The 461,373-nt window shown below is 71.4% G+C and carries 369 protein-coding genes, 1 tRNA gene, 44 pseudogenes and 2 riboswitches (2 of these 416 only partly in view); of the genes and pseudogenes, 248 read left to right on the forward strand and 166 right to left on the reverse strand.

Annotated elements, in window-relative coordinates:
• From LNW71_RS24045 to LNW71_RS24055, 3 genes are all read left to right on the forward strand, one after another.
• On the forward strand, positions 1-355 hold the end of the coding sequence (locus tag LNW71_RS24045) for an APC family permease (RefSeq protein ID WP_250970128.1). 1,139 nt of this gene lie to the left of the window's left edge; 355 of the gene's 1,494 nt are visible here — the last part of the coding sequence; its start codon lies off the left edge, out of view; it ends in the stop codon at positions 353-355.
• Position 356: 1 nt separating this feature from the next.
• On the forward strand, positions 357-770 hold the full coding sequence (locus LNW71_RS24050; protein ID WP_250970129.1) for a universal stress protein: 414 nt from the start codon (positions 357-359) through the stop codon (positions 768-770).
• A gap of 189 nt (positions 771-959) precedes the next feature.
• Positions 960-1,751, forward strand: a complete 792-nt coding sequence (locus LNW71_RS24055) for a putative protein N(5)-glutamine methyltransferase (protein ID WP_250970130.1) — start codon at positions 960-962, stop codon at positions 1,749-1,751.
• A gap of 15 nt (positions 1,752-1,766) precedes the next feature.
• Here LNW71_RS24055 and LNW71_RS24060 read toward each other — a convergent pair whose 3' ends face one another.
• Positions 1,767-2,282, reverse strand: coding sequence for a pyridoxamine 5'-phosphate oxidase family protein (locus tag LNW71_RS24060; protein WP_250970131.1), 516 nt, complete (start codon positions 2,280-2,282; stop codon positions 1,767-1,769).
• Positions 2,283-2,419: 137 nt separating this feature from the next.
• Between LNW71_RS24060 and LNW71_RS24065 the strand changes: the two genes are divergently transcribed.
• Positions 2,420-5,413: a bifunctional [glutamine synthetase] adenylyltransferase/[glutamine synthetase]-adenylyl-L-tyrosine phosphorylase gene (locus tag LNW71_RS24065; RefSeq protein WP_250970132.1), complete on the forward strand. Its 2,994-nt coding sequence runs from the start codon at positions 2,420-2,422 to the stop codon at positions 5,411-5,413.
• Between the two features lie 109 nt (positions 5,414-5,522).
• On the opposite strand, the gene LNW71_RS24070 is transcribed toward LNW71_RS24065, so the two are convergent.
• Positions 5,523-6,419, reverse strand: coding sequence for a phosphatase PAP2 family protein (locus LNW71_RS24070; RefSeq protein WP_365409346.1), 897 nt, complete (start codon positions 6,417-6,419; stop codon positions 5,523-5,525).
• Positions 6,420-6,554: 135 nt separating this feature from the next.
• Positions 6,555-7,622, reverse strand: a complete 1,068-nt coding sequence (locus LNW71_RS24075) for a LacI family DNA-binding transcriptional regulator (protein WP_250970134.1) — start codon at positions 7,620-7,622, stop codon at positions 6,555-6,557.
• A 369-nt stretch (positions 7,623-7,991) separates the two neighbouring features.
• On the opposite strand from LNW71_RS24075, the gene LNW71_RS24080 reads away from it, so the two are divergent.
• The 9 genes and pseudogenes from LNW71_RS24080 to LNW71_RS24120 all read left to right on the forward strand — a co-directional run bounded on the left by LNW71_RS24080 (position 7,992) and on the right by LNW71_RS24120 (position 24,338).
• Positions 7,992-9,269, forward strand: a complete 1,278-nt coding sequence (locus LNW71_RS24080) for an extracellular solute-binding protein (RefSeq protein WP_250970135.1) — start codon at positions 7,992-7,994, stop codon at positions 9,267-9,269.
• Positions 9,270-9,290: 21 nt separating this feature from the next.
• Entirely contained in the window at positions 9,291-10,310 is a 1,020-nt protein-coding gene (locus tag LNW71_RS24085; RefSeq protein WP_250970136.1) for a carbohydrate ABC transporter permease, read from the forward strand.
• Positions 10,304-11,182 carry a carbohydrate ABC transporter permease gene (locus tag LNW71_RS24090; RefSeq protein WP_250972124.1) on the forward strand — a complete coding sequence of 293 codons (879 nt, stop codon included), beginning with the start codon at positions 10,304-10,306 and terminating at the stop codon, positions 11,180-11,182. The genes LNW71_RS24085 and LNW71_RS24090 overlap by 7 nt, the downstream gene beginning before the upstream one ends.
• A gap of 105 nt (positions 11,183-11,287) precedes the next feature.
• Positions 11,288-12,994, forward strand: coding sequence for a glycoside hydrolase family 13 protein (locus LNW71_RS24095; RefSeq protein WP_250970137.1), 1,707 nt, complete (start codon positions 11,288-11,290; stop codon positions 12,992-12,994).
• Complete coding sequence (locus LNW71_RS24100; RefSeq protein WP_250970138.1) at positions 12,979-14,037, forward strand: LacI family DNA-binding transcriptional regulator; 1,059 nt, start codon at positions 12,979-12,981, stop codon at positions 14,035-14,037. The genes LNW71_RS24095 and LNW71_RS24100 overlap by 16 nt, the downstream gene beginning before the upstream one ends.
• Before the next feature lie 565 nt (positions 14,038-14,602).
• A complete protein-coding gene (locus tag LNW71_RS24105) occupies positions 14,603-16,315 on the forward strand; it encodes a carbohydrate-binding module family 20 domain-containing protein (RefSeq protein ID WP_250970139.1) in 1,713 nt (570 codons plus the stop codon).
• A gap of 81 nt (positions 16,316-16,396) precedes the next feature.
• A pseudogene (gene pulA, locus LNW71_RS24110) lies at positions 16,397-21,720 on the forward strand (pullulanase-type alpha-1,6-glucosidase).
• A 117-nt stretch (positions 21,721-21,837) separates the two neighbouring features.
• Positions 21,838-23,880: a regulator gene (locus LNW71_RS24115; protein ID WP_250970140.1), complete on the forward strand. Its 2,043-nt coding sequence runs from the start codon at positions 21,838-21,840 to the stop codon at positions 23,878-23,880.
• A gap of 107 nt (positions 23,881-23,987) precedes the next feature.
• Positions 23,988-24,338 carry an isomerase gene (locus LNW71_RS24120; protein WP_250970141.1) on the forward strand — a complete coding sequence of 117 codons (351 nt, stop codon included), beginning with the start codon at positions 23,988-23,990 and terminating at the stop codon, positions 24,336-24,338.
• A gap of 15 nt (positions 24,339-24,353) precedes the next feature.
• Here the strand turns inward: LNW71_RS24120 and LNW71_RS24125 are convergent, their stop codons facing one another.
• The 4 genes and pseudogenes from LNW71_RS24125 to LNW71_RS24140 all read right to left on the reverse strand — a co-directional run bounded on the left by LNW71_RS24125 (position 24,354) and on the right by LNW71_RS24140 (position 29,153).
• The gene (locus LNW71_RS24125) at positions 24,354-25,076 is read right to left on the reverse strand and encodes a TetR/AcrR family transcriptional regulator (protein ID WP_250970142.1); all 723 of its coding nucleotides are present in this window, start codon (positions 25,074-25,076) and stop codon (positions 24,354-24,356) included.
• Between the two features lie 60 nt (positions 25,077-25,136).
• Entirely contained in the window at positions 25,137-26,213 is a 1,077-nt protein-coding gene (locus LNW71_RS24130) for a PDR/VanB family oxidoreductase (RefSeq protein WP_250972125.1), read from the reverse strand.
• 8 nt (positions 26,214-26,221) lie between these two features.
• The gene (locus LNW71_RS24135) at positions 26,222-27,127 is read right to left on the reverse strand and encodes a metal-dependent hydrolase (RefSeq protein ID WP_250970143.1); all 906 of its coding nucleotides are present in this window, start codon (positions 27,125-27,127) and stop codon (positions 26,222-26,224) included.
• Between the two features lie 79 nt (positions 27,128-27,206).
• Positions 27,207-29,153, reverse strand: a pseudogene (locus tag LNW71_RS24140) (hypothetical protein).
• A 147-nt stretch (positions 29,154-29,300) separates the two neighbouring features.
• Between LNW71_RS24140 and LNW71_RS24145 the strand changes: the two are divergent.
• A complete protein-coding gene (locus LNW71_RS24145; protein WP_250970144.1) occupies positions 29,301-29,777 on the forward strand; it encodes a hypothetical protein in 477 nt (158 codons plus the stop codon).
• A 40-nt stretch (positions 29,778-29,817) separates the two neighbouring features.
• Here the strand turns inward: LNW71_RS24145 and LNW71_RS24150 are convergent, their stop codons facing one another.
• On the reverse strand, positions 29,818-31,365 hold the full coding sequence (locus LNW71_RS24150) for a DUF1996 domain-containing protein (RefSeq protein WP_250970145.1): 1,548 nt from the start codon (positions 31,363-31,365) through the stop codon (positions 29,818-29,820).
• Between the two features lie 97 nt (positions 31,366-31,462).
• The gene (locus LNW71_RS24155; protein ID WP_250970146.1) at positions 31,463-32,008 is read right to left on the reverse strand and encodes a carboxymuconolactone decarboxylase family protein; all 546 of its coding nucleotides are present in this window, start codon (positions 32,006-32,008) and stop codon (positions 31,463-31,465) included.
• A gap of 69 nt (positions 32,009-32,077) precedes the next feature.
• On the opposite strand from LNW71_RS24155, the gene LNW71_RS24160 reads away from it, so the two are divergent.
• Entirely contained in the window at positions 32,078-32,581 is a 504-nt protein-coding gene (locus LNW71_RS24160; protein WP_250970147.1) for a MarR family transcriptional regulator, read from the forward strand.
• Between the two features lie 311 nt (positions 32,582-32,892).
• Positions 32,893-34,551, forward strand: coding sequence for an alpha-L-fucosidase (locus LNW71_RS24165; RefSeq protein ID WP_250970148.1), 1,659 nt, complete (start codon positions 32,893-32,895; stop codon positions 34,549-34,551).
• Here LNW71_RS24165 and LNW71_RS24170 read toward each other — a convergent pair.
• Positions 34,548-35,195 (reverse strand): response regulator transcription factor, encoded by a 648-nt coding sequence (locus LNW71_RS24170; protein WP_145763137.1) that lies wholly within the window; start codon positions 35,193-35,195, stop codon positions 34,548-34,550. The two genes, LNW71_RS24165 and LNW71_RS24170, sit on opposite strands and share 4 nt — an antisense overlap.
• The gene (locus tag LNW71_RS24175) at positions 35,180-36,448 is read right to left on the reverse strand and encodes a sensor domain-containing protein (RefSeq protein ID WP_250970149.1); all 1,269 of its coding nucleotides are present in this window, start codon (positions 36,446-36,448) and stop codon (positions 35,180-35,182) included. The genes LNW71_RS24170 and LNW71_RS24175 overlap by 16 nt, the downstream gene beginning before the upstream one ends.
• A 237-nt stretch (positions 36,449-36,685) precedes the next feature.
• Between LNW71_RS24175 and LNW71_RS24180 the strand changes: the two genes are divergently transcribed.
• Positions 36,686-38,824, forward strand: a complete 2,139-nt coding sequence (locus tag LNW71_RS24180) for an MMPL family transporter (RefSeq protein ID WP_250970150.1) — start codon at positions 36,686-36,688, stop codon at positions 38,822-38,824.
• Between the two features lie 121 nt (positions 38,825-38,945).
• The gene (locus LNW71_RS24185) at positions 38,946-39,374 is read left to right on the forward strand and encodes a hypothetical protein (protein WP_250970151.1); all 429 of its coding nucleotides are present in this window, start codon (positions 38,946-38,948) and stop codon (positions 39,372-39,374) included.
• A gap of 56 nt (positions 39,375-39,430) precedes the next feature.
• Here LNW71_RS24185 and LNW71_RS24190 read toward each other — a convergent pair whose 3' ends face one another.
• The 5 genes from LNW71_RS24190 to LNW71_RS24210 form a co-directional block, all read right to left on the reverse strand.
• On the reverse strand, positions 39,431-40,048 hold the full coding sequence (locus tag LNW71_RS24190; protein WP_250970152.1) for a winged helix-turn-helix domain-containing protein: 618 nt from the start codon (positions 40,046-40,048) through the stop codon (positions 39,431-39,433).
• 311 nt (positions 40,049-40,359) lie between these two features.
• Positions 40,360-41,271, reverse strand: coding sequence for a hypothetical protein (locus LNW71_RS24195; protein WP_250970153.1), 912 nt, complete (start codon positions 41,269-41,271; stop codon positions 40,360-40,362).
• Between the two features lie 101 nt (positions 41,272-41,372).
• Entirely contained in the window at positions 41,373-42,407 is a 1,035-nt protein-coding gene (glnII, locus tag LNW71_RS24200) for a glutamine synthetase (protein ID WP_250970154.1), read from the reverse strand.
• Positions 42,408-42,542: 135 nt separating this feature from the next.
• A complete protein-coding gene (locus tag LNW71_RS24205) occupies positions 42,543-43,679 on the reverse strand; it encodes a hypothetical protein (RefSeq protein WP_250970155.1) in 1,137 nt (378 codons plus the stop codon).
• The gene (locus LNW71_RS24210; RefSeq protein ID WP_250970156.1) at positions 43,676-45,166 is read right to left on the reverse strand and encodes a hypothetical protein; all 1,491 of its coding nucleotides are present in this window, start codon (positions 45,164-45,166) and stop codon (positions 43,676-43,678) included. The genes LNW71_RS24205 and LNW71_RS24210 overlap by 4 nt, the downstream gene beginning before the upstream one ends.
• Positions 45,167-45,377: 211 nt before the next feature.
• Between LNW71_RS24210 and LNW71_RS24215 the strand changes: the two genes are divergently transcribed.
• Positions 45,378-46,286, forward strand: a complete 909-nt coding sequence (locus LNW71_RS24215; protein WP_250970157.1) for a Gfo/Idh/MocA family oxidoreductase — start codon at positions 45,378-45,380, stop codon at positions 46,284-46,286.
• A 40-nt stretch (positions 46,287-46,326) separates the two neighbouring features.
• Here the strand turns inward: LNW71_RS24215 and LNW71_RS24220 are convergent, their stop codons facing one another.
• Complete coding sequence (locus tag LNW71_RS24220) at positions 46,327-46,686, reverse strand: ArsC/Spx/MgsR family protein (protein ID WP_250970158.1); 360 nt, start codon at positions 46,684-46,686, stop codon at positions 46,327-46,329.
• Between the two features lie 119 nt (positions 46,687-46,805).
• Between LNW71_RS24220 and LNW71_RS24225 the strand changes: the two genes are divergently transcribed.
• The gene (locus LNW71_RS24225; RefSeq protein ID WP_250970159.1) at positions 46,806-47,075 is read left to right on the forward strand and encodes a hypothetical protein; all 270 of its coding nucleotides are present in this window, start codon (positions 46,806-46,808) and stop codon (positions 47,073-47,075) included.
• 56 nt (positions 47,076-47,131) lie between these two features.
• Here the strand turns inward: LNW71_RS24225 and LNW71_RS24230 are convergent, their stop codons facing one another.
• A complete protein-coding gene (locus tag LNW71_RS24230) occupies positions 47,132-47,569 on the reverse strand; it encodes a hypothetical protein (protein ID WP_250970160.1) in 438 nt (145 codons plus the stop codon).
• Positions 47,570-47,704: 135 nt separating this feature from the next.
• Between LNW71_RS24230 and LNW71_RS24235 the strand changes: the two genes are divergently transcribed.
• Positions 47,705-48,190 carry a hypothetical protein gene (locus LNW71_RS24235; RefSeq protein WP_250970161.1) on the forward strand — a complete coding sequence of 162 codons (486 nt, stop codon included), beginning with the start codon at positions 47,705-47,707 and terminating at the stop codon, positions 48,188-48,190.
• A 411-nt stretch (positions 48,191-48,601) separates the two neighbouring features.
• Complete coding sequence (locus LNW71_RS24240) at positions 48,602-49,396, forward strand: SDR family oxidoreductase (RefSeq protein WP_250970162.1); 795 nt, start codon at positions 48,602-48,604, stop codon at positions 49,394-49,396.
• Between the two features lie 69 nt (positions 49,397-49,465).
• Here LNW71_RS24240 and LNW71_RS24245 read toward each other — a convergent pair whose 3' ends face one another.
• Together LNW71_RS24245 and glnA are read right to left on the reverse strand one after the other, a co-directional pair.
• On the reverse strand, positions 49,466-50,362 hold the full coding sequence (locus LNW71_RS24245; RefSeq protein ID WP_250970163.1) for a LysR family transcriptional regulator: 897 nt from the start codon (positions 50,360-50,362) through the stop codon (positions 49,466-49,468).
• A 153-nt stretch (positions 50,363-50,515) separates the two neighbouring features.
• On the reverse strand, positions 50,516-51,925 hold the full coding sequence (gene glnA, locus LNW71_RS24250) for a type I glutamate--ammonia ligase (protein ID WP_250970164.1): 1,410 nt from the start codon (positions 51,923-51,925) through the stop codon (positions 50,516-50,518).
• Between the two features lie 276 nt (positions 51,926-52,201).
• Here glnA and LNW71_RS24255 point away from each other — a divergent pair, with 276 nt between their 5' ends.
• Positions 52,202-52,669, forward strand: coding sequence for an RDD family protein (locus LNW71_RS24255; protein ID WP_250970165.1), 468 nt, complete (start codon positions 52,202-52,204; stop codon positions 52,667-52,669).
• A 116-nt stretch (positions 52,670-52,785) separates the two neighbouring features.
• Here LNW71_RS24255 and LNW71_RS24260 read toward each other — a convergent pair whose 3' ends face one another.
• The 4 genes from LNW71_RS24260 to lipB all read right to left on the reverse strand — a co-directional run bounded on the left by LNW71_RS24260 (position 52,786) and on the right by lipB (position 55,937).
• On the reverse strand, positions 52,786-53,496 hold the full coding sequence (locus LNW71_RS24260) for a DUF4191 domain-containing protein (protein ID WP_250970166.1): 711 nt from the start codon (positions 53,494-53,496) through the stop codon (positions 52,786-52,788).
• Positions 53,497-53,515: 19 nt separating this feature from the next.
• Positions 53,516-53,716: a hypothetical protein gene (locus tag LNW71_RS24265; protein WP_250970167.1), complete on the reverse strand. Its 201-nt coding sequence runs from the start codon at positions 53,714-53,716 to the stop codon at positions 53,516-53,518.
• 310 nt (positions 53,717-54,026) lie between these two features.
• The gene (gene lipA, locus LNW71_RS24270) at positions 54,027-54,992 is read right to left on the reverse strand and encodes a lipoyl synthase (RefSeq protein WP_250970168.1); all 966 of its coding nucleotides are present in this window, start codon (positions 54,990-54,992) and stop codon (positions 54,027-54,029) included.
• Positions 54,993-55,124: 132 nt separating this feature from the next.
• Positions 55,125-55,937, reverse strand: coding sequence for a lipoyl(octanoyl) transferase LipB (lipB, locus tag LNW71_RS24275; protein ID WP_250970169.1), 813 nt, complete (start codon positions 55,935-55,937; stop codon positions 55,125-55,127).
• A gap of 264 nt (positions 55,938-56,201) precedes the next feature.
• Between lipB and LNW71_RS24280 the strand changes: the two genes are divergently transcribed.
• Positions 56,202-57,929 carry a regulator gene (locus tag LNW71_RS24280; protein WP_250970170.1) on the forward strand — a complete coding sequence of 576 codons (1,728 nt, stop codon included), beginning with the start codon at positions 56,202-56,204 and terminating at the stop codon, positions 57,927-57,929.
• Positions 57,930-58,023: 94 nt separating this feature from the next.
• Here LNW71_RS24280 and LNW71_RS24285 read toward each other — a convergent pair.
• Together LNW71_RS24285 and LNW71_RS24290 are read right to left on the reverse strand one after the other, a co-directional pair.
• Positions 58,024-59,384: pseudogene (locus LNW71_RS24285) on the reverse strand (NAD(P)/FAD-dependent oxidoreductase).
• Positions 59,385-59,603: 219 nt separating this feature from the next.
• Positions 59,604-60,503, reverse strand: a complete 900-nt coding sequence (locus tag LNW71_RS24290; RefSeq protein WP_250970171.1) for a TIGR01777 family oxidoreductase — start codon at positions 60,501-60,503, stop codon at positions 59,604-59,606.
• 129 nt (positions 60,504-60,632) lie between these two features.
• On the opposite strand from LNW71_RS24290, the gene LNW71_RS24295 reads away from it, so the two are divergent.
• The gene (locus LNW71_RS24295; RefSeq protein ID WP_250970172.1) at positions 60,633-61,151 is read left to right on the forward strand and encodes a GNAT family N-acetyltransferase; all 519 of its coding nucleotides are present in this window, start codon (positions 60,633-60,635) and stop codon (positions 61,149-61,151) included.
• An 82-nt stretch (positions 61,152-61,233) separates the two neighbouring features.
• Here the strand turns inward: LNW71_RS24295 and LNW71_RS24300 are convergent, their stop codons facing one another.
• From LNW71_RS24300 to LNW71_RS24330, 7 genes and pseudogenes are all read right to left on the reverse strand, one after another.
• On the reverse strand, positions 61,234-61,755 hold the full coding sequence (locus tag LNW71_RS24300) for a DUF4240 domain-containing protein (RefSeq protein ID WP_250970173.1): 522 nt from the start codon (positions 61,753-61,755) through the stop codon (positions 61,234-61,236).
• A 60-nt stretch (positions 61,756-61,815) separates the two neighbouring features.
• Positions 61,816-62,793 (reverse strand): annotated as a pseudogene (locus LNW71_RS24305) (helix-turn-helix transcriptional regulator).
• 195 nt (positions 62,794-62,988) lie between these two features.
• Positions 62,989-65,658, reverse strand: a complete 2,670-nt coding sequence (gene aceE / locus LNW71_RS24310; protein WP_250970174.1) for a pyruvate dehydrogenase (acetyl-transferring), homodimeric type — start codon at positions 65,656-65,658, stop codon at positions 62,989-62,991.
• A 268-nt stretch (positions 65,659-65,926) separates the two neighbouring features.
• Positions 65,927-66,550: a GntR family transcriptional regulator gene (locus tag LNW71_RS24315; RefSeq protein WP_148017657.1), complete on the reverse strand. Its 624-nt coding sequence runs from the start codon at positions 66,548-66,550 to the stop codon at positions 65,927-65,929.
• A gap of 150 nt (positions 66,551-66,700) precedes the next feature.
• Positions 66,701-68,518, reverse strand: a complete 1,818-nt coding sequence (gene sucB / locus LNW71_RS24320) for a 2-oxoglutarate dehydrogenase, E2 component, dihydrolipoamide succinyltransferase (protein WP_250970175.1) — start codon at positions 68,516-68,518, stop codon at positions 66,701-66,703.
• Positions 68,519-68,579: 61 nt separating this feature from the next.
• A complete protein-coding gene (lpdA, locus tag LNW71_RS24325; protein ID WP_250970176.1) occupies positions 68,580-69,968 on the reverse strand; it encodes a dihydrolipoyl dehydrogenase in 1,389 nt (462 codons plus the stop codon).
• Positions 69,969-70,328: 360 nt separating this feature from the next.
• Positions 70,329-71,879 (reverse strand): leucyl aminopeptidase, encoded by a 1,551-nt coding sequence (locus LNW71_RS24330; RefSeq protein ID WP_250970177.1) that lies wholly within the window; start codon positions 71,877-71,879, stop codon positions 70,329-70,331.
• A gap of 247 nt (positions 71,880-72,126) precedes the next feature.
• On the opposite strand from LNW71_RS24330, the gene LNW71_RS24335 reads away from it, so the two are divergent.
• Positions 72,127-72,981, forward strand: coding sequence for an endo alpha-1,4 polygalactosaminidase (locus tag LNW71_RS24335; protein WP_250970178.1), 855 nt, complete (start codon positions 72,127-72,129; stop codon positions 72,979-72,981).
• Positions 72,982-72,991: 10 nt separating this feature from the next.
• On the opposite strand, the gene LNW71_RS24340 is transcribed toward LNW71_RS24335, so the two are convergent.
• Entirely contained in the window at positions 72,992-73,771 is a 780-nt protein-coding gene (locus tag LNW71_RS24340; protein WP_250970179.1) for an adenosylcobinamide-GDP ribazoletransferase, read from the reverse strand.
• Positions 73,772-73,859: 88 nt separating this feature from the next.
• Here LNW71_RS24340 and LNW71_RS24345 point away from each other — a divergent pair, with 88 nt between their 5' ends.
• Positions 73,860-74,627, forward strand: a complete 768-nt coding sequence (locus LNW71_RS24345) for a hypothetical protein (RefSeq protein ID WP_250970180.1) — start codon at positions 73,860-73,862, stop codon at positions 74,625-74,627.
• Here LNW71_RS24345 and LNW71_RS24350 read toward each other — a convergent pair.
• The 5 genes and pseudogenes from LNW71_RS24350 to LNW71_RS24370 form a co-directional block, all read right to left on the reverse strand.
• On the reverse strand, positions 74,564-75,298 hold the full coding sequence (locus tag LNW71_RS24350) for a hypothetical protein (RefSeq protein WP_250970181.1): 735 nt from the start codon (positions 75,296-75,298) through the stop codon (positions 74,564-74,566). The genes LNW71_RS24345 and LNW71_RS24350 overlap by 64 nt on opposite strands.
• Positions 75,295-77,105, reverse strand: a pseudogene (locus tag LNW71_RS24355) (phosphatidylglycerol lysyltransferase domain-containing protein). Before LNW71_RS24355 ends, LNW71_RS24350 begins: the two are co-directional and overlap by 4 nt.
• A gap of 92 nt (positions 77,106-77,197) precedes the next feature.
• Entirely contained in the window at positions 77,198-78,319 is a 1,122-nt protein-coding gene (cobT, locus tag LNW71_RS24360; RefSeq protein ID WP_250970182.1) for a nicotinate-nucleotide--dimethylbenzimidazole phosphoribosyltransferase, read from the reverse strand.
• Positions 78,320-78,500: 181 nt separating this feature from the next.
• Positions 78,501-79,253 carry a class I SAM-dependent methyltransferase gene (locus LNW71_RS24365; RefSeq protein WP_250970183.1) on the reverse strand — a complete coding sequence of 251 codons (753 nt, stop codon included), beginning with the start codon at positions 79,251-79,253 and terminating at the stop codon, positions 78,501-78,503.
• A 41-nt stretch (positions 79,254-79,294) separates the two neighbouring features.
• Complete coding sequence (locus LNW71_RS24370; protein WP_250970184.1) at positions 79,295-80,497, reverse strand: bifunctional adenosylcobinamide kinase/adenosylcobinamide-phosphate guanylyltransferase; 1,203 nt, start codon at positions 80,495-80,497, stop codon at positions 79,295-79,297.
• 125 nt (positions 80,498-80,622) lie between these two features.
• On the opposite strand from LNW71_RS24370, the gene LNW71_RS24375 reads away from it, so the two are divergent.
• Positions 80,623-80,832, forward strand: coding sequence for a hypothetical protein (locus tag LNW71_RS24375; protein ID WP_123471458.1), 210 nt, complete (start codon positions 80,623-80,625; stop codon positions 80,830-80,832).
• Positions 80,833-80,936: 104 nt separating this feature from the next.
• Here the strand turns inward: LNW71_RS24375 and LNW71_RS24380 are convergent, their stop codons facing one another.
• From LNW71_RS24380 to LNW71_RS24390, 3 genes are all read right to left on the reverse strand, one after another.
• The gene (locus tag LNW71_RS24380) at positions 80,937-82,028 is read right to left on the reverse strand and encodes a S1C family serine protease (RefSeq protein ID WP_250970185.1); all 1,092 of its coding nucleotides are present in this window, start codon (positions 82,026-82,028) and stop codon (positions 80,937-80,939) included.
• A gap of 237 nt (positions 82,029-82,265) precedes the next feature.
• On the reverse strand, positions 82,266-83,024 hold the full coding sequence (locus LNW71_RS24385) for a class I SAM-dependent methyltransferase (RefSeq protein ID WP_374119444.1): 759 nt from the start codon (positions 83,022-83,024) through the stop codon (positions 82,266-82,268).
• A gap of 83 nt (positions 83,025-83,107) precedes the next feature.
• Positions 83,108-83,707 (reverse strand): DUF3043 domain-containing protein, encoded by a 600-nt coding sequence (locus tag LNW71_RS24390; protein ID WP_250970186.1) that lies wholly within the window; start codon positions 83,705-83,707, stop codon positions 83,108-83,110.
• A gap of 296 nt (positions 83,708-84,003) precedes the next feature.
• Between LNW71_RS24390 and LNW71_RS24395 the strand changes: the two genes are divergently transcribed.
• The 5 genes from LNW71_RS24395 to LNW71_RS24415 all read left to right on the forward strand — a co-directional run bounded on the left by LNW71_RS24395 (position 84,004) and on the right by LNW71_RS24415 (position 90,511).
• On the forward strand, positions 84,004-84,783 hold the full coding sequence (locus LNW71_RS24395) for a PspA/IM30 family protein (protein ID WP_250970187.1): 780 nt from the start codon (positions 84,004-84,006) through the stop codon (positions 84,781-84,783).
• A 9-nt stretch (positions 84,784-84,792) separates the two neighbouring features.
• Positions 84,793-85,071, forward strand: coding sequence for a hypothetical protein (locus LNW71_RS24400; protein ID WP_250970188.1), 279 nt, complete (start codon positions 84,793-84,795; stop codon positions 85,069-85,071).
• Between the two features lie 165 nt (positions 85,072-85,236).
• On the forward strand, positions 85,237-86,496 hold the full coding sequence (locus LNW71_RS24405; protein WP_250970189.1) for a histidine kinase: 1,260 nt from the start codon (positions 85,237-85,239) through the stop codon (positions 86,494-86,496).
• Positions 86,493-87,188: a response regulator transcription factor gene (locus LNW71_RS24410; RefSeq protein ID WP_250970190.1), complete on the forward strand. Its 696-nt coding sequence runs from the start codon at positions 86,493-86,495 to the stop codon at positions 87,186-87,188. Before LNW71_RS24405 ends, LNW71_RS24410 begins: the two co-directional genes overlap by 4 nt.
• Positions 87,189-87,355: 167 nt before the next feature.
• Positions 87,356-90,511 carry an efflux RND transporter permease subunit gene (locus LNW71_RS24415; protein WP_250970191.1) on the forward strand — a complete coding sequence of 1,052 codons (3,156 nt, stop codon included), beginning with the start codon at positions 87,356-87,358 and terminating at the stop codon, positions 90,509-90,511.
• 117 nt (positions 90,512-90,628) lie between these two features.
• On the opposite strand, the gene nadA is transcribed toward LNW71_RS24415, so the two are convergent.
• Positions 90,629-91,837 (reverse strand): quinolinate synthase NadA, encoded by a 1,209-nt coding sequence (gene nadA / locus LNW71_RS24420; RefSeq protein WP_250970192.1) that lies wholly within the window; start codon positions 91,835-91,837, stop codon positions 90,629-90,631.
• Between the two features lie 222 nt (positions 91,838-92,059).
• Between nadA and LNW71_RS24425 the strand changes: the two genes are divergently transcribed.
• Positions 92,060-92,416: an iron-sulfur cluster assembly accessory protein gene (locus LNW71_RS24425; protein WP_024488899.1), complete on the forward strand. Its 357-nt coding sequence runs from the start codon at positions 92,060-92,062 to the stop codon at positions 92,414-92,416.
• Between the two features lie 92 nt (positions 92,417-92,508).
• Here LNW71_RS24425 and LNW71_RS24430 read toward each other — a convergent pair.
• Positions 92,509-93,971 (reverse strand): annotated as a pseudogene (locus LNW71_RS24430) (hypothetical protein).
• 163 nt (positions 93,972-94,134) lie between these two features.
• Positions 94,135-94,332 carry a hypothetical protein gene (locus LNW71_RS24435; RefSeq protein ID WP_250970193.1) on the reverse strand — a complete coding sequence of 66 codons (198 nt, stop codon included), beginning with the start codon at positions 94,330-94,332 and terminating at the stop codon, positions 94,135-94,137.
• 156 nt (positions 94,333-94,488) lie between these two features.
• Here LNW71_RS24435 and LNW71_RS24440 point away from each other — a divergent pair, with 156 nt between their 5' ends.
• Positions 94,489-95,463, forward strand: coding sequence for a carbohydrate kinase family protein (locus tag LNW71_RS24440; protein ID WP_250970194.1), 975 nt, complete (start codon positions 94,489-94,491; stop codon positions 95,461-95,463).
• 115 nt (positions 95,464-95,578) lie between these two features.
• On the opposite strand, the gene LNW71_RS24445 is transcribed toward LNW71_RS24440, so the two are convergent.
• On the reverse strand, positions 95,579-96,964 hold the full coding sequence (locus LNW71_RS24445) for a cysteine desulfurase/sulfurtransferase TusA family protein (RefSeq protein ID WP_250970195.1): 1,386 nt from the start codon (positions 96,962-96,964) through the stop codon (positions 95,579-95,581).
• A gap of 270 nt (positions 96,965-97,234) precedes the next feature.
• Between LNW71_RS24445 and coxB the strand changes: the two genes are divergently transcribed.
• From coxB to LNW71_RS24465, 4 genes are all read left to right on the forward strand, one after another.
• A complete protein-coding gene (gene coxB, locus LNW71_RS24450; protein ID WP_250970196.1) occupies positions 97,235-98,197 on the forward strand; it encodes a cytochrome c oxidase subunit II in 963 nt (320 codons plus the stop codon).
• Complete coding sequence (ctaD, locus tag LNW71_RS24455; RefSeq protein WP_250970197.1) at positions 98,194-99,930, forward strand: cytochrome c oxidase subunit I; 1,737 nt, start codon at positions 98,194-98,196, stop codon at positions 99,928-99,930. Before coxB ends, ctaD begins: the two co-directional genes overlap by 4 nt.
• Positions 99,927-100,325, forward strand: coding sequence for a cytochrome c oxidase subunit 4 (locus LNW71_RS24460; RefSeq protein ID WP_250970198.1), 399 nt, complete (start codon positions 99,927-99,929; stop codon positions 100,323-100,325). Before ctaD ends, LNW71_RS24460 begins: the two co-directional genes overlap by 4 nt.
• Positions 100,326-100,447: 122 nt before the next feature.
• A complete protein-coding gene (locus LNW71_RS24465; RefSeq protein ID WP_250970199.1) occupies positions 100,448-101,704 on the forward strand; it encodes an Ig-like domain-containing protein in 1,257 nt (418 codons plus the stop codon).
• Positions 101,705-101,770: 66 nt separating this feature from the next.
• Here the strand turns inward: LNW71_RS24465 and LNW71_RS24470 are convergent, their stop codons facing one another.
• Positions 101,771-102,172 (reverse strand): hypothetical protein, encoded by a 402-nt coding sequence (locus tag LNW71_RS24470; protein WP_250970200.1) that lies wholly within the window; start codon positions 102,170-102,172, stop codon positions 101,771-101,773.
• Positions 102,173-102,359: 187 nt separating this feature from the next.
• Between LNW71_RS24470 and LNW71_RS24475 the strand changes: the two genes are divergently transcribed.
• The 6 genes from LNW71_RS24475 (at position 102,360) to LNW71_RS24500 (ending at position 109,457) form a co-directional block, all read left to right on the forward strand.
• Complete coding sequence (locus LNW71_RS24475) at positions 102,360-102,980, forward strand: heme-copper oxidase subunit III (RefSeq protein WP_250970201.1); 621 nt, start codon at positions 102,360-102,362, stop codon at positions 102,978-102,980.
• 61 nt (positions 102,981-103,041) lie between these two features.
• Positions 103,042-103,851 carry a c-type cytochrome gene (locus LNW71_RS24480; RefSeq protein ID WP_250970202.1) on the forward strand — a complete coding sequence of 270 codons (810 nt, stop codon included), beginning with the start codon at positions 103,042-103,044 and terminating at the stop codon, positions 103,849-103,851.
• Positions 103,848-104,900, forward strand: coding sequence for a ubiquinol-cytochrome c reductase iron-sulfur subunit (locus LNW71_RS24485; RefSeq protein WP_250970203.1), 1,053 nt, complete (start codon positions 103,848-103,850; stop codon positions 104,898-104,900). Before LNW71_RS24480 ends, LNW71_RS24485 begins: the two co-directional genes overlap by 4 nt.
• Positions 104,897-106,522 (forward strand): cytochrome bc complex cytochrome b subunit, encoded by a 1,626-nt coding sequence (locus LNW71_RS24490; protein ID WP_250970204.1) that lies wholly within the window; start codon positions 104,897-104,899, stop codon positions 106,520-106,522. Before LNW71_RS24485 ends, LNW71_RS24490 begins: the two co-directional genes overlap by 4 nt.
• Before the next feature lie 122 nt (positions 106,523-106,644).
• Positions 106,645-107,709, forward strand: a complete 1,065-nt coding sequence (trpD, locus tag LNW71_RS24495; RefSeq protein WP_250970205.1) for an anthranilate phosphoribosyltransferase — start codon at positions 106,645-106,647, stop codon at positions 107,707-107,709.
• 82 nt (positions 107,710-107,791) lie between these two features.
• Positions 107,792-107,909: riboswitch (SAM riboswitch) on the forward strand.
• 171 nt (positions 107,910-108,080) lie between these two features.
• Positions 108,081-109,457, forward strand: coding sequence for an aminotransferase class V-fold PLP-dependent enzyme (locus tag LNW71_RS24500; protein ID WP_250970206.1), 1,377 nt, complete (start codon positions 108,081-108,083; stop codon positions 109,455-109,457).
• 85 nt (positions 109,458-109,542) lie between these two features.
• On the opposite strand, the gene LNW71_RS24505 is transcribed toward LNW71_RS24500, so the two are convergent.
• Positions 109,543-109,824, reverse strand: a complete 282-nt coding sequence (locus tag LNW71_RS24505; RefSeq protein ID WP_250970207.1) for an Lrp/AsnC ligand binding domain-containing protein — start codon at positions 109,822-109,824, stop codon at positions 109,543-109,545.
• The gene (locus LNW71_RS24510; RefSeq protein ID WP_250970208.1) at positions 109,821-110,558 is read right to left on the reverse strand and encodes a rhomboid family intramembrane serine protease; all 738 of its coding nucleotides are present in this window, start codon (positions 110,556-110,558) and stop codon (positions 109,821-109,823) included. The genes LNW71_RS24505 and LNW71_RS24510 overlap by 4 nt, the downstream gene beginning before the upstream one ends.
• Positions 110,559-110,718: 160 nt before the next feature.
• Between LNW71_RS24510 and LNW71_RS24515 the strand changes: the two genes are divergently transcribed.
• The 5 genes from LNW71_RS24515 to LNW71_RS24535 all read left to right on the forward strand — a co-directional run bounded on the left by LNW71_RS24515 (position 110,719) and on the right by LNW71_RS24535 (position 116,209).
• Positions 110,719-110,961 carry a hypothetical protein gene (locus tag LNW71_RS24515; RefSeq protein WP_018555472.1) on the forward strand — a complete coding sequence of 81 codons (243 nt, stop codon included), beginning with the start codon at positions 110,719-110,721 and terminating at the stop codon, positions 110,959-110,961.
• Between the two features lie 37 nt (positions 110,962-110,998).
• Positions 110,999-112,360 (forward strand): NYN domain-containing protein, encoded by a 1,362-nt coding sequence (locus tag LNW71_RS24520; protein ID WP_374119536.1) that lies wholly within the window; start codon positions 110,999-111,001, stop codon positions 112,358-112,360.
• A 283-nt stretch (positions 112,361-112,643) separates the two neighbouring features.
• Positions 112,644-113,669: a C40 family peptidase gene (locus tag LNW71_RS24525; RefSeq protein ID WP_250970210.1), complete on the forward strand. Its 1,026-nt coding sequence runs from the start codon at positions 112,644-112,646 to the stop codon at positions 113,667-113,669.
• Positions 113,670-113,907: 238 nt separating this feature from the next.
• Complete coding sequence (locus LNW71_RS24530) at positions 113,908-114,939, forward strand: NlpC/P60 family protein (protein ID WP_250970211.1); 1,032 nt, start codon at positions 113,908-113,910, stop codon at positions 114,937-114,939.
• A gap of 16 nt (positions 114,940-114,955) precedes the next feature.
• A complete protein-coding gene (locus tag LNW71_RS24535; protein ID WP_250970212.1) occupies positions 114,956-116,209 on the forward strand; it encodes a hypothetical protein in 1,254 nt (417 codons plus the stop codon).
• A gap of 19 nt (positions 116,210-116,228) precedes the next feature.
• Here LNW71_RS24535 and LNW71_RS24540 read toward each other — a convergent pair whose 3' ends face one another.
• Positions 116,229-117,473, reverse strand: a complete 1,245-nt coding sequence (locus LNW71_RS24540) for a glycosyltransferase family 87 protein (protein WP_250970213.1) — start codon at positions 117,471-117,473, stop codon at positions 116,229-116,231.
• Positions 117,474-117,574: 101 nt separating this feature from the next.
• Between LNW71_RS24540 and LNW71_RS24545 the strand changes: the two genes are divergently transcribed.
• Entirely contained in the window at positions 117,575-118,717 is a 1,143-nt protein-coding gene (locus tag LNW71_RS24545; RefSeq protein ID WP_250970214.1) for a glycosyltransferase family 4 protein, read from the forward strand.
• A gap of 60 nt (positions 118,718-118,777) precedes the next feature.
• On the opposite strand, the gene LNW71_RS24550 is transcribed toward LNW71_RS24545, so the two are convergent.
• A complete protein-coding gene (locus LNW71_RS24550; protein WP_250970215.1) occupies positions 118,778-120,574 on the reverse strand; it encodes an AMP-dependent synthetase/ligase in 1,797 nt (598 codons plus the stop codon).
• A 278-nt stretch (positions 120,575-120,852) separates the two neighbouring features.
• On the opposite strand from LNW71_RS24550, the gene LNW71_RS24555 reads away from it, so the two are divergent.
• The 6 genes and pseudogenes from LNW71_RS24555 (at position 120,853) to LNW71_RS24580 (ending at position 125,852) form a co-directional block, all read left to right on the forward strand.
• Positions 120,853-121,659 (forward strand): metallophosphoesterase, encoded by an 807-nt coding sequence (locus LNW71_RS24555; RefSeq protein ID WP_250970216.1) that lies wholly within the window; start codon positions 120,853-120,855, stop codon positions 121,657-121,659.
• Positions 121,660-121,794: 135 nt separating this feature from the next.
• Entirely contained in the window at positions 121,795-122,244 is a 450-nt protein-coding gene (locus tag LNW71_RS24560; RefSeq protein ID WP_250970217.1) for an SRPBCC family protein, read from the forward strand.
• Positions 122,245-122,248: 4 nt separating this feature from the next.
• On the forward strand, positions 122,249-123,469 hold the full coding sequence (locus LNW71_RS24565; protein WP_250970218.1) for an ArsA family ATPase: 1,221 nt from the start codon (positions 122,249-122,251) through the stop codon (positions 123,467-123,469).
• 74 nt (positions 123,470-123,543) lie between these two features.
• Positions 123,544-124,001 (forward strand): annotated as a pseudogene (locus LNW71_RS24570) (DUF5304 domain-containing protein).
• A gap of 73 nt (positions 124,002-124,074) precedes the next feature.
• Positions 124,075-125,016 carry an ROK family glucokinase gene (locus tag LNW71_RS24575; protein ID WP_250970219.1) on the forward strand — a complete coding sequence of 314 codons (942 nt, stop codon included), beginning with the start codon at positions 124,075-124,077 and terminating at the stop codon, positions 125,014-125,016.
• An 83-nt stretch (positions 125,017-125,099) separates the two neighbouring features.
• The gene (locus LNW71_RS24580) at positions 125,100-125,852 is read left to right on the forward strand and encodes an endonuclease/exonuclease/phosphatase family protein (protein WP_250970220.1); all 753 of its coding nucleotides are present in this window, start codon (positions 125,100-125,102) and stop codon (positions 125,850-125,852) included.
• Between the two features lie 428 nt (positions 125,853-126,280).
• On the opposite strand, the pseudogene LNW71_RS24585 reads toward LNW71_RS24580, so the two are convergent.
• Positions 126,281-126,957: pseudogene (locus tag LNW71_RS24585) on the reverse strand (hypothetical protein).
• Entirely contained in the window at positions 126,950-127,729 is a 780-nt protein-coding gene (locus LNW71_RS24590; protein ID WP_250970221.1) for a carboxylesterase, read from the reverse strand. Before LNW71_RS24590 ends, LNW71_RS24585 begins: the two are co-directional and overlap by 8 nt.
• 210 nt (positions 127,730-127,939) lie before the next feature.
• On the opposite strand from LNW71_RS24590, the gene LNW71_RS24595 reads away from it, so the two are divergent.
• The 5 genes from LNW71_RS24595 (at position 127,940) to LNW71_RS24615 (ending at position 132,913) form a co-directional block, all read left to right on the forward strand.
• Positions 127,940-128,692 (forward strand): lysophospholipid acyltransferase family protein, encoded by a 753-nt coding sequence (locus LNW71_RS24595; protein WP_250972127.1) that lies wholly within the window; start codon positions 127,940-127,942, stop codon positions 128,690-128,692.
• 36 nt (positions 128,693-128,728) lie between these two features.
• Positions 128,729-129,955 carry a MacS family sensor histidine kinase gene (macS, locus tag LNW71_RS24600; protein WP_250970222.1) on the forward strand — a complete coding sequence of 409 codons (1,227 nt, stop codon included), beginning with the start codon at positions 128,729-128,731 and terminating at the stop codon, positions 129,953-129,955.
• Complete coding sequence (locus tag LNW71_RS24605) at positions 129,952-130,650, forward strand: response regulator transcription factor (protein WP_250970223.1); 699 nt, start codon at positions 129,952-129,954, stop codon at positions 130,648-130,650. The genes macS and LNW71_RS24605 overlap by 4 nt, the downstream gene beginning before the upstream one ends.
• Before the next feature lie 111 nt (positions 130,651-130,761).
• Positions 130,762-131,790 (forward strand): 6-phosphofructokinase, encoded by a 1,029-nt coding sequence (locus tag LNW71_RS24610; RefSeq protein ID WP_250970224.1) that lies wholly within the window; start codon positions 130,762-130,764, stop codon positions 131,788-131,790.
• Positions 131,791-131,908: 118 nt separating this feature from the next.
• Complete coding sequence (locus LNW71_RS24615; RefSeq protein ID WP_250970225.1) at positions 131,909-132,913, forward strand: 2-hydroxyacid dehydrogenase; 1,005 nt, start codon at positions 131,909-131,911, stop codon at positions 132,911-132,913.
• A 25-nt stretch (positions 132,914-132,938) separates the two neighbouring features.
• Here the strand turns inward: LNW71_RS24615 and LNW71_RS24620 are convergent, their stop codons facing one another.
• From LNW71_RS24620 to LNW71_RS24625, 3 genes are all read right to left on the reverse strand, one after another.
• Complete coding sequence (locus LNW71_RS24620; protein WP_250970226.1) at positions 132,939-134,819, reverse strand: anthranilate synthase family protein; 1,881 nt, start codon at positions 134,817-134,819, stop codon at positions 132,939-132,941.
• 99 nt (positions 134,820-134,918) lie between these two features.
• The gene (locus tag LNW71_RS37035; protein WP_073735655.1) at positions 134,919-134,975 is read right to left on the reverse strand and encodes a trp operon leader peptide; all 57 of its coding nucleotides are present in this window, start codon (positions 134,973-134,975) and stop codon (positions 134,919-134,921) included.
• Positions 134,976-135,067: 92 nt separating this feature from the next.
• Entirely contained in the window at positions 135,068-137,854 is a 2,787-nt protein-coding gene (locus LNW71_RS24625; protein WP_250970227.1) for an N-acetylmuramoyl-L-alanine amidase, read from the reverse strand.
• Between the two features lie 156 nt (positions 137,855-138,010).
• On the opposite strand from LNW71_RS24625, the gene LNW71_RS24630 reads away from it, so the two are divergent.
• Positions 138,011-139,357 (forward strand): class II 3-deoxy-7-phosphoheptulonate synthase, encoded by a 1,347-nt coding sequence (locus tag LNW71_RS24630; RefSeq protein ID WP_250972128.1) that lies wholly within the window; start codon positions 138,011-138,013, stop codon positions 139,355-139,357.
• Positions 139,358-139,527: 170 nt separating this feature from the next.
• Positions 139,528-139,836, forward strand: coding sequence for a (2Fe-2S)-binding protein (locus LNW71_RS24635; RefSeq protein ID WP_250970228.1), 309 nt, complete (start codon positions 139,528-139,530; stop codon positions 139,834-139,836).
• A 52-nt stretch (positions 139,837-139,888) separates the two neighbouring features.
• On the opposite strand, the gene bfr is transcribed toward LNW71_RS24635, so the two are convergent.
• On the reverse strand, positions 139,889-140,368 hold the full coding sequence (bfr, locus tag LNW71_RS24640; protein WP_084745461.1) for a bacterioferritin: 480 nt from the start codon (positions 140,366-140,368) through the stop codon (positions 139,889-139,891).
• A 154-nt stretch (positions 140,369-140,522) separates the two neighbouring features.
• Here bfr and LNW71_RS24645 point away from each other — a divergent pair, with 154 nt between their 5' ends.
• On the forward strand, positions 140,523-141,155 hold the full coding sequence (locus LNW71_RS24645) for a sulfite oxidase-like oxidoreductase (RefSeq protein WP_250970229.1): 633 nt from the start codon (positions 140,523-140,525) through the stop codon (positions 141,153-141,155).
• 31 nt (positions 141,156-141,186) lie between these two features.
• Here the strand turns inward: LNW71_RS24645 and LNW71_RS24650 are convergent, their stop codons facing one another.
• The 5 genes from LNW71_RS24650 to thiO all read right to left on the reverse strand — a co-directional run bounded on the left by LNW71_RS24650 (position 141,187) and on the right by thiO (position 146,343).
• The gene (locus tag LNW71_RS24650; RefSeq protein ID WP_250970230.1) at positions 141,187-142,044 is read right to left on the reverse strand and encodes a deoxyribonuclease IV; all 858 of its coding nucleotides are present in this window, start codon (positions 142,042-142,044) and stop codon (positions 141,187-141,189) included.
• Positions 142,045-142,107: 63 nt separating this feature from the next.
• Entirely contained in the window at positions 142,108-144,027 is a 1,920-nt protein-coding gene (pknB, locus tag LNW71_RS24655; protein WP_250970231.1) for a Stk1 family PASTA domain-containing Ser/Thr kinase, read from the reverse strand.
• Between the two features lie 122 nt (positions 144,028-144,149).
• A complete protein-coding gene (locus tag LNW71_RS24660; protein WP_250970232.1) occupies positions 144,150-144,944 on the reverse strand; it encodes a thiazole synthase in 795 nt (264 codons plus the stop codon).
• 2 nt (positions 144,945-144,946) lie between these two features.
• Positions 144,947-145,165, reverse strand: a complete 219-nt coding sequence (gene thiS, locus LNW71_RS24665; RefSeq protein WP_250970233.1) for a sulfur carrier protein ThiS — start codon at positions 145,163-145,165, stop codon at positions 144,947-144,949.
• The gene (gene thiO, locus LNW71_RS24670) at positions 145,162-146,343 is read right to left on the reverse strand and encodes a glycine oxidase ThiO (protein WP_250970234.1); all 1,182 of its coding nucleotides are present in this window, start codon (positions 146,341-146,343) and stop codon (positions 145,162-145,164) included. Before thiO ends, thiS begins: the two co-directional genes overlap by 4 nt.
• Positions 146,341-146,453, reverse strand: a riboswitch (TPP riboswitch). Its footprint overlaps the gene before it by 3 nt.
• 118 nt (positions 146,454-146,571) lie before the next feature.
• Between thiO and LNW71_RS24675 the strand changes: the two genes are divergently transcribed.
• From LNW71_RS24675 to LNW71_RS24695, 5 genes are all read left to right on the forward strand, one after another.
• On the forward strand, positions 146,572-147,828 hold the full coding sequence (locus tag LNW71_RS24675) for an FAD-dependent oxidoreductase (RefSeq protein WP_250970235.1): 1,257 nt from the start codon (positions 146,572-146,574) through the stop codon (positions 147,826-147,828).
• A gap of 76 nt (positions 147,829-147,904) precedes the next feature.
• Positions 147,905-148,270: an Rv2175c family DNA-binding protein gene (locus tag LNW71_RS24680; RefSeq protein ID WP_250970236.1), complete on the forward strand. Its 366-nt coding sequence runs from the start codon at positions 147,905-147,907 to the stop codon at positions 148,268-148,270.
• 96 nt (positions 148,271-148,366) lie between these two features.
• Complete coding sequence (gene thiE / locus LNW71_RS24685) at positions 148,367-149,020, forward strand: thiamine phosphate synthase (RefSeq protein WP_250970237.1); 654 nt, start codon at positions 148,367-148,369, stop codon at positions 149,018-149,020.
• 139 nt (positions 149,021-149,159) lie between these two features.
• A complete protein-coding gene (metF, locus tag LNW71_RS24690; RefSeq protein WP_250970238.1) occupies positions 149,160-150,077 on the forward strand; it encodes a methylenetetrahydrofolate reductase [NAD(P)H] in 918 nt (305 codons plus the stop codon).
• Between the two features lie 50 nt (positions 150,078-150,127).
• Complete coding sequence (locus tag LNW71_RS24695; RefSeq protein WP_250970239.1) at positions 150,128-151,057, forward strand: hypothetical protein; 930 nt, start codon at positions 150,128-150,130, stop codon at positions 151,055-151,057.
• Positions 151,058-151,292: 235 nt separating this feature from the next.
• On the opposite strand, the gene LNW71_RS24700 is transcribed toward LNW71_RS24695, so the two are convergent.
• From LNW71_RS24700 to LNW71_RS24720, 5 genes and pseudogenes are all read right to left on the reverse strand, one after another.
• Positions 151,293-152,810, reverse strand: coding sequence for an NAD(P)/FAD-dependent oxidoreductase (locus tag LNW71_RS24700; RefSeq protein ID WP_250970240.1), 1,518 nt, complete (start codon positions 152,808-152,810; stop codon positions 151,293-151,295).
• A 31-nt stretch (positions 152,811-152,841) separates the two neighbouring features.
• Positions 152,842-153,459, reverse strand: a complete 618-nt coding sequence (locus LNW71_RS24705) for a DUF4126 domain-containing protein (RefSeq protein ID WP_250970241.1) — start codon at positions 153,457-153,459, stop codon at positions 152,842-152,844.
• A gap of 361 nt (positions 153,460-153,820) precedes the next feature.
• Positions 153,821-154,432: a TetR/AcrR family transcriptional regulator gene (locus LNW71_RS24710; RefSeq protein WP_250970242.1), complete on the reverse strand. Its 612-nt coding sequence runs from the start codon at positions 154,430-154,432 to the stop codon at positions 153,821-153,823.
• 29 nt (positions 154,433-154,461) lie between these two features.
• Positions 154,462-156,548, reverse strand: a pseudogene (locus LNW71_RS24715) (YhgE/Pip family protein).
• Positions 156,520-157,314, reverse strand: coding sequence for an ATP-binding cassette domain-containing protein (locus tag LNW71_RS24720; protein WP_250970243.1), 795 nt, complete (start codon positions 157,312-157,314; stop codon positions 156,520-156,522). Before LNW71_RS24720 ends, LNW71_RS24715 begins: the two are co-directional and overlap by 29 nt.
• A 167-nt stretch (positions 157,315-157,481) precedes the next feature.
• On the opposite strand from LNW71_RS24720, the gene LNW71_RS24725 reads away from it, so the two are divergent.
• The 3 genes and pseudogenes from LNW71_RS24725 to LNW71_RS24735 all read left to right on the forward strand — a co-directional run bounded on the left by LNW71_RS24725 (position 157,482) and on the right by LNW71_RS24735 (position 159,561).
• Complete coding sequence (locus LNW71_RS24725; protein WP_250970244.1) at positions 157,482-158,006, forward strand: SAV_6107 family HEPN domain-containing protein; 525 nt, start codon at positions 157,482-157,484, stop codon at positions 158,004-158,006.
• A gap of 103 nt (positions 158,007-158,109) precedes the next feature.
• Positions 158,110-158,868, forward strand: coding sequence for a methyltransferase (locus LNW71_RS24730; RefSeq protein ID WP_250970245.1), 759 nt, complete (start codon positions 158,110-158,112; stop codon positions 158,866-158,868).
• A gap of 295 nt (positions 158,869-159,163) precedes the next feature.
• A pseudogene (locus LNW71_RS24735) lies at positions 159,164-159,561 on the forward strand (DUF3040 domain-containing protein).
• Positions 159,562-159,906: 345 nt separating this feature from the next.
• Here LNW71_RS24735 and LNW71_RS24740 read toward each other — a convergent pair.
• The 4 genes and pseudogenes from LNW71_RS24740 to LNW71_RS24755 form a co-directional block, all read right to left on the reverse strand.
• A pseudogene (locus LNW71_RS24740) lies at positions 159,907-162,317 on the reverse strand (DUF3488 and DUF4129 domain-containing transglutaminase family protein).
• A 9-nt stretch (positions 162,318-162,326) separates the two neighbouring features.
• Positions 162,327-163,712: a DUF58 domain-containing protein gene (locus LNW71_RS24745; protein ID WP_250970246.1), complete on the reverse strand. Its 1,386-nt coding sequence runs from the start codon at positions 163,710-163,712 to the stop codon at positions 162,327-162,329.
• Positions 163,712-164,761 carry a MoxR family ATPase gene (locus LNW71_RS24750; protein ID WP_250970247.1) on the reverse strand — a complete coding sequence of 350 codons (1,050 nt, stop codon included), beginning with the start codon at positions 164,759-164,761 and terminating at the stop codon, positions 163,712-163,714. The genes LNW71_RS24745 and LNW71_RS24750 overlap by 1 nt, the downstream gene beginning before the upstream one ends.
• A gap of 242 nt (positions 164,762-165,003) precedes the next feature.
• Complete coding sequence (locus LNW71_RS24755; protein WP_250970248.1) at positions 165,004-165,567, reverse strand: carbonic anhydrase; 564 nt, start codon at positions 165,565-165,567, stop codon at positions 165,004-165,006.
• A 379-nt stretch (positions 165,568-165,946) separates the two neighbouring features.
• Between LNW71_RS24755 and rsmH the strand changes: the two genes are divergently transcribed.
• The 15 genes from rsmH (at position 165,947) to LNW71_RS24830 (ending at position 183,894) form a co-directional block, all read left to right on the forward strand.
• Positions 165,947-166,912, forward strand: coding sequence for a 16S rRNA (cytosine(1402)-N(4))-methyltransferase RsmH (rsmH, locus tag LNW71_RS24760; protein WP_250970249.1), 966 nt, complete (start codon positions 165,947-165,949; stop codon positions 166,910-166,912).
• A gap of 589 nt (positions 166,913-167,501) precedes the next feature.
• On the forward strand, positions 167,502-169,502 hold the full coding sequence (locus LNW71_RS24765) for a penicillin-binding protein 2 (RefSeq protein WP_250972129.1): 2,001 nt from the start codon (positions 167,502-167,504) through the stop codon (positions 169,500-169,502).
• Positions 169,503-169,519: 17 nt separating this feature from the next.
• Positions 169,520-171,238, forward strand: coding sequence for a UDP-N-acetylmuramoyl-L-alanyl-D-glutamate--2,6-diaminopimelate ligase (locus tag LNW71_RS24770; protein WP_250970250.1), 1,719 nt, complete (start codon positions 169,520-169,522; stop codon positions 171,236-171,238).
• Positions 171,239-171,242: 4 nt separating this feature from the next.
• On the forward strand, positions 171,243-172,649 hold the full coding sequence (gene murF / locus LNW71_RS24775; RefSeq protein WP_250970251.1) for a UDP-N-acetylmuramoyl-tripeptide--D-alanyl-D-alanine ligase: 1,407 nt from the start codon (positions 171,243-171,245) through the stop codon (positions 172,647-172,649).
• Complete coding sequence (mraY, locus tag LNW71_RS24780) at positions 172,646-173,716, forward strand: phospho-N-acetylmuramoyl-pentapeptide-transferase (RefSeq protein ID WP_250970252.1); 1,071 nt, start codon at positions 172,646-172,648, stop codon at positions 173,714-173,716. Before murF ends, mraY begins: the two co-directional genes overlap by 4 nt.
• Complete coding sequence (gene murD, locus LNW71_RS24785) at positions 173,698-175,131, forward strand: UDP-N-acetylmuramoyl-L-alanine--D-glutamate ligase (RefSeq protein ID WP_250970253.1); 1,434 nt, start codon at positions 173,698-173,700, stop codon at positions 175,129-175,131. The genes mraY and murD overlap by 19 nt, the downstream gene beginning before the upstream one ends.
• A gap of 117 nt (positions 175,132-175,248) precedes the next feature.
• Entirely contained in the window at positions 175,249-176,691 is a 1,443-nt protein-coding gene (gene ftsW / locus LNW71_RS24790) for a putative lipid II flippase FtsW (protein ID WP_250970254.1), read from the forward strand.
• Positions 176,692-176,697: 6 nt separating this feature from the next.
• On the forward strand, positions 176,698-177,792 hold the full coding sequence (gene murG / locus LNW71_RS24795) for an undecaprenyldiphospho-muramoylpentapeptide beta-N-acetylglucosaminyltransferase (RefSeq protein WP_250970255.1): 1,095 nt from the start codon (positions 176,698-176,700) through the stop codon (positions 177,790-177,792).
• Positions 177,793-177,842: 50 nt separating this feature from the next.
• Positions 177,843-178,637 carry an FtsQ-type POTRA domain-containing protein gene (locus LNW71_RS24800; RefSeq protein ID WP_250970256.1) on the forward strand — a complete coding sequence of 265 codons (795 nt, stop codon included), beginning with the start codon at positions 177,843-177,845 and terminating at the stop codon, positions 178,635-178,637.
• Positions 178,638-178,913: 276 nt separating this feature from the next.
• Complete coding sequence (ftsZ, locus tag LNW71_RS24805) at positions 178,914-180,128, forward strand: cell division protein FtsZ (RefSeq protein WP_250970257.1); 1,215 nt, start codon at positions 178,914-178,916, stop codon at positions 180,126-180,128.
• Positions 180,125-180,883, forward strand: coding sequence for a peptidoglycan editing factor PgeF (gene pgeF, locus LNW71_RS24810; protein ID WP_374119445.1), 759 nt, complete (start codon positions 180,125-180,127; stop codon positions 180,881-180,883). The genes ftsZ and pgeF overlap by 4 nt, the downstream gene beginning before the upstream one ends.
• 6 nt (positions 180,884-180,889) lie before the next feature.
• Positions 180,890-181,609: a YggS family pyridoxal phosphate-dependent enzyme gene (locus LNW71_RS24815; protein WP_250970259.1), complete on the forward strand. Its 720-nt coding sequence runs from the start codon at positions 180,890-180,892 to the stop codon at positions 181,607-181,609.
• Between the two features lie 125 nt (positions 181,610-181,734).
• Positions 181,735-182,346 carry a cell division protein SepF gene (locus LNW71_RS24820; protein ID WP_250970260.1) on the forward strand — a complete coding sequence of 204 codons (612 nt, stop codon included), beginning with the start codon at positions 181,735-181,737 and terminating at the stop codon, positions 182,344-182,346.
• Positions 182,347-182,417: 71 nt separating this feature from the next.
• The gene (locus LNW71_RS24825; RefSeq protein WP_136328318.1) at positions 182,418-182,702 is read left to right on the forward strand and encodes a YggT family protein; all 285 of its coding nucleotides are present in this window, start codon (positions 182,418-182,420) and stop codon (positions 182,700-182,702) included.
• A 49-nt stretch (positions 182,703-182,751) separates the two neighbouring features.
• Positions 182,752-183,894, forward strand: a complete 1,143-nt coding sequence (locus tag LNW71_RS24830; protein ID WP_250970261.1) for a DivIVA domain-containing protein — start codon at positions 182,752-182,754, stop codon at positions 183,892-183,894.
• 416 nt (positions 183,895-184,310) lie between these two features.
• On the opposite strand, the gene ileS is transcribed toward LNW71_RS24830, so the two are convergent.
• Positions 184,311-187,457, reverse strand: coding sequence for an isoleucine--tRNA ligase (ileS, locus tag LNW71_RS24835; RefSeq protein ID WP_250970262.1), 3,147 nt, complete (start codon positions 187,455-187,457; stop codon positions 184,311-184,313).
• A 570-nt stretch (positions 187,458-188,027) separates the two neighbouring features.
• On the opposite strand from ileS, the gene LNW71_RS24840 reads away from it, so the two are divergent.
• The 5 genes from LNW71_RS24840 (at position 188,028) to LNW71_RS24860 (ending at position 192,898) form a co-directional block, all read left to right on the forward strand.
• On the forward strand, positions 188,028-188,975 hold the full coding sequence (locus LNW71_RS24840; protein ID WP_250970263.1) for a TraR/DksA C4-type zinc finger protein: 948 nt from the start codon (positions 188,028-188,030) through the stop codon (positions 188,973-188,975).
• Positions 188,976-189,032: 57 nt separating this feature from the next.
• Positions 189,033-189,701: a signal peptidase II gene (gene lspA / locus LNW71_RS24845; protein WP_250970264.1), complete on the forward strand. Its 669-nt coding sequence runs from the start codon at positions 189,033-189,035 to the stop codon at positions 189,699-189,701.
• A 23-nt stretch (positions 189,702-189,724) separates the two neighbouring features.
• Positions 189,725-190,666 (forward strand): RluA family pseudouridine synthase, encoded by a 942-nt coding sequence (locus LNW71_RS24850; RefSeq protein WP_250970265.1) that lies wholly within the window; start codon positions 189,725-189,727, stop codon positions 190,664-190,666.
• Positions 190,663-191,145 (forward strand): GNAT family N-acetyltransferase, encoded by a 483-nt coding sequence (locus LNW71_RS24855; RefSeq protein ID WP_250970266.1) that lies wholly within the window; start codon positions 190,663-190,665, stop codon positions 191,143-191,145. Before LNW71_RS24850 ends, LNW71_RS24855 begins: the two co-directional genes overlap by 4 nt.
• Before the next feature lie 166 nt (positions 191,146-191,311).
• Positions 191,312-192,898 (forward strand): Na+/H+ antiporter, encoded by a 1,587-nt coding sequence (locus LNW71_RS24860; protein ID WP_250970267.1) that lies wholly within the window; start codon positions 191,312-191,314, stop codon positions 192,896-192,898.
• Between the two features lie 25 nt (positions 192,899-192,923).
• On the opposite strand, the gene LNW71_RS24865 is transcribed toward LNW71_RS24860, so the two are convergent.
• On the reverse strand, positions 192,924-194,045 hold the full coding sequence (locus LNW71_RS24865; protein WP_250972130.1) for a mechanosensitive ion channel family protein: 1,122 nt from the start codon (positions 194,043-194,045) through the stop codon (positions 192,924-192,926).
• 37 nt (positions 194,046-194,082) lie between these two features.
• Here LNW71_RS24865 and LNW71_RS24870 point away from each other — a divergent pair, with 37 nt between their 5' ends.
• On the forward strand, positions 194,083-194,661 hold the full coding sequence (locus tag LNW71_RS24870; protein ID WP_250972131.1) for a dienelactone hydrolase family protein: 579 nt from the start codon (positions 194,083-194,085) through the stop codon (positions 194,659-194,661).
• Positions 194,662-194,721: 60 nt separating this feature from the next.
• On the opposite strand, the gene LNW71_RS24875 is transcribed toward LNW71_RS24870, so the two are convergent.
• The 4 genes from LNW71_RS24875 to LNW71_RS24890 all read right to left on the reverse strand — a co-directional run bounded on the left by LNW71_RS24875 (position 194,722) and on the right by LNW71_RS24890 (position 198,414).
• Entirely contained in the window at positions 194,722-195,534 is an 813-nt protein-coding gene (locus tag LNW71_RS24875) for a DsbA family protein (RefSeq protein WP_250970268.1), read from the reverse strand.
• A gap of 50 nt (positions 195,535-195,584) precedes the next feature.
• Positions 195,585-196,307, reverse strand: coding sequence for a hypothetical protein (locus tag LNW71_RS24880; protein ID WP_250970269.1), 723 nt, complete (start codon positions 196,305-196,307; stop codon positions 195,585-195,587).
• A gap of 157 nt (positions 196,308-196,464) precedes the next feature.
• Positions 196,465-196,899 (reverse strand): hypothetical protein, encoded by a 435-nt coding sequence (locus LNW71_RS24885; protein WP_250970270.1) that lies wholly within the window; start codon positions 196,897-196,899, stop codon positions 196,465-196,467.
• 186 nt (positions 196,900-197,085) lie between these two features.
• On the reverse strand, positions 197,086-198,414 hold the full coding sequence (locus LNW71_RS24890) for a DUF2252 domain-containing protein (RefSeq protein WP_250970271.1): 1,329 nt from the start codon (positions 198,412-198,414) through the stop codon (positions 197,086-197,088).
• A gap of 202 nt (positions 198,415-198,616) precedes the next feature.
• On the opposite strand from LNW71_RS24890, the gene LNW71_RS24895 reads away from it, so the two are divergent.
• Both LNW71_RS24895 and dnaE read left to right on the forward strand, forming a co-directional pair.
• On the forward strand, positions 198,617-200,089 hold the full coding sequence (locus LNW71_RS24895; protein ID WP_250970272.1) for a recombinase family protein: 1,473 nt from the start codon (positions 198,617-198,619) through the stop codon (positions 200,087-200,089).
• Between the two features lie 81 nt (positions 200,090-200,170).
• Positions 200,171-203,709 (forward strand): annotated as a pseudogene (dnaE, locus tag LNW71_RS24900) (DNA polymerase III subunit alpha).
• 90 nt (positions 203,710-203,799) lie between these two features.
• Here dnaE and LNW71_RS24905 read toward each other — a convergent pair.
• The gene (locus LNW71_RS24905) at positions 203,800-203,979 is read right to left on the reverse strand and encodes a hypothetical protein (RefSeq protein WP_250970273.1); all 180 of its coding nucleotides are present in this window, start codon (positions 203,977-203,979) and stop codon (positions 203,800-203,802) included.
• A 223-nt stretch (positions 203,980-204,202) separates the two neighbouring features.
• Between LNW71_RS24905 and LNW71_RS24910 the strand changes: the two are divergent.
• From LNW71_RS24910 to LNW71_RS24925, 4 genes and pseudogenes are all read left to right on the forward strand, one after another.
• Positions 204,203-205,521, forward strand: a pseudogene (locus LNW71_RS24910) (NYN domain-containing protein).
• 154 nt (positions 205,522-205,675) lie between these two features.
• A complete protein-coding gene (locus LNW71_RS24915) occupies positions 205,676-206,650 on the forward strand; it encodes an ABC transporter ATP-binding protein (protein ID WP_250972132.1) in 975 nt (324 codons plus the stop codon).
• Positions 206,651-206,795: 145 nt separating this feature from the next.
• Positions 206,796-207,605, forward strand: coding sequence for an ABC transporter permease (locus LNW71_RS24920; protein WP_250972133.1), 810 nt, complete (start codon positions 206,796-206,798; stop codon positions 207,603-207,605).
• 34 nt (positions 207,606-207,639) lie between these two features.
• Positions 207,640-208,430 (forward strand): annotated as a pseudogene (locus LNW71_RS24925) (ABC transporter permease).
• A 364-nt stretch (positions 208,431-208,794) separates the two neighbouring features.
• Here the strand turns inward: LNW71_RS24925 and ybaK are convergent.
• The 4 genes from ybaK to LNW71_RS24945 form a co-directional block, all read right to left on the reverse strand.
• A complete protein-coding gene (gene ybaK, locus LNW71_RS24930; RefSeq protein ID WP_250970274.1) occupies positions 208,795-209,298 on the reverse strand; it encodes a Cys-tRNA(Pro) deacylase in 504 nt (167 codons plus the stop codon).
• Positions 209,299-209,320: 22 nt separating this feature from the next.
• Entirely contained in the window at positions 209,321-210,064 is a 744-nt protein-coding gene (locus LNW71_RS24935) for an LON peptidase substrate-binding domain-containing protein (protein ID WP_250970275.1), read from the reverse strand.
• Between the two features lie 5 nt (positions 210,065-210,069).
• On the reverse strand, positions 210,070-211,107 hold the full coding sequence (locus LNW71_RS24940) for a hypothetical protein (protein WP_250970276.1): 1,038 nt from the start codon (positions 211,105-211,107) through the stop codon (positions 210,070-210,072).
• Between the two features lie 245 nt (positions 211,108-211,352).
• Positions 211,353-212,960, reverse strand: a complete 1,608-nt coding sequence (locus tag LNW71_RS24945; protein WP_250970277.1) for an oxidoreductase — start codon at positions 212,958-212,960, stop codon at positions 211,353-211,355.
• Positions 212,961-213,106: 146 nt separating this feature from the next.
• Here LNW71_RS24945 and hisD point away from each other — a divergent pair, with 146 nt between their 5' ends.
• From hisD to LNW71_RS24990, 9 genes are all read left to right on the forward strand, one after another.
• On the forward strand, positions 213,107-214,429 hold the full coding sequence (gene hisD / locus LNW71_RS24950) for a histidinol dehydrogenase (RefSeq protein ID WP_250970278.1): 1,323 nt from the start codon (positions 213,107-213,109) through the stop codon (positions 214,427-214,429).
• Positions 214,426-215,568, forward strand: a complete 1,143-nt coding sequence (locus tag LNW71_RS24955; protein ID WP_250970279.1) for a histidinol-phosphate transaminase — start codon at positions 214,426-214,428, stop codon at positions 215,566-215,568. The genes hisD and LNW71_RS24955 overlap by 4 nt, the downstream gene beginning before the upstream one ends.
• Positions 215,565-216,167, forward strand: a complete 603-nt coding sequence (hisB, locus tag LNW71_RS24960; RefSeq protein ID WP_250970280.1) for an imidazoleglycerol-phosphate dehydratase HisB — start codon at positions 215,565-215,567, stop codon at positions 216,165-216,167. Before LNW71_RS24955 ends, hisB begins: the two co-directional genes overlap by 4 nt.
• Positions 216,164-216,331 (forward strand): hypothetical protein, encoded by a 168-nt coding sequence (locus LNW71_RS24965; RefSeq protein ID WP_168713658.1) that lies wholly within the window; start codon positions 216,164-216,166, stop codon positions 216,329-216,331. Before hisB ends, LNW71_RS24965 begins: the two co-directional genes overlap by 4 nt.
• Positions 216,332-216,339: 8 nt before the next feature.
• Positions 216,340-216,981: an imidazole glycerol phosphate synthase subunit HisH gene (hisH, locus tag LNW71_RS24970; RefSeq protein ID WP_250970281.1), complete on the forward strand. Its 642-nt coding sequence runs from the start codon at positions 216,340-216,342 to the stop codon at positions 216,979-216,981.
• Positions 216,981-217,706 carry a bifunctional 1-(5-phosphoribosyl)-5-((5-phosphoribosylamino)methylideneamino)imidazole-4-carboxamide isomerase/phosphoribosylanthranilate isomerase PriA gene (gene priA / locus LNW71_RS24975; RefSeq protein WP_250970282.1) on the forward strand — a complete coding sequence of 242 codons (726 nt, stop codon included), beginning with the start codon at positions 216,981-216,983 and terminating at the stop codon, positions 217,704-217,706. Before hisH ends, priA begins: the two co-directional genes overlap by 1 nt.
• Positions 217,703-218,101, forward strand: coding sequence for a RidA family protein (locus LNW71_RS24980; RefSeq protein ID WP_250970283.1), 399 nt, complete (start codon positions 217,703-217,705; stop codon positions 218,099-218,101). Before priA ends, LNW71_RS24980 begins: the two co-directional genes overlap by 4 nt.
• Positions 218,098-218,853: an imidazole glycerol phosphate synthase subunit HisF gene (gene hisF, locus LNW71_RS24985; RefSeq protein ID WP_250970284.1), complete on the forward strand. Its 756-nt coding sequence runs from the start codon at positions 218,098-218,100 to the stop codon at positions 218,851-218,853. The genes LNW71_RS24980 and hisF overlap by 4 nt, the downstream gene beginning before the upstream one ends.
• A gap of 189 nt (positions 218,854-219,042) precedes the next feature.
• Positions 219,043-219,972 carry a dienelactone hydrolase family protein gene (locus LNW71_RS24990; RefSeq protein ID WP_250970285.1) on the forward strand — a complete coding sequence of 310 codons (930 nt, stop codon included), beginning with the start codon at positions 219,043-219,045 and terminating at the stop codon, positions 219,970-219,972.
• A gap of 71 nt (positions 219,973-220,043) precedes the next feature.
• Here the strand turns inward: LNW71_RS24990 and LNW71_RS24995 are convergent, their stop codons facing one another.
• On the reverse strand, positions 220,044-220,820 hold the full coding sequence (locus tag LNW71_RS24995) for an alpha/beta fold hydrolase (RefSeq protein ID WP_250970286.1): 777 nt from the start codon (positions 220,818-220,820) through the stop codon (positions 220,044-220,046).
• Positions 220,821-220,982: 162 nt separating this feature from the next.
• Between LNW71_RS24995 and LNW71_RS25000 the strand changes: the two genes are divergently transcribed.
• From LNW71_RS25000 to LNW71_RS25020, 5 genes are all read left to right on the forward strand, one after another.
• Positions 220,983-223,808, forward strand: a complete 2,826-nt coding sequence (locus tag LNW71_RS25000; RefSeq protein ID WP_374119446.1) for an AAA family ATPase — start codon at positions 220,983-220,985, stop codon at positions 223,806-223,808.
• 330 nt (positions 223,809-224,138) lie between these two features.
• Positions 224,139-225,518 carry a helix-turn-helix domain-containing protein gene (locus LNW71_RS25005; RefSeq protein ID WP_250970287.1) on the forward strand — a complete coding sequence of 460 codons (1,380 nt, stop codon included), beginning with the start codon at positions 224,139-224,141 and terminating at the stop codon, positions 225,516-225,518.
• Between the two features lie 238 nt (positions 225,519-225,756).
• Positions 225,757-227,346 (forward strand): cation acetate symporter, encoded by a 1,590-nt coding sequence (locus LNW71_RS25010; protein WP_250970288.1) that lies wholly within the window; start codon positions 225,757-225,759, stop codon positions 227,344-227,346.
• Between the two features lie 39 nt (positions 227,347-227,385).
• On the forward strand, positions 227,386-227,973 hold the full coding sequence (locus tag LNW71_RS25015; RefSeq protein ID WP_250970289.1) for a helix-turn-helix domain-containing protein: 588 nt from the start codon (positions 227,386-227,388) through the stop codon (positions 227,971-227,973).
• Between the two features lie 25 nt (positions 227,974-227,998).
• Positions 227,999-229,258, forward strand: a complete 1,260-nt coding sequence (locus LNW71_RS25020) for an MFS transporter (protein WP_250970290.1) — start codon at positions 227,999-228,001, stop codon at positions 229,256-229,258.
• A gap of 34 nt (positions 229,259-229,292) precedes the next feature.
• Here LNW71_RS25020 and LNW71_RS25025 read toward each other — a convergent pair whose 3' ends face one another.
• Positions 229,293-229,925, reverse strand: a complete 633-nt coding sequence (locus LNW71_RS25025) for a TIGR03085 family metal-binding protein (protein WP_250970291.1) — start codon at positions 229,923-229,925, stop codon at positions 229,293-229,295.
• Positions 229,926-230,009: 84 nt separating this feature from the next.
• Here LNW71_RS25025 and hisI point away from each other — a divergent pair, with 84 nt between their 5' ends.
• The 11 genes from hisI to lgt all read left to right on the forward strand — a co-directional run bounded on the left by hisI (position 230,010) and on the right by lgt (position 239,092).
• Positions 230,010-230,393 carry a phosphoribosyl-AMP cyclohydrolase gene (gene hisI / locus LNW71_RS25030; protein ID WP_250970292.1) on the forward strand — a complete coding sequence of 128 codons (384 nt, stop codon included), beginning with the start codon at positions 230,010-230,012 and terminating at the stop codon, positions 230,391-230,393.
• Positions 230,394-230,404: 11 nt separating this feature from the next.
• Complete coding sequence (locus LNW71_RS25035; RefSeq protein ID WP_250970293.1) at positions 230,405-231,892, forward strand: anthranilate synthase component I; 1,488 nt, start codon at positions 230,405-230,407, stop codon at positions 231,890-231,892.
• A gap of 88 nt (positions 231,893-231,980) precedes the next feature.
• Positions 231,981-232,637 carry a TIGR02234 family membrane protein gene (locus LNW71_RS25040; protein WP_250970294.1) on the forward strand — a complete coding sequence of 219 codons (657 nt, stop codon included), beginning with the start codon at positions 231,981-231,983 and terminating at the stop codon, positions 232,635-232,637.
• A 137-nt stretch (positions 232,638-232,774) separates the two neighbouring features.
• On the forward strand, positions 232,775-233,023 hold the full coding sequence (locus tag LNW71_RS25045) for an HGxxPAAW family protein (protein ID WP_250970295.1): 249 nt from the start codon (positions 232,775-232,777) through the stop codon (positions 233,021-233,023).
• 80 nt (positions 233,024-233,103) lie between these two features.
• Positions 233,104-233,682, forward strand: coding sequence for a DUF2752 domain-containing protein (locus tag LNW71_RS25050; protein WP_250970296.1), 579 nt, complete (start codon positions 233,104-233,106; stop codon positions 233,680-233,682).
• A gap of 127 nt (positions 233,683-233,809) precedes the next feature.
• On the forward strand, positions 233,810-234,619 hold the full coding sequence (gene trpC / locus LNW71_RS25055; RefSeq protein ID WP_250970297.1) for an indole-3-glycerol phosphate synthase TrpC: 810 nt from the start codon (positions 233,810-233,812) through the stop codon (positions 234,617-234,619).
• 47 nt (positions 234,620-234,666) lie between these two features.
• Positions 234,667-234,843 carry a tryptophan biosynthesis modulator TrpM gene (gene trpM / locus LNW71_RS25060; RefSeq protein ID WP_250972135.1) on the forward strand — a complete coding sequence of 59 codons (177 nt, stop codon included), beginning with the start codon at positions 234,667-234,669 and terminating at the stop codon, positions 234,841-234,843.
• A gap of 136 nt (positions 234,844-234,979) precedes the next feature.
• Positions 234,980-236,266, forward strand: coding sequence for a tryptophan synthase subunit beta (gene trpB / locus LNW71_RS25065; RefSeq protein ID WP_250970298.1), 1,287 nt, complete (start codon positions 234,980-234,982; stop codon positions 236,264-236,266).
• Positions 236,263-237,075 (forward strand): tryptophan synthase subunit alpha, encoded by an 813-nt coding sequence (gene trpA / locus LNW71_RS25070; protein WP_250970299.1) that lies wholly within the window; start codon positions 236,263-236,265, stop codon positions 237,073-237,075. Before trpB ends, trpA begins: the two co-directional genes overlap by 4 nt.
• Before the next feature lie 76 nt (positions 237,076-237,151).
• Positions 237,152-237,979, forward strand: coding sequence for a thioredoxin domain-containing protein (locus LNW71_RS25075; RefSeq protein ID WP_250970300.1), 828 nt, complete (start codon positions 237,152-237,154; stop codon positions 237,977-237,979).
• 99 nt (positions 237,980-238,078) lie between these two features.
• Positions 238,079-239,092, forward strand: a complete 1,014-nt coding sequence (lgt, locus tag LNW71_RS25080) for a prolipoprotein diacylglyceryl transferase (protein WP_250970301.1) — start codon at positions 238,079-238,081, stop codon at positions 239,090-239,092.
• Between the two features lie 315 nt (positions 239,093-239,407).
• Here the strand turns inward: lgt and LNW71_RS25085 are convergent, their stop codons facing one another.
• Genes LNW71_RS25085 through LNW71_RS25115 form a run of 7 tightly spaced genes read right to left on the reverse strand, consistent with a single transcriptional unit; the run spans position 239,408 to position 247,497 of the window.
• Positions 239,408-240,229, reverse strand: coding sequence for a CoA ester lyase (locus LNW71_RS25085; RefSeq protein WP_250970302.1), 822 nt, complete (start codon positions 240,227-240,229; stop codon positions 239,408-239,410).
• Entirely contained in the window at positions 240,226-241,425 is a 1,200-nt protein-coding gene (locus tag LNW71_RS25090; RefSeq protein WP_250970303.1) for a CoA transferase, read from the reverse strand. The genes LNW71_RS25085 and LNW71_RS25090 overlap by 4 nt, the downstream gene beginning before the upstream one ends.
• Positions 241,422-242,306 (reverse strand): ribokinase, encoded by an 885-nt coding sequence (rbsK, locus tag LNW71_RS25095; protein WP_250970304.1) that lies wholly within the window; start codon positions 242,304-242,306, stop codon positions 241,422-241,424. The genes LNW71_RS25090 and rbsK overlap by 4 nt, the downstream gene beginning before the upstream one ends.
• The gene (locus LNW71_RS25100) at positions 242,303-243,685 is read right to left on the reverse strand and encodes an ADP-ribosylglycohydrolase family protein (RefSeq protein ID WP_250970305.1); all 1,383 of its coding nucleotides are present in this window, start codon (positions 243,683-243,685) and stop codon (positions 242,303-242,305) included. The genes rbsK and LNW71_RS25100 overlap by 4 nt, the downstream gene beginning before the upstream one ends.
• Positions 243,682-244,884, reverse strand: a complete 1,203-nt coding sequence (locus LNW71_RS25105; RefSeq protein WP_250970306.1) for an ADP-ribosylglycohydrolase family protein — start codon at positions 244,882-244,884, stop codon at positions 243,682-243,684. Before LNW71_RS25105 ends, LNW71_RS25100 begins: the two co-directional genes overlap by 4 nt.
• On the reverse strand, positions 244,811-246,229 hold the full coding sequence (locus LNW71_RS25110) for an ADP-ribosylglycohydrolase family protein (protein WP_250970307.1): 1,419 nt from the start codon (positions 246,227-246,229) through the stop codon (positions 244,811-244,813). Before LNW71_RS25110 ends, LNW71_RS25105 begins: the two co-directional genes overlap by 74 nt.
• Positions 246,226-247,497 carry an ADP-ribosylglycohydrolase family protein gene (locus LNW71_RS25115; protein WP_250972136.1) on the reverse strand — a complete coding sequence of 424 codons (1,272 nt, stop codon included), beginning with the start codon at positions 247,495-247,497 and terminating at the stop codon, positions 246,226-246,228. Before LNW71_RS25115 ends, LNW71_RS25110 begins: the two co-directional genes overlap by 4 nt.
• A 264-nt stretch (positions 247,498-247,761) precedes the next feature.
• Here LNW71_RS25115 and LNW71_RS25120 point away from each other — a divergent pair, with 264 nt between their 5' ends.
• The 3 genes from LNW71_RS25120 to LNW71_RS25130 all read left to right on the forward strand — a co-directional run bounded on the left by LNW71_RS25120 (position 247,762) and on the right by LNW71_RS25130 (position 254,946).
• Positions 247,762-248,496, forward strand: a complete 735-nt coding sequence (locus LNW71_RS25120; protein ID WP_250970308.1) for a VIT1/CCC1 transporter family protein — start codon at positions 247,762-247,764, stop codon at positions 248,494-248,496.
• 437 nt (positions 248,497-248,933) lie between these two features.
• Entirely contained in the window at positions 248,934-253,493 is a 4,560-nt protein-coding gene (gene gltB / locus LNW71_RS25125; RefSeq protein WP_250970309.1) for a glutamate synthase large subunit, read from the forward strand.
• Positions 253,486-254,946, forward strand: a complete 1,461-nt coding sequence (locus tag LNW71_RS25130; protein ID WP_250970310.1) for a glutamate synthase subunit beta — start codon at positions 253,486-253,488, stop codon at positions 254,944-254,946. The genes gltB and LNW71_RS25130 overlap by 8 nt, the downstream gene beginning before the upstream one ends.
• Positions 254,947-255,079: 133 nt before the next feature.
• Here the strand turns inward: LNW71_RS25130 and LNW71_RS25135 are convergent, their stop codons facing one another.
• Positions 255,080-256,003 (reverse strand): rhomboid family intramembrane serine protease, encoded by a 924-nt coding sequence (locus LNW71_RS25135; protein WP_250970311.1) that lies wholly within the window; start codon positions 256,001-256,003, stop codon positions 255,080-255,082.
• Between the two features lie 212 nt (positions 256,004-256,215).
• On the opposite strand from LNW71_RS25135, the gene LNW71_RS25140 reads away from it, so the two are divergent.
• Positions 256,216-256,800, forward strand: coding sequence for a HutD family protein (locus tag LNW71_RS25140; RefSeq protein ID WP_250970312.1), 585 nt, complete (start codon positions 256,216-256,218; stop codon positions 256,798-256,800).
• On the opposite strand, the gene LNW71_RS25145 is transcribed toward LNW71_RS25140, so the two are convergent.
• The gene (locus LNW71_RS25145; protein ID WP_250970313.1) at positions 256,779-257,066 is read right to left on the reverse strand and encodes a hypothetical protein; all 288 of its coding nucleotides are present in this window, start codon (positions 257,064-257,066) and stop codon (positions 256,779-256,781) included. The two genes, LNW71_RS25140 and LNW71_RS25145, sit on opposite strands and share 22 nt — an antisense overlap.
• Before the next feature lie 169 nt (positions 257,067-257,235).
• Here LNW71_RS25145 and LNW71_RS25150 point away from each other — a divergent pair, with 169 nt between their 5' ends.
• The gene (locus LNW71_RS25150) at positions 257,236-257,742 is read left to right on the forward strand and encodes a pyridoxamine 5'-phosphate oxidase family protein (RefSeq protein WP_250970314.1); all 507 of its coding nucleotides are present in this window, start codon (positions 257,236-257,238) and stop codon (positions 257,740-257,742) included.
• Here LNW71_RS25150 and LNW71_RS25155 read toward each other — a convergent pair.
• Both LNW71_RS25155 and LNW71_RS25160 read right to left on the reverse strand, forming a co-directional pair.
• Positions 257,722-258,759 (reverse strand): acyl-CoA dehydrogenase family protein, encoded by a 1,038-nt coding sequence (locus tag LNW71_RS25155; protein WP_250970315.1) that lies wholly within the window; start codon positions 258,757-258,759, stop codon positions 257,722-257,724. The two genes, LNW71_RS25150 and LNW71_RS25155, sit on opposite strands and share 21 nt — an antisense overlap.
• The gene (locus LNW71_RS25160) at positions 258,759-259,904 is read right to left on the reverse strand and encodes an acyl-CoA dehydrogenase family protein (RefSeq protein ID WP_250970316.1); all 1,146 of its coding nucleotides are present in this window, start codon (positions 259,902-259,904) and stop codon (positions 258,759-258,761) included. The genes LNW71_RS25155 and LNW71_RS25160 overlap by 1 nt, the downstream gene beginning before the upstream one ends.
• 148 nt (positions 259,905-260,052) lie before the next feature.
• Between LNW71_RS25160 and LNW71_RS25165 the strand changes: the two genes are divergently transcribed.
• The 5 genes from LNW71_RS25165 to LNW71_RS25185 all read left to right on the forward strand — a co-directional run bounded on the left by LNW71_RS25165 (position 260,053) and on the right by LNW71_RS25185 (position 265,017).
• A complete protein-coding gene (locus LNW71_RS25165) occupies positions 260,053-260,835 on the forward strand; it encodes an SDR family oxidoreductase (protein ID WP_250970317.1) in 783 nt (260 codons plus the stop codon).
• Between the two features lie 30 nt (positions 260,836-260,865).
• Positions 260,866-261,477 carry a TetR/AcrR family transcriptional regulator gene (locus tag LNW71_RS25170; RefSeq protein WP_250970318.1) on the forward strand — a complete coding sequence of 204 codons (612 nt, stop codon included), beginning with the start codon at positions 260,866-260,868 and terminating at the stop codon, positions 261,475-261,477.
• Between the two features lie 21 nt (positions 261,478-261,498).
• Positions 261,499-262,656, forward strand: coding sequence for an acetyl-CoA C-acetyltransferase (locus LNW71_RS25175; RefSeq protein ID WP_250970319.1), 1,158 nt, complete (start codon positions 261,499-261,501; stop codon positions 262,654-262,656).
• A 251-nt stretch (positions 262,657-262,907) separates the two neighbouring features.
• A complete protein-coding gene (locus LNW71_RS25180) occupies positions 262,908-263,111 on the forward strand; it encodes a cold-shock protein (RefSeq protein ID WP_015607926.1) in 204 nt (67 codons plus the stop codon).
• A 244-nt stretch (positions 263,112-263,355) separates the two neighbouring features.
• Complete coding sequence (locus LNW71_RS25185) at positions 263,356-265,017, forward strand: DEAD/DEAH box helicase (protein WP_250970320.1); 1,662 nt, start codon at positions 263,356-263,358, stop codon at positions 265,015-265,017.
• 282 nt (positions 265,018-265,299) lie between these two features.
• Here the strand turns inward: LNW71_RS25185 and LNW71_RS25190 are convergent.
• The 4 genes and pseudogenes from LNW71_RS25190 to LNW71_RS25205 all read right to left on the reverse strand — a co-directional run.
• Positions 265,300-266,343 (reverse strand): annotated as a pseudogene (locus LNW71_RS25190) (NAD(P)H-dependent flavin oxidoreductase); the annotation flags it as partial.
• Positions 266,343-267,089: a CoA-transferase gene (locus tag LNW71_RS25195; protein WP_250970321.1), complete on the reverse strand. Its 747-nt coding sequence runs from the start codon at positions 267,087-267,089 to the stop codon at positions 266,343-266,345. The pseudogene LNW71_RS25190 and the gene LNW71_RS25195, both read right to left, overlap by 1 nt.
• Positions 267,086-267,955, reverse strand: coding sequence for a CoA-transferase (locus tag LNW71_RS25200; RefSeq protein ID WP_250970322.1), 870 nt, complete (start codon positions 267,953-267,955; stop codon positions 267,086-267,088). Before LNW71_RS25200 ends, LNW71_RS25195 begins: the two co-directional genes overlap by 4 nt.
• 1 nt (position 267,956) lies before the next feature.
• Positions 267,957-268,700: an enoyl-CoA hydratase family protein gene (locus LNW71_RS25205; protein WP_250970323.1), complete on the reverse strand. Its 744-nt coding sequence runs from the start codon at positions 268,698-268,700 to the stop codon at positions 267,957-267,959.
• An 86-nt stretch (positions 268,701-268,786) separates the two neighbouring features.
• Between LNW71_RS25205 and LNW71_RS25210 the strand changes: the two are divergent.
• Positions 268,787-269,697: pseudogene (locus LNW71_RS25210) on the forward strand (SDR family oxidoreductase).
• Here LNW71_RS25210 and LNW71_RS25215 read toward each other — a convergent pair.
• The 3 genes from LNW71_RS25215 to LNW71_RS25225 all read right to left on the reverse strand — a co-directional run bounded on the left by LNW71_RS25215 (position 269,682) and on the right by LNW71_RS25225 (position 273,740).
• Positions 269,682-270,881 (reverse strand): ankyrin repeat domain-containing protein, encoded by a 1,200-nt coding sequence (locus LNW71_RS25215; protein WP_250970324.1) that lies wholly within the window; start codon positions 270,879-270,881, stop codon positions 269,682-269,684. The pseudogene LNW71_RS25210 and the gene LNW71_RS25215 overlap by 16 nt on opposite strands.
• A 51-nt stretch (positions 270,882-270,932) precedes the next feature.
• The gene (locus LNW71_RS25220; protein WP_250970325.1) at positions 270,933-271,841 is read right to left on the reverse strand and encodes a hypothetical protein; all 909 of its coding nucleotides are present in this window, start codon (positions 271,839-271,841) and stop codon (positions 270,933-270,935) included.
• A gap of 84 nt (positions 271,842-271,925) precedes the next feature.
• Positions 271,926-273,740, reverse strand: a complete 1,815-nt coding sequence (locus tag LNW71_RS25225) for a glycoside hydrolase family 35 protein (RefSeq protein WP_250970326.1) — start codon at positions 273,738-273,740, stop codon at positions 271,926-271,928.
• 225 nt (positions 273,741-273,965) lie between these two features.
• Between LNW71_RS25225 and LNW71_RS25230 the strand changes: the two genes are divergently transcribed.
• On the forward strand, positions 273,966-274,844 hold the full coding sequence (locus tag LNW71_RS25230; RefSeq protein ID WP_250970327.1) for an AraC family transcriptional regulator: 879 nt from the start codon (positions 273,966-273,968) through the stop codon (positions 274,842-274,844).
• A 25-nt stretch (positions 274,845-274,869) separates the two neighbouring features.
• Positions 274,870-275,201 (forward strand): annotated as a pseudogene (locus LNW71_RS25235) (chorismate mutase).
• Positions 275,202-275,267: 66 nt separating this feature from the next.
• Here the strand turns inward: LNW71_RS25235 and LNW71_RS25240 are convergent.
• Complete coding sequence (locus LNW71_RS25240) at positions 275,268-276,698, reverse strand: MFS transporter (protein WP_250970328.1); 1,431 nt, start codon at positions 276,696-276,698, stop codon at positions 275,268-275,270.
• 322 nt (positions 276,699-277,020) lie between these two features.
• On the opposite strand from LNW71_RS25240, the pseudogene LNW71_RS25245 reads away from it, so the two are divergent.
• The 11 genes and pseudogenes from LNW71_RS25245 (at position 277,021) to LNW71_RS25295 (ending at position 287,736) form a co-directional block, all read left to right on the forward strand.
• Positions 277,021-278,500: pseudogene (locus tag LNW71_RS25245) on the forward strand (aldehyde dehydrogenase).
• Positions 278,501-278,645: 145 nt separating this feature from the next.
• The gene (locus LNW71_RS25250; RefSeq protein WP_250972137.1) at positions 278,646-279,572 is read left to right on the forward strand and encodes a VOC family protein; all 927 of its coding nucleotides are present in this window, start codon (positions 278,646-278,648) and stop codon (positions 279,570-279,572) included.
• Entirely contained in the window at positions 279,569-280,408 is an 840-nt protein-coding gene (locus tag LNW71_RS25255) for an aspartate dehydrogenase domain-containing protein (protein ID WP_250970329.1), read from the forward strand. The genes LNW71_RS25250 and LNW71_RS25255 overlap by 4 nt, the downstream gene beginning before the upstream one ends.
• Before the next feature lie 107 nt (positions 280,409-280,515).
• Complete coding sequence (locus LNW71_RS25260; protein ID WP_250972138.1) at positions 280,516-281,289, forward strand: alpha/beta fold hydrolase; 774 nt, start codon at positions 280,516-280,518, stop codon at positions 281,287-281,289.
• Positions 281,290-281,407: 118 nt separating this feature from the next.
• Complete coding sequence (locus tag LNW71_RS25265) at positions 281,408-281,929, forward strand: cupin domain-containing protein (protein WP_374119447.1); 522 nt, start codon at positions 281,408-281,410, stop codon at positions 281,927-281,929.
• Positions 281,929-282,687, forward strand: coding sequence for an SDR family oxidoreductase (locus LNW71_RS25270; RefSeq protein WP_250970330.1), 759 nt, complete (start codon positions 281,929-281,931; stop codon positions 282,685-282,687). Before LNW71_RS25265 ends, LNW71_RS25270 begins: the two co-directional genes overlap by 1 nt.
• A gap of 258 nt (positions 282,688-282,945) precedes the next feature.
• Positions 282,946-283,731: an SDR family oxidoreductase gene (locus LNW71_RS25275; protein WP_250970331.1), complete on the forward strand. Its 786-nt coding sequence runs from the start codon at positions 282,946-282,948 to the stop codon at positions 283,729-283,731.
• Between the two features lie 44 nt (positions 283,732-283,775).
• Positions 283,776-285,446, forward strand: a complete 1,671-nt coding sequence (locus tag LNW71_RS25280; RefSeq protein WP_250970332.1) for a thiamine pyrophosphate-binding protein — start codon at positions 283,776-283,778, stop codon at positions 285,444-285,446.
• Entirely contained in the window at positions 285,443-286,405 is a 963-nt protein-coding gene (locus LNW71_RS25285) for a PDR/VanB family oxidoreductase (RefSeq protein ID WP_250970333.1), read from the forward strand. Before LNW71_RS25280 ends, LNW71_RS25285 begins: the two co-directional genes overlap by 4 nt.
• A gap of 22 nt (positions 286,406-286,427) precedes the next feature.
• Positions 286,428-286,658, forward strand: coding sequence for a recombinase-like helix-turn-helix domain-containing protein (locus tag LNW71_RS25290; protein ID WP_250970334.1), 231 nt, complete (start codon positions 286,428-286,430; stop codon positions 286,656-286,658).
• Between the two features lie 7 nt (positions 286,659-286,665).
• A complete protein-coding gene (locus LNW71_RS25295) occupies positions 286,666-287,736 on the forward strand; it encodes an aromatic ring-hydroxylating dioxygenase subunit alpha (protein WP_250970335.1) in 1,071 nt (356 codons plus the stop codon).
• Between the two features lie 269 nt (positions 287,737-288,005).
• Here the strand turns inward: LNW71_RS25295 and LNW71_RS25300 are convergent, their stop codons facing one another.
• Positions 288,006-288,563 carry a MarR family transcriptional regulator gene (locus tag LNW71_RS25300; RefSeq protein WP_250970336.1) on the reverse strand — a complete coding sequence of 186 codons (558 nt, stop codon included), beginning with the start codon at positions 288,561-288,563 and terminating at the stop codon, positions 288,006-288,008.
• A 128-nt stretch (positions 288,564-288,691) separates the two neighbouring features.
• Between LNW71_RS25300 and pepN the strand changes: the two genes are divergently transcribed.
• From pepN to LNW71_RS25315, 3 genes and pseudogenes are all read left to right on the forward strand, one after another.
• Complete coding sequence (pepN, locus tag LNW71_RS25305) at positions 288,692-291,199, forward strand: aminopeptidase N (RefSeq protein WP_250970337.1); 2,508 nt, start codon at positions 288,692-288,694, stop codon at positions 291,197-291,199.
• A gap of 250 nt (positions 291,200-291,449) precedes the next feature.
• Positions 291,450-292,853, forward strand: a complete 1,404-nt coding sequence (locus LNW71_RS25310) for an aminotransferase class V-fold PLP-dependent enzyme (RefSeq protein ID WP_250970338.1) — start codon at positions 291,450-291,452, stop codon at positions 292,851-292,853.
• Positions 292,850-293,871 (forward strand): annotated as a pseudogene (locus tag LNW71_RS25315) (lysine N(6)-hydroxylase/L-ornithine N(5)-oxygenase family protein); the annotation flags it as partial. The gene LNW71_RS25310 and the pseudogene LNW71_RS25315, both read left to right, overlap by 4 nt.
• A 547-nt stretch (positions 293,872-294,418) precedes the next feature.
• Here the strand turns inward: LNW71_RS25315 and LNW71_RS25320 are convergent.
• On the reverse strand, positions 294,419-296,230 hold the full coding sequence (locus tag LNW71_RS25320; protein WP_250972140.1) for a bifunctional UDP-sugar hydrolase/5'-nucleotidase: 1,812 nt from the start codon (positions 296,228-296,230) through the stop codon (positions 294,419-294,421).
• A 165-nt stretch (positions 296,231-296,395) separates the two neighbouring features.
• Here LNW71_RS25320 and LNW71_RS25325 point away from each other — a divergent pair.
• Together LNW71_RS25325 and pyk are read left to right on the forward strand one after the other, a co-directional pair.
• Positions 296,396-297,093 (forward strand): annotated as a pseudogene (locus LNW71_RS25325) (SIMPL domain-containing protein).
• A 125-nt stretch (positions 297,094-297,218) separates the two neighbouring features.
• On the forward strand, positions 297,219-298,652 hold the full coding sequence (pyk, locus tag LNW71_RS25330) for a pyruvate kinase (RefSeq protein ID WP_250970339.1): 1,434 nt from the start codon (positions 297,219-297,221) through the stop codon (positions 298,650-298,652).
• A gap of 9 nt (positions 298,653-298,661) precedes the next feature.
• Here the strand turns inward: pyk and LNW71_RS25335 are convergent.
• Together LNW71_RS25335 and LNW71_RS25340 are read right to left on the reverse strand one after the other, a co-directional pair.
• Positions 298,662-299,425, reverse strand: a pseudogene (locus LNW71_RS25335) (transcriptional regulator).
• Positions 299,426-299,534: 109 nt separating this feature from the next.
• Positions 299,535-299,609 (reverse strand) — tRNA-Leu (locus tag LNW71_RS25340).
• A 95-nt stretch (positions 299,610-299,704) separates the two neighbouring features.
• On the opposite strand from LNW71_RS25340, the gene LNW71_RS25345 reads away from it, so the two are divergent.
• Positions 299,705-300,355 carry an ANTAR domain-containing response regulator gene (locus LNW71_RS25345; protein WP_250970340.1) on the forward strand — a complete coding sequence of 217 codons (651 nt, stop codon included), beginning with the start codon at positions 299,705-299,707 and terminating at the stop codon, positions 300,353-300,355.
• A gap of 70 nt (positions 300,356-300,425) precedes the next feature.
• On the opposite strand, the pseudogene LNW71_RS25350 reads toward LNW71_RS25345, so the two are convergent.
• The 7 genes and pseudogenes from LNW71_RS25350 to LNW71_RS25380 form a co-directional block, all read right to left on the reverse strand.
• Positions 300,426-301,141 (reverse strand): annotated as a pseudogene (locus LNW71_RS25350) (ABC transporter ATP-binding protein).
• Positions 301,138-302,034 (reverse strand): ABC transporter ATP-binding protein, encoded by an 897-nt coding sequence (locus LNW71_RS25355; protein WP_250972141.1) that lies wholly within the window; start codon positions 302,032-302,034, stop codon positions 301,138-301,140. Before LNW71_RS25355 ends, LNW71_RS25350 begins: the two are co-directional and overlap by 4 nt.
• 5 nt (positions 302,035-302,039) lie before the next feature.
• A pseudogene (locus LNW71_RS25360) lies at positions 302,040-303,838 on the reverse strand (branched-chain amino acid ABC transporter permease).
• Positions 303,839-303,843: 5 nt separating this feature from the next.
• Entirely contained in the window at positions 303,844-304,773 is a 930-nt protein-coding gene (locus tag LNW71_RS25365; protein ID WP_250970341.1) for a branched-chain amino acid ABC transporter permease, read from the reverse strand.
• Between the two features lie 100 nt (positions 304,774-304,873).
• Positions 304,874-306,085, reverse strand: a complete 1,212-nt coding sequence (locus tag LNW71_RS25370) for a branched-chain amino acid ABC transporter substrate-binding protein (protein ID WP_250972142.1) — start codon at positions 306,083-306,085, stop codon at positions 304,874-304,876.
• Positions 306,086-306,731: 646 nt separating this feature from the next.
• Positions 306,732-307,202, reverse strand: coding sequence for a hotdog fold thioesterase (locus LNW71_RS25375; RefSeq protein ID WP_250970342.1), 471 nt, complete (start codon positions 307,200-307,202; stop codon positions 306,732-306,734).
• A 110-nt stretch (positions 307,203-307,312) separates the two neighbouring features.
• On the reverse strand, positions 307,313-309,586 hold the full coding sequence (locus LNW71_RS25380; RefSeq protein WP_250970343.1) for an FdhF/YdeP family oxidoreductase: 2,274 nt from the start codon (positions 309,584-309,586) through the stop codon (positions 307,313-307,315).
• 146 nt (positions 309,587-309,732) lie between these two features.
• Between LNW71_RS25380 and polA the strand changes: the two genes are divergently transcribed.
• Positions 309,733-312,444: a DNA polymerase I gene (gene polA, locus LNW71_RS25385; protein ID WP_250970344.1), complete on the forward strand. Its 2,712-nt coding sequence runs from the start codon at positions 309,733-309,735 to the stop codon at positions 312,442-312,444.
• A 232-nt stretch (positions 312,445-312,676) separates the two neighbouring features.
• Here the strand turns inward: polA and LNW71_RS25390 are convergent, their stop codons facing one another.
• Entirely contained in the window at positions 312,677-313,546 is an 870-nt protein-coding gene (locus LNW71_RS25390; RefSeq protein WP_250970345.1) for a DUF4184 family protein, read from the reverse strand.
• A 187-nt stretch (positions 313,547-313,733) separates the two neighbouring features.
• Here LNW71_RS25390 and LNW71_RS25395 point away from each other — a divergent pair, with 187 nt between their 5' ends.
• The 3 genes and pseudogenes from LNW71_RS25395 (at position 313,734) to LNW71_RS25405 (ending at position 316,948) form a co-directional block, all read left to right on the forward strand.
• Positions 313,734-315,425: a lytic murein transglycosylase gene (locus LNW71_RS25395; protein WP_250970346.1), complete on the forward strand. Its 1,692-nt coding sequence runs from the start codon at positions 313,734-313,736 to the stop codon at positions 315,423-315,425.
• A gap of 326 nt (positions 315,426-315,751) precedes the next feature.
• A complete protein-coding gene (locus LNW71_RS25400) occupies positions 315,752-315,889 on the forward strand; it encodes an SPW_0924 family protein (RefSeq protein WP_250970347.1) in 138 nt (45 codons plus the stop codon).
• 52 nt (positions 315,890-315,941) lie between these two features.
• Positions 315,942-316,948 (forward strand): annotated as a pseudogene (locus LNW71_RS25405) (DUF3068 domain-containing protein).
• Here LNW71_RS25405 and hrpB read toward each other — a convergent pair.
• Both hrpB and LNW71_RS25415 read right to left on the reverse strand, forming a co-directional pair.
• Complete coding sequence (gene hrpB / locus LNW71_RS25410) at positions 316,935-319,436, reverse strand: ATP-dependent helicase HrpB (RefSeq protein ID WP_250970348.1); 2,502 nt, start codon at positions 319,434-319,436, stop codon at positions 316,935-316,937. The pseudogene LNW71_RS25405 and the gene hrpB sit on opposite strands and share 14 nt — an antisense overlap.
• Positions 319,437-319,496: 60 nt before the next feature.
• Positions 319,497-320,309 carry a class I SAM-dependent methyltransferase gene (locus LNW71_RS25415; RefSeq protein ID WP_250970349.1) on the reverse strand — a complete coding sequence of 271 codons (813 nt, stop codon included), beginning with the start codon at positions 320,307-320,309 and terminating at the stop codon, positions 319,497-319,499.
• A gap of 410 nt (positions 320,310-320,719) precedes the next feature.
• On the opposite strand from LNW71_RS25415, the gene rpsA reads away from it, so the two are divergent.
• The gene (rpsA, locus tag LNW71_RS25420) at positions 320,720-322,237 is read left to right on the forward strand and encodes a 30S ribosomal protein S1 (protein WP_250970350.1); all 1,518 of its coding nucleotides are present in this window, start codon (positions 320,720-320,722) and stop codon (positions 322,235-322,237) included.
• Between the two features lie 176 nt (positions 322,238-322,413).
• Here the strand turns inward: rpsA and LNW71_RS25425 are convergent, their stop codons facing one another.
• Positions 322,414-323,373, reverse strand: coding sequence for a right-handed parallel beta-helix repeat-containing protein (locus LNW71_RS25425; protein ID WP_250970351.1), 960 nt, complete (start codon positions 323,371-323,373; stop codon positions 322,414-322,416).
• Between the two features lie 337 nt (positions 323,374-323,710).
• Here LNW71_RS25425 and LNW71_RS25430 point away from each other — a divergent pair.
• The 4 genes and pseudogenes from LNW71_RS25430 to LNW71_RS25445 all read left to right on the forward strand — a co-directional run bounded on the left by LNW71_RS25430 (position 323,711) and on the right by LNW71_RS25445 (position 327,465).
• Positions 323,711-325,233: pseudogene (locus LNW71_RS25430) on the forward strand (flavin monoamine oxidase family protein).
• Positions 325,234-325,315: 82 nt separating this feature from the next.
• Complete coding sequence (locus LNW71_RS25435) at positions 325,316-326,254, forward strand: PAC2 family protein (protein WP_250970352.1); 939 nt, start codon at positions 325,316-325,318, stop codon at positions 326,252-326,254.
• A 174-nt stretch (positions 326,255-326,428) separates the two neighbouring features.
• Positions 326,429-327,031, forward strand: coding sequence for a dephospho-CoA kinase (gene coaE / locus LNW71_RS25440; RefSeq protein WP_250970353.1), 603 nt, complete (start codon positions 326,429-326,431; stop codon positions 327,029-327,031).
• 65 nt (positions 327,032-327,096) lie between these two features.
• A complete protein-coding gene (locus LNW71_RS25445; RefSeq protein ID WP_123469365.1) occupies positions 327,097-327,465 on the forward strand; it encodes a tetratricopeptide repeat protein in 369 nt (122 codons plus the stop codon).
• An 18-nt stretch (positions 327,466-327,483) separates the two neighbouring features.
• Here the strand turns inward: LNW71_RS25445 and LNW71_RS25450 are convergent, their stop codons facing one another.
• Together LNW71_RS25450 and LNW71_RS25455 are read right to left on the reverse strand one after the other, a co-directional pair.
• Entirely contained in the window at positions 327,484-327,762 is a 279-nt protein-coding gene (locus tag LNW71_RS25450; RefSeq protein ID WP_250970354.1) for a DUF6343 family protein, read from the reverse strand.
• 245 nt (positions 327,763-328,007) lie between these two features.
• Entirely contained in the window at positions 328,008-328,889 is an 882-nt protein-coding gene (locus LNW71_RS25455; protein WP_250970355.1) for a tyrosine-protein phosphatase, read from the reverse strand.
• 8 nt (positions 328,890-328,897) lie between these two features.
• Between LNW71_RS25455 and LNW71_RS25460 the strand changes: the two are divergent.
• The 3 genes and pseudogenes from LNW71_RS25460 to LNW71_RS25470 all read left to right on the forward strand — a co-directional run.
• Positions 328,898-329,476 (forward strand): annotated as a pseudogene (locus LNW71_RS25460) (PucR family transcriptional regulator); the annotation flags it as partial.
• Positions 329,473-330,168 (forward strand): class I SAM-dependent methyltransferase, encoded by a 696-nt coding sequence (locus tag LNW71_RS25465; protein WP_250970356.1) that lies wholly within the window; start codon positions 329,473-329,475, stop codon positions 330,166-330,168. The pseudogene LNW71_RS25460 and the gene LNW71_RS25465, both read left to right, overlap by 4 nt.
• 108 nt (positions 330,169-330,276) lie before the next feature.
• Positions 330,277-330,708 carry a DoxX family protein gene (locus LNW71_RS25470; RefSeq protein ID WP_250970357.1) on the forward strand — a complete coding sequence of 144 codons (432 nt, stop codon included), beginning with the start codon at positions 330,277-330,279 and terminating at the stop codon, positions 330,706-330,708.
• 38 nt (positions 330,709-330,746) lie between these two features.
• Here the strand turns inward: LNW71_RS25470 and LNW71_RS25475 are convergent, their stop codons facing one another.
• The gene (locus LNW71_RS25475; protein ID WP_250970358.1) at positions 330,747-331,094 is read right to left on the reverse strand and encodes a hypothetical protein; all 348 of its coding nucleotides are present in this window, start codon (positions 331,092-331,094) and stop codon (positions 330,747-330,749) included.
• 256 nt (positions 331,095-331,350) lie between these two features.
• On the opposite strand from LNW71_RS25475, the pseudogene LNW71_RS25480 reads away from it, so the two are divergent.
• From LNW71_RS25480 to LNW71_RS25490, 3 genes and pseudogenes are all read left to right on the forward strand, one after another.
• Positions 331,351-332,357 (forward strand): annotated as a pseudogene (locus tag LNW71_RS25480) (slipin family protein).
• A gap of 178 nt (positions 332,358-332,535) precedes the next feature.
• Positions 332,536-335,472, forward strand: a pseudogene (locus LNW71_RS25485) (DEAD/DEAH box helicase).
• Entirely contained in the window at positions 335,444-336,784 is a 1,341-nt protein-coding gene (locus LNW71_RS25490; RefSeq protein WP_374119537.1) for an SWIM zinc finger family protein, read from the forward strand. Before LNW71_RS25485 ends, LNW71_RS25490 begins: the two are co-directional and overlap by 29 nt.
• Before the next feature lie 36 nt (positions 336,785-336,820).
• Here LNW71_RS25490 and LNW71_RS25495 read toward each other — a convergent pair whose 3' ends face one another.
• Both LNW71_RS25495 and LNW71_RS25500 read right to left on the reverse strand, forming a co-directional pair.
• On the reverse strand, positions 336,821-337,129 hold the full coding sequence (locus LNW71_RS25495) for a hypothetical protein (RefSeq protein ID WP_250970359.1): 309 nt from the start codon (positions 337,127-337,129) through the stop codon (positions 336,821-336,823).
• A gap of 259 nt (positions 337,130-337,388) precedes the next feature.
• Positions 337,389-337,899: pseudogene (locus tag LNW71_RS25500) on the reverse strand (DUF3574 domain-containing protein).
• Between the two features lie 379 nt (positions 337,900-338,278).
• Between LNW71_RS25500 and LNW71_RS25505 the strand changes: the two are divergent.
• Complete coding sequence (locus LNW71_RS25505) at positions 338,279-339,229, forward strand: SDR family NAD(P)-dependent oxidoreductase (protein WP_250970360.1); 951 nt, start codon at positions 338,279-338,281, stop codon at positions 339,227-339,229.
• Between the two features lie 48 nt (positions 339,230-339,277).
• Here LNW71_RS25505 and LNW71_RS25510 read toward each other — a convergent pair whose 3' ends face one another.
• Positions 339,278-339,895 carry a C39 family peptidase gene (locus tag LNW71_RS25510; RefSeq protein ID WP_250970361.1) on the reverse strand — a complete coding sequence of 206 codons (618 nt, stop codon included), beginning with the start codon at positions 339,893-339,895 and terminating at the stop codon, positions 339,278-339,280.
• Positions 339,896-339,925: 30 nt separating this feature from the next.
• On the reverse strand, positions 339,926-341,137 hold the full coding sequence (locus LNW71_RS25515; protein ID WP_250970362.1) for a pyridoxal phosphate-dependent aminotransferase: 1,212 nt from the start codon (positions 341,135-341,137) through the stop codon (positions 339,926-339,928).
• A gap of 85 nt (positions 341,138-341,222) precedes the next feature.
• Between LNW71_RS25515 and LNW71_RS25520 the strand changes: the two are divergent.
• Both LNW71_RS25520 and LNW71_RS25525 read left to right on the forward strand, forming a co-directional pair.
• Positions 341,223-341,895 (forward strand): annotated as a pseudogene (locus LNW71_RS25520) (winged helix-turn-helix transcriptional regulator).
• 99 nt (positions 341,896-341,994) lie between these two features.
• Positions 341,995-342,501, forward strand: coding sequence for a cupin domain-containing protein (locus LNW71_RS25525; RefSeq protein ID WP_250970363.1), 507 nt, complete (start codon positions 341,995-341,997; stop codon positions 342,499-342,501).
• Positions 342,502-342,561: 60 nt separating this feature from the next.
• Here the strand turns inward: LNW71_RS25525 and LNW71_RS25530 are convergent, their stop codons facing one another.
• Positions 342,562-342,927: a nuclear transport factor 2 family protein gene (locus LNW71_RS25530; RefSeq protein ID WP_250970364.1), complete on the reverse strand. Its 366-nt coding sequence runs from the start codon at positions 342,925-342,927 to the stop codon at positions 342,562-342,564.
• Positions 342,928-343,033: 106 nt separating this feature from the next.
• On the opposite strand from LNW71_RS25530, the gene LNW71_RS25535 reads away from it, so the two are divergent.
• The 3 genes from LNW71_RS25535 to LNW71_RS25545 are packed head-to-tail and all read left to right on the forward strand — an operon-like array spanning position 343,034 to position 344,838.
• On the forward strand, positions 343,034-343,885 hold the full coding sequence (locus LNW71_RS25535) for a nucleotidyltransferase domain-containing protein (RefSeq protein WP_250970365.1): 852 nt from the start codon (positions 343,034-343,036) through the stop codon (positions 343,883-343,885).
• A gap of 45 nt (positions 343,886-343,930) precedes the next feature.
• A complete protein-coding gene (locus LNW71_RS25540) occupies positions 343,931-344,170 on the forward strand; it encodes a hypothetical protein (RefSeq protein ID WP_250970366.1) in 240 nt (79 codons plus the stop codon).
• Positions 344,171-344,190: 20 nt separating this feature from the next.
• The gene (locus LNW71_RS25545; RefSeq protein ID WP_250970367.1) at positions 344,191-344,838 is read left to right on the forward strand and encodes a uridine kinase; all 648 of its coding nucleotides are present in this window, start codon (positions 344,191-344,193) and stop codon (positions 344,836-344,838) included.
• A gap of 89 nt (positions 344,839-344,927) precedes the next feature.
• Here LNW71_RS25545 and LNW71_RS25550 read toward each other — a convergent pair whose 3' ends face one another.
• The gene (locus LNW71_RS25550) at positions 344,928-345,839 is read right to left on the reverse strand and encodes a sugar kinase (protein ID WP_250970368.1); all 912 of its coding nucleotides are present in this window, start codon (positions 345,837-345,839) and stop codon (positions 344,928-344,930) included.
• Positions 345,836-346,775: pseudogene (locus LNW71_RS25555) on the reverse strand (pseudouridine-5'-phosphate glycosidase). The gene LNW71_RS25550 and the pseudogene LNW71_RS25555 overlap by 4 nt, the downstream one beginning before the upstream one ends.
• Positions 346,776-346,950: 175 nt before the next feature.
• Here LNW71_RS25555 and LNW71_RS25560 point away from each other — a divergent pair.
• Positions 346,951-347,802 carry a class I SAM-dependent methyltransferase gene (locus tag LNW71_RS25560; RefSeq protein WP_250970369.1) on the forward strand — a complete coding sequence of 284 codons (852 nt, stop codon included), beginning with the start codon at positions 346,951-346,953 and terminating at the stop codon, positions 347,800-347,802.
• A complete protein-coding gene (locus LNW71_RS25565; RefSeq protein WP_250970370.1) occupies positions 347,789-348,151 on the forward strand; it encodes a cupin domain-containing protein in 363 nt (120 codons plus the stop codon). Before LNW71_RS25560 ends, LNW71_RS25565 begins: the two co-directional genes overlap by 14 nt.
• A gap of 57 nt (positions 348,152-348,208) precedes the next feature.
• Here the strand turns inward: LNW71_RS25565 and LNW71_RS25570 are convergent, their stop codons facing one another.
• The 3 genes from LNW71_RS25570 to LNW71_RS25580 form a co-directional block, all read right to left on the reverse strand.
• Positions 348,209-349,507 (reverse strand): MFS transporter, encoded by a 1,299-nt coding sequence (locus LNW71_RS25570; RefSeq protein ID WP_250970371.1) that lies wholly within the window; start codon positions 349,505-349,507, stop codon positions 348,209-348,211.
• 84 nt (positions 349,508-349,591) lie between these two features.
• Positions 349,592-350,134: a methylated-DNA--[protein]-cysteine S-methyltransferase gene (locus LNW71_RS25575; RefSeq protein WP_250970372.1), complete on the reverse strand. Its 543-nt coding sequence runs from the start codon at positions 350,132-350,134 to the stop codon at positions 349,592-349,594.
• Between the two features lie 212 nt (positions 350,135-350,346).
• On the reverse strand, positions 350,347-351,333 hold the full coding sequence (locus LNW71_RS25580) for a glycerophosphodiester phosphodiesterase family protein (RefSeq protein ID WP_250970373.1): 987 nt from the start codon (positions 351,331-351,333) through the stop codon (positions 350,347-350,349).
• A 210-nt stretch (positions 351,334-351,543) separates the two neighbouring features.
• Between LNW71_RS25580 and LNW71_RS25585 the strand changes: the two genes are divergently transcribed.
• The 5 genes from LNW71_RS25585 (at position 351,544) to LNW71_RS25605 (ending at position 358,694) form a co-directional block, all read left to right on the forward strand.
• A complete protein-coding gene (locus tag LNW71_RS25585; protein ID WP_250970374.1) occupies positions 351,544-352,419 on the forward strand; it encodes an MHYT domain-containing protein in 876 nt (291 codons plus the stop codon).
• Between the two features lie 62 nt (positions 352,420-352,481).
• Entirely contained in the window at positions 352,482-354,599 is a 2,118-nt protein-coding gene (uvrB, locus tag LNW71_RS25590) for an excinuclease ABC subunit UvrB (protein ID WP_250970375.1), read from the forward strand.
• Positions 354,600-354,729: 130 nt separating this feature from the next.
• The gene (locus tag LNW71_RS25595) at positions 354,730-355,308 is read left to right on the forward strand and encodes a TerD family protein (RefSeq protein WP_136328667.1); all 579 of its coding nucleotides are present in this window, start codon (positions 354,730-354,732) and stop codon (positions 355,306-355,308) included.
• A 172-nt stretch (positions 355,309-355,480) separates the two neighbouring features.
• The gene (locus LNW71_RS25600) at positions 355,481-357,424 is read left to right on the forward strand and encodes a TerD family protein (RefSeq protein WP_250970376.1); all 1,944 of its coding nucleotides are present in this window, start codon (positions 355,481-355,483) and stop codon (positions 357,422-357,424) included.
• A gap of 256 nt (positions 357,425-357,680) precedes the next feature.
• Entirely contained in the window at positions 357,681-358,694 is a 1,014-nt protein-coding gene (locus LNW71_RS25605) for a TerC family protein (protein WP_250970377.1), read from the forward strand.
• 77 nt (positions 358,695-358,771) lie between these two features.
• Here LNW71_RS25605 and LNW71_RS25610 read toward each other — a convergent pair whose 3' ends face one another.
• Together LNW71_RS25610 and LNW71_RS25615 are read right to left on the reverse strand one after the other, a co-directional pair.
• Positions 358,772-359,428: an MBL fold metallo-hydrolase gene (locus tag LNW71_RS25610; RefSeq protein WP_250970378.1), complete on the reverse strand. Its 657-nt coding sequence runs from the start codon at positions 359,426-359,428 to the stop codon at positions 358,772-358,774.
• A gap of 10 nt (positions 359,429-359,438) precedes the next feature.
• Positions 359,439-360,131 carry a maleylpyruvate isomerase family mycothiol-dependent enzyme gene (locus LNW71_RS25615; protein WP_250970379.1) on the reverse strand — a complete coding sequence of 231 codons (693 nt, stop codon included), beginning with the start codon at positions 360,129-360,131 and terminating at the stop codon, positions 359,439-359,441.
• 174 nt (positions 360,132-360,305) lie between these two features.
• Here LNW71_RS25615 and uvrA point away from each other — a divergent pair.
• Positions 360,306-363,364 (forward strand): annotated as a pseudogene (gene uvrA / locus LNW71_RS25620) (excinuclease ABC subunit UvrA).
• Between the two features lie 338 nt (positions 363,365-363,702).
• Positions 363,703-364,131, forward strand: a complete 429-nt coding sequence (locus LNW71_RS25625) for a Rieske (2Fe-2S) protein (protein WP_250970380.1) — start codon at positions 363,703-363,705, stop codon at positions 364,129-364,131.
• A gap of 259 nt (positions 364,132-364,390) precedes the next feature.
• On the opposite strand, the pseudogene LNW71_RS25630 reads toward LNW71_RS25625, so the two are convergent.
• Positions 364,391-365,316 (reverse strand): annotated as a pseudogene (locus LNW71_RS25630) (hypothetical protein).
• Positions 365,317-365,543: 227 nt separating this feature from the next.
• Here LNW71_RS25630 and LNW71_RS25635 point away from each other — a divergent pair.
• The 14 genes and pseudogenes from LNW71_RS25635 (at position 365,544) to LNW71_RS25700 (ending at position 380,456) form a co-directional block, all read left to right on the forward strand.
• Positions 365,544-366,161: a papain-like cysteine protease family protein gene (locus LNW71_RS25635; RefSeq protein WP_250970381.1), complete on the forward strand. Its 618-nt coding sequence runs from the start codon at positions 365,544-365,546 to the stop codon at positions 366,159-366,161.
• Positions 366,162-366,165: 4 nt separating this feature from the next.
• Positions 366,166-367,077, forward strand: a complete 912-nt coding sequence (locus LNW71_RS25640) for a hypothetical protein (RefSeq protein ID WP_250970382.1) — start codon at positions 366,166-366,168, stop codon at positions 367,075-367,077.
• Positions 367,078-367,231: 154 nt separating this feature from the next.
• Positions 367,232-369,432, forward strand: a pseudogene (gene uvrC / locus LNW71_RS25645) (excinuclease ABC subunit UvrC).
• Positions 369,429-370,391, forward strand: coding sequence for an RNase adapter RapZ (rapZ, locus tag LNW71_RS25650; protein ID WP_250970383.1), 963 nt, complete (start codon positions 369,429-369,431; stop codon positions 370,389-370,391). Before uvrC ends, rapZ begins: the two are co-directional and overlap by 4 nt.
• The gene (gene yvcK / locus LNW71_RS25655; protein WP_250970384.1) at positions 370,388-371,422 is read left to right on the forward strand and encodes a uridine diphosphate-N-acetylglucosamine-binding protein YvcK; all 1,035 of its coding nucleotides are present in this window, start codon (positions 370,388-370,390) and stop codon (positions 371,420-371,422) included. The genes rapZ and yvcK overlap by 4 nt, the downstream gene beginning before the upstream one ends.
• Positions 371,413-372,401: pseudogene (gene whiA / locus LNW71_RS25660) on the forward strand (DNA-binding protein WhiA). Before yvcK ends, whiA begins: the two are co-directional and overlap by 10 nt.
• A gap of 259 nt (positions 372,402-372,660) precedes the next feature.
• Entirely contained in the window at positions 372,661-373,668 is a 1,008-nt protein-coding gene (gene gap / locus LNW71_RS25665; RefSeq protein WP_250970385.1) for a type I glyceraldehyde-3-phosphate dehydrogenase, read from the forward strand.
• 109 nt (positions 373,669-373,777) lie between these two features.
• Positions 373,778-374,989, forward strand: a complete 1,212-nt coding sequence (pgk, locus tag LNW71_RS25670) for a phosphoglycerate kinase (protein ID WP_250970386.1) — start codon at positions 373,778-373,780, stop codon at positions 374,987-374,989.
• A gap of 6 nt (positions 374,990-374,995) precedes the next feature.
• Positions 374,996-375,784 (forward strand): triose-phosphate isomerase, encoded by a 789-nt coding sequence (gene tpiA / locus LNW71_RS25675; protein ID WP_250970387.1) that lies wholly within the window; start codon positions 374,996-374,998, stop codon positions 375,782-375,784.
• Positions 375,785-375,897: 113 nt separating this feature from the next.
• The gene (secG, locus tag LNW71_RS25680) at positions 375,898-376,134 is read left to right on the forward strand and encodes a preprotein translocase subunit SecG (protein WP_072483071.1); all 237 of its coding nucleotides are present in this window, start codon (positions 375,898-375,900) and stop codon (positions 376,132-376,134) included.
• A gap of 108 nt (positions 376,135-376,242) precedes the next feature.
• Complete coding sequence (locus LNW71_RS25685) at positions 376,243-376,578, forward strand: RNA polymerase-binding protein RbpA (protein ID WP_308294517.1); 336 nt, start codon at positions 376,243-376,245, stop codon at positions 376,576-376,578.
• 153 nt (positions 376,579-376,731) lie between these two features.
• Entirely contained in the window at positions 376,732-378,384 is a 1,653-nt protein-coding gene (gene pgi, locus LNW71_RS25690) for a glucose-6-phosphate isomerase (protein ID WP_250972145.1), read from the forward strand.
• Positions 378,385-378,388: 4 nt separating this feature from the next.
• Positions 378,389-378,892, forward strand: a complete 504-nt coding sequence (locus LNW71_RS25695; protein ID WP_250970388.1) for a PH domain-containing protein — start codon at positions 378,389-378,391, stop codon at positions 378,890-378,892.
• Positions 378,889-380,456 (forward strand): annotated as a pseudogene (locus tag LNW71_RS25700) (PH domain-containing protein). The gene LNW71_RS25695 and the pseudogene LNW71_RS25700 overlap by 4 nt, the downstream one beginning before the upstream one ends.
• Before the next feature lie 6 nt (positions 380,457-380,462).
• Here the strand turns inward: LNW71_RS25700 and LNW71_RS25705 are convergent.
• From LNW71_RS25705 to tkt, 6 genes are all read right to left on the reverse strand, one after another.
• Positions 380,463-380,819, reverse strand: a complete 357-nt coding sequence (locus LNW71_RS25705; RefSeq protein ID WP_250970389.1) for a VOC family protein — start codon at positions 380,817-380,819, stop codon at positions 380,463-380,465.
• A 79-nt stretch (positions 380,820-380,898) separates the two neighbouring features.
• Positions 380,899-381,684: a 6-phosphogluconolactonase gene (gene pgl, locus LNW71_RS25710; protein ID WP_308294518.1), complete on the reverse strand. Its 786-nt coding sequence runs from the start codon at positions 381,682-381,684 to the stop codon at positions 380,899-380,901.
• Positions 381,681-382,703, reverse strand: coding sequence for a glucose-6-phosphate dehydrogenase assembly protein OpcA (gene opcA / locus LNW71_RS25715; protein WP_250970390.1), 1,023 nt, complete (start codon positions 382,701-382,703; stop codon positions 381,681-381,683). Before opcA ends, pgl begins: the two co-directional genes overlap by 4 nt.
• On the reverse strand, positions 382,700-384,232 hold the full coding sequence (gene zwf, locus LNW71_RS25720; RefSeq protein ID WP_250970391.1) for a glucose-6-phosphate dehydrogenase: 1,533 nt from the start codon (positions 384,230-384,232) through the stop codon (positions 382,700-382,702). Before zwf ends, opcA begins: the two co-directional genes overlap by 4 nt.
• Before the next feature lie 5 nt (positions 384,233-384,237).
• Entirely contained in the window at positions 384,238-385,356 is a 1,119-nt protein-coding gene (tal, locus tag LNW71_RS25725) for a transaldolase (RefSeq protein ID WP_250970392.1), read from the reverse strand.
• Positions 385,357-385,390: 34 nt separating this feature from the next.
• Positions 385,391-387,493 (reverse strand): transketolase, encoded by a 2,103-nt coding sequence (tkt, locus tag LNW71_RS25730; protein ID WP_250970393.1) that lies wholly within the window; start codon positions 387,491-387,493, stop codon positions 385,391-385,393.
• Between the two features lie 435 nt (positions 387,494-387,928).
• Here tkt and LNW71_RS25735 point away from each other — a divergent pair, with 435 nt between their 5' ends.
• The 7 genes and pseudogenes from LNW71_RS25735 to LNW71_RS25765 all read left to right on the forward strand — a co-directional run bounded on the left by LNW71_RS25735 (position 387,929) and on the right by LNW71_RS25765 (position 394,321).
• Complete coding sequence (locus tag LNW71_RS25735) at positions 387,929-388,882, forward strand: heme o synthase (RefSeq protein WP_250970394.1); 954 nt, start codon at positions 387,929-387,931, stop codon at positions 388,880-388,882.
• 97 nt (positions 388,883-388,979) lie between these two features.
• On the forward strand, positions 388,980-389,336 hold the full coding sequence (locus LNW71_RS25740; RefSeq protein ID WP_250970395.1) for a hypothetical protein: 357 nt from the start codon (positions 388,980-388,982) through the stop codon (positions 389,334-389,336).
• A 236-nt stretch (positions 389,337-389,572) separates the two neighbouring features.
• Positions 389,573-390,330 (forward strand): annotated as a pseudogene (locus LNW71_RS25745) (SDR family NAD(P)-dependent oxidoreductase).
• Positions 390,331-390,371: 41 nt separating this feature from the next.
• Entirely contained in the window at positions 390,372-391,115 is a 744-nt protein-coding gene (locus tag LNW71_RS25750) for a FadR/GntR family transcriptional regulator (protein WP_250970396.1), read from the forward strand.
• Positions 391,112-392,257 carry a galactonate dehydratase gene (gene dgoD / locus LNW71_RS25755; RefSeq protein WP_250970397.1) on the forward strand — a complete coding sequence of 382 codons (1,146 nt, stop codon included), beginning with the start codon at positions 391,112-391,114 and terminating at the stop codon, positions 392,255-392,257. The genes LNW71_RS25750 and dgoD overlap by 4 nt, the downstream gene beginning before the upstream one ends.
• Before the next feature lie 302 nt (positions 392,258-392,559).
• The gene (locus tag LNW71_RS25760; RefSeq protein WP_250970398.1) at positions 392,560-393,201 is read left to right on the forward strand and encodes a bifunctional 4-hydroxy-2-oxoglutarate aldolase/2-dehydro-3-deoxy-phosphogluconate aldolase; all 642 of its coding nucleotides are present in this window, start codon (positions 392,560-392,562) and stop codon (positions 393,199-393,201) included.
• A 124-nt stretch (positions 393,202-393,325) separates the two neighbouring features.
• Positions 393,326-394,321: a sugar kinase gene (locus LNW71_RS25765; protein ID WP_308294519.1), complete on the forward strand. Its 996-nt coding sequence runs from the start codon at positions 393,326-393,328 to the stop codon at positions 394,319-394,321.
• A 155-nt stretch (positions 394,322-394,476) separates the two neighbouring features.
• Here LNW71_RS25765 and LNW71_RS25770 read toward each other — a convergent pair whose 3' ends face one another.
• From LNW71_RS25770 to LNW71_RS25780, 3 genes are all read right to left on the reverse strand, one after another.
• Positions 394,477-395,490, reverse strand: a complete 1,014-nt coding sequence (locus LNW71_RS25770; RefSeq protein ID WP_250970399.1) for a COX15/CtaA family protein — start codon at positions 395,488-395,490, stop codon at positions 394,477-394,479.
• Positions 395,491-395,559: 69 nt separating this feature from the next.
• Complete coding sequence (locus LNW71_RS25775) at positions 395,560-396,327, reverse strand: ABC transporter permease (RefSeq protein ID WP_250970400.1); 768 nt, start codon at positions 396,325-396,327, stop codon at positions 395,560-395,562.
• A complete protein-coding gene (locus LNW71_RS25780; RefSeq protein WP_250970401.1) occupies positions 396,324-397,271 on the reverse strand; it encodes an ABC transporter ATP-binding protein in 948 nt (315 codons plus the stop codon). The genes LNW71_RS25775 and LNW71_RS25780 overlap by 4 nt, the downstream gene beginning before the upstream one ends.
• 136 nt (positions 397,272-397,407) lie before the next feature.
• Between LNW71_RS25780 and LNW71_RS25785 the strand changes: the two genes are divergently transcribed.
• The 9 genes and pseudogenes from LNW71_RS25785 (at position 397,408) to LNW71_RS25825 (ending at position 405,511) form a co-directional block, all read left to right on the forward strand.
• Entirely contained in the window at positions 397,408-398,148 is a 741-nt protein-coding gene (locus tag LNW71_RS25785) for a metalloregulator ArsR/SmtB family transcription factor (protein WP_250970402.1), read from the forward strand.
• Positions 398,145-399,566 carry a Fe-S cluster assembly protein SufB gene (gene sufB, locus LNW71_RS25790; protein ID WP_250970403.1) on the forward strand — a complete coding sequence of 474 codons (1,422 nt, stop codon included), beginning with the start codon at positions 398,145-398,147 and terminating at the stop codon, positions 399,564-399,566. The genes LNW71_RS25785 and sufB overlap by 4 nt, the downstream gene beginning before the upstream one ends.
• A gap of 60 nt (positions 399,567-399,626) precedes the next feature.
• Positions 399,627-400,808: a Fe-S cluster assembly protein SufD gene (gene sufD / locus LNW71_RS25795; RefSeq protein ID WP_250970404.1), complete on the forward strand. Its 1,182-nt coding sequence runs from the start codon at positions 399,627-399,629 to the stop codon at positions 400,806-400,808.
• Positions 400,808-401,124, forward strand: a pseudogene (locus LNW71_RS25800) (bifunctional 3-phenylpropionate/cinnamic acid dioxygenase ferredoxin subunit). Before sufD ends, LNW71_RS25800 begins: the two are co-directional and overlap by 1 nt.
• Positions 401,125-401,131: 7 nt before the next feature.
• Positions 401,132-401,896: a Fe-S cluster assembly ATPase SufC gene (gene sufC / locus LNW71_RS25805; RefSeq protein ID WP_250970405.1), complete on the forward strand. Its 765-nt coding sequence runs from the start codon at positions 401,132-401,134 to the stop codon at positions 401,894-401,896.
• A gap of 43 nt (positions 401,897-401,939) precedes the next feature.
• Complete coding sequence (locus tag LNW71_RS25810) at positions 401,940-403,160, forward strand: cysteine desulfurase (RefSeq protein ID WP_250972148.1); 1,221 nt, start codon at positions 401,940-401,942, stop codon at positions 403,158-403,160.
• Between the two features lie 21 nt (positions 403,161-403,181).
• On the forward strand, positions 403,182-403,637 hold the full coding sequence (gene sufU / locus LNW71_RS25815) for a Fe-S cluster assembly sulfur transfer protein SufU (protein ID WP_024492621.1): 456 nt from the start codon (positions 403,182-403,184) through the stop codon (positions 403,635-403,637).
• On the forward strand, positions 403,634-403,972 hold the full coding sequence (locus LNW71_RS25820; protein ID WP_250970406.1) for a metal-sulfur cluster assembly factor: 339 nt from the start codon (positions 403,634-403,636) through the stop codon (positions 403,970-403,972). Before sufU ends, LNW71_RS25820 begins: the two co-directional genes overlap by 4 nt.
• A gap of 144 nt (positions 403,973-404,116) precedes the next feature.
• Entirely contained in the window at positions 404,117-405,511 is a 1,395-nt protein-coding gene (locus LNW71_RS25825; protein WP_374119449.1) for a DUF3616 domain-containing protein, read from the forward strand.
• A gap of 453 nt (positions 405,512-405,964) precedes the next feature.
• Here the strand turns inward: LNW71_RS25825 and LNW71_RS25835 are convergent, their stop codons facing one another.
• The gene (locus tag LNW71_RS25835) at positions 405,965-406,120 is read right to left on the reverse strand and encodes a hypothetical protein (RefSeq protein ID WP_250970408.1); all 156 of its coding nucleotides are present in this window, start codon (positions 406,118-406,120) and stop codon (positions 405,965-405,967) included.
• A complete protein-coding gene (locus LNW71_RS25840; RefSeq protein ID WP_250970409.1) occupies positions 406,117-406,356 on the reverse strand; it encodes a hypothetical protein in 240 nt (79 codons plus the stop codon). The genes LNW71_RS25835 and LNW71_RS25840 overlap by 4 nt, the downstream gene beginning before the upstream one ends.
• Positions 406,357-406,459: 103 nt before the next feature.
• Between LNW71_RS25840 and LNW71_RS25845 the strand changes: the two genes are divergently transcribed.
• The gene (locus LNW71_RS25845) at positions 406,460-407,290 is read left to right on the forward strand and encodes a helix-turn-helix transcriptional regulator (RefSeq protein WP_250970410.1); all 831 of its coding nucleotides are present in this window, start codon (positions 406,460-406,462) and stop codon (positions 407,288-407,290) included.
• Complete coding sequence (locus tag LNW71_RS25850; RefSeq protein WP_250970411.1) at positions 407,287-407,496, forward strand: DUF397 domain-containing protein; 210 nt, start codon at positions 407,287-407,289, stop codon at positions 407,494-407,496. The genes LNW71_RS25845 and LNW71_RS25850 overlap by 4 nt, the downstream gene beginning before the upstream one ends.
• 117 nt (positions 407,497-407,613) lie before the next feature.
• On the opposite strand, the gene LNW71_RS25855 is transcribed toward LNW71_RS25850, so the two are convergent.
• Both LNW71_RS25855 and LNW71_RS25860 read right to left on the reverse strand, forming a co-directional pair.
• Positions 407,614-408,000, reverse strand: a complete 387-nt coding sequence (locus LNW71_RS25855) for a hypothetical protein (RefSeq protein ID WP_250970412.1) — start codon at positions 407,998-408,000, stop codon at positions 407,614-407,616.
• Positions 408,001-408,110: 110 nt separating this feature from the next.
• Positions 408,111-409,130 (reverse strand): hypothetical protein, encoded by a 1,020-nt coding sequence (locus LNW71_RS25860; RefSeq protein WP_285803015.1) that lies wholly within the window; start codon positions 409,128-409,130, stop codon positions 408,111-408,113.
• Positions 409,131-409,341: 211 nt separating this feature from the next.
• On the opposite strand from LNW71_RS25860, the gene LNW71_RS25865 reads away from it, so the two are divergent.
• Both LNW71_RS25865 and LNW71_RS25870 read left to right on the forward strand, forming a co-directional pair.
• A complete protein-coding gene (locus LNW71_RS25865) occupies positions 409,342-409,662 on the forward strand; it encodes a multidrug efflux SMR transporter (protein WP_250970414.1) in 321 nt (106 codons plus the stop codon).
• Positions 409,662-410,198, forward strand: coding sequence for a TetR family transcriptional regulator (locus LNW71_RS25870; protein ID WP_250970415.1), 537 nt, complete (start codon positions 409,662-409,664; stop codon positions 410,196-410,198). The genes LNW71_RS25865 and LNW71_RS25870 overlap by 1 nt, the downstream gene beginning before the upstream one ends.
• On the opposite strand, the gene LNW71_RS25875 is transcribed toward LNW71_RS25870, so the two are convergent.
• Positions 410,188-411,096 carry a winged helix-turn-helix transcriptional regulator gene (locus LNW71_RS25875; RefSeq protein WP_250970416.1) on the reverse strand — a complete coding sequence of 303 codons (909 nt, stop codon included), beginning with the start codon at positions 411,094-411,096 and terminating at the stop codon, positions 410,188-410,190. The genes LNW71_RS25870 and LNW71_RS25875 overlap by 11 nt on opposite strands.
• Before the next feature lie 317 nt (positions 411,097-411,413).
• On the opposite strand from LNW71_RS25875, the gene LNW71_RS25880 reads away from it, so the two are divergent.
• The 4 genes and pseudogenes from LNW71_RS25880 (at position 411,414) to dapD (ending at position 414,007) form a co-directional block, all read left to right on the forward strand.
• Positions 411,414-412,010, forward strand: coding sequence for an RNA polymerase sigma factor (locus LNW71_RS25880; RefSeq protein ID WP_250970417.1), 597 nt, complete (start codon positions 411,414-411,416; stop codon positions 412,008-412,010).
• Positions 411,997-412,170, forward strand: coding sequence for a hypothetical protein (locus LNW71_RS25885; protein ID WP_250970418.1), 174 nt, complete (start codon positions 411,997-411,999; stop codon positions 412,168-412,170). The genes LNW71_RS25880 and LNW71_RS25885 overlap by 14 nt, the downstream gene beginning before the upstream one ends.
• Positions 412,104-412,868, forward strand: a pseudogene (locus tag LNW71_RS25890) (CU044_5270 family protein); the annotation flags it as partial. The gene LNW71_RS25885 and the pseudogene LNW71_RS25890, both read left to right, overlap by 67 nt.
• 149 nt (positions 412,869-413,017) lie before the next feature.
• Entirely contained in the window at positions 413,018-414,007 is a 990-nt protein-coding gene (gene dapD / locus LNW71_RS25895) for a 2,3,4,5-tetrahydropyridine-2,6-dicarboxylate N-succinyltransferase (RefSeq protein WP_250970419.1), read from the forward strand.
• A gap of 78 nt (positions 414,008-414,085) precedes the next feature.
• Here dapD and dapA read toward each other — a convergent pair whose 3' ends face one another.
• Entirely contained in the window at positions 414,086-414,979 is an 894-nt protein-coding gene (gene dapA, locus LNW71_RS25900; RefSeq protein ID WP_250970420.1) for a 4-hydroxy-tetrahydrodipicolinate synthase, read from the reverse strand.
• Between the two features lie 221 nt (positions 414,980-415,200).
• Between dapA and LNW71_RS25905 the strand changes: the two genes are divergently transcribed.
• Positions 415,201-415,782 carry a DUF4232 domain-containing protein gene (locus tag LNW71_RS25905; protein ID WP_250970421.1) on the forward strand — a complete coding sequence of 194 codons (582 nt, stop codon included), beginning with the start codon at positions 415,201-415,203 and terminating at the stop codon, positions 415,780-415,782.
• Positions 415,783-415,800: 18 nt separating this feature from the next.
• Here the strand turns inward: LNW71_RS25905 and LNW71_RS25910 are convergent, their stop codons facing one another.
• Both LNW71_RS25910 and LNW71_RS25915 read right to left on the reverse strand, forming a co-directional pair.
• Positions 415,801-416,241, reverse strand: a complete 441-nt coding sequence (locus tag LNW71_RS25910; RefSeq protein ID WP_250972149.1) for a GNAT family N-acetyltransferase — start codon at positions 416,239-416,241, stop codon at positions 415,801-415,803.
• Between the two features lie 34 nt (positions 416,242-416,275).
• A pseudogene (locus tag LNW71_RS25915) lies at positions 416,276-417,393 on the reverse strand (lipid II:glycine glycyltransferase FemX).
• 148 nt (positions 417,394-417,541) lie between these two features.
• Between LNW71_RS25915 and LNW71_RS25920 the strand changes: the two are divergent.
• The 4 genes from LNW71_RS25920 to LNW71_RS25935 all read left to right on the forward strand — a co-directional run bounded on the left by LNW71_RS25920 (position 417,542) and on the right by LNW71_RS25935 (position 422,239).
• On the forward strand, positions 417,542-418,258 hold the full coding sequence (locus LNW71_RS25920; RefSeq protein ID WP_250970422.1) for an antibiotic biosynthesis monooxygenase: 717 nt from the start codon (positions 417,542-417,544) through the stop codon (positions 418,256-418,258).
• A gap of 175 nt (positions 418,259-418,433) precedes the next feature.
• A complete protein-coding gene (locus tag LNW71_RS25925; RefSeq protein ID WP_250970423.1) occupies positions 418,434-419,921 on the forward strand; it encodes a hypothetical protein in 1,488 nt (495 codons plus the stop codon).
• A gap of 154 nt (positions 419,922-420,075) precedes the next feature.
• Positions 420,076-421,569, forward strand: a complete 1,494-nt coding sequence (locus LNW71_RS25930) for an alkaline phosphatase PhoX (protein WP_250970424.1) — start codon at positions 420,076-420,078, stop codon at positions 421,567-421,569.
• A gap of 439 nt (positions 421,570-422,008) precedes the next feature.
• Positions 422,009-422,239, forward strand: a complete 231-nt coding sequence (locus LNW71_RS25935; RefSeq protein ID WP_037711258.1) for a hypothetical protein — start codon at positions 422,009-422,011, stop codon at positions 422,237-422,239.
• Between the two features lie 209 nt (positions 422,240-422,448).
• Here LNW71_RS25935 and LNW71_RS25940 read toward each other — a convergent pair.
• The 3 genes and pseudogenes from LNW71_RS25940 to LNW71_RS25950 all read right to left on the reverse strand — a co-directional run bounded on the left by LNW71_RS25940 (position 422,449) and on the right by LNW71_RS25950 (position 424,901).
• Positions 422,449-423,649, reverse strand: a pseudogene (locus LNW71_RS25940) (TerD family protein).
• A gap of 138 nt (positions 423,650-423,787) precedes the next feature.
• Positions 423,788-424,006: a hypothetical protein gene (locus LNW71_RS25945; protein WP_250970425.1), complete on the reverse strand. Its 219-nt coding sequence runs from the start codon at positions 424,004-424,006 to the stop codon at positions 423,788-423,790.
• An 85-nt stretch (positions 424,007-424,091) separates the two neighbouring features.
• Positions 424,092-424,901, reverse strand: a complete 810-nt coding sequence (locus LNW71_RS25950) for an NAD(P)-dependent oxidoreductase (RefSeq protein WP_250970426.1) — start codon at positions 424,899-424,901, stop codon at positions 424,092-424,094.
• A 331-nt stretch (positions 424,902-425,232) separates the two neighbouring features.
• Between LNW71_RS25950 and LNW71_RS25955 the strand changes: the two genes are divergently transcribed.
• Entirely contained in the window at positions 425,233-426,195 is a 963-nt protein-coding gene (locus LNW71_RS25955; protein WP_250970427.1) for a 5-dehydro-4-deoxyglucarate dehydratase, read from the forward strand.
• Positions 426,192-427,370, forward strand: coding sequence for a hypothetical protein (locus LNW71_RS25960; RefSeq protein WP_250970428.1), 1,179 nt, complete (start codon positions 426,192-426,194; stop codon positions 427,368-427,370). Before LNW71_RS25955 ends, LNW71_RS25960 begins: the two co-directional genes overlap by 4 nt.
• On the opposite strand, the gene LNW71_RS25965 is transcribed toward LNW71_RS25960, so the two are convergent.
• Positions 427,353-428,594, reverse strand: a complete 1,242-nt coding sequence (locus LNW71_RS25965) for an MFS transporter (RefSeq protein WP_250970429.1) — start codon at positions 428,592-428,594, stop codon at positions 427,353-427,355. The genes LNW71_RS25960 and LNW71_RS25965 overlap by 18 nt on opposite strands.
• 257 nt (positions 428,595-428,851) lie before the next feature.
• Between LNW71_RS25965 and LNW71_RS25970 the strand changes: the two genes are divergently transcribed.
• From LNW71_RS25970 to LNW71_RS26030, 13 genes and pseudogenes are all read left to right on the forward strand, one after another.
• A complete protein-coding gene (locus tag LNW71_RS25970) occupies positions 428,852-429,508 on the forward strand; it encodes a GntR family transcriptional regulator (RefSeq protein ID WP_250970430.1) in 657 nt (218 codons plus the stop codon).
• A 32-nt stretch (positions 429,509-429,540) separates the two neighbouring features.
• Positions 429,541-430,443, forward strand: coding sequence for a dihydrodipicolinate synthase family protein (locus LNW71_RS25975; RefSeq protein WP_250970431.1), 903 nt, complete (start codon positions 429,541-429,543; stop codon positions 430,441-430,443).
• The gene (gene araD / locus LNW71_RS25980; protein ID WP_250970432.1) at positions 430,440-432,176 is read left to right on the forward strand and encodes an L-arabinonate dehydratase; all 1,737 of its coding nucleotides are present in this window, start codon (positions 430,440-430,442) and stop codon (positions 432,174-432,176) included. The genes LNW71_RS25975 and araD overlap by 4 nt, the downstream gene beginning before the upstream one ends.
• A 153-nt stretch (positions 432,177-432,329) precedes the next feature.
• Positions 432,330-433,259 carry a carbohydrate ABC transporter permease gene (locus LNW71_RS25985; protein WP_250970433.1) on the forward strand — a complete coding sequence of 310 codons (930 nt, stop codon included), beginning with the start codon at positions 432,330-432,332 and terminating at the stop codon, positions 433,257-433,259.
• Positions 433,256-434,176, forward strand: coding sequence for a carbohydrate ABC transporter permease (locus tag LNW71_RS25990; RefSeq protein ID WP_374119450.1), 921 nt, complete (start codon positions 433,256-433,258; stop codon positions 434,174-434,176). Before LNW71_RS25985 ends, LNW71_RS25990 begins: the two co-directional genes overlap by 4 nt.
• A 7-nt stretch (positions 434,177-434,183) precedes the next feature.
• Entirely contained in the window at positions 434,184-435,524 is a 1,341-nt protein-coding gene (locus LNW71_RS25995) for a pectate lyase (RefSeq protein WP_250970434.1), read from the forward strand.
• Positions 435,521-436,696 carry a Gfo/Idh/MocA family protein gene (locus LNW71_RS26000; RefSeq protein WP_250970435.1) on the forward strand — a complete coding sequence of 392 codons (1,176 nt, stop codon included), beginning with the start codon at positions 435,521-435,523 and terminating at the stop codon, positions 436,694-436,696. The genes LNW71_RS25995 and LNW71_RS26000 overlap by 4 nt, the downstream gene beginning before the upstream one ends.
• Positions 436,693-437,520 (forward strand): PmoA family protein, encoded by an 828-nt coding sequence (locus LNW71_RS26005; RefSeq protein WP_250970436.1) that lies wholly within the window; start codon positions 436,693-436,695, stop codon positions 437,518-437,520. Before LNW71_RS26000 ends, LNW71_RS26005 begins: the two co-directional genes overlap by 4 nt.
• Complete coding sequence (locus tag LNW71_RS26010) at positions 437,517-439,067, forward strand: glycoside hydrolase 43 family protein (RefSeq protein WP_250970437.1); 1,551 nt, start codon at positions 437,517-437,519, stop codon at positions 439,065-439,067. The genes LNW71_RS26005 and LNW71_RS26010 overlap by 4 nt, the downstream gene beginning before the upstream one ends.
• Before the next feature lie 53 nt (positions 439,068-439,120).
• Positions 439,121-441,123, forward strand: a pseudogene (locus LNW71_RS26015) (pectinesterase family protein).
• A gap of 72 nt (positions 441,124-441,195) precedes the next feature.
• Positions 441,196-442,530, forward strand: a complete 1,335-nt coding sequence (locus tag LNW71_RS26020) for a sugar ABC transporter substrate-binding protein (RefSeq protein ID WP_250970438.1) — start codon at positions 441,196-441,198, stop codon at positions 442,528-442,530.
• A 141-nt stretch (positions 442,531-442,671) separates the two neighbouring features.
• On the forward strand, positions 442,672-443,496 hold the full coding sequence (locus LNW71_RS26025; protein ID WP_250970439.1) for a rhamnogalacturonan acetylesterase: 825 nt from the start codon (positions 442,672-442,674) through the stop codon (positions 443,494-443,496).
• 64 nt (positions 443,497-443,560) lie between these two features.
• Positions 443,561-444,922 carry a pectate lyase gene (locus LNW71_RS26030; protein WP_250970440.1) on the forward strand — a complete coding sequence of 454 codons (1,362 nt, stop codon included), beginning with the start codon at positions 443,561-443,563 and terminating at the stop codon, positions 444,920-444,922.
• 242 nt (positions 444,923-445,164) lie between these two features.
• Here LNW71_RS26030 and LNW71_RS26035 read toward each other — a convergent pair whose 3' ends face one another.
• From LNW71_RS26035 to LNW71_RS26050, 4 genes are all read right to left on the reverse strand, one after another.
• Positions 445,165-446,010, reverse strand: a complete 846-nt coding sequence (locus LNW71_RS26035) for a pectate lyase (RefSeq protein WP_250970441.1) — start codon at positions 446,008-446,010, stop codon at positions 445,165-445,167.
• Positions 446,011-446,129: 119 nt separating this feature from the next.
• Positions 446,130-446,852, reverse strand: coding sequence for a hypothetical protein (locus LNW71_RS26040; RefSeq protein ID WP_250970442.1), 723 nt, complete (start codon positions 446,850-446,852; stop codon positions 446,130-446,132).
• A complete protein-coding gene (locus tag LNW71_RS26045) occupies positions 446,852-447,424 on the reverse strand; it encodes a SigE family RNA polymerase sigma factor (RefSeq protein WP_250970443.1) in 573 nt (190 codons plus the stop codon). The genes LNW71_RS26040 and LNW71_RS26045 overlap by 1 nt, the downstream gene beginning before the upstream one ends.
• 197 nt (positions 447,425-447,621) lie before the next feature.
• Positions 447,622-448,242, reverse strand: coding sequence for a helix-turn-helix transcriptional regulator (locus LNW71_RS26050; RefSeq protein WP_250970444.1), 621 nt, complete (start codon positions 448,240-448,242; stop codon positions 447,622-447,624).
• 429 nt (positions 448,243-448,671) lie between these two features.
• Here LNW71_RS26050 and LNW71_RS26055 point away from each other — a divergent pair.
• Positions 448,672-450,131, forward strand: a pseudogene (locus tag LNW71_RS26055) (NCS2 family permease).
• 148 nt (positions 450,132-450,279) lie between these two features.
• On the opposite strand, the gene LNW71_RS26060 reads toward LNW71_RS26055, so the two are convergent.
• The 6 genes and pseudogenes from LNW71_RS26060 to LNW71_RS26085 all read right to left on the reverse strand — a co-directional run bounded on the left by LNW71_RS26060 (position 450,280) and on the right by LNW71_RS26085 (position 456,097).
• The gene (locus tag LNW71_RS26060; RefSeq protein ID WP_250970445.1) at positions 450,280-451,731 is read right to left on the reverse strand and encodes a penicillin-binding protein 2; all 1,452 of its coding nucleotides are present in this window, start codon (positions 451,729-451,731) and stop codon (positions 450,280-450,282) included.
• Positions 451,732-451,820: 89 nt separating this feature from the next.
• A complete protein-coding gene (locus LNW71_RS26065; protein WP_250970446.1) occupies positions 451,821-452,483 on the reverse strand; it encodes a response regulator transcription factor in 663 nt (220 codons plus the stop codon).
• Positions 452,480-453,739 carry a histidine kinase gene (locus LNW71_RS26070; RefSeq protein WP_250970447.1) on the reverse strand — a complete coding sequence of 420 codons (1,260 nt, stop codon included), beginning with the start codon at positions 453,737-453,739 and terminating at the stop codon, positions 452,480-452,482. The genes LNW71_RS26065 and LNW71_RS26070 overlap by 4 nt, the downstream gene beginning before the upstream one ends.
• A pseudogene (locus LNW71_RS26075) lies at positions 453,736-454,736 on the reverse strand (hypothetical protein). Before LNW71_RS26075 ends, LNW71_RS26070 begins: the two are co-directional and overlap by 4 nt.
• 114 nt (positions 454,737-454,850) lie before the next feature.
• The gene (locus LNW71_RS26080; protein WP_308294520.1) at positions 454,851-455,324 is read right to left on the reverse strand and encodes a GNAT family N-acetyltransferase; all 474 of its coding nucleotides are present in this window, start codon (positions 455,322-455,324) and stop codon (positions 454,851-454,853) included.
• Between the two features lie 2 nt (positions 455,325-455,326).
• Positions 455,327-456,097, reverse strand: a complete 771-nt coding sequence (locus LNW71_RS26085; protein WP_250970448.1) for an IclR family transcriptional regulator — start codon at positions 456,095-456,097, stop codon at positions 455,327-455,329.
• Between the two features lie 156 nt (positions 456,098-456,253).
• Between LNW71_RS26085 and LNW71_RS26090 the strand changes: the two genes are divergently transcribed.
• From LNW71_RS26090 to LNW71_RS26105, 4 genes are all read left to right on the forward strand, one after another.
• Positions 456,254-457,774 (forward strand): aldehyde dehydrogenase (NADP(+)), encoded by a 1,521-nt coding sequence (locus LNW71_RS26090; RefSeq protein WP_308294521.1) that lies wholly within the window; start codon positions 456,254-456,256, stop codon positions 457,772-457,774.
• The gene (locus LNW71_RS26095) at positions 457,771-458,382 is read left to right on the forward strand and encodes a DUF1349 domain-containing protein (protein ID WP_250970449.1); all 612 of its coding nucleotides are present in this window, start codon (positions 457,771-457,773) and stop codon (positions 458,380-458,382) included. The genes LNW71_RS26090 and LNW71_RS26095 overlap by 4 nt, the downstream gene beginning before the upstream one ends.
• A 306-nt stretch (positions 458,383-458,688) precedes the next feature.
• Entirely contained in the window at positions 458,689-459,654 is a 966-nt protein-coding gene (locus LNW71_RS26100; protein ID WP_250970450.1) for a polysaccharide lyase family 1 protein, read from the forward strand.
• 231 nt (positions 459,655-459,885) lie between these two features.
• Complete coding sequence (locus LNW71_RS26105; RefSeq protein ID WP_250970451.1) at positions 459,886-460,515, forward strand: hypothetical protein; 630 nt, start codon at positions 459,886-459,888, stop codon at positions 460,513-460,515.
• A gap of 103 nt (positions 460,516-460,618) precedes the next feature.
• Here the strand turns inward: LNW71_RS26105 and LNW71_RS26110 are convergent, their stop codons facing one another.
• Positions 460,619-461,373, reverse strand: partial view of an MFS transporter gene (locus tag LNW71_RS26110; protein ID WP_250970452.1) — the 3' portion only. 694 nt of this gene lie beyond the right edge of the window; only the last 755 of its 1,449 coding nucleotides appear in the window; the start codon falls outside the window, past its right edge; the stop codon is at positions 460,619-460,621.

The following is a 461,373-nucleotide window of genomic DNA, read 5'->3' on the forward strand; positions in this document are numbered from 1 at the left end:
ACTCTCCCTGCTGATCTCCTTCTACTACGCGCTGACCGGTGTGGCCTGCGCGGTCTACTACCGCCGCCATCTGACCGAGAGCGTAAAGAGCTTCCTCCTCATCGGCCTCGGCCCGCTGATCGGATCGGGTCTGCTGACCTGGCTGCTCGTGCGGTCGGTGATCGACATGTCGGACCCGGCCAACTCCTACAGCGGCACCTCGTGGTTCGGCCTCGGCCCGCCGCTCGTCATCGGCATCTGCATCAGCGCGGCCGGGGTGGTGCTCATGGTGGTGTGGCGGTTCCGCTCGTCCGTCTTCTGGGCCGAGCGCCGCGGTGTGGTCGACCCCGAGCTCGTGCACGGCAAGGAGTCCTGAGATGTCCGTGGTCCTCGGCTACGACGAGTCACCCGGTGCCGCACGCGCCCTGCGCATCGCGATCGAGGTGGCCGCCGCCTACGGCGAGCCGCTGGTCCTGGTCTACGGGGCGGCGCCGCCCGGCCCCACCGGCGAGGAGTACCGCAGCCATTACGAGGCCGTCAGGCAGGCCGGGCGTGCGGGGCTCGAACGGGCCCTCGCGGCGGCCGACGAGGCCGGTGTGCCGGCCAGTGTGGAGGTGATCGACCGGAGCCCGGCACCGGCCCTCGTCGAGGCCGCCGCACGTCACGGGGCCAGGGTCATCGTGGTGGGCAGCTGGGGCGAGAGCCCGATCCGCGGGGCGCTCCTCGGCTCCACCCCGCACAAGCTCCTCCACCTGTCGACCGTGCCGGTGCTCTGCGTACCGACCGAGTAGGGGAGTTCGGCCGGAGGGGCCGGCACCCCGCTGGGGTAGGGTGACGCAGCCCCGCACGGGGACTGGCCGAAGGAGGTGGGACCCATTACCGCTGTATCAGGCTGGGTGCTCACCCCTCATGACCGCGTGGTCGACCGGACGTAACCGACCGCGGAGCACCCTCGGCATTTTTCCGAAAGGCTCCGCTCCATGCCGGTCCCGCTGTCACCGTTCGACCTCTCCACGCTCGTCACCACTCTCCGCACCGCCGGCTGCGTATTCGCCGAGGACGAGGCGGAACTCATCGCATCCACCGCCGCCGACCCGGCCGGGCTCACCGCCATGGTGGAACGCCGCGTCGCGGGCCACCCCCTGGAACACGTACTCGGCTGGGCCCGGTTCAGCGGCCTGCGGATCGCGGTGGACCCCGGGGTCTTCGTACCCCGGCGCCGTACCGAGTTCCTGATCCGGCAGGCCGTGGACCTGGCCCCGAGCCCGGCCGTCGTGGTCGACCTCTGCTGCGGTTCGGGCGCGCTCGGCGCCGCGCTCGCCGCCGCCCTGGACGAGGTCGAACTCCACGCCTCCGACGTCGAACCCGCCGCGGTGCGCTGTGCCAGGCGCAACATCGGCGAGCGGGGACGGGTCTACGAGGGCGATCTCTTCGCCCCGCTGCCCGACTCGCTGCGCGGGCGCGTCGACGTACTGCTCGCCAATGTGCCCTACGTACCGAGCGGGGACGTCCCCCTGCTGCCCGCGGAGGCACGGGTCCACGAACCGCTGGTGGCGCTCGACGGGGGCGGCGACGGCCTCGACGTCATGCGGCGGGTGGCCGCCGATGCGCCGCGGTGGCTGGCGCCGGGCGGCAGCCTGCTGGTCGAGACGAGCGAACGCCAGGCGGCACGTGCCGAGGAGGCCGTGGGCGGCAGCGGGCTGATCCCCCGCGTGGTCTCCTCGGACGAGCTGTACGCCACCGTGGTGATCGGGACCATGCCCGTCCGCTGACGGGGAGCGGGCGGCTCAGGCGAAGCGCCACCGGGTCTGGGTGAACGGGTCGCCCTTGCCGAAGCCGAAGACCGTGCGCGGGGACACGGCGAAGACGTCGGCCCGGTTGTCCAGCGAGCCCAGGAACGCGCCGTCGGCGACGTCGAAGTGCCAGACCGGCCCGTACTTCGTCTCCCACGCCTCCGCCAGCCGGGCCAGCACGTCCTCGTCGCTCACCTGCACCGCCCGGCCCTCCACCACCACGTCGAGCCCCGCCGACCAGGAGTTGGTGCCGGTCGTGAGGACCACCTCGGGGTTGGCCGTCAGATTGCGGGCCTTGCGCTCCTCCGGGCCCGTGGAGAAGTACAGCGCGCCCTGCCACCAGACGCCGATCAGCGGGGTGACGTGCGGGCGGCCGTCGGGGCGGACGGTGCTCAGCCAGTACAGCTCGGCGTCGGACAGCAGCTTCTCCGCGTCGGCCCACGGGCCGGGTTCCGCGCCGGGGCTGCTGTAGCGCGGGTCCAGCTCGGCGGTCGGTTCGTCTGCGGACATGGTCGGGGCCTCCCGGTCGGATCCTGAAAGAAATCCTGCCTCTGAAGTGCAGACCGCGCACGCGCTCCGCATTCATCGGTGCGGGACTAGGCTCATATAACTGGTAGGTGATCGGGCGGCGAGCAGGAGAGCGCGGAATGACGACGTTGCCGGGACGCAGAAGCAGTACGTTCACCCGACTGCTGCGGCACGGTTTCACCGACCCGTCCGCCGCCGAGCGGCTGCTCGAGCTGCCCGACCTGTCGTCCGTGCGCTCCGACCCCGTCCTCTTCGACGCCCTCGGGGCGACCGCCGACCCCGATCTGGCGCTGCGCGGCGTCGTCCGGCTCGTGGAGGCCGAGGAGGCCGACGAGCGGCAGATCCTGCTGGACACACTCATCACGGCCAAGCCGCTGCGGGACCGGCTGCTCGGGGTGCTCGGGGCGTCCGAGGCGCTCGGCGACCACCTGGCCCGCCACCCGCGCGACTGGCAGGCCCTCGTCACGTACGAGGCCACCGATCTGCACCCCGGAGTGGCCGAGTTCGAGCACGAGCTGTCCGGGGCCGACGACCCGGACGCGCTGCGCGTCGCCTACCGCCGGTGCCTGCTGTCGATAGCGGCCAGGGACGTGTGCGGCACGACGGATGTCGCCGAGACCGCCGCCGAGCTGGCCGACCTGGCCACGGCGACGCTGCGGGCCGCACTCGCCATCGCCGGTGCGTCCGCGCCCGCCGACGCCGCGCAGTGCCGGCTCGCGGTCATCGCGATGGGCAAGTGCGGCGGCCACGAACTGAACTACGTCTCCGACGTGGACGTCATCTTCGTGGCGGAACCCGCCGACGGCGCCGAGGAGAGCGCGGCCATCCAGGCCGCCACCCGGCTGGCCGCACACATGATGCGCATCTGCGCCGACACGACCGTCGAGGGCACCATCTGGCCCGTCGACGCCAACCTCCGCCCGGAGGGCCGCAACGGGCCCCTGGTGCGCACCCTGTCCTCGCACCTCGCCTACTACCAGCGCTGGGCCAAGACCTGGGAGTTCCAGGCGCTCCTCAAGGCCAGGCCGGTGGCAGGCGACACCCTGCTGGGCGCCGAGTACGTCGAGGCCGTCTCCCCGCTCGTCTGGCAGGCCGCCGACCGCGACAACTTCGTCCCCGACGTGCAGAAGATGCGCCGACGCGTCATCGACACGATCCCCGCCGACCGGGTCGAGCGTGAGATCAAGCTGGGTCCCGGCGGACTGCGGGACGTCGAGTTCGCCGTGCAGCTGCTCCAGCTGGTGCACGGCCGCAGCGACGCCACCCTGCACAGCGGCTCGACCCTGGACGCCCTGGGGGCGCTCGCCCGGGGCGGCTACGTGGGGCGGGTGGACGCCGCGCAGCTGGACGACGCCTACCGCTTCCTGCGCGCCATGGAGCACCGCATCCAGCTCTACCGGCTGCGCCGCACCCACCTGGTCCCGGAGGCCGAGCCGGACCTGCGGCGGCTCGGCCGCTCCCTCGGCATGCGCACGGACCCCGTCGCCGAGCTCAACCAGGCCTGGAAGCGGCACGCCTCCGTGGTGCGGCGGCTGCACGAGAAGCTGTTCTACCGGCCGCTGCTCGACGCCGTTGCCCAGCTCGCGCCCGGTGAGTCCCGGCTCAGCACCAAGGCCGCCGCGCACCGGCTCGAAGCCCTCGGGTACGAGGATCCGGCGGCCGCGCTCCGGCACCTCGAGGCGCTGTCCTCCGGCGTCTCACGCAAGGCCGCCATCCAGCGCACGCTGCTGCCGGTGCTGCTCGGCTGGTTCGCGGACTCCGCCGACCCGGACGCCGGGCTGCTCGGGTTCCGCAAGGTGTCCGACGCGCTCGGCAAGACCCCGTGGTACCTGCGGCTGCTGCGGGACGAGGGCGCGGCGGCGGAGAACCTGGCGCGGGTCCTGTCGGCCGGCCGGCTCGCCCCCGACCTCCTGCTGCGCGCCCCCGAGGCGGTGTCGATCCTCGGCGACCCGCAGGGGCTGAAGCCGCGCAGCCGGGAACACCTGGAGCAGGAGGTACTGGCCGCGGTGGGGCGGGCCGAGGACGCCGAATCAGCGGTGGCCGTGGTGCGCGGGGTGCGGCGGCGCGAACTGTTCCGGACGACGTCCGCGGACCTCATCGGCTCCTACGGCACGGAGGAGAGCCCCGCCGAGCCGGACCCGGGCGCGCTCGTCGACCGGGTCGGCAGCGCGGTCACCGATCTGAACGCCGTCACCATCGCCGGTGCGCTGCGCGCCGCCGTGCGTTCGGAGTGGGGCGACACCCTTCCCACCCGGTTCGCCGTGATCGGGATGGGCCGCTTCGGCGGGGGCGAGCTCGGTTACGGCTCCGACGCGGACGTCCTGTTCGTCCATGCCCCGCGCGAGGGCGTCGACGAACAGGAGGCGAGCCGGGCCGCGAACCGGGTGGTGTCCGAGATGCGCCGGCTGCTCCAGCTGCCCACCGCGGACCCGCCGCTGCTCATCGACGCCGATCTGCGTCCCGAGGGCAAGAGCGGGCCGCTGGTGCGCACCCTGAAGTCGTACGAGGCGTACTACCGGCGCTGGTCGCTGGTCTGGGAGAGCCAGGCGCTGCTGCGGGCCCAGCCGATGGCGGGCGACGTGGACCTGGGCCGCGACTTCGTCGAGCTGATCGATCCGCTTCGCTACCCGGCGGAGGGGCTGGGGGAGGACGCGGTCCGTGAGATCCGGCGCCTGAAGGCGCGGATGGAGTCCGAGCGGCTGCCGCGCGGGGCCGACTCCACCCTGCACACCAAGCTGGGCCGGGGCGGGCTGAGCGACGTCGAGTGGACGGTCCAGCTGATGCAGATGCAGCACGGCTGGGCGGAGCCGGGGCTGCGGACCACCCGGACCCGTGAGGCGCTGGCCGCGGCCTGCGCGGCCGAGCTGATCTCCTGCGAGGACGCGCAGACGCTGGACGAGGCGTGGGTACTGGCGACGCGGGTCCGCAACGCGGTGATGCTGGTGCGCGGGCGGCCCGGCGACACGTTCCCGTCCGGGCCGCGGGAGCAGACCGCGGTGGGGCGGTATCTGGGCTACGGGCCCGGACACGTCGGGGACATGCTGGACGACTACCGGCGGATCACGCGGCGGGCGCGGGCGGTGGTGGAGGAGCGGTTCTACGGGGCGGTGTGAGGGTGCCCGTGCAGGCGGGGCGGTGTGAGGGCCCCGTGGAGGCGGGCTTTCGGGGCGCTGCCCCGGACCCCGCTCCTCAATCGCCGGAGGGGCTTGCATCGCTCGGCGCTCAGTGGCGGCTTGCCGCCGGCTTGGGGCGGTGGATCGAGAGCGCGGCCAGGCGGGGGGTGCGGGTGGTCTTCGGCGGGATGAGCCTTGGCAGGTGGTGCGGCAGCGCCCCGTACCAGGCGTACGACACCGCGTAACCGAAGGCCAGGCAGGCCATGCCGCCCACCGCGTCCAGCCAGAAGTGGTTCGCCGTCGACACGATCACGAGCAGGGTGACCGTCGGGTAGAGCAGGCCCAGGATGCGGGCCCAGGGCGCCGAGGCCAGGGCGAAGACGGTCAGGCCGCACCACAGCGACCAGCCGATGTGCATCGACGGCATCGCCGCGTACTGGTTCGACATGTTCTTGAAGTTGCCCGACGCCATCGAGCCCCACGTCTGGTGGACCATCACCGTGTCGATGAAGTGGCTGCCGTTCATCAGCCGGGGCGGCGCGAGTGGATACAGGTAGTAGCCGGCCAGCGCGGCCGCCGTCGTCGCGAACAGTGTCAGGCGGGCCGCCGCGTACCGGCCGGGGTGGCGGCGGAACAGCCACACGAGCACACCGATGGTGACGACGAAGTGCAGTGTCGCGTAGTAGTAGTTCATCGACACGATCAGCCATGTCACCGAGTTGACCGCGTGGTTGACCGACTGCTCCACGGCGATGCCCATGAACCGCTCGACCGACCAGAGCCAGTCGGCGTTGGACAGCGCCGCCGCCTTCTGCTCGGGAACGGCGTTGCGCACCAGCGAGTACAGCCAGTAACTGACCCCGATCAGCAGGACTTCGAACCAGATGCGTGGCCTTCGGGGAGACCGCTGCCCGCGCAGTCCCGCCAGGCTGCGTTTGAGTAGTCCGGCGACCCGTTTCGCGGTGCCGTGCTGCTTCGCGTTCGCCTCGGGAGCCGCCTCGTTCACGATGGGTGACGGGGTGGCCTCCGTGCGGCCTTCGTGTGGTCTCACGCTCAATTCACCCATAGGCACAGAGTCTGCCAGATTTACCCCCTTCGCCAGATGATCCTCCGGTCGGGAGCGGGTTGCACGTCCTGCGGGCTACGGGTGCGCGTGGGATCCTTGGACGGGCGAAGCCGCGGAGGCCGCGCCAGGACCGGGTCCCGCGGCTGTCGAACCGCGCACGACCAGCTCGGGCATGAAGACGAACTCGCTGTGCGGGGCGGGTGTGCCGCCGATCTCCTCGAGGAGCGTGCGCACCGCGGCCTGGCCCATCGCCGTGACGGGCTGCCGGATCGTGGTCAGCGGCGGATCGGTGAACGCTATGAGCGGGGAGTCGTCGTAACCGACCACCGACAGGTCGCGCGGCACGTCCCTGGAGAGACGCCGGGCGGCCCTGATCGCACCGAGCGCCATCATGTCGCTCGCGCACACCACCGCCGTGCAGCCCCGCTCCATCAGCGCCGACGCGGCCGCCTGACCGCCCTCCAGCGTGTACAGGGAGTGCTGGATCAGCTCTTCCACCTGGTCCGATGTGAGCTTCAACTGCTCCTGCATCGTGGCGTGGAAGCCCTCGATCTTGCGGAGCACCGGCACGAAGCGCTTCGGCCCGACCGCCAGTCCGATCCGGGTGTGGCCCAGCGACACCAGATGCGTCACCGCCAGCCGCATCGCGGCCCGGTCGTCCGGTGAGATGAACGGCGCCTGCACCTTGGGCGAGAAACCGTTGACCAGTACGAAGGGGACGCCCTGGGCGCGCAGTTGCTCGTAGCGCTGCATGTCGGCCGAGGTGTCGGCGTGCAGCCCGGAGACGAAGATGATGCCCGAGACGCCCCGGTCGACCAGCATCTCCGTGAGCTCGTCCTCGGTGGAACCGCCGGGCGTCTGGGTCGCCAGCACCGGGGTGTAGCCCTGGCGCGTCAGAGCCTGGCCGATGACCTGGGCGAGCGCCGGGAAGATGGGGTTCTCCAGCTCCGGCGTGATCAGGCCGACCAGGCCGGCGCTGCGCCTGCGCAGCCGTACGGGCCGTTCGTAGCCGAGGACGTCGAGCGCGGCAAGGACGGATTCGCGGGTGGCCGCAGCAACACCGGGCTTGCCGTTCAGTACACGGCTGACCGTCGCTTCGCTGACCCCCGCCTGAGTTGCGATATCGGCAAGCCGTGCGGTCATGGGACTGGACTGTACCGGGAGCGGGTCGGATTGCCCACCATGCACAGGAATCGGACGTCGGCGGGCGCGCGGCCGGCCGGCGGGGTGGTCCGGAAGGCTCCGCAGCAACATCTTGCAAACTCTTGCGGGCCCTGTCCGTGGGCTGTAATCAGATCATCGCACTGCGGAATCATGGGCCGTGGCCTGCCACTGCCAGGGTTCGGGGGCTTCCGTCAAGAGGCTTGACGGCAACCGTGAGGACACGTGAATGTAACGATCGCCGGAGCTTGCAGAAATCTTCCGCAAACTCTTTCGGCGTTCTTTCATCCTTGTTACGTTCACGTCGACCCGGCGCCGCGACGGAGCGGTACGGCAGTTGAAGGAGTTCAGATGCGACGTGGCATAACGGCCACCGCCCTGGTCGCGGCCCTGGCGCTCGCGGCGACCGCCTGCGGCAGCGATGACGACAAGTCCGACGGCACCAGCAAGAGCTCGGGCGAGCTCTCGGGCACCGTGACGTGGTGGGACACCTCCACCGCGGGCAGCGAGGACAAGGTCTTCAAGAAGATCGCCGAGGGCTTCGAGAAGGAGCACCCGAAGGTCGACGTCAAGTACGTCAACGTCCCCTTCGGTGACGCGCAGAACAAGTTCAAGAACGCCGCGCAGTCCGGCTCCGGTGCCCCCGACGTGATCCGCTCCGAGGTCGCCTGGACGCCCGAGTTCGCCGACCTCGGCTACCTCGCCCCGCTCGACGGCACGCCCGCCCTGCAGAAGGCGGACGACTTCCTGAAGCAGGCCGCCGCGTCCACCAAGTACAAGGACAAGACGTACGCGGTGCCGCAGGTCATCGACTCGATGGGCATCTTCTACAACAAGAAGATCTTCAAGGAGGCCGGCGTCAAGGTCCCCACGACCATCGCCGAGCTGAAGGCCGTCTCCAAGAAGATCAAGGACAAGACCGGCAAGACCGGCCTCTACCTCCGCGGCGACGACGCTTACTGGTTCCTGTCCTTCCTGTACGGCGAGGGCGGCGACATGGTCGACGCCTCCGACAAGACCGTCACCATCGACAACCCGGCCGGCGTCAAGGCGATGAAGGTCGTCAAGGACCTGGTCGACTCGGGCGCCGCCAAGACCGACGCGACGGACGGCTGGGAGAACATGCAGTCGTCCTTCAAGGACGGCAAGGTCGCGATGATGATCAACGGCCCGTGGGCCGTCGCCGACACCTACGCCGGCAAGGAGTTCAAGGACAAGGCCAACCTGGGCGTCGCCCCGGTCCCGGCCGGCTCCGCCGCGCAGGGCGCCCCGCAGGGCGGCCACAACCTGGCCGTGTACGCCGGTTCCAAGAACCTCGACGCCTCCTACGCCTTCGTCGACTACATGACCTCCGTCAAGACCCAGGCCCAGGTCACCAAGGAGCTCAACCTCCTGCCGACCCGCACCTCGGCCTACGCCGAGGAGAGCGTCGTCGACAACGAGATCGTCGGCTTCTTCAAGCCGGTCGTCGAGAGCGCCGTCGAGCGCCCGTGGATCCCGGAGACCGGCAGCCTCTTCGCGCCGCTCGTCACCGAGTACACCAAGGTCCTCACCGGACAGACCTCCCCGGAGAAGGCCGTCAAGACGACCGGCGACTCCTACCGCAAGCTCCTCAAGGGCTGGAAGTAACCCAGGAAGGCAGGCCGGCTGATGGCTGTCCACACCAGCCAGTCGGTGGCGAAGGCCGCGGGCGACGAGACCGTCGCCCGCGGCCGGAGCCGCGGTACTGGTAACCCACCGCCCCCGAGCAGGCTCCGGCGAGCCCTGTCGACCCACTGGTACGCCTGGACCATGGTCGCCCCGGTCGTCGCCGTGATCGGCGTGATCATCGGGTATCCGCTGGTCCGCGGCATCTACCTGTCGCTGACCGACGCCAACGAGCGCAACGTCGCACGGTCCATCGGTGTCAACCACCTGCCCGCCACGTACAAGTTCGTGGGCCTGGACAACTACACCGAGGCGCTCACGGGCGAGCAGTTCCTCGGCACGCTCGGCTGGACCCTGGTGTGGACGGTCTCCTGTGTGGCCATCACCTTCGCCCTCGGCATGGCGCTCGCCAACATCCTCAACCGCCGGATCGCCGGGCGCTCCGCCTACCGGATGGCGCTCATCCTGCCCTGGGCCATCCCCGGCTTCGTCTCCGTCTTCGCCTGGCGCTTCCTCTACAACGAGGACCGCGGGCTGCTCAACAAGATCCTCTCGGGCTCCGGCTTCGACGGCATCCCGTGGCTGAACGACCCGACCTGGGCGAAGTTCTCCGTCATCGCCGTCAACGTCTGGCTCGGCGTGCCGTTCATGATGGTCGCCCTCCTGGGCGGTCTGCAGTCCATCCCCAGCGAGCACTACGAGGCCGCGGAGATGGACGGCGCCACCGCCTGGCAGCGCTTCCGCCACATCACGCTGCCCGGACTGCGGCCGGTCTCCACGACCGTGATCCTGCTCTCCACCATCTGGACGTTCAACATGTTCCCGGTGATCTACCTGCTGACCCGCGGCGGACCCGGTGAGGCCACCCAGATCCTGGTCACCCAGGCGTACAAGTTCTCCTTCGAGATCAGCCCGCGCGACTTCGCGCAGTCCTCCACCTGGGGCGTGCTGATCCTCGTACTCCTGCTGATCTTCGCCGCCGTGTACCGGCGAGTCCTGCGCACCCAGGGAGACGACTGGTGACCACCATCCCCACGCCCGCGCGGCACTCCGCGTCCAAGGTCCGCCGGCGCGGCGAGCGTTCACCGCTGGCCTCCACCGCACTGCATCTGACGCTCGTCGTCGCGTCGGTGATCGCCGTCTTCCCCGTGCTCTGGGTCCTGCTCACCTCGCTGAAGCCCGCCGCGTTCGCGACCACCACGGACTTCTTCAAAGAGACGACCTTCGAGAACTACACGAACCTGCTCCAGAACACGAAGTTCCTGACCTGGTTCGGCAACTCGGTGCTCGTCGCGGGGTTCACCACGCTCCTCGGCGTCATCGTCTCCGCCTCCACCGGCTACGCCGTCAGCCGCTTCCGCTTCCCCGGCAAGCGCGGACTGATGTGGACACTGCTGGTCACCCAGATGTTCCCGGTCGCCGTCCTCATCGTGCCGATCTACAACATCATGGCGGGCATGGGGCTGCTCAACAGGCCGGCCGGTCTCGTCATCACCTACCTCACCATCTCGGTGCCGTTCTGCGCCTGGATGATGAAGGGCTTCTTCGACACCATTCCGCGCGAGATCGACGAGTCGGGGCAGGTCGACGGGCTCACCCCGTTCGGCACGTTCTGGCGGCTCATCCTGCCGCTGGCCAAGCCCGGTCTCGCCGTCACCGCGTTCTACTCGTTCATCACCGCGTGGGGCGAGGTGGCGTACGCCTCCGCCTTCATGGTCGGCGAGGACAACCTCACGCTCGCGGGCGGCCTGCAGCTGTTCGTCAACCAGTACGGGGCCCAGTGGGGTCCGATGACGGCCGCGTCCGTGCTCATCGCGATACCCGCGGCCCTGGTCTTCCTGTTCGCGCAGAAGCACCTGGTGACCGGCATGTCCGCCGGAGCCGTCAAGGGCTGACGCGGGAGCAGCACGACCGTACGACCCGCACGCACCAGTCACGGTGGCGCCGGCATCCCGACCCGGTCCCGGCGCCACTCCCCACCCAGACACCCCAGGGACGACATGACCCAGCACCTCGCTGCCCCCTCCACCGGCACGTCCGACGACGCCCCGGGCCACCGCACCGGCTGGTGGCAGGACGCGGTGATCTACCAGGTCTATCCGCGCAGCTTCGCCGACGGCAACGGCGACGGCATGGGCGATCTCGCAGGCGTACGCGACAGACTCCCGTACCTCAAGGACCTCGGCGTCGACGCGGTCTGGCTCAGCCCGTTCTACGCCTCGCCGCAGGCCGACGCGGGCTACGACGTCGCCGACTACCGGGCCATCGACCCGATGTTCGGCACCCTGCTGGACGCCGACGCGCTGATCCGCGACGCCCACGATCTGGGTCTGCGGATCATCGTCGACCTGGTGCCCAACCACTCCTCCGACCAGCACGAGTGGTTCAAGCGCGCGCTCGCCGAGGGCCCCGGCTCCGCCCTGCGCGACCGCTACCACTTCCGCCCCGGCAAGGGCGCCGACGGCGAACTCCCGCCCAACGACTGGGAGTCCATCTTCGGCGGACCGGCCTGGACCCGGACCACCGACCCCGACGGCACGCCCGGCGCGTGGTACCTCCACCTCTTCGCGCCCGAGCAGCCCGACTTCAACTGGGAACACCCGGCCGTCGCCGACGAGTTCCGCTCGATCCTGCGCTTCTGGCTCGACATGGGCGCCGACGGCTTCCGGGTCGATGTCGCGCACGGCCTGGTCAAGGCCGAGGGCCTGCCCGACCTGGGCGCGCACGACCAGCTGAAGCTGCTCGGAAACGATGTCATGCCGTTCTTCGACCAGGACGGTGTGCACGAGATCTACCGCAGCTGGCGCACCATCCTCGACGAGTACCCCGACACCATGGGGCCCGAAGGGCCTTCGACGGGCGGGCGCATCGCGGTGGCCGAGGCCTGGACCCCGACCGTCGAGCGCACCGCCAACTACGTGCGCCCCGACGAGATGCACCAGGCCTTCAACTTCCAGTACCTGTCGACCGCCTGGGACGCCGCCGAGCTGCGCACCGTCATCGACACCTCGCTGAACGCGATGCGCCCGGTCGGCGCCCCCACCACGTGGGTGCTCTCCAACCACGACGTCACCCGGCACGCCACCCGGTTCGCCAACCCGCCCGGCCTCGGCACCCAGATCCGTACCGCCGGTGACCGTGAGCTGGGTCTGCGCCGGGCCCGTGCGGCCAGCATGCTGATGCTGGCGCTGCCCGGTTCCGCCTACGTCTACCAGGGCGAGGAGCTCGGCCTGCCCGACGTCACCGACCTGCCCGACGAGGCCCGCCAGGACCCGTCGTTCTTCCGGGCCGAGGGCCAGGACGGCTTCCGCGACGGCTGCCGGGTGCCGATCCCGTGGACCCGCGAGGGCAGTTCGTACGGCTTCGGTGAAGGTGGCAGCTGGCTCCCGCAGCCCGCCGGCTGGGGCGAGCTGAGCATCGAGGCCCAGACCGGCGCGGCCGGCTCCACCCTGGAGCTGTACCGGGCCGCGCTCGCCGCGCGCCGGGCACACCCCGGACTCGGCGCCGGCTCGGCGGTGGAGTGGCTGGACGCCCCGGAGGGGCTGCTGGTCCTCGCCCGTCCCGGCTTCGTCTGCACCGTCAACACGACGGGCGCCCCGGTCCGCATCCCCGCGCCGGGCACCGTCCTGCTGTCCAGCACCCCGGTCGTCACCGACGGCGACGGGGTGGAGCTGCCCGCGGACACCACGGTGTGGTGGACGGTGTGACCGTCCCCGCACCCAGGGCCGGCGGCGCGCTGAGGCTCTCGGACATCGCCGGGCAGGCCTCGGTCAGCGAAGCGACCGTCAGCCGGGTGCTCAACGGCAAGCCGGGCGTCGCGGACCCCACGCGTCAGCGGGTGCTCGCGGCGCTCGACATCCTGGGCTACGAACGCCCGGTACGGCTGCGCCAGCGCAGCGCCGGGCTGATCGGACTGGTGACGCCCGAGCTCACCAACCCGATCTTCCCGGCGTTCGCGCAGTCCGTCGAACAGGTCCTGGCGGGCCATGGCTACACCCCGGTGCTCTGCACCCAGCTGCCCGGCGGCGCCACCGAGGACGAGCTCGTCGAGCAGCTCGTCGAGCGCGGCGTCGGCGGCATCGTCTTCCTCTCCGGGCTGCACGCCGACACCTCGGCCGACCCGGCGCGGTACGCCGCGCTCACCGAGCGCGGGGTGCCGTTCGTGCTGATCAACGGCTACAACGAGCGGATCAGCGCGCCGTTCGTCTCGCCCGACGACACCGCCGCCGTGCGGATGGCCGTGGGGCACCTCGCCGAACTCGGCCACCGCAAGGTCGGGCTGGCGATCGGGCCGCAGCGCTATGTGCCCTCCCGCCGCAAGCGGGACGGCTTCGTGGACGCGGCGGTGTCCCTGCTGGGGCTCGACCGTGCCGAGGCCGAACTCCTGGTGTGCTCCACGCTGTTCAGCGTCGAGGGCGGCCAGGTGGCGGCCGGCGCGCTGCTCGACCAGGGGTGCACGGGGATCGTCTGCGGCAGCGACCTGATGGCGCTGGGTGTGGTGCGTGCCGCCCGGGACCGCGGGCTCGACGTGCCGCGCGAGGTGTCCGTGGTCGGCTTCGACGACTCGCAGCTGATCGCGTTCACCGATCCGCCGCTGACCACGGTGCGTCAGCCCGTCCAGGCGATGGCGGCGGCCGCGGTGGGCGCGCTGCTGGAGGAGATCGGCGGAAGTCCCGTGCAGCGCACGGAGTACGTGTTCCAGCCGGAGCTGGTGGTACGGGGGTCGACCGCGGCACTCCGCAGCGCCTGAGGCGACCGGCGGCGCCGTACGACGAGGTCCTGGGTCCGGAGGGGGGATCCCGGGCCTTGTCGTGCGTCCGGGCACTTCCCGGGGCGGGCCGGGCCGGCGGAGATCCCGGCGTACAGGAGAGGCACCGGGAGTCGGCCCGGACGGGCCGGCGGGGAGTGTGACTCCCGGTACCTCTCTTGTCCGTGACCGGCCCGGCCGGCCGGGCGCGTGGGGCCCGGGGTAACGGGACCCCCGGCCGACCGGACCGGAGTCGGGAGAAACGTAACAGCCCTGCAATGTCTTGCGTAAGACCTTGCAGGCGGGAAAATGCAGTATTTCGCGGATGTGAGCAGGCCATGTCCAAAGGGTTGACCGGAACCTGACGGACTCGTACGGTCTCCCCGCGGCAAGGTTTGCATTCTTGCAGCAAGAACCTTCAGAAGCCTTGAGGGCAGGGCGCGTTGCCGTACGAGGCTGAGAGGCTTTCGGGTCACCCGGATCGGACAGCGGACCACCTCCGCCCGGTCGGGGCCGGCCCGGCAGCCTCCGCACCGTCACCCGCATTTCCCCCACCGCAGGAGGAAAGATGGCACGCAGATTCCTGTCTGCAGCGCTCGCGCTGACAGCAGGCGCCGCCGCCCTCGTGGTCCCCGCCACGAGCGCCCAGGCCGCCGCCCCGGGCACCAAGGACGTCACCGCAGTCCTCTTCGAGTGGAAATTCGACTCCGTGGCCAAGGCGTGCACGGACTCCCTCGGCCCGGCCGGCTACGGCTACGTACAGGTCTCGCCGCCCCAGGAACACATCCAGGGCGGCCAGTGGTGGACCTCGTACCAGCCGGTCAGCTACCGGATCGCCGGACGGCTCGGCGACCGCACCGCCTTCGCCGACATGGTCAACACCTGCCACAGCGCGGGCGTCAAGGTCGTCGCCGACTCCGTCATCAACCACATGTCGGCGGGCTCGGGCACCGGTACCGGCGGCTCCTCGTACACGAAGTACAACTACCCCGGGCTCTACTCCGCGCCCGACATGGACGACTGCACCGCGCAGATCAGCAACTACCAGGACCGGTACAACGTCCAGCACTGCGAACTCGTCGGCCTGGCCGACCTGGACACCGGTGAGGAGTACGTCCGCGGCAAGATCGCCGGATACCTCAACGACCTGCTCTCGCTGGGCGTCGACGGCTTCCGGATCGACGGGGCCAAGCACATACCCGAGGACGATCTCGCCAACATCAAGTCCCGGCTGAGCAACCCCGGCGCCTACTGGAAGCAGGAGGCGATCTACGGAGCCGGTGAGGCCGTCTCGCCCGACGAGTACGCAGGCACCGGCGACGTCCAGGAATTCCGCTACGCCCGCGGCCTCAAGCAGGTCTTCAACAACCAGAACCTCGCCGACCTGAAGAACTTCGGCGAGGGCTGGGGCTTCATGGCGTCCTCGAAGGCCGCGGTCTTCGTCGACAACCACGACACCGAGCGCGGTGGCGACACGCTCAGCTACAAGGACGGCGCCAAGTACACGCTCGCCGGCGTCTTCATGCTGGCCTGGCCCTATGGCTCGCCGGACGTCCACTCCGGCTACGAGTGGTCCGACAAGGACGCCGGTCCGCCGAACGGCGGCACGGTGAACGCCTGCTACAGCGACGGCTGGAAGTGCCAGCACGCCTGGCGCGAGATCGCGTCCATGGTCGGCTTCCGCAACACCGCACGCGGCGAGACCGTCACGAACTGGTGGGACAACGGCGGCGACCAGATCGCCTTCGGCCGCGGCGCCAAGGCGTACGTCGCGATCAACCACGAGAGCTCCTCGCTGACGCGTACGTTCCAGACCTCGCTGCCCGCCGGTGACTACTGCGACATCCAGTCCGGCAACGGCGTCACCGTCAACGGCTCGGGCCAGTTCACCGCCACGCTCGGTGCCGACACCGCCCTCGCCCTCCAGACCGGCGCCCGCACCTGCTCCGGCGGCGGCACCGGGCCGGCCGACCCCGGTACGGGCACCTCCGGCGCCTCCTTCGGCGTCAACGCCACCACCCAGCCCGGCCAGAACATCTACGTCACCGGCAGCCAGTCCGCCCTCGGCAGCTGGAACCCCGCGACCGCGCTGAAGCTTGATCCGGCCGCGTACCCGGTCTGGAAGCTCGACGTGAGCCTGCCCGCCGGTACGTCGTTCGAGTACAAGTACGTCCGCAAGGACGCGAGCGGCAATGTCACCTGGGAGAGCGGTGCCAACCGCACGGCCACGGTGCCGGCCTCGGGCAAGGTCGCGCTGACCGGCGACGTCTGGCGCGGCTGACCTTCTTCCGCCTCATCTGCCGGACGGACCGCACGGGCCCGTCCGGCCCTGCACCCGCACCCCCTTTCGAGGAGAACCCGAGTGATACGTCCGTCCCGCGCGCCCGCGCGAAGAGCGGCGCCCGCCGCCGTCGTCGCGGCCGCCCTGTGCGCGGCCCTCGTGCCCGCGCTGCCCGCCGCCGCGGCCAGGCCGCCCGCCGCGCCGTCGGACGCCGAGCTGGCCGCACAGCCCGCCCGCCACGACCTGACCCGTGAGCAGTTCTACTTCGTCATGCCCGACCGGTTCGCCAACGGCGACACCGGAAACGACCGGGGCGGACTGACCGGCTCCCGGCTGGAGACCGGCTACGACCCCACCGACAAGGGGTTCTACCAGGGCGGCGACCTCAAGGGGCTCACCGGCAGGCTCGACTACATCAAGCAGCTCGGCACCACCGCGATCTGGCTCGCCCCGATCTTCAGGAACCGACCCGTCCAGGGCACCGGCAAGGACGCCTCGGCCGGCTACCACGGCTACTGGATCACCGACTTCACCCAGGTCGACCCGCACTTCGGCACCAACGCCGACCTCTCGAAGCTGATCGACAAGGCCCACGGCAAGGGCATGAAGGTCTTCTTCGACGTCATCACCAACCACACCGCCGACACCGTCGACTACGCCGAGAAGACTTACGGCTACAAGCCCAAGGGCGCCTACCCGTACCTCGACAGTGACGGCCGCCCCTTCGACGACGCCGCCGGCCCGGCCGAGGTGGACGCCGACTCCTTCCCGTACAAGCCGGTCACCACCGGCGGCAAGACGCCGTCCTGGCTCAACGACCCGACGATGTACCACAACCGCGGCGACTCGACCTATGCCGGCGAGTCCACCACGTACGGCGACTTCTCCGGGCTCGACGACCTGTGGACCGAGCGCCCCGAGGTCGTCTCCGGCATGGAGAAGATCTACGAGAAGTGGGTCCGCGACTTCGACATCGACGGCTTCCGGATCGACACCGTCAAACACGTCGACCTGGACTTCTGGACCCAGTGGGCGACCGCGCTCGACACCTACGCGGCCAGGCACGGGCGCGACGACTTCTTCATGTTCGGTGAGGTCTACTCCGCCGACACCGCGATCACCTCGCCCTACGTCACCCAGGGGCGGCTGGACGCGACGCTCGACTTCCCCTTCCAGGAAGCGGCCCGCCAGTACGCCTCGCAGGGCGCCCCGGCCTCGAAGCTCGCCGCCGTCTTCGGCGACGACTACCGGTACACCACCGACAAGGCCAACGCCTACGAGCAGGTGACCTTCCTCGGCAACCACGACATGGGCCGCATCGGCACCTTCCTCAAGCAGGACAACCCGAAGGCCGGTGACGCCGAGCTGGTCAAGCGGGACCGCCTGGCCAACGAGCTGATGTTCCTCAGCCGCGGCAACCCCGTCGTCTACTACGGCGACGAGCAGGGCTTCACCGGTGCGGGCGGCGACAAGGACGCCCGTCAGACGATGTTCGCCTCGAAGACCGCCGACTACCTCGACGACGACGAGCTGGGCACCGACCGCACGCACGCCTCCGACGCGTACGACACCCGGCACCCGGTCTACCGGTCCATCGCGGCCCTCTCCGAGCTGACCAGGAAGAACCCGGCGCTGCGCGACGGCGTCCAGACCGAGCGGTACGCCGAGGGCTCCGTCTACGCCTTCTCCCGTACGGACCCGGCGCACAGCAACGAGTACGTCGTCGCCACCAACAACGGCACCGAGGCGCGGACCGTGCAGCTGCCGACCGAGTCGGCCCGGATGAACTTCCGCACACTGTACGGCGGTTCCGGAGCGCTCCGCAGCGGCGCCGACAAGAGGATCACCGTCACCGTGCCGGCCCTGTCCAGCCTCGTGCTCCGGGCCGAGAAGCCGCTGGGCACCCCGGCGGCCAAGCCCTCGGTCACGCTGAAGGCACCGGCCGCCGGTGCCACCGGCACCGTCGAGCTGACCGCCGGCGTCGACGGCGGCTCCCTCGACCGGGTCGTCTTCGCCGCCCAGCAGGGCAACGGGAGGTGGACCACGCTCGGCACCGCCGACCACGCCCCGTACAAGGTCACCCAGACCATCGGTGACACCGTCGCCGCCGGAACACCGCTGCGCTACAAGGCCGTCGTCGTCGACCGGGCCGGGCGCACCGCGAGCGCACTCGCCTCGTCGACCGCCGGAGCGCCACCCGCCCCGGCGAAGCCCGTCGCCGTCGAACGCGACTACGCCGTCGTCCACTACAAGCGCGCCGACGGCGACTACGACGGATGGCAGGCCAGGTCCGGCGACACCACCGCCGCCTTCACCGGGCGGGACGCCTACGGCGCCTTCGCCTGGACCAAGGTGCCGGAGGGCGCTTCCTCGGTCCCGTACACCGTCGAGAAGTCCGGTACGGCAGACGGACCGGAGCGCACCGTCGACCTCGCGAAGACCGGACAGGTCTGGATCGAGCAGGGCAAGGACGGCCAGGCCGACACCGCCCCCGACGGCGCCTATCCCGCCCAGGACACCACCAAGGCTGTCCTGCACTACTACCGTGCCGACGGCGACTACGACGGCTGGGGCCTGCACACCTGGACCGGCGCCAAGGAACCGACCGACTGGTCCAAGCCGCTCCAGCCGGTGAAGAAGGACGCCTCCGGCGTCACCTTCGAGGTCCCGCTCGCCGACGGGGCCACCTCGCTCAGCTACATCCTGCACCGCGGCGACGAGAAGGACCTGCCCAGCGACCAGTCACTCGACCTCGCCACCTACGGCCACGAGGTGTGGATGCTCGGCGGAACGGCCGGCTATCTGCTCCCGCAGACCGGCGGCGTCCCCGCCCCCGACCTCACCAAGGCCGAGGCGCAGTGGATCGACTCCGACACCGTCGTCTGGAAGGTGAAGGCCACCGAGGCCACCAGTCAGCAGCTCGTCTACGCATCGAGCGGCGGCATCTCCGTCGTCGACGGCGCACTCTCCGACGAGGGCCGGTGGCTGCGGCTCAGCCCGTCCGCGCTGACCGACGCGCAGAAGGCGAAGTACCCGCACCTCAAGGACTACCCGGCGTTCACCGTCGACGCCCGTGACCGGGACCGGGTCCGTGACGCCCTGCGCGGCCAGCTGATCGCCACCCAGCGCGCGGCCAACGGCGCCCTGCTCGCCGCCACCGGCGTACAGAGCGCCGGTGTGCTCGACGACCTCTACGGGACGAAGGCGAGCAGCGCCTCGCTCGGCCCGGTCTTCCGGCACGGCACGCCCACGCTGTCCGTCTGGGCGCCCACCGCCCGTACCGTCTCGCTCGAACTCGACGGCAGGACCGTCCCGATGCGGCGGGACGACCGCACCGGCGTCTGGTCCGTCACCGGGAAGCGGAGCTGGAACGGCAAGCCCTACCGGTACGTGGTGAAGGTCTGGGCGCCCACCGTCCAGAAGCTCGTCACCAACAAGGTCACCGACCCCTACTCCACCGCGCTGACCGCCGACTCGGCCCGGAGCCTCGTGGTCGACCTCGAAGACGGCAGGCTCGCGCCCAAGGGCTGGAGCGGCCTGCGCAAGCCCGCCGCCACGCCGCTGCGCGACGCCCAGATCCAGGAACTCCAGATCCGCGACTTCTCGATCGCGGACCCCACGTCCAAGCACCCCGGCGAGTACCTCGCCTTCACCGACACCCGCTCCGACGGGATGAAGCACCTCAAGGAACTCGCCGACTCCGGCACCAGCTACGTCCACCTGCTGCCCGCCTTCGACATCGGCACCATCCCCGAGAAGAAGAAGGACCAGCAGAAGCCCGCCTGCGACCTGTCCGTCTACGCCCCCGACTCCCAGGAGCAGCAGGCGTGCGTGGCGAAGGCCGCCGCGAAGGACGGCTTCAACTGGGGCTACGACCCGCTGCACTACACCGTCCCGGAAGGCTCCTACGCCTCCGACCCCGACGGTACGAAGCGGACCGTCGAATTCCGGCAGATGGTGCAGGGGCTGAACAACGCCGGCCTGCGGACCGTCATGGACGTCGTCTACAACCACACCGTCGCCTCCGGCCAGGACGACAAGTCGGTGCTCGACCGGATCGTGCCCGGCTACTACCAGCGACTGCTGGAGGACGGCACCGTCGCCACCTCCACCTGCTGCGCCAACACCGCGCCCGAGAACACCATGATGGGCAAGCTCGTCGTCGACTCGATCGTCACCTGGGCCAGGGAGTACAAGGTCGACGGCTTCCGCTTCGACCTGATGGGACACCACCCCAAGGCCAACATCCTGGCCGTCCGCAAGGCGCTGGACGCCCTGACCCCCGCCAAGGACGGCGTCGACGGAAAGAAGATCATCCTGTACGGGGAGGGCTGGAACTTCGGTGAGATCGCCGACGACGCCCGCTTCGTCCAGGCCACCCAGAAGAACATGGCCGGCACCGGCATCGCCACCTTCTCCGACCGGGCCCGCGACGCCGTGCGCGGCGGCAGCCCCTTCGACGAGGACCCCGGTGTGCAGGGCTTCGCCACCGGCCTCTACACCGACCCCAACACCTCCACGGGCAACGGCACGAAGGCCGAACAGAAGGCCCGGCTGCTCCACTACCAGGACCTGATCAAGGTCGGACTCACCGGCAGCCTCGCCGACTACACCTTCACCGACACCACCGGCAACACGGTCAAGGGCTCGGGCGTCGACTACAACGGAGCGCCCGCCGGATACGCCGCGGCCCCCGGCGACGCGCTCGCGTACGCCGACGCCCACGACAACGAGACGCTGTACGACGCGCTCGCCTTCAAGCTGCCGGCGGGCACCTCGGCAGCCGACCGGGCCAGGATGCAGGTCCTGGCCATGGCGACGGCCACCCTCTCGCAGGGCCCCTCGCTCTCCCAGGCCGGCAGCGACCTGCTGCGCTCCAAGTCGCTGGACCGCAACTCCTTCGACAGCGGCGACTGGTTCAACGCCCTGCACTGGGACTGCCACGCAGGCAACGGCTTCGGCCGCGGACTTCCGCCCGCCGCCGACAACCAGGCCAAATGGCCTTACGCCAAGCCGCTGTTGACGAACTCCGCGCTCAGCCCCGGCTGCGCACAGATCAACGGCGCCTCGGCCGCGTACCAGGACCTGCTCACCATCCGCGCCACGGAGAAGGACTTCGGCCTCTCCACCGCCGGACAGGTGCAGTCCGCGCTGTCCTTCCCGCTGTCCGGCAAGGACGAGACACCCGGGGTGATCACCATGCGGCTCGGAAAGCTGGTGGTCGTCCTCAACGCCACCCCGGCGCCACCACCCAGCAGGTCGCCGCGCTCGCGGGCAGCGACTACGCCCTGCACCCCGTCCAGGCGGCGGGAGCGGATCTTACCGTCAAGAAGTCGAATTACGAGAGGAGTTCAGGCAGCTTCACCGTCCCGGGACGTACAGCGGCAGTGTTCTCCCTGCGCTGACCCCGAGGGGACTACCGTGGGGGGAGCCGCCGGGGTGAGAGCCGCAGCACCGGATCCCCGGCGCGCCCCCCACCACCCCACTCGGCCGGGACCGGCCCATCCAGCTGCTCTGCGACGGTGACGACGGTGAGCCACATCCCCGAGGAGACCACGAGCTTTGTCGGACGGAAAGCGGAGCTGATCAGGCTCGAACACGCCCTCGGGGCGGGCCGGCTGACGACGCTCACCGGCCCCGGCGGGGTCGGCAAGACCCGGCTGGCGGTCCGCGCCGCCGGCCGGGCGGCCGCCCGCTACCGCGACGGCGTCTGGTGGGCCGACCTCGCCCCGCTCCATGACGACGGGCTGCTCATCGCCACCGTCTCCGACGCGGTCGGGCTCAGCGACCACACCCTGCGGATGCCCCTCGACGTGCTGTGCGAGTGGCTCGCCGACAAGGAGCTGCTGCTCGTCCTGGACTCCTGCGAGCATCTGCGCCCCGCCTGCGCCCACCTGCTCGGCGAGATCCTCACCACCGCGCCCGGACTCACCGTGCTCGCCACCAGCAGACAGCCCCTCGACATCAAGGGCGAGCAGCTCGTCGAGGTGGAGCCGCTGTCCGTCGACGGCGCCCCCGACGCCCTGACCCTGTTCCGGGAGCGGGCCGCCGCCGCTGCCCCGGACACCGCCCTGGACGAACCGGCCACCGCAGCGGCGGCCGCCGAGATCTGCCACCGCCTCGAAGGCATCCCGCTCGCCATCGAACTCGCGGCGGCGGGCACCGGCCTGCACACCGTCGAGCAGATCGCGCTGCGCATCGGCTCCCGCCTCGACCTGCTCGCCGACCCCTCGATCCGGCCGCTGCGCCACCGCACCCTGCGCACCACCATCGGCTGGAGCCACGAACTGTGCACGCCGCTGGAACGGCTGCTCTGGGCCCGGCTGACCGTGCTGCGCGGCGACTTCGACGAGGCCCTGGCCCGCACGGTCTGCACCGGGGGACCGCTCACCGACGACGGGGTGCGGACGGCCTTGCGCGGGCTGGTTGCCAAGTCGGTCGTCGCCCACGACGGGGTACGCCACCGCATGCTGGACACCATCCGCGAGTACGGCCGGATGTGGCTGGCCGAACTCGGCGAGGAACGCGCCGCCGCCGACCGGCACGCCGCCTGCTTCCTGCAGCTGGCCCGCAGCGCCCACGCCGGCTGGACCGGCGAGGACCAGATCAGCTGGTACCACCGCATCGCCGACTCGCACGCCGACCTGTGCGCTGCCCTCGACCACCTGCTCGCCCACGACACCGCGGCCGCCCAGGAGATGGCCGGCCGGATCGGCTTCTTCTGGTGCTGCTGCGGCCACCTGCCGCAGACCCGCGGGTACGCCCAGCGAGCCCTCGACGCCGGCCCCTCGCGGGGGCCCCACCGCACCCGCGCCCTGTGGGTGCTCGGCATCTGCGTGATGCTCCAGGGCGACTACCGGGCCGCCGAGCGGGTCGGCGAGGAATGCGTGCGGGCGGCGGCCGAAGACGGGACCGACGAAGGCATCCTGGCCGCCGCCTATCTGCGCGGCCTCACCCACCTGATGACCGGCGACCCGGAGTCGGGCCTGCGCGAGGCCGACCGGGTCCTGCGCGGCACCGAGGCGGGCACACCGCTCGAATCGGCCTACCGGCTGCGCTGCCACCTGATCACCGTCTTCGCCCTCACCGGCCTCGGCAGGCTGGCCGAGGCGGCCGAGGCGGCGGTCGTCCTGCGCGCGGCCTGCGAGGCACAGGACGAGTGCTGGACCCGCAGCTACGTCGACTACCAACTGGCCCTGATCGCGCTGCTGCAGGGCCGCGCCGAGGCGGCCGCCGCACACGCCCGGTCGATGCTCACGTGCAAGCACCGGCTGCGCGACAGCTTCGGCATCGCGCTCGGCCTGGACATCCTGGCCGCCGCAGTGGCCGCCCAGGGCGAGGGCGCCCACGCCGCCCGGGTGTACGGCACCGGACAGGTCTACTGGCGGATGGTCGGCCACCCCCAGCGCGGCACCCCGGAACTCGGCCCGGTGCGGGAGGCCTGCGAACAACAGGCCCGGGCGGCCATCGGAGACGCCGCCTACCAGCGGGCGTTCGACCGGGGGCGGGCGGACAGCGCGGAAGCGGGCCTGGCACTCGCCCTCCACGGCGAGCTGCTCACCTAGGGCCCCGCGGCGGACTGCTCACATAGCGGCCCCGGCTTGTGCGCCCTCCCCGGTCGGGGGAAGGGTAGGGGTGAGCACCCCGCCGTCCCGCTGCCCAGGAGCCCGTCATGCCGCAGATCACCGTCGACTACTCCGCCGAACTCGACGACACTTTCGACCGCGCCGGCTTCGCGGGGGCGCTGCACCCGCTGATCGCCGAGACGGTCACCACGAAGATCGCCGCCTGCAAGACCCGATTCCGCCGGGTCGAGGAGACCGTCGTGGCGGACGCGCCGAGCGGCGACGCGATCGTGCACGTCCACATCGCGCTGCTGCCCGGCCGCACCCCGGAGGTCAGGGCGAAGCTCACCGAGTCCGTACTGGAGCTGCTGGCCGGCCACCTCAGGCCGGCCGCCGGGCTGACCCTCCACCTGTCGGCCGAGACGCGCGACCTCGACGCCTCCTACCGCAAGGGCTGAGCCGGCGGCGTCCCGCTACCGCAGCCGCTGCGGGGGCACGGCCGGCACGGCGGGCGCCAGCGAGGAGAGCCGCACCAGCAGATCTCCGAACGGCCCGTCCGCCGGCTCCTGCGCGAGGACCCGCAGCATGATGCCCGCCATCTCCTCGTTGTACGCGGCACTCACGGCGGTCAGCGCCGCGAAGTCGTGCACCAGCTGCATCTCCAGCTCCGCGCGCGGGATGCGCCGCCCGTCCAGCCAGATCAGGGCCGTCGACTCGGCGAGCGACACCCATGACCGTACGACCAACTCCAGCCGGGCCGGGGGCTCCTCGACCCCCAGGTGCGCCAGGATCTGCTCGCAGGCCGCCTGCCGCACCCCGTCGATCATCGCGTTCGCCGTCGACGACCCCACGGCAGGGCCGCCGCGCATCAGCGCGGCGAAACCCGGGCCGTGTTCTTCGACGAAGCCGAAGAACCGCCCCATCACCCGCAACAGCCGAGCACCCAGCGGGCCTTCGTGCGGCTCCAGGAACCGGGTCGCCAGCTCGTCGGCCGCTCGCCGCAGCGCCGCCTCGTACAGGCTCTGCTTGCCCGGGAAGTAGTGGTAGACCAGCGGCCGCGAGATCCCGGCGGCGGCGGCGATCTCGTCGATCGACACCTCGTCCGGGGACCGGTGACTGAACAACTCCAGCGCGACGCCGATCAACTGCTGTCTGCGCTCCTCGACGCCCATCCTGCGCCGCACCCCGGTCGTCATGAGGAACAGGGTACCGACCGGCACAACCGGGGCGCGGCGCGCGGGTCCACTCCGGCCCGCCTACAGATCCAGCACCAGCCGCGCGCCCCGGCACCGTGACACGCACAGCAGCATCGAGTCGTCCCGCTCCGCGTCCGTCAGGAGATCGTCACGGTGGTCCACCTCGCCCTCCAGGACACGCTGTTGGCACGTCCCGCAGAAGCCCTGCTCGCAGGAGTACGAGACGTGCGGCAGTTCCGCGCGCACGGCTGCCAGCGCGGACTGGCCCGCCGCGACCCGGACCGTGCGGCCCGAGCGGCGCAGCTCCACGTCGAAGGCGGCCGAGCCGGCGGCGTCCGTGGCCGCCGCGGAGAAGCGCTCCAGGTGCAGGGTGCAGCCGGGTGGGAGCGCGGCGGCGACCGCCTCCATCAGGGGCTCCGGGCCGCAGCAGTGGACCGCCGTGCCCGCAGCGGCGTCCGCGAGCGCCGCGGCGACATCCGGATGGCCCGACTCGTCCTGCGGCACGACGGTGACCCGGTCGCCGTCCGCGCCCAGCTTCTCGATCTCCTCCAGGAACGGCATCGTCGCCCGGCTGCGGCCGCCGTACAGCAGCCGCCAGTCCGCTCCGGCGGCGGCGAGTGCGCGCAGCATCGGCAGGACCGGCGTGATCCCGATGCCTCCCGCGACGAAGACGTACGCGGGGGCGTCCGCCAGCGGGAAGCGGTTGCGCGGGCCGCGGACCTCGACCTCCGCGCCCTCGTGCAGCACGGCGTGCACCTCCCGGGAGCCGCCCCGGCCGTCCTCGGCAAGCCGGGTCGCCACCGTGTAGGTGTCCGGGTCGGCCGGGTCACCGCACAGCGAGTACTGGCGGACCAGACCGGACGGCAGCACCAGGTCCAGATGCGCGCCGGGCTGCCAGCGCGGCAGGTCCGGGCCCTTCAGACGGAGCAGCACCACACCGTCGGCGGGCGCGGTCCGTTCCGTGATCAGCAGCCGTCGGCCGGTGGTCGAACGACGCTGCGAACGGCCCGATATGGGCTCGTCGAGCGCCGGCAGTGGCCACAGCGGGGACTTCTCGATGCGCCGGCGCATCGCCCGCTTGGCGAACAGCGCGGCACCGGCGACCACCACGACGGTACGGAGCCGGGGGAGGGGCAGGGGCATCGTCAGCCGGCTTCCGTCGTGCGGGCCTCGGCGGCGACCGCGGCGGGTGAGTGGGCGAGGTAGTCGACCGCCTGCGCCGTGCTGCCCTCCTGCGAGGGGTGGTACGCGCGGCTCAGATAGCGCGGGATGGAACGCAGCATCGAGGGGGTGCTGGGCAGCGTCCCGCGCCTGCCGCTGCTGTAGAACTGCCGGAAGGACGCCTTGCCGTCCAGCAGGCTCGGGTCGTTCTCCATGAAGAACCGGGCGCCGCGCTGCCAGAGGAAGGCCAGTGCGGAGAACGCCGTCGCCCAGGTCCGCACCCGCCGCCGGTATCCGCCGTCGACATGCATGAACACGTCGAAGGCGACCGACCGGTGCTCGACCTCCTCCGCGCCGTGCCAGCGCAGCAGATCCAGCATCGTGGGGTCGGCGCCGCGCCGGTCCAGCTCCTCGGCGTTCAGGATCCAGTCGCCGAGGAAGGCGGTGTAGTGCTCGATCGCCGCGATCGTCGCGACCCGCTCCATCAGCCACCACTTGCGTGCCCGGCCCGGCGGCAGCGTCCGGTCGCCGAGCAGCTTCTCGAAGAGCCAGTCGACCTGGGCCGTGTACGGGGTCGGGTCGAGGCCGAGCTCCTTCAGGTGCGGGAGCACGTCGTCATGCGCCTGCGAGTGCATCGCCTCCTGGCCGATGAACCCGATGACGTCCTCGCGCAGCTGCTCGTCATGGATGTACGGGAGCACCTGGCGGTAGACGTGGATGAACCAGCGTTCCCCGGCCGGGAGCAGCAGATGGAGCACGTTGATGGTGTGGGTCGTGAACGGGTCGCCCGGCACCCAGTGCAGGGGCGTCCTGTCCCAGGCGAAGGTGACCCGGCGGGCCTTGAGCGGGATCCGCTCCGACGCGACCGCCGCTGGCTGCGTGTTAGACATGTTGTCAATGTACTGAGGGGTAGGCCCCGGGAACAGGGGCCTGCGAGGAATTCCTGAGCCCGTGCCCACTCGGGCGGGCTCAGCGCAGCGCCCCGACCCGACTGCCGTCCGCCAGCAGCCCGTTCAGCTGCGCCCGGTCGCCCGCTCTGGCCGGCACCGCGAGCAGCCGCCCCGCGCCCGCCCCGTCACCCCGCCCGACGTCGCCAGCGAGGTGAACTGCTCGCTGCCCGCCGCGAGCACGTACCACCGGCCGCCGCGCGACTTCCACAGCACGCCCGCCAGTACCCGTGGGGTGCGTGCCCCGCACGCCGGCGAGTCCTCGGAGCGCGCCGCGACGGCCCCCGGCGGACGGCTCCCGGGCGGCTGCCCGGACAGCGCCTGGAACTGGGCGAGCACCCGGCTGCCGGTGCCCCGCCAGGTGTCCGCCCGGGTGCACAGCCACTGGGCGGAGCCGTTCCCTCCGGCAGCGGCTGCGTCGCGTACACCCAGGAGTTCACCGACCGCACACCGTGCGAACGCACCGCCGTCAGCAGACAGGCGGTCCGCGCCCAGCTCTCGAACTCCGCCCGCCGCGAGACGTCGTGCGGCTTCGCGGGCGGGCCCGAGGTCAGCCGGGCCGGGGCGAGTTCACCGAGGTCCGTCACCAGCCGGACCGCCGTACCGTCGGCCAGCTCCACGGCGTCCCAGGACCGGCAGCCGCCCGCGGTCGCCGGACTGGTCAGCGCGTCGGTCACCCCGTCCGGGGAGCGGTGCAGCGTGCGCGGCGCACGGCCCGGTGCGAGCAGATCCCGTACCGCCACCCCGCGCACCCACGGCGCCGTCAGATAGCGGACCCGGCCGCCCGCACGGTCCACGACCAGGGCGCCCGCCGACGTCGCGTCCGCCCCGTCGACCCGGGCGAAGTCGAGCGCCGCCCCTTCGGACGGATCGGCGTTGCGGGGCTCCGCGTACCGCACGACGCGCAGCCCGTCATGGAACAGCACGACGGCCGAAGCGCCCACCTCGCCCGCGTACAGCAGCTGCGGAGCACCCATCGGCGGCCCCACCGGGGTGCGCGGCGTCGCCGACGTACGCACTCCGCTGCCGGGCCGCGCCCACACCGTCAGCGCGCGGCGCAGCAGCCCGGTGTCCTCGGTACGGTCGCCGCGCGTGGGCCACACGGTGAAGTCGGTGCGCGGCGAGCCCTTCCAGAGCGTGGCCGCCACCACGCGCAACGCCCCCGGATCCAGCGCCTGCTCGGCGGCCGGATTGCGCGCGTACAGCGGCGCCGACAGCGCTCCGTGCCCCAGGCCGTCCCCCGGCAGGCCCAGCATCCCCCCGCTCACCAGCAGCGCGGCCACGGCCGCCAGTGCGGCCCGGCCGTATCTGCGGCGGCGCTCCAGGTCCGGCGGCCGGGCCTGCAGCGAGCAGGGATCGAACTCGGGCGACGCCAGCAGCGCGTACGGCGCCGTGACCCCGTCCGCCTCCGTCAGCGCCGCGTGCGGGTCCGCCACCCCGGCAGCGGCCAGCTCCCGCCGGACCTCCCCGTCCGCCAGCTCCTCCAGGCCGCGCAGTACGAACGCGGCACGCGCCGGACCGCTGACCTCCGACAGCCGCTTCTCCAAACGGAGTTCCCCGGCCCCACCGGAGTGCGGGAGCAGCCGCAGCCCCCAGACCAGCGGAAGGACCGCGGGCAGCTGGGCACGCCGCGGCAGGCAGCCGAGGCGCAGCGGCAGTCCCGCGGCCAGCGCGCCGCGCAGCACCTGGCGGCGTACGTACGCGTATCCGGGATCGGGCGCCGCCGCTCGGCCGGGACGGCGCGGCAACGGGACGAAGCCGCCGTCCCCGAACCGGCCCTGCGCGCTGCCTGCAGCGACCGCTGGGCCAGGGCATGGGCCGCGAGGACGCGGCGGCAGCGGCTCAGCGAGGGCGGCAGGACCAGATAGCCGAGCCGGACCAGTCGCGGGTAGTGCTCGACGAGCGAGGCATCGGCCGGCTCCGCATCGACCGGCGTGGCGGTTGACGGTACCTCTGGCAGTGGGCGCACATTCAGCAGAACGAGCGAATCGTGCGATGGTCACTCCGGCCGGCCGCACCCGGTACCTGCCACGGCCCGGCGCCCTCCCGCCGCGCGGGACTCGGGCCTTCTGCCGTTCCACCGCCGCGACCGGGCGCGAACCGGCACGATGGCCCGATGGTGACGCAGCGCGGGACGCGAAGGATACCGGGTGTGCGGGGGGCGGCCGCCGTCGTGGCCGGGTGCGTGGGGCTGGCCCTGTTCACGGCATGCACGAGCGGCGGCGACGGGAACGCGATCCCGCCGGCCGCCACCGGCACGCTGGAGGAGCTCGCCGAGAAGGCGCACTGCGAGCCGGAGCTCCAGACGGATGCCCAGGAGCTCCGGCAGGCCAACTGCACCACGGACGACGGACGGTACGTACTGGCCACCTTCGCCACCGACCGTGGCCAGCGGGAGTGGATCAACGAGGCCAACGACTACGGCGGCTCGTACCTGGTCGGCCGCAAGTGGGTGGCCGTCTCGGACGCCGCGGTGATCGCGGCACTGCGCGGCCGGCTCGGGGGGACGGTGGAGACCGCCTCGCCGCACCACTCGGGGAGTGGCGGCAGTGGGGGGAGCGGGGCGAAACACTCCGGTCACCGCGGGAGCTGACCGCGCAGGCATGAGGGGACGGTGTGCCGTCGAGGGGCCCTCAGCGGCACTTGCGTCCGTCGTTGATGCAGCTCACCACCTTCCGCATCAGCTTGTCGTCGAAGACGTTGATGAAGTCACCGTGATCGGTGACGGGCTTGTGCAGCTGCTCCGGGAAGGAGTCGACGGCGAATCCGGGCCCCGGAGGCACGTCGTACACGATGCGCTGGAGCAGTTGCGGAATGGCCCTGAACCCGTCCGCGCACCTCCCGTCGTCCTGCGCGAAGGCCACATGGGTGCGGTGGTTGGCGCTGTCGGTGTTCTGCCCGTCCCAGCAGCTCTGGAAGGCGAAGGAGCGGACGACCTGGCTGCCCTCCGGGCAGATCGGGTACTTGTCCTTGAGCTGGCGGTCCTCGAAGCCGGTGCAGCTCCAGGAGGCGTTGGCATTGGCGTCGCCGTTGGTGAGGGCCTTGGCGTCACCGGTGATGATGCGCAGGAAGCGCGGCATGGCCGTGACCTTCCCGGTGGGATTCCCGGCGAACTTCAGCGTGACCTGGGAGGGGGTCTGGATCTCCCCGATGTTCTGGTCCTTGCCGCCGCCGTCGGCGTCCACGTCGTTCTCCGCCGCACCGTTCTGCAGCCGGAGCACGGGCCAGTAGTACGTGGACCGGTCGCCCTGGTTGCGGCAACTGGTGTCACCGGCCGCGAGGTCGTCGTCACCGGCGAAGGCGTCGGTGGCCTGGTTGCCGACGTAGTCGTGCATGTGGTGGGCGCCGTTGCTCACACCGGGCGCGGCGATCACGTTGTCCGGGTTGAACTTCCCGTTCTCGTTCCGTCCGCACTCGGTGGTGAAAGTGCCGCGCGAGGCACGGCGCAGCCGGGCGGGTTTGTCGACGTTCGGCTGGACGGACTGGATGTCGACGAAGTCGGAGTCCTCAGGACCGTTGCCGACCTGCCCCTGCCCGTCCCCTTGTCCGTCGCCTTGTCCGTCTCCGCCGTTGTCTCCCTGGCCGCCGTCACCGTTCTGTCCGGCGTCCTGTCCGGCATCCTGGCCCTGGTCGCCGTTGCCCCCGGAATCACCGGAACCGTCGCCCGGCCCGTCTCCGGGATCGCCGCCGGACCCCTCGTCCGCGTCGTCGTCGGCGCGCATGCTGCACGGGGCCAGGGAGCCGAGGTCGCGTGGACGGTCGGCGCTGCGCCCGATCGCGGTGGCGATGCGGTCGATGCTGGCGGTACGCCGGGCCTTCAACGGGCCCAGCACCGCGTTCTCGGCGAGATCCGGATCCCGGGCCATCGCCTCCCGGCTGTCGGCGAACTTCCGGTAGGCATCGGTGATCTGGGTATCCATGGCGGCCAGTTCGCGGTCGACCTCCGCCCGCGCCGGATCGGGCACCTCGGGGATCTCGTTGACCACTTCGGGGCAGTCGATGGTGGACGCCTGGCGGGCCGGCTGCCAGTTCCGGCCGTGGGACGGGCCGGCAGAGCCCTCGCCCGCAGAGGCGTGGAAGTTGACCGCGGCCAGCCCACCCCCGCCCAGGATCAATGCGGCCGAGGCGATGATCGCCCGGTTGGCCAGGGTCGAGCGTTTCTTGCGCGATGTGCGTCCCATGGAACTCCTCAGGCTTCGCGGGGGAGAAGCGTGACGTTCCATACGGCCCGGGTGCGCGGCGCGTTCAGCGGGCGAGCGAATTTCTCACCGGCAACTTTCACGCGAACTCCTTCAGTTGCGGGTCCAGCGGCGCTCCCGTCATCCGGTTGGCCAGGGTCGACATGGTGTAGGCGCCGATGCCGAGGACCACTTCCAGCGCGTTGCGGGAGGTGTATCCGTGCGCCAGGAACGACCCGAGCGCGGTGTCGTCGACGCCACCGCTCGTCGCGATCACGGCCAGGGTGAACTCCCTTACCGCCTCCAGCCGTTCATCGGGCAGCGGGTCTCCGCTGCGCAGGGCGGCGATGAGTCCGGGCTCGGCGCCGAGGGCGGTGAGCTTCGCGGTGTGCATCGCCACGCAGATGTGGCAGCTGTTGCGGGTGGCCATCGTCATGATCAGGACCTCACGGGAGAGCGGGTCCAGGGTCGTCGACTCGAAGAGCGCGCTCATCCTCAGGAAGCCGTTGAGCAGCTCCGGGGACGCGGCGAGCCGGGCGACGGCGGCGGGCAGGTGGCCCTGCTTCGCAGCCACGGCCGACATGGCGGAGCGGGCCGCGGCGGGGGCGGATTCGAGGGTGTGGTCGGGGAAGGCGGACACGGACATGGGCGGCCTCTCGCGATAAACTCGACAACGTGATTGACGAAAAGGTAAACCAGGTTGTCGAGTTCTGCAATGGCTGAGGGTGAAGAGGGGGTCTCCTCGGGTGCGAGTGCGGGGGCGGGTGCGGGCTTCGAGCTGCCCCTGCTCCTGTTCGCCGGATTCCGTTCGATCATCGACGAGTTGCACCGTGAGCTGGCCGAGCAGGGCCACCCCGAAGTGCGGCCCGCCTACGGCTACGCGCTCCAGGCGGTGGGCCGCGAAGGCGCGACCGCCAGCGAGATCGGCCGACGGCTGGGAGTCTCGAAGCAGGCGGCCGGCAAGACCGTCGACAGGCTCGAAAGCCTCGGTTACGTCGAGCGTGCCGACGATCCGCAGGACGGCCGCCGCAAGCTGGTCCAGCTGGCCCCGCGGGGGATCGACGTGCTGGTGCGGTCCGCCCAGGGCTTCGACCGGCTGCGGGCCGAATGGGTCCGGGTGCTCGGTGCCGAGCGGGTCCGTGCCATGGAGTCCGACCTGCGCACCATGGTCTCCCCGAACGCCTTCAGGCTCGATGTGGCGAGCTGGTTCAACGGCTGACGCGGATCGGCCGTAGGTCGAGGGTCACTGGATGCCGGACTCCGGATGCCGGGCGCCCCGGGCTCTCGCCCGCGGCTCCGGCGTCCGTCCGGTTCGGGTGGTGAGGGTCAGCAGGCGGAGCCGCCCCCTTCAGCCGGTCGGTGCCGCGATCTGAAGCGACGGCTGCCCGGGTCCGTGACGGCTTGGACTTTACGCACGAGAGATAGGACGTATGTGGCGGGAACCCTTCCCGTGGGCCCCGCCGTGCGGCAACATGCACGCGTCGGCACCCAAGAGATCCGACCACTCGTGGTTGGGAATGGGAGGGAACCATGGCACGACGCACCCATGTGCTCAGCGCGCTCGCACTGGCGGCGGCCGCCGCGCTCATCCCCGTACAGGCCACGGCGCAGCAGTCCGCGCGGCCCGCCGCCCCGTGCGGTGCGCCGGTGAGACCCGCTTCGCAGATGACGGTCGAAGCGTGCGACAGCCCCGACCGGATCATCGAGAAGGCGGCGAACATCGTCCCCACCGCCGGCCAACTGGCCTGGCAGCAGCGGGAGGTCACGGCCTTCACGCACTTCGGGATGAACACCTTCACCGGCCGCGAGTGGGGCTCCGGTACGGAGGACGAGAAGCTCTTCGCGCCCAAGAGCATCGACGCCGACCAGTGGATGCGCGCCTACAAGGCCGCGGGCATCAAGCAGGTCATGCTCACCGTCAAGCACCACGACGGCTTCGTCCTCTATCCGAGCCGCTACACCGACCACTCGGTCGCCCTCAGCCCGGGCAGCCCCGATGTCGTCGCGCTCTATGTGAAGGCCGCCCGTAAGGCGGGCCTCAAGGTCGGCCTCTACCTCTCGCCCTCCGACGGCGCGGAACTCCCGCACGCCTGGCACGCCCAGTGGGTCGAGACGATCCGGGCCAAGCAGGCCGAGGGCAAGCCGCTGAGCCTGCCGGAGCGGATGGCCCTGGAGGACGGCGACCGCGCACCCGCCGGCCAGGGCCGGTTCGGCAACGGCAGTGCCGTCACCGAGCGGACCATCCCCACCCTCGTCCCCGGTGACGACCGTGCCGCCCGGGTGAAGAGCGGCAAGCTGCCCACCTTCAAGGTGAAGGCCGACGACTACGACGCGTACTACCTCAACCAGCTCTACGAGATCTTCACCCAGTACGGTCCGGTGGAGGAGCTCTGGCTGGACGGCGCCAACCCGTGGTCCGGCTCCGGGATCACCCAGAAGTACGACGTCAAGCAGTGGTTCGACATGGTCAAGGCGCTCTCGCCGAACACCGTCGTCTTCCAGGGCCCGCAGGGCGTCCGCTGGGTCGGCAACGAGTCCGGCGTCGCCCGGGAGACCGAGTGGAGCGTCACCCCGCACGTCACCGATCCCTGGACGGGGCTCGGCAGCCTCCCCAACGACTCGACCGAACCCGACATCGGCTCCCGGGCCAAGCTCCTCGACCCGGCCATCAGGTACCTGCAGTGGTACCCGGCCGAGGCCGACGTCTCCAACCGCCCCGGCTGGTTCTACCACCCCGACGAAAAGCCCAAGACGGCAGCGCAGTTGATGGACCTGTACGAGAAGAGCGTCGGCCGCAACGCCTCGCTGCTGCTCAACGTCCCGCCCGCGCCGGACGGCAGGATCGCGGACGGGGACGTGACCTCGCTGACCGCCTTCGGCGCCGATCTGCGCCGGACCTACGGCACCGATGTACGCAAGAAGGGGCCGGGCCCGTACACCTTCGACCGGGTCGCCGTCCGTGAGGACATCCGGCACGGACAGCGGGTGGAGAAGTTCGCCGTGGAGGCCCGGATCGGCGGAACGTGGCGGCGGATCGCGGACGGCACCACCATCGGCCACGAGCGCATCCTGCCGCTGCCCGCGGCCGTCACCGCGTCGGACGTCCGGGTCAAGGTGCTGGAGTCCAGGGCGAAGCCGTACCTGGCCGCCACGACGCTGCACCTCACCACCGCACCGGCCAGGCCCTAACCCCGGTCCAGATACGCGAGTACCGCAAGAACGCGGCGGTTGTCGTCGTCGGAGGGCGGCAGGCCGAGCTTTCCGAAGATGTTCGAGGTGTGCTTGGCCACCGCCCGCTCCGTGATCACCATGTGCGAGGCGATCGCCGCGTTCGAACGGCCCTGTGCCATCTGCTCCATGACCTCGCGCTCGCGCGGGGTCAGCCCGCCCATCGGCTTGTCCTGCGAGCGCCGCGACAGCAGCTGCGAGATCACCTGCGGGTCCATCGCGGTGCCGCCCGCGGCGACCCGGCGCACCGCGTCGATGAACTGGTCGGCGTCGAAGACCCGGTCCTTGAGCAGGTAGCCGATGGCGCCGTTGCCGTCCGCCAGCAACTCACGCGCGTACAACTGCTCGACGTGCTGGGACAGTACGAGCACCGGCAGCCCCGGCCTGGCCCGACGTGCGGCCAGTGCGCACTGCAGCCCCTCATCCGTGTGGGACGGCGGAAGCCGGACGTCGACAACGGCGACGTCCGGCTTCAACTCGGCGAGTGCCCTGGTCAGTTCGGGTCCGGTCTCGACGGCGGCCGCGATCTCGAAGTCGTACGCCTCCAGCATGCGGACCAGGCCGTCGCGCAGCAGGAAGAGATCTTCGGCTAGGACAACTCGCAAGGGATCTCCATGGTCACCATGGTGGGACCGCCCGCGGGGCTGCTGACGGCCATGATGCCGTCGAATGTACCGAGCCGGCGTTCGACTCCGCTCAGGCCCGAGCCCGATCCGGCCTGCGCGCCGCCCTTTCCGTTGTCCGTGACGGAGATCCGCAGATGGCCGTCGGCATCGTGCAGGTCCACCCAGATCCGGTCCGCGCCCGAGTGCTTCGCGGCGTTCGTCAGGAGCTCGCTGACCGCGAAGTAGGCGGCCGACTCGACCGGGGCGTCCGCGCGACCGCTCAGCTCCACGTCCACCTCGGTCCGGATCGGCAGCCGCAGGGCCAGCGCCTTGACCGCGTCCCCGAGCCCGCGCTCGGCGAGGACCGGCGGATGAATGCCCCGCACGAGATCGCGCAGCTCCGTCAGCGCCTCCGCCGACGACTGGCGGGCCATCGCCAGGAGCTTCTTCGCCTGCGCCGGGTCCTTCTCGACGAGTGCCTCGATGGTGCCCAGATTCATGCCCATGGCGACCAGCCTGGCCTGCGCCCCGTCGTGCAGGTCCCGCTCGATGCGCCGCAGCTCCGAGGCGGCCGTGTCGACCGCCTCGTGCCGGGTCTCGGTCAGCCGGTCGACGCGCAGGGCCAGTTCCTGCTCATGGGTGGGAGCCAGCACCGAGCGGGCGAGCACGAAGTGGGCGCGCAGCAGCCGTTCGCTCAGCGCCACACCGACCGCGAAGAACCCCACACCGACCGCGGCGGCGGCGAGAGCCGTCGCCTGGCTGTCGACCGGCACGAACGCGTACCAGTACCGGTCGTCCGTGAAGACCCGCCACAGCCCGGCCGCCAGGACGAACCCCTCCACCGGGTAGATCATCAGCGCCGCCGCGAGGATCGCCACCACGTAGCCGGCCGTCATGTCGACCAGGAGCCACCGGATGTCCCGCCAGGTCGCCGGGTCCTTGAGCATCAGCCCGGTCCGCTCCACCTGGCCGACGAACCCGTCGCGCAGATCCTTCGGGAACGGCCGGTACGGCACCGGGATGCGGACGTCGCACCAGGTGGCCGCCAGCAGCCGGCGCTGGTTGGCGTGCTTGCGGACCGCGGTCAGCGTGTACGGGGTGGCGACCAGGCCGATCCCCAGCGGGATGAACGCGATGGCGAGCACCGTCAGCACGAACAGCGTGACCGAGCCCACGATCGAGGCGAACGACAGCACCAGCCCGCGCCCGGCCGCCAGCAGCGCGGCCCTTATCCGTCCGTTCGGCCTGTTCATATCGGTCCCTCTTCCGTTGCCGGGCACTCGTGGCAGCCCCGGTCCGCACACAGTCTGACCTCTCCGGCAGCCGGGGCGGCAGCCGTTCTGCCACCCGGGTGGGGTGTACCCAGCACCACCCCGTGACCTCGCCCTACGTCGCGCCGAGTGGGGGCCTGCGCGGCTGGGGCGGCGGGCTCGCGGTTCCTAGATTCAAGGGTGTCCAGTCCGACGTACGAAACAGGGGGCGAACACGCCATGAGGCCTAATCTCGCGGCACGCATCGGTGTGTGGAGCGCACACCATCGAAAGACGGCCATTCTCGGCTGGCTGCTCTTCGTCGTGCTCGCCGCGGGCATCGGCGGCGCGTCGGGCATGGTCGAGATGTCCGACGCGGAGAACGGTGCGGGCGACTCCGCCCGCGCCGAGCAGATCCTCTCCGACGCCGGCCTCAGCCACCGGGCGGGCGAGCTGGTCATGGTGTCGTCGGCCCGGCCGGACGGCTGGCGGACCGCGGCGCGGGAGCTGACCGCGGCCCTCGGGAAGACCGGCGAGGTGACCGGCCTCGCGGCGCCGGCCGTCTCCAAGGACGGCAAGGACGCGCTGCTCACGTTCGAGATGAAGGGGGACGCGGCCACCGCGTCCGACCGGGTGCAGCCCGTCCTGGACGCCGTGGCCGGGGTCCAGAAGGAACGGACGGACGTCACGGTCCACCAGTTCGGCGACGCCAGCGCCGGGAAGTGGCTGGGCGACCTGCTCAGCGACGACTTCATGAAGGCCGAGTTCACCGCCGTACCCCTGGCGCTGGGCATTCTGCTGGTCGCCTTCGGCGCCGTGGTCGCGGCCCTGCTGCCCGTCGGGCTCGCGCTGACCGCGTGCATGGCCGCCTTCGGTCTGCTGTCGCTCGCCAGCCACCAGCTGCACCTCTTCCAGACCACGTACTCCGTGATGTTCCTGATGGGCTTCGCCGTCGGCGTCGACTACTGCCTCTTCTACCTGCGGCGCGAGCGGGACGAGCGGGCCGCGGGGCGCGATGCCGAGACGGCGCTGCGGATCGCCGCGGCGACCAGCGGCCGGTCCGTGCTCGTGTCCGGGCTGACCGTCATGGTCGCGATGGCCGGCATGTTCCTGTCCGGACTGATGCTGTTCAAGGGCTTCGCCCTCGCCACGATCATCGTGGTCTTCATCGCCATGATGGGATCCGTGACGGTACTGCCCGCGCTGCTGTCCTGGCTGGGCGACCGGATCGACGCCGGACGGGTGCCGCTGCTGAACCGGCGCGGCAAGCGGGGTACGAAGCAGAGCGGCGGGATCGCCGGCAAGCTGCTGCGGCCCGTCCTGTCCAAGCCGAAGTTCTTCGCCGCCGCCTCCGTCGTCGTCCTGCTCGTGCTGGCCGCGCCCGCCCTCGGCATGAAGACCGAAGAGCTCGGCCTGGAGAAGCAGTTCGGCTCCGGCTCCCAGCTGGCGGTCGCCTACCGGCACATCAGCGACACCTTCCCCGGCGGCCCCGCCCCGGCCCAGGTGGTTGTCGAGGCGGACGACATCCAGGCTCCCGGTGTGCGCAAGGCACTCGACGGCTTCGACAGGGTGACCGTCCACCGGGCGCAGAACGTCGCGGAGATCGAGGTCCCGCTGCCCCACGGCGAGAGCGACCTCACCGAGCTGCGCGCGGAACGGCTGCCGGCCGCCTTCGACGGCACGGGCGCCCGTGCCTATGTGACCGGTGAGGTGGCCGGTTCCACGGACTTCAACGACCAGCTGAAGCGCGGCATCGTGCCCGTCTTCCTCTTCATCACCGCCGTGACCTTCCTGCTGATGCTGTTCTGCTTCCGCTCCTACGTCATCGCGGTGACGGCGATCCTGCTCAACCTGCTCTCGGTGGCCGCCGCGTACGGCGTGATGGTCGCCGTGTTCCAGCACGGCTGGGGTGCCTCGCTGATCGGCTCGGAGGGCGTCGGCGCGATCGAGTCCTGGATGCCGCTGTTCGTCCTCGTCGTCCTGTTCGGACTCTCGATGGACTACCACGTCTTCGTCGTCTCCCGGATCCGCGAGGCCCACGGGCGCGGGCTCGGCACCCGGGCCGCGATCGACGAGGGCATCCGGCGCACGGCGGGTGCGGTGACCGGCGCGGCCGTGATCATGGTGGCGGTGTTCTCGGTCTTCGGAACGCTGTCCATGCAGGACATGCAGCAGATGGGCGTCGGCCTGGCCGTCGCGGTGCTGCTGGACGCGACGATCGTACGGATGGTCCTGCTGCCCTCCGTGATGGCGCTGCTGGGTGAGCGGAACTGGCGGACACCGCGCGGACTGTCCAGGCTGCCGAGCCTGGACCACAGCGAGCCGGAGCCGGAGCCCGGCCCCGCAGCGGCCCCGGTGGGCACGGGCCTGCGCGGCTGAGCCCGGACACCTGGAAGGGGGGTTCCGGTTCCGGTGAGTACCGGAACCGGAACCCCCCTTCCGGGTGTCTCAGGGTGCGCCGCCAGGCGCGAAGAACTCGAAGAGGACGAAAGAGGACGGGATGAGACAGGTGCCGACCCGCTGGACCGTACCGCTGCTCACGACCGCGGCCCTGCTTGCTGCGGCCACGGCATGCACGGACCAGCAGAAGACCCCGGCACCTGTACCGTCCTCCGCGGTCATCGGGCACTGGGCCGGTGACTGCGGAGCCACCCTCGACATCATCGACGGCGGCCACTTCGCCTTCGCCGGCTTCCCGTCGGGGGAGGGGGCGCACGACGAGCGGCGTCTCACCGGGAACGGGCGGTGGTACCTCTACCGAGGTGGGAAGGACGCGCTGCCCCCCTCCCTCGACCTGAAGCACGACAAGGTGCTGCTCTCGCTCTTCTACACGCGCTCGTCCGACGGCGCGGTCACCGCGATGCACTTCGACGAGGAAGACCGGACCTGCACCTTCAGACAGCGGAAGCAGGAGGCGCCGGGTCGGTGACGGAAATGGGCCCCGGTTCCGGTACACACCGGAACCGGGGCCCACTTCCGGGTGTCTCAGGGCGCGTACTTGTAGCCGACGCGCCGCACCGTCTGGATCGAACGGCGGTGCTCGGCGCCCAGCTTGCGGCGCAGCCGGGCGATGTGGACGTCGACGGTGCGGCCGTCGCCCACGTGTCCGTAGCCCCAGACCGTGGTCACCAACTGGTCGCGGGTGTGCACCCGGTGGGGGTGCGCCACCAGATGGGCCAGCAGCTCGAACTCCAGGTAGGTGAGGTCGAGGGTGTTCCCGTTCACCGCGGCGGTGCGCTGGACGGAGTCGATGCGCACGGGCCCGGTCCCCGGGTCCTCCAGCGCCTCCGGCACCACGTACTGGGCGGCCCCGGCGACCGCGGCCGAGAGGGCCGGCTGCTGATCGGCGGGGACGAGCACCAGGTAGCCCACCATCGGCGGGCGGCCCGGCAGCGCCGGCACGGTGTGCTGGGGCGCGGGCAGCCAGGTCGCGCCCGGCGTCAGGAACGCGGACACGTCGGCCGGCTGGAAGACCTCGTCCGGCGCGACGGCCCGCAGCCGGTGCCGGTTGGGGGAGGGCGGACGGGAGGAGGTGGCCGCAGCGGCCGCCGTCGGCGCTGCGGTGGCAGCGGCTGCGGCGGAGAGGATACGAGTGTTCGCCATGGGGGTCAGCTCTTTCGCGCGAGGAGTCGTCTGTGGACGGACTTGCTGCGTGCGCGCGGACCGAAGACCGGGGTGAGCGGCTTTAGAGGGCCAGCGCGTTCAACGCGCGGCAACACACCCGGTCGAAGTCGTGATGCTGACGGGAGGGCCAGAAAGGCTCGAGGTCGCTGCGACCTGTCGAGGGGTGCTGGATGCTGGCCATGCCCCCATTGAACCAGAGACGCGACGCCTTGGCAGTCCTCTCTCACCCGTCGATACGGACCCTTTGCGTTACCTTCCTCACCCGGGGCCGCCCCGGGCCGCCCCGGCCCTCAACCGACCAGCCGTTTCCGCCAGTCCAGGTCCGTCAGTTCGATCGCCTGGTCCGGCGAACCGTCCCACTCCACGGTCAGTCCCGCGTCACCCAGCGCCGCCGCGACCTCGCGCCCCACCGCCGCTGTCGTCTCCGCGGACCCGTCGAACCCGCCGTAGTACAGGGACAGGCCGTGTCCCGCCGCCGCGCCCTCGGTGCCCTGCAGGTGGAAGAAGACGAAGCCCCGCGCGTCGTCCCGTCCGTCCCCGTGGATCTCGCTGAGACCGCACGACCGGCAGCAGGCGAAGTGCTCCCGGGCGGTGATGCCCTGCCCGTCCAGCGCGGCGAAGGCCCGCTCCAGCCGGTCCGCGTCGGTCACGTCCGACCACAGCCGCTGCTCCTCGACGCGCTCCAGCCACAGCCGCTCCACCAGCAGGCGCGCCTGCGCCAGGGTCACCGGATGCACGCCGTCCTTCACCAGGTAGTCCTCGGCGGACTCGGCGAGCTCCGACACGCTGCCGTACCCGCCGCGCAGCAACTCCCGCACGCGCTCCTCCAGCTGGGCGCGGATCCCCGCCTCGATCTCCGGGACCGGCTCCGGCTCGGGCAGGCCGGAGTCCTCCCAGACGACTCCCGCGTCCCAGCCGGACTCCTGGCGGGCCCAGCCCGACATCAGCGCGGCTACCCGCTCGGGCGCGTCGACGACGATGCGCACATGGGTGTCGGGGCCGCCGTCGCGGTGCTCCAGCTCGTACGACCCGGCGCCCTCGTGCCACACCTGGATGAAGGAGCCCGGGATGTCCGGTATCCGCTGCACGACCAGGAAGTGGTCGTCGGGCCCACCGATCCGGTGCACCAGAGCGCTCAGCTCCTGGGCCGAAATGCGGGTGTGGGCCTGCTGGTTCTCGGTCGTCACCTTGATTTCGAGCATGGGACCACCCTGGCACAACCCACTGACAACCCCGGGCACGCCTAGGGGGCGCCCACCGGATGACCGGTGGGCGCCCCCTGGTACGGACGGTCGCCGCGGGATCAGACCTGGTCGGCCTTCTCCAGCGCGGTGCAGCAGGTGTCGACGATCAGCCGCGTGACGACGTACGGGTCGACGTTGGCGTTCGGACGGCGGTCCTCGATGTAGCCCTTGCGGTCCTGCCCGACCTGCCACGGGATGCGGACCGAGGCGCCGCGGTCGGAGACGCCGTAGCTGTACTCGTTCCACGGGGCGGTCTCGTGCAGACCGGTCAGCCGCTCGTCGATGCCCGCGCCGTAGTGCTTGACGTGGTCCATCGGCTTCGAGCCCTCGCCCAGCGACTCGCACGCGGTGATGATCGCGTCGTAACCCTCGCGCATCGCCTTGGTGGAGAAGTTGGTGTGCGCGCCCGCGCCGTTCCAGTCGCCCTTGACCGGCTTCGGGTCGAGGGTCGCGGAGACGTTGAAGTCCTCGGCGGTGCGGTACAGCAGCCAGCGGGCGACCCACAGCTGGTCGGAGACCTCCAGCGGGGCCAGCGGGCCCACCTGGAACTCCCACTGGCCGGGCATGACCTCGGCGTTGATGCCGGAGATGCCCAGGCCCGCCTTCAGGCAGTTGTCGAGGTGCTTCTCGACGATGTCGCGGCCGAAGATCTCGTCGGAGCCGACCCCGCAGTAGTAGCCGCCCTGCGCGGCCGGGAAGCCGCCCTCGGGGAAGCCGAGCGGCCGGTGGCCGTCGAAGAAGGTGTACTCCTGCTCGATGCCGAAGATCGGCTCCTGACCCGCGAACTGCTCGGCCAGCGGGCGCAGTCCGGCACGCGTGTTGGACTCGTGCGGGGTCATGTCGATGTGGAAGACCTCGCACAGCACCAGGACGTCGTCACCGCCGCGGATCGGGTCGGGGCAGGTGAAGACCGGCTTCAGCACCCGGTCGGAGGCGTGGCCCTCGGCCTGGTTGGTGCTCGACCCGTCGAAGCCCCAGATGGGCAGCTCCGCCACGTCGGACGAGGGGGTACCGGGCATGATCTTCGTCTTGGAACGGAGCTTGGCGGTCGGCTCGGTGCCGTCGATCCAGATGTACTCAGCCTTGAACGTCACGGAAGCCATCCTTTGGGGGTGCTGCGGTCTATGCAGCGCAGCTTCGCAAGACGCGATTTCCCGTCCGTTGCTCTCGTGTGAACCCCGTGTTACCGAGGTTTCCTGTGGAAGACACGCCGGTCGTGGGGTACTCCCTCAGCCCTTGCCGCGGGCCTTGAGCAGCGACTCGAAGCCGGCTGCCCGGATCCGCCGCACCAGCTCCTCCTCGCTCGTCCCCAGCGCCGCCGCGGCGTGCGGGAGCAGCCAGTCCGCGTCGGCGAGCCGCTGCAGCAGATGACCGCGCCGGATCTGCGCCTCGGACAGCCGGAACGTCTTCAGGTAGGCGACCTGCCCCTTGTGACCGGTGATCGTCTCGCCGATGTGCTGCCCGCCACTGTTGCGCAGGAACGGCGGCAGGAACCGCCAGAGCGTGAACGACCCCATCCGGTACACCCGGTCGAAGCCGTACGAGGAGTCCAGCAGCTCCCGGGCGAAGAGCGTGTCGTGCGCCTCGCTCCACGCCCGCTCCTGCTCCCACGCGGCCGCCCGCAGACCGGCGAGCGTGTCCAGCCGGGGGCCGTCCGCGAGCCGCGCCCCGAAGTCGGCCACCGGCGCGCCGTACATCGCGTACTGGTGGACGAGCTCCCCGTACAGATCCTCGATCAGGGAGGGATGCAGCAGCCGGTAGTCGTCGGGGTGCGGCACCACGAAGGCGGCTGCGAGCGCGTCGGCCGCGTACACCATCACCCCGCACTGGCCGGGATGGATCTCGAACGCCCGCAGCGCGTCGCCGAGCCCGCGCACCGACCACCCCAGGTACGCGTCCTCGGCGCGCGGCGAGAGGCCGTCGCGCAGCGCCTGCCGCGACCACTCCTCCCAGGCGGTCGACGGGCCGCCGAAGTGCAGCGCGAGATAGCCCTCCAGAGCGAGGTGCAGCGGCAGGAAGCGCAGCCGGTCACCGGGCTGCCGCTTGGCCATCCGGTGGTGGCGGTGGCGCGGCAGCCGCATGGTCCTGGGCGGGGTGCTCCCGCCGCCGTGGGCCGCCAGCTGCGTACCGTACGCGGCGGCGCCGGCGCCCTCGCCCGACCAGTCGGCGACGAAGCCGTGCGGGATGTAGGAGGTGTAGTGGCTCCGCGGACCGACCTCCACGACGTCGCTCCCGAAGCCCGTGTACAGCTCCTCGTGCAGCCGGAGCCCCTCGACGGGCTTCTCGCGCACCAGGGGCACCAGCCTGATGCCGCCCCACACCTGCGAGGGGCGGGCGGTGAGGCCGGTCAGCTCCAGTCGGTTCACAGCGGGCCTCCTGCCCGGTCGGCCGTCACGAACCGGGCGACCTGCCGGTCCAGATAGGCGTGCAGTGCGGCGGGGCCGGTGCGCCCCTCCGAGAACTGTGCGATCTCCACCAGCGCCGGCAGGTCCTCCGCGTCCCGGATACCGGCGGTCGGTACGCTCGGCGACAGCCGCCGGACGTCGAAACCGTCCGCGTCGTATACAGGGTTCACATGGACCACAGCAGTGCGCCGGCCGGGATCGAGCCTGGTCCGCCACACCCGCAGCACCTCGCCCGCGAGCCCGCAAGGCGCGTTGTCCCAGCCGTCCGAGACGATGACCAGCCGGTCGGGGCCGTGCTCCAGGGCGTCCAGGACCCGGGTGCCGAGCGGCGTCGGCCCCCAGGGCCTGACGAGCAGCGGATCACCGGTGCCGGTGGTCCACAGCGGGGTGTACGCGCCGGGCGCGGCCAGCGCCTCCAGCAGGAAGTGGCAGGCCAGCGCCACGGCGAGCGGACGGCGCCGCTTCTCGCCCGAACCGGACGAGGAGTAGCTGTCGTCCAGCACCGCCGCGACCCGGCCCCAGCTGCCGGCGTGCGGACCCGCCGCCCGGCGGGCCGCGGTGCGCAGCGCCCGGGTCAGCTCCTCGCGGTGGAGCCTGCGCGGCTGCGCACGGAGCGACAGGACGTACAGGGCGAGCCGGGTCAGCGGCATCACCGTCAGGTCGACCCCCGCGGGCAGCTCCGACGGGGACGCCGCCCCGCGCTGCTCCTGGGTGCGCAGCCGCTCCAGCCGGGTCATCCGGGGCACCATCCGCTCCAGGAACGCCTCGCGCTTCATGCCGTGCCGGGCCGCGAAGCCCTCGGCGACGGTGAAGGGGAGCTCGTCGACGGCGCGCTGCTCGTAGTGGGCGCGGCGCCAGGCGTCGAGCAGCCGGTGCCGGTAGCGGGGCAGCTTCCCCGGCCGGAAGAGGAAGGCGCCCAGCTCGCTGCCGGGCTCCGTCCCGCTGCCCGGCCCCTCGCCGTCGGCAAGCCGCAGGTGCGCGTGCCGGACCGCGTTCTTCAGCCCCGGGCGGTACTTCACCGCGTCGTGGGCCGGGTCCGGCCGGGCGGCCAGCCAGTCGCGCATGATCGCGCGGGTGCGACGGTTGTTGACCCTGGCCGCCCGCAGCCCCCGGAACAGCCGGTAGACCCGCTGCGGCGGCAGCTTCGCCAGCCGCGCGGCGATCAGCCGGCCCTCGGTGCGCTTCTCCTCGTCCGTGGCCTCGGCGGCGTGCTCCAGCAGACCCTGCACGATGCGCACCGCGTTGTGGTCGTTGATGCCGAGAGCGAGCGAGGCGGCGTACACCCGGCGGTAGTTGACCCGTACGTACTCGTGCAGGAAGTCCAGCGAGAGCTGTTGCCGGTACGCCCCCGAGTGGAACTCCCGTTGCCCGGTCGCCGTGACGGCCGCGTTGACGAACAGGAGCACGTCCTCGGCGGCGACAAGATCGGCATGCGTGTCGGTCGTCATGATGCATCCCCCGTGGTGTTCCGCGAGGCGGTACGCACACGCGGAAGCCGGCCGGGGAATGAGGGCGCGAGCAGCGAAATGTTTGCTTTACAGGCAAGTCCCGGAAGTCGCGCCGGAGTCCCGCGGCCGGCCCCGCCAACGTAACCGCCCGGCCGCCCGCCCCGCCACTGGATTCGGCCGCCCGCACCGGCGGACCGGGCACACTTGTCCCATGACGACATCCGTGACCCCCCTGCGTATCGGCCTGGTCGGTACGGGCCCCTGGGCCCGCAACACCCAGGCCCCCGCCCTCGCCGCCCACCCCGGCGCCGTGCTGAGCGGGGTGTGGGGCCGCCGGGCCGAGGCCGCGCAGGAGCTGGCCGCCGCCCATGGCACCACGGCTTACACCGGTGACGCGGGGCTCGACGAGCTGTTCGCCGCGAGCGACGCCGTCGCGTTCGCGCTGCCGCCGGACGTGCAGGCCCCGCTCGCCGCCCGGGCGGCGGCGGCCGGCTGCCATCTCCTCATGGACAAGCCGGTGGCCACGACCGTCGCGGGAGCGCGCGAGGTGGCCGAGGCGGTCGAGCAGGCCCGGGTCGCCTCCCTCGTCTTCTGCACCCTGCGCTTCGCCCCGGAGACCTCCGCCTGGATCGCCGAACAGAACGCGGTGGGCGGCTGGTTCACCGCCCACGCCCACTGGATCGGCGCCCTGTGGGCGCCCGGCGCGACCAGCGAGTACGCCGCGTCGCCCTGGCGCCACGAGAAGGGCGGCCTCTGGGACGTCGGCCCGCACGCGCTGTCGGTGCTCATCCCGGTGCTGGGTGAGGTGACGCAGCTGACCGCGGCCCGCGGCCCCGCCGACGCCCACCACCTCGTCCTCCGTCACGCCTCCGGCGCCTCCAGCACGGTGACGCTGGCACTGGCCGCGCCGGCGGCAGCGGCCGGGGTGGAGATCGAGCTCAGGGGCGAGCACGGCATCGTCGGCCTGCCCCGGTGGGACGGCGCCGTCGCCGCCTTCCGCAGGGCGGTGGACGCGCTGATCGAATCGGTCCGTACGGGGGAGGCGCACCCCTGCGACGTACGGTTCGGCCTGCGGCTGACGGAACTGCTCGCGGAGGCCGAGGCACAGGCCGGGAAGTAGCGGGCGGCCGCCCGGTCTCTCACCCTGAGTACGCCGCGCCTCAGCGCCCCATGGCGTTCCGTACCGCCTCGTCCGTGCGCGCGACCACGGCCGTGCCGTCCTGCGCCGTGATGATCGGCCGCTGGATCAGCTTCGGACGGGCGGCGAGAGCCGTGATCCACCGCTCCCGCGCAGCCGCCTCGCGCGGCCACTCCTTGAGCCCCAGCTCCTTCGCTTCCGCCTCCTGCGTCCGCGTGATGTCCCACGGCTCCAGCCCGAGCCGGTCGAGCACCGCCCGGATCTCGTCCGGGGACGGCACGTCCTCCAGGTAGCGGCGGACGGTGTAGTCGGCGCCCTCCGCGTCGAGCAGCCGCACCGCGCTGCGGCACTTGGAACAAGCGGGGTTGATCCAGATCTCCATGGGTCCAAAGGTACGGGATGGACCCGCGAAAACCCCTCTGGCCAGGGACGATTGTCAGTGCGGGGCAGTAAAATGGAGGTAGTTCGTGAGGGTTCCACCACCGTGCCAGGAGGTTGCCAATGGCCGTTGCCGCAGTCACGACCAAGCCGCTCTACAAGCCCCTGCAGAAGAAGCCGCTCCCCGCCGGCCGTCCCCGTGAGTGGTACGTCACCCACAACCGCCGGCTGAAGGCGATGCGCCTGGCGATCGCCCTGCTCGACACCGGCGTCCACCAGCCGTCGAGCGCCGGGAACGCCCGGATACGTACGACCGCCGAACTCCTCGGCATCCACCCGCCGTCCGACACCACCTGTCGCATGGTCCGCGCGCTCATCCGCTACGGCCGCTGACCGCCGGGCACCGACCGCGCTGCGCCCCCGGGATGTCCCGGGGGCGCAGCCGCGTCTCAGAACCCGCTGCAGGTGGCGGTGGCGAAGGCGCCGGAGGCCCGGTCGGTCCGCCTGGTGCCGTCGTCCACCGTCACCGAGCAGGCGACCTCGCCGCCGGACCTGCCGACGCTGACGACGAACGAACCGCCGTTCATGAACCCCTTGGTCTCCAGCTCCCCGGCCCACGGCAGGGTCCGCAGGGTCAGCCGCCCGGTCGACAGGGCTTCCTCCTGCCAGGTGCTGTAGGTGAGGGTCACGTCCTTGGCGGTGCCGGTGACCTCGTACCTGATCCGCAGGGTCCGTGAGCCCTGCTGGGACACCTCATGGGCCAGCACCGCGGAGACCGCGCCCGCGGCGAGGGCCAGCAGCGCGGCCACCAGCAACAGCACCCACGGCCAGATCCGCCGCGGCCGTCGCGGCGGCGGCGGTTCGTCGTCGGTCGCCTGCTCGCTCATGCCCCTACCCTCGACGGTCCCGCCCCGGTCCGCGACCCCGCCCCCACCACCCCCTCACCCGTCCGGCCCGCACGGCATGCGCCCCCACCCGTCCCCGCCTTGACTTGGGGTGACGGACGAGTGCTGGGAGGCACCATGACGAGGCGAGGCGTACGGGGCGCGGGTGCCGTGCTGGTGGCGATCGTCCTGGCTTCGACGGCAGCGGCGTGCTCGGACGACGGGGACAGCGCCTCCAGCACGGCGTCGCAGGCGGCGTCGGCCGCCTCCTCGTTGGCATCCAAGGGCTCCGACGTGGTCGCCTCGGCGACGGCCGCCGCCCAGGACAAGATGAACAGCTTCAAGGACGGCGTGAACGCGAGCGGCGACGTCAAGGCGGGAGCGCCGGCCACCGACAAGGACGGCCACGTCACCTCGAAGATCACGGTGAAGAACGGTACCGACTCCTCGCAGTCCTACGCCGTGCAGATCAACTACCGCGATCCGAACGGCAATCTGCTCGACACCGTCGTGGTGACCGTCGACGACGTCGCCTCCGGGGCAGCCGAGAACGCCACTGCCCGCAGCAACCGCAAGCTCGACGGAAACGTCGAGACCGAGGTGGGCAAGGCGCTGCGACACTGACGCGACGGGCGTCCACGGACTCCCTGAGAAGAGCGTCCTGCTGAATTCGGCGCGTTATTCATGCCCGGATGAAACTGGCAGCGTGCACGAACTCATGCCCTCCTGAATCGTCAATTCACGTGGCTGTCCGGAGCCGCGCGTGAATTGACCGGGGGTGTGACTCCATGCCCTTGGTCACTCGCCGGATCCGGTGGTGCGGCTGGTACACGTGCCGGAACGCGACCGGTCCCGGGCCCTATAGGACTGGCCTATGGCGTCTGCTGACATTCCGTCTTTGCCTCTCGCTCTTTTGTGAACGTACCGTGAAGCAGCTCGACCAGGTGCTCACCGCGAATTCCTTGAGATCTCGCGCTCCGGGCACGTCGAATTCTTCCGTCGAGCGGCACGTACGCAATCGAGAGGACCGGTGGCATGGCCACGAGCGGACACGGATCAGGATCGGGAACGCGGGATCTCGCGGGAAAGCGGGCCCTGGTCACAGGTGGTTCCCGGGGAATCGGAGCGGCCGTCGTGCGCCAGCTCCTGGACGCGGGCGCCGAAGTGCTCACCACCGCCAGGTCGGCGACGGGCACGGTGCCCGAGGGTGCCGCCTTCGTGGCGGCCGACGTGCGGACACGGGCGGGCGCGGAGGCGCTCGCCACGACCGCGCAGGAACTGCTCGGCGGAGTGGACATCCTGGTCCACAACGCGGGCGGGGCGCGACCTCACGAAGGCGCGTCGGCCATTCCCGACGAGGAGTGGCAGGACGCGCTGGACCTGAACTTCCTCGCGTCGGTGCGGCTGGACGCACTGCTGACGCCGGGGATGCGGGAGCGGGGTTCGGGGGCGATCGTGCACGTCTCATCGGCCGCGGTCCTCACCCCGGTAGGACCGTTCCTGCACTACGTGGCGGCGAAGGCGGCGCTGGAGACCTACAGCCAGGGACTGGCCCTGGAGCTGGCCCCGTCCGGAATCCGGGTCAACACCGTCTCGCCCGGCAGAACGGCCACCCCCGGCGGCGAGGCGACGCGGGAGGAGTGGGCGCAGGTGGCCGCGCGCATGGGCGGGGCACCGGACCGGACGAATGCCGGTGACACCACACCGCTGGGGCGCGACGGCCGGCCCGAGGACATCGCCGACGCGGTGCTGTTCCTGCTGTCCGACCGGGCGAGCTGGCTGACAGCGAGCAACCTCGTCGTGGACGGCGGCGAGTTCCCCCGGGGCTGACGCCGACGCCGGTCCGCAACGCCGGTACCGTCAGCAGGAATTCAGCGGTCCCTGCTTCCTTCCCGGCCGTCAGGGCAGCGGCGAGAGGAAAGCGGCCCCGGACCAGCTCTCCTGGCGCAGGAGTTCGAGCAGGGCCGTCTCCGCCGGACCCGCGCCGGGCCGGAGCACGGCGATGACGGGCTGGGACACGACCGGGGACACCTGGCGGACGAGGTGCTCGTGACCGGGAGGCACCGCGGAGGCCGGGACGAGCGTCACGCCCAGCCCGTCGGCGGCCCAGCGCACGGCCGTCGCCGTCCGGGACACGCGGGCGGCCGTCGCCGGGGCAAGTCCGTTGTCCCGCAGCACGTTCGACAGCACGCCGTCGAGCGCGCTGTCGCGGTCGAACCTCACCCAGGGTTCCCCCTCCAGTTCGCGCAGCGCGACCCGGTCCGCGGCGAGCAGCCGGTGCCCGGTGCCCAGCGCCACGACGAACTCCTCGTCGCCGAGGCGGTGGGCGTCGGAGGGGCTCCGCTCGCACGCCGCCATCAGGGCGAGGTCCAGCACCCCCTGGCGGCACAGCCGCTCCAGCTCGGCGGAGCTCGGCTCCTCGAAGACGCTGACCTCCAGCCGCGGGAAGCGGCGACGCAGCGCGCCCAGCGCACCCGGCAGCTGCCGGGTGCCGAAGCCCATCTGCACCGCGACGACCAGCTCGCCGGCCAGCTCGTCGGCACCGGCCCGCGCGGTCGCCCGCGCCCGCCGCGACGCGCGCACCGCGACCTCCGCCTCCCGCAGGAACGCGCGGCCCACCACGGTGGGCACCAGTCCGGTCGGCGTGCGCGCGAACAACTGCACGCCGAGCTCCCGCTCCAGACCGCGGATCTGCTGGGACACCGAGGGCTGCGCGACGTGCAGCAGCTCCGCCGCAGCCGTCACCGAGCCCTCCGCCGCGATGGCCAGGGCGTACTCGTACTGACGAAGGCTCATCGGCTCCCGTCCCCTCCCTGCGGCGGACCACGGTCCGCCCTCGTCGTCGCTGCAACAACACGGGAGGCGGCGCGTTTACTCCGTCAGGGCCTGGAAACGGCGTCGAGGCCCGCCACCCCGGACACGGGATGACGGGCCTCGACGACTGCGCTTCTAGAGGTCGAAGTACAGCTCGAACTCGTGCGGGTGCGGGCGCAGCTGGATCGGGGCGATCTCGTTCGTGCGCTTGAAGTCGATCCACGTCTCGATCAGGTCCGGCGTGAAGACGCCGCCTGCCAGGAGGTACTCGTGGTCCGCCTCAAGGGCGTCCAGGACGGCCGGGAGGGAGGTCGGGACCTGCTGGACGTTGGCGTGCTCCTCGGGAGCCAGCTCGTAGAGGTCCTTGTCGATCGGCTCCGGCGGCTCGATCTTGTTCTTCACGCCGTCCAGGCCGGCCATCAGGAGGGCGGAGAAGGCGAGGTACGGGTTGGACGACGGGTCCGGCGCGCGGAACTCGACGCGCTTGGCCTTCGGGTTGGAGCCCGTGATCGGGATGCGCATCGCGGCGGAGCGGTTGCGCTGGGAGTAGACCATGTTGACCGGGGCCTCGAAGCCGGGGACCAGGCGGTGGTAGGAGTTCACCGTCGGGTTGGTGAACGCCAGCAGCGACGGGGCGTGCTTCAGGATGCCGCCGATGTAGTAGCGCGCCATGTCCGAGAGGCCCGCGTAGCCCTGCTCGTCGTAGAACAGCGGGTCGCCGCCGGCCCACAGGGACTGGTGGACGTGCATGCCCGAGCCGTTGTCGCCGAAGATCGGCTTCGGCATGAAGGTCGCGGTCTTGCCGTTGCGCCAGGCGACGTTCTTCACGATGTACTTGAAGAGCATCAGGTCGTCGGCCGCGGCGAGCAGCGTGTTGAACTTGTAGTTGATCTCGGCCTGGCCGGCCGTGCCGACCTCGTGGTGCTGGCGCTCGACCTGGAGGCCGTTCTTGTCCAGCTCCAGGGAGATCTCGGCACGCAGGTCGGCGAAGTGGTCCACCGGCGGGGTCGGGAAGTAACCGCCCTTGTAGCGGACCTTGTAGCCGCGGTTGTTGTCCTCCGAACCGGTGTTCCAGGCGCCGGCCTCGGAGTCGATGTGGTAGAAGCTCTCGTTCGCCGACGTCTGGAAGCGGACGTTGTCGAAGACGTAGAACTCCGCCTCGGGACCGAAGTAGGCGGTGTCGGCGAAACCGGTGGAGGCGAGGTACGCCTCGGCCTTCTTGGCCACGTTCCGCGGGTCACGGCTGTACTGCTCGCCGGTGATCGGGTCGTGGATGAAGAAGTTGATGTTGACGGTCTTGTCGCGGCGGAAGGGGTCGACACGGGCGGTCGACAGGTCCGCGCGCAGCGCCATGTCGGACTCGTGGATGGCCTGGAAGCCGCGGATCGACGAGCCGTCGAAGGCGAGCTCCTCGGTCGGGTCGAAGACCGCCGCCGGGATGGTGAAGTGCTGCATCACACCGGGCAGGTCGCAGAACCGGACGTCGATGAACTTGACGTCTTCGTCGGCGATGTACTTCTTCACGTCGTCGGCGTTCTGGAACATCCAACTCCTCCTACTCCCGGCCCGGGAGGGACGGGGTTGTAGCTCGTTGTGCGGCCAGTGCGGTGGCACACGCTGGACCCGACCATAGGCAGACCGGATTTCTCAAGCATGACCCATTTGTTTCGCAGAAGTTAACCGGGGCGGGTGCGGGCGGCACCCCGTGCCCGCGCGGCGGCCGGTTCCGGGCGGGTTCCGGACCGGTTTCCGTGCGGTGTCCCGGGGTGGCGACAGTACCCGCCCGGCGGGGCTCCCAGGCGGGCGCAGTACCGTGGTCGGGTGGACAATAGGCAAGCAATCGGATCGTGGCTCTCCGGGCCGCGTGCGGCAGCCGAGGAGATGGGCGCCGACTTCGGGTACCGGGGCAAGCGGCTCGGCCTTCCCGAGCAGGGGCCCGGGGCCGTGGCGCCGCTCGGCCGCCGCTTCGGTGCGCTCTTCATCGACTGGGCCCTGTGTCTGCTGATCGCATACGGGCTGTTCGCTCGCGGTGACCAGCAGGCGGCCGGCAACTGGGCGCTCGGGATCTTTCTCGTACTGAGCCTGCTCACCGTCGGCACCATCGGCTGCACGCCCGGCAAGCGCATCCTCGGCATCAAGGTCGTCGCCGAGGGCGGCGGGCGGCTGGGGCTCGGGCGGGTGCTGGTGCGCAGCGTGCTGCTGTGCCTGGTGATTCCGGCCCTGGTCTGGGACCGCGACGGCCGGGGCCTGCACGACCGGCTGGCCCGCGCCGTTCAGGTCCGGATCTGAGCGGGTCCGGCCGGCCGGACGGGGTGTCCGGAAGCTGAGACGGAAAACCGACGAAGAGGGCGGGTCACGAACCAGGAGTTCGTGACCCGCCCTCTTCGTACGCCTCGGCTGTGACGTCAGCGCATCTTTCCGCCGCGCGGCATCCGCATGCCCTTCGGCATCGGGCCCTTCGGCAGCGGCATGTTGCTCATCAGGTCGCCCATCGCGCGCAGCCGGTCGTTGGCCGCCGTCACCTGCGGCCCGGTCAGCACCCGCGGCAGCTTCAGCATCTTGGTGCGCACCTTCTTGAGCGGCACCTGGCCCTCGTCGTTGCCGACGATGATGTCGTGGACGGGCACGTCGACCACGATGCGGGCCATCTTCCTCTTCTCGGCCGCGAGCAGGACCTTCACCCGGTTCGGGTTGCCCTCGCCCACCAGCACGATGCCCGCCTTGCCCACGGCACGGTGGACGACGTCCTGGCTGCGGTTCATCGCGACCGCGGGCGTGGTGGACCAGCCGCGTCCCACGCGGTCCAGCACCGCAGCAGCCGCGCCCGGCTGCCCCTCCATCTGCCCGAAGGCCGCACGCTCGGCACGCCGTCCGAAGACGATCGCCATCGCGAGGAGGGCGAGCACGAAGCCCAGGATGCCCACGTAGATCGGGTGGTTGATCAAGAAACCGATCGCGAGGAGGACACCGAAGGTGACGATTCCCACACCCGCGACGACAAGACCGATCTTGGAGTCGGTCCGCCTGGTCATCTTGTAGGTCAGGGCGATCTGCTTGAGCCGCCCCGCGTTCTCGGCGCTGTCCGCGCCTTCAGTGGTGTTTGCCTTCCTCGCCATGCAATGAAGTTTACGTGGCCTAGGAACGGTGGTCGGCCACGGCCTCCAGTACGTACTCGGACTCGACCCGGTCCTGCGCCCTGCGGCGGTCCTCCAGGACGGCCGTCCAGGCGTTGCGGCGGGCGGTGCGCTGGCCACTGCTCAGCAGCAGCGACTCGACGGCGCGGAGGGCGTTGGTGACGGACGGAATGGCGGTGGCGCGTACCGGCACGGCCTGCATCGTGGAAGTCCCCTCGGAACGGATGCGCGGACTGAGCGGTGCTCAGTGGGCGGAGTGTGTTGCGCGGGCTGGATACCTGGACGGCGTCGCCAGTGGCAGGGAGCGCCACTGCGCTGCGTGCGTCCAGCGTCACTGATTGGTGTTACCAGCGCATGACCGGTCGGTCAAACACCAATGAAACCTTGATGTGGGCGCCGCGCACGCCGACGCGGCCCATCCGCGCCTCCGACCTGCGAGGAGCGGACGGGCCGCGTCGATCCAGCCATTACTGCTCAGTAGCTTCTTGTGCCCGGTTTCACACGGGCACGCTTCACGCGGTCGGCGCCGCGGCCTCGGCGCCGCGCCGCTCCATCGCCTGCTGGAACAGCCGGCCCGCACGGTACGAGGAGCGGACCAGCGGTCCGGACATCACACCGGAGTAGCCGATCGCGTCGGCCTCGTCCTTGAGCTCCACGAACTCGTGCGGCTTCACCCAGCGCTCGACGGGGTGGTGGCGCGGGGAGGGCCGCAGGTACTGCGTGATCGTGATGAGCTCGCAACCCGCGTCGTGCAGGTCCCGGAGCGCCTGGCTGACTTCCTCGCGGGTCTCGCCCATGCCGAGGATCAGGTTGGACTTGGTCACCAGACCGGCCTCACGGGCCCGGGTGATGACCTCCAGGGAGCGCTCGTAACGGAAGCCGGGACGGATCCGCTTGAAGATCCGCGGCACCGTCTCCACGTTGTGACCCAGCACCTCGGGGCGCGAGGAGAAGACCTCGGCGAGCTGCTCGGGCTCCGCGTTGAAGTCGGGGATCAGCAGCTCGACCTTGGTGTGGCCGCCCTCCCGCTCCGCCGTCTGCGCGTGGATCTGGCGCACGGTCTCCGCGTACAGCCAGGCACCGCCGTCCTCCAGGTCGTCGCGGGCGACGCCGGTGATGGTGGCGTAGTTCAGGTCCATCGTGACGACCGACTCGCCGACGCGGCGGGGCTCGTCCCGGTCCAGCGCCTGCGGCTTGCCCGTGTCGATCTGGCAGAAGTCACAGCGCCGGGTGCACTGGTCGCCGCCGATGAGGAACGTGGCCTCGCGGTCCTCCCAGCACTCGAAGATGTTGGGGCAGCCCGCCTCCTGGCACACCGTGTGCAGACCCTCGCTCTTCACGAGCTTCTGCAGCTGGTTGTACTCGGGGCCCATCTTCGCCCGGGTTTTGATCCACTCGGGCTTCCGCTCGATGGGGGTCTGGCTGTTCCGGACCTCGAGGCGCAACATCTTGCGCCCGTCGGGTGCGACAGCGGACACTCCGGCACTCCCCTTTGCTTTCACTGCATTGGATTCTTCGGCGAACACCAGGGTACGCCCGTAGTTCAAACGGCTTTACGTCTGGCCAACCTGTGGCCGGCAGGGCCTATTCCCGCAGACGCGATCCGAGCGTCATGCCGTGGCCACGGCATCGGCCGGGCGCTCGATGGTGCGCGGGGCGAGATCGGCGTTCTCCAGGACGTCCCTGAGGTGCTTCTCGACGACCGGGAGCACCTCGGCGATCGTGAGGTCCCGGCCCAGCTCGTACGACAGCGAGGTGACGCCCGCGTCCCGGATGCCGCACGGCACGATCCGGTCGAACGAGGTGTTGTCCGGGTTCACGTTGAGGGCGAAGCCGTGCATGGTGACGCCCTTGGCGACCCGGATGCCGATCGCGGCCAGCTTGCGGTCCTCGCGGCGCTGGCCGGCGTTGGAAGGGGCGTACTCGGGGCCGTTCAGCCGGGGGTCGAACTCCTCGTCCTGCAGTCGCGGGTCGAAGTCGAGGGACAGGCCGCCGACCGCCGGGCGCTGCGCCACCGGGTCGCCGAGCACCCAGACCCCGCTGCGGCCCTCCACCCGGCTGGTCTCCACGCCGAACTCGGCCGCGGTGCGGATCAGGGCGTCCTCCAGGCGGCGCACGTGTGCGACGACGTCCACCGGGCGCGGCAGCTTCTGGATCGGGTAGCCGACCAGCTGACCGGGTCCGTGCCAGGTGATCTTGCCGCCGCGGTCCACGTCGATCACCGGCGTGCCGTCCAGGGGGCGCTCACTGTCGGCGGTGCGCCGGCCAGCCGTGTAGACGGGCGGGTGCTCCAGCAGCAGGCAGGTGTCGGGGACGGTGTCCTCGAACCGCGCCGCGTGCACCTCGCGCTGCTTCTGCCAGGCCTCCTGGTAGTCGACGGCTTCCTCGCCGAATCCCAGACGGACGAACCGAAGCTCAGTCACGGCAGCAGCCTTTCTCCTTGCGGTGCCGGGTCCGGGGGGTGCCCCGGCGCCACGTCACCCTGCATCGAATCGCGCCTCCGGCAACTGTACGACCGGCCTCGGAGCGGTGGCCCGGCAGGTCGTTACCGTCAGCTTCTCCCCAATCCTCACACGATCGGATGAATGTGAAGCGAAGGCGGCCGGGACCGCCCCGCAGGCCGCTAAATTCGCGCCGTTCCATAAGGGCTGCCCGCCCGGCCCCGAAGGCAGGAGACCGTACAGCTGATGTCGGAACGACCTCCGCAGCGCACCCCCAACCGCCGACTCGCCTCGCTCATCACCGAAGCCGGTTTCTCCAACGCCGGCCTCGCCCGCCGGGTGGACCAGCTCGGCCTCGAACACGGCCTCGACCTGCGGTACGACAAGACCTCCGTGACCCGCTGGCTGCGCGGGCAACAGCCGCGGGGGACCACCCCGGCGCTGATCGCGGAGGTCTTCACCCGTCGGCTCGGACGCAGACTCTCGGCTCAGGACCTGGGCCTCGACGCCTGCGCCCCCGTCTACGCCGGCCTGGAGTTCGCCGCCACGCCCGCCGAGGCGGTCGACATCGTCAGCGGGCTGTGGCGGAAGGACTCCGGCAGCCATGCGGAGCTGCGGAAGATCGCCTTCACCCCGGCCGGACTGGTCGTCCCCAGCCGCGACTGGCTGATCGGCCGGGCTGACGAGTGGGTGGGGCGGGCCGGCGAACCCGGAGCGGCCACGGGCGGGCCCGGCGCGAGAGCCGCCGGCGGCGTCCCCGTGGCCGGCGGGACCGCCAGGACGCACGGCACCCAGGCGGTCGGCGGGCCACGGGGCGCGCCCGGTCCCGGCGGGACGTACGGCTCGTCGGCGAGCGGACACAGCGGGGGTGCCGGGCTTGCCGCGCCCGGGTTCGGCGGAGTGCCCGAGCAGGGCGGTGCTCCCGGGCCCGGCGGCCGGCCAGGCGGCACCAGGGGGCCCACGCCGACCCGGCCGGCCGGCTCACCCGCGCCCGGCGGCCTGCCGGGCCCCGTGGCGCTGCAGGGCGCCCCTGGCGTGCCCCGGCAGCGGCACACCGAGCGGGGCTCCGGCCAGAAGGTCGGCAGCGGTGACGTCGCCGCCCTGCGGTCGGTCGCCGAGCTCTTCCGCACCCTGGACCACGCCTACGGCGGCGGCCATGCCAGGCAGGCGCTGGTCAGGTACCTGGAGCACGAGACCGAACCGATGCTGCGCGGCACGTACGGCGAGGCCACCGGACGCCGGCTGTTCGCCGCCGCCGCAGATCTGACCCGCCTCGCGGGCTGGACCTCGTACGACATCGCGGCGCACGGGCTCGCCCAGCGGTACTTCGTCCAGGCGTTGCGCCTCGCCCAGGCCGCGGGGGACCGGGCCTACGGCAGCTACGTCCTGATCACGATGAGCCGGCAGGCGGTCTACCTCGGCCACGGCAGGGAAGCGGTGCAGCTGGCGCGGGTGGCCCAGCAGGGCATCGGCTCGGCGGCGCCGAACGCGGTCCTGGCCCTGCTGCACGCCGTCGAGGCGCGTGGTCACGGGGTACTCGCGGAGGCCAAGGCCTGCACCGCCTCGCTGCTGCGGGCGGAGCGCGCGCTGGAGGCGTCCAGGCCCGGGGACGACGTGCCGCACTGGGCACGCCACTTCGACGAGGCCCAGCTCGCCGACGAGTTCGGGCACTGCCACCGCGACCTGCAGCAGTACCGGACCGCCGCGCAGCACGCGGAGCGCTCGCTCCAGCTGCGGGCCCCCGCGTACGCCCGCAGCCGGCTGTTCTGCCGGGTGGTGCTGGCCTCCGCCCGGCTCGGGCTCGGTGAGCTCGACCAGGCCTGCCGGCTGGGCGCCGAGGCCGCTCAGCAGGCCGCCGAGATGCGATCGGTGCGGGCCACCGAGTACGTGCGGGACTTCGAGCGACGGCTCGAACCGTTCCGGGACGCCGCGCCGGTGCGCGGATATCGCGAGCGGGTTGCTGCACTGGGGTGAGACCGCGCCCACCGGTCGACCCCGTCCGGACGCGGGGGCCCAGGCCCTCCCGCCCGGATCGTGCCGGTCTCCGGCCCGGTCCGGACGGGCGGCCTCAGGCCGCCTCGGGGAGCTCCGAGGCGCTTGGGTATCCGGGGCGTACGCCCAGGTCCGCGAGGATCGCCCCGACGGCGCGACGGGCCGAGGACAGCGCCCCCTGGACCGTGCTCGTGTCGCGGTGGTCGCCGCACACGTACAGCCCTGCGAGCAGCCGGACCGGGCGTTGCGGGTCGTGCGGAGCCGCCATCGCGGGCACCGCCTCCGGGTCGTGGTGGACGGCCAGCAGCTCCCAGTCGTCGGTGGGCGTGCCGTGGAGCGCGGCGAGATGGGCGCGGACCGTGCGGTCCAGCTCGGGTGGCGGGGTGCCCAGCACCGTCGAGCTGATCAGGGTCCGGCCGTGCGGGGCGCGCACCGGGTCCACCTCGCTCATCACCGCGGTGTGCGCGACCGGGCCCGAGCGGTCGGCGTCCAGCAGCAGTGACGTGCCGGCCGACGGGGGAGCGGGGGCGCTGTGATGGAGCACCGTCACCGGGTGGAAGGCCGGTACCCGCAGGCCGGGCAGCAGTTCGGCGGCCGCTCCCGCGCCGGTCGCCAACAGCAGTGAGCGGCAGCCCAGTTCGCCGTGCTCCTTGGTGCGGACCGAGGTGATGTCGGCGGCCGTGACGTGCACACCCGTCCGTACGGTGCCGGGCGGCAGCGCCGCCGCCAGCAGCTCGGGCAGCGTGCCCGAGCCTCCTGAAGGTACGCAGAGCCTGCCGCTCGCATAGCTGCGCAGGGCGAGATCGGCGCACCGGCTGGACGTGGTCAGCTCGGGGTCGCTGAGCAGCGCGGTGAGCAGGGGCGGACGAAGCCGTCGAGCGTGCGGGGGGACAGGCCGCGGCCGGACAGGGCCTCGCGCGCGGTCCGTTCGGGGCGGGCCAGGACCCGGGCCCGGGGGGTGGCGGCGAGGCGGGCCAGTGCGGCGCCGAGCCTGGCCTCGTCGATCGCCCCGCCCATGGCACCGGTGATGGCTCCGCCACGGGCTCCGCCCAGCTGGGCCCGAGGGGCGCTTGCGAGGGCGCGTGCTGCCTTGAACGCGCCCCGCGCATTACGCGCGCCCCGGCCGCTCCCCACCTCCCCGGTCCGGTACCGGCGGCCTTCGCTGTGGACGAGCACGCCGGGCGCGAAGTTCCGCAGGACGAGCCCGTCGAGCCCCGGCGCGGTGTGGAGCTCGGGGTACGAGGTGTTGAGGAGCGGGCCGACCCGGTCGAGCCGGAACCCGTCCACCTCGTCGGTCATCATCCGGCCGCCGACCCGCGGGCCGGCTTCCAGGACGCTGACGCTCACTCCCGCGCTGGTCAGTTGGTGGGCCGCTGACAGACCTGCGATCCCGGCCCCGATGATGACGACGTCCGCGTGGTGTGCCGTGCTGAGCACGTGCCCTCCCCGAGTCGGCGCAATAGGTGGGGGCTCTTGCCCTCAACAGGCCACCGGAATGCGCGAGTTCGCCACGAGGCTAGGAGTGTGGCCGAGTATCGGCGCAGTCGCGCGTACGGGGGCACCGGTGCACGGGGTCGCACGTCCGTCCGAATTAACCGAACGGCGGGGCTCCTGGGGCGGGAGCGGCCCCGGGTCAATGGCTCGGCGCAGGCCGGTTCAGCGCAGTGCCGCGCGGATGGCGGCGTCGATCCCGGGGAAGGCGAACGCGAACCCGGAGTCCAGCAGCTGTGCCGGCAGCACCCGCTGACTGCCCAGCACATCCTCGGCGAACTCCCCCAGGGCGAGCCGCAGCGCCGGTGCGGGCGCGGTGACCAGGGTCGGCCGGCGCAGCACCCGGCCCATCGCCGCCGTCACCTGGCCGTTGGTGACGGGGGCGGGGCCGGTCAGATTCACCGGCCCGGACAGTTCCGGGGTGTCGAGGATGTGTCGCATGGCCGCGATGTGGTCGTGCAGCGCGATGAAGCTCCAGTACTGCCGCCCGCTGCCCATCCGCCCGCCGAGCCCCGCCCGGAAGAGCGGGAAGAGCCGGCCCCAGGCCCCGCCCTCCCGGGCCACGACCAGTCCGGTGCGGGCGTGCACGGTGCGGACCCCGGCCTCCTGCGCCGCGGCCGTGGCCGCTTCCCACTCCACGCAGACCGAGGGCAGGAACCCGTCGCCGGGCGGCGCGCTCTCGTCGACCGCCCGGTCCCCGGTGTCGCCGTAGAAGCCGATCGCGGAGCCGGACAGCAGTACCTTCGGCGGTACGTCGAGCGAGGCGACGGCCTCCGCGATCGCGGCCGTGCCCAGCACCCGGCTGTCCCGGATCTCCCGCTTGTACTCCTCGGTCCAGCGGTGGTCGCCCACCCCGGCCCCGGCGAGGTGGACGACGGCGTCGCAGCCCACCAGCCCGGCCACGTCGACGTATCCGCGCTTCGGGTCCCACTCCACCTCGTCGCCGGACCGGGCCGGGTGCCGGACGAGGCGGACCACCTCGTGTCCGTCGGCCCGCAGCGAGCCCAGCAGGGCCGCTCCGATGAGTCCGGTCGATCCGGTGACGGCGATACGGGAGCGAAGCATGGTGCCCATCCTGCCGCACAGCCGGCCCGGGTGCCCGGACCGGCTCACTCGGGCGGCAGGCGCAGGACGTGGCCGAAGTGCGGTGGGGGCGGCTGTGGGCCGTGGCCGGGGCGTGGCACAGTGGCGCGCATGCCCGCGATATCCATGCCCCCGGTCCGTCCCGCGGGCTTCCCCGACGAGGCCGCTCTCGGCGAACTCGACCGTGCCGGCTGGTCGACCCTGCATGCGGTGCAGCCACGGCCGCTGCCGCCGTACGCGCCGTTCTTCGACGACCGCCATCGGCCGGAGGACTTCCTGGTGGCCGAGGCGCCGGACGCGGCGGGCGCGGTGCGGATCGCCGGATACACCAGGCTGGTGCCGCCGTCGCCATTGGCCTGCAACGCGCACGTCCGGCAGATACAGGGCCTCGCCGTGGCCGACTGGGCGCGCGGCCGCGGACTCGCCAGGGCCCTGCTGAGGGCGGCTTTCGCGGCGGCACGGCAGGACGGCGCGAACCGGATGACCCTGCGGGTGCTCGGGCACAACGCCCCCGCACGGGCCCTGTACGAGTCGGAGGGGTTCGTCGTCGAGGGCGTGCTGCCCGGCGAGTTCTTCCTGAACGGGCGCTATGCCGACGACGTCCTGATGGGCCGCCGGCTCGCCCCCTGACCACCCCTGCATCCGGGCCTGCGCGGCCGGCCAGGACGGCGTCCGGTCGATGACGCCCGCGCCGGCCGGGGTGCGGGTGGCCTCACTCGGCGCCGAACCGCTGCCACAGGGCGGGCAGCCGGGCCGCCAGGGCCGCGTCGTCCTCGAAGCTGAAGGGCGATCCCTCCGGCTCGGCGGGCTGGGGCGGCAACCCGAGATCCGGCGCGACCACCCCGGTGAGCTGCTCGTACGCCTCGTCGGCGGAGTAGCCCAGCTCCTCGGCGTCCCCGTCCAGTTCCTCGTCGAAGTCGTCAAGGAGCTCGGCGAGGCTGTCCGGATCGTGCACGGCGCCCTCGAAGACCTCCCGCCCCTGGCCGATCAGCCAGCAGCGGAAGTAGTCGAAGGCATCGTCGCTCGCCCCGCCGAGGAGAACGGCGGCGGCGCCCCACAGGTCCCAGCTGTACGCACGGTTGTAGCGGGCCTCGAAGTGCCGGGCGAAGTCCAGCACGGAGTCGGGATCGAGCTGCACCAGCCGTTCGACGAGCAGGTCGGCGTGGTCCTCGGGGTCGCCGTCGGCGGCCTCGCGGGTGCTGTCGATGATCTCCCAGAATTCCGTCTCGTCCATCACGGGTCCAGCATCTGCCTTGACGGCAGGCGACGCACGCGGAGACACGGAATTGAAGCCTTAGAGGGGACGCCCGTAGAGCTCGTGCAGACGTTCGGCCGTGGCGGCGAAGCGGGTCCGCAGGGCGGGCGGCTCCAGGACCTCCAACTCCGGCCCCAGGGTGAGCAGCTGGCCGTAGGCGACGTCCAGGGATTCGACCGCCAGGGTGACCGTGACCCATCCGTCGGCCCCGGGCGGGCCGGCCGCGTCCAGGGCGTCCCGGGCGGCGACGCGGTCCACGGTGTGCGGGAGCCGGTGCACCGCCGTGGCGGAGAGCCGCAGTGTGACCTCGGCACGCAGGATCGACCGGGCTAACTGCGCCGCGCGTGCGTCCCAGAAGCCCGGCAGATCGAAGCTCTCGTCCCGCACGAACCGGGTGTCCGACACGCTGACGGCCGTGAACCGGTCGATCCGGTAAACCCGGAAGTCGTCCGCCGCGCGGGCGCAGAGGTACCAGACCCCGGCCTTCAGGACGAGCCCGTACGGTGCCAGCTCCCGCTCCGACTCGGCGTCCTGCCCTGCCCGCCGGTACCTGGCCAGCACCGTCCGGTCGTCCCACACCGCCTCGGCGACGGCGGGCAGCAGTCCGGGGGTGGCCGGCTCCTGGTACCAGCCGGGTGCGTCCAGGTGGAAACGCTGGGAGGCGCTGGCGGAGGCGTCCCGGAGAGAGGGGAGGAGGGCCGCCGACACCTTCAGCCGGGCGGCGGACGCGGCGTCCTCCAGGCCCATCTCGCGCAGGGCGGAGGGCAGACCGGAGAGGAAGAGGGCCTCGGCCTCGTCACGGGCCAGGCCGGTGAGCCGGGTGCGGTACCCGCCGACGAGCCGGTAGCCGCCCGCCCGCCCCGCTCGCGTAGACCGGTACGCCGGCCTCGGAGAGCGCCTGGGCGTCCCGGGTGACGGTCCGCTCCGAGACCTCCAGCTCCTGGGCGAGCTCGGCGGCGGTCATGGTGGGCGGGACTGCAGGAGCAGCACCATTCTGATCAGCCGGGCAGCGCGCATGCGGCCATTGTGGCCGCGGGTGGGGTGCGTGTCCCTCGGGCCCGGGAGCGGTGGCCTCAAACGCTGGCCGGGCTGGGTACGGCCTCAAGCGCCGGCCGGGCTTGAAGGTGGCCTCAAACGCCGGCCGGGCTTGAAAGGTGGCCTCAAGCGCCGGCCGGGCTGGGTTTGGCCGGCGATTGAGGCCGGATGGTGCTGTCAGAGCCCGTAGCGCTCGCGGGCTTCCTTGACCGCCGACGCGGGTACCTCGCCGCGTCGGGCCAGCTGGGCCAGGGCCGCGACCGTGACCGACTGGGCGTCGACGCCGAAGTGGCGGCGGGCCGCCTCGCGGGTGTCCGAGATGCCGAAGCCGTCCGTACCGAGCGAGGACCAGTCCTGCGGCACCCACTGGCTTATCTGGTCCGGCACCGCGCGCATCCAGTCGCTGACCGCGAGGACCGGACCCGGTGCGCCCTCGAGCGCCTGGGTCACGTACGGCACCCGCTGCTCACCGCGCAGCAGCGCCTCGTCGCACTCCAGCGCCTCCCGGCGCAGCTCGCCCCACGAGGTGGCGGACCAGACGTCGGCCGTGACACCCCAGTCCGCGGCCAGCAGTTCCTGGGCCTCCAGGGCCCAGTGGATCGCCGTACCGGACGCCATCAGCTGCAGGCGCGGCGCGTCCGCCTGCGCGGGCGTGCCCTCCTTGAAGCGGTAGAGGCCCTTGAGGATGCCCTCCTCGATGCCCTCCGGCATCGCGGGCTGCGGCTTCGGCTCGTTGTAGACCGTCAGGTAGTAGAAGACGTCCTCGGCGTCGGGGCCGTACATCCGGCGCAGACCGTCCTGGACGATCACCGCGATCTCGTACGCGAACGCCGGGTCGTAGTTGAGCGACGCCGGGTTCGTGGACGCGATCAGGTGCGAGTGGCCGTCCGCGTGCTGGAGGCCCTCGCCCGTCAGGGTCGTACGGCCCGCCGTGGCGCCGATCACGAAGCCGCGGCCCATCTGGTCGCCGAGCTGCCAGAACTGGTCGCCCGTGCGCTGCCAGCCGAACATCGAGTAGAAGATGTAGAACGGGATCATCGGCTCGCCGTGCGTCGCGTACGACGTGGACGCGGCGATGAAGTCGGCCATCGCGCCGGCCTCGGTGATGCCCTCGTTGAGGACCTGACCGTCCTTGGCTTCCTTGTAGTACATCAGCTGGTCGCGGTCGACCGGGTCGTACGTCTGGCCCAGCGGCGAGTAGATGCCGGCCGACGGGAACAGCGCCTCCATACCGAAGGTGCGGGCCTCGTCCGGGACGATCGGGACCCAGCGCTTGCCGGTCTCCTTGTCCCGCATCAGGTCCTTGGCCAGGCGGACGAACGCCATCGTGGTGGCCAGCTCCTGCTTGCCGGAGCCCTTCTTCAGCGCGGCGAACGCGCGCTCCTCGGGCGCGGGCAGCGCGACGGCGTGCACCCGGCGGGCCGGGGCGGGGCCGCCGAGCGCGGCACGGCGCTCCTGGAGGTAGCGGACCTCGGCGGAGTCGGCGCCCGGGTGACCGTAGGGCACCAGGCCCTCGTCCAGTTTCGAGTCCGGGATCGGCAGGTCCAGCAGGTCGCGCATGGCGCGGAACTGCTTGCCGTCCAGCTTCTTCATCTGGTGGTTGGCGTTGCGCGACTCGAAGCCGGCGCCGAGCGTGTAGCCCTTCACCGTCTGCGCGAGGATCACGGTCGGCGCGCCCTTGTGCTCGACCGCCGCCTTGTACGCCGCGTACACCTTGCGGGCCTCGTGGCCACCGCGCGAGGTGTGGAAGCACTCGGCGATCTTCGCGTCGGTGAGCAGCTTCGCCAGCTCGACGAGCGCGGGCTCGGCGCCGAAGAAGTGCTCACGGATGTAGGCGACGTCGCGGGTGGCGTACGTCTGGAACTGCGCGTCCGGGACCTCCCGGAGCCGGCGCACCAGCGCACCCGTGGTGTCGAGCTGGAAGAGCTCGTCCCAGGCGTTGCCCCAGAGCGTCTTGACGACGTTCCAGCCGGCGCCCCGGAACGCGCCCTCGAGCTCCTGGACCACGCGGAAGTTGGCGCGGACCGGACCGTCGAGGCGCTGCAGGTTGCAGTTGATGACGAAGGTCAGGTTGTCGAGCTGCTCACGCGCCGCGAGGGCGAGGGCCGCGGTCGACTCGGGCTCGTCCATCTCGCCGTCGCCCAGGAAGGCCCAGACGTGCGAGTTCGACGTGTCCTTGATGTTGCGGTTGGTCAGGTAACGGTTGAAGCGCGCCTGGTAGACGGCCGAGAGCGGGCCGAGGCCCATCGACACGGTGGGGAACTCCCACAGCCAGGGCAGCCGCCGCGGGTGCGGGTAGGACGGCAGGCCCTCGCCGCCCGCCTCCTGGCGGAAGTTGTCGAGCTGCTGCTCGCTGATCCGGCCGTCCAGGAAGGCGCGGGCGTAGATGCCGGGGGAGGCGTGGCCCTGGATGTACAGCTGGTCGCCGGAGCCGTCCCCCTCCTTGCCGCGGAAGAAGTGGTTGAAGCCGGTCTCGTACAGCCAGGCCGCCGAGGCGAACGTGGCGATGTGGCCGCCGACGCCGAAGCGGGAGCCACGGGTGACCATCGCGGCCGCGTTCCAGCGGTTCCAGGCGGTGATCTTGGATTCCATCTCCAGGTCACCGTCGAAGTCGGGCTCCGCGGCGGTGGGGATGGAGTTGACGTAATCGGTCTCCAGCAGCTTGGGCAGCGCGAGACCGGTGCCCTCGGCGTGCTGGAGCGAGCGGCGCATCAGATACGCGGCGCGGTGCGGGCCTGCGGCCTTGGTGACGGCATCCAGGGAGGCCGCCCATTCGGCGGTCTCCTCGGGGTCGCGGTCCGGGAGCTGGTCGAGCTCGCTCGGAAGCTTTCCAACGGGGTCGGTCATAATCGCCGCCTTCCGGTGAGGAGGGGGGTGGAGAAGTCCCTGACTGGCAGGACAGGGCGATGGGGCCGGTGGGCCCGCGGAGTGAACTGTAAGTCGCCGATCGATGATCGATCAAAGGGTGAAGGGCAAAACTTCTCGATATGAAGAAAAGTGGCATGCGGTGCCGCGAAACGGGGCACGGAGTGACGGGATTAATCAGATAAAAGGGGCGCTCGCCTGCACAGGCGAGCGCCCCTCACGACAGATGCGTACCTGCCCGGTACCGGGGTCAGGCGCGCGGCGCGCAGCCGAGCACATGGGCCTTGACCAGCACACCGATGTCCGGGTCCTTGCGCAGGAACGCCTCGATCAGCGCCTCGTGCTCCTCGGCGTACGACTTCTGCACCGTGCCCAGCCAGCGGATCGAGAGGGCCGTGAACACCTCGATGCCCAGCCCCTCCCAGGTGTGCAGCAGCACGGCGTTGCCCGCCGCCCGGACCATCTCGCGGTGGAAACCGACCGTGTGGCGCACCTGCGCCTCGCCGTCGGCCAGCCGGTCCGCCTCGTACAGCGCCGTCACGTGGGGCGCGAGCAGCGAGCAGTCCTCGCCGAGGCCGGGGGCCGCCAGTTCGGCCGCGATCTGCTCCAGACCGGCCCGGACCGGGTAGCTCTCCTCCAGGTCGGCCGCGGTGAGATTGCGGACCCGTACGCCCTTGTTGGGCGCCGACTCGATCAGCCGGAGCGTCTCCAGCTCCCGCAGTGCCTCGCGCACGGGCGTCTGGCTGACCTCCAGCTCGGTGGCGATGCGGCGCTCCACGATCCGCTCACCCGGCTTCCAGCGCCCGCTGACGATCCCGTCTACGATGTGCTCGCGGATCTGTTCGCGCAGCGAGTGGACGACGGGCGGGGTCATGTGGGGCTCCTTCGGGGCAAACCGGTGCTGCCTGCACCCACCCCCGCTGCCGGGGGCGACCGGTGGTGTCTAGACAATACGGCGGCGCCCCCGTCCAGGGAGTGTTCCGGACGGGGGCGCCGCTGGTGAGGCTGGTTACAACTGTGGTGCTCAGAGGCCGAGCTCGACCTCGAACTCACCGGCCTCCAGGATCGCCTTGACCGCGGTCAGGTAGCGGGCGGCGTCCGCGCCGTCCACCAGACGGTGGTCGTAGGAGAGCGCGAGGTACGTCATGTCACGGACACCGATGACGGTGCCCTCCTCGGTCTCGATGACCGCCGGGCGCTTCACGGTGGCGCCGATGCCCAGGATGGCTGCCTGGTTCGGCGGCACGATGACGGTGTCGAACAGCGCACCGCGCGAGCCGGTGTTGCTGATGGTGAAGGTGGCACCGGACATGTCGTCCGGCGTCAGGCCGCCACTGCGGGCCTTGCCGGCCAGCTCGGCGGTCTTCTTCGAGATGCCGGCGATGTTGAGGTCGCCCGCGCCCTTGATGACCGGGGTCATCAGACCCTTCTCGGCGTCCACGGCGATGCCGATGTTCTCCGAGTCGAAGTACGTGATCGTGCCTTCGTCCTCGTTGATCCGGGCGTTGACGACCGGGTGGGCCTTCAGCGCCTGGGCGGCGGCCTTGACGTAGAACGGCATCGGGGAGAGCTTGACGCCCTCACGGGCCGCGAAGCCGTCCTTCGCCTTGTTGCGCAGCTTCATCAGCTTGGTGACGTCGACCTCGACGACCGAGGTCAGCTGGGCCTGCGAGTGCAGCGCCTTCATCATGTTGTCGCCGATGACCTTGCGCATGCGGGTCATCTTGACCGTCTGACCGCGCAGCGGGGAGGCCTCCAGCTTCGGCGCCTTGGAGGCGGCGGCCGGAGCGGCGGCGGGTGCCGGGGCGGCAGCGGCGGCCTTGGCGGCCTCCGCGGCAGCGGCGACGTCCTGCTTGCGGATGCGGCCACCGACGCCGGTGCCCTTGACCGAGCCCAGGTCGACACCGTTCTCGGCGGCGAGCTTGCGGACCAGCGGCGTGACGTACGCGCCGTCGTCACCGGAGGTCGCGGCCGGGGCGGCCGGAGCCTGAGCCGGAGCCTTGGCCGGAGCGGCAGGAGCCGGAGCCGGAGCGGCGGCAGCGGGCGCCGGAGCGGCCGGTGCGGGCGCCGGAGCGGCGGGGGCGGCCGGAGCCGGCGCGGGTGCGGCCGGTGCGGGCGCCGGGGCGGCGGGAGCAGCCGGAGCCGGGGCCGGAGCGGCCGGGGCAGCGGCGGCCGGAGCCGGGGCAGCGGCAGCCGGAGCGGCGGCCGGGGCGGCACCGGGAGCACCGATGACGGCGAGCTTGGCGCCGACCTCGGCGGTCTCGTCCTCGGCGACGACGATCTCCAGCAGCACACCGGAAACCGGGGCCGGGATCTCGGTGTCGACCTTGTCCGTGGAGACCTCCAGGAGGGGCTCGTCCTCCGTGACCTCCTCGCCGACCTCCTTCAGCCAACGGGTGACGGTGCCCTCGGTGACGCTCTCGCCGAGCGCGGGGAGGGTGACGTCGGTGCCGGAGGCACCACCGGCCGGGGCGGCGGCCGGAGCTTCGGCCGGGGCCTCGGCGGCGGGGGCCGGAGCCTCGGCGGGGGCCTCGGCAGCCGGCGCCGGGGCCGGTGCGGCCTCGGGCTCGGCCGCGGGGGCCTCGGCGGCAGCGGGCGAGCCCGTGCCGTCGTCGATGACGGCCAGCTCGGCGCCGACCTCGACGGTCTCGTCCTCGGCGACCTTGATGGAGGCCAGGATGCCCGCGGCGGGCGCCGGGATCTCGGTGTCGACCTTGTCGGTCGATACCTCGAGCAACGGCTCGTCGGCCTCGACGCGCTCGCCCTCGGCCTTCAGCCAACGGGTGACAGTGCCCTCGGTGACGCTCTCGCCGAGCGCCGGAAGGGTTACGGAAACCGACATGGTTTCAGTTGCTCCTTACGAAAGTGCGGAAGTAGGTCGGTCGTCGTGCCCGTACGACTGATCAGTCGTGGGAGTGCAGAGGCTTGCCGGCCAGGGCCAGGTGCGCCTCGCCCATCGCCTCGTTCTGCGTCGGGTGGGCGTGGATGAGCTGCGCGACCTCGGCCGGCAGCGCCTCCCAGTTGTAGATCAGCTGGGCTTCGCCGACCTGCTCGCCCATACGGTCACCGACCATGTGGACGCCTACCACGGCACCGTCCTTGACCTGGACGAGCTTGATCTCGCCCGCGGTCTTGAGGATCTTGCTCTTGCCGTTGCCCGCGAGGTTGTACTTGAGGGCGACGACCTTGTCCGCGCCGTAGAGCTCCTTGGCCTTGGCCTCGGTGATGCCGACGGATGCGACCTCGGGGTGGCAGTACGTCACCTTCGGGACACCGTCGTAGTCGATCGGAACGGTCTTCATGCCGGCCAGCCGCTCGGCGACCAGGATGCCCTCGGCGAAGCCGACGTGCGCCAGCTGGAGCGTCGGGACCAGGTCGCCCACGGCCGAGACGGTCGGGACGTTCGTCTGCATGTACTCGTCGACGAGGACGTAGCCGCGGTCCATCGCGACACCGGCCTCCTCGTAACCGAGCCCCTGCGAGACGGGGCCGCGGCCGATGGCGACGAGCAGCAGCTCGGCGTCGAAGGTCTTGCCGTCGGCGAGGGTCACGCGGACGCCGTCCTGGGTGTACTCGACACCCTGGAAGAACGTGCCGAGGTTGAACTTGATGCCGCGCTTGCGGAACGCGCGCTCAAGCAGCTTCGAGCTGTTCTCGTCCTCGACCGGGACCAGGTGCTTCAGGCCCTCGACGATGGTGACGTCGGTGCCGAAGGACTTCCACGCCGAGGCGAACTCGACGCCGATGACGCCGCCGCCCAGCACGATCGCGGACTTCGGGACCCGGTCCAGCTTCAGCGCGTGGTCCGAGGAGATGACGCGGTTGCCGTCGATCTCCAGGCCCGGGAGCGACTTCGGCACGGAGCCGGTCGCCAGGAGCACGTGGCGGCCCTGGATGCGCTGGCCGTTCACGTCCACCGAGGTGGGGGAGGAGAGACGTCCCTCACCCTCGATGTAGTGCACCTTGCGGGAGGCGATGAGACCCTGCAGACCCTTGTACAGGCCCGAGATCACGTCGTCCTTGTACTTGTGGACGGCCTCCATGTCGATGCCCTCGAAGGTGGCCTTGACACCGAACTGGTCGGCCTCGCGCGCCTGGTCCGCGATCTCACCGGCGTGCAGCAGGGCCTTCGTGGGGATACAGCCGTTGTGCAGGCAGGTGCCGCCGACCTTGCCCTTCTCGATCAGAGCGACGTCCAGGCCCAGCTGCGCTCCGCGCAGGGCCGCGGCATAACCGCCGCTACCACCGCCGAGGATCACTAGGTCGAAAACGGTGCTGGCGTCGTTCGCCACGTCACGTCCTCCATGCATGTGCGCCGTACGCCGGGCCCCGTCGCTGGGGTGTGACCGCCGGTCGGCTGGTGTTCGGCCGCTTTATGTCTTTCGGCCCTGTGGTGGGGGCCCTGTCCTGCCGAGAACCCATCTTCGCACTTGTTGACGGTGGGCGGGACGCGGGGCCCGGGTCTGGGACGGACGAGCGTCCGTCCCAGGGGGTTACCGCTGCGTAGGGAAGCGCTGATTTCGTCGAGAGCGAAACCTGCGCGGACCCGACCGCGGTGCCGTGGTTGCAACACGGACGGCCCCGGACGTATGCCCGGGGCCGTCCGTCGCTGCGGCCTCAGAGGCTGTCGGGTGAGGTCACCCGGCAGCGTCTCAGCCGAGGTCCCCGGCCGCGGTGCGCTCCGCCAGCTTCACCAGGGTGCGGACCGCGGATCCGGTGCCGCCCTTCGGCGTGTAGCCGTACGGGGCGCCCTCGTGGTAGGCCGGGCCCGCGATGTCCAGGTGCGCCCAGGCGATGCCCTCGCCCACGAACTCCTGCAGGAACAGGCCGGCCACCAGGCCGCCGCCCATCCGCTCGCCCATGTTGGCGATGTCGGCGGTCGGGGAGTCCATGCCCTTGCGCAGGTCGGCCGGGAGCGGCATCGGCCAGGAGGCCTCGCCGACCTCTTCGGCGATCTCGTGGATCGAGGTGCGGAAGGCGTCGTCGTTGGCCATGATGCCGAAGGTGCGGTTGCCCAGGGCGAGCACCATCGCGCCGGTCAGGGTCGCCACGTCGACGATCGCGTCCGGGTTCTCCTCGGAGGCGCGGGTCAGCGCGTCGGCGAGGACGAGCCTGCCCTCGGCGTCCGTGTTGAGGACCTCGACGGTCTTGCCGCTGTACATGTTCAGCACGTCACCGGGGCGGGTGGCGTTGCCCGACGGCATGTTCTCCGCCAGGGCCAGCCAGCCGGTGACGTTGACCTGCAGGCCCAGACGGGCGGCCGCGACGACGGTCGCGAACACGGCGGCGGCGCCGCTCATGTCGCACTTCATCGTCTCGTTGTGGCCGGCCGGCTTCAGCGAGATGCCGCCCGAGTCGTAGGTGATGCCCTTGCCCACAAGGGCCAGGGTCTTCTCCGCCTTCGGGTGGGTGTAGGCGAGCTTCACCAGGCGCGGGCCGTGGGTCGAGCCCTGGCCGACGCCGAGCAGGCCGCCGTAACCGCCCTTGACGAGCGCCTTCTCGTCGAGCACCTGCACCTTGATGCCGTGCTCCTTGCCGGCGGCGGTGGCCACGGCGGCGAAGGACTCGGGGTAGAGGTCGTTCGGCGGGGTGTTGATCAGGTCGCGGGCCCGGTTGATCTCCTCCACGACGGCGACAGCGCGCTCCGCGGCGGCCTTGAACGCCTTGTCGCGGGGCTTGGCGCCCAGCAGGGCGACCTCGGCGAGCGGCTGCTTGGCGCCGGACGCGGCGCCCTTCGGGGCCAGCTTGTTCTCGCCGCGCTGGTAGGCGGTGAAGGCGTACGCGCCGAGCAGCGCGCCCTCCGCGATGGCCTCGGCGTCCTCGACGGAGCCGATCGGCAGCGCGAAGCCGGCCTTCTTCGAGCCGGTGAGCGCGCGGGCGGCCGCGCCCGCGGCCCGGCGCAGCGCCTCGGCGTCGTACGCGTCGTCCTTCTGCGGGACCGGGCCGAGCCCGGCCACGATGACGACCGGGACCTTCAGGCCGTCGGGCGCGGGGAGCTTGGTCAGTTCGCCCTCGGCACCGGAGGCGCCCAGGGTCTCCAGGACGGTGGCGAGTTTTCCGCCGAACGCCTTGTCCACGGCCTCGGTGCCCGGTGCGAGGACCAAGTTCCCAGACTTGGATCCGGTGCCCTTGGCGACACCGACGACGAGTGCGTCGGCGCGCAGCGTCGCCGCACCGGCAGTGCTGAGAGTGAGAGCAGTCACGGTGGTGAAATCTCGCTTCCGTTGAGTTCTGTGTCGGTCGAGGGGTGGGCCGACCGTGCCCGGCGCATCGTAGACGCCGCCGCAATGTGCCGGGAATGAGCCTACGCGCGCCTTTGCTGCCCGATCACGGCGGCGGGCCGTCAGCGCCTCCCGGCAGCCGTACGGTTGTGACCCCGGGTGGATCTTCCCGGGAGAACGGGCCACGGCCGCAACGACGTTGGCGGCCGGGCTGTGAACAGGGGGAACGATGCGCGACCGGGTGGCAGCACGTGGGACCGGACGGCCGTCCGCCTTGCCCGTCACCGTGCTGATCCTGCTGGCCCTGCTGGCCCTGCTGGCCGGATGCGCCCCGGCGCCGGAGGCCGCCCCGTCCGCCGGGCCCGCCGTGCGGCGCTGGCAGCCGGAGCCGGGCACCGACTGGCAGTGGCAGCTCTCCGGCCGGCTGGACGGCTCGGTGGACGCTCCGGTGTACGACATCGACGGCTTCGAGCACGACGCGGCCCAGGTGGCCGGCCTGCACCGCAAGGGGCGCAAGGTCATCTGCTACCTCTCCACCGGCGCCTGGGAGAAGTTCCGCCCCGACGCGGCACGGTTCCCCACCGCGGTCCTCGGCCGGAGCAACGGCTGGGCGGGGGAGCGCTGGCTCGACATCCGGCGCACCGAAGTCCTGGAGCCGTTGATGGAGACCCGGATCGCGATGTGCGCGAAGAAGGGCTTCGACGCGGTGGAGCCCGACAACATGGACGGCTACCGCAACCGGACCGGTTTCCCGCTGACCGCCGCCCACCAGCTGCGCTACAACCGGCTCATCGCCGACGTCGCCCACCGCCACGGGCTCGCCGTCGGCCTCAAGAACGACCTCCCGCAGATCCCGCAGCTGGTGGGGGACTTCGACTTCGCGGTGAACGAACAGTGCGCGCAGTACGAGGAGTGCGAGGACCTCAGCCCGTTCGTGAAGGCGGGCAAGGCCGTGTTCCACGTGGAGTACGAGCTGCCCGTGGCGCGGTTCTGCGCACAGTCCCGGCGGCTGGGGCTCAGCTCGCTGCTCAAGCGGTACGAACTCGGCGTCTGGCGCCGTACGTGTCCGGCGGCCGGGGCCTGACCGGCCGCGTTCAGCCGAGCGCGAGTCCCACCAGGGTCACCGTCGCCGCCGTCTCCGCCAGCGCCCCGAACACGTCGCCGGTGACCCCGCCGAAGCGCCGCACACAGTGGCGCAGCAGCAGCTGGGCCACCGCGAGAGCGGCCAGGGCGGCGAGGCCGTACCGCAGCGCCCCGTACCCGCCGAGCAGCGCCCCCGCGCCCACGCAGGCCGCCACCGTCACGAGCGCGACGGCTGCGGCGGCACCGGCCGGGACCGTCCCCGCCACCGCGGCGCCCAGCCCCTCCGGGCGGGCCGCCGGGACGCCGCTGCGGGAGGCCAGCGTGAGGGCGAGCCGGGCGACGAGCCCGGCCGCGACGGCCGCTGCCGCACCCTGCGCCCAGCTCTGCGCGTACAGCTGCTGGAGGACCGCCACCTGGGCCAGCAGCACGAACAGCAGGGTGATCACACCGAATGGGCCAATGTCCGACTGCTTCATGATCCGCAGCGCGTCGTCGGCCGGCTTCCCGCTGCCGAGGCCGTCGGCGGTGTCCGCCAGACCGTCGAGGTGCAGCCCCCTGGTCAGGGCGGCCGGCAGCGCCGCGGAGACGACCGCGGCGAGCAGCGACCCCGAGCCGAACAGCAGCAACAGGCTGCCGGACACCGCCGCGAGCACCCCCACGACCAGCCCGGCCAGCGGGGCGCAGAGCATCCCGGCCCGGGCCGCCTCGCGGTCCCAGCGGGTGACGCGGACGGGGAGCACGGTGAGGGTGCCGAAGGCGAAACGCATGCCGTGGCTGTTCAGGGAGGTCACGGCGCGCAGGCTAATCGGTGGGCGCGGCCGATAGATTGTCCAAAACCCCGCACATCAGGGCAGAAGCGGTTTATCGGGAGTGGGTGGCATGGGTCACTGGTTCGATCGGAACGTCATCGAGCCGGGGAAGCTGCCCCTGCTCCTGGCCTTGGCGTCCTTCGTGCTGACGTTCGCGATCACCCGGGTCATCACCCGGATGATCCGGGCCGGGAAGGGCCCGTTCGGCAACATCACTCCCGGCGGGGTCCACGTCCACCACGTGGTGCCCGGCGTGGTCCTGAGCGTCGTCGGCGGATTCGGCGCGGTGGCCAGCGGCAAGCACGGCTTCACGGCCGGGGCCTGCGCGGTGGTCTTCGGCATGGGCGCCGGGCTGGTGCTGGACGAGTTCGCCCTGATCCTGCACCTGGACGACGTGTACTGGACCGAACAGGGCCGCCAGAGCGTGGAGGTCGTGGTCCTCACCGCGGCCCTGGTGCTGCTCGTGCTCGGCGGGTTCTCCCCGCTCGGCGTGAACGACCTGAGCGACGACCAGCAGCAGAGCCGGCTCGGCGCCGTCCTCACCGTCGTCGTCAACTTCTGCTTCGTACTGATCGCCCTGTTCAAGGGCAAGGCGCGGATGGCGGTGGTCGGCACCCTGGTCCCGTTCGTCGCCCTGTTCGGCGCGGTCCGGCTGGCCCGGCCGACCTCGGTGTGGGCGAAGCGGTTCTACCGGAACCGGCACCGCGCCCGCTCCCGGTCGGTGCTGCGCGCCTACCACCACGACGTCCGCTGGGCCGGCCCCCGCCGCAGGTTTCAGGACTTGATCGGGGGCGCGCCGGACCGGGTCCCGGCTCCCACGCCCAAGCCCAAGCCCTGACCGCGGCGCAGCCGGCGCCGGTCCCGGTGGGACGAGACCGCGCAGAGCAGGAGGGCCGCCGCGATGGCCGCCAGATGCTCCTTGCCCGCCAGATTGTCCTTGACGGCCACCTCGGCCACCATCGCCACGATCACCAGCGCCCCGGTGAACCAGGCCCGGTGGACATGGCACAGGTAGACCGCCAGGGCGACCACCGCGGCCGAGGGGCCGGTGTCGACGACCTGGGCGTCGGAGGCGGGCAGCCCGAGGAACCCGTCGGGGCCGATCGCGACACCGATCCGCGCGTAGAGCGTCCCGGCCAGCGTCGCGACGTAGGCGATCATCAGCGTCCGCCACCGCCCCAGGCAGATCTCGGCGATCCCGAACACCAGCAGCAGCTGCGCCAGCGCGCCCCACACCGGCAGGTCCAGCGCGGGGACGAACAGCGACAGCGGGGTACGCAGCAGGGCCACCCACAGCGGGTCCTCGGCCCGCACCGAGCCGAGCGTCTGCACCGCCCCGAACCCCCAGGACCGGTTCTGCACCACCTGGAGCAGCGCCGTCAGGAGGACCGCGGCCAGGGTCATCGGGACGGCCCGCAGCCGGTCGGCGGCCAGTGCCGTGCGGACGGCCGTCCACAGCGGACCCCACTCCCGGCGGGCTGCCCGGCCCAGCGCCCGGACCCGTCTCATCCACGGGGCCCGAGGTGCGAGCGGTGCAGCCACTTGGGCAGACCGGGCGCCTCCAGGAATCCTTCGGCGCGCCCCGCGGCGATGCCGATGCGCAGCAGGTCCGAGCTCTTCTCGAAGAGCATGAAGCGCGGTTCCCAGATCGGCCGGTACTTGGCGTTGGCGCGGTAGAGCGATTCGATCTGCCACCAGCGCGAGAAGAAGCTGAGCAGCGACCGCCAGAGCCTGAGCACCGGCCCGGCACCGAGCCGCGACCCCCGTTCGAAGACCGAGCGGAACATCGCGAAGTTCAGCGAGACCTGGGTGACGCCGATCTCCTCGGCCCGTTGCAGGAGTTCGATGACCATGAACTCCATCAGGCCGTTCTCGGCGTCCCGGTCACGCCGCATCAGGTCCAGCGAGAGGCCGTTCGGGCCCCAGGGCACGAAGCTCAGAACGGCACGCAGCTCGCCGGGCCCCCCGTCCTCGCCGGGGCCGTGCCGGCGTCGCGGCATTCGAGCATCACGCACTGCCCGTCGGCCGGGTCGCCGAGCCGCCCCAGCGCCATCGAGAAGCCGCGCTCGGTCTCCCCGTCGCGCCAGTCGTCGGCCCGGCGCACCAGTTCGGCCATCTCGGCCTCGGGGATCTCCACGTGCCGGCGGACCGTCACGTCGTAACCGGCCCGCTTGACCCGGTTGTAGGCCTGGCGGACGGTCCGCATCGCCCGGCCCTCCAGGGTGAACTCGGCGGTCTCCACGATCGCTTCGTCCCCCAGCTCCAGCGCGTCGAGCCCGTGCCGGGCGTAGACGTTGCCGCCCTCCTCGCTCACCCCCATCACCGCCGGCGTCCAGCCGTGCTCGCGGGCCTCGGCCAGCCACGGGCCGATCGCCCCGGGCCAGGCCTCCGGGTCGCCGATCGGGTCACCGGAGGCCAGCGAGACCCCGCCGACCACCCGGTAGGTGACGGCGGCCTTCCCGGTGGGCGACCAGATGACGCTCTTCTCGCGGCGCAGCGCGAAGTAGCCGAGTGAGTCCCGCTCGCCGTGCCTGTCGAGCAGGGCGCGCAGCGCCTCCTCGTCCTGCGGGCTGATCGGGTCGACCGCCCGGCGGGCGCGGAAGGCCGCGTACACGACGGCGATCAGCAGCAGCGTGGAGAGGACGTTGATGGCGACGTTCACCCAGCCCGGCGTGGTGATGCCGGGGAACCGGGAGTCGTTCGCGGCCACCGAGACCAGGCGCAGCGCGCCGTAGCGCCAGCGGTCCAGGAACGTCGAACGGTAGTCGTCGTGCGCGGTGTTGGTGACCGTCACCAGGCCGGCGGCGATCAGCGAGGTGATCAGCAGCCCGGCGACCGCCACCAGCGCGGCCAGCTTGGGGTTGGACCGGTCGCCCTTCGCGTAGAACTCGCGCCGCCCGAGGGCGAGCGCGAGGACGAAGCAGGCGGTCAGGGCCAGCGAGATCCAGTTCTGCGGGTAGCGGCGGACCTCCGGGAAGCCGATCACTGCCGCGAAGAGCAGCAGCGTGAGCCCGCTCAGCACCATGTTGACGATCCACGCGGCCCGCTTGCGCCGCCGCATGGTCACCGCCAGGAAGAGCGCGACCACCCCGGAGGAGAAGCCTGCGGTGAGCAGGTAGGGCGTGAAGTAGTTCTCGGTGTTGTGGCGTCGCAGGTCCTGGCCGAAGGCGACCCAGACGGCGCTCAGGAAATTGACGAACGACACGATGCGCAGGTACCAGATGGCGAAGGCTGCGCCGCGTCGTGACCGGACGGTGCTCTGTGGCTGGACGGCGCCACGCCCGGATTCCGTGCTGGCCAATCGGACCTCTCCCATGAAAAGCGATCATATGGGGCATCGCGCTTCATCAGGGGCTGCTCCGCGGCCGGTTTCCGGCGACCGCGGTCCGATTCGTCAGCCGCTTCCCGTCAGGTTCCGACCGGGTCGCTTTCCGCGGCCCCTTCGTCGTCGGCCTTCTCGTCGTCGAGCCCGTCGTCGGGTTCGCCGGCGGGCTCGGCCCGCTCGGGCAGCTCCGCCGCCAGTGCGGCCGCGGCCTGAACGAACGGAAGTGCGAGCAGCGCCCCGCTGCCTTCCCCGACGATGACGCCGTGGTCCAGCAGCGGGTTGAGTGCCATCCGGTCCAGCGCCTTCGCCTGCGCCGGTTCACCGCTCAGCTGACCCGCCAGCCACCAGTCCGGCGCCCGGAAGGCCGCCCGCTGACCGACCAGCGCACAGGCCGCGGAGACCACCCCGTCCAGAATCACCGGCAGCCGGCGCACCGCGCACTGCAGCAGGAACCCGGTCATCGCCGCCAGGTCCGCACCGCCCACGGTGGCCAGCAGCTCCAACTGGTCGCCCAGGACCGGCCGGGCCCGGCGCAGCGAGTCCCGGACCGCCGCGCACTTGCGCATCCAGGCCAGGTCGTCGATGCCCGCACCGCCGCGCCCGGTGACCACGGAGGCGTCCGTGCCGCACAGGGCCGCGATCAGGGTGGCCGCGGCCGTCGTGCCGCCGACGCTCAGATCGCCGAGCACCACCAGGTCGGTGCCCGAGTCGGCCTCCTCGTCGGCGATCGCCATGCCGAGACGTACCGCCTGCTCGGCCTCCTCGGCCGTCAGCGCGTCCTCGATGTCGATCCGGCCGCTGCCCCGCCGCACCCGGGTCCGCACCACGGACTCCGGCAGCAGTCCGGGGTCGCAGTCCAGACCGGCGTCGACGATCCGCACCGGCACGGAGAACCGGCGGGCCAGCACGGCGAGCGGTGTCGCACCGTCCAGCGTGGCCCGTACCAGCTCGTGGGCGCTGCCGGCCGCACGGCCGGAGACGTCCAGCTCCGCCACCCCGTGGTCACCGGCGAACAGCACCACGCGTGGCTGCCCGATCGGCCTGACCGGGACGGCCTGCTGGGCGGCCGAGAGCCACTCGCCCAGCTCGTCGAGGCGGCCGAGGGCGCCCGGGGGCACGACGAAGCGCTCCCGGCGTTCCTCGGCATCGCGCCGTACACCCCCGTCGGGGCGTTCGATCAGGTCGGAGAAGTCGTCCAGATTCACGGGGATCTGCCTCGCGGGTCGATACGTGGTGTGGGCCCAGGAGCCCGGCGGCGGGCTCACTGCGGAACAGTACCTGTCGGCTTTTGCGCCCCCGGCCGGTGCGCCGCTCAGCCCCTGAACCGCAGTTGGGTCACCGCGGGCGTCAGCGTCCGCACGCCGGGGAGCAGGTTCTGGACGCGGATCAGCTCACCCATCGCACCCCGCCCCGCGGCAGGTGCAGCGCACGCACCTCGGCGACGCCCGGATGCGCGCTGCGCAGCTTGCGCCGCTCGCCCGGGTTCATCGCCCAGCGCATCGGCGGGATCGTCATGTCCCCGACCTTCGAGGTGCCCGCCCTCGTGCCCTTCGCGAGCGGACGGGACATCGAGTCCAGGACGAGCACCGAGCCCGGCAGCCGCTCGGCGCAGGCCGCGATGACCTTCCGCACCTCGGCGGGGCGCAGGTACATCAGCAGCCCCTGCGCCGTGACGACCACACCCCGGCCCGCGGGGTCCTCGATCTCGTCCAGCCAGGTGAGGTCCGTCGCCGATCCGGCCAGCGTCCGCAGCCGGTCCGAGGGCGGCAGGAGCGTCCGGCGCAGCGTGGCCACCTCGGGCAGCTCCACGCTCAGCCAGTTCAGCCGGCCGTTGTCGACCCGCCAGAACCCGGTCTCCAGCCCGTCGCCGAGTGCGACGACGGTGGCCTCCGGGCGGTCGGCGAGGTACGACTGCACGGCCAGGTCGAAGCAGCGCGACCGCAGCCCCTGCGCCTGCGAACTGAACGGGCCGGGCAGTCCGAACCGCTCCTCGAACGGGTAGTCCAGATTCGCCAGCAGTTCGAGCGCCACCGGGTCGTCCAGCACCGGATAGGGCCGGCCGGCCTCGTACGCCCGGTGGTACAACGTCCACAACAGGGTCTCCGGCACCCCGTCCAGCATCGGCCGTACACGCGCCATGTCCGCTCCTCGTCTCCTCGTTTCCGCTCCTCGCCGGCCGCTCAGCCGCGCAGCGTCAGCGCCTGCCCGGCCACCACCAGCAGCACCCGCTCGCACTCGTCGGCGACCGCGGCGTTCAGCCGGCCCAGCTCGTCCCTGAAGCGCCGCCCCGCAGCCGTCGCGGGCACCACACCGGAACCGGTCTCGTTGGTCACCGCGACGACGGTGCGGCGCGTCCCGCGGAAAGCGGCGACGAGTTCACCCGTGCGCTTCCGCAGCTTGCTCTCCCCACCGCCTGCCCACGCTCCGTCGTCCCAGGCGTCCACCCGGTCCATCGCGTCCGTCAGCCAGAGCGACAGGCAGTCGATCAGCAGCGGGGGGCCGTCCGAGGCCAGCAGCTCCACGAGTTCGCAGGTCTCCTCGGTCCGCCAGGCCGCCGGTCTGCGCTCCCGGTGCAGCCCGATCCGGGCCGCCCACTCCGTGTCGCCGTCCCGGCCGCCGCCGGTCGCCACGTACACGACCTCGGGGTACGTCTCCAGCCGCCGCTCGGCCTCGACCGACTTCCCGGACCGCGCGCCGCCGGTGATCAGGGTGCGCCGGGGCACGTCCGGTACGGCGTGGTACCCGCCCACGGCGAGCGTCGTGCCGTCCGGCACGGCCCGCACCCCGGCCGCGGCGAGCCGGCGGTCCAGCTCGGGACCCGGCATGGCGTCATGGTCCAGATGGACGGCGATCACCTCGGTGGCCGGCCCGACGGCCGCGACGGCCCGCAGCCGGGCCACCGCGTCGGGACGTCCCACGACGTCGGCGACCACCATGTCGTAGGGCTCGGCCACCCGGTCGGCGAGACCCGCCGGGGCGGCGCCCGGCGGCAGGTAGAGCAGCCGCTCGCCCTCCGGCGCCGTCACCTCGTACCCCGTGCCCGGCGAGTCCATCGGCACCGCCCGCACCCGGTGGCCGCTGATCAGCGTGAGCACCCGGCCGTCCGGGACCCGGCCCGCCGCAGGCAGGCCGGCGGGCAGTTCGACGGCGGGGCCGTCGTGCGGATGGGTGAGCAGCACCTGGCGTACGCCGGTGAGCGAATGTCCCGCGCGGGCTGCGGCGAACACCGCCCCGGGGGTCAGATCGAGCAGCAGCGCGTCGTCGATCAGCAGGGCGGTCGCGGCCCGGATGTGCACCCCGCGGGCGGTGGCGCAGGCGGCGCAGGGGCAGTCGGGCCGCGGCAGCCCGTCGGGGGCTCCGGTGCCGAGCAGAGTCAGTTCCACGATCCGATCCTCCCGCGTACCCGCACCCGGTGCGCGACGTGGGGGTGCGGGACGTGCGCGGACCCCTCCCGTGCTGGTCCCAAGCACTAGGCTGCTGACGGAGCAAAGTGACTCAGGAGGCGGACATGGCGTGGACGTGGCGGTTCGAGAAGTCCGACGGTACGGAGACGGAGCCGGCCCTGCAGCCGGAGGAATTCACGACGCAGGGTGACGCGGAGTCCTGGATCGGTGAGTACTGGAAGGAACTCCTCGACGGCGGGGCGGCCCAGGTGACGCTCTTCGACGACGCGACGAAGATCTACGGCCCGATGAGCCTCCAGGCCGAGCAGAGCTGACCCACCGGCCGCCGGGCGGACCCCTGAGGGCCCGCCCGGCGACCGCGCGGGACTCCGTACGCGGCGGTGAGCTCTGAGCTCGCGGTTCTGGGCTGTTCGGGCGCTCAGATCTCTCCGAGCGTGACTTCCGCGGTCTTCTTCGCATCGCCGCGCTGATACGTCACGGTGACCTTCTCGCCCGGCTTGTCCGAGGCCAGCGCCTCCGACAGGGACGTGATCGTGGTGACCGGCGTGTCATCGATCTTCGTGATGACGTCGCCGACCCGCAGCCCCGCCTTCTCCGCGGCACCGCCCTTGGGCACGCTGACCAGCGCGACACCGGCGGGCCGGTAGTTGTCGTCGACGACCGTGCGGCCGGTGACGTTCAAGGCGGCCCGGCCCGAGTCCGTGACCTTGCCGCTCTTGATGATCTGGTCGGCGACCGTCTTCACCATCGACGCGGGGATCGCGAATCCGATTCCCGGCGCCGCGCTGTCCCCCATCTGCGGGTCCGAGGCCGCCAGCGTCGGGATGCCGATGACCTCGCTGTCCAGGTTCACCAGCGCGCCGCCGCTGTTGCCCGGGTTGATCGCCGCCGAGGTCTGCACCATGTTCGCGATGGTCGCGCCCGTACCGCCGCCCGCGCTGCTCTCGCTGACGGTCCGGCCGAGCGCCGAGACGATGCCCTGGGTGACGCTGCTGGACAGCCCGAGCGGCGAACCCATCGCCAGGACGATCTGGCCCACCGCGACCTTCTCCGAGTTGCCGAATTTCGCCGGCCTCGTCCCCTCCGGGATGCTGTCGAGCTTGATGACGGCCAGGTCCTGGTCGGGATAGGCGGCGACCAGCGAGGCGCTCAGCACCTTCTCACCGGTCGCGGCGGTGACCTTGAAGGTCTTCTCCTCGCCGACGACGTGGGCGTTGGTGACGATGTGGCCCTTGGTGTCGTAGACGACGCCGGAGCCCAGGCTGTTCGACGCGTCGATCTGCACCACTGACGGAAGCACGTCCTTGATGACGGACTGGTAGTCGTCCTGCAGATCGCCGGTGGTCTTCGAGACCGGGCCCTGCTGGGCCGATCCGGCCTTGGTCGCGTCGGTCTTCGAGGAGTTCGCGTGCGAGTCGGCGCAGCCGCCGGCCAGCGCGATCGCACAGACACCCGCGGTCAGGGGCAGCAGCAGCCGACGCGCACGACGGCGGGGGCTAAAGGAATCCATGTCCGGATTATTACTTTTGGCGCCCGTGGCGGCCCGCTGAGCGCATCCGCCCGAGCACCAGCCCGCCCGGCTCGATCATCCCTGCCCAGCACCTTCGCGGCTGCCCGGCTTCTCGTGCCTGCCGGGCGACACTCTCAAGCCCGCCCGGCGATTGAGGGCAGTCCTCCAGCCCGTCCGGCGCTTCAGGACGAGGCGGCCCGGGGGCATGCGAGCCCGGCCTTGTCCGAGCCGAAGACGCTAGCCCCGCACTCCGCACAGATGCAGCAGCGCGGCCACCCGGCGATACGGATCCGTCCGCCCCGCCCGGTCCTCCGCCACCAGCACCCGCTCCAGCTCCGCCGCGGCCGGCAGCTCCACGTCGTTGCTCACGTTGTCCGTGAAGACCCGCACCCCGTACCAGGCGTGCAGCGGCGCAGCGATCCCGGCGAGCGTCGCGGTCAGGGCGTCGAGCCGGTCCGCGCGTACCGACCGGCCGAGCCGGTTGGTATAGCGCGCCGTGTCGAACGCGGCCAGCGCCGCGTCCCAGTCCCCGGCGGCCCCGGGCCGCATGGCCAGCGCGTCCGCGTTCCTCACGAGCAGCGACAGCAGCCCGCCCGGCGCGAGCATCCGGGCCAGGCCGGCCACCATGGCGTCGGGTTCCTGGACATACATCAGCACGCCGTGGCAGAGCACCACGTCGAAGCTGCCGGGCAGGAAGTGCACACCCGTGTCCTGGCCGTTGCCCTCGATGAACCGGACCCGCTCACGGATTCCGGCGGGCTCACCGCCGAGCGCCTCACGGGCGGTCCGCAGCATCTCGGCGTCGGACTCCAGCCCGGTGACCGTGTGACCGGCCCGGGCGAGCCGCAGAGCCTGAGTGCCCTGGCCCATGCCGACGTCCAGGATCCGCAGTCGCTGCCCCACCGGGAAGCGGCCGGCTATCTGCTCGTCGAGCTGCCTGGCGACCAGTTCCTGGCGAACGGTGTTGCGCAGTCCGCCGAGCCCCTTCAGCCACACCGACGAGGCCCCCGAGAATCCGGTGGCCGCATCACCAGGCGGGCCGGCGGTCGAACCGCCGGCCGAGCCGAAGAGATCCGTACTCAGGGCCGCTCTCCGCGCTTGACCTGCGGCTTCGGCAGCCGCAGCCGTCGCATCTGGAGCGTGCGCATCAGGCCGTAGGCGATCGCACCGCGCTTGGGCGTGTCGGGGAACCGCTCGTTCAGCTGCTTGCGCAGCCGGAACGTGAGCCCGATCGAGTCGACGACGATCAGCACGATGACACCGAGCCAGAGCAGCAGCGAGATGTTCTGGATGCCCTGCACCTGGATCACGCTGAGAACCAGGATGATCACGGCGAGCGGCAGGAAGAACTCGGCGATGCAGAAGCGGGAGTCCACGAAGTCGCGGACGAAGCGTCGCACCGGGCCCTTGTCGCGGGCCGGGAGATAGCGCTCGTCGCCACTGGCGAGCGCCTCACGCTGTTTGGCCATGTCCACGCGGCGCGCTTCGCGCTGGCGCTTCATGGCCTCCTTGCGGTCGGTCGGCGCACCACTGGAGGCACGACGGCGCTGCGACTGGGCATCGCTGCGCTTGGGGGTGGGGCGACCCTTGGGAGACTGCGGGTCGCGGGGCGTCTTGGAGAGGTCCGCCGTCACCTTGCCGGTGGGGGCCTTCTCTTCCTTGGAGCGGCTACGGAACACAAGGCCCAAGGGTACGGGGTAGATCGCGACGACCCCAGGCCGGCCGGGAACGATCCGGCAACGGCCTGCGTCTCCAGCAGGGTGCGAGCGGGACGATACGGGCGTTGCCACCGGTTTCCCTGACCTTCACCTACTCCCTGGGCGGGAGCGGGGAGCGGTGGCAGTCGTCCTTGGGGAGGAGCACATCCTTGCTCGAACAGTGCGGTAATAGAGACAGGGCCCGTACTGTGGGTTCTGTTGGAGTGCTGGAGCCCAGTTAAGTCAGAAGGGGGCGCGCGAGGCCCATGAGCGGTGTCATGAAGCGTATGGGGATGATCTTCCGCGCGAAGGCAAACAAGGCCCTTGACCGGGCCGAGGATCCGCGCGAGACCCTCGATTACTCGTACCAGAAGCAGCTGGAGCTGCTTCAGAAGGTGCGCCGCGGCGTCGCCGATGTGGCGACCTCGCGCAAGCGTCTGGAGCTGCAGCTGAACCAGCTGCAGGGCCAGACCTCCAAGCTGGAGGACCAGGGCCGCAAGGCACTCGCGCTCGGTCGCGAGGACCTGGCCCGCGAGGCGCTGTCGCGCCGCGCCGCCCTCCAGCAGCAGGTGACCGACCTGGAGACGCAGCACACCACGCTGCAGGGTGAGGAGGAGAAACTCACTCTCGCGGCCCAGCGGCTGCAGGCCAAGGTCGACGCCTTCCGTACCAAGAAGGAGACGATCAAGGCCACCTACACAGCGGCTCAGGCGCAGACCCGGATCGGAGAGGCCTTCTCCGGCATCTCCGAGGAGATGGGCGACGTCGGGCTGGCGATCCAGCGGGCCGAGGACAAGACCCAGCAGCTGCAGGCGCGCGCCGGCGCGATCGACGAGCTGCTCGCCTCCGGCGCGCTGGACGACCCGACCGGCACGGCGAAGGACGACCTCACCGCCGAGCTGGACCGGATCTCCGGTGGTACGGATGTGGAGCTGGAGCTGCAGCGCATGAAGGCCGAACTGGCCGGCGGCTCCTCCTCGAAGCAGGCCATCGAGGGCGGCCCGCAGGATGCCACCCAGCAGCAGTCCCAGTCCCCGCACAAGTTCGACAAGAATTAAGGCAGCGTCATGATCGTACGGATCATGGGGGAGGGCCAGGCAGTCCTGGCCGACAGCCATCTCGCCGAGCTCAACCAGCTCGACAACGAACTGCTCGCCGAAATGGAGAGCGGCGACGGCCCCGGCTTCCGCTCGACTCTCCACGCGCTCCTCGCCAGGGTGCGCGAACTCGGCACACCCCTGCCGGACGACTCCCTGGAGCCGTCCGAGCTGATCCTGCCGTCGCCCGACGCGACCCTCGAAGAGGTGCGCGCCATGCTCCGCGACGACGGCCTGATTCCCGGCTGACAACCGGCAGCTCCAGCACCCGCACCCACGGTGCCCCGCGTCCGGTCCGCCGGACGCGGGGCACCGTTGCGTGGGCCTACGGCGCGGTGCTCCGCCCCGCCGGCAAGGGGTCCCTCGCCGTCACCCGTACCGGTTCCCGCGCGACACGCCGTAACGTAGCTTGACGTGACCACCCTCGGAACCGGGGTTCTGCGCGTCCGGCACTGGCTGCGCGACCATCCCCTCGCGCTGGACGGCGCGGTCGCCGTGGCCGTGCTCGTGTCCATGATCATCGGATCGTTCGCCGATCCGAACGCGCACCACGGGCCCACCTTCGGCACCCGCACCCCCGCGGCGAGCAGCCTGGTACTGATGGCTCTGAGCGCCCTCGCGCTGGTCTGGCGCCGCCGCAAGCCGATGGCCGTGCTCGCCGCCACCGGCGGTCTGACGGTCGTCGAGCTGGTCCTGGTGGACCCCCCGGCCCCCGTGGTGATGAGCGCGGTCATCGCGCTGTTCACCGTCGCCGCCCGCACCGACCGGCCGACCACCTGGCGGGTCGGCCTGCTCACGATGGCCGCGCTCACCGCGGCCGCGATGCTCTTCGGATCGGCGCCCTGGTACAGCCAGGAGAATCTCGGCGTCTTCGCCTGGACCGGGATGGCCGGGGCCGCGGGTGACGCGGTCCGCTCCCGGCGGGCGTTCGTCGACGCGATCAGGGAGCGCGCCGAACGCGCCGAGCGGACCCGTGAGGAGGAGGCCCGGCGAAGGGTGGCCGAGGAGCGGCTGCGGATCGCCCGCGATCTGCACGATGTCGTCGCCCACCACATCGCCCTGGTCAACGTGCAGGCCGGGGTCGCGGCCCACGTCATGGACAAGCGCCCCGACCAGGCCAAGGAGGCGCTCGCCCACGTCCGGGAGGCGAGCCGCTCCGCACTCAACGAACTGCGGGCCACCGTCGGACTGCTGCGCCAGTCCGGCGATCCGGAGGCGCCGACGGAACCGGCCCCCGGCCTCGCGGTCCTGGACGCGCTCGTGGAGACGGTCCGCCGGGCCGGGCTGCCCGTCGAAGTGGCCTGCGCGGCCGGCGAGAGCCCGCTGCCCGCAGCCGTGGACCTGGCCGCCTACCGGGTGATCCAGGAGGCGCTGACCAACGTGCGCAAGCACGGGGGACCCGGCGCGAAGGCCGAGGTGAGTGTCGTACGGGTCGGGCCCACGGCCGAGGTCATGGTGCTCGACAACGGCCGCGGGGACCCGGGGGGCGAGGGCGCCGGCGGCGGCCACGGGCTGCTCGGCATGCGCGAACGGGTCACCGCCCTGGGCGGCACCCTGACCGCCGGCCCCCGCTACGGGGGCGGATTCCGCGTCCATGCGATCCTGCCCGTCATGGCCCGTCCGCAGCAGCCGGAGCAGCCGGGCGCGGCGGGCCGGACGGGGGAGAGCGCATGACACCGGCCATCAAGGTCCTGCTCGCCGACGACCAGGCGCTGCTGCGCAGCGCGTTCCGGGTGCTGGTCGACTCGGAGCCCGACATGCAGGTGGTCGGCGAGGCGGCGGACGGCGCGCAGGCGGTGGAGCTGGCCCGCTCGACGCGCGCCGACGTGGTGCTGATGGACATCAGGATGCCCGGCACGGACGGGCTCACCGCGACCCGGATGATCAGCGCCGATCCGGAACTCGCGGACGTGCACGTGGTCATGCTCACCACCTTCGAGGTGGACGAGTACGTGGTGCAGTCGCTGCGGGCCGGCGCCTCGGGCTTCCTCGGCAAGGGCGCGGAACCGGACGAACTCCTCAACGCCATCCGTGTCGCAGCCGGCGGCGAGGCGCTGCTCTCACCGGCCGCGACCAAGGGGCTGATCGCCACGTTTTTGGCGCAGGGCGGGAGTTGGGACGGCGAGGGGCCGGGGGCCGCGGAGTACTCCGAGCGCCTCGCGGCCCTCACCACGCGGGAGCGCGAGGTGCTGGTCCTGGTCGCCGGCGGACTCTCCAACGACGAGATCGCCGAGCGCCTGGTCGTCAGCCCGCTCACCGTCAAGACCCATGTGAACCGGGCGATGGCGAAGCTGGGCGCCCGCGACCGGGCCCAATTGGTGGTAATCGCCTACGAATCGGGCCTTGTCCGCCCCAGGGTGGAGTGAGGGTGCAGCCGCGGCGTACTCCAGCTGCGGTATGCGCGAGATAAGAAAGCGACCTGGGACCGACGCTTTCGGCCCGGCGGGTGGGAGATCGTATAGGGGCCGGGCGGGGTCTGTCCCCGAGTTACCCGCCCGTCTGCCGCGTAAGCCACAGAAGAGAGACCTCACCCATGTCCTGGCTGTCCAGATTCAGCCTCGCGCAAAGGGCCCTGATCGGGCTGATCTCGATCGTCGCGCTCGTCTTCGGAGCGATTGCGATCCCGCAGCTCAAGCAGCAACTGCTGCCCACCATCGAACTCCCGATGGTGTCGGTGCTCGCCCCCTATCAGGGCGCGTCCCCCGATGTGGTCGAGAAGCAGGTCGTCGAACCGCTCGAGAATTCGATCAAGTCCGTCGACGGCGTCACCGGAATCACCTCGACCGCCAGCGAGGGCAACGCCGTCATCATGGCGTCCTTCGACTTCGGCGACGAGGGCACCAAGCAGCTCGTCGCGGACATCCAGCAGGCGGTGAACCGCGCCCGCATCCAGCTGCCCGACGATGTGGACCCGCAGGTCATCGCAGGCTCGACGGACGACATCCCGACCGTCGTCCTCGCCGTCACGTCCGGCAAGGACCAGCAGGCCCTGGCCGACCAGCTGGACCGTACCGTCGTCCCCGCACTGGAGGACATCGACGGCGTCGGCCAGGTGACCGTCGACGGTGTGCAGGACCTCCAGGTCTCCATCACCCCCGACGACAAGAAGCTCGCAGCCGCCGGACTGAACGCGGCCTCGCTCTCCCAGGCGCTCCAGTCGGGCGGCGCGACCGTCCCGGCCGGCTCCTTCTCCGAGGCGGGCAAGAGCCGTACCGTCCAGGTCGGCGGCGCCTTCACCTCGCTGAAGCAGATCGAGGACCTGCGGGTCTCCGGCCAGAACCCGGCGACGGGCAAGACCGGCAAGCCGGTCCGGGTCGGTGACATCGCCACGGTGAAGCAGGAGCCGTCCACCGCGGTCTCCATCACCCGTACGAACGGCCGGCCGAGCCTCGCCGTCGCGGCGACGATGGACAAGGACGGCAGCGCCGTCGCCATCTCGGACGCGGTCAAGGACAAGCTCCCGGACCTGCGCAAGGACCTCGGCACCGACGCACAGCTGACCGTCGTCTCCGACCAGGGACCCGCTGTCTCCAAGGCGATCTCGGGTCTGACCACCGAGGGCGCGCTCGGACTGCTCTTCGCGGTCATCGTGATCCTGCTCTTCCTGGCCTCGCTCCGCTCGACCCTGGTCACCGCGGTCTCCATCCCGCTCTCCGTGGTCCTCGCGCTGATCGTGCTCTGGACCCGGGACCTGTCGCTCAACATGCTCACCCTGGGCGCGCTGACCATCGCGATCGGCCGGGTCGTCGACGACTCGATCGTCGTGCTGGAGAACATCAAGCGCCACCTCAGCTACGGCGAGGAGCGCCAGCCCGCGATCCTTGCCGCGGTGAAGGAAGTGGCCGGCGCGGTCACCTCCTCGACCCTCACCACGGTCGCCGTCTTCCTGCCGATCGGTCTGGTCGGCGGCATGGTCGGCGAGCTCTTCGGTTCGTTCTCGCTGACCGTCACCGCGGCCCTGCTGGCATCCCTGCTGGTCTCGCTGACCGTCGTCCCCGTCCTGTCGTACTGGTTCCTGCGCGCCCCCAAGGGCAGCGCCGAGAACCCGGACGAGGCCCGCCGCAAGGCCGAGGAGAAGGAAGCCCGCAGCCGGCTCCAGCGGCTGTACGTCCCGGTGCTGCGCTTCGCGACCCGGCGCCGCATCACCAGCGTCGTCATCGCCGTCGCGGTGCTCTTCGGCACCTTCGGCATGGTGCCGCTGCTGAAGACCAACTTCTTCGACCAGGGCGAGCAGGAAGTCCTGTCCATCAAGCAGGAACTGACCCCGGGCACCAGCCTGACGGCCGCCGACGAGGCGGCCAAGAAGGTCGAGAAGCTCCTCGCGGGCGACGAGGGCGTCAAGGACTACCAGGTCACCGTCGGCTCGTCCGGCTTCATGGCGGCCTTCGGCGGCGGCACGGGAGCCAACCAGGCCTCCTACCAGGTCACCCTGAAGGACTCGGCCGACTTCGACGCCACCCAGAAGCGCATCGACGAGGCGCTGGGCAAGCTCGACGGCATCGGTGACACCACCATCGCCGCGGGCGACGGCTTCGGCAGCCAGGACCTGAGCGTCGTGGTCAAGTCCGCCGACGCGGACACCCTGAAGAAGGCGTCCGAAGAGGTACGGGCCGAGGTGGCCGAGCTCAAGGACGTCACCGACGTGCAGAGCGACCTGGCACAGAGCATCCCGCGGATCTCGGTCAAGGCCAACGCCAAGGCCGCCGACGCCGGCTTCACCCAGGCCACCCTGGGCGCGGCCGTCGCCGGTGCGGTGCGGGGCACCCCGTCCGGCAAGGCGATCATGGACGACACCGAGCGTGACGTCGTCATCAGGGCCGCCCACCCGGCCACCACGATGGCCGAGCTCAAGAACCTCCCGCTCGGGCGGGTCAAGCTCGGCTCCATCGCCGACGTGAAGCTGGTCCCCGGACCGGTTTCCATGACGAGGATCGACGGCCAGCGCGCCGCGACGATCTCCGCCAAGCCCACCGGTGACAACACCGGCGCGGTCAGCGCCTCGCTGCAGTCCAAGATCGACGCCCTGGACCTCCCGGACGGCGCCACCGCCACCATCGGCGGTGTCTCCCAGGACCAGGACGACGCGTTCATGAAGCTCGGCCTGGCCATGCTGGCGGCCATCGCGATCGTCTTCATGCTGCTGGTCGCGACCTTCCGGTCGCTCATCCAGCCGCTGATCCTGCTGGTCTCCATCCCGTTCGCGGCGACCGGAGCGATCGGTCTGCTCCTCATCACCGGTACCCCGATGGGTGTTCCCGCGATGATCGGCATGCTGATGCTGATCGGCATCGTGGTGACCAACGCGATCGTGCTGATCGACCTGATCAACCAGTACCGCGCCCAGGGCATGGGCGTCGTCGAGGCGGTCGTCGAGGGCGGCCGTCACCGGCTCCGCCCGATCCTGATGACGGCCCTGGCGACGATCTTCGCCCTTCTCCCGATGGCGCTCGGCGTCACCGGTGAGGGCGGCTTCATCTCGCAGCCGCTGGCCGTCGTGGTCATCGGCGGTCTGGTCACCTCGACGCTGCTGACGCTGCTCCTGGTGCCGACGCTGTACTCGATGGTGGAGCTCCGCAAGGAGCGCCGCGCGAAGAAGAAGGCGGCGAAGCGCGCCAAGAAGGCCGGCGTGCCGGTCCCGGCCGAGTCGGAGGAGACCTCCTCCGAGGAACCGGAGCCCGCGAAGGCCTGACCCGTCATACGCAAGGCCCCGGCACCGAGGTTCGGTGCCGGGGCCTTCTGCGTGTCCGTCCTCCAGCCCCTGTGGCGGGGGCGGGGCGGCGTCCCGGGCGGAGCTCCGCCCGAAGCCCTACGGGAGCGCCAGCATCCGCTCCAGCGCCAGCTTGGCGTACTTCTCGGTCTCCGGGTCGACCTCGATCCGGTTCACGAGGTTGCCCTCGGCCAGCGACTCCAGCGTCCACACCAGGTGCGGCAGGTCGATCCGGTTCATCGTCGAGCAGAAGCAGACCGTCTTGTCGAGGAAGACGATCTCCTTGTCCTCCGCGGCGAAACGGTTGGCCAGGCGGCGCACCAGGTTGAGCTCGGTGCCGATCGCCCACTTCGAGCCGGCCGGAGCCGCCTCCAGGGCCTTGATGATGTACTCCGTCGAGCCGACGTAGTCCGCGGCCGCGACGACCTCGTGCTTGCACTCCGGGTGCACGAGGACGTTGACGCCGGGTATGCGCGCCCGTACGTCGTTGACGGACTCCACCGAGAAGCGCCCGTGCACCGAGCAGTGCCCGCGCCACAGGATCATCTTCGCGTTGCGCAGCTCCTCGGCGGTGAGGCCGCCGTTGGGCTTGTGCGGGTTGTAGAGGACGCAGTCCTCCAGGGTCATCCCCATGTCCCGTACGGCCGTGTTGCGGCCCAGGTGCTGGTCGGGGAGGAACAGCACCTTGACTGCCGAGGGCTCCCCCTGATCGAAGGCCCACTCCAGGGCCCGCTTCGCGTTCGACGAGGTGCAGATCGTGCCGCCGTGCCGGCCGGTGAAGGCCTTGATGTCGGCGGAGGAGTTCATGTACGAGACGGGCACGACCTGCTCGGCGACACCGGCCTCGGTCAGCACGTCCCAGCACTCGGCGACCTGCTCGGCGGTGGCCATGTCGGCCATCGAGCAGCCCGCCGCCAGGTCCGGCAGCACGACCTTCTGGTCGTCGGTGGTCAGGATGTCCGCGGACTCGGCCATGAAGTGCACGCCGCAGAAGACGATGTACTCGGCCTCCGGACGCGCCGCGGCGTCCCGCGCCAGCTTGAACGAGTCGCCGGTCACGTCCGCGAACTGGATGACCTCGTCGCGCTGGTAGTGGTGCCCGAGGACGAAGACCTTCTCCCCCAGCTTCGCCTTGGCCGCGCGGGCGCGTTCCACCAGGTCCGGGTCGGACGGGGAGGGCAGGTCGCCGGGGCATTCGACGCCGCGCTCGCTCCTGGGGTCGGCGTCGCGGCCGAGCAGGAGCAGCGCGAGGGGCGACGGCTGTACGTCGAGTTCCTGGACGGGGTGGGCCGTGGTCACGTCACGCACCCTTTCTTCTCTGCGAGGAGCCTTTTCGTCTAATTGACGTTATCTATCATAACCGCTTCACGTCAGTTTGACGATGCCGATAGCGTCAATGTGACGCACCCGCCCGCGCCGCCGGTGTGCGAGCATGAATGGAACAGGCAAGCGCGCGGTCCGGAATGAATCCGCGGTTCCGGCGGTTGCAACGTCGGCAAGCAGACTCCGTACAACCCGGGAGAGAAGCAGATGTCCGTATCGGACGAGACCACCACCGTGAGCGACGGCATCCTCCTGTCCGACGCCGCCGCAGCCAAGGTCAAGGGCCTGCTGGAGCAGGAAGGCCGCGACGACCTGGCGCTGCGCGTCGCCGTCCAGCCCGGCGGCTGCTCGGGCCTGCGCTACCAGCTCTTCTTCGACGAGCGTTCGCTGGACGGCGATGTCGTGAAGGACTTCGGCGGCGTCAAGGTCGTCACCGACCGGATGAGCGCCCCGTACCTGGGCGGCGCCTCCGTCGACTTCGTCGACACCATCGAGAAGCAGGGCTTCACGATCGACAACCCGAACGCGACGGGCTCCTGCGCCTGCGGTGACTCCTTCAGCTAACCCCGAAGGCAGTATGCGAATCGGCGGCGGCCCCGGGATCATTTCCCGGGGCCGCCGCCGATTCGCCATGTGCCCGATCCGCGGGCGTCACGTCACTTCCGCGCCACCGCGTCGCCCGAGGCGGCGTCCACCACCTTCCGGTCGCCCAGCGGCTGGTCCAGGGTGACCGTACGGGTCAGCTCCTTGGCGATCATGATGCAGACCTTCTTCGGATCCGGCTTCGACTCCGTCACGGTCACCCGCACGGTGCTGCCGTCCTCGCTCGCGCTCGCCTTGTAGGTGCTGCACGCGCCGCCCCAGAACGTCACCGACAGGGTCCGTCCGTCGGCGCTGTACGACCGGATCGCGCCGTTCTTGGCCGTGCCGCCCGTGTCCGGGGTCTTCTCCGACGGGGCGTCCTTCGCCAGATACTTCGGGTCGACCGCGACCTGGGCGACGGTGTTGCCCGTCCCGCCCGACGCCGGCCGGACCGTGAAGATCCAGGACGGGACCAGCAGCTGCTTGCCGTCCACGTACCGCGCCGCCAGACCGAAGACCGCCTTGTCGACCGTCACCGTCGTCGGATCCGCCCCGGTCCGCGCGCCGCAGGAGGTCCCGGACGGCTTCGTGCCGTCCTTCAGCGGCGCCGGGGTGGCGCACCCGCCGACGTTCTTCCGGCCGTCCGACGGCTGTGCGGCGTTCAGCTGCCGCAGTGCCTCGGCCGCGCCGATGACGGGATAGTCGTCGCCCTTCTCCAGGCCCTTCAACTGTCCTCCGCCGCCGACCACTTCACCGTCCGGGCCCACCTGGATCCCGGTCGCCCAGCCGTACGTCGGCAGCCCGTCCACCACTGGATCTGCGTTCACCACCCGTGCCGAGCCCATCAGCTGACCGGCGTCGAGGGCGGCGTCGTCCTGGCCGGCCGCCTTCAGCACCGGCACGGCGGCCGCCTTCGCGGCCTTCTCGCTCACCGGCGATCCGCCGGGAGCCACGTGACTGCTCGAACAGGTCGTCCCGCTCTTGCAGTTGTCCGTCCCCCGGAGCCGTGCCGGGAGAAGGTCCAGGTGCCGGGGGCCTGTTTGCCGACCCGCAGCACCGGGCCGGAGCCGTCGCCGTCGGAGCCCACCTTCCAGGACGGGCCCTCGGCCTGCGGGGTGCCCTGCAGTCCGAGCGCCTTCGCCAGCCGGCTCACCTCGGCCGCGGAGACGGTTCCGTGGGTGCGGTGGACCGCGGCCTCGGACGGGCCGTCCGGCAGCGCTCCGGCCGCGCGGTACACGAGCCGGCCGCCGTGCGGATCGGGTTCACCCGGGGCGATGCCCTCGGGTGGCTGCGAGGTGCCGGGAGAGGACGTGGCCGGACCGCCCGTCCGCTCGTCCAGCGAGAGCAGTGGGGGAGTGCGGCCATCGCTGCCCGCCTGGCCCGCGCTGTCCTTGCTGCCGCTACCGTCCGCCGCGGTGGCGGCCCAGTACGCGCCGCCGCCACCGGCCAGCAGTACGGCTGCCGCCACCGAGGCCACGGCGAGCGGCGAACGCCGCCGGGTACCGGTCACGTCGTTGTCGGGTCGCTCGGTGCTCACCGGATCGCTCCTTCGCCTGCATTGCCGTCATATGCCAGGCCCGGCATATCGCCCGCCCCTCGGGAGCGGACACCGATGGGACGGGGCGGAGGAGCGCACGGTTCCCCCGTGTGACGGCAGTTGCGGCCAGGAGCCCGGTCCCGGGCCGGCCGGCAGCGGTGTCTCAGTCGCCGTAATCCGACATCGCGTCGATCAGCCGGGCCGATGCGGGCGGCACTGTCACCCCGTGGATCAGGGACGGCGCCACCGGGGCGGGCGCGATCTTCGTGGGTACCACCCAGTGCGGAGCCATCCGTGCGCAGTCCCCGCGCAGCTCGGCCAGGCTGGTCTCGGACTCGCGAGGGGCGATGTGGTTAGACATATCCGCACCGTAGGCACCGCAGAGCTCAGGAAGAAAGCCCTACTATCGGGTAGTTTTTCCCCTTCGGGTCCCCGCGTGAACCGGTAGCGTGAACTGTCACGCCGCCCCGGGAACGCGGACACCCGTTCCCTCGACCTCCGCAGGAGCAGTCTTCCCGTGCGTATCGCAGTCACCGGCTCCATCGCCACCGACCACCTCATGACCTTCCCCGGCCGATTCGCCGACCAGCTGGTCGCCGATCAGCTGCACACGGTCTCGCTCTCCTTCCTGGTCGACAACCTGGACGTGCGCCGGGGAGGTGTCGCCGCCAACATCTGCTTCGGCATGGGGCTCCTGGGCACCGGCCCGATCCTGGTCGGCGCCGCGGGCTCCGACTTCGACGAGTACCGCGCCTGGCTCGACCGCCACGGCGTGGACACCGGGTCGGTGCGGATCTCCGAGGTCCTGCACACCGCCCGCTTCGTCTGCACGACGGATGCCGACCACAACCAGATCGGCTCCTTCTACACCGGAGCCATGAGCGAGGCCCGGCTGATCGAGCTGAAGGCCGTCGCCGACCGCGTGGGCGGCCTCGACCTGGTCTCCATCGGCGCCGACGACCCGGAGGGAATGCTCCGCCATACGGAGGAGTGCCGCTCCCGCGGGATCCCGTTCGCCGCGGACTTCTCGCAGCAGATCGCGCGGATGGACGGCGACGAGATCCGCATCCTGCTCGACGGCGCCACCTATCTCTTCTCCAACGAGTACGAGAAGGGGCTCATCGAGTCCAAGACCGGCTGGACCGATGAGGAGATCCTGTCCAAGGTCGGCCACCGCGTCACCACCCTCGGCGCACAGGGTGTGCGCATCGAGCGCGCCGGTGAGGAGCCGATCGAGGTCGGCTGCCCGGAGGAGGACGTCAAGGCGGACCCGACCGGCGTCGGCGACGCCTTCCGCGCGGGATTCCTCTCCGGTCTCGCCTGGGGCGTCGGCCTGGAGCGGGCCGCCCAGGTCGGCTGCATGCTCGCCACCCTGGTCATCGAGACGGTCGGCACCCAGGAGTACACCCTGCGCCGCACCGCCTTCATGGACCGCTTCACCAAGGCGTACGGCCACGACGCCGCGGCCGAGGTCCGCACCCACCTCGCCTAGGGCCTTTCGTTCGGATCATGCCGGGCTCGCAGGTCCGGTGCCGCGCCTCCCGAGTCCGGTGAGGCACGGCACCGTACCCACCCTGATCCGGCCTGATCGGGACGGAAGCCCCTGGTCAGGACAGTCGGCGGACCACATAGGCCGAGCCCCGGTCCGCCGGCTCCTCACCCACGTACTCCTGCTCGCGCATCGCACACCAGGCCGGAATGTCCAGCCGGGCGGCCTCGTCGTCGGACAGGACCGTCACCGTCCCGCCCACGGGTACCTCTCCGATCACCTTTGCGAGCTCGATCACCGGGATCGGGCAGCGCCGGCCCAGGGCGTCGACGACCAGGGAGCCCGCAGGGGAGGAAGAGGGTGCGGGGGCGGCGGCGGGCGCGCCCAGCTTCTCCCGTACCCCTGCCACCACCGCGGGGAGCACCTCCAGGAAGCGGTCGACGTCCTCGCCGCTGGTGCCCGACGGGAGGGACACGCGCACGTTGCCCTCCGACAGCACCCCCATCGCCTTGAGCACATGGCTCGGCGTCAGGGTGCTGCTGGTGCAGGACGAACCGGACGATACGGAGAAGCCGGCCCGGTCCAGTTCGTGGAGCAGGGTCTCTCCGTCGACATAGAGACAGGAGAAGGTGACCAGATGCGGCAGCCGCCGCACCGGATCGCCGACCACCTCCACATCGGGCACCAGTACGGGTACCCGGGCCCTGATCCGGTCCACCAGGGCCCGCAGCCGCACCGATTCGGCAGCCGCCTCCGCCCGGACCGCCCGCAGGGATGCCGCCGCCGCCACGATCGCGGGGATGTTCTCGAAGCCGGCGGCGCGCCCCGACTCCCGCTCGTCGGCCGGTCCTTGGGCGGCGAACCGCACACCCTTGCGCACCGCCAGCAGCCCGACCCCGGCCGGACCGCCCCACTTGTGCGCGCTCGCCGCCAGCAGCGACCAGCCGCCCGGCACCGGCCCCTGGCCCAGCGACTGCGCGGCGTCCACCAGCAGCGGCACCCCCGCCGCCCGGCAGAGCTCGGCGACCTCGGCCACCGGCTGCTCCGTGCCGACCTCGTGGTTGGCGGACTGCAGACAGGCCAGCGCGGTGTCCTCGCGCAGCGCCCGGCCGTACGCCTCCGCGCTCACCGCCCCCGATCGGTCCACCGGCACCTCGGTGACCGTCCCGCCGCGGCTCCCGTGGTCGGCCGCGGAATGGAGCACCGACGAGTGTTCGACCGCCGACACCACCAGATGGCCGCCGACACGCCGACGCCCGGCGAGAGCCCCGGAAATTCCGGAGTGAACCGCCCGGGTGCCCGACGAGGTGAAAGTGAGCTCGTCGGGACGGCACCCGACCCCCTCGGCCGCCGCCTCCCGGGCCGCGTCCAGCAGCAGCCGGGCGCGTCGCCCCTCGCGGTAGAGCCTGGCCGGGTCGGCCCAGCCCTCGTCCAGTGCGGCAAGCAGCGCCTGGCGCGCGACGGGGTGGAGGGGGGCTGCGGAAGCGGCGTCGAAGTAGGGCACCCGGCCACGCTAGCCCGGTCCGGACCCCGGCTCGGGACCGGTCGCCCGCCCGGCCAGGAGAGGGGGCGTCAGATGTCGGCCGGAGGCCCGGATTCCACCCCTTCGGGGAGTCGGGCGGCGCGTTGGGCACCCTCCCCGCGCGGCCCCAAATAGCGTCCAGTAGGGTTTGGTCCGCATAAACATCCAAACCCCTGCCCGCGTCAGGGGCGGCGACCGACAAACGAGACGGGCGCGCCGACCGTGCGGGCGAGACTCTCGGGAAGGCGCTACGTGAGTCCCAACGGCTCCGACCGCTCGTCGCGGCGCCCGATGCGGCGGAAGCTGCCGCAGGTGCTGACTGCGGGCCTGATCCTGGCGACCGCAACCGGTTGCACATACAAGGACTTCCCCCGCCTTGGTATGCCTACGCCGGTAACGGAAGAGGCCCCACGGATCCTTTCCCTCTGGCAGGGCTCGTGGGCGGCAGCGCTCGCCACGGGCGTGCTGGTCTGGGGCCTGATCCTGTGGAGCGTCATCTTCCACCGGCGCAGCCGCACCAAGGTGGAGGTTCCTCCGCAGACCCGGTACAACATGCCGATCGAGGCCTTGTACACCGTGGTCCCTCTGATCATCGTCTCGGTGTTGTTCTACTTCACCGCGCGTGACGAATCGAAGATCCTCGAGCTCACCCCGAAGCCTGCCCACACGGTCAACGTGGTCGGCTATCAGTGGAGCTGGGGCTTCAACTACATCGAGAACGTGGACGGCTCGGCCGCCACGGGCAACGAGGTCCCCAAGGAGCTCGACGCCATCCCGGACCGGTTCCGCAAGGACTTCCCCAAGGGTGCGGACGGCGTCTACGACGTCGGTATCCCCGGGGACCAGAACCCGCAGAACGGCCACCCCGGTCCGACACTGTGGCTGGCCAAGGGTGAGAAGGTCCGTTTCATCCTGACTTCGCGAGACGTCATCCACTCGTTCTGGGTGGTGCCGTTCCTCATGAAGCAGGACGTCATTCCGGGCCACACCAACTCGTTCGAGGTGACTCCCAACCAGGAGGGCACCTTCATGGGCAAGTGCGCCGAGCTCTGTGGCGTCGACCACTCCCGGATGCTCTTCAACGTCAAGGTCGTCTCCCCGGAGCGCTATCAGGCGCACCTCAAGGAGCTGGCGAAGAAGGGCCAGACGGGCTACGTGCCGGCCGGCATCGAGCAGACTGACCCGGCCAGGAATGCGGAGACGAACAAACTGTGAGCATCCTCAATGAACCTCAGGGTGCCGCGGCAGCAGACGACTCGTACGAGGACGAGCTGCCGGTCCGGCGCAAGCAGCCGGGAAACGTCGTCATCAAGTGGCTGACCACCACTGACCACAAGACGATCGGCACGATGTACCTGGTCACCTCGTTCGCCTTCTTCTGCATCGGCGGTCTGCTCGCGCTCTTCATGCGCGCCGAGCTCGCCCGTCCGGGTACGCAGATCATGTCGAACGAGCAGTTCAACCAGGCGTTCACGATGCACGGCACGATCATGCTGCTGATGTTCGCGACGCCGCTGTTCGCCGGATTCGCGAACTGGATCATGCCGCTGCAGATCGGCGCGCCCGACGTGGCGTTCCCGCGGCTGAACATGTTCGCGTACTGGCTGTACCTCTTCGGCTCGATCATCGCGGTGGCCGGCTTCCTCACCCCGCAGGGTGCGGCCGACTTCGGCTGGTTCGCCTACTCCCCGCTGTCGGACGCGGTCCGCTCGCCGGGCGTCGGCGCCGACATGTGGATCATGGGTCTGGCCTTCTCCGGCTTCGGCACGATCCTCGGTTCGGTCAACTTCATCACCACGATCATCTGCATGCGCGCACCCGGCATGACGATGTTCCGCATGCCGATCTTCGTCTGGAACGTCCTGCTGACCGGTGTCCTGGTCCTGCTGGCCTTCCCGGTGCTCGCCGCCGCGCTCTTCGCGCTGGAGGCGGACCGTAAATTCGGTGCGCATGTGTTCGACGCGGCCAACGGCGGCGCGTTGCTATGGCAACACCTCTTCTGGTTCTTCGGCCATCCAGAGGTGTACATCATCGCTTTGCCCTTCTTCGGGATCGTCTCCGAAGTGATTCCGGTGTTCAGCCGGAAGCCGATGTTCGGCTACATCGGCCTCATCGGCGCGACGATCGCCATCGCGGGTCTGTCCGTGACCGTGTGGGCGCACCACATGTACGTCACCGGCGGTGTGCTGCTGCCGTTCTTCTCCTTCATGACGTTCCTCATCGCGGTGCCCACCGGGGTGAAGTTCTTCAACTGGATCGGCACGATGTGGAAGGGCTCGTTGTCCTTCGAGACACCGATGCTCTGGGCCGTCGGCTTCCTGATCACCTTCGCCTTCGGTGGTCTGACCGGCGTCATCCTCGCGTCGCCGCCGATGGACTTCCACGTCTCGGACTCGTACTTCGTCGTGGCGCACTTCCACTACGTGGTGTTCGGCACCGTGGTCTTCGCGATGTTCTCCGGATTCCACTTCTGGTGGCCGAAGTTCACCGGCAAGATGCTGGACGAGCGGCTCGGCAAGATCACCTTCTGGACGCTGTTCGTGGGCTTCCACGGCACGTTCCTGGTGCAGCACTGGCTGGGTGCGGAAGGCATGCCGCGTCGTTACGCGGACTACCTCGCCGCGGACGGGTTCACCGCGCTGAACACGATCTCGACGATCTGTTCGTTCCTGCTCGGCCTGTCGATCCTGCCGTTCCTGTACAACGTCTGGAAGACGGCCAAGTACGGGAAGAAGATCGAGGTCGACGACCCGTGGGGCTACGGCCGTTCGCTGGAGTGGGCGACCTCCTGCCCGCCGCCGCGGCACAACTTCCTCACGCTGCCGCGGATCCGTTCCGAATCCCCGGCGTTCGACCTGCACCACCCGGAGATCACGGCGCTCGAGCAGCTGGAGCACCACTCCGAGGACGACAAGGCCCTCGCCGGCGGCAAGGAGTCGGGTAAGTGAAGATCCAGGGCAAGCTCTTCCTCTGGCTGGCGATCTTCATCCTCGCCATGGCCATCACGTACGGCGTGTGGTCCAAGGAGCCGGCCGGCACGACCGCGCTCGTCCTGGCCTTCGGCCTGAGCGTGATGATCGGCTTCTACCTGGCCTTCACGGCCCGGCGGGTCGACGCGCTGGCGCAGGACAACAAGGAAGCCGATGTGGCGGACGAGGCCGGCGAGGTGGGGTTCTTCTCCCCGCACAGCTGGCAGCCGCTCTCACTGGCGGTCGGCGGTGCGCTCGCCTTCATGGGAGTCATCTTCGGCTGGTGGCTGCTCTACTTCTCGGCCCCGGTCATCATGATCGGTCTGTTCGGCTGGGTCTTCGAGTACTACCGCGGTGAGAACCGCACCCAGTGACACCGCTCCACCCGTGACACCGCTCCACCTGACGGGGGGCCCGCACTTCCACGAGAAGTGCGGGCCCCCCGTTTGCAGTCACCCCGCGCGCTGAAACGGATGAATCTTCTTAGCGTGGGTTCATGAACCACACGCCGCGCATCAGTCCCGTAGTGAGCTGCACTCTGCTGGTCGTGACCCTGGTCGCCGGGGTGACCGCCTGTGGGGAGTCCGACAGCCACCCGCTCTCGGCCAAGCCGTACGACGCGGCGGACGAGATCTCCTCCAACGCCTCCGACGGCGGTGAGAAGGTCGATCCGGACAAGCCCCTCGAAGTCAGCGTGGACGGCGACGACGGCCGGATCACCGACGTGACCGCCGTGGACGCCTCAGGACGCCATCTGGCGGGCGAACTCGACGCCGACGGACACCGCTGGCGCTCCACCGCCCCGCTGGCCGCAGGCACCCGGTACAGCGTCCGGGTCAGCATGGAGGACAGTGACGGCGCCCCAGGCGGGCGCACGCTCTCCTTCGAGACCACCGCCGCCAAGAAGTTCCTGAAGGTCGCCTTCGGCCCGCAGGCGGGCACCTACGGTGTCGGACAGCCCGTTACGGCGACACTCAGCGCCCCGGTCACCGACAAGGCGGCCCGCGCCACCGTCGAGCGCGCGCTGAAGGTGCGCTCCACGCCCGCGGTGACCGGCTCCTGGTACTGGGTCGACGACAAGACGCTGCACTACCGCCCGCAGGAGTACTGGCCGGCGAAGGCCACCATCGAGGTGAGCAGCAACCTGGCCGGCATCAAGGTCACCAACGCGCTGTACGGGGCTCCCGCGAAGGCGTTGAAGATCACTACCGGGGACCGTCTCGAGGCCATCACCGACGCCTCGGAACACTCCATGACGGTCAAGCGCAACGGAGAAGTGATCAACACCATTCCGGTGACCACCGGCAAGCCCGGCTTCTCCACGCGCAACGGCGTCAAGGTCGTGCTGGGCAAGGAGTACTACGTACGTATGCGCGGGGAGACCATCGGAATCGCCGAGGGTTCGAGCGACTCGTACGACCTGCCCGTCTACTACGCGACCCGGGTCACCTGGAGCGGCGAGTACGTGCACGCGGCCCCCTGGTCCACCGGATCGCAGGGGAACGCGAACGTCAGCCACGGCTGCACCGGCATGAGCACCAGCGAGGCCGAGTGGTTCTACAACACCGTGCGCGAGGGCGACATCGTCAAGGTCATCGGCAGCGAGGGCGAGACCATGACGCCGTTCGACAACGGCTACGGCGACTGGAACCTGTCCTGGGCCAAGTGGCAGCAGGGCAGCGCACTGCAGAACGACAACACGCCGGAGCGCGTCGACACGGTCCAGGCGGCGCGGCTGCGCCCCCAGGTCTGACCGGCCAGGGGAGTGCGCTGCCCCTCGGAAGGATCAGCGGGAGAAGGAAGACGGGCCGGCGGCCCCTCAGGCCTCCACGGCGAGCCTGCTGCGCAACAGGGCGGCCAGGGCGTCCGCGAACTCGACCGGCTCCACCGGCAGGGTCACCGCGGCGTCCGCGCGGCTCCAGGTCGCCAGCCAGGCGTCCTGCGGGCGCCCGATCAGGAGCAGCACCGGCGGGCAGCGGAAGATCTCGTCCTTGATCTGCCGGCAGACGCCCATGCCGCCCGCAGGGGCCGTCTCGCCGTCCAACACGCAGACGTCGACGCCTCCGTGGTCCAGCGCGTCCAGGACGGCGGGCAGGGTGGCGCACTCCAGGAATTCCACCGGCGGCACGTCCGCCGCAGGCCTGCGCCCAGCTGCCAGCCTCACCTGCTCACGGGTGTGTGCGTTGTCGCTGTAGACCAGGACCGTGGCGGTCGGCTGCATTGTTCCTCCGTGACATCTGTGTCTTCGGGGCTTTCGGGGCATGAACCGATGCGCGGATCGTACTCCGCCCGACAGCCTGTCAGCACCGCCCGGGACAGCGGATCCATGGGCCGTTCGGGCAGGACACACCCCTCTGACACACCGAACGGCACCCCCCGGAGTGAGGGCGGGATAAGCGACCGACATAATGTCGGTCGTGGCGACAGCAACGACAGTAGAAACCGGGCACGCGCACCCGTCGGTCAATCGGCCGAACCTCACCAGCGTCGGAACCATCATCTGGTTGAGTTCCGAGCTGATGTTCTTCGCGGCCCTCTTCGCGATGTACTTCACCCTGCGATCGGTGACCGGACCAGATCACTGGAAGGAAATGGCGTCGGCCCTGAACTTCCCGTTCTCGGCGACGAACACCACGATCCTGGTGCTCTCCTCACTCACCTGCCAGCTCGGCGTCTTCGCCGCGGAGCGTGGCGATGTGAAGAAGCTCCGTACCTGGTTCGTGATCACTTTCGTGATGGGTGCGATCTTCATCGGAGGCCAGGTCTTCGAGTACACCGAGCTGGTGAAGAAGGACGGCCTCTCGCTGTCCTCGGACCCGTACGGCTCGGTGTTCTACCTGACCACCGGCTTCCACGGCATGCATGTGACAGGCGGCCTGATCGCCTTCCTGCTCGTCCTGGGCAGAACGTACGCAGCCAAGAGGTTCACCCATGAGCAGGCGACCGCTGCCATCGTCGTGTCCTATTACTGGCACTTCGTCGATGTCGTGTGGATCGGCCTCTTTGCCACGATCTACATGATCAAGTAGCCGGGCCCGAGCCCGAACCACATCCGCATCGAAGCAGAAGATCCTGACACCGGGGTAATCCGTGAAAAAGCTCTCCGCACGACGACGCCATCCGTTGGCGGCGGTCGTCGTACTACTCCTCGCGCTGGCGGCCACCGGGGGGCTGTACGCCGCGTTTGCGCCCGCGAGTAAGGCGCAGGCCGACGACACCGCCCAGTCCCTCGCCATCGACGAGGGCAAGAAGCTGTTCTCCGTCGGTTGCGCCAGCTGCCACGGAACCGGCGGTAAGGGAACCACAGACGGCCCCTCGCTCGTCGGCGTGGGTTCCGCCGCCGTGGACTTCCAGGTCGGTACGGGCCGTATGCCGGCGCAGCAGCCGGGTGCCCAGGTACCGAAGAAGAAGGTCATCTACAACCAGGCCGAGATCGACCAGCTCGCGGCATACGTCGCGTCGCTCGGCGCCGGCCCGATCGTCCCGACCAAGAGCCAGGTCAGCCCCGATGGTGCTGACGTGGCCAAGGGCGGCGACCTGTTCCGTACCAACTGCGCCCAGTGCCACAACTTCACCGGTGAGGGTGGTGCCCTGACGAAGGGCAAGTTCGCCCCCAGCCTTGAGGATGTGGACCCGAAGCACATGTACGAGGCCATGCAGACCGGCCCGCAGAGCATGCCGTCCTTCCCCGACACGACGATGCCCGAGCAGCAGAAGAAGGACATCATCGCGTACGTCCAGACCGTGAACAGCTCCAAGGCTGAGAGCCCCGGCGGCCTCAAGCTGGGCGGTCTCGGTCCGGTCAGCGAGGGTCTGTTCGGCTGGATCTTCGGACTCGGCGCACTGATCGCAGTTGCCGTCTGGGTCGCGGCCCACACCGCTAAGGCCAAGAAGTCATGAGTAGCCAAGAGATTCCAGAAGAGAACCTGCCTGCAGAGCAGGACCCCGCGCACGGCGCGGTAGAGGGTGCGGGCGATCCGTTCGCCGACCCGGGGCTGCCGGCCCACCAGCCGCGCATCCAGGACATCGACGAACGGGCCGCGGACCGGTCCGAGCGCGCGGTCGCGTTCATGTTCACGCTGTCCATGCTGGCGACGGTCGGCTTCATCGCCTCCTACGTCATCTTCCCGGTCGACAAGATCGTCTACATCTTCCCGTTCGGCAACGTGAGCGCGCTCAACTTCTCCCTGGGGCTGACCCTGGGCGTGGCGCTCTTCGCGATCGGCGCGGGAGCCGTCCACTGGGCGCGCACCCTGATGTCCGACGTGGAGGTCGCCGACGAGCGGCACGCGATCTCGGCCGAGCCCGAGGTCAAGGCGAAGGTTCTCGCCGACTTCGCGGCCGGTGCCCAGGAGTCCGCGTTCGGCCGGCGCAAGCTGATCCGTAACACCATGTTCGGCGCGCTGGCCCTGGTGCCGCTCGCCGGTGTGGTGCTGCTGCGCGACCTCGGTCCGCTGCCGGAGAAGAAGCTCCGCTCGACCATGTGGGCCAAGGGCAAGCAGCTCGTCAACATGAACACCATGGAGCCGCTCCGCCCCGAGGACGTCGTCGTCGGTTCGCTCACCTTCGCCATGCCCGAGGGCCTGGAGGAGGACGCGGAGGACTTCCAGAAGCAGATCGCCAAGGCCGCGCTCATGATCGTCCGCATCGAGCCGGACAACATCAAGGACAAGCGCGAGCGCGAGTGGGCCCACGAGGGCATCGTGGCCTACTCGAAGATCTGCACCCACGTCGGCTGCCCGATCAGCCTGTACGAGCAGCAGACGCACCACGTCCTCTGCCCGTGCCACCAGTCCACCTTCGACCTCTCCGACGGCGCCCGCGTCATCTTCGGTCCGGCCGGTCACGCCCTCCCGCAGCTGCGGATCAGCGTGAACAGCGAGGGCAACCTCGAGGCGCTCGGTGACTTCGAAGAGCCCGTCGGTCCTGCATTCTGGGAGCGCGGATGAGTACTTCGACCGACACGAAGCGCAAGGCGCCCGCCGGTGAGCGGGTGGCCGACTGGGCGGACGGCCGGCTCGGGATCTACTCCCTGGCCAAGTCCAACATGCGCAAGATCTTCCCGGACCACTGGTCCTTCATGCTCGGTGAGATCTGCCTCTACAGCTTCATCATCATCATCCTCACGGGTGTGTATCTGACGCTGTTCTTCCACCCGAGCATGAACGAGGTCGTCTACCACGGCCAGTACGAGCCCATGCAGGGCATCCGGATGTCCGAGGCCTACGCCTCGACGCTGGACATCAGCTTCGACGTCCGCGGTGGCCTGCTGGTCCGGCAGATCCACCACTGGGCCGCGCTGATCTTCCTGGCCGGCATGTTCGTGCACATGATGCGCGTGTTCTTCACGGGTGCGTTCCGCAAGCCCCGTGAGATCAACTGGATGTTCGGCTTCCTGCTGTTCGTCCTCGGCATGTTCACCGGGTTCACCGGTTACTCGCTGCCGGACGACCTGCTGTCGGGCACCGGTGTCCGCTTCATGGAGGGCGCGATCCTGTCCGTGCCGATCGTCGGCACGTACCTGTCGATGTTCCTGTTCGGCGGAGAGTTCCCGGGCGGCGACTTCGTCGCGCGGTTCTACTCGATCCACATCCTGCTGCTGCCGGGCATCATGCTCGGCCTGCTGGTGGCGCACCTCATCCTGGTCTTCTACCACAAGCACACGCAGTTCGCGGGTCCCGGCCGGACCAACAAGAACGTCGTGGGCATGCCCCTGCTGCCGGTGTACATGGCGAAGGCCGGAGGGTTCTTCTTCCTGGTCTTCGGCGTCATCGCCGCCATCGCGGGCATCGCCTCGATCAACCCGATCTGGGCCATCGGCCCGTACCGGCCGGACCAGGTCTCCACCGGCGCCCAGCCCGACTGGTACATGGGCTTCTCCGAAGGCCTGATCCGTGTCATGCCGGGCTGGGAGATCAACCTCTGGGGTCACACGCTCGTCCTGGGCGTGTTCATCCCGCTGGTCATCTTCCCGCTGGTGCTGGTCGCGATCGCCGTCTACCCGTTCATCGAGTCCTGGGTGACCGGCGACAAGCGCGAGCACCACATCCTTGACCGGCCGCGCAACGCACCGACGCGCACGGCCTTCGGTGTCGCCTGGATCACGGAGTACTTCGTGCTCCTGGTCGGTGGCGGGAACGACCTGTGGGCGACCCACTTCCACCTGTCGCTCAACTCCATCACCTGGTTCGTGCGGATCGCGTTCTTCGTCGCACCGGTCCTCGCCTTCATCGCCACCAAGCGGATCTGCCTCGGCCTTCAGCGCCGGGACCGGGAGAAGGTGCTGCACGGGCGCGAGTCCGGGCTCATCAAGCGCCTGCCGCACGGTGAGTTCGTCGAGGTCCACGAGCCGCTGGCACCCGCCCAGCTGCACACGCTCACCGCGCACGAGCAGTACAAGCCGATCGATCTCGGCCCGACGGTCGACGAGAACGGTGTCGAGCGCAAGGTGTCCGCGGTGCAGAAGGTGCGTGCCAAGCTCAGCAAGGGCTACTACGGCGAGAACAACCAGATCGCCAAGCCCTCCGCCGAGGAGTACAAGGAGATCACCAGCGGCCACGGCCACCACTGATCGCCTGAACTGATCGCCACAGCAGGAGCCCCGTCCATCGAATGGACGGGGCTCCTCGCTGTCCCCCGGGGCTCGATAGGGTGGCCACATCCCTTTATCGGCTGTGGACCCAGGAGCGGACCATGAACGTTGTGACCCCGGCAGGCGGCGACAGCGTGGCGGCTCGTTCCTGGCCGGGCGTGCTGACCCCGCTGCTGCGCGGCGAGGACCTCGGCGCCGACGACACCGCGTGGGCGATGGACCGGATCATGAGCGGTGAGGCCACCGACGTGCAGATCGCCGGCTTCGCGGTGGCCCTGCGCGCCAAGGGCGAGACCGTCACGGAGGTCACCGGCCTGGTCCGCGCGATGTACGAGCACGCCACCACCATCCACGTGCCCGGCCGCACGGTCGACATCGTCGGCACCGGCGGCGACATGGCGAAGACGGTCAACATCTCCACCATGTCCGCGATCGTCGTGGCGGGCACCGGAGCCAAGGTCGTCAAGCACGGCAACCGCGCCTCGTCCTCGGCCAGCGGTTCCTCCGACGTGCTGGGCAAGCTCGGCGTCAATCTGGACCTGCCCCCGCAGCGCGTCGTTGAGGTGGCCGAGGAGGCGGGCATCACCTTCTGCTTCGCCGTGAAGTTCCACCCCGCCCTGCGGTACGCCGCGAAGGCGCGGGCGGAGCTCGGTGCCCCGACCACCTTCAACATCCTCGGCCCGCTCACCAACCCGGCCAAGGTGCGCTCCCAGGCGGTCGGGGTGGCCGACCTGCGGATGGCGCCCATCGTCGCGGGCGTCCTCGCCGAGCGGGGCAACTCCGCGCTGGTCTTCCGCGGCGACGACGGTCTGGACGAGCTGACCACCACCGCGACCTCCCGGGTCTGGGTGGCCCGCAACGGCGTCGTGCGCGAGGAGTCCTTCGACCCGCGCGACGTCGGCCTGGAACTGGTGCCGGTGGAGGCGCTGAGCGGCGCCGACGCCTCGTACAACGCGGATGTGGCCCGCCGGCTGCTGGCCGGCGAGCTGGGCCCCGTACGGGATGCCGTGCTGCTCAACACGGCGGCGGCGCTGGTCGCGCTGGACCCGGGGGAGGGCACGCTCACCGAGCAGCTCGCCGCCGGGATCGTGAAGGCCGCCGAGTCGATCGACTCGGGGGCGGCCGGGCGGGCGCTGGAGAGATGGGTCATGGCCAGCAACGCCTGAGGGCACCGAACGCAGGCAGGGCGCAGTCCAGATCTTGGACTGCGCCTTGCGCGTTCCGGCACGTATGGCAAGATGCTGCGCAGGTCATGAGTGACAGCGACTACGGCCCCGGCCCGCTGTCCGGCAACCCTCCGTCCGTGGCGGGGTGCCCCGGGTGAAGACCAGGCCGTAGGCAGCGAGGTCTGCGGCAAGCGCGGACCCCTCGACGTCGTGAGATGTCCACCCGTGGGGTCCTGGTCCTCAGGGAGCCTCTGTGAGCAAGCGAATGCGATAGGGCTTTTCGGCCCTTCTCCGCACACCCTTTTCTTCCTTCCGTGCTGCCGCGTATCCGCAGGCACGCGGAATTCGCCTGCCTGTTACGGGAGTTCGTCATGTCTGTCTTCGCCGCTGCCACCGACCAGTCCATTTGTGCCCCGCTGCCCGTCCTGGGCGAGGATGTGACGGTTCCGCTGGTGACCGGCGGTGAGGTCACGTACGCCGCGCTGGACTACGCGGCCAGCGCCCCCGCCCTGCAGCGGGTGTGGGACGACGTGGCCGCGTACGCCCCGTACTACGGCAGCGTCCACCGCGGAGCCGGTTACCTCTCGCAGCTGTCCACGGACCTCTTCGAGAGCAGCCGCGTCACCGTCGCGGAGTTCCTCGGATGCCGGGCCGACGACCAGGTGATCTTCACCCGCTCGACCACGGACTCGCTCAACCTGCTGGCCGCCGCGCTGCCCGCCGACTGTCAGGTCTTCGTCTTCGAGACCGAGCACCACGCGTCGCTGCTGCCCTGGCGCGACGCCCGGGTGACCTACCTCAACGCCCCGCGCACCCCCGCCCAGGCCGTGGCGACGCTGGAGCGGGCACTCGCCGAGCGGGACCCCTACGGCCCCGCGCTCGTCTGCGTCACCGGCGCCTCCAACGTCACCGGCGAGCTGTGGCCGGTCAAGGAGCTCGCCGCCGCCGCGCACGCCCACGGGGCGCGGATCGTGCTGGACGCCGCGCAGCTGGCCCCGCACCACCCCGTCGACATCGCCGAGCTGGACGTCGACTGGGTCGCCTTCTCCGGACACAAGCTGTACGCGCCGTTCGGCTCGGGCGTCCTCGCGGGCCGCTCCGACTGGCTGCGCGACGCCGAGCCCTACCTGGCCGGCGGCGGAGCCTCCCGCAAGGTCGCCCGGCGCACCGACGGCGGGGTGGACGTCGAGTGGCACACCACCGCCGCCCGCCACGAGGCCGGCTCGCCCAACGTCATCGGCGTCTACTCCATCGCCTCCGCCTGCAAGGCGCTCACCGAGGCGGGGTTCGACAACCTGGTCGCCCGTGAGCAGCAGCTGGTCTCCGAGGTCCGCGCCGGACTCGCCGGGGTGCCCGAGGTCAAGGTGCTCTCGCTGTTCGGCGACGACGCCCCGCGGGTCGGCGTCATCTCCTTCGTGGTGGAGGGCTGGAACAGCTCGCACTTCGCCGCGGCGCTCTCCGCGGAGTACGGCATCGGGGTGCGCGACGGACTGTTCTGCGCCCACCCGCTGGTGCGCACGCTGCTCGGCAGCGACCCGCAGGAGGTCGGCGAGTGCGGCGCGCCGGAGGCCGAGCCGGGCGAGCGCTCCCTGAACGCCATCCGGGTCAGCTTCGGCGCCGGCACTCCGGACGAGCACATCGAGCGCTTCGTGCGGGCCGTGCGGGAACTGGTGAGCGAGGGCGCCCAGTGGAAGTACCGCACCGAGGACGGCCGTTGCGTCCCGGACCGGGGCACCGCCCAGGTCTGAGCAGCCGCAGACACGTCGGCCGGGTACGGACAGCTGTCCGTACCCGGCCGACGTGCGTGCGTGCCACTGATCCAAACGAGAGGCCCTAGCCGTCCAGGCCGATGGCGAAGGCCGCCTCCAGGTCGTGCTGCGAGTACGTACGGAAGGCCACGTGGGTGTCGGTGCCCTGGACGCCGGGGATCTTGCTGATCCGGCCGGGAATGACCTCGGCGAGATCGTCGTGCTTGGCCACCCGGACCATGGCGATAAGGTCGTACGTACCGGTGACCGAGAAGACCTCGCTGACGCTGTCCAGCGACGCGACGGCCTCGGCGATCTCGGGAATCCGGTCCACGCTGGTTTTGATGAGCACGATCGCGGTGATCACGGCTGGCTTTCTCCCTCGGTGGCCGTGGCTGGAGATCTCACTCTAGCGTCACGCCGGAAGCGTCCCCAGGCGTAGAGGAAGCCGACGGCGAAGCCGACCACATGGGCGAGGTAGGCCACGCCGGGGCCGCTGCCCGCGCCCTCGGCGGCCAGCCATTGCAGGACGAACCAGAAGATCAGCACGATCCACGCGGGGAAGCGCAGCGGCAGGAAGAGCAGGAACGGGAACACGCTGGTGACCCGGGCCCTGGGGAAGAGGTAGAGGAAGGCGCCCAGGACCGCGGAGATCGCCCCCGACGCGCCGACGAGCGTCTGGTCGGACGTGGCGTGCGCGGCCGCGTAGGCGAGCAGCGCGAGGTAGCCGCAGCCGAGGTAGAAGAACGCGAATTCGGTGTGGCCCATGCGCTCCTCGGCCATCGCCCCGAACACGTACAGGAACAGCATGTTGCCGAGCAGGTGCAGCCAGCTGCCGTGCACGAAGAGTGCGGTGAGCGGGGTGAGCACGGCATGCGCGGAGCCGTCCCACAGCTCGCTCGGGATCACACCCCAGTGTTCGAAGTACCCGGCCTGAGCGGCGAGCAGGGCGTCCCCGGTGCCGTAGACCGGGTTGAATCCGGAGAGCGGACTGATCACGAAGACCACGGAGCACAGGGCGATGAGGGCGTACGTCACCGGCGGTCCGCCCGAGGTGGCCGCCCGCAGGATTCTGCCGGCCGCAGCCCGCCGATCGATCATGAACAGAGCATGACGCAAGCGGAGGGAACGGGACAGACCGCCTCGCCGTGCCGGTGGGATGCGACGAGGCCGTAGGGTTACGGCAGGACATCCGCAGTTCGACGGCGCACCGCGAGATCCTTATGTGGCAGGACGAGGCTCGAGACAAGAGGACGCAAAGATGACGACGGTTCCCCAGCCGACCGACGCGACCCGCTGGCGCTGCACGCTCTGCGGAAACCTCACGCGTTTCGACGTGACGCGCTCCTCGAAGGTCGTCGAGTACGTCCACCTCGACCTGGCCGGGGAGTCGAGTGTCGAGGAACGCGAGGTGGTCAGTGAGACCATCGAGTCGGTGCGCTGTCGTTGGTGCAACGCGGTGGACCAGATCGAACTAGTCGACAGGCCGGGTGCCGACTCCTGACGGGGCCGTGCGTACATACAGTTTGAGGTGACGGATGGTGGAGCAGCCCGCTGGCGGCGCCGCGTCGGCCGATGCGGCCGACGATGCCGTGGAGGCGCTCGACCGCCCGCTGCCCGAAGGCGTACGGCGCAAGGTCGTCGCGCTGGTCTCGGACGCCTTCGGCGGCCTCACGGTCACCGAACTCCCGGCCCAGCTGCGGCAGTACGCCCGCTTCACGCCGTCCCGGCGCGCCAAGTTCGCGGGGAACGCGATGGCGGCCGCGCTGGAGGGCGACGCGCTGTTCCGCCGGCGCATCGGTGAACGGCTGAAGGAGACCCAGCCGGAGCTGTCCGCCGCCCTGGAGTCCGGTGCGCCGCCCGCTGCCGCCGACCCCGTCGACGTAGCCGCGGCGGCCTACGTGCTGCGCCCGGCCGGCTGGGTGAAGCTCCTCGCCGCCGCGGGTGAGGAGGCCCAGCGCGTCGACGCGGAGCGGGCCGACGAGGAGACCCGGCGCGAGCTGGAGCGGCTGCGCGAGGAGCTCACCGAGGCCCGCGCCCAGACGAAGAGCGAGACCGAACGGCTCCGCGGCGACCTGGACGCGGCCCGCAAGGAGGCCGAGTCGCTGCAGCGCAAACTGCGCAGCGCGGCCAACGAGGTGAAGCGCGGCGAGGCCGCGCTGCGCCGGGGCAGGGCCGAGAGCGATGCCGTACGGGCCGAGGCGGCCGCCCAGGTGTCCGCGGCGGAGAGCGAGACCCGCAGGCTGCGGGCGCGGCTCGGTGAGGCGGAGGCGTCCGTCGAGGCCGGGCGCAGGGCCGCCCGGGAGGGGCGCTCGGTCGAGGACATGCGGCTGCGGCTGCTGCTCGACACGGTGCTCGAAGCGGCCGGCGGGCTGCGGCGCGAACTCGCCCTGCCGCCCTCGTCGATGCGTCCCGCGGACAGCGTGGACGCCGTCGAGCCCGGCCGGATGTCACCCAAGGACATTGCCGCCAGGGCCCTTTCGGAGACCGATCCGGCGCTGCTGGACCAGCTTCTCGCTCTGCCGCAGGCGCATCTGATCGTGGACGGCTACAACGTCACCAAGACCGGCTATCCGCAGATGCCGCTGGAGAAGCAGCGGCTGCGGCTGCTGGGCGGCCTGGCGATGCTCGCCGCCCAGACGGGCGCCGAGATGACCTGCGTCTTCGACGGGGCCGAGCTGGCCGCCCCGGTGCTGCTCGCGCCGCCGCGCGGGGTGCGGGTGCTGTTCAGCAAGGCGGGTGTCACCGCCGATGAGCTCATCCGTCAACTGGCGCGTGCCGAACCGTCCGGACGGCCCGTCGTGGTGGTCTCCACCGACCGCGAGGTGGCCGACGGAGTGGCCAAGGCGGGGGCCAGACCCGTTGCGTCCCTCTTGCTCCTGAAGAGGCTTTCGCGCGTCTAGCGCGCTTTGTGCGGCTTGCCGGATTTTCTGGAACGGACCGTCAAGTTGCCGCTACACGCCGTGTGGTGTGGGTAAAGAAGTACCTGCTGTGACGAGATTTTTGCTGTGAGGATTTGAACTGATCACAGGATGGTCACTACTGTCGGGCCTCGAACCTTCGCACGGTTGATCACCCATCCGGGGTGGCAGCGAAGGAACCGCCGAGTCCGTGAGATGCACGGAGCCGGGGATTCCCGTCCCCCACAGCCCGGTAGGCGGCTCGAGGAAGAAGGAGCTCGCCTTCGTGGCGTCCCACCGTCGTCCCAAGCACCCGAGCCGCACCCGTGTGACCGTGCTCACCGCGACCGCTGCCGCGGCCGTGGCCCTGACCTCCCAGGCCGCTCACGCCGACCCCAAGCCGACCAAGAGCGAGGTCAAGGCGAAGGTCGACAAGCTCTACCACGAGGCGGAAGAGGCCACCGAGCAGTACAGCGGGGCCAAGGAGAAGCAGGAGAAGCTCGAGAAGCAGGTCGACGCGCTGCAGGACAAGGTGGCCCGCGGTCAGCAGGAGCTCAACACGCTCCGCTCCGGCCTCGGTTCGCTCGCCGCGGCGCAGTACCGCTCCGGAGGCATCGACCCCTCCGTGCAGCTCTTCCTCGCCTCGGACCCGGACAGCTTCCTCGACCAGGCCTCGGCCCTGGACCAGTTGACGGCCAAGCAGGCCGAGTCGATGGAGAAGATCCAGGAGAAGCAGCGGTCCCTCGCGCAGGAGCGCAAGGAGGCCCAGGACAAGCTCGCGGACCTTGCGGACGTCCGCAAGACGCTCGGTGAGAAGAAGAAGAAGCAGCAGGGCAAGCTCGCCGAGGCGCGGAAGGTGCTCAACACCCTCACCGCCGCCGAGCAGGAGAAGATGCGCCAGGACGACGTGCGCGCCAGCCGCGCCGCCGGTGACCGGGTCGACCTGGGCAGCGAGGTCCCCGCCTCCGCCCGTGGCGGTGCCGCCCTCCAGGCCGCCTCCACGCAGGTGGGCAAGCCGTACGTCTCCGGCGGTACCGGCCCCAACTCGTTCGACTGCTCGGGCCTGACGCAGTGGGCCTACGCCCAGGCCGGCGTCCAGATCACCCGCACCACGTACACGCAGATCAACCAGGGCACCCCGATCGGCCGCAGCCAGCTGAAGCCGGGCGACCTGGTCTTCTTCAGCAACACCTCGCACGTGGCGCTCTACGCGGGCAACAACACCGTGCTGCACGCCCCGAAGCCGGGTGCCGTGGTCCGCTACGAGTCGATGAACACGGTCGGCGCCTACCAGACCGCCGTGCGCATCTGATCACGCCCGAACGGGCGAATTCCCGCGCCCCGTACTGACTGCCCGCCCCGCCGGAGACCACAGGTCACCGGCGGGGCGCAGCTGTGTTCGCCCTTCCGTCCGTCCGGCGCGCCTTTGTCCGCTGAGTGATCGCGCGACTACTGTCTGCCTGCTGTGCAGCTCCCGGTCGTCGGTCCGCCCGCCCCGGGCGGCAGGGGCTGCGCACGTCTGCGTCCAGCGGAAGGAAGTGCGGCGTCCTGTGGTGTCCCATCGCCGTCCCACACAGCCCGGCGTCAGCCGGAGCGTCCGGGTCACTGTCCTGTCGGCAGCGGCTGCGACCGCCGCCGCGACACTCGGCGCGGCCACCGCGAACGCCGATCCGCAGGACACCCCACAGGCCGCCGGGGCCCGGGTCGACCGCCTCTACACCGAGGCCGAGCACGCCACCGAGCTGTACAACAAGGCCGGTGAGAACGCCGGACGGCTGCGCGGTGAGGTGAGCCGGGCCCAGGACCGGGCAGCCCGGGGCCAGGAGCGCATCAACACGATGCGTACGGCGCTCGGTTCCGCCGCCCGTGCGCAGTACCGGGCCGGCGGCATCGACCCCTCGCTCGCCCTGCTGCTCTCCTCCGACCCGGACAACTACCTGGACCGGGCGGCCACGCTGGGCCGGGTCAACGACAGCCGGGCACTGGCCACGGCCGAACTCCGCAAGGCCCAGCGGGCGCTCGACCAGACCCGGGCGGAGGCCGCCCGCTCGCTCGCCGGCCTGGAGCGCAACCGCGCGGCCGCCGGCCGCCACAAGCGGACCGTCGTGCGCAAGCTCGCCGAGGCCAAGCGGCTGCTGAAGTCGCTGCCGGGCGCCGACCGGGCGGCCTTCGAGCGGTCCTCGCGCACCGGCCGGGACACCGGGACCGGGCCGGTGGACGGGCTGCCGGCCGGCTCGGCACGGGCCGCGGCCGCCGTCATGGCCGTGCGCCAGGCACTGGGTCGCCCGTACGTCTGGGGCGCGAGCGGGCCCTCCGGATTCGACTGTTCCGGGCTGATGCAGTGGGCGTACGCACAGGCGGGGGTCAGCCTGCCCCGCACCTCGCAGGCCCAGCGGTACGCCGGCCGCATGGTGCCGCTCGCACAGGCCCGCCCCGGCGACCTGGTGGCCTACCGCGCGGACGCCGGCCACATCGGGATGTACGTGGGCAACGGCCAGGTGATCCACGCCCCGTATCCGGGCGCCCCGGTCCGCTACGACCCCGTCGGCATGATGCCCGTCTCCTCGGTCACCCGGGTCTGACCGTACCCTCGTTCATGTGGCTGATCAGGGGCGTACCGCGGGACGGGCGCAGGGTGGACGACGGCGTGCGGCGGGTGCCGTGCTCGCCGCCCTGCTGTGCGCGACCGCCTGCACCGCCCCGGCGGATGACGTCCCGGACACCACCGCCCGGGACATCCGCGCCACCCTGGACCGTCGCGCCGCCGCGGTGCTCCACCACGATCCGGACGGCTACCTCGCCGTCGTCGCCCCCGACGCCACCGCCCTGCGGACCGCGCAGCGCAAGGAGCTCGCCCACCTCGCGGACGTACCCGTCGGTTCCTGGACGTACCGGCTGACGAAGGTCACCCCGCGCGGCGCGGACCGGGCCACCGCGGACGTCCGGCTCGGCTACCGGATCAAGGGCTACGACAGTGCGCCGGTCTCCGTGGACCGGGTGCTCGACCTGGAGCGGGACGCGGCGGACGGCCGCTGGTACCTCACCGCCGACCGGGCGGCCGAAGGCGGTGGCCGGCAGCTCTGGCAGCAGGGTGACGTCGAGGTGGTGCGCGGTGCGCACAGCCTGGTGCTGGGCGTCGGACGCCCCCGGGACGAGCTGACCGGGATCGCCGCCACCGCGGACCACGCGGTGCCCGCCGTCTCCGGCGCCTGGCCGGAGCGTTGGGCCGGGCGCGTGGTGGTGCTGGTGCCGGACACGGTGCGGGACATGGCGGACCTGCTCGGCTCGCCCGCCGCGAACTACCGGGGGATAGCGGCCGTCACCACCGGCGAGACCGGCCGCTCGGGCCGGGCGCCCGCCGACCGGGTGATCGTCAACCCGCAGGCCTACGCGCTGCTCGGCACCTTCGGGCAGCGCGTCGTCCTCACCCACGAGACCACCCATGTGGCCACCCGCGCCCGCACCTCCGCCGCCACCCCGACCTGGCTCTCCGAGGGCTTCGCCGACTGGGCGGCCTACCGGGCCGAGCAGCGCACGGCCACCGAGATCGCGCCGGAGCTGACCGACGCCGTCCGGGGCGGCGAGCTGCCCGCCGCGCTGCCCACCGACGCGGATTTCGGCTTCGACGGCGACGCGGACCGGCTGGCGAGGGCCTACGAGGGCGGCTGGCTGGCCTGCGAGCTCATCGCCGAGCACTGGGGCGAGGAGAAGCTGTTCGCCTTCTACCGGGCCGTCGGAGGGCACTCAGGACGGGACGGAGCGGTGGAGCAGGCCCTGCACGAGGTGCTCGGCACGACTCCGCAGGACTTCACGGTGCGCTGGCGGGAGTACCTGGAGGAACGGCTCGGCTGACCGGCAGCCCGGCCACGGTTCAGCCGGCGACCGTCTCCGGCTCGGGTCCCGCCGCCTGCCGGGCGGCTGCGGCCGTGTCCGGGGCCGCCCGCGTCACCGTGTCCCGCCACAGCCGTCCGCCCGCGATCAGCGTCGCGGCGACCAGCAGTCCGTTGCGCAGGAACATCAGGGTCACGCCCGTCGCGTCACTGGTCACCACGTGGATGAACCCGAGCGGGAACTCCAGCTGGGTGACGCCCGTCGCGGCCAGCACCAGGCAGGCCGGCAGCATCATCCGGCTCTCCCGGAAGACCAGGCACACCGCGGCCAGGCCGACCAGCCACAGCATGTACTGGGGGCTGATCACCCGGCTCGTGGTGGTGAACAGCAGCACCGCGGTGAACCCCGCGTCCGCCGGCGTACTCACACCGAACGTGCGCGCCCGCAGCCGCCACACCAGCAGCCAGGCGAACGCGACCAGGCTCAGCCCCAGCGCGAGCGTGCTCACCAGCGGCACGTGCGGGCCCAGGAACTCCAGCGACCCGTAGTGCAGCTCCACCCGGCCCTGCCAGCCGAACTGCCGCGCCACGTGGAAGACCAGCGCACCCAGCGACTCGACCTCGGTGCCCCGGTCGCGCTGGGAGCCGAGGAAGCCCAGCGACCCGGGGGCCGCCAGCGCGCACACCACCAGCAGCCCGGACCCCACCCCGGCCGCGGTCGCCCACGCCAGACGGGTCCGGCGCCCGCGGGCCGTACCCGCGAGCAGCAGCGCGGGCCACACCTTCAGCAGCGCGCCGAACGCCGCCAGCGCCCCCAGCACCCGCGGCTGGCGCACCCCGGCCAGCAGCGCCGCCACCGCGACCGCCGTCACCATCACGTCGTACCGGGCGTACGCGGTCGTGCCGAGCAGCGGCACCCCCGCCACCCACACCCAGGCGCCCGCCCTCCGGCGGGCGCCCGTGCGGCCCGCGTACAGCAGCAGACCCAGCACCAGCGCGTCACAGAGGAACGCCAGGACGAAGAAGGCGGAGGCGTACTCCAGGAAGGGCAGCAGCGCGGGGGAGAGGATCGCGAGCGCCGCGAGGGGCGGGTACTGCCAGGTGACGTCGGAGTGCGGGTAGCTGCCCGAGCCGAGCACGTCGTACCAGCCGTGGTAGATCACCGACACGTCGCTCGTCACGTCCGGGCCGGGCAGGGTGATCACCTTGATGACACAGAGCAGCAGCAGGGCCCTGGTGAGGCCCCATACCGCGAAGGCCGGCTGTGCGCTGCTCGAACCCGTCATGTCCCGCTCTCATCCGTTCCACCGGTGCTACGAAAGGACATGATGCCCGGCCGGTCCGTGCGAGAGCCACGAGGCAGGGCCGCCCGGTACTGTCGGCGGCGATGGACAAGACCTTGATCGTGACCAACGACTTCCCGCCCCGCCCCGGTGGCATCCAGGCGTTCCTGCACAACATGGCGCTCCGGCTGGACCCCGACCGGATCGTCGTCTACGCCTCCACCTGGAAGCGCGGGCCCGAAGGCGCCGCGGCCACCGCCGCCTTCGACGCGGAGCAGCCCTTCACCGTGGTCCGCGACCCCACGACGATGCTGCTGCCGACCCCGCGGGTGACCCGGCGCGCGGTGCAGCTGCTGCGCACGCACGGCTGCTCCTCCGTCTGGTTCGGCGCCGCCGCTCCGCTCGGGCTGATGGCCCCGGCGCTGCGCCGGGCCGGCGCCCGCCGGCTGGTCGCCACCACCCACGGGCACGAGGCCGGCTGGGCCCAGCTGCCCGGCTCCCGGCAGCTGCTTCGCCGGATCGGCGAGGGCACGGACACGCTCACCTACCTCGGCGGGTACACCCGCTCCCGGATCGCCGCCGCGCTCACCCCGGCAGCCGCGGACCGCATGGTCCAGCTGCCGCCCGGCGTGGACGAGAAGACCTTCCACCCCGAGTCCGGCGGCGCCCTGGTCCGGGCCCGGCTCGGGCTCACCGACCGGCCGGTCGTCGTCTGCGTGTCCCGGCTGGTGCCCCGCAAGGGCCAGGACACCCTGATCCTCGCCATGCCCGCGATCCTGGCCGAGGTGCCCGACGCCGTCCTGCTGGTCGTCGGCGGCGGACCGTACGCCGGACAGCTGCGCAAGCTGGCCGCCGAGACCGGTGTGCAGGACTCGGTGCGCTTCACCGGACCGGTGCCCTGGGAGGAACTGCCCGCGCACTACGGGGCCGGTGACGTCTTCGCGATGCCGTGCCGCACCCGGCGCGGCGGCCTCGACGTGGAGGGCCTCGGCATCGTCTACCTGGAGGCGTCCGCGACCGGGCTGCCGGTGGTGGCGGGCGACTCGGGCGGCGCTCCGGACGCCGTGCTCGACGGCGAGACGGGGTGGGTGGTGCGCGGCGGCTCCGCCGAGGAGTCGGCGGAGCGGATCGTCGCGCTGCTCGGCGACCCGGAGCTGCGCCGGCGGATGGGGGAGCGGGGCCGGGCCTGGGTCGAGGAGAAGTGGCGCTGGGACCTGCTGGCGGAGAAGCTCAGGGCGCTGCTCTGAGCCCAGGAACCCGGAAGGGGCCCGCACACCAGGTGTGCGGGCCCCTTCCGGCTGTCCGGATCAGGCGCGGTAGATCGACTCGACCTCGTCCGCGAAGTCCTTCGCCACCACATTCCGCTTCAGCTTCAGCGACGGCGTGATGTGGCCCGCCTCCTCGGTGAACTGGGCGGCCAGGATGCGGAACTTCCGGACCGACTCGGCCTTGGACACCGCGGCGTTGCCGTCGTCGATCGCGCGCTGCACCTCGGCCAGCAGCTCCGCGTCGTCGCGCAGCGACAGGGCCGTCGAGCCGACCGGCTTGCCGTGCTCCTCGGCCCAGTGGCCCAGGAACTCCTCGTCCAGCGTCACCAGCGCGCCCACGAACGGGCGTCCGTCGCCGACCACCATGCACTCCGCCACCAGCGCGTGCCCGCGGATGCGGTCCTCGATGACGGCGGGAGCGACGTTCTTGCCGCCCGCCGTGACGATGATCTCCTTCTTGCGGCCGGTGATCGCGAGGTAGCCGTCCTCGTCGAGGGTGCCGATGTCGCCGGTGTGGAACCAGCCGTCGGCCAGCGCCTCGGCGGTCGCCGTCTCGTTCTTCCAGTAGCCGGAGAACAGGTGCTCGCCGTGCAGCAGCACCTCGCCGTCGTCGGCGATCCGCACGACGGAGCCGGGCAGCGGCTGGCCGACCGTGCCGATCTTCTGGCGGTCCCACGGGTTGAAGGCGGTGGCCGCGCACGTCTCGGTCAGGCCGTAGCCCTCCAGGACGGTGAAGCCGATACCGCGGTAGAAGTGCCCGAGCCGCTCACCGAGCGGCGCGCCGCCGGAGATCGCGTACTCGCCGCGGCCGCCGAGCACGGCCCGCAGCTTGCTGTAGACCAGCCGGTCGAACACCTTGTGCTTGAACTTGAGGCCCACGGACGGCCCCTGCGGGGTGCCCAGCGCGCGGCTGTAGGCGATCGCCGTGTTCGCGGCCTTGTCGAAGATCTTGCCCTTGCCGTCGGCCTGGGCCTTGGCGCGCGCCGAGTTGTAGACCTTCTCGAAGACCCGCGGCACCCCGAGGATCAGGGTCGGCCGGAACGAGGCCAGTTCGTCGGTGAGGTTCTTGATGTCCGGTACGCAGCCGAGCTTGATCGGGGCCATCACCGAGGCGACCTCGACCAGCCGTCCGAAGACGTGCGCGGCGGGCAGGAAGAGCAGGACCGAGCACTCGCCGGTACGGAAGAGGGGCTTGAGCCGCTCCACCACGTTGCCGCACTCCGCGAAGAAGCTGCGGTGCGTCAGCACACAGCCCTTGGGGCGTCCGGTGGTGCCCGAGGTGTAGACGATGGTGGCCGGGTCGTCGGCCTTCGCGCTCACGCTGCGCAGGTCCACGGTCTCCTCGGAGACCGCCGCACCCGATGCGGTGAGCGAGTCGACCGCGCCCTTGTCGATCTGCCAGACGTGGCGCAGCTCCGGCAGTGCGTTGCGTACGGAGGCCACGGCCTCGGCGTGCGCGTCGCTCTCCACCAGGACGGCGACCGCTCCGGAGTCGCCGAGGATCCACTGGACCTGTTCGGCGGAGCTGGTCTCGTACACCGGCACGGTGACCGCGCCGGCGCTCCAGATCGCGAAGTCCAGCTGCACCCACTCGTAGCGGGTGCGGGACATCAGGGCGACCCGGTCGCCGGGCTCGACACCCGCGGCGATCAGTCCCTTGGCGGCGGCTCTGACCTCGGCCAGGAACTGCGTGGCGGTGACGTCCGTCCAGACGCCTGCCACTTTGCGGCTCATCACCGCTACCTCGGGATGCTGAGCGGCATTGCGGCGGATGAGATCCGTCAGGTTGCCGTCCGAGGGGACCTCGTACAGGGCCGGAAGGCTGAACTCGCGCAAGACTGCTGCTCCTCATCGGGCTCCGGTGCCACGGCTCTGTGTGACGCACCGGCTGCGGTCCAAGATGGCGTTGCTCAGTGGGGTGAGCACGACTGGACTGCCCGGACGTTACCCACCGGTACTCGGTTCCGGATAGGGGGTTCCGGCCAGATGTCTTATGCGTCACACATATCGGTGGTCCTTATCCGCACAGTAGTGCACCTCTGTCGGCCGTTGGAAGTAACCGCAGGTCCGGTGGCCTCTACCCAGGTGGACGCCGGAGTTCTAGGGTGATCGTCATGCGAGCCGGACCGAACAGCCGGGGGACCGCCGCCGAGCGGCGCACCCGAATCCACGTGGTCAGTGACGTGCACGGGAACACCGAGGCGCTGGCCCGCGCCGGGGACGGCGCCGACGCCCTCGTCTGTCTCGGTGACCTGGTGCTCTTCCTCGACTACGCCGACCACTCCCGCGGCATCTTCCCGGAGCTCTTCGGGGTGGAGAACGCCGACCGGATCGTCGCCCTGCGCACCGAGCGGCGGTTCGAGGAGGCCCGGGAGCTGGGCCGCGACCTGTGGGCGGGTGTGGACCGCAACGCCGCGATCGTCGCCGCGGTGCGCAAGCAGTACGCCGAGATGTTCGCCGCCCTGCCCACCCCGACGTACGCCACCTACGGCAACGTCGACATCCCCGGCCTGTGGCCCGAGTACGCCGGACCCGGTACCAAGGTCCTGGACGGCGAACGCGTCGAGATCGGCGGCCGCGTCTTCGGTTTCGTCGGCGGCGGGCTGCAGACCCCGATGCGCACCCCGTACGAGATCAGCGACGAGGAGTACGCCGCCAAGATCGAGGCGGTCGGCCCGGTCGACGTCCTCTGCACCCACATCCCGCCCGACGTACCGGAGTTGACGTACGACACCGTGGCGCGCCGCTTCGAGCGCGGCAGCCGGGCCCTGCTCGACGCCATCCGCCGTACCCGCCCCCGCTACTCCGTGTTCGGCCACGTCCACCAGCCCCTGGTCCGCCGGATGCGGATCGGCGTCACCGAGTGCGTGAACGTCGGGCACTTCGCCTCGACCGGCAAGCCCTGGGCGCTGGAGTGGTGACCGGGCCGGGCCGGGCACCGCGGCCGCACCCGGCATCCCGGCAGGCCCTGGGCCGAGGCGCGGCGCACACGCGATAGCCTTCTGGCGGCAGGTCTCTGCCGACCGACCGGTACACCGCACTGGAGGGCCACAGCGATGGCTGAACACACCAGCTCGAGCATCACGATCGAGGCGGCACCGGCCGACGTCATGGGCGTGATCGCCGACTTCGACCGCTATCCGGAATGGACCGGGGAGGTCAAGGAGGCCGAGGTGCTCGGCACCGACGACCGCGGCCGCGCCGACAAGGTGCGCCTCGTGCTGGACGCCGGAGCGATCAAGGACGACCACACCCTGGCGTACACCTGGATCGGCGACTACGAGGTCAGCTGGACCCTGGTCAAGTCCCAGATGCTGCGCGCCATCGACGGCTCCTATGCACTGGCCCCGCTCGGCGACGGCGATCGCACCGAGGTCACCTACCGGCTGACCGTGGACGTCAAGATCCCGATGCTCGGCATGATCAAGCGCAAGGCGGAGAAGGTCATCATCGACCGCGCCCTGGCCGGCCTGAAGAAGCGCGTCGAGTCCGTCCCGAAGGCCTGATCCGGTGCGTACGGTCCTGGTCACCGGGCCCGGCGGCGCCGGCCGTACCACCGTCGCGGCGGCGACCGCACTGGCCGGTTCCCGGCAGGCCGCCCGCACCCTGCTGATCTCGGCGGACGCCGTCCCCGGCTTCCCCTCGGACACCGAACCCGCACAGGTCGCCGATGCCCTGTGGTCCGTGCGGATCGACTCCGGCGCGCACTTCCGCGGCGAACTCCTCGCCCTGCAGGACCAGCTGTCCGGTGTGCTCGGCCTGCTCGGCGGCAACCGGCTGGACGGCGAGGAGCTGACCGAACTCCCCGGCAGCGACCAGCTCGCCCTCCTGCACACCCTGCGCCGCGCCGCACAGGGCGACTGGTCCCGCAACGGCTACGACCTCCTGGTCGTCGACCTGCCACCGCTGCGCGAAGCCCTCGCCGTACTGGCGCTGCCCGAACAGCTGCGCCGCTACCTGCGCCGGCTGCTGCCCCAGGAGCGCCAGGCCGCGCGGGCCCTGCGCCCGATGCTCGCCCAGCTGGCCGGCGTGCCCATGCCCGCACAGTGGCTGTACGAGGCCGCCGCCCGGCGCGACGCCGAACTGGCGGGAGTGCAGGCACTCATCGAGAACCGCGCCACCACGCTCCGGCTCGTCGTCGAACCGGGCCCGGCCGCCGAGGACGCGCTGCGCACCGCCCGGACCGGACTGGCCCTGCACGGGCTGCGCGTCGACGCGGTGGTGGCCAACCGGGTGCTGCCCCGGCACTCGCCCGACCCCTGGTTCGCCGCGCTCGCCGCGCAGCAGGAGAAGTGCCTGGACGGCTGGCGCGAGGAGTGGGCCCCCGAAGCCCCGACGGTGCAAGTGGCGCACCTGGGCCGCGACCCGCAGGGCCCCGACGACCTCATCGGCCTCACCGGCGGGGACGACAGGCCGGCCGCGCCCGTGGCCGGCCCCGACGGCGGACGGGCCGAGGACCCCTGGTGGATCGAGGAGTCCGGCGCGCCGGAGGCCCCGGACGGGGCCGACGGCATACTGATCTGGTGCCTGCGGCTGCCCGGAGCCGTCAAGAAGGACCTCCAGCTGGTCCGCCGCGGCAACGAACTCCTCCTCACCGTCGGTCCCTTCCACCGCATCGTGCCTCTGGAGTCCGCGCTGCGCCGCTGCACCGTCTCCGGAGCGGCGCTCACCGACGGCGTACTGCGTGTCCGGTTCACGCCGGACCCGGCGCTGTGGCCCAGGACGAGCTGAACGGCGTACCACCGTTCGGGTAACGTCGTACGTACGTGTCCCGTATTGCGCCACCCACGTCGCAGGAGTCCGCCATGAGCGAAGCCACCGATCGTCCCGTCGACGACGACGCGTGGGCGCAGGCCTGCGCCGAGGATCTCGCCGCCGAGAAGGCCCGTCGCCGCGCCGAGAACGGCCCGCCGCCCGGCTCCGCCGCCGAGGAGCTGCGCAAGCTGGTGGACGCCGTGGCCGACAAGGTCGCCTCCCTGCAGTCCCCGCTGCTCGGCATGGCGGCCCAGGGCGCCGTGCAGCAGGTCATCCGGCAGGCGAAGTCCGCCGTCGAGCCCGTCATCGAGCGCAATCCGGACGTTTTCGACCACATCGCCGCCGCCGGCAGTGAACTGCTCGCCGCCTACCGCTCCGCCGTCGAGGGGCAGGAACGCCGATGGACCCAGGGTGCGGGGACCCCGCAGGCACCGAAAAGAAGGTGGACGACGCCACCGACCCCCGCGATGAGGGGCCCGGCACCGGCGAACACATCGACCTGGACTGACCGGCACCGACAGGGCGGGGCCCGGCCTCGGGTACGGTTGCCCCAGCGGGGCTCGACCGAAACTGAGGGATTCATGGGACTCACCATCGGCGTCGATATCGGCGGCACGAAGATCGCAGCTGGAGTGGTCGACGAAGAGGGCCACATCCTCTCGACCTTCAAGGTGCCGACCCCGCCGACGGCCGAAGGCATCGTGGACGCGATCGCGGCGGCGGTGTCCGGCGCGAGCGAGGGGCACCCGGTCGAGGCGGTCGGCATCGGCGCGGCCGGATACGTCGACGACAAGCGTGCCACGGTGCTGTTCGCACCGAACATCAACTGGCGGCACGAGCCGCTCAAGGACAAGGTCGAACAGCGCGTCGGCCTCCCCGTGGTCGTCGAGAACGACGCCAACGCGGCGGCCTGGGGCGAATACCGCTTCGGCGCCGGCCAGGGCCACGAGGACGTCATCTGCATCACCCTCGGCACGGGCCTGGGCGGCGGCATCATCATCGGCAACAAGCTGCGCCGTGGACGCTTCGGCGTGGCCGCCGAGTTCGGCCACATCCGGGTCGTCCCGGACGGTCTGCTCTGCGGCTGCGGCAGCCAGGGCTGCTGGGAGCAGTACGCCTCCGGGCGGGCACTCGTCCGGTACGCGAAGCAGCGGGCCAACGCCACCCCCGAGAACGCCACGATCCTGCTGACGCTCGGCGACGGCACGGTCGAGGGCATCGAGGGCAAGCACATCAGTGAGGCGGCCCGGCAGGGCTGCCCGGTGGCCGTCGACTCGTTCCGTGAGCTGGCCCGCTGGGCCGGTGCCGGACTGGCCGACCTCGCCTCCCTCTTCGACCCGTCCGCCTTCATCGTCGGCGGCGGGGTCTCGGACGAGGGCGAGTTGGTCCTCGACCCGATCCGCAAGTCGTTCCGGCGCTGGCTGATCGGCGGCGAGTGGCGCCCGCACGCCCAGGTGCTCGCGGCCCAACTGGGCGGCAAGGCCGGGCTGGTGGGTGCGGCGGACCTGGCCCGCCAGGGCTGATCCACCCAGGCATCGACGGACGTTCCGGACGCCCGCCGCGCCCCTCCCGGGGAGCGGCGGGCGTCCGCCGTATCGTGAACGCCATGGCCATGATGTCGCTGCCCGACTCCCGTACCGAGCAGGACGGCTCGGCCGTCATCAGAGTGCTCAGCTACAACGTCCGGTCGATGCGCGACGACTGCGAGGCACTGGCCCGCGTCATCCGCGCCTGCGCACCCGATCTGGTCCTCGTCCAGGAGGCCCCGCGCTTCTTCCGCTGGCGCAAGCGCGCCGCCCGGCTCGCCGCCGGCACCGGTCTGGTGATTCTCGGCGGCGGCGCCACCGCGGCAGGCCCGCTGCTGCTCTGCTCACTGCGTGCCACGGTGGAACGCACCGAGGACGTCCTGCTGCCGCTCACCCCCGGGCTGCACCGCAGGGGCTTCGCCACCGCGGTGGTCCGGATCGCGGGCACCCGGCTAGGGGTGCTGAGCTGCCACCTGAGCCTCCAGCGCGAAGAACGCCTCGCCCAGGCGGAGCTGCTGCTCGACAAGGTGGACGCGATGGGCGTGGAACACGTCGTCGTGGCCGGTGACCTCAACGACGTACCGAGCGGGCGGGCCTTCCGGCGGCTGGCCGGGCGGCTCCAGGACTGCTGGGCGGTACGTCCCCGGGGCGGGGAGTACACCTTCCCGCCGCACGACCCGCGCAAGCGGCTCGACGCGGTCTTCGCGACCGGCGGGATCGAGGTGCTCGGCTGCGGTGTCCCGTCCGGGCTGCCCGGAGTCACCGAGGCCGATCTGCGGGCCGCCACCGACCACCTGCCGGTGCTGGCCGCGCTGCGGGTGCCGGGCCCCTAGCGGGGTGCGGGTCCCCTGCGGCTCGGGGTTCCGTCCTCAAACGCCGGACGGGCTTGAGATGTGCGGGTCCTCCGCCGGGTGCGGGCGCGCCTGCACACCGGCCCAGCGACTGTTGCAGATGTGAGACGGGCGGGTCCGGGGGCGTGCAGGGGAGTCCCCGCAGGACGACGAACATCGACCCGGGTCCGCTGCGTACCCGCCGAACGTTCGGCGTCTGAGGAGACGCCCCGGAGGGACCCCGGACCCCCACCCACCGGGGATCCGCGCCTCCGCAACACGGAGCACCCGCACCAATCAAGCCCGTCCGGCGTTTGAGGACGGAACCGCTCGCCCCGGACCGGGGCAAGCACACCCGCGGCCACCCCGCAGGGGGCCCCGCGTCCCGGACCGGGGCGAGCACACCCGCGGCCACCCCGCAGGGGACCCGCTCAGACCACCGCGCCGCGGCCGGGGTCGTCGCCGTCCTCGTCGTCGTGCTCCATCCGCGCCACCAGCGTCACGAAACCGCCCAGGAAGCCGCCGACGCAGACCGTCGTCAGCCACCAGGTCATCTCCCACTGCAGCAGCACCGCGAGCAGCAGCAGGACCGGTCCGCCGACCACCGCGAGCCAGGCGAACTTCGCCGTGACGTCGGCCTCCGGCAGCGGCGGCGGCTCCGGCGGCACGAAATGGCCCTCGCCGCTGTCGTCCGCGTCGTCGCTGTCGCCGGCGGCGGGCTCCGCCGGCTCGTAGTCGCGCGGGCCGCCGACGCCCGGGGCGAACACCACCGAGCTGCCGAGCGGCTTCTCCGGCGGCTTCGGCGGCCGCTTGTCGATGCCCTTGTCCGGGTCCAGGGAGGTCAGCGGGCCGTCGTCCGGCAGCGCGAGATCCTCGATGGACCGGAACGGCTTGGCGCCCGGCGGGTCCGGCGGCTCGTCGCCGTACCCCGCGACGATCGCCTGCCAGACGGCGTCCTCGTCGACCGGCCGCTCCCCGTCGCCGGCCGGGCCATCCCCGGGGCATCGGGCGGCGGCGCGCTGCCGTCATCGGGGACCGCCGCCCCCTCGGCCGGGAGCGGTTCGCGCTCCTCCTCGCTGCCCGCGCGATCCGCATCATGCTCAGCCACCGGACGTGCTCCCCTTCTTCCCGACGCTCGGAGCGAGGCGGCCGATGAACGAATAGCTCTCGTCGAAGATCCGCTCCGCATCGTGGTCCAACGTCGCCACGTGGTAGCTCTGTTCCAGCAGGATCTCCTCGACGTCCGTCGACGACACCCGGCTCAGGATCCGGGCCGAGTCGGCGGGCGGCACGACATGGTCCTGCGGGCTGTGCAGCAGCAGGAGCGGCTGGGTCACCTGCGGCAGTTCGGCGTCGACCAGCCGGAAGAACTTCCGTACCGAGTGTGCCGCGTGCAGCGGCACCCGCGTGTAGCCGACCTCTTCGGAGCCCTTCAGCGCGATGTCGCTCACCAGCCCCTTCGTCGTCGGCACCAGATGGCGGGCGACCGGCAGCGCGTGCGCCGCGAGACCGTGCACCTTGTTGGCCGGATTGACGAGCACCAGACCACGGACCGAGTCGCCGTGCTTGGCCGCGAGCCGCAGCGAGAGCGCGCCTCCCATGGAGAGACCGAAGACGAAGACCTGGGAGCACCGTTCGAGCAGCGCCCGCAGCTCCCGGTCCACCTCCGCGTACCAGTCCTGCCAGCCGGTCACCTGCATGTCCTCCCAGCGCGTGCCGTGGCCCGGCAGCAGCGGCAGCGAGACCGTGAGCCCGCGCGCCGCCAGGTACTCGGCCCAGGGGCGCAGCGACTGCGGGGAACCGGTGAATCCGTGACAGAGGAGGACGCCGGCCTCTCCGCCCTCGTGGCGGAACGGCTCGGCTCCAGGAAGGACCGGCACCGGGGTCTCCTGTTCGTGAGGCTCGAAGGGGAGCGAAAGGGGGAGTGCAGAAGGATTACTTCACCGTACGCGACCGGACCGACACCGACCAGGGCCGTCACCGGCACGGGCCGGGGGTGCCCGGCCCGTGCCGGGCGGGAGCGCGGCTGCCGCACGGGTTAAGGTCTGTCGGACTGCACACAGGAGGCACCCGAGTTGATCTACGGCGCTATGAAGTTCTCCATCGGCGGGTCTCTGAAGCTCGCCTTCAGGCCGTGGGTGGAGGGCCTGGAGAACATCCCCGAGCGGGGGCCCGCGATCCTCGCAAGCAACCATCTGTCCTTCTCCGACTCCTTCTTCCTGCCTGCGGTCCTGGACCGCAAGGTCACCTTCATCGCCAAGTCGGAGTACTTCACGGCGCCCGGGGTCAAGGGGAAACTCACCGCCGCGTTCTTCAAGGGCGTCGGCCAGGTCCCGGTCGACCGCTCGGGCGCCCGCGGCGCCGGTGAGGCGGCGATCAAGGCCGGCATCGAGGTGATCGAGAGCGGCGGCCTCTTCGGCATCTACCCGGAGGGCACCCGCTCGCCCGACGGCCGCCTCTACCGCGGCAAGCCCGGCGGGCTCGCCCGGGTGGCGCTCGCGACGGGAGCGCCGGTCATCCCCGTCGCCATGATCGACACGGAGAAGATCCAGCCGCCCGGCCAGGTGATGCCCAAGCTGATGCGCCCGGGGATCAGGATCGGCAAGCCGCTCGACTTCAGCCGCTACCACGGCATGGAGGGCGACCGCTTCATCCTGCGCTCGGTCACCGACGAGGTGATGTACGAGATCATGAAGCTCTCCGGCCAGGAGTACGTCGACATCTACGCGACCGCCGCCAAGCGGCAGCTCGCGGACGAGGCGAAGCACCGGGCGGAGGCCGCCAAGAAGGCCGCGGCTACCGGTGGGCGGGACGAGTCGGACGCGGACAGCGGCGGCGCCTGAGCGCGTCGCGGTCCGCCGGGGGTGGGGGAGAACAAGATGGCCAAGCGCGTGCGGGTCGTGCGGATGTCGGTCGAGCAGCCGCTGTGGCGTGCCCTGACCGCGTACCGGGTCCTGACGATGCTCTACGCGGTCCTGCTCGCCGTCTTCGGACGCGACAAGTACGACCGGCCCTGGGTGGCCGTCGTCTTCCTGACGGTCATGGCCCTCTGGACGCTCGCCACCCTGCCGAAGGTCGCCGGCGCCGTGGCCTGCACCAAGCGCTTCCTCGGCGCCGACCTCACCCTTGCCCTCATCGGCATCCTCCTCACCCCGCTCGCCGACTTCCAGGCCCAGCACGTCGACGGCCCGACCCTGCCGTCGATCTGGACCGCGGGTTCCGTGCTGGCCTTCGCGATCAAGGGCGGCTGGCGCTGGGCCGCCTTCGCGTCCACCTTCGTCGCCGTCGCCAACCTCGTCGAGCGCGCCGAACCCAGCCGCGACACCCTGCACAACGTCCTGCTGGTCTGGGTCGCCTCCATCGCGATCGGCTACGTCGTCGAGGTCGCCCGCGCCAGTGAGCGCACCCTCGCCCGCGCCCTGGAGATCGAGGCCGCCACCCGGGAACGCGAACGGCTGGCCCGCGACATCCACGACAGCGTGCTCCAGGTCCTCGCGATGGTGCAGCGCCGCGGCACGGCGCTCGGCGGGGAGGCCGCCGAGCTGGGGCGGATGGCCGGGGAGCAGGAGGTCGCGCTGCGCACCCTGGTCTCCAGCGGGCTGGTGCCGCCCACCCGGGTCTCCGAGGACGCCGCCGACGGCGCCGTGGTGCGCACCGTCGAGGTGGACGACGACGAGCCCGCCCCGCCCGGCGACACCGATCTGCGCGCACTGCTCGCCCCGCACGCCGGCTCCCGGGTCAGCTTTGCGGAGCCCGGCGCCCCGGTGCTGCTCGCGCCTGCCGCCGCAGGGGAGCTGGCGGCCGCCGTCGGCGCCGCGCTGGACAATGTCCGGGTGCACGCGGGGGAGAATGCCCAAGCCTGGATCCTGGTCGAGGACTGGCCGGACGAGGTGATCGTGACGGTCCGGGACGACGGGCCGGGCATCCCGGAGGGGCGGCTCGCCCAGGCCGAGGGCGAAGGCCGCCTCGGCGTCGCCCTGTCGATCCGCGGCCGGCTCACCGAGCTGGGCGGCACGGCAGAGCTGATCTCCGTGCCCGGCCAGGGCACCGAGGTCGAACTGAAGGTTCCGAAGGTTTCACGGGGGAAAGCGGGGTCAGTGCGATGAGCGCACAGCAGCACCAGCAGGACGACGGGCAGCAGCGGGCCATCAGGGTCATGGTGGTCGACGACCACCCGATGTGGCGCGACGCGGTCGCCCGCGACCTCGCCGAGGCCGGCTTCGACGTGGTCGCGACCGCGGGAGACGGCCCGCAGGCCGTCCGCCGGGCCGGGGCCGTCACCCCCGACGTCCTCGTCCTGGACCTCAACCTGCCCGGGATGCCGGGCGTCCAGGTCTGCAAGGAACTCGTCGGCTCGCACCCCGGACTCCGGGTCCTGGTGCTCTCCGCGAGCGGCGAGCACGCCGATGTGCTGGAGGCCGTCAAGTCCGGCGCCACCGGCTACCTGCTCAAGTCGGCGAGCACCCAGGAGCTTACCGAGGCGGTCCGGTCCACCGCGGTCGGCGACCCCGTCTTCACCCCCGGCCTCGCCGGTCTCGTGCTCGGCGAGTACCGCAGGCTGGCCTCAGAGCCGGCGCCCGTCGCGTCCGACGAGCCGAAGGCCCCGGAGCTCACCGACCGGGAGACCGAGGTGCTGCGGCTGGTCGCCAAGGGACTCTCGTACAAGCAGATCGCCGAACGGCTGGTCATCTCGCACCGCACCGTCCAGAACCACGTCCAGAACACCCTGGGCAAGCTCCAGTTGCACAACCGGGTGGAGCTCGTGCGGTACGCCATCGAGCGCGGTCTCGACGACATCTGAGACCAACCCCCGCACATTGCACGGGAATTGACCGTCCGACCCATCCCGAAGTGACCTGGGTCACCCTTAGCGTGGTGACGAGCGAGCTCACTTCGGCGAAGGGATGCTTCCATGCGGGTCGGAGTACTGACCGGGGGCGGCGACTGCCCCGGGCTCAACGCGGTCATCCGCGCCCTCGTCCGCAAGGGCGTGCAGGAGTACGACTACGACTTCATCGGGTTCCGGGACGGCTGGCGCGGGGCGCTGGAGGGGGTGACGGTCCCGCTCTCCATCCCGGCCGTGCGCGGCATCCTGCCGCGCGGCGGCACCATCCTCGGCTCCTCGCGCACCAACCCGCTCAAGGCCGAGCACGGCGTCCGCCGGATCAGGGACACCCTCGGCAGGCACGAGGTCGACGCACTCGTCACGATCGGTGGCGAGGACACCCTCGGAGTGGCCGCGACCCTGTCGCAGGAGCACGGCATCCCCTGCGTGGGCGTCCCGAAGACCATCGACAACGACCTGTCCGGCACCGACTACACCTTCGGCTTCGACACGGCCGTCAACATCGCGACCGAGGCCATCGACCGGCTGCACACCACGGCCGAGTCCCACATGCGCGTCCTCGTCGTCGAGGTGATGGGCCGCCATGCCGGGTGGATCGCACTCCACTCGGGCCTGGCCGGCGGCGCCAACGTCATCCTCATCCCGGAACAGCGCTTCGACCTCGACCGGGTCTGCGCCTGGGTGACCTCACGGTTCCGGGCGAGCTACGCCCCGATCGTCGTGGTCGCGGAAGGAGCCATGCCCGCGCAGGGCGACATGGTCCTCAAGGACGGGTCGTACGACTCCTTCGGCCATGTCCGGCTCTCCGGCGTCGGCGAATGGCTGGCCAAGGAGATCGAGAGCCGCACCGGCAAGGAGGCCAGGACCACCGTCCTCGGTCATGTCCAGCGCGGCGGCACGCCCAGCGCCTTCGACCGCTGGCTCGCCACCCGGTTCGGGCTGCACGCCATCGACGCCGTGCACGACGGGGACTTCGGGAAGATGGTCGCCCTGCGCGGCACCGACATCGTGCGGGTGCCGATCTCGGAGGCGACCGCCACGCTCAAGACCGTCGACCCGGCGCTCTACGCGGAGGCGGGGGTCTTCTTCGGCTGAGCGGCGTGCCGGGCGGCACGGCCTTATATTCGCGATGACCGGCCCCGCGGGGCCCGCTCCCGCACCCCGGTGCGCGGGCGGGTCCCGCGCCCCGCCCGCATCCGTCACGGGAGACGTCGTGGAAATCCTGGCCTTCGGTGTGCAGTCCGACGAGAAGCCGCTGATCGAGAAGGCCTTCGCGGGGAAGCACGAGGTCCGCTGTCTGGACGTCTTCCTGAACCGCGACACCGCCCCCATCGCGGCCGGCTACGAGATCATCTCCACCAGCGTCAACGCGGACCTGGGCAGCGGCGTCCTGCAGACCCTCGCGGCCGGCGGCACCCAGATGATCGCCCAGCGCTCCACCGGCTTCAACAACATCGACCTGGACGTCGCCGAGCGCCTCGCCCTGCGCGTCGCCCGGGTCTCCTCCTACTCGCCCTACTCGGTCGCCGAATTCGCCTGGACCCTGGCCATGGCGGTGAACCGCCGCGTCATCCGGGCCGCGGGCCGCACCCGCGACTTCGACTTCCGGCTCGACGGGCTCCTCGGCCGCGACATGCACGGCCGCACGGCCGGCGTCCTCGGCACCGGCAAGATCGGCGAGGCCTTCACCCGTATCGCCCATGGCTTCGGCATGAATCTGCTGGGCTGGGACGTCGCCGAGAACCCCGCCTGCGTCGGACTCGGCATGCGCTACGTCGACAAGGAGCAGCTCCTCGCCGAGTCCGACCTGATCAGCCTGCACGTCCCGCTGCTGCCCTCGACCCACCACGTCATCGGTAAGGAGGCCCTGGCCCGCATGAAGCACGACGCGATCCTGATCAACTCCAGCCGGGGCGGACTCATCGACAGCACCGCCCTGGTCGCGGAGTTGCGGGCCGGCCGGTTCCTCGGCGTCGGACTCGACGTGTACGAGGCGGAGGCCGGGCTCTTTTTCCTCGACAAGTCCCTGGAAGGCGTCGACGACGACACCCTGGCCCGGCTCGTCACCTTCCCGAACGTCATCGTCACCTCGCACCAGGCGTACTACACCGAGGACGCGGTGGGCCAGATCATCGACGCCACCGTCCAGAACGTCGACGACTACCTGGCCCGCCGGCACAGCGACAACGTCCTGGTCCCGGCCCCGCCCGGGCCCTGAGACCGGCAGGGCCCGGACGCCCGCCTCAGCCGCGTACCGGCAGCCCCGCCAGCAGCTCGGCCACGATCGCCGCCCCGCGCAGCGTCAGCACCGACTCCGGGTGGAACTGCACCGAGGCGAAGCCGTCCCCGCGAAGCGCGTGCAGCTCCCCGGTCGCCCCGTCCACGCTCGCCTCGATCCCGTGCGCGGCCAGCTCGGTGGCCGCGGCGTCCTCGCAGCGCGCGGTGAAACTGTTGTAGAAGCCGACGATCTCCGGCCGCCCGAACAGCTCGATCCGGGTCTGCGCACCCTGGTACGGCACCGTCTTGCGGACGATCTCCAGACCCAGCTCGGCCGCGATCAGCTCGTGGCCCAGGCACACCCCCAGCAGCCCGTGCCGGTGGTCCCGGACCAGCTCAGCGGTCAGCGCGCGCAGCAGCCGCATCTTCGGATCGGCCGGATCGCCGGGATTCCCGGGCCCGGGGCCCAGCACGACGGGCCCCTCGTGCGCCCTAACGGCCTCGCGCAGCCCCGGCTCGTCGTAGCGGCGCACCGACACCTCGAGACCGCAGGCGCGCAGCAGGTGCCCCAGCATCGCGGTGAAGGTGTCCTCGCCGTCGATCACCAGCGCATGGCCGGACAGCTCGTCGGTGCGCTCCTGCATCCGCAGCCAGAAGGGAGCGAGCCCGCCCCGCCTGGCATCCAGCGCCTCCCGCACCCGCGGGTCGGCGGCCAGCCGCGGCGCCGCGCCCTGGGCACTCGGCCGTCCCGGCAGCACGCCCAGCGCGGTCAGTACGCCGGCCGCCTTCGCGTGGGTCTCGGCGACCTCGCTCTCCGGCACGGAGTGGCGCACCAGCGTCGCCCCGACCGGGACCCGCAACTGCCCCTGCGCCGAGATGTCGGCGGTCCGGATCAGGATCGGTGAATCCAGCGTCTGCGTCCCGTCGGGGCCCTGCCGCAACAGGGCCAGCGCGCCCGCGTAGTAACCGCGGCCGCCCGCCTCGTACCGCTCGATGACCCGGCAGGCGTTCTGCACGGGCGAGCCGGTGACCGTCGCCGCGAACATGGTCTCCTTCAGTACCTCGCGCACATCCAGCGAGGAGCGTCCGCGCAACTCGTACTCCGTGTGTGCGAGATGGGCCATCTCCTTGAGCCGGGGGCCGATCACCACCCCGCCCATGTCGCCGACGGTGCACATCATCTTGAGCTCCTCGTCGACCACCATGGAGAGTTCCTCGGTCTCCTTGCGGTCGCCCAGGAAGGCCAGCAGGCCCTCGGCGCTCGGCCCCTCGGCGGGGTAGCGGTAGGTGCCGCTGATCGGATTCATCACGACCGTCCCTCCGGACATCCGCACATGCACCTCCGGGCTGGCGCCCACGAGCGTCCGGTCCCCGGTGTGGACGACGAAGGTCCAGTACGCACCCCGTTCCCCGGCCAGCAGCCGCCGGAACAGCGCCAGCGCGTCCGCCCGTGCGAACCCGGGGATCTCGCCCCGGAAGGTGCGCCGGATGACGAAGTTCGCGCCCTCGCCGCGGCCGATCTCGTCCTCGATGACCCGCCGGACGGTGCCCGCGTACTCCTCGTCGGCGACGTCGAACGCGCCGTCCCGGACCCGTACCTCATGGGAGGGGAGCAGCTCCAGCGCCTCGTCGAGGCGCAGTTCGTACGTCTCGTCCGCGACCAGCACGGCCAGCGGCGTCCCGTCGTCCCGCACGTCGAAGCCGCGCTCGGCGATCTGCCGGAAGGGCACCAGGGCGAGTGAGGGCCGCTCACCGACCGGGATGCCGGCGAGCCGCTCCACCTCCCGCACCCGGCCGATCAGCACCTCGACGGTGTCGTGGTCGTGGCCTGGCGTGCGCCTGCGCAGCAGGGCGAAGGGCGGGCAGTCGTCGCCGAGGAGTCTCTGGACGATCTTGTGCGGTGACATGTGCGGTGTTCCTTCCGCTGGAATCAGCTGGGAGGAACGGCCCCTGGACACAGAAAAGGCCGCCCCTCGGGCGGCCTCTGCGTCGGTGTGTACGCGCGATCAGTGGGCCGCCGGATGAGCGGTCCACCACCAGTTACGGGTCGAGTGCGCGAACATGCCCCGAACCCTAACCCACGTTCCGGCGTGACGGGGCCCGTCGCACCCGGGTGGGTGCGACGGGCCCCGTCGTGCGAGCTGATCCGCCGGGATCAGATCAGCGAGTTGTAGATCTGCCAGCCGGTGCCGACCTGCGCCTTGGCGGCGAAGGGCTTCGCCGCGTCGCCGGTGCCCCGGTAGAACCAGAGGACGCCGGAGCCGTCCCTGGCCACCAGGTCCCCGATGCCGTCGCGGTTCAGGTCGCTCGGGCCGAGCAGGTCCTTGTAGGCCCCCCAGCCGGAACCGATCTGGGTCCGCTTGGCGTACGGCGCCGTCGCGCTTCCGGTGCCGGTGTAGAGCCACAGCACACCGGACTTGTCCCGGGCCACGAAGTCCGCCTTGCCGTCACCGTTCAGGTCGCCCGTCGCAGCGATGACGTCGTAGATCTGCCAGCCGGTGCCTATCTGGGCCTTGGCCGCGAAGGGCTTCGCCGGGTCGCCCGTCCCCTTGTAGAAATAGATCACGCCGGAGCTGTTGCGGGCGAGCAGGTCCGCCTTGCCGTCCCCGTCGAGGTCGCGCATGCCCCACAGACCGTTGTACTGGGTCCAGCCGCTGCCCACCTTGAGCCGGGCCAGGTAGGGCTTGTCCGGGTTGCCGCTCCCGCGGTAGTACCAGAGCACGCCGTCCTTGTCCCGCGCCACGACATCGCCCGTACCGTCGGCCCGCATGGCGGTCATCGCGGTCAGGGAGTTGTAGATCTGCCAGCCGTAGCCCGCCTTGTAGCGCTTGTAGTACGGGGAGGTCGCGCTGCCGGTGCCCTGGTACTGCCAGACGTCGCCGGCGCTGTCCCGGGCGATGACGTTGTAGCGGTCGGTCCCGGCATCCGGAACCACGCTGCTCGCCTGCTGGACGTCGCTCGCCTTCACCCAGGCGATGCGGTGGTTGTAGCGGATCGGGGTGTAGACATCGTTGCCCACGACCCGGATCTGCGACGAGCCGAAGTAGTCGTCACCCTGGACATCGTTGCCGGCCCTCACATACGCCTGTCCGGCGGGCAGCTTGTACTTCGACAGGTGGTCGGGGTTGTCCGTCGGCGCGGTGGCGCCGGTTCCGGTGTAGGCCGAGGCCTCGGGGAAGGAGCGACCGTAGATCCGGGCCGTGGCTCCGGCCTTGAGCTTCACCACGGCCGGGGCGGGGCCGGCGACGGGCGCGGTGAACTGGCCGCCCGGGTTGGAGAACCACGCCTTCTGCCCGCCGTACCAGATGGCGGTCCAGTCACCCTTGACCTCGGCGACGACGTACTTGCCGCCCGCGACGACCTTGTTGGCCCAGTTGGGGCCATCAGTGGACTTCACGCCCGGAAGGTAGGGGTCGGTGATGGTCGCCGATGTCGTCGAGGGCGAGGTGTACAGGTAGCCGAAGTTCGCCGGCTGCTTGGCGACTGCCTTGCCGTCGTACGTCAGCGGCGGCTGGTTCGCCGTGGTGAACGGGGGTACGACCCGGACCACCTGGCCGGCCTTGACGGGGCCGCCGGCACCGCCGGCCCCGGTCGGGGCGCCCATCAGCGACATGTAGTGGTTCCAGTCCCAGAACGGGCCCGCGTCCCAGTGCATGCCGCCGACATTGCCGTCCAGCGGTCCGGGTACCTCGTCGTGGCCGATGATGTGCTCTCGGTCCAGCGGGATGCCGTACTTGCCCGCCAGGAACTTCACCAGAGCCGCGGAGGACTCGTACTGCGGCTCCGTGTACCACTTACCGGCCTGGATGGCGAAGCCCTCGTGCTCCACACCGATGGAGTGCATGTTCAGCGACCAGTTGCCCGCATGCCACGCCAGATTCTTGTTCTCGACCATCTGGGTGACCAGACCGTCCGAGGCGCGGATCAAGTAGTGCGTGCTCACGCCCTGCGCCGAGTCCTGGAAGGTCTCCAGCGCGCCCTGATAGTCGCCCTCGGTGTCGTGGATGACGATCTGGCGGATGTCGAATCCGCCGGCGGGCCTGCTGGCCAGGCTGTAGTTGCGCGTGCCGTTCTTCGGATCCTCGGCCGGGACGAAGTTGCACTTCAGGCCGGACGGGCACTCCGGTGTGGGGGCCGCCGTCGTGCTCGCGAACGATGCGGCGAGCGGCAGCTTCGACGGCTTGACCGGCTCGACCGAGGGGGCGGCGGGAAGCGTGACCTGCTGACCGTCCGCGGTGAGCTGTCGCTCACCCGTCCTGATCGACTCGAAGACCCGCTCGGCGAAGAGATCGGCACCCTTCTTGTCCGGGGACTGGCTGTACCGGGCCACTGCCGGGTACCACTCGCCCGGGCTGTCCGGCAGAGAGTCGGTCGCCTGCCGCTGGTACTCGGCAAGCAGCGCCGCACCCGCGCGGATGCTCTGCTCCGTGCTGTCCTGGACCGCGTCGGTGCCGGCGTCGATGAGCCCGGCGGCCTTGTCCAGGGTGTGGAGGCGCGGGTCGTCCGTGTCGACGGCCTCCTTCGGCAGGTTGCGCAGCGCCTTGGCGGCATCGAACTTACGCTCGACCTCGGGGCTGTCACTCGCGTTGGAGTGGGCGAGACGCTCCTTGTCGTCCTGCTGGACGACGTCCTGCGGTGTCACCCGGGTCAGCCCCATGACGTTGTACGCGCCGCTGGTGCTCGGCTCGCCGTCGTGGCTCTCCCACAGCGTCTGGCGGTACGAGACCGCCATCAGCACGCTCTGCGGCACGTCGAACTCGCGCGCCGCGTCCTTGAACTGCGCCTGCAGCACGGTGGCCGCGGACGCCGGCTTGCTGTCGGTGGTCGTGGTGTCCTGCGAGGCCATGGCCACGGTGCCGATCGTCGCGGTCGCCACGACGGCCGCCCCCACTCCGTACAGGACGCGTTTCTTCCTGACGTCCCTGCGATGGTTCCGCTTCAAATCCCCACCCCTGTGGTCCACTTGTTCAATTCTGAAAGTCGTGAGGCTAGCAGGCCGCACTGTGTTCCCCGTCACTGGCCACGCCGCGTCGCCGTCTCAGTCACTGAGCAGCAGGTAAAGCAGTCGACACGACCCCGTAATGTGGGAGCCGTGACCGTGAACGCCAATACCTCCGTCGCCGGTGGCAACACCTGGCGAGACCTTCCCGCGGCGCAGCAGCCCGAGTACCCCGACTCCGAGGCGCTGCGCGATGTACTCGCGGACCTCGCGTCGTATCCGCCGCTCGTCTTCGCCGGCGAGTGCGACCAGCTGCGCGCCCGCATGGGAGCCGTCGCCAAGGGCGAGGCGTTCCTGCTTCAGGGCGGCGACTGCGCCGAGGCCTTCGACGCCGTGTCCGCCGAGCACATCCGCGCCAAGCTGAAGACGCTGCTCCAGATGAGCGCTGTCCTCACCTACGCGGCCTCCGTGCCCGTCGTCAAGGTGGGCCGGATCGCCGGCCAGTACTCCAAGCCCCGCTCCAAGTCGACCGAGACCCGCGACGGCGTGACTCTGCCGACCTACCGCGGGGACTCCGTCAACGGCTTCGCCTTCACCGAGGCCGAGCGCGTCCCGGACCCGGACCGGCTGAAGCAGATGTACCACGCATCCGCTTCCACGCTGAACCTGGTCCGCGCCTTCACCACCGGCGGTTACGCCGACCTGCGCCAGGTGCACGCCTGGAACCAGGACTTCGTGAAGTCGTCCCCGTCCGGCCAGCGCTACGAGGCCCTGGCCCGCGAGATCGACAACGCGCTGAACTTCATGAAGGCGTGCGGCACGGACCCGGCCGAGTTCAAGGCCGTCGAGTTCTACGCCTCGCACGAGGGCCTGCTGCTGGACTACGAGTCGGCGCTGACCCGCACCGACTCGCGCACCGGCGAGCTGTACGACACCTCGGGCCACATGGTCTGGATCGGTGAGCGCACCCGCCAGATGGACGGCGCGCACATCGAGTTCGCGTCCAGGATCCGCAACCCCATCGGCATCAAGCTCGGACCGACGACCACCGTCGACGAGGCGCTCGGCTACATCGACCGTCTCGACCCCGAGCGCGAGCCCGGCCGGCTGACCTTCATCGTCCGGATGGGCGCCGACAAGGTCCGCGACCGGCTCCCGGCCCTGGTCGAGAAGGTCACCGCCTCCGGCGCCACCGTCGCCTGGGTGACCGACCCGATGCACGGCAACACCTTCGAGGCCGCGTCCGGCCACAAGACCCGTCGCTTCGACGACGTGCTGGACGAGGTCAAGGGCTTCTTCGAGGTGCACAAGGGCCTCGGCACCCACCCGGGCGGCATCCACGTCGAGCTCACCGGTGACGACGTCACCGAGTGCGTCGGCGGCGGCCACGAGATCTTCGTGGACGATCTGCACCAGCGTTACGAGACGGCCTGCGACCCGCGGCTCAACCGCAGCCAGTCGCTGGACCTCGCGTTCCTGGTCGCCGAGATGTACCGGGATCAGTAGGCATCACCGCTGGTAGCACACGTACGACTGTGGGGCACGGATCGATGTGATCCGTGCCCCACAGGGCGTTCGGGGGCTTTTGGCCGCCTTGAGAGATGGGTAAGGTTAGGTTAGCCTCACCGATTGTCGGGACGGCGCCACGATCTTCATCCTGCCGGGAGGTGAACCGCATGTACGTCTGCTCGTGCTTCGGAATTACGGAGCAGCAGGTCAAGATGCATGCGGAAGCCGGCGCCTGCACACCGCGCCAGATAGCCTCCGCCTCCAAGGCGGGGACCGACTGCGGCGGCTGTGTCCGCACCATCCAGGCGATGCTCGGCCGCGGCGCCTGCCCGCGTCGTGAACTGCTGGAGCAGAAGCAGGTGCCGGGCACCGTGGACGGCCTCATGCCGGCCGGCGCTCCTGCGGGGGAACCGCACCTCGCGCCCGGCGCCGACCCCGCTCTCGCGCGGCCGATCGCCCTCCCCGACGCCGCCTGAGCGAGCCGTCGTCGCCTGAGCGAGCCCGGCCACCGGCACGGGTCCGCGCCGGTCAGCTCTCGGGCTGCTCGATCAGCTGCGCGATGTAGAGCGGCTCGCCGAGCTTCTCGACCAGTTCCAGCTGGGTGTCGAGATAGTCGATGTGGTGTTCCTCGTCGGCCAGGATCGACTCGAAGATGTTCGCGGACGTGATGTCACCCTTGGCGCGCATCAGCTCGATGCCGCGCTTGAGGCGGTCGATCGCCTCCACCTCGACCTGGCGGTCCGCCTGGAACATCTCGGTGACCGTCTGGCCCACGCGTACATGGAAAAGCCGCTGGTAGTTCGGCAGACCATCGAGGAAGAGAATCCGGTCGGTGAGGATCTCGGCGTGCTTCATCTCGTCGAACGACTCGGCGCGCGTGTACTTCGCGAGCTTTGTCCAGCCGAAGTTGTCCTGCATTTTCGCGTGCAGGAAATACTGATTGATGGCAGTCAATTCGGCGGTCAGCTGTTCGTTCAGAAACTCGAGGACCTCGGGGTCGCCCTGCATTGCAGAGGCTCCTTCCAACCGGTGAACTGGGCAAGATGGCCGCATCCTCGCATCGCACCAGGTGGCCGTCCAGTAAGTACATGCTTAGTGGCGGTTGCCCGAAAGGTCTCTGCGCTGGTCATGACCACCCCTGCCTGTCTGTCACCATGGAGTCATGGGTCAGCCGGAAAGCCGGGAACACAGCGCACCAGAGCCGTCCGAGCTTCCGCCGGGACAGCGACTGCAGCGTGGCTGGCCGGTCACCCACTACGGTCCGGTGCCCAAGTTCAAGCCCGACCGCTGGGAGTTCCGCGTCTTCGGGGCCACGGCCGACGGCGAGAAGCACTGCTGGAACCACCAGGACTTCTCGGCGCTGCCGTTCTCCTCGGTCGTCGCCGATCTGCACTGCGTGACCAAATTCAGCATGCTCGGCGCCGAGTGGGGCGGGGTCCTCGTCCGGGACGTCATGGCACTCGCGCCACCCTCACCCCAGGTCACCCATGTGATGGTCTGGGCCGAGTACGGATTCAGCTCGAACCTCAGGCTGGACGACTTCGCCTCGGAGCGGGCGGTTTTCGCCACCCACAAGGGCGGCGAGCTGCTCACCGCCGAGCACGGCTTCCCGCTCCGGCTCGTGGTGCCGCATCTGTACGCCTGGAAGGGCCCCAAGTGGGTCCGGGGCATCGAGTACATGACGGCGGATCGCCGCGGCTTCTGGGAGGAGCGCGGGTACCACAACATCGGCGATCCCTGGAAGGAACAGCGCTACTCCTACCAGGAGGAGCCCGGGGACGGCCCCGAACTCTGACCCGGCCGGCTCCGCGCCGCCGCCGTGCCGGTCAGCTCAGGCCGCGCAGTTCCTTCAGCCGGGCCACGTCCGCCGCGTGGCCCTCCTTGCCGCCCGGTGTCTCGATGACCAGCGGTACGCTCTCGGTGGCCGGGTGGGAGAACAGCTCCCGGAACGGCTCCTCGCCGATGTGGCCCGCGCCGATGTTCTCGTGCCGGTCCTTGTGGGCGCCGGCCACGTCCTTGGAGTCGTTGGCGTGGATCAGTTTCAGCCGGTCCTCACCGACCGTCTCCACCAGCAGGTCGAGCGTCTCCTTCATGCCGCCGGGACCGGCCAGGTCGTGTCCCGCCGCGAATATGTGGCAGGTGTCGAGACAGATGCCGAGCTTCGGGTGGGCGTCCAGCGCCTCGAAGTACGGACCGAAGTCCCAGGTCCGTGAACAGAGCGAGAACCCCTGACCGGCGGTCGACTCCAGCAGCAGGAACGGGTCGTCGTCATGCGTCAGCTCGTCCAGCAGCGGCCGCATATGGGCGCGCACCTGCGCCAGCGCCTCCTCGCGGGGGCGGCCGTTGGTGGCCGAACCGGTGTGCACCACGACCCCCAGGGCACCGATCTCCCGGGCCCGGCGCAGGGAGTGGCGCAGCGATTGCACCGACTTCTCCACGGTCGCCGCGGTGTGCGAGCCGAAGTTGATCAGATACGGGGCGTGTACGTACGCCGGAATGGAGTCGGCGGCGCACTCGGCGCGGAACTGCTCGTCCTGCGCCGGATTCCCGGCCGGGGTCGCCCAGCCGCGCGGATTGGCGACGAAGACCTGCACGGCCTCCGCGCCCATCTCGCGGGCGTAGGGCAGGCCGACCTTGGCGAGGCCGCCCGCCACCGGGATGTGGCCGCCGACAGGGTTGCGCATGGGGTCCAGGGCCTTTCGTTTCGTTCGGATCATGCCGGGCTCGCGTGGTCCGGACGGACGACCTCAGAGTCCCTTGGTCTTGATGGTGATGGTGCTGCCCTCGGGGGCCTGGCCGCCGCCGTCGACGGACTGGCTCTCGATCGTGTCGCTGAACGAGAGGAACGGGCGGTCGACCTTGACCTCGAAGCCCGCCTCCTCCAGCTCGCTGCGGGCGTCGTCGACGTCCTTGCCGGTGACGTCGGGGACGTCGATCAGCTGCGGGCCCTTGGAGACCGTCAGCGTGATGGTGTCGCCCTCGGCGGCCTCGGCGCCCTCCTTCAGCGACTGGCGGGCGACGTTGCCCTCGTCCTCCGGGGAATTGACCCGGCCGGACGCGACGGTGACCTTGAGACCGGCGTCCTCCAGTTCCGAGGTGGCGTCGTCCACCGACTCCCCGGTGACGTCGGGGACATCGACCGGGCTGCCCTTGGACACCACGATCGCGACCGCGGTGTCCGGGTGGCGCTCGGCGCCCGCCTCGGGATCCGTACGCACCACCTCACCGGCGGCGTTGTCCTCGCTGAACTCCCTGGTGATCATGCCGGGCGCCAGGCCCGCCTTCGTCAGCTTCCGTCTGGCCTCCGGGAGCTTGATGCCCTGGACATCGGGCACCTTCACGATCTCGGGCCCGCGCGAGACGACGAGTCCCACCGAGCCGTTGCCCCGGATCCGGGCACCCGACTTCGGGTCGCTGCTGACCACCCTGCCGCGGTCGACGGTGTCGCTGTAGGCCCGCTCGACGCCCTTCAGTTCGAGACCGGCGTCCGAGAGCCGCCCCTTGGCCGCCTTCTCGCTCTGGCCCAGCAGCGAGGGGACCCGGGTGAACTGTCCGGAGTTGATGTACCAGACCCCGCCGCCGACCCCCAGGATCAGCAGCACGGCGACGACGGCGGCGATGATGCCGCGCTGCGGACCGCCGCGGCGCCCTTCGCGCCGGCCCGGAGGCTGTGGCGGCAGCGGCGGGGGCATCTCCAGCCGGCTGGTGTGGTGGGCGGTGCCCTGACCGGGCGGCAGGACCCGCGGGATCACGCTCGTGCGGTCCTCGGCGTCGTCGCGCACCTCGGTGAGGGCCTGCGGCGGTACGGCGTCCAGCTGGGCGTCGGTGAGACCGGAGCGGGCCCGGCGCGACTCGGCCAGCAGCGCCACCGCGTCGAACGGCCGCACCTCGGGGTCACGGGCGGTGGCGCTCGCCACCAGGGCGTCCAGCTCGCCGGCGAGCCCCGGGACGGCGGCCGACGGGGCCGGGACGTCCTCGTTCAGATGCTGGTAGATGACCTGGGCGGCGGAGTCGCCGGTGTGCGGCTTGGTGCCGGTGAGCATCTCGTACAGCACGACACCGCACGCGTACACGTCGGCGCGGGTGTCCGCCGTGCCGTGCTCGATCTGCTCGGGGGCGAGATACGAGACGGTGCCCAGGACGGACCCGGTGGTGTTGGTGACGGCGCCCACGGCCCGCACCAGGCCGAAGTCGGCGACCTTGACCCGCCCGTCGTCGCCTATCAGCACGTTCTCCGGCTTCATGTCCCGGTGCACGAAACCGGCCCGGTGCGCGGCACCGAGCGCGGCGAGCACCGGCTCCAGGATGTCCAGGGCGGCCCGCGGCTGCAGTGCGCCGCGCTCACGCAGCACATCCCGCAGCGTGCAGCCCGCGACGTACTCCATCGCCAGGTAGACGTACTGCGCCTGGGCGCCCTGGTCGAAGACCGCGACCACGTTGGGGTGCGCGAGCCCGGCCACCGACTTGGCCTCACGGATGAAGCGCTCGACGAACGAGGCGTCGGTCGCGAGCGCCGGGTGCATCACCTTGAGGGCGAGCACCCGGTCGAGCCGGGTGTCCATGGCCCGGTAGACCGTGGCCATGCCGCCCACGGCGATGCGGGCATCGACGCGGTAGCGGCCGTCGAGCAGCTGCCCGACGAGAGGGTCCTGGAGGGTCGTATCCACCCTGCGAGTCTACGAGCCGCCACGGACACGACCGACGGGCCGGGGCGATCCCGGAGCCGTACTGCAGCCGAGCCGTGACAGGGACACGCGATCCGGGCCGTCCGGAACTCCGGGGTCCGGACTCAGAAGGCCGGGCGTTCCGGATCCAGCGCCGCACGGCCTGTGACCGGCGACGATGCCTCGGCGAAGTGGCGCCGCGGGATCCGCCCGGCGCGGTACGCCAGCCGTCCGCCCGCCACCCCGTGCCGCATCGCGGCGGCCATCAGCTCGGGTTCCTGCGCCCGGGTCACCGCCGAGGCGAGCATCACAGCCGCGCACCCCAGCTCCATGGCGAGCGCCGCGTCGGACGCCGTCCCGGCGCCCGCGTCCAGGATGACGGGAACCCGCGCCTGCTCGACGATCAGCTGGAAGTTGTGCGGATTGCGGATGCCCAGGCCCGAACCGATGGGGGAGCCGAGCGGCATGATCGCCGCACACCCCGCCTCCTGCAGCCGCCGGGCCAGTACCGGGTCGTCGTTGGTGTACGGCAGGACGGTGAAGCCGTCGTCCACCAGGGTCTCCGCGGCGTCCAGCAGCTCGATCGGGTCGGGCAGCAGGGTGCGCTCGTCCGCCACCACCTCCAGCTTGACCCAGTCGGTACCCAGTGCCTCGCGGGCCAGGCGGGCGGTGAGCACGGCCTCGCCGGCCGTGAAGCAGCCCGCGGTGTTCGGCAGGACCCGGATGGAGAGCCGCTCCAGTACGGAGAGCACGGATCCCTGCACGGTCGGGTCGAGCCGGCGCATCGCGACGGTGGTCAGCTCGGTGCCGGAGGCGACCAGCGAGCGCTCCAGCACATCGAGACTGGGCGCCCCGCCCGTCCCCATGATCAGCCGGGAGCCGAAAACGGTGTCCCCGAGGGTGAAGACGTCGTCGGACATGGTCAGCCTCCCTGGACGGCGGTCAGGACCTCGACCCGGTCGCCGTCGGTGAGTGCGGCGGCGGGCCACTGGCCACGCGGCACGACGGTCTCGTTCAGCGCGGCGGCGACTCCCGAGGGTGCGCCGGTCAGCGTCGCCACGAGGGCGTCCAGGGTGGTGCCCGCGGCGACGGCGACCCGCTCGCCGTTCACGGACACCGAGAGGGAGGTGGGCTGGGTCATGCGGGCTGCTCCTGACGTACGGGGGCGGCGGCGAGTGAGAAACGGCCGGGGGAGAAGGGGCGCGCCACTTCGGGCAGCTCGCCGCCCGCCAGCAGCTGCCCCATGGCATCGCCGGTGACGGGGGTGAGCAGCACCCCGTTGCGGTGGTGTCCGGTGGCGAGGTGGAGGCCCGCCAGCGCGGTGCGGCCGAGCAGCGGGGCGTTGTCGGGGGAGGCGGGGCGCAGACCGGCCCGGGTCTCGGTGAGCGGCAGCTCGGTGATGCCGGGCACCAGTTCGTGGGCGTCGCGCAGCAGCTCGTACACACCGCCCGCCGTGACGGTGGTGTCCCAGCCCATCTCCTCGCTGGTGGCGCCGATGACCAGCTCGCCGTTCTCACGCGGCACGAGGTAGACGTGGCTGCCCCGCACCACGGCCCGCACGGTACGGCTGAGGAAGGGGGCGTACGCGGTCGGGACCGTCAGCCGGAGCACCTGCCCCTTGACCGGGCGGACGGGCGGCAGGACATGGTCCGGCACCCCCGCGAGCCGCCCGCTGAGGCTGCCCGCGGCCAGCACGACCTGATCGGCCGGCAGTTCCGTGCCGTCGGCCAGCACGGCGCCGACGGCCCGCTCGCGCAGCACCGAGAGCCGCTCGGCACGGTGGCGGTGGAAGACGACTCCGGCCCGCTCGCACGCCGTCAGCAGCGCGGCGGCCAGCCGGCGCGGGTCGACCTGGTGGTCCCCGTCCACCCGCAGGCCCCCGCGCACGCCCGGCGCGAGCATCGGCTCCAGACGGCGGCACTCCCGGCCGGTGAGCCACTCCGACTCCAGCCCCGAGCGGCGCTGCAGCTCGTGCAGTTCCCGCAGATGGGCGCGGTCGTCGGAGTCCAGCGCGACGGCCAGGGTGCCGCAGGCGCGGAAGCCGATGTCCTGACCGCTCGCCGCCTCCAGTTCGGCCGCGAACGCCGGGTAGCGCGCGGCGGAGGCGACATTGAGACCCAGGAGCATCTCTTCGCCGTAGTGGAGTTCGGTGACGGCGGCCAGCATGCCGGCTGCGACCTGGGCGGCCCCGCCGCCCGGGTCGGGATCGGCCACCGCCGTGGACAGGCCGCGCTGTGCGGCCCGCCAGGCGGTCACCAGGCCGATGATGCCGCCCCCGATGACGAGGACGTCGGACCCGCTCGTGTGGTGGCTACGCATGGGCGTCCAGCCCCTCCCTTCGCCGGCATGACCCGGATCAGGTTCGTACGGTCGGAGGCCGTCCAGCCTCCCTCTCAGCCCGGTGCGTCCGGGCTCCCGCGAGTGTCTTACGGCTGACACCCTAGACCCCGCCCCCGGGGCGGCGACGTGGTCCCCCGGGAGGGCGGTGGGACGAGCGCGGTGGAGGACTCCTTTCCTGACGGCGCGTCAGGTGCTTAAGGTGGGTGGGTGAGCGAGCAGCAGCGGACACAGCGGCCGGACCGGCAGGCGGAGCGCCGGGTCGTCATCGCCGGGGCGGGCATGGCGGGTGTGCAGACCGCGGTGGCCTTGCGGGAGCAGGGCTTCACCGGCACCGTCACCCTGATCGGCGCCGAACCCCATCAGCCCTACGACCGCCCGCCGCTGTCCAAGGCGGTGCTGCTCGGCAAGGCCGAGGAATCCGCCTTCGACATCGACTTCGAGGGTTTGGACATCGCGCTGCGGCTGGGCTGCGAAGTCACCGGCGTGCGCGCCGGGGCCCATGAACTGGACACCTCCGAAGGCCCCGTTCCCTACGACGTCCTGGTCATCGCCACCGGCGCCGAACCCGTCGTCCTCCCCGGTTCCGAGGGAGTGCCCGGCGTCCACCTGCTGCGCACCCTGGACGACGCGGCGCGGCTGCGGCCCGTCCTGGACGCGGGGCACACCGTCGTGGTCGTCGGCGCGGGCTGGATCGGCGCCGAGTTCGCCACCGCGGCCCGCGCCGCCGGCTGCCGGGTCACCGTCGTCGAAGCCGCCGCCAGGCCCCTCGCGGGCGCGCTGCCCGCCGAGGTCGCGGCCCCGATGGCCGCCTGGTACGCCGAGATCGGCGCCGACCTCCTCACCGGGGCCCGGGTGGCCCGCGTCGAGCCCGGCGCCGTGGTGCTGGCGGACGGCCGCACGCTCCCGGCGGACGCGGTCGTCGTCGGGATCGGCGCCCGGCCCGCCACCCGCTGGCTGGAGGGCTCCGGCGTCGCACTCGGGCCCGACGGATCGGTGACCGCCGACGCCGCGCTGCGCACCTCCCTGCCCGATGTGTACGCCGTCGGCGACTGCGCCTCGTTCCCCTCCGCGCGCTACGGGGCGCGGCTCCTGGTCCACCACTGGGACAACGCGCTGCAGGGGCCGCGGACCGCTGCCGCCCACGTCATCGGCGCGGCCGGCGAGGACGGGCCGGAGCCGCCCGCCTACGATCCCGTGCCCTACTTCTGGTCCGAGCAGTTCGGCCGGTTCGTCCAGTACGCGGGCCATCACGGCGGTGCGGACACCCTGCTGTGGCGCGGCGACCCGGCAGCCGCCGCCTGGTCGGTGTGCTGGCTGCGGGACGGCGTCCTGGTCGCCGTCCTCGCCGTCGGCCGGCCGCGCGACCTGATCCAGGGGCGCAAGCTCATCGAGGCGGGCACGCGGCTCGACCCCGGACGGGCCGGCGACCCGTCCGTACCGCTGAAGTCGGCGGCCCCGCAGTAGGCCCGCGGGCAGCGGCGGGGACCTGAAGGGCTGAGTCCGGGTATCGGCTGTCGGTCCGGGATGGCAGGCTTGTCCTGTGACCGAGATTGACGCAAAGATCGATGCTCTCGTCCCTGCCTGGCTCCACCTTCCTGACATCGCCGAATTGTTCGATGTCCAGGTGACGCGTGTGCGGCAGCTGGTCAAGGAGGGCCAGCTGATTGCCGTACGACGTGGTGAGAACCGGGCCCTCCAGGTGCCTGCTGCCTTCATCGACGGCGACAAGGTGGTCAAGGGCCTTTCGGGGACCCTGACGCTCCTGAGGGACGACGGCTACTCCGACGAGGAGATGCTGGAATGGCTCTTCACTCCCGACCCGAGCCTGCCGGGCACGCCCGCGCAGGCGCTGAGTGAGAATCGTGGCACGGAGGTGAAGCGCCGCGCCCAGGCGCTCGCCGTCTGACCGACAGCCGTACAGGGGATGCGGGCCGCGCAGTGCGGCCCGCATCGCCTCCGCACGACCGACCGACCTTCATCGCTCTCCCGGGGGAACCGCACCATGTCCACGCCTCGCGCGCTGCTGTCCGACGCCCGGCTCTACCTGTGCACGGATGCCCGCAGGCGCCAGGGCGACCTGCCCGAGTTCCTCGACGCCGTCCTCTCCGGCGGCGTGGACATCGTCCAGCTGCGCGACAAGGGGATGGAGGCGGCCGAGGAGCTCGAACACCTCGCGGTGTTCGCCGACGCCTGCAGGCGTCACGGCAAGCTCCTCGCGGTCAACGACCGGGCCGACGTCGCCCACGCCATCGGCTCCGACGTGCTGCACCTGGGCCAGGGGGACCTGCCGGTCCCGGCCGCCCGCGCGATCGTCGGCCAGGACGTGGTCATCGGCCGTTCCACGCACGCCGAGGCCGAGGTCGACGCCGCCGCCGCCGAGCCCGGTGTGGACTACTTCTGCACCGGCCCCTGCTGGCCCACCCCGACCAAGCCGGGCCGGCACGCACCCGGCCTGGACCTCGTCCGCTACACCGCCTCGCTGGCCCCCGCACGTCCGTGGTTCGCCATCGGCGGGATCGACGCCGGCAACCTCGACGAGGTGCTGGACGCCGGCGCGCGCCGGGTCGTCGTCGTACGGGCCGTCACCGAGGCGACGGATCCCGCTGCCGCCGCCGCTGAGCTGGCCAAAAGGGTCCGGGCGCGCGCCGAGGCGTGATCCGGCGGGAGCCGTGCCCGGGCAGTCCGGGCGGCGTGTTTGGGACAAGAGTGTCCGAAGCGTGGACAAGTACCGGTCAATTCGGGCAAATCGCGCCGGTTCGGTTGGGTGGCTGGCGCGCCCTGGTTAACCTGCCGGTATGGCCCTTGGCACATCCTCCACCAGGACAGATCACGCGCGCACCGTGCGTGAGATGCTCGCGACCGGCAAGACCTCGTACTCGTTCGAATTCTGGGCGCCCAAGACCGAGAAGGGCGAGCGCAATCTCTGGAACGCGCTGCGCCGGGTCGAGGCGATGGGGCCCAGCTTCGTCTCGGTGACGTACGGGGCCGGTGGTTCCACCCGGGCCGGAACGGTGAAGGCGACCCAGGACATCGCCGCCGAGTCCACCCTCACCCCGGTGGCGCACCTCACGGCGGTCAACCACTCCATCGCCGAGCTGCGCAACATGGTCGGCCAGTACGCGGACGCCGGGATCAGGAACATCCTCGCCGTGCGCGGAGACCCGCCCGGCGACCCGATGGGCCCGTGGGTCGAGCACCCGCAGGGTGTGCGCTACGCGGCCGACCTGGTCCGGCTGATCAAGGAGGCCGGCGATTTCTGTGTCGGCGTCGCGGCATTCCCGGAGATGCATCCGCGCTCTGCCGACTGGGACACCGACATCCGGCATTTCGTGGACAAGTGCCGTGCCGGTGCCGACTATGCGATCACGCAGATGTTCTTCGACCCCGAGGATTATCTGCGTATGCGTGACCGGGTGGTCGCTGCGGGTTGCGACACCCCGGTCATTCCTGAGGTGATGCCCCTCACCAGCGTCCGCCAATTGGAGCGTTTCGCGCAGCTCAGCAACGCGACCGTGCCCGCATCCCTGAAAGAACGCATCCTCGCCGCCAAGGACGACCCCATCGCTGTACGCTCCATTGGCATCGACTTCGCAACGCAGTTCTGCGCGAAGCTGCTTTCCGAGGGCGTCCCCGGACTGCACTTCATCACGTTGAACAACTCGACCGCGACGCTCGAGATCTACGAAAATCTCGGACTGCATAAGCAGTCGTGACCGGCCGTACCCGCCACGATCCGGGGCGGTGGCCGTAGAAGGGGGCGGGCATGGGCTGGACGGTCCTCTACATCGCGTTCGGCATCGTTGCGCTGTGGCTGCTCGGTGAGGTGCTGCTGCAGTACAAGGCGCGCCTGCGCTGGCGTCTGCTCGCCTTCACCGGGTTCCTCGTGGTGGTCATCGGTGTCCTGATGCCGTCCGTGCCCGTCATCGCCCTCGGCGCGGTCGCCTTCGCGACCGGCCAGACGTACGTCACGCTCTCCTTCCGGCGGGGCTTCTCGACCGGCTGGGCCATAGGGGGCAGCCCCGGCGCGAGCCGTCGCCGCCGCGGGGGTGCCGCCGACCGGGAGCCCCGTCTCCAGGTCTCGGACCTGGAGACGGAGTACGACCGCGGCGCACCCGCGGAACCCCTCTCCGCCCCGGTGAACCCGGCGGCCGCGGTCTACGAGCCGGAGCCGCTGCCGGACGACACCGGGCAGTACGGCATCTACACCGATCCCCTGCCCCAGCAGGAGCAGCACCAGGAGCCCCCGCAGCCCCAGGGCCAGCCGCAGTACGCCGCCTACGACCCGTACACGGACTACTCCGCGTACCCGGCGCAGGGCCAGGACACGTACGGCGGCCAGGACACCTATGCGGGCCAGGACGCCTATGCCGGCGCCGGGCAGTACGACTACGGCACGGACCAGCAGCAGTACGCCGCGTACTCCGACCCGTACATCGGCACCACCACCGGCACCCCGCAGTACGGCACGTACGACAGCTACGGGAACCACGACAGCTACGGCGGCCAGCAGCAGTACGCCGACCCGTACGCCCAGTCCCAGCAGTACGCCCCCGAGACCCCGCCGGGCGGCGTCTGGGTGCCGCAGCAGCGCGAGGGCGAGCACTACCCGCCGATGCCCCCGGAACAGCCCGCCCAGCCGGCCCCGTACCCGAACGGCTACGACACCGGCCACAACGACCAGTACCGCTACTGACCGACCCGAAGCCGGCCGCCAGGGCCGTTCAGGGAAGCCTGCCGGCAGGGCCGATCAAGCCCGTCCGGCCTCCCGAAGCCCTGAAGCCTGCCGGCAGGGCCAACCAATCAAGCCCGTCCGGCGATTGAGGACGAAGCGGCCACCCGGTCGCACCCGGCACCCGCCCGTCCCGGCCACCGCACCGGTATCCGGCCACCGCACTGCCATCCGCACGCGCCACGCCCGCCGGCGCCCCTCACCGGGAGCCGCGGAACCCGTCCCCCTCGACGATGAGCCCCGCGACCAACGCCCCTGACATCCCCGCGTGTGCCAGCCCGCCGCCAGGGTGCGACCAGCCGCCCGCGAGCAACAGACCAGGCACCCGCGTGCGGTTACCCGCGTGCAGGTACCCGCCCCCGGCCCCGGCCAGCGCGGGCGGCGGAACCGAGCCCCCCTCCGCGCCGGTCTCCGTGGCCGTCTCCGCGGGCGTCCGCACCTCCGCGTGGAGCACCCGGTCCCGCAAGCCGGGCACGGCCGCACCCGCCGCGTCGATCAGGGTGTCCGCGTACCTCGCCCGCAACGCCGCGTCCGTCCAGTCCACCGGACCGTGCGGAGCGACCGTCGCCATCAGCGTCACGGCCTCGTGGGCCGCGTCGGGGCGGGTCGACGGGTCATCGGGGCGCAGCACCGTGACGGTGGGGTGCTCGGCGGGCCGGCCCCCGAACACCGCCGCCCGCTCGGCCGCCCCGTCCGCCGGATGCACCAGCGTCCGGTGCACGGCATCCGCCGGCCGGGCGCCGCGCAGGGAGAGCAGGACCAGGAACCGGCCCGCCGCCCCACCGCCTTCCGGCCCGGGCCCAGCAGCCACGTCACCGTCCTGCCGGAGGTCCTGACCGGGCACCAGCCCCGGATGCGGCCGGGCACCCAGCACCACGTGGCCGGCCTCCGCGACCGTCCCGTCCGCCAGCTCCACGCCCGCCGCCCTGCCGTCCTTCTCGACGATCCGGACCACCTCGGCACCGAGGACGAACTCCACCTTCCGCGCCAGGCACCGCTCGTACACCGCCTGTGCCAGCGCCCGCATGCCGCCGATGACGTACCAGCTGCCGAACGTCTCCTCCATGTACGGCAGCAGGGCCGCGCTCGCCGGGGCGTGCAGCGGATCCAGGCCGTAGGACAGTGCGTACCCGTCCAGGAGGGCGGCCAGCCGTGGGTCCGTCAGCTCCCAGGCCCCGATCTCCGCCACCGTGGCCGCCTGCCGGGCCGGGCGCAGCAGCCGGCGTCGTACCTGCGCCGGGTAGGGGTCGCGGGCCAGCACCTGCCGGTCGGGGCGCAGCGGCTCCTCCAGCAACGGCCGCCGGGACCGGTCCCACGTCTCCCCGGCCCGGTCGAGGAACGCGCCCCAGCTCTCGCCGGCACCGTCCCCGAGCGCGGTGTCCAGAGCCGCGACGACCCCGGCCCGCGAGGCGTTCGGCAGCGACACCGCGGTGCCGTCCGCGAAGACGTGGCGGCTCGCCGGATCGACCTGGGTCAGGGTCACGCACCGCTCCAGCGGCTCCTTGCCGGTCTTCACGAACAGGTCGCGGTAGACGGCGGGAAGATGCAGGAGGGAGGGCCCGGTGTCGAACGCGAAGCCGTCCCGGGCATGGCGGCCGACCGAGCCGCCGAAGGTCTCCGACCGCTCGTACACCGTCACCCGGTGGCCTGCCACGGCCAGCCGGGCCGCCGCCGACATCGCGCCCATGCCGGCGCCGATCACCGCAATACGTGCCATGGCAGCGACCTTAACGGCCGCCACCGACAGCTCAGCCGTCAGGCCAGCGGGACCGGGTGCCTGCCAGCTGTCTCTCCTCCCGCCGCTGCGCTCTGCGGCGCAGGAACCGGCGGATCCGGGAGGCGAGGAAGACCAGTATCACCAGGCCGAGCAGCAGCAGGGTCCCGGCGATGACGGCCGCGATCCACGGATGGAATATGGCGAAGGTGATGACTCCGGCGACGCCCAGGTCCTCGGCCGTGCTCACCGCGATGTTGCTGAACGGTTCGGGGGAGGTGTTGACCGCCATCCTGGTGCCCGCCTTCACCAGATGGCTCATCAGCGCGGTGGAACCACCGACGGCCCCGGCCGCGAGCTCCGGCAGCGAACCGCTCTCGCCCGCCAGCAGCGCCGCCACCACGGCACCGGCGAGCGGCCTGATGACGGTGTGCGCCGAGTCCCAGACCGAGTCCACGTACGGGATCTTGTCGGCCACGACTTCGCACAGGAAGAGCACACCGGCCACGACGAGCACATCGGTGCGCTGCAGCGAGGCGGGCACCTCGTCGGTGACACCGGTCGCGCCGAAGATGCCGAGCAGAAGGACCACCGCGTAGGCGTTGATCCCGCTCGCCCAGCCGCTTGTGAACACCAGGGGGAGTACGGACACGGACGTGATCGTAACCAGGTGGCGTACTGCTGCGGGAGGGCTCCGGTGCGCAGTTCTGAGTACGCGTACCCAGGGGGTGAGATGAGTAGGCGCGCGGATGGGCCGCGACCTGCGAAGACGGCAGAGTGGGGACCACGGAAGGGGCGCTGCGCCGGTACCGCCGGCACGGGGCGGCGGAGCAGGCGCGGCTCCCCCTTCCGAACGGGGGTGCGCGACGGAGGACCCGGGGACCACGGGGGAACGAGGGTCACGGGGGAAGGTTCTCCGGCAGCACGCAAGACGCCGGTCCGGCGGGGCTCGGGGGGATCGAGCCCCGCCGGACCGGCGTCCTCGTGCGTGCGTAACCTCGCGCGGCGCCGGTTCAGCGCCCGCTGACCCGCCCGTGCAGCAGCAGGGACAGTGCCGAGTGCACGTCGTCGATGGACCGCTCCGGCTGGAACGCCTGCCAGTCCAGCGCCGCCACCAGCACCATGCCGACCAGCGCGGCCGCCGTCAGCGGGATGTCGATCTCCTCGCTGAGCTCGCCGCCGGCGACCCCTTCCCTGAGCACCCCCTCGACGACGGCGACGGCCTCCTGGCGCACCACCAGCAGGGTCCCCTGCCAGGCACGGTTGGTGCGCCACAGCTCGGCCACGTAGAGCTGGGTGAAGGCAGGGTAGCGGTCGATGAACGCCAGACCGGCCCGGATCATGGCGTCCAGTGCCTCGACCCGGCTGCCGCCCCGCTCGTCGGTCTCCTCGGCCGCGGAGCGCAGCGAGGAGGTGAGCAGCCCGACGCCGTGGCGCAGCAGCTCCTCGAAGAGTTCGGTCTTGCTCTTGAAGTTGTAGTAGACCGTGCCCTTGGCGACCCCGGCGCGCTCGGCGATCTCGTCGACCGTGGTGGCCGAGAAGCCCTTCTCGGCGATGAGGGTCACGGCCGCCTCGTAGAGCTTCTGCCGGGTGACCTGGCGGCGCGTGGTGCTACTGCTTTCCATGCTCCTGATTCTCACAGGTCCAGGAGCGCTCACAGGCTCAGCTCCGGGTGCAGCCGGTCCAGTGTCCACATCTGCTTGCGGCGCGCGGAGACGGCGGTCAGCGCGAGCGCCCCCGCGGTGAAGGCCAGCAGTACCGCGCAGCCCTGCCAGACCGGGCCGAGTCCGCCGCCCGTGATCAGCCGGCGCAGCCCCTCGACGACGTAACTCATCGGCAGGTAGGGATGGATCGCGTTGAAGAAGCCCGGGCTGGTCTGCACGGGATACGTCCCCCGGCCGAGGTCAGCTGGAGCATCAGCGCCGCGAGTACGAGGATGCGTCCCGCCGCCCCGAACCGCGCGTTCAACCACTGCACGATCGCCGCGAAACAGCACGTCACCAGTGCCAGGAAGCCGATCGTCCCGGTGGCGCGGACCATCTGCAGGCCGAGCCCCCAGTGCAGTACGGACATCAGCGCGGCCACCTGCAGCACACCGATCGCGGCCACCGGCAGCCAGCCGGCGAGGGCGATCCGCCAGGCCGGGGCCCCGGCGGCGAGCGCGCGCCGGTTGAGCGGCTGGATCAGCATGTACGCCACCATCGCGCCGACCCAGAGGGAGAGCGGGATGAAGTAGGGGGCGAAGCCGGTGCCGTAGTTGGGCGCCTCGTGGAGTGAACGCGAGGCCAGGTGCACGGGGTCGGACATGACTCCGGTGCGGGAGTCGCGGTCCTTCTTGCCGTAGTCGGGGATCTTGCCGACGCCGTCGTTGAGACCCTGGGCGAGGGTGGCCGAGCCGTCGCCGAGGCGGATCATTCCGCTGTTCAGACTCGTCGCCCCCTTCTTCAGCTTGCCGACCCCGGTGTTCAGGTCGGCCGAGCCGGACTTGGCCGTGGCCAGGCCGGTGTGGAGCTGGTCGGCGCCCTTGGCGACCTTGTGGGCGCCGGTGTTGAGCTTGTTGATCTTCGCGACGGCGGTGTCGAGGTCCTCGTCCAGATGCGGCGCGCGCTCGGCGAGGGCGTCGGCCTGTTTCTGCAGGGTCGTCAACTGGCCGCGCAGGTTCTTGAGGTCCCCGTTCTGGTTCTTCACCAGCACGTTCACGTCGTCCGCGACCGCGGCGACGTCGGCCGCCGCCGTCACGGCCCGCTTCAGCGGCGGGCAGACGGTGGGGTCGGGGAGCGGCTGCTCCTCGCACCGGGCGCGGTGGACGGCGGCGAGATCGTCGGAGGCCTTGTGCGCGGCGGTGGCGGCGGCGGGCGCCGCCTTGACCAGCACGTCGAGGTTGTCCCGTACGGTCTGCGAGGAATCGGCGACCAGCCGGGCCGTGTCGCCGATCGACTTGCCGTTGTCCTTGAGGAACGGGCGGACGTCACCGGCCACCCCGTTGACCTTGTCGGCGAGCAGCTGGGTGCCGCCGGCGACCTGGCGCGAGCCGGTCTCCAGGTCACCGGCGCCCTTGTCCAGCTTCACGATGCCGCCGGCCAGCCGGCCACTGCCGGCCTTGGCGTCCTTCAGCCCGTCCGCGAGGTCCTTGGAGCCCTTCTTCGCCTTGCCGATCCCGCCCTTGAGATCGTCGGCCCCCTTGGCCGCCTTCTCCGTCGCGTCATGCAGATCGGAGAAGTTGATGAAGATCCGGTCGAGGAATCCGCGGGAGGCGTTCGTCGACGCCGCGGTGCGGACCTCGGAGAAGACCGTCCGGGAGATCTGGCCGACGATGTAGTTGTTCGCGTCGTTGGTGCGGACCTGGAGCGCGCCGGTCTCGGGGGAGTCGCCCGCGCTGGAGGCGATGCGCTTGCTGAAGTCGGAAGGCATCGTCAGCGAGAGGTAGTACGTGCCGTCCTCGACGCCCTGGCGTGCCTCCGTGGCACTCACCTGGTGCCAGTCGAAGACCTTGGAGTCGAGCAGTTTGCCGGTGATCTCGTCCCCGGCGGTGATCCGCTTGCCCTCGGCCGCGGCGCCCTTGTCGTCGTTGACCAGGGCGACCGGGATGCGGTCCAGGCGGCCGTAGGGATCCCAGAACGACCACAGGTACAGCGCGCCGTAGAGCAGGGGCAGCAGCAGGAGCGCGGCCAGCGCGGCGCGTGGCAGCTTCCCCCTGCCGAAGCGCCTGAGTTCAAGAGCGGCCAGTCTCGGCGAACGCATCGGCCGTCCCTTCGTCGTCCATGAGGTCCGCCGGCTCCGCGGCGTCGGTGAGGCCGGCGTGCTCCGCCGGGGTGGTGCCCGTGCGCACGACGACGGCGTCCGCCGGGGCCTGGCTGCACACGGCCAGCACGGTCGTGCCGTCGGCGGTGAGGGAGCGGAGCAGCTCCCAGGCCTCGGTGCGCTCGGCGTCGGAGAGCTTGAGGTCGGCGTCGTCCACCGCGAGCAGCCGTGGCCGGCCGATCAGCGCGAGAGCGAGCGAGAGCCGCAGCGCCTCCAGCCGTTCCAGGTCCCGCACGGAGGTCCGCTCGGCCTTGGGCAGGGTGGCCGGGTCGAGACCGGCGGCCGCCAGCGCCGTGTCGATCCGCGCCCGGGCGGTGGCGACGCGCTCGTGGCGCGGGCGCAGCAGGGCGCGCAGCGAGCCGTCGAAGCGGCGCTGCAGCAGAGCGCGTTCGCGAAGGTGCTCGGCGACCGTGAAGGCCGGGTCGAGCTCGCTCACCCCCGGCACCGGGCCGAGTGCGGCGATGCGGCGTACGGCCGCGGCCCGGCGCGGCAGGCGCAGGCCCCCCGTCTCGGCATGGCCCTCGGTGGAGCGCATCCGGCCGGTGAGGGCGAGCAGCAGGCAGGTGCGGCCGGAGCCGGACGGGCCCTCGACCGCGATCAGGGAGCCGGGCCCGGCGCTGAAAGTCACACCGCGGAAGGCCCAGCCGCGTGGCCCCTTGAGCCCGAGGTCCTCGGCGGTGACCGCCGCCCCGTGCGGGCTGTCCACAGACCCTCTCCATTCTTTGAACTGACCAGTCAGTGCAAAAATGTAGCCCGAACTTGCGATCGAAGCAAAAGGCCAGGTCGGGAGGGAATCGAGGCCAATTGTCAGTGGCGGCCGTCACGATGGGTACACGACGGCCACGAAGCCGTTACGAGACAGGAGGTTCTGCCATGGCCCACTCGTCCGCAGCAGCCGCTCCACGACGCCGCGCAGACGGCCCTGCCCCCTCACTGACCGGTCCGGCAAGCGACGTACACCCCGTCCTCCGGCGCGCCACGGCGCCGCCCGCCGCTCTCGATCTCCTCGCCCAGGCCCACGCCGGTCTCGAAGAGGCAGCTGTTCTCGACGTGCCCAACGAGCGGTATGCCACCGCTCACCTCGCCGCGCTGCGCGCCGCCGCCGCGGTGCTCGCCGTCCGCGGCCGTCCCGAGCCCTCCCGGGGGCGCCGGGAGCGGATCCGCAGCGCCTGGGAGGTCCTCCCGGAGATCGCCCCGGAGCTGACCGAGTGGAGCGCGCTCTTCGCCTCGGGTGCCGGCCGGCGGGCCCGGGCGGAGGCGGGCATACCCGGTGCGGCGGGCCGGCGTGACGCGGACGACCTGCTCCGCGACGTGTCGATGTTCCTGCGCCTGGTGGAGCGGCTGCTGTCCCTCCACCCGGTGCTCCCGCAGCCCCGCACGGAGCGGCCGCAGGAGTGAGGGCGGCGCGGGCGGCGCGAGGCAATAGGGTGGACGGGACCTATCACCTGCGCTGTTCACGCTCCGCCGTCAGCGGCGGCACCGTGCCGAGGAGTCAACTGCCGTGTCGGACCAGCTGCGCCCCCGCGCCTCCCTCCGTACCGCCGTGGTCTGGGAGGTCCTCAAGGACGCCCTCGACCGTCAGGTCAAGGCGACGGGCAGGGACGCCCTGGACGTACTGGACACCGGTGGCGGTACGGGCAACTTCGCCGTGCCGGTCGCCCGCCTCGGCCACCGGGTCACCGTCGTCGACCCCAGCCCCAACGCGCTGTTCGCACTGGAGCGCCGGGCCGCCGAGGCCGGGGTCGCCGACCGCGTCCGCGGAGTCCAGGGCGACATCCTCGGCCTGTTCGACGTGGTCGAGCGCGGCGGCTACGACGCGGCGCTCTGCCACGGGGTCCTGGAATACGTGGACGACCCCGCCCAGGGCGTACGCCACGCGGTCGACGCGCTCCGCCCGGCCGGAGCCCTCAGCCTGCTCGCCGCCGGGCTGGGCGGCGCGGTCCTGGCCCGGGCGCTCGCCGGTCACTTCACCGAGGCCAGGCAGGCGCTCAGCGACCCGGCGGGCCGCTGGGGCGACGGCGACCCGATGCCCAGGCGCTACACCGCGGAGCAGCTCACCGAGCTGGTCTCGGCGGCCGGTGTCGAGGTCGGCGCGGTGCACGGCGTCCGCGTCTTCGCGGATCTTGTACCGGGCGTCCTGGTGGACACCGAGCCGGGTGCGATGGAAGCCCTTCTCAAGCTGGAGACGGCGGCCGCCGAACTGCCGGCCTTCCACTCGGTGGCGACCCAGCTGCACGTTCTGGGCACCAAGCCCGCCTGAGGCACCGGGCACCGACCGGCCGGATCACGACGGTAGCGCGGCTGATCAGCAACGCAGCCGCAGACGGAGTACGGCCCAGCAGCCCCGATCAGGGCCTCGGCCCCGTATGATCGGGGGACACCATCCGGCATGACGGACCGGAGGTTGGGGAATCAACGCCTCAGCAGCTGAGCCGTCGTGGCGGCCCGGACTGGTTGATTGGCAATGAGGGCGGGTTTCACGGGGACGATTCCCTGCCTATCCTGGAAGGGCCGCATACCGGCCGCCCCCCGCGGCCGACGACGAGGAGGACTCCGTGCCGCTCTCGGAGCACGAGCAGCGAATGCTCGAGCAAATGGAGCGAGCGCTGTACGCCGAAGATCCCAAGTTCGCGACAGCGCTCGAGGGAAGCGGGCTGCGTACGTACACCCGGCGACGGGTCTACCAGGCAGTTGCTGGCTTCTTGGTGGGTATCGCGCTCCTCATGGCCGGAATGGTCGCCAAGCAGATCTGGATCAGCGTGGTGGGTTTCCTCGTCATGCTGGGCTGTGCGGTGCTCGCGGTCACGGCTTGGCGCAAAGCGCCCAAGCCGGGTGAGCAACAGGCAGCCGGGGCCGGAGGCGGGGCGAGCGTCGACAGCCCAAACAGCGCCGGACCGTGATGAACCGGATCGAGCAGCGGTGGCAGCGCCGCCGCGATGAGCACGGCCAGTAAGCGCTTCGAACACTTATGGGTGAGGGGCGGTCGCATTTCTGCGACCGCCCCTCACCCGTGTGCCCGCACCGGGAGCGGGCCGCGTGGAGCCGCGTGGAGCGGGCCCGCGGGGTGCCCTCGGGCGCCGGAAGGGCGGGGCGGCTCCCTTCACGGGCCGACAAGGCTGAGAAGGGTGCCCCCGGCCCCGAGGGCCGGGAAGGGTGCCCCGGCTCGGAAGAGCCTGACGCGGGACGCCGGCGGCGGCCGCCGGGCAGCCCAGGGCCGGGCGGCCCCTCCGCGGGACCCCTCCGCCGGACCCCTCCGCCGGGCGGCCCCTGGCAGGGCAGCCCGGCGGGCGGGCTTCGGTCAGCTCTCCTGGCGGGTCGGGCGGTGCAGCCAGGCGGGGCGTCGGGGCATGCTCCACCGGGCGGCCAGCGCGGCTCGCCGCTCCGAGACCGCCCACACCACTCGTACGGCCGATCGCGGTGCCACGACTGCGCGGATCCGGGCGAACCGCCGGGCTGCGGCCCGCAGCCCGGCCCGTACCGCCTGCACATCCTCCGACAGGCCGGCGGCCGGCCGCGGCTCCGGCGCATAGAGCACCTGCTCCACGGCGCCCGCCACCCGGTGCACCGCCGCAGCGCCGTCGGTGCCGAGGTGCCCCAGCCGCACGATGCGCGCCGCGGCCTTGCGCGGCGTCCGGGACTCGTCCGGCTCGATGCCGTGGTCCCATGCCGTGTCGGTGATCTCCCGCCAGGCCGCCAGCGTCCTCGCGGTGGCGTCGCCCGGGGTACGGCCTGCGGAGAAGCTCAGCCGCCGCGCCCGCACCCGGACGCGCCAGAGCAGTGGCAGCAACGGCAGCAGCAGCACGAGCACGACCACCAGCACCACTCCCAGCACGGTGCTCGTCGGCGTCCCCGAATCCGTCGGCCCCACGGCTCCCGGCGCCACCGTGCTGCCGCACTCGCCCTGCCTGCGCTGCTGCGCCGGGCAGCTGTCCGAGGCGGACGGTGCGACCGGCGTCGCGGCCGAGGCGCCCGTCCGGGGGCGGCCGGATCGGCCGTGTCGCCGGAAGGAGCGTCCGGCAGCGTGTACGACGGCGCGCTGCCACGCGACGGCGTCGGCTCGAAGCGGGTCCAGCCGACACCCTCGAAATACAGTTCCGGCCACGCGTGCGCATCGCGCAGCCCGACCGAGGACGAACCGTCCGACTGCACGGTTCCGGGGGTGAAGCCCACGGCGACCCGGGCCGGAATCCCGAGCGTCCGGGCCATCGCGGCCATCGTGAAGGAGAAGTGGACGCAGAAGCCTCGCTTGTCCTTCAGGAAGCGGCCGATCGCCGCGCTGCCGGTGCCCGAGTTCACCGAGGTGTCGTAGGCGAACCCGCCCTCCGAGGCGAAGTAGTTCTGCAGCTTCACCGCCTGCTCGTAGGCGTTTCCGGCGCCCTTCGTCACCTTGTCGGCCGTCTCCTTGACCACCTTCGGCAGTGAGCCGGGCACCTGGGTGTACTCGCGCTGGAGGGTGGCCGGGGCCGGGCCCGCGTCGGCGAGCTGGTCCGCCGTCGGCTGCACCTGGAGGCTGGAGACCTCGTACCGCGCGCCGCCGGTCGTCTCCCCGTCGTCACCGACGAGGGTGCGTCCCTGTGGTTCGTACCGCCAGCGTCCGCCGACCCTGACCTCGGTCGCCGGGTAGGGGAGCGGCAGATAGGTCTGCTGATACGAAGAGGAGGCGGAGATGTTCGACGTGATCTCTGTGACGGCGACGTCCGGGTCCAGGCCGTCCGGGCTCGGGAGCCGCTTCGGCACGTCCTTCAGCCGCCGGGTCGACGCCCGCCACTCGTTTCCGTTGAACTGGTCCAGCGCCAGGATTCGCAGGTAGAAGTCCTGCGGACTGGCCGAGTTGGTGCGGTACGACATCACCTGCCGGTTGTCCGGCTGGTTGAGGTTGTTCTGCAGCGAGACCAGCGGGTTCACCGCGGAGATGGTGCCGCCACCGCCGCCCTTGCCGTTGCCACCCCCCGTACCGGCCAGCAGACCGCTGTCGAGGGCGGGCAGCGCCGCGGGCACGACCAGCGCGATTCCCAGGGCCAGCGCGCCGATGCGCCGTCCCGTCCGCACCGGGGCGAGTGCCCCGCCGCCCGAGAAGTCGACACCGGCGGCCGGACCGCCCCTGGACCTGGACGCCCCGGCGAAGACCCGCCCCCACTGGGAGAGGCGGTCGCGCCCCTCGGCCAGCAGAAGTATCAGATAGCCGCAGGCGGCCAGGAGGAACCACAGCCAGTCCGCGCCGCCGTCCGACAGCCCGGCAGCGACGGAGTACAGGGCCAGCAGGGGAAGCCCGGCCGGCGCGGCACTGCGGAACGTCACCGCCAGCACGTCCACCGCCAGCCCGACCAGCAGCACACCGCCCACCAGCATCAGCCGGATACCGGCCGTGGCGGGCGCCGGGATGGCGTACCGCCCGACATCGTCGGCACCCGTCGTCAGCAGGTCCGCCAAGTGCTGCACGGCCTGCGGTCCGGGCAGGAAACCCGCCGGCGCCTGCTCCCTGGCGAACGCCACCGTCAGCAGCACCAGCATGACCAGCACCTGCGCGGCGACGGTCAGCAGCCGTGGCAGCGGCACCCGGCGGCCGAGCGCACCCACGCCGCACTGGATGGCCAGCAGGAACGCGGCCTGCAGAAGCCAGGTGACCGGGTCCACCAGCGGCAGCATCGAACACGCCGCCATCAGCGTCGCCGCAAAGGCGCACAGCGCCAGCCGACCACGACCGCTCATGAACGTCCCTCAAGACCAACCACCGGAGAAACCTGTCGTGCCGCCCGATGCCCCGCCCGCGGTGGCGGACTGCGTCAGCGGTCCCAGCCGGCTCGCCTGCTGCCACAACCGGGCGAGATCCGTCCCGGGCGGCACCGCCACCGCCGTCCACCCCGACTCGCGCAGCAGCCGCAGCCCCTGCTCGGACACCGCCTCGGTGGCGGACGACTCGCCGTGCGCCCAGGCGGCGCTGTCCAGCACGAACGCGACGGCACCACCGCTGCGCTGCCGCATCCGGGCAGCCACCGCGGCCTGCTCCTCGTCCAGATCGCCGAAGAAGGCGACCAGCAGGCCCTCGTTGCCGCCGCGCAGCACGTCGTACGCACGTGAGAGACCGCCCCCGTCGGAGTGGTCGACCACGGCCAGGGTGTCCATCATCAGTCCGGCCGAGTCCGCGGAGTTCTGGGTGGTGCCGGCGAAGCCGCCCGACCCCTCGCCCGGCACCGAACTGCCCTCGTCCGTCAGCAGCCGGACCGCGAAGCCCCGTTCCAGCATGTGCACCAGCGCGGAGGCCGCCCCGGAGACCGCCCACTCGAACGCCGAGTCGGGCCCCGTCCCCTCGTAGGCGGTCCGCCGGGTGTCCAGCAGCACCGTGCACCTGGCCCGCTGAGGCTGCTCCTCCCGGCGCACCATCAGCTCGCCGTAGCGCGCGGTGGAACGCCAGTGGACGCGGCGCAGATCGTCGCCGTGCCGGTAGCCGCGCGGGATCACGTCGTCCTCACCGGCCAGCGCCAGCGAGCGTTGCCGTCCCTCGCCGTATCCGGTGGCCTCGCCCGCCAGCCGCACCGGCGGCAGCGGCTCGGTCCGGGGGATGACCACGAGGGTGTCGTACGCGCTGAAGGAGCGCGTCAGCTCGCACATCCCGAACGGATCGCTCAGCCGCAGCTGCAAGGGCCCCAGCGGGTAGCGCCCCCGCAGATCCGACCGGACCCGGTAGGACACCTCGCGGCGGCCGCCCGCCTCCACCCGGTCCAGGACGAACCTGGGCCGTGGCCCGAGTACGTAGGGCACCCGGTCCTGCAGCATCAGCAGACCCGTGGGCAGCCGCGAGATGTTGTCCATCCGCAGGTGGACCCGCGCCTCGCTGCCCGCGGGCACCCGGGACGGCGACAGCCGCCTGGTGCCCGCGACCCGGTAGCGGGTCCGGAAGAGCACTGTCGCGCAGACCAGGGGCAGCACGGCCAGCAGCAGCCCCACGCGCAACAGATCCCCCTGGCCCAGTACATACGCGCAGACCGCGGCCGCGACCCCGGCCGCGAGGAAGGAGCGCCCGCGCGTCGTCAGTCCGCCCAGCGCGGCCCGCAGGCCGCCCTTGTCGTCGCTGTCGTCCATCGCGACGGCCCCCCCGGCGGCCATCAGAGCCGCCGTGCGCCGGGCTGCTGCCGACCGTCGTACCCGGCGCCCGGCTGATGCTGCGGCATCGGGGCGGCCGCACCGCCCGCCGCGGTCGGCACCGGTGTCTGCTGGAGGATCTCCAGCACGACCTGCTCGGCGGTACGGCGGTTCAGCTGGGCCTGCGCGGTCGGCAGCAGCCGGTGCGCGAGCACGGCGACGGCCAGCGCCTGCACGTCGTCGGGCAGGCAGTAGTCCCGGCTGCTCAGTGCCGCGGAGGCCTTCGCCGCGCGCAGCAGATGGAGGGTGGCACGCGGTGAGGCGCCGAGCCTGAGATCGGGATGACTGCGGGTGGCCCCGACGAGCTGGACCGCGTACCGCCGGACGGCTTCGGCGACATGGACCGTGCGCACCGCCTCGATCAGCTTCACGATGTCGTGTGCGTGCGCCACAGGCTGCAGGTCGTCGAGCGGCGAGGCGCCGCCGTGCACGTCGAGCATCTGCAGCTCGGCCTCCGGGCTGGGATAGCCGATCGACACCCTGGCCATGAACCGGTCGCGCTGGGCCTCGGGCAGCGGATACGTGCCCTCCATCTCCACCGGGTTCTGGGTGGCCACGACCATGAAGGGGTCCGGCAGCTCGTAGCTGTGACCGTCGATCGTGACCTGGCGCTCCTCCATCGACTCCAGCAGCGCGGACTGGGTCTTGGGCGAGGCGCGGTTGATCTCGTCGCCGATCACGATCTGGGCGAAGATCGCGCCGGGTTTGAACTCGAACTCGCGGCGCTGCTGATCGAAGATGGACACCCCGGTGATGTCCGAGGGCAGCAGGTCGGGTGTGAACTGGATGCGCCGCACCGAGCAGTCGATGGACCGCGCCAGCGCCTTGGCCAGCATGGTCTTGCCGACGCCGGGGACATCCTCGATCAGCAGATGTCCCTCGGCGAGCAGCACGGTCAGCGAGAGCCGTACGACCTCAGGCTTGCCCTCGATCACACCCTCCACCGACCTGCGCACCCGCTCCGCTGTCGTGGTCAGATCTGTGAGGCTCGCTCGATCGTCATAGGTCGTCACCCGGCCCTCCTCGGCCCTGCCCCACGCTCACCAGGAGCACGGGATTCCCCAGTCACGGGCCGATGCGCTTGTGCGGCCCGGCCCACCCCGAATACACGGACACCTCGGCGGACGAGGTCCGACGGGGTGTCACACCCGCATTCTTGTTGCCGTTACCGCTTCGTGTCACTCGCCTGTGGATAACTGGGGGCGATATGCCGGGTTGGGTGTGATTTTTGGTGCTCGGTGGAGTGCCCTCGGGGTCAGGAGACCGGAAGGATCTCGCGCAGCCGGCCGCTGGTCACGTCGAAGACGAAACCGCGCACGTCGTCGGTGTGCAGCAGGAACGGTGACGTGCGGACACGCTGCATCGACTGCCGCACGTCCTGGTCCGCGTCGCTGTAGGCCTCCACGGCCCAGACGGGACGCTGGCCGACCTCCGCCTCGAGCTCCTGCCGGAACTCCTCGGTGATCGATTCCATGCCGCAGTTCGTGTGGTGGATGAGTATCACGCTGCGGGTGCCGAGGGCCCGCTGGCTGATGGTCAGCGAGCGGATCACGTCGTCGGTGACCACGCCGCCCGCGTTGCGGATGGTGTGGCAGTCACCCAGCGCCAGGCCGAGCGCCTTGTGCAGGTCGAGCCGGGCGTCCATGCAGGCGACCACGGCGACGCGCAGCACCGGCTTGGCGTCCATGCCGGGGTCGCTGAACTCGGAGGCGTACTGACCGTTCGCCTCGACCAGGCGGTCGATGACCGTGTCACCGGTAGCGGCCTGGCCGGTGGCAGGGGCGGAGGGCTCGGCAGAGGAGTGCGCGGAAGTCGACATGAAGACGACGTTAGCCCGCGTCGGCCGCCCCGGCGTGGTGTCGAAGGGGACAAAAAACGTCAACGGAGCTTGTTGTGAGGTAACCCACAAGCCTCACACTCGGTCACCCGGCCGGGTGAACAAAGGGAGGGCCGACGCGCTGCCGGGTTGATTGATCGGGAATCGATCGAATGGCAGGGTGGACTAAAGTGACGGGAAGTTACCGACACCCTGCACATTCCGAAGTTTCCCCGTGTGCGCGGCGAACGTACGGCCCGGCCCTCTCCCGCTCGCCGGTCGGCCGACGCCACTTCCCCGGCGCCGGCGGACCTCCCCTTCTCGAGCGGGCGGGGACCAGGCCGTACGTGCAGCCACCCGGGACCTGAGCCTGAGAGGGCGCATGAGCCAGACCCGACACGTCCCGGTGATGCTCCAGCGGTGCCTGGACCTGTTGGCCCCGGCTCTCGAGGCACCGGGCCCACAGCCCCCGGTGGTCGTCGACTGCACCCTGGGCCTCGGCGGACACAGCGAAGCACTGCTCTCCGCCTTCCCCACCGCCCGGCTGATCGCACTGGACCGGGACAAGGAGGCGTTGCGCCTCTCGGGTGAGCGCCTAGCCCCCTACGGCGACCGCGCCACCCTGGTGCACGCCGTCTACGACGAACTCCCCGAGGTGCTCGCCCGGCTCGGCGTCCCCAAGGTCCAGGGAATCCTGTTCGACCTCGGCGTCTCCTCCATGCAGCTGGACGAGGCCGACCGCGGCTTCGCGTACGCCCAGGACGCCCCGCTCGACATGCGCATGGACCAGACGACCGGCATCGGCGCGGCCGAGGTGCTCAACACCTACCCGCCGGGCGAACTGGTCCGCATCCTGCGGGCGTACGGCGAGGAGAAGCAGGCCAAGCGGATCGTCTCCGCCGTGGTGCGCGAGCGCGAGAAGGAACCCTTCAGCAACAGCGCCAGACTCGTCGAACTCATCCGTGACTCGCTGCCGCAGGCCGCCAAGCGCACCGGCGGCAACCCCGCCAAGCGCACCTTCCAGGCGCTGCGCATCGAGGTCAACGGCGAGCTCACCGTGCTGGAGCGGTCGATCCCGGCCGCCGTGCGGAGCCTCGCCGTCGGCGGGCGCATCGCCGTTCTCTCGTACCACTCGCTGGAGGACCGGCTGGTCAAGCAGGTGCTCGCGGCAGGGGCCGCCAACACCGCCCCGCCCGGGCTGCCGGTCGTGCCCGAGCGGTACCAGCCCCGGCTGAAGCTGCTGACCCGGGGCGCGGAACTGCCCACCGAGGAGGAGGTCGCCGAGAACCGGCGCGCCGCCCCCGCCCGGCTGCGCGGGGCCCAGCGGATCCGCGCGGAGGAGCGATGAGCTCCCGGCGCCCGGGCGCCCGCACCGCGGCCAGGGACGAGGCGGCGCGGTGAGCAAACCGGCCGGACAGCTGAAGGGGCGCGCCGCACGGCTGACCCGGCTGATGCCGTCCGGGCCGAGCAATGCCGCCCGGACCCCGTTCGTCCTGCTGGTCGTCCTGCTCCTCGGCGGGGGCCTGATCACCCTGCTGCTGCTGAACTCCGCGCTCAACGAAGGATCGTTCCGGCTGAGCGAGCTGAAGAAGCGCACCACCGACCTCACCGACGAGCAGCAGGCGCTCCAGCGCGACGTCGACAGCTCCGCCGAGCCCGACGCCCTGGCGCGGCGCGCCCGGGAACTGGGCATGGTCCCCGGCGGCAGCCCCGCGTTCCTCGACCTCGACGGCACCGTCCGCGGCGTGCCCTCCGCCGCCACCGCGGCGCCGACCGTCGCACCGCCGCCGACGACAGTGCAGCCGCCGCAGCCCCCCGTGGCCGCGGCGCCGCCCACCGTCCCGTCCGGCCCGGCGCCTTCGGGTGCCGCGGCCGGGCCGAACCCCTCCCGCGTACCCCGGCAGTACAGCCCTCCACGAGCCCCGGCAGGTGACGCAGTGCCTTCCCAGGAACCACCGCGCCGCCGGGTCCCCGGCCCGGCGCGTCCCCGTAACGCGGCGGCCCGCTCCGGCCGCCCCCGGCCCGCCGCCCGCCCCGAGGCACGGCGGCGCCCCTCGTCCGCCGCTCCGCGCGGGCGGACGCCGCGCAGCCGCTCCGGCCGTCCGCTGCGGCTCGGCAGCCCGCGCCCGCGACTGCGCCTGGTCAGCCTCGCCCTGACGCTCGTCATGATCGCGTTCGTCGTCCGGCTCCTCCAGGTCCAGGCCGTCGACGCCCACGCGTACGCCGCCAAGGCCGAGAAGAACCGCTACCTCAGCTACACGGTCGCCGCCGAGCGGGGCGAGATCACCGACCGCGGCGGCATCGCGCTGGCCACCAGCGTCGACGCGTACGACATCACCGCCGACCCCAAGATGTTCACACCGGCCGACAGCAAGGCCCCGGACGCACCTCAGCAGGCGGCCGCCCTGCTCGCCCCCATCCTCGATGCCGACGCCGCCGAGCTGACGAAGAAGCTGGCGAAGCCCCGGAGCCGGTACGCCGTGCTGGCCCGCAGGCAGACCCCGCAGGTCTGGAAGCAGATCAAGGACCTCAAGTCGGTCTTCGCCGAGAAGGCCTCCAAGGACAAGGCGGCCGGCGGCCGCGGAGCCAACGTGCTGGCCGGTGTCTTCCAGGAGGCGACCACCAAGCGGGTCTACCCCAACGGCGGGCTCGCCGCCGGGATACTGGGTTACGTCAACGCCGACGGCAAGGGCGCGGGCGGTCTCGAATCGCAGCTGGACAAGGAGCTCGCGGGCCAGGACGGCACGATCAAGTACGCGCAGTCCGGCGGCCGCCGGGTGCCCACGGCGGGCACCAAGGAGGTTCCGGCCGTCGCGGGCTCCGACATCGAGCTGACCATCGACCGGGACATCCAGTGGGCGGCCCAGAAGGCCATCTCCGACCAGGTGGCGAAGTCCAAGGCGGACCGCGGCTACGTGGTCGTGCAGAACACCCGCACCGGCGAGGTGCTCGCCATGGCCAACGCCCCGGGCTTCGACCCCAACGACCTCTCGCAGGCCGACGCGGCGTCCCTGGGCAACGCGGCGCTCCAGGACGTGTACGAGCCCGGCTCCACCAGCAAGGTCATGTCCATGGCCGCGGTGCTGGAAGAGGGGGCCGCCACCCCCGGCACGCACGTCACCGTCCCCAACCGGCTGCACCGCGGCGACCGGCTCTTCAAGGACGACATCGACCACCCCACCTGGTACCTGACGCTCAACGGCGTACTCGCCAAGTCCAGCAACATCGGCACCATCCTGGCCACCGGACAGCTGGGGAAGACCCAGGCCGCGGCCAACCGGAAGCTCTACTCCTACCTGCGCAAGTTCGGCATCGGCTCACCGACCGGACTCGGCTACCCGGGTGAGACCCCCGGCATCCTCGCCAAGCCGCAGGACTGGTCGACCTCGCAGCAGTACACGATCCCGTTCGGCCAGGGCCTCTCGCTCAACGCCGTGCAGGCCGCCTCGATCTACTCCACGATCGCCAACGACGGGGTCCGGATCGCACCGACCCTCGTCCGCGGCACCAAGGGCGCCGACGGCCGCTTCGCCGCCGCGGACGCCCCCGAGCAGTCCAGGGTGGTCAGCAAGAAGACCGCCAGGTCACTCGCGAGCATGCTGGAGTCGGTGGTCGGCGACGAGGAGGGCACCGGAACGAAGGCCAAGATCCCCGGCTACCGCGTCGCGGGCAAGACCGGTACGGCCAACCGAGTCGATCCGGTGCGCGGCGGCTACCACGGCTACACCGCCTCCTTCGCCGGCTTCGCCCCGGCCGACGATCCTCAGATCACCGTCTACTGCGCCATCCAGAACCCGACCAAGGGAAGCTACTTCGGCGGCCAGATCTGCGGCCCGATCTACAAGCAGGTCATGGAATTCGCACTGAAGACGCTTCAGACCGCGCCGTCCGGCACCGAGCCGGCCAGGCTGCCGGTGTCCTTCAAACCCGGCGAGTGAACTCGGGGAGACCACCAGTGACCACCATCACCCCCGATCCCGGGAACCGGAACGGGAACCACCGCGACCCCGCCCCCTCACTTCGCGAGAGGCCGGGTGCGCCCGGTACGCTCACCGCCGTGCCCCACGCTGAACAGTCCCGAACCACCCATAAGGACGCCCCTGTGAACTACCCGGGAGCGCCCCGCCCGGATCGGCTGCGGCCGACCTCCATCGGTGAACTGGCAGCCCGGCTGGGCGTCGAACCGCCGGGCACCGGCGAAGTCACCGGCATCACCCACGACTCCCGGGCCGTGCGCCCCGGAGACGTGTACGCGGCCCTGCCGGGTGCCCGGCTCCACGGCGCCGACTTCACCGCCCAGGCGGCCGGCCTCGGCGCGGCCGCCATCCTCACCGACCCGACGGGCGCCGAGCGTGCCACCGCCACCGGACTCCCGGTGCTGGTCACCGAGGACCCACGCGGCCGGATGGGCGAACTCGCCGCCGAGATCTACGGACACCCCGGCAGGGACCTGCTGCAGATCGGCATCACCGGAACATCCGGCAAGACCACCACGGCCTACCTCATCGAGGGCGGGTTCCGCGGCGCCGGACGCAGCACCGGGCTGATCGGCACCGTGGAGATGCGGATCGGCGACGAGCGCATCAAGTCCGAGCGGACCACCCCGGAAGCCACCGACCTGCAGGCCCTGTTCGCCGTCATGCGCGAACGCGGCGTGGAAGCGGTGACCATGGAGGTCTCCAGCCACGCTCTGGTGCTCGGCCGGGTCGACGGCTGCACCTTCGACGTGGCCGTCTTCAACAACCTCAGCCCGGAGCACATGGAGTTCCACTCCGGGATGGAGGACTACTTCCAGGCCAAGGCGCGGCTGTTCACCCCGCAGCGCAGCAGGCAGGGCGTGGTCAACTTCGACGACGAGTACGGCCGCAGGCTGATCACCGAGGCCTCCGTCCCGGTCACCACCTTCTCCGCCGAGGGCCACCCGGACGCCGACTGGCGGGCCGAGGACGTCGAGGTCGGCCAGCTCGGCTCCACCTTCACCGTGGTCGGCCCCAAGGACGAGCGGGCCGCTGCGCACGCCCCGCTGCCCGGCCCCTTCAACGTGGCCAACACCCTGGCCGCGATCGTCACCCTCGCCGTCGCCGGCATCGACCCGCAGACCGCGGCCGACGGCGTCGCCGCCGTGCCCGGGGTGCCGGGCCGGCTGGAGCGGATCGACGCCGGACAGCCGTATCTCGCGCTCGTCGACTACGCGCACAAGACCGACGCCGTCGAGTCGGTGCTCCGCTCACTGCAGAAGGTCACCGAGGGCAAGCTGCACATCGTCCTGGGCTGCGGCGGTGACCGCGACACCACCAAGCGCGGCCCGATGGGCGCCGCCGCCGCGCGGCTCTCCGACACCGCCGTACTGACCTCGGACAACCCCCGCTCCGAGGACCCGCTCCGCATCCTCGCCGCCATGCTCGCGGGCGCCGCCGAAGTGCCCGTGCATGAACGCGGTGACGTCCTGGTCGAAGCCGACCGGGCCGCCGCCATCGCCGCCGCGGTCGGCCGCGCCGGACCCGGCGACACCGTACTCATCGCCGGCAAGGGCCACGAGCAGGGCCAGGACATCCACGGGGTGGTGCGCCCCTTCGACGACCGGGTGATCCTGCGCGAGGCCATCGAGCGGTCCCTGGAAAACGAGAGCGCCACCCACCGCGCCCCCACCCACGAGAACAACAGTCAGGGATGACCAAGTGATCACCCTTTCCCTCGCCGAGATCGCCGAAATCGTCGGCGGGCAGCCGCACGACATACCGGATCCGGCAGCAACCGTCAGCGGGCCGGCCGTCATCGACTCCCGGCAGGTGACGCAAGGCAGCCTGTTCGTCGCCTTCACCGGCGAACGGGTCGACGGTCACGACTACGCCCGGCGCGCCGTCGAGGCGGGCGCGGCAGTCGTACTGGCCGCACGTCCCGTCGGCGTCCCCGCCATCGTCGTCGACGACGTGGTGGCGGCGCTCGGTGCGCTCGCCCGCAACGTGGTCCGGCGCCTGGGCACCACCGTGGTCGCCCTCACCGGATCCGCCGGCAAGACCTCCACCAAGGACCTGATCGCCCAGCTCCTGGAGCGCAAGGGCCCCACCGTCTACCCGGCCGGCAACCTCAACAACGAGATCGGTCTGCCCCTCACCGCACTGCGTGCCACCGAGGAGACCCAGCACCTGGTCCTCGAAATGGGTGCCCGCTACATCGGCGACATCCGTTACCTCACCGGCCTCGTCCCGCCGCGGATCGGCCTCGTCCTCAACGTCGGAACCGCGCACATCGGCGAGTTCGGCGGCCGTGCGCAGATCGCCCAGGCCAAGGGCGAGATGGTCGAGTCCCTCCCCGCGGACGGCCTCGCCGTACTCAACGCCGACGACCCGCTCGTACGAGCCATGAGCTCCCGCACCAAGGCGCGGGTACTGCTCTTCGGCGAAGCCGCGGAAGCGGACGTACGGGGAGAGAACGTGCGCCTCACCGACGACGGCCGCCCCGCGTTCCGCCTCCACACACCCACCGGGTGCAGCGATGTGACCATGCGCCTGTACGGTGAGCACCACGTGTCGAACGCGCTCGCCGCGGCCGCCGTCGCCCATGAGTTGGGCCTGTCCGCAGACGAGATCGCCGAGGCGCTCTCCGAGGCGGGCACCCTCTCCCGCTGGCGCATGGAGGTCACCGAGCGTCCGGACGGCGTGACGTTCGTCAATGACGCCTACAACGCCAACCCCGAATCCATGAAGGCCGCGCTGCGCGCGCTGGCCGCCATGGGGAAGGGGCGTCGTACGTGGGCGGTGCTCGGCCCGATGGCCGAGCTCGGCGACGCCTCGCTCACCGAGCACGACGCGGTCGGACGGCTTGCCGTCCGGCTCAACGTCAGCAAGCTCGTCGCGGTCGGGGGCAGAGAAGCCTCCTGGCTGCAACTGGGCGCATACAACGAGGGTTCGTGGGGTGAGGAGTCGGTGCATGTGTCCGACGCGCAGGCTGCCGTCGACCTGTTGCGCAGTGAACTGCGCCCGGGAGACGTCGTGCTGGTAAAGGCGTCCCGGTCAGCCGGCCTGGAGCAGGTCGCCATGGCACTGCTGGAGAACGCGACCGAGGGCGAGGTCGCCGGCCGATGAGGCAGATCCTCTTCGCAGGGGCCATCGGGCTCTTCCTGACCCTGGTCGGTACCCCGCTGCTGATCAAGCTGCTGGCCCGCAAGGGATACGGGCAGTTCATCCGGGACGACGGCCCGCGCAGCCACGGATCGAAGAAGGGCACGCCCACGATGGGCGGCATCGCCTTCATCCTGGCGACGATCATCGCGTACATCCTGGCCAAGGTGATCACCGGCGAGGACATGCGCTTCTCCGGCGTGCTGGTCCTCTTCCTGATGTCCGGCATGGGACTCGTCGGCTTCCTCGACGACTACATCAAGATCGTCAAGCAGCGTTCGCTGGGCCTGCGCGCCAAGGCGAAGATGGCCGGTCAGCTGATCGTCGGCATCGCCTTCGCGGTGCTCTCGCTCCAGTTCGCCGACGCCCGCGGCAACACCCCCGCCTCCACCAAGCTCTCGTTCGTCGAGGACTTCGGCTGGTCGATCGGGCCGGTGCTGTTCGTGGTCTGGGCGCTCTTCATGATTCTCGCCATGTCCAACGGCGTGAACCTGACGGACGGTCTGGACGGCCTCGCCACCGGCGCGTCCGTGATGGTCTTCGGCGCGTACACCTTCATCGGGCTCTGGCAGTTCCAGGAGTCCTGCGCCAACGCGAACACCCTGACCAACCCGAGCGCCTGTTTCGTGGTACGAGATCCGCTGGACCTCGCGGTCGTGGCCTCCGCACTGATGGGTTCCTGCTTCGGCTTCCTGTGGTGGAACACCTCGCCCGCCAAGATCTTCATGGGTGACACCGGTTCGCTCGCCCTCGGCGGCGCGCTCGCGGGTCTGGCGATCTGCTCCCGCACCGAGTTCCTGATGGCGGTGCTCGGCGGCCTCTTCGTGATGATCACGATGTCCGTCGTGATCCAGGTCGGCTCGTTCAAGATGACCGGCAAGCGGGTCTTCCGGATGGCGCCGCTCCAGCACCACTTCGAACTCAAGGGGTGGTCCGAAGTCCTTGTCGTGGTCCGCTTCTGGATCATCCAGGGCATGTGCGTGATCGTCGGTCTCGGCCTCTTCTACGCAGGATGGGCAGCCAAGAAGTGAGCAACGTGGACTGGCAGGGCAAGCACGTCACGGTCGCCGGACTCGGGGTCTCCGGGATCCCGGCGGCCCGGGTGCTGCACGGCCTCGGCGCCGTCGTCACCGTGGTCAACGACGGCGACGACGAGCGCTCCCGCGCCCAGGCCGCGGAGCTCCGGGCGCAGGGCGTCTCCGTACGCCTGGGCGACGGGGACACCCTGCCCGAGTCCACCGAACTCATCGTCACCGCCCCGGGCTGGAAGCCCGACAAGCCGCTCTTCGCCGCGGCCGCCGAGGCGGGCGTCCCGGTCTGGGGCGACGTCGAACTCGCCTGGCGGCTGCGCGGGCCCGGCGCGGCCCCCTGGCTCGCGGTCACCGGCACCAACGGCAAGACCACGACGGTACGGATGCTCGCCTCGATCCTCGCCGCGGCAGGGCTGCGTACCGCCGCGGTCGGCAACATCGGGGTCTCGCTGCTGGACGCGGTCCTCGGCGAGGAGAAGTACGACGTCCTCGCCGTCGAGCTCTCCAGCTACCAGCTGCACTGGTCGCCCTCGCTGCGCGCCCACTCCGCGGCCGTCCTCAACCTGGCCCCCGACCACCTCGACTGGCACGGTTCCATGGAGGCGTACGTCGCCGACAAGGGCCGCATCTACGAGGGCAACAGCGTCGCCTGCGTCTACAACGCCGCGGACGGGGCCACCGAGGACCTGGTGCGCGCGGCGGACGTCGAGGAGGGCTGCCGGGCGATCGGCTTCACCCTCGGCACCCCCGGGCCCTCCCAGCTCGGGGTAGTCGACGGCATCCTCGTCGACCGCGCGTTCGTGACGAACCGGCAGAAGCAGGCCCAGGAGCTCGCCGAGGTCGCGGACGTGAACCCGCCCGCCCCGCACAACATCGCCAACGCCCTCGCGGCCGCGGCGCTGGCCCGTGCCTTCGGGGTGGAGCCGGCCGCCGTGCGCGACGGGCTGCGGGCCTTCCGCCCCGACCCGCACCGCATCGAGCACGTCGCGGAGGCCGGCGGGGTCACGTACATCGACGACTCCAAGGCCACCAACACCCACGCCGCCGAGGCCTCCCTGGCGTCCTACGACCCGATCGTCTGGATCGCCGGCGGGCTGGCCAAGGGTGCCGCCTTCGACGAGCTGGTCACCGGGTGCGCGAAGCGCCTGCGGGGCGTCGTCCTGATGGGCGCCGACCGGGCGCTGATCCGCGAAGCCCTCACGCGACACGCGCCCGAGGTCCCGGTGGTCGACCTCGACCGGACCGACACTGGGGCGATGTCCGAGGCGGTCCGCGAGGCGGCACGGCTCGCCCGGCCGGGAGACACCGTACTGATGGCTCCGGCCTGCGCCTCGATGGACATGTTCGTCAATTACAACAAGCGGGGCGAGGCCTTCGCGGACGCCGTCCGCGCACTCGCCGCCGAGAGCGCCTGACGGACCCGGCCTCCGCGTCGTAACGTCCCGGAACAACCCGGGTACGCACGGCTGTGCCGCGGGCGCGGGCCCCCGGCGCCGAAGCCCCGGGCACGAGCAGTGGAGGGGACAGGGACCATGCCGGCCGAAGAGAGCTCTGCCGCACGTGGCGCAGATCGCTCACGGGCGACCTCGGCGATCAGCCGGGCGCTCCGTCCACCCCTGCTCGCGGCCGGTGACGGACCCCTGCCCGCAGGCCTCGCCCTGCGCGTCGGGTCGGCCGCCGGCTCCCGGCGGCCCCCCGCGGCACGCTCCAGGACCACGGGCGGCCCCCGCACCCCCCGTGGCGGCGGTGTCCGACGGCTCTACGAGCAGGCACGGCGGGCCTGGGACCGCCCACTGACCGCCTACTACCTGATCCTGGGCGCCGGGCTGCTGATCACCGTGCTCGGCCTGGTGATGGTCTACTCCGCCTCGATGATCAAGGCCCTGGAGCTCGACAAGCCCGGCACCTACTTCTTCCGCAAGCAGTTCCTCGCCGCCGTCATCGGCGCCGGACTGATGGCGCTCGCTGCCCGGATGCCCGCCAAGCTGCACCGGGCCATGTCCTACCCCCTGCTGATGGGCGCCGTCTTCCTGATGGTGCTGGTCCAGGTGCCGGGGATAGGGATGTCGGTCAACGGCAACCGGAACTGGCTCTACCTCGGCGGCCCCTTCCAGCTCCAGCCCAGTGAGTTCGGCAAGCTCGCCCTCGTCCTGTGGGGGGCCGATCTGCTCGCCCGCAAGCAGGACAGGCGGCTGCTGACCCAGTGGAAGCACATGCTCGTGCCGCTCGTCCCGGTCGCCTTCATGCTGCTCGGGCTGATCATGCTCGGCGGTGACATGGGCACTGCGATCATTCTCACTGCGATCCTGTTCGGCCTGCTCTGGCTGGCCGGGGCACCCACCCGGCTGTTCGCCGGAGTGCTCGCCACCGCCGGACTGATCGGGTTCCTGCTGATCAAGACCAGTCCGAACCGGATGTCCAGGCTCGACTGCATGGGGGCCAGCGAACCGGGCCCGGGCGGCTCGTGCTGGCAGGCCGTGCACGGCATCTACGCTCTGGCGTCCGGCGGATGGTTCGGATCCGGGCTCGGTGCGAGTGTGGAAAAGTGGGGCCAACTACCGGAACCACACACCGACTTCATCTTCGCCATCACCGGGGAGGAACTGGGGTTGGCGGGGACGCTGTCGGTACTCGCCCTCTTCGCGGCTCTAGGCTATGCGGGTATCCGCGTGGCCGGACGCACGGAGGACCCCTTCGTGAGGTACGCAGCGGGAGGTGTGACCACCTGGATCACGGCTCAGGCCGTGATCAACATCGGTGCGGTGCTCGGCCTGCTGCCGATCGCCGGTGTCCCGCTCCCGCTGTTCTCCTACGGGGGGTCGGCCCTGCTGCCGACCATGTTCGCTGTCGGGCTGCTGATCGCGTTCGCGCGAGAGGATCCCGCCGCGAAGGCGGCCCTGGCCATGCGGAGGCCCGGGGTGAGATGGAAGACGATGAGACGGCGCATCAAGAAGCGTCCGTCCGGAGAGCGGTGAATTTCGGTGCATGTCGTACTCGCCGGCGGGGGGACCGCCGGCCACATCGAGCCCGCGCTCGCCCTCGCGGACGCCCTGCGCAGGCAGGACCCGAGCGTGGGAATCACCGCTCTGGGCACGGAGCGCGGACTCGAGACAAGACTCGTACCCGAGCGGGGGTACGAACTCGCCCTGATCCCGGCCGTGCCGCTGCCACGCAAGCCCACCCCCGAACTCATCACCGTCCCGGGAAGGCTGCGGGGCACCATCAAGGCCGCCGAGCAGATCCTGGAACGCACCAAGGCGGACTGCGTGGTCGGCTTCGGCGGCTACGTGGCGCTGCCCGGCTACCTCGCCGCCAAGCGCGCCGGGGTGCCGATCGTGGTGCACGAGGCCAACGCCCGGCCGGGCCTGGCCAACAAGATCGGTTCGCGGTACGCCCACGGGGTCGCCGTCTCCACCCCCGACAGCAAGCTGCGCGGGGCCCGCTACATCGGCATCCCGCTGCGCCGCACCATCGCCACCCTGGACCGGGCCCGGGTCCGCCCCGAGGCGCGTGCCGCCTTCGGGCTCGACCCCAACCTGCCGACGCTGCTCGTCTCCGGCGGGTCGCAGGGCGCCCGTCATCTCAACGAGGTGGTCCAGCGGGTCGCCCCGCTGCTGCAGCGCTCCGGTATCCAGATCCTGCACGTGGTCGGTCCGAAGAACGAAATGCCGCGCGTGGACAACATGCCCGGGATGCCGCCCTACATCCCGGTACCGTACGTGGACCGGATGGATCTCGCGTACGCCGCGGCCGACATGATGCTCTGCCGCGCGGGTGCGATGACCGTCGCCGAACTCTCCGCCGTCGGGCTTCCCGCCGCCTACGTCCCGCTGCCGATCGGCAACGGCGAACAGCGGCTCAACGCCCAGCCGGTGGTCAACGCCGGCGGTGGTCTGCTGGTGGACGACGCGGCACTCACTCCCGAGTGGGTCCAGGGCAACGTCCTTCCGGTGCTGGCGGATCCGCACCGACTGTACGAAATGTCCCGAGCTGCCGCGGAGTTCGGCCGCCGGGACGCCGACGACCTGCTGGTCGGCATGGTGTACGAGGCGATTGCCGCACGCCGAGGCGCGTGAGGCCGACGGGTCCGGGGGCGGCGCCCCCGGACCCGGCATAAGGAGCGAGCGTGGCCGGACCGACGACCGCCCAGCGCGGTGCAGGGCAGCAGGAGGACACCCCGGACCGCCCGCCGCGCCCGGGGCCCGTGGGGCGCCGGATGTCGCGGCGCAGGCTGCTGACCGTGATCGTCGCGGCCGTGCTGCTGCTCGGCTCCGGCGCACTCTGGGCGCTCTACGGCTCGTCCTGGCTCCGCACCGAGAAGGTCCGGATCACCGGCGTCGACGTCCTGGCACCGGACGAGGTGGAGGCCGCCGCGGCGGTCCCCATGGGTGCACCGCTGATTTCCGTGGACACGGACGCCATCGCTGCCAGGTTGCGCCAGAAGTTGCCTCGTATCGACTCGGTGGATGTCGTACGGTCATGGCCGCACGACATCGGACTTAAGGTGACCGAACGAAAGCCGGTCCTGTTGGTGAAAAAGGGCGCAAAGTTCGTTGAAGTGGACGCCAAGGGCGTGCGCTTCGCCACGGTGGACAAGGCGCCCGGACGTGTCCCGCTGCTGGAAGTGACATCCGGTCAGTCGGCGAGTCTGCGCCGTTTCGGCAGTGACCGGCTGGTAAGGGAAGCGGTCCGGGTCGCGGGTGATCTGCCGGCCGGCGTCGCCAGGGACACCCAGGTCGTGCGGGTCACCTCGTACGATTCGGTCTCCCTGGAGCTCACCGGAGGCCGCAGGGTGACCTGGGGGAGTGGTGAAGCGGGTGCGGCGAAGGCGAAAGTCCTCACCGCACTCATGAAAGCCGCTCCCAAAGCGGGACACTTCGACGTGAGTGCACCCACCGCTCCTGCGGTGTCGGGTAGTTGACGCACATTTGGCCTGGCCAGCACCCTGGTTGGTCAGCGCTACGGGTGATCACATAGGGTGAAAAGAAAAACGGGAGGTTCGGCGTGTTCGTTGAACGTGCGCCACTTGTCGACTTAGTGTCCTGTTCGGAAGAGTCCATGAAGCAGACACACTGGTAACCCTAAACTTCAACGTTAGGGTTTGGGTCGGCGTTCGGACCGTCCCAATCGGCATCCGTCGTCGCGGCGGGACTACCGCCAAGCGACGACACGTAACTCGAGGCGAGAGGCCTTCGACGTGGCAGCACCGCAGAACTACCTCGCAGTCATCAAGGTCATCGGTGTCGGCGGCGGTGGTGTCAATGCCATCAACCGAATGATCGAGGTCGGTCTCAAGGGCGTCGAGTTCATCGCGATCAACACTGATGCGCAAGCCCTGTTGATGAGCGACGCCGACGTCAAGCTCGACGTCGGCCGTGAACTCACCCGTGGCCTCGGCGCCGGGGCGAACCCGGCCGTCGGTCGTAAGGCGGCAGAGGACCACCGTGAAGAGATCGAGGAGGTCCTCAAGGGGGCCGACATGGTCTTCGTCACCGCAGGCGAGGGTGGTGGCACCGGAACCGGTGGCGCACCCGTCGTCGCCAACATCGCCCGCTCGCTGGGCGCCCTGACGATCGGTGTGGTCACCCGCCCGTTCACGTTCGAGGGCAGGCGTCGCGCGAACCAGGCGGAGGACGGCATCGCCGAACTCCGCGAAGAGGTCGACACCCTCATCGTCATTCCCAACGACCGACTGCTGTCCATCTCGGACCGCCAGGTCAGCGTGCTCGACGCGTTCAAGTCGGCCGACCAGGTGCTGCTCTCGGGTGTCCAGGGCATCACCGACCTCATCACCACCCCGGGTCTGATCAACCTCGACTTCGCCGACGTCAAGTCGGTCATGTCCGAGGCCGGATCGGCGCTCATGGGCATCGGCTCGGCCCGCGGCGACGACCGCGCGGTGGCCGCTGCGGAGATGGCGATTTCCTCGCCCCTCCTGGAGGCGTCCATCGACGGCGCCCGCGGTGTCCTGCTCTCCATCTCCGGCGGCAGCGACCTCGGTCTCTTCGAGATCAACGAGGCCGCCCAGCTGGTGAGCGAGGCGGCGCACCCCGAGGCCAACATCATCTTCGGTGCGGTCATCGACGACGCACTGGGTGACGAGGTGCGGGTCACCGTGATCGCAGCGGGCTTCGACGGCGGACAGCCGCCGGCCCGTCGCGAGAACGTTCTGGGTGCGAACTCCACCAAGCGCGAGGAGTCGGCCCCGCCGGCCCGGACCGCGGAGCCCGTGCGCCAGACGAGCGGACTGGGCTCCGTGCCCCCGCGCGAGGAGACCCCGGTCCAGAGCGAGCCGGTGCCGGTGGCCAACGAGAGCCACCTGCCGCCGGTCTCTCCGCCGCACGTCCCGCCGGCCCGTCCCTACCAGGACTCCCAGGCCGAAGAGCTGGATGTTCCGGACTTCTTGAAGTGATAGGTCCGCACCACGCAGTGAGTTCAACGGAATCAGTTTCCTCAGCGGGCGGCGCCCACTTCTCCTTCACCGACAGGTGGGGAGGGGTGAGCGCCGTTCCGTACGCGGAGCTCAACCTCGGCGGCGCGGTCGGTGACGACCCCGCCGCCGTTCGCGCCAACCGCGAGCGCGCCGCCCGCAGCCGTGGCCTGGATCCGGCGCAGGTCGTCTGGATGAACCAGGTCCACGGCCGGGAGGTCGCCGTGGTCGACGGTCCCTGGGGCGCAGGCCGGGAGATTCCCGCCGTGGACGCGGTGGTGACCGCGCGGCGCGGACTCCCGCTCGCCGTCCTCACCGCCGACTGCACCCCCGTACTGCTCGCCGACCCGGTCGCCGGAATCGTCGCGGCAGCACATGCGGGCCGTCCCGGTCTGGTCGCCGGAGTCGTGCCCGCCGCGGTCGGCGCCATGGTCGAACTGGGGGCGGATCCCGCTCGGATCACCGCCCGCACCGGGCCGGCCGTCTGCGGCCGGTGCTACGAGGTCCCGGCCGTAATGCGGGACGAGGTCGCCGCGAGCGTCCCGGCATCGTGGTCCGAGACCAGCTGGGGGACACCGGCCGTCGATGTCACCGCCGGAGTCCACGCCCAGCTCGAAGCCCTCGGAGTCACCGACCGGCACACCTCGCCCTTCTGCACCCTCGAATCGGGCGACCACTTCTCGTACCGACGCGACCGCACCACCGGGCGGCTCGCCGGATATGTCTGGTTGGACTGATAGGGCATGACGGACCGTAAGGCAGAACTCGCCGCAAATCTGGCACAGGTGGAGGAACGCATTGCTTCCGCCTGCGCCGCCGCCGGTCGCAAGCGGGAAGAAGTGACCCTCATCGTGGTCACCAAGACCTACCCCGCAAGCGACGTGCGGTACCTCCATGAACTCGGTGTGCGCCAAGTGGCGGAGAACCGGGACCAGGACGCGGCCCCCAAGGCCGCCGCATGTGCGGATCTGTCCCTCACATGGCACTTTGTCGGCCAATTGCAGACGAACAAGGTGCGCTCTGTGGTGAGTTATGCCGATGTCGTTCAGTCGGTGGACCGCACCAAGCTGGTGACGGCGCTCTCGACGGCGGCCGGCCGCGACGGGCGGGAAACCGGCTGCCTCATCCAGGTCGCACTCGACGCGGAGAGCGGCGAGCGGGGGGAGCGGGGCGGCGTCGCACCGGACGGGGTCGAGGAGTTGGCCGCCGCGGTCGAGTCCGCCCCCGGGTTGCGGCTGCGCGGTCTGATGACCGTCGCGCCGCTCGCGGGGCCGTTCGCCGGAAGGCAACGGGCGGCATTCGACCGGCTGATGGAAATCTCATCCCGGCTGCGCGGGAACCATCCGGCTGCGAACATGGTCTCTGCAGGGATGAGTGCGGATCTCGAGGACGCGGTTGCGGCCGGAGCGACACATGTGCGCGTCGGTACTGCGGTACTCGGAGTCCGACCCGGGCTCGGGTAACGTCGCCAAGCAAGTCGGACCACAGCAGAAAATATGGTCATTACCGCCTATGGCGGGTAGGCCACAGTGGATCGCGGGCACTTGGTGACAGATGCCGATCCACCACAGAGCGGAGGACTCAGAGCATGGCCGGCGCGATGCGCAAGATGGCGGTCTACCTCGGCCTCGTGGAGGACGATGGGTACGACGGTCCGGGGTTCGACCCCGACGACGAATTCGAACCCGAGCCGGAGCCCGAGCGGGACCGGCGCCGGCACCAGCCCGCGCATCAGGTGGAGCGGGAAAGGGACGAACCGGTACGAGTGGTGCAGCCTCCGGCGCAGCGGGAGCCGGTTCAGATCCCGGCGGAGAGAGAACGACCCGCCCGAATCGCCCCCGTGGCATCCATCACACCTGAACGCTCGAACATGGAGAAGAACTCACCGGTGATCATGCCCAAGGTCGTGTCCGAGCGGGAGCCCTACCGCATCACCACGCTGCACCCCAGGACCTACAACGAGGCCCGTACCATCGGGGAACACTTCCGTGAGGGCACTCCGGTGATCATGAACCTCACGGAGATGGACGATACGGATGCGAAGCGACTTGTCGACTTTGCCGCGGGACTCGTCTTCGGTCTCCATGGCAGCATTGAGCGAGTGACGCAGAAGGTGTTCCTGTTGTCGCCTGCTAACGTCGATGTCACGGCGGAGGACAAGGCCCGCATCGCAGAGGGCGGATTCTTCAACCAGAGCTGAGAACACGACACCGGGAACAACCCGGCCGAGAGGCCGGAGCTACGAGAGCCAGGGGAGAGGGAAGCGCGAGGATGGGCGTCGCACAAAGTGTTGTCTATATCGCGTTGATGTGTTTCCTCATCGTGCTGATCTTCCGGCTGGTCATGGACTACGTCTTCCAGTTCGCACGTTCATGGCAGCCGGGCAAGCCGATGGTGGTCGTTCTTGAGGCCACTTACACGGTCACCGATCCACCGCTCAAGCTCCTGCGGCGGTTCATTCCGCCGCTGCGTCTCGGGGGCGTGGCACTCGACCTGTCCTTCTTCGTTCTGATGATCATCGTTTCCATCCTGATCAGCATCGTGACCAGGTTGTGAGCGATACGGTCTTGCCGACTGCCGACGACTACGTAGAGGTGAAGAAGAGATGCCGCTGACCCCCGAGGACGTGCGGAACAAGCAGTTCACGACGGTCCGCCTCCGAGAAGGCTATGACGAGGACGAGGTTGATGCCTTCCTCGACGAGGTCGAATCGGAGCTGACACGCCTGCTCCGTGAGAACGAGGACCTGCGCGCCAAGCTGGCCGCCGCCACGCGCGCCGCCGCGCAGAACCAGCAGCAGCAGGGCATGCGAAAGCCGCCCGAGCAGCAGGATCGTCCCGGTGCGCCCGTGCCCGCCGCCATATCAGGTCCGCCGGTCCAGCAGCAGCAGCCCCCGCAGATGGGTCCGCCCCAGCTGCCCGGTGGTGCTCCGCAGCTGCCCGCCGGTCCCAGTGGCCACGGCCCCCAGGGCCAGCACGGCCCCGGTCCGCAGGGCCAGCACGGCCCCGGCCCGATGCAGGGCGGCCCCATGGGTGGCCCGATGGGCGGCCCCATGGGCGGTCACAACCAGCAGCAGCAGATGCAGCAGATGCAGCAGCCGCCGCAGATGCAGCAGCAGCAGGGTCCCGGTGGCGACAGCGCCGCCCGTGTCCTCTCCCTGGCGCAGCAGACCGCCGACCAGGCGATCGCGGAGGCCCGTTCCGAGGCCAACAAGATCGTCGGCGAGGCCCGCAGCCGTGCCGAGGGCCTGGAGCGCGACGCGCGTGCCAAGGCGGACGCGCTGGAGCGGGACGCGCAGGAGAAGCACCGCGTGGCGATGGGCTCGCTCGAGTCGGCCCGCGCGACGCTGGAGCGCAAGGTCGAGGACCTGCGTGGCTTCGAGCGCGAGTACCGGACCCGTCTGAAGTCCTACCTGGAGAGCCAGCTGCGTCAGCTGGAGACCCAGGCCGACGACTCCCTCGCCCCGCCGCGGACCCCCGCGGCCGCTTCGCTGCCGCCGTCGCCCTCGCTGGCTCCGGCCGGTGCGGGTGCCATGGGTCACACCATGGGCGGCAACCACGGCGGTCACGGCAACCAGCAGATGGGCGGCAACCCGTCCATGGGTGGTGGCCCCTCGTACGGTGGCCAGCAGCAGATGTCGCCGGCGATGACGCAGCCGATGGCGCCGGTGCGGCCGCAGGCGCCGCAGCCGATGCAGCAGGCGCCTTCGCCGATGCGTGGGTTCCTGATCGACGAGGACGACAACTGAGCGGTTCGCGCTCGCTGAGCGCGTAGCCGTCGGCAGGCAAAGGGCCGGGCCCCGGGGTTTTCCCGGGGCCCGGCCCTTTGCCGTGGCACGGCGGCTGGCCCACGTGTGTGCGGCCGCGGCGCGGGGCTGTTCCCCTACCCGCCCCTTCCCGTAACCGGGGGCTCCGCCCCGGACCCCCGCGCCTCAAACGCCGGCGGGGCTGGGAGGGGGGCTTGGAGTGGGGCTCCGCCCTTGGGCCTCCGCGCCTCAAGCGCCGGCGGGGCTGGGAGGGGGGCTGGAAAGCGGGGCTGGGAGTGGGGCTCCGCCCCTGGGCCCCCGCGCCTCAGACGCCGGCGGGGCTGATATGCCCAGGGGTGGGGCGGGGAACGGCGAAGGGCCCGGCCGGAGGGTGTCCGGCCGGGCCCTTGGGCGGTTGGTCAGCTCGTCCTGCGGAGGCGGAACGTCAGGGACAGGCCCTCGTCCTCGAACGGCTCGCCGTACGCCGTGTCCGCCTCGCCCTGTGCGTAGTCCAGGGCCAGGACCTCGTCCGCGATCAGGGACGCGTGCTCGGTCAGGGCCTCGGCCGTCGCGGGCGACGTGGACGTCCAGCGGACGGCGATGCGGTCCGCCACGTCCAGGCCGCTGTTCTTGCGGGCCTCCTGGATGAGGCGGATCGCGTCACGGGCCAGGCCCGCACGCCGCAGCTCCGGAGTGATCTCCAGGTCGAGGGCGACCGTGGCGCCCGAGTCGGACGCCACCGACCAGCCCTCGCGCGGGGTCTCGGTGATGATGACCTCTTCGGGGGAGAGGGCGACCTGCTCCCCTTCGAACTCGACCGACGCGGTCCCCTCGCGCAGGGCCAGCGACAGCGCGGCGGCATCGGCGTTCGCGACCGCCTTGGCCACCTCCTGGACGCCCTTGCCGAACCGCTTGCCCAGCGCCCGGAAGTTCGCCTTCGCGGTCGTGTCGACCAGGGAGCCGCCGACCTCGGACAGAGAGGCCAGCGAGGAGACGTTCAGCTCCTCCGTGATCTGGGCGCGCAGCTCGGGGGACAGGCTCTCGAAGCCCGAGGCCGCGACCAGGGCCCGGGACAGCGGCTGGCGGGTCTTGACGCCCGACTCGGCGCGCGTGGCCCGGCCCAGCTCGACCAGACGGCGGACCAGCGCCATCTGCGTCGAGAGGGCGGGGTCGATCGCCGCCAGGTCCGCCTTCGGCCAGGTGGAGAGGTGGACCGACTCCGGGGCGTCCGGGGTGACCGGCGCGACGAGGTCCTGCCAGACCCGCTCGGTGATGAACGGCGTCAGCGGGGCCAGCAGCCGGGTGACCGTCTCGACGACCTCGTGGAGGGTGCGCAGCGCCGCCTTGTCGCCCTGCCAGAAGCGGCGGCGGGAGCGGCGCACGTACCAGTTGGACAGGTCGTCGACGAACGCGGACAGCAGCTTGCCGGCGCGCTGGGTGTCGTAGCCCTCCAGGGCCTGCGTCACCTGGTCCACCAGCGCGTTCAGCTCGCTGAGCAGCCAGCGGTCCAGGACCGTGCGGTCGGCCGGGGCCGGGTCGGCCGCGGAGGGCGCCCAGCCCGACGTACGGGCGTACAGCGCCTGGAAGGCGACCGTGTTCCAGTACGTGAGGAGCGTCTTGCGGACGACCTCCTGGATCGTGCCGTGACCGACGCGACGGGCCGCCCACGGGGAGCCGCCGGCCGCCATGAACCAGCGGACCGCGTCGGCGCCGTGCTGGTCCATCAGCGGCACCGGGTCAAGGGTGTTGCCCAGGTGCTTGGACATCTTGCGGCCGTCCTCGGCGAGGATGTGGCCGAGGCACACGACGTTCTCGTACGAGGACTTGTCGAAGACCAGGGTGCCGATCGCCATCAGCGTGTAGAACCAGCCGCGGGTCTGGTCGATGGCCTCCGAGATGAACTGCGCCGGGTAGCGGCTCTCGAAGATCTCCTTGTTCTTGTGCGGGTAGCCCCACTGCGCGAACGGCATCGAGCCCGAGTCGTACCAGGCGTCGATGACCTCCGGGACGCGGTAGGCCTCCAGCCGGCAGCCCTCGTGCGAGCAGGTGAACGTGATCTCGTCGATGAACGGCCGGTGCGGGTCGAGGCCGGAGAGGTCGGTGCCGGTGAGCTCGCTCAGCTCGGCGCGCGAGCCGACGCAGGTGAGGTGGTCGTCCTCGCAGCGCCAGATCGGCAGCGGGGTGCCCCAGTAGCGGTTGCGGGACAGCGCCCAGTCGATGTTGTTGTTCAGCCAGTCGCCGTACCGGCCGTTCTTGACCGAGTCCGGGAACCAGTTGGTCTTCTCGTTCTCCTCGAGAAGGCGGTCCTTGACGGCGGTCGTGCGGATGTACCAGGACGGCTGCGCGTAGTAGAGCAGCGCGGTGTGGCAGCGCCAGCAGTGCGGGTAGCTGTGCTCGTACGGCACGTGCCGGAAGAGCAGCCCACGGTCCTTGAGGTCCTCGGTGAGCGCCTCGTCGGCCTTCTTGAAGAAGACGCCGCCGACCAGCGGCACGTCCTCCTCGAAGGTGCCGTCGGGGCGGACCGGGTTCACCACCGGCAGCCCGTAGGCGCGGCAGACCAGGAGGTCGTCGGCGCCGAAGGCGGGGGACTGGTGGACCAGACCCGTACCGTCCTCGGTCGTGACGTACTCGGCGTTGACGACGTAGTGGGCGGGTGCGGGGAAGTCGATCAGGGCGAAGGGGCGCTCGTACGTCCAGCGCTCCATCTCGCGGCCGGTGAAGGAGTCACCGGTCAGCTCCCAGCCCTCGCCCAGTGCCTTCTCGACGAGCGGCCGGGCGACGACGAGCTTCTCCCGGCCGTCCGTCGCGACGACGTACTCGACCTCCGGGTGCGCGGCGACGGCGGTGTTGGAGACCAGGGTCCAGGGAGTCGTCGTCCAGACCAGGAGTGCCGCCTCACCGGCCAGCGGGCCCGAGGTGAGGGGGAAGCGCACGAATACGGAGGGGTCGACGACCGTCTCGTACCCCTGGGCCAGCTCGTGGTCGGAGAGGCCGGTGCCGCAGCGCGGACACCAAGGGGCGACGCGGTGGTCCTGGACCAGCAGGTCCTTGTTGAAGATCTCCTTCAGCGACCACCACACGGACTCGACGTACTCGGGGTCCATCGTGCGGTACGCGTCATCGAGGTCGACCCAGTAGCCCATCCGGGTCGTGAGCTCGGCGAAGGCGTCGGTGTGCCGGGTCACGGACTCCCGGCACTTCTCGTTGAACTCGGCGATGCCGTACGCCTCGATGTCCTTCTTGCCGTTGAAGCCCAGCTCCTTCTCGACCGCGAGCTCGACCGGCAGCCCGTGGCAGTCCCAGCCGGCCTTGCGGCCGACGTGGTAGCCCTGCATGGTGCGAAAGCGCGGGAAGACGTCCTTGAAGACGCGGGCCTCGATGTGGTGGGCGCCGGGCATGCCGTTGGCGGTCGGCGGGCCCTCGTAGAAGACCCACTCGGGACGGCCCTCGGACCGGTCGAGGCTCTTGGCGAAGACCTTGTTCTCGCGCCAGAAGTCGAGCACTGCGTGCTCCAGCGCGGGCAGGTCGACCTGGGCGGGTACCTGGCGGTACTGCGGCGATGTCATGTGCGGGCTTCCTCCGGCGGACGTGTTCCATTCCGTCGGAGGGACGAGAACCTGCCGGTTCCCGCGGTACCACCCTCCTTGGCCCCGGGTGTGTGCCCGTGGCCCCCTCATTGGGGTGCGATGCCGGTTCTACTTGCCCTGCGCACGTGGGCGGAGCCCACTGCTCAGAGCTTTCCTCCGACGGCTCCGGGTGATCTTCACGACGCGCTCACCCCCGGGCTCCCACCGTCCCCGGGTCGCTCCTGGCTGCGTACGACGCTACTCGTCCCATCCACGCCTCTCGCTGCCGCCAGTGTACGGGCCCCGGGGCGCCGGGGCCGACCGGTTTACCGACGGGCCCCCTTGACCCGAATGGCCAGCGGAGGCGTACGGAGTCCGGGCACGGCCGGGCGGCGGCCCGGAAGGCGGATTACCGGGCGGGGAGCTGGGAACAACGGATTCAGGCGCGCTGTGATCCGGACACAGGGAGGGGCGATTCGGCGGCGTGCCCCGTTGCCGCGGGGCTGGGGTCGACTTATCGTCCCAGCACGACTCGCGAGCAAGATCACAATGTGTGAAGGGGCCGCGGCCATGGTGGCGAAGAAGACCGCCGTAGAGAAGACGGCGTCAGCGAGATCCACGGGCGCGGTGACCGAGGAGACGACGCAGGAGACCGGCCGGGACGGCTCTTCGGACACGGGTGCGCAGCCCGTTCCGGAGGACGGGCCCGGGCATGCGGACGCGGCGACCACCGCGGTCGGCAAGGCCACGAAGAAGACCACGAAGAAGGCTGCCAAGAAGGCAGTGACCAGGAAGCCGGCGACCAGGAAGGCGGCGGCGAAGAAGGCCGCCCCGAAGAAGACCACGGCCGGGAAGCAGGCCGCGCACGTGCCGGCACCGGACGGGGCCGATGAGCACGAGGCGCCGGCCGGGACGACCCCGGCGAAGGCGAAGAAGACCGCGGCCGGGAAGTCCACGGCCGCGAAGGCTTCGAAGGAGGCCGCAGCGGCGGCCACGGGGGCGGCCGAGGCCGCCGAGCAGACGGGAGCCCACACGGTGGTAGCCAAGAAGAGCGCGGCCAGGACCCGGACGGCCGACCGGGACACGGCACCGGTGCCGCCGGCCCGCGTCGCGACAGCCCCGGGGGAGCTGGCCGTACGGCCGGGCGAGGACCCCTGGACGCCGGACGAGGTCGCGGCCGCCCGGTCCGAGCTGACCGGCGAGATCGCGCGGCTGCGCAGCGAGCTGGAGGCTTCGAGCGCTGCCCTGGCCGGGCTGATGCGGGACTCCGGGGACGGGGCGGGTGACGACGAGGCGGACACCGGCACCAAGAACATCACCCGCGAACACGAGATGTCGCTCGCCGCCAACGCCACGGAGATGCTGGAGCAGACCGAGCGGGCACTGGCCCGGCTCGACGCCGGGACGTACGGACTCTGCGAGATCTGCGGCAACCCGATCGGCAAGGCACGCATGCAGGCGTTCCCCCGGGCGACCCTCTGCGTCGAGGACAAGCAGAAGCAGGAGCGGCGCGGCTGATCCCCACCAGTGTGTCGTACCCTCGTCCTCAGTCGGGAACTAGGTTGAGGGACTCACGTGGCAGAGGCGGAGCGCATCATCGGTACGCCGGACATCCCCGAGGCTGAGGGACGCGAAGGAGCCGAGCCGGAGCAGGGCGGCGACGCAGGGTCCCCGGACGCCGTCGCGCCGGACGGGCAGGCCGCGGACACCACCGCGGCCGAGGACGGGGAAGCGGCCGTCGACCGGTCGCCGGCCAGGCGCCGGCGCCGGATCATCCTGCTCTTCTGCGTCGCCGTTCTCGCCTATCTGCTCGACCTGAGCAGCAAGATGCTCGTGGTGGCGAAGCTGGAGCACCAGGAACCGATCGAGATCTTCGGCGACTGGCTCCGGCTCGACGCGATCCGCAACGCGGGAGCGGCCTTCGGGCTGGGCGAGGCCTTCACGATCATCTTCACGATCATCGCGGCGACCGTCATCGTGGTGATCGCCCGGCTCGCGCGCAAGCTCTACAGCCTGCCGTGGGCCATCGCGCTCGGCCTGCTCCTCGGCGGTGCGCTCGGCAACCTCACCGACCGCGTCTTCCGTGCGCCGGGCGTCTTCGAAGGCGCGGTGGTGGACTTCATCGCCCCCGCCCACTTTGCCGTCTTCAACCTGGCCGACTCCGCGATCGTCTGCGGCGGCATCCTGATCGTGATCCTCTCCTTCAAGGGCCTGGACCCCGACGGCACCGTGCACAAGGACTAGGACGCGCAAGGCATACTCGACAGGTGAGTACGCATCCCGAGATCCGAACCCTGCCCGTACCCGATGGCCTGGAAGGCGAGCGTGTCGACGCCGCCATTTCCCGCATGTTCGGTTTCTCCCGCACCAAGGCCGCAGAGCTGGCCGCCGCCGGGAAGGTACAGGTGGACGGTTCGGTGGTCGGGAAGTCCGAGCGGGTGCAGGGCGGCGCCTGGCTGGAAGTGGAGATGCCGCAGGCTCCCGCACCGGTACAGATCGTCGCCGAGCCCGTCGAGGGCATGGAGATCGTCCACGACGACGACGACATCGTCGTGATCATGAAGCCGGTCGGCGTCGCCGCGCACCCGAGCCCCGGCTGGACCGGCACCACCGTGATCGGCGGCCTCGCCGCCGCCGGCTACCGGATCTCGACCTCCGGCGCCGCCGAGCGCCAGGGCATCGTGCACCGGCTCGACGTCGGCACCTCGGGGCTGATGGTCGTCGCCAAGTCCGAGCGCGCCTACACCCTGCTGAAGGCCCAGTTCCGGGACCGGATCGTCGACAAGAAGTACCACGCGCTGGTGCAGGGCCACCCGGACCCGATGAGCGGCACCATCGACGCCCCCATCGGCCGCCACCCCACCCATGACTACAAGTGGGCGGTCGTCGCCGAGGGCAAGCCCTCCGTGACGCACTACGACCTGATCGAGGCGTACCGCGCCGCCAGCCTCCTGGACATCAAGCTGGAGACCGGCCGCACGCACCAGATCCGGGTGCACATGTCCGCCCACCGCCACCCCTGCGTCGGCGACCTGACCTACGGCGCCGACCCGACGATGGCCAAGCGGCTGGGCCTGACCCGGCAGTGGCTGCACGCCGTCCGGCTCGGCTTCGAGCACCCCTCCGACGGCCGCTGGGTGGAGTTCGCCAGCACCTACCCGGAAGACCTCCAGCAGGCGCTGGACCGGATCGCGGCGGAGAGCGAATGACCGGCGCGTTCGTCCCGTACACCACGCGCACCGTCGCCGGGGAACAGGACCGCGCCGCCTGCTTCCAGGTCCGCAAGGACGTCTTCGTCGGTGAGCAGAACGTGCCCGAGGAGATCGAGTACGACGCCTACGACGCGGACGCGGTGCACGTCATCGCCGTCGCGGCGGACGGCACCGCGCTCGGTACCGGACGGCTGCTGCACGGCCCCGGCGCGGTGGCGAAGACCGGCGGCGACCTCACCGTCGGCTCGCTCGGCCGGCTCGCGGTGACCGGCGAGGCACGCGGCCTCGGAGTCGGCGCGGCGCTGGTGCGGGCCATCGAGGACGCGGCACGCGACCTCGGCCTGGCCGCCGTCGACCTGCACGCCCAGACCCACGCGCTCGGCTTCTACGAACGGCTCGGCTACGAGGCCTACGGCCCCGAGTTCCCCGACGCCGGAATCCCCCACCGGGCGATGCGCCGGGCGTTGGAGCCCTAAGGCTCTTCTCGGGACTCTGCGGTCCGTCTCGCTCCTTCACGTCCTTCGCGGAGCAGGGCCGGGGGCCCGGGACGCTGCTGTCCGGATTGCGTGACCTGCATGGCAGGCTTGAGCTCCGGACCGGCCGATCACCGCGGCCGGCCCGCCGCGCTCCGGAAGGCACCCCGTGGATCAAATGGCCCTGCTGCTCCTGCTGTTGCTGGGAGCCGTGGTCACCGTGCCACTGGGGGAGCGGCTCGGCCTGCCAGCGCCGGTGCTGATGACGCTCGTCGGTGTCGGCATGGCCTTCCTCAGCTTCGTACCGAACGTGGACATCCCGCCGGAGATCATCCTTCCCGCGCTGCTGCCGCCGCTGCTCTACGCGTCCGTCCAGCGCACCTCCTGGCGTCAGTTCGCCGCCAACAAACGGCCGATCTTCCTGCTGGCCGTGGCGCTGGTCTTCCTCACGACGGCTGCCGTCGCGGCGGTGGCCGACGCGGTCGTCCCCGGGCTGCCCCTCGCCGCCGCCGTCGCACTCGGCGCGCTCGTCGCACCGCCCGACCCGGTCGCGGCGACCGCCGTCGCGGGGTCGGTCGGGCTGCCCCGCAGGCTCATCTCCATCCTGGAGGGCGAGGGGCTGTTCAACGACGTGACCGCGATCGTGCTCTACCACGTCGCGATCGCCGCCGCGGTGAGCGGCACCTTCTCCCTGCCCGAGGCGTTCGGGCTGCTCACCCTGTCCGCCGTCGTCGCCCTCGCGGTGGGCGTCGCGCTCGGCTGGCTCACCATCAAACTCATGGGCCTGCTCGGCGATGCCACGCTGCAGGTCGGCCTCAGCCTGCTGGTGCCGTTCGTCAGCTATGTGCTCGCCGAAGAACTCATGGGCTCCGGCGTCCTTGCCGTCCTCACCACCGCGCTCTTCCTCGCCGAGCACACCGCCGACGCGGACGACGTCCTCGGCCGGCTCACCGGCCGCACCTTCTGGGAGATCGTCGACACCCTCGTCACCGGCGTCGCCTTCGGGCTGATCGGCCTCGAACTGCACAATGTCTTCGGGACGGCCGACGGCCGCAAGCTCCAGATGGCCGGCTGGGCGCTGGCCGTCGTCGCGGTCGTCGTCGGCGTCCGGCTGCTCTACCTGCTGCCCGCGACCTGGCTGGCCAAGCGGCTGCACACCCTTCGCGACGTCAGCGAGGAGATTCCCACCGGCTGGCGGGAGACCGTCGTCATGTGGTGGGCCGGGATGCGCGGGGTGGCCTCGGTCGCCCTGGCACTCGCGATCCCGCTGAAGACGGACGACGGAAAACCCTTCCCGGGCCGCGACGAGATCGTCTTCATCGCCTTCGCCGTGATCATGGTCACCCTGGTCTTCCAGGGCCTGACCCTGCCGTGGCTGGTGCGCAGGCTGCGGGTGCGGGCGGACAGCGACGCGGTGGAGGCCCTGGAACGGGACCTCGCGATCCGCGCCGCCAGGGCCGCCAAACAGCGGCTCAAGGAGATCCAGGAGGTGGAGGAGTTTCCCGAGGACGTCGTGGAGCGCCTCCAGCGGCTCGCCTACGACGTCGGGGCACGGATCAGCCCCGACATGGTCGACGACGAGCGGCGCGAGGCGTACGCGAAGCGCACCGAGCGGTTCAGGGCGATCAGCCGCATCCAGCGCGAGATGATGTCGGCCGCCCGCCACGCGGTGCTCGCCGCACGCAGCGAGGCCGGCGCCGACCCCGAGGTCGTCGACCGGGTGCTGCGACAACTGGACGTACGCAGCCTGCGCTGACCCGGCCCACCGGCGCCGCGAGAGCTCAGCCGCGCCCCGTGCGCGGCGCCCTGCCCCGGCCCACCGGCTTCTCACGGGGCCGCGACACGATCGGCCACTCGTCGCCCGGCGGCAGCGCCGCGGGCGCCGTCGCGATCCGCGGCAGCGCGTACGGATGATGATCGCGCAGCCAGCCGATCAACTGCTCCCGGACCGCGCAGCGCACCGTCCAGATGTCGTCGGCGTCCTTCGCCGTGACCACCGCACGCACCTCGACCGTCGAGGGCGTGGTGTCCGTGACGGCCAGCGACCAGTCACGGCCGTCCCACGCGGCGCAGTCGCCCAGGATGTCCCGCAGCTGCTCGCGCATCGCGGCGACCGGTGCCGAGTGGTCCAGGTGGAAGAAGACCGAACCGGTCATCTGGGCCCCGCCCCGCGACCAGTTCTCGAAGGGCTTGCTCGTGAAGTACGAGACCGGCATCGTGATCCGCCGCTCGTCCCAGGTCCGTACCGCGAGGAAGGTCAGCGTGATCTCCTCGACCGTGCCCCACTCGCCGTCCACCACGACCGTGTCGCCGATCCGCACCATGTCGCCGAAGGCGATCTGCAGCCCGGCGAAGAGGTTGCCGAGCGTGGACTGGGCGGCGACACCCGCGACGATGCCGAGGACACCGGCCGAGGCCAGCATCGAGGTGCCCACCGTCTGCATGGCCGGGAACGTCAGCAGCATCGCGGCGACGGCCACGGTCGTCACGATCGCGACGACCACCCGCTGGATCAGCGTCACCTGCGTCCGCACCCGCCGCACCCGCGCCGGATCCCGGGTGTTCGCCGCATAGCGGGCGTACACCGAGTCCACCACCGCGATGGCGATCCGCACCACCAGCCAGGCCGAGGCGCCGATCAGTACCAGCGTCAGCACCTGCCCGATGGCCGCCCGGTGCTCCCTGATCAGGTCGAGCCCGGTATGGGCGTAGCTGGCCCGCAGCAGCGCCGTGCACAACGTCAGCTGGAACGGGATCCGGCAGCGCCGCAGCAGACCCCACAACGGGGTCTCGTGATGCCTGCCGTCGGTCCTTCTGAGCAGCTGGTCCACCAGCCAGCCGACCAGCAGCGTGATCACGACCGAACCGCCGAGGACGATCAGCGGACGCAGTACGTTCTCCATCCTGTCGTTCTCCATGCTCTCGACGGTAAATGGCACCATGGGCCTCATGAACATCATGCTTTTCCACTCGACGTACGGTCTGCGCCCCGCGGTGCACGCGGCCGCCGACCGGCTGCGCGCAGCCGGGCACGAGGTGCACGTGCCCGATCTCTTCGAGGGGCACACCTTCGAAACCGTCGAGGAAGGAATGGCCTTCAAGGAGGAGACGGGCAAGGAGGAGCTGCTGAAGCGGGCCGTGCTCGCCGCGGCGCCCTACTCCGACCGCGGGCTCGTCTACGTGGGCTTCTCGCTCGGCGCGTCCGTCGCCCAGACGCTGGCACTGGGGGACGCGAAGGCACGGGGGCTGCTGCTCTTCCACGGCACGTCGGACATCGCGGAGAACGCCTCGGTGGACGACCTGCCCGTGCAGCTGCATGTCGCCGACCCGGACCCGTTCGAGACGCACGACTGGCTGAACTCCTGGTATCTCCAGATGCAGCGGACCGGCGCGGACGTCGAGGTCTACCGCTACCCGGGTGCCGGCCACCTCTTCACCGACGCGGAGCTGCCCGACTTCGACCAGGCGTCGGCCGAGCTGGCCTGGAAGGTCGCGATCGGCTTCATCGCCACGCTGTGAGCACGCGAAGGGCCCCCTGCACGCAGTCCGCGCAGGGGGCCCTTCGGAGTACCGGGCGGATCAGCCCTTCAGCGCCGCGGTGATCGCGGTGTTGAAGTCGGCCACCGTCATCGGGGCGGCCTTCTTGTCCGGGCCGGTCAGCGTCTTGCCATCCATCTTGAGCGTCGGGGTGCCCTCCACGCCGCTCTTGTCGAAGGCCGCGGACATCTTCATCGCCCAGGCGTCGTACTTGCCGTCCTCGACGCTCTTCTTGAACGCGGCGTTGCCCTTGAGCGCGTCCACCGAGTCGGCGACCTTGATCAGGTACGAGTCGTCCTTGAACTTGTCTTCCGTCTCCTCCGGGTGGTACTTCGCGGAGTAGAGCGCGTACTTGTAGTCCAGGAAGGCCTGCGGGCTCACATCGAGGGCGGCGCCCAGCGCACTCAGCGCGTTCTTCGAGCCCTCGCCGCCGTTGTTGTCGATGAAGGTGGCACCGATGTACTTGACCTTGTACTTGCCGGCGTCGATGTCCTTGTGGACCGTCTCGCCGACCGTCTGCTCGAACGAGGCACAGATCGGGCAGCGGGAGTCCTCGTAGAGTTCCAGGGTCTTCTTGGCCGTCGACTTGCCGACGACGACGGTCGTGCCGTCCTTGCCCGAAGTGTTCTTCGGCGCGGTGACGTTCTTCGCGTCCTTCGCCGCGTCCCAGTGGCCCGGCTTGTTCAGCTGCATCACGCCGTAGGCGACGCCGCCGGCGATCGCGAGGACGGCGAGGACCGAGACGCCGACGACGAGCTGCCGGCGGGTCTTGTCCCTCTTCGCCTGCCGCTCGCGCTCCACGCGCAGCCGCTCGCGGGCGGCGGACTTGTTGGCCTGGCTGTTTCGGTTGCTCATGGAAGTCTCTCCGTGGTGTACGTGGTCTGCGTCGTCAGGGACATGCGTGCTCAGGCGGTGGCGCAGGCCGAGCGCGGCGGTCCCCTCCGTCCCACGGAGTGCACGAGGAGGCGGGCGTGAACGAGCAGATGCGGGCCGTGGCCCGCGGTGCGGATCTTGAGGCGTACGGAGCGGTGGGCCGCTCCCGCCACGGCCACCGCGATCAGCAGCGGCCGGAAGGCCAGCACAGCGGCTGCGCTCAGCAGGGCGACCAGTGCGGACTCGCCGCGCCGGAGCCAGGCCGCGGCGAGCAGCCCGACCGACACATGGGCGGCGAGCAGCAGCCAGGGCGCCGCAGGGCCGGGGGAGGTCAGCAGTCCCGCGGCCGACTGCCCGGCGCCGGATACCGAGGCGAGGGGTGTGCCGAGGTCAGCGGTCGATGCCGCACCGGCCCCGATGTCACCGCCGCCGCACAACACGTCGACACCGACCGATCTCAGCGGGCCCGCGATCGGGCCGCCGGCCGCGCCGTAACAGAGGTGCTGTCCGGTGGTGAAGACGGTGTCGGCGGCCAGTTCCAGCGGAACCAGCAGCCCGGCGATGGCTCCGAAGCCGCGTTCCCGGCCGGCCAGCGCGTATGCCACGGCGAAGACCGCACCGGCCAGCAGCGCGAGGACGGTCAGCGGCAGCGGAGTCCGGGAGAGCAGCACATGGGACGTGGCGGAGAGCGTCACGACAAGCGCAGTGAAGAGCGCCGCGCGGAAGACCCTGAGCTGCGTACCGGATATGTCCATCGTCCAGGAGTGTCGCACGCGAGCCTGTGAACGACCCATAAAGGGTCCTGGTCCGCGGAGGCCCCGTCGGCCGCCCGGAAGGGCGGCGGCCGACGGGGCCATCTGCCGGACGTCCCGGATCACCTCGCGGCCGTGGCCGCTTCCGGGAAGGTGCTCGCTATCCGCAGGGCGGGGTGGCGGCCGGGGTCTCGAAGGTGCCCTGGCCCTGGACCTTGATGAGCCCCACGTACTTCTTGCCGCACGGGTAGCTCATGTTCCAGGTGGCGTTCGCCCGCTCGCCGGTGCTGATGGTCTTCAGCGCGCTCCACGACGTGCTGGAGGAGCGGAACCCGAGGTTCGCCTTGATGGTCGAGCCACCGCTCTTGGTGTAGAAGACCTCGATGCGGGAAGGGCCCGTGTTGAGCGAGATACAGAGCTGCCCGTTGCTCAGGCTGGTGCACTTGACCCGGTCGCTGGCGGCGACCACAGCGGTAGGTGCCTTCTGTGCGGCCTTTGTGGACGTGGCCGGCTCGGCCGCCTGGGCGGGAGCGGCGAGCAGTGAGCCTCCGGCCGCTATGCAGGCGGCAAGGGCCAGCGTGATACGGCGATTCATGGTTATCCCCCTGGCTGATTGGTCATGATCAACACCAGTGATCCTATCCAGGGCGACCGCGGGTGCCAAGAACGTTTTTGCGGAGCCGGAGCCTCCGCCCGGGCCCATGACAACGAGGGAAAACCGCCTCGGCCGAAGGGTCCGGGCAGGCGCCGCCCCCCTGCCGACGCCGCCTCCTATGCCCCGCTACAGCCCCGGGATCCGGCCGTTGCGGAACAGGTCGACGAAGATCTGGTGGTCCGCGCGCGCCCGGGCGCCGTAGCTGTGGGCGAAGTCCACCAGGAGCTCCCCGAACCCCTCCTCGTCCGCCGCGATCGCCGCGTCGATCGCCCGCTCGGTGGAGAACGGCACCAATGAGTGGCCGCTCTCGTCGTCCGCGGCGGAGTGCATCGTCGCCGTCGCCCGGCCGAGGTCGGCGACGACCGCCGCGATCTCCTCCGGCTCGTCGATGTCGGACCAGTCCAGGTCCACCGCGTACGGCGAGACCTCGGCGACCAGCTGACCGGACCCGTCCAGCTCGGTCCAGCCCAGCCACGGGTCGGCGTGCGCCTGCAGGGCACGCTGGGAGATCACCGTGCGGTGACCCTCGTGCTGGAAGTAGTCGCGCACCGCCGCGTCCGTGATGTGCCGGGAGACCGCGGGGGTCTGCGCCTGCTTGAGGTAGATCACCACATCGTTCTCCAGGGCGTCGCTGTTGCCCTCCAGAAGGATGTTGTACGAGGGCAGCCCGGCCGATCCGATGCCGATCCCGCGCCGGCCGACGACGTCCTTGACCCGGTAGGAGTCGGGGCGGGTCAGGCTCGACTCCGGCAGCGTCTCCAGATATCCGTCGAACGCGGCCAGCACCTTGTAGCGCGTCGCCGCGTCCAGGTCGATGGAACCGCCGCCCTCCGCGAAGCGGCGCTCGAAGTCACGGATCTCGGTCATCGAGTCCAGCAGCGAGAACCGGGTCAGCGACCGGGCGACCCGCAGCGCGCCCAGCAGCGGGCCGTCGGCGGTGTCCAGCGTGAACGGCGGCACCTCGTCGTTCTTCGCACCGGTCGCCAGCGCGTGGATCCGCTCGCGATAGGCCGCGGCGTAGACCCGGACGAGCTCGGTGATCTGGTCGTCACCCAGCGCCTTCGCGTAGCCGATCAGGGCGACCGAGGCGGCGAAGCGCTTGAGGTCCCAGGTGAAGGGAGCTACGAAGGCTTCATCAAAGTCGTTTACGTTGAAAACCAGACGACCGTTGGCGTCCATGTACGTGCCGAAGTTCTCTGCATGCAGATCGCCGTGCACCCACACCCGGCTGGTCTGCTCGTCGAGGAACTGGTCTTGGGCCCTCATGGAGCTCAGGTCGCTGTAGTACAGGCACGCTGTTCCCCTGTAGAACGCGAAAGCTGACGCGGCCATCTTGCGGAACTTGACCCGGAAGGCAGTCGGGTCCGCAGCCAGAAGCTCACCGAAGGCCGTCCCGAAGACCGAGAGAATCTGCTCTTCGCGCTCAGAGTCCACGACGTCGAAGGTGCTGCTCATTACTGGCCTGCTTCCTGGGTTGGTGCCGGATCCTCATGCCCGCCTCTGCTGAGAACGCTGGACCTCCCCGATCCGTGCCCGGCCGGCCGGGCACGGGGTCGGCGTCACTGAATCAGGTGACGCGCCCGCAATCCTTCCGTAAATGTACCGACCTTGGTGAAGCCTCTTAGGCAAGGACGTTGAAGTGATTGCGGGAGGTCTCATGGAATCCTTGTGTGCGGTGGTTTACGTCAGATTGTCGCGTAGCACGGAGTCGAGTACGTCCCTGGCCAGGCAGGAGGCTGCGTGCCGGGCATACGCCGAGCGTCGGGGATGGACCGTCCTTCGTGTGTTCCGGGACTGTGATGTCTCCGGAGGTGAAGCGCCTGGGGAGCGCCCTGGGCTGCGGGATCTGTACGAATCCCTGCCGCACTGCGATGTGCTGCTGACCTGGCGGGCGGATCGCATCGCGAGGTCTCTGGTCCACTTCTCATCCGTGGTCGAGGCATGCGGTGCCGCTTCTGTGCGCCTCGTCTCCGTTGAGGACGGGTGGGACATGTCGACCACGCACGGGCGATTCGCTGCGAACGTCTTGATGTCGTTCGCTCAGTTCGAACGGGAGCTGGGCCGGGAGAGGGCGGTTTCGTCGCAGAGCTATCTCAGGAAATCCGGCCGCTGGACCGGCGGGCGGGTGCCGTACGGCCTTCGGCCGATACCGAACCCGGAAGGGGCTGGAAAGCTTCTCGTACGGGACGAGCGGGCGGTACCGATTGTCCGTGAGCTTGCCGAGCGCATCATGGCGGGCGACGCTCCCACCCGGATTGCCGCGGATCTTCAATCTCGGGGGGTCCCGGCTCCGCGAGTTCACAACTCGACGAAGACCGATCCTGTTCCGTCGGCCTGGACGCACAAGTCCATCAAGATCGTCATGACGTCTCAGACGCTCCTCGGACGCAGGATCGAGCATCGCACCGGGAAGGTGATCTGCGGCCGAGGCGGGCCTGTGGAGTTCTGGCCGCCTGTGGTGACCGAGGCCGAGTTCGCGTGCATTGCGCAGTACTTCGATGCTGGGTACAGGCCTCGGCGCCCGAACCGTCCGTCCCATTGGTTGCACGGTGTCATTATTTGCGGTGTGTGTGGGCGGAAATTGAAGCGATCGGAGTCCTCGGGGGCCGAGACCTTCAGATGTCTGGGGCCGCTCACCGCGCCCCATCGAGGGGTGAGTATCAAAGGCGACATCCTTGAAGCCTGGTTCATCGCCGAGCTCCGGGAGCGGTTGCGAGATGCCCCTGTGGTGGAGCACTCCTACCGTCCGGAGGTGGACCGCGAAGACGAGATCAAGCGTCTGCGGGTCTATCTGGACGAACTGCTGGATGACCGCCGCTCTGGGATGTTCAGCACTCCGGAGGCGGTGGACGTCTTCCGCAATGAGTACCGGCTGGCATCGTCCCGCCTCAAAGCGTGCCAGCAGCAGCCCCGGATCTCCGGCGGCTGGGAGGTCAGGGCAGCGGCGCAGTCCCTGTGGGACGCGTGGGACGGCTGGTTACCGGAGGAGCGTGGAACCTACCTCATCGGCTGCGCTGTGCGCGCAGTGGTGAATCCGCCGCCACGCCCACGCGCACGCGTGAACGCGTCGGAACGCTGCGTTTGTGACCTAGGCGACCTTGCTGGTTTCGATCATGCCGGACCTGGATGAGCCCGCCCCCGACTGTTGCTCGCGTCGTAGACTTCGACGCTGCCCCCTCATCCGCCGTGCCCATCCGGAGGCCAGAAAACCGTGTCGACCAAGCCGCCTTTCACGCACCTTCACGTCCACACCCAGTACTCGCTGCTGGACGGTGCCGCGCGGCTCAAGGACATGTTCGAGGCGTGCAACGACATGGGCATGTCCCATATCGCGATGACGGACCACGGCAACCTGCACGGGGCGTACGACTTCTTCCACTCGGCGGCGAAGGCGAACGTGACGCCGATCATCGGGATCGAGGCGTACGTCGCCCCCGAGTCGCGCAAGCACAAGCGGAAGATCCAGTGGGGACAGCCGCACCAGAAGCGTGACGACGTGTCCGGTTCGGGTGGTTACACGCACAAGACGATCTGGGCGTCGAACGCCAAGGGGCTGCACAACCTCTTCAAGCTGTCCTCCGACGCCTACGCCGAGGGCTGGCTGCAGAAGTGGCCCCGGATGGACCGGGAGACGATCTCCCAGTGGTCCGAGGGCCTGATCGCCTCCACCGGCTGTCCCTCGGGGGAGGTCCAGACCCGGCTGCGGCTCGGGCAGTTCGACGAGGCGGTGCAGGCGGCCTCCGACTACAAGGACATCTTCGGCGAGGGCAAGTACTTCCTGGAGCTGATGGACCACGGCATCGAGATCGAGCGCCGGGTCCGTGACGGGCTCCTGGAGATCGGCCGGAAGCTCGACATCCCGCCGCTGGTGACCAACGACTCGCACTACACGTACGCCAACGAGGCGACCGCGCACGACGCGCTGCTGTGCATCCAGACCGGCAAGAACCTCTCCGACCCGGACCGCTTCCGCTTCGACGGCACCGGCTACTACCTGAAGACGACGGACGAGATGTACGCCGTCGACTCCTCGGACGCCTGGCAGCAGGGCTGCGCCAACACCCTGCTGGTCGCGCAGCAGATCGACACCAGCGGGATGTTCGAGAAGCGCGACCTGATGCCGAAGTTCGACATCCCCGAGGGCTTCACGGAGATCACCTGGTTCCAGGAGGAGGTCCGGGTCGGGATGAACCGGCGCTTCCCGGCCGGGGTGCCGGAGGACCGGCAGAAGCAGGTCGAGTACGAGATGGACATCATCATCCAGATGGGGTTCCCGGGGTACTTCCTGGTCGTCGCGGACTTCATCATGTGGGCGAAGAACAACGGCATCGCGGTCGGCCCCGGCCGTGGTTCCGCCGCCGGTTCGATCGTGTCCTACGCGATGGGCATCACCGACCTCGACCCGATCGAGCACGGGCTGATCTTCGAGCGGTTCCTCAACCCCGAGCGTGTCTCCATGCCCGACGTCGACATCGACTTCGACGAGCGCAGGCGCGTCGAGGTGATCAGGTACGTGACGGAGAAGTACGGCGCCGACAAGGTCGCCATGATCGGCACGTACGGCAAGATCAAGGCCAAGAACGCGATCAAGGACTCCGCCCGCGTCCTCGGCTACCCGTACGCGATGGGCGACCGGCTCACCAAGGCGATGCCCGCCGACGTCCTCGGCAAGGGCATCGACCTCAACGGCATCACGGACCCCAAGCACCCGCGCTACAGCGAGGCCGGCGAGATCCGGGGGATGTACGAGAACGAGCCGGACGTCCAGAAGGTCATCGACACCGCGAAGGGCGTCGAGGGCCTGGTCCGGCAGATGGGCGTGCACGCCGCCGGCGTCATCATGTCCAGCGAGCCGATCGTCGACCACGCCCCGGTCTGGGTGCGGCACTCCGACGGCGTCACCATCACGCAGTGGGACTACCCGCAGTGCGAGTCGCTCGGCCTGCTCAAGATGGACTTCCTGGGGCTGCGCAACCTGACGATCATGGACGACGCCATCAAGATGGTGAAGTCCAACAAGGGCATCGACCTGGAGATGCTGGCCCTCCCGCTGGACGACCCCAAGACGTACGAGCTGCTCTGCCGCGGCGACACGCTCGGGGTGTTCCAGTTCGACGGCGGGCCGATGCGTTCGCTGCTGCGCCAGATGCAGCCCGACAACTTCGAGGACATCTCCGCCGTCTCGGCCCTGTACCGGCCGGGCCCGATGGGCATGAACTCGCACACGAACTACGCCGAGCGCAAGAACGCCCGCCAGGAGATCACCCCGATCCACCCTGAGCTGGAGGAGCCGCTCAAGGAGGTCCTCGGCCTCACCTACGGCCTGATCGTCTACCAGGAGCAGGTCCAGAAGGCCGCCCAGATCGTCGCCGGGTACTCGCTCGGCGAGGCCGACATCCTGCGCCGCGTGATGGGCAAGAAGAAGGCCGACGAGCTGGCGAAGAACTTCGTCCTCTTCGAGGCCGGCGCCAAGAAGAACGGCTTCTCCGACGCCGCGATCAAGGCGCTCTGGGACGTCCTGGTCCCGTTCGCCGGATACGCCTTCAACAAGGCGCACTCCTCCGCGTACGGCCTGGTCACCTACTGGACCGGCTACCTGAAGGCCAACTACCCCGCCGAGTACATGGCGGCGCTGCTGACCTCGGTCAAGGACGACAAGGACAAGTCGGCGGTCTACCTCAACGAGTGCCGCCGCATGGGCATCAAGGTGCTCCCGCCGAACGTCAACGAGTCCGAGTCGAACTTCGCCGCACAGGGTGACGACGTCATCCTCTTCGGGCTGACGGCCATCCGTAACGTCGGCCAGAACGTCGTCGACTCGATCATCCGGTGCCGCAAGGCGAAGGGGAAGTACAGCACCTTCCCCGACTTCCTCGACAAGGTCGAGGCGGTCGTCTGCAACAAGCGGACCGTCGAGTCGCTCATCAAGGCCGGCGCCTTCGACGAGATGGGGCACACCCGCAAGGGGCTCGTCGCGCACCACGAACCCATGATCGACAACGTGGTGCAGGTCAAGCGCAAGGAGGCCGAGGGGCAGTTCGACCTCTTCGGCGGCGGTGAGGAGGACAGCGACGAGCCGGGCTTCGGGCTCGACATCGAGTTCTCCGACATCGAGTGGGAGAAGTCCTACCTGCTGGCCCAGGAGCGCGAGATGCTCGGGCTCTACGTCTCCGACCACCCGCTCTTCGGCATCGAGCACGTGCTGAGCGACAAGTCCGACGCCGCGATCTCCCAGCTCACCGGCGGCGAGCACAGCGACGGTGCGATCGTGACCATCGGCGGCATCATCTCCGGCCTCCAGCGCAAGATGACCAAGCAGGGCAACGCCTGGGCCATCGCCACCGTCGAGGACCTGGCCGGCTCCATCGAGTGCATGTTCTTCCCGGCCACCTACCAGCTGGTCTCCACCCAGCTCGTCGAGGACACCGTCGTCTTCGTCAAGGGACGCCTCGACAAGCGGGAGGACGTGCCGCGGCTCGTCGCCATGGAGATGCAGGTCCCCGACATCTCGAACGCGGGCACCAACGCCCCCGTGGTGCTGACCATCCCCACCGTCAAGATCACCCCGCCCATGGTCAGCCGGCTCGGCGAGGTGCTCAACAGCCACCGCGGCGACACCGAGGTGCGGATCAGGCTCCAGGGCCCCGCAAGACCACGGTGCTCCGGCTCGACCGGCACCGGGTGAAGGCCGACCCGGCGCTCTTCGGCGACCTGAAGGTGCTGCTCGGCCCGTCCTGCCTGGCCGGCTGAGACCGTTCCCGTACGCCGAGAGGGGCGCTCCCGCGATCGCGGGAGCGCCCCTCTCGGCTACCGGCCTGCGGCCGGACAGGAGATGTCCGGTCAGTTGTGGCCGAAACGCCGCTGGTGCTTACGCGCAACATCGGACGGGCTGCCCTGGGACTGGGCCTGAGGCTGGTTCTGCGACTCGAAAGCCGTCGAACGCGCCTCCTGCGCACCGCGCTCCGACTCCGAAGCGCGCTCCTGCGGGCTGCCCTGCTTGCGATTCTTGTTCTTGGCCATGGTGTTCCTCCTATGGGGACTCTCGGGGCCAGGACCGCTGTCAGATTCACATAACCGGATAAACATCGCATGTTGGATCATTACCGTGCGTAGCGAGGAGGTATGATGCGCCGTTTTCCGGATCCGCCACGCCGATGATCGAGTTCCGGCCGTCAACCCCCGCGTGGTCGGGCAGACTCGAAGGAAACCCTGAGTAAACCCGTTCCCGAATTCCTGGAAGAGGGTGGAACGCGTGGACCGTTGCGTCGTCCTGGTGGACGCCGGCTACTTGCTGGGCGCAGCCGCGAGTCTGCTGGCCGGAGAGCCCGCCCGTTCCCGCATCACCGTCGACCACGCGGCTCTGATCCAGGGGCTCCGGGAGCGGGCGGAGGCCGATACGGAACAGCCGCTGCTGCGGATCTACTGGTTCGACGGCGCCCCCGACCGCGTACCGCAGCCCGAGCACCGCAGGCTGCGCGTCATGTCACGGGTGACGGTGCGACTGGGGGCCCTCACGCGCAGTGACGGACGGTGGGCGCAGAAGGGCGTCGACGCGGCGATGCACGCCGAGCTCACCGAACTCGCGAGGAACCGGGCCTGCTCCGACGTGGTCCTGGTGACCGGCGACGGCGACCTGCTGCCCGGCCTGATGTCCGCGAAGGAACACGGCGTCGCCGTCCACCTCTGGGCCGTCCAGGCCGCCGACGGCGACTACAACCAGTCCGAGGACCTGGTCGCGGAGGCCGACGAGCGGCGCGTGCTGGACCGGGCCTGGATCACCCGGGCGGTACGGGCCAAGGAGACCGGCGGTTCGTGCGCACCGCCGCCCGCCCCGCGCAACCCCGAGATCGCGGCGATCCTCTCCGCACCCTGCCGGAGGCGGCACTCGCGGCCTCCGCCGAGCGGGGCTCCCAGGCGCAGGCCGAGGCGGCCCGCAACGGCACCTCCGCGCCGCCCGACGAGAACGCCGGCCACGCCCCGCACAGCCACGGCGGCAGGGGCGTCCCCACTCCGAAGGACCTCGCCGGCACCCTGCGCGGGCCCGGCGCCCAGCCGGCCCAGCACCCCACGCAGCCGCCGCCCGCCAACGCCACCCTGCGCTGGTCATCGGACCGCGGCTGGGTGGAGCGCGGCGGCCCCCTCGGGGAGCCCCCCGAGACCGCTTCCCTCCCGACGCTGGCCCAGCTCACCAGCGCCGAGCAGCGCTGGGCGGACCGCGAGGAGGACATCACCACGGTGGGTGGCGACCCGTTCGAGGTGGGGCAGGTCTTCGCCCGGCGCTGGATGGAGCGGCTGCCGGAGACCGTGCACCTGCAGAAGCTGTCCACGATGTACCCCCGCATCCCGCACCGCATCGACGGCGAACTGCTGCGGTACGCCGCCCGCTTCGGGCTGCTCGCCCACAAGGACGACCAGATCGACGAGCACGACCGGTACGCGATCCGGGCGGGCTTCTGGCGCGAGATCGACGTGCGCGCAGCCGCTGAGCACGCCCCGCCGCTGTCCGAGAAGCACGCTCCGCCGGCGGGCCAGACGGAGAAACCGGCGCCGGGCGGGGAGTGAGCCCACGTCGGGGCCGGGGGTGCTCAACCCGGGCCCGATTTGCTGCGTTGACGTCCGATCGGTGCGGCCCCGGGCGTAATGGGGGCGCCCGGACCCCGTACTCTCGTACCTCGTGAGTACGGGCACAGCACAGGCGCAGACGGCGAACGGCACCGTGTGCGCGGTGCGTGACCTGGTCAAGACCTACCCCGCGGCCCGGGGCCGGCGCGGTACACCCGCCACACCCGAGGTACGCGCCACCGACGGCATCAGCCTGGACGTCCGGCGCGGGGAGATCTTCGGGCTGCTCGGCCCCAACGGCGCCGGAAAATCCACCCTCGTACGGCAGCTCACCGGGCTGATGCGGCCTGATTCCGGCAGCGTCGACATGCTCGGCCACGACCTCGTGCGCCACCCGGAGCGGGCCTCCCGGCTGATCGGCTACCTCGGCCAGGAGTCGACCGCGCTCGACGAGCTGACGGTGGCGCTCGCCGCCGAGACCACCGGAAGGCTGCGTGGCCTGCCGGTCCGGGAGGCCCGCGCCGAGCGCGACGCCGTCCTGGACGAACTCGGTCTCGGGGAGATCGCAGGCCGCCCGCTGAAGAAGCTCTCCGGCGGTCAGCGGCGGCTCGCCTGCGTCGCGGCGGCACTGGTCGGGGAGCGCCCGGTGCTGATCCTGGACGAGCCGACGACCGGTATGGACCCCGTGGCCCGCCGGGCCGTCTGGGCCGCGGTCGACCGGCGGCGCGCCGAGCGCGGTGCGACGGTGCTGCTGGTCACCCACAACGTCATCGAGGCCGAGACCGTCCTCGACCGGGTCGCCGTCATCGAACGCGGCAAGGTGATCGCCTGCGACACCCCCGCGGGGCTCAAGCAGCAGGTCGCGGGCGAGGTCAGGGTGGAGCTCGTGTGGCGCGAGCGGGCGCCGCTCGACGTGCCCGAGGTCGCCGCACTGCGGGCGTCCGCCCAGGAGTCCGGACGCCGCTGGGTGCTCCGGCTCGGGCCCGACGAGGCCCGGGCGGCCGTCGCCGCGGTGACCGGCGGCGCGGCCTTCGCCGCGCTCGACGACTTCACCCTGGCGACGCCCAGCCTGGAGGACGTCTATCTGGCGCTCGGCGGCGGCGCGACCAGGGGACTGGTGAAGTCATGACCGCGAGGTGTGCGACGAGCGCCGCGGCCGAAGCGGACCGGCGTGGGCGTGCGGCCGGACAGGGACCGAACAGGAGCAGCGCCAGGTGACGAGCATCGTTCGTGCGGAGGCGGCGTCCGGGCAGCCCGGACAGTCCGTCGGGTCACTGCCGTCCGGCAGCTCCGGCCGGGACGGCTCCGCCGACGGCCGGAGCGCCGGGGCCGCGGCGCTCGCGCCGCGCGCCCGGCTGTTCCCCTCGCTCGCGGCGGTCTACCGGGCCCAGCTGTCCCGGGCCAGGGTCGCCCGCATCCCGCTGCTCTTCGTGGCGACCTTCCAGTCCATCGGGATCATGGTCCTGATGCGCGGGGTCGTGGACGGCGGCTCCGAGGCGCGGGCCGTCGTGGCCGGCTCCACCGTCCTGGTCGTCGCCTTCGTCGCGCTGAACCTGCTGGCCCAGTACTTCGGCCAGCTGCGGGCCGGCGGGGGACTCGACCACTACGCGACCCTGCCGGTGCGGCCTGCCGCGGTGGTGCTCGGCGCGGCCGGCGCGTACGCCTCCTTCACCGTGCCCGGCACGATCGTCACGGCGGTGGCGGGCAGTGTGCTGTTCGGACTGCCGATGACCCACCTGTGGGTGCTCGTCGCCGTCATCCCGCTCTCCGGCGCGGCGCTCTCAGGACTCGGCGCCGCGCTCGGACTGCTCGCGCCCCGGCAGGAGCTGGCGACGCTGCTGGGCCAGCTGGGCATGTCCTCGGCCCTGCTGCTGGGCGTGCTGCCGGCGAACCGGCTGCCCGCGCCGATCGGCTGGGCGCGTGACCTGCTGCCGTCCACGTACGGCGTCGAGGCGCTCTCCCGGTCCTTCGACGCCCACCCCGACTGGGCGGTCGTCGCCCTCGATCTCGCCGTCTGCGCCGTGGTGGGCGTCCTCTCGCTGGCCGTGGCGACCTGGGCCTACCGCAGGGCAGCGGTCCGGTGAGGCGCGGCACAGGGACGCCTGGCACGATGGCACGGTGACAGCACCTCTGACGCCGCCGCACCAGCCCTCGCCCCACGACCCGTGGCACAAGCCGCCGAACGGGGGCGGCCCCGGCGGCTCCCATCCCGGGACCCTGCTGGAGTCGCCGGAGGACAAGGATCTCCGTACGGACCTGCGCCGGGCCGCGCTGGTCGGCGTGGCCGTGACGGTCGCCGGGGTGGCGCTCGGGCTGCTGTGGCTGTGGCTGGCCCCGCGGGTGCCGCTGGTCTCCGACAACACGGCCGTCTTCCTGAGCGACAGCGAGGGCGAGGAGGCGATCGGCGCCGACGGCACCTTCGCCCTTCTCGCGCTCGCGTTCGGCGCGCTGTCCGCGGTGCTCGCCTTCCTGTTCCACCGGCGGGGCGGCATCGCACTCGTGGTGGGGCTCGCGCTGGGCGGGCTGCTCGGGTCGCTGCTCGCCTGGCAGCTGGGCACCCGGCTGGGGCCGACCGACGACGTGGTCGCGCACGCGCGCGAGGTCGGCAAGGGCGTGGTCTTCGACGCGCCGCTCGAACTGCACGCGAAGGGGGCGTTGCTGGCGTGGTCGCTGGCGGCGATGGCGGTGCATCTGGGGCTGACCGCGTTGTTCGGGCCGCGGGACCCGGAGCCGGAGTGGGGGGTCTACCACGCGGCGGGGGCTACGCCGCCGTATGGGGGCCGTCCGGGGGGCCTGCGTCCGGGCCTGCGCCGTCTTCCGGGCCTGCGCCGGCTGCGGGGCCGTCCGGGCCGTCCGGGCCCGCGCCTTCGTCCTCGCCCGAGCCGCCTGCTCCGCCGACCGGGTCCTAGCCAGCGGGTGCGGGTGCCGGGCCGCTGCGCGGGGCTGCCCCTCCCCGCCCCTTCCCGAAACCGGGGCTCCGCCCCGGGCCCCGGTCCTCAAACGCCGGACGGGCTGGGGTGGCCGGGCCTCGGGGCTCCGCTCCGGACCCCCGTCCTCAAACGCCGGACGGGCTGGGGTGGCCGGGCCTCGGGGCTCCGCTCCGGACCCCCGTCCTCAAACGCCGGACGGGCTGGGGTGGCCGGGCCTCGGGGCTCCGCTCCGGACCCCCGTCCTCAAACGCCGGACGGGCTGGGGCGGCCGGTGTTCGAGGACGGGCTGGGGTGGACGGGCGGGGGGAAGGGCCCTCGGCCCGGCCGATCCGCGGGGCGCGGCCTAACCCCGGCCGATCACCGCGAACACCGCACCCGTCAGGGACGCCAGGTCCTCCGGGGACAGCTCGACCTCCAGGCCGCGGCGCCCCGCCGACACGCAGATCGTCCCGTGGGCCCGCGCCGAGGCGTCCACAACCGTCGGCAGCCGCTTGCGCTGGCCCAGGGGGGAGATGCCGCCCAGGACGTAGCCCGTGGTCCGCTCCGCCGCCGCCGGATCCGCCATCGTGGCCCGCTTGCCGCCCACCGCCGACGCCAGGGCCTTCAGGTCCAGGGAGCCGGCGACGGGGACGACCGCCACGGTCAGCCGGCCGTCCACGTCGGCCACCAGGGTCTTGAACACCCGGTCGGGCGGGACGCCCAGCGCCTCGGCTGCCTCCTCGCCGTAGGAGGCCGATGCGGGGTCGTGCTCGTAGGCGTGGACCGTGAAGACCGTGCCGGCCGCGGTGAGCGCGACCGTTGCCGGGGTGCCGCCGGACTGGTGCTGCTTCTTGGGCTTCTTCGCCACGGGGGAGTGGCCCTCCGGTCGCTCAGTTGGGGTGGGTCGGGGCCCGGGTCAGCTCCACCGCGGGCAGCGACGGCAGGTGCCGGATGACGGCGGTCTCGGAGCGCAGCAGCGTCAGCTCCTCGCGGAGCCTGGTCGCGGTGTCCGGGGCCTGGAGCAGGCGCTGCTTGGCGGGGATGTCCAGCACGGCCGCGGCGGCGACCAGGTACGACACGACGGACGGGTCGTCGGGGAGGTCCGCGCCGGTGGTGAGGGAGCGTTCGCTCGCACCGGCCAGCCGCTTCTGGTAGCTGCGGAAGGCCCGCAGGACGCCCTCGGCGAGCGCGCCCGCCTCCTCGCCCGGGTCCTCCTCCAGCTCTTCGAGCTCGGCCGTCAGATACGGGCCGCTCGCGTCCACCGAGAGCAGCTTGACCCGGGTGGTGCCGGTCGCGAGGACCTCGAAGCTGCCGTCGGACCGCTCGCGGATCTTCGCGGCGTCGGCGACGCAGCCCACCCGGTGGAACGTCTGGACGGGATCGGGGCCGAAGCCGTCCGCCGGGCCGCGCTCGACGGGGGTGCTCAGCGAGTCGGGCATTCCGGCGGCGGTCGGGGCGGTTTCGCGGCCGTCGCGGATGGCGACCACGGCGAAGCGGCGCGGTTCGTCCTCGTCGGTCTTCAGGAGTTCGCGCATCATGGCGCGATAACGCTCCTCGAAGACGTTCAGCGGCAGCACAAGGCCGGGGAACAGCACCGCGTTCAGCGGAAACAGAGGCAGGCGAGCGGTGGTCACAACGGTCAAGCGTAATGGCCGCGGGGGCGTCCTCGGTCGGCCCGGTGGCGCAACGGCGTGACGGAGGCCACCTGGAGCCTCGTGCCGTCGCGTGCGTCGAGGAAACGGCCCAGCGGATCGTCGGACACCGAGGACCACGGGAACGAGGCCGCATGGGGTCCGATCTGCCGGAACTGTTCCAGTGCCTCGTCCCAGCGGCCCCGTAGGACCAGCACGTACACCAGCAGGTTGCGGACCTCGGCCGGCCACGGGTCGCCCGGTGCGAACGCGACGGACAGCGAGATGGCCAGATCCACCGCCCTGTCGATCCGCTCCTCCTGCACCGAAGTGGTCCTGGCGTCCGGCCCCTCGGCGAGCACGGCGAAGGCCGCCCGCAGCGGCAGCGCCTGCACCAGGGAGCTGGGCAGCGAGTCCTCGGCCGCCCGCTCGGCGAAGTCGAAGCACTCGCGGTGCGAGCCGTACCAGGCGGCGGAGAGGTACTGCAGGGCCGCGACATGACAGCCGTAGTGGTGGGTGGAGCGCTGTATGGCCTGTTCCCACAGCGCCTCGAACGTGGTGTGCGTGGCATGGGTGCCGCGGGCGTGGTCCAGAGCCAGACGCCAGGGCACCGGATCGCGTCGATCGCTCTGCGCCGCGGCCGTGATCATCGGTCCCACGTCGCGCAGCTGCTCCGCGCGGGCGGGCGAGTCCCAGGCCCGCACCAGCGCGAGCTGAGCCTTCACGAGCAGCGCGTCCGGGTCGTGCGGGGCGGCGCCCAGCCAGTCGCCCAGCCAGCCGTCCCGGCTGCGGGCGAAGGCGACGAGCCGGTTCAGGTAGCGGTCGCGGCTCTCCCACTCGGCCGCGTCCCGCGTGGTGGCCAGCAGCTTGGCGGCCGGCTCGTACTCCCCGAGCGCGGCGGCGACCAGCGCGGGCGACAGCCGCTCGTCGGGGGCGTCGAGCATCACCGCATGGTCCGCGGGCAGCCCGGCGGACAGCCCGGGGGTGTGCCGGATCATGCGCGTGGTACGGAGCAGAGCGCGGAGAAAAGGCATGGTGCAGACCATTGAAAAGCGCTGGTCGGGGCGGCGCCAGAGGGGCGCTGTGAAACTTTGGTGCCGAGTGGAGGGGTTGCTCCGGGGGCGGCCAAGAATGAGTAAAGGAAATCGTGGAATCTGGCCTGTTCCCGTCGTTGCGGGAGTAGTGGCCCGACGGCCCGTCCGGAGCGGGGTGCGCGGGTGCGGGGCCCCGTTCGCCCTTGGGCGGCAGGGACACACGCCCGGCGGCCGGCTGCCGGGAAGGGTGTTCGCGGTCAGCCACGGCGCAGCAGCCGTGAGGCGCCTGCCGCGACGGTGGTGGCCAGTATCCATCCCAGCAGCACCAGCGCGGCGGCCACCCACTGCCAGCCGCCCTCCATCAGCCAGTAACCGTCCTGGCCGAGGTCGATCACCGGCACCAGCAGATCCAGCGCGTACAGCGCGGGGTTCCACTCCGGATGCTCGCTCCCCTTGAGCGACGCGGGCTGGTACCGCGAGAAGGCGACCGCTCCCGCCGCCCACAGCACGGCCATCCACACCGCGGCCCGCCCCGGCCGGTAGCCGTACGCCACCGTCCAGTCCTGCAGGTAGCCCCAGAGCTTCGCGGCGGGCGGCAGCGTCTCGCGGCGGCGCCGCTGCTTGGCCAGCAGCACCTCGCGGGCGTCCGCGTCCTCCCCGCTGCTGCGCAGCACGGCGGCCAGCCGTTCGTACGGCTCCGGTACGTACTCGGGGGTCGCCGCGGCCACCCACTCCAGGCGCCGGGAGAGCGGGAAGTGCCCGTAGGGGACGAGGTTCTCGTACACGAACCCGCCCATCGCGAGACCGCCCGGCCCCGGCCAGCTGGTCGACACGTCGATCAGCGTGACGATCCTCGCCCCGTTCAGCACCACCCGGCCCTCCGCCGGGCGCTCCGGGTTGAACCTGAGCTCGGGTGCGACGATCCGGCGCAGCGACAGTTCCTCGTGCCGGGCCAGCACGAAGACGGCCTTGTGCAGGTCGACCGCGTCACCGAAGCGCCCGTCGTCCAGCCGCACCCCGCCCCGGCACCGGAAGACCTGCGCGCGGGTGCCGTGGGCCGGGGTCGCGAGCGAGGAGGTGACGATGCCGTACGGGGGAGTGGTGCCCTGATTACCGGTGTCGACGCTGACCCATGCCTCGCTCATGTACAGCGTCCGCTCCACGCTCAGCTGCGGGGCGTTGAGCGCGCGGCGTCCCTGCGTCGCCCGGAGCCGGCTGCCGCGCAGGCTCAGCGAACCGCCGACCTTCGCCCCGCGCAGGCTCAGCTCGCCGAGCGTCTCGATCATCTCGGCCTGCAGGTCCTGGGCGACCGCGAGTCCGTCACCGATGAACGCCCGCCCCTGCCGGTCGGGGCCGATGTCGATCTGGTTGAGCATCAGATCGGTGCCGATCTGCGCGTCCGTGAGCCGGATGCCGCGCTCGACCCGGCAGCGCGGCAGGTGCAGGTCGCCCTCGGTGCGCAGCCGCGCCGCCTCCAGCCGCGGGATCGTGCACCCCACCATCCGTAACGTCGTGAAGTGGCACTCGGGCAGCACCACTTCCTGCTCGAAGCGGCAGCCGGTCAGCTCCACGTACGGATCGACACGTCCGCCCGCGAGATCCAGCTTTCCCGTGATCCGCATGCCCCGGAGCTTCAGCGCCGCGACCCGGCCGGGCCTGGCCCGCGGGCCGCTCAGCAGCAGCCGGGCGACGACCTGGGCGTCCACGCTGCGCTCGGGGCCCCAGGCGTGCGGGGCGAACGGATCGTCGTGCACGCCGTCACGGGCGCGCAGATCGTAGGTGGTCCCGTTCCTGAAGGACTGCCACATGCCCAGCTCGGCTGCGCTGAGGCCGTCCGGAATGTCCCCGTCGTGCGGTTCGGTCACCGACGCTCCTTCCACTCGGAGCCGTAATCCCGTTATTCCCTCTGAGTGACCAGGTGAACGCTAATAGTCAGCCGTTACGCCGAGGACATGTATCAGCCAGTGATACGGGCGTCCGGCCGCCGGAGGCGGTCTGAGAGAATTGCGGTGTGATCTCTCGAATCGATCTGCGCGGCGGTGCCCTCCCCGAGGGCGGCGACCTGCGCGACCTGCTGCCCCGTGCCGAGTTCGACGTGGAAGCCGCCCTGGAGACGGTGCGGCCCATCTGCGAGGACGTACGCCATCGTGGCTCGGCGGCAGTGATCGACTGGGGGGAGAGGTTCGACGGTGTGCGGATCGACTCGGTCCGGGTCCCCGCCGAGGCCGTCACCTCGGCGCTGGAGCAGCTCGACCCTGCCGTCCGCGCCGCCCTGGAGGAGTCGATCCGCCGGGCCCGCCTCGTCCACCGCGAACAGCGCCGCACCACGCACACCACCCAGGTCGTCCCCGGCGGCACCGTCACCGAGAAGTGGGTGCCGGTCGAGCGCGTCGGGCTGTACGTGCCGGGCGGGCGCTCCGTCTACCCGTCGTCCGTCGTCATGAACGTCGTCCCGGCCCAGGAGGCGGGCGTCGAGGGCATCGCCGTCGCGTCCCCGCCGCAGAAGGAGTTCGGCGGACTGCCGCACCCGACGATCCTGGCGGCCTGCGCCCTGCTCGGCGTCGACGAGGTGTACGCCGCCGGCGGCGCCCAGGCCATCGCGATGTTCGCCTACGGCACGGCCGACTGCCTGCCGGTCGACCTCGTCACCGGCCCCGGCAACATCTACGTCGCCGCGGCCAAGCGTCTCCTCAAGGGCCGGATCGGCATCGACGCCGAGGCCGGACCCACCGAGATCGCGATCCTCGCCGACTCCACCGCCGATCCGGTGCACGTCGCCGCCGACCTGATCAGCCAGGCCGAGCACGACCCGATGGCCGCCGCGGTGCTGGTGACGGACTCCGAGGAGCTCGCCGCCGCCACCGAGGCCGAGCTGAAGCCCCAGGTCGCGGCGACCAAGCACGTCTCCGACCGGATCGAGCCCGCACTCGCAGGACGGCAGTCCGCGATCGTCCTGGTCAACGACCTGGAGGACGGCCTCAAGGTCGTCGACGCGTACGCCGCCGAGCACCTGGAGATCCAGACCGCGGACGCCGCCGCCGTCGCCGACCGGGTCCGCAACGCCGGAGCGGTCTTCGTCGGGCCCTGGTCCCCGGTCTCCCTCGGCGACTACTGCGCCGGCTCCAACCACGTGCTGCCCACCGGCGGCTGCGCCTGCCACTCCTCGGGCCTGTCCGTGCAGTCCTTCCTGCGCGGCATCCACATCGTCGACTACACGCGCGACGCGCTCGCCGAGGTCACCCATCACGTCGTGACCCTCGCCGAGGCGGAGGACCTCCCCGCCCACGGCGCCGCACTCAAGGCCAGGTTCGGGTGGAAGGTTCCGCAACAGTGAGAGACGACAGCACCACGCGCAACGCCTGGGACGACCTCCCCATCCGGGACGAACTGCGCGGCCAGTCCCCCTACGGGGCGCCCCAGCTCGACGTACCGGTCCGGCTGAACACCAACGAGAATCCCTACCCGCTCCCCGAGGAGCTGGTAGACCGGATCGCCGAACGGGTCCGCGAGGCCGCCCGCGACCTGAACCGCTACCCCGACCGGGACGCCGTCGAGCTCCGTACCGAGCTCGCCCGCTACCTCACCCGCACCGCCGGGCACGAGGTCGCACGCGCCAACGTCTGGGCGGCCAACGGCTCCAACGAGGTGCTCCAGCAGCTGCTGCAGACCTTCGGCGGCCCCGGACGCACCGCCATCGGCTTCGAGCCCTCGTACTCCATGCACGCCCTCATCGCCCGCGGCACCGGGACGGGCTGGATTTCCGGACCGCGCAACGAGGACTTCACCGTCGACGTCGACGCGGCCCGCGCGGTCATCGCGCGGGAGCGCCCCGACGTCGTCTTCATCACCTCGCCCAACAACCCCACCGGCACCGCTGTCGACGCGGAGACCGTCCTCGCGCTGTACGACGCCGCGCAGGCCGCCAGGCCGTCGATGGTGGTGGTCGACGAGGCGTACGGCGAGTTCAGCCACCACCCCTCGCTGCTCCCGCTGATCGAGGGCCGCCGCCACCTGGTGCTCTCGCGCACCATGTCGAAGGCGTTCGGGGCCGCGGGGCTGCGGCTCGGCTACCTCGCCGCGGACCCGGCCGTCGTCGACGCGGTCCAGCTGGTGCGGCTCCCGTACCACCTGTCCTCCGTCACCCAGGCCACCGCGCTCGCCGCCCTGGAGCACACCGATACGCTCCTCGGGTACGTCGCGCAGCTCAAGGACGAGCGCGACCGGATCGTCACCGAGCTGCGGGCTCTCGGGTTCGACGTCACCGACTCGGACGCCAACTTCGTCCAGTTCGGCCGCTTCGCCGACAGCCACACCGCCTGGCAGCACATCCTCGACCGGGGCGTCCTGGTCCGGGACAACGGCGTACCGGGATGGCTGCGGGTCTCCGCAGGGACCCCGGCGGAGAACGACGCGTTCCTCGATGCGGTACGCACGCTTGCAAATGAGATCGCCAAGAAGGAGCACGACGCATGACTCGCGAGGCCCGCGTAGGAAGAGTGGAGCGGACCACCAAGGAAACCTCCGTGGTCGTGGAGATCAACCTCGACGGCACCGGCAAGGTCGATGTCGCGACCGGGGTCGGTTTCTACGACCACATGCTCGACCAGCTCGGCCGCCACGGACTCTTCGACCTCACGGTCAAGACCGACGGCGACCTGCACATCGACTCGCACCACACCATCGAGGACACCGCCCTCGCGCTCGGCGCCGCCTTCAAGCAGGCCCTCGGCGACAAGGTCGGCATCTACCGCTTCGGCAACTGCACCGTCCCGCTGGACGAGTCGCTCGCCCAGGTGACCGTCGACCTCTCCGGCCGCCCGTACCTGGTGCACACCGAGCCCGAGAAGATGGCGCCGATGATCGGCGAGTACGACACGACGATGACCCGGCACATCCTGGAGTCCTTCGTCGCCCAGGCGCAGATCGCCCTGCACGTCCACGTCCCGTACGGGCGCAACGCCCACCACATCGTGGAGTGCCAGTTCAAGGCGCTCGCCCGGGCGCTGCGCTACGCCAGCGAGCACGACCCGCGCGCGGCCGGCATCCTCCCCTCCACGAAGGGCGCCCTGTGACCGGCCTCAACACCGTTCTGATCCTGGTCGGCCTCTTCCTGGCCGGCGGGGTCTACTCCTTCTCGAAGCAGGGCATGCCCAAGGGCGTCATCGTGCTGCTCGGGATCGCATCCGTGATGTGCCTGGTCGCAGGCGTCATGCGGATCCAGGGACTCTGGGACTAGGGGCGCACGTGGACACGAAGAAGAAGGTCGTCGTCTTCGACTACGGCTTCGGAAACATCCGTTCCGCGGAACGCGCCCTCGCCCGGGTCGGCGCCGACGTCGAGATCACCCGCGACTTCGACACGGCGATGAACGCCGACGGGCTGCTGGTGCCCGGCGTCGGCGCGTTCTCCGCCTGCATGGAGGGCCTGAAGAAGGCCCGCGGCGAGTGGATCATCGGCCGCCGGCTCTCCGGCGGACGCCCCGTCATGGGCATCTGCGTCGGCATGCAGATCCTCTTCTCGCGCGGCATCGAGCACGGCGTGGAGACCGAGGGGCTCGACGAGTGGCCCGGCACCGTCGGCCCGCTCAAGGCCGACGTCGTCCCGCACATGGGGTGGAACACCGTCGAGGTGCCCGAGGGCTCCCGGCTGTTCGCCGGACTCGACCCCGAGGCGCGGTACTACTTCGTGCACTCCTACGCGGCGCACGACTGGTCCCTCGAAGTCACCAACGACAGGATCCGTGCCCCCAGGGTCACCTGGGCCACGCACGGCGAACGGTTCGTGGCAGCCGTGGAGAACGGCGCGCTGTGGGCCACCCAGTTCCACCCCGAGAAGTCCGGCGATGCCGGCGCCCAGCTGCTGACCAACTGGATCGAGACGCTGTAATGCCGAAGCTTGAACTGCTCCCCGCCGTAGACGTACGCGACGGCCAGGCGGTCCGCCTGGTGCACGGCGAGTCCGGCTCCGAGACCTCCTACGGCTCCCCGCTGGAGGCCGCACTCGCCTGGCAGAGCTCCGGCGCCGAGTGGCTGCACCTGGTCGACCTGGACGCCGCCTTCGGGACCGGCGACAACCGGGCGCTCATCGCCGAAGTGGCCGGCGCCATGGACATCAAGGTCGAGCTCTCCGGCGGCATCCGCGACGACGCCTCGCTCGCCGCCGCCCTGGCCACCGGCTGCCGCCGGGTCAACCTCGGCACCGCCGCCCTGGAGACCCCCGAGTGGGTCGCCAAGGTCATCGCCGAGCACGGCGACCAGATCGCGGTCGGCCTCGACGTGCGCGGCACCACGCTGCGCGGCCGCGGCTGGACCCGCGACGGCGGCGACCTCTACGAGACGCTCGCCCGCCTCGACTCCGAGGGCTGCGCCCGCTACGTCGTCACAGACATCGCCAAGGACGGCACGCTCCAGGGCCCCAACCTGGGCCTGCTGAGGGACGTCTGCGCGGCCACCGACCGCCCCGTCGTCGCCTCGGGCGGCGTCTCCTCCCTCGACGACCTGCGGGCGATCTCCCTGCTCGTCCCGGAAGGCGTCGAGGGCGCCATCGTCGGCAAGGCCCTGTACGCGAAGGCGTTCACCCTGGAAGAGGCGCTCAAGGCGGTCTCCGCATGACCGACTCCGTCAACCGGATCTCCTCCGGAGCCCCCTGGGAGGAGAAGTTCGGCTACTCCCGCGCGGTCGAGCTCCCCAACGGGCTGGTGCTGGTCGCCGGCTGCACGTCGGTGGTGGGCGGCCAGATCTCCGCGGGCAGCCCCCACGAGCAGGCCATCACCTCCTTCGAGGTCGCCTTCGCCGCGCTCGCGCAGGTGGGCCTCGGCCGCGAGGACGTCGTGCGGACCCGGATGTACCTCACGCACGCCCGGGACGTGGACGAGGTCGGCCGCGCCCACAAGGAGCTGTTCGACGACGTCCGCCCCGCCGCTTCCATGATCATCGTGTCCGGCTTCGTCGACCCGAGCCTGGTCGTCGAGGTCGAGATCGAGGCCTACCGGGCAGGTGCGCGGTGACTCTCGCGGTACGTGTCATCCCCTGCCTGGACGTGGACAACGGCCGCGTCGTCAAGGGCGTCAACTTCCAGAACCTGCGCGATGCCGGCGACCCCGTCGAGATGGCGAAGCTGTACGACGCCGAGGGCGCCGACGAGCTGACCTTCCTCGACATCACCGCCTCCAGCGGCGACCGTGAGACGACCTACGACGTGGTGCGCCGCACCGCCGAGCAGGTCTTCATCCCGCTCACCGTCGGCGGCGGTGTCCGCACCACCGACGACGTCGACAAGCTGCTGCGGGCCGGCGCGGACAAGGTCGGCGTCAACACCGCCGCCATCGCCAGGCCCGAGCTGATCCGGGAAATCGCCGAACGGTTCGGCAGCCAGGTCCTGGTGCTCTCCGTGGACGCCCGGCGCACCCCCGCCGGCACCTTCGAGGTCACCACGCACGGCGGCCGCAAGGGCACCGGCATCGACGCCGTCGAATGGGCCCACCGGGCCGCCGGTCTCGGCGCGGGCGAGATCCTGCTCAACTCGATGGACGCCGACGGCACGAAGGACGGCTACGACACCGAGATGATCGCGGCCGTACGGGGCCACGTGAGCGTCCCCGTCATCGCCTCCGGCGGTGCGGGCCGGCTCGCGGACTTCGCCCCGGCCGTCGGCGCGGGAGCGGACGCGGTCCTCGCCGCGTCCGTCTTCCACTTCGGTGATCTGCGGATCTCCGAGGTCAAGGGCGCGCTGCGGGAGGCCGGGCACCCGGTCCGCTGAGGCCCACGAGGGGCACCGGCCGCGAAGACCGGTGAAGTTGCCGATGTGTGCCACCGGGGAGCACCGCGAGAGTGGCGACCGCCAGAGAACAACGGCGGTTTCACGCGGTGCAACCCGAGGGCCCCAGGTGACAGGGGGTCTCGGTCCCTGCCCGTTGTGGCTGCCGCCACGACCGAGAGGACCCCCCTCGTGCAGCAGCACCTCCCCTCCGGCGACACCTCCCCGCGCCACCGGGTGTCCAAGGGCCGCTCCCGCCTCGTCAAGGGCCTGCTGGCCGCCACCGTCGCCACCGCGGGACTGTGCACCGCGCTGATGCCGGGCGCCCAGGCCGCCGACAACCCCTACGAGCGAGGCCCGGCCCCCAGCAATTCGAGCATCGAGGCGAGCCGCGGCTCGTACGCGACCTCGCAGACCAGCGTCTCCGCACTGAGCGTCAGCGGCTTCGGCGGCGGCACGATCTACTACCCGACGTCCACCTCGGACGGCACGTTCGGCGCGGTCGCCATCTCCCCCGGCTTCACCGCCTACCAGTCCAGCATCGCCTGGCTCGGACCGCGGCTCGCTTCACAGGGCTTCGTCGTCTTCACGATCGACACCAACACCACCCTGGACCAGCCCGACAGCCGCGGCCGTCAGCTCCTGGCCGCGCTCGACTACCTGACGAAGACGAGTTCGGTGCGCAGCCGGATCGACACCTCCAGGCTCGGCGTGATGGGCCACTCCATGGGCGGTGGCGGCACCCTGGAGGCCGCGAAGAGCCGCACCTCGCTGAAGGCGGCGATCCCGCTGACCGGCTGGAACCTCGACACCACCTGGCCCGAGGTCCGCACCCCCACCCTGATCTTCGGCGCGGACGGCGACACGATCGCCCCCGTCGCCACCCACTCCGAGCCGTTCTACCAGTCGCTCCCGAGCACCCTGGACAAGGCGTACGTGGAGCTGCGCGGGGCCACGCACTTCACCCCGAACTCGTCCAACACCACCATCGCGAAGTACAGCATCTCGTGGCTGAAGCGCTTCATCGACAACGACAGCCGCTACGAGCAGTTCCTCTGCCCGCTGCCGCAGGTGAGCCTGACGATCGCCGAGTCCCGGGGCAACTGCCCCCACACCTCGTAGTACCTGACGCCGGGTGAGGGGCCGGACCGCGCACTGCGGTCCGGCCCCCTTGCCGTCCCCGGGCCGGCGGGTCAGTCGTCCTCGGTGAGGAACTCCGCCACGGACGCGGCGAATCCGGGGTCGCGGACGGCGGTCAGATGATCCCCCGGCACCACCTTCAGGCGCGCCCCCCGGACCGCCCCGGCCAGCACCTCGGGCCGTGCCGCCAGCGGATCGTCCGCCCCGGCGAGCACGAGCGTGGGTATCCGGATCCGGTCCAGCGGGAGCGGGCCGCGGTACACCGAGCGGATCTGCGCGGCCAGGGCCGACCGGTCGGAGCCGGTCGTGTCGGCCAGGATCCGGAAGGCCCGGGTCCTGGCGGGTGCGTCGGCCGCGTCCTCGGCCGTCAGTGCGGCCGCCACCAGTTCCGGCGGCATGACCCGGGTGTCCAGGCCGCCCACCTCCACCGCACCCGCGCCGATCCCGCCGACCACCAGCCGGCTGACCCGCTCGTCGTCGGCGGCCGCGAGCAGCGCCACGACCGCCCCCATCGAATAGCCCGCGAGATGCACCTCGGGTGCGCCGGTGCGGTCGATCAACTGCCGTACGTCGCGCGCCATCACGGGCTCGCCGTACCGGGCGTCCTCGTGCGGCTTGTCCGATTCGCCGTGCCCCCGGGCGTCGAGGGCGAGCACCTGCCGCCCCCTGGCCACCAGCGCCTCGACCACGCCGGGGCCCTCCCAGTTCAGCCGGGCATCGGCGGCGAAGCCGTGCAGCAGCACCACCGGGGGCAGTCCCGGCAGCGGCTTCCTGGACCAGGACCAGTAGCGCAGCGTCAGACCGTCGTCCGTACGGAGTTCATCTGTCATGGCACGACGCTACGGGCGCGGCACACGCGAACGGCCGGGGACTGTGCCCGTGCACAGCCGACAGGCCCCCTCCTTGGGAGGGCGCCCCGCAAGGGGCCGGGGGCCGGACGGTTGCGGACGCACGCCTTCCGAGGTTGTTTACGCAGAAGTAACGTGCCGGACGTGACCCCATCGACGACCGTGCACAGTCCGCCCCGGCTGTACGGCCGCAGCGGTGAACTCGCCATCCTGGAAACCCTGTCGGCACGGCTGCGGCAGGGCGACGGCGGTGCGCTGGTGCTGACCGGGCTGCCCGGCATCGGCCGCACCGCGCTCCTGGACAGGGCGGCCGCCGCGCACCGCGAGCGTGGCACCGGCCCTGTCCTGAGCGCCACCGCCGCCCCCGTCGAGCAACGGCTGCCGTACAGCGGGCTGCACGCCCTGCTCTGCTCCGCACCCGGCCCGCTCCCGCTGCCGCCCGACCGGGTGCTGCGCGAGGGCATCGGACCCGCGGCGCTGCTCGTCCTGCTGCGGGAACTCGGGGCGCAGCGGCCGCTGCTGGTGTGCGTGGACGACGCGCACGCCTGGGACGCCGACTCGCGCGCGGCACTCGGCTTCGCGGCCCGCCGGCTCGGCGCGGGCAGCCGGGTCGCGGTGGTGATCGGCGCCGGGGACGAGACGAGCTTCGCGGGGCTGCCCGCGCTCCGGCTCGGCCCGCTCGACGACGACGCGGCGGCGGCGCTCCTGGACCGGCTCACCGACACCACCGGCGCCGCGGACCGGGTCGACCCGGTGGTCCGCGGCGAACTGCTGCGGGCGGCGGCGGGCAACCCGCGGCTGCTCACCGGGCTCACCGGCCGGCTCAGCCCCGACCAGCTGGCCGGACGGACCGAGCTGCCCTATCCGCTGCCCGGCGGCGAGGACGTCCTGGACGCGCACGCCGCCCGCCTCGACGGGCTGCCCCCGGACACCCGCACGCTCCTGCTGCTCGCGGCCGCGGCGCAGGAACACGAACCGCAGGGCGCGGGCGCCGACGCCGCCCTCCTGCTGCGCGCCGCCACCTCGGCCGGTCTGGGCCCGGCCGCGCTCGACCTCGCGCTGCTCACCCCCGCCGGGACCGCCGGCGCTCTCCAACGGGCCGGCAACCGGGTCCACTTCAGCCATCCACTGCTGCGCCGGGCAGTCCTGCACCGCGCCTCCCCGCACCACCGCCGCGCGGTGCACGCCCTGCTCGCCACCCTGCTCACGACGGCCCCCGGCTCCGCGGCCCTCGGCCGGGTCCTCCGGGCCGGCGGCGCCACGACGCCGGCCGGGGCGCCCGTGCTTCCCGCGCTCGTCCAGCGGGCCTGCGCGGCCGCCGGACCCGACGCCGGGCTCGCCGACGCGCTGGAGGCGGCGGCCGTGGCGCCGCGGCCGCATGCCGAGCGGGCGGCCGCGCTGGCCCGCGCGGCCATGCTCTCCACCGACGAGGTGCTGCGGGCCGCCCGGTTCGCGGCGGCCGCCGAGCACACCCGGCTCGCGGGCGACGCCGGACGGGCCCGCGCGCTGCTGGCCCGGGTCGGCGGGCGGACCCCGCACGGCGGCGCGCACCACGTGCGCGGGCTGCTCGCCCTGCGGGACGGGCCGGCCGCCGATGCCCGCGAGGCCCTCCTGACAGCCGCCGGGCTCCTTGCCCCGCACGACCCCCGCCGCACCCTGGATGCGCTCATGGGCGCCGCCGAGGCCGCCTGGGCGATGGGGGACGCCCTCGCCTACCTCGACGCGATGACCCGTATTCCGGTCCCCGTACCCGACCGGGCCCTCGCGCAGTACCGCGACGGCATGTGCGCGATGCTCCGGGGGCGCATCGAGGAGGGGCACGCCCTGCTGCGTCTGTGCCTCGACTCCGCCGCCCGGGCGCACGAACCCGCCGCGCTGCTGCGCGGCGGAGTGGCGGCACTGGTGCTGGGTGACGTCGACGCCGCCTGCCGGGCCGGGGCCCGGGCGCTGGCCGCCGTGCGCGCGACCGGTCCCGACGCCCTGCTGCCCCAGGCCCTGGAGCACCTGGCGTACGCCGAACTGCGGGCCGGGCGCCATGCGCGGGCCCGCGCCCACGCCCTGGAGGGCCTGCACGCCGCCCGCCGTACCGGACAGCCCAACACCGCCTCCCACCTGCACGCCGTGCTCGCGCTGACGGCGTCCGTCGAGGACGGTACGGCGGCCTGCGCCGGGCACGCCGACGCGGCCCTGGCGGGCGCGGGACCGCACGGCCTCGCGCAGGCCGCGACCCTCGCCACCTGGGCGCTCGCCCGGGCGGACCTGGCGGCCGGCCGCTGCGGCGAGGCGGCGGCCCGGCTCGACCCACTGGTCAGGCCCGGCCCGCGGCGCGGGCACTTCGCGGCCCGGATGCTCGCCGTGCCGTGCTTCGTCGAGGCGTCGGTCCTGGCCGGACGGGTGGAGCGGGGCGGGGGAGCCGGTCCGGTCACCGAGGCCGTCGCGGAGTTCGCCGTCTGGACCACCTGCACCACCGACCCCCAGGCCCCGGCCCAACTGGCCCGCTGCCACGCCCTGCTGGCGCCGCCCGCGGAAGCGGCCGGACGGTACGAGGAGGCGCTCGCCCACCACGACCGCGCGGGCGGCGACTTCGAACGCGCCCGCACCCAGCTGCTGTACGGGGCCTGGCTGCGCCGGCGCCGCCGCACCCGGGAGGCCAGGGGCCCGCTGCGGGACGCCCTGGTCGCCTTCGAGCGCTGCGGCGCGCGGGCCTGGGCGGGCCGGGCGAGCGGTGAACTGCGAGCGGCCGGGGAAGCGGTGGACGGGCCGGCCGCGGCCGGGGGAGCGGATCCACTCGCCGTGCTGACCCCGCAGCAGCAGCGGATCGCCCGGTGCGTCGCCGAGGGCGCCACCAATCGCGAGGTGGCCCTGCGGCTCTCGGTGAGCACCCGCACCGTCGACCACCATCTGCGCAATGTGTTCGCGGCGCTGGGCGTGCGGTCCAGGACCGAGCTGGCCAGAGTGCTGGACCGGTAGGGCCTGTCGGGTGGATCATGCCGGGCCCGGGTGCCCCGGTTCGCCACCTCGCCCCGCTCCCTGATCCGGCCTGATCCACCCGAAAGACCCTGGCCGGCCGCGTTTGTGAGGGGCCCGCCGCGGGACTCCCGCCGGGCCCCTGCGGCGTGCCCGCCGCCGGGAGGTTGCAGGACCGTGATGAGAAGAACGCCGCAAACCCCTAGGTACCGACTGGGCGGTATGCCATTCTGCGGGCGTCAGGATCATTCGGTGTGCTCATGCCCAACGCCGGGCTGGGCCAACCGGAGCCGGCCGTTTTCCGGAGCCGGCCGAATCCCGGTGGAGGCCGCCATGCCGCAGGTCGTACGTTCACGGGTCAGGGCGCTGCACGGGCCGCCACCCGTCGCGCCGGTGCCGCGCCGCTTCCGTTCGCTGGCCGATCGCGAAGCCGTGGCGGTACTGCACCGGGCCGCCCGGGTGCTGCTGGAGGCGCTGCCGGAGCTGACGGACCGGCTCGTCGAGGCGCTGCGGGAACAGGAGCCCGCCTACCGCTCGGCCATCGAGGCCGACGCGGCGGAGATCTGGCAGGAGGTGCACCACTCGCTGCGGCACAACGTCGCCTCGCTGATCCAGCCCCGGGAGTTCCGGGACGCCGCCCACCGCACCTCCCGGCGGATCGGGGAAATCCGGGCCGAACAGGGCCTGCCGCTCGACGCGGTCCTGCACGCCTTCCGGATGGGCGGCGCGATGGTCTGGCAGGACCTCGTGGACGAGACCACGCGCCGCCACCCCGACGACATCCGGCTGCTGGTCCATGTCGCGGCGGACGTCTGGAACTTCGTGGACGAGCACTGCGGTGTCGTCGCCGACGCCTACCGGCAGGCGGAACGCCGGCTGGCCTGGCGCCGGGAGAACCGGCAGCGCCTGATGACCGCGGCCCTGCTCGACGGCACCGCCCAGATCGCCGAACTGCCGGACGCCGCGGCCATGCTCGGACTGCCGGAGCACGGCCGGTACGCGGTGCTCGCCGTCGCCACCGCCCGCCGCGCCCCGCACGGCACCGCGCACCCGCCGATGACGCTGCCTGCGGGCGTGGACGCGCTCTGGCACCCGGGCCCGGACGCGGAGTTCGCCATCGTGCCGCTGGCCCGGGAGGAGGAGGCGGCGGCGGAACTCGCCGCCCCGGGCCCGGACCCGGCCGGCACCGCGGACCCCCAGGAGACCGACGGGGCAGGTCAGCCGGCCGGCGCCGTCGACGGTGACGCGGAACTCGCCGCGCTGGCGGCCGGGTTGTCCGTGACCCCCGGTGCCCGGATCGGCATCAGCTCCGTCGTCGAGGGGCTGGCGGCCGTCGGGGACGCCCGTCGGCTCGCCGAGACCGCCCTGCGGGCCTGCCCGGCCGGCGGCGGGGTCGTGCTGCTCGACGAACAGCTGCCCGCCGCCCTGGTCGTCTCGTCCCCCGGGCTCGGCGCGGCCCTCGCCGCCAGGGTGCTGGGGCCACTGGACCGGCTGGACCCCGCCGACCGCGACGTACTCATCGAGACGCTCACGGCGTGGCTCGACTCCGACGGCTCGGCCCAGCGGGCAGGGGCCCGGCTCTACTGCCACCGCAACACGGTCCTGAACCGGCTGCGCCGCTTCGAGCAGCTGACCGGCCGCTGCCTGACCCGCCCGAGGGACGCCGTCGAGATCTCCCTCGCCCTCGCCGCGCGCCGCCTGCTGCCCGGCTGACGGGAGCACACCGCCGCCGCCCCTCCCGCGGGCCGCGGTGTGCTCCCGCACAGTTCCCGGCGGCGGGGGCTGTACCCACGCCCCGCCCCCGCCCCGGCCGCTGTACGCGCACCCGGGTGCCTGCTGACGTGTCCGGCATGTCTTCAGCGCCCCTGTCTTCAGCGCCCACGGGAACCCGCACCTCCGCGGACACGTGCGCGTCCGCCGCGACCCGCACCCAGGCCCCGGGTTCCGGCCGGTGAGCGGCGGCTTCGACGCCCGGTCGCTCGCCGTGGTCGTCTTCCTCGGATTCGTCGCCGTGTCGCTGCTGCTCTGCGGACTCGCCGCGGCCGACCAGGACGATCCGGAACACTTCTACGCGGGCGGCGGCGCCGCTCTCGGCCCGGCCGGCAGCGGCCTGGCCATCGCGGGCGACTACATCTCGGCGGCCACCCTGCTCTCCACCACCGGCTCCGTCGCGCTCGCCGGGTTCGACGGCATCCTGTTCGCCCTCGCCACCGTCGCCTCGCTGGTGCTGGTCATGCGGATACTGGCCGAACCGATGCGCCGCAAGGGCGTGTTCACCCTCGGGGACTTCCTCGCCGACCAGCTCGGCGACCCGTCCGTACGCCGCGCCCTCGGCATCACGACGCTGGTCGTCCTGACGCCTCTGCTGCTGGTGCAGCTCGCCACCGCGGGCCGCGTCATGGCCTCCGTGTTCGGGCTGCCGGACGGCGCGCTGACCGCCTGCACGGTCGCCAGCGGCGCTCTGATGGTCTGCTACTCCGCAGTCGGCGGCATGCGCGGCACGGGCTACATCCAGATCCTCAAGGTCGCGGTGGTGCTGGCCGCGGTCACCCTGCTCGCGGGGCTGGTGCTCGCCCGCCACGGCTGGAACCCGTTCACCCTGTTCGACGCGGCCCGGCACGGCAGTGGGGCCGGCGGGGCCTACGCGCGCCCCGGGCTCCAGTTCGGCCACACCTTCGCCGGCAACCTGGACCTGCTCGGCTTCCAGCTCACCCTGGTACTCGGGGCCGCCTGCATGCCGCACATCATGATGCGGCTGCACCCGATGCGCGACAGCTGGACCGTGCGCCGCGCCACCGTCTGGGCGTCGGCCCCGGTGGCCTTCCTGTGCCTGGGGGTCGTCGTGGTCGGACTCGGCGCGTCCGCCCTGCTGGGCCGCAAGGTCCTGCAGGCGGCGGACCCGGCGGGCGGTACGGCGCTGCTGCTGGTGACGGGCGCCCTGGACCCGGGCGCCGACGGACCGCGGGAGAGCCTGCTGTTCGCGTTCGTGGCCTGCGCGGTGTTCGCCACGACGCTGGCCGCGGTGGCCGGCATCACCCTGGCCGCCGCGTCCTCCCTCGCCCGCGACTTCGCCGCCAAGGCCCGCACCCGTACGGCGGTGCGGTCCGACCGGTCCTCCGGACGCGAGATCCTGCGCGCCCGGCTGGCCGTCGTCCTGATCGGCGCCCTCTCCGTCTGGGTGTCGACCTACACCCACCAACGCAATCCGCAGGTGCTGCTCTCGCTCTCGTTCGCCGCCTCCGCCTCCGTACTGCCGCCGGTCCTGCTGTACGCGCTGTTCAGGCCGGGCTTCCGGGCGCGCGGGGTGCGCTGGACGGTGTACGGGACGCTGCCCCTGATCGCGGTGCTGATGGCGCTCTCGCCCGCGGTCTCCGGCAGCCCCGTCGCACTCTTCCCGGACCGGGACTTCCACTGGTTCCCGCTCCAGACGCCGGGCCTGATCACGATCCCGGCCGGATTCCTCCTCGGGTACCTCGGCTCCCGCCCGGTGCGGGCGGAGCGGCCGCGCCGGGCAGATCGTGCAGCTTTTATTGCGCAATAAATATTGCGCAAGTTTTCTTTTCTGTCTAGCGTGCAGGGCATGGCAAGCAACGAGTCCCGCCGGGTCTCCGACCTCGGCACCCTGAAGGCGTTCGGCCACCCCCTGCGGATGCGGCTGTACCGGGCGCTCTACATCTCCCGGCGGGCCACCGCCTCCCAGCTCGCCGAGCAGGTGGACGAGCAGGTCTCGCTGGTCAGCTACCACCTGCGCAAGCTCGCCGACCACGGCCTGATCGAGGCGGCCGAGGGACAGGGCAAGGACGCCCGGGAGCGCTGGTGGCAGCCCTCCTCGAAGGGGCTGAACTTCCGCGACGAGGACTTCCGGGAAGCGCCGGAGATGGCCGCCACCCACGCCGCCGTCGGCCGGCTCTCCTTCGACCAGCACACCGAGATGTACCGCCGCCACCTGGACGCCTACCAGTCCTGGCAGCCCGAGTGGCGCAGCGCCTCCTTCTCCTCCGAGTACCTGTCCCGGCTCACCGCCCAGGAGCTCGCCGGGCTCAGCCGCGAGATGCACGAGCTGATCGGCCGGTACGAGGCCCAGGGCCGCGCCCGGGAGGAGGCGGGCGACTCGGAGAACCGCGAGAACGTCGCCGTGCACGTGTACGGATTCCCGTTCCGGACCTGACCCGGCGACCCGAGAGGACGATCCCGTGACCGTCACAGCGCCCGCCGCCGAAGCCCCGCAACGCCCCGCCCACCGGGACGCCAACGTCCGGCGCTGGCTCGGCGCGTACACCCTGTCCATGATCGGCGACAGCGTCTACTACATGGCCCTGGCCTGGGCCGCCGCCCGCACCGGCAGCGCCTCGCAGACCGGGCTGGTACTGGCGGCCGGCTCCGTGCCCAGGGCGCTGCTGCTGCTCGGCGGGGGAGTGCTCGCCGACCGGCTCGGACCGCGCCGCGTCGTGATCGCGAGCGACACCGCCCGCTGCCTCGTCATCCTGGGCCTGGCCGGCGCCCTGCTCCTCACCTCGCCCACCGTGTGGATGCTGATAGCCGTCGCGCTCGTGTTCGGCGCCGCCGACGCCCTCTTCCTGCCCGCCGTCGGTGCCCTGCCTCCGAGGATCACCGCGCCCGGACAGCTGGCCCGGGTCCAGGGCCTGCGCGGCCTTGCCACCCGTACCGCCAACGTCGTCGGCGCCCCGCTCGGCGGGGTCGCGGTGGCCGTCGGCGGGCCGGTCCTCGCCTTCGCCGCCGCGGGCGTGCTCTTCGCCGTCTCGCTGCCGCTGCTGCTGGCCGTACGGATGGGACCGCTGCCCGCACCGGACGAGGCGCCGGAGCAGGCTGCCGAACCCGCCGGCTCGCCATGGCGCGAACTCGTCGGCGGACTGCGCCACATCCGCCGCCATCCGCTGCTCGGGCCGCTCATGCTCGTCGTCGCGGTCAGCGAACTGGGCTTCGTCGGCCCGCTCAACCTCGGCCTGGTCCTGCTCAGCGGGGAACGCGGCTGGGGCGCATCCGGCATGGGCTGGGTCATCGCCGCCTTCGGCATCGGCGCCGGCGCGTCCGCCCTGCTGCTCGCCGTGCGCGGCCACGTCCCCCGGGCCGGGCTCGTCATGTGCCTCACCGTGCTGGTCGGCGCCGTCGCCATCGCCGCCCTGGCGTACGCGCCCTCCGTGCCGCTCGCCGCCGGGGTCGCGGTCGTCATCGGGCTCTTCGCCGGACTCGGCGGCGCCCTGTGCGGCGCCCTCGTGCAGACCGCAGCCGACCCCGCCTACCTGGGCCGGGTCACCTCGGTCTCGACGCTCTTCACGCACGCCCTGTCGCCGCTCAGCTACCCGGTCACCGGCGCGGCCGTCGCCCTCTGGGGCACCGGTCCGGTCTTCGTCGCCAGCGCCTTGCTGTGCGCGGCGGGCGCGGTGACGGGCCTGGCCGTCTCCCGGCTGCGCCGCGCGGAACTCCCGCGCTGAGCACCCCGGGGGCGCCGGGCCCGCCGCGCCCGGACTACATGCCGAGCTTCGCCGTCGTCACCCGGGCGATCGCCTCCTTCTCGCCCTCCAGCTCCACCCGCGCCGCGTCCTGCCGCCCGAAGGCGAACAGCAGGAGCTCGCCCGGCTCACCGGTCACCGTCACCACCGGGGTGCCCTTGTGCGCGACCGCGGTCTGCCCGTCCGGCCGGCGCAGCACCAGCCCCACGGGGGCCTTGCGCCCCAGCATCCGGGCCGCCTTCTCCGTACGCGCCCACAGGACGTCGGCGAAGACCGGGTCCAGCTCCCGCGCCGACCAGTCGGGCTGGGCCCGGCGCACGTCTTCCGTATGGATGTAGAACTCGACGGTGTTGGCGACCTCGTCCAGCTGCTTCAGCCCGAAGGGTGACATCCGTGGCGGCCCCGTCCGGATCAGCTGGATCAGTTCCTCGTACGGCTTCGCGGTGAATTCGGCCTGGACCCGGTCACGCCGGTTCTTCAGCGGACCGATCAGCATTCCGGCCGCCGCGTCCGGCCGGCGCTCCCGCAGCACCACATGGGCCGCCAGGTCCCGGGCCGTCCAGCCGTGGCAGAGGGTCGGGGCCTCGGGGCCGGCCGCCTCCAACAGGTCGGCAAGCAGAAGTCGTTCGCGCTTCGCATGGGTCGACATGTCCGCCAGCGTACGACCGGTGTCCAGCGTCCGCCCAGTGGACGCACGCCCGAACGCCACTCGCGGCCACGGCACAATGGGCACATGACCAGCACGCCCACGCCCGGCACACCAGCGCCCGCCAGTGACCTCGACCCCGCCATCGCCGCCCGCCTCAAGCGCGGCGCCGACGGACTGGTCCCGGCCATCGCCCAGCAGTACGACACCGGCGAGGTGCTGATGCTCGGCTGGATGGACGACGAGGCCCTGCACCGCACGCTCACCACCGGCCGCTGCACCTACTGGTCGCGCAGCCGCCAGGAGTACTGGGTCAAGGGCGACACCTCGGGCCACATCCAGCAGGTCAAGTCCGTCGCCCTGGACTGCGACGCCGACACCGTCCTCGTCCGGGTCGACCAGACCGGCGCCGCCTGCCACACCGGCGACCGCACCTGTTTCGACGCCGACGTCCTCCCGCTCGGACAGTAGGGTCTGCCGCCATGGATCTCGACACGTTCCGCAAGCTGGCCGTCGACCGGCGCGTCATCCCCGTCACCCGCCGGCTCCTCGCCGACGGCGACACCCCCGTCGGGCTCTACCGCAAGCTCGCGGGCGAGCGCACCGGCACCTTCCTCCTCGAATCCGCGGAGAACGGCCGCACCTGGTCGCGCTACTCCTTCATCGGGGTCCGCAGCGCCGCCACGCTCACCACCCGCGACGGCGAGGCCCACTGGGACGGCACCCCGCCGGTCGGCGTGCCCGTCGACGGCGACCCGCTGCACGCGCTGCGCGCCACCATCGAGACGCTGCACACCCCGCACGACCAGGAAGCCGGTCTGCCGCCCTTCACCGGCGGCATGGTCGGCTACCTCGGGTACGACATCGTGCGCCGGCTGGAGCGGATCGGCGAGAGCGGGGGAGACGACCTCAAGCTCCCCGAGCTGACGATGCTGCTCACCTCCGACCTGGCGGTCCTGGACCACTGGGACGGCAGCGTCCTGCTGATCGCCAACGCGATCAACCACAACGACCTGGCCACCGGCGTCGACGAGGCGTACACCGACGCCGTGGGCCGGCTCGACGCCATGGAGCAGGACCTGCGCCGCCCCGTCGAGAACGCCCCCGCCACCCTGCCGCCCTCCGAGCTCCCGCCGTACACCGCACTGTGGGGCGGCAAGGCGTACCAGGACGCCGTCGAGGACGTGAAGGAGCGCATCAGGGCCGGCGAGGCCTTCCAGGTCGTCCCCTCCCAGCGCTTCGAAACCCCCTGCACGGCAAGCGCACTGGACGTCTACCGGGTACTGCGCGCCACCAACCCCTCGCCGTACATGTACCTCTTCCGGTTCGACGGCTTCGACGTCGCCGGCTCCAGCCCCGAGGCCCTCGTCAAGGTCGAGGACGGCCGTGCGATGGTCCATCCGATCGCCGGGACCCGGCACCGCGGCGCCACCCCGCAGGAGGACCAGGCGCTCGGCGAGGAGCTCCTCGCCGACCCGAAGGAACGCGCCGAGCACCTGATGCTCGTCGACCTCGGCCGCAACGACCTGGGACGGGTGTGCGAGCCCGGCAGCGTCGAGGTCGTCGACTTCATGTCGGTCGAGCGGTACTCGCACGTGATGCACATCGTGTCCACCGTCACCGGCCGCGTCGCCGAAGGACGCAGCGCCTTCGACGTCCTCACCGCCTGCTTCCCGGCGGGCACCCTGTCCGGCGCCCCCAAGCCGCGCGCCATGCAGATCATCGAGGAGCTCGAACCCACCCGCCGCGGCCTGTACGGCGGCTGCGTCGGCTACCTCGACTTCGCCGGGAACTCCGACACCGCCATCGCCATCCGCACCGCACTGCTGCGCGACGGCACGGCGTACGTCCAGGCAGGGGCGGGCGTCGTCGCCGACTCCGACCCGGTCGCGGAGGACACCGAGTGCCGCAACAAGGCCGCCGCGGTCCTGCGCGCGGTGCACACGGCGAACCGTCTGCGCGCCGGCTGAGTGCGGCGGGGGCACACCCGGGGAGCCGCGTCGAGAGGGCTTCTTCTCACACCCCCCATGTGCCCGTCCCCCGGGGCGGTAGGGGATAGTGGGGTACGTGAGTGCTGTCCCCGTACCCCAGCCCCGTGCCGAAGCCGCCACCGCGCCCGACAGCGCGGGCAGCCGCAGAAGCCTGGCCGCCGGCCTGCTCCTCGGGGCAGCCGGCGCCACCGTCGTCCTGCTCGCCTCGGGGCAGACCTGGGCCGAGGGCCGCGCCGCGGTCGGTGGCGGAGCCCTGCCGCTGAGCGCGGACGGACAGGACGTCACCGGCCTTCCGGCGGCCCTGGCCATAGTCGGCCTGGCCGCCCTCGTCGCCGTCTTCGCCGTCCGCAGCGGCGGCCGGCTGCTCGTGGCCGGGCTGCTGGCCCTCAGCGGCCTGGGCGCCGCACTGAGCGCCTTCCTCGGCGCCTCCGACAGTGCCGCGCTCGACGAGAAGGCCGCACAGACCACCGGCGACAGCTCCGCCACCATCGAGGCCCTCGGCCACACCGCCTGGCCGTACGTGACCGCGGCCGGCGGCCTGCTGATCCTGCTCGCCGGGCTGCTCGCCATGCGCTACGGCCGGAACTGGCCCACCATGTCCGGGCGGTACGAGCGCGACGGCACCCCGCGCCCCCGCAAGGCCCCCCGCGCCCCGGACCCCGACCGGCCCGAGGACCTGTGGAAGGCCCTGGACCGCGGCGAGGACCCGACGCGCGAGGCATGACCCCCCAGCTCACGTCCTCCCCGCACGTACGGGACAATGGCGTGAGCTCGCAGCACAGCGGCACCCACAGCGGCACCGGCTTTGCACCCAGCGGAACCGAGCGATACCAACAGCGCAATACCAACGAGGAGCAACTCATGGCGGGCAGCAGCCACGGACACACCCCGGCCGCCTGGACCGGTGTCACCATCTCCTTCATCGGCTTCTGCATCGCAGGCGTCTTCATGGTCGCGGCCAACCCGCTCGGCTTCTGGGCCGGTATCGCCGTCACCGTCATCGGCGGCATCGTGGGCCTCGGCATGAAGGCGGCCGGCCTCGGCATGCCGAAGGAGTCGGCGGAGCTGGCCCAGGCCAGGGCCCGCGCCGGGCAGGCGCAGACCTCCTGACCCCGTCCGCAGGACGCAGGCGTGCGAGGCGCAGCCCGGTCCGGGCTGCGCCTTTGCGCATCAACGGCGACAATCGCCGAGTGGAAGCAACGCCGTCACCAGCCGCCGCCCCGCCGGCGCAGGGCCACAGCCCCGCGCCCGGCGCCCCTGAGCCGCCTCCCGGGCCGCCGCAGGCGCCCGGCGGGCACCTGCCCGCCCCGGGGCCGCCCACCGGGCACCCGGGCCCGCCCCCGGCGTTCTTCCGGCCGGCCCCCGTCCCCGCCTCGCGGCTGCGGCGGATCGCCGGCCCGGCAGGTGTCATGGCCGGCATCATCGCGGCCTTCGGCTACGTCGGCTCCGTCGACCCGAACCAGCCAGGCCACTACCCGGTCTGCCCGTTGCTCCGGCTCACGGGCATCTACTGCCCCGGCTGCGGCGGGCTGCGCAGCGCCCACGCCGTCGCCCACGGCGACATCGCGGCGGCGTTCGGCTCCAACGCCCTGGCCGTCATCGGCTACGGGATCTTCGCCGTGCTCTGGGTCGGCTGGATGGTCCGAGCGGCCGCCGGGAAGCCCGTGCGGATCACGCTGAAGCCCGTCCACTGGTGGGGGATCGGAGCCGTGCTGCTGATCTTCACCGTCGTCCGGAATCTGCCGTTCGGTTCGGTGCTGGCGCCGTGAATGCCCAGGTAGTGGGACATCCGGCGGCCGGATGCGGGCCCATCGGCCTCCTGCGGATACCATCGGTATGGCTGATCCTGTTCCCTTGTCAGTTCCTTTGTCACCGTCCCGGAAGGGGGCCGCTCGCGTGAGTGTGCTCGACGAGATCATCGACGGCGTCCGCGCCGACCTCGCAGAGCGGCAGGCGCGCGTCAGCCTCGATGAGCTGAAGGAACGCGCGGCGCGCGCTCCCCAGGCGAAGGACGGAGTCGCCGCCCTGCGCGGCGAAGGCGTGACCGTCATCTGCGAGGTCAAGCGCTCCAGCCCCTCCAAGGGGGCCCTTGCCGCCATTGCCGACCCGGCCGCACTCGCCGCGGACTACGAGGCGGGCGGCGCGTCCGTCATCTCGGTCCTCACCGAGGAGCGCCGCTTCGGCGGTTCGCTGGCCGACCTGGAGGCCGTCCGCGCCAAGGTCGACATCCCGATCCTGCGCAAGGACTTCATCGTCACCTCCTACCAGCTGTGGGAGGCCCGGGCGTACGGCGCCGACCTCGCACTGCTGATCGTCGCCGCCCTCGACCAGGAGGCCCTGGTCTCCCTGATCGAGCGCGCCGAGTCCATCGGCCTGACGCCGCTGGTCGAGGTGCACGACGAGGAGGAGGCCGAGCGTGCGGTCGACGCCGGTGCGCGGATCATCGGAATCAACGCGCGCAACCTGAAGGACCTCAAGGTCGACCGCTCCGTCTTCGAGCGCGTCGCCCCCGAGGTCCCGGACCACATCGTCAAGGTCGCCGAGTCCGGCGTCCGCGGCCCGCACGACCTCATCGCCTACGCCAACGCCGGCGCGGACTCCGTCCTGGTGGGCGAGTCCCTGGTCACCGGCCGCGACCCGCGGTCCGCCGTCGCCGACCTGGTCGCCGCCGGCGCCCACCCGGCGCTCCGGCACGGACGGAGCTGACCGCAACCGTGTCCGCCGACCGTCCCGCGTCCCGTGTCCGGCCGGGCCTGCGCCCCGCCGGATCCACGGGCCGGGACCCGCACGCGCCCCTGGCGCGCGGCTGCCGCCCCCGCGGCTGCCGCGCCCCCGCGCGCCGCGTGCACGGCCGGCGGGTGCGGTACGTGATCGGTGACGAGCCCGGTCAGGTCAACGGCATGCGATGGCGCACGGGGTCCGCGCAGTAAGCGGGAGCCCCGGCCGTCGCACCCCGCCGCACCGGCGGAAACCGCACGACCGAACCACCCGGCCACGGCCGCGGTGGCGCTCCGCCCACGGCGCATACGGTGAACCCACCCAATGCCATGTCGAGGAGCACGTCGGATGTCGTCTGACTTCTTCATTCCGGACCCCGAGGGTCTGATCCCCAGCGCCGAAGGCTACTTCGGCGCGTACGGCGGCAAGTTCATCCCGGAGGCGCTCGTCGCCGCCGTGGACGAGGTCGCCGTCGAGTACGACAAGGCCAAGGCCGACCCCGCCTTCGCCGCCGAGCTCAACGAGCTCATGGTCAACTACACCGGCCGGCCCAGCGCGCTGACCGAGGTACCGCGCTTCGCCGAGCACGCCGGCGGCGCCCGGATCTTCCTCAAGCGCGAGGACCTCAACCACACCGGCTCGCACAAGATCAACAACGTGCTGGGCCAGGCGCTGCTCACCAAGCGCATGGGCAAGACCCGGGTCATCGCCGAGACCGGAGCCGGCCAGCACGGCGTCGCCACCGCGACCGCCTGCGCGCTCTTCGGTCTCGAGTGCACCATCTACATGGGTGAGATCGACACCGAGCGGCAGGCGCTGAACGTGGCGCGGATGCGCATGCTCGGCGCCGAGGTCGTCTCGGTGAAGTCCGGCTCCCGCACGCTCAAGGACGCCATCAACGAGGCGTTCCGCGACTGGGTCGCCAACGTGGACCGCACCCACTACCTCTTCGGTACGGTCGCGGGCCCGCACCCCTTCCCCGCCATGGTCCGCGACTTCCACCGGGTCATCGGTGTGGAGGCCAGGCGGCAGATCCTGGAGCGGGCCGGCCGGCTGCCGGACGCCGCGGTCGCCTGCGTCGGCGGCGGCTCCAACGCCATCGGGCTCTTCCACGCCTTCATCCCGGACGCGGACGTCCGCCTCATCGGCTGCGAGCCCGCCGGACACGGGGTGGAGACCGGCGAGCACGCGGCGACCCTGACCGCGGGCGAGCCCGGCATCCTGCACGGCTCGCGCAGCTACGTCCTCCAGGACGAGGAGGGCCAGATCACCGAGCCGTACTCCATCTCGGCCGGTCTGGACTACCCGGGCATCGGCCCGGAGCACGCCTACCTGAAGGACACCGGCCGGGGCGAGTACCGCGCGGTCACCGACGACGCGGCGATGCAGTCGCTGCGGCTGCTCTCCCGTACCGAGGGGATCATCCCGGCCATCGAGAGCGCGCACGCGCTGGCCGGCGCCCTGGAGGTCGGCAGGGAGCTCGGCAAGGACGGTCTGATCCTGGTCAACCTGTCCGGCCGCGGCGACAAGGACATGGACACGGCGGCGCGGTACTTCGGTCTTTACGACGCGGACGCGGCCGTCGAGGCGGACGCGGACAGCGACGGCGCCGAGATCGAGGGGGACGTCAAGTGAGCGGCAACATCGAGCTGTTGAGCACCACCCTCGCCGCCGCCAAGGCGGAGGACCGGGCCGCGCTGATCGCGTACCTGCCGGCCGGGTTCCCGACCGTCGACGGCGGCATCGAGGCGATCAAGGCGGTGGCCGCGGGCGGCGCCGACGTCGTCGAGGTGGGTCTGCCGCACAGCGACCCGGTCCTCGACGGACCGGTCATCCAGACCGCCGACGACATCGCCCTGCGCGGCGGCGTGAAGATCGCCGACGTGATGCGCACGGTCCGCGAGACCTCCGAGGCGACCGGCATCCCGATCCTGGTCATGACGTACTGGAACCCGATCGACCGGTACGGCATCGAACGGTTCACCGCCGAACTGGCCGAGGCGGGCGGCGCGGGGTGCATCCTGCCCGACCTCCCGGTCCAGGAGTCCGCGGTGTGGCGCGAGCACGCCGACAAGCACGGTCTGGCGACCGTCTTCGTCGTCGCGCCCAGCAGCAAGGACGAACGGCTCGCCACCATCACGGAGGCCGGCTCCGGCTTCGTCTACGCGGCCTCGCTGATGGGCGTCACCGGCACCCGCGTCTCGGTCGGCGAGCAGGCCCAGGACCTGGTGCGGCGCACCCGCGCCACCACCGACCTGCCGGTCTGTGTCGGCCTCGGCGTGTCCAACGCCGAGCAGGCCACCGAGGTCGCCGGCTTCGCCGACGGGGTCATCGTCGGTTCCGCCTTCGTCAAGCGGATGCTGGACGCCCCCGACGAGGCAACCGGCCTGGCGGCCGTCCGCTCGCTGGCGGCCGAGCTGGCCGAGGGTGTTCGAAAGCGCTGACTCCGGGCGTAACCCGAATGGGTGGACCTGGGACCGGGGAGGCACGCGAGTGCCTCCCCGGTTCGTTGCTGCGGGTGTGAGCGAGAAGAACCAAGAGGGAAAAAGGGCCGCGCGAGACCGGCTGATCCAGCAGCGTGAACAGGCGAAGGCGCGAGAGCGCCGCCGCCGGACGCTGATCGTCTCCACCGCCGTGGTGGGAGTCCTGGCGCTGGCCGCCGTCGTCGGCATCATCGCGGCGAACACCGGCGGCAAGAGCAGCAAGGACAAGGCATCGGGCCCTGCCGTCGCACCCTCGGGCGCGACCGGCAAGGACAGCCTGGCCATCCAGGTGGGAGCGGACGACGCCCCGTCGACGCTCACGGTCTGGGAGGACTTCCGCTGCCCGGTCTGCGCCCAGTTCGAGAACGCCTTCCGGGACACGATCCACCAGTTGGAGCAGAGCGGGCAGATCAAGGTCGAATACCACCTCGCCACGCTGATCGACGGCAATCTCGGCGGCAGCGGTTCGCTCAAGGCCGCCAACGCGGCGGCCTGCGCCCAGGACGCCGGAAAGTTCTCCGCGTACCACGACGTCCTGTACCGCAACCAGCCGCAGGAGTCCGACGACGCCTTCGGCGACAACGACAAGCTGATCGATCTGTCCAAGAAGGTCGACGGGCTCGACACGCCCGCCTTCCGTAGCTGTGTCGAGGACGGCGCCCACGACGCCTGGGTCCAGAAGTCCAACACCGCGTTCCAGAAGGGCGGATTCCAGGGCACGCCGACGGCGCTGCTCAACGGTGAGGCGATCTTCCCCAAGAAGGGGGACGAGCCCATCACCGTGGCCAACCTGAAGAAGTGGGTCGCCGAGGCCAACAAGGGCAAGAAGCCAGGCACCGCGACACCCGCCCCGTCCGGGTCCTGACAGGCGGCCGACAGGGGGAATCGATGACCGGCTCGTTACCCATACGTTGTCGGGCGGGTTGCCGCACGTCCCGCCCGGCAAGGTAGCGTCGACCCTGCCATGGACCTTGCCTACATTCCCAGCCCGTCGACCGGCGTGATCGATCTCGGCCCGATCCCGCTTCGCGGCTACGCGTTCTGCATCATCATCGGTGTCTTTGTCGCCGTCTGGTTCGGCAACAAGCGCTGGATCGCCCGAGGGGGCAGAGCCGGCACCGTTGCCGACATCGCCGTCTGGGCCGTGCCCTTCGGCCTTGTCGGCGGGAGGCTCTACCACGTCATCACCGACTACCAGCTGTACTTCAGCGACGGTGAGGACTGGGTCGACGCCTTCAAGATCTGGCAGGGCGGCCTCGGCATCTGGGGCGCGATCGCGCTCGGCGCGGTCGGTGCCTGGATCGGCTGCCGCCGCCGCGGGATCCCGCTGCCCGCCTGGGCCGACGCGCTCGCCCCCGGCATCGCCCTGGCCCAGGCCTGCGGCCGCTGGGGCAACTGGTTCAACCAGGAGCTGTACGGCCGGGCGACCGACGTCCCGTGGGCCCTGAAGATCAGCGAGGGCCCGAACCGGGTCGCCGGCACCTACCACCCGACCTTCCTGTACGAGTCGCTGTGGTGCATCGGTGTGGCGCTCCTGGTGATCTGGGCGGACCGCCGGTTCAAGCTCGGACACGGGCGGGCGTTCGCGCTGTACGTCGCGGCGTACTGTGCGGGCCGCGCGTGGATCGAGTACATGCGCGTCGACGAGGCCCACCACATCCTGGGCCTGCGCCTGAACGTGTGGACCGCGCTGATCGTGTTCGTGCTCGCGGTGGTCTACATCGTGATCTCGGCGAGGGTACGGCCGGGGCGCGAGGAGATCGTCGAGCCGGAGGCCGTTGACGCGGTTGACGCGGTTGACGCCGGAGGCGTCGAGGACGCGGAGGCCGGGGCCGATGCGGAGTCCGGCGATGCGGAGTCCGGGTCGGATGCGGAGTCCCGCGATGCGGAGGCCGGGTCCGATGCGGAGTCCCGCCATGCGGAGTCCGGGGCCGATGCGCCGAAGACGAACGGTGCGGCGGAGACGGCCAAGGGCTGACGCCCGCACCACGACGACGAGGGGCCGCCGAACCATTCGGCGGCCCCTCGCCACGTTGCGTGCCGCGACCCCTGGCGCCAGGTGTTGTCCTCAATCGCCGGACGGGCTGGGTTTTGCCTGTCCGCACCTGATCCGTGCGGGTGGTGTCGTCCTCAAGCGCCGGACGGGCTGGGTTTTGCCGGCTGTCCGCAGTTCGTCTGTGCGGGTGGTGGTGTCCTCAAGCGCCGGACGGGCTGGAGATGGCCGGCTGTGTGGTGGGGGGAACGAGCCTGTCCGGCGATTGAGGACTGAGCGGGCGGTGGGGTGCGGTCCCTGCTATCTCGGGCTCACCACCGTCCGCCCGGCCAGGGCAAGCGTGCGGTGGGCGGCGGCCACCACCGCCGCGTCGACGAAGCGTCCGTCCGGCAGGGCCAGCGCACCCGCCTCCGACCGGGCCGCCTCGACGATCTCCTGCGCCGCCTCGATCTCCTGCGGCGTCGGCCGGAACGCCCGCTCGATCACCGGCAGCTGCCTGGGATGGATGGCCGCCCGGCCGAGGAACCCCAGCGCCCGCCCGTGCGCGCAGGACGACCACAGCCCGTCCAGGTCCCGGACGTCCGGGAACACCGACTGGGCGGGCGGGGCGAGCCCCGCCGCACGGGCCGCGACGACCGCCCGGCTGCGCGACCAGTCGAGCCCCTCGTCCTCCCGGACCCCCAGATCGGCCCGCAGATCCGCCTCGCCCAGGGCGATGGAACGGACCTGGGGATGGGCGGCGGCCACCGTGTACGCGTGTTCGATGCCGAGTGCCGACTCCAGCAGCGGACAGAGCGCGACCCCGGGGGCCAGCGCCGCGATGTGATGGACGGACGCCGCGTGCGTGATCTTCGGCAGCCGCAGTTCGGCGAGGCCGGGCAGCGGGGCCAGTGCCAGGACGTCGGCCTCGGTGTGCACCCGGACATGGACCGGCACCGCGTTGGCGGCAGCGGGCTCGGAGAGGAGCTCCACCGTGGCCGACCGCGCGTACTCCTTGCGGTCCGGGGCGACCGCGTCCTCCAGATCCACGATCACCACGTCCGCCCCCGACTCGCGCGCCTTGCGCACCACGTCCGGCCGGTCGCCGGGGGCGTACAGCCAGGTGAGGGGGATCGCGCTCACAGGACACGCTCCGCCCGCAGCGCCGAGATCTCCGCGCCGGTCAGACCGAGGCCGGTGAGGATCTCCTCGGTGTCCGCCCCGTGCGGGCGGCCCGCCCAGCGGATCGCCCCCGGGGTCCCGGAGAGCCGGAAGAGGACGTTCTGCATCCGCAGCGGCCCGAGCTCCGGGTCGTCGACCTCGGTGATGGAGTCCAGGGCCCGGTACTGCGGGTCCTCCATCACGTCCCGGATGTCGTGGATGGGGGCGATGGCCGCCTCCGCCTTCTCGAACGCGGAGATCGCGTCGTCGCGGGTGTGGCGCGCGATCCAGTTGCCGACCGCCTCGTCGAGCTCGTCGCTGTGGTCGGCCCGTGTGGTGCCGGCCGCGAACCACGGCTCGTCGATCAGCTCGGCGCGTCCCACCAGGTGCATCACACGCTCGGCGATGGACTGTGCGGAGGTGGAGACGGCCACCCACTGCCCGTCCGAGGTGCGGTAGGTGTTGCGGGGGGCGTTGTTGCGCGAACGGTTGCCGGTGCGCGGCTGGACGTAGCCGAGCTGGTCGTACCAGAGCGGCTGCGGGCCGAGCACCGTCAGGATCGGTTCGATGATCGCCATGTCGACGACCTGTCCCTCACCGGTGCGTTCCCGCGCGGTCAGGGCCGTCATCACCGCGAACGCCGTCGCGATCGCGGCGATCGAGTCGGCCAGCCCGAACGGCGGCAGCGTCGGCGGCCCGTCCGGCTCCCCGGTGATCGCCGCGAACCCGCTCATCGCCTCCGCGAGCGTGCCGAAGCCGGGCCGGTGCGCGTACGGGCCGAACTGGCCGAACCCCGTGACCCGGGCCAGCACCAGCCGCGGGTTGACGGCGTGCAGTTCCTCCCAGCCCAGGCCCCACCGCTCCAGCGTGCCCGGCCGGAAGTTCTCGATGATCACATCGGTGTCCGCGGCCAGCCGCAGCAGGATGTCGCGGCCGCCGGGCCCGGACAGATCGAGGGTCAGGTTGCGCTTGTTGCGGCCCAGCAGCTTCCACCACAGGCCGACGCCGTCCTTCGTGGGTCCGTGCCCCCGCGACGGATCGGGCTTGCTGGGGTGCTCGACCTTGATCACCTCGGCGCCGAAGTCGCCGAGCATGGTGGCGCAGAGGGGGCCCGCGAAGAGCGTGGCGAGATCGATGACCCGCGTCCCGGTCAGGGGTGCCGCTGTGTGCGCCGTCATGCGGCGTCGATTTCGCTGCGGTACGGCATGGAGGTCGAGGCGCCCGGCTTCTGTACGCAGAGCGCGGCGGCCGCCGAGGCCCAGGCGATGGCCTGCGGCACCGGCCGGCCTTCGCCGAGTGCCACGGCGAGGGTGCCGACGAAGGTGTCCCCGGCGCCGGTGGTGTCGACGGCGGTGGTGTCGGGGGCGGGGAAGTGGACGGCCTGGCTGCCCCGGGCCGCGTACAGGCAACCCTTCGAGCCGAGGGTGATGACGACCGCGGGCACGTGACTGAGCAGGGCCTCGGCCCCCGCGTGGGGTTCGGCGTGCCCGGACAGCTCGGCCGCCTCGTGCTCATTGGGGATCAGCAGATCGACGCAGTCGAGGAGTTCGTCGGGGAGTTCCTGCACGGGGGAGGGGGTGAGGAGGACCCGTACGCCCTGGGCGTGACCGGCCCGTGCCCCCTCGATCACGGCGGACATCGGCAGCTCCAGCTGGAGCAGCAGCAGGTCCGCGCCCGCGATGGCGGCGATCTCGCCCGGACCGACCGCGGTGACGGCGCCGTTGGCGCCGGGGACGACCACGATCGCGTTGGAGCCCTTGTCGTCGACCACGATGTGCGCGGTGCCGCTGGGCCCTTCGGCGGTGTGCAGCAGGTCGGTGTCCACGGCCGAGTGCTCCAGGTTCTCCCGCAGCCGCAGGCCGTACTCGTCGTCGCCGACCGCGCCGATCATCATCACGTCGCCGCCCGCGCGGGCGGCGGCCACGGCCTGGTTGGCTCCCTTGCCGCCGGGGACGGTGCGGAACTCGCGGCCGGTGACCGTCTCCCCGCGCTCCGGAGCCCGTTCGACGTAGGCCACAAGATCCATATTGGTGCTGCCGAGCACCGCGATTCGGGTCATGGGCGGAGTGCCTCCTCGTGGGTGAGCCGGTGTGTCAGGTCGGCGAGGGTGTCGAAGCCGACCGAGTCGAAACCGGGGACGGACGTGGCGAGACGGTTCTTCAGCGGAGTGGTCCACCGGTCGGGCAGCGCGTCGGGCCGCCCGGCCAGCAGTCCGGCGAGCGAACCGGCGGTCGCCCCGTTGGAGTCGGTGTCCCAGCCGCCGGACACCACCCGGCAGATGGAGCCGGTGAAGTCACCGTCCGCGTGGGTGAGAGCGGCGGCGAGCAGAGCGGCGTTGGGCAGTACATGCACCCAGTGATACCGGCCGTACGTCTCGTGCATCCGGTCCACGACCGTATCGAAGTGCCGTTCCCGGCGGGCCGCCGCGATGCCGTCCCGTACCGCGCGGGCGAACCGCGAGCGCGGCGGCACGACCCGGAGCCCGGCGGCCAGGCAGCCGTGCACGTCGGCCTCGCCGCCGGCCGCCTCGGCGAGCGCCGCCGCCGTGAACATCGCCCCGTACACCCCGTTTCCGGTGTGGGTGAGGACCGCGTCCCGGTGGGCCTGCTCCGCCGCCGCCGCCGGATCACCGGGATGCGTCCAGCCGTGCACGTCGGCCCGGATCTGGGCCCCGATCCACTCCCGGAACGGATTGCGGTGGCGCGCGGTGTGCGGAGGTTCGACGCCGTCGAGCAGATTGCGGTAGGCGACCCGCTCGGCGGTGAACGTCCGGCCCGCCGGAAGCTCGTCGAGCCACAGCCTGGCGAGGTCGGCCGTGCTGAACGAACGGCCGTACCGCTGGAGCAGCAACACGGTCAGCAGCGGGTGGTTGAGGTCGTCGTCCTCCGGCATTCCGTCGATGTTCTCGGCCAGGGAGGTGGCCGCGGAGCGCCGGTTCCACGGGTACGTGGCGGTCAGAGCGGGGGGCACACCCCTGGCGGTGAACCAGGTGGAGAGCGGCCAGTTCCCGGTGGCGCGGGCCAGTGCGCGGATGCCCTCCAGCGGCAGCTTCTCGACCGGTTTGCCGAGCAGGCAGCCGGCGGCACGCCCGAGCCAGGCCGCGTGCAGCCGGTCGCGGCCCACGACGGGCCGGTCGGTGCGTGGGTGCGGCCAGTGCGGGCAGGCCGCCCGGATCGCGTCGAGGTCGGTGGGTTCGTCGTCGGCCAGCGGCGACTCCAGCAGGGCGAGTTCGTCCAGCAGATGCTCGGCGACCGCGCGCAGCTGCGGCGACGCGGGGTGCTCGGAGGCACCCGCGCGCTCCGGGGCCGGCGATCCGCCGGCCTCGTACCACCGCCGCTCGATGTCCCGTGCGTCCCGCCCGTCCTCGGCGGCCTGCCGCAGTTCGTGCCCGACGAGGTCCTCCGGCTGCACCCAGGTGGCCCGCACCGTCGTCGTCACGGCGTGCCCACCAGCGCGGCGAAGGCGGCCTCGTGGGCGCGGCGGCGGGCCGTGTCGTGCGCGAACACCTCGCGCGCCACCTCGGCCAGCGTCCGTGCGGGCGCGTGCAGATCGAGGCGGCTGGCCTCGCCGACCGTCCGCACCCAGTCGGCCGGGATGGCCCGCTCGCCGTGCAGTGCGCCCGCGAGCGCGCCGCTCATGGTGGCGATCGAGTCGCAGTCCCGCCCGTAGTTGACCGAGCCGAGCACCGCGTGCCGGTAGTCCCCGTCCGCGACGAGCAGCATGCCGAGCGCGACGGGGAGTTCCTCGATGGCGTGCAGCCGGGACGGCCGGCGCGCGCCCAGGGAGGGGGCACGGTAGTCGGGGCCGACCGTGTCGAAGGGGGCGACGGCCTCACGCAGCGGGACCAGGGCGGACTCGAAGTCCCGGTGACGCTCCGCCGCTTCGCACACCGCCTCGATGGCGGCCAGGGTGCCGTCCTTGGCGAGCGACAGGCACGTTTCGACGACCGTGGCGGGCGTCGCCCCCGGCGCGCAGGCCGCGGCGACGGCGGCCGCGAAGACCCCGGCCGCCTCCCTTCCGTACGACGACTGGTGGGCGCCCGCGACATCCAGCGCCTCGGCGTACGCGGCCTGCGGATGGGCGGCGTTCACCAGGCCGACCGGCGCCATGTACATCGCCGCCCCGCAGTTGACGATGTTTCCGGAGCCGGCCTCGCGCGGGTCGACATGGCCGTAGTGCAGCCGGGCGACGATCCACTTCTCGGCGAGGAAGATCCGCTGCAGCGGCAGCGCCTCGGCCTCCAGCTCAGGAATCCAGCGGGGGTTCGAGATCAGCTCGGGCACGAGGTGGTCGGCGACCGAGTACGCGTCGAGATGGCCGCGCACCGTGCCGTACACCCGGACCAGGGCGTGGGTCATCAAGGTGTCGTCGGTGACGTGCCCGTCGCCCTTGTGATACGGCGCGATGGGGCGGGCGGTACGCCAGTCCTCGCCGTCCCAGGGGCCGACGATGCCGGTGATCCGCCCGCCGTGCCGGGCCACGATCTGCTCGGGGGGCCGGCCCTCGACCGGACCGCCGAGCGCGTCACCGACGGCGGCGCCGACGAGTGCGCCCGCGATCCGTTCATCGAGTGTGAGCGCGGTGGGCGTCGTGGGCGTTGCGGACCTCGTGGGTGCCAGGGGCACTGTGGATGTCATGTCCGAATTGTCCACCCCGGGGGGCCGGTTCCGTGTCTGCCAGCAACCCGGCGAGTTCCATCAGGTCCGTGCCCGCGAAACGGGGCAGTGCACACCCCGCCAGGGTGCGGCAGGCCTCGCGCCAGCCGTCCGGCACGGTGGCGATGCCACCGAGCGCACCCGTCAGCGCACCGGCCAGCGCGGGTGCCGAGTCGGCGACCCGGGACAGGCAGGCCGCGGACGGCACGGCCTGCGCGATCTCGCCCCGGGCCGCGGTGGCCAGGGCGAGGGCGACCGGGACGGTCTCGGCCGCGGCGATCCCGTAGCTGTAGACGTGATCGACGATCTGATGCTCCAGCACCGGCACGAGGGCGAAGGCGCCGGCCGTCTCACCGGCGAACTCCCGGGCGATCCTGACCGCGTGGGCGGCGTTGCGGGCGATCTCGGTGCCCTCCGGGAGCTGCGCCAGCGCGGCGTTCACCGCTGTGTCCACGTCCGCACCGCCGAGCGCCTCGGCGATCGCGGCGGCCATCGCCCGCGCACCGTGCACCCCGTCGCCGTCCTGCGTGTAGCGCGCGTCGAACTCGGCGAGGTCGGCCGCGGCGGCGGGGTCCCCGGGGTGGACGACGGCCAGGACCGCGGCCCGCACACAGGCCGCGTCGTCGAAGTAGTGCGGGTTGTCGTGGCCGGTGGCGGGCGGGCGGAGCCCGGCGGCGAGGTTGCCGAGCCCGGCCCGGACCGAGATCCGGGCCCGCAGCGGCAGGACCGCCGACTCGACCTCGGGCGCCCGCGCGGCGGCCGCGGCGACCTCGGAGGCCAGCGCGTTCCAGGCGACGTCCACGGCGGCCCGCATCCGGTGCCCGGGGGAGAGGCCGTGCAGCGGACCCGCCGCCGAGGTCAGCACGGTACCGGCCGCGAACGCCGCCCACTCGGCGTCGTCGGACGGCCCCAGCCGCAGGGGCTCGGGCGGCTGGTTGAGGGCGATGGGGACGGGCAGCGTGGTGGTCGCGTTCTGCTCGGCGAAGGTGTCGAGCTCGCGGGTGAGGCGCCGGGTCCACTCCGGCATCCGGGCCGCCCGGTGCCGCGCGGCCGGCCAGCCCGCGGCGTCGCCGGCGGCCAGCCCGAGCAGCAGCCCCTCGATCCGGGCCCGCCGCCCGGTGGACGGCCGGGCGGGGAGCGACGCTTCCGGGGCGCCGGCGCCGGTGCCGCGCCCGCGCGATGCCTCCTGGGCGCTGTCGTCGTGCGGGGCATGCGGGGCGTCCGGGTGCCTGGTGCCGTTCTGGTGCGGTGCGTCCGGGGCGTTGTCGTCGGCCTCGTGCGGTGCGTCCGGGTGCAGGGTGCGGGAGGTGTCCCTCGCGGTGGTCATCGCCCTACCGCCGTTCCGTCTTCGACCGGGGCCGGGGCTGCGCCGTCGGGCACGACGGAGCCGCGGCCCTCCGGGGTGCGACCGGGGCGCGGCGGGGCGGGTGGCTCGCTGTCGTGCACCTGGAGGCTTCGCGAGTGCGGTGCGCCGGGCGGCTTCCCGTCGTACGCCGATCCGTTCCCGCCCCCGTCCATGGCCCGTTCGTCCGCCTCGGCCGGGGTGAGCAGCTCCGCGATGTCCAGGACGTGGTAGCCGCGCATGGACGGGAGGCAGCTGCCCCGGACCGGGCCGATCGCGTCCGCCCAGTGGCGCGGGATCGCGGACGCCCCGTGCAGCGCTCCGGCCAGTGCGCCCGCCACCGCGGCCGTCGTGTCGGCGTCGCGGCCCATGTTGACCGCGGTCAGCACCGCCGTACGGAAGTCGCCGCGCGCCGCCGCGAACGCGCCGAAGGCCAGGCCCACCGCCTCAGGGGCCAGGTCCGTCCACGGGTATCCGCCCACGACCACGGCCGAGCGCACCGCGCGTTCCATCGTGAGACGGTCGGGGTACGGGCGCTGGGCCGCCGTCACCGCACGGCGCAGCGAGCGTGCCGTCCAGGAGTCCATCGGCACGACGGAGAGTGCGGCGGCGATCACGGACGTGACCCCGGCCCCCACCATCGCGGCCGCCACCCCGGCCGCCACCGCCTGACCGCCGTAGATACCCTCCCCTTCGTGGCTGACCCGGCCGTCCACCGCGACCAGCCGTGCCGCCTCGGCGGGCCGGCCCGCCGCGAAGACGCCGAACGGCGCCGCCCGCATCGCCAGGCCGTCGCTCCAGGCGTGCCGGTGCTGGGCGGAGATCGGGGCGGCCAGGCCCCGGCGCAGGTTCTCCAGCGTGCCGCGCTCGCTGAAGCCGGCGCCGCGGAAGGGCCCCTCGTCCACGTCCGCGATCCACAGCCGCCAGGCCCGCTCGACATGGGTGACGGTCAGCGCCGAACCGTGCCGGGCCAGCAGCAGTCCGGAGAAGATCGCGTACTCCGTGTCGTCGGTGCCCGCGGGGTCGTCGCTCACGAAGCCCTCGATCCGCCCCCAGCGGCGGCGGATCTCGGAGGGCCGCATGTTCTCCGCGGGGGCGCCCAGCGCGTCGCCGACCGCGAGACCGAGCAGCGAGCCCCTGGCCCGGTCACCCGGACCTCCCCGGGCCGTTTCGCCCGTGCCGGGCGCGCCTCGTACCGGTGCCTGCGTGCCGTTCGTCCGCGGCGCTGCCGGATTTCCTGCGATCAGCTCCATCGCGTCGACCCTTCGCTCGTACCGAGCCAGTTCTCGTACCTGTGGGATCTGTGCCACGCGGAGCCAGGACAGAGGCCGATAATCACAACAAAAGGGCCACTCGGATGACGCCCTCCGGACAGCAAGGCAAGCCGTACCTACCTGGTCACAGACGGTGGTAAGTACGGCCTGCCTTGCTGGCGGGGGCCGTTTTTCGTGCGTACTTTCGATGGTGTCGAGCGGGGGCGGAGCGGGCGGTAACCGTTCCGGGAGAAGGGAACAGCTGTGGCCATCATCGAGACCGAAGCCGTACTGCACGAGGCGCACCGGGACAACCACACCCACCGTGATGTCAACGGTGGCTGGCTGCGCCCGGCGGTGTTCGGGGCCATGGACGGTCTCGTCTCGAACCTGGCCCTGATGACCGGTGTCGCCGGCGGGGACGTCTCGCACCGCACGATCGTGATCACGGGGCTGGCCGGCCTGGCCGCGGGCGCCTTCTCCATGGCGGCCGGCGAATACACCTCCGTCGCCTCCCAGCGTGAGCTGGTCGAGGCTGAACTCGACGTCGAGCGGCGGGAGTTGCGCAAGCATCCGATGGACGAGGAGCGCGAGCTCGCCGCCCTCTACGAATCCCGGGGCGTCGAGGCCGGCCTGGCCCGCGAAGTCGCCCGGCAGCTGTCGCGCGACCCTGAGCAGGCGCTGGAGATCCATGCCCGCGAGGAGCTCGGCATCGACCCCGGCGACCTGCCCTCGCCGCTCGTCGCCGCCGTGTCCTCGTTCGGCGCCTTCGCGCTGGGCGCCCTGCTGCCGCTGCTGCCGTACCTGCTCGGTGCGAGCGCGATATGGCCGGCCGTGCTGCTCGCCCTGGTCGGGCTCTTCGGCTGCGGTGCGGTGGTGGCCCGGGTCACGGCCCGCAGCTGGTGGTTCAGCGGGCTGCGCCAGTTGGTGCTCGGCGGGGCGGCGGCCGCGATCACCTACGGACTCGGCATGCTGTTCGGCGTGGCCGTCGGCGGCTGAGCCGCCCGGCGGGATCCTCCGCCCCGTGGCCCTCCGGGCCCGGCCCCCGTGGATCGACCGGGGACCGGGCCCGTAACGTGTGCGCCATCTGTGTGACGTACGCCCTGGCATCCGCCACTGGGCGGAACGGCCTTGCGCGACGTAAAATGAGACTCTATGCAGGACTACACATAAGTAGTCGTTACCCAGCGGTTTCGTTTCCTTTGCCGCCGGGCATGAGCCGTAGACACCGCAGGCAACGACGCCTGCTCTCTGCGGTCCCCCGGGCGCTGATCTTCCGACTGCGACCCACTCCACCGCCTCCGGCGGTGTCCGTATGTTGGAACGAGCTATCCGCTTCTTGAGAAGCGTCCCATCATGTAATCTGCACGAAATTTCGCAGAGGGCCAACGTCGTCCCTCGGCTATGCATATGCCACGACGACGACGGGAGAGCCGATGCGCACCGACGCCTGGTCGCCCATGGACGGTCGCCCCGCCCAGCAGGGGATGTACGACCCCCGCAACGAGCACGACGCCTGTGGCGTCGGGTTCGTGGCCACTCTGACCGGTGTGGCCAGCCACGAGCTGGTCGAGCAGGCGCTGACCGTACTGCGCAACCTCGAACACCGAGGCGCCACCGGATCCGAGATCGACTCCGGTGACGGCGCCGGAATCCTGCTCCAGGTACCGGACGCCTTCCTCCGCGCCGAGGTCCCCTTCGACCTCCCCGAGGCCGGTGCCTACGCCGTCGGCATCGCATTCCTGCCCGCGGACGACTCCACCGCGGCAGTCCGCGGCCTCGAGAAGATCGCAGCCGAAGAGGGCCTGAAGGTCGTCGGCTGGCGCGAGGTCCCGGTCACCCCCGACATCCTCGGCAAGGGCGCCCGCGCCACCATGCCCGAGTTCCGCCAGCTGATCGTCGCGGACGGCGAGAGCACCGGCATCGTCCTGGACCGCAAGGCCTTCGTGCTGCGCAAGCGTGCCGAGCGTGAGACCGGGGTCTACTTCCCGTCGCTCTCCGCCCGCACCATCGTCTACAAGGGCATGCTCACCACCGGGCAGCTGGAGCCGTTCTTCCCGGACCTCTCCGACGCCCGTTTCGCCACCACGGTCGCGCTGGTCCACTCGCGCTTCTCCACCAACACCTTCCCGAGCTGGCCGCTCGCCCACCCGTACCGCTTCGTCGCGCACAACGGCGAGATCAACACGGTCAAGGGCAACCGCAACTGGATGAAGGCCCGCGAGTCCCAGCTCGCCTCCAGCCTCTTCGGTACGGAGCAGCTGGACCGGATCTTCCCCGTCTGCACCCCGGACGCCTCCGACTCGGCCTCCTTCGACGAGGTCCTGGAGCTGCTCCACCTCGGCGGCCGCTCGCTGCCGCACTCGGTGCTGATGATGGTCCCCGAGGCGTGGGAGAACCACGACTCGATGGACCCGGCACGGCGTGCCTTCTACCAGTACCACTCCACGATGATGGAGCCCTGGGACGGCCCGGCCTGCGTCACCTTCACCGACGGCGTCCAGGTCGGCGCGGTCCTGGACCGCAACGGTCTGCGCCCCGGCCGCTACTGGGTCACCGACGACGGCCTCGTCGTGCTCTCCTCCGAGGTCGGCGTCCTGGACATCGACCCCGCGAAGGTCGTCCGCAAGGGCCGCCTGCAGCCCGGCAAGATGTTCCTCGTCGACACCGCCGAGCACCGCATCATCGAGGACGACGAGATCAAGGCGTCCCTCGCCGCCGAGCAGCCGTACCAGGAGTGGCTGGAGACCGGCGAGATCGAGCTGGAGGACCTCCCCGAGCGGGAGCACATCGTGCACACGCACGCCTCCGTCACCCGCCGCCAGCAGACCTTCGGGTACACCGAGGAGGAGCTCCGCGTCCTCCTCGCGCCGATGGCCCGCACCGCCGGCGAACCGCTCGGCTCCATGGGCACCGACTCGCCGATCGCCGCACTGTCCGCGCGCCCCCGGCTGCTCTTCGACTACTTCACCCAGCTGTTCGCGCAGGTCACCAACCCGCCGCTGGACGCCATCCGCGAGGAGCTCGTCACCTCGCTGCGCTCCACGCTCGGCCCGGCCGGCAACATCCTGGAGCCGACCGCCGCCGCGTGTCGCAGCGTCACGCTGCCCTTCCCGGTGATCGACAACGACGAGCTGGCCAAGCTCATACACATCAACGCCGACGGCGACATGCCGGGCATGAAGGCCGCCACCCTCTCCGGCCTCTACCGGGTCGGCGGCGGCGGCGAGGCACTCGCCGCGCGGATCGAGCAGATCTGCACCGAGGTCGACGCCGCCATCGAGGACGGCGCCCGCCTGGTCGTCCTGTCCGACCGGCACTCCGACGCCGAGCACGCGCCGATCCCGTCGCTGCTGCTCACCTCGGCCGTCCACCACCACCTCATCCGCACCAAGCAGCGCACCCAGGTGGGTCTGCTGGTCGAGGCCGGTGACGTCCGCGAGGTCCACCACGTCGCACTGCTGATCGGCTACGGCGCCGCGGCCGTCAACCCGTACCTCGCCATGGAGTCCGTCGAGGACCTGGTCAGGGCCGGCACGTTCATCGAGGGCATCGAGGCCGAGCAGGCCATCCGAAACCTCATCTACGCGCTGGGCAAGGGCGTCCTGAAGGTCATGTCCAAGATGGGCATCTCCACCGTCGCCTCCTACCGCGGCGCCCAGGTCTTCGAGGCCGTCGGCCTGGACGAGGAATTCGTCGCCCGGTACTTCAACGGCACCGCCACCAAGATCGGCGGCGCCGGACTCGATGTCGTCGCCAAGGAGGTCGCCGCCCGGCACGCCAAGGGCTACCCCGCCTCCGGCATCTCCGCCTCGCACCGCGCGCTGGAGATCGGCGGCGAGTACCAGTGGCGCCGTGAGGGCGAGCCGCACCTGTTCGACCCGGAGACGGTCTTCCGCCTCCAGCACGCGGCCCGCAGCCGCCGGTACGACATCTTCAAGAAGTACACGGACCGGGTGAACGAGCAGTCCGAGCGCCTGATGACGCTGCGCGGCCTGTTCGGCTTCAAGTCGGACCGCGAGGCGATCGACATCGACGAGGTCGAGTCCGTCTCCGAACTCGTCAAGCGCTTCTCCACCGGCGCCATGTCGTACGGCTCGATCTCCCGCGAGGCGCACGAGACCCTCGCCATCGCCATGAACCAGCTGGGCGGCAAGTCCAACACCGGTGAGGGCGGCGAGGACGCCGACCGGCTGTACGACCCGGCGCGCCGCTCCTCCATCAAGCAGGTCGCCTCCGGCCGCTTCGGTGTGACCAGCGAGTACCTCGTCAACGCGGACGACATCCAGATCAAGATGGCGCAGGGTGCCAAGCCCGGTGAGGGCGGCCAGCTGCCCGGCCACAAGGTCTACCCGTGGGTCGCCAAGACCCGGCACTCCACCCCGGGTGTCGGTCTCATCTCCCCGCCGCCGCACCACGACATCTACTCCATCGAGGACCTGGCTCAGCTGATCCACGACCTCAAGAACGCCAACCCGGCGGCCCGCATCCACGTGAAGCTGGTCTCCGAGGTCGGTGTCGGCACGGTCGCCGCCGGTGTCTCCAAGGCGCACGCGGACGTCGTCCTCATCTCCGGCCACGACGGCGGAACGGGCGCCTCCCCGCTCACCTCGCTGAAGCACGCGGGCGGTCCCTGGGAGCTCGGCCTCGCCGAGACCCAGCAGACGCTGCTGCTCAACGGCCTGCGCGACCGGATCGTCGTGCAGACGGACGGCCAGCTCAAGACCGGCCGCGACGTCGTCATCGCCGCACTGCTGGGCGCCGAGGAGTTCGGTTTCGCGACCGCGCCGCTCGTCGTCTCCGGCTGCGTCATGATGCGCGTCTGCCACCTGGACACCTGCCCGGTCGGCATCGCCACCCAGAACCCGGTCCTGCGCGACCGCTTCTCCGGCAAGGCCGAGTACGTCGTCAACTTCTTCGAGTTCATCGCCCAGGAAGTCCGCGAGATCCTCGCCGAGCTCGGCTTCCGTACGATCGAAGAGGCCGTCGGCCACGCCGAGCTGCTCGACACCGACCGTGCGATCACGCACTGGAAGGCACAGGGCCTCGACCTCAAGCCGCTGTTCCACGTCCCCGAGCTGGCCGACGGCGCCGTCCGCCACCAGAGCACGGAGCAGGACCACGGCCTGGACAAGGCACTCGACAACGAGCTCATCAAGCTCGCCGCCGACGCCCTGCAGGCCGACAGCGCCGAGGCCGCCCAGCCGGTCCGCGCACAGATCGCGATCCGCAACATCAACCGGACCGTGGGCACCATGCTCGGTCACGAGGTCACGAAGAAGTTCGGCGGTGCGGGCCTGCCCGAGGACACCATCGACATCACCTTCACCGGCTCCGCCGGCCAGTCCTTCGGTGCCTTCCTGCCCAGCGGTGTGACGCTGCGACTGGAGGGCGACGCCAACGACTACGTCGGCAAGGGCCTCTCCGGCGGCCGCGTCATCGTCCGCCCGGACCGCGGCGCCGACCACCTCGCCGAGTACTCCACCATCGCGGGCAACACCATCGCCTACGGCGCCACCGGCGGCGAGCTGTTCCTGCGCGGCCGGACCGGCGAGCGGTTCTGCGTCCGCAACTCCGGCGCCACCGTCGTCTCGGAAGGCGTGGGCGACCACGGCTGCGAGTACATGACCGGCGGACACGCCGTCGTCCTCGGTGAGACCGGACGCAACTTCGCCGCGGGCATGTCGGGCGGTGTCGCCTACGTCATCGACCTGAACCGCGACCACGTCAACGTCGGGAACCTCGGCGCGGTCGAGGCACTCTCCGACACCGACAAGCAGTGGCTGCACGACGTCGTGCGCCGCCACCAGGAAGAGACCGGATCCACGGTCGCCGAGAAGCTTCTCGCCGAGTGGGACACCGCGGTGGCCCGCTTCAGCAAGATCATCCCGTCCACCTACAAGGCAGTGCTCGCCGCCAAGGACGCCGCTGAGCTCGCCGGTCTCTCCGAGCAGGAGACCACCGAGAAGATGATGGAGGCGGCGACCAATGGCTGACCCCAAGGGCTTCCTGACCACCGGCCGCGAGGTCGCCACGACCCGCCCCGTGGACGAGCGCGTCAAGGACTGGAACGAGGTCTACGTTCCGGGCTCGCTGCTCCCGATCATCAGCAAGCAGGCCGGCCGCTGCATGGACTGCGGCATCCCGTTCTGCCACCAGGGCTGTCCGCTCGGAAACCTCATCCCCGAGTGGAACGACTACGCCTACCGCGAGGACTGGACGGCCGCGTCCGAGCGCCTGCACGCCACGAACAACTTCCCGGAGTTCACCGGGCGGCTCTGCCCGGCCCCGTGCGAGTCGGCGTGTGTGCTCGGCATCAACCAGCCGGCCGTCACCATCAAGAACGTCGAAGTCTCCATCATCGACAAGGCGTGGGACCGCGGCGACGTCACCCCGCAGCCGCCCGAGCGCCTCTCCGGCAAGACCGTCGCCGTCATCGGCTCAGGCCCGGCCGGTCTCGCCGCCGCCCAGCAGCTGACCCGGGCCGGCCACACGGTCGCCGTCTACGAGCGCGCGGACCGTATCGGGGGACTCCTGCGGTACGGCATCCCCGAGTTCAAGATGGAGAAGTCGCACATCAACCGCCGCATCGAGCAGATGCGCGCGGAGGGCACCAAGTTCCGCACCGAGGTGGAGGTCGGCAAGGACGTCGACGCCGCCAAGCTGCGCCGCCGCTACGACGCCGTCGTCATCGCCGCCGGTGCCACCGTCTCCCGCGATCTGCCCGTCCCGGGCCGTGAGCTGAACGGCGTGCACTACGCGATGGAGTACCTGCCGCTCGCCAACAAGGTGCAGGAGGGCGACCTGACGGTCTCCCCGATCACCGCCGAGGGCAAGCACGTCGTCGTCATCGGCGGCGGCGACACCGGTGCCGACTGCGTCGGCACCGCCCACCGGCAGGGCGCGCTCTCCGTCACGCAGCTGGAGATCATGCCCAGGCCCGGCGAGGACCGCAACGCCAACCAGCCCTGGCCGACCTTCCCGATGCTCTACAAGGTCACCTCCGCGCACGAGGAGGGCGGCGAGCGGGTCTACTCCGTCTCCACCACCCACTTCGAGGGCGACGAGGACGGCAACGTCCAGTCGCTGCACCTCGCCGAGGTGGAGTTCAAGGACGGGAAGCTGGAGCAGAAGCCCGGCACCGAGCGGAAGATTCCCGCGCAGCTGGTCACCCTCGCCATGGGCTTCACCGGCACCGACCAGGCCAACGGCCTGGTCCAGCAGTTCGGCCTGGAGCTCGACGCCCGCGGCAACATCGCCCGCGACGAGCACTACGCGACCAACGTCGACGGCGTCTACGTCGCCGGTGACGCCGGCCGCGGCCAGTCCCTCATCGTGTGGGCCATCGCCGAGGGCCGCTCCGCGGCACGCGGCGTGGACCGCTTCCTGACCGGAGCCAGCGCACTGCCGGCCCCGATCCGCCCGACAGACCGTTCCATGATGGTCTGATCCACGGCACAACAGACGTCCCGTACAACGGCGTACGGAACTGAACGCGGCGCCTGCCCGTCCCCGACCGGACGATTCGGCAGGCGCCGTGGCGCGTCCCGGGGCGGTTTCAGCCGCCCCGGGCCCGGCCGGCTCAGCCGGTCAGCGCCGAGGTCTTGAGGACCACCAGCAGCATCAGCACGGCGAGCACCACCACACACATGGCGGCCTGGACCGTCGTGCGCCGCTCCGCCGGGGCGTAGGCGTACACCACCGTCACGACGGCGCCCGTCAGCAGCCCGCCCAGGTGCCCCTGCCAGGACGTGAAGCCCGCGGAGATCACCATCCAGAGCAGGAACCCGCCCAGGAACCTGTTCACCGCGTGCATGTCCCGGCCCAGCCGCCGGTTGATGACGTAGAACGACGCCGCCAGACCGAAGACCGCACCCGAGGCACCCACCGAGGTGTCGAACGGCGCGATCAGGTACACCAGGACCGAACCGCCCAGCGAGGACAGCAGATACAGCGCCAGATAGCGGGCGCGGCCCAGCTGCTCCTCGACGACCCGGCCCAGATTCCACAGCGCGTACATGTTGAAGACGATGTGCAGCACACCGAACGGCAGCGAACCGAGAGAGGACTCGCCCGGCGGCAGATGCAGGAAGGCCCCGGTCAGCAGCCGGTACCACTCGCCGTCCACCACCCCGATCACGTCGAACCCGGGGTAGCCCGCGCTTGTGTAGACGTAACCGCCGCCGTCCGGGCCGGTCAGCCCGGCACCGGTCATCCCGAACCGGTCGACGATCCCCGGACTGACCAGCTCACCCAGGTACGCCAGTATGTTGAGGCCCATCAGCACATAGGTGACGAGCGGCACCGCACCCCGCGACACCGCCCCGCCGAACACCGTCCGCGCCTGCCGCACCGAACGCTGCCCCTCCTTCACGCACTCCACGCAGTGGTGGCCGACGGCGGCCTCGCGCATGCAGTCCGGGCAGATGAAGCGCTCGCAGCGGGTGCAGCTCACATAGGTCTCGTACGCGGGGTGGCGAAAGCAGGTGGTGGCGGCGGCCTCCATGGCCGGCTCCTTCATCGGTGGACGGGCAGGGGCGGCCGGTGGGGGCGGCGGCGATCAAGATAGCGGACACGGCGGCCCGGGGAGCAGTCAGGGTTCAGGGTCCTCCGTCCGGACCGGGACGGATCAGGCGCCGGGGCACGCGAGCCCGGCATGATCTGGACGGGACAGCCCTTAGGCTCGGGGCCACGACCCCGTCCGAACTGGAGAATCGCATGACGTCCGAGGCGTTCCGGATCCTGCGCGCGGCCGGCCGGGCGCAGGTGGCCTGGAAGAACGGCGGGGGAGTCACCCGCGAGATCGCCGCTTCACCCGGCGCCGCGACGGGCGCCTTCGACTGGCGGGTCAGCCTGGCGGACGTCACCGAGGACGGGCCGTTCTCCGTCTTCCCGGGCGTCGACCGCACCCTGACCGTGGTGGAGGGCGAGGGGATGGACCTGATGGTGGGCGGCGAACACCACATCGTCGACGAGCCGTACTGGCCCCACGACTTCCCCGGCGACCTGGAGACCGACGGCCGGCTGCTGGCGGGCCCGGTGGTGAACCTGAACGTGATGTACCGCAGGGACCGGGTGCGGGCCCAGGTGGCGGTGGTACGGGGAACCCTCCGGCTGGCGGCGCCGGAGGGCGGGGCGGTGCTGGCCGTGGCGCTGGAGGACGGGGCCGTCATCGAGGGGACGGACACCGGACTGGGCCGCTACGACGCGGTGTTGCTACGGCACCGCGCCCCCTGCGTGCTGCGGACGCAGGGATACGCGGCGCTGGTCACGCTGACGGGTCAGGAACCGGGCAGCCAGTAGCGGTGCACCGGCGAGACCGCCGGGCGCTCGGACGACATGGGCAGCCCCTGCTTCTCGGCGACCGGCATCATCACGACGCCGAACTTGTCCATGGCCTCCTCGGACTCCCAGAGGTCGTAGACCTCGATGCCCGAATCCGTCGGTACGCAGACGTGCGACATGCACCCGGCGAAGGTGTCACCCGGCAGGGCCTGCAGCTCCGCGTTGAGCGCGTCGTACTGGTCCGTGGTCACGCCCTGCATGGTGGCCTTCATGAAGATTGCCATCTGAACTCACCTCGGGAGCCGGGATCGGTCCTCCCCGCCGCCGGACGGCGGCCTGTACCCCTTCCAGCACACCACGTCCGCACCCGGACAGCATCCGAACGGGTGCTCCGCGACAGTGCTTTCGGGAAACCGGACAGGAGGTGTCGGGTTTCCGGAGTTCCATGACCTCATGACATCGAGTTCGTGGGCAGATTTCCAGGCCGCGGAGCCGGCCTTCGCCGACACCGTGCGACAGCGTTTCCAGCAGTACAAGCACCACGTCCTGGCGACCGTCCGCAAGGACGGATCGCCACGGGTGACCGGACTCGAGGTGGAGTTCCGGCTGGGTGAGCCGTTCCTCGGCATGATGCCGAACTCCCGCAAGGCACTTGATCTGCGCCGCGACCCCCGCTTCGCGGTGCACGCCAACCCGGGCCCGGACGCCGAGATGGCCGACGGGGACGTCCGGATCTCCGGGCGGGCGGTGGAGGTGACCGACCCCGCGGTGCTGGCCGCCTTCGTCGACGAGGTGAAGCCGCCGGAGCCCTTCCACCTCTTCCGGGTGGAACTGACCGAAGTGGTCCGCATCGGCCTCGAGGGCGGCGACACCCTGCTCATCCAGACCTGGCGGCCGGGCCGTCCTCTGCGCAGCTTCCGCCGGGGCAACGACGACGGCTCACTCACCGACGCTCCCTGACACCGGAGGCCGGGCGGCGGGCGGGGCCGGGAGGTCCGCGAGCACCGTCGCCCGGCACGCCCCCGGCGTCCCCCACGCATCGCGCAGCGGACGGGCCTTGCGCAGCCACAGGGACAGATCGAGCTCCTCGGTGTACCCCACGGCCCCGTGCAGCTGCAGCGCCGTCCGCGAGGCGGCATACGCGGCCTCGCCCGCCGCGGCCTTCGCCGCCGCCACGTCAGCCGCCGCCCGCGGCGAGCCCGCGGCCAGCGACAGCGCCGCCCCGTACAGCAGCGGACGGGCGAACTCCAGACCCGTCAGGGTGTCCGCGAGCCGGTGCTTGACCGCCTGGAAGGAACCGATGGCGGCACCGAACTGGGTGCGCTGCTTCACATACGTCACCGTGGCGGCCAGCAGCGCCTCACCCGTGCCGAGCGCCTGGGCGGCCGTCACGAAGGCCGCCCACCGCGCCGCCCTTGCCGCCCCCGCCGCCACCCGCGGCCCGCGGGCCAGCAACTGCCCGCCGGGAAGGGGCGGGAACAGCCGCCTGGCCGGATCGGCCGACACGCTGAGCACCCCCGGCCCCGGGGCGAGCCGCAGCTCGTCACCGCGCACCGTGAACACCGCGTCGACGGCGTCCGCGTCCAGCGCGTACCGCCCGCACCCCGACACCCACAGCGTCGCCGACGCCGCCCCCGATGCCAGCCGCGGCAGCCACCGGCCGGCAGCCGGACCTCCGGCCTCGTCCAGCAGCACCGCCGCGGCGACCGTCTCCACGACCGGCCCGGGCACCGCGTGCCGGCCCAGCTCCACGAAGGCGACCGCGAGTTCGACCGGCAGCGGCCCGACCCCGTCGTGGGCCTGCGGCACCGCGAGGGCGAACACCCCGGCCTCCGCGATCCGCTTCCACAGGACCCCGCCCGGGCCGTGGTCCCCCGCGGCCCAGGCCCGTACCGCGGCAGGCGTGTCCGCCGCCGTCAGCATCGCGTCCAGCGAGCGGCCGAACTCCCGCTGCCCGCCGTCGAGGAGGAATCGCATCAGCGCCGTCCCTTCGGCAGGCCGAGCAGCCGCTCGGCGATGATGTCCCGCTGGATCTCGTTCGTCCCGGCGTAGATCGGGCCGGCCAGCGCGAAGAGGTACCCCTGCGCCCATGCGGAGTCCGCCAGCTCCGCGTCCGGCCCCAGCAGGTCCAGCGCCGTCTCGTGCAGCGCGATGTCGTAGTCCGACCAGAACACCTTGTTCAGGCTGGACTCGGCCCCGATGAAGGAACCCGCCGTGAACCGGGAGGCGTTGGCGTACGTGAAGAGCTGGTACGCCCGCGCCCCCGTCACCGCGTCCGCCACCCGGTCACGCAGTGCCGTGTCCGACGGGTCGCCGTGGGTGCGCCACAGGTCCGCCAGCCGGTCCGCCGAGGCCAGGAAGCGGCCGGGGGAGCGGAGCGTCAGCCCGCGCTCGTTTCCCGTTGTCGACATGGCGATACGCCAGCCCTGGCCCGGCTCCCCGATGACGTCCGCGTCCGGCACGAACACCTCGTCCAGGAACAGCTCGGCGAAGGCGGGCTTGCCGTCCAGGCGCCCGACCGGCCGCACCGAGACGCCTGGCGCGGACAGGCCGAACATCAGATACGTCAGCCCGTGATGCGGCTTCGCCGCCTTCGGGTCCGTACGGAAGATGCCGAACGCCCGGTCCGCGAACGCCGCCCGCGACGACCAGGTCTTCTGCCCCGACAGCAGCCAGCCGCCGTCCGTACGCACCGCCCGCGAGCGCAGCGACGCCAGGTCGGAGCCGGCCTCGGGTTCCGACCAGGCCTGCGCCCAGATCACCTCGCCGCTCGCCATCGACGGCAGGATCCGGGCGCGCTGCTCGTCCGTGGCGTGGTCGAAGAGGGTCGGGGCGAGCAGGCTGATGCCGTTCTGCGAGACCCGGCCGGGTCCGCCCGCCGCGTAGTACTCCTCCTCGAAGATCAGCCACCGGAAGATGTCCACGCCCCGGCCGCCGTAGTCGGTCGGCCAGGAGACGACGGACCACCGGTCCGCGTACAGCCGGGCCTCCCATGCGCGGTGTGCGGCGAACCCCTCGGCGGTCTCCAGGGAGGGCAGCGGCTCGGCAGGCACATGAGCCCGCAGCCACTGGCGTGCCTCGGCGCGGAACGCCTCCTCCTCGGCCGTGTACGACAGATCCATCAGGCGCCCGCCTCCTTCGGGGCGGCTGTCGGGCGGGCCGGGTTCTCGTGGGCAGCGGGCATCGGCTCATCCTTCCCTAACAAGTGTTTGGTAGGTTAACGTACGGTCGTCGGCACCGTCGAGGATCCGAGGGCGAGGAGTCACGGACGTGAGCGCACCGCAGTACCTCCCGGGTCACGGGCTCCTGAGCGGCCGCAGCGCCGTCATCACCGCCGCGGCCGGCGCCGGCATCGGCGGCGCCACCGCCCGCAGATTCCTCGAGGAGGGCGCCGGCATCGTCATCGGCGACGCGCACACCCGCCGGCTGAAGGAGACCGAACAGGCCCTCGCCGACGAGTTCGGCGCGGACCGCGTCGCCTCACTGCCCTGCGACGTCACCGACGAGACCCAGGTCCAGGCCCTGTTCGCACGCGCCGAACAGATCCACGGCGGCCTCGACATCGTCGTCAACAACGCCGGACTCGGCGGCACCGCGACACTCACCGACATGACCGACGCCCAGTGGACCAAGGTCCTCGACGTCACCCTGAACGGCACCTTCCGCTGCACCCGCGCCGCCCTGCGCTCCTTCAGGGCCACCGGCCGCCCCGGCGTCGTCGTCAACAACGCCTCCGTCGTCGGCTGGCGCGCACAGAGCGGGCAGGCCCACTACGCCGCAGCCAAGGCGGGCGTCATGGCACTCACCCGCTGCGCCGCCGTCGAAGCCGCGGAGTACGGCGTGCGGGTCAACGCGGTCGCCCCCAGCCTCGCCATGCACCCGCACCTGGTGAAGGTCACCTCCGCCGAACTCCTCGACGAACTGACCGCGAAGGAGGCCTTCGGCCGCTACGCCGAACCGTGGGAGATCGCCAACGTCATCGTCTTCCTCGCCAGCGGCTACTCCTCCTACATGACGGGCGAGGTCGTCTCCGTCAGCAGCCAGCATGCCTGAGGGGGTACCGGCCGGGCGGAGAATGGGCAGGTGCCTACCAAGAAGAAGCCCCAGGTGACCCCGTCCCCCGAGCGGCGCGGCGAACTGCTCGCCACCGCCGCCGAGGTCTTCGCCGCGCAGGGATACAACGCCACGACCGTCCGCAGGATCGCGGACGCGGCCGGGATGCTCGCGGGCAGCCTCTACTACCACTTCGATTCCAAGGAATCGATGCTCGACGAGATCCTCTCCACCTTCCTGAACGAGCTCTGGGAGGGGTACGACGCCGTGCTCGGCGCCGGACTCGGCCCCAGGGAGACCATCGAGGCACTCGTCACCGAGTCCTTCCGCGAGATCGACCGGCACCGCGCCGCCGTCGCCATCTACCAGAAGGAAGCCCGGCACCTGGCCGCCCAGCCGCGGTTCCAGTACCTCGCCGACTCCCAGCAGAAGTTCGAGAAGGCCTGGCTCGGCACCCTGGAGCGCGGAGTCGCCGACCGGACCTTCCGGGCCGACCTGGACATCCGCCTCACCTACCGGTTCGTCCGCGACACCGTCTGGGTCGCAGCCTCCTGGTACCGGCCCGGCGGACAGCACAGCCCCGAGGAAATCGCCCGCCAGTACCTGTCGATGGTCCTGGACGGGATCGCCCTGCGTAACTGACGCAACCGAGGAGCAGCAGCCATGGCCGAGGCCTACATCGTCGAAGCGGTACGCACCCCGGTGGGGCGGCGCGGGGGAGGCCTCGGGGCCGTCCACCCCGCCGACCTCGGCGCCCACGTGCTCAAGGCCCTCGTGGCGCGCTCGGGCATCGACCCGGCGGCCGTCGAGGACGTGGTGTTCGGCTGCCTCGACGCCGTCGGACCGCAGGCCGGCGACATCGCCCGCACCAGCTGGCTGGCGGCCGGACTGCCCGAGGAGGTCCCCGGCGTCACCGTCGACCGGCAGTGCGGCTCCTCCCAGCAGGCCGTGCACTTCGCCGCTCAGGGGGTGCTCTCCGGCACCCAGGACCTGGTCGTCGCGGGCGGCACCCAGAACATGACGCAGATCCCGATCGCCTTCGCCTCCCGGCAGGCCGCCGAACCCCTGGGCCTCACGGACGGGCCCTTCGCCGGCAGCGAGGGCTGGCGGGCCCGGTACGGGGACCGGCCGGTCAACCAGTTCCACGGTGCCCAGCTGATCGCCGAGAAGTGGGGGATCAGCCGCCGCGACATGGAGGAGTTCGCCCTCACCTCGCACCGGCGCGCCGTCCGCGCCGTCGACGAGGGCCGCTTCGAGCGGGAGACCGTGGCCTGGGGCGACGTCACCGCCGACGAGGGGCCGCGCCGGGACACCACACTGGAGAAAATGGCCGGATTGAAGCCGGTGATGGCGGGCGGAACCCTCACCGCCGCCTGCTCCTCCCAGGTCTCCGACGGGGCGGCCGCCATGCTCATCGCCTCCGAGCGGGCCGTCGCCGTGCACGGCCTCACCCCGCGCGCCCGCATCCACCACCTCTCGGTCCGGGGCGAGGATCCGATCCGGATGCTTTCGGCGCCGATCCCCGCCACGGCCCACGCGCTGAGCAGGACCGGCATGTCGATCGACGACATCGACCTGGTCGAGATCAACGAGGCCTTCGCACCGGTGGTCCTCGCCTGGCTGAAAGAGACCGGTGCCGACCCGGACCGGGTCAACGTCAACGGCGGTGCGATCGCCCTGGGTCATCCGCTGGGCGCCACCGGCACCCGGCTGATGACGACACTGCTGCACGAACTGGAGCGCACCGGCGGCCGCTACGGACTGCAGACCATGTGCGAGGGCGGCGGCCAGGCAAATGTGACGATCATCGAACGGCTCTGAACCCGTACGCCCCAAGGGTTCTCCCGGGCAACGGCCGGCCGGCGGCGTGGCGCGTCCCACCGCTGGTCGGCAGATCGTGCTACGGTGATCCGGTTGCAGTTTTGGTACCCATGAACTTTATGTGCGCCTGACGGGAATGCTTCCTCAGGCGCTTTAATGTTTTCCGGCTTTCTCCGGGTGGGGCTCAATGCGGCGACTTGGAATTCGTAAAGTGCGGATTTCCGGCACTGCACCTGTTTTAGGAGAATGACATGGCTACTGGAACCGTGAAGTGGTTCAACTCGGAAAAGGGCTTCGGCTTCATCGAGCAGGACGGCGGCGGCGCCGACGTCTTCGCCCACTACTCGAACATCGCCACCCAGGGCTTCCGTGAGCTCCAGGAGGGCCAGAAGGTCTCCTTCGACGTCACGCAGGGCCAGAAGGGCCCGCAGGCGGAGAACATCGTCCCGGCCTAATTGCCGGACGCGTACCTCGCAGCCGGGGCCCGCACCGTGAAGGTGCGGGCCCCGGCTTGTGCTGTCCCTGGGAAGTGACGGAATTCCGGGCGCCGTAGGGCGCCCCGCATCGGGTGCGACGAAGCACCCCGGGTGTCCCGGGCCCCGCGCACCGCGTGCATCAGTCCGCAGTCTGCGCAGTACCCCCGGCAGTCCCCAGCAGTCCCACGCAGTTCCCAGGAATCCCCCAGGAGGGCAATTCCGTATGACCCGCTCCGAACGTCAGGACCGTCCCGCCCACAACCGCCCGTCGAGGGGGCGTGGCACGGCCCAGGCAAAGGCAACCGCACAGGGTTCCGGCAAGGGATCCGGCAAGGCGTCGCCCCGTCGCAGGGCCACGCCGCCGCAGGGTGAGTTCGCCCTGCCCGAAACCATGACCCCCGCACTGCCCGCCGTCGAGGCGTTCGCCGAGCTGGACATGCCCGCCGCCCTGCTGAAAACCCTTGCCGCGCAGGGCGTCACCGATCCCTTCCCGATCCAGGGCGCCACCCTGCCGAACTCGCTTGCCGGCCGGGACATCCTCGGCCGCGGCCGCACCGGCTCCGGCAAGACCCTCGCCTTCGGCCTCGCACTGCTGGCCCGCACCGCGGGACGCCGCTCCGAGCCGAAGGCACCGCTCGTCCTCGTCCTCGTCCCGACCCGTGAGCTCGCCCAGCAGGTCACCGACGCGCTGACGCCCTACGCCACCGCCGTGAACCTGCGGATGGCCACCGTCGTCGGCGGGATGTCGATCAGCAAGCAGTCCGGCACCCTGCGCCGCGGCGCCGAGGTGCTCGTCGCCACGCCGGGCCGACTCAAGGACCTCATCGAGCGCGGTGACTGCCGCCTGGACCAGGTCGCCATCACGGTCCTCGACGAGGCCGACCAGATGGCCGACATGGGCTTCATGCCGCAGGTCGTCGCCCTGCTCAAGCAGGTCGAGCCGGACGGACAGCGGATGCTCTTCTCCGCGACCCTGGACAAGAACATCGACCGGCTGGTCAAGATGTTCCTGACCGACCCCGTCGTGCACTCGGTCGACCCGTCCGCGGGCGCGGTCACCACCATGGAGCACCACGTGCTCCATGTGCTCGACGAGACCGACAAGAAGGCCGTCGCCACGAAGATCGCCGCCCGCGAGGGCCGGGTGATCATGTTCGTCGACACCAAGCGCGCCGCCGACCGCTTCGCCAAGCGGCTGCTCGCCAGCGGTGTACGGGCTGCCGCCCTGCACGGCGGCCGCTCGCAGCCGCAGCGCAACCGCACCCTGGACCAGTTCAAGAACGGCCAGGTCACCGCGCTGGTCGCGACGAACGTGGCGGCCCGCGGCATCCACGTCGACGACCTCGACCTGGTCGTCAACGTGGACCCGCCCACCGACCACAAGGACTACCTCCACCGCGGCGGGCGCACGGCGCGCGCCGGGGAGTCCGGCAGCGTCGTCACGCTGGTGCTGCCCGAGGAGAAGCGGGAGATGACCCGGCTGATGCAGGACGCGGGCATCGCGCCGCGCACCACCCGGATCAAGTCCAGCGACGAGGAGCTCACCCGGATCACCGGGGCGCGCGAGCCGTCGGGCATCGCCATCGTGGTCGAGGTCCCGCAGCCGACCCAGCCGAAGCCGCGTACGCGGTCCGGCGGGGGCGCGGGGGCCGGTGCGGGCGCCGGAGGCGGGTTCCGCTCGGGCACCCGTGGCCGCGGCCGACGCGGCGGCGGTGCGGGTGGCGCCGGAGGCGCCGGTGGTGGTGCGCAGGGTTCGGGCGGCTCGGGTGGTTCCGCCCGGGGCGCCGGTGCGGGTGGCGCTTCGCGCGGTGCGGGTTCTGGTGCGGGGCGCTCGGGCGGCTCCGGCCGCAGCGGTGCGCCGGCGCGTGGTCGCCGGGCGGCGTAGCCGACTGTCCGGCCGCCCGGGGTTCCGGGCGGCCGGACGTGCCAGTCCCTCAAGCCCGTCCGGCGTCTTGGACGGAGCGCGCGGTTGTTTCCGGCCCGTCCGGCGACTGAGCACGGAGCGGGAATCGGGTGCGCCCGAGCGTCGCTTCGTCCTCAATCGCCGGACGGGCTTGTTTTGTGCGCGGGGCCGTTGGGTTCGGGTGCGCCCGGGTGGCGCTTCGTCCTCAGTCGCCGGACGGGCTTGTTTGTGGGCGGGGCGGGTTGGGTTCGGGTGTGGGCGGGGCGGGACGGGGAGGGTCGCCAGGCAGGTGTCGGCCTCCGTCATCAGCCGGGTCACCAGCTCCGCAACGCTCGGCAGGTCCTCGATCAGGCCCGCCACCTGGCCCGACGCCATCACGCCCAGGTCCGTGCGGCCGTCCACCATGGACGCCTTCAGCAGCATCGGGGTGTTGGCCGCCAGCAGCACCTGGCTCCAGGAGAGTTCCTTGCCGTGCCGCATGGCGAGCCCGTCGCGCACCATCCGGGACCAGCTCAGCCCGGACACCTTCTTGAACCCCGCCGCCCGGCGCACCGCCTGGGCCAGCGCCCGTACCCGGCCGGCCCGCTCCAGTGCGGTGACCATCTCGGTCCGCAGCATCCGGTGCGGGAGCCCGTCCACCGCCGTCGTGACGGTGATGTCCTTGACGCCCGCCGCGAGATAGCGGGCCTTGACCGCGTCCGGGACCGTCGAGTCGGACGTCAGCAGGAACCGCGTCCCCATGGCGATGCCCGCCGCCCCGTACGCCAGCGCGGCCACCAGGCCGTGCCCGTCGCGGAAGCCGCCCGCGGCTATCACCGGGATGTCCACCGCGTCCACCACCTGCGGCAGCAGCACACTGGTCGCCACCTCGCCGGTGTGTCCGCCGCCCTCGCCGCCCTGCACGATCACCGCGTCCGCACCCCACGCCGCGACCTTCTCCGCATGGCGCCGGGCACCGATCGACGGCACGACCACCACGCCCGCGTCCTTCAGCTCGGCGATCAGCTCCTTCGAGGGGGCCAGTGCGAACGACGCCACCCGCACACCCTCCTCGACGATGATCCGTACCCGCTCGCGGGCGTCGCCCGCGTCGGCCCGCAGATTGACGCCGAAGGGCGCGTCCGTACGGGACTTCACCTCCCGCACCGCCGCCCGCAGCTGTTCGGTGCTCATCGTGGCCGAGGCGAGGATCCCCAGTGCGCCGGCCTCGGCCGTGGCGGAGACCAGGCGGGGACCGGCGACCCAGCCCATGCCGGTCTGGACGACGGGGTGACGGACACCGACGAGGTCCGTGAGGGGCGTGCGCATCAGGCCCGGACCTCGCGGTCCCGGGTGCCGGCGGGATCGATGACCTCGCGGATCAGGCACAGTTCCCCGACGGTCGGCTCCCGGGTGTACGGGACGTCGTCCGCGATCACGAGGTCGAAACCGGTCGCCTCCCGGACCCGGTCGGCGGTGACACCCGGGTGCAGTGAGGCCACCCGCATCGAGCGGTCCGGGGTCTCGAAGTCGAACACACCGAGATCGCTCACCACCCGCGGGATGCGGTGGTAGCGGGCCGCCGACGGGCCGGCCGCTGCCGCGCTGTCGTACCCGACGCCGCAGATCATGTCGACGTGCTCGACGAACACCCGGGCGGAGTGCCGGGGGACCCAGTAACTGACGAGATTGTTGAGCGTGTTGACGGGGGCGCCGCGGACACCGAGTAACTGCCGGGCGGGCCGGTCCCAGTCGCCGATGCAGGAGATGTTCTGGTTGCCGTACCGGTCGATCTGGCTCGCGCCCATCATCACGTGGCGCTTGCCGCCGGTGACCATGGTGAGGTGTTTGCGGTACGGCAGCCAGCCCTCGGGTGCGCCGTCCGGGCCGACGATCAGCGCCTCCCCGTCGGTGAGCAGCAGCTCGGGCGAGAAGGTGCGCCTGGCGAGCTTGGCGCCGACGGACGGGATCAGGCCCATCGGGCTGGCGAGCACCTCGCCGTTGCCGCGCCAGGCCTCGGCGCAGGCGATCACGCAGTACTCGGCCCGGGTGACGGTCACGTTCTGCGTGGTCACTTCTGCTCCTCGTGCCAGGTGCGGACGGCTTCCTGATAGCTCTTCTCGTCGCCCTGCGGATGCAGGAACCGGTCGCTGAAGGCCGCCCAGGCGTCCGGGTCAGCGGCCGCGGCAGCGTACGCCTGCTGGAACGCCTCGTCGCGTGGGTGGTCGGGGACGCAGGAGGTGAAGTGCGCACCGTTCGGGGTCTCGACGACACCGGTGACGGAGTGCCGTTGCACCAGCAGCGTCTGCGGGGCGGCCGTCGCGGTCAGTTCCGCGGTCTCCACCAGGCGTTCGCAGGAGACGTACGCGGTGTCGGCGGCCTCGCAGAACAGGTCGTCGAAGTACGGGTCGGGGCCCAGGTACTGGCCGTTGCCGAGCCGGTCGGCGCGGTTCAGGTGGACGAGGGCGGCGTCCATCCGCAGGGCCGGCATCGCGACGAACTCCTCGCCGTCCTCGTACGGCGAGACAACCGTGCGCAGGCCGGGGTTGACCCGCATCACGTCCGAACCGATGCCGGCCCGGACAGGCAGGAACGGCAGCCGGTTCGCGGCGGCGTGCAGCCCCCACATGAACATCGCCTCGTCGATCTCGGTCAGTTCGAACGCGCCCTGCTGGCGGGCCGCGCGGAAGTGCGGTTCGAGCGGGATTGAGTCGAGGGTGACGAACGCCGCGACGAGTCTGCGGATCCGGCCGGCGGCGGCGAGCAGGCCGACGTCGGGGCCGCCGTACGAGATCACGGTGAGATCGGTGATCCGGGAACGGAGCAGCGCCCGGACCAGAGCCATCGGTTTGCGGCGCGAGCCCCAGCCGCCGATGCCGATGGTCATTCCGCTGCCGAGCCGCGAAACGACCTCCTCGGCCGTCATGGTCTTGTCGGTCATCTCAAGCCTCCTTGCCGAAGGTGTCACGGACGCGGTCGGCGATGCCGCTGAGGTTGGCCTCGAAGGTGAAGCCCTGCTCGAAGCGGTAGCTGCGGCGTACGTCCACCGGGTCGATGCCGTTGATGGCGGCCTTGGCCAGCCGGATGAGATACCCGTCCTTGCGGGCGATCTCGGCCGCCAGCCCCAGTGCCGCGGTGCGGAGTTCCGCGCGCGGGACGACCTGCCAGACCGAGCCGTGGGCGTGCAGTTCGGCGGCGGTCGCGGTGCGCGAGGTGTAGTACAGCGCGCGCATCAGGTGCTGCGGGACGAGCCGGGAGAGATGCGTCGCCGCGCCGAGCGCGCCACGGTCCAGCTCGGGCAGGCCGAAGGTCGCGTCGTCGCTCGCCACGATCACGTCGGCGTTGCCGACGAGGCCGATGCCGCCGCCGAGGCAGAAGCCGTGCACCGCGGCGATGACCGGGACCTCGCACTCGTACACCGCGGCGAACGCCTCGTAGCAGCCGCGGTTGGCGCCGATCAGCGCCTCGTGCCCGCGCTCGCGCTGCATCTCCTTGATGTCGACCCCCGCGTTGAAACCACGCCCGGCCGAGGCCAGCACGACGCAGCGCACCTCGGGGTCGCGGCCCGCGGTGCGGAGCGCGTCGGCCAGGTCGTACCAGCCCTGCACGGGCAGCGCGTTGACGGGTGGGTAGTCGGCCGTGACGAGACGGATGCCCTTGCCGGGACACGAGGTGGAGACACCCATGAAGGAATCAGCTACCTTTCCACCAAACGTTTGTTAGGTGTGGAAGGTAGCAGCCTTCCCCCGCATCGCCAACAAGGAGATGTGAGATGACTGGTCTGTGCGACGGCCGCGTCGTGATCGTGACGGGTGCGGGGCGCGGCCTGGGCCGCGCCCACGCGCTCGCCTTCGCGGCCGAGGGCGCGAAGGTGGTCGTCAACGATCTCGGGGTCGGCCCCGGAGGCGACGGCGGTTCGTCCGGGCCGGCCCGCCGGGTGGCCGACGAGATCGTGGCGGCGGGCGGTGAGGCGGTCGCCCACGGCGGCGACATCGCCACGACCGGGGGCGCGGCCGGCCTCGTCGCGACCGCTCTGGAGGCGTTCGGCCGGCTCGACACCCTGGTCAACAACGCGGGCTTCCTGCGCGACCGGATGCTGGTGAACCTGGACGAGGACGACTGGGACGCCGTGATGAGGGTGCACCTGAAGGGCCACTTCCTGCCCCTGAAGCACGCGGCGGCGCACTGGCGGAGCGAGGCGAAGGCGGGACGCCGGCCGGTGGCCCGGGTGATCAACACCAGCTCAGGGGCGGGGCTGCTGGGCAGCGTGGGGCAGGGCAACTACTCCGCGGCCAAGGCCGGCATCCTCGGCCTGACGCTGGTCGCCGCCGCGGAGCTGGAACGGTACGGGGTCCAGGTCAACGCGCTCGCTCCGGCGGCCCGGACCCGGATGACGGAGCAGACCTTCGCCGGCACGATGGCCGCACCGGGCGAGGGGGCGTTCGACGCGATGGCCCGGAGAACGTCTCCCCGCTCGTGGTGTGGCTCGGCTCGGCCGCGAGCGACGGCGTGAGCGGGCGGGTCTTCGAGGCGGAGGCCGGCCGGATCACGGTGATGCAGGGCTGGCGGGCGGGACCGACGACGGACCTGGGGGCGCGGTGGGAGCCGGGTGCGGCGGGGGAGGCGGCGCGGAAGCTGTTGGCGGAGGCGGGGGTGGGGGCGCCGGTCTACGGGGCGCGGTAGCCGGGGGCGGGGGCGTTGCCGCGGCGGGCCGCCGCCCCCTGGGCTCCGCCCCGGACCCCGCGCCTCAAACGCCGGCGGGGCTGTAAGTGGGGCTGGGCGGGATTTTGCCCGGCGGGCCTGTAAGCGGGGAGATCAGTCGTGGCGGCGGGGAAATCAAGCCTCTCCGGCGATTGAGGAGCGGGGGTACGGGGGCAGCGCCCCCGGGAGCGGGGGACGGGCGACCCGAGGCGGGCCAGGACGTCCGCGCCGAACGCCCGCCGCGACGGATCACCCGCCGCACACCACGCGGCCGCCGCCTGCCGGGTCTCCTCGTCACCGCGCGCACGCAACGCATCCGCGGCCGCCTGCCAGTTGTCCAGCTCCGGGCCCCCGGACAGCGCCCGCCGCGCCAGCTCCTCGAACGGGGCGAGCAGCCCCAGCTCGGCCTCCAGGACCGTGGCGATCGCCCCGTGCCCCGTCTGCTGGTCCCGGCCCGCGCGCGGTTTCCCGTCCCGCACCAGTTCGACCGTCAGCGTCTCCCCGCCGTCGACGACCGCGCGGTGCACCACGACCTGGTGCGCGTCCGAGTCCCCGTACAGATCGAGCAGCCCGGCGCGCATCTCCCGCTCCAGGTCCACGTCCAGCATCCGCCGCGCCTCGCCGAGCGCCTCCCGCAGCGCACCCTCCCGCGCTCCCGCGCCGTGGCTCAGCAGCGCCCGTACCGTTTCGAGTGAGCCGCGCCGGGCGGCGAGGAGCAGCGGGGACTCGCCCTCCGGGCTCGGCAGGCAGGGGTCGGCGCCGTGGGCGAGCAGCATCCGCGCGGTCCGCGCATGGCCGAGACCCACCGCCCAGCGCAGTGCCGTGAACCCGAACTGCTCGGGCAGGTCCGGCGTGGCCCCGGCGGCCAGCAGCGCCTCGACCACCTCCGTGTGACCCCCGCACGCCGCACCGCAGATCGGCAGATCACCCGACTCGGGCCCGCAGGCCCGGTCCGGATCCGCGCCGGCGGCCAGCAGCAGCCGCACCACGCCCGGCCGGTCCGAAACCGCCGCCAGGTACAGCGCGCTCGCGCCGTCCTCGTCGGACGACTCGGCGGACACACCGGCGCGCAGCAGCCGCACGACGGCGTTCTCGCCCTCATGGAGCGCGTCGGACAGGCTCTGCCCGCCCGCCGTTTCCGTCCGCGCCGTAGGTTCCTCTGTCATATTTCGACTGTAATACGCTTCGCGCCGCGGCCCGTTGCGGGCAGCGGCACCTCACGTGGTGCAGTCGAGGGCCGTGCGGCACAGCGCGCACCGGGCCCGCACCCGGCCGCGGACCGGGATGCCGTTGCGCTGGTGGCAGGTCGGGCACGGGAAGGTGACCCGGAGGCCCTCCCGGGTGGTCTCGAAGGCGTACGGGGCCTCCGGGCCGGGGGCCGTACCCGCACCGGGATGGTCCTGGGCGTACCGCCGGTCCTTGGCGTACCGGCGCCGGCCCGCCCAGCCGGCCGCGGTGAGCGGCGGCTGGGCGCTCTCGCGCAAGGCCTGCGCCCGGCCCGCCTCGTACGCGGTGTAGGCCTGCGGACTGGTGAACCACGGCGAGGGATCCTCGTCGAAGGCGAGCGCCCGCTTGGCCAGCACGTACCCGAACTCCTCCGGAGTGAGGTAGCCGAGCTTCTGGCTGGAGGTGGCGTCCTCCCGGAAGGCGTCGAGCAGCAGCCAGCCCGCGCCGAGGTAGGCCGCCGCGGTGTCGGTGAGGATCTCGTTGTCCCGGGTGCCGGCGAACTCCAGGCCGAGCCGGTGCAGCAGCACATGCATGACCTCGTGCGACAACGCGGCCCCGATGTCCCTGCGATGGGTACGGAACCGGTCGTTCAGCTCGATGAAGTACTCCGGCCCGGCCGCGAGTTCGACGCTCCCCGCGTGCTCCATCGCACGGAACGCGACGATCATCCGGGCATCCGGCAGACGCAGGTGCTGCACCATGGCCCGTGCCACCCGCTGCGCCCCCAGATGCAGATCGTCCGCGTCGGCGAAGGCGGCCTCGGCGGGCAGGAGGCTCGGGGCGTAACGGTGGACGCCGTCGTACGACAGCCGCCGGTACAGCGCGTTGATCGCCGACCGGACGGTGGCGAGGTGCGGGAAGCCGTGCACCACCGGGCTGCCATGGGGGCCGTCACTCACGTCCCTGCCCCCTCCGCGACGCTCAACTCCGCTCCACTGTAACCGCAGCGCCACCGGTGGGCCCGGCGAAGCGGGCACCGTCCGTCAGGCGCCGGCGTCCCCCGGGGCGGCGGGTCCGCTCCGGACCGGCAGCCCCGCGCCGAGCTCCACGAACGGCGCGCCCGCAGCCTCCACCTCCAGCACCCACACCTCGTTGACCCCGTCCCGCAGCACCGGACCCGGCACGTACAGCGTCCGCTGCGGGCCCACCGACCAGTACCGCCCGAGGCAGAACCCGTTCACCCAGACGAAGCCGCGGGTCCAGCCCGGCAGTTCGAGCCCCGCGTGTCCGGCGGCGCCCGTCTCCGCGAGTGCGAACGTGCCCCGGTACAGGCCGCTGCGCGCGGACCCGTCGACCGGCGCGAACGGGACGCCCGCCACCGCCCCCGGCCCCTCGAACGCGTCGAGCCGCAGCGCCCGCGCCCGTACGCCGTGCAGGAACTGGCGCTCGTGCAGCACACCCCCGGTGATGCCCTTCGCCTCGCCCAGCCTGGGCCCGTAGTTGACCCGGCCCAGCGACTCCACCCACAGCTCGACCTCGGCAGGCCCGGCGACCGGCTCCGGCAGGGTGGCGGCCTCCTCGGTCAGGACGCCGTGGCGGACACCGTCCACGTACACCACCGCCCGGTCCCGCAGGCCGGACACCCCCAGGGCGTAGGGCCGGCGCGGGCCGGGGACGGAGACCCGGTAGCGCACCAGGCCACGGTCCAGGCCCAGCTCCTCGAACGTGAGCGGGACACCGGACTCGTCCCGCTCCTCGTCGCCGAGAGCCGCCATGACGTCGTCGAGCGACGCCCAGCCGGTCAGCTCGGCCCGCACCGGCGCCGCGAGTCCGGCGGGCTCGGGCGGCAGCGCGGGCAGCGGCCCGTCCGCGTACGCCGCGAGCACCTGCCGGAACAGCCGGAACTTCTCCGTCGGCCGCCCGTACTCGTCGATCGGCGCGTCGTAGTCGTACGACGTCACCGTCGGCTGGAGCTCCTGGTCCTGCAGCGGTCCCGCACGGTTCGCGCCCGCCCAGCCGCCGAAGTTCGTCCCGCCGTGCGCCATGTAGATGTTGACCGACGCCCCGCAGTCCAGGATCTCCCGCAGCGCGTCGGCTGCCTGCTCCGGATCGCGCAGCACCGGCGGCGCGTCCCAGTGGTCGAACCAGCCGCACCAGAACTCCATGCACATCAGCGGCCCCGCGCCCTGATGGCGCCGCAGCACCCGGAACGCCTCGCGCGCGCCCGACCCGAAGTTCGCCGTGGCGAGCAGACCGGGCACCGAACCGCCCGTGAGCATGTGGTCGTCCGGCCCGTCGGAGGTGAACAGCGGGACGCTCACGCCGTACTCGCCGAGCATCGCGGCCAGCCGGCCCAGGTAGACCTGATCGGTGCCGTAGCTGCCGTACTCGTTCTCCGCCTGCACCATGATCACCGGGCCGCCGCGGTCGATCTGCCGCTCCGCCACCTGCGGCAGCAGCTCGGCGAACCACGCTCGCACCGCGTCCAGGTATTCGGCGTCCCGGGTCCGCACCCGCCGGCCGAACCGCCCGGTCACCCAGGCCGGCAGACCGCCGTTCTCCCACTCCGCACAGATGTACGGCCCCGGGCGGACGATCGCCCACAGCCCGGCCCGGTGGGCCGCGTCCAGGAAGCGGCCGAGCGCCCCGACGTCCCGGAACCGGCCCGGCTGCGGCTCGTGGAGGTTCCACGGCACGTACGTCTCGACACAGTTCAGGCCCATCGCCCGCAGCATCGAGAGCCGGTGGTCCCACTGGGCCTCGTGCACCCGGAAGTAGTGCAGGGCACCCGACAGCAGCCGTACGGGCTTCCCGTCGAGCCGGAAGTGGTCGTCGTCGCCCACCGTGAAGTCAGCCATCGTGCCCGTTCTCTTCTGTGCGGCAGCCCCGGGCGCCGCACACCGCCGTACGCGTACGGAATGCGAGGTACGCGGCACGTGTGACGGAGCGGGCGAACCCGGGAGGAATGTCGCGACCCAGCCTCACCCCCTGGCGTGCGGCCGGTCCATGGACAAAGATCACTGCTGTTTGGACGCAACACACCGCTGTCGGGGCACGACGCGAGGACCGGGGAGCGAAGGCCGATGTACCACACCTGGATGCGCTTCTTCACGCCGAGCCCGCTCCACCACCGCCTCGGCCTGGTCTGTCTCGGGGTGGGTCTCCAGCACGGCACGCTCCCCACCGTCGGCCCCCGCACCCTGGACCACCATGTGGCCGTGGTGATCAGTTCGGGCAGCGGATGGTTCGCCGGAACCGACGGGCGGCGGGTGCCGGTCACCGCGCCCAGCCTGATCTGGCTGACGCCGGGCACCCCGCACCACTACGGCGCCGATCCGGCCACCGGCTGGGACGAGAGCTTCGTCGACTTCACCGGCCCCGCCACCACCACGTACACCGAACTCGGCTACATCGAGCCGGAACGTCCCCTCGTCCCGCTCGCCGACACGGCGGCGCCCCGTGCCGCCGTCGGCCGGATGGTCCGCGCGGCCCGGCGCGGGAATCCGCTGCTGGAGGTGGAGACCGCCGCGGCCGTCCACGAACTGCTCGTCGCGCTGCGCCGGGCCCGCGCCGATGTCAGCCCCGACGGCGACCCGGTGCTGCAGTCCCTGACCCGGGACGCGTTCCAGCCGCTCTCCGTCGCCGAGCACGCCGCCCGGCACGGCATGACACCCGCCGAACTGCGTACGGCCGTGCGGCGTGGCGCGGGCTGCAGCCCTAAGGACTACCTCCTGGGCATCCGGCTCGGCCGCGCCAAGGAACTCCTCGCCACCAGTGATCTGCCGGTCGCCTCCGTCGCCCGCCGGGTGGGGTACGACGACCCGGCGTACTTCTCCCGGCTGTTCGCCCGCCGCGTCGGCATGGCCCCGGTGCGCTTCCGGGAACAGCAGGGGCGCAGCGTGCCGGGGGGCTGGAGCGACCGGGTGCCGGACCCGGAGCACCCACCGACGATCACTCCGTAGTCCGGCCGGTCTAAGCTCGACGACCATGACCACGAGCGACATCGACGAGTCCGTAGGCGCCGAACTGAACCGGCTGCGCGAGAGCATCGACAACATCGACGCGGCTGTTGTCCACATGCTCGCCGAGCGGTTCAAGTGCACCCAGCAGGTGGGCCACCTCAAGGCCGCCCACCACCTCCCCCGGCCGACCCGGCGCGTGAGGGCCGCCAGATCGCCCGGCTGCGTCAGCTGGCGGAGAGCGCCCACCTGGACCCGGCGTTCGCCGAGAAGCTGCTGAACTTCATCGTGGCCGAGGTCATCCGCCACCACGAGCGGATCGCGGACGAATCGGCGTCGAACGGCACGGCCGGCGCGTGAGCGGAGCCCGCCCGGCAGGCCCGGCGGCATGAGCGCCGCCGGGCCTGCCGGTACCTGAGCCCTGCCTCAGGGTGAGATCTCCTCCAGCGAGCGGTTCGCCGTCTCCTCCGCCAGCGTTCCCGCCACCACCGCGCCCACCACGGCCACCGCGCCCAGCATCACGAACACCGCGGCCACGCTGCTGCCCGCCGCGTAGACCACGCCGACCAGGATCGGGCCGAGGATCACGCCCAGGCGGTTGACGGCGCCGCCGACGCTGCAGCCGAGGGCGCGCATCCGGGTCGGGTAGAGCTCCGGGGTGTACAGGTACAGGCAGATGTTGGAGCCGAAGAAGCCGACCGCCGACAGGGAGGTCCAGATCAGGACCTGCCCGGGGGTGCGGGCGCCGAGTGCGGCCAGGGTCAGCAGGAGCGCGGCCGAGGCGCCGAGGCAGATCGCGAAGATCCGGCGGCGGCCCAGGGCGTCCACCGTGAGGGCGACCAGCAGGCAGCCGAGCAGACCGGCGACGGACGTCACCGTGGAGTAGAGCAGGGCGTCGGAGAGGCCGAGGCCGTACTCGTCCTTGTAGATGCTGGGCAGCCAGGACGTGACGCCGTAGTTCACGAAGTAGCCGGTGAACCAGATCGCGCCGACGACCAGGGTGCGGCGCCGGTAGCGGCCGGTGAACAGGCCGCGGATGCCGGTCGCCGTGTGTTCCGCCGTGGTGGCGGCCGGTGCCGCGGGCACCGGGGCCGATGCGGCACGGGCCGGCGGGGGCAGCGGTTCGCCCGTCGCCGCCGACACCTTCGCCTCGATCTGCGTCATCACGGCGTCGGCCTCCGTCAGCCTGCCCCGGTCCGCCAGCCAGCGCGGTGACTCCGGGACCTTGCGCTGGACGAGGAAGGCCAGCAGACCCGGCACGGCGGCGACCGCGAACATCACGCGCCAGCCCGCCGCCGGGACTACCCAGGCCGCGACCAGGGCGCCGATGGTGAGGCCGGCCGGGAAGACCAGCTCGTACAGCAGGACGAAGCGGCCCCGCTTGAAGCTCCGGGTGATCTCGCTGATGAAGGCCGCGGCCACCGGCACCTCGCCGCCGATCGCGAGGCCCTGCAGGAAGCGCAGCGCCAGGAAGGGGGTGAGCGAGGTGCAGGCGGTCAGCGCGAGACTCACCAGTCCGGAGGCGGCCACGCAGTAGGCGATCACCCTCACCCGGCCGTAGCGGTCGGCTAGCCGTCCCGACAGCAGGGCGCCGACGAGCATGCCGACGGAGCCGACGGTGAGTACGGCCGTGGCGTCGCCCGTGGTCAGGTGCCATTCGTCGCGGAGCTCGGGCAGTGCGTAGGCGATCAGCAGCTGGTCGAAGGCCTCGAAGAAGGTGACCACACCCACGATGAGCCGGACGGTGACGTGCCAGCGGGACAGGGGCAGCCGCTCGAAGCGGGCGGCGATGGCGGCGCGGGTGGTGCCGCCAGGCGATGAACCCGGTGCGGCGTCCTGCGAGGTGTCGGTGCTCATCCAGGGTTCCTCCTGCTCCGCATGGGGCCGGAGCGGTTGGGGAGCCAGGCGTACGGGCTGCAGAGGGGGACGCGAGTGAGCCGAGCGTACGGGTTGGGGAAGGGCCGTGCGACGCACGTGGGCGCAGGGGACCGCCCACCGCACTCTGCCGAACCTCTGTAGGTGCCTAGCTTTTTAGTGCTTAAGTTTTATCCGCCCGGGGGTGGATGTCGTCAAGACCCCCGAGGTGAAAGAGTTTTTTCCGAGGGGGCTTGCGGTCGATTACTTAAGCACTTAGATTTTTAGCTCTGAGGTAACCGATTCGACAGCAGGAGGCCAACTGATGCTTGCCGACGAGGTGTTGGTCGCGGGGCAGTGGCGGCAGGGCCGCGGAGCCCTCATCGAGACGGTCGACCCGGCCACCGGCCAGGTCATCGCCACCGTGCACGCCGCATCCCTCGACGACGTCGAGGAGGCCGCCGCCGCAGCCGCCCACGCCGCCCAGGACCCCGCCTGGCGCGAGCTGCCCGCCCACCTCCGCGCCCGGCTGCTGCACCGCATCGCCGACCTCGTCGAGGACAGCGCCGACCGGCTGTCCGCCCTGCAGACCGCCGACACCGGCAAGTGCCGCACCGAGACCCGCGCCCTCGTCCTCAGCGCCGCCGGCACTTTCCGCTACACCGCCGCCGCCCTGGAGACCGCCGAGGACGCCCTCACCCCCTCCCGCGGCCCCTACGTCACCATGAGCGTCCACGAACCCATCGGCGTCGTCGGCGCGATCACCCCCTGGAACTCGCCGATCGCCAGCGACGCCCAGAAGCTCGCCCCCGCACTCGCCGCGGGCAACGCCGTCCTCCTCAAGCCCGCCGAATGGACCCCGCTCGTCGCCCTCGCCCTGGGCCGCCTCGTCCACCAGGCACTCACCGAGGCCGCACTGCCCACCGCGCTGCTCTCCGTCCTGCCCGGCCGCGGCAGCGTCATCGGGGACGCCATCGTCCGCCACCGGGCCGTCGGAAAGGTCACCTTCACCGGCGGCACGAGCACCGGCCGCACCCTCGCCCACGCCGCCGCCGACAAGCTGATGCCCCTCTCGCTGGAGCTCGGCGGCAAGTCACCGACCGTCGTCCTGGAGGACGCCGACCTGGAGCAGGCCCTGGCCGGTGTCATGTACGGCGTCTTCTCCTCCAGCGGACAGAGCTGCATCGCCGGCTCCCGGCTCTTCGTCGCCCGCTCCCGCTACGAGGAGTTCCTCACCGAACTCGTCGCCCGCACCGAGAAGCTCCGCGTCGGCCCCGGCACCGACCCCGACACCCAGGTCGCCCCCTCGTCCACCACAGGCACCGCGACAGCGTCGCCGCGCACGTCGACCTGGCCCGCGCGGAGGGCGCCACCGTGCGGTGCGGGGGAGCGGCCCCGAGGGCGAGCGCTACCGCGACGGCGCCTACTACCTCCCCACCGTCCTGGACAGCCTGCCCAACACCGCCCGCGTCTGCCAGGAGGAGATCTTCGGCCCCGTCCTGATCGCCCTGCCCTTCGACGACGAGGACGACCTCGTCGCCCAGGCCAACGACAGCGTGTACGGACTGGCCTGCGGCATCTGGACCCGCGACCACGCCCGCGCCTGGCGCCTGGCCCGCCGCATCGACGCGGGCACCGTCTGGATCAACACGTACAAGCAGTTCAGCATCTCCACCCCCTTCGGCGGACTGAAGGACAGCGGCATCGGCACCGAGAAGGGCCGCGACCTCATCCGCGGCTACCAGCGGCAGAAGTCCCTCTACTGGGCCACCGACACCACCCCGCTGCCCTGGGCCGGCCGCTGACACCGCCCGAGCCGCCCACCTCCCACGAGCCGCACGCGTCACGCGAGCAGCCCGAGTCGCCCGAGCCGCACGAAGAGAAGCGGGAGAACCCCATGCACGAGCACCCCCACATCCGCCCCGCCGCCCCCAGGAACCCATCGCCCGGCTGCGCGCCCTGCGCTCCGTCGAGCTGCACACCCCCGCCTTCACCGAGTCCGCCGACTTCTACGCCGAGGTCTGGGGCCTGGAACCCGTCGAACGCGAGGCGGACGCCACCTGGCTGCGCGGCACCGGGGAGGAACACCACGTCCTCGCCCTCACCCGCGACGAACGCAACGGCCTCGGCCGCATCACCTTCGCCGTCGCCACCCCCGCCGAGATCGACGAGGCGGCCCGCCGGCTCCTCGCCCGCGGCCTCGTCCCCACCGCCGGCCCCGGCCCCCTCGACCAGGTCGGCGGCGGCTACGGACTCCGCTTCACCGACCCCGAGGGCCGGCTGATCGAACTCAGCGCCCAGACCCACGCCGTCACCCCGCGCGGCCGGGACGCCGCCGTCCCCGTCGGCGTCACCCACACCGTCCTCAACACCACCGACATCGACGCCGCCGTCGCCTTCTACACCTCAGTCCTCGGCCTGCGCGTCTCCGACTGGTCCGAACACCAGATGGCGTTCCTGCGCTGCAACGCCGACCACCACTGCATCGCCTTCAACCAGGCCGAGTGGACCTCCCTCAACCACGTCGCGTACGAGATGACATCCGTCGACCACTTCATGCGCGGCCTCGGCCGGCTCCGCCACCACGGCATCGACCCGCAGTGGGGGCCCGGCCGGCACGGCCCCGGCAACAACACGTTCTCGTACTTCACCGACCCCGCCGGACTCGTCTGCGAATACACCTCCGAGGTCGCCCAGATCGTCGAGGACGCCTGGATCGCCAAGGTCTGGCGCCGCACCCCCGACCTCTCCGACCTGTGGGGAACCGCAGGCCCGCCCTCCGCGAAGATCCGCTGCCACATGGCCGGCACCCCCGACCCCGGCCCCCTGGGGGGCGTCGCAGCCCCCACCGACGCACCAGAAGAGGTGACCGCGTGACCGCCACCCTCACCCCCCGGCCGCAAACCCACACCCGTCCCGCCCGCCCCGTCCGCCGCATCGGCCTCGTCGGCTGGGGAGCCATCGGACGCGTCGTCGGCACCGCACTCGCCGAAGGGCACATCCCCGGCGCCGAACTCACCTGCATCATCGACAACCGGCCCCTCGTCGACGCCCCCGCACCCCAGCTCTCCTTCGACGACGCCCTCGCCGTCTGCGACCTCGTCGTCGAAGCGGCGGGCCAGGCAGTGGTACGCGAATGGGCCGAGCGCGTCCTGCACAGCGGCGCCGACCTGCTGATCGCCTCCACCGGCGCCCTCGTCGACCCCGCACTCGTCGAACGGCTGCGCGCCGCGGGACCCGGACGCGTCTACTTCACCGGCGGAGCCGTCGGCGGACTCGACCTCCTCCAGGCCGTCCGCGGCCTCGGCCCCCTCACCTCCGTCACCCTCACCACCACCAAGCTCCCCGCCACCCTCCACCAGCCGTGGATGGACGCCGAGCTGACCGAGCGGCTGCGCACCACCACCGAACCCGTCGAGGTGATGCGCGGCACCGCACGCGACGTACCGGTGAAGTTCCCCAAGTCCACCAACGTCGCCGCCTCCGTCGCCCTCGCCACCGGCGACCCCGACCTCGTCGAGGTGGTCGTCGTCGCCGACCCGGCCGCCACCCTCACCCGGCACGTCATCGAAGCAGCCGGCCCGCACGGCACCTACCGCTTCGAGGTCGCCCACCGGCCCGACGCCGCCAACCCCGCCACCAGCCAGGTCGTCCCGCACGCCGTGCTCCGCAGCCTCGGCGCCGTCGTCGGCCGGGCAGGACAGATCCTGTGACCGCCGCAGACCACGCGGACACCGCACCGGCCGCCGGGGACCACGGGGACACGCAGGCCGCCGCGCACCGCGCGGACACCGCACCGGCCGCCGTCGACACCGCCACGCTGCACACCCGGGAGGCCGGCGACCCCTACGCCCCGCTGCTGCTCTGCCTGCACGGCATCGGCTCCTCCTCCGCCGCCTTCACCCCCCAGCTCGACCAACTCGCCGACCAGGTACACGTGGTGGCCTGGGACGCCCCCGGCTACGCGGAATCCGCCGACCCCGCACGCGCCCCCGGCCTCGACGGATACGCCGACACCGCCGCCGCCCTCATCCGCGAACACGGCGGCCCCGCCCACGTACTCGGCGTCTCCTGGGGCGGCGTCATCGCCCTGCGCCTCGCCGCCCGCCACCCCGGCCTCGTCGCCTCCCTGATCGTCGCCGACTCCAGCCGCGGCTCCGGCACCCACCCGGACAAGGCGAAGGCCATGCGCGGACGGGCGGAACAACTCGCCGCCGAAGGGCCCGGAGCCTTCGCCGCCGCCCGCGGACCACGCCTGGTCTCCGCCGGCGCACCCCCCGCACTCGTCGAACGCGTCGTCGCCACCATGGCCGCCGCCGTCCGCAGCCCCGGCTACGGATACGCCGCCCAGGCCATGGCCGACACCGACCTCACCGACGACCTGCCCGCCATCACCGCACCCGCCCTCGTCCTGTGCGGCGAACAGGACACCGTCACCGGCACCGACGAGTCGCAGGCCATCGCCGGAGCACTCACCAGATCCGTCTACGTCACCCTCTCCGGCGCCGGACACCTCGCCAACCAGGAACGGCCCGAGGCCTTCAACGCCTGGGTCCGCGCCCACCTCCACGTCGTCGCCCGCGTACCCGCCTAGGGCCTCTCGTCCGGATCAGGCCGGATCAAGCCGGATCAGGCCGTATCAGCGCCGGACAGACCAGGCGACGAACCCCCAACACCCCCAACACCCCCACCACCGAACCAAGGAGCATCTCGTGCCCATCGACAACACCCCGTACGAGAACGACGGCGACCTCGCGAAGTACACCGACTCCCTCATCGCCACCAAGGACTCCCGCCGGCCCGACTGGAACACCCTGTCCTTCCAGGAGAAGGCCGGCGCCCAGTACCGCCGCGCCCAGATCCGCTACGTCGGCTCCGGGGCCACCGGAAACCACGAGAGCGACAACCGCATCCTGCCCTCCGGCGGCTTCACCCTCTCCAACATGCTGCTCCCGCCGGGCGCCGAAGGACCCGAACACACCCACCACGACGTCGAGGAAGCCTTCTTCGTCCTGGAGGGCCAGGTCAGGGTCGGCATCCACCGCGGCGCCGACGAGGCCGAATACCGCACCCTCGGCTACCGCGACATGATCGTCGTGCCCGCCGGAGTGGCCCGCTCACTGAAGAACGAGGGCGACACCGACGCCCTGTTCTGCGTGATCATCGGCACGCAGAAGCCGCAGGTGCCGACCTACCCCGAGCACTCCCCGATGCACGGCGTCACCCGCGACTGATGGCCACCGACGACACCCCCCGCACGGTCGTCGTCACCGGCGCCGGCCGCGGCCTGGGACTTGCCGCGGCCCGCCGGATCGGCCGCGACGGCCACCGCGTCGTCATCGCCGAACTCGACGAGGCCACCGGCAGACAGGCCGCCGACGACCTGCGCGCCGAAGGCATCACCGCGCACTACCACCCGCTCGACGTCGCCGACCCGGACTCCGCCGACGCCCTCGCCGCCACCCTCACCGGCGACGGCACCCGGCTCCACGGACTGGTCAACAACGCCGGACTCGCCAACGCCGTGGGCGGCAAACCCTTCCACGAGATCGACATCGAGGCATGGGACCGCATCATGACGGTCAACGCCCGCGGCCCCTGGCTCGTCGCCCGCGCACTCCTGCCACTCATGCGGGCACAAGGCAGCGGCCGGATCGTCAACCTCGCCTCGGACGCCGCCCTGTACGGCTCGCCCCGGCTCGCCCACTACATCGCCTCCAAGGGCGCCGTGATCTCCCTGACCCGGGCCATGGCGCGCGAGACCGGCGACCACGGCATCACCGTCAACGCCGTGGCCCCCGGCCTCACCGAGGGGGAGTCCGCAGTGGACATCCCCGCCGAACGCCACGAGCTCTACCGGCTCAACCGGGCGATCTCCCGGCCACAGCAACCGGCCGACCTCGTCGGCCTGATCGCCTTCCTCATCGGCGACGAGTCCGGCTACATCACCGGCCAGACCTTCGCGGTCAACGGCGGCTTCACGATGAACTGAGCCACCCGGGCCTGCCCTTCAAGCCCGCCCGGGCAAATCAGCCCGCCCGGGCAAATCAAGCCCGTCCGGGCAAATCAAGCCCGTCCGATCAAGCCCGCCCGGGCAAATCAAGCCCGTCCGGCGATTGAGGACACCACCCGCACCGGGGTCCCGGTGCCCTCGCGGAGCACCCCGGACCCCCAACCCGCAAGGAACCCCGCACCGGGGTCCCGGTGCCCCCGCGGAGCACCCCGGACCCCCCAACCCGTAAGGAACCCCATGGACCTCCGCCTGAAAGGCCACCGCATCCTCGTCACCGGCGGCAGCTCCGGCGTCGGCCTCGCCACGGTCCGCACACTGCTCGCCGAAGGCGCCCGCGTCGCCACCTGCGGCCGCCGCGCCGACACCCTCGCCACCGCCCTCGACGGCCTCGCCGGACCCGACAGGCTCTACCACGCACCCTGCGACGTACGCGACGAAGCCGCCGTACGGGCCTTCACCGAAACCGCCGCGACACGCCTCGGCGGCATCGACGGACTCGTCAACAACGCCGGCGCCTCCCGGATGAAACCCTTCGCCGAGACGACCGCCGACGACTGGCGCGACGAACTGGAACTGAAGTTCTTCGGCGTCCTCAACCCCCTGAACGCCGCCCTTCCCCACCTGCGCGCATCCGGCCACGCCTCCGTCGTCAACATCAACGCCGTGCTCGCCAAACAGCCCGAGACCGCACTCATGACCACCAGCGCCGCCCGCGCCGGCATCCTCAACCTCTCCACCTCACTGTCCAAGGAACTCGCCCCCGACGGCATCCGCGTCAACTCCGTCTGCCTCGGGCTCATCGACACCGGACAGTGGGAACGCCGCTACGCCGCATCCGGCAGCCCCCTCGACTACCCGGCCTGGCAGGCCGAACTCGCCGCCGACCGGGGCATCGCCCTGGGCCGCCTCGGCAACGCCGACGAAGTCGCGTACGCCGTCACCGCACTCCTCTCACCCAGGGCCTCCTACATCACCGGCACCACCGTCGACGTCTGCGGCGGCGTCAACCGAGCCATCGCGTAACCCCACAGCCCCCACCCCGTACCCCACCCACAGGAGCACCCGACATGACCCGACCCAACGGCGGCGACCTGCTCGTCGAGACGCTGCGCGGACTCGGCGTCGACACCGTGTTCGGCATCGTCAGCGTGCACAACCTGCCGCTCGTCGAAGCCGTCGACCGCGACCTGCGCTTCGTCCCCGTCCGCCACGAAGCCGCCGCGGTCAACGCCGCCGACGGCCACGCCCGCGCCACCGGCAACCTCGGCTGCGCCCTCACCAGCACCGGAACCGGCGCCGGCAACGCGGCAGGCTCCCTCATCGAATCCCTCAGCTCCGGCACCCCCGTCCTGCACATCACCGGCCAGATCGACAGCGAGTACCTCGGCTCCGGGCGCGGCTTCATCCACGAGACCAAGGACCAGCTCGGCATGCTCCGCGCGGTCTCCACCCACGCCGTCACCGTCACCGACGCCGCGAGCGCCGGCGACACCCTCCGCGAAGCCGCAGCCCGCGCACTGACCGCCCCGCACGGCCCGGTCAGCATCGAATGGCCCATCGACCTGCAGTTCGCCCCCCAGCACCTCACCGGCACCCCCGTCCGGACAGCCGCCGCACCCGCCCTCCCCGACCCGGCGCTCCTCGACGAGGCCGCCGCACTGCTGTCCGCCGCCCACCGCCCCCTGATCTGGGCAGGCGGCGGAGCCAACAGCGCCCGCCCCGAACTCGCCGCACTCCTGGACGCGCTGAACGCCGGACTCGTCACCTCCAACTCCGGCCGCGGCTCCGTCCCCGAATCCGACGACCGGGTCCTCGGCAACTACGCCACCGCACCCGCAGGCCGCGCCCTGCTAGCCGAAGCCGACGTACTGCTCTCCATCGGCACGCACTTCCGCTCCAACGAAACCGCCGACTACAGCCTCGGACTCCCGCCCGTCCACATCCAGCTGGACCTCGACCCGGCCGCCCCCGGCCGTGTGTACCCCGCCACCGTCGCCCTGCACGGCGACGCCACCGCCGTACTCGCCGCCCTCCTCGGACGCCTCACCAGCGGCGGTACGGAGCCGAGCTGGCCGGACCGCGTCCGCAGGGCCCGCACCGAAGCCCGCGCCGCACAACGCCACGCCATCGGACCCCAGGCCGCGATCAACGACGCCATCCGCGACGCCTGCCCGCCCGGATCCGTCATCGCCCGCGACGTCACCATCCCCTCCTCCACCTGGGGAAACCGGCTCCTGGAGATCACCGACCCGGCCACCAACGTCTTCCCGCGCGGCGGCGGCATCGGCCAGGGCCTCGCCATGGGAATCGGCGCCGCACTCGGCCGCCCCACCACCCCCACCGTCGTCATCGCCGGCGACGGCGGCCTCGCCGTCCACCTCGGCGAACTCCTCACCCTCGCCCAGGAGAAACCCGACCTCACCCTCCTCGTCTTCAACGACGGCGGCTACGGCGTCCTGCGCAACATGCAGGACAACCACTTCCCGCGCCGCTACGGAGTCGACCTCACCACCCCCGACTTCGCCCAGCTCGCCGCCGCCGTCGGCCTCCCGTACGCCCGCATCGCCGCCGAGTCCGACGCCGGACCCGTCATCAAGGAAGCCGTCAGCTCACCCGGCCCCACGCTCGTCGAGATCGACCTCACCGCACTCGGCCCGATGAACACCCCCTTCACCCCGCCGGTCAAGCTCCCCGCAACCGCCACCGATACCTCTGGAGAAGGAGGCAACCCGTCATGACACCCGCCGAGGAACCCCGGCTCGACCTGCTCGTCCACCGCATGACGTGGGAAGCCGACGGTGTCCTGAGCATCGAACTCACCCACCCGGACGGCGCCCCGCTGCCCGCCTGGCAGCCCGGCGCCCACATCGACGTACACACCGGCGGACACGTCCGCCAGTACTCCCTGTGCTCCGATCCCGCCGACACCACCCACTGGCGCATCGGCATCCTCCGGGAACCCGCCTCACGCGGCGGCTCCGCCCACCTCCACACCCAACTCCGCCCCGGCCACACCCTCCACGTCCAGGGCCCCCGCAACCACTTCGAGCTCGCCACCCCCGGCGACACCACCGGCTACCTCTTCATCGCAGGCGGCATCGGCATCACGCCCCTCCTCGCCATGGCCCGCGAGGCGGCCCGCACCCACACCCCGTGGCGGCTCGTCCACGGCGGCCGCACCCGCACCTCCATGGCCTTCGCCGCCGAACTCACCGCCCTCGCGCAACTCCCCGGCGGATCCGTCGAATTCGTCCCCCAGGACGAACACGGCCACCTCGACCTCGACACCCTCCTCGGCGACCTCACCCCAGGCACCCAGGTCTACTGCTGCGGCCCCGAACCCCTCCTCGCCGCAGTCGAGGAACGCTGCCCCGGCGCCCGCACCGAACGCTTCGCCGCCCCCACCGCACCACCGCGCGACGGCCAGGACAAATGCTTCGACGTCGTCTGCTCCCGCACCGGAATCACCGTCGAGGTCGCCCCCGACACCTCCGTACTCGACGCCCTGGAAACCGCCGGCATCACCGTCGCCTCCTCCTGCCGCGACGGTATCTGCGGCACCTGCGAGACCAAGGTCCTCGAAGGCACCCCCGACCACCGCGACTTCCTCCTCACCGACGGCGAACGCGAAACCGGCGCCTCGATGATGCTCTGCGTCTCCCGCGCCCGCACCCCCCGCCTCGTCCTCGACCTCTGAAACGCCCCCGAAGGGAGCCGACATGACCACCCCGACCACCCCGCAGTACCTCGACCCGAACCAGGCACGCACCGCCGAACCCACCCCGTACGAGAAGAAGCTCGCCGCCGAGATCGAGGAGGTCTTCGGCAGCGGCGCCCACGACCTGCCCGGACTCGTCGCCGGACTCAACGCCCGCGACCTGCCCGCCCCCGACGGCAGCCCGTGGACCGAGGAAACCTTCCGCAACGAGATGCGACGACTGGGAGCGTGAACCCACCATGACCACCGACACCACCACCCCCGCACAGCCCGCCACCCCCACCCGCCCCTCCGAAGTCGCCCGCCCCGGCAACCGCACCGCCGACCGGCTCTTCGACACCGGCATCCGCAACCAGTGGTACGCCGTCTGCCCCTCCCGCTTCGTGCCCGCAGGCGGCATGAAACGCCTCACCCTCCTCGGCGAGGAATGGCTCCTCTTCCGCCGCGCCGACGGCACCCTCCACATGCTGGAGGACCGCTGCCCCCACCGCGGCGCCCGGCTCTCCCTCGGCAAACACCTCGGCGACCGCATCGCCTGCTGGTACCACGGCGTCCAGGTCGACGGCACCGGCACCGTCGCCGCCGTACCCGGCCTGCCCGGCTGCAACCTCGAAGGCAAACAACTCGTCGCCGCCCCCCACCTCATCGAGACCGGCGGCGCGGTCCTCGCCTACTTCGGCGACGAGAAGCACCCCGAACCGGCACCACTCACCCTCCCCGAACAGCTCACCGACCCCGGCACGACCGCGTTCCTCTGCTACGCCGAGTGGAACGTCAACTGGCGCTACGCCGTGGAGAACCTGCTCGACCCCATGCACGGGTCGTTCCTGCACCGCGACTCGCACAGCATGGCCGAGGGACAGACCACCGCCCGCTTCCGGATCCGCGAGACCGAACGCGGCTTCTTCTTCGAGAAGACCGACCAGAGCGGCGTCAACTTCGACTGGGTCGAACTCTGCCGCACCGGCGTCGACTGGGTCGACCTCACCATCCCGTACCCGCCCACCGCCGGCCCCGGCGGCCCGTTCGGCATCGTCGGCATGGCCACCCCCATCGACGAGAACCGCTGCGCCGTCTTCTTCTGGCGCTACCGCAAGGTGACGGACTGGCAGCGCGACACCTGGCGCTTCCTGTACAAGACGCTCCTGGAGGACCGCCACTGGGAGGTCCTCGAACAGGACCGCATCATGCTGGAAGACCTCCGCAAGGACGCCGACCAGGCGGAGAACCTCTACCAGCACGACCTGGGCGTGGTCCGGGTCCGCCGCATGTACCGCACCGAGGCGGAGACCCAGGCCGCAACCAGCTGACCACCCCACGAACAGTCCTCAACCGCCGGCCACCCAGGCGATTCAAGCCGTCACCGGGCAACCCAGCCCATTCAAGCCCGTCCGGCGATTGAGGACACCCAGCACCCAGTGGGCGAAGCCGCCTACTCGGCCCGCCCGCGATTCAAGCCCGCCAGCAGGCAAGCGGGCCCGCCACCGGGCAGTTCAAGCCCGTCCGGCGATTGAGGACACCCCCCCGCACCGGGGTACCGGTGCCCCCGCGGAGCGCCCCACCAACAGGAACCCGCCCCCTACTCACCCGCCTCCGCCGCCAACACAGACCGCTCCAGCTTCTCCAGCAACCGCGCCAGCTGCCGGCACTCCGCCGGAGACAACCCCGCCAGCATCTGCCGCTCGTTGTCCAGATGCTCCGAGAACAGCTCGTCGATCACCGACAGCCCCTCGTCCGTCAGCCGCGAATGCACCACCCGCCGGTCCTCCGGATCCCGCTCCCGCCGGATCAGCCCGTCCTTCTCCAGCCGGTCGATCCGCAACGTCACCCCCGCCGAACTGATCAGCCCCGAATCGGCCAGCTCACCCGCCGTACGACGAAACGGCGCCCCCGCCCTGCGCAGCGCCGTCAGCACATCGAACCCGGCCATCGACAGCCCCTTGCGCTCCACCGGCCGCGAGATCGCCGCGCTGTACCGCAGGAACGCCCGGTGCAGCCTGCCGAACACCTCCAGCGGAGCCGTATCCAGCTCCGGCCGCTCCCGCCGCCAGTCCTCGACGATCGAGGCCACCGCGTCCTGCCCCTTCGCGGACGCCACCGACGATGCCGACGCCACAGCAGCCTGGTTCTTCGCCATCCCGGGCACTCCTCCGTGCAGGTACACAATGGGTAAGAATCTTAGCCCTCAAAGGACCGGGCACGAACCCGCTCAGCCCGCCGCGAACCCGCCTGCACACCCCGCATCCCATACGGCAGCATGGCCACATGTCCGTACTGATGCGCGACGAAGCGCAGACCCGAGCCCAGTTCCTCGACGTGCAGCGGTACACGATCGACCTCGATCTGACCGCGGGGGAGGAGACCTTCGACTCCCGCACCCACATCCGGTTCACCGCCCACACGGCCGGAGACACCTTCGTCGAGATCAAGCCCGCCACCCTGCGCTCGATCAGCCTCGACGGGCACCCGCTCGACCCCGCCGGCCTCGACGGCAACCGCTTCCCGCTCACCGCCCTCAGCGCCGGCGCACACGAACTCCGCATCGACGCCGCCATGCACTACTCCCGCACCGGCGAAGGCATGCACCGCTTCACCGACCCCACCGACAACGAGACCTACGTCTACACCCAGCTCTTCATGGAAGACGTCCAGCGCGTCTTCGCCGCGTTCGACCAGCCCGACCTCAAATCCGTCTTCGCCCTCACCGTCACCGCCCCCGAAGGCTGGACCGTCCTGGGCAACGGCACCGTCCAGCACACCGAGGACGGCCGCTGGACCCTCGCACCCACCCCACCGATCTCCACCTACCTCGTCGCCGTCGCCGCAGGCCCCTGGCACTCCGTGACCACCGAACACGCCGGACTGCCCTTCGGCATCCACTGCCGCCGCTCCCTCGCACCCCACCTCGACGCCGACGCCGACGAGATCCTCGACATCACCCGCGCCTGCTTCGACCGGTTCCAGGAAAAATTCGAAGAGCCCTACCCCTTCGACTCCTACGACCAGGCCTTCGTCCCCGAATTCAACGCGGGCGCCATGGAGAACCCCGGCCTCGTCACCTTCCGCGACGAATTCATCTACCGCTCCGCCGTCACCGACACCGAGCGCCAGCTCCGCGGCATGGTCATCGCCCACGAAATGGCCCACATGTGGTTCGGCGACCTCGTCACCCTCGCCTGGTGGGACGACATCTGGCTCAACGAGTCCTTCGCCGAATACATGGGCTACCAGACCCTCGCCGAAGCCACCCGCTTCACCGACACCTGGGTCGACTTCGGCGTCGCCCGCAAGGGCTGGGGCTACGACGCAGACCAACGCCCCTCCACCCACCCCGTCGCCCCCGACCCCGCCGCCGTCCCCGACACCGCATCCGCGATGCTCAACTTCGACGGCATCTCCTACGCCAAGGGCGCCTCCGCCCTGCGCCAACTCGTCGCCTGGCTCGGCGAAAAAGACTTCCTCGCCGGCATCAACACCCACTTCGCCCGCCACAAATTCGGCAACGCCACCCTCGCCGACTTCATCGACAACCTCGCATCCGCCACCGACCGCGACGTCGACGCCTGGGCCGACCAGTGGCTGCGCACCACCGGAGTCGACACCCTCACCCCGCACCTCACCGAAGCCGACACCACCTGGTCCCTCACCGTCGACCACCACGGCACCCGCCCCCACCGCATCACCGTCGGCACCTACGACCACGCCATCGACACCCAGTCCGGCCCCGACCGGCTCGTCCTGCGCGACCGCTTCGAAATCGGCATCCCCCAGGACCACCACACCCCCACCACCCGGCCAGGCCGCCGCCCCGCCCTCGTCCTCCTCAACGACAACGACCTCACCTACGCCAAGGTCCGCCTCGACCCGGACTCCTGGAACACCGTCGTACGCAGCCTCTCCGGCATCCCCGACCCCCTCACCCGCGCCGTCATCTGGAACACCGCCCGCGACATGGTCCGCGACGGCGAACTCGACCCCACCACCTACCTCGACGCCGCCCGCGCCCACCTCCCGCACGAGAGCGACCTCGCACTCCACCAAGCCGTCCTCACCTTCGCCACCACCCAGATCGCCGGCCGCTACCTCACCCCCGACAACCGCCCCGCCGCCCTCACCACCCTCACCGCCCTGTGCCGCGACCTCATCCGCCGCACCGAGGACGGCACCAACCCCGGCCTCCGCCTCATCGCCGTACGCCACCTCATCGACGCCGCCACCCAGCCCGACACCATCCACGGCTGGCTCACCGAAGGCACCGTCCCCGGCGGACCCGAACTCGACCCCGAACTGCGCTGGCGCATCCTCACCCGCCTCGCCGTCCTCGGCGCCACCGACGAGACCACCATCACCGCCGAACTCGAACAGGACCCCAGCGCCACCGGCCAGGAAGGCGCCGCCCGCTGCCGCGCCGCCCTCCCCACCCCCGAAGCCAAAGCCGCCGCCTGGCACGCCATGTTCACCGACGACACCCTCTCCAACTACCTCTTCACCGCCACCGCCCAAGGCTTCTGGCAACCCGAACAGACCGCCCTCGTCCACACCTACGTGGCCCGCTACTACCCCGAAGCGACCCAACTCGCCGTACGCCGCGGCCCCGCCATCGCCCAAGCCGCCGGACGCGACGCCTTCCCCGCGTACGCCATCGACACCCACAGCCTCCACCTCGGCGAACAAGGCCTCACCGACCAGGCCCTCATCCCCGCCCTGCGCCGCAAACTCGCCGACCAGATCGACGACCTGCGCCGCGCCCTCGCCGTCCGCAACGCCCACTGACCCCAGGACACACACCCGCACCACCCGTGCCCGGCCCGCCCTCCCCACCGAGGACAGGCCGGGCACAGCTGTACGCCCACACAACCGTGCGCACCACTACCACCCCAACCCCCGGCAAACACCCCCCACCACCCACCCATCCCCCTTTCGAGTTCAGATCACCGAGCTCTTCGGCCGCGCCACCAGAAACCCGGACAAGCTGGCAAGTCCACCCATGTCCACCCACGCGCCCCGAAGGACCACCACCCCCATGCCCACCCCACCCCTCGCCGGAGGCACCACGGGCCCCGCAGCCCTGCGCCCCCTCCTCGACACCGTCCTCAACGCACTCCACGAAGGCGCCCACCGACGCGACGGCCCCCTCCCCGCAGGCGGCCCCGACACCGTCACCCCCCGCATGCGCACCGCCCTCCACCCCGCCATCCCCGACCACGGCACCGGACCCCACCACGCCCTCGCCACCCTCATCACCGCCCTCACCGAAGGCGCCGCAGACCCCGCACACCCCCACTGCGCAGCCCACCTCCACACCCCACCCCTCGCCCTCGCCGCCGCCGCCGACCTCGCCGCCAGCGCCCTCAACCCCTCCATGGACTCCTGGGACCAGGCACCCGCCGCCTCAGCCCTCGAAGCCGACATCACCACCGCACTCGCCGCCGAGATCTACCCCCACCACACCGCACCCGACGCCCTCATCACCACCGGCGGCACCGAAGCCAACCAACTCGCACTCCTCCTCGCCCGCGAACGCCACGGCCCCATCCAGACCATCCGCGGCGCCAACGCCCACCACAGCATCACCCGCGCCGCCTGGCTCCTCGGCCTCCCCGAACCCCACACCATCCCCACCCCCACCGGCGTCATCGACCCCGCCGCCCTCAACGACACCCTCACCCGACTCCACGGCCAAGGCCCCGTCCTCGTCACCGCCACCGCAGGCACCACCGACACCGGCCAGATCGACCCCCTCACCCACATCGCCGACCTCTGCCACACCCACGGCGCCGAACTCCACATCGACGCCGCCTACGGCGGCCCCCTCCTCTTCAGCCCCACCCACCGCAACAAGATCAACGGCCTCGACCGCGCCCACAGCGTCACCCTCGACCTCCACAAACTCGGCTGGCAACCCGCATCAGCAGGCATCCTCGCCGTCCCCGACCACCACCACCTCGACCCACTCCACCACCACGCCCCCTACCTCAACGCCGACGACGACACCGAAGCCGGCCTCCCCGACCTCCTCGGCCGCTCCCTGCGCACCACCCGCCGCCCCGACGTACTCAAAATCGCCGTCACCCTCCAAGCCCTCGGCCGCACCGGCCTCGCCGACCTCATCGACCGCACCTGCACCGCCGCCCACCACCTCGCCGACCTCATCACCAAAACCCCCACCCTCGAACTCCACGACCGCCCCACCCTCACCACCGTCCTCTTCCGCCCCACCCACACCGACGACCACACCGTCGCCACCATCCGCCGCACCCTCCTCACCCGAGGCCACGCCGTACTCGGCCGCACCCACACCGCCGGCCACCTCTGGCTCAAAGCCACCCTCCTCAACCCCCACACCACCCCCGACGACCTCCAAGAACTCCTCCACCTCGTCACCCGACTCGCCACCGAACTCACGGAAGGCAGCACCCCCCGATGACAGACCGGCCCGATCGGCCCACCCCCGAGACCGACCAGCCACACGACCTCGTCGGCATCGGCATCGGCCCCTTCAACCTCTCCCTCGCCGCCCTCGCCCACGGCATCCCCGACAAACCCCTCAACACCACGTTCTACGAACAACGCCCCGCCTTCCACTGGCACCCCGGCCTCCTCATCGACGGCGCCAGCCTCCAAGTCCCCTTCCTCGCCGACCTCGTCACCCTCGCCGACCCCACCAGCCCCTGGACCTTCCTCAACTACCTACGCACCCGCGACCGGCTCTTCCCCTTCTACTTCGCCGAGCGCTTCCACATCCAACGCGCCGAATACGACGCCTACTGCCGCTGGGTCAGCCAACAACTCCCCAGCCTCCACTTCAGCCACCAAGTCGACGCCATCCGCTGGAACCCCCGACACAACCTCTTCGAAGTCGACTACACCCAACTCGACACCCACGGCGAAGCCGAAGCCCTCGGCCGCGCCCACACCCGCCACATCGCCCTCGGCGTCGGCACCCAACCCCACATCCCCGAACCCCTCAAACCCCTCGCCGAAGCCGGCTCGGTCCCCGTCATCCACTCCGCCGACTACCTCCACCACCGCGAAGAACTCCTCAACGCCACCCACATCACCGTCATCGGCTCAGGACAATCCGGCGCCGAAATCTTCCTCGACCTCCTACGCGCCCGCCCCGCCGGCCACGAAAAACTCCACTGGCTCGCCCGCACCCCCGCCTTCGCCCCCATGGAGTACTCCAAACTCGGCCTCGAACACTTCACCCCCGACTACACCCGCTACTTCCACGCCCTCCCCGAACCCGTACGCGACGCACTCGTCCCCACCAATGGCAACTCCACAAAGGCATCGACCACGACACCATCACCGCCATCCACGAAGAGCTCTACCGCCGCACCCTCCACGGCGGCTGGCCCGACGCCACCCTCACCCCAGGCGTCGCCGTACGCACCGCAGGCCGCGTCGCCACCACCCGCGTCGAACTCCACCTCGAACACACCCAACAAGGCACCCGCTCCCGCCTCACCACCGACGCCGTCATCCTCGCCACCGGCTACCGCGAACGCCCCCTCGACCAAATCCTCGGCGGCCTCGAAACCCACCTGCGCCGCGACACCGCAGGCCGCCCCCGCATCGACGACCAGTTCCGCCTCGACCTCGACCCCACCATCACCGGCAACATCTACGTACAGAACGCCGAACGCCACACCCACGGCGTCGGCGCCCCCGACCTCGGCCTCGCCGCCTGGCGCAGCGCCACCATCCTCAACAACCTCACCGGCACCACCCCCTACCCCCTCCCACAACGCACCGCCTTCACCACCTTCGGCCTCACCCCCCACACCCCGAAAATCCCCGCCCAGAGCCCCGCCCTCACCCCCCTCGTCCAAAGCAACTGACCCACCCCACCCCACCCGGCACAAAGAAGCGGCCGCCCCCTTCCCACAGGAAAGGAGACGGCCGCCCCCACCACACCGGCCCACCCAGAACACCGGCGTACCTACAACCGGCCCACCTAGAACACCGGCGTACCTACAACCGGCCCACCTAGAACACCGGCGTACCGTCCCGCGTCAGCCGCCAGTCCACCGAAGCGAACTGCGCACCATCCACCGAACCCTTCGCCTGCACCCACGCAATGATCGTGTTCCGGATCTCCTCCGAATTCGCCCACAACTGCTTCGCACCCGGCACATGCGGGAAATTACCCCCACCACTCGCCCGGTAGTTGTTCACCGCCAACACGAACTGCGCAGCCGGATCAATCGCCTTACCCTCGAACGAAAGACCCACGATCCGCGAACCGTTCGGCTTCGCGATGTCGATGTCATACGTCAACCCCGACACCGCGTCATAGTTGTAATCCGGAGTACTGTCCGCGTTCGTCAGCTTCGCCGGATCCACCGGAACACCCGCCGCCGTCTGCACGTAATACCGCGCCGAGAACTCCAGATAATCCTTCACCTGCGCACCCGTCAGCAACCGCGCCTCAAGCGTGTTCTCGAACGGATACAGACCCGCCGCATCCTTGATCGTCACATTCCCCGCCGGAATCTGCGCCGTCCGCGAGAAACACGACGCCTGCGACAACACCGGCAACGCCGCATACTCGCCACCCGCCAGCGCCGCCTTCACCGTCTCGGCCTGGACCACATTGATCAGATCAATGATCGGCTCGTCCTTCCACGCCGCCTCCGCCGTCGTCATCGCCGCAGCCGACGTACCGATCACCTGGTTGACGTACGCAACCACCTTCTTGTGCTCATCCGCCAGCAGCTTCGTGATCCGCTGGTCCTCCGCCGCCGTGTTCGAGTTCAACACCTGCGAACCCGCCCTCTCGACCACCCAGCGGCCCTTCTCCCACACCAGGTCGAAGTCGAACAACGTCAACCGCTGCCCCCACTTCAGCGGCTCGGACAGCACGACCTTCTTCCCCGTCTCCTTGTTCTCCACGAAGTACTCGGGAATCTCCAGATGCGCATGACCCACCAAAATCGCGTCGATCCCCGGCACCTGCTCCGCCACCAGACCCGCCGCGTTCTCCACGTACGGGATCTGATCACCGTACGAAGACTTACCGCTGTTCCCCGAGTGCGCCGACACGATCACCACATCCGCACCCATCGACCGCAGCCGCGGCACGAACTTCGCCGCCTGCTCCTCCAGCCCCGGGAACACCATCTTCCCGCTGACGTTCACCTTGTCCCAGATCGCGATACCAGGATTCGTCAGCCCCAGAATCGCGACCTTCACATCCCGCCCGTGCGGCGTACGCAACTTCTTGATCACATACGGCGCGAACGCCGGCTTCAACGTCTTCGCATCCAGCGCGTTCGCCCCCAGCAGCGGAAAGTCACACTGCTCCTCGAACTTACGCAACACCGGAATGCCGTAGTTGAACTCATGATTGCCCAACGCCGCCGCGTCATACCCGATCACGTTCATCGCCTGCGCCATCGGATGCACCGGACCACGCTTCGCCGTGATCGGATCGACCTTCGCGTAGTAGTACGACAACTGCGTGCCCTGGATCGTGTCACCCGCATCGATCATCAGGGTGTTGTGACGGCCCTTCTCCCGGCGCACCTGCTCCACCAACGTCGAGATCTTCGCCAGCCCGACGTCGTTGTGATCCTTGTCGTCGAACTCCTTGTCCGTGAAGTAGTCCCAGTTGAAGACGTTCCCATGCAGATCCGTCGTGCCCATCACGGTGAACGAGTACCGCTTCTGCGGACGCCCATGACCGTGCCCATGCCCATCACCATGCGCCTGCGCAGGCACCGCGGCACCACCCGCCACCGCCACACCCGCCCCGGCCGCGGCCGATGTGCCCAGGAACGTCCTTCGGTTCAGCGGCATCTCGTCTCCCACATCTCAGTTCTCTCCGTACACAACGCGCGTAGACCCCACGCCAGGGTGAACAACGCGCGTAGATAATCACCCACGAACCACACCCGGCAACACCCCCAACAGGTTTCGTTTCGATGACCACCCGCTGTCACACCCAAGTGCCACAGTGGACCCATGACCGACACCACCCAGCCCTACGGCACCCCCGACCACCCCCGCCTTGCCGTCCGAGGCGAAGCCCGCCTCCAGTTCGACCCCGAAACCGCCCGCGTCGGCATCACCGTCAGCGCCCGCGGCAAAGACCGCCGCGCCGCCCTCGAAGAACTCACCCGACGCAACACCACCGTCCTCGACCTCGCCCGCACCTACGGACAAGCCGTCGAAAAACTCGAAACCGGCGCCTTCTCCATCACCCCCGAACTCACCCAACGCGGCCGCGACGAAAAAATCCGCGCCTACCACGGCCGCGTCCACATCACCGCCGTACTCAACGACTTCACCGCACTCGGCGAATTCACCACCCGCATCGCCGACCTCGACATGACCCGCATCGACGGCCCCTGGTGGGCCCTGCGCCCCGACTCACCCGCCCACGGCGAAGCCCGCCGCCAAGCCGTCCGCGAAGCCGTCCAACGCGCCCGCGAATACGCCGACGCCCTCGGCGCCCAACTCGCCGCCCTCGTCGAACTCGCCGACCTCGGCGCCGAGAACACCGCCCCGCCATGCCCGCCGCCCCAGGCGGCTACGGCCTCACCCGCGGATTCGGCGGCGCCGCCCCCGAACCCGCCCCCGCCCTCGACCTCGAACCACAACAACAGACCGTCTACGCCCAGGTGAACGCCCGCTTCATCATGACCCCACCAAAGCTGTAACCAGAATGCTCATCCGAGCACCCCGCCGCACAATTCAACACTTGTCAAAACGCCGTCACCCAAAGGATGTTGAGCAGTCATCCGGAGCCAATTCGCTACCCGCAGGTAAGGTCTAGGCTCAAACCATGCGCCGAGCAAAAATTGTTTGCACCCTAGGACCCGCCACCGACACATACGACCAGATCAAGGCCCTGGTCGAAGCGGGAATGGATATCGCCCGCCTCAACCTCAGCCACGGCACCTACGCCGAACACGAAGAGCGCTACCACCGAGTACGCAAAGCATCCGACGAAGCCGGACGCAGCGTCGGAATCCTCGCCGACCTTCAAGGCCCGAAGATCCGCCTCGGACGCTTCCGCGAAGGCCCCGTACTCCTTGAACGCGGCGACCACTTCACCATCACCGTCGAACCCGTCGAAGGCGACCGCCACACCTGCGGCACCACCTACGAAGGCCTCAACACCGACGTCACCCCCGGCGAACGCATCCTCATCGACGACGGCCGCGTCACCCTCCAAGTCACCGAAGTCGACGGCCCCCGCGTCCACACCACCGTCATCGAAGGCGGCATGGTCTCCGACCACAAGGGACTCAACCTCCCCGGCGTCGCCGTCTCCGTCCCCGCCCTCTCCGAAAAAGACATCGAAGACCTCCGCTGGGCCCTGCGCACCGGCGCCGACATCATCGCCCTCTCCTTCGTACGCAGCGGAAGCGACATCGAACCCGTCCACCGCATCATGAACGAGGAAGGCCGCCGCCTCCCCGTCATCGCCAAGGTCGAAAAACCCCAGGCCGTCGAGAACATCGACGACATCGTCGCCGCCTTCGACGGCATCATGGTCGCCCGCGGCGACCTCGGCGTCGAAATGCCCCTGGAACAAGTGCCGATCGTCCAGAAACGCGCCATCAAACTCGCCAAGCGCAACGCCAAACCGGTCATCGTCGCCACCCAGATGCTCGACTCGATGATCGACAACTCCCGCCCCACCCGCGCCGAGGCCTCCGACGTCGCCAACGCCGTCATCGACGGCACGGACGCCGTCATGCTCTCCGGCGAGACCAGCGTCGGCAAATACCCCATCGAGACGGTCCGCACGATGTCCCGCATCGTCGAAGCCGCCGAGGAGGACATCCTCGCCAAGGGCCTCCCGCCGCTCACCGACCGCAACAAGCCGCGCACCCAGGGCGGCGCGGTCGCCCGCGCGGCAGCCGAGATGGGCGACTTCCTCGGTGCGAAGTTCCTGGTGGCCTTCACCCAGAGCGGCGACACGGTCAAGCGCCTCTCCCGCTACCGCTCACCCATCCCGCTCCTGGCCTTCACCCCGGACCCGGCCACCCGCTCCCAGCTGAACCTCACGTGGGGCGTGGAGACGTTCCTGGGTCCGCACGTGGACTCGACGGACGCGATGGTGGCGCAGGTCGACGAGGAACTGCTGAAGATCGGCCGCTGCCGCAAGGGCGACGTCGTGGTCATCACGGCCGGCTCCCCGCCCGGTGTAGCGGGCTCGACGAACCTGGTGCGGGTGCACCACATCGGCGAGGACGACAGCCCGAAGTAGGGGGCTGGCTCAGTATTTCGGCCCGACGTGTGCATCCATGAGGGCTACGGATGCCCGTCGGGCAACGGAGATGTTCCTGCTGTTGGCTTGCTTCCACTCAACCCCTACCTGGTCGAGCGCGCTGGTGAAGAGTCCCAGGATGTCGGCCGACAGGTTGGTGAAGAAGTAGCGGGCGTACTCATATCGTCTGGGCTCGCCACCGACGAGTCGTGTGGTCCAGTTGATGATCCGGCAGCCGTCGGAGTGGATGAGGCCCCGAATGAACTCCCAAGGGTGGGCTTGGACAATCTTCTGCTGCCAGAGTTCAAGAGCGATCCTGCGGTCGTGCTTCTTGCCGGGTCCGTGCTGGGGAAGAAGCAAGGCCAGTGCTTGCTGGTGCATGTGACGTACTGACAGCCCGGACTTCGCACCAGGCACACCTTGTTGGCCGGTCGCGCGATCTGTACGGCTTCGACGCAGGCCTCAATGAGCCCCGGCCAGGCGTCGGCGCATGCGATGCGAAGTGAGTACACCCCTCGCTTGTTCGCACTGATGCAGCCGTCGCCGAGGTAGAGGCCGAGCAGATACGAGTATGCGGCTGGGGCATCGGGGGGCCTGGACGCTTCGCCACACCGAGGGCATTCGGAACCGCGCTTGTATCCGAGTGGCTCTATTCGTTCGAGCCAGGAGCGGATGGCAGCTCGGGAAATTCCGGTTTGCGTACTTACGGAGTTCTGGCTGAAGCCCTGATCGAGCAGGCTCAGCGCATGCTTGCGTGTTTCAAGGTCGTACACATGGCCGAGCTTGGGCGGATCTTCGCGTTCGGGGGCGAGAACGGTCCAGCAGTCACACGATCACGTGAATCTGCGTCGATTCTCTGCGACCTTGAAATCAAAGGAAAGGTGCCCCAGGTGGGATTCGAACCCACACTTTCGGCTGTTTGAGAGCCGCCTCTCTAACCAGTTGGAGTACTGGGGCCTTAGAAAGGAAGGGCTAGAAGCGCCCCGCGTAGTGACACCATACCGTAGCTAGGTAGGCTCATGGAGAGCCGTATGCCCTGAACGAGGAGCCCCGTGACCACCCCCGAGTCGCCCCAGCCCGCCGCCGACGACGACAAGTCGCACGTCCCGCCGCTGACGACCCGCGTCGTCATCGCAGAGGACGAGGCGCTCATCCGCCTCGACCTCAAAGAGATGCTGGAGGAAGAGGGCTACGCGGTCGTCGGTGAGGCCGGGGACGGGCAGCAGGCTGTCGAGCTTGCCCGGGAGCACAAGCCGGACCTGGTCATCCTCGATGTGAAGATGCCGATCCTCGACGGCATCTCCGCCGCCGAGAAGATCGCCGAGGAGTCCATCGCGCCGGTCCTGATGCTCACCGCGTTCTCGCAGCGCGACCTCGTCGAGCGGGCCCGGGACGCCGGGGCGATGGCGTACCTGGTGAAGCCGTTCAGCAAGAGCGACGTGGTGCCGGCCATCGAGATGGCGGTGTCGCGGTTCGCGGAGCTGAAGGCGCTGGAGGGCGAGGTCGCGGACCTTGCGCAGCGGCTGGAGACGCGGAAGCTGGTGGACCGGGCGAAGAGCATTCTGCAGACGGACTACGGCCTGTCCGAGCCTGCCGCGTTCCGGTGGATCCAGAAGACGTCGATGGACCGGCGGCTGTCGATGCAGCAGCTCGCCGAGGCGCTGATCGAGGACGCCGAGGAGAAGAAGCGGGCGGCGGAGTAAGCGCTCCCGCTCGCGTACGGAAAAGGCCCGCGTCCCGGACATCCGGGGCGCGGGCCTTGTTCGTGCGGGTTCAGTCCTCGCCGAGGTAGGCCTTGCGGACCGACTCGTCGTGGAGGAGGTCTGCTCCGGTGCCGGAGAGGACGATCTTGCCGACCTCCATGACGTGGCCGTGGTCGGCCAGGGAGAGCGCGGCCTGGGCGTTCTGCTCGACGAGCAGGATGGTGGTGCCCTGGGCCTTGAGCTCGACGATGGTCTCCATGATCTTCTGCATCATGATCGGGGAGAGGCCCATGGAGGGTTCGTCGAGCATCAGGAGCTTGGGCTGGCACATGAGGGCCCTGCCCATGGCGAGCATCTGCTGTTCGCCGCCCGAGAGGGTGCCGGCGGCCTGTTTGCGGCGTTCCCCGAGGATGGGGAAGAGGTCGTAGGCGCGCTTGATGTCCTTCTCGATGCCTGCCTTGTCGCTGCGGAGGTAGGCGCCGAGCTGGAGGTTCTCGGTGATCGTCAGCCGGGGAAGATGTGGCGGCCCTCGGGGGAGTGGGCGAGGCCGAGGGCGACGATCTTGTGGGCGGGGATGCCGGTGAGTGGCTTGCCCTCGAAGAGGATGCGGCCGGCGAGCGGCTTGAGCAGTCCGGAGAGGGTGCGCAGGGTGGTGGTCTTGCCCGCACCGTTGGTGCCGATCAGGGTGACGACCTGGCCGGCTTCGACGCTGAAGGAGATGCCTTTGACGGCTTCGATCTTGCCGTAGGCGACGCGGAGGTCCTCGACCTCTAGCAGTGCGGTCATCGGGTGTCCTCCTCCTCGGTGTGGGTGGTGTCGGTGGTGCGTACGGCGGTTTTGGTGGTGCCGGCTTCGGCGGCTTCGACCTCGGCGAGTTCTTCGGCGCCGGGGGCGCCTTCGAAGGGGGTGCCGAGGTAGGCGGCGACGACGCGTTCGTCGCTCTGGACGACGTCGGAGGTGCCTTCGACGAGTTTTTCGCCTTGGACGAGTACGGCGACGCGGTCGCAGAGGTTGAAGATGAAGCGCATGTCGTGCTCGATGACGAGTACGGCGATGCCCTGGTCGCGGATGGCGAAGATGAGTTCTTCGGTGACGCGGGTTTCCTGCGGGTTCATGCCGGCGGTGGGCTCGTCCAGGAGGAGGAGGCCGGGGTCGCTGGCGAGCGCGCGGGCGATTTCGAGCTTGCGCTGGTCTCCGTAGGGGAGGTTGCGCGCGAGGTGGTCGGCCTTGTCCTGGAGTCCGATGAACTCGAGGAGTTCCATGGCGCGTTCGCGGCTGGCGTTTTCTGCCTTGGTGAAGCCGGGGAGGCGCAGGAGGGCGGACCAGAGGCCTTCTTTGGTCCTGGTGTGGCGTCCGACGAGGACGTTTTCCAGGACGGTCATGTTGGCGAAGAGCCGGATGTTCTGGAAGGTGCGGGCGATGCCTGCCTGGGTGACGAGGTGGGGCTTGGGTGGCAGGACGGTGCCTTTGTAGCTGACCTTGCCCTCGGTGGGGACGTAGAGGCCGGTGAGGCAGTTGAAGAAGGTGGTTTTGCCGGCGCCGTTGGGGCCGATGAGGCCGACGATTTCGCCTGCGTTGACCGTGAGGTCGACGTTGTGGACGGCGGTGAGGCCGCCGAATCGCATGGTGACGCCGCTGGCGTCGAGCACGGGGGTGCCGGTGTTCGTGGTGGTGGTCATGGTGGTCACGCCCCCGCCTTGGCGATGCCGGCGTCGACGTCGTCGGATTTGCGGGGTTCCGGTACGTCGAGCTGGTCGGTCTCGTGGAATTCGAGCTGCTTCCTGCGGTCGGCGACCAGTCCTTCGGGGCGCAGGCGCATCAGGAGGATGAGTGCGATGCCGAAGAGGAAGAGCTGGTAGTCCTGCATGAACTGGAGTTTCTGCGGGATGAGGTAGAGCAGTGCGGCGCCGACGAGGGGTCCGCTGAGGGTTCCCATGCCGCCGAGGATGACGGCGGCGAGGAGGAATGCGGAGTTGGGGGGTACGGAGCCGGCGAACTGGTACTGCTCTGGTGTCACGGTGTAGTTGACGTGTGACTGTACGGTTCCGGCGAGTCCGGCGAGGGTGGCGCCGAGGGCGAAGGCGAGCAGTTTGAGCCGGAAGGCGTTGATGCCCATGGCGGTGGCTGCGGTTTCGTCTTCGCGGATGGCGACCCAGGCGCGGCCGATGCGGGATTCTCCGGAGCGGCGGAAGACGAGGACGACGACGGCGGTGAAGACGAGCATGAGCAGGTAGTAGTTGGCTGACCTGCCGAGGGTGAAGCCGCCGATGTCGTGCTTGAGTCCGAAGTCGAATCCGAAGAGGTTGAGGTCGGGGATGCTGGGGATGCCCTGGGAGCCGTTGGTGAGGTCGGGTCCGCTGTTGCCGTTGAGGTTGTTCACGGTGAGGCGGAAGATTTCACCGAAGCCGAGGGTGACGATGGCGAGGTAGTCGCCGCGTAGTCGCAGGGTTGGTGCGCCGATGAGGACGCCGAAGACGAGTGAGGCTCCTGCGCCGGTGAGGACGGCGGCCCAGAAGGGGAATTCGACTCCGATGGCCGACATGGTGGAGCCGGAGACCAGGGCGGCGGCGTAGGCGCCGACGCCGAGGAAGGCGACGTATCCGAGGTCGAGGAGGCCGGCGAGGCCGACGACGACGTTGAGGCCGAGTGCGACGGTCGCGAAGATGAGGATGTTGGCGCCGATGAGCGCGTATGCCTCTTTTTGCTGGGTGAAGGGGAAGCAGACGGCTGCGACGAGTGCGGCGGCGAGGGTGATGTTGCGGTGTTTCGCGGTCAGCGCGGTGATGCGGGAGATGAGTCCGGCGCGGTTCAGTGCGGTGAAGGCGAAGGCGACGGTGATGAGGAAGCCGATGAAGAGTTCGGCGTAGTCGGTGTCGACGCCGTAGACGAAGATGTAGAGGCCGATGCCGAAGGCTACGGCGATGGTGAGGATTTCGGCCCAGGCGGGGAGTGGTGCTGCGCGGCGGGGGGCCGGGGCGGCGAGGCCGTTGCGGAAGTGTTCCCAGCGTGTGGTGGGTATTCCGGTGTCGGGGAGGTGTTGGTCGGCGGGGAGTCCGTGTGCGGCGATGACGGCGATGAGTGAGCCGATGCCGCTGACCCAGGCGCCGGGTTCGAGGTTGACGACGCCGCCGAGGTCGTAGGTGATGGCGCCGATGGTGTAGGCGGTGACGCCGAAGGTGCCGAGTGCCAGGAGGCGGACGGGGCTGTTGGTGCCGCCGGGGGTGAGCCAGTTGAGGCCGCGGATGCCGTACCCGGAGAGGGTGAGGAGCAGGGTGAGTGCGGCGCTGATGAGGGTGAGGACCTGGAGTCCGCCGGGGTAGCCGGTGACGGTGAGGTCGCCGGGGAATTGGTTGGTCCAGGTCCAGGCGAGGAAGGTGCCGGCGAGTGCGAGGGCTGCGCCTGCGGTGGTGGCGATGCGGGCCAGGGGGCGGGCATCGGGAGCAGGGCGGGTGCGGGGGGCGTGGTGGTGTGGTTGGTGGTCATCCGTATCACGCCCGATCCGCGACGCGTTCGCCGAGCAGGCCCTGGGGGCGGAGGAGGAGGACGATGATGAGGAGGACGAAGGCCCATACGTCCTTCCAGGCGCCGCCGCCGAAGAGTTCCATGCCGGGGACGTCGCTCATGTAGCCGGTGGCGAGTGATTCGGCGATGCCGAGGACTACGCCGCCGAGCATGGCGCCGTAGATGTTGCCGATTCCGCCGAGTACGGCTGCGGTGAAGGCTTTGAGGCCCATGATGAAGCCCATTTTGAAGCCGATCTGGCCGTTTTTGAGCCCGTAGGCGACGGCGGCGACGGCGGCGAACGCGGCACCGATGGCGAAGGCCATGACGATGATGCGGTCGGTGTTGATGCCCATGAGCTTGGCGGTGTCGGGGTCCTGGCTGGTGGCTTGCATGCCGCGGCCGGCGCGGGTCTTGGAGACGAAGAGGCCGAGGGCGATCATGCAGAGGGGTGCGGTGATGAGGACGAAGACGTCACCGCGTTGGATGTGGGCGCCGAAGATGTCGATCGCTTCGCCCTTGAACTGGGGGAAGGAGCGGTCCTTCTTGGCGTCGGGGTACCACTTCCAGATGGCTTGCTGGAGTGCGAGGGAGAGGCCGATCGCGGTGATGAGGGGGGCGAGTCGGGGTGCGTTGCGCAGGGGCCGGTAGGCGAAGCGCTCGGCGGCGGTGCTGATGGCGACGGAGCATATGACGCCGCCGATGATCATGAGGGGGATGATTGCGAGGAGGTTTGAGCCGGCCGGCATCCAGAGGTACACGGTGAGTGCTCCGAAGCCTCCGATCATGAAGATCTCGCCGTGGGCGAAGTTGATGAGCTGGATGATTCCGTAGACCATCGTGTAACCGATCGCGATGAGTCCGTACATCGCGCCGAGGATGAGTCCATTGGCCAGCTGTTGCGGCAGTTCGTGCACCGCAGGGCCTCCGTGGAGTGGTTCGGATATGGCACCGCGCGGGAGCGCTCGTAGCGCTCCCGCGCGGTCTGGTGTCAGTCGTTACGTGACCGGGAGCTTGTTACGGCTTGTAGGCCTCGCTGAGCTTGGACGTCCACTTTCCGCCGTTGACCTGGTAGGCGGTCATCATGGTGTTGGTGGTGTCGCCGAATTCGTCGAAGGAGACGGGGCCGGTGACGCCGTCGAACTTGACCTTGCTCATTGCGGCGAGGACCTTGGCGCGGGAGTCGTCGGGGAGCTTGCCGTCGTTGGCGGCGACGACTGCCTTGACGGCCTCGATGATGGACCAGGTGGCGTCGTAGGTGCCGCCGCCGTAGGCCTCGTAGGCGTCCTTGTAGCCGGCGGTCTTGTAGTCCGCGATGAACTTCTTGGCGGAGTCGAGTTCTTCGACGGGCTTGCCGACGGAGGTGGCGATGTCGCCCTGGGCCTTCTTGTTGAGCTTGATGAAGTCGGCGCTGTACATGCCGTCGCCGCCCATGAGGGGGATCTTGACGCTGTCCTTGAGCTGCTGGCTCAGGGGGGCGCCGGCGGGGTATTCGCCGCCGTAGTAGACGGCCTTGGCGCCGGACTTCTTGACCTTGGAGACGACGGCGTTGAAGTCGCGGTCGTCGGGGTTGACGTGGTCGGAGCCGGCGATCTTGCCGCCGAGTCCGGTGAACGTCGCCTTGAAGGAGGCTGCGAGACCGGCGCCGTAGGGCTTCTGGTCGTCGATGAGGTAGACCTGCTTGATCTTCGCGTTGTTGTACAGGTACTTCGCGGCGAAGGCGCCCTGGATCTGGTCCGTGGTGGCGGTGCGGAAGTAGGTCTTGAAGGGGCGCTTCTTGTCGCCGGTCTTCCAGTTCTCGCCCTGGGTCAGTTCGGTGCCCGTGTTGGCGGGGGAGATCTGGGTGAGGCTGGCGTCGTTGAGCGGCTTCTGCATCGACTGGGAGACGCCGGAGTTCAGGGGGCCGACGACGCCGAGGACGGTGTCGTCGTCGATGAACGTCTGGGCGTTCTGCTGGCCGACGGAGGGCTGTGCCTGGTCGTCGAGGGGCTTGACGACGAATTTGATGCCGGGGACGGTCTTGGCCTTGTTCGCCGTCTTGGCGGCGAGGTCGGCGGAGTTCTTGATGCCGAGGCCGAGGGCGGACAGGTCACCCGTGATGGGGGCGTCGACGCCGATGACGACGGTCTGGGTGCCGCCGCTGTCGCTGCTCTTTTTGTCGTCGTCGCGCGACCCGCAAGCGGTGAGTGTCAGTGCTCCTGTGGTGAGCACTGTGGTGAGGATGAGCAAAGAACGGTGTCGCACGAAAAGTCCTTTCCCTGGCGCGGCCTCCTCTGCTTGAGGTGCCGTGTCGTTCGCCGGGCCGTACTGATTGGTACAGGGCCGTGCTGCAGACGCGCCCGGCGGCGCGGTGACTGGCGGTGACTCTAAGGGCAGGGGCGGGGGTCGGGGATGGGTCAGCCGCATGATGTGACTGTCTTGTTATGCCTTTGAGGAAGGCTTGAGGTGGCTGTGCCGACATGTACGGCTTTTTCCTGGACCGTGAAGTGACCGCATGGTGAGAACGCGCAGCTCTGCCCGTGACCTTGTGGTGATCTTGTCGGTGTCGCGTGTGGGGGGTGCCGGAGGGTGTGTGGAGGCACGGCTGGGGGCCCGGTGCCTGCGGGGCCGGGTGTTATGTGCGGTTCGGGGCGGGCGCATATTGCGCGGGTGTTACGCAGTGTTACGCCGGGGGTGGTGTGGTCGACGCGGTGTGGTGGGTGCGCAGGCGTGGCGTGGGTGGTGAGTGGGCCACAGGGTGGCCTGTGTGGTCAAGGTTGTTGGCCGGTGTGGTTGTGCAAGTTCGGTGTGTGCGGCTGTGGTTGTGGGGGATATGGCGCTGCCCGGCAGGATTTGGGGTCCGGCCGGGCAGGGGGTGGGGCGGGGTGTCGCGGGGTCAGGAGGCGTCGTTCTTGGGGGCGTCGCGCAGGAGGCAGGTGAGGCGGGCGGTGCAGACGCGCTTGTCCTGTTCGTCGGTGATGACGATCTCGTACGTGGCGGTGGTGCGGCCGCGGTGTACGGGGGTGGCGACGCCGGTGACGAGGCCGCTTCGTACCCCTCGGTGATGGGTGCAGTTCAGGTCGACGCCGACGGCGAGTTTGGTGGCGCCGCCGTGGAGCATGGTGCCGACGGAGCCGAGGGTCTCGGCGAGGACGGCGGAGGCGCCGCCGTGCAGGAGTCCGTAGGGCTGGGTGTTGCCTTCGACGGGCATGGTGGCGACGACGCGGTCCGCGGAGGCCTCGATGATCCGGACGCCCATGCGTTCGCCGAGGTGGCCGGCGGAGAAGAGGGCGGGGAGGTCGACGCCGAGGGCGGCGTACTCGTCGATGGTCTCCTGGGGGAACTTGGGTGCGGTGTGCTCGCCCATGGGGTCGGGCTCCGTCTCTGTGCGGTGTTCCGTTGCTGTGTGCGTTGTTCTTATCAGACGGCTGAGCGGACGCTTAGGGTGCGCTCGGCGCGGGGTGCCGGCCGGGGGTGTCAGCGCATGTTCTCGAACCGTACGACGACGGATTTGCTGGCGGGGGTGTTGCTGGTGTCGGCGGTGGAGCCGAGGGGGACCAGGACGTTGGTCTCGGGGTAGTAGGCGGCGGCGCAGCCCCGGGCGGTGGGGTAGTGCACGACGCGGAAGCCGTCGGCGCGTCGTTCGACGCCGTCCTTCCATTCGCTGACGAGGTCGGCGTAGGTGCCGTCGGCGAGGCCGAGGGCGGCGGCGTCGTCGGGGTTGACGAGGACGACGCGGCGGCCGCCCTTGATGCCGCGGTAGCGGTCGTCGAGGCCGTAGATGGTGGTGTTGTACTGGTCGTGGGAGCGCAGGGTCTGGAGCAGCAGCCGGCCTTCGGGGAGTGCGGGGAACTCGATGGGGGCGGCGGTGAAGTTGGCCTTGCCGGTGGCGGTGGGGAAGCGGCGGGAGTCGCGGGGTGCGTGGGGGAGGGTGAATCCGCCGGGGTGGGCGACGCGTGCGTTGAAGTCCTCGAAGCCGGGGACGACGCGGGATATGCGGTCGCGGATGGTCGCGTAGTCCTTCTCGAACTCCTCCCAGGGGGTGGTGGAGGCGGGTCCGAGTACGGCGCGGGCGAGGCGGGCGACGATGGCGGGTTCGGAGAGCAGGTGGGGGCTTGCGGGGGTGAGGTTGCCGCGGGAGGCGTGCACCATGCTCATGGAGTCCTCGACGGTGACGAACTGCTTGCCGCCTGCCTGGACGTCCTTGTCGGTGCGGCCCAGGGTGGGCAGGATCAGCGCCCGGGTGCCGGTGACGGCGTGGGAGCGGTTGACCTTCGTGGAGACGTGCACGGTGAGGCGGGCGTTGCGCATGGCGGCTTCGGTGACGTCGGTGTCGGGGGTGGCGGCGACGAAGTTGCCGCCCATGGCGAAGAAGACCTTGGCGTCGCCGTCGCGCAGTGCCTCGATGGAGCGGACCACGTCGTAGCCGTGGTGGCGCGGTGAGGTGATCTTGAATTCCTTGTCGAGGGCGTCGAGGAAGGCGGCTGCGGGCCGCTCGAATATGCCCATGGTGCGGTCGCCCTGGACGTTGGAGTGGCCGCGGACGGGGCAGACTCCGGCGCCGGTGCGGCCGATGTTGCCGCGCAGCAGGAGGAAGTTGACGACTTCGCGGATGGTCGGCACGGAGTGTTTGTGCTGGGTGAGGCCCATGGCCCAGCACACGACGGTGCGCTTCGACGCGAGGACCATGGCGAGGGCTTCTTCGATGGCGGCGCGGTCGAGGCCGGTGGCGGTGAGGGTCTGTTCCCAGTCGGCTTCGGCTGCCGCTGCGGCGAACTCCTCGTAGCCGTGGGTGTGTTCGGCGACGAAGGTCTCGTCGACGGCGCCCTCGGTCTGCAGGATCATTTTGTTGAGGAGCCGGAAGAGGGCCTGGTCGCCGCCGATGCGGATCTGCAGGAAGAGGTCGTTGAGGGCGGTGCCCTTGACCATGCCGAGCGGGGTCTGCGGGTTCTTGAAGCGTTCGAGTCCGGCCTCGGGCAGCGGGTTCACCGAAATGATCTTCGCGCCGGCGGACTTGGCCTTCTCCAGGGCGGAGAGCATCCGGGGGTGGTTGGTGCCGGGGTTCTGTCCGGCGACGATGATCAGGTCGGCCTGGTGCAGGTCCTCCAGGGAGACGGAGCCCTTGCCTATGCCGATGGTTTCGTTGAGTGCCGAGCCGGAGGACTCGTGGCACATGTTGGAGCAGTCGGGGAGGTTGTTGGTGCCGTATTCGCGGGCGAACAGCTGGAGCAGGAACGCGGCTTCGTTGCTGGTGCGTCCGGAGGTGTAGAAGAGGGCCTCGTCGGGGGAGCCGAGGGCGTGGAGCTCCTCGGCGATGATGTCGAAGGCGCGCTCCCAGGTGACGGCCTCGTAGCGGTCGGCTCCTTCGGGCAGGTACACCGGTTGCGTGATGCGGCCCTGCTGGCCGAGCCAGTAGCCGCTGCGGGTGGCGAGGTCGGCGACCGGGTGCGCGGCGAAGAAGTCCGGGGTGACGCGGCGCAGTGTCGCTTCCTCGGCGACGGCCTTGGCGCCGTTCTCGCAGAATTCCGCCGTGTGGCGCTTGTCGCCCTCGGGCCAGGCGCAGCCGGGGCAGTCGAAGCCGTCCTTCTGGTTGACCTTGAGGAGGGTCTGCGCGGTGCGGCGCATGCCCATCTGCTGCTGGGCGATGCGCAGGCTGTGGGCGACGGCGGGCAGCCCGGCGGCGGCGTGCTGGGCCGGTTCGACCTGCGGTGCGTCCTGGACCGGGTCACCTGTGGGCGGCTTGGTGGCCATCGTGCTCCCCTTCGAGCCTGCCGCGGGCCCGCGCGGGCCCGCTGTGCGTGTTTCCTTGCCCGTCGATCCTGGCACGCGGCGGGTGCGGTCCACCGGGCGAGGCGGTGCCGGTCCGGATTGTCAGTGGTACGTGGCAGGATCGGGGTGTGGCTGAGACGGCATCGAAGAAGACGGCAGACAACCGACCGCGCCTGCTCCTGATGGACGGGCACTCCCTGGCGTACCGGGCGTTCTTTGCGCTGCCTGCGGAGAATTTCACGACCGGGGCGGGGCAGCCGACGAACGCGGTGTACGGCTTCGCGTCGATGCTGGCGAACACGTTGCGTGATGAGGCGCCTACGCATTTCGCGGTGGCGTTCGACGTGTCCCGCAAGACGTGGCGCTCGGAGGAGTTCCCCGAGTACAAGGCGAACCGGTCGAAGACGCCGGACGAGTTCAAGGGCCAGGTCGAGCTGATCGGGGAGCTGCTCGACGCGATGCACGCCGACCGTTTCGCGGTCGACGGCTTCGAGGCGGACGACGTCATCGCGACGCTGGCCACGCAGGCGGAGGCGGCCGGGTTCGAGGTGCTGATCGTCACGGGTGACCGGGACTCCTTCCAGCTGATCTCGGACAACGTGACGGTGCTGTACCCGACCAAGGGTGTGTCGGAGCTGACGCGTTTCACTCCGGCGAAGGTCGAGGAGAAGTACGGGCTCACCCCGCAGCAGTACCCGGACTTCGCGGCGCTGCGCGGTGACCCGTCGGACAATCTTCCGGGCATTCCCGGGGTCGGTGAGAAGACGGCCGCGAAGTGGATCAACCAGTTCGGTTCGTTCGACGAGCTGGTGGCGCGGGCCGAGGAGGTCAAGGGCAAGGCGGGGCAGAATTTCCGCGACCACCTGGACGCGGTGCGGCTGAACCGGCGGCTGACCGAGATGGTCCGTGACGTGGCGCTGCCGAAGACCGCCGCTGATCTGGAGCGGGCTCCGTACGACCGGTCGGCGGTCACCGGGGTGCTGGATGTGCTGGAGATCCGCAATCCGAGCCTGCGGGAGCGGCTGCTGGCCGTGGACCCGGGTGCGGTCGAGGACGAGGCCCCGGCGCCGGCCGCGGGCATCGAGCTGGACGGTTCGGTGCTGGGCGCCGGCCAGGTCGCCCCGTGGCTTGCCGAGCACGGCGGGCAGCCGCTCGGAGTCGCCACGGTCGACACCTGGGCGCTCGGCAGCGGCACGGTCACCGAGATCGCGCTCGCCGCGGCCGGCGGGGCGGCCGCGTGGTTCGACCCGGCGCAGCTCGACGAGGCCGACGAGCAGGCGTTCGCGGCCTGGATCGCGGACGCGGGGCGGCCGAAGGTCATGCACAACGCGAAGAGCGTGATGCGGGTCTTCCCGGAGCACGGCTGGCAGACCCACGGCGTCTCGATGGACACCGCGCTCGCCGCCTACCTGGTCAAGCCGGGCCGGCGTTCCTTCGCGCTGGACGCCCTGGCCGTGGAGTACCTGGGCCGGGAGCTGGCCCCGGCGGCCGCGTCCGACGGGCAGCTGGCCTTCGGCGCGGACGACCAGGCAGAGGCCGACGCCCTGATGGCGCAGGCCCGCGCGGTCCTGGATCTCGGTGACGCGTTCACGACGCGGCTGAAGGAGGTCGGTGCCGCCGAGCTGCTGCACGACATGGAGCTGCCGACGTCCATCCTGCTGGCCCGCCTGGAGCGGCACGGCATCGCGGCCGACCGGGCCCATCTGGAGGGCATGGAACAGCAGTTCGCGGGCGCGGTGCAGCAGGCGGTCAAGGAGGCGCACGCCGCGGTGGGCCGCGAGTTCAACCTCGGCTCGCCCAAGCAGCTTCAGGAAGTGCTCTTCGGGGAGCTGGGTCTGCCGAAGACGAAGAAGACGAAGACCGGTTTCACCACGGATGCCGACGCCCTGGCCTGGCTGGCCGCCCAGACCGAGCACGAGCTGCCGGTCATCATGCTGCGCCACCGCGAGCAGGCGAAGCTCCGGGTGACGGTCGAGGGCCTCGTCAAGGCGGTCGCGGCGGACGGCCGTATCCACACCACGTTCAACCAGACGGTGGCGGCGACCGGCCGGCTCTCCTCGACCGACCCCAATCTGCAGAACATCCCCGTCCGTACGGACGAGGGCCGGGCGATCCGCCGCGGCTTCGTCGTCGGCGAGGGCTTCGAGACGCTGATGACGGCGGACTACAGCCAGATCGAACTGCGTGTGATGGCGCACCTCTCCGAGGACGCGGGCCTCATCGAGGCGTTCACCTCCGGTGAGGACCTGCACACCACGGTCGCCTCGCAGGTCTTCGGCGTCGACAAGGGGTCCGTCGACCCGGAGATGCGGCGCAAGATCAAGGCCATGAGCTACGGGCTCGCGTACGGGCTGTCCGCGTTCGGTCTCTCCCAGCAGCTGAACATCGAGGCGGGCGAGGCCCGGGGCCTGATGGACACGTACTTCGAGCGGTTCGGCGGAGTCCGTGACTATCTGCGCCGGGTGGTGGAGGAGGCCAGGGCCACCGGGTACACGGAGACGGTCTTCGGCCGTCGCCGCTACCTGCCGGACCTGAACAGCGACAACCGCCAGCGCCGGGAGACGGCCGAGCGGATGGCGCTCAACGCGCCGATCCAGGGCACGGCCGCGGACATCGTCAAGGTCGCGATGCTGCACGTCGACCGGGCGCTCACCGAGGCGAAGCTGACCTCACGGATGCTGCTCCAGGTGCACGACGAAATCGTGCTGGAGATCGCCGCGGGTGAGCGGGAGCAGGTCGAGCGGATCCTGCGGCACGAGATGGCGACGGCGGTGCAGCTGCGGGCGCCGCTGGACGTGTCGGTCGGTGTCGGCACCGACTGGGAGTCCGCCGCGCACTGAGCCGCGCCGGCTGTGCGAGCCGTGCGGGGTCACACCATGTGGAGTCGCGTCGGGCCGCACCTGGCGGTGCGGCGTCGCAACGGGTTGCCCCGCACCGGACCGCGCGGTGCCGGTCCCACCGGACCGCGCGTGTGCCGGTCCCACCGGGCCGCGCGTGCGTGACGTCCCACCGGGCCGCGTGCGGGGGCGGGTTCGCGGTACCTCGTACAGGCGGCCTCGTGGTACCTCGTCCTCAGTCGCCGGGCGGGCTCGCCTCGCGGGTCCGCCCGGCGACGGGGAGCGGCGGTGCGCCGGCGCCGCGGCCGGGGAGCCGCATCCACACCCCGTACAGCACCAGACCCACCGCGAGCCCGGCCCCCGCGCCGAAGCACGCGGTCGGGATGATGTCGAGCGGTGTGTCGACGTGCCCGAAGTAGGCGTACCGGCGCGCGCACCGGTGAACGAGGCCCAGCAGTACGCACAGCCCGATGACGCCGACCGCGTACCACCGCGCCCGGCGGCCCAGCACCGGTACGGACGACGGCGCCGGCTGCGCGCCGGTGTGTCGCAGCGCCGACACGGTGAACCACGCCAGTGCCGTCAGCGCCAGCGCCGAACTGCCGTACTGCACCAGCTGGAACACCGGGAATCCGCCGGCGTCTCGTCCGAGCACCGGCACCAGCCGCACTCCCCACCGGTCGTGGTGGGTGAACGCGTCCCAGACGACGTGCGTACCGGCCCCGATCACCGCCGACACCACGAACCACGCCCCGTCCCGGACCCCCCATGGCCCCCGCTCCGGAGCCCGGCGGGCTCCCCGCACCAGGGCGTGGACGCGCCCCTGCCGGCTCCGCGGCAGCAGCGCCACGAGTGGTTCCCGCAGCAGCAGCCACAGCGCCACCGTCGCCGCGGTGATCAGTACGTCGACCGTGAACACCCCCCACACCGCGTGCGTGACCTGCCCGAACTCCATGGCGCCCGGAATGGCCGTGTCCGCGAAGTACGTCATGTCGGGGGCGAACGAACCGGCGACGAGCGCTGCCGCGACGAGCTGCCCGCGAGCGGTTCCGTCGCGGCGGATGCCGGGCAGGACGGCGGCGGCGTGACTGAGTGTGAACGGCATGGTGGAAGTATGTGTGAGCCTCCGTCACGGCCGCGTCACCAGTTGGACGACTTGGGATCGCCGAACGTGAGAAACCGGTAAGAAGCGGTCCGGCCGCTGTGTTCGGGCGGCACAAGTTGCCGTAGGGTCGCCTGAGTCCAGGCGCAGGGGAGCGCGGACAGCCGACGACGGGGAGGGCCCACACGTTATGGCAGCGCAATTCGGTCGCCGACTGCGCAGAGGGGCGACCACCACTGCGGTGGCCGCGGCCGCTGTGGCAGCACTCTCCGCCTCACAGGCCCCCGGCTCTCCGCTGGTTGCCGCCGACGGGGATCAGCCGACGTCCGGTTCGACCCCCTCGGACGACAGTGCGGCGTCCGGCAACTCGCCGTACTTCACGGACCTGCCGCCGCTGACGACGCCCAACAAGCCCGGAACGTCCACCGATCTGCCCGCGACAGGCAGTGCGGAATCGGGCATACCGGCCTCTATCCTCGCGGCGTACAAGAAGACCCAGCAGACCCTCGCGGGCACGGATGCGGCCTGCCGACTGCCGTGGCAGCTGCTCGCCGCGATCGGCAAGGTCGAGTCCGGCCAGGCCCGCGGCGGCCGGGTCGACGCGCAGGGCACCACGGTCTCCCCGATCCTCGGCCCGGCCCTCAACGGCCAGGGTTTCGCCCTGATCAAGGACACCGACAACGGCGCCTACGACGGCGATTCGACGCACGACCGCGCGGTCGGCCCGATGCAGTTCATCCCGTCCACCTGGGAGACCTGGGGCCAGGACGGCAACGCCGACGGCCGCAAGGACCCCAACAACATCCACGACGCGGCGCTCGCGGCCGGCCGCTACCTCTGCGCCGGCAACCGCGACCTGTCGCTCGCCGCGGACCTGGACCGGGCGGTCCTGAGCTACAACCACTCGGACGAGTACCTGCGCACCGTCCGCTCCTGGTTCGATTACTACAAGCGCGGCACCCACGAGGTTCCGGACGGCACCGGCGTCCTGCCGGCCGACAACGACACGGGCGTCGGCCCGGTCACCGGCAGCCCGGACCCGACGACGTCGCCCTCGCCCTCCCCGTCGCCGCACCCGCCGCACGGTACGGACAAGCCCAAGCCCCCCTCGAAGCCGAGCCCCGGCCCGACGAAGCCGGGCGGCCCGGCCGGCAAGCCCACGACCCCGCCGCCGTCCCCCGGCCCCACGCCGTCCCAGACCCTGGCCGGAGTGCAGAACGCGGGCACCGGCCCGCTGACCGCCACGGCGGGCGAGGCCTTCGCCGAGCGGATCAAGGTACGGGCGAGGAACGGCCTCGGCGGACCGCTCGCCAAGGTGTCCGTCACCTTCACCGTCACCGGTGACACCGACGCCGCGTTCGACGGCGGGAAGCGCACCGTCACCCTCGCCACCGGGGCGGACGGCACGGTCACCGCGCCGGTGCTGAAGGCGGGCGAGAAGACGGGCGAGTTCACCGTGCGGGCGACCGCCACCGGCACCTCGCTGCCCCCTGTCAGCTACACCGCGAAGGTCACCGCCCGGCAGGCGGACGCGATCGCCAGGACCGGCACCACGAAGCTGACCGCGGCGCCCGGCGCCACGTTCGCCGACATCGCGGTCAAGGCCACGTACAAGGACGCGGCCGCCCACGGCGTCGCCGTCACCGCCACGATGATCACCGACGACGAGAAGCCCGTCGAGAACGACAAGGGCCCGTACTTCGAGGACGCGGACGGCAAGCCGGTCCGCACCCTCACGGACCTGAGCACCGACGCCGACGGCAAGCTCGTCCTGCCGAAGGTGCACGCCGACGGCGCCGCGGGCACGTACAAGCTGCGCCTCACCACCGAGGGCGGCGCCACCGTCGTCATCGAGCTCACGGTCGAGGCCCCCGCGGCCTGACCGGACAGCCACGGAGAACAGCCCCTTCGCCCGGACCCGGGCGAAGGGGCTGTTCCGCATGCGGTGTGCGGCGACCCGCTGCCGGCATCGAGCGGTCAGGCGCGGAGGTGGATCGGACGCGACCGCCCGGAGGCGCTCGGCGTTGCGGGGCACAGCGCCCGATCCGCCAAGGCCCCGCTGCCGCACGGCGTCCTGAACGCCTCGGCCCTCCGCGGAAGTCTTCCGGCTCCGGTCGGAGGGCTTCAGGTGTTCTCATCTCGCGCCCCGGTTGCTACGGTGCCCCAGCCCTGACGCCCCATCAGTTACGCGTTCCCGGGAGGCCCCGCATGCGTGCCCTGGTCGCCGCCGCCATCGGACTGGCCGCCGCCCTCGCCCTGGTGCTCACCATCAGCGCGGTGGGCGCCCCACCCGGCGAGACCTCGCCCGAGCCCCTGCTCACCACCGTCCCGGGCCCCAAGAACTGACCGTCCGCACCACTGACCGTCCGCACCACGCAATGCAGAGGGAGGACACCCCATGCGCCGCCGAGCCGGTCTCGTACTCCTGGCCTTCGCCGTCTTCTTCGCAGCGCTGTCACCGCTGCTGCGCTGGTACGCCTTCCCGCGGCTCGCGAAAATCCCGCCGAACCAGTACCAGGAGACGGTGCTGGAGGCGAAGCCCGCGACGCTGCTCGACTACAGCACCCTCAAGGCCGAGAAGGTCGCCAAGGTCACCATCGTGCAGACCCTCAAGGGCAATGTGGAGGAGTCCGAGAAGATCGAACGCAGCGCGGGCCGTGACGTCGTGGTCTGGGACTCGCTCTCCTACGTCCAGGGCCCCGACGGCAAGATGGTCTCCCGGATCCCCGAGCGCTACATCTTCGACGCGCACAGCCAGGCCCCGTCCACGCCACCGGAGAAATGGTCGACGGCGACCCGGTCAGCCGCGAGGGCATCGAGTTCAAGTGGCCCTTCCTCACCGAGAAGCGCGACTACGAGTACTTCGACGCCCAGACCCGCACGAGCTCGCCCATCCACTACAAGGGCACCCGCACCTTCCGCGGCCTGGACGTCTACTACTTCGAGCAGACCGTCCCGTGGACCAAGGTCCCCATGCCGAAGACGATGCCCATCAAGGGCATCACCCCGCAGCAGATCGCCAAGACCGGCATGACCCGCTGGTACACCACCAAGCGGATGTTCTGGGTCGACCCGGTGACCGGGGCGCCGGTCAACGGCGAGGAGATCCACAAGGAGGAGCTGCGGAACGCCAAGGCGATGGGCATGTCCCAGGACACCGTCACCGCGTTCGCCGGCCACGTGAAGATGCGCGAGGACTACGTCACCTCGATCGTCGGCCAGGTCAAGTCCCAGCGGCTGCTGATCCTGCTCCTGACCTCGTACCTGCCCTGGGGGTTCCTGGTGCTCGGCGGCGGGCTGCTGGCGCTCGCGCTGTGGCTGGAGGCCCGTTCCCGGCGGCCGGGCGAACCGCGGCCGCACACCGCACCGCGCCCCGTCCCGGACCCGGCACCTACTCCCGCCTGAGCCGGGCCTTGGTGAACCGGGTCGCCTCCACCGTCGTCGGGTCCTCGGGCCACGGGTGCTTCGGATAGCGGCCGCGCAGCTCCGCCCGCACCGCCCGGTAGCCCTCCTGCCAGAACGACGCCAGATCCGCCGTCACCGCCGCCGGGCGGCCGGCGGGGGAGAGCAGATGCACCAGCACCGGCACGCCGGCCACCCGCGGGGTCTCCTGGAGGCCGAACAGCTCCTGGAGCTTCACCGCGAGGACCGGCTGCGCCCCGCCGTACTCCACCCTGATCCGTGAACCGCTCGGCACCTCGATCCGTTCCGGAGCCAGCTCGTCCAGCCGGGCCGCCTCACCGGTCGCCCACGGCAGCAGCCGGCGCAGCGCCTGCCCGGCATCGATCCCGGCCAGGGCGGAGCGGCGCCTGGCCCGCGACAGTTCGGGCTCCAGCCACTCCTCGGTACGGCCCAGCAGCGCCTCGTCGGACACGTCCGGCCAGGGCGCGCCCAGCTCCCGGTGCAGGAACGTCAGCCGCTCCCGCAGCTGCCCGGTGTCCCGGGTCCAGCGCAGCAGGCCCAGACCCTCCTGCCGCAGGCCCTCCACCAGGGCCTCGCGGACCAGGGCGGGGTCGGGCTGCTTCAGCGGCCGCGCCGACAGCTCGACGGCGCCGAGCCGCTCCACCCGCCTGGCCACCACGTCCCGGCCGTCCCAGCGCACCTCCTCGCCCGCGAACCGCAGGTGTCCGGCCGCCAGCCGCGCGGTGTCCTCGTCGATCACGGCGGCGAGCCGGACCTGCGCCGACGCCGCGTGCGCCGGACGGTCCGCGACCGCGACCGCCAGCCACGGGGCGCTGCGCAGCCGGGAACCGTCCCGGAGCTCCGCGCCCGTGCCGGACGCCATCAGGAAGGTCCCTTCGCCGCGGGCCCGCGCGACCCGTTCCGGGAAGGCGAGTGCCGCGACCAGGCCGACGGCGGCGTCGTCCGGACCGGAACCGCCGGACGTGGCGCCCTTGAGGGAGGACGACAGCCGCCGCACCTCCTGGCGCCAGCGGGCCGCGTAGCCGTCCTTGCCCTGCCGGGCGGTGCGCAACGCGGCGGCCAGATCGTCCCCGTACTCGCGCGGCGGTTCCTCGCTCAGCAGCGCGACGACCTCCGCGGCCCGCCGTCCGCCGACCGAGGCCGCGCCGTCCAGCAGCGCCCTCGCCAGCCGCGGATGCAGTCCCAGCCGGGACATCCGCGCGCCCCGCTCGGTCACCCGCCCGTCCGCCCCCACCGCGCCGACCGCCGTCAGCACCTCGCGGGCCGCGGCCATCGCACCGGCCGGCGGTGCGTCGAGCAGGGCGAGGCCGGTCGCGTCCGGATCGCCCCAGCATGCCGCCTGGAGTGCGAACGCGGCCAGGTCGGCCACCTTGATCTCCGGGGACGGGAACCGTGCGAGCCGCCCGTCCTCCGCCTGCTCCCAGCAGCGGTAGACGGCCCCTGGTGCCTCGCGGCCCGCCCGGCCCGCCCGCTGCCGGCCCGCCGCCTGCGAGGCCCGTACCGTCGTCAGCGCGCTCAGGCCGCGCGCGTGGTCGGTGCGCGGCTCCCTGGCCAGCCCCGAGTCGACGACGGTCCGCACCCCCGGCACGGTCAGCGACGACTCCGCCACCGAGGTCGCCAGCACCACCCGCCGCTCCCCGGACGAACCGGCAAGCACCGCGTCCTGCACCGCCGCGGGGGCCCGCCCGTGCACCTGGAGCACCTCCGCCGCCACGCCGGACAGCTGCCCGGCCACCCGTCCGATCTCGCCGACCCCGGGCAGGAAACACAGCACGTCCCCGTCCCGCTCGGCCAGCGCCCGCCGCACCACCGAGGCGACATGGGTCAGCAGCGCCGGGTCCACCCGCATCCCGTGCGGCGGCCGCACCGGCCGGACCGGCGGCGCCCACACCACCTCCACCGGATGCGACACCCCCTGCGCCTCGACCACGGGTGCGTCGCCGAGCAGCCGCGCCCAGCCCTGCGCGTCCGTCGTCGCCGACGCGGCGACCAGCCGCAGATCGGGCCGGATCGCCGCGCGTACGTCGAGGAGGAACGCGGCCACCGTGTCCGCGTCCAGATGGCGCTCGTGGCACTCGTCGATGATCACCACGTCGATGCCGGCCAGTTCCTGGTCGCGCTGCAGCCGCTGGAGCAGCACCCCGGTCGTGACGACCTCGACCACGGTGTCCGGGCCGACCACCCGCTCCCCGCGCACGGTGAAGCCGACCCGCTCGCCGGTCCGCTCGCCCAGCAGCCAGGCCATCCGCCGCGCCGCCGCGCGGGCCGCGATCCGCCGGGGTTCGGCGACCACGACCCGGCGCCGCGGCCCGTCCCCGGTGAGCCCGGCCAGGACGAGGGGGACGAGGGTGGTCTTGCCGGTGCCGGGCGGTGCGCACAGCACCGCGACGCCACGGTCGTCGAGCGCCCGTCGCAGTGCGGGCACGGCGGTGCGGACGGGCAGCTGGTCCAGTGCGTCGGTGCGGATCACGCCCCCAGTCTCGTACTCCCTGGGCCGGCCCCCTCACCGGAGGGCGCTCAGTAAGGGCGCTCAGTCCCGCTCGCACACGAAGATCGCGGTTCCCGGGATCAGGTTGCCGCGCAGCGGCGACCAGCCGCCCCACTCCTGGGTGTTCCAGGCGGGCCACTCCGGCTCCACCAGATCGACCAGGCGGAAACCGCCCGCCACCACGTCCCGCACCCGGTCACCGAGCGTGCGGTGATGCTCGACGTAGACCGCGTCGCCCTGCTCGTCCTGTTCCACATAAGGGGTGCGGTCGAAGTAGGAGGCGGCGACGGAGAGGCCTTCGGGGCCCGGCTCGTCGGGGAACGCCCAGCGGACCGGATGCGTGACGGAGAAGACCCAGCGGCCGCCGGGCCGCAGCACCCGGTGCACCTCGCGGAACACCTGGACCGGGTCGGCGACGAACGGCACCGCCCCGTAGGCGGAGCAGGCCAGGTCGAAGCTGTTGTCGCGGAAGGGCAGCACCCCGGCGTCCGCCTCGACCAGGGGGACGCCCCCGCCGATCCGCAGCGCGTGCTGGAGCTGGCGGTGCGAGAGGTCCAGGGCGACCGGGCGGGCCCCCTGGGCGGCCAGCCAGCGGGAGCACTGCGCCGCGCCCGCCCCGATCTCCAGGACGTCCAGGCCCTTCAGGTCGTCCAGCGGGCCCAGGAGTCCGGCCTCCATCTCGTCGAGGCCCTCCGGGCCCCAGACGAACCGGTCGTCGCCGAGGAAGGTCCCGTGCTCGATCTGGTACTCGTCGGCGTTGCTGTTCCACCAGCCGCGGCTGGCCCGGCTGCTCTCGGCCTCGCCGGCGCTGCGGCGCGTCACCTCGGGTTCGGTCCGGTCGGTCTCTTGGCTCATCGTGCCCGTCGCTGTAGTTTGCCTTCACCCCCGTCGCACGCGGTGTGCACCGCGGGACCTGGGGGTACGGAACCCGTGTGTCCGGAACCCGTGGTTCGGAACACCATCGTGGCCGATGTGGCCTCGGTGAACACGAGTTGTGCCGGGTATGGGGCGTTCCGCCCCTGGTGTGCGCCTTCGCGCATTGACCCTGCCCTGCTGCCCCCGTATGCTACAAGTTGCGCTGCGAGCCTGCGCGCCTCAGACCTAGCAGGCCGCGCTCGCATCTGTTGTATGTCCCCTCGGTTCACGAGGCGCCTCCCGCTCGCGGGATCGGCGCTTCCCAGGCTGTCCGGCTTCTGCAGAGGCGATACGGGCTCACGGCGTAGCAGTAACTTCGACTCACTGTCCGTACCGGAGCCCTTTCCCACATGACGAGCAGCACCGAGACCACCGCCACCACTCCGCAGGTTGCGGTCAACGACATCGGCGACGCGGACGCGTTCCTCGCGGCGATCGACGAGACGATCAAGTACTTCAACGACGGCGACATCGTTGACGGTGTCATCGTCAAGGTTGACCGCGACGAGGTCCTCCTCGACATCGGTTACAAGACCGAAGGTGTCATCCCGAGCCGCGAGCTCTCGATCAAGCACGACGTCGACCCGAACGAGGTCGTCAAGGTCGGCGACGAGATCGAGGCCCTGGTTCTCCAGAAGGAGGACAAGGAAGGCCGCCTGATCCTCTCGAAGAAGCGCGCTCAGTACGAGCGTGCCTGGGGCACCATCGAGAAGATCAAGGAAGAAGACGGCATCGTCACCGGTACCGTCATCGAGGTCGTCAAGGGTGGTCTCATCCTCGACATCGGCCTCCGTGGCTTCCTCCCGGCGTCGCTCGTCGAGATGCGTCGTGTCCGCGACCTCCAGCCTTACGTGGGCAAGGAGCTCGAGGCCAAGATCATCGAGCTGGACAAGAACCGCAACAACGTGGTCCTGTCCCGCCGTGCCTGGCTCGAGCAGACCCAGTCCGAGGTGCGCCAGACGTTCCTCACGACCCTGCAGAAGGGTCAGGTCCGCTCCGGCGTCGTCTCCTCGATCGTCAACTTCGGTGCCTTCGTGGACCTGGGTGGCGTCGACGGCCTCGTGCACGTCTCCGAGCTGTCCTGGAAGCACATCGACCACCCCTCCGAGGTTGTCGAGGTCGGCCAGGAAGTCACCGTCGAGGTTCTCGACGTGGACATGGACCGCGAGCGCGTCTCCCTGTCGCTCAAGGCGACGCAGGAAGACCCGTGGCAGCAGTTCGCCCGGACGCACCAGATCGGGCAGGTTGTTCCCGGTAAGGTCACCAAGCTCGTTCCGTTCGGTGCGTTCGTGCGCGTCGACGAGGGCATCGAGGGCCTGGTCCACATCTCCGAGCTGGCCGAGCGCCACGTGGAGATCCCGGAGCAGGTCGTCCAGGTCAACGACGAGATCTTCGTCAAGGTCATCGACATCGACCTCGAGCGTCGTCGCATCAGCCTCTCGCTGAAGCAGGCCAACGAGTCCTTCGGTGGCGACCCGGCCTCGGTCGAGTTCGACCCGACGCTGTACGGCATGGCCGCGTCGTACGACGACCAGGGCAACTACATCTACCCCGAGGGCTTCGACCCCGAGACCAACGACTGGCTCGAGGGCTTCGAGGCTCAGCGCGAGGTCTGGGAGACCCAGTACGCCGAGGCGCAGACGCGCTTCGAGCAGCACCAGGCCCAGGTCATCAAGTCCCGCGAGGCCGACGAGGCCGCTGCTGCCGAGGGCGCTGCTGCCCCGGCCAGCGCCCCGGCTGCCTCGGGCGGCAGCGGTGGTGGCGGCGGCGGCTCCTACTCCTCGGAGTCCGCGGACAACTCCGGCGCCCTGGCGTCGGACGAGGCCCTTGCTGCCCTGCGCGAGAAGCTGGCGGGCGGCCAGAGCTGACGCTCTGACCCTCCGGCCGGTCATCGGCTGCGGTAGATGAAAGTGAGGCCCGCTCCCTTCGGGGAGCGGGCCTCACTCGTTTCCGCAGCGGGCCGCCAGGGTCTTTCGTTCGGATCAGGCCGGATCAGGGTGCGGCGCCGGGGCACGCGAACCCGGCATGATCCGAACGAGAGGCCCTACGGGGTCACGGAGATGTTCGTGAGGCCCTTGCCGCCCGTCACCGTGTTGCTGCTGTACACCGTCGTCGGGCAGCTCGTGCTGTAGTTGGTGACGTTGAACGCGAGCTGTCCCGTGCCCGACGCGCCGGACAGGTCCGAGGTGTTGTCGCGGAAGACGGTCCCGCAGCCCCAGCCGCTCTGCTGGGTGTGCGTCTCGTAGCCGTTGTTGGTCGTACGGGAGCCGTGGTTCCCCTCCACCAGGACGTCGTTGCCCTTCACGTCGACCCAGGAGTCGTCATAGTTGGCCCCGGTCAGCCCGGTGCCGTCGAAGGTGTTGCCGACGATCCGCGCACCCGTGGTGCCCTCCTTGATGTCGACGTTCTCGCCGCCGACGTCCGGGCCGATCGTGTTGTCCAGGATCTGCACCCGGTCGCTGTTGTCGGACAGGTCGCCCGCCGTGCCGACGTAGACGCCCTCACCCATGCCCCGGCCGTCGTGCCCGGTGTCGTAGATCCGCGAGTTCCTGAGGACGCCTTCGCTGCTGGACTTGCGGAAGTGGACGCCCTCCATGTCGAGATCGTGCACGGTCACCGAGTCGATGACGACGCCGTCCGCGCTGTCGGCCATGATGCCCTTCTGGCCGCCGGAGACGGTGAGGCCCCGCACGGTCCAGTACGAGGCGCCGTTGAGGTACAGCCCGTAGCCGCCGCCGGCGGTGAGCACCGCCCCGGCGGAGCCGGTCAGAGTGATGCGCGCGCCGGCCGTACCGGGGACGGTCGCCTTGAAGTTGCCGGTGTAGGTGCCGTCCGCGAGATGGATCGTGTCGCCGGGACGGGCAGCGGTGAGGGCGGACTTGAGCTGGGCGGCGGTGGTCACCTCGATGACCGCCGGGGCGTCCGCGCCGGCCGCGGCGAAGGCCGGGCCGCCGGTGGCGAGTGCGACGGCAAGCAGGGCGGGGAGCAGCGTGCGGGTGCGCATGGGGGTGCCTTCCCGTCGAGGGGTTCAGAGAGTTCTCGTACATGAATGTCGGGCGAGATCCTGAACTTGCTGCCCAGTGACGGTAGGGACGGGTCGAGGCCATGTCAAGGTCTGGACCAATGTGGGCGGTGGTCGCGGGCGCGGTGAACGGAGAGAAACATGTGGGATACACGAGTAAGTGATGGCTCGTAACACACCCTTGCCAGGATCCCGGCAACCTCAATATCCGAACGGGAGCCGGGACATGAACCAGACCTCGCACCACTCGTCCGTGACGCCGGGCGACAGCCGTCGCACCTTTCTGCGCAACGTCGGGCTCACCGGCGGGGCGGGTGCCATGTTCGCCACGATGGGGGCGCTCGGCCTCGCCCCCACCGCCCAGGCCGCAGGCCGCGAGCCGGCCTTCCGTGCCCCCAGCAAGGGCGACTTCAGCCTGACCGGCAGAGGTGCGGCCAAGGTGGTCGTCGTCGGCGGCGGCATCGCCGGCCTCGCCGCCGCCTACGAACTGGGCAAGGCGGGTTACGACGTCACCGTCCTGGAGGCCCGCGACCGTACGGGCGGCCGCAACTTCACCGTGCGTGGCGGGGATTCGACCACCGACATTCACGGCAACCGCCAGACCGCACGGTTCAGCGAAGGCCAGTACATGAACTGCGGACCTGGCCGGATTCCGCAGTGGATGGTCACCCTCGACTACTGTCGCGAACTCGATGTTCCCATCGAGGTGTTCACCAACGTGAACGCCAACGCCTATATCTACAACGAGAAGGCGGGCATGAAGGCCCCGGTGCGCTACCGCACCGCAAAGGCCGACGTGTACGGCTACGTCGCCGAACTCCTCTCCAAGGCCACCGACAAGGGGGCGCTCGACCGGCAGATCACCGCCGACGACCAGGAGCGGCTGATGGAGTTCCTCAAGGACTTCGGCGACATCGGCGACAGTCTCGGCTACACCGGCAGTCCTCGGCGCGGCTACCGCGTGGACCCCGCGGCGGCGGGCACCCGGGCGAGGAACTCGGCTCCGTACCCTCCGCCTCCGAGGTCTTCGCCAGTGGCGTCGGGCGCTACTTCGCCTTCGAGTTCGAGTACGACCAGGCGATGCTGATGTTCCAGCCGGTCGGCGGCATGGACCGGATACCCGCCGCGCTCACCCGGGCCGTGGGCGAGCGCAGGATCCGCACCGGAGCGGCCGTCACCGAGATCACCGACACCGCCCACGGCGTCACCGTCACCTACACCCAGTCGGGACGCACCCGCAGCATCGAGGCGGACTACTGCATCGCCGCGCTGCCGCCCAACATCCTGGCCAAGACGGCCCACAACCTCGGCCCGGACGTCCAGAGCGCACTGGAGGGCTGCAAGCCGTCCTCGGCCGGCAAGATCGGTCTTGAGTACCGGAGCCGCTGGTGGGAGAGCGACCACCGGATCTACGGCGGCATCACCGAGACGGACATGGACCTCTCTCACATCTGGTACCCGTCCTACGGCCACCAGGGCAGGCGCGGCACCCTCATCGGGTACTACAACACCGGTTCCAACGCCGACGCCTACGGTGCCCTCACCCCGCGGGAGCGGGAGGCGCGGGCCGTCGCCCAGGGGGTGAAGATCCACGGCGAGAAGTACCGCACGGAACTCGCCACGTCCTTCTCCCACCACTGGCGCCAGACCCCGCACCTCGAGGCCTCCTGGCACTCGCTGTCGGGCGGACCCGACGCCCCGGCCTTCGCGCCGCTCAACAAGGCCGCAGGGCGGGTCTACTTCGCCGGCGACTACCTGAGCTACGCCGACGCCTGGCAGCACGGCGCGTTCACCTCGGCACGGAAGGCGGTCACGGCACTGCACTCGCGGGTACTTGGGTAAACACCTTGTGAAGGGGCACGGGCGGGAATGCCTGTGCCCCCCGGGACGTTCTTCTTCAGGAACACAAGGAGGAGCGGTAACCGTGGCTGATCCGCAGAGTTTGTACGAATGGGAGCCGAAGGGCCTGGCTGTCGTCGACATGGCGCTTGCCCAGGAGTCGGCCGGCCTGGTCATGCTCTACCACTTCGAGGGATACATCGACGCGGGTGAGACCGGTGAGCAGATCGTCGACGGTCTGCTCGAATCGCTGCCGCACCAGGTCGTGGCCCGCTTCGACCACGACCGCCTCGTCGACTACCGCGCACGGCGGCCCCTGCTGACGTTCAAGCGTGACCGCTGGTCGGCGTACGAGGTCCCGACGCTGGACGTGCGTGTGGTCCAGGACGCGACCGGGGCGCCGTTCCTGCTGCTGTCCGGGCCGGAGCCCGACGTGGAGTGGGAGCGGTTCGCCGCCGCCGTCGAGCAGATCGTCGAGCGGCTCGGCGTGCGCCTCGCGGTCAACTTCCACGGCATTCCGATGGGCGTCCCGCACACCCGGCCCGTGGGCGTCACCCCGCACGGCAACCGCACCGACCTCATGCCCGGCCACCGCAGCCCGTTCGACGAGGCCCAGGTACCCGGCTCCGCCGAGGCCCTCGTCGAGTACCGGCTGATGGAGGCCGGACACGACGTGCTCGGTGTCGCCGCCCATGTGCCGCACTACGTCGCGCGCTCCGCCTACCCCGACGCCGCCCTCACCGCGCTGGAGTCCATCACCGCCGCGACCGGCCTCGTCCTGCCGGCCATCGCCCATGCGCTGCGCACCGAGGCGCACCGCACCCAGACGGAGATCGACCGCCAGATCGGCCAGGGCGACGAGGAACTCGTCTCGCTGGTCGAGGGCCTTGAGCACCAGTACGACGCGGTGGCGGGCTCCGAGACCCGCGGCAATCTGGTCGCCGAGCCGGTGGACCTGCCCTCCGCCGACGAGATCGGCCTCGAATTCGAGCGGTTCCTCGCCGAGCGGGAGGGCGACAGCTGACGCCCGCGTCCGCCCGTCCCGCGTCGTCGGCCACCGCTCCGTGCCGGCGACGCAGGGCGGGCGGTCCGCCGCCGCGGGGCGGGAGCGCCGACGGCTGACGAGGACGCCGCGAGGTGCGGCGCCGGGGCGGACGGGCCCGGCATGATCCAGACGAGAGGCACTAGGCTGCCGGCCATGCTGAAAGTGGGCCTGACCGGTGGTATCGGCGCCGGCAAGAGCGAAGTGTCACGGCTGCTCGTCGGCCACGGAGCCGTCCTCGTCGACGCCGACCGGATCGCACGCGAGGTCGTCGAACCCGGCACCCCCGGGCTCGCCGCGGTCGTCGAGGCGTTCGGCACCGGCATCCTGGCCCCGGACGGCACCCTGGACCGGCCGAAGCTCGGCTCGGTCGTCTTCTCCGACCCCGAGCGCCTCGCCGCTCTCAACGCGATCGTCCACCCGCTGGTCGGTGCCCGCTCGGCCGAACTGGAACGGGCCGCCGGCCCCGAATCGGTGGTCGTCCACGACGTCCCCCTCCTCACGGAGAACGGCCTCGCACCCCTCTACGACCTGGTCGTCGTCATCGATGCCGCCCCCGGGACCCAGCTCGACCGTCTCGTGCGGCTGCGCGGGATGACGGAGGCGGACGCCCGCGCCCGGATGGCGGCGCAGGCGACCCGCGAGCAGCGGCTCGCCGTCGCCGACCTCGTCATCGACAACGACGGACCTGTCGAGGCGCTGGAACCGCAGGTCCGCAAGGTCTGGTCGGAGCTGGTGCGGCGGACCACGGCGGCCTGACCCGACCGGAATACCGGGCGCCGGAGCGACGTTCACACCGGCGTGGCCGAGGGAAGGATGCGACTGTGCCCGAGAGGAACCCGGAAACCCACGTCATAGACTTCCGCGCGGCCGAGCAACTGCTGGCCGCGCGCGATCCCAGGGGCGCCGTCAAGCTGCTCGACTCGGTGATCGCCTCCCATCCGGAGAACACCGCCGCCCGGCTGCTGCGGGCCCGGGCCTTCTTCGCCGCCGCCCAGCTGCGCCCGGCCGAGCTCGAATTCGAACTGGTCCTGGAACGGGAACCGGACAACGCCTTCGCGCACTTCGCCCTGGCCCGCACCTTCGAGCGGGCCGGTCATCCGGAGCGGGCCACGCGCCACTTCCGGCTGGCCGCCGCACTCGACCCGAACCCGGAATACCTGAGGGCGGCCCGCTTCGACGCGGAGGGCTGAGGCCCGCTGCCGCCCCCGTCAGTGCCCGTACCGTCGCCGTCCGCCACGATCCGGTTCGTACGGCGGGACGGAGCGGCCCGGCTGGTAGTGCGGGCCCCGGTGGATGTGGTGGATGATCACGGTCAGGTCCACCAGGACCAGCACGAGCAGCACACCGCAGGCGGCCGCCCAGCCCGGCCGCCCGGTCAGGGTGAAGGCCGTCAGGCCGAAGACGGCCCAGGCCAGGCCCCACAGACTCAGCCAGAGCCGCAGCCGCAGGGGGCTGCGTGCAGTCGTCGGTTCACTACCGGTGCGCATGGCGATCGCCTCCACTACCAGCATGGACCCGCGACGGGGCATTGCTGCGGGCCGACGGGGACAGGGGGCTTCGGCGCGGTGGCCGTGATCCTCGCGAACCTCCGCCCGCGCCCGCCCGGCACCCGGAACCACCCCCGCCGGCGATCCGTGGCGGCGCGGACCCCTTGCGTGCCGGACGGCGTATACCCCGTGCCTACCGGACGGCTCGGGCAGCGGTCCCGGCCCCGCGTGGCCCGGCGGCGGGGTCAGCTGGTCAGCAGCCTGGCCCGCAGCGCGGCCACGGTCGCCCCGTCGAGCTTCAGCCCCTCGCGCACGTACGTGTCGAAGTCGCCGTACAGGTGGTCCACCTCGGCGAACGCGGCCCGCAGCCAGCTCAGTTCGACGGCCTTCGGGTCGCCGGTGTAGCGGTTGCTGGCGAGGAAGTCCGCCTCGACCGTGGCCCGTGGGACGCCGAGCAGGGTGAGCAGGACGGCCGTACCCCAGCCGGTCCGGTCCTTGCCCGCGCTGCAGTGGAAGACCGTGGCACCCGAGGTGTTCGCGGCGACGGCCGTGACCAGGTCGTGGAACGCGAAGTCGCCGCCCACGAAGTTGACCATGAACGGGTAGGCGATGGACTGGCCCAGGTCGGACGAACCGGAGAAGAGACCGGCGGCGACGGCCTGGGCCAGGGGCATCAGCGCGGGGTCGTGGAAGCGGAGGCCGTGGCTGAACGAGACGACGTCGGCGACCTGGTAGGCGACCTGGGCCGGCAGCCGGTCCGGGTCGTCGTGGCGCTGCACGGCGTTGCGCAGGTCGACGTCGAGGGTGAGGTGCTGGGAGACCAGCCGTTGCTGCTCGGCGTCGGTGAGACCGTTCAGCTTGCCGGAGCGGTACACCAGACCGGAGCGGACCCAGCGGCCGTCCGTGGTGCGGTAGCCGCCGATGTCGCGGAAGTTGCGGGCGGAGTCCAGGCCCAGGGAGCGGTCGGCGACGACGAGGGGGCTCCCGGCATCGGGGACGAGGCGGAAGTACCAGCGCCCGGCCTTCGGCAGCGCCCCGGCGGGGACGGTGAGTGAGCCGGCCCGCGGGGCGGTGCCGAGCCCGACCCCCGTGGCGGCGTCGGGAGAGGTGAGCGCGGTGACGGTCACCGACCCGGACCCCCGCGCTGACCGTCCTGGACGCGTCCGGCGGCACCGTGCTGCTGCCCGTCGCCGCGCCGCCGCCGTGGAGCGGGCCGGGCGGGCTGTGCGAACTGATCGCCGAAGCGACCCGCGCGGCCGGGGCCCCCGTCACCGCCGCGGCGGAGACCGCCGAACCGGCGGGCGGGCCGGCCGCTGTGGCCCGTAACGCCGAGATCGTCGAGCTGGTGGCCCGCACCGGGCGGCCGCCCGGTTTGTACCGGCTGGCCGACGTCCTGCTGGAGTACCAGCTGAGCAGGCCCGGTGAGGCGCTGCACGGACTCGCGAGGCTCCTGCGTCCGCTGGAGGCCAAGCCGGAGCTGCTGCACACGCTGGAGACCTACCTCGAACACGGCCTGGACCGGCGGGCCGCGGCGGCCGCGCTGCACGTCCACCCGAACACTGTCGACTACCGCATCCGCCGCATCGACCGGCTCACGGGCCTCTCCCCGGCCCGCCCCGCCGATCTTCAGCACCTCAGCGCGGCACTGGTCGCGCGCCGTTCGGTCGGAGAGGCGGGAACGGCCCGTGCCGACCGTTCGTTCGGCCGGACATGAGCGGACGAGTGGTACGTGAGGGCTATTCGGGGACGGGACCCGGCGCGATCACGCCGGACGGCTGCGCGGTCGAGCTCTACAGCCGGCTCTCCGTCGGGGACGAACCGGACGTGATCGCCGGTGCCGTCCCCGCCGGGTCGCGCATCCTGGAACTGGGCTGCGGGGCGGGCCGGGTGACGCACCCGCTGATCCGGCGCGGGTTCGACGTCACCGCGGTGGACGAGTCGGAGCAGATGCTGGAGCAGGTGCGCGGCGCGCGTACGGTGCGGAGCCCGATCGAGTCCCTGGACCTCGGTGACGAGACGTTCGACGTGGTGATGCTGGCCTCGTTCCTGGTGCACACGGGCGACCACCGGGTGCGGGACGGGCTGCTGCGTACCTGCCGGCGGTACGTGCGCGACGGCGGCGCGGTGCTCATCCAGCGCGAGGGGCAGGACTACCACACCCGACTGCCCCGGGAGCGCGTCGAACCGGCCGGGTACACCGTGCGGATCGTCTCCTCGACGCCGGTCGGCGACGGGGTGAACTCGGTGCGCGCCGAGTACGAGTTCGACGACGCCCGGTGGTCGCAGACGTTCCTGTCGCGGCAGTTGTCGAAGGAGCAGTTCGAGGGGTATCTGGCAGCGGCCGGGCTGCGCGTGGACCGCTACCTCACGGACGACGGCGTCTGGGTGCGGGCCGTGCCCAAGTAGCTTTGTGGACCGGGGAATCCGTGGGCGGCGCGGCGATGAGTTACCGGCCGGGCGCCGGTCTGTCCTTGTGTGAGCGACACCGCGCACCGCATCCCCGAGGAGACCGACATGTCCGAGACCACGACGGCCACGACCACCCCCGCTCCCGTCACCACCGGCCGCAGCCGCGGCGCCGTCGCGCTGAACGTCGCACGGTTCGCGCTCGCCCTGTTCCTGGGCTTCAGCGGCGTGGCCAAGCTGATCGCCCACGAGTCCGCCGTCGAGTCCTTCGAGCGGATGGGCTGGGGCCAGGGTGCGATGTACGCCATCGGCGGGCTGGAGACGGCAGGAGCGATCGCACTGCTGATCCCGATCCTGTCGGGGGTGGCGGCTCTCGCCTTCTGCGCACTGCTGGCCGGGGCGTCCGTCGTCCAGCTGACGCTGCTCGACCCGCCGAACGCGATCATGCCCGCGCTGCTCATCGTGGTGATGGCCCTGATCGCCCGGGACCGGCAGGACAGAACGGCGGCGCTGGTCGCCATGGTCCGCCGGAGCGCGTGAGGCCGGCCCGCACCCGGCGGGGCCGTGGGCCCGCCGGGTCAGTGGACGGTGCTGAAGCTGCGCCAGGGCAGGGACCTGGGCGCCTTCACGTCGGAGAGCGTGGTGGCGAGGTAGGTCGTACCGGGGCCGGTGCAGTCCCGCGTGCGGTACAGGATGATGTCGATGAGGGTGCCGTTGTTCACTTCCCTGGCACCCGCGGGCGCGAGCTGGTGGCAGCCCTTCACCGAGGGGCTGTTCACCATGATCACGGCCTCCCGCTCGGTCGTGTAGGTGACCGGACCGACCGCGGTCCGGCCGAGGCCGGAACAGCCTGCGACGGTGAGGGTCAGGAGCGCGGTCCCGGCTGCGATGCCGAGACGGCGGCGTCGGTGGTCGATCACGGGCATGGGCAGGTCCTCGTCTGTCTCGTCCGGCTCATCGGTACACGCACTCCGTCCCGCCGCCCCGTACGCCACGGGGACACGCGCTGACGCTGGTCACCTTGCCCGCATCCCGGCGGCCCGGCATCCGGGAAGCGGCCGGGCGGGCGACGGGTACCCGGACGGAGGTTCGACCGGTGTCGAAATCGGGCATACCGTGGTAATAGCGCCTGATGGGGCGTGAAGTGAACATTCGAGCGTTTCCGGCTGGCAGGGGGCCGTCATGGTCCAGGTGCTCTTGGTCGCATTGGTTGTGGTGGTCCTGGCGGGCGCCCTGTACACGGCAGCGGCCGCCAGGGTCGTCAAGCAGTTCGAACGGGGTGTGGTGCTCAGGCTCGGCAGGCTCCGTAACGACGTGCGCGGGCCCGGATTCACCATGGTGCTCCCCGGTGTCGAACGGCTGCGCAAGGTCAACATGCAGATCGTCACGATGCCGGTGCCGGCGCAGGACGGGATCACCCGGGACAACGTCACGGTGCGGGTGGACGCGGTCATCTACTTCAAGGTGGTCGACGCGGCGAGCGCGGTCATCGAGGTGGAGGACTACCGGTTCGCCGTCTCCCAGATGGCGCAGACGTCACTGCGTTCGATCATCGGCAAGAGCGATCTGGACGACCTGCTCTCCAACCGCGAGAAGCTGAACCAGGGTCTGGAGCTGATGATCGACAGCCCCGCGGTCGGCTGGGGCGTACAGATCGACCGGGTGGAGATCAAGGACGTCTCGCTGCCGGAGACGATGAAACGCTCCATGGCCCGTCAGGCGGAGGCGGACCGGGAGCGGCGCGCCAGGGTCATCAACGCGGACGCGGAGCTCCAGGCATCGAAGAAGCTGTCCCAGGCGGCCGCGGAGATGTCCTCCCAGCCGGCCGCGCTGCAGCTGAGGCTGCTGCAGACCGTGGTGGCGGTGGCGGCGGAGAAGAACTCCACGCTGGTGCTGCCGTTCCCGGTGGAGCTGCTCCGCTTCCTGGAGCGAGCACAGCAGCCGGCGCCGCAGCAGCAGCCCGCGCAGCAACCTGCGGCACAGCCCCGGCCGCGGCGGAGCCCCCGGCCGAGGCGCCGTCCGCGGAGGCCGTGCCTGCGCCCGTACCGCCGTCGCCGCCCGTACCGCCGGCTCCGTCGTCGACTCCCGGACAGCCGGCTCCCGTCGCGCCCGCCTCCGCCACGCCGGCGACCGCCGCGAGGCCCAGGCCGCCCCGCATCGCCGGCACGAAGCCGCTCGCCAGGCACTGACCCGGCCGTGACAGCGGGCCGCCCGCCGCCGTACCCCGTCCGTGGCCGGGGGCGGCCCGCTGTCACACCCCCCCGCCTAGACTCACGAGGCATAGGGATCTCCGGCCGCCCAGGTGCCGGGGGCCGAGTGCACAGGCCCGTGACCAGGGCCTCGGACGTGAGTGGAGGGGAGGGGCCGGTGACCGTCGCACCGCCGCCGCAGGACGCGGCCGTCGGCCGTCTGCTGCGGTGCGCCGCCGTCTTCCTCCCCGCCGCGCTGCCGAGGGAGGGGCGCGTCGCGTTCTGGGATCCCGAGGGGGGCCCGCTCCCGGACCTCGGGGAAGCGGCGGGCTCCGGCACCGGACCTGGGGACGGCACCCGCTCCACGGAGGGTGACGGTCCGCAGGTTGCCGAGATCACCGTCGTCCGGCGCCACGGCGAGCACGGTGACGTCCGCCCGCAGACCGTGCGGGCCCTGGTGCTCACCGTGGCCCACGCCTTGCCGCTGCTGGCCCGGGCGCGCCGACAGCAGTCCGCCCACCCCGCCACCCGCTGCTGGGGCGCGGCCGCACTGCACGCGCTCCATCTGGTGGCCGGCGGCCGGATGCTCCCCGGGCTGACGGCCGACGACCACGACGCGTGGCGGGCCGGGCCGCGCGCCGCCGAGGACATCGCCCATCTGCGGGCGGTCGCCGCGGCCATGCCCCCGAGGGGTACGCGGTGCCCCTGCCGGACCGCACGCCCCTCCAGGTCCCCGACCCCGAGCCGCTCATCGGCTCGTTCCTCGACGCGGTGGCCGACACCCTGCCCCGTACCCCCGCCGCGGCATTCGCCATGGGGGCGCCCTTCGCCGCCCGGGAGGCCCAGCACCTGCCCGGCGCCCGCGAGTGGGCCGTGGAGGTCGCGGCCGGACTGGACGCGGGCGTGAAGGTGTCGCTGCGCCTGGACCTCTCGGCGTACGAACTCTTCGACACCGAAGGCGCCACCGACCCGGCGCAGACCTCCGGCGACGACGCTCCGGCCGCCGCCCGGCACGCCGCCGCGGCCATCACGCAGGTGCACAGCCTCGCCGACCCGACCTACGTCGTCGACGCCGCCGCCCTGTGGAACGGCGTGGCGGGCGAGCCCTTCGGCCCGCGCGCCCGGATCGACGCCGTCCTCGCGCTGCGCCGGGCAGCCCGGGTCTGGGCCCGCTGGAACGCCTGCTGGACCAGCCCGTCCCCGATGTGCTGGCCCTCGGCGAGGACGAGCTGTACGAGCTGCTCGGTGACGCGGGGGCGCGGCTGTCGGCCGCCGGGGTGAGCGTGCACTGGCCCGGGAGCTGGCCCGTTCCCTCACCGCGGCCGCCGTGGTGCGGCCCGCGCCCGGCTCGGCCACCGACGGCACCTCGTTCTTCGACGCCGAACAGCTCTTCGCCTTCAACTGGCAGCTGTCGCTGGGGGACCAGCGGCTCACCGAGGCCGAGATGGACGTGCTCGCCGAGGCGCACCGGCCGGTGGTGCGGCTGCGTGACCAGTGGGTCGTCGTCGACCCCGCGCTCGTGCGCAAGGCGCGCAAGCGGGAGCTCGGCCTGCTCGACCCGGTGGACGCCCTCGCCGTCGCCCTGACCGGCAGCGCCGAGGTGGACGGCGAACAGGTCGACGCGGTGCCCGTCGGTGCGCTGGCCGCGCTCCGCGCCCGCATCGTCGAGGACGACACCCTCATCGCACCGCCGCCCGGCCTGGACGCGACGCTCCGCGACTACCAGCTGCGCGGCCTGGCCTGGCTGGACCGGATGACCTCGCTGGGCCTCGGCGGCTGCCTCGCCGACGACATGGGCCTCGGCAAGACGATCACTCTCATCGCCCTCCATCTGCACCGCGCGCACCCCGCGCCCACCCTGGTGATCTGCCCCGCGTCCCTGCTGGGCAACTGGCACCGGGAGATCAACCGCTTCGCCCCCGGCGTCCCCGTTCGCAGGTTCCACGGCGCCGGCCGCACCCTCGCCGAGCCCGACGCGGGCTTCGTCCTCACCACGTACGGCACGATGCGCTCCAGCGCACCCGAACTGGCCGCCCACAGCTGGGGCCTGGTCGTCGCCGACGAGGCGCAGCATGTGAAGAACCCGCACTCCTCGACGGCGAAGGCACTGCGCACCATCGGGTCCCCGGCCCGGGTCGCGCTCACCGGTACCCCCGTCGAGAACAACCTCTCCGAGCTCTGGGCGCTGCTCGACTGGACCACTCCCGGACTGCTCGGCCCCCTCAAGGCGTTCCGGGCCCGCCACGCCAGGATCGTGGAGAACACCGGCACCGCCGCCGGGATCGGCAACGACGAAGCGGTCGAGCGGCTCTCCCGGCTGGTCCGGCCCTTCCTGCTGCGCCGCAAGAAGTCGGACCCGGGCATCGCCCCCGAGCTGCCGCCCAAGACGGAGACGGACCACCCCGTCTTCCTCACCCGCGAACAGGCCACCCTCTACGAGGCCACGGTGCGCGAGACCATGGCGTACATCGAGGCGTCCGAGGGCATCGCCCGGCGCGGCCTGATCATGAAGCTGCTGGCCTCGCTCAAGCAGATCTGCAACCACCCCGCGCAGTATCTGAAGGAGGAGCCGACCCGCCTCGTCGGCCGCTCAGGGAAGCTCGCCCTGCTCGACGAACTCCTCGACACGATCCTCGCCGAGGACGGCTCCGTCCTCGTCTTCACCCAGTACGTGACGATGGCCCGGCTGCTCTCCGCCCACCTCACCTCGCGGGCGATCCCCTCCCAGCTCCTGCACGGCGGCACGCCGGTGGCCGAGCGGGAACGGATGGTGGACCGTTTCCAGTCCGGCGAGGTTCCGGTGTTCCTGCTCTCCCTCAAGGCGGCGGGCACCGGACTCAACCTCACCCGCGCCGCCCATGTCATCCACTACGACCGCTGGTGGAACCCGGCCGTCGAGGAACAGGCCACCGACCGCGCCTACCGCATCGGGCAGACCCAGCCGGTCCAGGTGCACCGCCTGATCGCCGAAGGCACGGTCGAGGACCGGATCGGCGAGATGCTGCTGGCCAAGCGGGCCCTGGCCGACGCCGTGCTCGGCGCCGGCGAGACCGCGCTGACCGAGCTCAGCGACCGCGACCTGGCCGATCTCGTCTCCCTCCGGAGGCCGTCATGAGCCCCGGCCCCCGCCCCGCCCCTCCGCCCGCCGTGACCCGCGGCCCGTCGCCCGGTCCCGGCCGGGCCCGGACGACCTGCGGCGGACCTTCGAGGCGGTGCCCGCCAGGACGTCCGGCGACGACGAGCCGTTCGCGGACAGCTGGTGGGGCCGGGCCTGGGTGGCGGCGCTTGAAGCCCTCTCGATGGACGGGGCGAGACTCGCCCGGGGCCGTGACTACGCGGACGGCGGGCATGTCGCCGCGGTCACCGTCACCCCGGGCCGCGTCGTCGCCTACGTGCACGGCAGCCGTCCCCGGCCCTACCGCGCCGAGCTGCGGCTGCGCATCTTCGCCGACGCCGACTGGGAGACCTTCCTGGACGCGGTCGCCGCCCGCCCCGGCCACCTCGCCGCGCTGCTCACCAAGGAGATGCCGCACTCACTGGCGGACACCGCGGCCGCCGCCGGCGTCGTCCTGCTCCCCGGGGCGAACGACCTCGACCCCAGCTGCTCCTGCCCCGACCGCGGCTGGCCGTGCAAGCACGTGGCGGCGCTCTGCTACCAGATGGCCCGGCTGCTGGACTCGGATCCCTTCGTCCTGCTCCTGCTGCGCGGCCGGGGCGAGCGTGAACTCCTGGAGGACCTGGGCCGTCGCAATGCCGCGCACTCCGCGCGCGAGCGCCCCGCGGCCCCCGCCACCCCATCCGTGCCGGCGCAGGAAGCGCTCGCCGAGCGTTTCCTGCCGCCGCTGCCCGCCCCGTTCCCGACGCAGCCGCATCCGGGTCAGCCGCCCTCGTACCCGAGCCTGCCCGGCGGCCGGGAGCCGCTCGCCCTCGACCAGCTGGCCACCGACGCGGCCGGCCGGGCGCACGCCCTGCTCACCACCGGCCTCGACCCCCTCGCCGGGCTCACCCCCTGGCAGGACGCCGTCCGGCTGGCGGCCGCCCGTCCCACCGCGGGTCTCACCGCCACCACCCGCGCCCTCTACCGCGAACTGGCGTCGGCCACCGGCCGCAACATCACCGACCTGGCCAGGGCCGTGGCCGCCTGGCGGCAGGGCGGAGCCGACGGGCTGGCGGTCCTGGAAACGCCCTGGGACCCGCCGGCGGGCCCGTTCGACCGGGCCCGCCCCGCCCTCGCAGCCGCCGGCTTCCCGCGCTTCCAGCCCTGGCGCAACCACCTCACCCACCCCGGCGGCACCCTCCAGCTCCGCTTCGGCCACGACGGCCGCTGGTACGGCTACGAGTCCGACCCGGGCCAGGACGAGTGGTGGCCCCGCGCCGCACCGGACTCCGACCCGGTGGGCGCACTCCTGGAGCTCAGCGGCGGCTGATCCCGGGTCACTTGTCCAGGAAGGCAGGCAGGCGGGTCAGTTGTTCAGAAACACCAGCAGGCCGATCAGCAGGACGGCGACGACGGGCAGCACGATCAGCCGTGCCTTGCGGAACGACTCGTCCTCCTGCTGACCGAGCCCGCGGTCGGCGCCGTGCGCGGTGGCCAGGTGCTCCCCGGCCATGTCGATGATCCGTTGCGTGGTCAGGAGCGACGGCGCCCAGTCGCAGTGCGCGCACACGAGGAAGTCGCGGTACGGGTCGTACCGGAAGTCCCGCTCGATGTTGACCGTGAAGACCTGCCCCTGCTCGGTCGTGGCGGTGAAATGACGTATCGGCGCGCCCATGCGGCTTGCTCCCTGCTGGTCGAAGTCCGGTGCACCCGGCCGCGGCACGCTACCGGACCGCTCGGCGGCGCCGCGCGGTCGTGGCGCCGGCGGCCGAGAGCGTCGAACGGTGCCTGCCCGGACAGCCGTCAACCACGGGACCAGAAGTCCGCCGTCGGGCATGGGACGAGAAGCCTGCCTCGGGCATGGGACCGGAAGCCTGCCTCGGGCATGGGGCGGGTCGGGCAGGGGACCAGAAGCCTGCCGTCGGGGGACGGGGTCAGAAGTCCGCCGTCGTACGCTCCTCCAGCCGCGCCACCGAGTCCTGCGCGTACGCCTTCTCGTAGGCGTTGCGGATCCGTTCGATCTGCGGATCGCGTACCCGGGCCTCGGACTCCGGGTAGAGCAGGGTCAGTTCGTAGCTCCGCTCCCGCTCGATCACCCCGTGGGAGTCCCGCCACTGGCCCGGCCGTCCTGGATGGTCAGCCCGTTCGGGAAGCGGGGGTGACCTCCTCGTCGATGAAGGCCAGGAACTGCCGGTCGGTCACATCCGCTCCACCGTCCGGCCGTTCGGTGCCGAAGAACAGCCGCGTCTCGACGTAGGCCTTCCCCCGCGCCGCGGCCGGTGCCGCGGGCCGGGCGTCCGAGGGGGAGCCGGTGCCCAGTGTGGCGTACGCGACGGGCGCGCCCACGGCCAGCACGGCGAGGCCCGCGGCGGCGGCGAGTACGGCACGCCGGCCCGGACGGTGACGGGTGGCCGGGGAGCCGGTGCGGTGGGGGAGGCGTGGCAGCAAGGGAGGACCTTCGTTCGGCGAGCGGGGGAGGGGCGCGGGTGCGCGGGCTCACTGTGGCAACCGGCTCGCGCCGGAGGGCGGCGGCGCCTGGGGGGCGAACGGAAACCACCCGATCGGCCGGGGCGCGCACGGGCGCATCGGGCGCGTCAAGGGGCGCTGTTGCAGCCCCTGTTGTCATCGGTCCGAGGCCCCGGTGCTGTCGGCGGGGCGCCGCCCACGCACCCTCAGGCGAGGCTCCGGGGGCCTCGGCCGGGCGTCGCCCGCGCACCCCCGGCCGTGGGCTCCGGTGCCGTCGGCGGGGCGCCGCCCACGCACCCCCGGCGGTCCGAGACCGTGCCTTGACCTGGTGTGCACTTCAAGACCTAGCGTCGTCCGCATGGTCACGAAACAGCAGAAGCTCGGCACCGGCTTCGGTGCGCACAGCACAGCGGACGAGGTCCTCACCGGGATCGACCTGACCGGCACCACCGCCCTGGTCACGGGTGGATACTCCGGCCTCGGCCTGGAAGCCACCCGCGCCCTGGCCGCTGCCGGAGTGCATGTCACCGTTCCCGCCCGTCGCCCCGACACCGCCGAGGAGGCTCTGCGGGGCATCCCCGGAACAGAGGTCCACCCGCTGGATCTGTCCGACCAGGAGAGCGTGCGGGTCTTCTCCGAACGTTTCCTGGAGGCCGGACGCACTCTCGGCATCGTCATCAACGGCGCGGGGGTGATGGCCTGTCCCGAGACCCGCGTCGGCCCGGGCTGGGAAGCGCAGTTCGCCGTCAACCACCTCGGACACTTCGCGCTCGTCAACCGCCTTCGCCCGTCCCTCGCCTACGGCGCCCGGGTGGTTGCCGTGACGTCGGCCGGCCACTTCCGGTCCGGCATCCGCTGGGAGGACCTCCACTTCCGTACCGGCTACGACCGATGGCTCGCCTACGCCCAGTCCAAGACCGCCAACGCACTGTTCGCCGTGCACCTGGACGCCCTCGGCGCCGGAAGCGGCCTGCACGCCTTCGCCGTGCACCCCGGCAGCATCCTCACCCCGCTGCAGCGTCACATCCCGCGCGAGGAGTGGCCCGCACTGGGCTGGGTGACCGGGGACGGCGAGTCGCCCGAAGGGTTCAAGACGCCGCGGCAGGGCGCGGCGACAGCGGTCTGGGCGGCGACCTCGCCCCTGCTCGACGCGCACGGCGGCGCCTACTGTCAGGACTGCGACATCGCCGGACCGGCCGGCACCGACGATCCGCTCATCGGCGGGGTCAAGCCCTGGGCCACCGATCCGGAGGCGGCCGCGCGTCTGTGGGAGCTCTCCGCCGAACTCACGGGCGTGAACGCGTTCTGAAGCCCGGGGCCGCCCCGGGCCCCGGCGCCCTTTCGGGCTGCGCGCCCGTCATACCGCGGCGCGCATCGACACCCCCCGGCCGGCGAAGAAGCGCTCGAACTCGGCCAGGGGGAGCTCCGCCGCCCGGGTCCCCGCCGTCGTGCCGGACGGGTTGTGGAAGTGGACGCCCGTGCCGTCGGACGTACGGGAGGTCAGGAGCACCAGGTGCCCGCCGCGTCCGGGCGAGGGCCGCAGCGGATGGCGGATCGCGTAGTGCACCGAGGCCATGACGGTCCGGCCCTCGTCCAGCAGGGCCGGGATCTCCTGCGGCGCGAGGTGGCGGTGGACCGTTGCGTCGAGGCCGTGCTTCTCGCGTACGTACGCGGCGAAGGGGTCGTAGATCAGGCCCCGGATCGCACCGTCCCGGTCCTCGGTGTACGCGCCGTAGCCGAGCGCTCCGTCGCGCAGCGCGAAGAGGGACGGGGCGACGTCGCCGAGGGCCATGCGCAGGCACGTCATCCCGCACAGATGACCCGCCCAGCGCGCGTACTCCGCGGGTGACTTCGCGCCCGACTCCGCCCACGCCGGGTCGGTGGCCGGGTCGAGTCCGCCCTCGACGATCGGGCCGACGAGCTCGAACGAGGCGAACTGGGTGTGCACGGGGACCCGGCAGGTGGCACAGCTCATGATGGGCATCCGTTCATATCCGGCCCCCGGTCACTGCCGGTACCCGGTCAGGAAGCGGCCGATCCGGCTGATCGCCGCGTCAAGATCATCAGCGTACGGGAGGGTCAGGATCCGGAAGTGGTCGGGCCGCGGCCAGTTGAAGCCGGTGCCCTGCACGACCTGGATCTTCTCGCGCAGCAGCAGGTCCAGGACGAACTTCTCGTCGTCGACCAGGGGATGCACCTTGGGGTCGATGCGCGGGAAGGCGTAGAGCGCCCCCTTGGGCTTCACGCACGACACCCCGGGGATGTCGTTCAGCTTCTCCCAGGCGAGGTTGCGCTGCTCGTACAGCCTGCCGCCGGGCGCCACCAGTTCCCGGATCGACTGCCTGCCGCCGAGCGCGGCCTGGATCGCGTACTGCGCGGGGGCGTTGGGGCACAGCCGCATGGAGGCGAGCATGGTCAGCCCCTCCAGATAGCTGCGGGCGTGCTGCTTCGGACCGGAAACCACCATCCAGCCGGACCGGAAGCCGGCCACGCGGTACGTCTTGGAGAGCCCGCTGAACGTGAGGCAGACCAGGTCGGGGGCGAGCACCGCCACGCTGTGGTGCTCGGCGTCGTCGTAGAGGATCTGGTCGTAGATCTCGTCGGCGAACACCAACAGACCGTGCCTGCGGGCCAGGTCGAGGATGCCTTCGAGGATCTCGCGCGGGTAGACGGCGCCGGTCGGGTTGTTCGGGTTGATGATCACTACGGCCCTGGTCCGGTCGGTGATCTTCGATGCCATGTCGGCGAGGTCGGGGTTCCAGTCAGCGGCCTCGTCGCACATGTAGTGCACGGCCTTGCCGCCGGACAGCGTGGTCACCGCGGTCCACAACGGGAAGTCCGGGGACGGGATGAGCACCTCGTCGCCGTCCTCCAGCAGCCCCTGCACCGCCATGGAGATCAGTTCGGAGACGCCGTTGCCGAGGAAGATGTCGTCCACGTCGACGTCGGTGAGCCCCATCGCCTGGTAGCGCTGTGCCACGGCCCGGCGGGCGGAGAGGATGCCGCGTGAATCGGTGTAGCCGTGGGCCTGGGGGAGCATCCGGATCATGTCCTGGACGATCTCCTCCGGCGCCTCGAATCCGAACAGTGCCGGGTTGCCCGTGTTGAGGCGCAGGACGCTGTGGCCCGCCTCCTCAAGGGCGTTGGCGTGCTCGATGACCGGTCCCCGGATCTCGTAACAGACCTCGTTGAGCTTGCTGGACTGGCGGAATTCCATGCGGTGCCTCCCCTACCCGGTTGTGTTGCTTGGTTTTACCAAGCTTGGGCTTGGAAAGTCCAACAACATGTCTAGACTGCGTCGCATGCCACGTCAGCAACAGCCTGCAGCCCGCCCGGCCCGCCGCCGGAGCTACGACCAGTTCTGCGCCGGCGCCCGCGCTCTGGACGCCGTCGGTGACCGGTGGACGCTGCTGATCGTCCGTGAACTGCTGGCAGGCCCCCGCCGCTACACCTATCTGCACGCCGACCTCCCGGGCGTGAGTACGGACGTCCTCGCCTCGCGGCTCAGGGACATGGAGCAGGGCGGCCTGGTCACCAGGCGCCGGCTCCCGCCCCCGCCGCCGCCTCGGTGTACGAACTCACCGAGCGCGGCCACGGCCTGCTGCCCGTCCTCGCCGCGCTCGCCGAGTGGGGGCGCCCGCGCTGGCGGAGCGGCGGCCCACGGACGCGGTCCGGGCGCACTGGTTCGCGCTGCCGCTGCTGCGCGCGCTGGACGGGCTCGGCGGGCCGGCCGGCGGGGTGCTCGACGTGCGCCTGGACGAGGGTGAGTTCCATGTCCGCACCGGGGTGCGGACGGCCGGAAGCGCGGTCTACGGAGACGGCCCCGCCGCCCGCGCCGATGCGCGCATCGTCCTGGACGCCGAAGTCTGTCTCGCGCTGGGAAGCGGCGAGTCGACGTTCGCCGAAGCGGTGCGGGACGGTCTGATCGAGGTGTCGGGCGAGGGGCCGCTGGCGGCGGAGCTGCGCGGCGAATGAGTGACTGACGGTGGAGCCGCTGACGGTTCCTCCGGTCCGCCGGTGGGTAGTGTCGGGGCATTTAGGGATGTCATGGACACCAACACGGAGGAGTTGCCCATGAGAACAGGCAGACAGCAGGGGTGGCCGGGGCGGTGGGGACAGCGGGGCCGGCTGGTCAAGGTGCTTGTCATCGGGGGCTGTGTGGCCGGGCTCGGCTTCGTGCCGTCGGCGGCCGTCGCCACCCCCGGCAGCGGGGTGAGCGGCACCGTCGTCGCGCAGGGCACCTCGCCGGGCAAGCTGAAGGTGAAGGCGCCCAAGGGCCGTACCGACGTCACCTTCCGGACGATCACCGTCGAGCCGGGCGGCTCCACCGGCTGGCACACCCATCGCGGCCAGCTGATCGTGGTCGTCAAGTCGGGGACGCTGACCCGCACCCTGGACGACTGCTCGGTCGAGGTGACACCCGCCGGGACGTCCTTCATCGAGCCGTCCGGGACGAAGCACCGGCACATCGGACGCAATCTGGGAACGGAACCCGTCGTTCTCTGGGTCACCTATCTGCTGCCCCAGGGCAGTGAACTCTCCTACGACGCCGACGCCGTGGACTGCGGCAAGAAGAAGTAGGGCTCGAGGCCCGCCCCCTGTCGTCCCGGCCGGCCGCACTGTGCCGCCGGGCGCCGACCGTCAGCGGGCGAGCGTCTCCCCGTAAGCACCGAGGCCGCCGATCACCAGACCGTCCCGGAAGGTCAGCACCTCGTAGACCCGGCCGCCGATCTGGTTGCGGTAGTCGATCACCAGCGTGTCGACGCCCGCCCGGACGTCCATCACCTCGAACTCCAGGTCGGGGATGAGCTCCAGCCCGCGCGCCCAGTACGCACGCAGCTCGGCCTTGCCGCGCACGGTGCCGGCTGCGTCACCGGTGAACCGCGCGATCATGGGGGAGCTGAACGTCACGTCCTCGTGGTAGTGCGTCAGGATGCGTTCCAGATCATGGGAGTTCCAGTCGTCCTGCCACTCCACGGCGAACTTGCGGGCGAATTCGAGGTCCATGAGGAAGATCGTACGAGGGAGACCCGGCGGGCTCGACGCAATAGTGCCCGGCCGGCGGGCGGGGCTGGACGGGTGATCCACATGAGGATGAGAGAAGGGGCCGGTCATGAGTGAAGGAGACCCGGGGGATCTCGACCCGGCGCGCCGTGCCGCGTTGGCGCAGGAGCTCCTGCGTGCGCTGCGAGCCCACTGTCCCGGTTCGCGGGCCGAGCCGAGAGGATCGCTCGCCCGGGGGACCGCCGACGCCTACAGCGACATCGATCTCACCTGGATCGTGCCCGACAGCCGGTTCGACGACTGCGTGGCCGCCGTCCCGGCCGTTCTCGGTGCGGTCCGCGAAGTCGCCTCGCTGCGCGTCGACCCCGATCTGCAGAACTCCCGCAAACGACGGCTGCTCTTCGCCGACTTCGACGGACTTCCCCTTTTCTGGCGGCTGGATCTGGAGATCGTCGCGCTCTCCGCCGCCGACCTGCCCGGCTACGACCAGGGCAACCCGGCGGCGCGTGGTGAGGACTGGTCGCGGCCCGCCAGCGCACTCGCCAACGCGGTCGCCGCGGTGAAGGCGGTGCTGCGCGGGCAGCCGCAGGTCGCCCGGGGCCTGCTGGAGCGCGGCTTCGCGCGGACCGGGGCGCTGGACGAGGTCACCGGGGACTGGGCCGACGACATCACGCGCCTCGCCGAGGCCGCCGCAGCGCGCGAACCGGCCCTCGGGCCGCTCGCCGACCGGGTGAGGTGGCTGGCCTCGGACCACCGGGCGGACTTCCTCTGGCCGGCCCTGCCCGACGCCGTGCGCGAGGAGGTCGACGCGCTCGCCGTCCTGGGCCGCACGGTCCAGGCGGTGGCGCTGATCCGGCGGTGCGGCATCGAGCCCCCGCCCGCTCTGCGCGCCTGCGTGCAACTGGTGGGCCAACGCCGCCTCGCGCTGGCCGACCGGATCCCGCCACCGCCCCCGGCGTGACCTGGAACCCTCGCCGCGAAGGCCGCCGCGCTGCCCCGCCGACCGGTGGCGTTCGAGGCGTGGTGGGACGGGGACACCCAGGGCTGGATCGTGGCGCCGGCGGCCGTCCTGGCGGAGCCCTCGGACGATGTGGGGCCGGCCCTGTGGCGGCACGGTGAGCGGGAGCGCGACAAGGCCGGGCGGACCGGCCGGCGGCTGGGGGAGCGGTTCGGGGTGCCGTTCCACTTCGCGAGCCCCGCGGTCCCCGGAGTAGGTCTCCCCAGGTGGTGGGACGGCCGCCGCTGAGGCGGGGCGATGATGGCTCCGTGCAATTCGAAGCGATCACCTGGGAACGGCTGGCGGACGCCCTCGCCGCGCACGCCGACGCGCTGGAGCCGGCGGACGGCGGGCCCTGGCTCAAGGTCGCCGTGGACGGCGCCCCGGCCGCCCGGCCCGGTGAGCTGGCCGAGTCGGTCGCACAGGCGCTGCGGCTGCGCGGCCGGGCCGTGCTCCGCGTACCCACCGCGGGATTCCTGCGGCCGGCCAGCCTGCGGTACGAGTACGGCAAACGGGACCCCGACTCGTACTTCGGCAGCTGGTTCGACACCGGGGCGCTGTGGCGCGAGGTGTTCGGGCCGCTGGAGCCGGGCGGCAGCGGGCGGGTGCTGCCCGACCTCTGGGACCCGGCGACGGACCGGGCCACCCGCAGCCCGTACAGCCTCCTGCCGGCGGGCGGGGTGCTGGTGGTGCACGGGCCGCTGCTGCTGGGGCACTGGTTCCCCTTCGACCTGAGCGTCCACCTGCGGCTGTCGCCCGGTGCGCTGCGGCGGCGCACGCAGGAGGACGAGCAGTGGACGCTGCCCGCCTTCGCCCGGTACGAGGACGAGGCGGCGCCCGCGGGGAGCGCGGACGCGGTCGTCCGGGCCGACGACCCGCGCCATCCCGCCTGGACCGGGTTGCGACAGGGCGGGTAGTGGGGGCGGAGGGGGCCTCGGTTCCGCGAGCCCTTGGGCGCGCTCAGGGGGCTGTCCCCGTGCAGTGCAGTGATGGCCGGAGGGAGTTTTCAGGCGCCGTCCCCGTGCAGCAGTGGTGGCCGACCGCCCACGGTCATGACGGCCTGTGCCCCGCAACGGCACCCCGCCACCGCGGCCGTCACGTCGTCGTGGCCCGCCAGCCGGGCCGCGAGGAAGCCGCCGGTGAACGCGTCGCCCGCCCCCGTGGAATCGACCGGGTCCCGCACCGGCTCGGCCGGCACGCGTCCGGTGACCGCACCCGCGGTGGCCAGCAGGGCGCCGTCCTGGCCGAGCGTGACGACGACCTGGCGGACCAGCAGGCTCAACTTGGCCGCGGCGTCAGCGGGTTCGGGCAGGCCGGTGAGCAGGCGTGCCTCGTCCGCGTTGGGCAGCAGGAGATCCACGCCCTCCACCAGGGCCAGGAACCGGTCGACGCCCAGTTCGGCGAGGAAGCCCGCCGAAGCCGGGTCGATGCTCACCGGGATGTTCCGCCGCCCGGCCTCCCGCAGCGCGAGCAGGGCCGTCGCGCGGCTCGTCGCGGCGAAGAGGAGGTAGCCGGAGAGATGGAGATGAGCGATCCCGTCGAGCATCGACGGCGACCAGTCGTCGGGGGACAGGCGCAGGACCGCGCCGCTGTCGGTGAGGAAGGTGCGTTCGGCGGCGGGGTCGACCAGCGCGACGACCGTGCCGGTGGGCGCCCCGTCGTCCACGGTCAGCAGCCCGCGTACGCCGGCGCGCTGCAAGGACTCCCGGTGCCAGGCCGCGGAATCGGCGCCTACCCGGGCCAGCAGCCGCACCTCCCGGCATCCGGAACGCACCGCCCAGCACGCCGTGTTGGCCCCCGCACCACCCGGCCGGGTGCGGATCCGCGCGGCCGTGTCCGTGCCGTGGACCAGCGCCGATCCGTGCCGGGCCACCACGTCCGTGACCACGTCCCCGACGACGAGAAGGCCGCCGCTCACCGGGCGGCCCAGGCCGTGGCGATCCGCGCGGCGAGCTCCACATTGCCGCGGACGGCCGCCAGGTTGGCCTCCAGCGAGGCGCCTTCGGTGTGCCGCGTCAGATGGTCGAGCAGGAACGGCGTGACGGCCTGCCCCACGATGCCGTGCTCCCGGCACGCGTCGAGCGCCTCGGCGAGTACCCGGTCGTGCAGTGCGGGGTCCAACTGCTGATCCGGCGGTACGGGGTTGGCCACGATCAGTGCTGCCGCGGGAGCGCCGAGCGCGTCCTGCGCCCCCATCACCTCGGCCACCTCCTGTGGGGACCGTACGGTCCAGTCGACCGGTTCGCCGGAACTGCTCAGATAGAAGCCGGGGAACCGGTCGGTGCGGTAACCGAGCACCCCGACCCGAGTGTCTCCAGCCGCTGCAGGGTGGCGGGCACGTCCAGGATCGACTTCACCCCCGCACAGACCACGGTGATACCGGTCCCGGCCAGCAGTCGCAGGTCCGCGGACTCGTCCTGCGTCTCGGTCCAGCCCGGTGCACCCCGCCGAGCCCGCCGGTCGCGAAGACGCGAAGACCCGCCCGGGCGGCCAGGAACGCGGTGGCGGAGACCGTCGTCGCCCCGCTCGCCCCCGCGGCCAGCGCCGGCGCGAGGTCCCGGTGACCCAGCTTGCGCATCTCCGGATCCTGGGCGACCCGCTCCAACTGGGCCTTGTCCAGGCCGATCCGGGGCGTGCCGTCCAGCACGGCGATGGTGGCGGGCACGGCGCCGGCCGCCCGTACGAGCTCCTCCAGTTCCCCGGCGACCCGCAGATTGCGGGGGCGGGGCAGGCCGTGGGCGATGATCGTCGACTCCAGCGCGACGACGGGCCGGTGCGCGGCGAGGGCGGCCCGCACCTCCGCGGAGAGAACGGGCGCGTGGGGAGCGGCGCCGAGCGGCGCGGTCGGTGACATGCTCACATCCCTGTCGCGGGTGGGCCGGGCTCAAACGTGTACCGGCCGCAGCCCCTGCGGCCGCCGGCCGGCCGGGGACGCTTACCGGCCATCCCGCAACCCGCTCCGGGTACCGGCCCGTTGTGTTCCGGGCCGTCCCGCGGTCACCTCCGCTGTTTCGGGTTAGCGTCGGCGCATGGAGCCTGCTGCCGATCGTCCCCCTTCCTCAGTGCGGCAGTTCTACGACGGCCTGGCCGCGGACTACGACCTGATGTACGCGGACTGGGAGGCGAGCGTCGAACGGCAGGCTGCGGCGCTCTCGACGCTCATCGGCTCGGTCCTCCCGGACGGCGCGAGCCTCTCGTACGACGTGCTGGACTGCGCCTGCGGCATCGGTACCCAGTCCTTGGGGCTGGCCGCGCTGGGACACCGGGTCACCGGCAGCGACCTGAGCCCGGTCGCGGCCGCCCGTGCGGTGCGGGAGGCGGGCGCGCGGGAGCTGCGGCTGCCCGCGGCGGCCGCCGACATGCGGGCGCTGCCGTTCCGTGACGGCTCGTTCGACGTCGTGGTGTGCGCGGACAACGCCCTGCCGCATCTGCTCACCCCGCGGGCGGTGCTCGCCGCGCTTCGCGAGATGTACCGGGTGCTGCGGCCCGGCGGAGTGCTGCTGCTGTCCACCCGGCCGTACGACCGGCTGCGCCGGGAGCGGCCCACGTCCACGCCGCCGCAGGTCAAAGAGGGCGCAGGGGGCCGGGTGGTCACCTTCCAGCTGTGGCACTGGCAGCCGGACGGCGAGCGCTACGACCTGGAGCATTTCCAGCTGCTGCCCGGCGCGCAGGCGGAACAGGACGGGGCCGACTGGCGCGTGCGCACGCGCCGTACCTCGTACTGGGCACTGACGCAGGCGCAGATCGTCGAATTCACCGCCCGGGCCGGTTTGCGGGAGCCCGTCTGGCACGAGCCGGACGAGTCGGGCTTCTTCCAGCCCGTCCTGGTGGCAAGGCGTCCTGGGACGGTCGCTAAGGTGACCGCCCATGACCACCTTTGATCAAGCTCCCGCCTCCTTCGCCGTGCACATCCCGGAGGCCGTGCTCGAACCGGAACCGCTCGATCCCGCGCAGATCGTGTCGGGCGAGCCCGAGGTCACCGGCAAGGTGCTGTGGGAATCGGCCGACGGCAAGCAGTTGCGCGGGATCTGGCAGATCACGCCCGGAGTGGTCACGGACACCGAGGCCAACGAGCTGTTCGTGGTCGTCAGCGGGCGCGCGACCGTGGCGGTCGAGGGCGGCGCCACCCTGGAGATCGGCCCCGGTGACGCGTGCGTGCTGCGCGAGGGCGACCGGACGACGTGGACCGTGCACGAGACGCTGCGCAAGGCGTACCACATCACCCTCTGAGCCTGCCCGGCCCCGGGCGGGGCTGTCGCCCGGCGGGAACCCGGCGCCCCGCCGGGTTCAGGCCGTGGCGGGGCGGGTGAGGGACCGGCGCAGTGCCAGCGCCGCCATCGGCAGCAGCAGACATGCGCCCGTGAGGTTCAGCCAGCCGTAACTCGCCTGGGAGACGATGACCCCGGCGACCGCGCCGCCGACGCCCGCCGACGCGTTCATGGTCAGGTCCGACAGGCCCTGAACCGCGGCGCGGGCGGGCTGCGGCACGGAGTCGGTGAGCAGCGCCGAACCGGCGACCAGCCCCGCGGACCAGCCGAGCCCGAGCACGAACAGGCCGGCCGCGGTCCTGCCGTGGACAGCGCCCGCGGTCCCCGCCAGCAGTGCGGCGCAGGAGAGCAGGCCGACCGCCAGACCGATGACGGTGAGCCGGCCGAAGCGGTCCGAGAGCCAGCCCATCACCGGCGAGAACGCGTACATCCCGGCGATGTGGCCACTGATCACCAGACCGATCAGCTGAAGGTCCGCGCCGTGATGGCCGAGATCGACCGGGGTCATCACCATGATCGAGACCATCGCGGTGTGCGAGACGGTCACGGTCACCAGCGCCAGCCGGGCCATCGGCGACGCCTTTACGGCCGCGAGGCCCGCACGCAGCGAACGGTCCCCCGCCGATCGGTTCTCCTGCGGGGCCAGCGCGCGAGCGGTGAGCAGCGGGTCGGGGCGCAGGAGCACCGTGATCACCAGCGCGGCGAGCAGGAAGATTCCGGCCGCCCAGACGAACGGGCCGGCCGTCTCGGACACGCCGGTCCCCCGGAAGACCCGGCCCGCCGGAGCTGCGATGTTGGGCCCGAGCACCGAGCCGATGGTGGTGGCCCAGATGACGGTGGAGATCGCCCGGCCGCGCCGCTCCGGCTCGGCCAGATCCGCCGCGGCGAACCTGGCCTGCAGGTTGGCGGAGGAACCCGCACCGAACCCGGCCATGCCGAGCAGCAGCAGCGGGAAGCTCTCCACCACGGTGGCGAGCACCACGAGGCCGGCGCCGAGCGCACCGATCAGATACGCCAGGACGAGACCGGGGCGGCGGCCGCGCGAGGTCATCAGCGCGGCCAGCGGCAGCGACAGGAGGGCCGTGCCGGTCACCGACGCCGTGGGCGCGAGGCCCGACAGCGCCTCGGAGCCGCTGACCTGGGTGGCCAGCACGGGGGCCAGGGCGATGCCGATCGGCACGCCGAGGCCGCCGAGTATCTGCCCGGCGATGAGGACGGCCGAGGTCCTGCGCCGCAGCCGGGGCAGGTCGGCCGCGGTGACCCGCCCGGCCGGACTCGGGCCGCCGGGGGTGTCGGATGCGTCGAGGGTGTTGGTCACCGAGGCAGTGTGCCAGCCTCGTACGCGCGTACGAAACGATTCGGGTCATGCCCGCCGGCCGTCCGGGACGCATCCGGCCAGGCGTCAGAACAACGGCTGGGGCAGCACGCCCTCCAGCGCCAGCAGCTGCCGCTTGGTCTCCAGCCCGCCGCCGAAGCCACCGATCCCGCCGTCGCGCTCCACCACCCGGTGGCAGGGCACCACCACCGGCAGCGGGTTTGACCCCATGGCGGCCCCGACCGCCTGGGCCGCCCCGGGCTGGCCGACCCGCTCGGCGAGGTCCCCGTATCCGGCGACCGCACCGTACGGCACCCCCGCCGCCAGCTCGCGGAGCACCTGGCGGTTGAAGCCGCCCGTCAGCGACCAGTCCAGGTCGAGCGAGAAGTCCCGCAGCGTGCCCGCGAAGTACGCCGCGAGCTGGCGTATCGGCTCGGCCAGCCGGGCGGAACCGGGTGCTTCGACGGGCTCCGCGCCGAGCCGGGTGCGCAACTGGGCCAGCGCCCGGTCCCGCACCGCCGGCCGCGCGTGGAAGACCACGCTCACCAGGCCTGTCCCGGTCGCGGCAAGCAGCAGCGGGCCGATGTCGCTCTCCACGACGGCCCACTCGACGACCCCGTTGCTGTTCATGGGAACCACCGTACGGGCGGCCACTGACAACGGCCGGTGGCCGCCCGTTGCGGCTGGTGGCTTTCGTCTGGATCACGCCGGGTCGGAGCGCGGTGCCAGGGCACGCGAGCCGGGCATGACCCGAACGAGAGACCCGAGGTCAGCCGGTGGCCTCACGCACCTCGGTGGCCGCACGCACCACGTCGGGGGTGTTGGTAACGAGAGACCCGAGGTCAGCCGGTGGCCTCACGCACCTCGGTGGCCGCACGCACCACGTCGGGGGTGTTGGTGATGATGCCGTCCACGCCGAAGCCGGCCACCCGCAGCGCGTGCGCCGCGTCGTTGACCGTCCACGCGTTCACCCGGAGCGGTTTGTGGTGCGGCCCCTTGAGCGCGTGCACCGCGGCCACGTACGCGCCGGAGATCGAGGTGTACGTCGGATTGATCTGGTCGGCGAACCCGGCGTACGAGGGCAGGTCGGCGACGGCCGGAGTGCCCAGGAAGCCCGTGGTGACGTCCGGACGCTCCTCGTGCACCTTGCGCACGCTGTCCGCGCCGAAGCTCTGGATCACGAGGCGGCCGCGGACGTGGCTCGGGTCGAGCCAGCCCTCCTCGCCCAGCACCTGCAGGGTCGCCCGCTCGATCCCCGGGTAGATCTCGGGGCTCTTGATCTCCAGGAGCAGGTTCTGACCGTTGTGCCCGAGCCGGTCCAGGTACTGGCGGAGCGTGGGCACCCGGACCCCGGCGTACTTGGCGCCGAACCAGCTTCCCGCGTCCAGCCGGGCGATCTCGGCGGCCGTGAAGTCCCTGACCGCCCACGGTGCGCGGTCAGGGAAGACCTCCTCCACATCGGTGGTCCGCTTCAGATCGGTGTCGTGCATGACCACGAGCACGCCGTCCCGGGTGAACTGGACGTCGTTCTCCACCCAGTCGAAGCCGAGGGCGTCGGCCTTGTCCACGGCCGCGAGAGTGTTCTCGGGGGCGTAGGCCGAAGCGCCCCGGTGGGCGAAGACGGCCGGGGCGGGGCCGCTCGCGGCCGGGGTCGCGGTTGCGGTGTCGTCTGCTGTCGTGCTCCGGGCCGCGACAGTGCGGGTCACTGCCGTGCTGCGCCCGGCTGCGGTGGTGTCCGTGCCTGGTGCGTCGGTGACCGACATCAGCAAAGTGCCGGCGCCCAGCAGGGCGGCGGCAGCGACGGAGGCAGTAGCGGTGCCTGCGTACACGTGGACTCCTTGCGTCAGAGTTGCGGACGGCCCGAGAGTCCCAGCCGCCCCCGAACACGGGACGGGCGAAGGATGGCCACGATGTGAACGCACCCCGGGGACCGGGTCACGGGCCGACAGCCCTGTCGATAAAATGGGGCTCTTCTGTTTGTCTGCCGGGCCTTGCGCCTTAGGGTCGTCCGCACCCGGGCTTCTGCGAAGGGCGTATGCATGCAGGGCACAATCGACGGTTTCAGCTATGGGGTCGTGACCCCCGTCGCGTCGTTCCTCATGGCCTGTCTCGGCGCGGCACTGGGGCTGCGCTGCACCACCCGCTCGCTGCGCACGGAACGTTCCTTCAAGGCCGGCTGGCTGGGTCTCGGTGCCACCTCCATAGGCTCCGGAATCTGGACGATGCACTTCATCGGGATGATGGGTTTCTCCGTCGAGGAGGTACCGATCGCCTACGACAAGCCGGTCACGTTCGCCAGCCTCGCCGTCGCGATCGTCATGGTCGGTGTCGGGATCTTCCTTGTCGGGTACCGGGGCGCCACCCCGATGGCACTGGTGACGGGTGGCACGATCACCGGGCTCGGCGTGGCCACCATGCATTACCTCGGCATGGCCGGTATGCGACTTGATGGGCAGTTCGAGTACGACACGGTCACCGTGTCGATCTCCGTCGTCATCGCCGTGGTCGCCTCGACCGCCGCGCTCTGGGCGGCCGTCTCCATCCACGGCTTCCTGCCCAGCCTCGGTGCCAGCGTCGTGATGGGCGTCGCCGTCAGCGGGATGCACTACACGGGCATGGCGGCCCTCCGGGTCCACCTGCACCCCGCCACGGCCACCGTCACCGGCTCGGGCGACAGCCCGACCGGCCTGCTCGTGCCCATGCTGATCGGCCCGGCCTGCTTCCTCGTGCTCGCCGCGGTCGTCGTGATGTTCGACCCGCTGGTGGTCATGGGGACCCCGGACTGGGACGACCCGGCGGCCGCCCGGGCCCCCGGAATCCCGGCCCAGCGCCAGGTCCCGCGGTTCGGCACGCACGCCGACCCGGCCTCGTTCCACTCCCAGCGCCGCGACCCCGTACCGCCCCAGGACTGGTGACCGGGGCCCGGCGCCGGCGCTGAGCCGGCCCCGTTGTCAGTGGGGGGTCGTACGGTGGTTGCATGCGGCCCGTTTCGAAGATCGAACGTTCGGTGGCGCCTTTCGAGGTCGTCAGTCCCTACCAGCCCAGCGGCGACCAGCCGACAGCCATCGCCGACCTGGAGCGGCGCGTAAGGGCAGGTGAGAAGGATGTCGTGCTCCTCGGCGCGACCGGCACCGGAAAATCGGCGACCACCGCCTGGATGATCGAGAAGCTGCAGCGCCCCACCCTGGTGATGGCGCCCAACAAGACCCTCGCCGCCCAGCTGGCCAACGAGTTCCGCGAGCTCCTGCCGAACAACGCCGTCGAGTACTTCGTCTCGTACTACGACTACTACCAGCCCGAGGCGTACGTCCCGCAGTCGGACACCTACATCGAGAAGGACTCCTCGATCAACGAGGAGGTCGAGCGGCTGCGCCACTCCGCGACGAATTCGCTGCTCACCCGGCGTGACGTCGTGGTCGTCGCCTCCGTCTCCTGCATCTACGGCCTCGGTACGCCGCAGGAGTACGTGGACCGGATGGTCCAGCTCAAGGTGGGCGACGAGATCGACCGCGACCAGCTGCTGCGCCGCTTCGTGGAGATCCAGTACAGCCGGAACGACCTGGCCTTCGCCCGCGGCACCTTCCGGGTGCGCGGCGACACCATCGAGATCTTCCCGGTCTACGAGGAGCTCGCCGTCCGCATCGAGATGTTCGGTGACGAGATCGAGGCGCTCTCCACCCTCCACCCGCTCACCGGCGAGGTCATCAGCGAGGACGCGTCGCTCCACGTCTTCCCCGCCAGCCACTACGTGGCCGGACCCGAGCGCCTGGAGAAGGCCGTCGGCGGCATCGAGAAGGAGCTGGAGCAGCGGCTGGCCGAGCTGGAGAAGCAGGGCAAGATGCTGGAGGCCCAGCGGCTGCGGATGCGCACCACGTACGACATCGAGATGCTGCGCCAGATCGGCACCTGCTCAGGCGTCGAGAACTACTCGATGCACTTCGACGACCGCACCCCCGGCACCGCGCCCAACACCCTCCTCGACTACTTCCCCGAGGACTTCCTCCTCGTGCTCGACGAGTCGCACGTCACCGTGCCGCAGATCGGCGCGATGTACGAGGGCGACGCCTCCCGCAAGCGGACCCTCGTCGACCACGGCTTCCGGCTGCCGTCCGCCCTGGACAACCGCCCGCTGAAGTGGGAGGAGTTCCTCGGCCGGATCAACCAGACGGTCTACCTCTCCGCCACCCCCGGCAAGTACGAGCTGTCCCGGGGCGACGGTTTCGTGGAGCAGATCATCCGCCCCACCGGTCTCGTCGACCCGGAGATCGTCGTCAAGCCCACCGAGGGCCAGATCGACGACCTGGTGCACGAGATCCGCAAGCGCACCGAGAAGGACGAGCGGGTCCTGGTCACCACCCTCACCAAGAAGATGTCGGAGGACCTCACCGACTACTTCCTGGAGCTCGGCATCCAGGTCCGCTACCTCCACAGCGACGTCGACACCCTGCGCCGCATCGAGCTGCTGCGCGAGCTGCGCTCCGGCGAGTACGACGTCCTGGTCGGCATCAACCTGCTGCGTGAGGGACTCGACCTTCCCGAGGTGTCGCTCGTGGCCATCCTCGACGCCGACAAGCAGGGCTTCCTGCGCTCGGGCACCTCGCTGATCCAGACCATCGGACGCGCCGCCCGTAACGTGTCCGGGCAGGTCCATATGTACGCGGACAAGATCACCCCGGCGATGGCCCAGGCCATCGACGAGACCAACCGCCGCCGTGAGAAGCAGATCGCCTACAACACCGAGCGCGGCCTGGACCCGCAGCCGCTGCGCAAGAAGATCAACGACATCGTCGCGACGATCGCCCGCGAGGAGGTCGACACCGAGCAGCTCCTCGGCACCGGCTACCGCCAGGCGAAGGGCGCCAAGGCGCCCGTGCCCACGCTCGGCGTCAAGGCCGGTTCCGCGAAGGGCAAGAAGGACGGTGCCGTGGTCACCGACCGTCCGGCCACCGAGCTCGCCGGGATCATCGAGGAGATGACCGACCGGATGCGCGCGGCCGCCGCGGACCTGCAGTTCGAGGTGGCCGCCCGACTGCGCGACGAGGTGGGGGAGTTGAAGAAGGAGCTGCGGCAGATGCGTGAGGCGGGCCTGGCCTGACCCACCGCCGGGTGTGTGTTGCAAGACCGACACAAAAGGTCTCCGAGCGGCTGCGCCGGCGGCGCGACTGCATAGGGTTCGGGGAAGCCGCGCAAGGACGGTTGCGGGGAAAGCGGAGAGGGGACAGCGCGTGACGGTCAACATGACCAAGGGTCAGGCCATCAGCCTGCAGAAGAGCGACGGGGGGACCCTGACCGCGGTACGGATGGGGCTCGGCTGGCAGGCGGCGCCGCGCCGCGGCCTGTTCGGTTCACGCACCCGGGAGATCGACCTGGACGCCTCGGCGGTCCTGTTCGCCGACAAGCAGCCGGTCGACGTCGTCTTCTTCCGGCACCTCGTCAGCGACGACGGCTCGGTCAAGCACACCGGGGACAACCTGGTCGGCGGCGCCGGCTCGGGCGGCGACGACGAGGCGATCCTCGTCGACCTCCAGCGGGTCCCGGTCCACATCGACCAGATCGTCTTCACGGTGAACTCCTTCACCGGCCAGACGTTCCAGGAGGTGCAGAACGCCTTCTGCCGCATCGTGGACGAGACCAACGGCCAGGAACTCGCCCGCTACACACTGGACGGCGGCGGACAGTACACCGCCCAGATCATGGCGAAGGTGCACCGCTCGGGGAACGGCTGGCAGATGACCGCCATCGGCACCCCCGCCAACGGCCGCACCTTCCAGGACCTCATGCCGGCGATCCTGCCGCACCTGTAGGCAGAGCCGGACCGGCCGGTCCGCATCGGTACGCGCAGCTCCCGGAGGCATCGGCCGCCGGGAGCTGCACCGCATCGCAGCACCTGGCAGCACGCATGACACGGCGCCGGACGGTGCCGCACCGAACACCGCACCGCAGCGCGCGGCGGCAACTCGTCGAGGGGACAGGGCAATGACGGCCGAGCTGGTCCGGGGGCAGAACCACACCTTGCCCCAGACCCGTCTGGAGATCCGGGTATCGGCCGGCGCACCCGTCGTGGCCGGCGCCACGCTCGGCGACGAGCGCGGCACCGTGCACGGCGTCGAGTGGATCGCCCACCCCGGATCACCGCAGCTGCCAGGGCTGGAGGTGTCCAGGCAGGCCGCGGCCGACCACCGGCTCGCCGTCGACCTCGATGCCCTGCCCGACGAGGTGCACCGGCTCACGGTGCTGCTGGCCCTGCCGCTGGAGGTGGGCGGCCCGACCCGGTTCGGTGCCGTGGCCTCGCCCTTCGTCGCGGTCACCGGACTCGACGGCACCGAGATCGCCACCTTCACCCTGACCGGCCTGGACACCGAGTCCGCGGTCGCCGCGCTGGAGATCTACCGGAGACAGGGCGGCTGGAAGGTCCGCGCGGTCGGCCAGGGCTATGCGGGCGGGCTCGCCGCGATGCTCGCCGACCAGGGCGTGGAGCGGGCGGCCGAGCTGGCCGGGTCGATCCAGGAGGCGGTCGCCGGCGGGATGGCCCGCACCGTGGCGCCGCCGCCGCCCCGCACCCCGGAGGGCGAGCGGGTCAGGCACGCCGGGGGCCCCGTGCCGGCCCCGGGCGACGGGCAGCCGCCTGCCATGCCGCCGGTCACCCCGCAGCCCGAGCAGCTGGCCGAGCCCGCGGCGCCGCAGACCGCCCAGGGCGGCCCCATCGACTACGCGCACCCCCGCCGCCAGGCCGCCGCGCCCCCGCCGCCCCCGCCCGCCGCGCCGCCCGCCGAACCCGGACAGCCGGCCCTGCCCGTGGCCGGGGACGCCACCGGATGGTCCATGGACGAGCGCCTCTACAACCAGGTCTGGGGGATGTTCGAGGACCTGGCCAGGGCCGTCGCCGCCTACCGCAGCGCCGTCGACTTCGCCGAGTCCCGGATGGACCAGGAGCTGGAACGGACCCTGTCCGACCCGCGCAGCCGGATCGGCGGCGCCGGCGACCGGGCCCGTGAGCAGGCCCGCGCCAAGCGCGACGAGCTGGCCGGCCGGGCCCGCGAGGCGCTGGACCGCGACCTCGCCCAGCTGGCCGCCGAATCCGCCGTCGTGGAACCCGCGCTCCCCGCCCCGTACGCGGGCTGGGACAACCCCGTCTGGCACGCCTACCGCGTCCCGATGGAGATCCCGATGGCGCTGCGGATCGGCGACCTGCACCTGCCGGAGAGCGCGGCCCTGCGCATCCCGCTGCTCGTGCGGCTGCCGCTGGAGCGCGGGATATGGATCGACAGCGGGCGTACGGCCTCCGAGGCCGCCGCCCTCACGGACACCGACCAGCTGCGCAGGCTGGCCATGGAGAGCGCGGTCCTGCACGCCGCCCGGCTGCTGGCCGTCTACCCGGCGGGCGAGTTCGCGGTGCACGTCATCGACCCCGCGGGCGCCGCCGCCACGGCGCTCGCCCCACTGGTCCGCTCCGGGGTGCTCGCGGGGCCGCCGGCATCCGGCGCCGGGGGAGTCTCCTCGGTCCTCGCCCAGCTCACCCGGCGGGTCGATCTGGTGCAGATGGCGATCCGGGCCGGTGCCGCCGATTCGCTCCCGCCGGACCTGGACCCGGCCGAGCAGCTGCTGATCGTCAACGACTTCCCGCACGGCTTCGACGACCGTGCCGTCACCCAGCTGCGCTACCTCGCCGACGAGGGACCCTCCGTCGGCGTCCATCTCCTGATGGTCGCGGACCGGGAGGACGCCTCCGCGTACGGGCCGGTGCTCGACCCGCTGTGGCGGTCCCTGCTCCGGATCACCCCGATCGCCGACGACCATCTGGCCGACCCCTGGGTCGGCCACGCCTGGACGTACGAGCCGCCGCGGACACCCGTCGGCAGCAGCGTCCTCGAACTGGTGCTCGCCCAGGTGGCCGCCGCCCGCCGCACCGGAGGGCGCTGACCCTCCTCACCTGCTCGACGCAACGGCCTCGACCTGCGCTCTTGGGGCTTCTTTACCCTCGCCTTTACCTTTCCTTGGTATTCCCTGTACTGTTCTTTGGGCGGAGGGGAGTACTCCCATCGCGGCGTGCCCGTCAGTACGGACTGTGACCGGTCCCGGGGCGCCGGCCCAGGCGCGCATCCCGTGCGCCCGAGTGGAAGAGACCTCCGGCAGCGACGACGCTGATCAGTAGCCGTAGCGAACTGCCGGAGGCGCAGTGGACGTTTCATGGACCCTCTGGGCGCTGACCATTCTTGGTCTGTGCGCCCTCATCGCCGTCGACTTCTTCATCGGGCGCAAGCCTCATGACGTGTCGACCAAGGAAGCCGGGATCTGGTCGATCGTCTGGATCGCGCTGGCCGCCCTCTTCGGGCTCGGACTGCTCGTCTTCGGCGAGAGCCAGGCATCGGGTGAGTTCTTCGCCGGCTTCATCACCGAGAAATCGCTGAGCGTCGACAACCTCTTCGTCTTCGTGCTGATCATGGCGAAGTTCTCGGTGCCCTCCCACCTCCAGCAGCGGGTGCTGCTCTTCGGCGTGCTGATCGCACTGGTGCTGCGGGCGGTCTTCATCGCCGCCGGCGCAGCGGTGATCGCCAACTTCTCGTGGGTCTTCTACATCTTCGGCGCGTTCCTGATCTTCACCGCCTGGAAGCTCATCCAGGAGGCGCGGGCCGACGAGGAGGAAGAGGAGTTCGAGGAGAACAGGCTCCTCAAGACGATCGAGCGCCGCTTCGGCGTCGCCGACCGGTACCACGGCACCAAGCTGTTCATCCGCAACAACGGCAAGCGCGTCCTGACCCCCCTGATGGTCGTCATGCTGGCCATCGGCACCACGGACGTGCTGTTCGCGCTGGACTCCATCCCCGCGATCTTCGGCCTGACCCAGGACCCGTACATCGTGTTCACCGCCAACGCCTTCGCCCTGATGGGCCTGCGGCAGCTGTACTTCCTGATCGGCGGCCTGCTCAAGAAGCTGGTGCACCTCAGCTACGGGCTCTCGGTCATCCTCGGCTTCATCGGCGTGAAGCTGGTGCTGCACGCCCTGCACGAGTCCGGGGTGCACGTCCCCGAGATCTCCATCCCGGTCTCGCTGGGTGTCATCTGCGGCGTCCTGGTGATCACCACGATCACCAGCCTCCTCGCCAACAAGAAGACGGCCGAGGCCGAGGCCGCCGCGGAGGCGGGGAAGGCCGAGGACGGGGCGGACAGGGGTGCCGGTATAGACGCCTGAACCGGCCCTCAGGCCCGGCGGAGCCTGCGGTGCGGCCCCGGTGACACCCGCTGTGCGGGCCCGTCACCGGGGCCGTTTCACCAGCCGCGGGCCCGCCACACGGGCAGCTGCGGGCGCTCGTCGCCCAGCGTGGTGTCGTGGCCGTGGCCCGGGTAGACCCAGGTCTCGTCGGGCAGCGTGGCGAAGAGCTTGGTCTCCACGTCGTGCAGCAGGCTCGCGAATGCCGCGGAGTCGTCGAACGTGTTGCCGACGCCGCCCGGGAAGAGGCAGTCCCCGGTGAACAGGTGCGGAGCGCCGTGCGGGTCGTCGTAGACGAGGGCGATCGAACCCGGGGTGTGCCCGGTCAGATGGCGTGCGGTCAGTGCGACCTGTCCGACCCGGACGGTGTCGTTGTCCTCGACGAGCACGTCGGTCGGGACCGGAATTCCCTCGGCGTCGTGGCGCCCGGCGTACGTACGCGCGCCGGTGGCCGCCACGACCTCGCCCAGCGCCTGCCAGTGGTCGCCGTGCCGGTGGGTGGTGACGACCGAGGCGATCGAGTCGTCACCGATCAGCTGCAGCAGGGTCCCGGCCTCGTTGGCCGCGTCGATCAGGAGCTGCTCGCCGGTGGCCCGGCAGCGCAGCAGATAGGCGTTGTTGTTCATCGGGCCGACGGCGACCTTGGAGATCATCAGATCCGTCAGCTCGTGTACGTCCGCCCGCCCGCCGACCTTGACCGCTCCGCTGTACGTCATGCGCCTCAGCCTATAGCGGGGGCAGCGCGGGCAGGGGCAGTCCGCCCTCGACGGTCAGGGCCGACCCGTCGCGGCGTCCGCTGAGCCAGCCGAGCAGGTCGGCTGCCGTGCCGCGGACCGTGACGGGGTCACCCTCCGCGCCGCCGCCGGTCGTCCAGAGGCGACCCGTACCGTCGGCCACGCCCGTCCGCACGACATCGGGGTGCCCGGCGAACCGCTCGGCCAGGAAGTCGATCTCCCGGGCGGTGAACTCCTCCGGGAGGTCCTCCAGCTCGTAGCCGGCGTCCAGGTCGACATGGTGCAGCTCGACCTCGGCGCGCCGGCGGAAGGGGATCCGGGAGGCCGAGTCCGTCACGCCGTTGCGCATCGCGACGGTGCGTGACCAGTCGGCCGGGGCCGCGGCGGCGTCCTCGAAGCGGGCCGCGCTCGCCGCCAGGTCGGCCAGCTGCTCGTCCCGCGGCCGGGGTGCGTCGCGCTCGATGTCGCGGTCGCGGGTTTCGCTGTCTGCGTACATCGGCCGGCCCTGGAGAACATTTACGAGCGCGTCGGCGTTACGTGAAAGGTGCGCGACGACATGACCCCGGCTCCAGCCGGGCAGCCGGGACGGCCGGCCCAGTGCGGAGTCGTCCATTTTCTCCGTGGCGCTGAGCAGCCGTCCGGTCGCTTCACGTAGGGCCGCCAGGTCGTGCGCGTGATCAATCATGGGGCCGAGCCTAGCCTCGCCACTCATTCGGGTGAAGGAGTCATCAGCCGTCCGTAAATCGAATGCACGTGCTATACGCTCGGAGTAGAAACCTCCTGAATCGCTGTGGCACCCCCCATACCCTGGGGCAGGGGCTCAGTTCCCCCGCTTCTCTCTAGAAAGGTGCGGACCGGCGTGGCCGACCGTCTCATCGTCCGTGGCGCTCGCGAGCACAACCTCAAGAACGTCTCGCTCGACCTCCCCCGCGACTCCCTCATCGTCTTCACCGGGCTCTCCGGGTCGGGCAAGTCGTCGCTCGCGTTCGACACGATTTTCGCCGAGGGGCAGCGGCGTTACGTGGAGTCGCTCTCCTCGTACGCCCGGCAGTTCCTCGGTCAGATGGACAAGCCGGACGTCGACTTCATCGAGGGCCTGTCGCCCGCCGTCTCCATCGACCAGAAGTCGACCTCGCGCAACCCGCGCTCGACGGTCGGCACCATCACGGAGGTCTACGACTACCTCCGGCTGCTCTTCGCCAGGATCGGCAAGCCGCACTGCCCCGAGTGCGGCCGTCCGATCTCGCGCCAGTCGCCTCAGGCCATCGTGGACAAGGTGCTCGGGCTGCCCGAGGGCAGCCGGTTCCAGGTGCTGTCGCCGCTGGTGCGCGAGCGCAAGGGCGAGTTCGTCGACCTCTTCGCCGACCTGCAGACCAAGGGGTACAGCAGGGCCAGGGTCGACGGCGAGACGATCCAGCTCTCCGAGCCGCCCACGCTCAAGAAGCAGGAGAAGCACACCATCGAGGTGGTCATCGACCGCCTCACCGTCAAGGACAGCGCCAAGCGCCGGCTGACCGACTCGGTCGAGACCGCGCTGGGCCTGTCCGGCGGCATGGTCGTGCTCGACTTCGTCGACCTCGAAGAGGACGACCCCGAGCGTGAGCGGATGTACTCCGAGCACCTCTACTGCCCTTACGACGACCTCTCCTTCGAGGAGCTGGAGCCGCGCTCCTTCTCCTTCAACTCGCCCTTCGGCGCCTGCCCCGACTGCACGGGTATCGGTACGCGGATGGAGGTCGACCCGGAGCTGATCGTCCCGGACGAGGAGAAGTCCCTCGACGAGGGTGCGATCCACCCCTGGTCGCACGGCCACACCAAGGAGTACTTCGGGCGGCAGATCAACGCACTCGCCCAAGCGCTCGGATTCCGTACGGACATCCCCTGGGCCGGGCTGCCGCAGCGCGCCAAGAAGGCCCTGCTGCACGGCCACAAGATCCAGACCGAGGTCCGCTACCGCAACCGCTACGGGCGCGAGCGCGCCTACACCACCCCTCCTTCGAGGGAGCGGTGCAGTTCGTCAAGCGGCGGCACTCCGAGGCCGAGAGCGACTCCAGCAGGGAGCGCTTCGAGGGCTACATGCGCGAAGTGCCCTGCCCGACCTGTGAGGGCACCAGGCTCAAGCCGATCGTGCTCGCGGTGACGGTGATGGAGAAGTCCATCGCCCAGGTCGCGGCGATGTCGATCAGCGAGTGCGCCGAGTTCCTCGGCCGCCTGAAGCTGAACGCCCGCGACAAGAAGATCGCCGAGCGGGTGCTCAAGGAGGTCAACGAGCGGCTGAAGTTCCTGGTCGACGTGGGCCTGGACTACCTCTCGCTGAACCGCGCGGCCGGCACCCTGTCCGGCGGCGAGGCGCAGCGCATCCGGCTCGCCACCCAGATCGGCTCCGGACTGGTCGGCGTGCTGTACGTCCTGGACGAGCCGTCCATCGGCCTGCACCAGCGCGACAACCACCGGCTGATCGAGACCCTGGTCCGGCTGCGCGACATGGGTAACACGCTCATCGTCGTCGAGCACGACGAGGACACCATCAAGGTCGCCGACTGGGTCGTCGACATCGGCCCCGGCGCCGGTGAGCACGGCGGCAAGGTGGTCCACTCCGGATCGCTCAAGGAGCTGCTGGCCAACGACAAGTCGATCACCGGCCAGTACCTGACCGGCAAGCGGTCCATCGCGATGCCCGAGGTCAGGCGTCCCGTCGACCCCTCGCGCCTGCTCACCGTGCACGGGGCCCGGGAGAACAACCTCCAGGACATCGACGTGGCCTTCCCGCTCGGGGTGCTGACCGCCGTGACGGGTGTCTCCGGCTCCGGAAAGTCGACGCTGGTCAACGACATCCTCTACACCCACCTGGCGCGGGAGCTGAACGGCGCCAAGTCGGTCCCCGGCCGGCACACCAGGGTCGACGGGGACGATCTCGTCGACAAGGTGGTGCACGTCGACCAGTCGCCCATCGGCCGTACGCCCCGGTCCAACCCGGCCACGTACACCGGGGTCTTCGACCACGTCCGCAGGCTGTTCGCGGAGACGATGGAGGCCAAGGTCCGCGGCTACCTGCCCGGCCGGTTCTCCTTCAACGTCAAGGGCGGCCGCTGCGAGAACTGCTCCGGCGACGGCACGATCAAGATCGAGATGAACTTCCTGCCGGACGTGTACGTCCCGTGCGAGGTCTGCCACGGAGCGCGCTACAACCGGGAGACGCTGGAGGTCCACTACAAGGGCAAGTCCATCGCCGAGGTGCTGGACATGCCGATCGAGGAGGGCCTGGAGTTCTTCGAGGCAGTCCCGACGATCGCGCGCCACCTGCGCACGCTCAACGAGGTCGGCCTCGGATACGTCAGGCTCGGTCAGTCCGCGCCGACGCTCTCCGGTGGTGAGGCACAGCGGGTGAAGCTGGCCAGCGAGCTCCAGAAGCGCTCCACCGGCCGCACGGTGTACGTGCTGGACGAGCCGACCACCGGTCTGCACTTCGAGGACATCTCGAAGCTGATCAAGGTGCTGTCCGGGCTGGTCGACAAGGGCAACACGGTGATCGTCATCGAGCACAACCTCGATGTCGTCAAGACCGCCGACTGGGTCATCGACATGGGCCCCGAGGGCGGCAACGGCGGCGGTCTGGTCATCGCCGAGGGCACCCCGGAGTACGTGGCCGGTGTCCCCGCCAGCCACACCGGGAAGTTCCTCCAGGGAATCCTGGACGCGGACCGGGTGAGCGAGGCGGCGGTTCCCGCGGCCCGTAAGCCGGTGCGGAAGGCGGCGACGAAGAAGGCGGTCGCCGCGAAGTCGGCACCGGCCAGGAAGACGGCCACGGCGAAGACGGCATCGGGGAAGGCCACGACGAAGGTCACGGCGAAGGCCACCGGGACTGCCGCGGCGAAGAAGCCCGCGGCGAAGAAGGCGACCCGGGCGCGCAAGGCCTGACGCCAGGGCCTGGCAGCTGGGCCCGACGACAAACGGCCTGACAACAGGGCCTGACAACAGGGCCCGATGCGAGGGCCCGACGGCCAGGCATGCAGCGTGGCCCGACGGCAGGGGCTCGTGACGAGGTCCGGCGGTTCGGTGTGCGGTGGCGGTTCCCTGCGAAGGGGCCGCCACCGCACTGCGTTCCGGCCCTGACCAGGCACGACCGGCTGCGACCCCGGCGCAGGGGCGTCCGTCTACGCCGGTATCGTCGGTTACGTCACGGATGCCTCCGCTGCCCCTGCTGTCCCAGGCACCTCTGGCACCGCTACGAAACCCCTCTGACCAGTGGAGACCGCATGTCCGGCCAGCCCGCCGCCCGCCGCACCGTGCTGAAGGGCGCCGCTCTCGCGGGCGCCGCCGGGCTGGGAGTGGCCGCCTGCTCGACCGACTCGAAGCTCGGGCACGCCCAGACGCCGACGCCCACCGCACCCGTCCAGCTCGGTGCCCCGGACGAGATCCCGGTGGGCGAGTCCAAGCTCTACCGCGAGCAGCGCGTCGTCGTCACCTGCCCGGCCAAGGGGCAGTTCAAGGCGTTCAGCGCCCAGTGCACCCACGCGGGCTGCCTGCTGGACAAGGTCGAGAACAACGAGGGGCACTGCCCCTGCCACGGCAGCCGCTTCGACACCACGACCGGCAAGGCGGTGCACGGTCCGGCGACCGTGCCGCTGCCCTCCGTCCCGGTCAGGGTCGAGGACGGAAGGCTGGTCGCGGGCCCCGAAGCCTGAGCCGGCCGCCGCGCGCCGGAGGGGCCGCCGCCCCGTGCCAGCGGGTCCCCGTGCCAGAGGGCGGTCCCGTGCCTGGCCTCGGCGCCCCGCGTCCGTGTCGGCCGCCCCGCACCTGGCCTTGAAGTCCCGGCGCCTGAGCCTGCCCGCCCGGCTTCCTGAGCCTGCCGCCCGGCCTCCTGAGCCGCCCGCCGCGCCCTCCCGCCGTGCCCGCCCCCGTCGCCCTCCCCGGCGCCCTCCAGACCGGCCACGGAGCCCCCCCTCACTCCCAGTCCCAGTCGATACCGACCAGGCCGGGCCGCACCCCTGCTCCACCAGATGGACCGTCCGGTGCCGGCCGGTGAGTGTGAGGTCCGTCCGGGCGCCGCGCGGCGCTCCCGCCGACACCTGGGTGAACCGCCGGCAGCGTACCGGCAGCGCCTCCTCGTCGAACCGGACCTGCAGCACGTACTGCCCGCCGCCGAAGCTGAAGCCCCGCACGTACTCACCGCACGGCCCGCCCGTACCGTCCTCGAAGCCGTAGCCGAAGAGGTACGTCTCACCCGCCCGCAACCGGGTGTCGAAGAGCAGCTCGGCGACCAGCACTCCGGTCTCCGCGTCCCAGCGGACCCGCCCCGTCCGGCAGTTCTCCCGGGCGCTCACCCCGACCCGTGCCGGTTCGCAGCCCGGATCGCCGCGGTACACGGCGAGATAGCGGTCGATCCCGTCGCGGTGGGCGCGCACCACGTGCTGGGAGTTCCGGTGCTGCATCCGGCGGCCGGGTCCGATCCGTACCCGCTCCTGGTGCCCCACCGTGTGGAGCCCGCCGTCCGAGGGCGACTCCATCGCGCCGAGCAGCCGCTCGACCGCGCCGGACGCGTCCACCAGGGAGCGGTAGGAGCGGGCCGGCGGTCGGTCGGCCTCCGTGCCGGAACCCCCGGGCCCCAGCAGCGCGAGCAGCGAGTTGCCCGGCAGCTCCAGCACCTCCTCCAGCGCCTTCACGGCCCGCAGGGACTCCGGGCGCTGCGGGCGCCTGGCCCCCTGCTGCCAGTAACTCAGGCTGGTCACACCGACCTTGACCCCGCGGTGCGCCAGATGATGCTGAACCCGCTGGAGCGGCAGCCCGCGCACCGACAGCGCGGTGCGCAACGCCAGATGGAACGGGCCGGTGTGCAGCACCTGCGCCAGTTCGGCCTCGGTGTGCTGCATGGGTCCTCCAGGTGAACATTCACGTCGCATGACGTGCGGGGCCGCGCCGACGGGTGCCGGGCCGCAGGTGGCCAGGGGGAAGCGTTCACGCGTCCGCCACCGGCGTTCACACCGCGGTGTTCCCACGCATTGAAGCGTGTTGACCCGTTCCCGACAACGGTTGATGCTCCTCGACAGCGTCCGGACGCGCTCCTTGGAACTCCCACCCCCGCTCCGGGAGGAACATCATGCGCAACCGAAGAATCAGACCGGGAAGGCTGACGGTCACGGCCGTTCTCATCTCCGCACTGCTCGCCCTGCCGACGGCGAGCGCCACCGCATCGGACCGGAACCACGCCGTGCCCTCCGCCGCGGGCACGTTCGCCGCCACCCAGCGGCTGGACATCACCATGCAGGCCCAGCAGAAGACCAACTGGTGCTGGGCCGCCTCGGGCAACACCGTCGCCGCCTGGTTCGGCCGCAACCTCACCCAGAACGAGTTCTGCAACGCCGCGTTCGGCCGGGCACCGGGCTCGCAGTGCCCCAACTCGCAGGCCACGCTCGGGAACGTCCAGGACGGTCTGTACCGGTCCGGCATCAACCCCGGTTCGTACGTCACCGGCTGGCTGCGCTACCCGACGGTGCAGGCCGAGACAGCCGCCGGCCGGCCGGTGGAGACCCGTATCCAGTGGTCGGCCGGCGGCGGTCACATGCATGTCCTGTACGGATACGACGACACGAACAGCTGGGTCTACTGGGGCGACCCCTGGCCCTCCAGCAACCGCTACAACTGGGCCACGCACGCCTGGTACGTGAACAACAGCGAGTTCTCCTGGACCCATTCGCTCTACCGGATCGGGGCGTGACGGCATGACCCCCACCAGTTCCCCGGACCGCCCCGCCGAGACCGAAGCCGCGCACGCCCGCACCGCCCGTTCCGCCGCCGCGGCCCTCGCGGCGGCCGGCGTGCTGGCCGGCGCAGCCCTGCTCACCGTCGCCCCGCAAGCGGCCGCCGCCACCGGACCGTCGGCCACTCCGGCAGCCCTGGCAGCGGCCCATGAGGTGGCCACCGACGCGGCGACCCTGGACACGCTGTCCCGCTTCTTCGCCCGGGAGGGTGCCGTCGCCAGGTCGGCGGCCGCCCCACGGATCCAGGGCGCGGCCGTGCCGGTACGCACCCTGTCCGCGGACTTCGTCGCGGGCGAACCGGGAGCGTCCGTGGCCTCGCTGGACTACCTCGCCAGCACCGCGGTCTCCTCGGACGGCCAGAAGGCATCCCTGTGGATACTCCCCGAGCCGGGGCAGGACGGGCGGTGGCAGGTGGTGAACATCGCCACCGGGGACGACGAGACCCGGTACGCGGCCGCAGGCGCGCGGAAGCTGCCCGGCGGCACCGTCTTCCGCGAGCCGCAGATCGACGCCTGGTACGTGACCAAGGGCGGCCGGGTGCTCCCGCTGGACCGGGACGCGGCGGGCGCGGTCGGCGCGGACGGCACCACGCTGAGCGCCTACCGCACCCGGGTGCGCGCCGCCTACGCGGACAAACTCCCCGGCTCCGCCTACGCCCGCTCCGGCCGGGCCGGCGGCTACGGGCCCTCCGGCGGGGCGGCGGCCGCGGAACGCCCCGGGCCTGCCGGGGGACGGTCCGGGCCGGCCATCGCGGCGGACGCCACCGCGGACACGGCCCTCACCGCGACCTCCGGCGCCGCGGCCGCGGGCGCACTGGCCGTACTCGCGCTCTGCGGCGCCACGGCCCTGCGCAACCGGCGCCGGACCCGCTGACCGCCCCGCAGCAGCGCGGGCGCGGCCGATCGTGAGAGCCCGCCGCGCCCGATGACCCCGTGCTCCGGGACCCGCACCCCCAATGCGTGTCCCGGAGCACGGCGGCGGCCAGGAGCACGCCGCGCTGTCACTGCCCGCAAGTAGGGTGGGAGGCATGGCAGACCCCTCCAGCTACCGCCCCAAGCCGGGACAGATCCCCGACTCCCCGGGGGTCTACAGATTCCGCGACGAACACCGCCGGGTGATCTACGTCGGCAAGGCGAAGAACCTGCGCCAGCGCCTGGCCAACTACTTCCAGGACCTGGCCGGCCTTCATCCGCGCACGCGCACGATGGTGACCACCGCCGCGTCCGTGGAGTGGACGGTCGTCTCCACGGAGGTCGAGGCGCTCCAGCTCGAGTACTCCTGGATCAAGGAGTACGACCCCCGGTTCAACGTCAAGTACCGCGACGACAAGAGCTATCCGTACCTCGCGGTGACGCTCAACGAGGAGTTCCCGCGCGTCCAGGTGATGCGCGGCGCCAAGAAGAAGGGCGTGCGCTACTTCGGTCCGTACGGGCACGCCTGGGCGATCCGCGAGACGGTCGACCTGATGCTCCGGGTCTTCCCCGTCCGTACGTGCTCCGCCGGTGTCTTCAAGAACGCCGTCAGGACCGGGCGCCCCTGCCTCCTGGGCTACATCGGCAAGTGCTCGGCCCCCTGCGTGGGCCGGGTCACACCGGAAGAGCATCGCGAACTGGCCGACGACTTCTGCGACTTCATGGCCGGCCGCACCGGCACGTACATCCGCCGCCTGGAGAAGGACATGATGGCGGCGGCCGAGGAGATGGAGTACGAACGGGCGGGCCGGCTCCGCGACGACGCCGAGGCCCTCAGGCGCGCCATGGAGAAGAGCGCCGTCGTGCTCGCCGACGCCACCGACGCCGACCTCATCGCGGTCGCCGAGGACGAGCTGGAGGCCGCGCTGCAGATCTTCCACGTCCGCGGCGGCCGGGTGCGCGGCCAGCGCGGCTGGGTCACCGACAAGGTGGAGAACGTCGACACCTCCGGCCTGGTCGAGCACGCGCTCCAGCAGCTGTACGGCGAGGAGACCGGCGAGGCCGTGCCCAAGGAGGTCCTGGTCCCGGCCCTCCCCGAGGACCCCGACGCGGTCTCCGAGTGGCTGGCCGCCCGCCGTGGCTCCCAGGTCAGCCTGCGCATCCCGCAGCGCGGTGACAAGAAGGACCTGATGGTCACGGTCCAGCGCAACGCCCAGCAGGCGCTGGGGCTGCACAAGACCAAGCGCGCCTCCGACCTGACCACCCGCTCCCGGGCCCTGGAGGAGATCGCCGAGGCGCTCGGCCTCGACACCGCTCCGCTGCGCATCGAGTGCTTCGACATCTCCCACCTCCAGGGCGACGACGTGGTGGCGTCGATGGTGGTCTTCGAGGACGGGCTGGCCCGTAAGGGGGAGTACCGCCGCTTCCAGATCAAGAGCTTCGAGGGCCAGGACGACGTCCGCTCGATGCACGAGGTGATCGGCCGGCGCTTCCGGCGCTACCTCCAGGAGAAGGAGCGGACGGGGGAGTGGGAGGAGACCCCCGCCCCACCGGCCCGATCCCCGGGAGCCCGGAAGCCGCGTCCGAGGCCGAAGCCACGTCCGTGACCGAAGCGACGTCCGGGACCGAGGCCGTCTCCGTGACGGAAACCGTCTCCGTGACCGAGGCCGCGTCGGCAGCCGAAGCCGGCTCCGTGGCCGAAGCCGTCTCCGCAACGGGAGCCGTCTCCGTGACGGAGACCGGCCCCGGGGCCCTCGTGGATGCCGGGGCTGAACCCCGCGAGGACGACGGCCGCCCCAAGCGGTTCGCCTACCCGCCGCAGCTCCTCGTGGTCGACGGCGGACAGCCCCAGGTCGCCGCGGCCAAGCGGGCACTGGACGAACTGGGCATCGACGACATCGCCGTCTGCGGGCTCGCCAAGCGTCTCGAAGAGGTCTGGCTGCCCGACGACGACGACCCGGTGGTGCTGCCCCGCTCCAGCGAGGGCCTCTACCTCCTGCAGCGCATCCGTGACGAGGCGCACCGTTTCGCCATCACCTACCAGCGCGCCAAACGGGCCAAGCGCATCCGCTCCAGCCCCCTGGATGCCGTGGCCGGCCTCGGCGAGACCCGGAAGCAGGCCCTGATCAAGCATTTCGGCTCCGTGAAGAAGCTGCGGCAGGCGACAATCGACCAGATCTGCGAGGTTCCGGGGATAGGCCGAAGGACGGCGGAATCAGTGGCCGTCGCCCTCGCCTCGACCGCCCCGGCCACGCCCGCCGTGAACACGGCCACAGGAGAGATCATTGAAGAGGACGACGGGGGCAGTACGACATGACTGAGCGCGAAGACGAACACGGGCACGACGGCACGGACCGAGCAGACGGAGCAGGACAAGTGAGTACGGGCACCCCGATCGAGACGGGCGACAGCGCGGCCATCCCGGAGCTGGTGATCATCTCCGGCATGTCGGGCGCCGGGCGCAGCACCGCGGCCAAGTGTCTGGAGGACCTCGGCTGGTTCGTCGTCGACAACCTGCCCCCCGCGCTGATCCCCACCATGGTGGAGCTCGGCGCGAGGTCGCAGGGGAACGTGGCCCGGATCGCCGTCGTCGTCGACGTGCGCGGCCGCCGGTTCTTCGACAACCTGCGGGAGTCCCTCGCGGACCTGGAGGCCAAGGGGGTCACCCGGCGGATCGTCTTCCTGGAGTCCTCGGACGACGCACTGGTCCGCCGCTTCGAGTCGGTCCGGCGCCCGCACCCCCTCCAGGGCGACGGCCGCATCGTCGACGGCATCGCCGCCGAGCGCGATCTGCTGCGCGAGCTGCGCGGCGACGCCGACCTGGTGATCGACACCTCCAGCCTCAACGTGCACGAGCTGCGCGCCAAGATGGACGCCCAGTTCGCGGGGGACGAGGAGCCGGAGCTCCGCGCCACGGTGATGTCCTTCGGCTTCAAGTACGGGCTGCCGGTCGACGCGGACCTGGTGGTGGACTGCCGGTTCCTGCCCAACCCGCACTGGGTCCCCGAGCTGCGCCCCTTCACCGGGCTCAACGAGGAGGTCTCCGCGTACGTCTTCGACCAGCCGGGGGCCAAGGAGTTCCTCAACCAGTACACGGAGCTGCTCCAGCTCATCGCCGCGGGATACCGCCGCGAGGGCAAGCGCTACGTGACCATCGCCGTCGGCTGCACGGGCGGCAAGCACCGCTCCGTCGCCATGTCGGAGAAGCTGGCGGCCCGGCTCGCCACCGAGGGGATCGAGACCGTGCTCGTGCATCGGGACATGGGGCGCGAGTGACCAGTCGCAACCTGCGTCTGCGCCGGCTGAGCAGGGCCACCTCCGCGCTGTCCGGCCGCAAGCGCGGCGCCCAGCCCAAGGTCGTCGCGCTCGGCGGCGGCAGGGGCCTGTCCGCCTCGCTGACCGCCCTGCGCCGGATCACCGGGGACCTGACCGCCGTGGTCACCGTCGCCGACGACGGCGGCTCCAGCGGCCGGCTCCGCGAGGAGCTGGGCGTGCTGCCCCCCGGCGATCTGCGCAAGGCGCTGGCCGCCCTGTGCGGGGACGACGACTGGGGCCAGACCTGGGCGCAGGTCATCCAGCACCGCTTCCAGTCCAAGGGCGATCTGCACGAGCACGCCGTCGGCAATCTGCTGATCGTCGCCCTGTGGGAGCAGCTCGGCGACCACGTCCTGGCCCTGGACCTGGTCGGCAAGCTCCTCGGGGCGCACGGCCGGGTGCTGCCGATGTCCGCCGTGCCGCTGGAGCTCCAGGCGCTCGTACGGGGGCACGACCCCGAGCGCCCGGACGACGTGGACACGGTGCGTGGCCAGGCCACCGTGGCCCTCACCCCGGGTGAGGTCCAGTCCGTGCACGTCGTCCCGCGCGACCCGCCGGCCGTCCCGGAAGCGGTCGCCGCGGTCCTGGACGCGGACTGGGTGGTGCTCGGTCCCGGGTCCTGGTTCTCCTCCGTCATTCCGCACCTGCTCGTGCCCGATCTGCTGGACGCACTGATCGAAACGAAGGCCCGGAAGGTCCTCTCGCTGAACCTCGCGCCGCAACCCGGTGAAACAGATGGCTTCTCTCCGCAGCGTCATTTGGAGGTTTTGGGACGACACGCCCCTAAACTCGCCCTGGACGTGGTGCTGGCCGACGAGGCTGCCGTGCCCGACCGCGAGTCCCTCGCCGATGCCGCAAAACGGCTCGGTGCCGCGGTCGAGCTGGCGCCGGTGGCCTCACCCGACGGCGTTCCGATTCATGATCCGGAGCTGTTGGCCGCCGCGTACGACCGTATTTTTCGGATGCATGGAAGGATCGGCCCATGGCGATGACGCCAGCGGTGAAGGACGAAATCTCTCGGCTTCCCGTAACCCGGACCTGCTGCAGGAAGGCAGAAGTCTCGGCGATTCTTCGGTTCGCGGGTGGGCTGCACCTGGTGAGCGGCCGGATTGTGATCGAGGCGGAGCTGGACACCGCGATGGCGGCGCGCCGGCTGAAGCGGGACATTCTCGAAATCTTCGGGCACAGCTCGGAGCTGATCGTGATGGCACCCGGCGGGCTGCGGCGCGGCTCCCGCTACGTCGTACGGGTGGTGGCGGGCGGCGACCAGCTGGCGCGCCAGACAGGCCTGGTGGACGGCCGCGGCCGTCCCATCCGCGGACTCCCCCGCAGGTGGTCTCGGGGGCCACCTGCGACGCCGAGGCGGCCTGGCGAGGCGCCTTCCTGGCCCACGGCTCGCTCACCGAGCCGGGGCGCTCCTCCTCGCTGGAGGTGACCTGCCCGGGCCCGGAGGCCGCGCTCGCGCTGGTCGGCGCCGCCCGCAGGCTCTCCATCGCGGCGAAGGCCCGCGAGGTGCGCGGCGTGGACCGGGTCGTCGTCCGGGACGGGGACGCCATCGGCGCCCTGCTCACCCGGCTCGGCGCCCATGAGTCGGTGCTGGCCTGGGAGGAGCGGCGGATGCGGCGCGAGGTCCGCGCCACCGCCAACCGGCTCGCCAACTTCGACGACGCGAACCTGCGCCGTTCGGCCAGGGCCGCGGTGGCCGCAGGCGCCCGTGTGGGGCGCGCGCTGGAGATCCTGGGCGAGGAGGTGCCCGAGCACCTCGCGGCGGCCGGACGGCTGCGCATGGAGCACAAGCAGGCCTCCCTGGAGGAGCTGGGTGCCCTCGCCGACCCGCCGCTGACCAAGGACGCGGTCGCGGGCCGTATCCGCCGGCTGCTGGCGATGGCCGACAAGCGGGCCCAGGACCTCGGTATCCCGAGCACGGAATCCACCCTCAGCGAAGAGCTGGCCGACGGCCTGGTCGGCTGATCCGCACCCCCCGTCGGCGGGCCGGTACGGGAACGCGCCGCGTTCCCGCGGGCGTTGACCCTGCGTAATCGTCGCAGCGGGCGGGGGAGGACAACCGGAGGCCCGGACTCCTACTGGGGAGTACGGGTCTCCGCCGTTCTTCCGGCCCCGCTCGATGTCACTCCGGCGGCTTCGGAGAGGTAGGGTCGTAGGCGGTCGGGGACATCCCATACAACTCGCCGGCGTCGAAAACCGGCGTACCTAACGAGGAGATCGGTTCGTGACGATCCGCGTAGGCATCAACGGCTTTGGCCGCATCGGTCGTAATTACTTCCGCGCGCTGCTGGAGCAGGGTGCGGACATCGAGATCGTGGCTGTCAACGACCTGGGTGACACTGCGACCACGGCTCACCTGCTGAAGTACGACACCATTCTGGGTCGTCTCAAGGCCGAGGTCAGCCACACCGCCGACAGCATCACCGTCGACGGTCACACCATCAAGGTGCTCTCCGAGCGCAACCCGGCGGACATCCCGTGGGGCGAGCTGGGCGTCGATATCGTCATCGAGTCGACCGGCATCTTCACCAAGAAGGCCGACGCCGCCAAGCACATCGCCGGCGGCGCCAAGAAGGTCCTCATCTCGGCTCCGGCCAAGGACGAGGACATCACCATCGTGATGGGCGTCAACGAGGAGAAGTACGACGCGGCCAACCACCACGTCATCTCCAACGCCTCCTGCACCACCAACTGTGTGGCGCCGATGGCCAAGGTTCTCGACGAGAACTTCGGCATCGTCAAGGGCCTCATGACGACGGTCCACGCGTACACGAACGACCAGCGCATCCTGGACTTCCCGCACTCCGACCTGCGTCGCGCCCGCGCCGCCGCGGAGAACATCATCCCGACCACGACGGGTGCCGCCAAGGCCACCGCCCTGGTCCTGCCGCAGCTCAAGGGCAAGCTCGACGGCATCGCGATGCGCGTCCCGGTCCCGACCGGTTCGGTCACCGACCTGGTCATCACGCTGGAGCGCGAGGTCACCCGCGACGAGGTCAACGCCGCCTTCCAGAAGGCTGCCGCGGAGGGCCCCCTCAAGGGCCGCCTCGTCTACACCGAGGACCCGATCGTGTCCTCGGACATCGTCTCGGACCCGGCGTCCTGCACCTTCGACTCGCTGCTCACCATGGCAGAGGGCAACCAGGTCAAGGTCATCGGCTGGTACGACAACGAGTGGGGCTACTCCAACCGCCTCGTCGACCTGACCGAGTTCGTCGGCAGCCAGCTCTGACCTTCGATCCGGCAGGCACCTCGATGTGAGCACGGGGCTCGAACAGCGCAACGCAGCGCCGTTCGAGCCCCGTTGCATGCTCTCTCGTCCTCCCAAGGAGTCCGAACAGATGAAGACGATCGACGAACTTCTCGCCGAAGGGGTCACCGGCAAGCGCGTATTCGTCCGCGCCGACCTCAACGTGCCGCTCAGCGGCACCACCATCACCGACGACGGCCGCATCCGCGCCGTCCAGCCGACCGTGGAGAAGCTGGCCGCGGCCGGTGCCCGGGTCGTCGTCGCCTCGCACCTCGGCCGCCCCAAGGGCGCCCCGGACCCGGCGTTCTCGCTGGCGCCCGCGGCCGCCCGCCTCGGTGAGCTGCTCGGGACCGACGTGGCCTTCGCGACCGACACGGTCGGCGAGTCCGCCCGCGCCACGGTCGCCGCCCTCACCGACGGCAAGGTCGCCGTCATCGAGAACCTCCGCTTCAACGCCGGCGAGACGTCCAAGGACGACGCCGAGCGCGGCGCGTTCGCCGACCAGCTGGCCGAGCTCGCCGACGTGTACGTGGGTGACGGCTTCGGCGCCGTGCACCGCAAGCACGCCTCGGTCTTCGACCTCCCGGCCCGGCTGCCGCACGCGGCGGGCGACCTGATCGCCACCGAGGTCGGCGTCCTGAAGAAGCTGACCGACGACGTGCAGCGCCCGTACGCGGTGGTCCTCGGCGGCGCGAAGGTCTCCGACAAGCTCGGCGTCATCGACCACCTCCTGGAGCGCGCCGACCGCATCCTCATCGGCGGCGGCATGGCGTACACCTTCCTCAAGGCCCAGGGCCACGAGGTCGGCAGCTCGCTGCTGCAGGAGGACCAGATCCCGGTCGTGCTGGAGTACCTCAAGCGCGCCGAGGACAAGGGCGTGGAGTTCGTGCTCCCCGTCGACGTCGTGGTCGCCCCGGCGTTCCCCGACCTCAAGACCAAGGCCCCGGCCGACCCCACTACCGTCGCCGCCGACGCCATGCCGGCCGGCCAGATGGGGCTGGACAACGGTCCGGAGACCAACAAGCTCTACGCATCGAAGCTCGCCGACGCGGCCACCGTCTTCTGGAACGGCCCCATGGGCGTCTTCGAGCACCCTGAATTCGCCGAGGGCACCAGGGCGGTCGCCCAGGCACTCGTCGACTCCTCGGGCTTCAGCGTGGTCGGCGGTGGCGACTCCGCCGCGGCCGTCCGCATCCTGGGCTTCGACGAGAACGCGTTCGGACACATCTCGACCGGTGGCGGCGCCAGCCTCGAATACCTCGAGGGCAAGACGCTTCCCGGCCTCGCCGCACTGGAGGACTGACCTTTCATGACTGCTACCGCCCAAGGCCGGACCCCGCTGATGGCGGGCAACTGGAAGATGAACCTCAACCACCTCGAGGCCATCGCCCACGTCCAGAAGCTCGCCTTCGCCCTGGCCGACAAGGACTACGACGCCGTAGAGGTCGCCGTCCTGCCGCCCTTCACCGACCTGCGCTCCGTACAGACGCTGGTCGACGGCGACAAGCTGAAGATCAAGTACGGCGCCCAGGACATCTCGGCGCACGACTCCGGCGCGTACACCGGTGAGATCTCCGGCTCGATGCTCGCCAAGCTGAAGTGCACCTTCGTCGCCGTCGGCCACAGCGAGCGCCGCCAGTACCACGCCGAGACCGACGAGGTGTGCAACGCCAAGGTGAAGGCCGCGTACAGGCACGGCCTGACCCCGATCCTCTGCGTCGGCGAGGGCCTGGACATCCGCAAGGCCGGTGACCAGGTCTCCTACACGCTCGCCCAGCTCGACGGCGCGCTGAAGGACATCCCGGCCGAGCAGGCCGAGTCCATCGTGATCGCCTACGAGCCGGTCTGGGCCATCGGCACCGGCGAGGTCGCCACCCCCGAGGACGCGCAGGAGGTCTGCGGTGCGATCCGCGGCCGCCTCGCCGAGCTGTACTCCCAGGAGCTGGCCGACGCGGTCCGCATCCAGTACGGCGGTTCGGTGAAGTCCGGCAATGTCGCCGCGATCATGGCGCAGCCCGATGTGGACGGCGCACTGATCGGCGGCGCCGCGCTGGACACCGACGAGTTCGTCAAGATCGTCCGCTTCCGCGACCAGTGAGTATGCGGTAGCGCGGATCCGTCGTACCCTTGCGGGGGCCGGGGAGGGCTCAGCCTCCCGGCCCCCGTTGTTCGCACATGCAGTCCAGGAATTCCGGAAAGTAGGGACCAGCCGTGATTTTGGCGTTCGAGATCGCCCTGATCGTCTTCAGCCTGCTGCTGATGCTGCTGGTGCTGATGCACAAGGGAAAGGGCGGCGGCCTCTCCGACATGTTCGGTGGCGGTATGCAGTCGTCCGTCGGTGGCTCCTCGGTCGCCGAGCGCAACCTCGACCGGATCACCGTCGTGGTCGGTCTGGGCTGGTTCGCATGCATTGTGGTGCTTGGTCTGCTCATCAAGCTGGACAACTGACCCGTCGTACGCGATTCCTGTGAGGGTGTAACTCCAATCACTGGACGCGCGTTGGGCCTTACGTAGACTGGGGCATCTTCGAGCACCATCACGCAGGGAGTTACGACCGTGGCAAGTGGCAACGCGATCCGGGGAAGCCGGGTCGGAGCGGGGCCGATGGGGGAGGCCGAGCGCGGCGAGTCCGCGCCACGCGCCCGCATCTCCTTCTGGTGCTCGAACGGGCACGAGACGCAGCCGAGCTTCGCCCATGACGCGCAGCTACCGGAGACCTGGGACTGCCCGCGCTGTGGTTTCCCGGCCGGCCAGGACCGGGACAGCCCCCCGGCTCCGCCGCGCACCGAGCCGTACAAGACGCACCTCGCGTACGTGCGCGAGCGGCGCAGCGACGCGGACGGTGAGGCCATCCTCGCCGAGGCCCTCGCGAAACTCCGCGGCGAGATCTAACAACTGTTCACCGGCCGGACACCCCAAGGGTGCCCGGCCGGAATGCTTCTGCCGTGCCGCAGCCCGCCGTTGTCCCGTCCGTCGCCCTGATCAATTAAGTTGGAGGGGCAGCGGGGAACTGCGGTTACGAGAAGAAGTGGGCTGATGTCCGGGATGAACGCACAAAGCCGTACCAGGCTCAACCAGACGCCGGAATGGACCGCGCTGGGAAAGCACCGTGAGCAGCTCGGGTCGACCCATCTGCGCCGGCTGTTCGCCGACGATCCGGAGCGCGGCACCGGCTACACCCTGCGGGTCGGCGATCTGTACGTCGACTACTCCAAGCAACTGGTCACCGACGAGACGCTCCGGCTGCTGCGCGAACTCGCCGCGGCCACCGGGGTCGCCGAACTGCGGGACGCGATGTTCCGCGGCGAGAAGATCAACACCACCGAGGACCGCGCCGTCCTGCACACCGCGCTGCGCGCCCCGCGCGACGTCGTGATCGAGGTCAACGGCGAGAACGTCGTGCCCGCCGTGCACGCGGTGCTGGACAAGATGGCGGCCTTCTCCGAGCGCGTCAGGTCGGGTGAGTGGACCGGTCACACCGGCAAGCCGATCAAGAACATCGTCAACATCGGCATCGGCGGCTCCGACCTCGGCCCCGCCATGGCCTACGAGGCGCTGCGCTCCTTCACGGACCGCTCGCTCACCGTCCGCTTCGTCTCGAACGTCGACGGCGCCGACCTGAACGAGGCCGTGCACGGGCTGGACCCGGCCGAGACGCTCTTCGTCATCGCGTCGAAGACCTTCACCACGATCGAGACGATCACCAACGCCACCTCCGCCCGCGACTGGCTGCTCACCGGCCTGAGGGCCGGTCAGGAAGCAGTGGCCAAGCACTTCGTGGCGCTGTCCACGAACGGCGAGAAGGTCGCGGACTTCGGTATCGACACCGCCAACATGTTCGAGTTCTGGGACTGGGTCGGCGGCCGCTACTCGTACGACTCCGCCATCGGCCTCTCGCTGATGATCGCCATCGGTCCGGACCGGTTCCGCGAGATGCTCGACGGCTTCCACCTCGTCGACGAGCACTTCCGCACCGCCCCGGCCGAGGAGAACGTCCCGCTGCTGCTCGGCCTGCTGGGCGTCTGGTACGGCGCGTTCTTCGACGCCCAGTCGCACGCGGTGCTGCCCTACAGCCACTACCTGTCCAAGTTCACCGCGTACCTGCAGCAGCTGGACATGGAGTCCAACGGCAAGTCCGTGGACCGGGACGGCAACCCGGTCGACTGGCAGACCGGCCCGGTCGTCTGGGGCACCCCCGGCACCAACGGCCAGCACGCCTACTACCAGCTGATCCACCAGGGCACGAAGATCATCCCGGCTGACTTCATCGGCTTCGCCGAGCCGGTCGAGGGGCTGCTGCCCGGCCTGGTCGCCCAGCACGACCTGCTGATGGCCAACTTCTTCGCCCAGACCCAGGCGCTGGCCTTCGGCAAGACACCGGACGAGGTGCGTGCCGAGGGCGTCGCCGAGGAGCTGGTGCCGCACAAGACCTTCCGCGGCAACCACCCGACCACGACGATCCTCGCCGACCGGCTGACCCCCTCGGTGCTCGGCCAGCTGATCGCGCTGTACGAGCACAAGGTCTTCGTCCAGGGCGCGGTCTGGAACATCGACTCCTTCGACCAGTGGGGGGTCGAACTCGGCAAGGTCCTCGCCAAGAAGATCGAGCCGGTGCTGACCGAGGGCGAGGGCGCCGAGCAGCTGGACAGCTCGACCGCCGCGCTCGTCGCCGCGTACCGCGAGCGCAGGGGGCGCTGAACCGATGTCCACGGGGGAGGGGACGGTGCGGCTGCGGCCGCCGGCCAACACGCTGGACCCGCGGGCCGTCGGCTGGTGGCGCACCCAGTGGCTGCTGCTGACGGCCGCACCGGTGGTGGTCCTGGCCGTGCCGGCCGTCCTCCTCGCCTCCGCACGGTTGTGGCTGCTGCTCACCGCCGCGGCCCTGGCGGTCATCGGCGCCGGCTGCGCCGTCCTGGTCCCCCTCTGGTGGTTCCGCACCCATCGCTGGGAGGTCACCGACGAGGCGGTGTACGTCCGCACGGGAGTGCTGTGGCAGGAGTGGCGGATCGCGCCGATGTCCCGGATCCAGACCGTGGACACCGTGCGCGGTCCCCTCGAACAGCTCTACCGGCTCGCCACGGTCACCGTCACCACCGCCTCGTCCAAGGGCGCGGTCCGGATCGAGGGCCTCGACCACGAAATGGCGGCCGCTCTCGCCGAGCGGCTGACCCGGATCACCCAGGACACCCCCGGGGACGCCACATGAGCCCGGTGGACACCGCCCCGGACCAGGCCCCTCCGGACGAGGACGGCGCCGGCCGGCCCGCCGCGCCCGCCGACTGGCGGCGGCTCGACCGGCGCACGGTCCTGCTCGCCGCTCTCGTCACCGCGGGCGTGGCGGCCGGCGCCGCCGTACCGACCACGCTCGGGCTCTCCGGGCGCTTCGGCTTCGGCCCGGCCGTCGCCTGGGTGCTGACGGGCGCCGCTGTCCTGATCGCCTCCGGCGCCGGCGCCGACTACGTCCGGTGGCGCCGCACCCGCTACCGCGTCGGCGCCGACCGCGTCGAACTCCACACCGGCCTGCTGCTCGTCAAGAAGCGCTCCCTGGCCCGCGAGCGCATCCGCAGCGTCGACCTCACCGCCCATCTCCTCCAGCGGGTCCTCGGCCTCGTCACGGTCCGGATCGGCACCGGCGAGCACACCGGCAGCGAATCCACCCTGGAGCTCGACCCGGTCCTGCGGGCCGAGGGCGAACGGCTGCGCCGCGCACTGCTGGAGCGGGGCCTCACCGCCACCTCCGGCAGCCACGTCGAGGGCGAGCTCGTCGCCCTCGACCCGCGCTGGGTCCGCTACGCACCGGTCTCCTTCGTCGCACCCGCGCTCGCCGGCGCGGCTGCGGGCGCCGTCATGCAGGTCAGCGACTGGTTCGGGGCGCAGGGCCAGGTGATCGAGTGGATCGAGGAGCGGTACCGGGACACCTCCCTGCTCTCCGTGATCGTGCTCCTCGCCGTCGCCGCGGTCGCCGCCGGCGTCATCGGCGCGCTGGGCCTGTGGGTCGAGAAGTGGTGGAACTACCGGATGGAACGCGAACCCGGCGGCACCCTGCGCATCCGGCGCGGACTGCTCACCTCCCGGTCCGTCACCATCGAGGAACGCCGGCTGCGCGGCGTCGACCTCGTCGAGCCGCTCGGTGTCCGGCTGATGGGCGCCGCCCGGCTGGACGCCATCACCACCGGACTGGCCAAGGACGACGAGGAGCAGCACGGCGACCACAACACCCTGCTGCCCCCGCGCCCAGGCCGCTCGCCGACGCCGTCGCCGCCGCCGTACTGCGCGAGGCCGCCTCCCCGACCGGCGCCCCGCTGACCGCGCACCCCGTCGCCGCCCGCGGCCGGCGGCTGCGCCGGGCGCTCTGGGCGGTTCTGGTCCCGGTACTGGTCCTGGCGCTGCTCGGCGCCCGGCTGACGCCCGTCCTGCTCTGGATCGCGCTCGGCTGCGCGGTCGTGGGACTGCCCGTCGGGGTGCTGCTGGCGCGGGACGCCTACCGCGGTCTGGGGCACGCCCTCAGCGGCGCGTACCTGGTCACCCGCTCCGGAGCGCTGCGCCGCTCCACCGCCGCGCTGGAACGGGCCGGGGTGATCGGCTGGACGGTGCGGCAGTCCTACTTCCAGCGGCAGGCCGGGCTGCTGAGCATCACCGCCACGACGGCCGCGGGAGCGGGCGCGTACACGGTGTACGACGCGGACGCGGCCGAGGGGCTGGACTTCGCCGCCGAGGCCGTCCAGGGCCTGCTGGAGCCGTTTCTGGAGCGGGTCCCGGCGGGGGAGTGAGCCCGCTCAGCCGTGCGTCGTGTCGATGACGCAGAAGCGGTTGCCCTCGGTGTCCGCGAGGACCACGAAGTCCGGGTCCTGCGGATACAGCTTCCAGTCGGCCCGTACGGCGCCGAGCGCGAGCAGCCGCTCCACCTCGGCGTCCTGCTCCTCGGTGTACAGGTCGAGGTGGACCCGCGGCACCTCCTGCACCGGCGTCGTGCTGCGGCCCAGGGAGAGCCCGGGGCCGGCGCCGTCGGAGGGGACCAGCACCACCCAGTCCTCCCGCAGCGGCTCACGCTCCACGTAGCCGAGCGCCGCCTTCCAGAAGGCCGCCGCGCGCGGTACGTCCGACGCGCCCATCACCACGCTTCCGATATGCATGGGGAGAGCCTTTCACGCCGCGGGCCCGGCCCGCTCCGAGGAGCGGACCGGGCCCGCGGGCAGTGCTGCTGACGGCCGCTCAGGGAGAGGCCGGCGGATACAGGGCGCGCGGCAGCTGCGAGGCCGCCGCCGCGTCCAGCAGCCACAGGGTGCGGCTGCGTCCGTACGCACCCGCCGCCGGGGCCTGGATCTCCCCGGCACCCGACAGGGCGATGGCCGCCGCCTCCGCCTTGTCCTCACCCGCCGCGAGCAGCCACACCTCACGGGCCGCCCGGATGGCGGGCAGCGTGAGCGACACCCGTACGGGCGGCGGCTTGGGCGCCCCGTGCACACCGACGACGGTGCGCTCGGTCTCCCGCACCGCGGGCAGCTCGGGAAAGAGCGAGGCGACGTGCGTGTCCGGTCCGACGCCCAGCATCAGCACGTCGAACACCGGCACCGGACCGTGGTCCTCCGGACCGGCCGCGGCGGCCAGTTCGGCGGCGTACCCGGCAGCCGCGGCATCGACGTCCCCGCCGTGCGGGCCGTCCGACGCGGGCATCGCGTGCACCCGTGCCGGGTCGAGCGGCACCGAGTCCAGCAGGGCCTTGCGGGCCTGCGTGACATTGCGTTCCGGGTCGCCCTCGGGCAGGAACCGCTCGTCGCCCCACCACAGGTCGATCCGTGACCAGTCGACCGCGTCCCGGGCGGGCGCCTCGGCGAGCGCGGCCAGCAGGCCGTTGCCGTTGCGACCGCCGGTGAGCACCACCGAGGCGTGACCGCGCGCGGCCTGGGCGTCCACGACCTTCGTGATCAGCCGGGCCGCCGCGGCCTGCGCCATCAGCTCCTTGTCGCGGTGCACGACGAGCTGGGGGACGACGCTCACTTCGACGTCGCCTTCTTCGCCGCGGCCGTCTTCTTGGCCGGGGCGGCGGACGCGTCGGCCGGCTTCGAGGCCGCGGCGGCCTTGGGGGCCGTCGCCTCCCCGAGCCGGTCCACGCCGAACTTCACCGAGGACTCGTAGGTGTTGTCCGGGTCGAGCCGGCGCAGCTCCTCGGCAAGCAGCTCCGCGGTCTCCCGGCGCTTGAGCGCCACCGCGCGGTCCGGCTGTCCCACCATGGAGAGCGTGGCCAGCGAACCGTCGGCCCGGTCCAGCACGATCGTGCCGCTCTTGGTCTCCATCCGGACGGCCGTCAGACCCGGGCCGCCCGACATGGTGCGCTCCACCGGTACCTGGAGCCGGTCCGCGAGCCACATGGCCAGCAGTTCGCAGCTCGGGTTCTCCGACTCGCCCTCGACCGTCGCCGAGAGGACGTCCACGGACTGCTGGTCGAGCGCGGCCGCCAGCATCGAGCGCCACCCCGTGATCCGGGTCCAGGACAGATCGGTGTCACCGGGGGTGTACGACTTCGCGCGCACCGCCAGTTCGGCGATCGGGTGTTCCGCCGAGTAGGTGTCCGTGATCCGGCGCTGGGCGAGTGCGCCCAGCGGGTCCTTCGCCGGGTCCGAGGGCGCGTCCTCCGGCCACCAGACCACGACCGGGGCGTCCGGCAGCAGCAGCGGGAGGACCACCGACTGTGCGTGGTTGGCCAGTTCGCCGTGCAGCCGCAGTACCACGGTCTCGCCGGTGCCCGCGTCGGAGCCGACCCGGACCTCGGCGTCCAGCCGGGCGTCGCGCCGGGAGCGCGGCGAACGGCTGACCCGCTTGATCACCGCGATGATCCGCGAGGGGTGCTCGCGCGAGGCGTCGCCGGCCGACTTGAGCGCGTCGTAGGCGTTCTCCTCGTCGGTGACGATGACCAGCGTGAGGACCATGCCGATCGCCGGGGTGCCGATGGCGCGGCGTGCCGACACCAGCGCCTGGTTGATCTTGCTGGAAGTGGTTTCCGTGAGATCGATCTTCATGGCCGGCGCCAGCTCCGTCCGTCTCGTGCGAGCATGTCGTCCGCCTCGGTCGGGCCCCAGGTGCCCGACGGGTACTGCGCGGGCTTGCCGTGCTTGTCCCAGTACTCCTCGATCGGGTCGAGGATGTCCCAGGAGAGTTCGACCTCCTGGTGGCGGGGGAAGAGGTTGGCGTCGCCGAGCAGCACATCGAGGATGAGCCGTTCGTACGCCTCGGGGCTGGACTCCGTGAAGGACTCGCCGTAGGCGAAGTCCATCGTGACGTCCCGGACCTCCATCGAGGTGCCGGGCACCTTGGAGCCGAACCGCACGGTCACGCCCTCGTCCGGCTGGACCCGGATGACCAGGGCGTTGCTGCCCAGCTCCTCGGTCGCGCCGGACTCGAAGGGCAGGTACGGGGCGCGCTTGAAGACGATCGCGATCTCCGTGACCCGCCGGCCGAGCCGCTTGCCGGTACGCAGGTAGAACGGCACGCCCGCCCAGCGGCGGTTGTTGATCGTCAGCTTGATCGCGGCGAAGGTGTCGGTCTTCGACTTGGGGTCGATACCGTCCTCCTCCAGATAGCCGAGGACTTCCTCGCCGCCCTGCCACGCGTGCGCGTACTGGCCGCGCACGGTGTGCTTGCCGAGGTCGTCCGGCAGCTCGACGGCGGTGAGCACCTTGAGCTTCTCGGCGACCAGCGCCTTCGGGTGGAAGGAGCCGGGCTCCTCCATCGCGGTCAACGCCAGCAGCTGGAGCAGGTGGTTCTGGATGACGTCACGGGCGGCGCCGATGCCGTCGTAGTAGCCGGCCCGGCCGCCGATGCCGATGTCCTCGGCCATCGTGATCTGTACGTGGTCGACGTAACTCCGGTTCCAGATCGGCTCGAACATCGTGTTGGCGAACCGCAGCGCCAGGATGTTCTGGACCGTCTCCTTGCCCAGGTAGTGGTCGATCCGGAAGACCTCGTGGGGCGGGAACACGTCGTGCACGAGCTGGTTGAGCTCCTGCGCGCTCTTGAGGTCGTGGCCGAAGGGCTTCTCGATGACGGCACGCCGCCAGGAGCCCTCCTTCTGGTCCGCGAGCCCGTGCTTCTTGAGCTGCTGGACGACCTGGGGGAAGAACTTCGGCGGCACGGAGAGGTAGAAGGCGAAGTTGCCGCCCGTCCCCTGCGCCTTGTCGAGTTCCTGGATGGTCGCCTTCAGGGTCTCGAAGGCGTCGTCGTCGTCGAAGTCGCCCTGGACGAAGCGCATCCCCTGGATGAGCTGCTGCCAGACCTCTTCACGGAACGGGGTACGGGCGTGCTGCTTGACGGCGTCGTGGACCTCCTGGGCGAAGTCCTCGTCCTGCCATTCGCGGCGCGCGAAACCGATGAGCGAGAAGCCCGGCGGCAGCAGGCCGCGATTGGCCAGGTCGTAGACGGCGGGCATCAGCTTTTTACGGGACAAATCGCCCGTGACGCCAAAGATGACCAGGCCCGACGGCCCCGCGATACGCGGGAGCCGTCGGTCCTGGGCGTCACGGAGCGGGTTGGCTCCGGGAACACCAGACAAAGTGGTCAGCCCTCCGAAGGGGCGAGGCGCTTGAGTTCCGCCTCGGTCGAGTTGAGCAGGTCGGTCCAGGCAGCCTCGAACTTCTCGACGCCCTCGTCCTCGAGGAGCTGGACGACGTCGTCGTAGCTGACCCCGAGCTTCTTGATCGCTTCGAGGTCGGCGCGGCCCTGGTCGTAGGAACCGGCGATGGTGTTGCCGGTGATCTCGCCGTGGTCGGCCACCGCGTCCAGAGTCGCCTCCGGCATGGTGTTGACCGTGTTCGGTGCGACGAGGTCGTCGACGTACAGGGTGTCCTTGAGGGACGGGTCCTTGACGCCGGTGGAGGCCCACAGCGGACGCTGCTTGTTGGCGTGCGCCTTGTCGAGGGCGGTCCAGCGCTCGCCGGCGAAGACCTCCTCGTACGCCTCGTAGGCCAGGCGCGCGTTGGCGAGGGCGGACTTGCCCTTCGCGGCCTTGGCCTCGTCGCTGCCGATCGCGTCCAGCCGCTTGTCGATCTCGGTGTCCACGCGGGACACGAAGAACGAGGCCACCGAGTGGATCTTGGAGAGGTCGAGGCCCGCGGCCTTGGCCTTCTCCAGGCCCGCCAGGTAGGCGTCCATGACCTCGCGGTAGCGCTCCAGCGAGAAGATCAGCGTGACGTTGACGCTGATGCCCCGCCCGATGGTCTCGGTGATCGCCGGCAGGCCGGCCTTCGTCGCCGGGATCTTGATGAGCGTGTTCGGCCGGTCCACCAGCCAGGCGAGCTGCTTGGCCTCGGCGACCGTCGCCAGGGTGTTGTGCGCCAGGCGCGGGTCCACCTCGATGGAGACCCGGCCGTCCTGGCCGTCCGTGGCGTCGAAGACCGGACGCAGGATGTCGGCCGCGTCCCGGACGTCCGCGGTGGTGATCATGCGGATGGCTTCCTCGACGGTCACCTTGCGGGCCGCGAGGTCGGTGAGCTGCTGCTCGTAACCGTCGCCCGAGGAGATCGCCTTCTGGAAGATCGACGGGTTGGTCGTGACACCCACGACGTGGCTCTGGTCGATCAGCTCCGCCAGATTGCCCGACGTGATGCGCTTGCGCGACAGGTCGTCGAGCCAGATCGCCACGCCCTCGTCGGAGAGGCGCTTGAGTGCGTCTGTCATTGGAATTGCATCTCCTACTAGTCGTATGTCGTCGTCAGCGCGTGGCGGCGGCGAGAGATTCCCGCGCGGCGGCGGCGACGTGCTCGGCGGTGAAGCCGAACTCGCGGAACAGGACCTTGGCGTCGGCCGAGGCACCGAAGTGCTCCAGCGAGACGATCCGGCCGGCGTCCCCGACGTACCGGTACCAGGTCAGGCCGATGCCGGCCTCGACGGCGACCCGGGCCTTCACGGCCGGCGGCAGGACGCTGTCCTTGTACGCCTGGTCCTGCTCCTCGAACCACTCGACACACGGCATCGAGACCACCCGGGTCGGAATGCCGGCGGACTGCAGTTCCTCGCGCGCCTCGACGGCGAGGTGCACCTCGGAGCCGGTGCCGATGAGGACGACCTGGGCGTCCGCGCTCTGCCCGTCGGCCCCTTCGGCGTCGAACAGCACGTAGCCGCCCTTGGCCGCGTTCTCGTTCGCCTCGTAGGTCGGCACGCCCTGGCGGGTCAGCGCCAGGCCGTGCGGGGCGCCCTTGCCGAACACCTTGGTGTAGCGCCGCAGGACCTCGCGCCAGGCGATGGAGGTCTCGTTGGCGTCGGCCGGACGGACGACGTTCAGGCCCGGGATGGCACGCAGCGAGGCCAGGTGCTCCACCGGCTGGTGCGTCGGGCCGTCCTCGCCGAGACCGATCGAGTCGTGCGTCCACACGTACGTCACCGGCGCGTGCATCAGCGCGGACAGGCGTACGGCGTTGCGCATGTAGTCGGAGAACACCAGGAAGGTGCCGCCGTAGATGCGGGTGTTGCCGTGCAGCGCGATGCCGTTCATGGCCGCGGCCATGGCGTGCTCGCGGATGCCGAAGTGCACCGTGCGGCCGTACGGGTCCGCGCCCGGCAGCGGGTTGCCGGCCGGGAGGAACGACGACGTCTTGTCGATCGTGGTGTTGTTCGAACCGGCCAGGTCGGCGGAGCCGCCCCACAGCTCGGGGATGATCTCGCCGAGCGCCTGCAGCACCTTGCCGGAGGCGGCGCGGGTGGCGACGCTCTTGCCGGGCTCGAAGACGGGGAGCTTGTCCTCCCAGCCCTTGGGCAGCTCGCCCGCGCGGATGCGGTCGAACTCGGCGGCGCGCTCCGGGTTGGCGGTGCGCCACGCGGCGAACGTCTTCTCCCACTCGGCCTTTTCCTCGCGGCCGCGGTCCAGCGCCTCGCGGGTGTGGGCGATGACCTCGTCGGCGACCTGGAAGGACTTCTCCGGGTCGAAGCCCAGCACCTTCTTGGTCGCGGCGACCTCGTCGGCGCCGAGCGCGGAGCCGTGCGCGGCCTCGGTGTTCTGGGCGTTCGGCGCGGGCCAGGCGATGATCGAGCGGGCCGCGATGAACGACGGGCGCCCGGTCTCGGCCTTGGCCGCCTGCAGCGCCTTGTACAGGGCCGCCGGGTCCAGGTCACCGCTCGGCAGCTGCTCGACGCGCTGGACGTGCCAGCCGTACGCCTCGTAGCGCTTGAGGGTGTCCTCGGAGACCGCGGTCTCCGTGTCGCCCTCGATGGAGATGTGGTTGTCGTCCCACAGGAGGACCAGGTTGCCCAGCTTCTGGTGCCCGGCCAGCGAGGACGCCTCCGCGGAGATGCCCTCCTGGAGGCAGCCGTCACCTGCCACGGCCCAGATCATGTGGTCGAACGGGGAGGTGCCGGGGGCCGCCTCCGGGTCGAACAGGCCGCGCTCGTAGCGCGAGGCCATCGCCATGCCCACGGCGTTGGCGACACCCTGGCCCAGCGGGCCGGTGGTCGTCTCCACGCCCGTGGTGTGGCCGTACTCCGGGTGGCCCGGAGTCTTCGAGCCCCAGGTGCGGAAGGCTTCGAGGTCCTCCAGCTCCAGGCCGTACCCGGCCAGGTAGAGCTGGATGTAGAGGGTCAGACTGCTGTGGCCCACCGAGAGGATGAACCGGTCGCGGCCGGTCCACTCCGCGTCCGCGGGGTCGTGCCGCATCACCTTCTGGAAGAGGGTGTACGCGGCGGGAGCCAGGCTCATGGCCGTACCCGGGTGGCCGTTTCCGACCTTCTGTACGGCGTCCGCGGCGAGGACGCGGACGGTGTCCACGGCCCGCTGGTCCAATTCGGTCCACTGGAGGTCTGTGGTGGTCGGCTTGGTGCTCACCCTGAGTCAGGGCTCCTCTCCACTGTTGTAAACCGGTGACTGTGACCGCACCGGGCGTTGTCGAGCCTACCCCCGTCGCCACCCGCGATTTCCGGGTAATCCCAGGGTGCGGGCGGCCCGCCGAATTCGCCTCCCGTATGAGCGCGGAGGCTCACCGATGCGTCACTCCGATGAGCGCCGGAGCTCACTCCTGAGGTGCTCCGAAGAGCGCCCCGGAGCACTCCTGTACGACTCCTGCGGGCACCGGTGTGTACGGGTGTGCCGGTCCGGTGGGAGGAGCCTTCCCCCGATGGGCATCGGCAGGCCTCCACGCCACATCAACACGACCCCACCCCCGCGAAGGACGGCCTGTCCCCAACGTCTACAGTGGTCTGGTTCGCGCAAGTCTTTACTGGGCCTTCATGCCCGGAGCTTGCTGGGATTTCTCTGTCAGGGGTGTGCGTGACGGCCGTCGAGTCCCGACCCGCAGGGGTCGCCTTGACTCCGAGCCCAGGGGGCCATCGCCCATTCGGGGCCCGTGTCAAGGCATTCGTGGCACTGACCAAGCCTCGGATCATCGAGCTGTTGCTGATCACCACTGTTCCGGTGATGTTCCTGGCCGCTCAGGGTGTACCCGACCTGTGGCTCGTGCTCACTACCACCATCGGCGGATACCTGTCCGCCGGCGGTGCCAATGCACTGAACATGTACATCGACCGCGACATCGACGCGTTGATGGACCGTACGTCGCAGCGACCACTCGTCACCGGGATGGTGAGCCCGCGCGAGTGCCTGGTCTTCGGCATCGCGCTCGCCGTGCTGTCGACGCTCTGGTTCGGGCTGCTGGTCAACTGGCTGTCGGCGGCGCTGTCGCTCGGGGCCCTGCTCTTCTACGTCGTCGTGTACACGATGCTGCTGAAGCGCCGTACCTCGCAGAACATCGTCTGGGGCGGCATCGCGGGCTGCATGCCGGTCCTCATCGGCTGGTCGGCCGTGACGAACTCGATGTCCTGGGCCGCGGTGATCCTCTTCGCCGTCATCTTCTTCTGGACGCCGCCGCACTACTGGCCGCTCTCCATGAAGGTGAAGGACGACTACGCCCGGGTCGGCGTCCCGATGCTTCCGGTCGTTGCCACCAATCGGGTGGTGGCCCGCCAGATCGTCATCTACAGCTGGGTGATGGTCGCCGTCTCGCTGCTGCTGACCCCGCTGGGCTACACCGGCTGGTTCTACACGGCTGTGGCCTTGCTCACCGGCGGCTTCTGGCTCTGGGAGGCACACGGCCTGCAGAGCAGGGCGAGGGCCGGGGTGGCCGGCGCCAAGCTCAAGGAGATGCGGCTGTTCCACTGGTCGATCACCTATGTGTCGCTCCTCTTCGTCGCCGTCGCGGTGGACCCCTTCCTGAGGTAGTCCGCCTCGTCGGTTCCTGCCCACGGGCGGGGTGCGTGGGCTACGCCACGTGCCCCGCCCGTCGCCAGTTGATCTACCCGTCGGTAGCATCCTGTTCATGGCAGAGACGGCTGAGACCCAGCAGGCGGACAGCAGGCAGGCGGCGCGCGCGGAGCGCAGGGCGGCGAGGCTGGCCAAGCAGATCGGTGCCTTCGCGAAGGCCCACGGCGGCGCCGAGGGGCAGCTCGCCTACATCGGACAGACGGGCACCCGCATCGTCCTCGTCGGCGAGGACGGCGGCTGGGGCGATCTGGTCGCCCCCTCGTACGCGGTGGCCGAGAGCGCCGCGCAGAAGTCCGGGATCACGATGCACGAGTCCTTCGACGGAGAGTTCGCCGCCAAGGTGCGCACCGGCCCGTACGAGTGGACGCGGATGGCCGGCATCCAGGTCGGCGGGCCGGCCAACAAGGCCTGAGCCCCTGCGGAACGAACGGAACGGCGGAGGCCGGCCGGACACCTGTCCGGCCGGCCTCCGCCGTTCCGTCGTTCACCTAGGCATCGAATCGAATTCTCACTTAATTACTAATTAATCTTGACGAAGGGTCGGGGAGCCGCCACAGTGCTGTCCGTGGCACCGCAACAGCCCCCGCCCCGGGCACTGTCGCCGCGGACGGCCGGGGCAGGCACGAAACCGAGGAGTCGTCCCGCCCCATGAACGGAAACCCCCGCTTCGCCGACAAGGTGGCCCTGGTCACCGGAGCCGCCTCGGGCATCGGCGCGGCCACCGCCGAACGCCTGGCCGCGGAGGGTGCGGCCGTGATCGTCGCGGACCTCGCAGAGGTTCCCGGCGAGAGCGTCGCCGAGTCCATCCGGGCCCAGGGGGCCGGGCACTCTTCGTCCGTACGGACGTCTCCGACGAGGGCGACTGGCAGCGGGCGGTGGCCGCGGCACACACCTTCGGACCCGTCGGCGTCCTGGTGAGCAACGCCTACACGGTCGACGTCGCCCCCGCCCACGAGATGACCGTCGCCTCCTGGGAGCGGCAGCTCGCCGTGAACCTCACCGGCACCTTCCTCGGCTTCCGGGCGGTCCTGCCCGACCTGCGCGCACAACGCGGCGCCGCGGTGCTGACCTCCTCGGTCCACGCCCACAAGGGCATCCCGGGGCACCCGGCCTACGCGGCGTCCAAGGGCGCGCTGCTCTCCCTGTGCGGACAGCTCGCGGTGGAGTACGGGCCCGAGGTGCGGGTCAACGCCGTGCTGCCGGGGCCCATCCTCACCGCGGCCTGGGACCGGGTCGCGGAGGAGGACCGCCGCAGGAGCGTCGCCGAGACGGCCGCCGGCCGGTTCGGCACCCCGCAGGAGGCGGCGGCCGCCATCGCCTTCCTCGCCGCCGACGAAGCGTCCTACATCACCGGATCGAGCCTGCTCGTGGATGGTGGCTGGTCCGTCGTCAAGGCCTCGGCCTGACGCCGCCGTACCCCGTCGCACAGCTGAAAGGGCACACAGACATGACGCCGTACGCGCGCCGCGGAGTCCACGGCCAGACCGTGGAGACTCTCGCGCGCCGGGTCCTGAGCGGCGAGATCCCCGAAGGAGCGACACTCGACCTCGTGGCGCTCCAGGGTGAGCTCGACGTCAGCCTGACCGCCCTGCGGGAGTCCCTGAAGGTCCTCGCGGCCAAGGGGATCGTCGACGCGCGCCAGAAGCGCGGCACCTTCGTCAGGGCACGCGCCGACTGGAATCTGCTCGACGCGGACGTGCTGCGCTGGCAGTTCGCCGGGGGCACCGGCTCCGGCGCCGACCGGGCCCTGCTGCGCAACCTGGGCGAGGTCCGCGGCATCGTCGAGCCGGCCGCCGTCCGGCTGGCCGCCGAACGCCGCACCGAGGCCGACCTGGTCGTCCTCGAAGACGCGCTGACCGCGATGGGCGAGCAGGACGGCGGCGCGGCGCACGCGGTCGAGGCGGACCTCGCCTTCCACCGCGCGCTCCTGGCCGCCACCCACAACGAGCTGCTGGAGCGCATGGAGATGGTCATCGAGTCCGGCCTCGCGCACCGCGACGAGATCGTGCACAGCTCCCGCCACGGTGAGGACCCGGTGCCCAGCCACCGGGCCGTCCTGGACGCCGTGCGCGCCCAGGACCCGGCCGAGGCCGAGCACGCCATGCGGGCGCTGCTCGACCAGGCCGTACGCGACCTCGACCGGGTGCACGGCACCGGCGCGGCCGCCGGCGAGAGGAGTGCGGACCGGTGAAGATCACACGTATCGAGACCTTCCTCGTCCCGCCGCGCTGGCTGTTCTGCCGGATCGAGACCGACGAGGGCGTCGTCGGCTGGGGCGAACCCGTAGTCGAGGGCCGGGCCGAAGTGGTCAGGGCCGCCGTCGACGTCCTGGCCGAATACCTGATCGGCCAGGACCCGCTGCGCATCCAGGACCACTGGCAGGTGCTCAGCAAGGGCGGCTTCTACCGCGGCGGCCCGGTGCTCTCCAGCGCCGTCGCCGGCATCGACCAGGCGCTGTGGGACATCGCCGGAAAGACGTACGGAGCCCCCGTGCACGCCCTGCTCGGCGGCCCCGTGCGCGACCGGGTCCGGGTCTACGCCTGGGTGGGCGGTGACGAGCCCGCCCGACTCGCCGAGGAGATCACCGCCCAGGTCGAGGCCGGATTCACCGCCGTCAAGATGAACGCGGCCGGCCGCACCTCGCCCCTGACCACCCCCGCCGAGACCGCCGCCGTCGTCGAACGGGTCGCCGCCGCCCGCGAGGTGCTCGGCCCCGGCCGCGACGTCGCCATCGACATGCACGGCAGATTCGGACCGGCCGGGGCCCGCCGGGTGCTGCACGCGATCGAGCCGCTGCACCCGCTGTTCGTGGAGGAACCCCTGCTGCCCGATCAGGGCCACCTGCTCCCGGCCCTCGTCGGCGCCACCTCCGTCCCCATCGCCACCGGCGAACGGCTCTACGGGCGTGCCGACTTCCTGCCCGCCCTGACGGCCGGGATCGCGGTGGCCCAGCCGGACCTCTCGCACGCCGGGGGCATCTCCGAGGTCCACCGCATCGGCTCGCTCGCCGAGACCTACGGGGTGCAGCTCGCCCCGCACTGCCCGCTCGGCCCCATCGCCCTCGCGGCCAGCCTGCAGATCGCCTTCGCCACCCCGAACTTCCTCATCCAGGAACAGAGCCGGGGCATTCACTACAACAAGGACGCCGACCTGCTCAGCTACGTCGTCGACACCGAACCCTTCCGTTTCGACTCCGGACACGCCCGGCGCACACAGCTGCCTGGGCTCGGCGTCACCGTCGACGAGAACGCCGTACGCGCGGCCGACCGGTCCGGCCACGCCTGGCGCAATCCGGTGTGGCGGCACGACGACGGGTCCTTCGCCGAATGGTGAGCGCCCCGTCCCCGCCGCGGACCGGGACCGGCCGGGCGCACGGCGGCCGGCGGACGTCCCCGGCCGAGGGCAGCACGGTGTCCGGCGCACCCGTGGCGTAGCCTCGGCGGGTTCCCCGAGCAGGATCCGTACCGCTCCCGGGGCCGGGCCGACGCGCGGCCGCGGCCTCGGCCGGGCGGCCGCCGGGGAGGGCGACGCCGCCCCGGTCCCGGCCCGCGGCGAGGTGCGCCGGCGCCTCACCGTGACCGCCGCAACCGTGGCAGCGACCGCAACAGCCGTACCGAAGAACAAGGAACCCGCACGTGGATCTGCTGACCGAACTGCGCACCCGCCGAATCGTCGCCATCGTGCGCGGCGCCGACGCGGACGCCGCGCTCAGGACCGTACTGACCCTGGCCGACGAGGGCCTCTCGCTCATCGAGGTCTCCCTCAGCGGGAAGGACGCGCTCGAAGTCATCCGGCGGGCCCGGACCGCCCTCGGCCCGGCCGCGCCGCTCGGCGCGGGAACCGTCCTGACCGCGGCGGACGCGGCCGCGGTGCACGAGGCGGGAGCCGACTTCGTCGTCACCCCGGCCGTGTGCGAGGGCGTCACCGAGGCGAAGCGCCTCGGCCTGCCCGTGCTGGCCGGAGTGATGACCCCGACCGACATCGTGGCCGCGCAGCGGCTCGGCGCGGACGGGTACAAGATCTTCCCCGCCGCGCAGGCCGGCGGCCCCGGCTACCTGAAGGCGCTGCGCGGGCCGTTCCCGGACGCGCCGTTCGTGCCGGTCGGCGGCGTGGACGCCGAACTGGCCCGCGACTACCTCGCCCGGGGCGCGACCGCCGTGGGCGTCGGCTCCCCGCTGATCGGCGACGCCGCGGACGGCGGCAGCACCGACGCGCTGCGCGCCCGCACCCGCGCCTTCCTCGACGCCGTGCGCCTCCCCGCGGACGCCGGGCGATGAGCGCCGGCGCGCCCGTCCACGGACGCCCCGGCACCCGGATCGCGGCCGCCGGAGCGGGCATCCGGTCCGCCGGTAGGGCCGAGGCCCCGGGCCCGGCCGCCGCCTGCCGGCAGGGGAGCTCCCTGTGACCGAGACCTCCCGCACGGGCAGCCCGTGGCCGGCCCGGCCCCCGGTGACCTGCATCGGCGAGACCATGGCCGCACTGGTGCCGGACCCGGCCGCCCCGCTGGAAGGGGCCGACCGGCTCGGGGTACGGATCGCCGGCGCCGAGTCCAATGTGGCGATGTACCTCGCCGTCCACGGGGTGCCCGCCCGCTGGGTCTCCGCCCTCGGCGACGACCCGTTCGGCCGCCGGATCCGCAGCGAGGTCGCCGCGTCCGGTGCCGACGTCAGCGGGGTACGCACCGACCCGCACCGCCCGACCGGCCTCCTCGTCAAGGACCCCGGCAGCGACGGCACCCGGGTCCACTACTACCGCCGCGGCTCCGCCGCCTCGGCGCTGACACCGGACCTGCTGGGCGACGAGGCGGTGCGCACCGCCGGGCTCATCCACCTCAGCGGCATCACCCCGGCGCTCTCCGCGAGCTGCCGCGACCTGGTGGCCGCACTGCTGGAACCCCCCGTGGCCGAACGCCCCTGCCCCGTCAGCTTCGACGTCAACCACCGGCCCGCCCTCTGGCCGGACGGCACGGCTGCCGCGGTGCTGCTCGACCTCGCCCGGCGGGCGGACATCACCTTCGTCGGCCTCGACGAGGCCCAGGCGCTGTGGGGGGAGGGGCTGCGCGACGCGGCCGCCGTGCGCGACCTGCTGCCCGAGCCCCGCATCCTCGTCGTCAAGGACGGCGGGCGGGCCGCCACCGCCTTCGACGGCACCCGGGTCCACACCGTGCCGGCCCCCCGGGTCGAGGTCGTCGAGCCGGTGGGCGCGGGTGACGCGTTCGCCGCCGGGTACCTCGCCGGGCTGCTGCGCGGCGAGGACACCGTACGGGCGCTGCGGCTGGGGCACCTCACCGCGGGCGCCGCGCTGCGGGTCACCGGTGACCACGGCCCCCTGCCGGACCCCGCCCGGCTCGCCGCACTGCTGGACGCGACGCCGCAGGAGTGGGCGCGCGGAGAGTGACCTGGGTGCCGGCGGGAGCCTTCGTGAGTGCGGCGCCTCGCCGGCGCAGCGGCCCGGCACCGGCGTAGCGGTCGCGGCTTCGGTAAAAAAGGTCCGGCCCGCATCCCGGTCAGGGGGTGCGGGCCGGACCTCGTGGGCCGGGGTCGTGCGGCGGCTCAGCCGGCCGTCGCGGGCTCGGGCTGCTCGGCTGCCGGGCCCGGCAACGGGGCGGCGGCCACCGGCCGCTCACGCTGCGACAGCAGCACGCGCACCACGCCGATCCACACCAGGCACGAGCCGAACATGTGCAGTCCGACCAGGATCTCCGGCGTGTCGGTGAAGTACTGGACGTACCCGATGACGCCCTGCGCCATCAGGATCAGGAAGAGGTCGCGGGCCCGGTGCAGCGGCCCGACGGGGGCGTCGACGGCCTTCAGGACGAACCAGAGCGCGACGGTCAGCGCCACCACGACCCAGGCCAGGTCGGCGTGGAGCTGGGCGATCGTCTTCCAGTCGATCGGGATGCGGTGGACGTCGCTGGAGTCACCGGCGTGCCGGCCGGACCCCGTGACCACCGTGCCGACCGCGATCAGCAGCCCGGCCGCCACCACCAGCAGCCAGGTCAGCTGCGAGACGGCCTTGCCGACCAGCGGACGGGGCTCCGTGTCGCCCTCCCTGGTGCGCTGCCAGGTCACCAGCGCGATCGTCAGCAGGGCGGTGGAGAGCAGGAAGTGCGCCGCGACGGTGTACGGGTTGAGCCCGACCAGCACGACGACGCCACCGAGGACGGCGTTGCCCATCACCACCCAGAACTGCGCCCAGCCGAGCCGGGTGACGCTGCGCCGCCACGGCTTCGCGGACCGGGCGGCGATGATCGCCCATCCGACCGCCGCGCACAGCACGTACGTGAGCATCCGGTTGCCGAACTCGATGGCGCCGTGGAAGCCCATCGCGCTCGTCGCCGTCAGGCTCTCGTCGGTGCACTTGGGCCAGGTGGGGCAGCCCAGACCGGAACCGGTCAGCCGCACCGCCCCGCCGGTCACGACGATGGCGACGGCCATGACGACGGCCGACATCACCGCGCGGCGCACCGTCCGTGGGGACGGCGTCCAGCGGTCGGCGATGAACAGGAGCGGGTTCCGCACGGCTTGAGCGACATCGGCTCGGGTCAGCTTTGGCACGCGCACCATCGTAGGCGGCCGCTTGTGCAAGCTTTCACGAGGGGGACGAACCATGACCTCGTGCGGGTACCGGCGGGCTCACTCCCAGCGGAAGAACCGGGCCGCCGCGCCCAGGCCCAGCACCGCCCAGACGGCCAGGATGCCGAGGTCGCCCCACGGCATCGCCGCCCCGTGCTGCAGGACGTCCCGCAGCCCGTCCGACAGGGCCGCGATCGGCAGCAGCCCCAGCACGGACTGCACGGCGTCCGGGAACTTCTCCAGCGGCACGATGACCCCGCCGCCGACCAGCAGCAGCAGAAAGACCAGATTGGCGGCGGCGAGGGTCGCCTCCGCCTTCAGCGTGCCGGCCATCAGCAGTCCCAGCCCGGAGAACGCCGCGGTGCCGAGCACGAGCAGCAGCAGGACGGCGAACGGGTTGCCGTGCGGGGACCAGCCCAGCGCGAAGGCGATCACCGTCAGCAGCACGACCTGCAGCACCTCGGTGACCAGCACGGCCAGTGTCTTGGCGGTCATCAGCGCCCAGCGGGGGAGCGGTGAGGCGCCCAGCCGCTTGAGGACCCCGTAGCGCCGCTCGAAGCCGGTGGCGATGGCCTGGCCGGTGAAGGCCGTGGACATCACCGCGAGGGCGAGGATGCCGGGTGTGAGGAAGTCGACCGACTCGCCCGCGCCGGTGTCCACGATGTCGACCGCGCTGAACAGCACCAGCAGCAGCGTCGGGATGATCACCGTCAGCAGCAGCTGCTCGCCGTTGCGCAGCAGCATCCGCGTCTCCAGCGCGGTCTGCGCGGCGATCATGCGCGGCAGCGGGGCGGCGCCCGGCCGGGGGGTGTACGTACCGGCGCTCATGCGCGCAGCTCCTTGCCGGTCAGTTCCAGGAAGACGTCCTCCAGGGTGTGGCGCTCGACGGAGATGCCGGAGGGCATCACGCCGTTCTGCGCGCACCAGGAGGTGACGGTGGCCAGCAGCTGCGGGTCCACCTGGCCGGTGATGCGGTACGTGCCCGAGGTGAGCTCGGCCGCCTCCGTGCCGTCGGGCAGCGCCTTCAGCAGGGAGCCGAGGTCGAGGTTGGGGCGGCCGGTGAAGCGCAGGGTGTTCTCGGCGCCGCCGCGGCAGAGCGTCTCCGGGCTGCCGTGGGCGATGAGCCGGCCCGCGTCGATGATGGCCACGTCGTCGGCGAGCTCCTCGGCCTCGTCCATGAAGTGGGTGGTGAGCACGACGCTGACGCCGTCGGCGCGCAGCTCCCGTACGAGGTCCCAGGTGGAGCGGCGGGCCTGCGGGTCGAGGCCGGCGGTCGGCTCGTCCAGGAAGACCAGTTCCGGGCGGCCGACGACGGCCATGGCCAGGGCGAGCCGCTGCTGCTGGCCGCCGGAGAGCCGCCGGTAGGCGGTGCGGCCGCAGCTGCCCAGGCCCAGGCGCTCGATCAGGGCGTCCACGTCCAGCGGGTGGGCGTGCAGTTTCGCCATGTGGCGCAGCATCTCCTCGGCCCGGGCGCCGGAGTAGACGCCGCCGGACTGGAGCATCACGCCGATCCGGGGGCGGAGCCGCGCCGCGTCCTTCAGGGGGTCGAGACCGAGGACCCGGACCGTCCCGTCATCCGGACGGCGGTATCCCTCGCAGGTCTCGATCGTGGTGGTCTTCCCGGCGCCGTTGGGTCCCAGGACCGCGGTGACCGCGCCGGCCTCCATGCACAGGTCGAGGCCGTCCACCGCGGTCCGGCCGCCGTACCGCTTCACCAGGCCACGGACCTGGACGGCCGGTGCGGACGGGGGTGGGGCGGGCTCGCTCTTCATGGGCGGTAAGTCTAGGCAGCCGCCTGCCGGACTCCCGTCCGGGGCCTTGATTAGGTAACCCTAAGTGATCGATTCCACCGTAGATCGTTTCGGAGGGTGGTTGTCAGGGCCGAACTAATTACGCAACAATGGCGTTGTGAAATACGTGGGCGAGGCTTCGCAGGAGGAACTCGCGACCGGTGAGCGCTCGACGCGCAACCGGATCGCGCGCTCCGTCCTGGACCACGGCCCCTCCACCGCCGCCGACCTGGCGAAGCGCCTGGGCCTCACCCAGGCCGCCGTCCGCCGTCAGCTCGACGCACTCCTCTCCGACGATGTCGTCGAGGCCCGCGAACAGCGGGTGTACGGGGCACGGACCCGTGGCCGTCCGGCCAAGGTGTTCGCCCTGACCGAGTGCGGCCGGGACGCCTTCGACCAGTCCTACGACGACCTCGCCGCGGACGCCCTGCGCTGGATCGCCGAGACCGCGGGCGACGAAGCTGTCATGGCGTTCGCCAGGGCGAGGGCCGCCGACCAGTCGGGGGCCTACCGCGCGGCGGTGGACGCCGCGGACCCCGAGGCCCGCACGGAGGCTCTGGCCAAGGCCTTGTCCGCCGACGGGTACGCTGCTACGGCGCGAAGCGCGCCGGGCCCGCAGCAGGGTGAACAGCTGTGTCAGCACCACTGCCCGGTGGCACACGTCGCCGAGCAGTACCCGCAGCTGTGCGAGGCGGAGACGGAGATCTTCTCCAGCCTCCTGGGGACCCATGTGCAGCGACTCGCCACGATCGCCCACGGCGACGGGGTGTGCACGACCTACATCCCGCGAAGCGGCCACCCCACCCCACAGACCACTCATTCAGCATCTGCAAGCAAGCCCGGGAGGAACCCCGCATGACGCTCCCTACGGAGACTGCCCACCCTGAGCTCGATGGCCTGGGCACGTACGAATTCGGCTGGGCCGACTCCGACGCGGCAGGCGCAGCGGCCAAGCGCGGCCTCTCCGAGGCTGTCGTCCGCGACATCTCGGAGAAGAAGAACGAGCCCGAGTGGATGCTGAAGCTGCGGCTCAAGGGCCTCAAGCTCTTCGGCAAGAAGCCCATGCCGAACTGGGGCTCGGACCTGTCGGGCATCGACTTCGACAACATCAAGTACTTCGTGCGTTCGACGGAGAAGCAGGCGGCGTCCTGGGAGGACCTGCCCGCGGACATCAAGAACACGTACGACAAGCTCGGCATCCCGGAGGCGGAGAAGCAGCGCCTCGTCGCCGGTGTAGCCGCGCAGTACGAGTCCGAGGTCGTCTACCACCAGATCAACGAGGAGCTGGAGGCGCAGGGTGTCATCTTCATGGACACCGACACCGCGCTGAAGGAGCACCCGGAGCTCTTCAAGGAGTACTTCGGCACCGTCATCCCGGTCGGCGACAACAAGTTCGCCTCGCTGAACACGGCCGTGTGGTCCGGTGGCTCGTTCATCTACGTGCCGAAGGGCGTGCACGTGGAGATCCCGCTCCAGGCCTACTTCCGTATCAACACGGAGAACATGGGCCAGTTCGAGCGGACGCTGATCATCGTCGACGAGGACGCCTACGTCCACTACGTCGAGGGCTGCACCGCGCCGATCTACTCCTCGGACTCCCTGCACTCCGCCGTGGTCGAGATCATCGTGAAGAAGGGCGGCCGCTGCCGCTACACGACGATCCAGAACTGGTCGAACAACGTCTACAACCTGGTCACCAAGCGCGCCGTGGCCTACGAGGGCGCGACCATGGAATGGGTCGACGGCAACATCGGCTCCAAGGTCACCATGAAGTACCCGGCCATCTACCTGATGGGCGAGCACGCCAAGGGCGAGACCCTGTCCATCGCCTTCGCGGGCGAGGGCCAGCACCAGGACGCCGGCGCCAAGATGGTCCACATGGCTCCGAACACCTCGTCCAACATCGTCTCCAAGTCGGTGGCGCGAGGCGGCGGCCGTACCTCCTACCGCGGTCTGATCGAGATCGGTGAGGGTGCGCCGGGCGCGAAGTCCAACGTGCTCTGTGACGCGCTGCTCGTCGACACGATCTCGCGCTCCGACACCTACCCGTACGTCGACGTCCGTGAGGACGACGTGTCGATGGGCCACGAGGCGACCGTCTCCAAGGTCTCCGAGGACCAGCTCTTCTACCTGATGAGCCGCGGCATGACGGAGTTCGAGGCGATGGCGATGATCGTGCGCGGCTTCGTCGAGCCGATCGCGAAGGAGCTCCCCATGGAGTACGCCCTCGAGCTGAACCGGCTGATCGAGCTGCAGATGGAGGGTTCGGTCGGCTAGTACGCCGGCGACCGAATCCCCCGACATCGTCCGACTGAGAAAGCGAGCACTACGACAGCCATGGCTGAGGCTCAGAACATTCCGGCGGGATCCACCACCGCCGGGTCCATCGCGGTGGCCGCCGAGTCGACCGTCGCCACGCGCATGAGCGCGCCCCCGTCCTTCGACGTCGCGGACTTCCCGGTCCCGCACGGCCGCGAGGAGGAGTGGCGGTTCACGCCGCTGGAGCGGCTGCGCGGGCTGCACGACGGCACGGCCGTCGCCAACGGCGGCGGCGTGAAGGTCGCGATCGAGGCCCCCTCGGGCGTCACGGTCGAGACCGTCGGCCGCGACGACGCCCGGCTGGGCAAGGCCGGTACGCCGGTGGACCGCGTCGCCGCGCAGGCCTACTCGTCCTTCGAGCAGGCCTCCGTCGTCACGGTCGACAAGGAAGCCGTGCTCGCCGAGCCGATCCGGATCACCGTGCACGGCGAGGGCGGCGTGGCCTACGGCCACCAGGTCATCGAGCTGGGCGCCTTCGCCGAGGCCGTCGTCGTCATCGACCACACCGGTGACGCGGTGCTCGCCGCCAACGTCGACTACGTCCTGGGCGACGGTGCGAAGCTGACCGTCGTCTCCGTCCAGGACTGGGACGAGAGCGCCGTCCACGTCGGCCAGCACAACGCGCTGGTCGGCCGGGACGCCTCCTTCAAGTCCATCGTGGTCACCTTCGGTGGCGACGTCGTCCGCCTCCACCCGCGGATCGCCTACGCGGGCCCCGGCGGCGAGGCCGAGCTCTTCGGTCTGTACTTCACCGACAAGGGCCAGCACCAGGAGCACCGCCTCCTGGTCGACCACAACGCCCCGCACTGCAAGTCCAACGTGGCCTACAAGGGCGCGCTGCAGGGCGAGGGCGCGCACGCCGTCTGGATCGGTGACGTCCTGATCCAGGCGAGCGCCGAGGGCACCGACACGTACGAGATGAACCGCAACCTGGTCCTCACCGACGGTGCGCGGGTCGACTCGGTCCCGAACCTGGAGATCGAGACCGGCGAGATCGTCGGCGCCGGACACGCCTCGGCGACCGGCCGCTTCGACGACGAGCAGCTGTTCTACCTGCAGTCCCGCGGTATCCCGGCCGAGGAGGCCCGCCGCCTCGTCGTGCGCGGCTTCTTCGCCGAGCTGGTCCAGCAGATCGGCCTGCCGGACGTCGAAGCACGTCTCCTCGACAAGATCGAGACCGAGCTGAAGGCGTCGGTCTGATGGCCTTCGTCAAAGCCTGTGCGCTGAGCGAGCTGGAGGACGACACCCCAAGCGGGTGGAGCTCGAAGGCACGCCGGTGTCCGTCGTCCGCACCGAGGGCGAGGTGTTCGCGATCAACGACATCTGCTCGCACGCGAACGTCTCACTGTCCGAGGGCGAGGTCGAGGACTGCATGATCGAGTGCTGGCTGCACGGATCGAGCTTCGACCTGCGCACCGGCAAGCCGTCCGGCCTTCCCGCGACGCGCCCCGTCCCCGTATACCCCGTCAAGATCCAAGGGGACGATGTGCTCGTCTCCGTCACCCAGGAGTCCTGAGTCACCCATGGCAACGCTTGAAATCCGCGACCTGCACGTCACCGTCGAGGCCGACAACGCCACGAAGGAGATCCTCAAGGGCGTCGACCTGACCGTGAAGCAGGGCGAGACCCACGCCATCATGGGCCCCAACGGGTCCGGCAAGTCCACCCTTGCGTACTCCCTCGCAGGCCACCCCAAGTACACGATCACCAGCGGCACGGTGACCCTGGACGGCGAGAACGTCCTGGAGATGTCCGTCGACGAGCGCGCCCGTGCCGGCCTGTTCCTCGCCATGCAGTACCCGGTCGAGATCCCCGGTGTCTCGGTCTCCAACTTCCTGCGCACCTCCGCCACCGCCGTCCGCGGCGAGGCGCCCAAGCTGCGTACCTGGGTGAAGGAGGTCAAGGAGACGATGGCCGGCCTCCAGATGGACCCGGCCTTCGCCGAGCGCAACGTCAACGAGGGCTTCTCCGGCGGCGAGAAGAAGCGCCACGAGATCCTTCAGCTGGAGCTCCTCAAGCCGAAGATCGCGATCCTCGACGAGACCGACTCCGGCCTGGACGTCGACGCGCTGAAGACCGTCTCCGAAGGCGTCAACCGGGTCCGTGAGTCCGGCGAGGTCGGCACCCTGCTGATCACGCACTACACCCGGATCCTCCGCTACATCAAGCCCGACTTCGTGCACGTGTTCGCCAACGGCCGGATCGCCGAGTCCGGCGGCGCCGAACTCGCTGACAAGCTTGAGGACGAGGGCTACGAGGCCTACACGAAGGGTGGCGCTTCCGCGTGACTGACGCCCGACAGGGCTCTCCGGCCTCCTCGACACCGAGGCGATCCGCAAGGACTTCCCGATCCTGGACCGCACGGTCCACGACGGCAAGAAGATCGTTTACCTGGACAGCGCGGCGACCTCGCAGAAGCCGCGCCAGGTGCTCGATGCCCTCAACGAGTACTACGAGCGGCACAACGCCAATGTGCACCGCGGCGTGTACACGATCGCGGAGGAAGCCACGGCGCTGTACGAGGGCGCTCGTGACAAGGTCGCCGCGTTCATCAACGCGCCCAGCCGCAACGAGGTGATCTTCACCAAGAACGCCTCGGAGTCGCTCAACCTCGTCGCCAACATGCTCGGCTGGGCCGACGAGCCCTATCGGGTCGACCACGAGACCGAGATCGTCACCACGGAGATGGAGCACCACTCCAACATCGTGCCGTGGCAGCTGCTCTCGCAGCGCACCGGTGCGAAGCTGAAGTGGTTCGGCATCACCGACGACGGCCGGCTCGACCTGTCCAACATCGACGAGATCATCACCGAGAAGACGAAGATCGTCTCCTTCACGCTGGTCTCGAACATCATGGGCACGATCAACCCGGTCGAGCAGATCGTCCGGCGCGCGCAGGAGGTCGGTGCGCTGGTCTGCATCGACGCCTCGCAGGCCGCCCCGCACATGGTGCTCGACGTGCAGGCGCTGCAGGCCGACTTCGTGGCCTTCACCGGCCACAAGATGGTCGGCCCGACCGGCATCGGCGTGCTCTGGGGACGGCAGGAGCTCCTGGAGGACCTGCCGCCGTTCCTCGGCGGCGGCGAGATGATCGAGACGGTGTCGATGCACTCGTCGACGTACGCCCCGGCGCCGCACAAGTTCGAGGCCGGTACGCCCCCGATCGCCCAGGCCGTCGGCCTCGGCGCGGCCGTGGACTACCTCTCGGCGATCGGCATGGAGAACATCCACCGCCACGAGCAGGCGATCACCGAGTACGCGGTGCGGCGGCTCCTGGAGGTCCCGGACCTCCGGATCATCGGCCCGGCCACCGCCGAGGACCGGGGAGCCACGATCTCCTTCACGCTCGGCGACATCCACCCGCACGACGTGGGCCAGGTACTCGACGAGCAGGGCATCGCGGTCCGGGTCGGACACCACTGCGCACGGCCGGTCTGCCTGCGGTACGGAATTCCTGCGACGACGCGAGCGTCGTTCTATCTGTACTCCACGCCCGCCGAGGTCGACGCCCTGGTGGACGGTCTGGAACACGTCCGGAACTTTTTCGGTTAGACAGCGGCTGAGGGTTGACTGGTGAAGCTTGATTCCATGTACCAGGAAGTGATCCTGGACCACTACAAGCACCCCCACGGGCGTGGCCTGCGGGACGGCGACGCCGAGGTGCACCACGTCAATCCGACGTGCGGTGACGAGATCACGTTGCGGGTGCGGTACGACGGCGAGACCATCGCCGATGTGAGTTACGAGGGCCAGGGCTGCTCGATCAGCCAGGCCAGCGCCTCCGTGCTGAACGAGCTGCTGGTCGGCAAGGAACTGGGCGAGGCCCAGAAGATCCAGGCCGCGTTCCTGGAGCTGATGCAGTCCAAGGGACAGCTGGAGCCGGACGACGCGATGGAGGAGGTGCTGGAGGACGCGGTCGCGTTCGCCGGTGTCTCCAAGTATCCGGCCCGGGTCAAATGCGCGCTGCTGAGCTGGATGGCGTGGAAGGACGCGACGGCGAAGGCGCTGTCCGAAGGGAAGACCGCATGAGCGAGAACGAGACCCTCACCACCAAGCCGGCCTCCGAGGAGGAGGTCCGCGAGGCGCTGTACGACGTCGTCGACCCCGAGCTGGGCATCGACGTCGTCAACCTGGGCCTGATCTACGGCATCCACGTCGACGACGCGAACATCGCCACCCTCGACATGACGCTGACGTCCGCGGCCTGCCCGCTGACCGACGTCATCGAGGACCAGGCGAAGTCCGCCACCGACGGCATCGTCAACGAGCTCCGGATCAACTGGGTCTGGATGCCGCCGTGGGGCCCGGACAAGATCACGGACGACGGCCGCGAGCAGCTGCGCGCGCTGGGCTTCAACGTCTGAGCGGCACCACCGCTGTGTGAACGGCCCCCGGCTCCTGCCGGGGGCCGTTCGACGTTGTTCGTCCGCCGTACCCCCTGCGTCCGCCTGGCGTTGACGCGAGAATCGGAACCTACTCATCGACACCACGCCGACGAGAGGCAATCCGTGCTGCATCACCTTGTCCTCCCCCCTCGCAGGACCGTCGCCGCTGTGGGCGGCGCCCTGGCGCTGGCAGCCCTCGGCCTCGGCGCACCCGCGCACGCCGCGAGCTACGGGACGCCGACGATCACGCTGTCGGCCGGATACCTCTCCGGTGCCGTCGGCGCCACCGCCGACCCCGTGCTGACCGTCACCGTCGCCCAGAGCGGCGCCGACGTCACCGCGCTCGGCGTCGCCGCGTCCGCCAGCTCCAAGTCGTCCGTCGCCGCGACCGGCGACGTGACCGTCACCGGCACGGGCGCCACCCGGCAACTGCGTGTCGCCGCCCACGCCCGCGGCTACACCGACCTCACGATCAAGGTCACCGGCCTCGGCGGGAAGACCGCCACCAAGTCTCTGCACTACGCGGCGTCCGCAGCCGTGCAGAACGCCGCTGACACCCGCTACCTCACCGGCTCCTCCGACGCCTCGGCCGCCGTCGACGTCGGTGGCGGCTACGCCGTGGTCGCCGACGACGAGTCCAACACCCTTCGCCTCTACGACCGTTCGGCCTCCGGCGCCCCCGTCCGCACCTGGGACATCGCCTCGAAGCTGGGCGTCTCCAAGGAGGTCGACATCGAGGGTGCGGCCCGGGTCGGCAACACGGTCTACTGGACGGGCTCGCTCGGCAACAACAAGGACGGCGAGTACAAGTCCGACCGCAACACCGTCTTCACGACCACGGTGAGCGGCTCCGGCGCCGCCACGCAGCTGACCGTGGGCGGCTCGTACAAGAAGCTCCGGGACGACCTCGTCGCCTGGGACAAGTCCAACGGCAACCGCTACGGCTTCGCCGCGGGCACGGCGGACGGCGAAGTGCCCAAGCAGATCGACGGGTTCAACGTCGAGGGCCTGGAATTCGCCCCCGGCTCGACGACCACCGCCTACCTCGGTTTCCGGGCGCCGCTCGTCCCGCCGAAGGAGGGCGGCAAGGCGCTGATCGTGCCCGTCACCAACTTCGACAAGGTGGCCGGTTCCGGGGCCAAGGCGCTGATCGGCACCCCGATCGAGCTGGACCTCGGCGGGCTCAGCATCCGCGACATCCGCAAGAACTCCGCCGACCAGTACCTGATCGTGGCCGGTTCCTGGGCCGCGGACGACAACTCCGACCCGTACGCCCTCTACTCCTGGGACGGCGTCGCGGGACACGCCCCGCAGAAGCGGCTCGACCTGCCGACCGCCGACCCGGGCGGCTGGGAGGCCGTCGTCGACGTACCGGACCTGAACACACCCGGCGCACGCGCCCAGCTGATCACGGACGCCGGCTCGGCCGACCTCTACGGGGACGGCACGGAGGCCAAGGACCTCGACCACGACGAGTGGAAGAAGTCCCGCGCCACCTGGTTCACCGTCAACAACTGACCCTGAGCGGCGAACCCCACGGTTCGCCCGTCGTACGGCCGTGCCCGCCGGTCCGCCTGGCGTGCACGGCCGTCTCGTTGTCCCTCGACGGCACGGTCCGGCCGGACGCGCCACCCGGTGAGCGTCACCAGGAGGCCGGCGACGGGATCGACCACGGTGAACACGTCGGGACTCCCGGCTTGCAGCCGGGCCATCGCCTCGTCCTGCTGCCCCTCGTCCCCGGCCCAGGACCGGAGCCCCTCCCGCACACCGGAACTCCGCAGGACGACCCGGCGTACCCCCGCCCCACCGGACCACGCGGAGCCGCACGAAGCCCCCGCCCGTCCACGAGCCGCAACGCCTGCCGCCGCAGCCAGCGCAGGGCGATCCGGCGATTGCGCAGCACGGCCCCGCCGAGCGGGACGGCGCGCGATCCGGTGGTCGCGGTGATCTCCACGGCGTAGCAGGGGCCGGTCACGCGGCGCGCTCCCCGTGCTCGGCGGCGAGATGCCGCCTGCGCAGCACACGGCAGTCGGTCGCCCTGCTCCCGTCCCGTTCACGCCGGGCCTCGGCCTCGGCCAGGTCGAGTTCCCGGCAGCGCCGGCACTCGGCGGTGTGCTCGGCGCTCATGCGACCTCCCCCCGGCTCCTGGCGTTCTCGTACGCGGTACGGGCGCCGAGGCGCTCGTCGCGGGTGGCGGGGCGGACGTGCTCGGGGAGGGCTTCCCACTCAGGACCCCCGCCGATCGGCCGCAGTGACCAGTAGGGGCCGGAGACCCCTCGGAACTCCCCGACACGGCCGCCGCGACTGCTGTCCACGACGAGCGTTCCGGCGAGCGGGAGTTGGGCATGGTTCGGCTCGGACACCGCCGCTCCTCTCTGTAGTCGTTTCACTACCAAGGGCGTTCAGCGTGGCTTAGAGTCAGGGTGTCTTCAACTTACGGAAAGTGGCAGGCAAGTTAGGTGCCAGATGGTGAACCGAAAGAACCTTGATCCCGAGCGTTCGCCCAGTGCGGCGTTTGGGGCACGACTCCGCAGCTTGAGGGACGAGCGCGGCTGGACGCAGGGCGAGCTGGCGGAGCGCATCGGGTGCTCGGGCGCTCATATCTCCGCAGTCGAAACTGGGCGGCGGATGCCAACTCAACAGTTCGCGGCAAGTGCTGACAGGGCACTCGGGAGCGGAGGCCGGCTGCAACGTCAGAGCAGGGCCGTCCGTTACAGGGCCCTGCTGGAGGGATTTCCGGAGTACCTGACGCACGAGGAGCGCGCAGTAGAGGTCAGGCTCTACGAGGTCGGCGTGATACCCGGTCTGCTCCAGACGCAGGAGTACGCATCAGCCCTCGGGGACAGCACCGTGAAGCGGGGCGTTGCCTCCCGGGAGCAGGCTGACGAACGGGTCTCCCTGGTGGCGCGGCGTCAGGCTTCGCTCACGCGTACGCCGCCCCCTTTGGTATTCGTCGTACTCGACGAGAGCTGCCTTCTCCGACCGATCGGTGGCCATGCAGTCATGGAGGCCCAGTTCGCCCGGTTGATGGAGTTTGCCGAATTGCCGAACACCGTGCTTCAAGTGGCCCCTTTCGATCTCGGGGTTCGTCGCCCGATGACGCTGCCGGTGACCGTGCTCACGATGCCGGACCGCTCGCTCATGTCGTACGCGGAGTCGGCCAATCGGGGCCACCTTGAGCGGGAAAGTGCTTCCGTACTGCCGCTATTGACGGACTACCATCAACTGCAGGCCGAAGCGTTGCCCCGAGCGGCATCCGTGGCCATGATCAGCCGCTTACGAAAGGGCAAGCCGTGACAACCGATTCCCCCCGTTGGTTCAAGTCTTCGTACAGCGAGAACGGCGGCCAGTGCATCGAGGTCGCCACCGACCTCGTCGCCTCGCGTGGCGTGGTCCCCGTCCGTGACTCCAAGAATCCGGCCGGTCCCGTGCTGAACGTCGCCGCCGGTTCGTTCGCCTCCTTCGTGGCGGGGGTCAAGGCGGGGGAGTACCGCACTGTCTGACCGTCCGTCACGCAACGTCTCCCGATGGCGCCCCGTCCTGTGCTGGTTCAGCAGGGCGGGGCTCTTGCGTCGGGCGGCAAGGCTCAGCGGCCAGTCATTTCGTGTGGCCGTCCTGGCTCAGGCGGCGACCCGCCATACCTGCACCAGGCAGAACTGGTCCTTTCCCTTCAGTCCGCCTTCGTGGCCGGGAGGTGAAGCCAGGGAATCCCGGGGGCCGGGCAGGGGAGAGGTGAAGGGTTCGTTCTCGGGATTGAACGCCCACTGCCACCGCATCCGGTACGTTCCCGCGGCGGGCAGCACCAAGGGGACCTCCTCCACCCCGTCGTCGACGGTCGCGACACCCAGTTCGCCTTCGGGGAGCGCCACCTCGACCTCTTCCCGGCCGGACCACGAGGCGGAGGAGGCCGGAGGCGGAGTGAACGCGTCGACACTCGTGTCCACCAGTCCGAACAGGCGATGACTCGGGGAGACCGTTGTCTCGCAGGCGTCCAGCAGCCTACTCAATGGGCACCTCTCTCAAGACGGCCGACAACGTCGTCCATTGTTCCTCATCGGCCCCCCTCCACCCGGGAAGTCCCCCGCTGGCCAGGGGAGTTGCCCGCCCGCGGCCGCCGCTATGCCGTGTACTGCGCCGGTACGGCGGCCGCCTCGGCGAGGACCGGGCCCAGGCTCTCGGTGCGCATCCGGCGGTCCACGTACAGCAGTCCGGTCACCAGCGGCGGGAAGGTGGCCACGATCAGCTGGCTGATGAGCTGACCGACCATGACGGCCACCAGGTAGCCGCTCATGGCCAGGGCGACCGAGGCCGGGTTCGGGTCGTCGCTCAGGTTCGCCGAGCCGAGCATGCCCGAGAACATGCCGAGGAGCGAGAACGGCAGCTGGATCACGTAGCTCGCCGTCCCCGCGACGGCGCCGGCCAGCAGGGTGATCCCGAAGATCCGCCACCAGTCGCCGCGCATCAGCTGGGACGAGCGGCGCATCGCGGCGATGGGTCCCTGGTTCTCGAAGACCACGGCCGAGGGGGCCAGGCTGAACTTCACCCAGAGCCAGACCGCCAGCGGCGTTGTCGCCAGGGCGCCGAGGACGCCGATGACGACCAGCGCGATCGAGCCGTCGTCGTCCGCCATGGTGACCACACCGATCACGAAGGCGATGAAACCGGCCCAGGCGAGCAGGATCGGCACCAGCGCGATCAGCCAGGTGAGGAACACCGTGGCGATCACGGCGGGCACCCGCGCCCAGGCCCGCCGCCAGATGTCCGAGAAGCCGGCCGGCCGGCCCAGGACCGCCTCCTGGAGGACCGCGGGCACGGCCGCGTACATCAGGGCCGTGGCGAGCACGACCGTGACCAGGCCCACCACCGCGATCGCGCCGAACGCGACGACCACCGGTATCCAGTCGTCAGAGGCGGCGTTCTCGTCCGAGCTGAGCGCGAACAGCCGGTCCAGGTGGTCCCCGGTCGCGGAGTACGCGATCGCGACCGCTGCCGCGAGCACGGCCAGCGCACCGCCGTACGCGGCCGCGCCGATGCCCAACAGCTGCTTCCAGTAACGGCCCACGGTGGCGAACGCACCGTTGAATATGTCCCCGAGCCTCATCGGCCCCAGCGGTATCACCCCGGGCTTGGGCGGCATCCAGCCGCCGCCCCAGCCGCCCCAGCCGGGCGGTCCTCCAGGAGGTCCCCCGTACGGCGCGCCCCCGTACGGACCGCCGCCCCACCCTGCGTCCTGCGCCACTGCTGCTCCGTCGGTCAGTCGATCATGTACATGGACGGACCACGGTAGCGCCCCTTGCGGTACGGCGGTTCAGGCCTCCCGGAATGCGTCGATGCGTACTCTCGTACACATGGGATATGGACTGCTGGCCGCGGCCATCGCGGCCGAGGTGGCCGGGACGACCGCGATGAAGTACAGCGAGGGGTTCACCCGGCTCTGGCCCTCGCTGATCACCGTCGTCGGCTATCTGCTCGCCTTCTCGCTGCTCGCCCAGACCCTCAAGACCATGTCGATGGGCACCGCCTACGCGATCTGGGCCGGCATCGGCACCGCGGCCGTCGCCGTGATCGGCGTGCTGTTCATGGGGGAGTCCGGCAGCCCGGTCAAGGTGGCGGGCATCGTGCTGGTCATCGCCGGTGTGGTGGTGCTCAACGTGGGCGGGGCGCACTGATGGTGCGGCGGTACGACCCCGAGCGGCGCACCCGGATCATCGACGCGGCGATCCGGGTGGTCGGTGCCAGGGGGATCGCCGGCCTCAGTCACCGCTCCGTCGCGGCCGAGGCCGATGTGCCGCTCGGCTCGACGACGTACCACTTCGCCTCCCTGGACGAGCTGTTGACCGCCGCGCTCCGCCGGTCGAACGAGAACTTCGCCGCGGGCATGCGGGAGAGCCGGGCGCTCGCCGATCCGGCGGCCGACCTCGCGGCCGAACTCGCGCGGCTGCTGAGGGAGTTCTTCGGCGGCGGCCGCGGCCGCGCGGAGCTGGAGTACGAGCTCTACCTCGCCGCCCTGCGCCGACCCGCGCTGCGGCCGGTCGCCGCCGAGTGGACCGACGCCGCGGCCGGACTGCTGGCGGCCCGCACCGATCCGGCCACGGCGCGGGCGCTGGTCGCGCTGATGGACGGCATCTGCCTGCAGGTGCTGCTCACCGGCGGGGTCTACGACGAGGCGTACGCGCGGGAGATGCTGGGGCGGATCAGCGGCTGACCCCGTCCGCCGGGTTCCCGCCCGCCGCCGCTGCCCGGACCGCAGTCAGTGCCGCCTGCACGCTCTGCTCGATGTCGGTGATCGGATACAGCGCCTCGCGGACCGTGCGGTCCCGGTCCACCACCAGCGTCAGCCGCTTCATGCGGCTGACCCCCGCGGCCCGGAAGGTCGGCAGCCGCAGCGCGGCCGTCAGCTCGAGTCCGGCGTCCGAAAGCAGCGGGAAGCGCAGCCGCTCCGCCTCCGCGAACGCCCGCTGCTCGTCCGGGCGCTGGGTGGAGACGCCGTGCACCGTCGCGCCCGCCGCCGTGAACTCGGCCAGCTGGTCGCGGTAGCTGCACGACTCGAAGGTGCAGCCCCGCGCGCCGGGGATCTCGGCCCAGCCCGGCGGATAGGACTCCTGGCGGGCGTAGGCGCCGGGGAAGAAGTACAGGACGGTGTACGGAGTCCCGGCGACCGGATCGTGCTCCCCGCCGGTGTGCGCCGGCAGGCTCAGCTCCGGTACCCGGGTGCCCACCAGTGCGTGCACCCGTGCGGCCTCCTGCGAGGCCTCCTGCGTGGTCGCCATGGTCGTTCCGTCTCCCGTCACCCAGGCGTCGCCCCAGTCCTGGAGCGCGATCAGTACAGGCAGCAGGGCGCGGCCGCGCGGGGTGAGCCGGTACTCGTAGCGGGCGGGCCGCTCCTGGTACGGCTCCCTGGACAGGACACCCGCCTCCACCAGCAGCCGCAGCCGCTCGGTGAGGACCTTGCGGGACATGCCCAGCTCCTGCTGGAGCGCGTCGAAACGGTGCACCCCGCGCGCCGTGTCCCGCACGATCAGCAGGGTCCACCAGTCGCCGACCACGTCGAGCGCCTGGGCGATCGCGCAGTCGGCGTCGGCCAGGCTGGTGCGCTGGGGCATCGGGCTCCTCCGTCACGTCGGACGGCCATTCAACTGGATTGACCTGCGGAAAGCATGCTGCCATAGTCCGTTCCCAAAAGGAACTCACAGGGAGTGGCGCGGGATGGGGATGCCGGCGGTCCCGGTCCTGCTCGCCGCGATCGTCCGCGTCGACCTCGTCTACCGCCGGCAGTACTCGACACCGCCTGCGCGATGCCGGCCTGCGGGGCGGGGCGGCGGTGCTCCTGGCCCGGCGGCTGCGTGAACCCGTCAGGCCGCTTCGGGCAACAGGAGGTGACACACACCGCGCATCAGCCACTGCAGAAGACGGAGACCCCGTGACCGGACCCCCGGGAGACGACGCCGCAGTCGTCAGCCAGTCGCTGGAACGGCCCGAGACATTCGCGCTGCTCTACGACCGGTACGCCCCCGACATCCATCGCTACGCCGCTCGGCGGCTCGGTGAGGGCGCCGCCGACGACATCACCGCCGACACCTTCCTCACCGCCTTCCGCTCCCGCGCCCGCTTCGACACCGGCCGGGAGAGCGCCCGGCCCTGGCTCTACGGGATCGCGGCCAACCTCATCGGCAGGCACCGCCGTGCCGAGATCAGGGGCCTGCGCGCGCTGGCCCGCACCGGGACCGACCCGGTGGCCGAGTCCTGGACCGAACGGGCCGACCACCGCGTCAGCGCCCAGGCGGCGCACGGTGAACTCGCCGGAGCGCTCGCCGCCCTGTCCGCCGGCGACCGGCACGTACTCCTGCTGATCGCCTGGGCCGACCTCAGCTACCAGGAGGTGGCCGACGCGCTCTCGCTGCCCGTCGGCACGGTCCGCTCCCGGCTCAACCGGGCCCGTCGCAAGGTGCGCCAGGCCCTGGGCGCCGATCCCACAGTCGTGACCGAAAGCCTGGAGGTGGCCCATGGCCAAGGATGAGCTGACACTGCTGCGGGAACTGCGCGCCGACGCGCCCGCCCCGGACCGGGCCGCGCTGGCCGAAGGCCGGCAGCGGCTGACCGAGGCCGCCGGGCGGCGGCGCCGGCTGCGGGGGACTGGCGGCTCGCCGCGCTGGCGACCACCGCGGCGGTGGCCCTGACGACCGTGCTCGGCGCCCAGTACATCGGCGGCGACCAGGGCACCCTGCCCGGCGCCGCACCCGCGACCGTGTCCGAACTGGGCAGTGCCGCACAGGTGTTGCGGGACGCCGCCGACGAGGTCGCGGACGACCCGGTGCCGAAGCCGCGGGCGGGTCAGTGGGTCTACACCAAGGACCTGGAGATCCGGGCCCAGGAGGACGGCCCGGGGGAGGAGCGCGGCGGCCGCCGGGAGACCGAGCACTGGTACCGGTACGCGGACCCGGCCTTCGAGAACGGGAGGTCGGGCGACGACCACTCGCCCCGCGAAAGATTCCGGTTCCTGGCGGACCTGCCTGCCGACCCGGTCCAGGTGAGGAAGCGGGCCCGCGCCTTCTACCCGGGCAACGGCGAGAGCCCCGCCCGGCACGACTTCAGGGCGCTCCGGCTGCTGGCGTCGTCGTATCCCGCCGACCCGCGGGGGCTCGCCCAGGTGTACCGGGCGATGGCCACCGTCCCGGGACTGCGGGCCGTACAGACCCAGGACGCGCTGAACCGGCCGGTCATCGGCATCCACTTCCCGGGGGAGCGCGATCTGCTGCTCCTGGACGCGAAGACCTCGCGGTATGCGGGCAACGGCTCGCTGGACTCCCCGGTCGCGGACGGTGTCAGTGCCCTTCTGAGGAGCGTTCTGGTCGACCGGAAGGGGCAGCGGTCCTGACCCTCCGGGTCGCGAGCCGTCATCCGCCGTACGGGGGCCACGGGGGTGCTCCCCGTACGGCGGACGGCGCGTGCGCAACCGGTGGCCCGCGACGCCCGGACGCTGAGACCGGTTCGCCGGGGCGGGGCCCGGCCGGTTAGGTTCTGGTCATGACCGACACGACTTCCACCCGTACCACCGGCGCCGTCGCCGCCGGCCTCGCCACCATCGCCGGCGACGGTTCCGTTCTCGACACCTGGTTCCCCGCGCCCGAGCTCACCGCCGAGCCCGGCCCGGCCGGAACCGAGCGGCTCACCCCCGACCGTGCCGTCAACCTGCTCGGTGAGGGCGCCGCCAAGGCCATCGGCGTGGACGCCCGCCGCGGGGTCGAGGTCGTCGCCGTGCGTACGGTCATCGCCTCGCTCGACGACAAGCCGCTCGACGCGCACGACGCGTACCTGCGGCTGCATCTGCTCTCGCACCGCCTCGTCCAGCCGCACGGGCAGAACCTGGACGGCCTCTTCGGCCTCCTCACCAACGTGGCCTGGACCTCGCTCGGCCCGGTCGCCGTGGACGACCTGGAGAAGGTGCGGCTGAACGCCCGCGCCGAGGGCCTGCACCTCCAGGTCACCTCGGTCGACAAGTTCCCGCGCATGACGGACTACGTCGCGCCGAAGGGCGTCCGGATCGCCGACGCCGACCGGGTGCGGCTCGGCGCGCACCTCGCCGCCGGCACCACCGTGATGCACGAGGGCTTCGTCAACTTCAACGCCGGCACCCTCGGCACGTCGATGGTCGAGGGCCGGATCTCCGCCGGTGTCGTCGTCGGCAACGGCTCCGACATCGGCGGCGGCGCCTCCACCATGGGCACGCTCTCCGGCGGTGGCAAGGAGCGCATCGTGATCGGCGAGCGCTGCCTGGTCGGCGCCGAGGCCGGGGTCGGGATCGCGCTGGGCGACGAGTGCGTCGTGGAGGCCGGTCTGTACGTCACCGCCGGAACCCGGGTCACCCTGCCGGACGGACAGGTGGTCAAGGCGCGTGAGCTCTCCGGCGCCTCGAACATCCTCTTCCGCCGCAACTCGGTGACCGGCACCGTCGAGGCCCGCCCGAACAACGCGGTCTGGGGCGGCCTCAACGACGTCCTGCACAGCCACAACTAGGGTCTTTCCGTTCGGACCGGGCCGGATCGGGGTGCGGCACCAGGGCACGCGAACCCGGCAGGATCCGGACGAGCGGCCCTAAAGTGCGGCGAGCAGTTCCCCGTACGCCCTTCGCAGCCCGTCGGCCGCCTCGCGCCCGGCGGGCTGCAGTGGTTCCCGGACCGGTCCCGCGTCCAGCAGCGCCTTCGCCGTCACGGTGCCGGGCAGCCCGGACGCCATCATCAGGACGGTGAGCGGTGCCAGCAGCCCGTTCAGCCGGGCCGCCCGCGCGGTGTCGCCGGTGTCGAACGCGTCCAGTACGGACCGCAGCTGACGGGGCGCCACATTGGCGACGGTGCTGACGTAGCCCGCCCCGCCCACCGCGTACAGCGGCAGGTTCAGTTCCTCGCAGCCCGAGTAGTACGCCAGGCCGGTGGCGGCGATCACCCCGGTCGCGCCCAGCAGGTCCTGCGAACAGTCCTTCACCGCCACGACGCGTGGGTGCTCCGCAAGCCGCAGCATCGTCTCCGGTTCGATGCGGGTGCCGGTGCGGCCGGGGATGTCGTACAGCATCACCGGAAGGCCGGTCGACCCGGCGACGCGCAGGAAGTGCGCCTCGACAGCGGCCTGCGGGGGCCGGCTGTAGTACGGGGTCACCACCAGCAGGCCGTCGGCGCCCGCCTGCTCCGCCTGCCGGGCCAGCTCCACGGTGTGCCGGGTGTCCGCACTGCCGACACCCGCGAGCACCGGCACCTGCGAGCCGACCGCCTCCCGCACCGCGCGCAGCAGCGTGGCCTTCTCGGCGTCCGAGGTGGTCGGGGACTCCCCGGTGGTGCCGCTGAGCACCAGACCGTCGCAGCCGTCCGCGACCAGAGCGGCGGCGTGCGCTGCGGCGGCGTCCGGATCGAGCGCGCCGTCGGCGGTGAACGGCGTGATCATGGCGCAGAGGGCGCGGCCGAAGGGGCGCGGGCGGGACGGTGCGGGCGGCGTCATGTCCCGAAGTGTCCGCCCCGCGGACCGTGAAGGTCCACTTAGTTCTTCTCCGGGTGAAGGTGAAGGAACACTCAACAATCGCCGCTCTGGCATGATCGGCCGAAATTCATGGCGGGCCGAAGTGGGGGCGGGTGCATGAGCATGCGGGCAGTGAACGGGACGGGGATACGCAGACCGGTCCTGGCGGCCCTGGCCGTGGCCGGGGCACTCACCCTGTCGGGGTGCGCGGGATTCCTGGTGCCGGCGGGGAGGGGGAGGCGGGCCCGAGTCCGTCGCGCACGGCCACGGCGGACGCGCTCGCGCCGACGCCCCCGGACATCGCGTCCGCGGCCCCCGAGCGCCCCGGGGCCCCCGTCCGGCCGACCCCCGCGCTCTCCGCCACCGGCTGCCCGGCCTCGGGCCTCGTCGTGGACATGGGGCCCGTGGAGGCCGCCCTCGGCCACCGGGCCGTCGGGCTCACCCTGACCAACTGCGGCAGCAAGCCCACCCGGGTCGACGGCTACCCCTCGGTCCAGGCCGTCGACGAGAACGGCGACGCGCTCCCGGTGAAGGTGAACCCCGGCTCGTCCTACTTCGGCACCGACCGGGGCCCCGAGGAGGTCATGCTGGCACCCGGGAAGACCATGACGTCCCTCCTCGTCTGGGTCTCCACCCCGACCGGCGGCGACCTGATCGAGGGCGACGCGCTGGAGATCGCCCCGGCGCCCGGTCTGGAGGCGCGCAGCTTCCCGCTGGAGGGCAGCGACGTGCGGCTGCTCGACGAGTTCAACATGACCGGCTGGCGGACCGCGCCGAGCCGGTGAGGGCGCCCGCCCCGGTCTTCAGAGGGTGAGCTTGAAACCTTCGTGGCTGGCGGCGAAGCCCAGCGACGCGTAGAACCGGTGCGCGTCCGTACGCTGCCTGTTGCTGGTCAGCTGCACCAGCGCGCACCCCCGCTGCCGTGCCCGCTCGACGGTCCGCTGCATCAGCTCCCGCCCGAGCCCGCCGCCCCGCCGGTCCGGCCTGATCCGGACGGCCTCGATCAGCGCCCGCTCGGCGCCGTGCCTGCCCAGCCCGGGGATGTAGGTGGCCTGCAGACAGCCCACCACCGTCCCGCCGTCCACCAGCACCAGGATCTCGTTGCGCGCGTCGGCCGTGACGTCGGCGAACGCCTTCTCGTACGCCTCGTCGACGACGACCGAGGCGGGGTCGACGACCTCGTCCTCGTCGGCGAGGAGCGCGAGCACGGCAGGCAGGTCCTGGCGGGTGGCGGTACGCAGCATCACGTCCCGGATTCTGGCACGGCGGCCCGGCGCGTCAGCGGCGGGCCATGTACAGGCCGAAGGCCTTGTGCAGCAGCCTGTTGACCGGGTAGTCCCACTCGCCGACGTACTCGGCCGCCCGGCCGCCGGTGCCGGCCTTGAAGCGCAGCAGACCCAGCAGGTGGTTGCCCTCGTCGAGGGTGTCGGTGATGCCGCGCAGGTCGTAGACGGTAGCGCCCTGTTCGTACGCGTCGCTCATCATCCGCCACTGGATGGCGTTGTTGGGCTGCACCTCGCGCCGGCGGCTCGTGGAGGCGCCGTAGGAGTACCAGACGTGGGTGCCGACCGTGAGCATCGTCGCCGCGGAGAGGATCTCCCCCTCGTGGTGCGCGAGATACAGCCGCATCCGGTCGGGGTCCTCGGCGCGCAGCGCGGTCCACATGCGCTGGAAGTAGGCGAGCGGGCGGGGGATGAAGCGGTCCCGCTCGGCCGTTTCGAGGTAAAGACCGTAGAACGCTTCGAGGTCGTCGTGGCCGCCCTCGACCACCTTCACGCCCGCCTTCTCCGCCTTTTTGATGTTGCGCCGCCACTGCTGGTTCAGCCCGCCGCGGATCTCCTCCAGCGACAGTCCGGCGAACGGCACCTGGAAGACGTACCGGGGCTGTCCGGCGCTGAAGCCGTCCGTGCTCTCGTCCTCGCCCTGCTGCCAGCCCAGGCGGCGCAGCTGGGCCACGACCTCGGCGGCCCGGGGCTCGGTCACGTCCGGCTCGACGTCGCGCAGCCGCCCCGCGGCCGGGTCGGGGATGGCGTCCTTGACGGTCTGCGCCTCCCAGCGGCGGACGACCACGGGCGGGCCCATCCGTACCGTGAACGCGCCCTGTGCCTTCACATGGGCCACCAGCGGATCCAGCCAGGGCCCCAGATCACCCTCGTGCCACGGGATGACCGGGCCCTCCGGCAGATAGGCCAGATACCGCTTCACCCGGGGATCGGGCGGTACAGCACCAGGCCGGCGCCGACGAGCTGCCCGCCCTCGAACCAGCCGATGCTCTCCGCGCGCCAGTCGGGCTTCACCTCGCCCCACGACGGGACCTGCATATGGCTCACGGAACTGCGGCCGGCGACAAAGGCCAGGTGCTGCTCGCGCGTGATGCCCTCGACCCGCAGCGACATGCGGTTCTCCGTTCGTAGTCCGGTTTGTCAGCCTAAGGGCTCTCCCGGCCGCGGACCGGGCGGACCGCTGTTGACCTCAACCGCGCTTCACGTCACAGGGTGGCTGTCACGGGCGCACCGCAGGGGAGCGCCGGTGAGGGGAGCAGTCATGACCGTGGAGTTCGTGTCCGGGCCCGATGTCACCCGCTCGGACGCGGGGATCGTCAAGGCCAGTACCTGGGACGTCGGCACGCCGGAGCGGCAGCGACAGGCCGTCGAGGCCGTCCGGGCCGCGTGGGGCAGCCGGGAATGGCCGCACCCGGGGCTGCTCTCGTACACCGTGCACGTGGGGGAGGACGGGCGGACGCTGTTCCACTACTCGCAGTGGACGGAGCAGGAGAGCTACCAGGCCTTCGTCCGGGACGGCAGGGATGCGCGCAACGCCGAGATCGACGCCGCCGTGCCGGGCATCGAACGGCTCGGGCTGCACACCTACGAGCTGTACCGCTCCTCGTCGCCGGACGGGCCGGACGAGCGGGAGCCGGGGACCGTCGTGATCGTCGACGTCGAGTTCGACGGGGCGGACACGGCCCGCCAACGCGACTGGGTGGACGGCGTGTTCGAGGCGCTCGGGACGGACCCGGCGCCCGCGCCCGGAGGCATCGCCGCGCACTTCCATGTGAGCACCGACGGGACCCGGGTGCTCAATTACGCACAATGGGTGAGCGCACAGGCCCACATCGACGCACTGGCCGCTCCCGGGAACGGGGTCGGGTCGCGCACGCCGCAGTGGGAGCGGGTGCAGACCTACCCGGGGATCAAGGGCGGCGGAGTACACCGCTACACCCCCGCGCTCAGTCTGCGGCCGGGCGACGGGAAGCGGTGATCGCGGGCGTGCGGCCGCCGGGCGCCGGGGCTCCGCGGCCGGGCGCCCGCGGTCCGGCCCGTGCACCGGGCGGCGTACGGCGAAATGCGTCTACGCTTGGGCCGCCTGTCCCCGTACGCGCCCGGCGCCATGGCCCCGGCGGGTACGCCCCGTACGTTCCTAGGAGACCCCCCTGATGTCCGCAGAGCGCCCCACCCTGCCCCCGGTACGGCTGCACACCGAGGCGGAGCTGGCACGGGACGCGCTTGCCGCGCCGCTGCTCGCCCGTGCCGTCCGGCTCGCCCGCTGGGCCGGCCCCGGCACCCGGGTCGGCGCCGGCGGCGAGCTCGTCGACGCACAGCTGCCCGCGGCGGCCGAGCACCTCGGCCTCACCGCGGACGAGGACGGTGCGGCGGAGGCCAGCGAGGCCTGGCGGCTCGCGGTCGACACCGGGCTCGTCGAGGTCGAGGACCCGGAGGCGGACGACGAGACGGGGCCGGGCACGGACGAGGACGGCTTCGGCGAGGAGGCGGAGGGCACCGTCACCGCCGGCGAGAACCTGGCGCTGCTGACCGGCGGTTCACCCCAGGACGTCCTGGCGATCTGGCTCGACGGCCTGGAGGCCGCCCACGCCGACGCCACCGCCCCCTTCTTCGACGACTTCGCCGACCTCGTCGGCGAGGACGGTTCGATCGACTTCGACGCCCTGGACTGGGACCCGGAGACCGAGGCGGAGTTCCTCGACGGGGTACTCGGCAACCTCTACCTCCTCACCGTCGGCGACGCCGCCGGTGCCCCCGTGCCGCTGCCCGCGCTCGCCGCCTCGATGATCGTGCCCGACGACATGGGTGAGCCCACCGACGACATCCTGGAGCAGGTCTCGGACGCGATGATGCGCCTCGACGACCAGTTCCGGGTCCTGGAGCCCATCGGCATCGTCGAGTACCGGCCGGTGGACGAGGCGTTGCTGGCCGAGGACGGCGCGGACGCCACGCCGCCGGTCGACGACGAGGACGTCACCCGGTACGGGATGGTGAAGCTGACCCCCCTCGGCCTGTACGGCATCCGGGCCCGGATGCTGGACGCCGGTGTGGAGGCCCCGGCGATCGGGGACCTCGCGGACAAGGGCGCCGACGCGCTCCTCGGCGGCATCGCGTACTACCCGGAGGAGGCGGCCCGCAGCGAGGTCCAGCTGTGGCTCGCCGCACGCGGCGCCGACGGGGCGGCCGCCGAACTCCTGGACGCCGCACGCGGCGAGGACGCGCAGGCACCCCTGCGGCGGCTGCACTGCCAGCAGGCGCTCGCCCTGGTCGGCGCGGAGGCCGAACCCGCGGTGCGCGCCGTGCTCGACGACGGGGAGCTGGGCGGGCTCGCACGGGTCTGGCTCGCGGAGCTCGGCGCCGCCGACGTGCCCGCACCGCCGGAGTCGATGATCTTCTGGCTCGCCGTGGACACGATCGCGGCGCAGCTGGAGGCGGACGGCGACCTGGACGAGCTGCAGGGCCTGGTCGAGGGGCTGTCCGGACAGCACAGCGGCTTCTTCGACGAGGTGTGGCGGGTGGACCACCCGGCGACGGCGGACGTCCTTGAGGCGATGGGCCGGCTGCACAGCGACAAGAAGCAGGCCAAGGAGGCCCGCAAGGCCGCCTTCAAGGCCCGGTCCCGGAGCGGCTCGGGCAGCTAGAGAGCCTACGGACGAGGGCGGCCGGGGGCCGGGTCCGGCGGGGAAGTTCACGGAACGGATTCCCTCGAAGTCGTCCTCAGTTCAACTGGTGTTGGCGCAGGGGCGGGACGGTGATCCCGCAACCAACCCGTCCCAGCTGCACCAGGAGTACGTGATGGCCTTCACGCGCAGGGAATTCAGCAGACAGTCCGCCCTCACCGGTGCCGGCATCGCCCTCACCGGAACCGTCGCCGCGCTGGCCACCGCGCCCGGCGCCCTCGCCGCCGGGGACCCGAAGCACGGCCACGACGACCACGGCCACGGTCACGACCACGACGGACACGGGCACGACGGACACGGACACAGCGACGGGCCGGGCTACGGGGCGCTGCTCCCCGACCCGAAGGGCATAGTCGCGCTGCCCGCCGGATTCTCGTACAAGGTCATCACCCACAGCGGCGTCACCAAGCTGGAGACCGGTGAGTTCACCCCCTCCAACCACGACGGCACGGCCACCTTCGAGGGCCCGCGCGGCGTCACCCTGCTGGTGAACAACCACGAACTGAGCGGCACCCGCGCCGACTGGGAGCACCCGGTCCCGCTCACCGACGGTCTGGTCTACGACGCGGTCGCGGCCGGCGGCTGCACCGTCGTGGAGACCCGCCGCGACGGCCGCACCGCCGAATGGGTCGGCATCGCCGGCACCTCCACCAACTGCGCGGGCGGCGCCTCCCCGTGGGGCACCTGGCTCACCTGCGAGGAGACCGAGGACAAGGCCGGGAAGAACGGTCTGCTCAAGGACCACGGCTACGTCTTCGAGGTCGACCCGCAGGACAGGCACGCCAACCGCGACCCGCACCCCGTCAAGGCGTTCGGCCGGTACGCCCACGAGGCCGTCGTCATCGACCCGAAGCAGGGCCACGCCTACCTCACCGAGGACGCGGCCGGCCCCAACGGGCTGCTCTACCGCTGGGTCCCGCCGCACGGCTTCCGGCACGGCCGCGGCAAGCTGCGCACGCTCGCCGACGACGCCGGTGTCCTGCAGGCCACCAGGTGCTTCGACCGGAGCGGCAGGTTCGTCGACGACCTCTCCCGCGCCACCGAGATCGGCACGGTCTATGGCGTGGACTGGGTCGACGTCCCCGACCGCGACGCCAGGACCGTCTCGGTGCGCAAGCAGTTCGGCGACAAGGACGTCACCCGGGCCCGCAAGCTCGAAGGCATGTGGTGGAGCGACGGCGGCGCCTACATCGTCTCCTCGTTCGCCCGCGCGGAGAGCCCCGTCCAGCACGACGGCCAGGTCTGGTTCTACGACCCCAAGCGCCGCACGCTGACGCTGAAGGTGCTCCTCGGCGTCAACGCCGACCCCTCCAAGGACGGCGCCTTCGACGGCCCGGACAACATCACCGTCTCGCCGTACGGCGGCCTGGTGATCGCCGAGGACGGCGAGGGCGTCCAGCACCTGTTCGGGGCGACCGAGAGCGGCCGCACGTACCCCATCGCGCGCAACGAACTGAACGCCGGAACCGAGGCGGAGCCGGAGTACAGCGAGTTCACCGGCGTGACGTTCTCGCCCGACGGCAAGACGCTCTACGCCAACATCCAGACGCCGGGGATCATGCTGGCCATCACGGGCCCGTGGAAGCGTCAGCCGCGGCGGGACCGGTAACCCGTACGAGCGAGCCGGACCGGTCTGCCCGGGGTCACCCGACGACCGGACCGGTCTGCTCCGGCGCCGCCCGGTAAGGGGGCGTGACGGTGCGGCGCGGGCTCCCGCGATGCCGGGCGATGAGGGCCGGCCGGCCCTCTCCGTGACACGGAGCGGTGCGCCGGTGACGGCCCGCGGCGAGGCCGGAACGGCCGCGCAGGCCGCGCCACCGGCCCGCGCCCCGGGCCCGGCCGACGCGGTGCGGACACCCTCGCGGGAAAGCGATAACCGCCACACCTCCGGGGCCTTCCGGACGCCGCGCTCCGGCGTGGTGCCCTTGCCGGGAGCGGGTCGGGAGGCCGGGCGGCCGCGGAATCGCTGATTACGAATCCGGCATCAGTGGGGCTCCAGGAGCGGTCGGGCATGGCGTCGGGCGTTTCCAGGGCGCATACTCAAGGTAATGAAACAGTCAGCCGGATCCCGGCGTCACCTGCCTTCCAGTCCCTTCAACCGCCCGGCCCAGGCGGCCCCACCGGTCGAATTGTTCGATGTGGGCGACAGGGTGTCGCATGACCAGTTCGGGCTCGGTCGAGTCCTTGCTGTCGAGGGCGACAACGACGCAGTGCTCATCGACTTCTCGGGGCGACAGGGGAGGATCCTGAGCCCGTACTCCAAGCTGACCAAGCTCTGAGAGAAGCGACGAGCACGCGCCGCGTCCGCCGTATCCCTCTGCCGACAGCCTTCAGGGGCACCCGCAACCAGCCGGGTGCCCCTGAAGCCGTTCCACCGGCGCCCGGGGCCCTGTTCCGGCCCCCGACGGCGCCGGACAGGCCCTGAGCGAGTGGCCCAGGGGCCTCTCGCCCGGATCGCAAGACCCCAAGGGCTGTCCCGGGACAGCCCTTAGAGGGACTGGGCGGCGGGCTTGACCATGCCGCGGACGGTGCGCGACTTCACGAAGTCGCCCATCGCGGTCATCTCCCACTCGCCGGAGAACTGCTTGATCAGCTTTGCCATGATCACGCCGGTCTGCGGCTCCGCGCCCGTCAGGTCGAAGCGGACCAGCTCCTCGCCGGTGGCCGCGTCGATCAGCCGGCAGTAGGCCTTGGCCACCTCGGTGAACTTCTGGCCGGTGAACGAGTTGACCGTGAAGACCAGACCGGTCGCCTCCTGGGGGATCCGGCCCAGATCGACGACGATCACCTCGTCGTCCCCCGCGCCCTCGCCCGTGAGGTTGTCGCCCGAGTGCTTGATGGCGCCGTTCAGGATGGAGAGCTTGCCGAAGTAGCAGCTGTCCAGGTGGTTGCGGTTCGGGCCGTAGGCGATCACCGAGGCGTCCAGGTCGATGTCCTTGCCGCGGAACGCGGGCTCCCAGCCGAGGCCCATCTTGACCTGGGAGAGCAGCGGCCGGCCGCCCTTGACCAGGGACACCGTCTGGTTCTTCTGCAGGCTGACCCGGCCCTTGTCGAGGTTGATCTTGCCCGAGGCCGGCGGCGCCGGAGGCGCGGCGGGCGGGGCCGGCGGCGCGGCCGGTGTCACGGGGGCGGCGATCCGCGGGTCCGCCGGGGCGGCGGCGGGGCCGGGGGTGCCACCGGTGCGGGAGCCGCGCCGGGTTCCTCGACCGAGACACCGAAGTCGGTGGCGATGCCTGCCAGCCCGTCGGCGTAGCCCTGGCCCACCGCACGGGCCTTCCAGGCGCCGCCCCGCAGATAGATCTCGATGACCACGAGCGCGGTCTCGGCGCCCAGCTGCGGCGGGGTGAAGGTGGCGAGCACGCTGCCGTCGTCCGCGTTGCGCACGGTGGCGGTGGGCTCGATGCCCTGGAAGGTCTGACCCGCTCCGTCCGGGCTCGCCGTGACGACGATCTTCTCGATGCCGGGCGGCACCGCGGCGGTGTCCACCACGATCGCGTCGGGCGCGGTGCCGCCGCCGGAGCGGTAGGTCACACCGGGGCCCGTGGGCTGGTTGTAGAAGATGAAGTCGTCGTCGGAGCGCACCTTGCCGTCGACGGTGAGCAGCAGGCCCGAGACGTCGAGCCGCACCGGGGCGGCGACGTCCACCGCCACGCGGGGGCGGAGAGAGGGATGTTCGAGCCGGGTGTCATAGCGGTCATGCACGGGGTAACGAATGACCCGGCTTTGCCGTTCCCTTACCTTTGGGTGGCTTCGCCCGTACGGCGGCAGCGCCGGTTCCGCCCGGCCGTGTCAGCGCGGGTCACCCGTTGCCGGGGTGCCGGCGCGTGTCACCGGTTGCGCGGGTGGTTGCGGGCGGTGCGCTCGTTGCCGTGCTTGTACGCCCCGGTCCAGCGGGCCATCACCAGTTGCGCGTCACCCGACCCCACCTCTGCCAGGAACTTCTCCGCCCGGCCGCCGCGCAGGGTGCCCGCGGGGCGGCCGTGGTGGGTGATCGTGACGCTGTCGTCGCCGTGCTGCTCGTACCGGAATCCGGAAGGTCTCGCCATGCCGCCACATCCTGCCCGCCCGGGACCGGCGGGGCCACTGCCTTTCCGGCGCCGGCCGGGCGGGAGCCGGAAAGGCGGATCGCGCTCAGTAAGGCCAGATCGGCGGGTTGGTGCAGAAGTGGCCGCCGAGGTGGGCGTGATCCGGGTTGTCCGGGTCCAGCTCGCCCTGTTCGGCGATGAGCTTCGCCGCGTACGGCTCCGAGTCGTCCCTCGGCTCGTAGCCGAGCGCACGGGCCGTCGTCAGGTCCCACCACAGCCGGGTGTTGTCGGAGGAGCCGTGGATGACGGTGTGGCCCACGTTCTCGGCGGTGAGCGCGGCGTCGAAGAGCCGGGCACCGTCGCCGGGGCTCATCCAGACGGACAGCATCCGTACGGATGTCGGCTCCGGGAAGCAGGAGCCGATGCGCACGGAGACGGTCTCCAGGCCGTGCCGGTCCCAGTAGAGCTGAGCGAGGTCCTCGCCGAAGGACTTGGAGAGGCCGTAGAAGGTGTCGGGACGGCGAGGGGTGCCGATGGGGATCAGCGGGTCGCCCGGAAGCGGGCGCGGGGTGAATCCGACGGCGTGGTTGGAGGAGGCGAAGACGATCCGCCCCACGCCCTCGGCGAGCGCGGCCTCGTAGAGGTTGTACGTGCCCTCGATGTTCGCCCGCAGAATCTTGTCGAACGAGGCTTCCAGGGAGATCCCCGCAAGGTGGATGATCGCGTCGACACCCCGCACGGCCTCGCGCAGCGCCTCCTTGTCGCCGAGATCCGCGGTGATCGCGTCCGGCTCGCCCTCGACGGGGACCATGTCGAAGAGGCGGAGCTCGTAGCCGTGGGCGGGCAGCAGTCCGCGCATCAGGGTGCCGAGGCCGCCTGCGGCGCCGGTGAGCAGGACGGTGCGGGGAGCGGGCATACGCGGATCTCCTCGGTACATACGCGCGGCGGGCACGCGGGACACGGACGCGCCGTACTGCGGGTACGGGTACGCATCCTGTCAAATCCATGGACGGAATTCACATGCATGGACAAGCTAAGAAGTGATGCGCTATCGCGTCAAGTGTTGCGCACGTCTCGTGCGCCGCTCCGGCGGAGTGTCTCACTCGTTCTCGATCGGCTCGCGACGAACCAACCGGCCGGGGGTACTCGTCTTGACCTGTGCCGAGCGGCTGCTTTAGCGTGAGGGCGTTCATGAATATGGACGCCAATCAGAATTGTGCACGCCTGAACCTGCTCAGGGAGCGCCCGTGACCTCAGCCCCACTCGCCGCCCGACTCACCGCTGTCGCCGGGCCGCTCTTCTTCCCCGTCACCGCCTACGGACCCGACGGCTCCGTCGACCTCGACGCCTTCCGCGCGCATGTGCGCACCGGCATCGATGCCGGCGCGGCCGCCGTCTTCGCCTGCTGCGGCACGGGTGAGTTCCACGCCCTGACGCCCGAGGAGTTCCACCTCGTCGTCGCCGCGGCCGTCGAGGAGACCGCGGGCCAGGTGCCGGTCGTCGCGGGCGCCGGGTACGGCACCGCCCTGGCGGTGCAGTACGCGAAGCTCGCCGAGGAGGCGGGCGCGGACGGGCTCCTCGCCATGCCTCCCTACCTGGTCGTCGCCGACCAGGAGGGGCTGCTGGCCCACTACACGGCGCTGGCCGCCGCCACCGCACTGGAGACGATCGTCTACCAGCGGGACAACGCCGTCTTCACCCCGCAGACCGTGGTCGCCCTGGCGCAGACGCCGGGCATCATCGGCCTCAAGGACGGCTTCGGCGACCTCGACCTCATGCAGCGGATCGTCAGCGCCGTCCGCACCGGACTGCCCGGCCGGGACTTCCTGTACTTCAACGGACTGCCCACCGCCGAGCTCACCGGCCTCGCCTACCGGGGCATCGGCGTCACGCTCTACTCCTCCGCCGTCTTCGCCTTCGCGCCCGACATCGCCCTGGCCTTCTACCGGGCCCTGGAGGCGGGCGACGACGACGGGGTCAACGCGCTGCTCGACCACTTCTACCGGCCGCTCGTCGAACTGCGGGCCAAGGGCAACGGCTACGCCGTCTCGCTGGTCAAGGCGGCCGTCCGGCTGGGGGGCCTGGACGTCGGCGAGGTGCGCAGCCCGCTCACCGAGCCGTCGGCCGCGCACATCAAGGAGCTGACCGAGATCATCGCGAGCGGCCGCGCGCTGCTGGAGCGCGGCAGCGACGCGGGGGAGCGCGGGTGAGGACCTCCGCCTTCCTGTACCCCTGGGACATCGTCGGCGACCCGGACGCGGCCGCCCGCGTCGCGGACCTCGGCGTCCAGCAGGTGACGCTCGCCTCCGCCTACCACTCCACCCGGGCGCTGACGCCGCGCCACCCCGCCCGCCGCATCGTCACGGCCGAGCACGCCGCGGTGCTCTACCCGCCGGACGCCGCACGGTGGGCGGGGCGCGGGCTGCGCCCCTACCGGCAGTCCTGGGTGGCCTCGGAAGACCCCTACGCCGAGGCCGCCGAGGCCCTGGCCGGAGCCGGCCTCCAGGTACACAGCTGGGTGGTCCTCGCCCACAACTCCCGGCTGGGCGCGGAACGTCCGGACACCTCCGTGGTCAACGCCTACGGGGACCGCTACCCGTGGGCGCCGTGCATCGCGCAGCCCGCGGTCCGCGCCTACCTGACCGACCTGGCGGCGGAGGCGGCCGTACGCGGCGGCACGCACGGCACCGAGCTGGAGTCCTGCGGCTGGTACGGCTTCGCCCATCTGCACGCCCACGACAAGGTCGCCGGGGTCGGGCTCGGTGAGGCGGCGCAGTACCTGATGTCGCTCTGCTTCTGCGCCGACTGCCGGGCCGGGTACGCCGGCCACGGCCTGGACGCTGACGAGCTGAGCCGGGCGGTGCGCCGGGCGCTGGAGCCGGCCTGGTCCGGTCCGGGCGCCCCGGAAGCCGGCTGGTCCGGTGTCGAGAAGCTGCTCGGCGGCACTCTCGCGGCCGCCACCCTCCAGTGGCGCACCGAGGTGGCCCGGGGGCTCCAGGAGTCGGCGGTCGCCGCCGTACGGGCCGCCGCCGCACCGGAGTTCCAGGTGCTGCTGCACGCCGATCCCGCGCCGTACCGCTCCGGTGCGAACGTGGGCGTCGACCCGGAGCACATCCTGTCCGTGGCGGACGGTGTGGTGCTGCCCTGCACCGGCGCCGACGCGGCGCGCGAGGCCGTGCTCGGGCCGTTCGCCGGCCGCGAGGGCGTCCTGGCTGCCAACCTCACCGTGGTGAGCGGGATGGGCGGCAGTCCGGGCACGGTGCGGCGCGACGCCGAGCACGCGGCCTCGCTGGGCGCGAACCAACTGCGCCTGTATCACGCCGGGCTGGCCTCGGGCCCGGACCTCGAAGCCGTCGCCGGAGCGCTCTCACACCTCGGTCGCTGACGCACGCGGACCGGCGGGGACCCGCGCCTGCGGCCCCCGCCGCCCCGTGACCAGCAGCCCCGCCGGCACCAGCGCCAGCACGCCCACGAGGGGCAGCAGTACCTGGACGTCCACCAGGGCGACCAGTCCCGCGCCGAGCGCCAGTGCCACGGCGTTGGGCGCCATCATCAGGGTGCCGGCGGTCGCTGCCGTGCGGCCCAGCAGCGCGTCCGGCGTCTCCCGCTGCACCGCCGTCATCGCGGCGATCAGCACACACGGCAGCCCGGCCCCGATCAGGGCGCAGGCCCCCAGGGCCACTGTGTCGTACGGCAGCGCCCGCAGCCCCACCCCCACCGCGAACACGGCGATCCCCGCCGCCGAGAACACCCGCTCCGGCAACCGCCGCAGCAGTGGCCCGGCCAGCAGCCCGACCGTGACGGACCCGGCGCCCTGTGCCACGGAGAGCACACCCGCGTACGCGGGGGAGTGGCCGAGCGTCCCGTCCACGACGGCGTACAGCGTCGCCCCGTTGAGCCCGGCGCACAGCATCGTGACCGATCCGGCGAGCACCAGCGGCCGCAGCGCGGGCGACCCCCACACCTGCCGCATCCCGGCTGCCCGGCCGCCCGTCAGCTCCCCGGCCGCGGCCCGGTCCGGCCGCTGTGCCCGCAGCCGCCCGTAGAGCCCGGCGGCCAGCGCGAAGGAGACCGCGTCCAGCAGGGCCACCGAAGCGCCGCCGAAGCGGGCGTAGAGCGCCGCGCCGGTGAGCGGGGCCAGCAGCTTCATGCCCTCGTTCGCCATCATCCGCAAGCCGTTGAAGTCGCCCAGCAGGCGGGCGTCGACGGCCTGCGCGACCAGGGCCGACTCGGCCGAGTCCATCAGGACGGAGCCGCAGCCGTACAGCAGGAGCACCGCGAACAGGATCCAGACCCGTCCCGCCGAGTCCACCGCGGTCGCCGTGGTCAGCAACAGGGCCATGACGACGTTCGACCACACCAGCAGCGGCTTCCTGGGCAGCCGGTCGGCAAGCGCCCCGAGGAGCGGTCCGAAGAGCACCGGCAGCCAGACGGCGAAGAGGGCGAGCGCCGCCAGACTGTCCGAGTCCGTCAGCGACTTGACCCAGACCCCGGCCGCCAGCGACATCGCGGAGCTGCCGAATCCGGACACGACCACCGCCGCCAGGAACAGCCCGGCCGTCCCGTCCCGCAGTACCCGACCTGTCGCCGACCCTGCCAACCCGCCCACCGAACCTCCCTGACCCGCACGTGTGTGACGCGGTCAGGCTGGCCGGTAAGGCCGTTGCGGGGCATCGGGAGGAATCCGTAGGCCACCCGGCGGGCGCGGCCCGGCCCCGCGATCGGTGTACGGCACACGTCGTAGTCCGGCGAAGTTCTTCTGTCAGAAGCGTTGACGAAACATTCCCGGCGCCTCTAGCTTCATCGCGTCGTACTTCGTACGTCATATATGAGACGCGATACGCGAGATGCGAGAGCCCTTCACCCATGACCTTTGCGCCCACCCCGATTCCGTCCCGCACCCAGTACGTGCTGGAGGCGATCAAGCACGCGATCCTCACGGCGCAGCTGAGACCAGGGCAGGCGCTCGTGGAGACCGAGCTCGCCGCACAGTTCGGGGTCTCCAAGACCCCCGTCCGTGAGGCGCTCAAGACCCTCGCCGGTACCGGGCTCGTCGTCATGAGCCAGTACAAGGGCGCGATCGTGCGGCTGGTCGACGCGACCATGGCCAGGGAGGTGTACGACGTGCGGCTGCTGCTCGAACCGGAGGCGCTGCGCCGCTCCATCACCCGCAGGGCCTCGCTGGACGAGGCCCAGGAGGCCCTGGAGCGGGCCGACTCGGCCGGTGACAAGGCGGACAGGTCGCTCGCCAACCGGGACTTCCACCGGGCGCTCTACCTGCCCTGCGGCAATCCGCTGCTGGCGCGGATGCTCGACGAGGTCCGGGACCAGGCCGCGCTCGTGTCGACCGTCGCCTGGGCGACCGTCCCGTCCTGGGAGCGGGAGGCGGCCGAGCACCGGGAGATCCTGCGGCTCGCGCTCGCCGACGACGCGGACGCGGCGGCCGGGGCCCTGCACGACCACATCGCGTCGTTCGTCCGCCGCGCGTTCCCCGACGACGAAGACGGGGGTGACGCGGCGTGAACCACCGGCACACCGAAGAAAGGCCAGTCCGCATGGACCTCACACCGCTGAAGGCGGCCCTGGCAGATGTCGTGGCGATCCCGGTGACCCCGTTCGCCGCGGACGGCACCATCGACACGGCGGCGCACCGCGCCCTGCTGCGAAGGCTGCTCGACGGCGGCGTAGGCATCCTCACCCCGAACGGCAACACCGGGGAGTTCTACGCGCTCACCCCCGAGGAGCGGCGCACGGTCACCGAGCTGACCATCGACGAGGCCGGCGGCCGCGCCGCGGTCCTGGTCGGGGTCGGGCACGACGTGCCGACCGCGGTGGCCGCCGCCGAGCACGCCAGGGACACCGGCGCCGAGATGGTGATGGTGCACCAGCCCGTCCACCCGTACGTCTCGCAGGACGGCTGGGTCGACTACCACCGGGCCATCGCCGAGGCCGTTCCCGGGCTGGGGGTCGTCCCCTACATCCGCAACCCGCAGCTCGACGGCGAGTGCCTGGCCGCGCTCGCCGACAGCTGCCCCAACGTCATCGGCGTCAAGTACGCCGTCCCGGACGCCGCCCGCTTCGCCGCCTTCGCCCGGGACGCGGGGCTGGAGCGCTTCGTCTGGATCGCCGGCCTCGCCGAGCTGTACGCCCCCGCCTACTTCTCCGCGGGCGCCACCGGATTCACCTCCGGTCTCGTCAACGTCGCCCCCGGCGTCTCGCTCGCCATGCTCCAGGCACTGCGGGCCGGCGACCACCCGGCCGCGATGAAGGTCTGGGAGCAGATCCGCCGCTTCGAGGAGCTGCGCGCCGACCGGCAGTCCGCCAACAACGTGACGGTCGTCAAGGAGGCCCTGTCCTCGCTCGGCCTGTGCCGCCGCGACGTGCGCCCGCCCAGCCGGGTGCTGCCCGAGGCACAGCGCGCCGAGGTCGCCGACCAGATCGCGGGGTGGTCCATATGACCGCCGGGACCGGCCGCATCACCTCCGAGGAGCTGCGCAGCCACCAGTGGTACGGCACGGACGGGCTGCGGTCCTTCAGCCACCGCGCCCGTACCCGCCAGCTCGGCTACCTCCCCGAGGAGCACCTCGGCAAGCCGGTCGTCGCGATCCTCAACACCTGGTCCGACATCAACCCCTGCCACGTCCATCTGCGCGAGCGCGCGCAGGCCGTCAAGCGGGGCGTCTGGCAGGCGGGCGGCTTCCCGCTCGAATTCCCGGTCTCCACCCTGTCGGAGACGTTCCAGAAGCCGACCCCGATGCTCTACCGCAACATGCTGGCGATGGAGACGGAGGAGCTGCTGCGCTCCTACCCGGTCGACGGCGCGGTGCTGCTGGGCGGCTGCGACAAGTCGACGCCCGCGCTGCTGATGGGCGCCGCCTCCGTCGACCTGCCGGCCGTCTTCGTGCCGGCCGGGCCGATGCTGCCGGGGCACTGGCGCAACGAGGTGCTCGGCTCCGGCACCGACATGTGGAAGTACTGGGACGACAAGCGGGCCGGACTCATCGGTGACTGCGAGATGGCCGAGCTGGAGAACGGGCTCGCCCGCTCGCCCGGCCACTGCATGACGATGGGCACCGCCTCCACCCTGACCGCCGCCGCCGAAGCACTCGGCGTCACCGTCCCCGGCGCCTCCTCGATCCCGGCCGTCGACTCCGGCCACGACCGGATGGCCGCGCAGTCGGGGCTCCGGATCGTCGAACTGGTGTGGCAGCAGCGGAAGCTGTCGCAGATCCTCACCGCCGAGGCGTACGAGGACGCCGTCGCCACCGTCCTCGCGCTCGGCGGCTCCACCAACGCCGTCATCCATCTCATCGCGATGGCGGGCCGCTCCGGGATCACGCTCACCCTCGACGACTTCGACCGCATCGCCCGCACCGTCCCGGTGCTGGCCAACCTGCGGCCCGGCGGGAAGTACCTCATGGAGGACTTCCACTTCGCGGGCGGCCTGCCGGGATTCCTGGCCCGGCTCACCGACGTACTGCACCTGGACCGGCCCACGGTCGCGCACGACACCCTGCGCGAACAGCTCGACGGCGCGCTCGTGCACAACAGCGACGTCATCCGGGAACGCGACAACCCCCTCGCGGAGGAGGGCGGGGTGGCGGTGCTGCGCGGCAACCTCTGCCCGGACGGCGCGGTCATCAAGCACATCGCCGCCGAACCGCACCTGCTGCGCCACACCGGTCCCGCGGTCGTCTTCGACGACTACAAGGAGATGCAGCGCACGATCAACGACCCGGCACTGGCCCTCACCGCGGACCATGTGCTGGTGCTGCGCAACGCCGGACCCAAGGGCGGCCCCGGCATGCCCGAGTACGGCATGCTGCCGATCCCCGACTACCTGCTGAAGCAGGGCGTACGGGACATGGTGCGGCTCTCCGACGCCCGGATGAGCGGCACCAGTTACGGGGCCTGCGTGCTGCACATCGCGCCCGAGTCCTACGTCGGCGGCCCGCTCGCCCTCGTCCGCACCGGCGACCCGGTCACCCTGGACGTCGAGGCGCGCCTGCTCCACCTCGGCGTGAGTGACGAGGAGCTGGCGCGGCGCAGGGCCGAGTGGACGCCGCCCGCCACCCGGTACGAGCGCGGCTACGGAGCGCTCTACCAGGACCAGATCACCCAGGCCGACACCGGCTGCGACTTCGCCTTCCTGGCCCGGCCGGGAGAAGTGCCCGACCCGTACGCCGGCTGAACAGGCCGACGGAACCCACGCGCCCCGCCTTGTTCGACATGCCGAACGGCATGCGGCAAGCGCTTGCTCCATACACGCATCGCACCGTCCGGCACCGATCAGCATCCCCGGCACCAACCCGCACCCCAGTACTACAGAGAACGGAGACGTGTCATGGCCCAAGCCGCCGCTGTGGCCACACCCCCCAAGGTGCCCAGGCGCCGCTCCGCGAGCCCCCGCCGACTGCCGTATCTGCTCATCGCCCCCGCGGGGCTGCTGATGCTGGGCTTCATCGCCTATCCGGTGATCAGCGTCTTCTACTACAGCCTGCAGAACTACAACGTCACCAAGCCGTGGCGGAACGGCTTCGCGGGCCTCGACAACTTCACCCGGATCTTCACCGAGGACGACCAGTTCTGGACCACGCTGGGCTTCAGCGCCCAGTGGGTGGTCACCCAGGTCGCGCTCCAGCTCACCCTCGGACTCGCCCTCGCCCTGATCGTCAACCAGACCTTCATCGGCCGCGGCATCTCCCGCGCCATGGTCTTCTCGCCGTGGGCCGTCTCCGGGGTGCTGACCAGCACCATCTGGATCCTGCTCTACAACTCCTCGACCGGCTTCAGCCGTTACCTCGCGGACGCCGGGATCGGCGACTACGGCACCTCCGTGCTCTCCGACACCGGAACCGTCTTCTGGGCCGCGACCGTCGCCGAACTCTGGCGCGGGGTGCCCTTCTTCGCCATCCTCATCCTCGCCGACCTGCAGTCCGTCTCCAAGGAGCTGTACGAGGCGGCATCCGTCGACGGCGCAGGCCGGCTGCGCCAGTTCTTCCACATCACCCTGCCGCACCTGCGGGACGCGATCATCCTCGCCACCCTGCTGCGCGGCGTCTGGGAGTTCAACAACGTCGACCTGCTCTACACCCTCACGGGCGGCGGACCGGCCGGCGAGACCACCACCCTGCCGCTCTACGTCGCCAACACCGGCATCGAGGGCCACGACTTCGGATACGCCTCCGCGCTCACCACCGTCGCCTTCGTGATCCTCCTCTTCTGCTCGATTGTCTATCTGCGTCTGAGCAAGTTCGGAGGCGACCACAAGTGACTGCCGCACTGGCCGAGAAGCACGGCACCGACTCCGCACACCTGCCCGAGCAGGGCGGCCGCCCGCCCGCCGCGCACCGGCGCGGCAGGCCCGGACGCGAGCGCGCCTTCGACGAGGTGCCGCGCTGGCAGATCTACGTACCGCTCGGCATCTACCTGGTCTTCACCCTCATCCCGTTCTACTGGATGTTCCTCTTCGCCGTACGCCCCGCGGGCTCCACCTCGCTGGTGCCGTGGCCGATGACCGGGGAGCACTTCTCCAAGGTCTGGAACGAGCGCAGCTTCGCCGTCTTCTTCCAGAACAGCATGATCGTCGGGGTCTGCACCCTGATCAGCACGACGCTCGTCGCGCTGGCCGGCGGCTACGCCCTCGCCCGGTTCGACTTCAAGATCAAGAACGCCTTCATGCTGGCGCTGCTCTGCTCGCAGTTCATCCCGGGCGCGCTGATGCTCGTACCGCTCTTCGAGATCTTCAAGAACCTCCAGATGATCAACTCCCTGGGGAGCGTGGTCATCGCCGAGACGGTCTTCCAGCTGCCGCTCTCCATCATCCTGATCAGCGGATTCATCAAGAACGTGCCCGCCTCGCTGGAGGAGGCCGCCTGGGTGGACGGCTGCTCGCGCCTGCGGGCCTTCTGCGCGGTGGTGCTGCCGCTGCTGCGGCCGGGGCTGATCGCGGTCGGCTCGTTCGCCTTCGTGCACAGCTGGAACCACTTCCTGTTCGCCCTGATGTTCCTCAGCGAGCAGGACAAGCAGACGATCCCGGTCGGCCTGAACACCCTCATCGGCGCGGACAGCGTCGACCTGGGCGCGCTCGCCGCTGGCGGTGTGATCGCCGCGGTCCCCGTGGTGATCGTCTTCGCCTTCATCCAGAAATGGCTGATCACCGGCTTCAGCGCCGGCGCAGTGAAGGGCTGACGCGCAGATGACCCCACCCCGTACGCGACCGATGCGCCGCACCGCCGCCGCGCTCACCCTGCTCCTGAGCGGCCTGGCCTTCCAGCCGGGCGCCGAGGCCGCCACCCCGCGGCCGCCCGCCGCTCCCGCGAAGGACCTGGGCCGCGAGGTCCTGGCCGCGGACGACGGCTGGGCCGCCGACGGCCCCGGCACGACGGGCGGCTCGACGGCCGACGACGCCCACGTCTTCACCGTGCGCGACCGGGCCCAGCTCGTCGCCGCGCTGGACGGCGGAAGTTCCGTACCGAAGATCATCAAGATCGCCGGGACGATCGACGCCAACACCGACGACCAGGGCCGCTCCCTGGACTGCGCCGACTACACGGCCGACGGCTACGACCTGAAGGCCTACCTCGCCGCCTACGCCCCCGCCACCTGGGGCGCCGCCAAGCCCGCCGGACCGCAGGAGGACGCCCGCAAGGCGTCCGCCGCCCGGCAGGCCGCCCGCGTCGAGCTCCGGATCGGCTCGAACACCACCCTCGTCGGCCTCGGCCGGGACGCCGTCATCAAGGGCGGCAGCCTCCAGGCCGAGCGCGCCGACAACGTCATCGTCCGCAACCTCGAACTCCGCGACGCCTACGACTGCTTCCCGGCCTGGCAGCCCAACACCGGTGGCCTCGGCGACTGGAAGACCGCCTACGACACCCTCTGGCTGAACGGCGCCACCCACGTCTGGGTCGACCACGTCACCGCGAGCGACCAGGGTCACCCGGACGACCGCGAGCCCACCTACTTCGGACGCAACTACCTGCGCCACGACGGGCTCCTCGACATCACCAACGGCGCCGACCTGGTCACCGTCTCCTGGAGCCGCTTCGCCGACCACGACAAGGCGATCCTGATCGGCAACGCCGACACCGTCACCACCGACCGGGGCAAGCTGCGCGTCACCCTGCACCACAACGAGTTCGACTCCGTCGTGCAGCGCGCCCCGCGGGTCCGCTTCGGCCAGGTGCACCTCTACGACAACCGCTACGCCGTGCCCGAGGGCAGCGAGTACCGCTACTCGATCGGCGTCTCCACCGAGTCCCGGATCATCGCGGAGAACAACTCCTTCCACACACCCGGCCACGTCGAGGTCGCCGACCTGGTGAAGAGCTGGAACGGCAGCCTGCTCCAGCAGCGCGGCACCGAGTTCAACGGCTACCCCGTCGACCTGGTCGCCGTCTACAACGCCTACAACTCCGGCAGCGAGCGCGACCTCACCACGGATGCCGGCTGGACGCCCGCCCTGCACGGCCGGATCGACAGCGCCCGGCGCGCCGACGCCGACGTGGCCCGCGCAGCGGGCGCGGGGAGGGCCCGATGAGCACGCACCGCACCCCGCTGCCGATCGTCCTCGCGGGCGCCCGCGGCCACGGCCGCTGGCACCTGGCCAATATCCGCCGCCTCCAGCACGAGGGCCTCGTCCGGCTCGCCGGAGTCTGCGAGCTGAACCCGCTCGACGAGGCCGAACTCACCGACTTCGCCGGGGAACTCCCCGAGCAGTCGGCCGACTTCGGGGCGCTCCTGGACTCCACCGGGGCGCGCGCCGCCGTCATCTGCACCCCCATCCAGACCCATACCGAACTGGCGCTCACGGCCGCGGCCCGCGGCGTCCACCTGCTGCTGGAGAAGCCGCCCGCCGCGACCAGGTCCGACTTCGAGCGGATCCTGAACGGCGTACGGGAGGCGGGCATCGCCTGCCAGGTGGGCTTCCAGTCCTTCGGCTCGCACGCCGTGCCCGCCATCCGCGCACTCGTCCGTACCGGCGCCGTCGGCACCGTGCGGGGCTACGGGGCAGCGGGCGCCTGGGTCCGCGACGACTCCTACTACCGGCGGGCGCCCTGGGCCGGGCGGCGGCGCATCGGCGACACCGACGTGGTCGACGGGGTGCTGACCAACCCGCTCGCCCACGCCGTCGCCACCGCCCTCGAACTCGCCGGCAGCGGGGCCGCGCAGGACATCGCCTCGATCGAGACCGAGCTCTTCCGCGCCCACGACATCGAGGCCGACGACACCTCCTGCGTACGCATCACCACCACGGCCGGACTGCCGGTCACCGTCGCCGTCACCCTCTGCGCCGAACAGGCCGCCGAGCCCTATGTGATCGTCCACGGCGACCGCGGCCGGATCACCTTCTGGTACAAGCAGGACCGGGTCCTCGTCCAGCGCGCCGGACACGGCCCGCAGGAGTCCGTGCACGGCCGGACCGACCTCCTGGAGAACCTCGTCGACCACCTGGTGCGGGGCGCCGCACTGCTGGTACCCCCGCACCGCACCGGTGCGTTCATGCAGGTCGTCGAGGCCGTGCGGAACGCCCCGGAGCCGCTCGCCCTGCCGTCCGACGCCTGGCACACCGCCCCCGCGAACTCCGGCGGCGGAACCCGCCGGGTGGTCCGGGGCATCGACGCGACCGTCGCGGCGGGCGCCGACACCCTCAGGCTCTTCTCCGAACTCGGCGTCCCCTGGGCGCTCCCCACCGAGGTGAGTTCATCGTGACGACCACCGCACTGCTCAGCTGCGCCGGCCGCCCGGTCGGCCGCTACACCTATCTGCCCGCCCCCGAGGGGCGCCCCTACCTCCACCCGGTCACCACCCTCGCCGGCACTCCCGTCACCGAGGAGCACCCGGCCGACCACCTCCACCACCTGGGCACCTCCGTCGCCGTCCCGGACGTGGCGGGGCACAACTTCTGGGGCGGCCGCACCTTCGTCCGGGACCAGGGCCCCACCGCCCTCGACAACCACGGGGTCCAGCGCCACCTCGGCTGGAAGCTCCGCGACCCGGACGGCTTCGTCGAGGAGCTCAGCTGGGAGGCCGGCGACACCGAGCTGCTGCGCGAGCACCGCACCGTCGCCGTCGCCGAACTCTCCGACACCGCCTGGGCGCTGGACTTCTCCTTCTCGCTCACCAACCGCGGCACCTCGGACCTGTCGATCGGCAGCCCCGCCACCAACGGCAGGCCGGGCGCCGGATACGGCGGCTTCTTCTGGCGCGCGCCCAAGGAGCCCTCGCCGCCCGCCGTGTACAGCGGGTTCGGGGACGGCGAGGAGGCGGTGCACGGGCGCGCCGCCGACTGGGTCGCGATGAGCGGCGACGGCTGGACCCTGGTGTTCGCGGGAGCGACCGAGGAGACCCGGCAGGACCCTTGGTTCGTGCGGACCACCGAGTACCCGGGCGTCGGCTCGTCCCTCGCCGCCGCGCACCGCTTGCCGGTGCCCGCCGGCGCCACCGTCGTGCGCCGGGTCGTCACCGTCATCGCCGACGGCCGGCTCGACCGGGCCACCGCCGCCGCCTACGTCCGCCGGGCGGTGACCGCATGAGCGCGCGGGGCAGCCGCCCCTGGACCGCCGACCGCGGCGACGGCACCTACCGCAACCCGGTGCTGAACGCCGACTGGTCCGACCCGGACGTGGTGCGGGTCGGCGAGGACTTCTACCTCACCGCCTCCAGCTTCGGCCGGGCGCCCGGACTGCCGCTGCTGCACTCGCGCGACCTCGTGAACTGGTCCCTCATCGGCCACGCCCTGGACCGCCTCGAACCCGCCGCCGACTTCGCGGTGCCGCGCCACGACTGCGGGGTGTGGGCGCCGTCGCTGCGGCACCACGCCGGACGGTTCTGGATCTTCTGGGGCGACCCCGACCACGGCATCCGGCAGATCAACGCCGAGGACATCCGCGGCCCGTGGAGCGCGCCCCACCTGGTGAAGGCGGGCAAGGGGCTGATCGACGCCTGCCCGCTGTGGGACGAGGAGACCGGCGAGGCCTATCTCGTGCACGCCTGGGCCAAGTCCCGCTCCGGGATCAAGAACCGGCTGACCGGCCACCGGATGAGCCCCGACGGCCGGGAACTGCTCGACGAGGGCAAGACCCTGGTCGACGCCGACACGATCCCCGGCTGGTTCACCCTGGAGGGCCCCAAGCTCTACCGGCACGAGGGCGAGTTCTGGATCCTCGCCCCGGCCGGCGGGGTGACGAACGGCTGGCAGGGCGCCTTCCGCTCCCGGGACTTCTTCGGGCCCTACGAGGAGCGCGTCGTCCTCGCCCAGGGCCGTACCGCGGTCAACGGGCCGCACCAGGGCGGCTGGGTCCGGACCGCGGCGGGCGAGGACTGGTTCCTGCACTTCCAGGAGCGCGGGGCGTACGGGCGGGTGGTGCACCTCCAGCCGATGCGCTGGGCCGTCGAGGACGGCGGCTGGCCGGTCATCGGCGACGCCGGCGAACCCGTCTCCGCCCACCGCAAGCCGGCCGTCCCGGACCAGCGGGCCGAGGCCCCGGCCTCCGGCGACAGCTTCCCGGGTGGCCGCTACGGCAGGCAGTGGCAGTGGACCGCGAACCCGCGCCCCGGCTGGACCGTCGAGCACGGCGGGGACGGGCTGCGGCTCAGCTGCGTACGGACCGCGTACGCCCACGACCTGCGGGCCCTGCCCAACGTGCTGGTCCAGCGGCTGCCGGCCGAGACGTTCACCGCCGAGGTCGAGGTCGGCCTCGGCAGCGAGGTGGCGGGTGCCAAGGCGGGACTCGCCGTGCTCGGGGACGCGTTCAGCTGGATCGGCCTGGAGCGGACGGGCGAAGGCGTACGGCTCGTGCACCGGTACGCGGAGACGGTCGCCGAGCACGAACGCGACGCCGAACACAGCAGACCGGCCCCCGAGGGGCTGGCCCGGCTGCGGATCGAGGTGAGTCCGGGCGCCCGCTGCCGCTTCTTCGCCGACACCGGGGACGGAACCGGACTCAGGCCCTCGGGCCAGGTCTTCGCCGCGACGCCGTGGCGCTGGGTCGGCGCCCTGCTCGGGCTGTTCGCCACCGCACCGCCCGGGACGGGGCCCGCCGGGACGGCCGGCTTCACCGGATTCCGCACCACCGCATGACCCGCACGGAGCACGTCCACCCTGCCTGATCCGCATGTACAGGAGCCGCACCGATGCACCTGAGCAACAAGCGCACCAGAGCACGAACCCTCGCCACGGCCTTCGCCCTGGCCGCCGCATGCCTGGTCCCGGCGGCCCCGTCGGCGGGCGCCGCCCCGCAGCCCCCGGCCGGCCCCGCCGCCGCGCACGACACCTGGCCGGACACCGCGCACGGCTTCGCCTCACTGGCCGGCGGAACCACCGGGGCAGCGGCGGCAAGGTCGTCACCGTCTCCACCCAGGCCGACCTGGTGAAGTACGCGGCCGCGCCGGAGCCCTACGTCATCCGGGTCGCCGGCGCCGTCGCCGTCGAGCCGTTCGGCCACGACATCGACGTGACCTCGGACAAGACCATCATCGGGGTCGGCGACACCGGTGAGATCGTCCACGGCGAGCTGCACCTGAACCCCGGCACCCACAACGTCATCATCCGCAACCTCACCATCCGCGACTCCTACGTCGAGGGCGACTGGGACGGCAAGACGACCGACTTCGATGCCATCCAGATGGACACCGCCGACCACGTCTGGATCGACCACAACCGCCTCACGCACATGGGCGACGGACTGCTCGACATCCGTAAGGACAGCGAGTACATCACCGTCTCCCACAACCTCTTCGACAACCACAACAAGGCGTTCGGCATCGGCTGGACCGAGAACGTCAAGACGCAGATCACCATCGACCACAACTGGTTCCGGGGCACCAAGCAGCGCAACCCCTCCGCCGACAACTGCGCCTACGCCCACCTCTACAACAACTACCTCTCCGCGCAGGTCGCGGACGGCGACCCGGTGTGGACGTACGGCAACTGGGCCCGCGGCGCCACGAAGATGGTCATCGAGAACAGCTACTACCGGGACGTCCAGCACCCCTACCAGGCGGACGCCACGGCCGAACTCCTCCAGCGCGGCTCCATCCTGAGGAACACCACGGGCCGCACCGACGCCTGGGGAGACGCCTTCGACCCGCGCACCCTGTACCCGTACCACCTGGACCGCGCGGCCGACGTGCCGAAGCTGGTCACCCGCGACTCCGGACCGCAGAAGGACATCGGCACCGAGACCGTGCTGCGGGTCCCGGAGCAGTACGCCACCGTGCAGGCCGCCGTGGACGCGGTGCCCGCAGGCAACGACGGCCGGATCACGGTGCGGATCGCGCCCGGCACCTACCGCGAGCACGTCAGGATCGGCAAGGACCAGCCGTACGTCTCGCTCGTCGGCACCGGGAAGCGCCGCTCGGACACCCTCGTCGTCTTCGACACCCCGTCCGGCGAGCTCAAGCCGGACGGCACCACCCAGGGGTCCTGGGGGAGTGCGACCGTCGTCGTCGAGGGACACGACTTCAGCGCCCGCGACCTCACCTTCTCCAACGACTTCGACGAGGCCTCCGTCGAGCTGAACGGCGAGCAGGCCCTCGCCGTGAAGACCACCGGCGACCGGCTGACCTTCGAGAACACCGCCTTCCTCGGCAACCAGGACACCCTGATGACCGACACCCCGGTCCTCACCCAGCAGGCCCGGGTGTACCTCAGGGACGTCTACGTCGAAGGGGACGTCGACTTCATCTACGGCCGCGCCACCACGGTCATCGAGCACTCCGTGATCAGGGCGCTGAGCCGCGGCTCGGCCACGAACAACGGCTACGTCACGGCCGCTTCGACGTGGAAGGAGAACCCGTACGGCTTCCTGATCACCCGCAGCACGATCATCAGCGACGCCCCCGCGGACTCCTTCCACCTCGGCCGCCCCTGGCACCCGAGCGGGAACCCCGACGCGGTCGGCCAGGTGCTGATCCGCGAGACCCGGCTCCCCTCGGCGGTCAAGGCCACGCCGTGGAGCGAGATGAGCGGCTTCCCGTGGCAGGAGGCCCGGTTCAGCGAGTACCGGACGTACGGACCCGGCGCCGCCGTCACCGCCGACCGGCCGCAGATGACCGCCGCGGACGCCGCGCACCACCAGGTCGCGGACTACCTCCGGGGCGAGGACGGCTGGGCGCCGCAGGGCGCACACCGCTGAGACCCGGGCTTCGGCACACCCCCCATGCACGGCAACCCGGCACCACAGAGAACCGAGAGAGAAGAGCCGACCATGAGAATCTCGAAGACGCAGCGGGGGCGTGCCGCGGCAGCGGTGTCCATCGCGGCGGTACTCGCCCTCACCGCGACCGCCTGCGGTGACGACGGCAGCGAGAGCGGCACCGAGGGCAGCGGCAAGGGCGAAATCACCTTCTGGGACAACAACGGCGGTCCGCGCACCGCCATCTGGACCGAGATCATCAAGGACTTCGAGAAGAAGAACCCCGACATCAAGGTCAAGTACGTGCCGATCCCGATCGCCGACGTGCAGTCCAAGTACGACACGGCCATCGCGGGCGGTGGCCTGCCGGACGTGGGCGGTGTGGGCACGGCCTACCTGGCCAACATGGTCTCGCAGGAGGCCCTGGACCCGCTCACCGACCGGATCCAGGGCTCGTCCCTGAAGGGCAAGCTCGTCGAGGGCATGGTCGAGAGCGTCAAGGACGCGGGCGGCCGGGGCGACGACATGTACACGGTGCCCACCTCCGCGAACAACGGCGCGCTCTGGTACCGCACCGACCTGTTCAAGTCCGCCGGCCTCGAAGCACCCACCACCTGGGCCAACTTCTACAAGGCGGCCGACAAGCTCACCGACGGCAAGAACAACAAGTTCGGCTACACCATCCGCGGCGGTGCGGGCTCCATAGCCCAGGCCATGGACGCCGCGTACGGCCAGTCCGGCATCACGGAGTTCTGGAACGGCGACAAGACGACGCTCAACGACCCGAAGAACGTCGCCGCGCTGCAGAAGTACGTGGCGCTCTACAAGAAGGCGACGCCCGCCGCCGACGTCAACAACGACTTCACCAAGATGGTCGCCCAGTGGGACACCGGCACCATCGGGATGCTCAGCCACAACCTCGGCTCCTACCAGGACCACCTGAAGGCGCTGGGCAAGGAGAAGTTCGCCGGCATCCCCAACCCCACCGGCGACAACGGCACCCGGGTGCAGGTCTCCAACCCGGTCGACGGCCTCGGCCTGTTCCGGTCGAGCAAGAACAAGACGGCCGCCTGGAAGTTCATCGAGTTCGCCGCCTCGCACGAGGCGAACAGCAAGTGGAACGAGTCCGCGGGCGCCATCCCGGCCAACACCGAGGCCGCCAAGGACCCGTGGATCAGCGCGGCCGCACCGACCGAGCTCGCCGCCAAGGCCCTCACCGACGGCTCGACCAAGATCGTGCAGCTGCCGTACTACCTGCCCGACTGGAACAACATCAGCAAGGCGGACAACGAGCCGGAGTTCCAGAAGCTGCTGCTCGGCAAGGTCACGGCCAAGGCCTTCCTGGACAAGATCGCCGAGGAGCTGAACAAGGCCCAGGCGGAGTGGAAGGAGCTCGGCAACGGCTGATCCGGCCCCTCGCAGGCCGGCACCCCGGTGCCGGGGGCCGGCGGCGGGGCGCTCCCGCCGCCGGCTCCTCACCTCCCGCAACCCCGCACCGCAGCTACGTCTCGCACGTGTCCGTACGCTCCACGAGAGAGGCAGCTCCCCGTGTCACTCACCCGCAGACGCACCGCAGCCGCACTGGTCGCGCTTCCGCTCGCGCTGGCCGCCACCCCCGCCGTCGCGCACGGCCCGGGCGGGCGCCCCCGCCCCCGCACCGTGCACATCGCGGGCGATTCGACGGCCGCGCAGAAATACGCCGACGCGGCGCCCGAGACCGGCTGGGGGATGGCCCTGCCGTTCTACCTGGGCCGGCCGCTCGCCGTCGCCAACCACGCCATGAACGGCCGCAGTTCGAAGAGCTTCATCGACGAGGGGCTGCTCACCGCGCTGCTGGAGGAGGTGCGTGCGGGCGACCTCCTGCTGATCCAGTTCGGGCACAACGACGAGAAGACCGAGGACCCGGCCCGCGGCACCGACCCCTGGACCACCTACCAGGAGCACCTGCGCAGTTACGTGCGCGGCGCCCGGGACCGCCGGGCGCAGCCGGTCCTGCTCACCCCGGTGGAGCGCCGCCGCTTCGCCGCCGACGGCACGGCGACGCCCAGCCACGGCGAGTACCCGGCCGCGATGCGCGCCCTGGCCGCCGAGGAGCGCGTGCCCCTGCTCGACCTCCAGGCGCTCACGCTCGCGCGCTGGCAGGAACTGGGCCCGGACGGCACCCGGGAGTACTTCAACTGGCTGGAGCCCGGGGAGTCGCCCAACTACCCCGACGGACAGCAGGACAACACGCACTTCCAGCCGCGCGGTGCCATCGAGGCCGCCCGGCTCGTCGCCGGGGCGCTGCGGGACGAGCGCGTCCTGACCCCGCGCGACGTACGCCGTACCGGCTCCCCGGTACCCCCCGAGTGGATCACCTGGCCACAGGCCTGACCACTCCCCACGGCCCCACAGCACGTCTCCATCGCCGCACCACCTCACCGTCGAAGGATTCGCCATGCCCGCACGCATGAGTCATGCCCGTGCCATTGCCCTGGTGATGGGCTGCGCCTCACTGGCGCTCGCCGTGTCCGTCCCCGCCCAGGCCACCGGACACCATCAGGGCTCCGGCCACGGCCACCCCGCTCCGCACCGCAGCGGCATCGAGCGTGCCGTACTCGCCGGGGGCGACGGCTGGGCCGCCGCAGACGGCTCCACCACCGGCGGCGCCAGGGCGACCCGCGACCACATCTACACCGTCTCCGACCGGGCCGAACTCATGGCCGCGTTCGCGGACGCGGGCGACGCGCCCAAGATCATCCGGATCGACGGCACCATCCACGGCAACGCCGACGCCGCAGGTGACCCGATCGACTGCGAGGCCTACCAGACCGACGGCTACACCCTGGACGCGTACCTGGCCGCGTACGACCCGGCGACCTGGGGCACCACCGAGGTCCCCAGCGGACCGCTGGAGGAGGCCCGGCTCGCCTCCGCCGCCCTGCAGAAGGCCGCCGTCGAGGTCGCGGTCCCCTCGAACACCACCCTGGTCGGCGTCGGTGACGACGCCACGGTGATCGGTGCCAGCCTCCAGGTGCGGGACGTCTCGAACGTCATCGTCCGCAACATCTCCTTCGAGGACACCTACGACTGCTTCCCGCAGTGGGACCCCACCGACACCGCCACCGGGGCCTGGAACTCCGAGTACGACAACCTCGTCGTCACCGGCTCCAGCCATGTCTGGGTCGACCACAACACCTTCAGCGACGGCGACCGGCACGACGCCGACCAGCCCCGCTACTACGGCCAGCTGTTCCAGCAGCACGACGGCCTCTTCGACATCGTGCGCGGCGCCGACCTCGTCACCGTCTCCTGGAACGTCCTGAAGAACCACGACAAGACCATGCTCATCGGCAACAGCGACAGCGCCGCCACCGCGGCGATCGACCGCGGAAAGCTCCGTGTCACCCTGCACCACAACCTCTTCCAGGACCTCAAGGAACGCGCGCCCCGGGTCCGCTTCGGCGCCGTCGACTCCTACAACAACCACTTCGTCGCCACCGCCGGCAGCGCCTACGGCTACAGCTACGGCGTGGGCATGGAGTCCCGGATCGTCGCCGAGCACAACGCCTTCACGCTGGCCGCGCAGGTCGACCCGGCCACCGTCATCAAGAAGTGGAAGGAGTCCCCGATCACCGCCGCGGACAACTACGTCAACGGCCGCAGGACCGACCTCGTCGCCGTCCACAACGCGGGCGTTCCCGAGGAGCAGCTCACCGAGGGCGCCGGCTGGACGCCGGTCCTGCGTACCCGGATCGACAACCCGCGCGCCGTCCCGGGCATCGTCGGCCGCGGAGCCGGAGCGGGCCGCTTGCGCTGAGCAGCGGGCAACGGGAAGGGGTGGGGGCCGGCCGCGGCCCCCACCCCTTCCCCGTCCGGCAACTCCTAGGGCGTGTTTTGAAAGTCCCGCCTGCCCGGCGGCGCCTGGCACGCACGCTCGCGGCGTTGCGGAAATGCCCTAGTAGCTCCGCTACGAGGCCACATCCGCGCCTTGCGATCGCACGCACCAGGCGCCGCCGGGCCCGCCCTTCGGGGCGGACGACGCTACTTTCAAAACACGCCCTAGCCGTAGGAGATGTCCGAGGCCGAGTACTTGCAGTACGTGCCGTCCGGGCCGCTGCCCGTCTCCTTCGGCTCGGCGCCGCTGTCGTTGCCCGTGTAGCGGACGCACGGCTTGATCTTCTTGCTGCTGTCGCCGTGGATACGGACGGAGCGCAGCGTGGCGGTGTCACCGTAGTTGGTGTTGATCCCCACCAGGGACTTGCCGGGCGCCGTCACATCGACGTCGCTGACCGTGATCGTGCGCTTGTACTGCTTGGAGCAGTTGCCGCAGGACCGCACGAGCTTGCCGAAGTCCGAGACCTGGAACCCGCTGACGGTCAGGCTGCCCGCGCCGTTGAACTGGAAGACCTTGTCGTCGGCGCCCTTGGCCCCGCCGCCTGTCACCTTGTACACGGCCCCCGACGAGGTGCCCTTGAAGGATGCGGCGTCCTCGCCGACGTCCTCCCACCAGACGTTCTGCAGGGTGCAACTGCCCAGGCAGTGAATGCCGTCGGCGGCGGGGGAGCCCACGACGACGTTCTTCAGGACAGCTCCGTCGGCCAGTTCGAAGACCGGGTCCTGGTCCTCGCTCTGGCCGCCGTCGCCCAGGTCCCCGCTGCCGTAGAAGCGCTTCAGTCCGCCGTCGTACGTCCCGGAGACCTCGATGGTCGCCGGGACCGCCTGCGAACCCGCGGGAGTGGGCCAGCCGGCAACGGCGGCGGTGGGGGCCGCGTCGGCCGACTGGACCAGGAGGCCGGTGGTGAGCGCGGCTCCGGTGAGGGCCAGTGCGGTGGCCGAGGCGGAGATCATGCGGCGGCGGCCGGTGCGCCGCGCACGGCCGGCGGGTGGTGCGGCTCGTTTCGTCATATCCGTGTCCCGTTCCTCGATGGTGGGGGGAGCGTTGCGCTCCTTGGTCGCCACCGCAGGGAACAAGGGTTGCCGGGATCCGCTGTTTCTTTTTCCGCCGGCGGCCGGCCGGCGGCGGGTCAGTGGTCCCGGCCGAAGCGGTCGCCGACCGAGACCCGTTGACCGGAGGTGCGGACCGCGTGCGCCGTCAGGTAGTCGCCCGTCGCGTCCCGTTCGCCCTCCGCGTGGTTGTACTGCCCGGCGAACATGTGCGTGCCGGCCGGGACGGTCCGCCCCGGCTTCAGCGCCCACCGGTAGACCAGGAAGCCCCCGTCCTCGGTCGCCGACACGGAGAAGTCCTCCTCGGGCAGCGAGCGCCAGGAACCGGTGGTGCTCACCCCGCCGGTGAGCGCGATCCGCAGCTCGACGGTGAGTGAGGAGAGGCGCTCGGCCGTCTTCAGCGTGACATTGCTCTGCGCCCAGTACGCGTTGCTGTGCGGGTCGACGGCGCCGTCCGTCCACAGCGGACCGTCCTCGCTGCGCAGCGCACCGCCGGGCACCGGCTGGGTCGCGGCCCCGCCGGTCGCCGTGGGGGAGGCCGGCGGGGCCGCCACCCGCTGCCCCTGCGAACCGCCGTCACCGGCGGAGGTGACGGCGAGCGCACCGACCGCCAGCACCCCGCAGACCGCCGCCGTCGCCCCCGCCACCCGCAGCCACGGCGTCGCCGCACGCGGCGGGCGCGACACCCGGGACGACGGGCGGTCCCGCGTCATCCCCCGCTCGATGCGGGCCAGCATCCGCTCCCGGTCGGGGCGGTGCGCCTGGGCGGCGTCCCTCAGCCGTCGGGGCAACTCCTCGTCCATCACTGACTTCCTCCGGTGCGCTGCGCCGCGACGGCCACCTGTACGTGCGCGGCGGGCGTATCGGGACCGAGCAGCCGTTGCAGTTCCGCGACGGCGCGCGAGGTCTGGCTCTTCACCGTACCCACCGATATCCCGAGCACCAGCGAGGTGTCCCGCTCCGACAGGTCGAAGGCATGCCGCAGCACCACACAGGCGCGTTTGCGGAACGGCAGTCTGCGCAGCGCCCCCTGCACATCGACCACCGCCGACACGTCCGGACCGTCGACCGCGTAGCCGTCCGCGCCGCCGCGCGGCGCCCAGAACAGCGCGATCCGGCGGCGCTCGCGCACGGCACTGCGGATCCGGGTCCTGGCCAGGTTGGCCACCACCCCACGCGCGTACGCCACCGGATGGTCGGCGTTCCTGACCCGGTCCCAGCGGTGCCAGAGCGCCAGCAGGGCGTCGGCGGCCAGATCGTCGGCGGCATCGGCCTCACCGGTCAGCAGGTGGGCGAGCCGGGCGAGTTCGGCGTAGTGGGCCTCGAAGAACTCATGGAACTCGGCGGCAGCGGCATCGTCGACGGATGTGCCCACGGGTATGTTCTCCCTGCATCCGAATCCGTGCGCTCAGGCCGCCGGCTGTGTCCGGTCCGGTCAGGTCCGCAGAGCGCGGTGGGTGAGCGTACCAGCGCACCCCGGAAGCGCTTCGACGCGGTGCACAACCAAGTTAGGCGTATCCCGGCGAAAACCTGAACCCTTCGGACCAAGGTCAACTGCCCGCACCCGGCCGCTCACTGGGAGGGCGGGAGTTTCGACCAGAAGTGGTCCAGGATCTCTTCGAGGTAGCGCTGCCCCGCCGCGCCCGAGGCCGATGAACCGCCGGCCCTGCTCAGGGTCGCCGCCATCAGCGCCTGGTACTCCTGGTGCATCTCGCGCAACGGGCCCGACAGCTCCTTGCGGTCCACGGACAGCAGGCGGGCGATCGGGCGGGTGTGGGCCTGCCATCGCGTGCTGACCGCGTCGTGCAGCAGCTCTGCCAGTTCCCCGTTCAGTCCGGTCACCGTGATGAAGTCCCGCGGGCTGAGCGTGAGGACCGCGGCGAGTGCCGCGGACTGGCGGCTGTTGCCGGCCCACTCCCCGGTCGACTCCATGAGCAGGTAGGCGTGCACCTCCAGGCCGGTGGCGCGGGCTATGTCCTCGACGGCGAGCCCGCGCGCGAGGCGGTGCTCCCGCAGGGTTCGCGGAGCCCCGATGAGCTGACTCGGAGCACACCACAACGCCCCTGCCAGTGCGGCGAGTTCGCTCGCAGAGGGGTGGGCGGTGCCGCGCTCCCAGTTGATGATGTGGTCCGCGGTGACGTGGGTCATCCCGTAGGAGGCGTACATGCCGTAGGCCACGTGCCCGGGAGCCATGCCCAGGCTCTCGCGGAGCGCCCGGGCGGCACGTGCGTTGAAGGGAGGTGCCGGATCGTCTGAGGGGGATGCTGCACGGGCACAGGTTAGGGGCGACCGTCGTGCTGGCCATTGCCTGGTGTCACTAATTTTCGGATTTAGCGGAAATGCGCGCGCTTTCCTTTGTAGGAAATGGCGAGGGGAAGTGTCGAAATGGTGCGTCTCGAGATATCTGGGAAACCTGAACTCCCTTTGCCGTAGGGGAATCCGGCACCCTTCCGGCGTGCGTATGATCCGCACACACGTCCTGTCGCCGTATGTGCGTTCGTCCATGACGTCCGCTGTCCGGATACCGGCGTGTCCCACCAGTGCGTTGACTCCTGCCGTGCCGTGCGCCTGCGCGGGGGTGTGCACTCCTCGCGGCTACTTGTAGACATCACAGGAGAGACCATGCAGACCATTGCGACCGGCAAGGCGGATCCAGCCGGACCGCCTGCCGCAGGATCCGGATCGGGATCGGCAGTTGACCGCTATTTCCGGATAACGGAGCGCGGTTCGACGTACGCAAGGGAGATACGCGGCGGGTTCGCCACGTTCTTCACGATGGCGTACATTCTCGTGCTGAATCCGATCATCCTGAGCGGCGCCAAGGACAAGTTCGGCGACCAGCTCGATGCGGTCCAACTCGTCACGGCCACGGCTCTGGTGGCCGCCGTGATGACAGTGATCATGGGGTGGGCGGCAATCTGCCGTTGGCTCTGGCTGCCGGGCTCGGACTCAACGCCGTCGTCGCCTTCCAGATCGCGCCGCTCATGAGCTGGGACGACGCGATGGGCCTCATCGTGCTTGAGGGCCTGCTGATCTGCGTTCTCGTCCTGACGGGGCTACGAGAAGCGGTGATGCACGCCATCCCGCAGCCGCTCAAGCAGGCCATCAGCGTCGGCATCGGCCTGTTCATCGCCTTCATCGGCTTCGTCGACGCCGGATTTGTCACACGCATCCCGGATGTCGCCCGAACCACCGTGCCGGTCCAGCTCGGTACCGGCACGCTGAGCGGCTGGCCCATGCTGGTCTTCTGCGCCGGGTTGCTCCTGACGATCGTGCTGCTCGCCCGCAAGGTCAAGGGTGCGATCCTCATCAGCATCGTCCTGATGACCGTGGTCGCCGTGGTGGTCAACGAGTTCGCCGAGGTCAAGTCCTGGGGCCTGACTGTGCCCGAGATCCCTGACAAGGTCGTCGCCTCGCCGGACTTCGGGCTGCTGGGCAAATTCGACCTGTTCGGCTCGTTCGGTCAGGTGAGCGTGCTGACCGTGGTGCTGCTGGTCTTCACCCTGATCCTGTCCGACTTCTTCGACACCATGGGCACCGTTGTCGGCGTCACGGCCGAGGCCGGACTGCTCGACGAGCGTGGCCAGGTCCCGGGCCTGGGACGGGTGCTGTTCATCGACGGCGCGGCCGCCGTCGCGGGCGGCGCGGCCTCCGCCTCCTCCGCCACGACCTACATCGAGTCGGCCGCGGGTGTCGGCGAGGGCGCGCGCACCGGCTTCGCCAACCTGGTCACCGGCGGCCTGTTCACACTCGCCCTGTTCCTCACCCCGATCCTGACCATCGTGCCGATGCAGGCCGCGGCGCCGGCGCTGATCGCGGTCGGATTCCTGATGATGACCCAGGTCAAGCACATCGACTGGGACCGCTTCGAGCTGGCCATCCCGGCCTTCCTGACCATCGCGGTGATGCCGTTCACGTACTCCATCACCAATGGCATCGGCGCCGGCTTCATCGCGTACGTCGTCATCAAGGCGTGCCTCGGCAAGGCGCGCGAGGTGCACTGGCTGCTGTGGGGCACCTCGGTGCTCTTCGCGGTGTACTTCGCCATTGACCCGATCGAGCAGCTGCTCGGAGTGAAGTAGAGACGCCCCCAGGCACCGCCCGATTCGGGCGGTGCCTGGGGTGCGGGCCAACGGGTGCGCAGCCCCGTGTGGCCCGCGACGGTCCCGGAGCCGGCGTCGTCACCGGGGGTGCGGAAGCGCTTCGCAGCCCGGACGTCACGCCCGCGTGTCATCTCGCCAACGCGGCCTTCATCATCTTCTGCGCGATCGGGGCCGCGAGGCCGTTGCCGCTGACCTCCGACGCGGCCGAACCGGAGTCCTCCACGATCACCGCGACCGCGACCTGCTGGCCGCTCGAGTCGTCCTTCGCGTACGAGGTGAACCAGGCGTACGGGGTGTTGCTGTTGCCCACGCCGTTCTCCGCGGTGCCCGTCTTGCCGCCCACCTCGGCCCCGTCGATGCGGGCGTTGGTGCCGGTGCCCTGCTCCACGACGGTCACCATCGCGCTGCGCAGCTGCTCGGCCGTGGACGAGGAGACGACGCGCTTCATGTCACCGTCCGCGAAGTCCTCCAGCGTGCCGCCCGAGGCGTCCGTCACCTTGGAGACCATGTGCGGCGCCGCCAGCTCGCCGCCGTTGGCGAGGGCCGCCGAGACCATGGCCATCTGCAGCGGTGTCGCGGTGACCTCGAACTGGCCGATGCCCGTCAGCGCCGTCTGCGCGTCATCCATCCTGGCCGGGTAGAGGCTCTCCGAGGCCCGGACCGGCACGTCGAGCTTCTCGGTGTTGAAGCCGAACTTCTCCGCCATCGCCCGCACCTTGTCCTGGCCGAGGTCGGCGGCGACCTTGCCGAAGACGTTGTTGCACGAGTACTGGAGCGCGACCCGCAGCGAAGCGTTCTCGCAGGGCGCGGAGGCGTTCTCGTTCTTCAGGGGGGTGCTGGTGCCGGGCAGCGTGTACGGGGTGGGGCTCTTGGTGTGCTCGTCGACCGAGCTGTAGAGACCGTCCTCGAGCGCGGCGGACGCCACCACCAGCTTGAACGTCGAACCGGGCGCCAGCGGCTGCCGCAGGGCGCGGTTGACCAGCGGCTTGTCCGGGTCGGCCAGCAGCTTCTTCCAGGTGTCGCCGTCCGTCGTCCCGCTGATGTCCGAGGGGTCGTAGGACGGGGAGGAGACCATGCCGAGGATCTGCCCGCTCTTCGGGTCGATCGCGACGGCCGCGCCCTTGTCGTCGCCGAGCGCGTCGTGCGCCGCCTGCTGCACGTCCGGGTCGATGGTCGTCAGGACGTCGCCGGGTTCGGTCTTCTTGCCGGTCAGCATGTCCAGGGGGTTCTTCAGCCGGTCGTCGGTGCCGTCCAGCACATGGCTGTAGATGCCTTCGAGCTGGGTGGAGCCGTAGGCCTGTGAGCCGTAGCCGGTGACGGCGGCGTAGAGGTCGCCCTGTTTGTAGGTGCGCTTGTACGCGAGATCGCTGCCCTCCGTCCTCTTCGATCCGGTGACCGGCGAACCGGCCACGATGATGTCGCCGAGCGGCTGCGCGTACTGCGCGATGGTGTTCCGCCGGTTGTGGTCGTCGTCTGCGAGCGCCCGTGCCTGGTACGCCTGCACCCAGGTCGCCCGCCCCAGCAGGGCGAGGACCAGCAGCAGCGAGAAGACCGAGGCGCGCCTGATCGTCTTGTTCATCCCGTACAGAGGACGTGCGGGGCGCGGCGGACCGTTCCCGGGTGTGCCGCTTCTCACCCATTCCTCATCGGCGCCGCCGCGGAGCCGGATCAGCCCGGTGTGATGAACCCCGACTCGTACGCCGCGATGACCGCCTGGGTGCGGTCCCGGGCGCCGGTCTTCGCCAGGACGGCCGCCACATGGGTCTTCGCCGTCGCCGGGCCGACCCGCAGCCGCGCGGCGATCTCCGCGTTGGTGAGGCCGGTCGCCATCAGCCGCAGCACGTCCGCCTCCCGGTCGGTGAGCCGGGCCACCCAGGCGGGCGCGGCGGACGGCTGCCGCCTCCCGTACTCGGCGGCCAGAGTGCGGACCGCCGCGGGGTAGAGCAGCGAGTCGCTGCGGGCGACCAGCCGCACCGCCTGCACCAGGTCCTCGGCCGCCGCCCGCTTGAGCAGGAAACCCGCCGCCCCCGCGTGCAGGGCGTCGTACACGTAGGAGTCGTTCTCGAAGGTGGTGACCACGACGATGCGGGGCGCCGGATCGAGCGTGGCCAGGATCTGCTCCGTCGCCCGGATCCCGTCGATCTCCGGCATCCGCACATCCATCAGCACCACGTCGGGGCGCAGGTGGCGCACCACGGAGACGGCCTCGGCGCCCGTCGACGCCTCACCGACGACCTCCAGACCCGCCTCGGCGTCCAGGATGGCCCGCAGGGCGGTACGCACCATGCGCTCGTCGTCGGCGACCACGATCCGGACCGTCGGCGTACTCATCGCTGCTCCTGTGCGGGTGGGTGCAGGGGGAGGCGGGCGGTCAGCCGCCACCCGCCGTCGTGCGGTCCGGCCTCGGTACGGCCGCCGAGCAGTACGGCCCGCTCGGCGATGCCGCGCAGCCCGCGACCGCCACCGGGGCGCACCGGGAGCGGCCGCCCGGGAAGCGGGCTGTCCATGACGATCTCCAGTTCCCTCGCGTGCACCGTCATGCGCAGCCGGACCGGCGCACCCCGCCCGCCGTGCCGGAGCGCATTGCTCAGCCCTTCCTGCACGATCCGGTACGCCTGACGCGCCACGGCCTCGGGCACCGAGCCCGGGTCGCCCTCGGCGGCGTACGAGACGGGCACCCCGCAGTGGGCCAGCAGCCCGTCCAGCGCGTCGAGCCCCGGCCCCGCCGGCTCGTCGGCGTCCCCCGACGCGTCCTCGCCGCGCCGCAGCAGCCCGAGCACGGAGTCCAGCTCGCCGACCGTGCGCCGGGTCGTCTCCTCGATCGCGGTCAGGGCCTCGCGGACGAAATCCGGGTCGCTGTCCAGGACCCGGCGGGCCGCGCCCGCCTGGAGGGTGACGGCGCTGAGCGCGTGGCCGACCGAGTCGTGCAGTTCCCGGGCCAGCCGGTTGCGCACCGCGAGATCGGCCGCCCGGCGCTCGGCGGCGGCCAGCCGGTCGTCGGGGGTCGGCCCCAGCAGCACCGGCGCCCGGTCCGCCAGCAGCGCCCCGGCCGCGGCCGCGCAGCCGGCCAGCGCCGCCAGCATCGCGATCCCGGCGAGCGGAGCGAGGGCCACCAGCCACGGCCGGTCCAGCGCCTGCGGCATGTGCAGCATCCGGGAGTTCCGCGTGGTCGCGAAGAACGGCAGCAGTGTCACGCCCACCGCGAAGGGGGTCAGGGCCAGCGTCATCCCGCTGACGATGCCGCCGAGCGCCACGTGCAGGGTGTACCAGAGCGCCGTACGGACCCGCGCCTGCCGGGTCCTGGCCGGCCCGTCGGCCAGTTGCTGGTGCGGCGCCAGACCGCACAGCGCGCGGGCGGCGGCCACCGACAGCGGCCGGGCGAGCGGGAAGAACGCGGTCACCGCGGCCATCGGCAGGGCGAAGGCGAAGGCGGTCAGCTGATTGACCGGCGAGCTGAAGACATTGGCGTCCGCGCTGTACGAGCCGACGATCACCGTGCCGACCAGGAAGTACGGCATCAGCAGGGCGCCGCCGATGATCAGGTGCAGCCAGCGCAGCCGGGCCCGCGGCCCGAGCAGCAGCGTCACGCCCGGAGGCCGGCGGGCGGCCGGATTCCCGCCGCGCGCTCCACGAGGAAGTACCCGCCCAGGGTCATCACCAGCGTCCCGACCAGCATCTGCACAGCGTAGACGAGCACCATCGCGGCAGTGGGCTGATGGGCGATGTCGTCGACATTGCTCAGCGAGGCGATGCTCATCCAGCCGCCCCAGCAGGCCATCGCCCCGGACCCGCCCCAGGCCAGGGCGAGCGGCACCCGCAGTGCCAGCGCGGAGCCGCGCCGGAAGGCGAGGAGCAGGACCCCGGCGACGGCGGCGGCGGCGAAGAGGACGTCGACCGCGTCGAGCACCTGGGAGCCACTGGTGCTCTCGTCGATCACGGCCTCGTTGAGTCCGGTGGTCGAGCCGGCGGCCCAGAGCAGATGCATGGTGCCGGGCACCAGGGCGATCAGCGAGGCGGCGACGGCGGCGGCCCGCAGGGCGGGGCGGTGGGGCTGTCGGGCAGCTCACGCAGCGTGCCCTGCCAGAGGTGACCCCAGCGGTCCCTCGCGTACAGCGCGAAGAGGGTGCCCAGGGTCAGGCCCTGGATGATGAAGCCGGTGTAGACGACGGCGAAGACCCATTCGTCCAGGAAGGGACGCGCGGACCCGCCGGTGGCGGTGATCTCCCCGCCCAGCGCCTTGACCAGCAGCTGCAGCGGGTAGCCGGTCATGATCGGCAGCAGCAGGCCGGTCGCCGCCCACATCGGCAGCGCGAGCAGCCAGGCGGGCACGCGGCGGCCCCAGGCCTGGGTGAGCAGCAGCGCGATGACCACGACCGCGCTGTCCATCAGGACCGAGAGGCTGTTGGCGACGATCATCGTGGTGCGGTGGTCGAGGAGCGAGCTGCCGTCGGGGACCCCGAGGTGACTGCCCGAGATCCAGGCGGCCTTGAGCAGCATGTAGGGCAGGCAGGACGCGATCGCGACGCAACGGAGCGCGGTGCGCAGGCGGCTCGTGACCGGCGCGGCGGCCGCCGGTTCCGGCATGGGTGCGAGCGGTGTCTGTGTCATGACGTCCACGCTCGCGCGCGGGCCGTCCGGGCACGTCCTGCCCGGCGACGATCCGCCTCCGCCGCACGGCGGAGACGCACCGCCCCGCCCTCACCCCGGCAGGGTGAACAGCAGCTCGTCCGTCTCCTCGCCACGCGCGTGCGCGTAGCCGTGGTCCTTGCCCGTGACCGTGAACCCGCACTTCTCCAGCACCCGCCGCGAGCCCGTGTTGTCGGCCGCGGCACGCGCGTACACCGGACGTTCCGGTACGGCGTCGAGCAGCGCCCGCAGCGCGGCGGTGGCCAGACCGCGGCCCCACTGCGCCCGGTCGATCCAGTAGGTGACCTGGCGGCTGTCCGGCGGTCCGTACATCCCGGCGCTGCCGACCACCGCACCGTCGGCGAGCACCGTACGCATCACGACGGACCCGTCGGCCAGGATGCGCGCCCAGTGGGCGTCGAACGCGCGCCGGTCGGTCGGGTCCTCGCTGGTGAAGGCGGCGGTGCGGACCGACTCGGGGTCGGCCATCCAGGCGAAGAACAGCGGCAGGTCGCCGTCCATGACCGGGCGCAGTGAGACATCCACGGTCAGAGCCTCCGGGTCGCGAGCGTCAGCCGGTCGCGGGCGTCGAACAGGGCGTCCTTGACCATCTGCTCGTGCGCGGGAGTGAGCCGGGCGACCGGCACCGAGCAGCTGATGGCGTCACGCGACGGGGTGCGGTAAGGGATCGCGACGCCGAAGCAGCGCAGCCCCAGGGTGTTCTCCTCGCGGTCCACCGCGTATCCCTGCTCACGGATCAGGTGCAGCTCGTCGATGAGCTTCTCCCGGTCGGTGAGGGTGTGTTCGGTCAGCGCGGGCAGCGTCTCGGGCAGCATCTTGCGCACCTGCTCGTCGCTGTGGGTGGCCAGCAGCGCCTTGCCGAGCGAGGTGGAGTGCGCGGGGAGCCTGCGGCCGACGCGGGTGAAGGGGCGCAGATAGTGCTGGGACTGGCGGGTGGCGAGGTACACCACGTTCGTCCCGTCCAGCCGGGCCAGGTGGATGGTCTCCGTGGTGTCGTCGGAGAGCCGGTCCAGGGTGGGGCGGGCGGCCGCGACCACCTCGTCGCCGTCGATGTAGGACGTGCCGACCAGCAGCGCCCGCACCCCGATGCCGTACCGGGTCCCGGTCGCGTCCGTCTCCACCCAGCCCAGCTCGACCAGGGTGCGCAACAGCATGTAGAGGCTGGACTTGGGGTATCCCACGGCCTCCTGGACCGCCGCGAGCGAGTGCATGCCCGGCCGCCCCGCGAAGTACTCCAGCAGTTCCACCGTCCGTACCGCGGACTTGACCTGTGCCCCACCAGACTCGGCAACCGACATATCGCCCTACGCCCCTTCCAGCCCACTTACGAAACCTGCGACTTCTTGCCAACACCGAACGCCCGGAAATAGAGTCGCTTCATATTCACGATCAGGAACTATGTTCAGAATACCGAACAACTTCTGATGTGTGGCAGTGGAGCGGAAGGAAACACGGTGGCAGCAGCACCAGTCTGGAGCGTCGACCCCCGCACCGGGAACCCGCGTGAGCAGGTTGCGGTGGAGGCTACAGCGGAGGAGGTCGACCGAGCGGTCCGGGCTGCTCATGCCGTACGCGCCTCGCTCGCCGACCGCACCGTGCGGGCCGCGTTCCTGCGCACCGCGGCGGATCTGCTCGCCGAGGCCGGCGAGCACGTCATCGAGGCCGCCGACGCCGAGACGGCGCTCGGCCCAGCCCGGCTCACTGGCGAACTCGCCCGTACAGCGGCTCAGTTGCGGGCCTTCGCGGAGGTCGTGGACGAGGGTGCCTACCTCGACATCCACATCGACCACGAGGACGCCACCCGCACCCCGCCCTGGCCCGACCTGCGCCGCTACAAGATCCCGCTCGGGGTCGTCGCCGTCTACGCGGCCAGCAACTTCCCGCTCGCCTTCTCCGTCCCCGGCGGCGACACCGCCAGCGCCCTCGCGGCCGGCTGCCCGGTAGTCGTCAAGGCGCACCCCGACCACCCCGCGACCTCCGAACTGTGCGCCTCCGTGCTGCGCCGGGCCGCCGCACAGGTCGGGCTGCCCGAGGACGTCCTCATCCTGGTGCACGGCTTCGAGGCGGGCGTCGAACTGGTCCGCCACCCGCTCGTCAGCGCCGCCGGTTTCACCGGCTCGGTGCGCGGCGGGCGCGCCCTCTTCGACGCGGCGGCGGCCAGGCCTGCCCCCATCCCGTTCCACGGCGAGCTCGGCTCCCTCAACCCCGTCGTCGTGACCGAGGCGGCCGCCGCCGAGCGCGGCGAGCAGATCGGTGCCGGGCTCGCGGGCTCGATGACCATGGGCGCGGGCCAGTTCTGCACCAAACCCGGATTCGTGCTGGCCCCGGCCGGCGAGCCCGGCGACCGGCTGCTGAAGGCCCTCACCGAAGGGGTCAGCAACAGCGAGGCCGGCGTCCTGCTGGACCACCGGATGCGTGACGCCTTCCTCGCCGGCGTGCGCGAGCGGGCCGCACTCCCCGACGTGGAGGCCCCGGTCACGCCGGGTGCGGGCGGCGAACACACCGTCGCTGCGGGCTTCCTGACCGTGCCCGCCCAGCTGCTCACCACCGAGGGCCCGCACGACGCGCTCCTGGAGGAGTGCTTCGGCCCGGTCACCGTCGTCGCCCGCTACACCTCCGACGACGAGATCACCGCGGTCCTGTCCCGGCTGCCCGGCAACCTCACCGCCACCCTCCAGACCGCCACCGAGGAGGAGGACGGCAGCGCCGCCGGCGTCCTCGCCGCACTCACCCCGCTCGCCGGCCGCGTCCTGGTCAACGGCTGGCCGACCGGCGTCGCGGTCGCCCCCGCCCAGCACCACGGCGGCCCCTACCCGGCCACCACCTCCACCTCCACCTCGGTCGGCGCCACCGCGATCGAGCGCTGGCTGCGCCCGGTCAGCTACCAGACCACGCCCGAGGCGCTGCTCCCGCCGGAGCTCCGCGAGGACAACCCGCAGGGCCTGCCGCGCCGCGTGGACGGACGGCCCGCATGACCCTGCGACTTCCCGAACTGCCCTTCGGACTCGAAACGTTCGGACCCGCGACGGGGTGGAGTTACGAATCCGGCGCGCTCACCGGCCGCGCGGGCGCCCGGCAGGACCGCTTCGTCCCGCCGGGCGGCGCGGCCCTGGACCCCGCGAGCGACGCGCCCCGACTGCTGGGCGCCGCCCCGGCGGGCGACTTCCAGCTGATTGCCCGGGTGAAGGTGGGCTTCGCCGGCGCCTTCGACGCGGGCGTTCTCTACCTCCACGTCGGCGACCGGGAGTGGGCCAAGATCTGCCTGGAGCTCTCCCCTGACCGCCCCACCATCTGCACCGTCGTCACCCGGGGCCACTCGGACGACGCCAACTCCTTCGTGGTGGACGGCGACACCTACTGGCTGCGGCTGAGCCGCACCGGCAAGGCCTTCGCCTGCCACGCCTCCGCCGACGGCGAGAAGTGGACCTTCGTCCGCGTCTTCACCCTGGGCGACCCGGCACAGGCCGCCGCCGCGTCCATCGGCTTCCTGGTCCAGTCACCCACGGGAGACGGCTGCGAGGCCTCCTTCGACCACATCGCGTTCCGCCCGACGGGCCTGTCCGACCTCCGGGACGGCAGCTGACCCGCCCGCGCACCGAAGCACACCGACGCCCCCGCACTCCGGCAACGGAGAGCGGGGGCGTCGCCTATGTGGCCGGAACCTCCGGACGAAGCGGGCCTGTTGCCGGACGAGCGCGGCGAGCGTTCCCGGGCGAGCGCGGCGAGCGGGTAGGTGCGGGCGTCGGAGATCGGACCCCCGACCCGGCAACCCCCTGCCCCCCGGCGGCGACAACTGAGGGACAGCGGAAAGCGCGCGGACGCACCACGCCGCGTACGAGCCGCACGGAACAGCACCCTCCCCCGCACGCCGTCGTACCGAAGGGACATCATGCGCACCCACCTCCGCAGCCGCGGTCTCACGGCCCTCGCCGCCACAACCGTCGCCGTCGTGGCCGTCGCCCTGCTTCCCGGCTCCGCCGGGGCCGCCGACTCCGCCCCCGTGGGCTACGGGGCCGGCACGACCGGTGGCGGCAGCTCCGCCGCCGTGACCGTCACCAGCCTCGCCGCCTTCAAGACGGCCGTCACCGGCACCGCCGCCAAGACGGTCAAGGTCAGCGGCATCATCTCGCTGAGCGGCCAGGTCGACGTCGGCTCCAACACCACCGTGCTCGGCGTCGGCTCGTCGTCCGGATTCACCGGCGGCGGGCTGCGCCTGAAGAACTCGACGAACATCGTGATCCGCAACCTCAACATCAGCAAGCCGGTCGCCCCCGCGGACGGGATCACCGTCCAGAAGTCCACCAAGGTGTGGATCGACCACAACTCCTTCTCCGCCGACCGTGACCACGACAAGGACTACTACGACGGCCTGCTCGACATCACCCACGCGTCCGACCAGGTCACCGTCTCCTGGAACACCTTCAAGGACCACTACAAGGGCAGCCTGGTCGGTCACAGCGACAGCAACGCGAGCGAGGACACCGGCCACCTGCGGGTGACCTACCACCACAACTACTTCGACAACGTCAACTCCCGTATTCCCAGCCTGCGTTTCGGCACCGGGCACTTCTACGACAACTACGTCGTGGGAGCCTCGACCGCGGTGCACTCCCGCATGGGCGCCCAGATGCTGGTGGAGAACAACGTCTTCCGCAGCACGGAGGTCGCCATCACCACCATCCGTGACAGCGACGAGGACGGTTACGTCGTGGAGCGCGGGAACGACCTCGGTGGCGCGGCCACCGAGATCTCGCAGGTCGGTACGTTCACCAAGGCGCCGTACTCGTACACCGCCGAACCGGCCTCGTCCGTCGTCTCCTCGGTGACCGGCGGAGCGGGCACCGGCAAGATCTAGGGCCTCTCGTCGGACCGTGCCCCCACCCCGACGGGGGCACGGTCCGCCGCCGGAAAAAAGCCCTGCTCGTGCCCCACCACCCGTGAGAGTCTGCCGACGGCCGATCGCCGAACCGTTGGGGGAGAGACACGTCATGGCTGTGCATCTGATCGGGGGCGGCTGGGACGAGGACGTCGCGTCGCTCGTGTACGGACCGTTCCTCGCCGAGGCGGGGCACGACGCCGTGGTGGGATGTCTGCTCGTCGACGAGGGGACGGGGCCGAGCAGTTCGCCCGCTACGAGGCCGTGCTGCGCGGGGTGGCCCCGGAGTGCAGGCCGGTGCCGCTGCTCGTGCCGGTGGGCGGCTCGTTCGCGCCCGGGGCTCTCTCCGGAGTGGACGGGCTGCTGGTCGGCGGCGGGCTGACGCCCGCCTACCAGGACGCGCTCGCCCCGGTGGCGGCAGCGGTGGCGCGGGCGCTCGCCGAACGCCCGCTGCCGTACGCCGGATTCTCCGCGGGAGCCGTCGTGGCCGCAGGCCGCGCCCTGGTCGGGGGATGGCTGGACCGCGGCGTACCGGTCTGCCCCGATGACGCCGCCGAGGACCTCGAAGAGATCGAGGTCCGCGACGGCCTCGGCCTCGTCCCGCACACCGTCGAGGTGCATGCCGCGCAGTGGGGGACGCTCGGGCGCCTGGTCGCGGCCGTCGCCCGCGGCGACGCGGCCTGCGGCGTCGCCCTCGACGAGAACACCCTGCTGACCGTGGAGAGCGACGGCCGCGCGCTGGTGGCCGGGTCCGGGCAGGCGCATCTCGTACGGAGCGCCCGGGCTACCGGTTCCGCCACGGTGCGCGCCTTCCGGGCGGGGGAGACGTTCACGGTCTGAGCCGGCCGCCGACTCCCCGGCCACGACGCACCCCTGCGATCCGTGGCCGTGGCCGTGGCCTAACGAAGCGGCTACACCTCGGAGTTCGCCTCCGCCAAGGCGTTCAAGCGCGAGTACGGGATGGTTCCGGGGCGGTACCGCCGTGCGTCGGGCCGACGGCGGCCGGGCCCGGTGCCTGCGTCCCGCCGCGCGGCAGCCGGGTCGTGGCCAGGGCGGTGAGTGAGAGCAGCGCCGCGCTGATCAGCAGGCTCGCCCGGAGCCCGTCCCCGAAACCGTTCGCGACCAGGGCGCCGAACGCCGCCACGCCCAGCCCGCCGGACACCTGGCGGGCGGCATTGAGCACGCCGGCGGCGACCCCGGCCCGCTCGGTCGGCACGGTCTCCATCATGGCCGCGGTCAGAGGCGGCAGGGCCAGTCCCGCACCCAGGGCGAGCGGCACCAGGAGTACGGCCGTCAGCACCAGCGAGGTATCCGGGCCGACGAACAGCAGCAGCAACAGACCGCTCACCGAGATCAGTTGGCCGACCAGCATCGGCAGGCGCGGCCCGTGCCGGTTCGCGAGTCTGCCGGACAGCACGTTCACCACCACCAGCAGCCCGGTCATCGGCAGGAACATCAGCCCCGCGGTGAGCGCCGACCGGTCCCGTACCTGCTGGAAGTAGATGCTGAAGACGAAGACCATGCCGTAGAAGGCCAGGCTGAGGGCGGATCCGGCAGCCACCGCCACCGCCGCGGTCCGGTTGCGGAAGAGTCCCAGCGGGACCACCGGGTGGGGCTGCCCGGACTCGATGCGGAGGAAGGCGGCCAGTCCCGCCACCGCGACCCCGAGGGCGATCAGTGCGACCGTCCCTTCCTCGA

Origin of the sequence: Streptomyces sp. RKAG290 (genome assembly GCF_023701695.1) — a bacterium.
GTDB lineage: Bacteria > Actinomycetota > Actinomycetes > Streptomycetales > Streptomycetaceae > Streptomyces.

Bases quoted from the DNA above. Each gene is read 5' to 3' on its own strand.
- LNW71_RS26040 (WP_250970442.1), bottom strand. From the start codon at position 446,852: ATGGACGAGGAGTTGCCCCGACGGCTGAGGGACGCCGCCCAGGCGCAC.
- LNW71_RS25150 (WP_250970314.1), top strand. From the start codon at position 257,236: ATGACATCGAGTTCGTGGGCAGATTTCCAGGCCGCGGAGCCGGCCTTC.
- LNW71_RS25390 (WP_250970345.1), bottom strand. From the start codon at position 313,546: ATGCCGTTCACACTCAGTCACGCCGCCGCCGTCCTGCCCGGCATCCGC.
- LNW71_RS24545 (WP_250970214.1), top strand. From the start codon at position 117,575: ATGGACAAGACCTTGATCGTGACCAACGACTTCCCGCCCCGCCCCGGT.
- hisI (WP_250970292.1), top strand. From the start codon at position 230,010: ATGACCAGCACGCCCACGCCCGGCACACCAGCGCCCGCCAGTGACCTC.
- LNW71_RS25865 (WP_250970414.1), top strand. From the start codon at position 409,342: ATGGGATATGGACTGCTGGCCGCGGCCATCGCGGCCGAGGTGGCCGGG.
- LNW71_RS24635 (WP_250970228.1), top strand. From the start codon at position 139,528: ATGTACGTCTGCTCGTGCTTCGGAATTACGGAGCAGCAGGTCAAGATG.
- LNW71_RS24710 (WP_250970242.1), bottom strand. From the start codon at position 154,432: ATGGAAAGCAGTAGCACCACGCGCCGCCAGGTCACCCGGCAGAAGCTC.
- LNW71_RS25585 (WP_250970374.1), top strand. From the start codon at position 351,544: ATGCAGGGCACAATCGACGGTTTCAGCTATGGGGTCGTGACCCCCGTC.
- LNW71_RS25845 (WP_250970410.1), top strand. From the start codon at position 406,460: ATGGTGAACCGAAAGAACCTTGATCCCGAGCGTTCGCCCAGTGCGGCG.
- LNW71_RS24050 (WP_250970129.1), top strand. From the start codon at position 357: ATGTCCGTGGTCCTCGGCTACGACGAGTCACCCGGTGCCGCACGCGCC.
- LNW71_RS25950 (WP_250970426.1), bottom strand. From the start codon at position 424,901: ATGCCCGCTCCCCGCACCGTCCTGCTCACCGGCGCCGCAGGCGGCCTC.
- thiO (WP_250970234.1), bottom strand. From the start codon at position 146,343: ATGCGTAGCCACCACACGAGCGGGTCCGACGTCCTCGTCATCGGGGGC.
- LNW71_RS24895 (WP_250970272.1), top strand. From the start codon at position 198,617: ATGGAATCCTTGTGTGCGGTGGTTTACGTCAGATTGTCGCGTAGCACG.
- LNW71_RS25240 (WP_250970328.1), bottom strand. From the start codon at position 276,698: ATGAGCACCGACACCTCGCAGGACGCCGCACCGGGTTCATCGCCTGGC.
- LNW71_RS25225 (WP_250970326.1), bottom strand. From the start codon at position 273,740: ATGGCTGACTTCACGGTGGGCGACGACGACCACTTCCGGCTCGACGGG.
- LNW71_RS25925 (WP_250970423.1), top strand. From the start codon at position 418,434: ATGTCCGCAGAGCGCCCCACCCTGCCCCCGGTACGGCTGCACACCGAG.
- LNW71_RS24345 (WP_250970180.1), top strand. From the start codon at position 73,860: ATGGGTCACTGGTTCGATCGGAACGTCATCGAGCCGGGGAAGCTGCCC.
- LNW71_RS25275 (WP_250970331.1), top strand. From the start codon at position 282,946: ATGGACCTCCGCCTGAAAGGCCACCGCATCCTCGTCACCGGCGGCAGC.
- metF (WP_250970238.1), top strand. From the start codon at position 149,160: ATGGCCCTTGGCACATCCTCCACCAGGACAGATCACGCGCGCACCGTG.
- LNW71_RS25475 (WP_250970358.1), bottom strand. From the start codon at position 331,094: ATGCCCGTGATCGACCACCGACGCCGCCGTCTCGGCATCGCAGCCGGG.
- LNW71_RS25470 (WP_250970357.1), top strand. From the start codon at position 330,277: ATGTCCGAGACCACGACGGCCACGACCACCCCCGCTCCCGTCACCACC.
- LNW71_RS24335 (WP_250970178.1), top strand. From the start codon at position 72,127: ATGCGCGACCGGGTGGCAGCACGTGGGACCGGACGGCCGTCCGCCTTG.
- LNW71_RS25875 (WP_250970416.1), bottom strand. From the start codon at position 411,096: ATGCCCCAGCGCACCAGCCTGGCCGACGCCGACTGCGCGATCGCCCAG.
- dapD (WP_250970419.1), top strand. From the start codon at position 413,018: ATGACCGACACGACTTCCACCCGTACCACCGGCGCCGTCGCCGCCGGC.
- LNW71_RS25215 (WP_250970324.1), bottom strand. From the start codon at position 270,881: ATGACAGAGGAACCTACGGCGCGGACGGAAACGGCGGGCGGGCAGAGC.
- LNW71_RS24555 (WP_250970216.1), top strand. From the start codon at position 120,853: ATGCGAGCCGGACCGAACAGCCGGGGGACCGCCGCCGAGCGGCGCACC.
- rapZ (WP_250970383.1), top strand. From the start codon at position 369,429: ATGACTGAGCGCGAAGACGAACACGGGCACGACGGCACGGACCGAGCA.
- LNW71_RS24940 (WP_250970276.1), bottom strand. From the start codon at position 211,107: ATGGTCTGCACCATGCCTTTTCTCCGCGCTCTGCTCCGTACCACGCGC.
- LNW71_RS24160 (WP_250970147.1), top strand. From the start codon at position 32,078: ATGGCTGAGGGTGAAGAGGGGGTCTCCTCGGGTGCGAGTGCGGGGGCG.
- macS (WP_250970222.1), top strand. From the start codon at position 128,729: ATGGCCAAGCGCGTGCGGGTCGTGCGGATGTCGGTCGAGCAGCCGCTG.
- mraY (WP_250970252.1), top strand. From the start codon at position 172,646: ATGAGGCAGATCCTCTTCGCAGGGGCCATCGGGCTCTTCCTGACCCTG.
- LNW71_RS24220 (WP_250970158.1), bottom strand. From the start codon at position 46,686: ATGGAGATCTGGATCAACCCCGCTTGTTCCAAGTGCCGCAGCGCGGTG.
- LNW71_RS24180 (WP_250970150.1), top strand. From the start codon at position 36,686: ATGAGGCCTAATCTCGCGGCACGCATCGGTGTGTGGAGCGCACACCAT.
- LNW71_RS25885 (WP_250970418.1), top strand. From the start codon at position 411,997: ATGGCCAAGGATGAGCTGACACTGCTGCGGGAACTGCGCGCCGACGCG.
- LNW71_RS24995 (WP_250970286.1), bottom strand. From the start codon at position 220,820: ATGACAGATGAACTCCGTACGGACGACGGTCTGACGCTGCGCTACTGG.
- LNW71_RS24890 (WP_250970271.1), bottom strand. From the start codon at position 198,414: ATGAGCAGCACCTTCGACGTCGTGGACTCTGAGCGCGAAGAGCAGATT.
- LNW71_RS24120 (WP_250970141.1), top strand. From the start codon at position 23,988: ATGCCGCAGATCACCGTCGACTACTCCGCCGAACTCGACGACACTTTC.
- LNW71_RS24605 (WP_250970223.1), top strand. From the start codon at position 129,952: ATGAGCGCACAGCAGCACCAGCAGGACGACGGGCAGCAGCGGGCCATC.
- LNW71_RS25780 (WP_250970401.1), bottom strand. From the start codon at position 397,271: ATGAAGAGCGAGCCCGCCCCACCCCCGTCCGCACCGGCCGTCCAGGTC.
- LNW71_RS25425 (WP_250970351.1), bottom strand. From the start codon at position 323,373: ATGCGCACCCGCACGCTGCTCCCCGCCCTGCTTGCCGTCGCACTCGCC.
- LNW71_RS26065 (WP_250970446.1), bottom strand. From the start codon at position 452,483: ATGAGTACGCCGACGGTCCGGATCGTGGTCGCCGACGACGAGCGCATG.
- LNW71_RS24235 (WP_250970161.1), top strand. From the start codon at position 47,705: ATGACGAGGCGAGGCGTACGGGGCGCGGGTGCCGTGCTGGTGGCGATC.
- LNW71_RS25510 (WP_250970361.1), bottom strand. From the start codon at position 339,895: ATGAGCTGTGCCACCTGCCGGGTCCCCGTGCACACCCAGTTCGCCTCG.
- LNW71_RS24295 (WP_250970172.1), top strand. From the start codon at position 60,633: ATGCCCGCGATATCCATGCCCCCGGTCCGTCCCGCGGGCTTCCCCGAC.
- LNW71_RS26100 (WP_250970450.1), top strand. From the start codon at position 458,689: ATGCGCACCCACCTCCGCAGCCGCGGTCTCACGGCCCTCGCCGCCACA.
- LNW71_RS25090 (WP_250970303.1), bottom strand. From the start codon at position 241,425: ATGACGGCGCACACAGCGGCACCCCTGACCGGGACGCGGGTCATCGAT.
- LNW71_RS25145 (WP_250970313.1), bottom strand. From the start codon at position 257,066: ATGGCAATCTTCATGAAGGCCACCATGCAGGGCGTGACCACGGACCAG.
- LNW71_RS24245 (WP_250970163.1), bottom strand. From the start codon at position 50,362: ATGAGCCTTCGTCAGTACGAGTACGCCCTGGCCATCGCGGCGGAGGGC.
- LNW71_RS25495 (WP_250970359.1), bottom strand. From the start codon at position 337,129: ATGGGCGCGCCGATACGTCATTTCACCGCCACGACCGAGCAGGGGCAG.
- LNW71_RS24150 (WP_250970145.1), bottom strand. From the start codon at position 31,365: ATGGGACGCACATCGCGCAAGAAACGCTCGACCCTGGCCAACCGGGCG.
- priA (WP_250970282.1), top strand. From the start codon at position 216,981: ATGCCGAAGCTTGAACTGCTCCCCGCCGTAGACGTACGCGACGGCCAG.
- LNW71_RS24435 (WP_250970193.1), bottom strand. From the start codon at position 94,332: ATGTCTAACCACATCGCCCCTCGCGAGTCCGAGACCAGCCTGGCCGAG.
- LNW71_RS25285 (WP_250970333.1), top strand. From the start codon at position 285,443: ATGACACCCGCCGAGGAACCCCGGCTCGACCTGCTCGTCCACCGCATG.
- LNW71_RS24855 (WP_250970266.1), top strand. From the start codon at position 190,663: ATGACCGGCGCGTTCGTCCCGTACACCACGCGCACCGTCGCCGGGGAA.
- LNW71_RS26020 (WP_250970438.1), top strand. From the start codon at position 441,196: ATGAGAATCTCGAAGACGCAGCGGGGGCGTGCCGCGGCAGCGGTGTCC.
- LNW71_RS25600 (WP_250970376.1), top strand. From the start codon at position 355,481: ATGACGGCCGAGCTGGTCCGGGGGCAGAACCACACCTTGCCCCAGACC.
- LNW71_RS25565 (WP_250970370.1), top strand. From the start codon at position 347,789: ATGACCACCTTTGATCAAGCTCCCGCCTCCTTCGCCGTGCACATCCCG.
- LNW71_RS24595 (WP_250972127.1), top strand. From the start codon at position 127,940: ATGAAGTTCTCCATCGGCGGGTCTCTGAAGCTCGCCTTCAGGCCGTGG.
- LNW71_RS25380 (WP_250970343.1), bottom strand. From the start codon at position 309,586: ATGGCCACCAAGCCGCCCACAGGTGACCCGGTCCAGGACGCACCGCAG.
- glnA (WP_250970164.1), bottom strand. From the start codon at position 51,925: ATGTTCCAGAACGCCGACGACGTGAAGAAGTACATCGCCGACGAAGAC.
- sufB (WP_250970403.1), top strand. From the start codon at position 398,145: ATGACGCTCCCTACGGAGACTGCCCACCCTGAGCTCGATGGCCTGGGC.
- LNW71_RS24485 (WP_250970203.1), top strand. From the start codon at position 103,848: ATGAGTAGCCAAGAGATTCCAGAAGAGAACCTGCCTGCAGAGCAGGAC.
- LNW71_RS25105 (WP_250970306.1), bottom strand. From the start codon at position 244,884: ATGACATCCACAGTGCCCCTGGCACCCACGAGGTCCGCAACGCCCACG.
- LNW71_RS25230 (WP_250970327.1), top strand. From the start codon at position 273,966: ATGTACCACACCTGGATGCGCTTCTTCACGCCGAGCCCGCTCCACCAC.
- LNW71_RS24055 (WP_250970130.1), top strand. From the start codon at position 960: ATGCCGGTCCCGCTGTCACCGTTCGACCTCTCCACGCTCGTCACCACT.
- LNW71_RS25005 (WP_250970287.1), top strand. From the start codon at position 224,139: ATGCCGCAGGTCGTACGTTCACGGGTCAGGGCGCTGCACGGGCCGCCA.
- LNW71_RS24060 (WP_250970131.1), bottom strand. From the start codon at position 2,282: ATGTCCGCAGACGAACCGACCGCCGAGCTGGACCCGCGCTACAGCAGC.
- LNW71_RS25015 (WP_250970289.1), top strand. From the start codon at position 227,386: ATGGCAAGCAACGAGTCCCGCCGGGTCTCCGACCTCGGCACCCTGAAG.
- dapA (WP_250970420.1), bottom strand. From the start codon at position 414,979: ATGACGCCGCCCGCACCGTCCCGCCCGCGCCCCTTCGGCCGCGCCCTC.
- LNW71_RS25180 (WP_015607926.1), top strand. From the start codon at position 262,908: ATGGCTACTGGAACCGTGAAGTGGTTCAACTCGGAAAAGGGCTTCGGC.
- LNW71_RS26000 (WP_250970435.1), top strand. From the start codon at position 435,521: ATGAGCACGCACCGCACCCCGCTGCCGATCGTCCTCGCGGGCGCCCGC.
- LNW71_RS25355 (WP_250972141.1), bottom strand. From the start codon at position 302,034: ATGACCACCACCACGAACACCGGCACCCCCGTGCTCGACGCCAGCGGC.
- LNW71_RS25615 (WP_250970379.1), bottom strand. From the start codon at position 360,131: ATGATTGATCACGCGCACGACCTGGCGGCCCTACGTGAAGCGACCGGA.
- LNW71_RS25560 (WP_250970369.1), top strand. From the start codon at position 346,951: ATGGAGCCTGCTGCCGATCGTCCCCCTTCCTCAGTGCGGCAGTTCTAC.
- LNW71_RS25300 (WP_250970336.1), bottom strand. From the start codon at position 288,563: ATGGCGAAGAACCAGGCTGCTGTGGCGTCGGCATCGTCGGTGGCGTCC.
- LNW71_RS24870 (WP_250972131.1), top strand. From the start codon at position 194,083: ATGGGCCTCATGAACATCATGCTTTTCCACTCGACGTACGGTCTGCGC.
- LNW71_RS24135 (WP_250970143.1), bottom strand. From the start codon at position 27,127: ATGTCTAACACGCAGCCAGCGGCGGTCGCGTCGGAGCGGATCCCGCTC.
- LNW71_RS25775 (WP_250970400.1), bottom strand. From the start codon at position 396,327: ATGAGCGCCGGTACGTACACCCCCCGGCCGGGCGCCGCCCCGCTGCCG.
- LNW71_RS25175 (WP_250970319.1), top strand. From the start codon at position 261,499: ATGGCCGAGGCCTACATCGTCGAAGCGGTACGCACCCCGGTGGGGCGG.
- LNW71_RS24105 (WP_250970139.1), top strand. From the start codon at position 14,603: ATGGCACGCAGATTCCTGTCTGCAGCGCTCGCGCTGACAGCAGGCGCC.
- LNW71_RS24510 (WP_250970208.1), bottom strand. From the start codon at position 110,558: ATGATCGATCGGCGGGCTGCGGCCGGCAGAATCCTGCGGGCGGCCACC.
- LNW71_RS24065 (WP_250970132.1), top strand. From the start codon at position 2,420: ATGACGACGTTGCCGGGACGCAGAAGCAGTACGTTCACCCGACTGCTG.
- LNW71_RS25185 (WP_250970320.1), top strand. From the start codon at position 263,356: ATGACCCGCTCCGAACGTCAGGACCGTCCCGCCCACAACCGCCCGTCG.
- LNW71_RS25820 (WP_250970406.1), top strand. From the start codon at position 403,634: ATGAGCGAGAACGAGACCCTCACCACCAAGCCGGCCTCCGAGGAGGAG.
- LNW71_RS25035 (WP_250970293.1), top strand. From the start codon at position 230,405: ATGGATCTCGACACGTTCCGCAAGCTGGCCGTCGACCGGCGCGTCATC.
- LNW71_RS25610 (WP_250970378.1), bottom strand. From the start codon at position 359,428: ATGACGTACAGCGGAGCGGTCAAGGTCGGCGGGCGGGCGGACGTACAC.
- LNW71_RS24660 (WP_250970232.1), bottom strand. From the start codon at position 144,944: ATGTCCGACGACGTCTTCACCCTCGGGGACACCGTTTTCGGCTCCCGG.
- LNW71_RS25140 (WP_250970312.1), top strand. From the start codon at position 256,216: ATGACGTCCGAGGCGTTCCGGATCCTGCGCGCGGCCGGCCGGGCGCAG.
- LNW71_RS25280 (WP_250970332.1), top strand. From the start codon at position 283,776: ATGACCCGACCCAACGGCGGCGACCTGCTCGTCGAGACGCTGCGCGGA.
- LNW71_RS24165 (WP_250970148.1), top strand. From the start codon at position 32,893: ATGGCACGACGCACCCATGTGCTCAGCGCGCTCGCACTGGCGGCGGCC.
- LNW71_RS24315 (WP_148017657.1), bottom strand. From the start codon at position 66,550: ATGACCCCGCCCGTCGTCCACTCGCTGCGCGAACAGATCCGCGAGCAC.
- murD (WP_250970253.1), top strand. From the start codon at position 173,698: ATGGGCAGCCAAGAAGTGAGCAACGTGGACTGGCAGGGCAAGCACGTC.
- LNW71_RS26050 (WP_250970444.1), bottom strand. From the start codon at position 448,242: ATGGCTCCCGGGCACGTGGCCTACGGCATGTACGCCTCCTACGGGATG.
- LNW71_RS24695 (WP_250970239.1), top strand. From the start codon at position 150,128: ATGGGCTGGACGGTCCTCTACATCGCGTTCGGCATCGTTGCGCTGTGG.
- LNW71_RS25205 (WP_250970323.1), bottom strand. From the start codon at position 268,700: ATGGGTGTCTCCACCTCGTGTCCCGGCAAGGGCATCCGTCTCGTCACG.
- rbsK (WP_250970304.1), bottom strand. From the start codon at position 242,306: ATGACCCGAATCGCGGTGCTCGGCAGCACCAATATGGATCTTGTGGCC.
- LNW71_RS24745 (WP_250970246.1), bottom strand. From the start codon at position 163,712: ATGGCCGCCGGGGGGGCCGTCGCGATGGACGACAGCGACGACAAGGGC.
- trpD (WP_250970205.1), top strand. From the start codon at position 106,645: ATGAACGTTGTGACCCCGGCAGGCGGCGACAGCGTGGCGGCTCGTTCC.
- pgk (WP_250970386.1), top strand. From the start codon at position 373,778: ATGAAGACGATCGACGAACTTCTCGCCGAAGGGGTCACCGGCAAGCGC.
- LNW71_RS24410 (WP_250970190.1), top strand. From the start codon at position 86,493: ATGACACCGGCCATCAAGGTCCTGCTCGCCGACGACCAGGCGCTGCTG.
- LNW71_RS24580 (WP_250970220.1), top strand. From the start codon at position 125,100: ATGGCCATGATGTCGCTGCCCGACTCCCGTACCGAGCAGGACGGCTCG.
- LNW71_RS25525 (WP_250970363.1), top strand. From the start codon at position 341,995: ATGAGAACAGGCAGACAGCAGGGGTGGCCGGGGCGGTGGGGACAGCGG.
- hisB (WP_250970280.1), top strand. From the start codon at position 215,565: ATGACTCGCGAGGCCCGCGTAGGAAGAGTGGAGCGGACCACCAAGGAA.
- LNW71_RS25750 (WP_250970396.1), top strand. From the start codon at position 390,372: ATGACGCCGTACGCGCGCCGCGGAGTCCACGGCCAGACCGTGGAGACT.
- LNW71_RS24875 (WP_250970268.1), bottom strand. From the start codon at position 195,534: ATGAGCAACCGAAACAGCCAGGCCAACAAGTCCGCCGCCCGCGAGCGG.
- LNW71_RS25110 (WP_250970307.1), bottom strand. From the start codon at position 246,229: ATGACCACCGCGAGGGACACCTCCCGCACCCTGCACCCGGACGCACCG.
- LNW71_RS25270 (WP_250970330.1), top strand. From the start codon at position 281,929: ATGGCCACCGACGACACCCCCCGCACGGTCGTCGTCACCGGCGCCGGC.
- LNW71_RS24980 (WP_250970283.1), top strand. From the start codon at position 217,703: ATGACCGACTCCGTCAACCGGATCTCCTCCGGAGCCCCCTGGGAGGAG.
- LNW71_RS25515 (WP_250970362.1), bottom strand. From the start codon at position 341,137: ATGGAATTCCGCCAGTCCAGCAAGCTCAACGAGGTCTGTTACGAGATC.
- tpiA (WP_250970387.1), top strand. From the start codon at position 374,996: ATGACTGCTACCGCCCAAGGCCGGACCCCGCTGATGGCGGGCAACTGG.
- LNW71_RS24095 (WP_250970137.1), top strand. From the start codon at position 11,288: ATGACCCAGCACCTCGCTGCCCCCTCCACCGGCACGTCCGACGACGCC.
- LNW71_RS26105 (WP_250970451.1), top strand. From the start codon at position 459,886: ATGTCTGCTCGTCGACGAGGGGACGGGGCCGAGCAGTTCGCCCGCTAC.
- LNW71_RS25530 (WP_250970364.1), bottom strand. From the start codon at position 342,927: ATGGACCTCGAATTCGCCCGCAAGTTCGCCGTGGAGTGGCAGGACGAC.
- LNW71_RS25930 (WP_250970424.1), top strand. From the start codon at position 420,076: ATGGCCTTCACGCGCAGGGAATTCAGCAGACAGTCCGCCCTCACCGGT.
- LNW71_RS25945 (WP_250970425.1), bottom strand. From the start codon at position 424,006: ATGGCGAGACCTTCCGGATTCCGGTACGAGCAGCACGGCGACGACAGC.
- LNW71_RS25200 (WP_250970322.1), bottom strand. From the start codon at position 267,955: ATGACCGACAAGACCATGACGGCCGAGGAGGTCGTTTCGCGGCTCGGC.
- LNW71_RS25985 (WP_250970433.1), top strand. From the start codon at position 432,330: ATGGCCCAAGCCGCCGCTGTGGCCACACCCCCCAAGGTGCCCAGGCGC.
- LNW71_RS25625 (WP_250970380.1), top strand. From the start codon at position 363,703: ATGTCCGGCCAGCCCGCCGCCCGCCGCACCGTGCTGAAGGGCGCCGCT.
- LNW71_RS25995 (WP_250970434.1), top strand. From the start codon at position 434,184: ATGACCCCACCCCGTACGCGACCGATGCGCCGCACCGCCGCCGCGCTC.
- LNW71_RS24300 (WP_250970173.1), bottom strand. From the start codon at position 61,755: ATGGACGAGACGGAATTCTGGGAGATCATCGACAGCACCCGCGAGGCC.
- LNW71_RS24610 (WP_250970224.1), top strand. From the start codon at position 130,762: ATGCGGGTCGGAGTACTGACCGGGGGCGGCGACTGCCCCGGGCTCAAC.
- ileS (WP_250970262.1), bottom strand. From the start codon at position 187,457: ATGACATCGCCGCAGTACCGCCAGGTACCCGCCCAGGTCGACCTGCCC.
- LNW71_RS24650 (WP_250970230.1), bottom strand. From the start codon at position 142,044: ATGCGCAACCCTGTCGGCGGCCACATCCCGGTGGCGGGCGGCCTCGCC.
- LNW71_RS24515 (WP_018555472.1), top strand. From the start codon at position 110,719: ATGACGACGGTTCCCCAGCCGACCGACGCGACCCGCTGGCGCTGCACG.
- LNW71_RS24400 (WP_250970188.1), top strand. From the start codon at position 84,793: ATGATCGTACGGATCATGGGGGAGGGCCAGGCAGTCCTGGCCGACAGC.
- LNW71_RS24125 (WP_250970142.1), bottom strand. From the start codon at position 25,076: ATGACGACCGGGGTGCGGCGCAGGATGGGCGTCGAGGAGCGCAGACAG.
- lgt (WP_250970301.1), top strand. From the start codon at position 238,079: ATGGACCTTGCCTACATTCCCAGCCCGTCGACCGGCGTGATCGATCTC.
- LNW71_RS24820 (WP_250970260.1), top strand. From the start codon at position 181,735: ATGGCCGGCGCGATGCGCAAGATGGCGGTCTACCTCGGCCTCGTGGAG.
- LNW71_RS24145 (WP_250970144.1), top strand. From the start codon at position 29,301: ATGGTGACGCAGCGCGGGACGCGAAGGATACCGGGTGTGCGGGGGGCG.
- sufC (WP_250970405.1), top strand. From the start codon at position 401,132: ATGGCAACGCTTGAAATCCGCGACCTGCACGTCACCGTCGAGGCCGAC.
- trpB (WP_250970298.1), top strand. From the start codon at position 234,980: ATGTCGTCTGACTTCTTCATTCCGGACCCCGAGGGTCTGATCCCCAGC.
- LNW71_RS25295 (WP_250970335.1), top strand. From the start codon at position 286,666: ATGACCACCGACACCACCACCCCCGCACAGCCCGCCACCCCCACCCGC.
- LNW71_RS24905 (WP_250970273.1), bottom strand. From the start codon at position 203,979: ATGGCCAAGAACAAGAATCGCAAGCAGGGCAGCCCGCAGGAGCGCGCT.
- LNW71_RS24620 (WP_250970226.1), bottom strand. From the start codon at position 134,819: ATGTCACCGCACAAGATCGTCCAGAGACTCCTCGGCGACGACTGCCCG.
- LNW71_RS24560 (WP_250970217.1), top strand. From the start codon at position 121,795: ATGGCTGAACACACCAGCTCGAGCATCACGATCGAGGCGGCACCGGCC.
- LNW71_RS24825 (WP_136328318.1), top strand. From the start codon at position 182,418: ATGGGCGTCGCACAAAGTGTTGTCTATATCGCGTTGATGTGTTTCCTC.
- rsmH (WP_250970249.1), top strand. From the start codon at position 165,947: ATGAGCCAGACCCGACACGTCCCGGTGATGCTCCAGCGGTGCCTGGAC.
- LNW71_RS25400 (WP_250970347.1), top strand. From the start codon at position 315,752: ATGCGTGCCCTGGTCGCCGCCGCCATCGGACTGGCCGCCGCCCTCGCC.
- LNW71_RS26095 (WP_250970449.1), top strand. From the start codon at position 457,771: ATGACCCTGCGACTTCCCGAACTGCCCTTCGGACTCGAAACGTTCGGA.
- gltB (WP_250970309.1), top strand. From the start codon at position 248,934: ATGCGCACCGACGCCTGGTCGCCCATGGACGGTCGCCCCGCCCAGCAG.
- LNW71_RS24190 (WP_250970152.1), bottom strand. From the start codon at position 40,048: ATGGCGAACACTCGTATCCTCTCCGCCGCAGCCGCTGCCACCGCAGCG.
- LNW71_RS24365 (WP_250970183.1), bottom strand. From the start codon at position 79,253: ATGGCGCGTGTACGGCCGATGCTGGACGGGGTGCCGGAGACCCTGTTG.
- thiE (WP_250970237.1), top strand. From the start codon at position 148,367: ATGTCCACGCCTCGCGCGCTGCTGTCCGACGCCCGGCTCTACCTGTGC.
- LNW71_RS24500 (WP_250970206.1), top strand. From the start codon at position 108,081: ATGTCTGTCTTCGCCGCTGCCACCGACCAGTCCATTTGTGCCCCGCTG.
- sufD (WP_250970404.1), top strand. From the start codon at position 399,627: ATGGCTGAGGCTCAGAACATTCCGGCGGGATCCACCACCGCCGGGTCC.
- LNW71_RS25860 (WP_285803015.1), bottom strand. From the start codon at position 409,130: ATGCCGCCCAAGCCCGGGGTGATACCGCTGGGGCCGATGAGGCTCGGG.
- LNW71_RS24380 (WP_250970185.1), bottom strand. From the start codon at position 82,028: ATGGATTCCTTTAGCCCCCGCCGTCGTGCGCGTCGGCTGCTGCTGCCC.
- bfr (WP_084745461.1), bottom strand. From the start codon at position 140,368: ATGCAGGGCGACCCCGAGGTCCTCGAGTTTCTGAACGAACAGCTGACC.
- LNW71_RS25160 (WP_250970316.1), bottom strand. From the start codon at position 259,904: ATGGATCTGTCGTACACGGCCGAGGAGGAGGCGTTCCGCGCCGAGGCA.
- LNW71_RS24280 (WP_250970170.1), top strand. From the start codon at position 56,202: ATGTCGGAACGACCTCCGCAGCGCACCCCCAACCGCCGACTCGCCTCG.
- LNW71_RS25575 (WP_250970372.1), bottom strand. From the start codon at position 350,134: ATGAACAGCAACGGGGTCGTCGAGTGGGCCGTCGTGGAGAGCGACATC.
- LNW71_RS25025 (WP_250970291.1), bottom strand. From the start codon at position 229,925: ATGTCGACCCATGCGAAGCGCGAACGACTTCTGCTTGCCGACCTGTTG.
- LNW71_RS24840 (WP_250970263.1), top strand. From the start codon at position 188,028: ATGGTGGCGAAGAAGACCGCCGTAGAGAAGACGGCGTCAGCGAGATCC.
- aceE (WP_250970174.1), bottom strand. From the start codon at position 65,658: ATGACCGACCCCGTTGGAAAGCTTCCGAGCGAGCTCGACCAGCTCCCG.
- LNW71_RS24085 (WP_250970136.1), top strand. From the start codon at position 9,291: ATGGCTGTCCACACCAGCCAGTCGGTGGCGAAGGCCGCGGGCGACGAG.
- LNW71_RS25130 (WP_250970310.1), top strand. From the start codon at position 253,486: ATGGCTGACCCCAAGGGCTTCCTGACCACCGGCCGCGAGGTCGCCACG.
- LNW71_RS25705 (WP_250970389.1), bottom strand. From the start codon at position 380,819: ATGCATATCGGAAGCGTGGTGATGGGCGCGTCGGACGTACCGCGCGCG.
- LNW71_RS24725 (WP_250970244.1), top strand. From the start codon at position 157,482: ATGGCCCACTCGTCCGCAGCAGCCGCTCCACGACGCCGCGCAGACGGC.
- LNW71_RS25155 (WP_250970315.1), bottom strand. From the start codon at position 258,759: ATGCGATTCCTCCTCGACGGCGGGCAGCGGGAGTTCGGCCGCTCGCTG.
- LNW71_RS25910 (WP_250972149.1), bottom strand. From the start codon at position 416,241: ATGCTGCGTACCGCCACCCGCCAGGACCTGCCTGCCGTGCTCGCGCTC.
- LNW71_RS24830 (WP_250970261.1), top strand. From the start codon at position 182,752: ATGCCGCTGACCCCCGAGGACGTGCGGAACAAGCAGTTCACGACGGTC.
- araD (WP_250970432.1), top strand. From the start codon at position 430,440: ATGACCGCCGGGACCGGCCGCATCACCTCCGAGGAGCTGCGCAGCCAC.
- LNW71_RS24755 (WP_250970248.1), bottom strand. From the start codon at position 165,567: ATGTCGACTTCCGCGCACTCCTCTGCCGAGCCCTCCGCCCCTGCCACC.
- LNW71_RS24215 (WP_250970157.1), top strand. From the start codon at position 45,378: ATGACGACATCCGTGACCCCCCTGCGTATCGGCCTGGTCGGTACGGGC.
- LNW71_RS24885 (WP_250970270.1), bottom strand. From the start codon at position 196,899: ATGAATCGCCGTATCACGCTGGCCCTTGCCGCCTGCATAGCGGCCGGA.
- LNW71_RS24080 (WP_250970135.1), top strand. From the start codon at position 7,992: ATGCGACGTGGCATAACGGCCACCGCCCTGGTCGCGGCCCTGGCGCTC.
- LNW71_RS25450 (WP_250970354.1), bottom strand. From the start codon at position 327,762: ATGCGCACCGGTAGTGAACCGACGACTGCACGCAGCCCCCTGCGGCTG.
- LNW71_RS24195 (WP_250970153.1), bottom strand. From the start codon at position 41,271: ATGCTCGAAATCAAGGTGACGACCGAGAACCAGCAGGCCCACACCCGC.
- LNW71_RS25415 (WP_250970349.1), bottom strand. From the start codon at position 320,309: ATGAGCCAAGAGACCGACCGGACCGAACCCGAGGTGACGCGCCGCAGC.
- LNW71_RS25115 (WP_250972136.1), bottom strand. From the start codon at position 247,497: ATGGAGCTGATCGCAGGAAATCCGGCAGCGCCGCGGACGAACGGCACG.
- LNW71_RS24290 (WP_250970171.1), bottom strand. From the start codon at position 60,503: ATGCTTCGCTCCCGTATCGCCGTCACCGGATCGACCGGACTCATCGGA.
- LNW71_RS24575 (WP_250970219.1), top strand. From the start codon at position 124,075: ATGGGACTCACCATCGGCGTCGATATCGGCGGCACGAAGATCGCAGCT.
- pepN (WP_250970337.1), top strand. From the start codon at position 288,692: ATGTCCGTACTGATGCGCGACGAAGCGCAGACCCGAGCCCAGTTCCTC.
- ftsW (WP_250970254.1), top strand. From the start codon at position 175,249: ATGCCGGCCGAAGAGAGCTCTGCCGCACGTGGCGCAGATCGCTCACGG.
- LNW71_RS25395 (WP_250970346.1), top strand. From the start codon at position 313,734: ATGGCAGCGCAATTCGGTCGCCGACTGCGCAGAGGGGCGACCACCACT.
- LNW71_RS24155 (WP_250970146.1), bottom strand. From the start codon at position 32,008: ATGTCCGTGTCCGCCTTCCCCGACCACACCCTCGAATCCGCCCCCGCC.
- LNW71_RS24230 (WP_250970160.1), bottom strand. From the start codon at position 47,569: ATGAGCGAGCAGGCGACCGACGACGAACCGCCGCCGCCGCGACGGCCG.
- rpsA (WP_250970350.1), top strand. From the start codon at position 320,720: ATGACGAGCAGCACCGAGACCACCGCCACCACTCCGCAGGTTGCGGTC.
- LNW71_RS24350 (WP_250970181.1), bottom strand. From the start codon at position 75,298: ATGAGACGGGTCCGGGCGCTGGGCCGGGCAGCCCGCCGGGAGTGGGGT.
- opcA (WP_250970390.1), bottom strand. From the start codon at position 382,703: ATGAAGATCGATCTCACGGAAACCACTTCCAGCAAGATCAACCAGGCG.
- LNW71_RS26035 (WP_250970441.1), bottom strand. From the start codon at position 446,010: ATGACGAAACGAGCCGCACCACCCGCCGGCCGTGCGCGGCGCACCGGC.
- LNW71_RS25320 (WP_250972140.1), bottom strand. From the start codon at position 296,230: ATGCCGCTGAACCGAAGGACGTTCCTGGGCACATCGGCCGCGGCCGGG.
- LNW71_RS24225 (WP_250970159.1), top strand. From the start codon at position 46,806: ATGGCCGTTGCCGCAGTCACGACCAAGCCGCTCTACAAGCCCCTGCAG.
- pgi (WP_250972145.1), top strand. From the start codon at position 376,732: ATGAACGCACAAAGCCGTACCAGGCTCAACCAGACGCCGGAATGGACC.
- LNW71_RS24540 (WP_250970213.1), bottom strand. From the start codon at position 117,473: ATGACGGGTTCGAGCAGCGCACAGCCGGCCTTCGCGGTATGGGGCCTC.
- LNW71_RS25935 (WP_037711258.1), top strand. From the start codon at position 422,009: ATGAAACAGTCAGCCGGATCCCGGCGTCACCTGCCTTCCAGTCCCTTC.
- LNW71_RS24415 (WP_250970191.1), top strand. From the start codon at position 87,356: ATGTCCTGGCTGTCCAGATTCAGCCTCGCGCAAAGGGCCCTGATCGGG.
- LNW71_RS25375 (WP_250970342.1), bottom strand. From the start codon at position 307,202: ATGGGCGAGCACACCGCACCCAAGTTCCCCCAGGAGACCATCGACGAG.
- LNW71_RS24185 (WP_250970151.1), top strand. From the start codon at position 38,946: ATGAGACAGGTGCCGACCCGCTGGACCGTACCGCTGCTCACGACCGCG.
- LNW71_RS24260 (WP_250970166.1), bottom strand. From the start codon at position 53,496: ATGGCGAGGAAGGCAAACACCACTGAAGGCGCGGACAGCGCCGAGAAC.
- LNW71_RS24880 (WP_250970269.1), bottom strand. From the start codon at position 196,307: ATGGACATATCCGGTACGCAGCTCAGGGTCTTCCGCGCGGCGCTCTTC.
- coaE (WP_250970353.1), top strand. From the start codon at position 326,429: ATGCTGAAAGTGGGCCTGACCGGTGGTATCGGCGCCGGCAAGAGCGAA.
- LNW71_RS24465 (WP_250970199.1), top strand. From the start codon at position 100,448: ATGAACCACACGCCGCGCATCAGTCCCGTAGTGAGCTGCACTCTGCTG.
- LNW71_RS25535 (WP_250970365.1), top strand. From the start codon at position 343,034: ATGAGTGAAGGAGACCCGGGGGATCTCGACCCGGCGCGCCGTGCCGCG.
- LNW71_RS25465 (WP_250970356.1), top strand. From the start codon at position 329,473: ATGAGCGGACGAGTGGTACGTGAGGGCTATTCGGGGACGGGACCCGGC.
- LNW71_RS24240 (WP_250970162.1), top strand. From the start codon at position 48,602: ATGGCCACGAGCGGACACGGATCAGGATCGGGAACGCGGGATCTCGCG.
- LNW71_RS25975 (WP_250970431.1), top strand. From the start codon at position 429,541: ATGGACCTCACACCGCTGAAGGCGGCCCTGGCAGATGTCGTGGCGATC.
- LNW71_RS24815 (WP_250970259.1), top strand. From the start codon at position 180,890: ATGACGGACCGTAAGGCAGAACTCGCCGCAAATCTGGCACAGGTGGAG.
- sucB (WP_250970175.1), bottom strand. From the start codon at position 68,518: ATGTCGGTTTCCGTAACCCTTCCGGCGCTCGGCGAGAGCGTCACCGAG.
- LNW71_RS24490 (WP_250970204.1), top strand. From the start codon at position 104,897: ATGAGTACTTCGACCGACACGAAGCGCAAGGCGCCCGCCGGTGAGCGG.
- LNW71_RS25135 (WP_250970311.1), bottom strand. From the start codon at position 256,003: ATGGAGGCCGCCGCCACCACCTGCTTTCGCCACCCCGCGTACGAGACC.
- LNW71_RS25640 (WP_250970382.1), top strand. From the start codon at position 366,166: ATGACCCCCACCAGTTCCCCGGACCGCCCCGCCGAGACCGAAGCCGCG.
- LNW71_RS24210 (WP_250970156.1), bottom strand. From the start codon at position 45,166: ATGACGACCGACACGCATGCCGATCTTGTCGCCGCCGAGGACGTGCTC.
- LNW71_RS25635 (WP_250970381.1), top strand. From the start codon at position 365,544: ATGCGCAACCGAAGAATCAGACCGGGAAGGCTGACGGTCACGGCCGTT.
- LNW71_RS25835 (WP_250970408.1), bottom strand. From the start codon at position 406,120: ATGAGCGCCGAGCACACCGCCGAGTGCCGGCGCTGCCGGGAACTCGAC.
- pyk (WP_250970339.1), top strand. From the start codon at position 297,219: ATGCGCCGAGCAAAAATTGTTTGCACCCTAGGACCCGCCACCGACACA.
- LNW71_RS25770 (WP_250970399.1), bottom strand. From the start codon at position 395,490: ATGGTGCGCGTGCCAAAGCTGACCCGAGCCGATGTCGCTCAAGCCGTG.
- LNW71_RS25505 (WP_250970360.1), top strand. From the start codon at position 338,279: ATGGTCACGAAACAGCAGAAGCTCGGCACCGGCTTCGGTGCGCACAGC.
- LNW71_RS25740 (WP_250970395.1), top strand. From the start codon at position 388,980: ATGGCAGAGACGGCTGAGACCCAGCAGGCGGACAGCAGGCAGGCGGCG.
- LNW71_RS24175 (WP_250970149.1), bottom strand. From the start codon at position 36,448: ATGAACAGGCCGAACGGACGGATAAGGGCCGCGCTGCTGGCGGCCGGG.
- LNW71_RS24075 (WP_250970134.1), bottom strand. From the start codon at position 7,622: ATGACCGCACGGCTTGCCGATATCGCAACTCAGGCGGGGGTCAGCGAA.
- LNW71_RS26030 (WP_250970440.1), top strand. From the start codon at position 443,561: ATGCCCGCACGCATGAGTCATGCCCGTGCCATTGCCCTGGTGATGGGC.
- LNW71_RS24865 (WP_250972130.1), bottom strand. From the start codon at position 194,045: ATGGAGAACGTACTGCGTCCGCTGATCGTCCTCGGCGGTTCGGTCGTG.
- LNW71_RS25290 (WP_250970334.1), top strand. From the start codon at position 286,428: ATGACCACCCCGACCACCCCGCAGTACCTCGACCCGAACCAGGCACGC.
- thiS (WP_250970233.1), bottom strand. From the start codon at position 145,165: ATGACCCAGCCCACCTCCCTCTCGGTGTCCGTGAACGGCGAGCGGGTC.
- LNW71_RS24395 (WP_250970187.1), top strand. From the start codon at position 84,004: ATGAAGCGTATGGGGATGATCTTCCGCGCGAAGGCAAACAAGGCCCTT.
- LNW71_RS26060 (WP_250970445.1), bottom strand. From the start codon at position 451,731: ATGAACAAGACGATCAGGCGCGCCTCGGTCTTCTCGCTGCTGCTGGTC.
- LNW71_RS25920 (WP_250970422.1), top strand. From the start codon at position 417,542: ATGACCGTGGAGTTCGTGTCCGGGCCCGATGTCACCCGCTCGGACGCG.
- LNW71_RS24700 (WP_250970240.1), bottom strand. From the start codon at position 152,810: ATGGCACGTATTGCGGTGATCGGCGCCGGCATGGGCGCGATGTCGGCG.
- LNW71_RS25695 (WP_250970388.1), top strand. From the start codon at position 378,389: ATGTCCACGGGGGAGGGGACGGTGCGGCTGCGGCCGCCGGCCAACACG.
- LNW71_RS26085 (WP_250970448.1), bottom strand. From the start codon at position 456,097: ATGTCGGTTGCCGAGTCTGGTGGGGCACAGGTCAAGTCCGCGGTACGG.
- LNW71_RS25310 (WP_250970338.1), top strand. From the start codon at position 291,450: ATGCCCACCCCACCCCTCGCCGGAGGCACCACGGGCCCCGCAGCCCTG.
- LNW71_RS24475 (WP_250970201.1), top strand. From the start codon at position 102,360: ATGTCGGTCGTGGCGACAGCAACGACAGTAGAAACCGGGCACGCGCAC.
- LNW71_RS25970 (WP_250970430.1), top strand. From the start codon at position 428,852: ATGACCTTTGCGCCCACCCCGATTCCGTCCCGCACCCAGTACGTGCTG.
- tal (WP_250970392.1), bottom strand. From the start codon at position 385,356: ATGACAGACGCACTCAAGCGCCTCTCCGACGAGGGCGTGGCGATCTGG.
- LNW71_RS24375 (WP_123471458.1), top strand. From the start codon at position 80,623: ATGGCGTGGACGTGGCGGTTCGAGAAGTCCGACGGTACGGAGACGGAG.
- LNW71_RS25870 (WP_250970415.1), top strand. From the start codon at position 409,662: ATGGTGCGGCGGTACGACCCCGAGCGGCGCACCCGGATCATCGACGCG.
- LNW71_RS24470 (WP_250970200.1), bottom strand. From the start codon at position 102,172: ATGCAGCCGACCGCCACGGTCCTGGTCTACAGCGACAACGCACACACC.
- LNW71_RS24425 (WP_024488899.1), top strand. From the start codon at position 92,060: ATGTCCGTATCGGACGAGACCACCACCGTGAGCGACGGCATCCTCCTG.
- LNW71_RS24265 (WP_250970167.1), bottom strand. From the start codon at position 53,716: ATGCAGGCCGTGCCGGTACGCGCCACCGCCATTCCGTCCGTCACCAAC.
- LNW71_RS25045 (WP_250970295.1), top strand. From the start codon at position 232,775: ATGGCGGGCAGCAGCCACGGACACACCCCGGCCGCCTGGACCGGTGTC.
- uvrB (WP_250970375.1), top strand. From the start codon at position 352,482: ATGCGGCCCGTTTCGAAGATCGAACGTTCGGTGGCGCCTTTCGAGGTC.
- LNW71_RS26010 (WP_250970437.1), top strand. From the start codon at position 437,517: ATGAGCGCGCGGGGCAGCCGCCCCTGGACCGCCGACCGCGGCGACGGC.
- LNW71_RS24645 (WP_250970229.1), top strand. From the start codon at position 140,523: ATGGGTCAGCCGGAAAGCCGGGAACACAGCGCACCAGAGCCGTCCGAG.